Origin of the sequence: Marinobacter manganoxydans MnI7-9, from assembly GCF_000235625.1 — a bacterium.
GTDB classification, from domain to species: Bacteria; Pseudomonadota; Gammaproteobacteria; order Pseudomonadales; family Oleiphilaceae; genus Marinobacter; species Marinobacter manganoxydans.
In genome coordinates, this window is the sequence record NZ_AGTR01000084.1 from 1 (window position 1) to 365,919 (window position 365,919).

The 365,919-nt window shown below is 58.3% G+C and carries 345 protein-coding genes, 3 tRNA genes, 1 other RNA gene and 1 pseudogene; 133 read left to right on the top strand and 217 right to left on the bottom strand.

Going from position 1 to position 365,919, the window contains the following annotated elements:
- Positions 1 to 1,154: 1,154 nt before the first annotated feature.
- The 3 genes from KYE_RS16900 (at position 1,155) to KYE_RS16910 (ending at position 3,363) form a co-directional block, all read left to right on the top strand.
- On the top strand, positions 1,155 to 2,180 hold the full coding sequence (locus KYE_RS16900) for a DUF2235 domain-containing protein (protein WP_008175850.1): 1,026 nt from the start codon (positions 1,155 to 1,157) through the stop codon (positions 2,178 to 2,180).
- Positions 2,181 to 2,278: 98 nt separating this feature from the next.
- Positions 2,279 to 2,611 carry an SMR family transporter gene (locus KYE_RS16905; RefSeq protein ID WP_008175853.1) on the top strand — a complete coding sequence of 111 codons (333 nt, stop codon included), beginning with the start codon at positions 2,279 to 2,281 and terminating at the stop codon, positions 2,609 to 2,611.
- 26 nt (positions 2,612 to 2,637) lie between these two features.
- Entirely contained in the window at positions 2,638 to 3,363 is a 726-nt protein-coding gene (locus KYE_RS16910; RefSeq protein ID WP_008175854.1) for an SGNH/GDSL hydrolase family protein, read from the top strand.
- A gap of 15 nt (positions 3,364 to 3,378) precedes the next feature.
- Here the strand turns inward: KYE_RS16910 and KYE_RS16915 are convergent, their stop codons facing one another.
- Together KYE_RS16915 and KYE_RS16920 are read right to left on the bottom strand one after the other, a co-directional pair.
- Positions 3,379 to 5,037, bottom strand: a complete 1,659-nt coding sequence (locus KYE_RS16915) for an acetolactate synthase large subunit (RefSeq protein ID WP_008175856.1) — start codon at positions 5,035 to 5,037, stop codon at positions 3,379 to 3,381.
- A gap of 58 nt (positions 5,038 to 5,095) precedes the next feature.
- Positions 5,096 to 6,709, bottom strand: a complete 1,614-nt coding sequence (locus KYE_RS16920; RefSeq protein WP_008175858.1) for an FAD-dependent oxidoreductase — start codon at positions 6,707 to 6,709, stop codon at positions 5,096 to 5,098.
- Between the two features lie 88 nt (positions 6,710 to 6,797).
- On the opposite strand from KYE_RS16920, the gene KYE_RS16925 reads away from it, so the two are divergent.
- The 9 genes from KYE_RS16925 to KYE_RS16965 all read left to right on the top strand — a co-directional run bounded on the left by KYE_RS16925 (position 6,798) and on the right by KYE_RS16965 (position 14,341).
- Positions 6,798 to 7,811, top strand: coding sequence for an AraC family transcriptional regulator (locus KYE_RS16925; protein WP_008175861.1), 1,014 nt, complete (start codon positions 6,798 to 6,800; stop codon positions 7,809 to 7,811).
- A gap of 128 nt (positions 7,812 to 7,939) precedes the next feature.
- Positions 7,940 to 8,779 (top strand): phosphonate ABC transporter ATP-binding protein, encoded by an 840-nt coding sequence (gene phnC, locus KYE_RS16930; protein ID WP_008175863.1) that lies wholly within the window; start codon positions 7,940 to 7,942, stop codon positions 8,777 to 8,779.
- Positions 8,776 to 9,639 (top strand): phosphate/phosphite/phosphonate ABC transporter substrate-binding protein, encoded by an 864-nt coding sequence (gene phnD / locus KYE_RS16935; RefSeq protein ID WP_008175864.1) that lies wholly within the window; start codon positions 8,776 to 8,778, stop codon positions 9,637 to 9,639. Before phnC ends, phnD begins: the two co-directional genes overlap by 4 nt.
- Positions 9,640 to 9,647: 8 nt before the next feature.
- A complete protein-coding gene (gene phnE, locus KYE_RS16940) occupies positions 9,648 to 10,478 on the top strand; it encodes a phosphonate ABC transporter, permease protein PhnE (protein ID WP_008175865.1) in 831 nt (276 codons plus the stop codon).
- Positions 10,479 to 10,487: 9 nt separating this feature from the next.
- The gene (locus KYE_RS16945) at positions 10,488 to 11,498 is read left to right on the top strand and encodes a phosphonate dehydrogenase (RefSeq protein WP_008175866.1); all 1,011 of its coding nucleotides are present in this window, start codon (positions 10,488 to 10,490) and stop codon (positions 11,496 to 11,498) included.
- Complete coding sequence (locus KYE_RS16950) at positions 11,492 to 12,352, top strand: LysR family transcriptional regulator (RefSeq protein WP_008175867.1); 861 nt, start codon at positions 11,492 to 11,494, stop codon at positions 12,350 to 12,352. Before KYE_RS16945 ends, KYE_RS16950 begins: the two co-directional genes overlap by 7 nt.
- Before the next feature lie 105 nt (positions 12,353 to 12,457).
- Positions 12,458 to 13,066 (top strand): sigma-70 family RNA polymerase sigma factor, encoded by a 609-nt coding sequence (locus tag KYE_RS16955; RefSeq protein WP_008175868.1) that lies wholly within the window; start codon positions 12,458 to 12,460, stop codon positions 13,064 to 13,066.
- Positions 13,063 to 13,791, top strand: coding sequence for an anti-sigma factor domain-containing protein (locus tag KYE_RS16960; protein WP_008175870.1), 729 nt, complete (start codon positions 13,063 to 13,065; stop codon positions 13,789 to 13,791). Before KYE_RS16955 ends, KYE_RS16960 begins: the two co-directional genes overlap by 4 nt.
- Positions 13,792 to 13,912: 121 nt before the next feature.
- Entirely contained in the window at positions 13,913 to 14,341 is a 429-nt protein-coding gene (locus KYE_RS16965) for a hypothetical protein (protein WP_008175872.1), read from the top strand.
- Positions 14,342 to 14,391: 50 nt separating this feature from the next.
- On the opposite strand, the gene KYE_RS16970 is transcribed toward KYE_RS16965, so the two are convergent.
- The 4 genes from KYE_RS16970 to KYE_RS16985 all read right to left on the bottom strand — a co-directional run bounded on the left by KYE_RS16970 (position 14,392) and on the right by KYE_RS16985 (position 19,123).
- Positions 14,392 to 15,717 (bottom strand): sensor domain-containing diguanylate cyclase, encoded by a 1,326-nt coding sequence (locus tag KYE_RS16970; protein ID WP_008175873.1) that lies wholly within the window; start codon positions 15,715 to 15,717, stop codon positions 14,392 to 14,394.
- A complete protein-coding gene (locus KYE_RS16975) occupies positions 15,714 to 15,950 on the bottom strand; it encodes a hypothetical protein (protein WP_008175874.1) in 237 nt (78 codons plus the stop codon). The genes KYE_RS16970 and KYE_RS16975 overlap by 4 nt, the downstream gene beginning before the upstream one ends.
- A gap of 89 nt (positions 15,951 to 16,039) precedes the next feature.
- Positions 16,040 to 17,479 carry a fibronectin type III domain-containing protein gene (locus tag KYE_RS16980; RefSeq protein WP_227497868.1) on the bottom strand — a complete coding sequence of 480 codons (1,440 nt, stop codon included), beginning with the start codon at positions 17,477 to 17,479 and terminating at the stop codon, positions 16,040 to 16,042.
- 363 nt (positions 17,480 to 17,842) lie between these two features.
- Positions 17,843 to 19,123, bottom strand: a complete 1,281-nt coding sequence (locus tag KYE_RS16985) for an NAD(P)/FAD-dependent oxidoreductase (RefSeq protein ID WP_274540920.1) — start codon at positions 19,121 to 19,123, stop codon at positions 17,843 to 17,845.
- Between the two features lie 184 nt (positions 19,124 to 19,307).
- Here KYE_RS16985 and KYE_RS16990 point away from each other — a divergent pair, with 184 nt between their 5' ends.
- Entirely contained in the window at positions 19,308 to 20,825 is a 1,518-nt protein-coding gene (locus KYE_RS16990) for an aldehyde dehydrogenase (protein WP_008175879.1), read from the top strand.
- Positions 20,826 to 20,899: 74 nt separating this feature from the next.
- On the opposite strand, the gene KYE_RS16995 is transcribed toward KYE_RS16990, so the two are convergent.
- Positions 20,900 to 22,264, bottom strand: a complete 1,365-nt coding sequence (locus KYE_RS16995) for a glutamine synthetase family protein (RefSeq protein WP_008175891.1) — start codon at positions 22,262 to 22,264, stop codon at positions 20,900 to 20,902.
- A gap of 345 nt (positions 22,265 to 22,609) precedes the next feature.
- On the opposite strand from KYE_RS16995, the gene KYE_RS17000 reads away from it, so the two are divergent.
- The 4 genes from KYE_RS17000 to KYE_RS17015 are packed head-to-tail and all read left to right on the top strand — an operon-like array spanning position 22,610 to position 26,592.
- Complete coding sequence (locus KYE_RS17000) at positions 22,610 to 23,716, top strand: polyamine ABC transporter substrate-binding protein (RefSeq protein ID WP_008175893.1); 1,107 nt, start codon at positions 22,610 to 22,612, stop codon at positions 23,714 to 23,716.
- Between the two features lie 3 nt (positions 23,717 to 23,719).
- A complete protein-coding gene (potA, locus tag KYE_RS17005) occupies positions 23,720 to 24,838 on the top strand; it encodes a polyamine ABC transporter ATP-binding protein (RefSeq protein WP_008175895.1) in 1,119 nt (372 codons plus the stop codon).
- A gap of 4 nt (positions 24,839 to 24,842) precedes the next feature.
- Complete coding sequence (locus KYE_RS17010) at positions 24,843 to 25,772, top strand: ABC transporter permease subunit (RefSeq protein ID WP_008175897.1); 930 nt, start codon at positions 24,843 to 24,845, stop codon at positions 25,770 to 25,772.
- Positions 25,765 to 26,592 carry an ABC transporter permease subunit gene (locus KYE_RS17015; protein WP_008175898.1) on the top strand — a complete coding sequence of 276 codons (828 nt, stop codon included), beginning with the start codon at positions 25,765 to 25,767 and terminating at the stop codon, positions 26,590 to 26,592. Before KYE_RS17010 ends, KYE_RS17015 begins: the two co-directional genes overlap by 8 nt.
- 24 nt (positions 26,593 to 26,616) lie before the next feature.
- Here the strand turns inward: KYE_RS17015 and KYE_RS17020 are convergent, their stop codons facing one another.
- Positions 26,617 to 27,507, bottom strand: a complete 891-nt coding sequence (locus KYE_RS17020; RefSeq protein WP_008175900.1) for a LysR family transcriptional regulator — start codon at positions 27,505 to 27,507, stop codon at positions 26,617 to 26,619.
- A gap of 104 nt (positions 27,508 to 27,611) precedes the next feature.
- Here KYE_RS17020 and KYE_RS17025 point away from each other — a divergent pair, with 104 nt between their 5' ends.
- Positions 27,612 to 28,052, top strand: a complete 441-nt coding sequence (locus KYE_RS17025) for a DoxX family protein (protein WP_008175901.1) — start codon at positions 27,612 to 27,614, stop codon at positions 28,050 to 28,052.
- Between the two features lie 25 nt (positions 28,053 to 28,077).
- Positions 28,078 to 28,851, top strand: coding sequence for a DODA-type extradiol aromatic ring-opening family dioxygenase (locus tag KYE_RS17030; protein ID WP_008175902.1), 774 nt, complete (start codon positions 28,078 to 28,080; stop codon positions 28,849 to 28,851).
- Positions 28,852 to 28,863: 12 nt separating this feature from the next.
- Here the strand turns inward: KYE_RS17030 and KYE_RS17035 are convergent, their stop codons facing one another.
- Both KYE_RS17035 and KYE_RS17040 read right to left on the bottom strand, forming a co-directional pair.
- Positions 28,864 to 31,356, bottom strand: coding sequence for an efflux RND transporter permease subunit (locus KYE_RS17035; RefSeq protein WP_008175903.1), 2,493 nt, complete (start codon positions 31,354 to 31,356; stop codon positions 28,864 to 28,866).
- On the bottom strand, positions 31,353 to 32,522 hold the full coding sequence (locus KYE_RS17040) for an efflux RND transporter periplasmic adaptor subunit (RefSeq protein WP_008175904.1): 1,170 nt from the start codon (positions 32,520 to 32,522) through the stop codon (positions 31,353 to 31,355). The genes KYE_RS17035 and KYE_RS17040 overlap by 4 nt, the downstream gene beginning before the upstream one ends.
- Positions 32,523 to 32,635: 113 nt before the next feature.
- Between KYE_RS17040 and KYE_RS17045 the strand changes: the two genes are divergently transcribed.
- The gene (locus KYE_RS17045; protein ID WP_008175906.1) at positions 32,636 to 33,163 is read left to right on the top strand and encodes a hypothetical protein; all 528 of its coding nucleotides are present in this window, start codon (positions 32,636 to 32,638) and stop codon (positions 33,161 to 33,163) included.
- 81 nt (positions 33,164 to 33,244) lie between these two features.
- Here the strand turns inward: KYE_RS17045 and KYE_RS17050 are convergent, their stop codons facing one another.
- The 20 genes from KYE_RS17050 to KYE_RS17145 all read right to left on the bottom strand — a co-directional run bounded on the left by KYE_RS17050 (position 33,245) and on the right by KYE_RS17145 (position 56,578).
- Entirely contained in the window at positions 33,245 to 34,240 is a 996-nt protein-coding gene (locus tag KYE_RS17050; protein ID WP_008175909.1) for a branched-chain amino acid ABC transporter permease, read from the bottom strand.
- Between the two features lie 2 nt (positions 34,241 to 34,242).
- Positions 34,243 to 35,130, bottom strand: a complete 888-nt coding sequence (locus KYE_RS17055) for a branched-chain amino acid ABC transporter permease (RefSeq protein ID WP_008175912.1) — start codon at positions 35,128 to 35,130, stop codon at positions 34,243 to 34,245.
- Between the two features lie 106 nt (positions 35,131 to 35,236).
- Entirely contained in the window at positions 35,237 to 36,448 is a 1,212-nt protein-coding gene (locus tag KYE_RS17060; RefSeq protein ID WP_008175914.1) for an ABC transporter substrate-binding protein, read from the bottom strand.
- Between the two features lie 72 nt (positions 36,449 to 36,520).
- The gene (locus KYE_RS17065) at positions 36,521 to 37,243 is read right to left on the bottom strand and encodes an ABC transporter ATP-binding protein (RefSeq protein ID WP_008175916.1); all 723 of its coding nucleotides are present in this window, start codon (positions 37,241 to 37,243) and stop codon (positions 36,521 to 36,523) included.
- Positions 37,240 to 38,043, bottom strand: coding sequence for an ABC transporter ATP-binding protein (locus KYE_RS17070; RefSeq protein ID WP_008175919.1), 804 nt, complete (start codon positions 38,041 to 38,043; stop codon positions 37,240 to 37,242). Before KYE_RS17070 ends, KYE_RS17065 begins: the two co-directional genes overlap by 4 nt.
- A 78-nt stretch (positions 38,044 to 38,121) precedes the next feature.
- Positions 38,122 to 38,925 (bottom strand): alpha/beta fold hydrolase, encoded by an 804-nt coding sequence (locus KYE_RS17075; protein WP_008175921.1) that lies wholly within the window; start codon positions 38,923 to 38,925, stop codon positions 38,122 to 38,124.
- A gap of 4 nt (positions 38,926 to 38,929) precedes the next feature.
- Positions 38,930 to 39,346 carry a PaaI family thioesterase gene (locus KYE_RS17080; RefSeq protein ID WP_008175922.1) on the bottom strand — a complete coding sequence of 139 codons (417 nt, stop codon included), beginning with the start codon at positions 39,344 to 39,346 and terminating at the stop codon, positions 38,930 to 38,932.
- A complete protein-coding gene (locus tag KYE_RS17085; protein ID WP_008175924.1) occupies positions 39,343 to 40,992 on the bottom strand; it encodes an AMP-binding protein in 1,650 nt (549 codons plus the stop codon). The genes KYE_RS17080 and KYE_RS17085 overlap by 4 nt, the downstream gene beginning before the upstream one ends.
- A gap of 172 nt (positions 40,993 to 41,164) precedes the next feature.
- Positions 41,165 to 42,226 (bottom strand): proline racemase family protein, encoded by a 1,062-nt coding sequence (locus KYE_RS17090; protein WP_008175927.1) that lies wholly within the window; start codon positions 42,224 to 42,226, stop codon positions 41,165 to 41,167.
- The gene (locus tag KYE_RS17095) at positions 42,226 to 43,368 is read right to left on the bottom strand and encodes a zinc-binding dehydrogenase (protein WP_008175929.1); all 1,143 of its coding nucleotides are present in this window, start codon (positions 43,366 to 43,368) and stop codon (positions 42,226 to 42,228) included. The genes KYE_RS17090 and KYE_RS17095 overlap by 1 nt, the downstream gene beginning before the upstream one ends.
- A 100-nt stretch (positions 43,369 to 43,468) precedes the next feature.
- Complete coding sequence (locus KYE_RS17100) at positions 43,469 to 44,572, bottom strand: AI-2E family transporter (protein WP_008175930.1); 1,104 nt, start codon at positions 44,570 to 44,572, stop codon at positions 43,469 to 43,471.
- A gap of 197 nt (positions 44,573 to 44,769) precedes the next feature.
- Positions 44,770 to 45,729 carry a formylglycine-generating enzyme family protein gene (locus KYE_RS17105; RefSeq protein WP_008175932.1) on the bottom strand — a complete coding sequence of 320 codons (960 nt, stop codon included), beginning with the start codon at positions 45,727 to 45,729 and terminating at the stop codon, positions 44,770 to 44,772.
- 13 nt (positions 45,730 to 45,742) lie between these two features.
- A complete protein-coding gene (locus KYE_RS17110; protein ID WP_008175934.1) occupies positions 45,743 to 47,860 on the bottom strand; it encodes a LysM peptidoglycan-binding domain-containing protein in 2,118 nt (705 codons plus the stop codon).
- On the bottom strand, positions 47,860 to 48,654 hold the full coding sequence (locus tag KYE_RS17115) for a DUF4123 domain-containing protein (RefSeq protein WP_008175936.1): 795 nt from the start codon (positions 48,652 to 48,654) through the stop codon (positions 47,860 to 47,862). The genes KYE_RS17110 and KYE_RS17115 overlap by 1 nt, the downstream gene beginning before the upstream one ends.
- Positions 48,651 to 50,771, bottom strand: a complete 2,121-nt coding sequence (locus KYE_RS17120) for a type VI secretion system Vgr family protein (RefSeq protein WP_008175938.1) — start codon at positions 50,769 to 50,771, stop codon at positions 48,651 to 48,653. The genes KYE_RS17115 and KYE_RS17120 overlap by 4 nt, the downstream gene beginning before the upstream one ends.
- A gap of 192 nt (positions 50,772 to 50,963) precedes the next feature.
- A complete protein-coding gene (gene mmsB / locus KYE_RS17125) occupies positions 50,964 to 51,851 on the bottom strand; it encodes a 3-hydroxyisobutyrate dehydrogenase (RefSeq protein WP_008175940.1) in 888 nt (295 codons plus the stop codon).
- Between the two features lie 27 nt (positions 51,852 to 51,878).
- Positions 51,879 to 52,949 (bottom strand): enoyl-CoA hydratase/isomerase family protein, encoded by a 1,071-nt coding sequence (locus KYE_RS17130; protein ID WP_008175942.1) that lies wholly within the window; start codon positions 52,947 to 52,949, stop codon positions 51,879 to 51,881.
- A gap of 33 nt (positions 52,950 to 52,982) precedes the next feature.
- Complete coding sequence (locus KYE_RS17135) at positions 52,983 to 53,762, bottom strand: enoyl-CoA hydratase (protein WP_008175944.1); 780 nt, start codon at positions 53,760 to 53,762, stop codon at positions 52,983 to 52,985.
- Between the two features lie 62 nt (positions 53,763 to 53,824).
- Positions 53,825 to 54,991 carry an acyl-CoA dehydrogenase family protein gene (locus KYE_RS17140; protein ID WP_008175947.1) on the bottom strand — a complete coding sequence of 389 codons (1,167 nt, stop codon included), beginning with the start codon at positions 54,989 to 54,991 and terminating at the stop codon, positions 53,825 to 53,827.
- Between the two features lie 93 nt (positions 54,992 to 55,084).
- Positions 55,085 to 56,578, bottom strand: a complete 1,494-nt coding sequence (locus tag KYE_RS17145; protein WP_008175948.1) for a CoA-acylating methylmalonate-semialdehyde dehydrogenase — start codon at positions 56,576 to 56,578, stop codon at positions 55,085 to 55,087.
- A 162-nt stretch (positions 56,579 to 56,740) separates the two neighbouring features.
- Here KYE_RS17145 and KYE_RS17150 point away from each other — a divergent pair, with 162 nt between their 5' ends.
- The 3 genes from KYE_RS17150 to KYE_RS17160 all read left to right on the top strand — a co-directional run bounded on the left by KYE_RS17150 (position 56,741) and on the right by KYE_RS17160 (position 59,096).
- Positions 56,741 to 57,616: an AraC family transcriptional regulator gene (locus KYE_RS17150; RefSeq protein WP_008175950.1), complete on the top strand. Its 876-nt coding sequence runs from the start codon at positions 56,741 to 56,743 to the stop codon at positions 57,614 to 57,616.
- 103 nt (positions 57,617 to 57,719) lie between these two features.
- Positions 57,720 to 58,148 carry an SRPBCC family protein gene (locus KYE_RS17155; protein WP_008175952.1) on the top strand — a complete coding sequence of 143 codons (429 nt, stop codon included), beginning with the start codon at positions 57,720 to 57,722 and terminating at the stop codon, positions 58,146 to 58,148.
- A gap of 147 nt (positions 58,149 to 58,295) precedes the next feature.
- Positions 58,296 to 59,096 carry an MBL fold metallo-hydrolase gene (locus KYE_RS17160; RefSeq protein ID WP_008175954.1) on the top strand — a complete coding sequence of 267 codons (801 nt, stop codon included), beginning with the start codon at positions 58,296 to 58,298 and terminating at the stop codon, positions 59,094 to 59,096.
- On the opposite strand, the gene KYE_RS17165 is transcribed toward KYE_RS17160, so the two are convergent.
- Positions 59,093 to 59,716, bottom strand: coding sequence for a tetratricopeptide repeat protein (locus KYE_RS17165; protein WP_227497869.1), 624 nt, complete (start codon positions 59,714 to 59,716; stop codon positions 59,093 to 59,095). The two genes, KYE_RS17160 and KYE_RS17165, sit on opposite strands and share 4 nt — an antisense overlap.
- Before the next feature lie 204 nt (positions 59,717 to 59,920).
- On the opposite strand from KYE_RS17165, the gene KYE_RS17170 reads away from it, so the two are divergent.
- Together KYE_RS17170 and KYE_RS17175 are read left to right on the top strand one after the other, a co-directional pair.
- Positions 59,921 to 60,646, top strand: a complete 726-nt coding sequence (locus tag KYE_RS17170) for a YebC/PmpR family DNA-binding transcriptional regulator (protein WP_008175958.1) — start codon at positions 59,921 to 59,923, stop codon at positions 60,644 to 60,646.
- A 37-nt stretch (positions 60,647 to 60,683) separates the two neighbouring features.
- Entirely contained in the window at positions 60,684 to 61,430 is a 747-nt protein-coding gene (locus KYE_RS17175; RefSeq protein WP_008175960.1) for a glutamine amidotransferase, read from the top strand.
- 21 nt (positions 61,431 to 61,451) lie between these two features.
- Here KYE_RS17175 and KYE_RS17180 read toward each other — a convergent pair whose 3' ends face one another.
- The 3 genes from KYE_RS17180 to KYE_RS17190 are packed head-to-tail and all read right to left on the bottom strand — an operon-like array spanning position 61,452 to position 64,220.
- Positions 61,452 to 61,802, bottom strand: coding sequence for an FHA domain-containing protein (locus KYE_RS17180; protein WP_008175962.1), 351 nt, complete (start codon positions 61,800 to 61,802; stop codon positions 61,452 to 61,454).
- A 10-nt stretch (positions 61,803 to 61,812) separates the two neighbouring features.
- Positions 61,813 to 62,568, bottom strand: a complete 756-nt coding sequence (locus KYE_RS17185) for a protein phosphatase 2C domain-containing protein (protein WP_008175964.1) — start codon at positions 62,566 to 62,568, stop codon at positions 61,813 to 61,815.
- Positions 62,568 to 64,220, bottom strand: coding sequence for a serine/threonine-protein kinase (locus tag KYE_RS17190; protein ID WP_008175966.1), 1,653 nt, complete (start codon positions 64,218 to 64,220; stop codon positions 62,568 to 62,570). The genes KYE_RS17185 and KYE_RS17190 overlap by 1 nt, the downstream gene beginning before the upstream one ends.
- Before the next feature lie 159 nt (positions 64,221 to 64,379).
- Between KYE_RS17190 and KYE_RS17195 the strand changes: the two genes are divergently transcribed.
- The 4 genes from KYE_RS17195 to KYE_RS17210 all read left to right on the top strand — a co-directional run bounded on the left by KYE_RS17195 (position 64,380) and on the right by KYE_RS17210 (position 68,433).
- Complete coding sequence (locus KYE_RS17195) at positions 64,380 to 65,828, top strand: phospholipase D family protein (RefSeq protein ID WP_008175968.1); 1,449 nt, start codon at positions 64,380 to 64,382, stop codon at positions 65,826 to 65,828.
- Between the two features lie 19 nt (positions 65,829 to 65,847).
- Complete coding sequence (locus KYE_RS17200) at positions 65,848 to 66,912, top strand: carboxysome shell carbonic anhydrase domain-containg protein (RefSeq protein ID WP_008175970.1); 1,065 nt, start codon at positions 65,848 to 65,850, stop codon at positions 66,910 to 66,912.
- A gap of 106 nt (positions 66,913 to 67,018) precedes the next feature.
- Positions 67,019 to 67,420, top strand: coding sequence for a PA2779 family protein (locus tag KYE_RS17205; protein ID WP_008175973.1), 402 nt, complete (start codon positions 67,019 to 67,021; stop codon positions 67,418 to 67,420).
- Between the two features lie 62 nt (positions 67,421 to 67,482).
- Positions 67,483 to 68,433, top strand: a complete 951-nt coding sequence (locus KYE_RS17210; protein WP_008175974.1) for a PA2778 family cysteine peptidase — start codon at positions 67,483 to 67,485, stop codon at positions 68,431 to 68,433.
- Here the strand turns inward: KYE_RS17210 and KYE_RS17215 are convergent.
- The 3 genes from KYE_RS17215 to KYE_RS17225 form a co-directional block, all read right to left on the bottom strand.
- Positions 68,430 to 68,969 (bottom strand): class I SAM-dependent methyltransferase, encoded by a 540-nt coding sequence (locus KYE_RS17215; protein WP_008175976.1) that lies wholly within the window; start codon positions 68,967 to 68,969, stop codon positions 68,430 to 68,432. The genes KYE_RS17210 and KYE_RS17215 overlap by 4 nt on opposite strands.
- 103 nt (positions 68,970 to 69,072) lie before the next feature.
- A complete protein-coding gene (locus tag KYE_RS17220) occupies positions 69,073 to 70,059 on the bottom strand; it encodes a CobW family GTP-binding protein (RefSeq protein ID WP_008175978.1) in 987 nt (328 codons plus the stop codon).
- A gap of 48 nt (positions 70,060 to 70,107) precedes the next feature.
- A complete protein-coding gene (locus KYE_RS17225; protein WP_008175980.1) occupies positions 70,108 to 70,503 on the bottom strand; it encodes a hypothetical protein in 396 nt (131 codons plus the stop codon).
- Positions 70,504 to 70,637: 134 nt separating this feature from the next.
- Here KYE_RS17225 and rluF point away from each other — a divergent pair, with 134 nt between their 5' ends.
- Positions 70,638 to 71,576: a 23S rRNA pseudouridine(2604) synthase RluF gene (gene rluF / locus KYE_RS17230; protein ID WP_008175982.1), complete on the top strand. Its 939-nt coding sequence runs from the start codon at positions 70,638 to 70,640 to the stop codon at positions 71,574 to 71,576.
- A gap of 27 nt (positions 71,577 to 71,603) precedes the next feature.
- Here the strand turns inward: rluF and KYE_RS17235 are convergent, their stop codons facing one another.
- The 8 genes from KYE_RS17235 to KYE_RS17270 form a co-directional block, all read right to left on the bottom strand.
- The gene (locus tag KYE_RS17235) at positions 71,604 to 71,948 is read right to left on the bottom strand and encodes a YdbL family protein (protein WP_008175984.1); all 345 of its coding nucleotides are present in this window, start codon (positions 71,946 to 71,948) and stop codon (positions 71,604 to 71,606) included.
- Between the two features lie 29 nt (positions 71,949 to 71,977).
- Complete coding sequence (locus tag KYE_RS17240) at positions 71,978 to 72,160, bottom strand: YnbE family lipoprotein (RefSeq protein WP_014576371.1); 183 nt, start codon at positions 72,158 to 72,160, stop codon at positions 71,978 to 71,980.
- A gap of 38 nt (positions 72,161 to 72,198) precedes the next feature.
- A complete protein-coding gene (locus KYE_RS17245; RefSeq protein WP_227497871.1) occupies positions 72,199 to 73,719 on the bottom strand; it encodes a YdbH domain-containing protein in 1,521 nt (506 codons plus the stop codon).
- A gap of 23 nt (positions 73,720 to 73,742) precedes the next feature.
- Positions 73,743 to 75,311: a bifunctional GNAT family N-acetyltransferase/carbon-nitrogen hydrolase family protein gene (locus KYE_RS17250; protein WP_008175992.1), complete on the bottom strand. Its 1,569-nt coding sequence runs from the start codon at positions 75,309 to 75,311 to the stop codon at positions 73,743 to 73,745.
- Between the two features lie 72 nt (positions 75,312 to 75,383).
- Entirely contained in the window at positions 75,384 to 75,926 is a 543-nt protein-coding gene (thpR, locus tag KYE_RS17255) for an RNA 2',3'-cyclic phosphodiesterase (protein WP_008175993.1), read from the bottom strand.
- A gap of 4 nt (positions 75,927 to 75,930) precedes the next feature.
- Positions 75,931 to 76,689, bottom strand: coding sequence for an SDR family oxidoreductase (locus KYE_RS17260; protein ID WP_008175994.1), 759 nt, complete (start codon positions 76,687 to 76,689; stop codon positions 75,931 to 75,933).
- A gap of 30 nt (positions 76,690 to 76,719) precedes the next feature.
- A complete protein-coding gene (locus KYE_RS17265) occupies positions 76,720 to 77,412 on the bottom strand; it encodes an SDR family oxidoreductase (protein WP_008175995.1) in 693 nt (230 codons plus the stop codon).
- Between the two features lie 66 nt (positions 77,413 to 77,478).
- Complete coding sequence (locus tag KYE_RS17270; protein WP_264622635.1) at positions 77,479 to 77,805, bottom strand: DUF2007 domain-containing protein; 327 nt, start codon at positions 77,803 to 77,805, stop codon at positions 77,479 to 77,481.
- Positions 77,806 to 77,911: 106 nt separating this feature from the next.
- Here KYE_RS17270 and KYE_RS17275 point away from each other — a divergent pair, with 106 nt between their 5' ends.
- Entirely contained in the window at positions 77,912 to 78,982 is a 1,071-nt protein-coding gene (locus KYE_RS17275; protein ID WP_008175997.1) for an alpha/beta hydrolase, read from the top strand.
- Here KYE_RS17275 and arfB read toward each other — a convergent pair.
- Positions 78,979 to 79,392, bottom strand: coding sequence for an alternative ribosome rescue aminoacyl-tRNA hydrolase ArfB (gene arfB / locus KYE_RS17280; RefSeq protein WP_008175998.1), 414 nt, complete (start codon positions 79,390 to 79,392; stop codon positions 78,979 to 78,981). The genes KYE_RS17275 and arfB overlap by 4 nt on opposite strands.
- A gap of 72 nt (positions 79,393 to 79,464) precedes the next feature.
- Between arfB and KYE_RS17285 the strand changes: the two genes are divergently transcribed.
- The 3 genes from KYE_RS17285 to KYE_RS17295 all read left to right on the top strand — a co-directional run bounded on the left by KYE_RS17285 (position 79,465) and on the right by KYE_RS17295 (position 81,220).
- Positions 79,465 to 80,133 carry an SOS response-associated peptidase gene (locus tag KYE_RS17285; protein ID WP_008175999.1) on the top strand — a complete coding sequence of 223 codons (669 nt, stop codon included), beginning with the start codon at positions 79,465 to 79,467 and terminating at the stop codon, positions 80,131 to 80,133.
- An 86-nt stretch (positions 80,134 to 80,219) separates the two neighbouring features.
- Positions 80,220 to 80,789 carry a DJ-1/PfpI family protein gene (locus tag KYE_RS17290; protein ID WP_008176000.1) on the top strand — a complete coding sequence of 190 codons (570 nt, stop codon included), beginning with the start codon at positions 80,220 to 80,222 and terminating at the stop codon, positions 80,787 to 80,789.
- A gap of 50 nt (positions 80,790 to 80,839) precedes the next feature.
- Entirely contained in the window at positions 80,840 to 81,220 is a 381-nt protein-coding gene (locus KYE_RS17295; protein WP_008176001.1) for a ribbon-helix-helix domain-containing protein, read from the top strand.
- Between the two features lie 14 nt (positions 81,221 to 81,234).
- Here the strand turns inward: KYE_RS17295 and KYE_RS17300 are convergent, their stop codons facing one another.
- Complete coding sequence (locus KYE_RS17300; RefSeq protein ID WP_008176002.1) at positions 81,235 to 82,263, bottom strand: Acg family FMN-binding oxidoreductase; 1,029 nt, start codon at positions 82,261 to 82,263, stop codon at positions 81,235 to 81,237.
- A gap of 174 nt (positions 82,264 to 82,437) precedes the next feature.
- On the opposite strand from KYE_RS17300, the gene KYE_RS17305 reads away from it, so the two are divergent.
- Positions 82,438 to 82,938, top strand: a complete 501-nt coding sequence (locus tag KYE_RS17305; protein ID WP_008176003.1) for a C40 family peptidase — start codon at positions 82,438 to 82,440, stop codon at positions 82,936 to 82,938.
- 20 nt (positions 82,939 to 82,958) lie between these two features.
- On the opposite strand, the gene KYE_RS17310 is transcribed toward KYE_RS17305, so the two are convergent.
- Together KYE_RS17310 and KYE_RS17315 are read right to left on the bottom strand one after the other, a co-directional pair.
- The gene (locus KYE_RS17310) at positions 82,959 to 83,432 is read right to left on the bottom strand and encodes a DUF4442 domain-containing protein (protein ID WP_008176004.1); all 474 of its coding nucleotides are present in this window, start codon (positions 83,430 to 83,432) and stop codon (positions 82,959 to 82,961) included.
- A gap of 99 nt (positions 83,433 to 83,531) precedes the next feature.
- Positions 83,532 to 84,137, bottom strand: a complete 606-nt coding sequence (locus KYE_RS17315; RefSeq protein ID WP_008176005.1) for a LysE/ArgO family amino acid transporter — start codon at positions 84,135 to 84,137, stop codon at positions 83,532 to 83,534.
- A gap of 88 nt (positions 84,138 to 84,225) precedes the next feature.
- Between KYE_RS17315 and KYE_RS17320 the strand changes: the two genes are divergently transcribed.
- From KYE_RS17320 to KYE_RS17330, 3 genes are read left to right on the top strand one after another with little or no spacing between them, the layout of a single operon-like run.
- Positions 84,226 to 85,107 carry a LysR family transcriptional regulator ArgP gene (locus KYE_RS17320; RefSeq protein WP_008176006.1) on the top strand — a complete coding sequence of 294 codons (882 nt, stop codon included), beginning with the start codon at positions 84,226 to 84,228 and terminating at the stop codon, positions 85,105 to 85,107.
- A gap of 21 nt (positions 85,108 to 85,128) precedes the next feature.
- Complete coding sequence (locus KYE_RS17325) at positions 85,129 to 85,482, top strand: gamma-glutamylcyclotransferase (RefSeq protein ID WP_008176007.1); 354 nt, start codon at positions 85,129 to 85,131, stop codon at positions 85,480 to 85,482.
- A 37-nt stretch (positions 85,483 to 85,519) separates the two neighbouring features.
- Positions 85,520 to 85,939 (top strand): DUF2721 domain-containing protein, encoded by a 420-nt coding sequence (locus KYE_RS17330; RefSeq protein ID WP_008176008.1) that lies wholly within the window; start codon positions 85,520 to 85,522, stop codon positions 85,937 to 85,939.
- Here the strand turns inward: KYE_RS17330 and KYE_RS17335 are convergent.
- On the bottom strand, positions 85,930 to 86,520 hold the full coding sequence (locus KYE_RS17335; protein ID WP_008176009.1) for a CPBP family intramembrane glutamic endopeptidase: 591 nt from the start codon (positions 86,518 to 86,520) through the stop codon (positions 85,930 to 85,932). The genes KYE_RS17330 and KYE_RS17335 overlap by 10 nt on opposite strands.
- Before the next feature lie 30 nt (positions 86,521 to 86,550).
- A complete protein-coding gene (locus KYE_RS17340; protein WP_227497881.1) occupies positions 86,551 to 87,396 on the bottom strand; it encodes a crotonase/enoyl-CoA hydratase family protein in 846 nt (281 codons plus the stop codon).
- Between the two features lie 138 nt (positions 87,397 to 87,534).
- On the opposite strand from KYE_RS17340, the gene KYE_RS17345 reads away from it, so the two are divergent.
- From KYE_RS17345 to KYE_RS17355, 3 genes are all read left to right on the top strand, one after another.
- Entirely contained in the window at positions 87,535 to 88,506 is a 972-nt protein-coding gene (locus KYE_RS17345; protein ID WP_008176014.1) for a ribonuclease Z, read from the top strand.
- 142 nt (positions 88,507 to 88,648) lie between these two features.
- Positions 88,649 to 92,410 (top strand): DUF1631 family protein, encoded by a 3,762-nt coding sequence (locus KYE_RS17350; protein WP_008176017.1) that lies wholly within the window; start codon positions 88,649 to 88,651, stop codon positions 92,408 to 92,410.
- Positions 92,411 to 92,612: 202 nt separating this feature from the next.
- On the top strand, positions 92,613 to 92,819 hold the full coding sequence (locus tag KYE_RS17355; RefSeq protein WP_008176018.1) for a cold-shock protein: 207 nt from the start codon (positions 92,613 to 92,615) through the stop codon (positions 92,817 to 92,819).
- 68 nt (positions 92,820 to 92,887) lie between these two features.
- On the opposite strand, the gene KYE_RS17360 is transcribed toward KYE_RS17355, so the two are convergent.
- Entirely contained in the window at positions 92,888 to 93,367 is a 480-nt protein-coding gene (locus KYE_RS17360; protein WP_008176020.1) for an Lrp/AsnC family transcriptional regulator, read from the bottom strand.
- 157 nt (positions 93,368 to 93,524) lie between these two features.
- Between KYE_RS17360 and KYE_RS17365 the strand changes: the two genes are divergently transcribed.
- The 3 genes from KYE_RS17365 to KYE_RS17375 are packed head-to-tail and all read left to right on the top strand — an operon-like array spanning position 93,525 to position 99,662.
- The gene (locus KYE_RS17365; protein ID WP_008176023.1) at positions 93,525 to 97,043 is read left to right on the top strand and encodes an indolepyruvate ferredoxin oxidoreductase family protein; all 3,519 of its coding nucleotides are present in this window, start codon (positions 93,525 to 93,527) and stop codon (positions 97,041 to 97,043) included.
- A complete protein-coding gene (locus tag KYE_RS17370) occupies positions 97,036 to 98,223 on the top strand; it encodes an aromatic amino acid transaminase (protein WP_008176025.1) in 1,188 nt (395 codons plus the stop codon). The genes KYE_RS17365 and KYE_RS17370 overlap by 8 nt, the downstream gene beginning before the upstream one ends.
- Positions 98,224 to 98,279: 56 nt before the next feature.
- The gene (locus KYE_RS17375) at positions 98,280 to 99,662 is read left to right on the top strand and encodes a sodium-dependent transporter (protein WP_008176028.1); all 1,383 of its coding nucleotides are present in this window, start codon (positions 98,280 to 98,282) and stop codon (positions 99,660 to 99,662) included.
- A 49-nt stretch (positions 99,663 to 99,711) separates the two neighbouring features.
- On the opposite strand, the gene KYE_RS17380 is transcribed toward KYE_RS17375, so the two are convergent.
- Positions 99,712 to 100,554, bottom strand: coding sequence for a DUF6544 family protein (locus tag KYE_RS17380; RefSeq protein WP_008176030.1), 843 nt, complete (start codon positions 100,552 to 100,554; stop codon positions 99,712 to 99,714).
- Positions 100,555 to 100,660: 106 nt separating this feature from the next.
- On the opposite strand from KYE_RS17380, the gene KYE_RS17385 reads away from it, so the two are divergent.
- Positions 100,661 to 101,515 carry a PA4780 family RIO1-like protein kinase gene (locus KYE_RS17385; RefSeq protein WP_008176032.1) on the top strand — a complete coding sequence of 285 codons (855 nt, stop codon included), beginning with the start codon at positions 100,661 to 100,663 and terminating at the stop codon, positions 101,513 to 101,515.
- 18 nt (positions 101,516 to 101,533) lie between these two features.
- Here KYE_RS17385 and KYE_RS17390 read toward each other — a convergent pair whose 3' ends face one another.
- The 4 genes from KYE_RS17390 to KYE_RS17405 form a co-directional block, all read right to left on the bottom strand.
- A complete protein-coding gene (locus KYE_RS17390) occupies positions 101,534 to 102,004 on the bottom strand; it encodes a MaoC family dehydratase (RefSeq protein ID WP_008176034.1) in 471 nt (156 codons plus the stop codon).
- Between the two features lie 27 nt (positions 102,005 to 102,031).
- On the bottom strand, positions 102,032 to 102,487 hold the full coding sequence (locus tag KYE_RS17395; protein ID WP_008176036.1) for a CopD family protein: 456 nt from the start codon (positions 102,485 to 102,487) through the stop codon (positions 102,032 to 102,034).
- 21 nt (positions 102,488 to 102,508) lie between these two features.
- The gene (locus tag KYE_RS17400) at positions 102,509 to 103,570 is read right to left on the bottom strand and encodes a GGDEF domain-containing protein (protein ID WP_008176038.1); all 1,062 of its coding nucleotides are present in this window, start codon (positions 103,568 to 103,570) and stop codon (positions 102,509 to 102,511) included.
- Between the two features lie 93 nt (positions 103,571 to 103,663).
- Positions 103,664 to 104,335 carry an SDR family oxidoreductase gene (locus KYE_RS17405; RefSeq protein WP_008176040.1) on the bottom strand — a complete coding sequence of 224 codons (672 nt, stop codon included), beginning with the start codon at positions 104,333 to 104,335 and terminating at the stop codon, positions 103,664 to 103,666.
- 146 nt (positions 104,336 to 104,481) lie between these two features.
- On the opposite strand from KYE_RS17405, the gene KYE_RS17410 reads away from it, so the two are divergent.
- From KYE_RS17410 to KYE_RS17415, 3 genes are all read left to right on the top strand, one after another.
- Positions 104,482 to 105,300, top strand: coding sequence for a zinc-dependent peptidase (locus KYE_RS17410; RefSeq protein ID WP_008176043.1), 819 nt, complete (start codon positions 104,482 to 104,484; stop codon positions 105,298 to 105,300).
- A gap of 68 nt (positions 105,301 to 105,368) precedes the next feature.
- Entirely contained in the window at positions 105,369 to 105,545 is a 177-nt protein-coding gene (locus KYE_RS21265) for a DUF2897 family protein (protein WP_008176045.1), read from the top strand.
- 126 nt (positions 105,546 to 105,671) lie between these two features.
- Positions 105,672 to 107,690, top strand: coding sequence for an oleate hydratase (locus tag KYE_RS17415; protein WP_008176047.1), 2,019 nt, complete (start codon positions 105,672 to 105,674; stop codon positions 107,688 to 107,690).
- Between the two features lie 8 nt (positions 107,691 to 107,698).
- Here KYE_RS17415 and KYE_RS17420 read toward each other — a convergent pair whose 3' ends face one another.
- Positions 107,699 to 108,211, bottom strand: a complete 513-nt coding sequence (locus KYE_RS17420; RefSeq protein WP_008176049.1) for a copper chaperone PCu(A)C — start codon at positions 108,209 to 108,211, stop codon at positions 107,699 to 107,701.
- Positions 108,212 to 108,471: 260 nt separating this feature from the next.
- Here KYE_RS17420 and KYE_RS17425 point away from each other — a divergent pair, with 260 nt between their 5' ends.
- Positions 108,472 to 109,191 carry a tellurite resistance TerB family protein gene (locus KYE_RS17425; RefSeq protein WP_008176052.1) on the top strand — a complete coding sequence of 240 codons (720 nt, stop codon included), beginning with the start codon at positions 108,472 to 108,474 and terminating at the stop codon, positions 109,189 to 109,191.
- Between the two features lie 3 nt (positions 109,192 to 109,194).
- On the opposite strand, the gene KYE_RS17430 is transcribed toward KYE_RS17425, so the two are convergent.
- Complete coding sequence (locus KYE_RS17430) at positions 109,195 to 109,533, bottom strand: zinc ribbon domain-containing protein YjdM (protein WP_008176055.1); 339 nt, start codon at positions 109,531 to 109,533, stop codon at positions 109,195 to 109,197.
- 40 nt (positions 109,534 to 109,573) lie between these two features.
- Complete coding sequence (locus tag KYE_RS17435; RefSeq protein WP_008176057.1) at positions 109,574 to 110,146, bottom strand: histidine phosphatase family protein; 573 nt, start codon at positions 110,144 to 110,146, stop codon at positions 109,574 to 109,576.
- 283 nt (positions 110,147 to 110,429) lie between these two features.
- Here KYE_RS17435 and KYE_RS17440 point away from each other — a divergent pair, with 283 nt between their 5' ends.
- From KYE_RS17440 to KYE_RS17470, 7 genes are all read left to right on the top strand, one after another.
- Complete coding sequence (locus tag KYE_RS17440) at positions 110,430 to 110,882, top strand: YaiI/YqxD family protein (RefSeq protein WP_008176059.1); 453 nt, start codon at positions 110,430 to 110,432, stop codon at positions 110,880 to 110,882.
- A 102-nt stretch (positions 110,883 to 110,984) separates the two neighbouring features.
- Positions 110,985 to 112,787 carry an ABC transporter ATP-binding protein gene (locus KYE_RS17445; RefSeq protein WP_008176062.1) on the top strand — a complete coding sequence of 601 codons (1,803 nt, stop codon included), beginning with the start codon at positions 110,985 to 110,987 and terminating at the stop codon, positions 112,785 to 112,787.
- A gap of 68 nt (positions 112,788 to 112,855) precedes the next feature.
- Positions 112,856 to 113,629, top strand: a complete 774-nt coding sequence (locus KYE_RS17450; RefSeq protein ID WP_008176064.1) for an ABC transporter ATP-binding protein — start codon at positions 112,856 to 112,858, stop codon at positions 113,627 to 113,629.
- On the top strand, positions 113,619 to 114,554 hold the full coding sequence (locus tag KYE_RS17455) for an ABC transporter substrate-binding protein (RefSeq protein WP_008176067.1): 936 nt from the start codon (positions 113,619 to 113,621) through the stop codon (positions 114,552 to 114,554). The genes KYE_RS17450 and KYE_RS17455 overlap by 11 nt, the downstream gene beginning before the upstream one ends.
- Entirely contained in the window at positions 114,544 to 116,574 is a 2,031-nt protein-coding gene (gene fhuB / locus KYE_RS17460) for a Fe(3+)-hydroxamate ABC transporter permease FhuB (RefSeq protein ID WP_008176070.1), read from the top strand. Before KYE_RS17455 ends, fhuB begins: the two co-directional genes overlap by 11 nt.
- Positions 116,561 to 117,379 carry a (2Fe-2S)-binding protein gene (locus KYE_RS17465; protein ID WP_008176072.1) on the top strand — a complete coding sequence of 273 codons (819 nt, stop codon included), beginning with the start codon at positions 116,561 to 116,563 and terminating at the stop codon, positions 117,377 to 117,379. Before fhuB ends, KYE_RS17465 begins: the two co-directional genes overlap by 14 nt.
- Before the next feature lie 252 nt (positions 117,380 to 117,631).
- A complete protein-coding gene (locus tag KYE_RS17470; RefSeq protein ID WP_008176074.1) occupies positions 117,632 to 118,753 on the top strand; it encodes a PQQ-dependent sugar dehydrogenase in 1,122 nt (373 codons plus the stop codon).
- Here the strand turns inward: KYE_RS17470 and KYE_RS17475 are convergent.
- A complete protein-coding gene (locus KYE_RS17475; RefSeq protein WP_008176076.1) occupies positions 118,747 to 119,160 on the bottom strand; it encodes a GFA family protein in 414 nt (137 codons plus the stop codon). The genes KYE_RS17470 and KYE_RS17475 overlap by 7 nt on opposite strands.
- 121 nt (positions 119,161 to 119,281) lie before the next feature.
- On the opposite strand from KYE_RS17475, the gene dkgB reads away from it, so the two are divergent.
- Positions 119,282 to 120,091 carry a 2,5-didehydrogluconate reductase DkgB gene (gene dkgB / locus KYE_RS17480; protein WP_008176080.1) on the top strand — a complete coding sequence of 270 codons (810 nt, stop codon included), beginning with the start codon at positions 119,282 to 119,284 and terminating at the stop codon, positions 120,089 to 120,091.
- On the opposite strand, the gene KYE_RS17485 is transcribed toward dkgB, so the two are convergent.
- The 3 genes from KYE_RS17485 to KYE_RS17495 all read right to left on the bottom strand — a co-directional run bounded on the left by KYE_RS17485 (position 120,060) and on the right by KYE_RS17495 (position 122,634).
- Positions 120,060 to 120,737, bottom strand: coding sequence for a DUF6064 family protein (locus KYE_RS17485; protein WP_008176082.1), 678 nt, complete (start codon positions 120,735 to 120,737; stop codon positions 120,060 to 120,062). The two genes, dkgB and KYE_RS17485, sit on opposite strands and share 32 nt — an antisense overlap.
- A complete protein-coding gene (locus KYE_RS17490) occupies positions 120,734 to 121,669 on the bottom strand; it encodes an aldo/keto reductase (RefSeq protein WP_050898344.1) in 936 nt (311 codons plus the stop codon). The genes KYE_RS17485 and KYE_RS17490 overlap by 4 nt, the downstream gene beginning before the upstream one ends.
- A gap of 194 nt (positions 121,670 to 121,863) precedes the next feature.
- Positions 121,864 to 122,634 carry a glutathione S-transferase N-terminal domain-containing protein gene (locus KYE_RS17495; protein ID WP_008176087.1) on the bottom strand — a complete coding sequence of 257 codons (771 nt, stop codon included), beginning with the start codon at positions 122,632 to 122,634 and terminating at the stop codon, positions 121,864 to 121,866.
- Between the two features lie 333 nt (positions 122,635 to 122,967).
- Between KYE_RS17495 and dacB the strand changes: the two genes are divergently transcribed.
- Positions 122,968 to 124,473, top strand: coding sequence for a D-alanyl-D-alanine carboxypeptidase/D-alanyl-D-alanine-endopeptidase (gene dacB, locus KYE_RS17500; protein ID WP_008176089.1), 1,506 nt, complete (start codon positions 122,968 to 122,970; stop codon positions 124,471 to 124,473).
- A 64-nt stretch (positions 124,474 to 124,537) separates the two neighbouring features.
- On the opposite strand, the gene KYE_RS17505 is transcribed toward dacB, so the two are convergent.
- Both KYE_RS17505 and KYE_RS17510 read right to left on the bottom strand, forming a co-directional pair.
- Positions 124,538 to 125,638: a fasciclin domain-containing protein gene (locus KYE_RS17505; RefSeq protein ID WP_227497873.1), complete on the bottom strand. Its 1,101-nt coding sequence runs from the start codon at positions 125,636 to 125,638 to the stop codon at positions 124,538 to 124,540.
- A gap of 95 nt (positions 125,639 to 125,733) precedes the next feature.
- A pseudogene (locus KYE_RS17510) lies at positions 125,734 to 126,015 on the bottom strand (DUF2798 domain-containing protein).
- 102 nt (positions 126,016 to 126,117) lie between these two features.
- On the opposite strand from KYE_RS17510, the gene KYE_RS17515 reads away from it, so the two are divergent.
- A complete protein-coding gene (locus KYE_RS17515; RefSeq protein ID WP_008176096.1) occupies positions 126,118 to 126,996 on the top strand; it encodes a DUF6279 family lipoprotein in 879 nt (292 codons plus the stop codon).
- Positions 126,997 to 127,067: 71 nt separating this feature from the next.
- Here the strand turns inward: KYE_RS17515 and KYE_RS17520 are convergent, their stop codons facing one another.
- The 5 genes from KYE_RS17520 to KYE_RS17540 all read right to left on the bottom strand — a co-directional run bounded on the left by KYE_RS17520 (position 127,068) and on the right by KYE_RS17540 (position 131,880).
- Positions 127,068 to 127,838: an SDR family oxidoreductase gene (locus KYE_RS17520; protein WP_008176098.1), complete on the bottom strand. Its 771-nt coding sequence runs from the start codon at positions 127,836 to 127,838 to the stop codon at positions 127,068 to 127,070.
- A 17-nt stretch (positions 127,839 to 127,855) separates the two neighbouring features.
- Complete coding sequence (locus KYE_RS17525; RefSeq protein WP_008176099.1) at positions 127,856 to 128,545, bottom strand: histidine phosphatase family protein; 690 nt, start codon at positions 128,543 to 128,545, stop codon at positions 127,856 to 127,858.
- Positions 128,545 to 129,609 (bottom strand): phosphotransferase family protein, encoded by a 1,065-nt coding sequence (locus KYE_RS17530; RefSeq protein ID WP_008176102.1) that lies wholly within the window; start codon positions 129,607 to 129,609, stop codon positions 128,545 to 128,547. Before KYE_RS17530 ends, KYE_RS17525 begins: the two co-directional genes overlap by 1 nt.
- A 52-nt stretch (positions 129,610 to 129,661) precedes the next feature.
- Positions 129,662 to 130,480 (bottom strand): SDR family oxidoreductase, encoded by an 819-nt coding sequence (locus KYE_RS17535; RefSeq protein ID WP_008176103.1) that lies wholly within the window; start codon positions 130,478 to 130,480, stop codon positions 129,662 to 129,664.
- Positions 130,481 to 130,668: 188 nt separating this feature from the next.
- Complete coding sequence (locus tag KYE_RS17540; RefSeq protein WP_008176105.1) at positions 130,669 to 131,880, bottom strand: acyl-CoA dehydrogenase family protein; 1,212 nt, start codon at positions 131,878 to 131,880, stop codon at positions 130,669 to 130,671.
- A 153-nt stretch (positions 131,881 to 132,033) separates the two neighbouring features.
- Here KYE_RS17540 and KYE_RS17545 point away from each other — a divergent pair, with 153 nt between their 5' ends.
- Entirely contained in the window at positions 132,034 to 132,927 is an 894-nt protein-coding gene (locus KYE_RS17545) for a LysR family transcriptional regulator (RefSeq protein WP_008176107.1), read from the top strand.
- Positions 132,928 to 132,930: 3 nt separating this feature from the next.
- Here the strand turns inward: KYE_RS17545 and KYE_RS17550 are convergent, their stop codons facing one another.
- The gene (locus tag KYE_RS17550; RefSeq protein WP_227497874.1) at positions 132,931 to 133,287 is read right to left on the bottom strand and encodes a hypothetical protein; all 357 of its coding nucleotides are present in this window, start codon (positions 133,285 to 133,287) and stop codon (positions 132,931 to 132,933) included.
- A 29-nt stretch (positions 133,288 to 133,316) separates the two neighbouring features.
- Positions 133,317 to 134,087, bottom strand: a complete 771-nt coding sequence (locus KYE_RS17555; protein ID WP_175497333.1) for an EAL domain-containing protein — start codon at positions 134,085 to 134,087, stop codon at positions 133,317 to 133,319.
- 193 nt (positions 134,088 to 134,280) lie between these two features.
- Here KYE_RS17555 and KYE_RS17560 point away from each other — a divergent pair, with 193 nt between their 5' ends.
- Positions 134,281 to 135,435 (top strand): isocitrate/isopropylmalate dehydrogenase family protein, encoded by a 1,155-nt coding sequence (locus KYE_RS17560; protein WP_008176115.1) that lies wholly within the window; start codon positions 134,281 to 134,283, stop codon positions 135,433 to 135,435.
- A 7-nt stretch (positions 135,436 to 135,442) separates the two neighbouring features.
- On the opposite strand, the gene KYE_RS17565 is transcribed toward KYE_RS17560, so the two are convergent.
- Genes KYE_RS17565 through KYE_RS17575 form a run of 3 tightly spaced genes read right to left on the bottom strand, consistent with a single transcriptional unit; the run spans position 135,443 to position 137,435 of the window.
- A complete protein-coding gene (locus tag KYE_RS17565; RefSeq protein WP_008176117.1) occupies positions 135,443 to 136,015 on the bottom strand; it encodes a DUF1439 domain-containing protein in 573 nt (190 codons plus the stop codon).
- The gene (locus tag KYE_RS17570) at positions 136,008 to 136,199 is read right to left on the bottom strand and encodes a CPXCG motif-containing cysteine-rich protein (RefSeq protein ID WP_008176119.1); all 192 of its coding nucleotides are present in this window, start codon (positions 136,197 to 136,199) and stop codon (positions 136,008 to 136,010) included. Before KYE_RS17570 ends, KYE_RS17565 begins: the two co-directional genes overlap by 8 nt.
- 9 nt (positions 136,200 to 136,208) lie before the next feature.
- Positions 136,209 to 137,435, bottom strand: a complete 1,227-nt coding sequence (locus KYE_RS17575; protein ID WP_008176120.1) for a pyridoxal phosphate-dependent aminotransferase — start codon at positions 137,433 to 137,435, stop codon at positions 136,209 to 136,211.
- 239 nt (positions 137,436 to 137,674) lie between these two features.
- On the opposite strand from KYE_RS17575, the gene KYE_RS17580 reads away from it, so the two are divergent.
- Positions 137,675 to 138,658 (top strand): D-2-hydroxyacid dehydrogenase, encoded by a 984-nt coding sequence (locus tag KYE_RS17580; protein WP_169702130.1) that lies wholly within the window; start codon positions 137,675 to 137,677, stop codon positions 138,656 to 138,658.
- 75 nt (positions 138,659 to 138,733) lie between these two features.
- On the opposite strand, the gene KYE_RS17585 is transcribed toward KYE_RS17580, so the two are convergent.
- From KYE_RS17585 to KYE_RS17600, 4 genes are all read right to left on the bottom strand, one after another.
- On the bottom strand, positions 138,734 to 139,399 hold the full coding sequence (locus KYE_RS17585) for a response regulator transcription factor (RefSeq protein ID WP_008176124.1): 666 nt from the start codon (positions 139,397 to 139,399) through the stop codon (positions 138,734 to 138,736).
- Positions 139,400 to 139,443: 44 nt separating this feature from the next.
- Positions 139,444 to 141,393 (bottom strand): acetate--CoA ligase, encoded by a 1,950-nt coding sequence (acs, locus tag KYE_RS17590; protein ID WP_008176125.1) that lies wholly within the window; start codon positions 141,391 to 141,393, stop codon positions 139,444 to 139,446.
- Positions 141,394 to 141,698: 305 nt separating this feature from the next.
- The gene (locus KYE_RS17595; protein WP_008176127.1) at positions 141,699 to 143,234 is read right to left on the bottom strand and encodes a fatty acyl-CoA reductase; all 1,536 of its coding nucleotides are present in this window, start codon (positions 143,232 to 143,234) and stop codon (positions 141,699 to 141,701) included.
- 221 nt (positions 143,235 to 143,455) lie between these two features.
- Positions 143,456 to 144,781 carry a MinD/ParA family protein gene (locus tag KYE_RS17600; RefSeq protein ID WP_008176129.1) on the bottom strand — a complete coding sequence of 442 codons (1,326 nt, stop codon included), beginning with the start codon at positions 144,779 to 144,781 and terminating at the stop codon, positions 143,456 to 143,458.
- A gap of 207 nt (positions 144,782 to 144,988) precedes the next feature.
- Between KYE_RS17600 and KYE_RS17605 the strand changes: the two genes are divergently transcribed.
- The 4 genes from KYE_RS17605 (at position 144,989) to KYE_RS17620 (ending at position 151,116) form a co-directional block, all read left to right on the top strand.
- Positions 144,989 to 146,974 carry an HDOD domain-containing protein gene (locus KYE_RS17605; RefSeq protein WP_008176131.1) on the top strand — a complete coding sequence of 662 codons (1,986 nt, stop codon included), beginning with the start codon at positions 144,989 to 144,991 and terminating at the stop codon, positions 146,972 to 146,974.
- 24 nt (positions 146,975 to 146,998) lie between these two features.
- Complete coding sequence (locus tag KYE_RS17610) at positions 146,999 to 149,173, top strand: EAL domain-containing protein (RefSeq protein ID WP_008176133.1); 2,175 nt, start codon at positions 146,999 to 147,001, stop codon at positions 149,171 to 149,173.
- Positions 149,174 to 149,406: 233 nt separating this feature from the next.
- On the top strand, positions 149,407 to 150,060 hold the full coding sequence (locus KYE_RS17615; RefSeq protein WP_008176135.1) for a class I SAM-dependent methyltransferase: 654 nt from the start codon (positions 149,407 to 149,409) through the stop codon (positions 150,058 to 150,060).
- 48 nt (positions 150,061 to 150,108) lie between these two features.
- The gene (locus KYE_RS17620; protein WP_008176138.1) at positions 150,109 to 151,116 is read left to right on the top strand and encodes a DUF2156 domain-containing protein; all 1,008 of its coding nucleotides are present in this window, start codon (positions 150,109 to 150,111) and stop codon (positions 151,114 to 151,116) included.
- On the opposite strand, the gene murI is transcribed toward KYE_RS17620, so the two are convergent.
- A complete protein-coding gene (gene murI / locus KYE_RS17625; protein WP_008176140.1) occupies positions 151,094 to 151,957 on the bottom strand; it encodes a glutamate racemase in 864 nt (287 codons plus the stop codon). The two genes, KYE_RS17620 and murI, sit on opposite strands and share 23 nt — an antisense overlap.
- On the bottom strand, positions 151,954 to 152,769 hold the full coding sequence (gene nudC, locus KYE_RS17630) for an NAD(+) diphosphatase (protein ID WP_008176143.1): 816 nt from the start codon (positions 152,767 to 152,769) through the stop codon (positions 151,954 to 151,956). Before nudC ends, murI begins: the two co-directional genes overlap by 4 nt.
- A gap of 153 nt (positions 152,770 to 152,922) precedes the next feature.
- Between nudC and plsB the strand changes: the two genes are divergently transcribed.
- Positions 152,923 to 155,391 (top strand): glycerol-3-phosphate 1-O-acyltransferase PlsB, encoded by a 2,469-nt coding sequence (gene plsB, locus KYE_RS17635; RefSeq protein ID WP_008176145.1) that lies wholly within the window; start codon positions 152,923 to 152,925, stop codon positions 155,389 to 155,391.
- A 6-nt stretch (positions 155,392 to 155,397) separates the two neighbouring features.
- Here the strand turns inward: plsB and KYE_RS17640 are convergent, their stop codons facing one another.
- The 6 genes from KYE_RS17640 to ppc all read right to left on the bottom strand — a co-directional run bounded on the left by KYE_RS17640 (position 155,398) and on the right by ppc (position 162,409).
- Entirely contained in the window at positions 155,398 to 156,237 is an 840-nt protein-coding gene (locus KYE_RS17640) for a class I SAM-dependent methyltransferase (RefSeq protein ID WP_008176148.1), read from the bottom strand.
- Positions 156,237 to 156,599: a hypothetical protein gene (locus tag KYE_RS17645; RefSeq protein ID WP_008176150.1), complete on the bottom strand. Its 363-nt coding sequence runs from the start codon at positions 156,597 to 156,599 to the stop codon at positions 156,237 to 156,239. Before KYE_RS17645 ends, KYE_RS17640 begins: the two co-directional genes overlap by 1 nt.
- A 133-nt stretch (positions 156,600 to 156,732) precedes the next feature.
- Positions 156,733 to 157,428 (bottom strand): tRNA (adenosine(37)-N6)-threonylcarbamoyltransferase complex dimerization subunit type 1 TsaB, encoded by a 696-nt coding sequence (gene tsaB / locus KYE_RS17650; RefSeq protein WP_008176152.1) that lies wholly within the window; start codon positions 157,426 to 157,428, stop codon positions 156,733 to 156,735.
- Between the two features lie 31 nt (positions 157,429 to 157,459).
- Entirely contained in the window at positions 157,460 to 158,113 is a 654-nt protein-coding gene (adk, locus tag KYE_RS17655; RefSeq protein WP_008176153.1) for an adenylate kinase, read from the bottom strand.
- Between the two features lie 201 nt (positions 158,114 to 158,314).
- Positions 158,315 to 159,685 (bottom strand): HDOD domain-containing protein, encoded by a 1,371-nt coding sequence (locus KYE_RS17660; protein ID WP_008176156.1) that lies wholly within the window; start codon positions 159,683 to 159,685, stop codon positions 158,315 to 158,317.
- Positions 159,686 to 159,763: 78 nt separating this feature from the next.
- Entirely contained in the window at positions 159,764 to 162,409 is a 2,646-nt protein-coding gene (gene ppc, locus KYE_RS17665) for a phosphoenolpyruvate carboxylase (RefSeq protein WP_081467556.1), read from the bottom strand.
- Between the two features lie 104 nt (positions 162,410 to 162,513).
- Between ppc and KYE_RS17670 the strand changes: the two genes are divergently transcribed.
- Entirely contained in the window at positions 162,514 to 162,747 is a 234-nt protein-coding gene (locus KYE_RS17670) for a hypothetical protein (protein ID WP_008176161.1), read from the top strand.
- A 32-nt stretch (positions 162,748 to 162,779) separates the two neighbouring features.
- On the opposite strand, the gene KYE_RS17675 is transcribed toward KYE_RS17670, so the two are convergent.
- The 5 genes from KYE_RS17675 to cysM form a co-directional block, all read right to left on the bottom strand.
- Positions 162,780 to 163,124: a hypothetical protein gene (locus tag KYE_RS17675; RefSeq protein ID WP_008176163.1), complete on the bottom strand. Its 345-nt coding sequence runs from the start codon at positions 163,122 to 163,124 to the stop codon at positions 162,780 to 162,782.
- A 136-nt stretch (positions 163,125 to 163,260) separates the two neighbouring features.
- Positions 163,261 to 164,118: a nucleoside triphosphate pyrophosphohydrolase gene (gene mazG, locus KYE_RS17680; RefSeq protein ID WP_008176166.1), complete on the bottom strand. Its 858-nt coding sequence runs from the start codon at positions 164,116 to 164,118 to the stop codon at positions 163,261 to 163,263.
- Positions 164,115 to 166,352: a GTP diphosphokinase gene (gene relA / locus KYE_RS17685; protein WP_008176168.1), complete on the bottom strand. Its 2,238-nt coding sequence runs from the start codon at positions 166,350 to 166,352 to the stop codon at positions 164,115 to 164,117. The genes mazG and relA overlap by 4 nt, the downstream gene beginning before the upstream one ends.
- A gap of 57 nt (positions 166,353 to 166,409) precedes the next feature.
- Positions 166,410 to 167,759 carry a 23S rRNA (uracil(1939)-C(5))-methyltransferase RlmD gene (rlmD, locus tag KYE_RS17690; protein WP_008176170.1) on the bottom strand — a complete coding sequence of 450 codons (1,350 nt, stop codon included), beginning with the start codon at positions 167,757 to 167,759 and terminating at the stop codon, positions 166,410 to 166,412.
- Between the two features lie 26 nt (positions 167,760 to 167,785).
- The gene (gene cysM, locus KYE_RS17695; protein WP_008176171.1) at positions 167,786 to 168,679 is read right to left on the bottom strand and encodes a cysteine synthase CysM; all 894 of its coding nucleotides are present in this window, start codon (positions 168,677 to 168,679) and stop codon (positions 167,786 to 167,788) included.
- Positions 168,680 to 168,904: 225 nt separating this feature from the next.
- Here cysM and KYE_RS17700 point away from each other — a divergent pair, with 225 nt between their 5' ends.
- Complete coding sequence (locus KYE_RS17700; protein WP_008176174.1) at positions 168,905 to 171,778, top strand: ATP-binding protein; 2,874 nt, start codon at positions 168,905 to 168,907, stop codon at positions 171,776 to 171,778.
- A gap of 12 nt (positions 171,779 to 171,790) precedes the next feature.
- On the opposite strand, the gene pdxJ is transcribed toward KYE_RS17700, so the two are convergent.
- The 13 genes from pdxJ to rpoE form a co-directional block, all read right to left on the bottom strand.
- Positions 171,791 to 172,531, bottom strand: a complete 741-nt coding sequence (gene pdxJ / locus KYE_RS17705) for a pyridoxine 5'-phosphate synthase (RefSeq protein WP_008176176.1) — start codon at positions 172,529 to 172,531, stop codon at positions 171,791 to 171,793.
- The gene (recO, locus tag KYE_RS17710; protein WP_008176179.1) at positions 172,521 to 173,249 is read right to left on the bottom strand and encodes a DNA repair protein RecO; all 729 of its coding nucleotides are present in this window, start codon (positions 173,247 to 173,249) and stop codon (positions 172,521 to 172,523) included. Before recO ends, pdxJ begins: the two co-directional genes overlap by 11 nt.
- 7 nt (positions 173,250 to 173,256) lie before the next feature.
- A complete protein-coding gene (gene era, locus KYE_RS17715) occupies positions 173,257 to 174,174 on the bottom strand; it encodes a GTPase Era (RefSeq protein WP_008176182.1) in 918 nt (305 codons plus the stop codon).
- Entirely contained in the window at positions 174,174 to 174,863 is a 690-nt protein-coding gene (gene rnc / locus KYE_RS17720; protein WP_008176185.1) for a ribonuclease III, read from the bottom strand. Before rnc ends, era begins: the two co-directional genes overlap by 1 nt.
- Positions 174,860 to 175,249, bottom strand: a complete 390-nt coding sequence (locus KYE_RS17725) for a DUF4845 domain-containing protein (protein WP_008176189.1) — start codon at positions 175,247 to 175,249, stop codon at positions 174,860 to 174,862. The genes rnc and KYE_RS17725 overlap by 4 nt, the downstream gene beginning before the upstream one ends.
- Before the next feature lie 26 nt (positions 175,250 to 175,275).
- Complete coding sequence (gene lepB / locus KYE_RS17730; RefSeq protein ID WP_008176192.1) at positions 175,276 to 176,082, bottom strand: signal peptidase I; 807 nt, start codon at positions 176,080 to 176,082, stop codon at positions 175,276 to 175,278.
- A gap of 12 nt (positions 176,083 to 176,094) precedes the next feature.
- Complete coding sequence (lepA, locus tag KYE_RS17735; RefSeq protein WP_008176193.1) at positions 176,095 to 177,897, bottom strand: translation elongation factor 4; 1,803 nt, start codon at positions 177,895 to 177,897, stop codon at positions 176,095 to 176,097.
- A gap of 104 nt (positions 177,898 to 178,001) precedes the next feature.
- Positions 178,002 to 180,728 carry an EAL domain-containing protein gene (locus KYE_RS17740; protein WP_039882144.1) on the bottom strand — a complete coding sequence of 909 codons (2,727 nt, stop codon included), beginning with the start codon at positions 180,726 to 180,728 and terminating at the stop codon, positions 178,002 to 178,004.
- 126 nt (positions 180,729 to 180,854) lie between these two features.
- Positions 180,855 to 182,279 (bottom strand): DegQ family serine endoprotease, encoded by a 1,425-nt coding sequence (locus KYE_RS17745; RefSeq protein WP_008176199.1) that lies wholly within the window; start codon positions 182,277 to 182,279, stop codon positions 180,855 to 180,857.
- A gap of 134 nt (positions 182,280 to 182,413) precedes the next feature.
- Positions 182,414 to 182,863, bottom strand: a complete 450-nt coding sequence (locus tag KYE_RS17750) for a SoxR reducing system RseC family protein (RefSeq protein WP_008176201.1) — start codon at positions 182,861 to 182,863, stop codon at positions 182,414 to 182,416.
- Positions 182,860 to 183,834, bottom strand: a complete 975-nt coding sequence (locus KYE_RS17755) for a MucB/RseB C-terminal domain-containing protein (RefSeq protein ID WP_008176202.1) — start codon at positions 183,832 to 183,834, stop codon at positions 182,860 to 182,862. Before KYE_RS17755 ends, KYE_RS17750 begins: the two co-directional genes overlap by 4 nt.
- Before the next feature lie 67 nt (positions 183,835 to 183,901).
- Complete coding sequence (locus KYE_RS17760) at positions 183,902 to 184,462, bottom strand: sigma-E factor negative regulatory protein (protein ID WP_008176205.1); 561 nt, start codon at positions 184,460 to 184,462, stop codon at positions 183,902 to 183,904.
- A 15-nt stretch (positions 184,463 to 184,477) separates the two neighbouring features.
- Entirely contained in the window at positions 184,478 to 185,164 is a 687-nt protein-coding gene (rpoE, locus tag KYE_RS17765) for an RNA polymerase sigma factor RpoE (RefSeq protein ID WP_008176207.1), read from the bottom strand.
- 134 nt (positions 185,165 to 185,298) lie between these two features.
- Here rpoE and nadB point away from each other — a divergent pair, with 134 nt between their 5' ends.
- The 5 genes from nadB to KYE_RS17790 all read left to right on the top strand — a co-directional run bounded on the left by nadB (position 185,299) and on the right by KYE_RS17790 (position 189,639).
- Entirely contained in the window at positions 185,299 to 186,903 is a 1,605-nt protein-coding gene (gene nadB, locus KYE_RS17770; protein ID WP_008176209.1) for an L-aspartate oxidase, read from the top strand.
- A 39-nt stretch (positions 186,904 to 186,942) separates the two neighbouring features.
- Positions 186,943 to 187,215: a succinate dehydrogenase assembly factor 2 gene (locus KYE_RS17775; protein WP_014576278.1), complete on the top strand. Its 273-nt coding sequence runs from the start codon at positions 186,943 to 186,945 to the stop codon at positions 187,213 to 187,215.
- Positions 187,199 to 187,663 carry a hypothetical protein gene (locus KYE_RS17780; protein ID WP_008176215.1) on the top strand — a complete coding sequence of 155 codons (465 nt, stop codon included), beginning with the start codon at positions 187,199 to 187,201 and terminating at the stop codon, positions 187,661 to 187,663. The genes KYE_RS17775 and KYE_RS17780 overlap by 17 nt, the downstream gene beginning before the upstream one ends.
- A gap of 21 nt (positions 187,664 to 187,684) precedes the next feature.
- The gene (locus KYE_RS17785) at positions 187,685 to 188,680 is read left to right on the top strand and encodes a YgfZ/GcvT domain-containing protein (RefSeq protein ID WP_008176217.1); all 996 of its coding nucleotides are present in this window, start codon (positions 187,685 to 187,687) and stop codon (positions 188,678 to 188,680) included.
- Positions 188,681 to 188,805: 125 nt separating this feature from the next.
- Positions 188,806 to 189,639 (top strand): HDOD domain-containing protein, encoded by an 834-nt coding sequence (locus tag KYE_RS17790; RefSeq protein WP_008176220.1) that lies wholly within the window; start codon positions 188,806 to 188,808, stop codon positions 189,637 to 189,639.
- 158 nt (positions 189,640 to 189,797) lie between these two features.
- On the opposite strand, the gene ung is transcribed toward KYE_RS17790, so the two are convergent.
- From ung to ffh, 13 genes are all read right to left on the bottom strand, one after another.
- A complete protein-coding gene (gene ung / locus KYE_RS17795; protein WP_008176222.1) occupies positions 189,798 to 190,532 on the bottom strand; it encodes a uracil-DNA glycosylase in 735 nt (244 codons plus the stop codon).
- A 3-nt stretch (positions 190,533 to 190,535) separates the two neighbouring features.
- Positions 190,536 to 192,071: a lysine--tRNA ligase gene (lysS, locus tag KYE_RS17800; protein ID WP_008176224.1), complete on the bottom strand. Its 1,536-nt coding sequence runs from the start codon at positions 192,069 to 192,071 to the stop codon at positions 190,536 to 190,538.
- Positions 192,072 to 192,122: 51 nt separating this feature from the next.
- A protein-coding gene (prfB, locus tag KYE_RS17805) for a peptide chain release factor 2 (protein WP_100169522.1) occupies positions 192,123 to 193,218 on the bottom strand; the annotation gives its coding sequence in 2 pieces (ribosomal slippage) (positions 192,123 to 193,145 and positions 193,147 to 193,218; 1,095 coding nt in all).
- A 94-nt stretch (positions 193,219 to 193,312) separates the two neighbouring features.
- Complete coding sequence (recJ, locus tag KYE_RS17810) at positions 193,313 to 195,046, bottom strand: single-stranded-DNA-specific exonuclease RecJ (RefSeq protein WP_008176227.1); 1,734 nt, start codon at positions 195,044 to 195,046, stop codon at positions 193,313 to 193,315.
- A 6-nt stretch (positions 195,047 to 195,052) separates the two neighbouring features.
- Positions 195,053 to 196,453 (bottom strand): threonine synthase, encoded by a 1,401-nt coding sequence (gene thrC / locus KYE_RS17815; protein WP_008176229.1) that lies wholly within the window; start codon positions 196,451 to 196,453, stop codon positions 195,053 to 195,055.
- An 11-nt stretch (positions 196,454 to 196,464) separates the two neighbouring features.
- A complete protein-coding gene (locus tag KYE_RS17820) occupies positions 196,465 to 197,766 on the bottom strand; it encodes a homoserine dehydrogenase (protein ID WP_014576269.1) in 1,302 nt (433 codons plus the stop codon).
- 145 nt (positions 197,767 to 197,911) lie between these two features.
- A complete protein-coding gene (locus tag KYE_RS17825; RefSeq protein WP_008176233.1) occupies positions 197,912 to 198,643 on the bottom strand; it encodes a DsbC family protein in 732 nt (243 codons plus the stop codon).
- A gap of 128 nt (positions 198,644 to 198,771) precedes the next feature.
- Positions 198,772 to 199,674, bottom strand: coding sequence for a site-specific tyrosine recombinase XerD (xerD, locus tag KYE_RS17830; RefSeq protein WP_008176234.1), 903 nt, complete (start codon positions 199,672 to 199,674; stop codon positions 198,772 to 198,774).
- 114 nt (positions 199,675 to 199,788) lie between these two features.
- The gene (gene rplS / locus KYE_RS17835; protein ID WP_008176237.1) at positions 199,789 to 200,145 is read right to left on the bottom strand and encodes a 50S ribosomal protein L19; all 357 of its coding nucleotides are present in this window, start codon (positions 200,143 to 200,145) and stop codon (positions 199,789 to 199,791) included.
- 37 nt (positions 200,146 to 200,182) lie between these two features.
- Positions 200,183 to 200,929: a tRNA (guanosine(37)-N1)-methyltransferase TrmD gene (gene trmD, locus KYE_RS17840; RefSeq protein WP_008176240.1), complete on the bottom strand. Its 747-nt coding sequence runs from the start codon at positions 200,927 to 200,929 to the stop codon at positions 200,183 to 200,185.
- Positions 200,930 to 200,932: 3 nt separating this feature from the next.
- Positions 200,933 to 201,460 (bottom strand): ribosome maturation factor RimM, encoded by a 528-nt coding sequence (gene rimM, locus KYE_RS17845; protein ID WP_008176242.1) that lies wholly within the window; start codon positions 201,458 to 201,460, stop codon positions 200,933 to 200,935.
- Between the two features lie 27 nt (positions 201,461 to 201,487).
- The gene (gene rpsP / locus KYE_RS17850) at positions 201,488 to 201,727 is read right to left on the bottom strand and encodes a 30S ribosomal protein S16 (protein ID WP_008176245.1); all 240 of its coding nucleotides are present in this window, start codon (positions 201,725 to 201,727) and stop codon (positions 201,488 to 201,490) included.
- Between the two features lie 163 nt (positions 201,728 to 201,890).
- The gene (gene ffh / locus KYE_RS17855; protein ID WP_008176248.1) at positions 201,891 to 203,282 is read right to left on the bottom strand and encodes a signal recognition particle protein; all 1,392 of its coding nucleotides are present in this window, start codon (positions 203,280 to 203,282) and stop codon (positions 201,891 to 201,893) included.
- A 182-nt stretch (positions 203,283 to 203,464) separates the two neighbouring features.
- Here ffh and KYE_RS17860 point away from each other — a divergent pair, with 182 nt between their 5' ends.
- The 5 genes from KYE_RS17860 (at position 203,465) to KYE_RS17880 (ending at position 209,582) form a co-directional block, all read left to right on the top strand.
- Positions 203,465 to 204,271, top strand: a complete 807-nt coding sequence (locus KYE_RS17860; protein ID WP_008176250.1) for an inner membrane protein YpjD — start codon at positions 203,465 to 203,467, stop codon at positions 204,269 to 204,271.
- An 85-nt stretch (positions 204,272 to 204,356) separates the two neighbouring features.
- On the top strand, positions 204,357 to 205,643 hold the full coding sequence (locus tag KYE_RS17865) for an HlyC/CorC family transporter (RefSeq protein ID WP_008176252.1): 1,287 nt from the start codon (positions 204,357 to 204,359) through the stop codon (positions 205,641 to 205,643).
- A gap of 157 nt (positions 205,644 to 205,800) precedes the next feature.
- Positions 205,801 to 206,403 carry a Yip1 family protein gene (locus KYE_RS17870; protein ID WP_008176254.1) on the top strand — a complete coding sequence of 201 codons (603 nt, stop codon included), beginning with the start codon at positions 205,801 to 205,803 and terminating at the stop codon, positions 206,401 to 206,403.
- 195 nt (positions 206,404 to 206,598) lie between these two features.
- Positions 206,599 to 208,824 (top strand): DUF1631 domain-containing protein, encoded by a 2,226-nt coding sequence (locus tag KYE_RS17875; RefSeq protein WP_008176256.1) that lies wholly within the window; start codon positions 206,599 to 206,601, stop codon positions 208,822 to 208,824.
- 5 nt (positions 208,825 to 208,829) lie between these two features.
- Positions 208,830 to 209,582 carry an energy transducer TonB gene (locus KYE_RS17880; RefSeq protein WP_008176259.1) on the top strand — a complete coding sequence of 251 codons (753 nt, stop codon included), beginning with the start codon at positions 208,830 to 208,832 and terminating at the stop codon, positions 209,580 to 209,582.
- Positions 209,583 to 209,592: 10 nt separating this feature from the next.
- Here the strand turns inward: KYE_RS17880 and grxD are convergent, their stop codons facing one another.
- Positions 209,593 to 209,919, bottom strand: a complete 327-nt coding sequence (gene grxD, locus KYE_RS17885; RefSeq protein ID WP_008176261.1) for a Grx4 family monothiol glutaredoxin — start codon at positions 209,917 to 209,919, stop codon at positions 209,593 to 209,595.
- Positions 209,920 to 210,157: 238 nt separating this feature from the next.
- Between grxD and argF the strand changes: the two genes are divergently transcribed.
- Entirely contained in the window at positions 210,158 to 211,072 is a 915-nt protein-coding gene (argF, locus tag KYE_RS17890; protein WP_008176263.1) for an ornithine carbamoyltransferase, read from the top strand.
- A 4-nt stretch (positions 211,073 to 211,076) separates the two neighbouring features.
- Positions 211,077 to 212,150 carry an ABC transporter ATP-binding protein gene (locus KYE_RS17895; protein ID WP_008176266.1) on the top strand — a complete coding sequence of 358 codons (1,074 nt, stop codon included), beginning with the start codon at positions 211,077 to 211,079 and terminating at the stop codon, positions 212,148 to 212,150.
- Between the two features lie 9 nt (positions 212,151 to 212,159).
- Here the strand turns inward: KYE_RS17895 and glpK are convergent, their stop codons facing one another.
- From glpK to KYE_RS17910, 3 genes are all read right to left on the bottom strand, one after another.
- Positions 212,160 to 213,641: a glycerol kinase GlpK gene (gene glpK / locus KYE_RS17900; protein ID WP_008176268.1), complete on the bottom strand. Its 1,482-nt coding sequence runs from the start codon at positions 213,639 to 213,641 to the stop codon at positions 212,160 to 212,162.
- A 257-nt stretch (positions 213,642 to 213,898) separates the two neighbouring features.
- Positions 213,899 to 215,518 carry an ATP-binding protein gene (locus tag KYE_RS17905; protein ID WP_008176270.1) on the bottom strand — a complete coding sequence of 540 codons (1,620 nt, stop codon included), beginning with the start codon at positions 215,516 to 215,518 and terminating at the stop codon, positions 213,899 to 213,901.
- A 22-nt stretch (positions 215,519 to 215,540) separates the two neighbouring features.
- Positions 215,541 to 216,278: a response regulator gene (locus KYE_RS17910; RefSeq protein ID WP_014576254.1), complete on the bottom strand. Its 738-nt coding sequence runs from the start codon at positions 216,276 to 216,278 to the stop codon at positions 215,541 to 215,543.
- A 245-nt stretch (positions 216,279 to 216,523) separates the two neighbouring features.
- On the opposite strand from KYE_RS17910, the gene KYE_RS17915 reads away from it, so the two are divergent.
- Together KYE_RS17915 and KYE_RS17920 are read left to right on the top strand one after the other, a co-directional pair.
- A complete protein-coding gene (locus tag KYE_RS17915; protein WP_008176274.1) occupies positions 216,524 to 217,285 on the top strand; it encodes a GNAT family N-acetyltransferase in 762 nt (253 codons plus the stop codon).
- 17 nt (positions 217,286 to 217,302) lie between these two features.
- Positions 217,303 to 218,163, top strand: a complete 861-nt coding sequence (locus tag KYE_RS17920; protein WP_039882135.1) for a lysophospholipid acyltransferase family protein — start codon at positions 217,303 to 217,305, stop codon at positions 218,161 to 218,163.
- Here KYE_RS17920 and KYE_RS17925 read toward each other — a convergent pair.
- The 4 genes from KYE_RS17925 to KYE_RS17940 all read right to left on the bottom strand — a co-directional run bounded on the left by KYE_RS17925 (position 218,081) and on the right by KYE_RS17940 (position 222,476).
- Positions 218,081 to 218,551, bottom strand: a complete 471-nt coding sequence (locus KYE_RS17925) for an FKBP-type peptidyl-prolyl cis-trans isomerase (protein ID WP_008176279.1) — start codon at positions 218,549 to 218,551, stop codon at positions 218,081 to 218,083. The two genes, KYE_RS17920 and KYE_RS17925, sit on opposite strands and share 83 nt — an antisense overlap.
- The gene (locus KYE_RS17930; protein ID WP_008176281.1) at positions 218,551 to 220,761 is read right to left on the bottom strand and encodes an acetyl-CoA hydrolase/transferase C-terminal domain-containing protein; all 2,211 of its coding nucleotides are present in this window, start codon (positions 220,759 to 220,761) and stop codon (positions 218,551 to 218,553) included. Before KYE_RS17930 ends, KYE_RS17925 begins: the two co-directional genes overlap by 1 nt.
- Before the next feature lie 127 nt (positions 220,762 to 220,888).
- Positions 220,889 to 221,212 (bottom strand): hypothetical protein, encoded by a 324-nt coding sequence (locus tag KYE_RS17935; protein WP_008176283.1) that lies wholly within the window; start codon positions 221,210 to 221,212, stop codon positions 220,889 to 220,891.
- Positions 221,213 to 221,438: 226 nt separating this feature from the next.
- A complete protein-coding gene (locus KYE_RS17940; protein WP_008176285.1) occupies positions 221,439 to 222,476 on the bottom strand; it encodes an NADP(H)-dependent aldo-keto reductase in 1,038 nt (345 codons plus the stop codon).
- A 126-nt stretch (positions 222,477 to 222,602) separates the two neighbouring features.
- Between KYE_RS17940 and KYE_RS17945 the strand changes: the two genes are divergently transcribed.
- Both KYE_RS17945 and KYE_RS17950 read left to right on the top strand, forming a co-directional pair.
- Positions 222,603 to 223,811 carry a glycosyltransferase family 4 protein gene (locus KYE_RS17945; RefSeq protein ID WP_008176287.1) on the top strand — a complete coding sequence of 403 codons (1,209 nt, stop codon included), beginning with the start codon at positions 222,603 to 222,605 and terminating at the stop codon, positions 223,809 to 223,811.
- Positions 223,777 to 224,355 (top strand): phosphatase PAP2 family protein, encoded by a 579-nt coding sequence (locus KYE_RS17950; RefSeq protein ID WP_008176289.1) that lies wholly within the window; start codon positions 223,777 to 223,779, stop codon positions 224,353 to 224,355. The genes KYE_RS17945 and KYE_RS17950 overlap by 35 nt, the downstream gene beginning before the upstream one ends.
- A gap of 3 nt (positions 224,356 to 224,358) precedes the next feature.
- Here KYE_RS17950 and dinB read toward each other — a convergent pair whose 3' ends face one another.
- Entirely contained in the window at positions 224,359 to 225,423 is a 1,065-nt protein-coding gene (gene dinB / locus KYE_RS17955; protein ID WP_008176291.1) for a DNA polymerase IV, read from the bottom strand.
- A 115-nt stretch (positions 225,424 to 225,538) separates the two neighbouring features.
- Between dinB and KYE_RS17960 the strand changes: the two genes are divergently transcribed.
- The 5 genes from KYE_RS17960 to minE all read left to right on the top strand — a co-directional run bounded on the left by KYE_RS17960 (position 225,539) and on the right by minE (position 228,109).
- The gene (locus KYE_RS17960) at positions 225,539 to 225,817 is read left to right on the top strand and encodes a DUF1244 domain-containing protein (protein WP_008176293.1); all 279 of its coding nucleotides are present in this window, start codon (positions 225,539 to 225,541) and stop codon (positions 225,815 to 225,817) included.
- Positions 225,817 to 226,206 (top strand): HopJ type III effector protein, encoded by a 390-nt coding sequence (locus KYE_RS17965; RefSeq protein ID WP_008176295.1) that lies wholly within the window; start codon positions 225,817 to 225,819, stop codon positions 226,204 to 226,206. Before KYE_RS17960 ends, KYE_RS17965 begins: the two co-directional genes overlap by 1 nt.
- On the top strand, positions 226,203 to 226,964 hold the full coding sequence (minC, locus tag KYE_RS17970; protein ID WP_008176297.1) for a septum site-determining protein MinC: 762 nt from the start codon (positions 226,203 to 226,205) through the stop codon (positions 226,962 to 226,964). The genes KYE_RS17965 and minC overlap by 4 nt, the downstream gene beginning before the upstream one ends.
- Before the next feature lie 77 nt (positions 226,965 to 227,041).
- The gene (minD, locus tag KYE_RS17975; protein WP_008176299.1) at positions 227,042 to 227,854 is read left to right on the top strand and encodes a septum site-determining protein MinD; all 813 of its coding nucleotides are present in this window, start codon (positions 227,042 to 227,044) and stop codon (positions 227,852 to 227,854) included.
- A gap of 3 nt (positions 227,855 to 227,857) precedes the next feature.
- Positions 227,858 to 228,109, top strand: coding sequence for a cell division topological specificity factor MinE (gene minE / locus KYE_RS17980; protein ID WP_008176301.1), 252 nt, complete (start codon positions 227,858 to 227,860; stop codon positions 228,107 to 228,109).
- Positions 228,110 to 228,150: 41 nt separating this feature from the next.
- Here minE and KYE_RS17985 read toward each other — a convergent pair whose 3' ends face one another.
- On the bottom strand, positions 228,151 to 229,158 hold the full coding sequence (locus KYE_RS17985) for a DUF2804 domain-containing protein (RefSeq protein ID WP_008176303.1): 1,008 nt from the start codon (positions 229,156 to 229,158) through the stop codon (positions 228,151 to 228,153).
- Between the two features lie 137 nt (positions 229,159 to 229,295).
- On the opposite strand from KYE_RS17985, the gene KYE_RS17990 reads away from it, so the two are divergent.
- The 3 genes from KYE_RS17990 (at position 229,296) to KYE_RS18000 (ending at position 232,014) form a co-directional block, all read left to right on the top strand.
- Positions 229,296 to 230,030, top strand: coding sequence for an START domain-containing protein (locus KYE_RS17990; RefSeq protein WP_008176305.1), 735 nt, complete (start codon positions 229,296 to 229,298; stop codon positions 230,028 to 230,030).
- Between the two features lie 82 nt (positions 230,031 to 230,112).
- On the top strand, positions 230,113 to 230,604 hold the full coding sequence (locus tag KYE_RS17995) for an HPP family protein (protein ID WP_008176308.1): 492 nt from the start codon (positions 230,113 to 230,115) through the stop codon (positions 230,602 to 230,604).
- Positions 230,605 to 230,628: 24 nt separating this feature from the next.
- Positions 230,629 to 232,014: a PhoH family protein gene (locus KYE_RS18000; RefSeq protein ID WP_008176310.1), complete on the top strand. Its 1,386-nt coding sequence runs from the start codon at positions 230,629 to 230,631 to the stop codon at positions 232,012 to 232,014.
- A 76-nt stretch (positions 232,015 to 232,090) separates the two neighbouring features.
- On the opposite strand, the gene KYE_RS18005 is transcribed toward KYE_RS18000, so the two are convergent.
- The 11 genes from KYE_RS18005 to KYE_RS18055 form a co-directional block, all read right to left on the bottom strand.
- On the bottom strand, positions 232,091 to 233,785 hold the full coding sequence (locus KYE_RS18005) for a methyl-accepting chemotaxis protein (RefSeq protein WP_008176313.1): 1,695 nt from the start codon (positions 233,783 to 233,785) through the stop codon (positions 232,091 to 232,093).
- A 154-nt stretch (positions 233,786 to 233,939) separates the two neighbouring features.
- A complete protein-coding gene (locus KYE_RS18010) occupies positions 233,940 to 235,292 on the bottom strand; it encodes a sigma-54-dependent transcriptional regulator (RefSeq protein WP_008176315.1) in 1,353 nt (450 codons plus the stop codon).
- On the bottom strand, positions 235,289 to 237,103 hold the full coding sequence (locus KYE_RS18015; RefSeq protein WP_008176317.1) for a sensor histidine kinase: 1,815 nt from the start codon (positions 237,101 to 237,103) through the stop codon (positions 235,289 to 235,291). The genes KYE_RS18010 and KYE_RS18015 overlap by 4 nt, the downstream gene beginning before the upstream one ends.
- Positions 237,104 to 237,219: 116 nt before the next feature.
- Positions 237,220 to 239,409 (bottom strand): TRAP transporter permease, encoded by a 2,190-nt coding sequence (locus tag KYE_RS18020; protein ID WP_008176319.1) that lies wholly within the window; start codon positions 239,407 to 239,409, stop codon positions 237,220 to 237,222.
- A gap of 90 nt (positions 239,410 to 239,499) precedes the next feature.
- The gene (locus KYE_RS18025) at positions 239,500 to 240,477 is read right to left on the bottom strand and encodes a TAXI family TRAP transporter solute-binding subunit (RefSeq protein ID WP_008176323.1); all 978 of its coding nucleotides are present in this window, start codon (positions 240,475 to 240,477) and stop codon (positions 239,500 to 239,502) included.
- Between the two features lie 224 nt (positions 240,478 to 240,701).
- Entirely contained in the window at positions 240,702 to 241,127 is a 426-nt protein-coding gene (locus KYE_RS18030; protein ID WP_008176325.1) for a secondary thiamine-phosphate synthase enzyme YjbQ, read from the bottom strand.
- 14 nt (positions 241,128 to 241,141) lie between these two features.
- Entirely contained in the window at positions 241,142 to 242,206 is a 1,065-nt protein-coding gene (locus KYE_RS18035; RefSeq protein ID WP_008176327.1) for a succinylglutamate desuccinylase/aspartoacylase family protein, read from the bottom strand.
- A gap of 3 nt (positions 242,207 to 242,209) precedes the next feature.
- The gene (gene rimK, locus KYE_RS18040) at positions 242,210 to 243,115 is read right to left on the bottom strand and encodes a 30S ribosomal protein S6--L-glutamate ligase (RefSeq protein WP_008176329.1); all 906 of its coding nucleotides are present in this window, start codon (positions 243,113 to 243,115) and stop codon (positions 242,210 to 242,212) included.
- Positions 243,112 to 243,609: an ATP-dependent zinc protease gene (locus tag KYE_RS18045; protein ID WP_008176331.1), complete on the bottom strand. Its 498-nt coding sequence runs from the start codon at positions 243,607 to 243,609 to the stop codon at positions 243,112 to 243,114. Before KYE_RS18045 ends, rimK begins: the two co-directional genes overlap by 4 nt.
- Positions 243,590 to 244,450: a mechanosensitive ion channel family protein gene (locus KYE_RS18050; RefSeq protein ID WP_008176333.1), complete on the bottom strand. Its 861-nt coding sequence runs from the start codon at positions 244,448 to 244,450 to the stop codon at positions 243,590 to 243,592. Before KYE_RS18050 ends, KYE_RS18045 begins: the two co-directional genes overlap by 20 nt.
- Positions 244,451 to 244,501: 51 nt before the next feature.
- Positions 244,502 to 245,311, bottom strand: a complete 810-nt coding sequence (locus tag KYE_RS18055) for a hypothetical protein (protein ID WP_008176336.1) — start codon at positions 245,309 to 245,311, stop codon at positions 244,502 to 244,504.
- 165 nt (positions 245,312 to 245,476) lie between these two features.
- Here KYE_RS18055 and phrB point away from each other — a divergent pair, with 165 nt between their 5' ends.
- Entirely contained in the window at positions 245,477 to 246,880 is a 1,404-nt protein-coding gene (phrB, locus tag KYE_RS18060; protein ID WP_008176338.1) for a deoxyribodipyrimidine photo-lyase, read from the top strand.
- A 184-nt stretch (positions 246,881 to 247,064) separates the two neighbouring features.
- Here the strand turns inward: phrB and KYE_RS18065 are convergent, their stop codons facing one another.
- The 4 genes from KYE_RS18065 to hemA are packed head-to-tail and all read right to left on the bottom strand — an operon-like array spanning position 247,065 to position 251,041.
- Positions 247,065 to 247,811 carry a HesA/MoeB/ThiF family protein gene (locus KYE_RS18065; RefSeq protein ID WP_008176339.1) on the bottom strand — a complete coding sequence of 249 codons (747 nt, stop codon included), beginning with the start codon at positions 247,809 to 247,811 and terminating at the stop codon, positions 247,065 to 247,067.
- Between the two features lie 14 nt (positions 247,812 to 247,825).
- Positions 247,826 to 248,677: a peptide chain release factor N(5)-glutamine methyltransferase gene (gene prmC / locus KYE_RS18070; RefSeq protein WP_008176340.1), complete on the bottom strand. Its 852-nt coding sequence runs from the start codon at positions 248,675 to 248,677 to the stop codon at positions 247,826 to 247,828.
- The gene (gene prfA, locus KYE_RS18075) at positions 248,667 to 249,755 is read right to left on the bottom strand and encodes a peptide chain release factor 1 (RefSeq protein ID WP_008176342.1); all 1,089 of its coding nucleotides are present in this window, start codon (positions 249,753 to 249,755) and stop codon (positions 248,667 to 248,669) included. Before prfA ends, prmC begins: the two co-directional genes overlap by 11 nt.
- Positions 249,752 to 251,041 (bottom strand): glutamyl-tRNA reductase, encoded by a 1,290-nt coding sequence (gene hemA / locus KYE_RS18080; protein WP_008176344.1) that lies wholly within the window; start codon positions 251,039 to 251,041, stop codon positions 249,752 to 249,754. Before hemA ends, prfA begins: the two co-directional genes overlap by 4 nt.
- A gap of 247 nt (positions 251,042 to 251,288) precedes the next feature.
- Here hemA and KYE_RS18085 point away from each other — a divergent pair, with 247 nt between their 5' ends.
- The 9 genes from KYE_RS18085 to KYE_RS18125 all read left to right on the top strand — a co-directional run bounded on the left by KYE_RS18085 (position 251,289) and on the right by KYE_RS18125 (position 258,355).
- The gene (locus KYE_RS18085) at positions 251,289 to 253,037 is read left to right on the top strand and encodes a tetratricopeptide repeat protein (protein ID WP_008176345.1); all 1,749 of its coding nucleotides are present in this window, start codon (positions 251,289 to 251,291) and stop codon (positions 253,035 to 253,037) included.
- Positions 253,034 to 253,666 carry a lipoprotein insertase outer membrane protein LolB gene (gene lolB, locus KYE_RS18090; RefSeq protein WP_008176346.1) on the top strand — a complete coding sequence of 211 codons (633 nt, stop codon included), beginning with the start codon at positions 253,034 to 253,036 and terminating at the stop codon, positions 253,664 to 253,666. Before KYE_RS18085 ends, lolB begins: the two co-directional genes overlap by 4 nt.
- Positions 253,663 to 254,526: a 4-(cytidine 5'-diphospho)-2-C-methyl-D-erythritol kinase gene (ispE, locus tag KYE_RS18095; RefSeq protein WP_008176347.1), complete on the top strand. Its 864-nt coding sequence runs from the start codon at positions 253,663 to 253,665 to the stop codon at positions 254,524 to 254,526. The genes lolB and ispE overlap by 4 nt, the downstream gene beginning before the upstream one ends.
- A gap of 19 nt (positions 254,527 to 254,545) precedes the next feature.
- Positions 254,546 to 254,620: transfer RNA gene (locus KYE_RS18100), tRNA-Gln, on the top strand.
- 52 nt (positions 254,621 to 254,672) lie between these two features.
- Positions 254,673 to 255,623: a ribose-phosphate diphosphokinase gene (locus tag KYE_RS18105; RefSeq protein WP_008176348.1), complete on the top strand. Its 951-nt coding sequence runs from the start codon at positions 254,673 to 254,675 to the stop codon at positions 255,621 to 255,623.
- Between the two features lie 166 nt (positions 255,624 to 255,789).
- A complete protein-coding gene (locus tag KYE_RS18110; RefSeq protein ID WP_008176349.1) occupies positions 255,790 to 256,440 on the top strand; it encodes a 50S ribosomal protein L25/general stress protein Ctc in 651 nt (216 codons plus the stop codon).
- 30 nt (positions 256,441 to 256,470) lie between these two features.
- Entirely contained in the window at positions 256,471 to 257,058 is a 588-nt protein-coding gene (pth, locus tag KYE_RS18115) for an aminoacyl-tRNA hydrolase (protein WP_008176350.1), read from the top strand.
- Between the two features lie 36 nt (positions 257,059 to 257,094).
- Complete coding sequence (gene ychF / locus KYE_RS18120; RefSeq protein WP_008176351.1) at positions 257,095 to 258,186, top strand: redox-regulated ATPase YchF; 1,092 nt, start codon at positions 257,095 to 257,097, stop codon at positions 258,184 to 258,186.
- Between the two features lie 92 nt (positions 258,187 to 258,278).
- Positions 258,279 to 258,355 (top strand) — tRNA-Met (locus tag KYE_RS18125).
- Between the two features lie 83 nt (positions 258,356 to 258,438).
- On the opposite strand, the gene KYE_RS18130 is transcribed toward KYE_RS18125, so the two are convergent.
- Positions 258,439 to 259,215 carry a substrate-binding periplasmic protein gene (locus KYE_RS18130; RefSeq protein ID WP_008176352.1) on the bottom strand — a complete coding sequence of 259 codons (777 nt, stop codon included), beginning with the start codon at positions 259,213 to 259,215 and terminating at the stop codon, positions 258,439 to 258,441.
- A gap of 305 nt (positions 259,216 to 259,520) precedes the next feature.
- On the opposite strand from KYE_RS18130, the gene KYE_RS18135 reads away from it, so the two are divergent.
- From KYE_RS18135 to KYE_RS18160, 6 genes are all read left to right on the top strand, one after another.
- Positions 259,521 to 259,955 (top strand): PACE efflux transporter, encoded by a 435-nt coding sequence (locus KYE_RS18135; RefSeq protein ID WP_008176353.1) that lies wholly within the window; start codon positions 259,521 to 259,523, stop codon positions 259,953 to 259,955.
- Positions 259,956 to 260,035: 80 nt separating this feature from the next.
- Positions 260,036 to 260,296 (top strand): hypothetical protein, encoded by a 261-nt coding sequence (locus KYE_RS18140; RefSeq protein WP_008176354.1) that lies wholly within the window; start codon positions 260,036 to 260,038, stop codon positions 260,294 to 260,296.
- A gap of 1 nt (position 260,297) precedes the next feature.
- Positions 260,298 to 261,575, top strand: a complete 1,278-nt coding sequence (locus KYE_RS18145; RefSeq protein WP_008176355.1) for an O-acetylhomoserine aminocarboxypropyltransferase/cysteine synthase family protein — start codon at positions 260,298 to 260,300, stop codon at positions 261,573 to 261,575.
- Between the two features lie 129 nt (positions 261,576 to 261,704).
- Positions 261,705 to 262,757: a lipoyl synthase gene (gene lipA / locus KYE_RS18150; RefSeq protein ID WP_008176356.1), complete on the top strand. Its 1,053-nt coding sequence runs from the start codon at positions 261,705 to 261,707 to the stop codon at positions 262,755 to 262,757.
- An 8-nt stretch (positions 262,758 to 262,765) separates the two neighbouring features.
- Complete coding sequence (locus KYE_RS22265) at positions 262,766 to 263,986, top strand: methyl-accepting chemotaxis protein (protein ID WP_008176359.1); 1,221 nt, start codon at positions 262,766 to 262,768, stop codon at positions 263,984 to 263,986.
- Positions 263,987 to 264,034: 48 nt separating this feature from the next.
- Entirely contained in the window at positions 264,035 to 266,521 is a 2,487-nt protein-coding gene (locus KYE_RS18160) for an efflux RND transporter permease subunit (protein WP_008176361.1), read from the top strand.
- Between the two features lie 435 nt (positions 266,522 to 266,956).
- Here KYE_RS18160 and KYE_RS18165 read toward each other — a convergent pair whose 3' ends face one another.
- Entirely contained in the window at positions 266,957 to 267,421 is a 465-nt protein-coding gene (locus KYE_RS18165) for a Spy/CpxP family protein refolding chaperone (protein WP_227497878.1), read from the bottom strand.
- Positions 267,422 to 267,663: 242 nt separating this feature from the next.
- Between KYE_RS18165 and ylqF the strand changes: the two genes are divergently transcribed.
- The 3 genes from ylqF to fnr all read left to right on the top strand — a co-directional run bounded on the left by ylqF (position 267,664) and on the right by fnr (position 270,752).
- A complete protein-coding gene (gene ylqF / locus KYE_RS18170) occupies positions 267,664 to 268,533 on the top strand; it encodes a ribosome biogenesis GTPase YlqF (RefSeq protein WP_008176364.1) in 870 nt (289 codons plus the stop codon).
- A 121-nt stretch (positions 268,534 to 268,654) separates the two neighbouring features.
- On the top strand, positions 268,655 to 269,863 hold the full coding sequence (gene fabB / locus KYE_RS18175; protein ID WP_008176366.1) for a beta-ketoacyl-ACP synthase I: 1,209 nt from the start codon (positions 268,655 to 268,657) through the stop codon (positions 269,861 to 269,863).
- Positions 269,864 to 270,002: 139 nt separating this feature from the next.
- The gene (gene fnr, locus KYE_RS18180; protein ID WP_008176368.1) at positions 270,003 to 270,752 is read left to right on the top strand and encodes a fumarate/nitrate reduction transcriptional regulator Fnr; all 750 of its coding nucleotides are present in this window, start codon (positions 270,003 to 270,005) and stop codon (positions 270,750 to 270,752) included.
- A gap of 27 nt (positions 270,753 to 270,779) precedes the next feature.
- On the opposite strand, the gene KYE_RS18185 is transcribed toward fnr, so the two are convergent.
- A complete protein-coding gene (locus KYE_RS18185) occupies positions 270,780 to 271,658 on the bottom strand; it encodes an SDR family oxidoreductase (RefSeq protein ID WP_008176370.1) in 879 nt (292 codons plus the stop codon).
- Positions 271,659 to 271,807: 149 nt separating this feature from the next.
- Here KYE_RS18185 and KYE_RS18190 point away from each other — a divergent pair, with 149 nt between their 5' ends.
- On the top strand, positions 271,808 to 272,164 hold the full coding sequence (locus KYE_RS18190) for a hypothetical protein (protein ID WP_008176372.1): 357 nt from the start codon (positions 271,808 to 271,810) through the stop codon (positions 272,162 to 272,164).
- A 17-nt stretch (positions 272,165 to 272,181) separates the two neighbouring features.
- Here KYE_RS18190 and alr read toward each other — a convergent pair whose 3' ends face one another.
- From alr to rnr, 8 genes are all read right to left on the bottom strand, one after another.
- The gene (alr, locus tag KYE_RS18195) at positions 272,182 to 273,258 is read right to left on the bottom strand and encodes an alanine racemase (protein ID WP_008176374.1); all 1,077 of its coding nucleotides are present in this window, start codon (positions 273,256 to 273,258) and stop codon (positions 272,182 to 272,184) included.
- On the bottom strand, positions 273,258 to 274,664 hold the full coding sequence (gene dnaB / locus KYE_RS18200; protein ID WP_008176377.1) for a replicative DNA helicase: 1,407 nt from the start codon (positions 274,662 to 274,664) through the stop codon (positions 273,258 to 273,260). Before dnaB ends, alr begins: the two co-directional genes overlap by 1 nt.
- A 231-nt stretch (positions 274,665 to 274,895) precedes the next feature.
- Complete coding sequence (gene rplI, locus KYE_RS18205) at positions 274,896 to 275,342, bottom strand: 50S ribosomal protein L9 (protein WP_008176379.1); 447 nt, start codon at positions 275,340 to 275,342, stop codon at positions 274,896 to 274,898.
- A gap of 20 nt (positions 275,343 to 275,362) precedes the next feature.
- Positions 275,363 to 276,229 (bottom strand): hypothetical protein, encoded by an 867-nt coding sequence (locus KYE_RS18210; protein WP_008176381.1) that lies wholly within the window; start codon positions 276,227 to 276,229, stop codon positions 275,363 to 275,365.
- A gap of 26 nt (positions 276,230 to 276,255) precedes the next feature.
- On the bottom strand, positions 276,256 to 276,486 hold the full coding sequence (rpsR, locus tag KYE_RS18215; RefSeq protein WP_007154918.1) for a 30S ribosomal protein S18: 231 nt from the start codon (positions 276,484 to 276,486) through the stop codon (positions 276,256 to 276,258).
- A 25-nt stretch (positions 276,487 to 276,511) separates the two neighbouring features.
- Positions 276,512 to 276,928 (bottom strand): 30S ribosomal protein S6, encoded by a 417-nt coding sequence (gene rpsF / locus KYE_RS18220; RefSeq protein ID WP_008176389.1) that lies wholly within the window; start codon positions 276,926 to 276,928, stop codon positions 276,512 to 276,514.
- Positions 276,929 to 277,173: 245 nt separating this feature from the next.
- Positions 277,174 to 277,911, bottom strand: a complete 738-nt coding sequence (gene rlmB, locus KYE_RS18225; RefSeq protein WP_008176391.1) for a 23S rRNA (guanosine(2251)-2'-O)-methyltransferase RlmB — start codon at positions 277,909 to 277,911, stop codon at positions 277,174 to 277,176.
- A 15-nt stretch (positions 277,912 to 277,926) separates the two neighbouring features.
- Positions 277,927 to 280,503 carry a ribonuclease R gene (gene rnr, locus KYE_RS18230; protein ID WP_008176393.1) on the bottom strand — a complete coding sequence of 859 codons (2,577 nt, stop codon included), beginning with the start codon at positions 280,501 to 280,503 and terminating at the stop codon, positions 277,927 to 277,929.
- 251 nt (positions 280,504 to 280,754) lie between these two features.
- Here rnr and KYE_RS18235 point away from each other — a divergent pair.
- Positions 280,755 to 280,841 (top strand) — tRNA-Leu (locus KYE_RS18235).
- A gap of 128 nt (positions 280,842 to 280,969) precedes the next feature.
- Here the strand turns inward: KYE_RS18235 and KYE_RS18240 are convergent.
- The 5 genes from KYE_RS18240 to mpl all read right to left on the bottom strand — a co-directional run bounded on the left by KYE_RS18240 (position 280,970) and on the right by mpl (position 288,144).
- Positions 280,970 to 282,853, bottom strand: a complete 1,884-nt coding sequence (locus KYE_RS18240) for a hypothetical protein (RefSeq protein WP_008176395.1) — start codon at positions 282,851 to 282,853, stop codon at positions 280,970 to 280,972.
- Positions 282,854 to 282,968: 115 nt separating this feature from the next.
- Positions 282,969 to 284,711, bottom strand: a complete 1,743-nt coding sequence (locus KYE_RS18245; protein ID WP_008176397.1) for a protein adenylyltransferase SelO — start codon at positions 284,709 to 284,711, stop codon at positions 282,969 to 282,971.
- 82 nt (positions 284,712 to 284,793) lie between these two features.
- Positions 284,794 to 285,933 carry an acyl-CoA dehydrogenase family protein gene (locus KYE_RS18250; RefSeq protein WP_008176400.1) on the bottom strand — a complete coding sequence of 380 codons (1,140 nt, stop codon included), beginning with the start codon at positions 285,931 to 285,933 and terminating at the stop codon, positions 284,794 to 284,796.
- Between the two features lie 122 nt (positions 285,934 to 286,055).
- On the bottom strand, positions 286,056 to 286,703 hold the full coding sequence (locus tag KYE_RS18255) for a flavin prenyltransferase UbiX (protein WP_008176401.1): 648 nt from the start codon (positions 286,701 to 286,703) through the stop codon (positions 286,056 to 286,058).
- 46 nt (positions 286,704 to 286,749) lie between these two features.
- Positions 286,750 to 288,144, bottom strand: a complete 1,395-nt coding sequence (gene mpl / locus KYE_RS18260) for a UDP-N-acetylmuramate:L-alanyl-gamma-D-glutamyl-meso-diaminopimelate ligase (protein ID WP_008176404.1) — start codon at positions 288,142 to 288,144, stop codon at positions 286,750 to 286,752.
- Between the two features lie 155 nt (positions 288,145 to 288,299).
- On the opposite strand from mpl, the gene KYE_RS18265 reads away from it, so the two are divergent.
- Positions 288,300 to 289,562 carry a 6-phosphofructokinase gene (locus KYE_RS18265; protein ID WP_008176405.1) on the top strand — a complete coding sequence of 421 codons (1,263 nt, stop codon included), beginning with the start codon at positions 288,300 to 288,302 and terminating at the stop codon, positions 289,560 to 289,562.
- A gap of 87 nt (positions 289,563 to 289,649) precedes the next feature.
- Here the strand turns inward: KYE_RS18265 and KYE_RS18270 are convergent, their stop codons facing one another.
- Positions 289,650 to 289,904: a GrxA family glutaredoxin gene (locus KYE_RS18270; RefSeq protein ID WP_008176407.1), complete on the bottom strand. Its 255-nt coding sequence runs from the start codon at positions 289,902 to 289,904 to the stop codon at positions 289,650 to 289,652.
- A 120-nt stretch (positions 289,905 to 290,024) separates the two neighbouring features.
- Positions 290,025 to 292,151 (bottom strand): methyl-accepting chemotaxis protein, encoded by a 2,127-nt coding sequence (locus KYE_RS18275; protein WP_008176410.1) that lies wholly within the window; start codon positions 292,149 to 292,151, stop codon positions 290,025 to 290,027.
- A 60-nt stretch (positions 292,152 to 292,211) separates the two neighbouring features.
- Here KYE_RS18275 and KYE_RS18280 point away from each other — a divergent pair, with 60 nt between their 5' ends.
- Positions 292,212 to 292,655 (top strand): YqaA family protein, encoded by a 444-nt coding sequence (locus KYE_RS18280; protein ID WP_008176412.1) that lies wholly within the window; start codon positions 292,212 to 292,214, stop codon positions 292,653 to 292,655.
- Here the strand turns inward: KYE_RS18280 and KYE_RS18285 are convergent.
- Positions 292,595 to 294,040 (bottom strand): ABC1 kinase family protein, encoded by a 1,446-nt coding sequence (locus KYE_RS18285; RefSeq protein WP_008176414.1) that lies wholly within the window; start codon positions 294,038 to 294,040, stop codon positions 292,595 to 292,597. The two genes, KYE_RS18280 and KYE_RS18285, sit on opposite strands and share 61 nt — an antisense overlap.
- Before the next feature lie 252 nt (positions 294,041 to 294,292).
- Here KYE_RS18285 and KYE_RS18290 point away from each other — a divergent pair, with 252 nt between their 5' ends.
- Positions 294,293 to 295,384 carry a GGDEF domain-containing protein gene (locus KYE_RS18290; RefSeq protein WP_008176416.1) on the top strand — a complete coding sequence of 364 codons (1,092 nt, stop codon included), beginning with the start codon at positions 294,293 to 294,295 and terminating at the stop codon, positions 295,382 to 295,384.
- 1 nt (position 295,385) lies between these two features.
- Here KYE_RS18290 and lipB read toward each other — a convergent pair whose 3' ends face one another.
- The 10 genes from lipB to KYE_RS18340 form a co-directional block, all read right to left on the bottom strand.
- Positions 295,386 to 296,024, bottom strand: a complete 639-nt coding sequence (lipB, locus tag KYE_RS18295; RefSeq protein WP_008176418.1) for a lipoyl(octanoyl) transferase LipB — start codon at positions 296,022 to 296,024, stop codon at positions 295,386 to 295,388.
- A 5-nt stretch (positions 296,025 to 296,029) separates the two neighbouring features.
- Positions 296,030 to 296,299: a YbeD family protein gene (locus KYE_RS18300; protein WP_008176421.1), complete on the bottom strand. Its 270-nt coding sequence runs from the start codon at positions 296,297 to 296,299 to the stop codon at positions 296,030 to 296,032.
- A 30-nt stretch (positions 296,300 to 296,329) separates the two neighbouring features.
- Positions 296,330 to 297,496 (bottom strand): D-alanyl-D-alanine carboxypeptidase family protein, encoded by a 1,167-nt coding sequence (locus KYE_RS18305; RefSeq protein ID WP_008176423.1) that lies wholly within the window; start codon positions 297,494 to 297,496, stop codon positions 296,330 to 296,332.
- 56 nt (positions 297,497 to 297,552) lie between these two features.
- Complete coding sequence (locus tag KYE_RS22185; protein ID WP_008176425.1) at positions 297,553 to 298,446, bottom strand: septal ring lytic transglycosylase RlpA family protein; 894 nt, start codon at positions 298,444 to 298,446, stop codon at positions 297,553 to 297,555.
- A 123-nt stretch (positions 298,447 to 298,569) separates the two neighbouring features.
- Positions 298,570 to 299,712, bottom strand: coding sequence for a rod shape-determining protein RodA (gene rodA, locus KYE_RS18315; protein ID WP_008176427.1), 1,143 nt, complete (start codon positions 299,710 to 299,712; stop codon positions 298,570 to 298,572).
- Positions 299,712 to 301,601 (bottom strand): penicillin-binding protein 2, encoded by a 1,890-nt coding sequence (gene mrdA / locus KYE_RS18320; protein WP_008176429.1) that lies wholly within the window; start codon positions 301,599 to 301,601, stop codon positions 299,712 to 299,714. Before mrdA ends, rodA begins: the two co-directional genes overlap by 1 nt.
- A 9-nt stretch (positions 301,602 to 301,610) precedes the next feature.
- The gene (gene rlmH, locus KYE_RS18325; protein ID WP_008176432.1) at positions 301,611 to 302,081 is read right to left on the bottom strand and encodes a 23S rRNA (pseudouridine(1915)-N(3))-methyltransferase RlmH; all 471 of its coding nucleotides are present in this window, start codon (positions 302,079 to 302,081) and stop codon (positions 301,611 to 301,613) included.
- A 2-nt stretch (positions 302,082 to 302,083) separates the two neighbouring features.
- Positions 302,084 to 302,434 (bottom strand): ribosome silencing factor, encoded by a 351-nt coding sequence (gene rsfS / locus KYE_RS18330; RefSeq protein WP_008176434.1) that lies wholly within the window; start codon positions 302,432 to 302,434, stop codon positions 302,084 to 302,086.
- A gap of 70 nt (positions 302,435 to 302,504) precedes the next feature.
- Complete coding sequence (nadD, locus tag KYE_RS18335) at positions 302,505 to 303,155, bottom strand: nicotinate-nucleotide adenylyltransferase (protein ID WP_008176437.1); 651 nt, start codon at positions 303,153 to 303,155, stop codon at positions 302,505 to 302,507.
- A gap of 5 nt (positions 303,156 to 303,160) precedes the next feature.
- Positions 303,161 to 304,417: a glutamate-5-semialdehyde dehydrogenase gene (locus tag KYE_RS18340; RefSeq protein ID WP_008176439.1), complete on the bottom strand. Its 1,257-nt coding sequence runs from the start codon at positions 304,415 to 304,417 to the stop codon at positions 303,161 to 303,163.
- 173 nt (positions 304,418 to 304,590) lie between these two features.
- On the opposite strand from KYE_RS18340, the gene KYE_RS18345 reads away from it, so the two are divergent.
- The 3 genes from KYE_RS18345 to KYE_RS18355 are packed head-to-tail and all read left to right on the top strand — an operon-like array spanning position 304,591 to position 308,056.
- Positions 304,591 to 305,607 carry a GGDEF domain-containing protein gene (locus KYE_RS18345; RefSeq protein WP_008176442.1) on the top strand — a complete coding sequence of 339 codons (1,017 nt, stop codon included), beginning with the start codon at positions 304,591 to 304,593 and terminating at the stop codon, positions 305,605 to 305,607.
- On the top strand, positions 305,604 to 306,602 hold the full coding sequence (locus tag KYE_RS18350) for a GGDEF domain-containing protein (RefSeq protein ID WP_008176443.1): 999 nt from the start codon (positions 305,604 to 305,606) through the stop codon (positions 306,600 to 306,602). Before KYE_RS18345 ends, KYE_RS18350 begins: the two co-directional genes overlap by 4 nt.
- On the top strand, positions 306,599 to 308,056 hold the full coding sequence (locus KYE_RS18355) for a bifunctional DedA family/phosphatase PAP2 family protein (protein ID WP_008176445.1): 1,458 nt from the start codon (positions 306,599 to 306,601) through the stop codon (positions 308,054 to 308,056). The genes KYE_RS18350 and KYE_RS18355 overlap by 4 nt, the downstream gene beginning before the upstream one ends.
- On the opposite strand, the gene KYE_RS18360 is transcribed toward KYE_RS18355, so the two are convergent.
- Positions 308,053 to 308,631 carry an LON peptidase substrate-binding domain-containing protein gene (locus KYE_RS18360; RefSeq protein ID WP_039882136.1) on the bottom strand — a complete coding sequence of 193 codons (579 nt, stop codon included), beginning with the start codon at positions 308,629 to 308,631 and terminating at the stop codon, positions 308,053 to 308,055. The genes KYE_RS18355 and KYE_RS18360 overlap by 4 nt on opposite strands.
- Before the next feature lie 52 nt (positions 308,632 to 308,683).
- Positions 308,684 to 309,940 (bottom strand): HDOD domain-containing protein, encoded by a 1,257-nt coding sequence (locus tag KYE_RS18365; protein WP_008176449.1) that lies wholly within the window; start codon positions 309,938 to 309,940, stop codon positions 308,684 to 308,686.
- Positions 309,941 to 310,100: 160 nt separating this feature from the next.
- On the opposite strand from KYE_RS18365, the gene ilvD reads away from it, so the two are divergent.
- The gene (gene ilvD / locus KYE_RS18370; RefSeq protein ID WP_008176452.1) at positions 310,101 to 311,936 is read left to right on the top strand and encodes a dihydroxy-acid dehydratase; all 1,836 of its coding nucleotides are present in this window, start codon (positions 310,101 to 310,103) and stop codon (positions 311,934 to 311,936) included.
- Positions 311,937 to 312,005: 69 nt separating this feature from the next.
- Here the strand turns inward: ilvD and KYE_RS18375 are convergent, their stop codons facing one another.
- A complete protein-coding gene (locus KYE_RS18375; RefSeq protein ID WP_008176454.1) occupies positions 312,006 to 312,425 on the bottom strand; it encodes a peptidoglycan-binding domain-containing protein in 420 nt (139 codons plus the stop codon).
- A 122-nt stretch (positions 312,426 to 312,547) separates the two neighbouring features.
- Positions 312,548 to 313,663 (bottom strand): AI-2E family transporter, encoded by a 1,116-nt coding sequence (locus tag KYE_RS18380; RefSeq protein WP_008176456.1) that lies wholly within the window; start codon positions 313,661 to 313,663, stop codon positions 312,548 to 312,550.
- Positions 313,664 to 313,790: 127 nt separating this feature from the next.
- Between KYE_RS18380 and KYE_RS18385 the strand changes: the two genes are divergently transcribed.
- The 4 genes from KYE_RS18385 to KYE_RS18400 all read left to right on the top strand — a co-directional run bounded on the left by KYE_RS18385 (position 313,791) and on the right by KYE_RS18400 (position 317,286).
- Positions 313,791 to 314,141, top strand: a complete 351-nt coding sequence (locus KYE_RS18385) for a hypothetical protein (protein ID WP_008176458.1) — start codon at positions 313,791 to 313,793, stop codon at positions 314,139 to 314,141.
- A gap of 75 nt (positions 314,142 to 314,216) precedes the next feature.
- Positions 314,217 to 314,465 carry a hypothetical protein gene (locus tag KYE_RS18390; protein ID WP_008176460.1) on the top strand — a complete coding sequence of 83 codons (249 nt, stop codon included), beginning with the start codon at positions 314,217 to 314,219 and terminating at the stop codon, positions 314,463 to 314,465.
- Positions 314,466 to 314,612: 147 nt separating this feature from the next.
- Positions 314,613 to 315,512, top strand: coding sequence for a haloalkane dehalogenase (locus KYE_RS18395; protein WP_008176462.1), 900 nt, complete (start codon positions 314,613 to 314,615; stop codon positions 315,510 to 315,512).
- Between the two features lie 253 nt (positions 315,513 to 315,765).
- The gene (locus tag KYE_RS18400; protein ID WP_008176464.1) at positions 315,766 to 317,286 is read left to right on the top strand and encodes a DEAD/DEAH box helicase; all 1,521 of its coding nucleotides are present in this window, start codon (positions 315,766 to 315,768) and stop codon (positions 317,284 to 317,286) included.
- Here the strand turns inward: KYE_RS18400 and KYE_RS18405 are convergent.
- From KYE_RS18405 to KYE_RS18420, 4 genes are read right to left on the bottom strand one after another with little or no spacing between them, the layout of a single operon-like run.
- Positions 317,283 to 317,792: a dihydrofolate reductase gene (locus KYE_RS18405; RefSeq protein ID WP_008176466.1), complete on the bottom strand. Its 510-nt coding sequence runs from the start codon at positions 317,790 to 317,792 to the stop codon at positions 317,283 to 317,285. The genes KYE_RS18400 and KYE_RS18405 overlap by 4 nt on opposite strands.
- 23 nt (positions 317,793 to 317,815) lie before the next feature.
- A complete protein-coding gene (locus KYE_RS18410) occupies positions 317,816 to 318,655 on the bottom strand; it encodes a thymidylate synthase (protein WP_008176469.1) in 840 nt (279 codons plus the stop codon).
- On the bottom strand, positions 318,652 to 319,440 hold the full coding sequence (gene lgt / locus KYE_RS18415; protein WP_008176473.1) for a prolipoprotein diacylglyceryl transferase: 789 nt from the start codon (positions 319,438 to 319,440) through the stop codon (positions 318,652 to 318,654). Before lgt ends, KYE_RS18410 begins: the two co-directional genes overlap by 4 nt.
- 10 nt (positions 319,441 to 319,450) lie before the next feature.
- Complete coding sequence (locus KYE_RS18420; protein ID WP_008176475.1) at positions 319,451 to 320,248, bottom strand: sulfite exporter TauE/SafE family protein; 798 nt, start codon at positions 320,246 to 320,248, stop codon at positions 319,451 to 319,453.
- 88 nt (positions 320,249 to 320,336) lie between these two features.
- Here KYE_RS18420 and KYE_RS18425 point away from each other — a divergent pair, with 88 nt between their 5' ends.
- The 4 genes from KYE_RS18425 (at position 320,337) to dxs (ending at position 324,381) form a co-directional block, all read left to right on the top strand.
- The gene (locus KYE_RS18425) at positions 320,337 to 321,110 is read left to right on the top strand and encodes an NRDE family protein (protein ID WP_008176476.1); all 774 of its coding nucleotides are present in this window, start codon (positions 320,337 to 320,339) and stop codon (positions 321,108 to 321,110) included.
- 55 nt (positions 321,111 to 321,165) lie between these two features.
- On the top strand, positions 321,166 to 321,420 hold the full coding sequence (locus tag KYE_RS18430; RefSeq protein WP_008176478.1) for an exodeoxyribonuclease VII small subunit: 255 nt from the start codon (positions 321,166 to 321,168) through the stop codon (positions 321,418 to 321,420).
- On the top strand, positions 321,420 to 322,316 hold the full coding sequence (locus KYE_RS18435; RefSeq protein WP_008176481.1) for a polyprenyl synthetase family protein: 897 nt from the start codon (positions 321,420 to 321,422) through the stop codon (positions 322,314 to 322,316). The genes KYE_RS18430 and KYE_RS18435 overlap by 1 nt, the downstream gene beginning before the upstream one ends.
- Positions 322,317 to 322,449: 133 nt before the next feature.
- On the top strand, positions 322,450 to 324,381 hold the full coding sequence (dxs, locus tag KYE_RS18440; protein ID WP_008176482.1) for a 1-deoxy-D-xylulose-5-phosphate synthase: 1,932 nt from the start codon (positions 322,450 to 322,452) through the stop codon (positions 324,379 to 324,381).
- A gap of 74 nt (positions 324,382 to 324,455) precedes the next feature.
- Here dxs and ribA read toward each other — a convergent pair whose 3' ends face one another.
- The 6 genes from ribA to KYE_RS18470 form a co-directional block, all read right to left on the bottom strand.
- Positions 324,456 to 325,070, bottom strand: coding sequence for a GTP cyclohydrolase II (ribA, locus tag KYE_RS18445; RefSeq protein ID WP_008176485.1), 615 nt, complete (start codon positions 325,068 to 325,070; stop codon positions 324,456 to 324,458).
- 134 nt (positions 325,071 to 325,204) lie between these two features.
- Positions 325,205 to 325,687, bottom strand: coding sequence for a cyclic pyranopterin monophosphate synthase MoaC (moaC, locus tag KYE_RS18450; protein ID WP_008176486.1), 483 nt, complete (start codon positions 325,685 to 325,687; stop codon positions 325,205 to 325,207).
- Positions 325,688 to 325,774: 87 nt separating this feature from the next.
- Complete coding sequence (locus KYE_RS18455; RefSeq protein ID WP_008176488.1) at positions 325,775 to 326,746, bottom strand: Nudix family hydrolase; 972 nt, start codon at positions 326,744 to 326,746, stop codon at positions 325,775 to 325,777.
- A gap of 2 nt (positions 326,747 to 326,748) precedes the next feature.
- Complete coding sequence (argJ, locus tag KYE_RS18460) at positions 326,749 to 327,966, bottom strand: bifunctional glutamate N-acetyltransferase/amino-acid acetyltransferase ArgJ (RefSeq protein WP_008176490.1); 1,218 nt, start codon at positions 327,964 to 327,966, stop codon at positions 326,749 to 326,751.
- A gap of 127 nt (positions 327,967 to 328,093) precedes the next feature.
- Complete coding sequence (secA, locus tag KYE_RS18465; protein ID WP_008176491.1) at positions 328,094 to 330,832, bottom strand: preprotein translocase subunit SecA; 2,739 nt, start codon at positions 330,830 to 330,832, stop codon at positions 328,094 to 328,096.
- A gap of 184 nt (positions 330,833 to 331,016) precedes the next feature.
- Positions 331,017 to 331,970: a M23 family metallopeptidase gene (locus tag KYE_RS18470; RefSeq protein WP_008176493.1), complete on the bottom strand. Its 954-nt coding sequence runs from the start codon at positions 331,968 to 331,970 to the stop codon at positions 331,017 to 331,019.
- A gap of 215 nt (positions 331,971 to 332,185) precedes the next feature.
- Here KYE_RS18470 and KYE_RS18475 point away from each other — a divergent pair, with 215 nt between their 5' ends.
- Positions 332,186 to 332,632 (top strand): DUF721 domain-containing protein, encoded by a 447-nt coding sequence (locus tag KYE_RS18475; RefSeq protein ID WP_008176496.1) that lies wholly within the window; start codon positions 332,186 to 332,188, stop codon positions 332,630 to 332,632.
- 11 nt (positions 332,633 to 332,643) lie between these two features.
- Here the strand turns inward: KYE_RS18475 and lpxC are convergent, their stop codons facing one another.
- The 18 genes from lpxC to rsmI all read right to left on the bottom strand — a co-directional run bounded on the left by lpxC (position 332,644) and on the right by rsmI (position 352,333).
- Complete coding sequence (lpxC, locus tag KYE_RS18480; RefSeq protein ID WP_008176497.1) at positions 332,644 to 333,558, bottom strand: UDP-3-O-acyl-N-acetylglucosamine deacetylase; 915 nt, start codon at positions 333,556 to 333,558, stop codon at positions 332,644 to 332,646.
- A gap of 212 nt (positions 333,559 to 333,770) precedes the next feature.
- A complete protein-coding gene (ftsZ, locus tag KYE_RS18485) occupies positions 333,771 to 334,928 on the bottom strand; it encodes a cell division protein FtsZ (RefSeq protein WP_008176500.1) in 1,158 nt (385 codons plus the stop codon).
- Positions 334,929 to 335,026: 98 nt separating this feature from the next.
- Positions 335,027 to 336,262 (bottom strand): cell division protein FtsA, encoded by a 1,236-nt coding sequence (gene ftsA / locus KYE_RS18490; RefSeq protein WP_008176504.1) that lies wholly within the window; start codon positions 336,260 to 336,262, stop codon positions 335,027 to 335,029.
- Positions 336,263 to 336,298: 36 nt separating this feature from the next.
- On the bottom strand, positions 336,299 to 337,138 hold the full coding sequence (locus tag KYE_RS18495) for a cell division protein FtsQ/DivIB (protein WP_008176507.1): 840 nt from the start codon (positions 337,136 to 337,138) through the stop codon (positions 336,299 to 336,301).
- Positions 337,131 to 338,102, bottom strand: a complete 972-nt coding sequence (locus tag KYE_RS18500) for a D-alanine--D-alanine ligase (RefSeq protein ID WP_050898345.1) — start codon at positions 338,100 to 338,102, stop codon at positions 337,131 to 337,133. Before KYE_RS18500 ends, KYE_RS18495 begins: the two co-directional genes overlap by 8 nt.
- 1 nt (position 338,103) lies before the next feature.
- Complete coding sequence (gene murC / locus KYE_RS18505; protein ID WP_008176511.1) at positions 338,104 to 339,549, bottom strand: UDP-N-acetylmuramate--L-alanine ligase; 1,446 nt, start codon at positions 339,547 to 339,549, stop codon at positions 338,104 to 338,106.
- Positions 339,542 to 340,627 (bottom strand): undecaprenyldiphospho-muramoylpentapeptide beta-N-acetylglucosaminyltransferase, encoded by a 1,086-nt coding sequence (gene murG / locus KYE_RS18510; RefSeq protein ID WP_008176513.1) that lies wholly within the window; start codon positions 340,625 to 340,627, stop codon positions 339,542 to 339,544. The genes murC and murG overlap by 8 nt, the downstream gene beginning before the upstream one ends.
- The gene (ftsW, locus tag KYE_RS18515) at positions 340,620 to 341,819 is read right to left on the bottom strand and encodes a putative lipid II flippase FtsW (RefSeq protein WP_008176515.1); all 1,200 of its coding nucleotides are present in this window, start codon (positions 341,817 to 341,819) and stop codon (positions 340,620 to 340,622) included. Before ftsW ends, murG begins: the two co-directional genes overlap by 8 nt.
- Positions 341,819 to 343,159: a UDP-N-acetylmuramoyl-L-alanine--D-glutamate ligase gene (gene murD, locus KYE_RS18520; RefSeq protein WP_008176518.1), complete on the bottom strand. Its 1,341-nt coding sequence runs from the start codon at positions 343,157 to 343,159 to the stop codon at positions 341,819 to 341,821. Before murD ends, ftsW begins: the two co-directional genes overlap by 1 nt.
- A 15-nt stretch (positions 343,160 to 343,174) precedes the next feature.
- Positions 343,175 to 344,260, bottom strand: a complete 1,086-nt coding sequence (mraY, locus tag KYE_RS18525; RefSeq protein ID WP_008176520.1) for a phospho-N-acetylmuramoyl-pentapeptide-transferase — start codon at positions 344,258 to 344,260, stop codon at positions 343,175 to 343,177.
- The gene (locus tag KYE_RS18530) at positions 344,245 to 345,633 is read right to left on the bottom strand and encodes a UDP-N-acetylmuramoyl-tripeptide--D-alanyl-D-alanine ligase (RefSeq protein ID WP_039882137.1); all 1,389 of its coding nucleotides are present in this window, start codon (positions 345,631 to 345,633) and stop codon (positions 344,245 to 344,247) included. Before KYE_RS18530 ends, mraY begins: the two co-directional genes overlap by 16 nt.
- The gene (locus KYE_RS18535; RefSeq protein ID WP_008176524.1) at positions 345,630 to 347,114 is read right to left on the bottom strand and encodes a UDP-N-acetylmuramoyl-L-alanyl-D-glutamate--2,6-diaminopimelate ligase; all 1,485 of its coding nucleotides are present in this window, start codon (positions 347,112 to 347,114) and stop codon (positions 345,630 to 345,632) included. Before KYE_RS18535 ends, KYE_RS18530 begins: the two co-directional genes overlap by 4 nt.
- A 4-nt stretch (positions 347,115 to 347,118) precedes the next feature.
- Positions 347,119 to 348,858 (bottom strand): peptidoglycan D,D-transpeptidase FtsI family protein, encoded by a 1,740-nt coding sequence (locus KYE_RS18540; protein WP_008176526.1) that lies wholly within the window; start codon positions 348,856 to 348,858, stop codon positions 347,119 to 347,121.
- 34 nt (positions 348,859 to 348,892) lie between these two features.
- Positions 348,893 to 349,297, bottom strand: a complete 405-nt coding sequence (gene ftsL, locus KYE_RS18545) for a cell division protein FtsL (protein ID WP_008176529.1) — start codon at positions 349,295 to 349,297, stop codon at positions 348,893 to 348,895.
- Between the two features lie 2 nt (positions 349,298 to 349,299).
- The gene (gene rsmH / locus KYE_RS18550) at positions 349,300 to 350,283 is read right to left on the bottom strand and encodes a 16S rRNA (cytosine(1402)-N(4))-methyltransferase RsmH (protein ID WP_008176531.1); all 984 of its coding nucleotides are present in this window, start codon (positions 350,281 to 350,283) and stop codon (positions 349,300 to 349,302) included.
- Positions 350,280 to 350,732, bottom strand: a complete 453-nt coding sequence (gene mraZ / locus KYE_RS18555) for a division/cell wall cluster transcriptional repressor MraZ (protein WP_008176533.1) — start codon at positions 350,730 to 350,732, stop codon at positions 350,280 to 350,282. The genes rsmH and mraZ overlap by 4 nt, the downstream gene beginning before the upstream one ends.
- A 301-nt stretch (positions 350,733 to 351,033) precedes the next feature.
- An RNA gene (gene rnpB, locus KYE_RS20915) (RNase P RNA component class A) lies at positions 351,034 to 351,383 on the bottom strand.
- Positions 351,384 to 351,436: 53 nt separating this feature from the next.
- Positions 351,437 to 352,333, bottom strand: a complete 897-nt coding sequence (rsmI, locus tag KYE_RS18560) for a 16S rRNA (cytidine(1402)-2'-O)-methyltransferase (RefSeq protein WP_008176535.1) — start codon at positions 352,331 to 352,333, stop codon at positions 351,437 to 351,439.
- Between the two features lie 75 nt (positions 352,334 to 352,408).
- Between rsmI and KYE_RS18565 the strand changes: the two genes are divergently transcribed.
- The 3 genes from KYE_RS18565 to KYE_RS18575 are packed head-to-tail and all read left to right on the top strand — an operon-like array spanning position 352,409 to position 355,329.
- Positions 352,409 to 354,337 carry a penicillin-binding protein activator gene (locus KYE_RS18565; RefSeq protein ID WP_227497880.1) on the top strand — a complete coding sequence of 643 codons (1,929 nt, stop codon included), beginning with the start codon at positions 352,409 to 352,411 and terminating at the stop codon, positions 354,335 to 354,337.
- A gap of 24 nt (positions 354,338 to 354,361) precedes the next feature.
- Entirely contained in the window at positions 354,362 to 354,727 is a 366-nt protein-coding gene (locus tag KYE_RS18570; RefSeq protein WP_008176539.1) for a YraN family protein, read from the top strand.
- 11 nt (positions 354,728 to 354,738) lie between these two features.
- Positions 354,739 to 355,329 carry an SIS domain-containing protein gene (locus KYE_RS18575; protein ID WP_008176542.1) on the top strand — a complete coding sequence of 197 codons (591 nt, stop codon included), beginning with the start codon at positions 354,739 to 354,741 and terminating at the stop codon, positions 355,327 to 355,329.
- Positions 355,330 to 355,373: 44 nt separating this feature from the next.
- Here the strand turns inward: KYE_RS18575 and KYE_RS18580 are convergent, their stop codons facing one another.
- The 12 genes from KYE_RS18580 to KYE_RS18635 all read right to left on the bottom strand — a co-directional run bounded on the left by KYE_RS18580 (position 355,374) and on the right by KYE_RS18635 (position 365,799).
- Positions 355,374 to 355,790 carry a ClpXP protease specificity-enhancing factor gene (locus KYE_RS18580; protein ID WP_169702205.1) on the bottom strand — a complete coding sequence of 139 codons (417 nt, stop codon included), beginning with the start codon at positions 355,788 to 355,790 and terminating at the stop codon, positions 355,374 to 355,376.
- A gap of 59 nt (positions 355,791 to 355,849) precedes the next feature.
- Positions 355,850 to 356,479, bottom strand: a complete 630-nt coding sequence (locus tag KYE_RS18585) for a glutathione S-transferase N-terminal domain-containing protein (protein ID WP_008176545.1) — start codon at positions 356,477 to 356,479, stop codon at positions 355,850 to 355,852.
- Between the two features lie 108 nt (positions 356,480 to 356,587).
- Entirely contained in the window at positions 356,588 to 357,343 is a 756-nt protein-coding gene (locus tag KYE_RS18590; RefSeq protein WP_008176547.1) for a cytochrome c1, read from the bottom strand.
- Positions 357,343 to 358,575: a cytochrome b gene (locus KYE_RS18595; RefSeq protein WP_008176550.1), complete on the bottom strand. Its 1,233-nt coding sequence runs from the start codon at positions 358,573 to 358,575 to the stop codon at positions 357,343 to 357,345. Before KYE_RS18595 ends, KYE_RS18590 begins: the two co-directional genes overlap by 1 nt.
- Entirely contained in the window at positions 358,575 to 359,168 is a 594-nt protein-coding gene (gene petA / locus KYE_RS18600) for a ubiquinol-cytochrome c reductase iron-sulfur subunit (protein ID WP_008176552.1), read from the bottom strand. Before petA ends, KYE_RS18595 begins: the two co-directional genes overlap by 1 nt.
- 243 nt (positions 359,169 to 359,411) lie before the next feature.
- On the bottom strand, positions 359,412 to 359,804 hold the full coding sequence (gene rpsI / locus KYE_RS18605) for a 30S ribosomal protein S9 (RefSeq protein WP_008176554.1): 393 nt from the start codon (positions 359,802 to 359,804) through the stop codon (positions 359,412 to 359,414).
- A 12-nt stretch (positions 359,805 to 359,816) separates the two neighbouring features.
- The gene (gene rplM, locus KYE_RS18610; RefSeq protein ID WP_008176556.1) at positions 359,817 to 360,245 is read right to left on the bottom strand and encodes a 50S ribosomal protein L13; all 429 of its coding nucleotides are present in this window, start codon (positions 360,243 to 360,245) and stop codon (positions 359,817 to 359,819) included.
- Between the two features lie 193 nt (positions 360,246 to 360,438).
- Positions 360,439 to 361,224 carry a TatD family hydrolase gene (locus tag KYE_RS18615; RefSeq protein WP_008176559.1) on the bottom strand — a complete coding sequence of 262 codons (786 nt, stop codon included), beginning with the start codon at positions 361,222 to 361,224 and terminating at the stop codon, positions 360,439 to 360,441.
- 21 nt (positions 361,225 to 361,245) lie between these two features.
- Positions 361,246 to 362,826, bottom strand: a complete 1,581-nt coding sequence (gene prfC, locus KYE_RS18620; protein ID WP_008176562.1) for a peptide chain release factor 3 — start codon at positions 362,824 to 362,826, stop codon at positions 361,246 to 361,248.
- 88 nt (positions 362,827 to 362,914) lie between these two features.
- Positions 362,915 to 363,400 (bottom strand): ribosomal protein S18-alanine N-acetyltransferase, encoded by a 486-nt coding sequence (gene rimI, locus KYE_RS18625; protein WP_008176564.1) that lies wholly within the window; start codon positions 363,398 to 363,400, stop codon positions 362,915 to 362,917.
- Complete coding sequence (locus KYE_RS18630) at positions 363,400 to 364,212, bottom strand: hypothetical protein (RefSeq protein ID WP_008176565.1); 813 nt, start codon at positions 364,210 to 364,212, stop codon at positions 363,400 to 363,402. The genes rimI and KYE_RS18630 overlap by 1 nt, the downstream gene beginning before the upstream one ends.
- 36 nt (positions 364,213 to 364,248) lie before the next feature.
- Complete coding sequence (locus tag KYE_RS18635; protein WP_008176567.1) at positions 364,249 to 365,799, bottom strand: 2-isopropylmalate synthase; 1,551 nt, start codon at positions 365,797 to 365,799, stop codon at positions 364,249 to 364,251.
- Positions 365,800 to 365,919 lie beyond the last annotated feature (120 nt).

The following is a 365,919-nucleotide window of genomic DNA, read 5'->3' on the forward strand; positions in this document are numbered from 1 at the left end:
TGACACATAGGGCCCGGAACGTACTACAACTACTGGTTAGAAGCCGGTTCACCCGTTGGTTTCCAGCCCTGCTTCTCGGCTTGCATGCGAACGCCAAAGAAGCCCCGCATCGGCTCGTGATCCGGCACCGATACTAACCACCAAACTACCCGTCCCGAGCAAATTTTGCGGTGAACAGCCCCACAACCTGGGCACCCTGCCGATAACCCGAAAGATGCCAACGCTGGTTTCCAAATTGGGCGACAGAGTTGCTGGCCTTGGCAACGATGCGAAACCAAAAGCTACCACCGAATTTGCCGCCAAGGCCCATGCACCCAGCTACTATAAAAATGACCGATGCCTTGGCTTATAACGCCTAAATTTGCGGGGAGCGTAGCGAATCCGCAACATTTTCTGGTTAGGTGCTAGTTTTACCCCGGTTTTTGAAAAGAATTCCAATGCTTTGGCCTACTTTTCTTTTGAGCAATTCCGGTGAATTTACACCTACCACTGAATTTTAATTATGCCACCATCGAACAGCATGATGGCCTTTAATCGCTTCACCATTCTATTAACGAAACCACTCATCAAAATGAGCCGGTTCAGCAAAACAAAAAAACAATCGGTAGTAGTTTTAGCTTTGATGAACCGTTTTACTCAATTCATGCACCATTCATAGCACCCGTTACACGCTAGCACAACCTATTGGTTTTTATGATTTTTTAAGGCACCTAACAGTTAATTATACGAACGCGTTCGTATATCACCCGTTCGTAAAACTCCATTCAAACACGCTCAAGAAAAAACGAACTTCTTCAGTAAAAACAATCCCTTGAGCACCAGTTACCACGGCTACCGCGGGAGTTATACGCCCTCTTTTGAGCCACTCCTGCTCCTTCGGTGGGCGTATAACTCCACCCAGTCTTTTCCATCTTTCCAACCCTATCAGATAGTTGCCGACATTTCTCATTTGGCATCTGGAGTTTTGCGAACGCATGCGTATAACTCCAGCACCCGGCGCCTCGACACTACCCTCTCACTTGCATACCTGAGATACTCACCTATATCCACCAAACAGGATGTACCGGTCGTCTCCATACGCCGGGCGGTGGGCAAGGCTGCTCCCCTTTCGACAGGCGGGGCACAGGGAAACAACACGACAGGAGGTCACTCCCATGAAACGCATTGCTGTCTGCTTCGATGGCACCTGGAATCGCCCGGAAGAAATCCTGGGTGAGGACTTTCCCACCAACGTTCTGCAATTTGCCCGCGCCATCCGGCCTACCGACGGTAACGGGGTGGAGCAGGTGGTGTTCTACGACTGGGGCATTGGCTCCTACCACGATTCACTCCGCGCCGGCGCCACCGGTTACGGGCTGGAGAAGAACGTGATGGACGGCTACCGGTTTCTGGTGCACAACTACGAGCCCGGTGACGAGATTTTCCTGTTCGGGTTCAGCCGCGGTGCCTACACGGCCCGAAGTCTTTGCGGAATGATCAACAACTGCAGCATTCTGCGAAAAGAACACGGCAGCCGGATCGAGGAGGCCTTCAAGCTCTACAAAACCAAGAAGCACAAGGCCAACGGCGACCACTCCATGGCCTGGAAGGCGAAATATTCGCTGGAGCGGCGCACGCCCATCCGGTTTGTCGGGGTGTGGGATACCGTGGGTGCCCTGGGCCTGCCCTTTACTTTTTTCGGCCTGATCAAGGATCGGGACCTGTTCTACGATTGTAAGATCGGCAGCAACATTCGCGTTGCCCGTCACGCGCTTTCGCTGGACGAGCAGCGGGAGGATTTCGAACCCACGCTCTGGGAGCCGCGAGACGGCACCGATCTGGCCCAGGTCTGGTTTGCCGGGGTGCACTCGGACGTAGGCGGCGGTTACGAGCCAGACAAACAGGGCCGCACCCTGGCGGATATCCCCCTTCTGTGGCTGAAAGAGGAAGCGCAAAAACACGCCCTGGTGTTCAATGATTCCCTGCCCGCCGTAACCCACGCCAACGCCGATCAGCACAATGAGTACAAGGGCAAGTACAAGTTGCTGGGCAAGCTGGTGCGCGAGATACCCCCGCCCGAGACCAACCGCACCTGGGTGCATCCCACCGTGAAAGAGCGCTATGCCGGCGGCTACCGTAGCGAGCCCATCGAGCAGTACAACAAGCTCCACGGCCAATGGCCACCGCTCTGGCCGGGATAAGCCCGCGCGTTATCGGCCTGGTTTTTGATAGACTCCGCAGCCACAGAGTACCGTTCGGTCGTGCCGGACGGCTGTTCACCAATAGGGGGCTGTAAGTTGTGAAGAGCTGGATTTTTCTGGGCGTTGCCATCGTAGCGGAAGTGATAGCCACCACCGGCCTGAAAGCCAGTGAAGGGTTCACCAAACTCTGGCCCAGCCTGCTGGTGATCGCTGGCTATACAATTGCCTTTTACTTCCTCTCGCTGACTTTGAAGGAAATTCCCGTAGGCGTGGCCTATGCCATCTGGGCGGGGATGGGCGTTGTGCTGGTGGCACTGATCGGCTGGCTGATTTACGGGCAGGCTCTGGATGCCGCCACTGTGATTGGTATGGCGCTGATCATCACCGGTGTTGCAGTGATCAATCTGTTTTCCAAGTCAGTCGCTCACTAACCTGTCGGTAAAACCGGAGCTTCTCGATGCACCTCCCTTTCTGGCTGACGACTACCCTGCTCTTTCCGGTACTGCTCTACCAGGGCAAACAGGCGCGCCGCACAACGCCCAGGCTGCCGGAGGCCGGTGGCTCTCCGTGCGGCCAATATGGCGAAGGTACTCCCGCCAGGCGAGTCCTGGTGATTGGCGAATCCACGGCGGCCGGTGTGGGTGTTGAAACCCACGATCAGGGCCTGGCCAGCCAGTTGGCAAGGGAAATCCACGAGCGCACGGGCCAGACCATTGCCTGGCATACCTTTGGGGTCAACGGCATCCGGCTCGGGGCGTTGATTCACACGCTGGAAACCGCCGAGTTGCCAGAGGCGGATGTGGTGCTGTTGAGCATGGGGGTGAACGACACCACGGGCTTCACGCCCCGCTTTCGTTTCCGCCGGCAGTTGCAGGCATTGCGTGAATTGCTGGCGCCACGATATTCAGGGCCTATTCTGCTTTTGAGCGTGCCGCCGATGCATCTTTTTACGGCGCTGCCCTCGCCGCTTCGGCATGTGATGGGGTGGCGGGCCAGGCAGCTGGATAACCTCTATATCCGGCTGGCGCGCCAGTTTCCTGAAGACTTCCGTTACGTGAACTACCCGGTGGTTACCGATCCTGAGCTTCTTGCCAGGGATGGCTATCACCCCGGCCAGAAGGGCTACCGCTATATTGCCGAGGCACTGGCAGACAGGGTCAGCCCCACCAATCGGTCAGGCTAACCCTTCCTTCCCCCCTCAGGGCGCCAGCTTGCGCTTCAGCGCCTTGGAAACCGACAGCGGCAGGCTCGGCAGTGAGCGCAGCATCCAAGGCAGTATCCGGCGCTTTACCCCGCTCAGGGATTCCGGGATCACGGCTTCAATAAGGTGTGGGCCCGGCATTCTCTGGGCGTATTCCAGGGCTTTTGCCATTTCCTCAGCGGTGTGCACCCGCACGCCGTGAACGCCCATGCCGTTGGCCATTTCCGCAAAGTTGATCACCGGGCCCCGCAGGTCCAGCTGGGACTTGGCCTTCTCTCCGGCCTCTTCGGCACCGACCCGCTCCAGCTCGATGTTGAGCACGGAGTAGGAGGCGTTGTTGAAGATGATGGAGGTGACGTTCAGCTGTTCCCGGGCCATGGTCCACAGGGCCTGAATGGTGTACATGGCGGTGCCATCGCCGATCAGGGCGATAACCGGCCGGTCCGGACAGGCTACGGCAGCACCCACTGCATTGGGCAAGCCCTGGCCGATGGCGCCGCCGGTGAGGGTAATCATGTCGTGGCGGGGTGCACCGGCGGTCATGACCGAAAGCATCAGGCTGGAGGTGATGCCCTCGTCCACGATGATGGCGTTCTCGGGCATCAACTCGCCTACCGCTTTGCAGACTTTCTCGGCAGTCAGCTTGCCCCGTGGCCGGCCCGGTCGCTTCTCGGGCTGGAGCTTCGGCTGCGCCTGGCTGGCACCAACGGCGGCGTTGAGTTTGTTAAGGCTGGCCAGAATATCCTGGTCCGGGGCGGCCAGGGTGTGTACCTGGCAGGTATCCGGCACCAGGTAGCTCTTCTTGCCGGGATAGGCGAAGAAGGAAACCGGCGCCTTCGAATCCACCAGGATCAGCTGTTCGATGTCGGTCAGCTGCACCGTGGCGAGTTCCGCCAGGTAGGCGATCCGTTCGATGTAAGGCAGGCCGGCACCCCGCTCCATGCGGGTGGGGAAGGTTTCCGCCAGCAGGGTAACGCCGCTGTGGGCGGCCAGTTTGGCGGCCGCCAACATGCTGGGCTCTCGCAGGGAATGGCCGCCCATCAACAGGGCGGTTTTCTTGCCGGAGCGGATAGCCTTGGCAATGGCTTCCACGGTGGCATCGTCTGCCGGCTCCGGTGTCGGCGGTGCCATGGGCGCACTGGGCACACCGCCCTCGCCCCAGGACACATCGGCCGGCAGAATCAATGTAGCTACCTGCCCGGGTGCCGTACGGGCCGCCGCGATGGCTTCGGCGGCATCCTGGCAGAGGGTTTCCGTGCTCTTGGCGGTGCGCACAAACCCCGGGGACACGTTGCGGGCTACGGTCTCGATATCCGACTGCAACTGGGCATCGTACTTCACGTGGTAGGTGGCGTGGTCGCCCACAATGTTCAGCACCGGCACTTTGCCCTTGCGGGCGTTGTGCAGGTTGGCCAGGCCGTTGCCCAGCCCGCAGCCCAGGTGCAACAGCGTGGCGGCAGGTTTGTCGGCCATGCGGGCATAGCCGTCGGCGGCGCCGGTGGCGACCCCTTCGAACAGGGCAAGCACCGCCCGCATCTTGGGCTCGTCATCCAGGGCGGCCACAAAATGCATCTCGCTGGTGCCGGGGTTGCTGAAGCAGACCTCAACGCCGGCATTCACCAGGGTTTTCATCAGGGCTTGAGCGCCGTTTGTCATTGTTGTTCTCCAAGCTTTCCGGGTTCGGGGTTTTGGTTATGTGTTTTGCCCACAGGATTCAGCCTCCGGCCACGATGGCCCGCACCGCCGCCCGGGCTGTCATGATGCAGCCGGGCAGGAAGGTGCCTTCCAGGGAACGTTTTCCGTTCGCACCGCCGCCGCCAAAGCCTGCCGCCTCGCCGACACAATACAGGCCTTGAACCGGCTGCCCGTGGGCACCCAGGACGCGGCTTTGCAGGTCGGTTTGCAGGCCACCCAGGCTCTTGCGGGTAATCAGCTGCATTCGGATGGCGATAAAGGGGCCGGCGCCGGATTTCTGCAACGGGGCCGGCTTGCAGGTGCGCAGGCGATCCGGCTTCCATTCCCGGGCATGCTGGATCATCCGGATCTGGGGGTCGTCGTGGAGGCTGGTGCCTGCCGCGAAGTTGGCATCAAAGGCATCCGCGGTAGCCTTGAGTGTTGCCGGGTTGATGTCGTTGGAGCAGGTCAGCGCGTTCATCTTGCCGGCCAGATCCGTCAGGCTGTCGGCCACCAGGAAGGCCCGGCTTTCATGCTGCATCTGCCGAATCAGGGCGTGGTTGCCCAGCAACAGCTCTTTCACAAACTGGGGGAACTGTTTATCCCGGATGCGGGCATTATGCTCGGCGCCCGAGATGGCAAATTCCTTGGCGGCGATGCGCCAGTTAAGCAGGTGCCAGGTCCAGGGCTTTTCCTGCTCGGCCACGCGCTGGCACAGCCAGTGGGTATCGAAGCCGGTCACCAGGGGTTCCGGGCCAATCCGTTCACCCCGGTGGTTCAGCCACAGGGCCGATTTACAGGGAATGGTGGACAGGCCGTGGCCCGGAAAATGGGGGTACGGATGCGGGAAGCCGGCCGCGTAGTTCCACATTTCGCCGGCGTGGGTAATCCGGCCTCCGAGGGTGTCGGCCACCCAGTGATGCATGCGGCCATCGGCATAGGGGTGGGCACCATTCAGCATGCGGGTGGGTTGCGGGCGATCAACCGGCCAGTTCGCGCGGCATTCCTTGTGGCTGCCGTTGATGCCGCCAGTGGCCAGCACCACGGCCGACGCCGCGAAGCGAACTTCCTCTCCCGTGGCCTCGTTGATAGCCAGGGCGCCGCTGACTTTTCCCGCTTCGTGGTCCAGTTCGGTAATGCGATGCTGGTGCAGCAGCGTGAGCTTTCCGCTGGTGTTCTCCCGGTGCAGCGCGGTCATCAGGCAGCGGACCAGTTCCCGGGCGGTGCCCCACACCACATGGTACCGGGGCAAACGATTACCATCGCCGAAACGGCCGCGCTCAACCCAGTTCACGGCGGGCAGGAACTTGATGCCTTCGTTGCTGAGCCAGTCGTAGACCTCGGAGCGTGAATGCTCCACGTAGTAACGGGCCCATTGCAGGGGCAATTCATCGTCGGGGGCCAGCTCGCCAAAGCTGAGCCAGTCTTCCAGGGCAATCTCCGGTGTGTCGGCAATTTTCATGCGCTTCTGCAGCGGCGTACCCACCAGCATCATGCCACCAAAGGCCCAAAGCGCCAGGCCACCCATCCGTTCTTCGGTGTCCCGGTCTGCCAGGGTTACGGACTTGCCGGCGCGCAATCCTTCCAGAGCGGCGACAATACCGGCCAGCCCGCCGCCGACCACCAGAATGTCTGAGGAAATCACCTTGGCCATATCGCATCCGACCCGATCGCAATGAGTTGTCAGCTTTAAAGATATACCGGTACCATGGCTTTAAAATTGACTTCAGAGGCCAACAAAATTGACGTTAGAGGCCACGGTTTCCATTGGATGGGTTAACACCGTCATCGGTGCTGCCGAGAGACTGTCTTTAAACGCCAACCAACTGCTGGCAGAAGCCGGCATTCCGGAAGCCGCCTGCGAACTGGAGCGCTGGCCGATCGACGATATTACCCGACTCTGGCACGCCGCCGAACGCTGCACCGGCGACCCGGGCTTTGGTTTGAAGGTGGGAGCGGAGTTCTCCCCGATGAGCATCAGTGGCGTGGGTTTTGCGCTGCAATCTGCCGCAACCCTGCGGGAGGCCATTGTGATGGTGCAGCGTTTCCAGCGGCTGATCTCCGATGGCGGGCGGTTCCAGATTGTTGCCGGCAACACAGCCACCTGGCTGGTTTACCATCCCAGGCAGGGCCGGCTGGCCTTCAGCCCGCACCAGATCGAAGCGGTGCTGGCGTCGGTGGTGGGGTTCGGAAGCTGGGTTACCGGCACCCGGATGCAACCATCCCGGGTGCAGTTCAGCCAGCCCCGGTTGGGGCCGTTGGCCGGTTACCAGACCGTATTCAATTGCCCGGTGGAGTTCGAGCAGGCGTTCAGCGGTGTTCAGATCGACAACGCCGTTCTGGACCAGTCCCTGCCCCAGGCGGACCCCCAGCTTGCCCAGGTGCACGAGCGCTACACCAATGCCCGCCTTGCCGCCCTCTCCATCAACAGTGCCTCAGTGCCAGAAATACGAAGATGGCTCACTGCCCGGATAGGCCCGGTTCTGCCCCGCCGGGCAGACGCAGCCGAAGCCCTGGGCATCAGCGAACGCAGCCTGGCCCGGCGGCTCCGGGAACAGGGCCAGACCTTTGACGGGCTGGTCGACGACGTGCGCCGTGAAAAAGCCCTGCAGGCGGTCGTTGATTTCAGCGCTTCCCTACCTGAAATCGCCGAAGCGCTCGGGTTTGCCGAGGTAAGCACGTTTTACAGGGCATTCCGGCGTTGGACGGGCATGCCACCGGTGCGGTGGCGCAAGCAGGAAAACCTGACTTCGTAATTCTTCTTCGGCCGGCGCAAATGGTCACTAAGGTGTCACGTCACTGACACTGCATTGTCACCTCTCAGGATTAGCGTTGCATTGTAAGTCGCAATCAAGCGAGCTTATTCATTGCAAAAGGTGATCCAATGACGCCTGCTTCATACCCCGACATGATGCTTCGCATTGAGGACATGGGGGTGACTTACCCCGGCAATGTCCTTGCTCTACGGCCAACCACCGTTGATTTCAACAAGGGCGAATTTACGGTCCTGCTCGGCCTTTCCGGTGCGGGCAAATCCACGCTTCTGAGGTCACTCAACCACCTGGTGCAGCCAACGGCTGGCAAGGTCGTTTCGGCGGAATTTGGTGACCTTGATAACCGCAGAACCGTTCGGCTGCACCGAAGCCGCACTGCCATGGTGTTCCAGCACCATCAGTTAATTGAGCGCCACACTGCACTCCAGAACGTACTGACGGGCAGGCTTGCCTATCACAGCACCTGGCGCAGCCTGTTACCAATGCCCAGGCGCGATCTTGAACTTGCCCTTCACTGCCTTGAACGCGTTGGACTTGCCGACAAAGCCCTGGCCAGGATTGACCAGCTGTCTGGAGGCCAGCAACAACGAGTTGGCATCGCGCGCGCACTTGCACAACAGCCCTCAATGATCCTCGCGGATGAACCCGTTGCCAGTCTGGATCCGGCGACGTCGGAAAAGGTACTGGGGTTACTGCGCGATATCTGCCAGGAAGACGGTATTACCGCTGTTATTTCACTGCATCAGCTGGAATACGCCCAACGCTTTGCAGACCGAATCATCGGCCTGGCGAATGCCAGGATTGTGTTCGATGCACCACCTGCAGACTTGAAGCAACACCACCTGAATGAGATCTACCACGGAAACTACGAAACCAAACCCCGAACCGTCCCGGTTCCCGCCACCAAACCCGTTAACCCCCAACCGAAGAAACTGGAGATAGCCCGATGAAAGCGTTAATGAACCTCTTGATAGCACTCTGCCTGGTGACAGGATTGAATTCGCAGGCACTCGCAGCGGATCCAGACCCTGATCTTCTGAAAGTTGCTCTCCTGCCCGATGAAAACGCCTCTGAACTGATCAAACGCAATCAACCACTAAAAGACTATCTGGAAAGCACGCTTGGCAAGGAAGTTGAGCTGATCGTGACTACCGATTATTCATCAATGATTGAAGCCATGCGCTTCGGACGTATCGACCTGGCCTACTTCGGCCCTCTGTCCTACGTGATGGCCAAGAGCAAGAGCGACATCGAACCCTTTGCAGCCATGATTGTGGACGGCAAGCCAACGTACCGCTCCATCATCATTGCCAACGCAGACGCCGGGGTTGAATCCTATGCTGACATCAAGGGCAAGAAGATGGCCTACGGTGATCGGGCCTCTACATCGAGCCACCTGATTCCCAAAACTGTCCTGATGGAATCTGCGGGCCTGGAAGCCGGCCGTGACTATGAGGCACATTTCGTAGGGTCCCACGACTCTGTGGCAGTGAATGTGGCAAATGGCAACGCAGAAGCCGGCGGCCTGTCCGAGGTAATTTTCCAGCATGTGATGGATCGTGGCCTGATTGACCGCAATAACGTGAAGGTTCTCGGATATAGCGGCGAATTCCCCCAGTATCCCTGGGCCATGCGCTCAAATCTCGCCCCGGAGCTGAAAGAAAAGGTTCGAAATGCCTTCATCAGCATCGACGACAAGGAAATCCTGAGCAACCTCAAGGCTGAAGGCTTTGCTGCTATCTCCGATTCGGATTACGACGTAATCCGGCGCATGGGCAGCCTCCTGAACCTCGACTTTGCCAAGATGTGAGGAAATCCATGAGTTATACCCCGACGGAACCGGCGACTCTGTCGCCGGCTCCGTCAGCTCCGGTGCTGGATGAGCATGCCCGGGGCTGGCGGAAAAAACTCCTGCAGACAGGTCTGGTCCTTGCGGTGATTCTCATTGCCAGCTGGTACGTGGGCCTGCTCGATTTCAAAACCCTGGCCAATGGCATGCCAGCGATTGGCGTCCTGTTGGGTGAATCTCTGCCGCCCGACTTTACCAATGTCATGAACTGGGTTTCGCCACTTGTCGACACCCTCGCCATGAGCATTGCCGGCACTGCAATTGCGGTTGCCGCTTCGGTACCACTGGCTTTCCTTGCTGCACGGAATACGTCGCCACACCCGGCTGTTTTCCACATAACACGCACCATTCTGAATGGCCTGCGGTCAGTTCCCGAACTGATCATGGGGATTATCTTCGTCGCTGCCGTCGGCTTTGGCGCGCTACCGGGCGTTCTTGCCCTCGGCCTTCACTCTATTGGGATGGTCGGCAAATTCTTTGCAGAAGCCATTGAACATGTGGACGAAGCCCCGGTGGAAGCAGCCGATGCCGCCGGAGCGACTCGCCTACAGGTTCTCTGGCACGCAGTTCTGCCCCAGGTTCTGCCGCAGTTCGCAGATGTATCCATCTACCGCTGGGAGTACAACTTCCGCGCCTCGACCGTTATGGGCATGGTGGGAGCAGGGGGTATCGGTTTCGAACTCATGGGCTCACTGCGCATCATGCAGTACCAGGAAGTCAGTGCCATCCTGATTGTTATCCTCCTGATGGTCACGATTGTCGACAGCCTGAGCGGCTTCCTCCGTAAGAAATTCAAGTAAGGAAAACGAATGAAACCAAGAGTTGTGATAACTCACCGGGTACACGATGAAGTCCTGGCTGCCCTCGAACCACATTGTGAGCTTGTAACCAATCAGTCAAACCGCACGCTCCCGCCAGATTCGGTGAAGGCCAGGGTAGCCACAGCCGATGCCGTGATGGCCTTCATGCCGGACAGGATCGGCGATGAGTTTCTGGCGGATTGCCCGAACCTGAAGATCGTGGGCGCAGCCCTGAAAGGTTACGACAACTTCGATGTGGACGCCTGCACTCGCCATGGGGTGTGGCTTTCATTCGTGCCGGATCTTTTAACCGTACCCACCGCAGAACTGACCATCGGACTCACCGTTGGCCTTACCCGGCAGGTAAAGGCAGCGGACGAATTTGTTCGTTCCGGAGAGTTCAGAGGGTGGCAGCCGAAGTTCTATGGGCTGGGAATTGAGGGCGCTACCATTGGCATTGTTGGAATGGGTGCCATTGGCAAGGCCATAGCTGTCCGTCTGCAGGGATGGGGTGCGAACCTGCTCTACTCAGAGCCCGAGGGCTTGCCCTCTGATGAAGAGAGGAATTTGGGGCTGGCGCATACAGGACTGGAAGAGCTTCTCGCCCAATCCGATATCGTAATACTGGCGCTGGCACTGAACGAGCATACCTTTCACACCATAAACCCTATACGCCTGGCACTGATGAAGCGGGGTGCCTATCTGATCAACCCATGCAGGGGTTCTGTGGTCGATGAGAACGCCGTACTGGCGGCACTGGCCTCCGGACAGTTGGGTGGTTACGCCGCCGATGTATTCGAAATGGAGGACTGGGCACGAACGGATCGTCCGCATGAAATCAGTCCGGAGTTACTTGCCCATCCGAACACATTATTTACCGCTCACATCGGCTCGGCCGTACAAAGTGTAAGGCTGGCCATTGAGCAACGGGCGGCCGAGAACATTCTGCAGGCATTACGGGGTGAACGGCCGCGGGATGCGATCAATTCTCCGTCATTACGTGAGGACTCTCCATGCTGAATCCGGTCTGGCTCAAGAGCTTTATCGCGTTGGTCCAGCATCAGAGTTTTCAGGCCGCTGCAGAGAATCTTGGAATCGCCCAACCCACTCTCTCCCAGCATATCCAGAAACTGGAACAAGACCTGGATGTGTTGTTGATTCGAAGGGGAAGATCAGGCTGCGAGCCCACCAGGGCAGCTTTGGCACTGGTACCATTCGCAAACAGTATATTGCGCCTCGACAAACATGCCCGTGAAGCGGTTCGGGGGGCCGGCGTTCGGATAGGGGCGAGCTCAAACATTGGCATATATATGCTCCAGCCCTATCTTCGGGCCTTCAGGGACGATAAAGCCTCGCCCGACGTGGACCTCGTAATTGATAATAACCCCTCAATTGCCCGGCAACTAACGATCGGTGAACTCGACATAGCCATAATGGAGTGGTGGCAGCCTAAACCCGGATTTCTGGCGCAGGATTGGCGGCGAGAACAGATGGTACTGATTGTTCCACCCGATCACCCATGCGCAGATCTTCAAAGCATAGATCGGGACACCCTCGCAGAAATGACGCTGCTTGGCGGAGAGCCTGGCACAGGCACAGGCCGGCTACTGGCAAACTTCTTTGGTGACGAGGGACCGTTTCCGAAGGTGTCTATGCAACTAGGGAGCACAGAGGCTGTCAAACAGGCAGTCAAGGTTGGACTGGGTATATCGCTGGTGTTGGAAGCGACGGTAAGGGAGGAAGTCCAGGCGGGCTCGCTACGAGCCATCCCCGTTAGTAACCCTGGGTTGGAAAAGGAACTCATGGTGGTCTACCCGAATGCCTTGGCCAATCATCCGCCAGTCTCTGCATTCCTCAGCCAACTGTGCCACTGAGCAAACGAATAGCTCACACCGAGTGTTAGCCAGACTGCAATTTCATGTTGAGCAACAACGGACCAACCAGTAACCTGCTGATCAGACACCAAAGCCCGAGGCCCCATGAAGCCTGACTCCCATCAGCTCCCAGACAATGCCAGCGCAGGAACCGGCCCGCAGTCGCCATCCGATGGCCCTGAGCGTGTTGCCCGGCTGATTCACCGCGTCGCTCAAAAAGACCGCCAGGCTTTCGCCCTCCTCTACCAGGCAACTGCCCCGAAACTTCTGGGCACCGTGTTGCGTATCCTCAGAGACAGAGGGTGGGCAGACGATGTTATCCAGGACAGTTATCTCAAAATCTGGCAAAAAGCCGAGCAGTTTCAGGACGGCAAATCTTCGCCGATTACCTGGCTGGTGTCGATTGCCCGTAACGGTGCCATTGATGAGCTGCGCAAACACCCCGCCGGACGCACCACGAACAGCGACGAGCTGGATGAGATGCCAGGCCGGCAGACATCAGCTCAGGAACAGCTGGAAGACCAGCGGGCGGCAAATCAACTGAATCACTGCATCGACCAACTGGAAAAAGACCGACAGGACATGGTGCGCCTGGCCTACCTTAACGGATGGTCCCGGGAGGACCTGGCAAGCCAGTTTGAACAGCCGGTCAACACGGTAAAGACCTGGCTTCACCGCGCATTGAAACAGCTCAAAAGGTGCCTCGAATCATGACTGAACGCGACGACCTGGACATGCTGGTTGCAGAGTTCGTTCTGGGCACATTGCCAGCCTCGGAGCGGGCCTATCTTGAAAGCCGGCGCAATGAGGACCCGGAGGTAGATGCGCTGATTCTGCAATGGGAAGAGCGCCTGGGTAAGCTGGCCGAGGAAACCGAGCCCGTTCAGCCCTCACCGGCGTTGTTCGCAAAAATCGAGAAGGCTCTGGACCGAGTGGAATCGACGCCTCGCGAGGCTGCCGAAACGTCAAACGTGGTTGCGCTGCGCAGCCAGCTGAACCGCTGGCGCTGGAGCACGGCGATTGCCTCGGCGGCCGCCCTGGTTCTCGTGGCCATTCTGGCGTTCCAGCCGCAGCCCGAGCCTCAAGCCCAGTCGTTTGTTGCGGTTTTCCAGAACAACGATGAGCAGCCGGCCTTCCTGCTGACGGTGGACCTGAAGGAGCAACGGCTCAACATCCGGCCGGTAACTGCCGAGCCAAGACCCGGAAAATCCTATCAGTTGTGGATCAAGGCCGACGAGCTGGGTCCAAACCCCCGCTCCGTGGGCGTTCTGGGCAACGATTTCGCGCTGGATGAAGGGGCGTTGAGCAATTACGACCCTGCCCTGCTCAAGGAGGCCACGTTCGGCATCAGTGTCGAGCCCGAAGGCGGCTCACCCACCGGACAGCCCACGGGACCGGCGATTCACGGTTACCTCTACCCCACCGACGGAAACAATTAATAGGCAGGTGCCAAAAAAAATCTTCCGTTCCTGAAACTTTGCGCATCGGCTCCCGTAGCTGCAGTTAACCCGCCCAAAAACAACCCGACGGGCGGGAAACACTGACACTCAGGAGAACGCAATGATCAAGCACGCAAAAACTTCCACACTTCTGGCCGCCCTCGTTTCCGGCGCTTTCGCAACCGGTTCTGCATTGGCCGCTGAACACAAGGCCGGTGTCTGGACCAACGATCAGTCTGTTGCCAACGGCGTTGTATCCGCCAGAAAGGTGGTTGCCGAGCAGAATGGGTGGCTGGTGGTTCACCGCACCGACGAATCCATGAAGCCGGGCCCTGTTGTCGCCCACGCGCCGTTGCGCAAAGGTATGAACATGGACGTCGCCGCCATCCTGACCGAGGAAGTGCAATCTGGTGACATGCTGATGCTGATGGTTCACAGCGAAGACGGCGGGATGAAAACGGGTATTTTTGAATACACCCTGGGCGCCAAGGAAGACGGCCCGATCAAAAAGGACGGCAAGCTGGTGATGTCGACTATTACCGCGAAATAATCGCTCACGGTCTGGCTGGCTGCATGCACATCTCGCGCAGGCAGCCAGCGCTACTCTGACTGACGCTTGCTCGCGTACATGGCTGCGTCGGCCTTGCTGAACAGCAGCCGGGCGGTTTCACCATCCTCCGGATACACGGCCGAACCGATACTGCAGCAAACGCGAACCGTTTTGCCACCGATGGCAACCGGCAAGCTCAAAATTTCGCGAATCTTGGCTATGGCATTCTCAACTGACTCACGCCCATGAACATCGGTGAGCAGAACGGTAAACTCATCGCCGCCCATCCGTGCGACGGTATCTGTCCCACGGGTGCAGTCCCTGAGCCTCTGGGCCATCTCGATCAACAGTTCATCGCCGGCTTCATGACCCAGCGTATCGTTAATCTGCTTGAAGTCATTCACATCGAGGTACAGCAGCGCCAGCCGCCCCTCGTTCCGGCTGGCTGATCGCAACGCGGTTTCCAGGCGATCGTAGAACAGGGAACGATTGGTTAAACCGGTAAGCCCGTCGTGGTGCGCCAGGAATCGGAGGTTTTCTTCCGAACGCTTGCGCTCTACAACCGTCGCAACCTGGGTTGCCACGAACTCCAGCAGTGACTTGTCGGCCTCATCAAAGGACACGGCCGCTGTACCGCGCTCAATTACCAGGACGCCCATGGTGGACTCGTGAAAAACCAGAGGCACCCCCAGCCAGTTGGCTACCTCCGAGCCGGTTTGAGGGTGCATCCCCAAACCCGGATGCGCCGGATTCCGCACTGCCATAGACGATTTACGGGTGTGGATGACGTCTTCGAGAGCCGATCCCGGGGCCACCTGCCAGTCGATCCAACCGCTCTTCGTGCGCCAGTCGGGCAAGCTGAGCCGACCGGAGTGCGACTGATTGAAACCCAGGTAGAGATCGGACTCGGGGAAAAGCTCACCAATAATTGAATGAACACCATCGCACAAATCGCGGAGCGTCTCTGCCTCGTGAGCTGCTTCGGAGATCCGGTAGAGCGCGTTGCGGGTCTGGTCGCCCCGTCGCAAAGCGGTGACATCCCGAGCCACCGCAATCCGGAGACGGTCTTCCTCAGACCAGCGAGCCGACCACAGGATATGCACGGCATGACCATCCCTGTGCAGGTAGCGATTTTCGAAGTCCGTGTGGGTGTGCCCACTCATTACCCTGCGGGCAGCAGCCAGCGTGCGCTCCTGGTCTTCCGGGTGAATGTAGTTCAGCAGCGGTGTTCCGATCATTTCCGAAGGCGAGTAACCGAGCAACCGCTGGCACGCTTCGCTGACGAAAACGATCTGGCCAGACTCGTCCACCACAAAGATCGTGTCGAGTATGAGATTGACCAGCTTGGGATAGAGAGGACTGAAATCGATGGTCACATCCCGTCTCCCTTTACGCCCAGGCGGTCCAGATAGAGATGAAGATCCGCCTCGCTCATGTCCACATATTCCAGCACCCTGCCATACAGCATGGCGGTCGGGACATTGCGGCCCTTCAGCTCTTTCTGAGTTTCATGCAGGACGTAAAGAATGATTCTTTCAGTACGGGTAAGGCCGTCTCTGGCGTCAGGGATCACTTCAAGGAGAGTGCGGGAGTAGTCTGAACCGGCCATGATGTACCTGGTATGGAGCAATGGACCAGCACATAGTAACAGGCTGGCAGCGAAGCCCCCAGAGGGGGTCGCTGCCTTTTACCGCCAAATCAGATCTGTTTGTAGACCACTTCAGACAACCGGCTGCGATTACCATCGGTGTCCAGGGTACGGATAGCGAAGTACCAGGTGCCTTCTGTCAGCTCATCAACCAGCAGCTCGTCGACGGAGGCGTCACCAATGGCCAGGCTCTGGTCGAGGTTTTCAGCGCTGGTGCCGTAGACCACCTCGAAGCCTGCGATTTCGCCCATGGCCAGGCTGTCGCCATTTTCGCGGGTCAGCGGCGCGGTCCAGCTCAGCAGTGCTGTGTTTGCAGGAGCGGTTTCCTCAGGCGTCGTCTCGGTGACGGGCTCGCTGATTTCAGTGTCTGTTCCTGTGTCCGCTACGGTTTCGTCGGTGGTTGTATCGGGCTCAGTTGTACCGGCAACCTGCTCGTCGGTTGAACCTGTTGAGGTATCGGTCGAGGTATCGGTGTTGGTGTCGGTTGAGGTGTCAGTGGTGCTGCCGGAATCAGTTCCAGCGGTTTCATCGCCGCCAGTGGTTCCGTCGGTGGTGTCACCGGAATCGGCGACGTCGGTATCACTTTCTTCGTTAACATCGGCAATGGTTTTGAAGCGCTGTACATTGCGGTATTCGACCACCACCAGCTTCTGGCTAATGACGCTTGAATTCACCACGTTCTGCAATTCTGAGGACTGCAAGGCCGCCGCGCTGACAAGATCTGCCAGTGCCACGTTGGTACCATCGCCCATAACGCTGATCTGGCCGGTGGCACTGACCTGTGAAGTAACGTCATCCAGGACAGCTGAAATCGAATCCCACTGGGCGTTGTCATTGACCAGCGCCAGGAATGACGCATTGGCAATCGCCACCTGAATGGCATCCGCGGTTACGCCGGTCATTCCATCCAGATTGGTCAGGTCCGGAGGAGTCAGGCGCAAAGCACCGGCCGGAAGGGCGAACCAGTTTTCAACGGTGGTGTAAGCGCTGGAAATCGCTGTCGGTGAGAGACCTTCCGAACTGCGCTCAGCCAGTTTTACAGCCAGGTGGGTGAGCGGCGTAAGGTTTACCGTTTCGTTCCGCAAATCGCCAGCACCCAACAGACTGAAGTTGCTATCCAGCGGCATTACCTGCCCAAACGGCACTGGCTCGGCACCGGCCTGATCGCATTGGGGCAGAACGTCACAGACCATGCGAGTGCCGCCGTCCGCAGAAAGCTCAACCAGGGCCCAGCCTTCGGCCTTACCGCGAAGCTGCCAGGTATAGCTGCCATCGTCTGCGGTTAATACCGGTTTGGCTGCCTGACGCTGCGGGGCGTAGTAGCCGTCTTTGTCAGCTATCAGCCGATTTGCAACCACAAGGCCCTGTTGAATGATTCCTTTAACGGCTGCGCCGGCGATCTGGACTGTGGGCTCAGGCGTCGCGGGAGCAGCCTGCGCCGCCGTGGTGCTCTCTTCACTCGTAATGTCCAGACCGCAGCCCGAAAGCATAACAACCGCAGGTAAAATCAGCAGTCCTTGCTTCGTTAGTTTTTTGCCGCAATATGACATTGTTTCGCACCAATTATTTGACGAATTTGAGCGAATCTTACAGCGGCAGTTTTCGGTTATATGCGGCCCAGTTCCGGATTTTTCGGCCGGATTACGTCAGAAAATTGGCGTTTACGGAGGGATACACGTTGTGATGGAAGGTTACAGCATGGAGCCCGGACTCCTGAGCATAGGTCATTGTTTTAGGTCCGCTTTTCACAATTCGCTTAAATCCCGGCTGTGGGCCGGGAGCGAATAGCGGGCCGACTGATTACAAATTTAAACGTTGATGAAACGGGTACTGTTTCACAGTTTTCCGGGGACTCAAACGCCCAACCTGTCCCGCAGCGCATAGTACCAGGCTCCCATCGCCGTCAACGGCACCCGGAAGGCGCGCCCACCCGGGAACGGGTAATGCGGCAGGCTGGCGAACGCATCAAACCGTTCCGCCTGATCCTGGATTGCCAGTGCCAATGCCTTGCCTGCCACGTGTGTGAAGGTAACCCCATGGCCGGAGCAACCCTGGGAGTAGAACACGTTCTCGTGCAAGCGCCCGAGCTGTGGCAGGCGCGACAGGGTCAGCAGGAAATTGCCGGTCCAGGCGTAATCGATCTTCACATTCGCCAGTTGCGGGAAGGTTTTCAGCATATTCGGGCGAATCAGCCGTTCGATGTTAGCCGGGTCGCGGGCGCCGTAGACCACGCCACCGCCGTAGATCAGGCGGTTGTCACCCGACAGCCGGAAGTAGTCCAGGAGGTAGTTGCAGTCTTCGACGCAGTTGTCGTTCGGCAGCAACTGCCTGGCAACGGCCTCCTCCAACGGCTCGGTAGCAATAATCTGCGAGCCGCAGGGCATGGATTTGGCCCCGAGCTCCGGCACCAGGCCGCCAAGATAGGCGTTGCCCGCCAGGACAACCGTTTGCGCCCTCACCTCGCCCATGTCGGTTTTAACGGTTACGGTTTTACCGGGGGCGATGCTCGTTACTGTGGAGTGCTCGTGAATCACGCCGCCACGCGACTCGAGGGCCGCGGCTTCGCCGAGAGCCAGATTGAGCGGATGAATATGGCCGCCGGTGTGATCAATGGCGCCGCCGACATACCGTTCCGTGCCAACCCGGGAACGGATGGCATTCCTATCCAACAGTTCCAGTTGGTCGTAACCGAACCGGCGCCACAGCGCTTGCTGAGATTCCAGGTGCCTGAGCTGCTTTGGATTGAGCGCTGCGAAAATACCGCCTTCTTTCAGGTCGCACCGAATGCCGTAACTCTTCACCCGCTGGCGAATGATCTGGCTGCCCTCAAAGGCCATCTCGGACAGCAGTTTCAGGTGGACTTGAGAGGTCTGTCTTTCGATGCTGTCCAGATCCCGGCTGAAGCTGTTAACGATCTGGCCGCCATTGCGCCCCGAAGCACCCCAGCCGACCGTCGCTGCCTCCAGAACCACCACCCTGAAGCCAGCTTCCGCCAGGAACAGCGCTGTCGAAAGGCCGGTGTAGCCGGCACCGACGACGCAAACATCGGCCTCGCAAGACCCTCGCAGCGCCGGGCGCACAGGGGCCGAATTGGCGGAAGCTGCGTAATACGAGGGAACCGGGGGATACTCGATCATTATGTGACGCCAGAAAAGGTGATAGAGACGTTCAGGATCAGGCTGCAACGATGCGCGCCGCAGGAAGTCTATGCCAGCACCGCGCGTTCGGAAAGACACGTTCTTATACCTATATCGCGGGCGGCGCCTGCGGATAAAAGTGCTGCTATGATTGCTCAACTCTACAGCCTGCGAGGCGTCCATGAATCAACCCGTCAGCTCTTCCACACCGACCAGCCAGGCCGAATGGCAGGCCCTGGCCACAAACCTCACTCTGGAGGGCCGCGCCTATCTGAACGGCGCCTATCAATGGGCGGCCAACGGCGAGACGTTTACCTCGGTCAGCCCGATTGACGGGCGCGAGCTGGCCTCTATTGCCAGTTGCGATCAGAGCGATGCCGACCAGGCCGTTAGGGCTGCAAGGGCCGCCTTTGAGGCGGGCATCTGGAGCCAGCTGGCACCGGCAAAACGCAAGGCGGTGCTGCTCCGGTTCGCTGACCTTATCGAAGCCCACGGCGACGAGCTTGCCCTGCTGGAAACCCTGGACATGGGCAAACCCATCAACCACGCCAGGAATGTGGATGTGCCGGCCACCGCCCGGGCAATCCGCTGGACCGCCGAGGCCATCGACAAGGTCTACGGTGAACTTGCCCCCACGCCTCACAACCAGATCGGCATGATCTCCCGTGAGCCGATGGGTGTGGTGGCGGCCATCGTGCCCTGGAACTTTCCGATGATTATGGCGGCCTGGAAAATTGCCCCGGCCCTGGCTACTGGTAATTCCGTCATACTGAAACCCTCCGAGAAATCGCCCCTGAGCGCCATTCGCCTGGCCGCCCTGGCCGGGGAAGCGGGCGTTCCCGCCGGCGCTTTCAATGTGCTTCCAGGCTATGGTCACACCGTGGGCAAGGCCCTGGCGCTGCACATGGACGTGGACTGCCTGGTGTTTACCGGGTCCACGAATGTGGCCAAGCAACTGATGATCTACGCCGGCCAATCCAACATGAAACGGGTATGGCTGGAGGCCGGTGGCAAGAGCCCCAACATTGTCTTCGCCGATGCGCCAGACCTGAAAAAGGCCGCTGCCGAGGCGGCAAGTGCCATTGCCTTCAATCAGGGCGAAGTGTGCACTGCCGGCAGTCGCCTGCTGGTCGAGAACAGCATTCGTGCCGAGTTTGTAAGGCTGATATGCGAGGCCCTGAAAACCTGGCGTCCCGGCCATCCGCTGGACCCGGCGACTACCTGTGGCGCGATCGTGGATCAGGCCCAGCTCGATCGGATCATCGACTACATCGGCATCGGGCAGTCTGAGGGCGCACGCCTGGTGGAAGGTGGGCAGCGGATTCTGGAAAACACGGGCGGCCTGTTTGTTCAGCCCACGGTGTTTGACGGGGTGAATAACCAGATGCGCATTGCCTCGGAGGAAATCTTCGGGCCGGTGCTTTCTGTCATCGGGTTCGATACCGCAGACGAAGCCGTTGCCATTGCCAACGATTCCATCTACGGCCTGGCTGCGGCGGTGTGGACCTCCAATATCAATACCGCCCATAAGGTAGCCAAGGCCCTGCGAGCCGGCAGCGTGTGGATTAACCACTATGACGGCGGCGATATGACCGCACCCTTCGGTGGCTTCAAGCAGTCCGGCAACGGGCGCGACAAATCTGTGCATGCCTTCGACAAGTACACGGAACTGAAAGCCACCTGGCTGGTGCTGGAGTAGTTCGGAATAGTTAGTCGCAGTCCGGCAAACGAAAAACGGCGCCTTCAAGGCGCCGTTTTTTATCCCGGAATTGATCAGACCGTGTGCAGGTACCAGAGATATTCGAGATCAGAGATGGTCATCTCGAATTCGTTCAGTTCATGCTCCTTGCAGGCGACGAACACATCCAGAAACTGGCTGCCGAGATAATCGGCCATCACTTTCGATTGCCCCAGCTCCCGCAAGGCATCCCGCAGGTTATTCACCAATGAGGCTTCGTGCTGTTCATGGGCATTACCCACAGTGACCGGTGGTGGCTCTATCCTGTTGGAGATGCCGTAGTGAATGCCCGCCAGCACGGCTGCCATCAGCAGATACGGGTTGGCATCGGCACCGGCGACCCGGTGTTCAATTCGCAGGGCCTCCGGATCACCGCCCGGCAGACGCAGCGACGCAGTGCGGTTGTCCACGCCCCAGGTGGCGGCGCTGGGAACGTAGTACTCCGGGCTGAACCGGCGGTAGGAATTGATATTGGGGCAGAACAAGGCCATGGCGTCGTTCATGGTGGCGACCAATCCACCCACGGCCCAGCGCAACATGTCGTTTGGCTGCTCGGCGTCGCCGGCAAACACGTTACGGCCTTCGCCATCCACCAGGCTCACGTGCAGGTGCATGCCACTGCCGGCCTGGTTGTGATAGGGCTTGGCCATGAACGTGGTGTCCATTTCATGGTCGTAGGCCATGTTCTTGATCAGACGCTTCAGCAGAGTGGCGTGGTCGCACGCCTGCACCGCGTCATCCACGTAGTGCAGGTTGACCTCAAACTGCCCGGGCGCGGACTCGGCTACCAGCGCATCCGCCGGCAGCTCCTGCTCATGGGCGGCATCCAGCACGTCCGCCAGGAATTCAGCGTATTCGTCCAGATCATCAATGGAATAGGCCTGCGTGCCCGCCGGGCGTTTGCCAGAGAGGGGTGATTTGGGTGGCTGAGGGCGACCGGCGAGGTTTTCCTGGTCAATCAGGTAAAACTCCAGCTCAAAGGCCGCCACGGGAGTCAGCCCCAAATCCTCAAAGCGCTTGATGATGTTCTGCAAGACCACCCGCGGATCTGCGAAAAACGGTGTCTCGCGATCCAGCTCATACATGGTCAACAGAAGTTGCGCAGTGGGCCGCTTCTGCCAGGGTTCCATAGTGAGGGTATTTTCAATGGGCAGACAGACGCGGTCTGCCTCGCCAATATCCAGGCCGAGGCCGGTTTCTTCCACCGTAGTGCCCTGAATGTTCAGGGCAAAGATGGACGCCGGCATAGCCACACCGCGCTCAAACACCTTCGCCAAAGCAGACGGGTCTACCCGCTTGCCGCGAACAATACCATTCATATCCGGGATCAGCAGATCAACAAACTGCAGTTCGGGGTGTGCCTGAAGGAACGAGTCGGCACTCGTAGAACCAGAAGCCATAAGGGAAGCCATCCACAACGCAAACAGGCCTGGTGCCGAGGAGCCGGCGCAGGGGTTTCAACACTCCTTTATCCCGCTTTCCGGGGTGTTTGGCAAGATAGGGACATACCACAAATCCCGGAGTAAAATTTTTATAGCGCAACCCCGCATCTCATGATAAATATCGCGAGAATTCGGCAGGTTCCCCACCGCCGTTTCCAGGACAAGCCTTAAAGGAGTCAAAAGGCGGCGACCGGTTCTTCCCGGGACAACAGCCACCTGCGGCCACCCTCAGCAGACCTGCACAACACCGCGTGCGTCCTGCACGTTTTGTATTTATCCCTTTTGAGTGAGGGACATCATCCAATGTTGAAGTTGTGTAAGCCACAGGCGCTGGCCGCCTCTGTTGCGTTGTCTCTGTGTGCCTCTTCCGCGTTTGCCGCCGAGGAAGTGCGTGTCTACAACTGGTCCGATTACATCGCCGAGGACACCCTGGCGAAGTTCACGGAAGAAACCGGCATCAAGGTGATCTACGACGTTTACGACAGTAACGAGATCCTCGAAGCCGCCCTGCTTTCCGGTCGTTCCGGCTACGATCTTGTTGTGCCGTCCAACCACTATGTGGCCAAGCAGATTTCTGCCAACGCCTTCGTAGCGCTGGACCACAGCAAGCTGCCGAACATGAGCAACCTCAACCCGGATCTGATGGACGATCTGGAAAAGGTTGACCCGGGTAGCCAGTTTGCTCTGCCTTATCTCTGGGGCACCAACGGCTATGGCTATAACGAAGGCCGTATCCAGGAAATCCTGGGTGACAGCGCTCCCACCGATTCCTGGGCCCTGGTATTCGATCCTGAAGTCACCGGCAAGCTTGCCGCCGGCGGCTGCGGTATTGCCATGCTGGATTCCGGCGAGGAAATGGTTCGTGCTGCCATGGCCTACATTGGCCTGGACCCGAACAGCAACAACGCCGACGACATCAGGAAAGGCGGCGAGGTGATCAAGGCCATTCGCCCGAACATCACCTACTTCCATTCGTCGCGTTACATTGCTGACCTGGCCAACGGTGACCTGTGTGTGGCTGCCGGTTACTCCGGCGACATCCTGCAGGCCGCCGCACGCGCCGAGGAAGCCGAGAACGGCAACGTGATCCGCTACACCATTCCCAAAGAAGGTGCAGTCCTGTGGTTCGACATGATGACCATCCCGGCCGGCGCACCGAACGTTGAGAACGCCCACAAGTTGATGAACTTCCTGATGCGTCCGGAAATCATCGCGGACGTGACCAACTATGTGTGGTACGCCAACCCGAACAAGCCGGCCAACGAATTCGTTGATCCGGAGATTCTGAGCGATATCAGCATCTACCCGACCGATGAGGTGATGAAGAAGCTGTACATCATGGAAGGCCGGCCTCAGGACGCCCAGCGTCTGATGACCCGCACCTGGACCAACGTGAAGTCTGGTCGCTAAGCGGTGGAAAACGGCAACAACACCTCCGCGCAAGCGGAGGTGTTACTCAGCATTCGGAGCATTTCCAAAAGCTTTGATGGCACGCTGGCCGTGGACAATGTGAACCTGGACATCCACAAGGGCGAGATCTTTGCCCTTCTGGGTGGTTCCGGTTCCGGCAAGTCCACCCTGCTACGCATGCTCGCAGGTTTTGAAACGCCCAACGCCGGCTCCATCATGCTCGACGGCCAGGACGTTACAGCTCTGCCCCCGTTCCTGCGCCCGACCAACATGATGTTCCAGTCCTATGCTCTGTTCCCCCATATGACGGTGGAGCAGAACATTGCCATGGGCCTGAAACAGGACAAGTTGCCGAAAAGCGAAATTCGCGACCGGGTGGCCGCCATGCTGAAGCTGGTCAAGATGGAACCCTATGCCCGGCGCAAACCCCAGCAGCTTTCCGGTGGTCAGCAGCAACGCGTTGCCCTGGCCCGCTCACTGGCCAAACGTCCCAAGCTGCTGTTGCTGGACGAGCCCATGGGCGCCCTGGACAAAAAGCTGCGTACCGAAATGCAGCTGGAACTGGTGGAAATTCTGGAAAACGTGGGCGCCACCTGCCTGATGGTGACCCACGACCAGGAAGAGGCCATGACCATGGCCAGCCGCATCGCCATCATGGCGCAGGGCCGGATTGTCCAGATCGGCTCGCCCATCGACATCTATGAGAGCCCGAACAGCCGCATGACGGCAGAGTTTATTGGCTCGGTGAACATTTTCGAGGCCCACATCCGGGAAGACGAGGCCGACAGCGTTACTTTGACCAGCGACCTGCTGGATGCCCCGGTTTTTATTGATCGCGGCGTGACCACGCCGGCGGAAAGTACCGCAACACTGGTAGCCCTTCGCCCAGAGAAGATCTACCTGACCCCGGACAAACCGGACGGCGAGCACAACTGGAGCTGCGGAACGGTGGACAACATCGCCTATCTGGGCGACATCACGTCCTACTACGTAAAGCTGGCCAGCGGCAAACGCGTTCAGGCGACCATGGCGAACGTGGAACGCCGTGGCGAGCGGCCAACCTGGGGTGACAGGGTATTCGTATCCTGGGAAGCCTCCAGCCCCATCCTGCTCTGGAACTGAGCCAATGAGACGGAAACTTTTACCCACCCCTCTGACCGAGCGGGTGCGTGCAGTGCTGTTTAATCGCCGGGTGGTGTTCGGTATCCCGTTCCTGTGGCTGCTGCTGTTCTTCCTCCTGCCTTTTGCGCTGGTGCTGAAGATCAGCCTGACCTCGGCGGTGATGGCCATCCCCCCTTACGAGCCTGTATTCCGGTGGGTGGACAACACCCTCTCGGTGGTGGTGAACATTGGCAACTACCTGTTCCTGCTTTCGGACAGCCTGTATGTCGCCGCCTATTGGGGGTCGGTGAAGACAGCATTCCTGGCAACGGTGGTGTGCCTGCTCATCGGCTACCCCATGGCCTACGCAATGGCCCGTGCTCCAAAACATTGGCAACTGGTGTTGCTGTTGATGGTAATGCTGCCCTCCTGGACCTCGTTCCTGATCCGGGTTTATGCGTGGATGGGCATCCTCGGCAATCAGGGGCTTCTGAACAGTTTTCTGATGTGGTTGGGTTTTATCGATCAGCCGCTCAAGATGCTGAACACCAACTTCGCGGTGGTGCTGGGCATTGTCTACGCCTATCTGCCATTCATGGTGCTGCCCATTTACACCAACTTGGTGAAGTTGGATGTGCGCCTGCTGGAGGCGGCATCAGACCTGGGCTGCCGCAGCCTGACCACCTTCTGGGCCATTACCCTGCCCCTGTCGAAGGCCGGCATTCTGGCCGGTTCCATGCTGGTGTTTATTCCCGCGGTGGGCGAGTTCGTTATCCCGGAACTGCTGGGCGGGCCGGATACGCTGATGATCGGCAAGGTGTTGTGGGAGGAGTTCTTCAACAACCGCGACTGGCCGGTGGCGTCTGCCCTGGCGATCGTGATGCTGTTGTTGCTGCTGGTGCCGATTGTGCTGTTCCATCGGTTCCAGGCCCGGGAGATGGAAAAGCATGGTTAAGTCCCGCTCCTTCAGTTTCTCCAAAGTGATGCTGGTTCTCGGCCTGCTGTTCCTGTACCTGCCAATGTTCGTGCTGATCGTGTATTCGTTCAATGCGTCCCGGCTGGTGTCGGTGTGGGCCGGCTTCTCAACCCAGTGGTACGGCGAGCTGTTCCGGGATGAGCAGATTCTGTCGGCGGTGTGGATGAGCCTGCGGATTGCCTTCTACTCCGCCAGCATGGCGGTGTGCTTGGGCACGCTGTGTGCGTTCGTGATCACCCGGTTCAAGAAGATGCGCGGGCGCACACTGCTGTCCAGCATGATTACCGCGCCGCTGGTTATGCCAGAGGTAATCACGGGCCTGTCGCTGCTGCTGTTGTTCGTGCAGATGGCCCAGACCATCGGCTGGCCGGTGGATCGTGGCATGGCCACCATCTGGATCGCCCACACCACCTTCTGCAGTGCCTATGTGGCGGTAGTGGTGTCGGCCCGGTTGCAGGAAGTGGATCGCTCCATCGAGGAGGCGGCCATGGACCTGGGCTGCACGCCCCTGAAAACCTTCTTTGTCATCACCCTGCCTGTGATTACCCCGGCGCTGGTATCAGGCTGGCTGCTGGCGTTTACTCTGTCGCTGGATGATCTGGTGATTGCCAGCTTCGTTTCCGGGCCGGGTGCAACAACACTGCCGATGGTGGTGTTTTCGTCTGTGAGAATGGGGGTTTCGCCGAAGATCAACGCGCTGGCCACCCTGATCATCGTGGCGGTATCGCTGATTGCGTTTATTGCCTGGTATCTGATGCGCCGGGCGGAACGCAAACGGCTGCAGACACCGGACGCCTAGCGTCCAGAGGCCCCGCTCGCGTCCTCACAGGGCATCGGGAAAGGCAGAGACAAGGTAGTCAACCAGCGCACGGACTTTGGGTGTGACGAACTTGCGGGTGGGATAGACGGCGTATACGCCAAGCTCGGTGGAACGATACGCTGGCATCAGCTCCATCAGGCGCCCGGCTTCGAGATCTTTATGCACCAGAAAGCCGGGCTGGAGAACAATGCCCTGGCCGGCCAGGGCAGCACCGCAGCAGGTTTCACCGTTGTTGGCGTACATCCACGGCCGCACCCGCACACTAGTGGCGCCTTCCGGGCCTTCAAAGGGCCAGTCGTTGCCCGTGGTGAAGTTGCTATAACCGATGATCCGGTGGCTGGTCAGATCTTCCGGTTTGGCTGGGGAACCGTGGGTGGCGATGTAATCCGGCGAGGCACAGGCAATGAGCCGGGTAGAGGTGATCCGTCGGCTGACCAGCGTGGAGCTCTGCAATGTGGCAATGCGGATGGCCAGATCAAAGCCTTCCTCAACGATGTCCACCAGCCGGTCTGAAAGATCAATCGACAGCTCCACATCCGGATAGCGGGCGTGAAATTCTCCCCACAAAGGTGCCAGGTGGCTGATTCCGAAGCTGACCGGCGCGTTCACCCTTAGCGTGCCTCTTGCGACATCATTGCGGGAGGTAATTTCCGCTTCTGCCTCTTCAACACCGGCCAGCAACTCCCGGCATCGGACATAAAACACCTCGCCCTCCCCCGTAAGCGACAGGCGGCGGGTGGTCCGCTGCAACAGCCGAACCCCTAGACGGGTTTCCAGCTCGCTGACATAACGCGAGACAGCGGCCTTGGACATCCCCAGATTCTCCGACGCAGCCACAAAGCTCCCCGCCTCAACCACGGTGCAGAACGTCTGCATCTCCAGCAATCGATCCATTGTTTCATTTTCCGGAACAGTTAATTCATTAAAGCCACGTTTATCCCTTTTATTGATATTTGTAAAGTACCCACATGCTCACAACACACCCAAGGAGATTCATCATGAACAACGCATTCCTGAACAAACTGATCGCCACTGACGCAGGCTGGGGCGCTCTGGCCCTTCGAATTCCCGTCGGTATCATTTTCGCCGCTCATGGCGCCCAGAAACTGTTTGCCTGGTTTGGCGGCTATGGCCTGGAAGGCACAGGACAATGGATGGATTCCATCGGGCTGAGTCCCGGCTACCTGATGGCCTTGTTGGCCGGCGGTGCGGAATTCTTTGGTGGCCTGGCTCTGATCATCGGCCTGCTGGTTCGCCCCGCCAGCGCGGTACTGGCATTCGCCATGCTGATCGCCATTTTCAGCGTTCATATCGGCAACGGCCTGTTCATGAGTAACAATGGTTACGAGTTTGGCCTGGCCTTGCTGGCCGTATCGGTATCCCTGGTATTCAGCGGCGCAGGCCGCGCGTCCATTGACCGCGCGATTGCAGCCCGATAACCACCGCAACCCGGAGGAGCAAATCATGAGTCTGTTTGTTTCCCACGGCGCTCCCACCTTTGCGCTGGAGCCGGGCCTTGCTGGCCCGGCCCTGACAGAGCTGGGCAAACGCCTGACCCGGCCCGCAGCTGTGCTGGTGGTTTCACCACACTGGATGACGGAAGAAATCCGGGTAGGCGTCTCGGAAACACCCGAGACGATTCACGATTTTCGGGGTTTTCCACCCGAACTCTATAACCTCGACTATCCGGCACCAGGCCATCCGAAACTTGCGCGAACTGCTCTGGCGTTGTTGGAGGCAGGGGGCTGGAAGGCCAGTGCTGACGAGACCCGGGGGCTGGATCACGGGGCCTGGGTGCCAATGATGCACCTGTTCCCTGATCATTCGGTTCCGGTATTCCAGGTTTCGATGCCAACGGATCTTGGGCCTGCGTCTGCCTGGCGGTTGGGCCAGACCCTGCAGCCGCTCGAGCATGATGGTGTGCTCATCATCGGATCAGGCAGCCTTACCCACAATCTGTATGAGGTTCGCTGGGGTGACCCGAACGCATCCGGGTATGCGAGGGAATTCACGGATTGGGTCCGTGCCAAAGTGCAGGACGGCGACCATCAGCAACTGATAGCAGCGTTGGAGGAGGCCCCCCATGCCAAGCGGGCGCACCCAACCACCGAGCATTTTCTACCTTTGCTGGTGGCCGCCGGTGCAGCCGGGGAGCAGCAACCCGGCGGGCTGATTGATGGCGGGATCGAACACGGTGTTCTGGCCATGGATGCCTTCGTTTTTCAGCACCCAGCCTGAACGGTCAGCGAACTACGCTGCCGGTTGGCGGCGGTCCCGGACAGACTGGATCCATTTGTAAAATACCGGGACCAGCAATGTGCCCAGAACGGTGGCGGCAACCATGCCACTGAGAACCGTAATACCGAGGCTTACCCGGCTTGCAGCCCCGGCGCCACTGGCAAAGCCCGCTGCCGCCTCCCCGGAGATGGTTACCGAGCGCTTCAAGTTGAAATGCTGGATGCTTGAGGGCCCGAGCACAGGCTGGAGCGAAGCCAGCGTGGTCAGTGGCACCATGTCGCCATCCCGGTTGCGGACAAAGTAATGGGACAGGTCCTCCGGACGCTGCCGGAACTCGCCTTCGGCCTGAAGAAGTACGCGGTAGTTCTTACCGAACCGGGTGAAGTCATTCACGTAGAGCGAGCCGAGCTGGGTCTGCAGGGTAGAGAAGATATCGGAGAGCTCAATACCCAGGGCCTTGGCTTTATTCCTCTCAACCTCCAGCAGATATTGCGGAATGTTCGCGCGATAGGTGCTGTAAACACGGGATAGCTCTTTACGCTGATTGGCCTCGTAGATGAGACCATTCATCACCTGGGCCAGTTCCGAGACATCCCTGCCCTGGTTGTCTTGCAGCCGGAAATTGAAGCCGGAGGAGGTACCCAGGCCCGGAATCGGAGGCGGGTTGAAGACCATCACCTGGGCCTCGGGGATTGTCCAGAGCCCGGAGTAGAGCCGGGGGATCACCGCGCTCAGCCCCAGAGCTGGCTCTTCCCGGTCTTCCCAGTCCTTGAGCATGACGATTCCCAGACCGTTGTTGGTGGCAGCGCCGCCCAGCAACGAGAAGCCAGACACGGTGATGAAATCGGTCACTGCCGGATCTTCCAGAACCATATCAGTAACTTTGCCGAGTACGGCTTCGGTGCGCTCGAGGGAAGCAGCATCGGGCAATTGCACATCCACGAACAGGAAGCCCTGGTCTTCCGGCGGCACGAACGCCGATGGCACGGATTTGAACAGGCCGGCCCCAGCGACCAGTATCACCACCAGGGTCACGCCAACGAGAGCGCCTTTGCGTAGCAGCTGCACGACCAGCTTTGAGTAACCACCGGTTGTTCGCGTAATCAGTAACTCGAAGGGCCGGAGCCAACCAATGGTCTTTTCTCCGCCTTTTCCGAGCAGCGCGACGCAAAGGGCCGGGCTGAGGGTAAGAGCGTTTATGGAGGAGATGATCACGGCTACCGAGATGGTGACCGAGAATTGTTGGTAGAATTTTCCGGTGATCCCCGGCATGAAGGCCACCGGTACGAACACGGCCAGCAACACCAGCGTGGTGGCAATCACCGGCCCTGTGACTTCCGCCATTGCCTTGGTAACTGCCTCTCGTATCGGCAGCTTCTCCTCGGCAAGGATGCGCTCAACGTTCTCGATAACCATGATGGCGTCATCCACCACAATGCCAATCGCCAGAACCAGCCCGAACAGCGTGATGGTGTTGATGGAATAACCCAGCACAGCCATAACAGCAAAGGTGCCGATCAGGGAGACCGGGATCGCGATACTGGGAATCAGCGTGGCCCGCCAGTTCTGCAGGAACAGGAACACCACCAGGATCACCAGGCCGACGGCCTGGAACAGGGTAACGATGACTTCGCTGATGGAGCGGCTGATAAACTCCGTGGTGTCGTACAGTACGGTGTGATTCACACCCTCCGGAAAACTCGCGGACGCCTCATCAACCAGTGCTTTTACCCGTTCCGCGACCTCCAGAGCATTGGCATCGGGCAGCTGGTAGATCACCAGGAATGCCGTGTCCTGATTGTTCAGTTTCGCGGTGGAGGTATAGGAACGGGAGCCCAGTTCGATACGCCCGACGTCTCTGAGGCGCACAAAACCGCCATCGGGCCTTGAGCGGAGAATGGTCTGGGCGAACTCGTCGGGATCTGACAGGCGCTCCCGGGTCTGAATGCTGTAGACAAACTGCTGGCCCGCAGGCACGGGCGGCTGGCCGAGTTTGCCGGCCGCGACAATCTGGTTCTGCTCACGAAGCGCGGCAGCAACCTCGGCGACGGTCACATCCAGTGAGGCCATCCGGCGGGGATCCAGCCAGACTCGCATGCTGTAATCTTTCGCGCCCATCACTTCCGCAGAACCGACGCCTGGCACCCGACCAAGGGCTTCGACCAGGTTATTGGAGGCGTAGTTGCTGAGAAAGACGCCGTCGAGATCCGGTCGCTCGGAGGTCAGGTTGATACCCATCAGCATGTTGCCAGCCTGCTTGCTGACCACCACGCCCTGTCGCCGGACTTCATCGGGCAAAAACGGTTCCGCCAGGGCAACGCGGTTCTGGACGTTTACCTGGGCGCTGGCCCCGGGAAGCGATGCGGTCACCTGAACCTGGGGCGGGGCCATGTCCGGATACATATTGACCGGCAGAATGCGTAACGCCAGTAGCCCGGCCAGGGTAATCAGGATGGAAATAACAAACGCAAACTTCGGTCGATGGATAAAAACCCGGCTGATCATTGGCTCGCCTCACCCGTCTGGATGAGTGCTCCGGTTTGCGGGTCAATCTGTTTTTGAGCAGCACTGACTGTGACTCCGGGCCGAACTTTCTGGAGGCCCTCCACAATCACCTGGTCACCGGCTTCGAGCCCTGAGTTGACCACCAGCAGCGCTCCTTCCCGAGAGCCGGTCTGGATGAAGTGCTGGGCAACCTGATTCTGGTCATCAACCACCAGAACAAACTTTCCTTCAATGGTCTCCTGAACCGCTACCTGAGGGACAAGCACCTTGGCCTCACCCGACTGCCCCTCAACCCGGAGTGTCACGTACAGGCCTGGCACGAGGACCGCATCGGGATTGGGGAAGACCGCTCGCATCTCGACGGTCCCCGTACTGGCATCGGTCTGTACGTCGGCGAAATCCAGCACACCAGGCTGCTCATAGCGCTCGCCATCTGGCAGGGTAAGATAGAGCCCCAGGGATCTGGATAGCGCTTGAGCAGATTCCGCTCCCCGGCGGCGGAAGTTAATAAAGTCAGCCTCATTGATCTGGAATTCGACGTAGACAGGGTCGGTAACCTGGATAGAGGTTATTGCTCCAGAAGAGGGACTGACCACGGCTCCTACGTCATAGTTCAGGCGGCCGATCCAGCCATCAAAGGGTGCTCGTATTTCAGAGTACTCGAGGTTACTTCCTGCCTTCTGAACGGCCGCCTGGGCAGCCTGAAGGCGGCTTTCAGCTGCGCTGAAGCGGTCTTTGAGTTTGTCCAGGTCTGCAGCCGACAGGAAGCCTTTCTCCGACACTTCTTCCCCTCGTTTCAGATTTCGGCTCGCAGAATCCACTTCGGCGCGGGCCGCAGCCAGTTCTGCATCCGCCTGTTGGAGATCAGCGCTTGCGCGAGTGTCCTCAAGCCGGATCAGGAGCTCGCCCTGGCTGACTTTCGCGCCCTCGGTAAAAAGAATTTCCCGGATTTCCGCTTCTATGCGCGGCGTGATATCCGCTTTGGCGGAAGCGGCCGTTCTGGCAACAAACTCCCGGGAAGGCCGGATTTCACTGGCCTCAAGTACCACCACGGAAACGGCAACGGGACTGGTTTGCTTTGGCTCCTGAGGCTCGGAACAGCCTGCCAACAACAAAACTGCACACAGTGAAACTACGGCAATGCGGAATTTCTTATAGCCTTCCATCGTCTGTCTTCCCTGAAATGGCAGTCTCTTGGCGGGGTTCAATCAAGTCGAAAATAAGATTAGTCGAATCTTTGCTATATTTCCCTGAATCGTTCGTTTCAGAGATCCACTCAATGAAAATCCCCAAAACCGTAAAATTTACTTCCGTCATCATCGGGCTTTCCCTGGCGGGATGCTCAATTCAGAACACGCTGTCACTGGGCGTTGACGATCCCTGCGCCTCACTGAAAGGCATCGTTGCTGATTACCCCTCTGGTTTTGAGGCTTACCGTGGCAGCTCCAATAGTTTCAGCTCGGTAACTGTCTACAATGCCAAAGAACAGATAATCCGCGGACACTGCGAAGTCTGGAGCTGGGCCAATAACGACAGCGCCTACGTCTGCTCCGGCAATACTCCCAACGACGAGGTGGCGACCACCAGGTACAACACGGCTGTAAACTGGATGGGGCAGTGCCTGGGTGATAGCTGGTCAAGCACTGAAGGGGAAAGAACGAGGGATGGGATGAATGCAGGAATGGTCACCCGGTTCAGCGCGGCTGAGGCTGGGAAACCGAATGTATCGGTTCACAAGGTGGCCTTCCGCGGCGATTCAGCGGTTTATGTGTATGTGGGTACACCCAGTCGTTTGGCGGAGTTCTAACCCGAGAAACCCTGCCAGTTGAACAACAAAAAGGGCCACCCCCAGAGGTGGCCCTTTTTGTTTTCCGAGCTAAAGCAGGCGTCAGCCCAGGTTCTTTTTCACGAACTTCTGGATCTCTCCCACGATACCGCTACGGAATGCCAGTACCGTCAGGACGAAAATCCCGCCGAGGATTGGGTCCACCCAGTCACGCAGGGCACCCTGGGACAACTGGTACTCGATGTTCACCACGAAGGTGGCACCAACCACCGGGCCCAACAGTGTTCCCATACCACCAACCAGAGTCATCAGGATGACCTCGCCCGACATATGCCAGTGGGCATCGTTGAGGGAGGCAAGCTGGAACACCACAGACTTCATGGAACCGGCCAGACCGGCCAGGGCCGCCGAGATGACGAACGCGAGCACCTTGTAGCGATCGACGTTGTAGCCCAGGGAGACGGCACGGGGTTCGTTCTGCTTGATCGCCTTCAGCACCTGGCCGAACGGACTACCGACGATACGCTGTACCAACAGGTAGCAGGCGATGAACACCGCCAGGACGAAGTAATACATGTTCAGGTTGTCTTCAAGATTGATGAAGCCCAACAACTCGCCACGAGGAATGCCGTGCATACCGTCCTCACCACCCGTGAATTCAGACTGGACGAAGAAGAAGAACACAAGCTGGGCAAGCGCGAGGGTTACCATCGCGAAATAGATACCCTGGCGACGAATCGACAGCAACGCAAAGCCAGTACCGAGCACTGTGGCCGCCAGCGTACCGGCGATGATGCCCATCTCGGTGCTTAGCCCGCTGTAATTACTGAGCAGGTAACCGGTGGTGTAGCCCCCTGTGGCCAGGAAGGCTGCGTGGCCAAATGACAACAGGCCGGTGAAGCCGAACAGAAGGTTGAACGCCACCGCAAACAGCGCGAAGCACAGGATCTTCATGAGGAAGACCGGATAGATCATGAACGGTGCCGCCAGCAGGAGGAGCAGCAGGACACCGTTCAGCATCATCTTTTTGCGATCCTGAGCGGCCTGTTCCTGAACGATAGCCTTGTGAATGTCGGCGGAATTGACTGGCTGATTCATGGTTATGCCTCCTTACCGAACAAGCCACTGGGCCGGAACATAAGAACCAGAACCATGACCAGGAAGATGATCGCCGAGGATGCCGGCGGGTAGAAGGTTTTGGTGAGCCCTTCAATCACGCCCATCAGAATACCGGTGATGATGGCGCCGCCGATGGAGCCCATACCGCCGATAACCACCACGGCGAAGACCGTAATCAGTGTGGCCGACCCCATGACCGGTGTCACCGAGTAGATGGGCGCGGCCAGAACACCTGCAAAGGCTGCCAGCGCAACACCAAACCCGTAGGTGAGGCTAATCAGAAGCGGCACGTTAATGCCAAAACCCTGCATCAATTGAGAGTCTTCCGTGCCGGCCCGCAGGTAGGCGCCCAGCTTGGTTTTCTCAATCACGAACCAGGTTGCAAAGCAGACGACCAGTGCCGCTACGATGACCCAGGCCCGGTAGTACGGCATGAACATGAAGCCGAGGTTTACGCCACCCTTGAACATGTCCGGCATGGTGTAGCGAAGCCCGGAAACCCCGAACCAGTTCACCAGTACACCCGAGATGATCAGCGCGACGCCGAACGTCAGCAGCAGACTGTAGATGTGATCCTGCCCCGCAATGCGACGCAGCAGAAAATATTCAATGGCGACACCGAAGGCACCAACCAGAAGTGGCGCCAGCAATAAGGCGACCCAGTAATTCACGCCCAGATAGTCGAACATCAGGACGGTGGTCAAAGCACCGAGCATATACATTGCGCCATGGGCAAAATTGATGATCTTCAGCAGACCGAAGATGACCGCGAGCCCAAGGCTCAGAAGGGCGTAAAAGGCGCCGTTGATTATTCCGATCAGGAGCTGGCCGGATAGCACAGCTAAAGGGACGCCGAAAATCATGGACATTGGGCTAACTCCAGAAGCAGCACAGGGATTGTTTTTTGGCTTTATTCTTTTCCGTTTTCATGGGTTCGCCCTGCCCTGTTGCAGGACGAACCCATAACGGTCGCTTTTAGTTATTGACCAGCTTGCACTTGCTCTCGGAGAGCGGACGGTAGGACTCTTCGGCCGGGATGGTCCGCAGAATCTTGTACAGATCCCACTCGTTCTTGGACTCGGCCGGGGTCTTCACTTCCGCCAGGTACATATCGTGCACCATGCGGCCGTCAACGCGGATCTTGCCGTTCTTGGCAAACATGTCGTTGATCGGAGTGTCCATCATCTGCTTGCGCACAGTCTGGGCATCGTCAGAACCGGTGGCCTCTACGGCTTTCAGGTACTGCATGGCGCTGGAGTAGATGCCAGCGTGAACCATGGTCGGACGCACGCCGGTTTCTTCCATGAAGCGATCAGACCACTCACGGGTTTCATCGTTCATGTCCCAGTACCAACCGGTGGTGAGCTGGATACCCTGGGCCGTCTGAGCGCCAAGCGCATGTACGTCAGTCAGGAACAGCAGCAGTGCCGCCAGAGTCTGGCCGGACTGGGTTACGCCGAACTCACTGGCGGTGGTGATGGCGTTGGTTGTGTCGGCGCCGGCGTTTGCCAGACCGATAACATCAGCACCGGATGCCTGAGCCTGCAGGATGAACGATGAGAAGTCCTGAGTGGGGAACGGATGACGCACTGAACCGATGATTTCACCACCGTTGGCTTCGACCACGCGAGTCACGTCGCCTTCCAAAGCATGACCGAAAGCGTAATCGGCAGTCAGCATGTACCAGGTTTTGCCACCTTCTTTAACGACCGCACTGGCGGTGCCGTTGGCCAGCGGATAGGTGTCGTAAACGTAGTGGATGTGGTTCGGGGTACAGTGCTCGTTGGTGATGCTGGAAGCCGCTGAACCGGAAATGATACCGAGGCGATCGTGCTCTTCCAGAATCTTGCTCACGGCGATGGAAACAGAGGAAGCCACCATACCGGCTACGAGATCGACATCCTCGTTCTCAACCCAGCGACGTACGGTGCTGGATGAGGTATCCGGGCTGTTACGGTCATCGGCGCTCACCACTTCAATCTTGGCGCCATTTACCTGGCCACCAAAATCGGCAATCGCCATTTCCAGGGCTTTCAGCCCGTTGGGGCCTGCCAGATCACGGTAAGTGCCGGACATGTCCGCCAGATAACCGATCTTGACCGTGTCGTTGGAAATGGCCGCCTGGGCTCCGCCTACCATCATGGCTGATGCAACGGCTGATGTCAGAAGCTTTTTCATCATTGTCATTGTTGTATCTCCGCTACTGTCTTGCGTTGGTTCGGGTTGTTGTTACTTTTCTTGCTCTCGTCCTATCCGGGATCAGACCCCCAAATAGCCATCCAGCACCGACTGTTTTGCACTCAGTTCGTTGGCGCTGACTTCTTCCACAATCTGACCGTGCTCAACAACGTAATGACGGTCGGCTAACGGTGCTGCGAAGTGGAAATTCTGTTCAACCAGGACAATGGTCAGGCCCTTGTTTTTCAGGGCAATCAGGACCTCTCCCAGCTTTTCTACAATAACCGGGGCCAGGCCCTCTGTGATCTCGTCCAGCAACAGCATGTTGGCGCCGGTGCGCAGAATACGCGCCATGGCCAGCATCTGCTGTTCGCCTCCGGACAGCTTGGTGCCCTGGCTGAAGCGACGTTCATAAAGGTTGGGGAACATGTTGTAGATTTCTTCCAGGCTCATGCCGCCGCTACGCACAACTGGCGGTAGTGTCAGGTTTTCCTGGACACTGAGTGAGGAAAAAATGCCCCGATGTTCGGGGCAATACCCGACACCCAACCTGGCAATATGATGAGGTGCACAGGACATTGTCTCCTCACCATTGATCATAATGGAGCCGGTGCGCCGGCCAACCATATTCATGATGGCTTTGAGCGTTGTGCTACGGCCCGCGCCATTGCGACCCAACAACGTCACCAGTTCCCCGCGGTTCACCACCATGTCGATGCCGTGGAGGATGTGAGATTCGCCGTAAAAGGCGTGCAATCCGGACAGTCGCAGCTGTTCGTACTCGCGGTCGGATTTCGTGGTCATTGCGCTGCCTCCGCCTGATCATTGTCGGCGGTGGTGCCGCGCTCGCCGCTACCATCACTGCCCATATACACCTCGCGAACCCGTGGATCGCCGGAAACCGTCGCGTAATCGCCTTCGGTCAGAACAGCGCCCTGAGCCAGTACGGTGATGCGATCACAGAGTTTGCTGACTACGCTGAGGTTGTGCTCAACCATCAGGACAGTTCGTCCTTCGGCAGCCTTGCGTACCAGTTCCACAACGCGATCAACGTCTTCCGAACCCATGCCCTGGGTTGGCTCGTCCAGCAACAAAAGTTGGGGCTCCATGGCAAGCGTGGTGGCCAGTTCCAACGCCCGTTTGCGCCCGTACGCCAACTCAACCGTGGTGGTGTTGGCGAATTCAGCCAGGCCCACGGCGTCCAGGAGCTCCATGCAACGCTGGTTGAGCTTGTGCAGGGAGTTACCGGATTTCCAGAAACTGAAGGAGGTGCCCTCGAACGTCTGCAAGGCTACCCGGATGTTCTCCAGCGCGGTCATGTGTGGAAATACGGCTGAGATCTGAAACGAGCGAACAATGCCCTGGCGGGCGATGGCGGCGGACTTCATGGTGGTGATGTCCTGATCCTTGAACAGGATCTGGCCCCGGGTCGGGATCAGGAATTTGGTGAGCAGATTGAAGACCGTGGTCTTGCCGGCACCATTGGGGCCGATCAGGGCGTGAATGTGGCCTTTCTGGACCTTCAGGTTCACGTCGTCGACCGCAACAAAGCCCTTGAATTCTTTGACAAGGTTACGGGTCTCCAGAACGTACTGTTCACTCATGAGCCAATCTACCTTTGTTATTGTTGTGCGTTTTATCTGACTACCAGATTAGATTGACGTATACGTAAACGTCAACACTTAATTGCAGTTTTTAAGTACACTCTCGCTACGCAAAAAGTCGTATAGGAGTTCTACTACCTGGTCCTGCTTTTCCAGGTGTGGCGAGTGCCCCGCATCCTCGAGAAGAACGCCGCGGGCCTTTGGTCCGATGCCGGCAACGATATCCGTGACCTGCTCCGGCACTCCGTATTCGTCGTTTTCTCCCTGAATGATAATAGCCGGACATTCAATTGCCGCCAGCCAGCGACTGAAATCCATCGCCGCCTGAAACCCTTCGTCACGCCAGACTGTCTGCCAGGCGTTGAAAAGATCGTCAGTCCGGTTGCCGTGATAGCGCGCCAAACGATCCCGGATATCCGTCTCCCGGTAACGTACAGCCATTTCCTCGATACCAGCGAGGGTCAGGTGATCGGCATAGATGTGCGCCGCCATGGTCGCCAGCGCCTTTACACGGCCCCCCATGGTGCCGGCAGTCACGAGGGCAATGGAACCACCGTCGCTGTGCCCTATCAGCACCACATCCCTGATTTCGAGCTTGTCCAGGAGACGGGGCAACCACTGTTCGCCAGCTGTCTCAAGGTAATCGTGTGGGCGCGGGAGCTCTTCATCGGAAGAATGGCCATAGCCCTGACGATTGTAGATCAGCGCGTCGCAGCCGGTTGCTTTCGCGAGCTTTTCCGGAAACTTACGCCACAAGGCGATGCTGCCCAGGGACTCGTGGAGAAAAACCAGCACCGGCCCTTTCGGTTCCGCGTGCTGGATTCGCCTGACTTCCAGCTCAATACCGTCGCCTATCGGCACCATCATGTCACGAATCTGCATGGGATTACCGGTTTGGCGGAATTGAATAGGTCATGGTGGAGTGAGCAACCGGCTCTTCGGCACCTTCCGAGTAAACGAACACTTCGCCCACGCCCATGGTACGGCCGACTTTCAGCATGGTGGCACGGGCCCAGATGGGCTGATGCGCCACCGGCTTGCGCAGAAAATTAATGTTCAGATTGGTGGTCACCGCCAGGGGAACCAGGCCAATCTTGCTCAACAGCGCCGCATAAAGGGTGACATCCGCCAGCCCCATCATGGCCGGCCCGGAGACGGTGCCCCCGGGCCTGAGATGCGCCTCATCCACTTCCAGTTTCATTTCTGCCCAGCCATCCCCGAGCTTCTGCAGGGTGCCGTAGGCCTCCCCCTGCGGAAACTGCTCGTCAAGGAAGGCCTGCAGCTCTTCGAACGTAATGATCATGCGCCGATTTCTTCCTTGGCCTGATTACGCAGGACAAACCGCTGGATCTTGCCGCTGGGAGTCTTCGGCAGCTCATCGACAAACTCAATCTCCCGGGGGAAGGCGTGGGTCGAGAGCCTGCGACGAACCAACTCCTGCAGTTCGTCTTTCAGGGCCTGTTCGTCTCCAAGAGCGTAATCGCCCTTGATCACCACATAAGCCTTGATGATGGAACCGCGCTTTTCGTCCGGCTTGCCGACAACGCCGGACTCCGCCACAGCGGCGTGCTCAAGCAGCGTGCTCTCGACGTCTGCCGGTCCCACCCGGTAGCCGGCCGTGGTGATGATGTCATCATCCCTGCCACTGAAGGAGAAGTTGCCATTGCCGTGGTTGATGACCATGTCACCGGTGAGGTAGTAGCCGTTAACGAACGGGTCCTTTTCACCCCAGGTGTAACCGTCGAAGTGAAAAAGCGGGGACGCTTTTACGTCAACCGCCAGCTGACCAACTTCACCCTCGCCTACAACCTCGTTTTTCTCGTTCAGCGCGACCACCTTGTGGCCAGGAGAAGCATAGCCCATGGAGCCTTCACGGACCGGATGCGCCAGACCGTGGAAGTTGCAGCAGGTCATGCCAGTCTCGGTCTGGCCGTAATGATCTTTAACCGGGCAGTAGTGACGGTTGCGAATCCAGTTCACCACTTCCGGGTTCAGAGGCTCGCCGGCACTGCTGGCAACCCGAAGGCCCAGGTTCTCGCCTTCCGGCAGCACGTGATCGTTTGCCTTGAGCAAACGGTAAGCCGTAGGCGCCGCAGCCAGGTTGGTGATCTTGTACTTGCGGATCATGTCGTAGGTGGATTCCGGGGTAAAACCACCCGGGTTGAAGTGCGTGGCGTGGCCCATCAGCAGCGGCCCAACCACGGCATAGTAAAGACCGTAGGCCCAACCGGGATCGGCCACGTTCCAGAACCTGTCACCATCCTGCAGATCAATGGCGTATTTCATGTAAACGTAGAACGCCAACAGCGCTTTGGCCGGTACCGCAACCCCCTTGGACTTACCCACGGTGCCAGAAGTGAACATCTGCAGGAATGGATCGTCGCCCTTGATCATGACAGGCTCGAAATCGCTCGACTGGGCCGCCAGGGTCTCTTCGAAGTCAGGGATGTCCGCGCCAATCTCACTGGCGTTTACACCCACAATCGGCGGGCAGACCTTGACGTCGTTCAGCTTGGGATAGTTCTCCGGGTTGGTCACCACCAGCTTGGTGCTGGCTCGCTCGAACCGGTACTCAATGGCCCCGGAACCAAAGGCCGTGAACAGCGGCTGATACACGGCACCAGCACGCAGGGTTCCGGCGATAACGATCAGCAGCTCCGGAGTGCGCGGCAGGAGTGCAGCCACCCGGTCGCCCTTTCCGATGCCCTGGGATTTCAGATAATTGGCAAAACGCGCAGAGGCCTCTTTCAGCTCGGCGAAAGTCAGAGTGCCGTCACCGCCATCTTCGGTTTCGTAGTAAAGCGCAACCCGACTCGGGTCATCTGCCCATTTGTCGCAGATTTCGTGACAGACATTGAGCCCGCTATCCAGACGTCCATCCAGGATGTCCGCTTCCAGAGCAGCAGGATCGAAGTTGTTGTAAACGTCGGTATATTCCGGAAGGCTCATTCTCAACTCCTGTTGTTTTTATCATTGAAAGCACGGGTCAAGGTTTAGCACAGGCTTCACTTTACGTAAAGGTAAACTTTAGACCAAAAAGGAAGAAATCTGTGTGGCTTTATGAGCAGGAAAAGCGGGTGCGACAGGCCTGCCGCACCCTTGAAGGGATCAAACACGAAAATCAGGATTTCGGCGTAATCTTCCCGGGATGGCGGCTTGAAAGTATGTGGTGCAGGGAGTCGCATTCCACCATGGGATCATCGCAATTGACCACGATGTCGGAGCGGGCAATGACATAACCCTTGCCGGTGATGCTGTTTTTGATCACCTGGTACTCACCCTCTTCCTCAACCGAAGTGAATTCACCGATAAAACCCGTCTCTCTGAGGGAAACGGTTTCCAGCTTGTCGCCCGGCTTGATACTGCCTTCGTAGTTCATCAACGCCAGACGGGCGGACGTGCCAGTGCCCGTTGTGCTCCGACAGATCACCCCGGGATGCACATAGGTTGCCGAGCGGGACCGGTAATAGCCCTCTGCCACATGTTCCACAGGGCCCATGAAGTGCAGGAACGGCAGTGGCCCTACGTCGCCAAGCGTATAATGGGAAAAGCCCCGCTCTGCCTGAATCGCCTCGACAATGGCGTGGGCGGTTTCTGCGAGTTTGCGTTCTTCGTCCAGGGTCAGATCGAAGCCCATGCTGGCTGCATCCACCAGCGCATAAAAGCCGCCGCTGTATGCAACACTGTAGGTAATCTCGCCCAGCGAAGGCACGTCGATGGTGGCCTTGTAGGTGTGGATATAGCTGGGCAGACCCTCACAGGTGATGGCTTCTACCACTCCGTCGTGCACCGTCGCCTCAATCTGGACCAGTCCGGCGGGCGATTCCAGTATAAAACTCTGCTGGCCTTCCTGTTTGGGCACAATGCCCGCTTCCAGCACCGCAGTAGCCGTGCAGATGGTGTTGGAGCCCGAGTAGATAGGGTAGCCCATGACTTCCATGATGATGTAACCGGCGGCAGCTCGCGGATCCGTGGGCGGCACCAACAGATCCACAGACATTTCCGGTATCCCGTAGGGCTCTTCCAGCAAAAGCCGGCGTAGACCGTCGGCGTCATCCCGCAGGTACTCCATCTGCGCTCGCACGGTATCACCGGGCAAAAGATCAATGCCACCGGTCACGATCCGGCTGACATCACCGCCGGCATGGGTATCCATCAACTGAATGGTAAGTTCCGGTTTCATCAAGCGCTCTCCAGTGACCAGGGTTGGCCGTGTTCTTCCCATTGTGAGTCGGGAACGATCACGATCTTGCCGAGATAATTACTACCCCGGTTCACAAAATATTCTTCTGCCCGGTGCAGATCAGAGAGCCGAAACGCACCGTGCAGAACCGGTTTCAGTTGCCCTCCCCGGATCCAGGCCATAAGTTGTTCCGCCTCTTCGCGGGTGCCATGAGATACCCCGAAAATCTGTACCTGGTAGAGGTAGATCCGGGTCCACAGGATTTCGCTGATGTTGCCTCCACTTGCCCCTGCAATACTCAGTCGCGGGTAGGTGCTGCGGGCGTTCATATCGAAGATCATGGTATCGATGAACACATCGGTCATCTCTCCGCCCACCAGATCCATCACCGCATTAATGGGCTTGCCTCCGGTTTCCGCTTTCACCCGATCTACAAAGCTGTCCATATCGGAGCGATCCAGCACCGCCTCGGCGCCCAGTTCCAACAGCGCTGCCGCTTTGTCCTGTTTACTGAGAGCATAGGGAATAGCCCCCATAATTCGGCAAAGCTGGATCAGGGCCGTGCCAACGCCCCCGCTCGCGCCGGTCACCAGGACCCGCTCTCCGACCTTGATGTTGGCCGAGGTAAGCATGTGCATGGCGGTCTGGTAGGAACACATGCCCATGGACGCCACTTCGGCATCCGCCAGTTCGGCATTGGGTATGTGATGGAACTGGTCAGCCGGCAGCGCTACGTATTCCGCGTAACCGCCGTCGGCACCGTGGCCGTAGTAATCGGGCGTGAGATTGATGTCTCGGCGGTCATTGGCGTAGATGTTGAAATCCAGAAGGCCCCGTTCTCCAATGCGGGACTCATCCACACCGTCACCAACAGCCACAACGCGCCCGGCGATGTCGGCCCCCTGGATCCGCGGAAAAACCAGCGTGGGCTTGCCACCCATCTGGAAGGATGTCATTTCGCCTTTTTTGGTTGGATACAGCCCTTCCCGTGCCTTGCGGTCGGTGTTGTTCTTCGCCGTTGCCGTAACCTGAACAAGCACCTGACCGGCTCCGGGCGCAGGAACAGGCACGTCCTTGTACTCCAGTTTATCGACATCACCGTGACCGGTAAGAACCATGGCTTTCATGGTGTTCGGGATCATGGGCTGACGATCCTCCCTGTTTGCTGAATTTCGGGTATTCAAAGAGGATAGGTGAGTTTACCGGGCGTGTCAGTGCGTGTTGCGGGTATCCATTATCAGACTACCGGGCAATCACTTTATAGACAGGGCGCAGCTTGGGAATCTGCTTGAGTACCACCTGGATGACCGTCATCAGAGGCACCGCCAGGAGCACGCCCACCGGCCCCCAGAGCCAGCCCCAGAAGAAGATCGAGACGAAGATGATCACCGGATTGATTGCCATCCGAAAGCCGTGAATCCAGGGTTCGATAAAGAACCCGACCAGCGTGGTCAAACCGAGGAAGCCCAGTGGCGCAATGGCCATCATCCAGAACTCATCAAGGCTAATGGCTGAGACAATCGTCAGCATGGAGATAGAGAGAATAACCCCCAGATAGGGAATGAACCGCGCAAGCCCGGCGACCAGCCCCCACACAGCCGGATCCGGCAGCCCGACGGCCCAGCAGATCAGGCCCGTTGTGGTGCCGACGGCCAGGTTACTCAGGCCGAGAACGCCCAGGTACTGGGCAATCTGATGCTGAGAATCGTGGGTAATCCGAAGCACGGTTTTCCGCTGATCAATGGGCAACTGACGGACAAAGTTCTTGATCAGACGATCACCGCTCACCAACAGGAAATAGGTCAATGCCAGTGCCAAAGCCAGGCCAGCGATGCCGTTCCGGGCTTTGGTCATCAACTGGTTGCGCCATGAATCCGTCTGCAGAACAACCGTCGTTGGCTGTTGCCTTTCTGACTCCGAGAGCTCCTCAACGGACTTTTCAACCTGTTCCGCAGACTCGGAGACTCTGGCGATCTGGCGACTGATTTCGCTCTCGCCCACCAACAGCCTCGATATCCCCTGGGGCACTTCCTCAACCCACTTGAGGGCAGGCGTCGCGACGGCCAGTGTAATGCCGACGATGCCGGCGAGCACCAGGAGCACAAACACCAGGGAGCTGATCATCCGGGGAACTCGCCACTTAACGTATGCCTTTTTGACCAGGGGCGAGAGCAGCAGGCTCGTCATTACCGCAAGAATGATGGGCAGGACAATCTGATGAGCAACGTACAGGGTGTACAGGATTCCCAGGCCGAACAAACCGTATATCGGCGTGGCAAGATCCGATGAAATCAGCAGGCGCTTGTTCTCACCCGCCGGTTCCTTATTTGTGGATTGGTCTTCCATGATGAAGCCTGTATACCGTGAAAAAAAGCTGGCCCGGTAAATCCAGGCCAGTGTTAAAAACGGTCAGTCTACCTTCACCATGGCGCGAGCGCACCCGGGAGAGGGTTACGCGGGGTTCACTTGAAGCAAAAACCGAAGTTTCGAAAACGAAATGTAAGCTCGGCACTTCAATTTTTTTGACGGATTCCTGTCATTCCCTAGTTTATCGGCTCGGGATGATTGACGACACACCGAAAGCCCGTTCCTGACGCCGATACAGGCTCACCCGCCCGCATAAACACTGTACCTGCTCCCCCCATGCTGTCTCCGTGACCTCCCCAATCCCTTACGGTTTTTTCTGGCCTGTCTGGATTGGCCGGCTTCTCGGGCCCACTGGGGTTATCTCTGGGAGCTTGCTCGTAGTAATCCTCCTGAAACCAATCCTGCGTCCACTCAGCGACATTCCCAGTCATGTCGTAGAGGCCCAGGGAATTTGGGGGATAACTGCCAACCGGCCGGCGCTCAAATTTAAGCGAAGAATGGATCAAAGTGTTGCCGGAAGGAGGAATCGACGGGTCCACGTACTCTGTAGGGCGCCGCAAGTATGGATCTTTTTGCACTTCACCGGAGTCTGTCGCGTAGGCTACCTCACGCCCTCGGCTTCTGGCCGCGTACTCCCATTGCGCCTCAGTCGGTAGTGCAAAAGGCAACCCAGTCTCCTGAGCTAACCAGTCACAATAGCCTTCGGCCTCTCCATAATTGGGCACTCTGGCAGGCTTGTTTCGGAAGTAAGGTGACAAACGATCGTCAGTTGGCGAGGTTACATATCGTTGTTTGAACGGTGACGCCTCATATTGAGAAAGCCGCCCTGTAGCTTCGTAATACACCCTCATTTGGCCCCAAGTAGTTTCGTAGCGTGAGATTGAATAGCTATCGACCCTTACCTCAATTGCCGGGCGACTATGATCAACCAACGTCACGTAGGCAGAACCATCGGGGCGACCCACGTCTCCGAGTTCAAATTCACCGCCTTCAACAAAAACCTGATTCTCGATAGCGTTTTCCACAATACGGGATACAGAGCTATCACCATCAGCACCACCAAGACCACCACATGCCACCAAGAAAATCGGCATTATCGTCAGACCAATCACCTTCAACCGTTCAGTTCTCAACATCCACTAAGTTTCCTTAACCAATCCTACAAATACGACAAACATTAAACGGATCCATTCTTACCGGCCTGTCAGCGACGGCCACCTGGTCCTTCAAGCCTCGAATGAAGAGATGCTGATCCGATTTATTCTTGCCTATGAAGTCAAACAGTCGGTCTAGGTTATTTTCGAACTCATCCAGCCGGGCTAAGCCTTGCGGATTCATTCGTAACACCGTTTCCTCGAAATCACGCCATCCCTGAAACGATTTCAGAATCAAATTCACGGCTTGAATTTTAATATCGCCATCACTCCAGATATCGGGCGTTAGCCACCAGTCGTAAAGGATATTGTCCAGAATTACGCCTTTGACCTCAGGCGGAGAATGCAGAAAGACCGAACTATCTTTAACTGTAATGTCTTGAACTACATTCTCAGCAATTTCGCTGCCCTGTTGTTCTCGATGGCGGTCAACAAACACGGCATGAATATAATCTACAACCCCATCCACCAAAGTGTCCGCAAATCCTTGGGCCACTTCTAATGCCGTGAGCCCCCGAGCCAGAGCGAACAAGCTCATACGCCGATACCAATCAAAAGCTTCTGTATCGCGATCGAAAAGCTCAAGATACCGAAAATCTACATCCATCAGAGCGTTATAAACGAAGTGAAGCATCCGCAATATTTTCTGAGTTTCGATCTCCAACAAGAAACTCCCCGACGCACCAGCACCGAAAACTAGCCCCGCATGAACATTGATATAAAACTTTCCAGTGGCGCGACTGAATTCCAACCGAACGTTAAGCTCAGCACCTCCACCCAATGCACCTTCAACTTTCTGTCCAATGACACAAAGCCTGTCCCACTCTCTCTCCTCGGTTAACACATCCTTCCAGCGCAGCTCACCAGAAACCTCACAACCACCACGAACCCCGGCAAACACACCCGCGTCCATGCCAGCCCCTTGTCCATGCTTTCGGGCGGCAATACCCTTGAGTTTCGGAAAGCCATCGCTGGTGGACACCTCAACGTTGGCAGCCATGAGCGCAGAGGCGCCGGCAAATCCGGTCAGCGAGGCGTTGATCGCTGCCTGGAAATGGCCGAGCGACGCGATCTTGCGCTCGCCATCCCAGCCTCCAACCCTATAAGGAATCCGGATTTCGGACCGGTTATTCACCGGAAACGCCTGCTCAACACCAACCTTGCCCTGCGCCAGCGCATACTGCGCTTCCGCTTTCGCCTGGAAATGCACTTTTCCCTTGCGCGGATCAAATTCACCCGAAGCTGCCGCACCGGCAGCAAAGCGCATGAATTGTGCCTCTGCGGAGGCATCAAATCCGGTTTCATCGACCGCTTCCCGCCGGGCTTCCGCGTCTCCCCAGATGGACCAGGATGCCTCATCGTAAAACTTGTTCAACGTCGTCATAAGCGCGCCATTTTTATCGGGCTCCCAGAGGGTTGCGTTGAACTTGATGTTAAGTTCGCTTCGGATAGCATCTCGTAGCTTCGCCGGATCAACCCCGTTCTCGTTTAGCCAACCCTTGCTGCGCTCCCTGTCTCGCGATGTCATCGAATACCGGCGAGGGTGGTTCGCGATCTTGTCAGAGCGCACGAAAGTGACGTGCTTATTGCCGGCCAACCGCTTTATTTCAGTAATCGGTGGAATGGATTGCATGTCGTTGGTCAGGACTGAGCGCGCCTCAAGTTCGTCTATCAGCCGTTCTTTCTCCTCCTGTACTTCCGACAGCAAGCGCCCTTCGCCCTCACTCACGCCCAGTTCAGAGTCGGTTTCACCCTCATCAAGCCCGTCAAGCTTCCCGTAAAATTCAGTGATGGGGCCACAAACGAATTCCTCTTCTTCGACCCACTCCGCCAATTCCGCCTCAGTCAGGAGAATCAGTTCGTCAGACCCGGTTACATGGACAACTTCCACGATTTCTTCGGAACAGGGAGGCTCCTGAGCAACAGATCCCACTTCGCAGTTGGAGAAATCAGCCTCGTTGGCCGCTGGCAGCTTGAGCAGCTGTCCGGGGAAGATACGATCCGGGTTCTCAATTGCAGGATTCAGCCGCATCAGGCTGCTCAGGGTTGTTTGATGCCTTTGTGCAATCGCACTGAGGGTGTCGCCGGAGCGAACGGTGTATTCAGAATTCATCAGGCAACTCCGTATGCCAAATGGTTATCCACTGCTTTCAGACGTGCGCTAGCCGAGACCTCAGAGTCAGACAGAATGGTGCGGATTTCGGCAAGCTTGATCCGCTCCCCGTGAACCACGGCCAGCTCTGAGTAACGGCTAACCTCCTTTTCGGTTCGAAAACCCAGCGCGGTTGCCTCATTGATGAGTTGCTCCAACCGTGCTCGATCCGTGATGTCGAGAAAACGGCCCAACTTCTCGACGAATTCATGCCTGGCGCTCTGTGACAGCACTGCCACATGATTTTCAGTGAGGAGAAACCAGCCTTCCTCAGCCGCTTTCCTGAAGTGTTGCGAGCCATCTGAATCGAACCGGGATAGCTCTCCGTTCGGTTGGAAGGCCAGCCACTCTCTGACTGGCCCACTAAAGCGAGCGCGTTCCTGCTCATTCAGTGCAGACATCAGCCGCGTGAGCTGCTTGGGTGCGTAATAGCGCAGGTAGGAGAATCCCCCATTCGGCATCTGCACACTGAGCAAACTGCGCAAATGGCCCGCCACAAGGGAGAGGCTTTGATCCGATAGAAGGATAATGGCTTTATCCTGCCACTCCGACTGGGCACGCCAAAGCCGTGTACCCTCGGAGGGTTTGACCAAGCAAGGGGTTACTTCCATAACCGCTTCATGTGGTGTGCCCAAGAACAGATATTCCAGTTGGGGCTGATCATCATGCTCGTAGGTGAAGCGCGGTGCATCAAACAATGCACCGTCAAAAAGAATGTAGGCCTTCGCCCTGGTTGTTTCATCCAGCCCTATCATGCAGTCACATCCTCGCATGAACAGGATGAGAGGGCGCAGGTGCCATCCGACTTGCGCCCGCATTGCTTGACCAGTGCAACATCATTCCTGGCCGCCGCTTTCAGGGCCTGCACCGAACTTGGAGTCGGACCTGCTAAAGCCCGGGTGTCGGTTTCAGCAAGCTGTGCCGGTTTGTTCGTATCGGCAATTTCACTCAGGCTGGCCGGAAGCGCCGGGTCTTGGGCCGACACCCCACTCCCACTCCCAGGCCCACCGCCAGAGTTCATGCGCACCGAAGGCCCGGAGACCGTAACGCCACTAGGATCCAGCTTCAGAAAGCTACCACCTGCTTTGAGCGTGAGTTCGGCGCCCGCCTCGATTACGACTTTCATACCCGCTTTGTGGTGGATCTCGGTGCCAGCTTCAACGAGCTGGTTTTTGCCCTGTTTGCTGTGAAGACTGCCACCGATGGAGAGGCTGTAATCACTTCCGACCGACTCACGCTGTTCGCCATCGACAGTTCGGTGCTCATTGCCTTCGACGTGACTGAATTCGTTGTTTTCGACCGTGCGGTGACTGTCGTTTCGAATCACCTCCGTGCGGTTGTTCTCGGTGAGCAGGTCCAGGTCTTTCTGGGCGTGGACGTAGATCTGTTCCTGATCCGCCTCATCCTCAAACCGCAGTTCGTTGCTGCCCTCGCCCTTGTGGGTCTTGGTTTTCAGGGTGGTGCGGGTTTTGTGTTCCGGCAGCCCATAGGGTGGCGTGTTGGTGATGTGATGGGTTCGCCCGGTGATGATGGGCTGGTCCGGGTCGCCGTCCAGGAAGGAGACAATTACTTCGTGGCCGATTCGTGGCAAGGCCATGAAGCCATACTGGCCGCCGGCCCAGCCCTGACTGACTCGGAGCCAGGCGCTGCTGTGTTCGTCGTTTTTCGAGTAGCGATCCCAAGGGAAACGGACTTTGACCCGGCCATGTTCATCGCAGTGGATCTCTTCGCCTTCCGGGCCGGTGACAATCGCAATTTGCGGGCCGTCCATCAGAGGACGATGGGGCGTTCGGGGACGCCAGGTCAGGTCTGCAGGTATGGCATTGAACCGGTTGTGATAGGTGGTGGGTTCGCTGCCGCCCTCCTCTTCCAGGGCCTGGGGCTGGGTGCCGGTGTGAGTGACGGCGGTCAGCAGCCATTCCCGATTCAGGGCGTCGCTGTCGTGCTCCTTCAGCTCAACCTTGGCGCCGGCGCTGAAGTCCGGGCGATTGCTCTCACCGGATGCGGTACTGGCATCATTGCGGAGGGATTGCAGTCTGGCTTCGGTAAACGGCTGGCCACTGGCATCGGCCTTAAAGCGGCCGGGGTAATCGTAGTGCTGGTAATCTTCACGGTGCTTCAAGTCGCCGGAAGCATGCTGATGCATCAAAGCATAGGCGGGATTCTTAAAGGTATAATCCTTCATGGCCACAGAGGCCACCCGCACCCGCTCTTCATATCGAAATCGGCACACGACCGGGCGCCTGCTGCTGCCGCCGGCTTTGGCGTTATATTCTGCCGGCTCCAGCTTCGGCGCATCGCCATGATGGTCGGCGATTACAAGCGCCGGCTGTGTGTCTGCGTCCACGCTCCCGTGTTCATACCTGTAATGCCAGCCCTCTTCAGCCGCGAGACGTTCGAGGAAGGCCAGGTCGCTTTCTCTATGCTGAACACAATACTCCCGCTGCTCGGGAGTGCGTTTCAGATCGAAAACCGAGTCGATAATGCCGCGCTCTTCCAGCAAGGTACCTACGATGGTATCGCTGCTTTGGGTCTGGAATATCCGGCTGTTGTGCATCAGTCCCAGACGCCAGAGCGGCGACTGAATATTCAGTTCATAGCGGGTGCGCCGGTGACCGGCATCGCCCCGAACAAATTCGTTGACCACACCGGTGAAGCGCCTGAGCGGCTCGCCATCCTGCCAGACCACAAGATCCACCGGTTGCTCAAGAATTTCCGCTGCCTGAATCAATGAGTCGATACTGGACAGCTCAAGCCGACCCTGAAATACCTCGGAGAGGCGCTCGGTCAGTGCGAAGCCAACTACGGAAAATAAATCGGAGGGGAGTCCTCCAACACGGGCGGTGAACTGCAATCCGCTTGCCTGGGGCATATCTTCAATCCTTGAAGGTATGGTTATCTCCTGTTCCCGGCAGCCTTTAGCCAACCAAGTCCCTGGTTGGGCTACCGAACAACAACTCGCGGCAAAAGTACCAGCAGCGACTCTGAAAATCCAGCGGCTGGTCGCAAAAACGCGAATATGACTGGGGCCAGATGAAGCGTTTCATCAGGCCCCGATAGCGCGTTACTCTGGCTTGTAGAGCCGCTGAATGCTGGAGAAATCCAGGCTACCGTTGCCCTGCCCAGCATGGAGCTGAAACAGGTTGCGGGCCAGAGATCCCATGGGAATGGAAGCCTGGTTCTTGACGGCGTTGTCGAACGCCAGCCCCAGATCCTTGGTCATCAGATTGACCAGGAAGCCGCCCTCGTAGTTACGGGACGCGGGTACGCCTTCCATCACACCTGGCCAGGGGTTGTAGACATTCAGCGCCCAGTTGCCACCGGAACTCTGCTTCATGATTTCCGAGAGCACCGCCGGATCCAGACCGTTCTTCACGCCGAGCGCAAGTGCTTCGCTGGTGCCGGACATCAGGATGGCCAGCAGCATGTTGTTGCAGATCTTGGCCACCTGGCCGGACCCATGATCACCGGCATGGAAGATGTTCTTGCCCATGGCGTCAAGAATCGGCTTGGCCTTGTTGAAGGCCTCTTCCAAGCCGCCGCAAATGAAGGTCAAGGTGCCGGCCTTGGCACCGCCAACACCGCCGGAGACGGGCGCATCGAGGAACGGGATATCCTTGGCTCGTGCAACTTCGGCAACGCCCCGGGCTGTTTCCGGTGCGATGGTGGAAGAATCAATCACCAGGGTGCCGGCCGGCAGTTTTGCCAGCAGACCATCGTCTCCCAGGTATACCGCTTCCACATGCTGGCCGGCAGGCAGCATGGTGATGACACACTCCGCGCCACTGGCTGCTTCGTGGGCGGTGTCTGCCGTTTTCGCGCCTTCGGACACCAGGGCGGCAACAGCGTCTTTGGACAGGTCGAATACGGTGACCTCGTGGCCCGCTTTTACCAGGTTTCCGGCCATTGGGCCGCCCATGTTACCGAGACCGATAAAGGTAATCTTTGCCATGTCTTTTCTCCTTGTTCTTGTAATAGATCAGCTAAAAAAATCGTCGATCCAGGCGCTGTCCATTTCGGCAAGGGACGCATAGCGCCAGCGGGGCTGCTGGTCCTTGTCGATCAGAAGCGCTCGGATGCCTTCGGCAAACTCGCCCTTGGTCAGGCACTTGGTGGAAAGCACCAGTTCCTTGTCGAGCACCTCTTTAAGGCTGTCGTGTTTGCAGCCGTGCAGGTGCCGCCAGACCAAAGCCAGGGATGTGGGTGACGCACCAGCCAGGGAGCGGGTCGCTTTCGCCACCCAGCCGTCGCCACCAGACAGTTCTTTCAATTGATTAACGTTCGCTTCCAGGGAGTCAGCATCGGTAACCCGATTGATCTCATCGAAATGAGTGCGAACAGGTGACTCCGGCATGGCGTCGGCGCTCTCACGCTCGTATTGACGCAACACACTACCGACCACTGCATGAGGATCTTCGCCCTGCCAGTTACGCTTGCACAGCTCGGCAACAACATCGGCCTTCAGATCATGCCGGATGAAGCGGTCGGCAAGGCCAGTAAAGATTGCATCAGCGCCGTTCAGGCGAGCACCGGTCAGACCCAGGAACAAGCCGGTGCGCCCGGGGGTGCGGTTCAGGAACCAGCCCGCCGCAACATCGGGGTAGAGGCCGATGGTGATCTCGGGCATGGCAAGCTTCGATCCTTCCGTCACCACCCGGTGAGACGCGCCCTCCATAATGCCCATACCGCCACCCATTACGATGCCGTGTCCCCAGCAAACGAGCGGTTTCGGGAAGGTATGGATCAGGTAATCCAGCTCATATTCCTCGGTGAAGAATGCCTCACCCTCACTGGCACCCTGTGGCTCGGTCATGCTGCGATACAGGGCAACGATGTCGCCACCGGCACAGAACGCCTTGTCGCCCTCGGATTCCAGCCAGACGGCCTGGATTACGGGGTCCTCCGCCCAACGCTTCAGTTGCGGAGTCAGCAACCGGATCATTTCCAGAGACAGCGAGTTCAGCGCTTTGGGCGTATTCAGCCGGGCCACGGCGATCAGCGCGCCATCGCCCGTCTTCCATTCTTCGAAGATAATGGGTTGATCACTCATAACAGGTCCTTGAGCCAGCCATCAAAGCCGGCTTCAGCGGTTTTTCCATTCCGGCTTGCGCTTTTCGAGAAACGCGTTTACGCCTTCTTTCTGGTCTTCGGTAGAGAACAGCTCAACAAACAGTTCCCGCTCCATGCGCCAGCCGTCGTCGTGGCTGCGGCCATCGCGGGCGCTCATCACCAGGGTCTTGCAACGAGCCGTTGACGACGGGCTCTGCTGGCACGCCATTTCCGCCAACTCCAGCGCCTTATCAAGGCTCTGTCCGCTCGGCACCACTTCCTCAACCAGGCCGATTCGCAGTGCCGTATCGGCCTTTACCCGCTCACCGCACAGAATCATCCGCTTGGCCCAGCCCTCACCCACCAGCCAGGGCAGGTTCTGGGTGCCGCCGGCACAGGGCAGCAGGCCAACGCCTGCTTCGGGCAGTGCCATCTGGGCATGCTCTTCGGCAATGCGGATGTCACAGGCCATGGCGCACTCCAGGCCGCCACCCATGGCGTAGCCGTTCACCGCCGCGATAGAAACACCGCGGAACCGCTGCAGCGTGGAGAAGGCCTCGCCAAAAAGCTGGCCCATCTCGTTCGCCCGGGCCTTGTCGCCATCGGCGAAGGTTTTCAGATCGGCGCCGGCAGAATAGAACTTCTCGCCCTGCCCGGTCATTACCAGGGCAAAGATGTCCCGGTCTTCGTTCAGTTCCTTGACGATGTTCGTCAGGGCAATGAGGGAATCCTTCGTCCAGGTGTTGGCCGGTGGATTGTTGATGGTCAGTACCGCGATATGTCCGCGTTTTTCGAGCTGAATCAGGTCACTCATTTGCTATTCCTCATACTGAAAATGGGGTCGGATGACGATGTCATCAGACCCCATTTTTATGCTTATTGAATTGCCTCAGCCACGCCGTCATCGAGCAGGCGACGGGCAACAATCAGACGCATGATTTCGTTGGTGCCTTCCAGGATCTGGTGCACACGCAGGTCACGCAGATAGCGCTCAAGCGGGTATTCACGAATGTAGCCATAACCGCCGTGAAGCTGCAGGGCCTCATTGACCACTTCGAAACAGGCATCGGTGGCGAACCGTTTGGCCATGGCACAATGCAGTGTCGCTTCCGGATCGGCGTTATCAAGCTTGAACGCGCCCAGACGAACCATCTGCCTCGCGGCAACCAGGTTGGTGGCCATGTCAGCCAGCTTGAACTGCAGAGCCTGGAAAGCCGCCAGCGGCTTACCGAACTGTTCCCGCTCGTGCATGTAGTTACGGGCACGCAGAAGAGCCGCCTGGGCACCACCAAGGGAACAGGTGGCGATATTCAGACGCCCGCCATCGAGCCCCTTCATGGCGATGGCAAACCCGTCGCCCTCGTCACCAACTCGGTTGCTGGCCGGAATGCGGACATTCTCCAGGCTGATCATCCTGGTAGGCTGACTGTGCCAGCCCATTTTTTCTTCGTTCTTGCCGTAGGAAATGCCGTCGGCATCTGCGGGAATCACGAAGGTGGAAATGCCTTTATAGCCGGAATCCGGCGCTCCGGTTCGGGCCATCAAGACCAGAATATCGGTGGCCCCAGCGCCGGAAATGAATACTTTACTGCCGTTGATTACGTAGCTGTCGCCATCGCGCACGGCCTTGGTGCGAAGACTGGCCGCGTCTGAGCCGGCACCCGGCTCGGTCAGGCAGTAGGAGGCGAGCCATTCGCCGCTGGCGAGTTTAGGCACGATTTCCTGCTTGAGATCATCCGACGCAAAGCTGGCGACCATCCAGGTGGCCATGTTGTGGATGGTGATAAACGCGGCGGTTGAAGGGCACGCAGCAGCGAGCTCTTCCACGATGACCGAGGTGTCCAGCCGGGACAGCCCCATGCCGCCAAGCGCTTCGGGCGTGTACATACCCATGAAGCCCATTTCGCCGGCTTCCTTCATCACATCGACCGGGAAAATATGCTCGCTGTCCCACTTCGCAGCGTGGGGCGCCATGGATTTTTCCGCGAACGCTCGCGCGGCCTCGCGAAACGCCAGCTGATCTTCGGTGAGGTTAAAGTCCATCGTTACGCTCCAGATAGAAAGGGCTTGGCATTGAGTGGGGAAAACAAGGGGCCGGAAACAGGTTCCGGCCCAAATACCCCACCTTCAACGCAATTAACGCAACTGGATAGAGAAGTTGGCTTCCGAGCTGGTCGCTTCACTGGAGAACCAGCGGGAGGTAACCGTTTTGGTTTCGGTGTAGAAGCGAACCGCCTGCTTGCCGTAGGCATGCTGGTCACCGTAGAAGGAACCCTTCCAGCCGGTGAACGAGAAGAACGGCAGGGGCACAGGAATGGGGATGTTCACGCCCACCTGGCCTACGTCGATCTCATGCTGGAAGCGACGCGCGGCACCACCGGAACTGGTAAAGATGGAGACGCCGTTGCCGTACGGGCTGTTATTTACCAGCTCGATGGCATCACCGAGGGTGTCGGTTTCCATGCAGGAGAGCACGGGACCGAAGATTTCCTCGTTGTAGATATCCATCTCGGTGGTAACACCGGAGAACAGAGTCGGGCCAACCCAGTTGCCATCGGGCAGTCCGTCTACGGTGCAGCCGCGACCATCCAGCAGAAGGTTAGCGCCCTGCGCTTCACCGGTCGCGATCAGAGACTCGATACGGTCTTTCGCTTTCGCGGAGATGATCGGGCCATAGCTGGCACCGGAATCGTTCCACGCGCCTGGACGAACTTTCGCCATGGCTTCTTTCAGCTCCGGAATCCACTGCTGGGCTTCGCCCACAAAGACCGCGACCGAAATTGCCATGCAGCGCTGGCCGGCAGCACCAACCGAGGCGCCAACCAGGGCATTGATCACTTGCTGTTTGTCAGCGTCCGGCAGGATCACCATGTGGTTCTTGGCACCGGCGAAACTCTGCACACGTTTCATGTTGCGGGTGCCGGTCTCGTAGATGTAACGGCCAACAGGCACAGAACCTACGAAAGAAACGGCCTTGATGGCGGGATCAGTCAGCAGTACGTCAACCTGCTCCTTGCCACCGTGAACCACCTGCAGAACGCCCTTGGGCGCACCGGCTTCTTCAAACAGCTCGGCAAGGCGCATGGGGGTCAACGGATCCTGCTCGGAAGGCTTGAGGATAAAGGTGTTACCGCAGGCAATCGCCATTGGGAACATCCACAGCGGGATCATGGCCGGGAAGTTGAACGGCGTAATGCCGGCGCACACGCCCAGCGGCTGGATCCAGGAGTGGGTATCCACTTCACGGGCAACGTTCTCAACCGTCTCACCCATCATCAGAGAAGCGACGTTTCCAGCGTGCTCAACTACTTCAATACCGCGCCAGACATCCCCTTTGGCGTCTTCAAACGTTTTGCCGGTTTCCTGCGAAAGGATTTCAGCAATCTCGTCATGATGTTTTTTCAGAAGTGCCTGATAGCGGAGCATAACCCGGGCGCGCTCGGAAACCGGCACTTCCTTCCAGGTCTTGAATACCTCACCGGCATACTTGATGGCCTGCTCCATTTCCGCATGAGTCGTGTTCGGAGCCTTGGCGATCACTTCGTTGGTGGCGGGGTTGGTAACTTCAATCCAGTCCTTGGTCTGGCTCTGGATGAATTCACCTGCAATATACAACGGTACATTTTTCATGTTGATGTCCCTGTTTGTTGTTGTGCGGGAAGCCGGCCGGAACCTGAGGGTTCCTTGCCACGTTTACCCAAAGGCTAGCACGGGATTGACCAATGGGTGATTGACTAAATTTCGCCCGTAATGGACTATCTTTCGATAAAGCTCAAACAAACAAGACCAGAAATGACCCAAACCTCACAGTGGCCGGTGCCCAAAGACAGCATTCGCTACGTGGTGCCTGAGCCGATCATTCGACTGCTCGCGAGCCATCCACTTACCCGGGATCTCTATCCGCTGGCGTTCGGCCACTACCGGCGCGCCGTCGGCCATCACATGCATCGGGAACACCATCACGACAATCTTTTGATCTACTGCACGGAAGGCCGTGCGTTCCTGAACGTAGGCGGGGAGCCCTACACGGTGGAGGCTGGCGATCTGCTGCTTTTGCCGGCCGGTGCCAACCATCGGTATACCGCCGATCCGGACAACCCCTGGACCATTCACTGGGTGCACTACACCGGACCACTGGCAGCAGATTTTCAACACTACATGGGGTTCGACGGCCCGACCCGGATTCGTCATTTGGGCCGGCAACCCCGGCTTCTGGTTGACTTCAATGGCCTGCTATCGGTGCGACAGACCGGTTTCCGGGCCCGCGGCCTGATCCACGCTGCCAACCGGCTTCGGCAACTGTTGGCTGCGGTTCCGATCAACGCCGACGAAACCGGGCACGAGCGGCAGGCCGAACTGGAAACCATTCACAACTATATGCGGGAGCATCTGGATGAGCGTATCAGCCTGGAGCAACTGGCCGATCTTGCCGGCCTCTCACCGGCTCATTTCGCCACCCGGTATCGGGAACAGACCGGCACCTCCCCGATCCAGCACTTCCTGCACCTGAAGGTGGAACGCGCCTGCCAGATGCTGGATACCAGCAGCCTGAGCTTCGCAGACATAAGCCGACGCCTGGGCTACGACGATGCTTACTATTTTTCGCGGCTTTTCAAAAAGGTAATGGGCCAGTCACCCCGGGACTACCGGCATACCGCCCGACACTGACCCGTCGACAGAGGCCAGATTGAAACCTGCCGCCTTCTACGACTTTTGTTGTAGGAGCCAAGGGGTTAGGCTGGGGGCATCAAATCACAAAAAGAGTGAGCCCATGGCCATGTACACCATTGAAATTGATGAAACCTTTGACGTACCCCGACGACGGGTTTTCGCCCTGTTCGCCGACCATTACCGTTTCGGAAAACTGCTGGGAGCACCGGTCAAACGAATCAAGGACAGCGATCAGGCTGATCCCAACGGCATCGGCTCCGTTCGCAAAATCGGCATCGGGCCGGTCGGCCTGGAAGAAACGGTGACCAGCTTCGAGCCGGATTCACTGATCGAATACACCATCACCAGCATGAGCCCGATCCGCAACCATCTGGGAAGAATCCGTTTTGAGGACACACCGGAAGGCCACACCCGGGTGAACTACACCATCACCTTCGAAGACATCGTACCGTTCACCGGGAAGGTCGTCAGCAGCGCTCTTGAACAGGGCATTCGCCGCGGGATCAAACGGGTACCACAGCTGGCCTGAGAGCCGGCAACAACAAATCGTTACTTGAGGAATATCAGAGAATTGACCTGAGGCAAGAGTTGGCTTTTGTCAATTTTGTAATCTCCGCGCAGCTTGCAATATCCGGCCATTCCGGCCGGATCAAACTGTATTTTGCGGGAGACCGAAATGGCAGCCGAACCCATTGTCCTGTTCGATAACGGACACCACAAATGCCTGATGTTCGATTCCCTGGTAACCGGAGAGGGCGTCCAGTCCAACCAGTTCCTGATTGTCGACGGTAAACATGAAGCACTGATCGACCCGGGTGGTGACCTCACCTACACCCCGCTGTCGGTGGCGGCATCACGCTACATGAACATCCGCGACATGGATTACGTGTTCGCCTCTCACCAGGACCCGGACATCATCGGTGCCATCGACCGCTGGATCGTTCATACCCGCGCGAAGATCGTAACTTCGAAACTCTGGGCCCGGTTCCTTCCGCACCTGGTTTCCAGCTACGTGACCAACCAGCTCAGCGGCAGCGTGTACGACCGCATCGTTAGCGTTCCGGATGCCGGCGCCAATGTGAAATTCGGGGAATCCTATCTGCAATGTCTGCCAGCCCACTTCATGCATTCGGTCGGCAACCTGCAGTTCTATGACCCGGTCTCGAAGATTCTGTTCTCGGGCGACCTGGGCGCCTCCATGGGGGGCGAAGACGATCACCTGCCTGTGAAGGACTTCGACAAGCACATACCGAGCATGATCGGCTTCCATCGGCGCTACATTGCCTCCCGGAAGGTTTGCCAACTCTGGGCGAATATGGTCCGCGACATGGATGTTTCGATGATTGTGCCCCAGCACGGCAAACGCTTCGAAGGACCGGTGATGGTCGATCGCTTTCTGAACTGGGTCAGCGATATGGAGTGCGGCATCGACCTGATGACCCAGGAAAACTACCGGCGCCCGGTCGATTACGTTTAACTGCCGGAAGGCGAGCACCGAGACCGGGGCAATTTATTCTCCGGTCCGGCACTCGGCCCCAGCGCTGACAGGAACTGCTGTGCTGAGGGCTGGCCGCCGTCAACTGCCGCCAGCCGGATCAGACACAAGCCTTCAGCCATGCGGCCTTCGTCAAAAAGGCTTTTGCCCAGCCGCCAGCGGGCATCACTGTTTCCCGCTTCCGCAGCTCGGCGATACCAACTGAGTGCTTCGTCTTTATCCAGGACCGTTCCCCTGCCCTCTTCATAGGCCATGGCCACTTCGACCATACTGATGGAATCACCACTGTCGGCTGCCCGCAGGTACCACTGGAAGGCTTTCTCCTGGTTTTGTTCAACGCCCTGCCCCTGGGCATACATGTTGGCCACATTCAGCATGCCCTGGCGGCTGCCCTCCTCTGCCAGCTCCAGATACTGCTCGAAGGCCGATTCATATTGCCCCATCTTGTAGACGACATAAGCGTTGAGAACCCGGATCATGTCCCGTGCCACCTGGTCCTGATCGCCGTTCTCGTTACCCCCGGCACTCGCCAACGAGCATGAAAAGACCAGGCACAGAAACAGCATCCGAACCATTGTCTGCGTTGCGCTTTGTCTTTGCATTCTGTTCCCCGACGCCTGCCAGTTGTCCTCTCACGCTAGCAGTGGCTTGCCTATAGGTCTGTGCATCAAAAGTGCTGTCCTGCTGGCACCTTGGTATTGGCGGATCGTGAAAACCATCCCGGAACAGGGGCCAAATAAGCCTGTCCCAAACCGGCAATGTTGAGTAAAATCCGGCCTTTTCCAGAGAACCAAGAGGCAGCGCAGATGGGCAGAGCCTACCAGAACCGCAAAGAATCCATGGCCAAGACGGCTGCGGCAAAAACCAAGGTCTACAGCAAGTACGGCCGCGAGATTTACATGAGCGCCAAGTCCGGAGGCCCCGATCCCCAGGCCAACCTGTCCCTGCGCGGACTGATCGAGCGGGCCAAGAAAGACCAGGTGCCTTCGCACGTCATTGAAAAGGCCATCGACAAGGCCAAGGGTGGCGCCGGCGAAGACTATGCTGCAGCTCGCTACGAAGGCTACGGACCGGGCAACTGCATGGTGATCGTGGACTGCCTGACCGATAACCCGAACCGCACCTTTGGCGACGTGCGCCTGGCCTTCACCAAGACCAAGTGCAAGATCGGCACGCCCGGAGCCGTGTCTCACATGTTCGACCACAGCGCTATTTTTGCGTTCAAGGGCGAGGATGAAGAGGCCGTACTTGAGGCGCTGATGGAAGCGGATGTCGATGTAACCGACATCGAGAATGAAGATGGCCTGATTACCGTGTTCACACCGAACACCGAATACGCCAAGGCTCGCCAGGCACTCGTGGACGCAATCGAAGACATCGATTTTGAAGTGGATGAAATCCAGTTTCTGCCCAAAACCACCACAATGGTGGAAGGCGACGACATCCCCATGTTCGAGAAATTCCTCGACATGCTGAACGAACTGGACGACGTGCAGAACGTGTTCCACAACGCCGAACTGCCAGAGCAGTAAACAACCCGGGCCGCCGGCCGCGCAGGAAGATAGCACCATGCAACAGAACGCTCCCACAAACCGCAAGGCGCGCGTGGTGGTCCTTAAAACAGGCACCACCTACCCGGACATTCGGGCAAGGTTTGGCGATTTTGACGAGTGGTTCCTGCGCGGGTTGTCAGATGAGCTGGATATAACCGTTGCCAATGCCGAAGCCGGTGAACTGCCGGGGAATCCGGAAGACTGGGACGGCATCGTGGTGACGGGCTCCCCTGCCATGGTGAGCGACCGGGCCGAGTGGAGCGAGAACGCGGGGCGTTGGCTGGTAAAAGCCGTCAGAAGCGAAGTGCCGGTGCTTGGTGTCTGCTATGGCCACCAGTTACTGGCCCACGCGCTGGGCGGGGAAGCTGGTTACCATCCGAATGGCCGGGAAACCGGCACCCACGAGGTTGAACTCCTTCCCGAGGCAGCTTCCGATGTCCTGTTCCGGGAGCTACCGGAAAAATTTCCGGCCCAGCTGACACACCGGCAGTCCGTGCTGCGCCTGCCTGAAGGAGCGGTGTTGCTGGGACGCAACCAGTTCGAGCCTCATCAGGCTTTCAGAATTGGTCCCTGCGCCTGGGGCGTGCAGTTCCATCCAGAGTTCACGGACGCCATTATGAGCGCCTACCTGAAGGTCCAGGCGCCCGACCTGACACGGGAGGGGCTTGATGCGGAGGCCCTGATCGCCGGCGTAAAGCCAGCGCCGGATGCGTCCTCGCTGCTTTCCCGTTTCAGCAGATTTGTTCAGGATCGGATCCGGTAATTCGCGGGCCAACCGTTAGGGTCAGTCGAGGATATAGGCGGTTTTTTCCATTGCCTGCTCTTCTTCATCGATGAAACGGAACTCATTCCAGCCAATGCGCACCATGTCGTTGCTGTTGAGACGCTGGCGGTCAGCAACCCGCAATTCATTCACAAAAGTGCCATTGGTGCTGTTGCTGTCGGTAATGTAGTAATCCACCGTACCTTCCAGATAGGCATTGGGCACCGCTTCTATCAGGGCGTGCTGGCCGCTCACAGAAATTTCATCAATCTGGATATCGTTGTCCGGGCGCCGACCGATGCGCGTTTCCGGTTGCCCGAGTTCAAAGGTGTTAACAACAACGTTATCCACCAGTTGCGAAAGCGAAGCCATGTCAGTTTCCTCAATACTCCAACGTCAGTAATACCACAGACACATTGTCACCCGCCTCGTTTGCCAGGCCGGCATCAATCATTGCCTGAACCGTGCGCTCCATGCCGTCACTTTCCTTATGGATTTCAAGCCACCGGTATTCCGGAACCGAATCAGTTAACCCATCGGAACACAGCAGCAGCACATCTCCTTCATCAAGCGTTTCACGCCGATAACTGGGGGCCGCCTGCTCCACCGTTCCCACGGCCCTGGTCAGGACATTCCGGAACGGCACATTGGGCACGTCGGCCCTGGTAATGCTGCCGTCTTCCAGCATGTTCTGGACCACGGTATCGTCCCGCGTGAGACACAGCGCCTGGCTGCCACGCAGGCTGTAGCAACGGGAATCGCCAATGTGAGCAATATGCGCCTGATTGCCACTCAACCAGGCCACCACCAGTGTCGTGCCCATTTTTTCAAGTCTTGGATCCCCGGAACGGCGGCTCACTATGCGCTCATTGGCCAACCTGAAGGCCCGATCCAGTTTTCCCCGGATATCCGCATCCGTGGTGCCGCTCGAGGCACCGGCGATTTCAGGCTCAAGGGATTCGATGATGGCATCAACCGCAAGGCGACTGGCAACCTCGCCTCCCTGGTGACCGCCCATACCGTCAGCAACCACCAACAACGCCTGGTCACCCGCATCATTGATCCGCCAGTCCACCACATCCTGGTTTGATTCCCGGACGGCCCCGCGATGACTCTGGCCGGCAACGTGATATCGCATCAGGACGACACCTCCTGGCCAGCCTCACGAACGGCCAGACGACGCACGGCCTCGGCCATGGTGGCGGCACTGGCAAAGCGCTTGTCCGGCTCGCGCTGGATAGCCTTGTTGATCAGACGGACCACCCCGTTTGGCAGATCCGCGTTGAACTCGCGGACGCTGCGTGGGCGCTTGTTAAGAATCTGGTAGGTCAGGTTGGCCAGGGTATCGCCCTGATAGGGCGTTTCGCCGCTCACCAGCTTATAAAGCGTTACGCCCAGGCTGTAGATATCGGAGGCACCGGTTACCTTCTGACCCTTCAACTGCTCCGGCGACATATACAATGGGCTGCCCATTACCGCGCCGGTGCGGGTTCGCGAGTCATCGGAGATCTTGGCAATGCCGAAATCGGTGATCTTTATATCGCCATTGTCGGGATTGAAGATGATATTCCCGGGCTTGATGTCGCGGTGGACGATTTTCTGGCTGTGAGCGTAGGCCAGAGCGTCCGCCACGCGGGCAACGATATCCAGAACCCTGGGCAGGGGCAGTAACCGTCCGGTTCTGCCGAATTCACTGAGCGGACGTCCTTTCGCATAGTCCATGGCGATATAGGCGAGGTCTGCCTCCTCGCCAACGTCATACACGGTGACGATAGCCGGGTGGCTCAGGCGGCCAGCGGCTTCTGCCTCCCGGAAGAATCGCTCCTTGAGATCCTGAAGCTGTCCATCATCAAACGCCTGGTAGCTGAGAGTCTTGATGGCAACGGTACGGGCAATCTTCGGATCCTTGCCCAGATAAACCACACCCATGGCCCCTCGGCCAATCTCCCGCTCGATTTCGTACCTTCCGAGGGTCGGGCGACTAACGGCGGGCTCGGGCATCAACAGGGTGCGGGTATTGTCGAAACTCCCTCCCTGCATCAACGAGTTATCCGGCGCGAGCTTTTCCAATGCCGACAGCCTCGCGGCGGTATCCCGAAAACCTTTCTTTCGCTCCTGAATACTGCGGTAGGTGCTGACCGCCTTGTCGTACTGGCGCTTGCGCTCCTGCTGGATGGCGGCGTCGTAGCGCAGCTCGATCTCGCTTTCACAGTCGGGGCAGCGATCCAGCGCTTCGAGGGCCTCGTCTGTATGACCTTGTTGCAGAAATACCTTGGCCAGCTTCAGCCGCGCATCCCGCACATTATCTGTCAGTGCACGGATGTGTTTGCGGGGCTGCAGCCAGAACAGCATCACCACGTAACCGACCACCAGCAACGTGAGCACCACGCCAAACGGCACCCAGGCATTGCGGTAGAACATCAAAGCCGCCTGGATCACCACGAGCGAGCCACCAAGCAAAAGAGTGACCGGCAGGGAAACGGCCGCGCCCATCGCCGGAATTGCAAGCACCAGATACAGTGCCGCAATTGCCAGCCCGGCGGTCACCGCCATGTCGGACCAGAGTGGTTCCGAAAGCCCCCGCTCAGCCATAGCCGGCCCGAATGCCTCCTGCGGGAGAATCGTGGCCGGGGTCGCGCCCTCTGGCACGCCGAGAATGCTGAACAGCGCACGGTCAGCCCAGCCAACGAGGGCAAGCTGGTCCCCCATGAGGGCAAACACAACAGCCAGAACGAGAATAACGGCCCGCAGACTGAACAGGCGCGGTATGAAAGAGAGTATGGCGTTCACAGGCAACTTTGTTATAAATGGTTGATCTGACTAGTTTAGAAAGCGTGGCGGAACTTCGATACAACGACCGGGGTGTTTTTTGTAAGTGTTTGTTTACCTGAGAGAGAGGTCACGTATAGTTATGCCGTCGTTTACCTCAGGGATGATGGAAATACACACATGACACTGAAGTTACTGATTCTCCTGCTGTTGCTCACCCTGGCCGGCATCGGCCTTTACCACACCCAAAAGCCACTGCCGCCAGGCATCAGCTATCGTGGAACCGCGGTGCCATTGGAGGAACCCGTCCTGCTGACAGACGTCACCCGTCACTATCAGAACGGCCGTGAGGAGCGAGACCATGAAATCTTCGACGAGGTGTTCCGGCTTGTGGGACAAGCCAACGAGTTCATTCTCATCGACATGTTTCTGTTCAACAGCACCAAGCCGGAGGATGTAGCCCACCGGCCTCTGGCTCAACAGCTCACAGAGGCCCTGCTGGCGAGAAAAGCGGAAAAACCGGAGCTATCCATTACGGTTATCTCCGACCCCCTGAACACCATGTATGGCGGCACGACCTCACCCTGGTTTCAAGCCCTGCGCGATGGTGGCATTCCGGTTGTGGAGACGGCACTCCGGCCGCTACGGGACAGTAATCCCACCTGGTCTTCAATCTGGCGGCTGTGTTGTCAGTGGTTCGGCAACAACCCCGATGGAGGCTGGCTGGACAACGCCCTGGGCACCAGGCCTGTTACCCTTCGAAGCTATCTCGCCCTACTGAACTTCAAGGCCAACCATCGCAAGCTTATGGTCGCGGATGAGGCGGGCTCCCTGAGGGCCATCGTTACCTCGGCCAACCCCCACGACGGCAGCAGCCGGCATAGCAACCTGGGGCTTAGCTTCACGGGGCCGGCGGTCTTTGATCTGCTGAAAAGCGAGCGGGCGGTTCTCGCCATGTCGGGAGCGGACACCACGCCCATTGATGAGCGAATCAGCATGGCTCCCGAAGTCACTGGAGAACCGCAGAAATCCGAAATCCCCCTGGTGGCAGTGCTGACCGAATCGGAAATCCGGGATCAGGCTCTGTCCATGATTCAAGAGGCCTCGGCCGGTGATCAGCTGGACATGGCCATGTTTTATCTCTCACATCGCGATATTGTCACAGCCCTGGTCGACGCCGCCAGACGGGGCGTTGCACTGCGAGTTCTGCTTGATGCCAACAACGAGGCCTTCGGCCACCAGAAGAGTGGCATTCCCAACAGGCAGGTCGCCATGGAACTGGTTCGCGCGGGCGTTCCGGTACGTTGGTGTAATACCCTGGGTGAGCAATGCCACACTAAACTGTTGATGTTGGCCAGAGAAAACGGCGCAACAGAACTGCTCCTGGGTTCGGCCAATTTTACCCGGCGCAATCTCGACGATCTGAATCTCGAAACAGATGTCTGGGTATCGGTGGTGGAGCAGTCACAGGTTGCGAGCGGAGCCCGGCGATTCTTTGACGAGCAATGGCAAAAAGGCCCTGGCGACGATCCGGTGATGAGCCTGCCCTACGAGCGTTGGGCCGACGAATCCAGACTTCGCTATTGGCGCTACCGGATTATGGAGGCGACCGGCCTGTCGACCTTCTGAACAGAACAGGACAAAAGCCATGACAACACCCGTGCATGCGCGCCCTATCGCAGAGCGTATCGACTGGCTGATGGAGCTCAGCCGGGCCCATTCGGCCAGCTTCTGTAGCCCGGAAAACCATCTGGCCAGGCAGCGCTACCTGGCAGAGCACAATACCCAGATCATTGCCATGAAGTGCATGGATGGCCGCATCCACCTGCCCTACGTGACCCAGACGCCTCTTGGTGTCATTCACCCGTTCCGGAACCTTGGCGGGATCTTTGAGCTGGGCTGGCCCTACCTTGGCGACATGCTGGCGGACACGGTCCAGCAAGCCGTAACCCAGGGACGACGGGTGCTGATCATCATTACCTACCACTATTCAAAAGGTTCACGGGAACGGGGCTGCGCCGGCTTTGACTGCGACCGTGAGGCCGCCATGCGCCATGCGTTCCAGATCCGAAGCCAGGTGGAAAAGCTGTTCGGAAACGGCCACCGAACGGTCTATCCCCTGGTATGTGGCTTCGAGAGCGACGAGGATGCACTGGTTCTGCACGGTAGCCAGGAGCGAACGCTGGATCTGTCTACCATTCCTGTAACGCGACTTGCCGATATGGCCTCCGAAATCGCCTCCCTTTGTCCGGATATGCCGGAACCGGTTCAGCGTGATCTGCTGCCCCTGGTTGAGGGCAATATCCGGCACGTGAACGAGATTCGGCGTTTTGACCGGGAACTGAACATAGAGCACCGGGAGTGGGTCATCTGCCTTGGCAGGGGGTTCGATTTCCTGCACGCACCCAACGTAGCCCTGATCATCGGCCCCTACAGCCCGGATCTGTCCCATCCCATCCGCCAGGCCGCCGGGATCATAAAGAGCAACATGGATAATGGCCGTGTTCCGGACGATGGTTTCCTGCTGCTCTGCTCCGCGCCCTACCAGGAACCGGGCACCCAGAAGGCCCGGGCAGAACTGAAATCGGCGTTCCTGGCAGAGTTCGGTGCCAACGTTATCCACCAGGCGTACCCAGACCTCGCCAGCCGAATGGTCGCACGCTCGGCTATACTCCATTGGCCGGAGCGAAAGCTGCAGGTTTGTGAATCCTGAACGATTCGTATGTTGAGGGAACGCAACCGACTGTTTTATCGTCCGGTTAGTGCAAGATGACTAACAAACCGCTACACCGGAAGTAGCCAACGAACAGGAGTGACCCATGTCAGGCATTCGCAAGCACTTGAGGTACGTTTGCTTTTTTATGGCCATGATGATGGCCCTTGGTTCCGTCTGGTCGGCCACCGCTACCGCCGGCATGGTTGGAACCGGCGAAATGATCGGGCAACAACAGGTTCAGCTGGACCGGCAGGAGCTGATCAGCATGCTCGACAGACAGGATGTGCAGGCCAAGTTGGCAGACCTTGGGGTCAGCCAGGACCAGGTCAAGGAACGCATCCAGAACCTCACGCCCGCGGAACTGGCGGATTTTGAACGTCAGCTCGCCGAGGCCCCTGCAGGGCAGGATGTGGTCGGCATCATTGTGTTGTTCCTGCTGGTATTCATTATCACCGATATGCTCTGTGCTACGAATGTCTTCCCGTTCGTGAACTGCATTCGATAGCGGGATCAGTGGCTGCCATTTTTCCCACTCTAGAAGCGACGACATCCAGCAGGCTGATCCTGATGTTACTGGTCAGCCTGCTGGCCGGTTGCGCCAGTGCTCCCAAATGGCCAGCGCCCGAAACTCACCAGGCCATGCTGCCCGACAAGGTTGTGCTGGACGACGTACCTTTCTACCCCCAGGAAAGGTATCAGTGCGGGCCTGCGTCGCTGGCAATGATGCTGAACAGCCAGGGCCTTTCATCCAATCCCGATATTCTCAAGGAGCTGGTTTATATTCCGGGCCGGGAAGGCTCCCTTCAGGTCGAAATGATCGCCGGCGCACGCGCCCATGGCATGTTGGTTTACCCGCTGGACGGTAGATTAGAAAGTGTCCTGACCGAGATCGCAGCAGGCAATCCAGTCCTGGTTATGCAAAATCTGAGGTTTGGCTGGTGGCCCCAATGGCACTTTGCGGTTGTCATCGGCTATGACGCCGGCGAGCGAGACCTGATACTCCACACCGATACCCGCAAGCATGAAGCGATCGATCTGGAAGTTTTCGCCAATACCTGGGGGCGGGCCGATAACTGGGCAGTAACCATCCTTCCGCCCGACCGGGTGCCTGCCACGGCAAAACCACTCCGCTTTCTCCAATCGGCCCACGACCTCGAGACAACCGGCCGAACCACAGCCGCTGGCATGGCCTATAAGACAGCCGAGACGACCTGGCCGGACCAACCGACGGCCACTATGGCCAGAGGCAACCTTGCCTGGCAGTTGGGCCACCAAGGCGAAGCACAGGAGCATTTCTTGCGCGCGGTGAAACGTTTTCCGAAATTCGCCGAAGGCTGGAACAATCTCGCTTTCGCGCTGCAGGCGAGCGGCTGCACAAACATTGCGACCCAGGCGGCGAGATGCGCCGCCGCACTGACACCGGACCGCTTCGGTGAATCAGAATTGCTCAAACAAGAAGGCACCACATCCGCGGAACAGTGTCCTGCACTTCCCGAGTGCCCAAGGGAAGCCCCCTAGGCTGGCTTCCGGAACAGAGCCACATCCTTTCTCGGTATTTCCAGGTGCCAGCCAAACCGCTTGGCGAGCAGCTTGAAGGTGAATTCCCGGTAGAAGACCACATGGGTCGGGTCACGGCGATAATGCCAGTTGTCGAACCGGTCATCGTCGGTCTGGAAGCAGGTCATCACACCCAGCCAACCACCGGGCTTCAGCATCCGGTCGAGTTCCCTGAAAACGCCAGCGGGGGCGTAAAGATGCTCTACCACTTCGGTACAGGTTATGAAATCGTAGGTCTGATCGTGAGCCACTGCTGAGGGATAAAAATAGGGATCGTAGAGACTGACCGCCATGCCTTCCGCCTCAAGCATCTGCGCCAGTGCAGGGCCGGGGCCGCAGCCGAAATCCAGGCCGCTGGCGCCCGATGGCAGGCGCTCAAGCAGAGGTTCTGTCAGTTTCGAGAGAAATGTCCGGTACCCCGGATCAGACGGGTCATTATCATGCAGTTGGTAAATTTCCCGCTCCTGCTCAGGCGATAACCGGCAGGACGCATCCATCACCGTCACCTCGCAGACATCACATCGAAGGTAACGCTGGGCCTTCACTACACGGAAATCCGAGAGACTGCCCTGCTCGCACACCGGACAAAGACTCACGCCCTCACCTCGGATCAAGTCCCGCGGCCGCCCTCATGCGGGCATCGAGTTCCCGGGCGTCAATCTGATCGGACGCTATGATCTCTGCCCGGCTGTAGGCTTGCGGTTCACCCTGAATAACGGTCAGGGCTCCATCAACCACATTGATCGCCCGCCAGCCGTCCACGGTCTGAACGACAGCCTTGAAGCGCACAAAGGCTGAGTCCATGGCCATCACCAGCAATGCGTTCTCATCGAGTATCAGTTCCGGATGTATGCGCCAGCCAACACTGAAATGCCCCTGTCCCTGATTGGTAATCTGTTGCCAGGGCTCGTCATCAATAGCGGGGGCCGGCGATGCAGTCTTATGATGTTGGTGATGGTGAGCTTCCGGATCGGTCACCGGCAGGGCATCCGACTGGCCGTCCAGCCAGCCCGGTGCCAGATGCCCGAACCGCGTGTGGTGAATCGCCCGCTTGGCGGGTTCCAGTTGTGCGGCCCACTCATCAAAATGAGTCAGTTGCTCCGGGGTGCAAAGATCAGTCTTGTTGGCAACGAGAATATCCGCCGCAGCCACCTGATCCCGGAACTGCACATTGCCGAGCACCTTCGGTTCTTCGAGCCTTCGGGGGTCCACCAGGCAGATTACAGGGCCCATGGCGAGCACATCCTGATAGTGCTCGCTGGTCAGGGTGTCCAGAATCTGAGAGGGGTGACCGAGCCCGGTCGGCTCAATCAACAGACGATCAGGCTTTGCCTTGTGAATCAGCTGGTTGAGCCCTATCTGCATCGGCAGGCCTGCAACACAGCACATGCAGCCGCCGGGTATTTCCTTGATGAAGGCGCCTTCGGTCTTCAGCATGGCGCCATCGATGCCCACCTCGCCGAACTCGTTGACCAGAACCGCCCAGACCTCGTTTTCCGGTTTGCTTTTCAGAAGATCCAGAATGGCGGTGGTTTTACCGACACCCAGAAAACCAAGTATCAGGCTGGTAGGAATAGGTTGAGCCATGGCGCCGGAGGCACTCCTCTAGGAATCAAAATGTTATATTATAACAATTTATCCGCCAGGACGATCCTCTTTCAGGAACAGTCCGACGGCCTTGTCTGATAGCAGGGCATGAGCAAGTGCCGGATAGGGCAGATAGTGAACAAACAGCGTGGCGAGGGTGACTGCATCCATGCCGGCATCCAGGAACATCCAGGCCCCGAAGGCGACGAACAGGGCGCCCAGAAAACCGCCATAGATCCACAGCGCCCGTGAGCGCTCCTCAGGCATCGGCAAACGCTCAAGGGTCCGTGCGATTGAGAAGCTCATGTAGACGGCAATCAGGGCCGCAATGACCAATGAGGCCAGCAACCCGGTAAATCCGATCAGATACCGGAACAGGTAGTTGGTCAGGAAAAACAGGGCAATGCAGGTAACGGCAACAATGGTGATGCGTGTCTTTTCCATGGCGGCTCAGGGTTTGTTGGTTTTAAGGATAGGCGCAAAGAATGGCAGAGACGCCGGGAAAGAACCACCCCTGCTGCGACCGGGGTTCCAGACTGATATGATGCCCGTCATTCTCACTGGCAACCGGACACCCGATGACCACTGGCAATTCCACCCGGCTCAACAAATACATCAGCGAAAGCGGCATGTGCTCCCGCCGGGAGGCCGATCGCTATATCGAGCAAGGCAACGTCTACATCAACGGCAAACGAGCAACCGTGGGCGACCAGGTGCTTCCGGGTGACACGGTCAAGGTGAACGGCCAGGTGATCGAGCCACGGGCTGAAGAAGATCTCGTGTTCATTGCACTGAACAAGCCGGTAGGGATTGTCAGCACCACGGACAGCGCGGAGAAACACAATATCCAGCGCTTTGTGGGTCACAGCGAACGCATCTTCCCGATCGGACGTCTGGACAAGGACTCCCAGGGCCTCATCTTTATGACCAGCAACGGCGACCTGGTCAACAAGATACTGCGGGCGGGCAACAACCACGAAAAGGAATACCTGGTTACCGTCGACAAGCCGGTCACCCGGGAATTCGTGGAGGGTATGGCCAATGGTGTGCCGATCCTCGGAACCATGACGAAAAAGTGCAAGGTGTCTCGGGAGTCACGATTTGTCTTCCGGATCACCCTGGTTCAGGGCCTCAATCGCCAGATCCGTCGCATGTGCGAGTATTTTGGCTACGAGGTTACCAAACTGGAACGGATCCGGATCATGAACGTGAGCCTGAAAGGGCTTGCGGTGGGCCAGTGGCGGGACCTGAGCGAGAAAGAGCTGGCCGGGCTGTTCGATGCCATCCGGGATTCGTCTTCCGAAGCCCCGTCCGGCGCTGGCAAGCCAGCAAAAAAGAAGTCCGGAACGAAGGCCAAACCAAAGCCTGATCGCAAGCCTGGCTCTGCATCCGCACCAGGTAAGCCCGGTGGCGCCAGGCGCCCCGGCCCGAAAGGCAAGCCCGCACCTGGCAAAAAGCCGGCATCGGGCAAACGGCCAAAAGGCGGCAAGCCAAGGCAAAAGAGCGTTAAACGGTAAGCGAGGCTCGCACCTGGCCGCGCCGGGCTACTTTTTCACCCACTTACCGCCCATTTGCACATACTGGCCGGACGGAGTCTTCTCAATCGCCTTCTTGCCTGCAACCGTCTCCACCTGGGTTACCGGAATGTTGTGTTTTTCGGCAATGCGCTTGTACTCATCCCGACGGGCGCTGTTAATGGCTTCCACCACTTCCTTCGCCTGCCCTTCGGCGCGCACCACTTCCAGATAACCCGTCGGTGTTTCTCCAACCAGCCCCTGCTGCTTGACCGAGTCCAGTTTCTGTTTGGCTTCATCCAGCCCCATGGCAAGCACGGAGGCGCTGATACCGAACGCCAGAACCAGCGCAAACATCTGTATCAATCGTTTCATCTTCAACCCCTCAAACTTTCCGGACACAGTCAGAACAAGCCCTGTTCGCTGAACAGATCATCCACTTCCTTATCCACTTTCACGTAGATTTCGTGCTGGATTTTCACGTTCAGGTTGACCGTAATCGGCTCCTTTGGCGCCGCCATCTGCACTGTCGGCGTGCAGGCAGCCATCGCCAGAGGAAGCATCAGTATCATCAGTGTTCTTGCCATGGGCGACCTTTCAGGCCACCAGGGCCGCACGGGTTTTATCATGGTGCTTTCTCCTCACCGGATTCCTGCAGCAATTTCCGGACGCGCCTGGTAACAGCTTCATTGACCCTGCCACTCAACTGCAGACTGGTGAGCAGCGCGGGAATGTCTTCCTCAAGATTGACATTGAGTACCACCGGCTGCCCACCCCTCAGGTCCGGATTCTTACCTTCGAGGCGAAGGCCAAGGCTCAACTTACCCTGTTCATCGTAGTCTATCGTGCTGTTGAGGACTGAATAGTGAAAGTTTTGCAACGCCTGGACCACGATGCCCATGGCCTGGTTGCCACCGAGCATCGCCTGGAGCTTGTCCGCCGGCAACTGCAAACGGCCGCCAGGATCTATTGCGGAAATACTGCCTGCACTCACCTGCACCCCGTCGCCACTGATGCCCAGAGGAACTCGCCCTCGAAGCAACCCGCTTCCAGACAGTCCTTCGGCTGGATACACGGCCATCAGACGGCTGAGGGAGACGTCCTCAACCTCCACAGGGATGCGACCAGACCCACCGCCTAAATCGTACCTGGCAGGAGGCACTCTCAGGGTACCTTCGAGGAACCGGGCCCTGGCCTGCTGAACCTCCAGAGTGCCGGCCAGCAGTTCCGTGACCGGCGCGCTGTAATTCCCTGAAAAAAGAACCGAGGTGACGGGAATGCCGGCATTGATCTCGCCAACGGTCATGTCCCTGAAACGGGTCGTAATCCGGGAATTTTCCAGCGATCCCCGCACCTGGCCGGTGAGCCCTGATACCGCGGTCCGGTTAAATACCCCGCCAACATCCTGCAGTTCAACGCTGCCACTGGCTGCAAGTTCACCACCCTGGCCGGTCGAAACCTCCATCGACAACCGGGCATTGCCAGAATCCACTGTCAGCAGATCCGGCCATCCGACCAGGGTTTCTGCCAGGGCCTGAACGCCCTGTTTACCGTCGATAACAGAGTCGATGGCGACGGATACGCCGCCTTCGGGATTGAGCTGGATATCGAGATCAGCCGTAAAGCCGGACTCGGAAGCCAAGGTGCCCTGCACCCTGAGATCTGCCAGGCGGCCCTTTGCCCTTCCCTGAAAGTTCCACGTTTGCGGCAGTAATTGCGGATGTTCGACGCGCGCGGCATCGACCCTGATGTCGCCATCAATGGAAATGCGCTGCGCCCAGGGGCCATTTGCGCCATAGTCCAGGGTTACCGTTGTATTGCTGAGATCCGTGCGCAGGTTGTTGAGCGTCAGCGGCTGGTCTGCACCGACAAACGTGAGATGTTTGGTCAGAACAAGAGACGAAGGAGCAAAATCGATGGTTGCGACATCACCGTTGGCGGTCACAGAAGGCCGGACATCTGCACGGCTGCCTGTTACTTCCCATCCGCCGGACCGTATATCCGGCAATGCCATACCCACCGAGCTCTGTTCAATGGCAAAGGACCAGCCTGCAACCGCCAGGGGCCAGGCCACCAGAGCCATACCACCGGCCCAAAGAAGCCCGCGGCCGATGCGTTCAGGCTTTACAGACCCTCTACTGGGCAAAACGACGCTCCTGTCGGCTCGGTTTACTCACCACGCCAGGTCACGCTGTAAAGATCGTGCCGGCGGTCCTGAAGGTTTTTAACGGTACCACTGTTGCGGGCAGTGATCAGTACTTCCGGGCGCAGATCCGCAAAGGCAACCGTCTCCACGTTGGGCTCGGTGTCAGCGGCGATGCCATCCCGGGCGAAGGGAAAGTCGCAGGGCGTCAGGATGCAGCTCTGGCCATACTGGATTTCCATGTTCGGTACGTTCGGCAGGTTTCCGACGTTGCCGGACATCACCACGTAGACCTGATTCTCCACAGCTCTGGCCTGGCAACAATAGCGAACCCGCAGGTAGCTCTGCCGCTCATCGGTACAGAAAGGCACAAAGATGATATGCACGCCCTGGTCCACCAGGTGGCGGGTCAATTCCGGGAACTCCGCGTCGTAGCAGATCAGCACACCGATGGTGCCGCAGTCCGTCTCGATGGCGCTGACCCGGTTGCCGCCCTGAACGTTCCACCAGAACGCCTCGTTGGGCGTCGGATGAATCTTGGGCTGGCTGAACACCTGACCATCCCTGAGAAACACGTACGCCATGTTCCGGATGGTGCCGTCTTCCTCACGGACTGGCGTTGAGCCGGCGACAACATTGATGTTGTGGCGCAGAGCCAGATCCCGCATCAGTTCACGATAACGCTCTGCGTAATGGGTGACTGCGGCAAAGGTCTCGGCGGGGCTGCCCTTGCGGGCTTCGATGGAAAGCAGCTGCAGGGTGAACAGCTCGGGGAACACCACAAAGTCGCCCTTGTAGGTGGAAACAACATCGACAAAATAGCGGACAATCTCGCTGAATTCGTCGAACGATCCGACCGGGCGTTGCTGGTACTGAACCGTGCCTATGCGCACGGTATCGCGCATGCGTTGACCGTAGCGCTTCCGACGGCCGTTGTTCTCCGACTGGGGTACTTTCGGGTTACGCCAGACCAGATGAATACCATAGCCCATGGAATCGTGGTCGGCATCGAGATAATGCGGAATAATTCCGTGCACTTCGAAGCCCTGATGAAGCTGGAAGGAGAGCACCGGATCCTTCTGTTCCTTGCTTCGAATGGCCTCCACATATTCCTCGACGCTCGTGAACTTCTTCAGCCGCTGGCGCAGGCTCGGCAAACGGCCGGCAAACACCACTCCCTGCAGGTTCAGGGCCTGGCATAACTGCTTGCGCTCGTTGTAGAGCCGCTCCCCAATGCGGTAACCCCGGCATTCCGGATCAACACAGACTTCCATCCCGTACAACCAGTCCCCCTCCGGGTCATGCCGCGAGGCATAACCGTTACCGGTGATGGAGGTCCAGTCGTGGGCAGCGAGTGCGATCTCTTCCGCGATCCGGAACGTGGCGCAGTAGCCGACCACGGTGTCTCCGAGCATGGCAACAAACTGGCCGTCGGGAAAGGTATTGATCTGCCCAGTCAACGGCCCCTTGGTATAGCCGTACATGCCCGTGCCTTCATAAACCCGGCGACTGAGCTGGATGATGCCTGGGATATCTGCAAGCGTGGCATTGCGGACGTACAGACGCTGATCAGGATCGGAAAACGGGGGGCACATAGACACCTCAGGAAAGGCGTTGATTTCCCCTCATCTTTGGTGGGACGACAGGGATTCGTCAAGACAAATCGGCTATCCGGCGTTGCGCAGGGAGAAGCGATCGACCACTGAATACACGGAACCGGCCGGGCCAGGCTTGCTTTCGAAAAGCACAAATTCAGTCACCCGGAACTGGCCGAATCCATGGTCACCATATTCAACCAACAACGGTTCAACAGAACCCGGCTGGCGTTTGAAACGGGCCAGCGTAATGTGCGGGCGAAATGCCCGACGTTCAGCCACAAAGCCCAGACTCTCCAGTCGCCGCCCGAGAGTCTGGTGCAGCGCAGCCACCGGTGCCGCCGGCTGAACACCGGCCCATAGATTCTTCGGCCTTTCGGGCTGGCCGAAACAACCAACGCCGGCAACCTCAAGCGGGAAGGATTCCGAATCTATCTCACGGGCTGAACTGGCTACGGCTTCGAGACCTTCCCCGCTCACCTTCCCCAGAAACAGGAGGGTGATGTGCAATTGCTCAGCACTCTGCCATCTGGCGCCTGTCACCGGTGATCTGACCTTCAACAACCGGGCCTTGATTTCAGCCGGAAGCTCCAGCCCGAAAAAAAGCCGTGGCAACGCTCTATTCCTCGTAGATCATCTTGCGCACCATGCCGCCATCGGCCACAAAATTCTGGCCAGTGATAAACGAGGCCTCAGGCGAAATGAGGTAGGCCGCCAAGGAGGCAATATCCCCAGGTTGCCCTACCCTGCCCGCCGGGTGCTGCAGGTGGTCGTTTTCGGAAAGCGGTTCAACCGGCTCTGCGCCGCCCTGCCAGGCCCGGGTATCGACCCAGCCGGGACTGATGCAGTTCACACGGATATCCGGCCCCAGGCTCACCGCCAGCGCATGAGTAAGTGCCACAATACCGCCTTTGGTAGCGGCGTACGCCTCGGTGTCCGGCTCGGACTGAAGCGCCCTTGTGGAGGCCATGTTAACGATAGCGCCTTTCGTTTTTCGAAGGTGCGGCACCGCATGCTTGGTGACCAGGAACGGCCCGGTCAGGTTCACGTCCAGCCGGCGCTGCCACTGATCCAGGCTCAGTTCCTCAATCGGCCCCGTCTCGGGGTTGGCGATTCCGGCATTATTGATAACGGCGTCCAGACGGCCACTCCAGCGAAGGGCTTCGGTAACGATGCGCTCCACATCGGTTTCCGAAGCCACATCGCCGGGCAGAAAGTGCAGTGCATGATCTGCACCGGCGGCCAACCGCTCACCGACAGCACTGTCGGTGTCACAGAACGCCACCTTCCAGCCAGCAGCGGCCAGGTGAAGCACAATGCCCCGGCCAATGCCTTTGGCGCCGCCGGTCACCAATGCGACGCGATCGGTTTGACTCAAAACAACCTCCGTTACGACCGCCCCTACCGGTTACTCAACCTTGGGCGTGGGCCGGACAAGAATTTCATTTACATCGACATGTGCCGGCTGAGCCACGGCATACATGACCGCATTGGCAATGTCCTCCGGCTTCAACGCATGACCAGGACGTTCATCAAAGAAGGGCGTGTCCACCATGCCCGGTTCGATCAGGGTAACGCGGATACCGGAGCCACGGAGCTCCTCACGAACACCATAGCCAATGGCGGTTACCGCCCACTTGGTCGCACTGTACATGGAACCGGGAATGGTGGCACGGCCTGCCGCAGAGCCGGTTAACAGCAAGTGGCCCTTGCTCTCTTTGAGCGCCGGCATGCAATGCTGGAGGGTCAGGCCCACACCGTAGATATTGGTGAGGATCATATCCTTCCACACGTCCGGGTCAGCGCCGCTGAATCCGCCCGGCTCACCACCGCGGCCGGCGTTGGCAAACACCGCATCAATGCGGCCAAAGGTTTTCAGGGCCTGGTCGACCATGTTTTTCTGGTCATCACCGCTCTGGACGTCGCACTGGACCGTCAACACCGTTTCCTCGCCACCCAGCTCCTGCTGCAGGCCTTTCAGTTTGTCTTCAGATCGCGCGGCCAGAACCAGCCGATAGCCCTGTTTCGCGGCCGCTCGCGCTGTTTCCGCGCCGATGCCTGACGACGCGCCGGTAATCAGCATTACAGGTTGATCTGCCATAAGCTTTTTCTCCTGTTGCTTGGGAAGTGTGGGTAGGGCTACGCCCGGTGACCCCAGACCGATCAGTCAGTAGATCTGCAGCAGGATGAGAGCGACGATGGCCAGGGCCAACAGAAACCAGCGGGCGTAGTGGTCGGGGCGGTCCTCTTGGTCGCTGGCAGCCCGGCTGAGACTGCTGCCGGACGTCTGCTCATACTCGAACACCAGTTGCCGCGCCCGGTAGAGATCCTCATCATCGACATGCACGTTGCTGAAGCCCGCGGCACCAATATCACCCATGGCACCCTGAAGGTAATGACCTCCGACATGGGCCTCAATACCGTTGGCTTCCAACAGACCAGCCACAATGTGGGCTTCGGTTATGTCTCTGGCCCGATAGGCTATTTGCAACACGCGACTCCTTCTGTGACCGTTCCGGGCAGAACCGGGACAAATCTGCGAGTATCATTTGAAGGATAGTTCGACCTGCCCGGTGGGGCCAATAACATACGGATCGACCATGCTCTGGATTATTCTCGCCATCATCGTGTTCATCGTTGCCGCAACCCTGCTTCTGTTCCGGCTTGAGGATCTGTCTCATCTGGACCGGGATGATTACCCGATCAAAGACGCAACACCAAGCGAAGCCAACCGGGAGGTGCTGGGACGCATCCGCGAGCTTGGGCAATCTTCAAAAGGCCTGCGCGGTAAGGCGCGGCTGATGGCGCTCCGAAAACACATGGACGGGCTGAGTGAAGGCATTGAACTGGCCTCGGAGCTGCGCCATTGCGAGTCACCCCGTGGCGAATGGGTTCTCGCCCCGGGATGTGATACCCGCCGCCGCATCCTGTACATTCATGGTGGCGCCTGGGCCGCTGGCAGCCCCAGAAGCCATCGGGCCATTACCGACCGTTTATCGCAGATAACCAGAGCCGCAGTGTTCGCACTGGACTACCGTTTAATGCCGGAGAACCGGTTTATGGACGGTGTCCGGGATTGTCGCGAGGCTTATAAATGGCTGCTGAAACACGGGCCCGACGGTGCCGAGCCGGTAGATTTCATGGTGGTCGCCGGGGATTCTGCCGGGGGCAGTCACACTCTGGGATTGATTGCCTGGATTCGGGACAATGGCCTGCGCCAGGCGGACGCCGCCATCGCTTTCTCACCATCCACCGATCTGACCCTGACCGCGCCGAGCAACCGCAACAACATCGGTACCGATCCACTGCTCGGGCCTGTGTTTGGTGGCCTGTCGAAAATCCCACTGCCGGTCATCTGGTGGGCCACACTGGCGGCATTCCGGGTCTCCCCGACCAGCCCTGTCGCCTCACCATTACGCGGGAATCTGAAGGACCTGCCCCCAACGCTGATACAGGCCAGCGACACCGAGATGCTGCTGGACAACGCCCGGCGTTACGCCGCGCGGGCAGAAGCAGCAGGTTCTCCGGTTACCCTTCATACCTGGCCGGGAATGGTGCACGTATGGCAGATCTTTGTGCCCTTACTTCCGGAAGCGGAGGAGGCTTTCGATGACATCAGGGCTTTCCTGGAGCAACTGGAGTCCCGGGGTAGCGAACAGGCTTCGGCCTAAACCTGGACCTTGCCCCGCAGGGCCTTGGTTTTACCTTTTTTGGTTTTCTTGTCCACACGCTTGCGCTGTGAGGATCGGGTCGGTTTGGTGGGACGTCGGGCCTTGCGGGGTTTGACGGCCTCCTGGATCAGCTCTTTCAGCCGCTCCAGCGCATCTTCCTTGTTCAACTCCAGGGTTCGGAAAGATTGCGCCTTGATGATCAGCACACCTTCTTTGCTGATTCGCTGATCATTGAGCGACATCAGCCGCTCCTTGTAGAACGGTGGCAGAGAGGAGTGGGGAATATCGAAGCGCAGGTGCACCGCGGAGGCGACTTTATTCACGTTCTGGCCGCCGGCACCCTGGGCCCGGATCTGGGTGATTTCGATTTCCCAGTCAGCAAGTTCAACAGCGTTGGATAGTTTCAGCATCTGCTAAGGTTAACAGAATCCAGAACCGTGGGCTTTCAGCACCGGGATTTGTGCGAGGAACAACCAGTTATCATGTGCGGACGATTCACCTTCTATACCCCACCGGACACCCTGATCCTCGAGTTTTTTCCCGAGGGCATGGAGGTGGACGGGCATTTTGACCCCGGCTACAACATCCCTCCCGGCACAGGTATTCCCATGATCCGGATGAGCATGAACGGCAGCCTGATCATGGCTCACTCCCACTGGGGCTTCCGGCCGGCCTGGGCGGATCAGAAAGCGCCGGCTCCGATCAATGCCCGTGCAGAAACAGCAGCCACATCAAAATACTTCCGGGACGCCTTTGCCCATCACCGTTGCCTGATACCGGCCAATGGCTGGTACGAATGGCAACAAACGGAACATGGGAAAGAACCTCACTACATAACGCCAGCGAATTCCGGGAAGTATCCGGCGATTTTCTTCGCCGGCCTCTGGACCCCGAGAGAAGGCGACGAGACCACCGCCTGCGCCATCATCACCGAACCGGCCAGCGAACACCTGAAGCATATCCATGAACGTCAGCCCGTGGTGCTTGATCCGGCCTGCCTGAGGGACTGGCTGAATCCGGAAATCACCGACCGGACACAATTGCGAGCAGTGACCCATCGCCTGGATCCTGAACAGCTGAAAGCCATTCCCGTTTCGCCGGAGGTGAATAATCCGAGGCATAACTCGCCGGACCTGATCCGGGAAGCCTGAGGCCTGTAGTAATCCTCTAATACCCGCTTCTTCACCGACGCTGATACTGTTTCCAGACTTGGCACGACAATCACAAGGAGACAGCCATGAGCGGGAAGAAGATTCTGATGATTACCGGTGACTTCACCGAAGATTACGAAACCATGGTGCCGTTCCAGGCACTGCAGGCCGTCGGGCACACGGTTCACGCTGTCTGCCCCGACAAGAAAGCCGGCGACACGGTTGCCACCGCCATCCATGATTTCGAGGGTGACCAGACCTACACCGAAAAACCGGGGCACCGGTTCGCCCTGAACGCGGATTTTGACGGGCTGGACCCCGCGAACTACGACGCATTGGTGGTGCCCGGCGGTCGCGCTCCTGAGTACCTGCGGCTTAACAAGGATGTACAGAATCTGGTTCGCCATTTTTTCGAGACTGACAAGCCAGTGGCAGCGATTTGCCATGGTGCCCAGTTGTTGGCCGCAGCCGGGGTTCTGGAGGGGCGCAAATGCTCGGCCTATCCTGCCTGCCAGCCGGAGGTGGAACTGGCCGGCGGCACGTTCGCCGGTATCGAGGTTGATCAGGCGGTTACCGATGCTAATCTGGTAACAGCGCCTGCATGGCCCGCTCATCCGGCCTGGCTGGCGCAGTTTTTCAAGCTGCTGGATCAGTAATGCAAACGGGGCCGGCCCACCGGCCCCGCCACGCTCTCAGGGAGGCCCGCATGTGCAAGCTCTTTATCAACGCCGATCCGGAGCTTTGGGTCAGCCGGACCCACTCCCTGCGAATCGATGGCATGGTGACCAGTGTGCGAATGGAAAACGCCTTCTGGCAGGCACTGGCCGATCTGGCCGAACGGGATGGCATGAACCTGCCCCAGATGATCACACGGCTTTACCACGAATCCATTGATGCCGGCCACGACCTCGGTAACTTCACGTCCTTCCTTCGGGTGTGTGCGCTCCGCTATCTGGAGCTCCAGCTGAGCGGCGACGTTCCCCGGGATACCCGGGTTCCGATTGCCTCGCTGGATGCAGACCGCATTCTTGCCAGCAAATCCGGTGAGCCGGCAACACCGGAGGTGGTAACCAAGGCCAGGCACTGATAAGAGGAGGTCAGTCAGCGCTGGCGTCCCTGACCCGCCTGTTTTGCCTTGATATCCCGGGTGTCTGCGGTTTCCACAACCTCCTGAAGATTCCGCCTCGGAGCCGCCGGCAAATCTGTCGCCGGGTAACCCAACCTGAGCAGAATCTGCGGGAAACCCGAACGCCCAAGGAGGTGCTGAAGTTTCGGGCGAAGCACGGCGACCTGAATTGGCTGGTTCAGATAGGAAGCCTGCAGCCCCTGCCCCAGGGACCGGAGCAAAACCCGCTCCAGCGCCTGCCCGGCCTTCAGCCAGTCTTCTACGCCATCCCCGGCCGTTCCCAACGCAGCAATCACGGGTGATTCATCCGCCAGTTGACGGTCCTTGGCGCCAACGCCGTTGCCCATATCAAATGTGCGCACCACCAATTGGGCCACGGGCGCAACCATGCCGGGAACCGTCAAACCGTCTCCCTTGCGGCGGGGATGCATCCAGGCAGCCAACTCCCGTCGCCAACTCGGGTTGGACCATTGGGCAGCGTCGCCCTCCGCCACCAGCTCGGCCACCTGATGACGCGCATGCTCCGATTCCAGAACCTGGAACCATGCTCCTTCGGTCTCCGCCGACTCTTCAAGGATGCCCAGCACCTCGGAAGGCACCTGCTTTGACTCAAACCGCTTGCGATAGGTGCGTCGCCTGGCAATCGCCCGGAACAGTTCCGTTTGACGGCCCTCCTCCCCGGATACCGGTGTGAACGAGACGGTCGCCAGCAGATCCTCGTCGCCCGGGTCCGGCAAAAGCTGGCATTCGGTATTGAATCCTGCATGAGCGGCGGCAATCCGAAGATTAAACAGGGCACACCCGCAGCTGATGGTCAGTTCCCGGTCGTCGGGGTCGTTGACCGGCAATGCCCGTAACCGGTCCGCAAACAGGGAAATCCCGGTTTCGCCGAGTTCAAATCGCCAGGGCTGGGTGTTGTGGCTTGATGGCGCCAATGTTGCGCTCTCGAGGATGGCCGCCAGGGTGTCTCGCGGTATGGGGGTGTTGCGTGTTCCTTCGCTCATTGCAGCTCTCCCGAATGGTCTCGTGACAGACTATTCCTGCGTGAAAGGAAAAGATAGCCGGTGATGCCCGGCGACTTAGTGGAGCCGCATCAACAAAATCTCACGCTCCGTAACCTGACATTCCCGGGCGCGACAATTAAAGTGAAGACAGTGAAAACTTGCACAGGGTCTGAGATGCGTTATTCCTTCAGAAACATCTTATTTCTGGCATTCGTGGCGCTTGCGCTCGGCGGTTGCGCCAGTAGCGGAAAGCTGCAGCCGGGTTCTACGCCTGGACTACAGACCGTTCCTGTCGAGGCATCCAGTTCGGAAAAGGCCCAAAAACTCTGGCAGGTGTTCGAGCGTTACCGGGGCACCCCCTATGAATACGGTGGCACCTCCGGCAATGGCTTCGATTGCTCAGGATTCATTCTTACCGCCTACCAGGAAGGTCTGGGCAAACAATTGCCCAGGACAACGACCCAAATGCTTGCCAGTGGTGACGTGGTTCATCCCGGCGAGATTCGACCGGGCGATGTGGTGTTCTTCCGGATTGGCGGAAAGGAACAACACGCCGGTATCTATATGGGCGGGGACCGCTTTATCCACGCATCAACATCGGCCGGCGTAATCCAGTCCTCGATCAGCGGCTACTACTGGAAAGGCCGCCTGACCGAAGCGAGACGCTTTGACTGAGCCAAGCTGAATAGCCCGCTTCAACGCTTTTTCCGGCGCACATAGAGTACTTTGAGGACGCGCGCGACGAGCTCACCGGATTCATCAACAATATCCACGTCCCACTCTGGCAGCATTTTGTCTCCGTTTGCCGTTGCGGCGCGGATCTCTTCAACACGCTCATCGGTCAATTCAAAGCGTGCCATCACCTTGCCCTTGCCGGGACGGATAAAATCAATACTCGCCGATTTATCCCACACGATGTAGTCATTGCCCAGCCGTCGCATCAGCAGCAGCATGTACATGGGATCAACCATGCTGTAGAGCGAACCGCCAAAGTGCGTGCCCACGTAATTGGTGTTGTACCAGTGCTGGCCCATCTCCACCCGGGCCGAGCTGAAATCCTCAGCAATGTGGGTCACCCGGATTCCAGCACCGATATAGGGAGCAAACGTGGAAAGAACACGGCGCATGGCCCCGGCACTGGCGAGCCAGCGACGTAGAGTGGCGTTCATCAAACATCCTCGATGGTATAAATGACTGCAAATTCAGTAGCACGCTATCTTCCAACCCGACGCGCGCCGATGCAAGAAATTCATACGATCGTTTGAATATTAAAGACCACTCAACGTGAGATGCAGGGCGATAGCGGCCATCATGATTCCAATGACACCATCAATAATCCGCCAGGCCAGCGGCCGGGAGAGAATGGGCGCCAGCGCCGAGCCGCCCCAGGCAAGCAGGCCGAACCAGAGAATCGAGGCACTGCTCGCACCGGCCACAAAGGTGGTCGCGTCCTCTTGCTGGGCTCCGATGGCAGGAATCAACAGCAGCGTATCCAGATAAACCTGAGGGTTGAGCAGAGTGACTGCCAGGGTCGTGAACACCACGGCTTTAAGGCTTCGTTTGGTTACCTCACCCGCTTCAAGAGCCGCTCTGCCGCGGCTGGCGCGAACGAAGGACTGAATCGCCAGCCAGCCAAGGAAGGCCACACCCAGCCACCGGAGAATCTCCAGGGCCTCAGGCATGGCCATCAGGGCAGCACTGATGCCGAACATGCCCAGGGTAAACAGGGTGATATCGGCCACTATGCACAGCCCGGCTGACCACCAATGATGTTCCCGGCGTATTGCCTGGCTCAGCAGGTAGGCGTTCTGCGCACCGATCGCCACGATAATGCCGCCACACACAATCAGACCGGTCAGGTAACTCTCAAGCACGTGAATCTCTCCTTAATGAATGGCGCAAGGTTACCGCTTCCCAGCTATACTTGAAATTCATACTCATAATGCTGCATCAGTTTTACTTATGATTGACTACAAATTGCTGGAAGCCCTGGCGACGGTCATTGAGTGCGGAGGATTCGAACGTGCCGGCCTGGCGCTCGGGCTGAGCCAGTCGGCCATTTCGCAGCGAATTCGCACCCTTGAAATCCGGCTCGGACAACCGGTTCTGGTGCGAAGCCCGGCACTCAAGGCTACACCGGCCGGACAGCGTCTGCTCAACCACGTTCAGCAGGTGCAATTGCTGGAGCGCGACCTGACCAAGTCCATCCCGGCACTCTCGGAACCCACAGCGAGACTGCGCATCGCGCTGAATGCCGACAGCCTCGCCACCTGGTGGGCGGCCGCGGTAGGCAACTTCTGCGCGGAGGAGACCCTGCTGCTGGATCTTGTGGTCGAGGACCAGGACATTGGCCTTCGCAGGATGCGCGAAGGGGATGTGGCTGCCTGCCTGTGCAGCAGCTCCCAGCCTGTTGCCGGTGCCCGCTGCGTGCCCATTGGCACCATGACCTACATGCCACTGGCAACTCCGGACTATGTGCACCGATACTTCGGGAAAGGCCTGAGCGAAACCAGCCTGAAGAATGCCCCGGCCATTGTTTTCGGGCCGAATGACCAGCTGCAACACCGGTTCCTGGCCCAGTGCGGGTATCACGGCACCTTCCCTCACCACCTTTGCCCATCCTCGGAAGGTTTTGTGAAACTGGCGCTGGCCGGCATGGGGTATGGCATGATTCCGGAAATGCAGGCCCGCCCGGAAATATCTGCCGAGCGCCTGGTGAGCATCGCGCCTGAACAAACCCTGGAAGTGCAGCTATACTGGCACTTCTGGCGCCATGGCGGCGGCGTGATGGACCGCCTGACCAACGCCTTGCGGTCTGCGGCCACGTTGAATTCAAACATGTAAACAGGGGGAGCAACGATCAGAATGAAGCACCTTGTGGCGGTTTACGGCACGTTGAAACGTGGCCGGAACAACAGCCATATTCTGCGAGGCGCCCGTTTTGTCGGGACAGACTGGATGCCCGAACTGAGCCTGTATCACCTGGGCCCCTACCCGGGTGCCATAGAGGAACCTTCCCCGGGCGTCCGCGTGGAAGTCTATGCGGTTACCGATACGATGCTGAAAACACTGGACGAACTGGAAGACTTCTTTCCTGAACGCCCGCAAAGCAGCCTGTATATCCGCCAGACCATGGACACTCGCCACGGGTCTGCCTGGGTGTACATTTACAATCGGCCGGTTAAAACGATCCAGCGGCTGCGCTCCGGGAGCTGGTAGACCATAGCCCACACACCTTCACCATAAGGACACCAGATTGGACCTGACAACGCCTGCCCTGCTCTTCCCGGCGATTTCACTGCTGTTGCTGGCCTTCACCAACCGGTTTCTGGTGTTGGCGCAGCTGATCCGCCAACTCAAGCAGATGGACACCGAGGAAGACCACGCCCTGATTGCCCGACAGATCGGAATGCTGCGCAAACGGATTGTGCTGACCAAACGCATGCAGGCGTTCGGCGTACTCAGTTTCTTCCTGTGTACGGTTTCCATGTTCCTGCTTTTCCTGGGTGCCGACCTGCCGGGGGTGATCGCGTTTGGCGCCAGCCTGGTACTGCTGTCTTTCTCGCTGCTGTACTCGCTGTACGAAATCCAGATCTCAACCAATGCCATCAATGTCGAGCTGGCCAGCTTTGAGGCCCGCAAGAGTGCCGGCCGGGAAGATGTCGACTATTCGTGAGGCCTGTTTGCGCCGGAATTCACGACCCGGACACCAAACCAGCGCGGAAACCGGAGCAGACAAAACAGGGCAATCATGTCGTAAAGGGCGTGCCAGACCATGACCAGAGCAAGGCTTTCGGATAACAGGTAGGCCGCCCCCAGGACCATGCCAAGGCCGGTAGCCACCAGAAAATAGGTAAATGAAACGTAGTGCACCAGCCCGAACAACACCGATGCCGCAAGCACGGCCGTTACAGGGTCCGTCTTTGTCATCAGCCAGCCCTGGATTGCGCCTCGGAATAACAGTTCCTCACCGACTCCGGCCAGGAGGGATAGCAGAATGAGTACAGCCGGGGAGTAGCTGGAGGCAAAGTCATACAAACCCTGCATCTGCCGCTCGAGGTTCTCCGGGAACAAGCCGGGCACCCGCGTAAGCAACAGCAAAACGGCGTAGGTAAGAGCGGCTCCAACCGTCCCCAGGAAGATGCTGGGCCACAGGCCTGGCCCAACATGCAGCACCGGAATTCCGAATAGCAGTATCGCCACTAATCCGATAACGCCAATGGCGCCCTGGAATAACAGAGCGGCATTGGAGGACATACCCGAGTTTCGTCGTTTACCCAACGCCATTTACTGGTCGAACAAGGGCTTCACCGGAAACAGCGCATCGTATTTTGGCGCCTGCTTCTGGGCTTTGGCCTGGAACGATTTCATCATGTCCGTCGGGCGGAACATGCCGGCCTGCCAGGTGGCCATATACTTGAGGCTGTCTTCCACACTGTGGTCGCGACTGTAATTGAGCATTTCCTTGCAGCCAGTGACGGCCAGAGGAGAGTTCGCCGCAATCTGGCCGGCAATGGCCATAACGCCTGCCAGCATGGATTCCTGGTCGGCGTAAACGGCGTTCACGAAGCCCAGATTCTGCGCTTCAGTGGCGGAGAATTTTCGGCCGGTGTAGGCCAATTCACGAACCACGCCCTCGGGCATCAGTTTGGGCAGGCGCTGGAGCGTGCCGACGTCGGCGGTCATGCCCAGCTCGGTTTCCTTGATGGTGAAGTAGGCATCTTCCGTGCAATAACGGCTATCGGCGGCACACACCAGATCCAGAGCGCCACCGATACAGCCACCGTGGATGGCTGCCAGCACGGGAAGCCGGATTTTTTCCAGAGAGGTGAGAGTATCCTGCAACTGCAGCACAACCCTGCGAAGGTTTTCCGCCATGCGCCCGGGGTCACCGTTCATGGGCACGGCTTTGGGATCGCTGAATACACCCAGATCCATGCCCGCAGAGAAGTGTTTGCCGGTGGAGGAAATGACGATAACGCGGGCATCGGTGTTGGCCTCAATATCCTGCATGCACCGGGGCAACTCGAGCCAGAACGCCTTGTTCATGGTGTTCAGGGCCTCCGGACGACTGAACTGAAGGTGGGCGATGTGGTCTTTAACCTCAATCGAAAAACTCTCGTAACTGGACAACTCAGACAAGACAGCACTCCTTACATAAATGTCGCTAACCGGCTCACTAGCGGTCGCCCCGGCTAATGTATCGTCAATTCTGCTACCTTCGTATTATGGCGGACAGAGACACGACACGTTAACCCGAAAAGGCCTGGTATGGAATTCACCTTCCTCGGCACGTCAGCCGGAACGCCGACAAAATCGCGCAACGTAACCGGTCTGGCGCTGAGCCACGGCGGACCAAAACACTGGTACCTGATTGACTGCGGTGAAGGCACCCAGCACCAGTTGCTGAGAACCCATCATTCCGTGATGCAGCTGCAGGCAATATTTATCACCCACATCCATGGCGACCATACGTTCGGGCTGCCGGGACTGCTGACCAGCGCCTCCATGCTCGGCCGCACTGCTCCTTTGTACCTGGTTGCGCCAAGACCGGTAAAAACCTTCATAGAGGCCGCCATCGGTAATAGTGACTCCAGCCTGAGTTATGAATTGAGATTTGTCGATTCCGAAGCAGAGAACTTCCACTGGGAAGACGACTCCCTGTCGGTAACTGCAGTCCCCCTGTCCCATCGTGTCTCCTGCAGGGCCTTTGTGTTCACGGAAAAGAATCTGGAACGCCAGCTGGTCCGGGACAGGCTCGAAGCGGATGGTATTGAGGCCGGTCCCGCCTGGGGCCGCCTGCAACAGGGCGACGACGTGGTACTGGAAGATGGGCGCCTCGCCCGTTGTGATGATTACACCCGAATTGCCAGAAAACCTCGCAAGGTTATCGTCGCCGGCGACAACGACCAGCCCGACCTGCTTCTGGCAGCGTGCACGGGTGTTCAGGTGGTCATCCACGAAGCGACCTACACCCAGGAAGTCTCCGACCGGGTCGGACCCTGGCCGCAACACAGCTCCGCTGCCCAGGTAGCCCGCTTCGCCGAGGCCGCAGGCGTTCCCAATCTCGTCCTCACCCACTTCAGTTCCCGTTACCAGTTCAATCCGGATGCTTATCCGCACATTGGTGAGATCGAATCCGAAGCCAAAGGCATTTATCGGGGCAACCTGTATCTGGCCAGGGATTTCGCACGCTATACCCTGGGCAAAGATCTGATATTTAACGCCACTGAGCATCTATAATGCAGTCGTGGATTCAGGCTCGTGCATGACTTCAGATGTGTCGCTTTTGTACATTCACTTTGCGTTTGTTCAAGTTCCAATTAAACTGCAATCACGATAAATTGAACAAAGATTCATTTCTCACTGCTCAGGAAGGCGGTCAATGACCCGGCTCAACGCAAAACACTCCAGACTCAGCAAGGATGCGGTTGTCGTCGCGCCCGGCCTCATTCCCTGTGGCTGTGTCATTGACAGCGTGTCTCTGGGTAAAGAAGGGCTGCGCCTCACCCTGAAGCACTTTTCGTCGCCCGCGGTACTCGACCAACTGTCATCGTCTGCCGCTGCACAGACCGATCTTCATGTTTTCCTCGATAATGACCGTGAAAAACAGCATATCCATTACCGAGGCACGGTTCAGGTTGGCCGCAGTAGCGGCATTTCGCTGGACATAGCGGGGAACACTGAGGAACTCAGCAACGACATTGAGTGTTTGTTACAGCACACTGGAACGAATCGGCTCGAAGCCGCGACTCCGGATCCTTCACTGAAACAGCTCTACCACCAGCATTGCCGTCGGCTTCTGGAACAGTTGCTTCCGGAATTTATGGAAGGCACCTTCGAGGGCATTGAAGCCGACCTGGAAGAAGCTGCAGAGCTGCGTGAAATTACCCGGCTCAAGGACATGCGCTTCATTTTCCAGAGTCGCCAGCAACGAATGCTCCAGGATTTCCAGGCCCAGTTCCAGGCCAATCAGGCAACCCTTGAGCCCGCCGCCGAGTCCCGGGCCGGCAACAAGGAGTTGCACCTGCTGCAACAGCACGAGTTCGAGGACTGGCTGGACCTGCAGGCCATCGCCACCCGCGTAAACAAAGCAAATACCGGGGCCAACTTCCTGCTCAACCAGTTTCTCAACCAGATTTTCCGACAGGACGTCAACGATGACAACAATCCTCTGACGCCCCGGGCCCTGTGCGTCTGCCTGCAGTATATGGTCGATCATCTGGGCATTGCGCGGGAGCACCGCCTGACCATCTACCGCGCCTGGGAAAATGCTCTGGTCCGGGTCTGGCCCGCGGCCATCCGGTCCCTGATCAATGACTGCCGACGAGCTGGCCTTGAGGCCATAGATATCACCGAGCTACCCGCAAACTGGTCACTCCGCGACCGGGAGCACGCAACGGACGACTCGGGTTCAGCAACGACAGCCACAGAAGACTCATCCGAAGAAACTCCGGAAACCAATCACGCCAGGCACGAGGCGTCCGGGTCGCCTTCGGTCGGTCGTTCCCTTTTTCAATTGATGGCACTGGAGTCAAACCCCTCGTCTGAAGTTTCAGACTGGGAGGAGCCCAATCCAAGGCTTTCGGAAAACCTCCGCTCCCGGCGCCGGGAACTGCTGGACCGGTTGCACGGCGACGAGCCCGATATGGCGGGACTGCTTCGGGAACTGGCCAACTCGGACTCCGACCTGGCCAGCTCACTGGATCACACGGCCGTTGAGAAGGCCAATCTGGTGGACCGACTGTTCGAGCCTCTGAAAACCCACGATGAACTCTCGGGCTCGCTTCGCCACCAACTGCAAAAGCTTCGACTACCCGTATTCGAAACGCTGGTTGAAACACCGGATTTTCTGAATGCCGGCGACCACCCGGCCCGGGATATCATCAATAACCTGATGCACATCTGTCTTGCCGAGAGAGCCTCAAGCAAGAAGCTGGAAGCAACGGTTGCCGATATCGTCGAGGAGCTGACAGAGATCGAGGTATCGGATCCGGACCTGATGGGAAGCCTGGGTGAACGCCTGAAACAGCTTGTCGAGCGTCAGGACCAATCGTTTCTCCGCAACTCGGAACGGCTGGCAAAAACCCTGGAGGGCAAGGAGCGCCTGCGCCTTACCCGCAAGGAGGCAAGGCAGAGGCTGAACTCGCTCTTGAGCAACAGACAGGTTCCGAAGATTCTGATCCGCATTCTTCAGGCGGGCTGGGAGCAGTTGATCGTCCTGACCATGCTGAGAGAAGGTCCGGAAAGCCGGCATTGTGAGGAACTGCTTGATGTGGTTGCACAGCTCCAGGCCTGGCTTTCGCCTGCCGACACCTCCGAAGAGCTGGCATTTGAACGGGAGCTGGAGAGCAGCGTCATGCTGCAGTTCATCGAGCGAGAGCTGAAAACCGCCGGGGAAGTCTCACGCGTAAGGCCGGTTATTGACGAGTTATCCGGAATTCTCGAGGGCAACGGGGAAGCAGAAACCACATGGGTTGATGAGTACGGTGACGCCGATGAAGCGCCGGTCCCGCTGCCACCGGAGCTTGAAGACAGTCGTTGGGCCTCAAGGGCAAAGGAGATTTCCGTAGGCGACTGGGTTGAGGTTCGTCTGGATACCGGCGAGACCCGCCGGTTGCGGCTGGTGTGGGGCAGCGAGGATTCACTCAGGTTTGTTTTTCTTTCGCCCAAAGGCATGAGCGAAGTCAGTTACGGGTTTCCCGAGTTTGTGCAGAAACTCGCTGAAGGCGAAGCCTGGCTGGTTGAGAGCGGAGACATCCCATTCCTCGACCAAAGCCTGTTCAGCATCGTTGAAGATGTTTACCGGAAGCTCAATTTTCAGGCAACCCACGATGCCCTGACGGGGTGTATGCACCGCCATGACTTCGAGAAACAGGTTTCTCAGCTGATCAGCATCCTGCCGTCATCTGCTGAAGACCATGCCGCCGCCCTGATGGTTCTGGATATAGACGAGTTCAGTGTCATCAACGCCTCCTATGGCGCGGAAGCCGGCGACGCCCTGTTGAGGCATGTCGCCGACACACTCCGTAAGCAGAGCGAATCCCGATTCGCGGAGTCCCACGTTGGCCGGATCAGCGGCAATGAGTTTGCGGTGCTCATCAATAACATCAGTACAGAAGACTGCCTGGATTTTGCAGAGTCCCTGCGGCGCAACTTCGAGCAACATGTGTTCCGGCACGGGCAGGCGGAATATCGGGCAACCGTCAGCATCAGTATCCGGCCGGTAACCGGGGCGGGACAGTCACCTGGCGACCTTCTCAATCTTGCGAGCCTCTCGCTTAAAGCAGCCAAGAAGCTGGGCGGGAACCGGATTGAACTGGCCAGGGAGAACCGGGACCAGTCCCGGCTCGGCACCCCCCAATGGGTCACCGAAATAGACCGGACCATCCGTGATGGCAGCCTCTACCTTCGGGCCCAGCCAATCGTTGCCCTTGAACCGGAAGACGGCGAAGGCACGATGTATGAACTCTTGCTCGGCCTGAAAGACAGTTCTGGCAAGGAGATCTCGCCCCAGGGCTATATCGAGGCAGCCGAACAGTTCAAACGCAGCACACGGGTTGATTTGTGGGTCATTTCCGAGGTGCTGGCGTGGATGCGCGATAATCCCTCGGCGCTCGCCAGGATTGCCACTCTGAACGTTAACCTGTCAGGCTCTTCGTTGAGCGATGACAGCTTCATGCTCGGCCTGGAATCCAATCTCAGGGCGAATCCGGAGCTGGCCCACAAGCTCTGCTTTGAAGTAACCGAGACCTCTGCCGTCGCAAACCTCCATTTTGCCTCGGATTTCATGCGCGAGATGAAGCGGCTGAACTGCCGGTTCGCACTGGATGATTTCGGCACCGGCCTGTCTTCCTATGCGTACCTCCAGAAACTGCCAGTGGACTTCGTGAAAATTGACGGCATATTTGTAAAGGACATGGCGACCAACCTCACGAACTACGCCATGGTGAGGTCGATCAACGAGCTCTGTCATTTTCTGGATCTTCAGACCATCGCCGAATACGTGGAAGACATGGAAATCATGGACACCCTGAAAGAGATCCAGGTGGACTACGCCCAGGGCTTCGCCATTGCCAGGCCGCGCAGGCTGGACAGCCTTGGAACCGCGAATTCCACTCCCCCGGTTTATGCCTACAAGAAATAGCTTTGCTTTTCCCCGTGGCAGGAGTACAGTGGGCCTCGTTGGAAAGATTTAGCAAAGCATTTCATCAATAAGACCGCTCAGCTGTAATAAGTAGCACGTCCTGTTTTTGATCACGCCAGTTTTTTGTTTCCGCATACCGCCGATCAGCCATCAATAAGATGACGTGACGGCACATTAAATGATTGAAATCAGGAAGAATACTATGTCTACAGTTACCGGCAACGTTAAGTTTTTCAACGAAGCAAAAGGTTTTGGCTTTATCACTCGCGAAAGCGGCCCGGACGTTTTTGTTCACTATAGCGCTATTCAGGGCGGCGGTTTCAAGACTCTGGCTGAAGGCCAGCAGGTCGAGTTCACCGTTACCCAGGGCCAGAAAGGTCCTCAGGCGGAAAACGTTGTCGCTCTGTAAATAACAGACGACACGTTCAGAAAAAGGCAGCTTCGGCTGCCTTTTTTCGTTGTTGCTCCTTGCCGAAACTACAGAATACCTTCCACCGGGATCGTCTCGGTATTTTTTATCTCCCGCAACGCAAAGTTCGAATTCACCTGGGCAATGCCCTGCAGGGTAAAGATTTTTTCATTCAGGAACCTGTCGTAGCTGGCCATATCCGGCACGATTACCCTGAGCACGAAATCGGCATTACCGGTCACCGCAAAGCACTGAAGCACCTCCGGATAACTGCTCACCTGCTGCTCAATCTCCGCCGTGCTGTCGACGTTGTGCCGCTGCAGTGACAGATTGACGAGCACGCACAGCCCCTGACCAATGCGTTCCGGATCCACTCTTGCGCTGTATCCCTGAATCACACCGCTTTCCTCAAGTGTGCGCACCCGGCGCCAGCAAGCAGCCGGTGACAAACCCACCTGTTCGGCCAGTAACTGGTTACTGATGCGCCCATCCTGCTGCAGCACCGATAGGATTTTCCGATCCAGCTTGTCCAGCTCCACCTGTTTCATTTGGTAACACCTGATTTTTATCAAAGGTTCTTTCTCTTTATTGTCTTTTATCAAACATTCTTTCGCAAATCCTGAAAACCTCCTTCCAATAAGCAAGCACCTTTTGAGGACTTCCCTCTAGAATTTTGGTCATAAAATCGACAAAAAGGAGGGCGCCATGTCCGCCGATACCCCACAACTCGACGATTACAAACTCGAAGACCGCTACCTGCGGGAATCCGGTCGGGTGTTCCTGACCGGCACACAGGCCCTGGTCCGAATTCCGTTGATGCAGGCTGCCCTGGATCGCAAGCAAGGCCTGAATACCGCCGGCCTGGTCAGTGGCTACCGTGGTTCCCCCCTAGGTGCGGTCGACCAGGCACTCTGGCAGGCGAAAGACCTGCTGGACGAGAACCGGATCGATTTTGTTCCCGCCATCAACGAGGATCTTGCCGCGACGATCATGCTGGGTACCCAGCAAGTAGAAACCGATGAAGACTGTCAGGTAGAGGGCGTATTCGGCCTCTGGTATGGCAAGGGCCCGGGCGTGGACCGAGCCGGCGACGCCCTGAAACATGGCACCACTTACGGATCCTCCCCCCATGGCGGTGTGCTGGTGGTAGCGGGCGACGACCATGGCTGCGTGTCATCGTCCATGCCCCACCAGTCCGATGTGGCATTCATGAGCTTCTTCATGCCCACCATCAACCCGGCCAACATCGCGGAATACCTGGAATTCGGTCTCTGGGGTTATGCCCTTTCCCGCTACAGTGGCTGCTGGGTCGGCTTCAAGGCCATATCGGAAACCGTGGAAAGCGCGGCTTCTGTGGAAATTCCGCCAACACCGGATTTTGTCACTCCGGACGATTTCACCGCGCCGGAAAGCGGCCTGCATTACCGCTGGCCGGACCTGCCGGGGCCGCAACTGGAAACCCGTATCGAGCACAAGCTCGCGGCTGTTCAGGCCTTTGCCCGGGCTAACCGCATTGACCGGTGCCTGTTCGAAAACAAGGAAGCCCGCTTTGGTATTGTCACCACCGGCAAGGGTCACCTGGATCTGCTTGAAGCCCTGGACCTGTTGGGCATCGATGAAGACCAGGCCCGGGACATGGGGCTGGATATCTACAAGGTGGGCATGGTCTGGCCCCTGGAGCGTCGCGGCATCCTGGACTTCGTTCACGGCAAGGAAGAAGTGCTGGTGATCGAGGAAAAGCGCGGCATTATCGAGAGCCAGATCAAGGAGTATATGTCCGAGCCGGACCGTCCTGGCGAGGTTCTGATTACCGGCAAACAGGATGAGCTGGGCCGACCGCTCATCCCCTATGTCGGCGAGTTGAGCCCGAAACTGGTTGCCGGCTTCCTGGCGGCCCGTCTTGGTCGCTTCTTCGAGGTGGACTTCAGTGAGCGTATGGCTGAAATCAGTGCCATGACCACGGCTCAGGATCCGGGTGGCGTCAAGCGTATGCCCTATTTCTGCTCTGGCTGCCCCCACAACACCTCCACCAAGGTCCCTGAGGGCAGCAAGGCCCTGGCCGGCATTGGCTGCCACTTCATGGCGTCCTGGATGGGCCGGAACACGGAATCCCTCATCCAGATGGGTGGCGAAGGGGTCAACTGGATTGGCAAGAGCCGCTATACCGGCAACCCACACGTGTTCCAGAACCTGGGTGAAGGCACCTATTTCCACTCCGGTTCCATGGCTATCCGTCAGGCGGTGGCTGCCGGCATCAACATTACCTACAAGATCCTGTTCAACGACGCCGTGGCCATGACCGGCGGTCAGCCGGTGGACGGCCAGATCACCGTCGACAGGATTGCCCAGCAAATGGCCGCAGAAGGGGTGAATCGGGTTGTTGTGCTCAGTGATGAGCCCGAGAAATACGATGGCCATCATGACCTGTTCCCCAAGGATGTCACCTTCCACGATCGGTCCGAGCTCGACCAGGTGCAGCGCGAATTGCGTGACATCCCTGGTTGTACCGTGCTGATCTACGACCAGACCTGTGCCGCCGAGAAGCGCCGCCGGCGCAAGCGCAAGCAGTTCCCGGATCCGGCAAAGCGGGCCTTTATCAACCACCATGTCTGCGAAGGCTGTGGCGACTGCTCGGTGCAGTCCAACTGTCTCTCGGTGGTGCCGCGCAAGACCGAACTGGGCCGCAAGCGCAAGATTGACCAGTCCTCGTGCAACAAGGACTTCTCCTGCGTTAACGGTTTCTGTCCCAGCTTCGTGACCATTGAAGGCGGTCAGTTGCGCAAATCCCGGGGCGTTGACACCGGCTCCGTACTCACCCGCAAGCTGGCTGACATTCCAGCTCCCAAATTGCCGGAAATGACCGGCTCCTACGATCTGCTCGTGGGCGGTGTTGGCGGTACGGGCGTGGTAACTGTCGGCCAGCTGATCACCATGGCAGCCCATCTGGAGTCGCGCGGTGCCTCGGTACTGGATTTCATGGGCTTCGCCCAAAAAGGCGGCACGGTGCTGAGCTACGTTCGTATGGCACCGTCTCCGGACAAGCTCCATCAGGTACGGATCAGCAATGGCCAGGCCGATGCGGTCATCGCCTGTGATCTGGTGGTGGCGTCTTCCCAGAAGGCCCTGAGCGTTCTCCGGCCCAACCACACCCGGATTGTCGCCAACGAAGCGGAACTGCCTACCGCAGATTACGTACTCTACCGCGACGCCGACATGAAGGCCGACAAGCGCCTTGGCCTGCTGAAGAACGCAGTTGGCGAAGATCATTTCGATCAGCTTGACGCCAACGGCATCGCCGAGAAACTGATGGGCGACACCGTTTTCTCCAACGTGATGATGCTCGGCTTTGCCTGGCAGAAGGGCCTGCTGCCGCTCTCAGAAGCGGCACTGATGAAGGCGATTGAGCTCAATGGCGTGGCCATCGACCGGAACAAGGAAGCCTTCGGCTGGGGCCGACTGGCGGCCGTGGAACCCAGCGCAGTCACGGATCTGCTGGACGACAACAACGCCCAGGTTGTGGAGGTCAAACCCGAGCCAACCCTGGACGAACTGATCAACATTCGCCACAAGCATTTGGTCAACTATCAGAACCAGCGTTGGGCTGACCAATACCGTGACACTGTTGCCGGAGTCCGCAAGGCCGAGGAAGCCCTCGGCGAAACCAATCTTCTGCTGACCCGTGCAGTGGCACAGCAGCTGTATCGGTTCATGGCCTACAAGGACGAGTACGAAGTGGCCCGGCTGTTTGCTGAAACCGACTTTATGAAAGAGGTTAATGAAACCTTCGAGGGAGACTTCAAGGTTCACTTCCACCTGGCCCCACCCCTGCTTAGCGGCGAGACCGATGCTCAGGGTCGCCCGAAAAAGCGTCGGTTTGGCCCCTGGATGTTCCGGGCCTTCCGACTGCTGGCCAGGCTTCGCGGCCTGCGTGGAACCGCGGTGGACCCATTCAGCTACTCCGCAGACCGCAAGCTGGACCGCGCCTTGCTGAAGGACTACCAGAACCTGGTTGCGCGAATCGGCCGTGAACTCAACGCCAGCAACTACGAGACCTTCCTGCAGCTTGCCGAGCTGCCCGCTGATGTCCGGGGCTACGGCCCGGTCAGGGAACAGGCGGCAGAGAGCATCCGTGAAAAGCAGACACAGTTGACCAAGGCGCTGGACACCGGTCGCCCGACCCTGATCCGAACCCAACAGGCCGACGAGGAGGCAAACCATGTTTGAAACACTCCAGCCCCTGCCTCAGGATCCGATCCTGCAGCTGATGCAGACCTTCCGTGAGGACAATCGTCCGGACAAGGTGGATCTGGGCATTGGTGTCTACAAGGACGATGCCGGCAATACGCCCATCATGGCCGCCGTGCATGAAGCCGAGCGTCGCCTTCTTGAGGGCGAAACCACCAAGAGCTACGTGGGCCCTGCCGGTTCCACCGGCTTCAACAGCGCCATGGCGGAGCTGATCCTGGGCAGCAACAGCCCACTGGTCCGCGACGGTCGCGTATCGGTCATCCAGACACCGGGCGGCTGCGGCGCCCTGCGTATGGCGGCCGAGTTTCTGCGTCTGTGCAAAGCCGATACAAAAGTCTGGGTCAGCACGCCCACCTGGGCCAACCACTTGCCGTTGCTCGGTGGCGCCGGCCTGACTATTCGCGAATATCCGTACCTCAATCCAGAGACCCTGCAGGTAGACTTCGGCGCCATGCTGGAAACCCTGGAACGGGCGGATGCGGGCGACGTGGTGTTGCTGCACGGGTGCTGCCACAACCCCTCGGGCGCGGACCTGAGCCTGGCCCAGTGGCAGGAAGTGACCAGCCTGATCCAGCGCAAAGGCCTACTGCCCTTCGTGGACATGGCCTATCAGGGCCTTGGCGAAGGCCTGGACGCGGATGCAGCTGGTCTGAGGCACCTGGCCAGTGCGGTACCTGAAATGCTGATCGCAGGCTCGTGCTCCAAGAACTTTGGCCTCTACCGGGAGCGCACCGGCGCCCTCGCCCTGGTTTCGGAAACCGCAACCGTGAATGCCGCCGCCACAAGCCAGCTGCTGAGCGTCATCCGGTCGCATTACTCAATGCCACCGGCCCACGGCGCCTCAATAGTGGAGACCATCCTTGGCGATGACGACCTGCGAGCCCAGTGGCAACAGGAGCTAAACGGTATGTGTGAGCGCATCCTGCATCTGCGCCACGCTTTTGCCGGCGCGCTTTCATCGTTCGGCGACTTCGAATTCATCGCCCGTCAGCGAGGCATGTTCTCGTTCCTCGGAATCAGTCCGGAGCAGGTGGGCCGGTTACGGAAGGAACACGGCATCTACATGCTGGAAAGCAGCCGCGTAAACGTTGCCGGTTTGAACGACCACGTCTTGCCACAAGTCGCTTCCGCCCTGCGCGAGGTGCTCGGCAAGTAAATACTTTTTCGACAACAACCAATCAATCCGACAAAAACAATTAGCCGGAGAGAAGAATGAGTGAGAGTACCCAACCACACCAGCAGGCCAATAACCTCTGGTCCTCACGGATGGCCTTTATCCTGGCTGCGGCTGGTTCAGCCGTTGGCCTCGGGAACATCTGGAAGTTTCCGTACATTACTGGCGAGAACGGCGGCGGCGCCTTCGTTCTGATCTACCTGGCCTGTATCTTCCTGATCGGCGTGCCGGTACTGATTGCCGAAACCATGATTGGTCGCCGGGGTGGTCAGAGCCCTGTGGCCACCATGCGCACCCTGACCAGAACCGAAGGCACTGCGAGGGGCTGGAGAGCCATCGGCTGGAACGGCGTGATCGCCTCATTCCTGGTGTTGTCTTTCTACGCCGTGATTGGCGGCTGGGCGCTGGTCTATATCGGCAAAGCCGCAACCGGCCTGTTTACCGGCGCGGACGCCGAAGCCATTGGCGGCCAGTTCGGCGGGCTGTTGGCCAATCCCTGGGAACTGTTGATGTGGCACACCGTGTTCATGGCCATCGTTGTGTTTATCGTTGGTCGGGGTATTCGTTCCGGGCTTGAGAAAGCCGTGAACATGCTGATGCCACTGCTGTTCGTACTGCTGATTGCGATGGTGATCTATGCCATGAACAGTGGCAGCTTCGGCCGGGCCGTAAGCTTCATGTTCTCGCCGGACTTCAGCAAGCTGACAACGGCCGGCGTTCTGACCGCCCTGGGGCACGCCGCCTTCACCCTGAGTATCGGCATTGGCGTACTCATGGCGTACGGCTCCTATCTGCCCAAGAACGTCAACATTGCCAGAACCGCCATGACCATCGGGATTCTGGACACCAGCGTTGCACTGCTGGCAGGCCTCGCCATCTTTCCGCTGGTATTTGCCAACGGCCTGGAACCAGGCGCGGGCCCTGGCCTGATCTTCGTAACCCTGCCACTGGCGTTTGGCCAGATGAGCGGTGGCGCCCTGTTCGGCACCATTTTCTTTGCGTTGCTGCTGGTAGCGGCCATCACCTCGGCCATATCCATGCTGGAACCGGTGGTGGAATGGCTGGAGGAACACAAAGGCGTCAGCCGGGCGAAAAGCGCACTTGGTGGTGGTCTGGCGATCTGGTTTATCGGCATCGGTACCGTGTTGTCGTTCAACGTCTGGGACAGCGTGCACCCGCTCGGTTTTATCCCGTTCTTCGAAGACAAGACAGTGTTCGATCTGCTCGACTTCCTGGTCTCCAACCTGATGATGCCCCTGGGCGGACTGGCCATTGCGCTGTTTGCCGGCTGGGCGATGAAGCGTGAGGGACTGGCTGCCGATATCGGTCTGCAGGGCGGCAGCTACAAGGCGTTCATGTTCGTACTGCGGTACTTGACGCCGGCTGGTATCGCCGTGGTGTTCCTTTACAATCTGGTGTAACCGCCACTATCCCCCAGAAAGCCCGGCCTTGTGCGCCGGGCTTTTTGCGTCAGTCGGCCTGTGGAAATTCTACGTTGGTCACTTCGGCAATGAAAAACGGAAAATAATCGTCCGCGGCAAAGAAATTCCCGGCTTCCACGCGGGTCGGCAAGATAAAGCCCTCGAACTCCCGAAACTCTGACAGGTCGCCGCCAAAAGGCTGCAGACGATGGACCTTTTCCGGATTCGCATTGCTCCAGCGGTCGAAACTCACCTGAAGCGGCTGGCCGTCTTCGGCCACGACAACATCCACCGTCTGCTCCATACCCTCGTGGCGGACAATTACCCGCGCTGTATTTACATCCACAAGCTGCCACGCAACCCCTTGGCCTGGGAGCAGTGCCGCCGGCGTCCAGAACACCGCCTCCGCCACATACCGGCCGAATGCCGAACGGGTGTGATCCGGGTCGCCGCCCATCCGGGCCACCGGCAACAATCCCATCAGCCAGAACCGCGTCCACTGTTCGGTGTCTGAGCCGGAAACCCGCAGGGCGCCGCGGCTGGCGCTCATTTTCCAGATAAAGCCTTCGGGCATGGCCAGCATCTGAGTGGCCTGCATATCCATGTAGTCGGGCGATTCCCGATTGCCCATGCCGAATTTTCCGGTCATGGATATCCGGGCAACCGTATAAAGCGGAGTTCCGGGCTGAATGGTGTACCGGAAATACCGCCGGGCGGGCTCCGGCAGCCCCTCGAGGAGAGAAAGATCAAAACGCTGCGGTGAAGCCGGCTGCAGAGCCGCCAACCTCGCCATGGCGGCTTGGTCCGCATTGTGGTCAGCCTGTCGCCAGAACCACAGAGCGACGGTGGCGGCAACCACCAGAATCAACAGGATCAGGAAAACGATTTTCATGTAAGCTATGCTCCGTAGCAGTCATTGTCCCTGCCCTGCCTGCATCCAGTCTTGTTCCAGATCAATGAACGTGGCTGGCCGACTCACTGTCCGTCTGAAAGGTTTTATGAAAGTACCGAAGAGATTACAACCACTTGTCGATGACGGCATGGTGGACGAAGTGCTCTACCAGCTTATGAGCGGCAAGGAAGCGCAGGTTTATGTGGTGCGCTGTGGCGACCAGACACGTTGCGCCAAGGTCTTCAAGGAAGCCTCCAAGCGAAGCTTCAAGCAGGCTGTGGAATACCAGGAAGGCCGAAAGGTCCGGAACAGCCGACGGGCCAGGGCCATGAGCAAGAAAACCAAATATGGCCAGAAGGAACAGGAAGATGCCTGGCTCAATGCCGAAGTGGATGCCCTCTACCGGCTTGCCGCTGCGGGTGTCCGGGTTCCCGAACCCCTAGGCTTTGTGGACGGTGTACTGCTGATGGAACTGGTGGCGGACGAAGATGGCAAGGCCGCTCCCAGGCTGGATGATGTCATTCTTTCCCCGGAACAGGCCCGTGACTTCCACGGCCAGGTAATCCGCGAGGTTGTCCGCATGCTGAGTGCCGGTCTGATCCATGGGGACCTTTCGGAATTCAACGTTCTGGCCGATGCCAACGGACCGGTCATTATTGATCTGCCCCAGGCGGTCAACGCCTCCGGCAATAACAACGCCGAACGCATGCTCGAGCGCGACGTCGACAATATGCGCCGCTATTTTGGCCGATTCGCGCCGGAACTGCTGAACACCGATTATGGCAAGGAGATCTGGGCACTCTACGAGTCGGGCGACCTGCACCCGGACAGCAAACTCACCGGCTGCTTCCAGCACGATGATACCGCTGCCAACGTCGACGAACTGATGGAGATCATCGATGCGGCAAAAGAGGAAGAATGGGAGCGGCAGGAACGAATGAGGGACGCCGAGGAGGACTGACGCACTGGCCGGCGCTGATCAGCTGGCAGGCGTCGTTTTTTGTTCGCTGACCATTGCCGACAACACCTCTTGTTCCCTGGGCCCGGGCAGAACACCCGTTAACCAGGCTTCGATGACCGGCTCACCGTGCTGATTCGAGAGTATCGCTTCAGCCCGGGCCCGGTTACGTTCATCCACCTCGGTGATGGTGAACACACAGGTGATGGTATCGCCAAAATACACCGGCCGGCGGAAGCGAAAATTCATGCCGGACGCCAGCCAGCCTATCTGCCCGCCTACTTCCGTGATCATTCCACCAACCAGCAGGCCATGGCAGATCTTGCCCTGCAGGTTCTTGGCTTGCGCGAACTCGTCGCTGTAGTGCACCGGGTTCTGATCGCGGCTGATCTCGCCAAAGGACAGGGTCTCATCCTCGGTGAACGTTCGCGCCAGGGTAAAGGAATCCCCCGCTTTCAGGCCGGCAATGGCTCTTTTGCGAATATCAGACATGGTATCGATCCCCGATCGCCCAGCCGGTTACAGGTACCGACCGCCCGACCCTATGGCGACTACAATCAGGCCGAGGATCAGATTGATACCGACGAGCCGGCGAATCTTGCCTACCTGAACACCGCCAGCCTGCGGATCCTTGGCTGCAACCGCCTGCTTGAGCCGCCGGAAGGGCGCAAAGTAAACATGGAAGTAGAGCAGCATCATGACCAGGCCGAGCGCCTGCATGGCATGAATATGCCAGCCAGCACCCGCCATACCGCCAAACACACTGAAAATCATCCAGTAACCGGTGACCAGTAGCAACACAACTGAGAGCCAAACCCAGCGAAAGAACCGTTCAAGCGTCCTGGACCAGAGAACGCCCCGCTGGGAGGCCTCCACCACCTCAACCACCGCCGGACGCATCGCCATGTAAGCGAAGAACATACCGCCAACCCAAATAACCGCAGACAGAACGTGCAGTGCAATCGCAAGACCCATCAAAACTACCCCTTTATCTCGTCAAATGGTTTCCAGCTCGACCCTATTCCGGCCGCCGGTTTTACCCCGGTAAAGCGCTTCATCAGCCCGGCTGACAGCCGCACTCAGGTCTTCGCCAGCCCGCAGTTCGCTCACACCGATACTGATCGTAACATCGGCATCACCGCCAGTAATCGCGCTCCAGTCCCTTGCCAAAAACGCATTTCGTATCCGCTCCGCGCTTGCCTGCGCTTTGCCGGAATCCGTATCAGGGAGAATGGCCAGGAACTCCTCTCCGCCCCATCTACCGATCAAGTCCTGAGCCCGCAGCTCCTCACGAATCACATCGGCAACAAAACCCAACACCCGGTCGCCGGTTTCGTGGCCATAGGCGTCGTTGATTGATTTGAAATGATCGACATCCAGCAGGAGAAAGCCAACCGGGTGACCGCTACGGCTGAACCGGGCCAATTCTTTTTCAGCCAGATAGGTCATGTGCCGGCGATTGAAAAGCCCGGTTAGTGAATCCGTTGTTGCCATTTCCCGGAGCTTGCGCTGGGCTGTGACCACCATTCTCAGGTAATAGGAAGACAGGTAACTGAACATGGCGAAGACCACGCTCAGGTTAAACAGATGGACGATATGCAGAGCCGTTTGATGAATCGGCTGTAACGGCTCGATGTACCACATCAGGACATCAAGGGCGGTGTAGTAACCCCACAGGGCCAACAACGCATAGATGGCCCATTTCCGTGATGCGGACACACAAATCGCCGGTATGAACATCAACAGGTAATAATGGAAACCGCTCTCCCATCCAATCAGAACGATGCCAAGGCCGGCATGGCCAAGCACTTCGGCCCAGATGAGCACGACCGCAATCCTGTTCCTGTGGTGTTTGAGTGCGTAATAGGCCCCGGCGTACATGGCCACGCTGACCACATTAACCCACGCCAGAATCGGCGACCCCAAGGCATGGAAAAGAAAGAAAAAGATGACATCCACAGTTCCGGCAATCTGGGCACACCGCATGGCCAGACGCCAGAACTGGGGCCTGCGATCCCGCTCAGGCTCATAATTCATTGGAGTAGTCGCACTTTTCATTGACCGCAGGATTCCTTTTTTAGGTAACAAGAATACTCGTTAAATCGGAATTCTGCCTCTCTCCAATGCAAACAAATGAAAATGATTTCAGGGTTACCACGGCAACTCTTCGCCGTTGCTATGCCAGAACGACCCGGTATTCTCCAGAGTCAGGCCATCAATTCGTTCTGCCAGTCCTTTTGCCGATTCCTCCGGAGTGATCAACCCGCCAAAATTCACCATGCGGGTTTGGACATAGCCGGGATGCAGCTGTGCCACGGCGATACCCTGGGGCTTGAGATCCATCGCCAGGGACTTGCCAAAGGCATTGAGCGCTGCCTTGGACGCACGGTACCCATAGCGGCCGCCGGAGTCATTATCAGCAATAGAGCCCATCCGGCTGGTGATGTTAGCGATTTTTCCGCCAGAGGGAATTTTTTCGAACAGGGCTTCAGCAACTCTCAGCGGGGCATAGGCATTGATCTCCATCTGGGTGCGGATGGAATCGAAATCGATACTGCCCAACTTTTCGTCCTGCAGCAGACCGGCATTGTTGATCAACAGATCGATGCGCTCGCCCTCAAGACCAGCCACGAGCTTGGCCACGCCCGCATCAGTCGTCACGTCTACGCTCTCGATAATCCGCTTGGCAACCTCTTCCAGCTCCGGCGAGGCCTCCCGACACACACCGATCACCGAACAGCCACGGCCCGCATACAGCCGGGCAAGCTCCAGACCAATGCCACGGTTTGCACCGGTAATCACTACAACGGAATTCTCTGACATATCAGCCTCCTCGACGATGGGTAAAGTTCATGCAGCTTCACATCCCCTGCTATCAAGAACAACCAGCAATACGGAACCTGCCTGCTTGCAGATGCCATTTTTCTGTAAGATAAGGGGTAATTCAATCAACGGTCGCTGGGAGCAGCATGTCGGCAGCACTTGTTTTCGCAGTCTTTGCAGTGACCCTGATCGCGGCCACCGTTTTCTACCTCTTCTTTTACCGCACCTGGCGAAGAGAACGGGAACTGAGAGTCCCCTTTCCAGACCTCTGGAGACGACACCTTGAGTCCAGCGTGCCCCTTTACCGAAAACTTTCCGAGCCGCTGAAGCAGGCACTGGAGCAGCGGGTGCAACTGTTTCTTTCCGAGAAAGAATTTTATGGCTGTGACGGCTTTGACGTGGATGACGCCGTGCGGGTCACTATCGCCGGGCATGCCTGTGTGCTGATTCTTGCCCGCCCGTATTCGGATTTTGATGAGGTAAGCAGCATTCTGGTCTATCCCGATGCCTACCATGTCAGAGACATTGAAAGCGACGGAATGGTTGTCAGCGAGAGTAATGAAATCCGGGCCGGCGAGGCTTCTAGCCGGGGCCAGGTGGTGCTGGCCTGGAAAGAATGTGAAGAGGCGGCCATGAACCCGAACAGCAGTCACAACGTGATGCTTCATGAGTTTGCTCACCAGCTGGATTATCTCGACGGCACCGCGGACGGGGCGCCGCCCCTGGGCGGAGAACAGGCCAGGCACTGGCAAAGTTCAATGACCACGGCCTATGAGGATCTCAGGCATTCTCTGCAGCACCACCATAAACCGTGGCTTGATCCCTACGGCGCAACCGAACCGGCGGAATTTTTTGCCGTGCTGACTGAGGCGTTTTTCCAGCAGCCCGGTCACCTCAAGCACGAGCAACCAGAGGTCTACAAAGCCCTGCAGGGCTATTACAGGCTCGATCCGATGAATCTATGAGTAGCGGTTGTGGTAAGCAGTTGTCTGGTCCACTATTAAGGAAAGTCACCATCCAGGGAGACAGGTTTATGCCACTCATCGGCTGGGTATTCCTTTTACTCGCTATTGCTCTGGTAGTTGGCAGCCTTCTGATGCTGCGGGACAGTGCGAACAAATTCCCGATCTCCGATGAAAAGATGCGGAAGATACAGGCGCGGAAAGCCGAAGTCGAAGCAGAGGAGAGCGCAGAAGACAGGGAATCGTAACGATCTGCTCATGCCTCCCCGTGAATTTTTGGTGACGATTCAGGCCCCGTTGATGTGTGTCACCCTGAGTTTCTGCCCGCCCCGCATACTGTATGGACAGTTATCCTCAGGAAAGGAGATCCCTGAATGGCCAGATCCAGTCTCACCAGAAAGCTCGGCTCAAAACTCTCACCTCACATTGAAGCCCTGGGAAAGCAGAACGTCGATGTGACGCCCGACGCCTCATCGAGGCACCTGCACAACGGGGTCGACACCCCCCTGCCACCGGCAGACCTGCACGGCAGCTATACCAACAACCGGCCGCTTCCCACAGAGGGTGTTGCGGAGCGCCGGGCGTGGATTATCGGTGGCGGCATTGCGGGCCTGTCTGCTGCCTTTTTTCTCATTCGCGACGGCCACATGCCTGCGGGCAACATCACCTTTCTCGAGGAGCAGGACATAGAGGGTGGTTCGCTGGATGGCGCCGGTAACGCCGAGGACGGATATATCGTCCGTGGAGGTCGTGAAATGGAGATGACCTACCAGAACTTCTGGGATGTTTTCTCGGAAATACCCGCGCTCGAACTGCCTGCCCCGTTCACCGTGCTTGATGAGTACCGCATCGTGAACGATGCCGACAAGAACTGGTCAAAAGCCAGGCTCCTGGAAAACCAGGGACAGATCAAAGACTTCTCGACCATGGATCTTACCAGGCGCCAGCAGCTTGAGATCATCAGGCTGCTATTGGCCCGGAAAGAGGATCTGGACGACATCACGGTTGAGCAATGGTTCAGTGAGGGTTTTCTCGGCACTAATTTCTACACTTTTTGGCGCACCATGTTTGCGTTTCAGAACTGGCACTCGGTGCTTGAAATGAAGCTCTACATGCATCGTTTCCTGCATCTGATGGACGGACTGAACGACATGACGTCACTGGTGTTCCCGAAATATAACCAGTACGACAGCTTCGTCAGGCCGCTCATGAACTGGCTCAAAGACCAGGGTGTGAATATCGAGTACGACATGATCGTGACGGATCTGGATATGGAGAGCGGGGATGGCACCAGAACCGTCAAGACAATCCAGTGCCACGGTGCAGACGGGGACAAGACCTTCAATGTCGGCGCACGTGATCTGGTGTTCGTCACAACCGGATCCATGACCGAGGATACCGCCTACGGCGACGACAACAATGCCCCGAGGTTGAAAGATAATGACAAGGCCGGCCAGGGGTCAGGCTGGCAACTCTGGAGGAATCTGGCCGAAAAATCCGAGGTCTTCGGCCGGCCAGACAAATTCTGCGGAGACATACCCCGCTCAACCTGGGAATCAGTGACGCTTACCTGCAAACCCTCACCTTTGATGGAAAAGCTCAAAGAGCTGTCGGTTAATGACCCTTATTCCGGATTCACGGCTACTGGCGGAATTGTCACCTTTACAGATTCCGCCTGGCTGATGAGCTTTACCTGCAACCGCCAGCCACACTTCCCCGACCAGCCCGACGACGTGATTGTGTTGTGGACCTATGCTTTGTTGATGGATAAACCCGGCGACTACGTCAACAAGACGATGCCCGAGTGTACCGGCAAAGAAGTGTTGATTGAGTTGTGCTACCACCTGGGTCTGAAGGACCACATCGACGAAATACTGGCTGCCACAAAAACCCGCATCGCGCTGATGCCTTACATCACGTCTCAGTTCATGCCGAGGGCCAAAGGTGACCGTCCTCAGGTAGTCCCTGAAGGCTGCACCAATCTTGCCTGCATCGGGCAGTTCGTGGAGACTCATAACGACGTTGTGTTCACACTGGAAAGCTCGGTGCGGACCGCCCGTATTGGGGCCTACAGCCTTCTGGGCATCAAAAAGCAGGTGCCCGATATCTATCCGGGACAATACGACATGCGGCGTTTGCTGCGGGCAACCAGAACCCTTAACAGCAACGACGCGTTTCTGGGTGAGGGTATTCTACGCCGACTGTTGGGCGGTACTTACTTTGAAAATATTCTGCCACTTGGCCCTGATGAAGCCCCGGCCGATCTGCACAAATCCGGGCTGTTCGAAAACCAGTTACAGGCTATCCGCCAACTGGTGGAAGAAAACCACACCCTCGACGATGCCAAAGGGTGGGTTCAGGGCGTCCTTGACAAACTTCGCGGACGAAACTGAGTCGACGCTCAGTGGCCGCTGTGATCCATGGAATGACCAGAATGATTCTCCTTCTGGTCATTCATCATGGTTTGCCCGTCCAGCGGCGCAACATTCAGTTCAACTTGCATATCTTCCGCGCCATCAAAACTCAGGGTCAGCGGAATGCTCTCACCCTCGCGCAACGGGCTTTTTAGTTTTTCCAGCATCAGGTGAAAGCTGTGGGGCTTCAACTCCACGGTACTACCCCCTGGTATGACAAGCCCGCCCTTGACCGGCGCCATGCGCATCACACCATCGTGCATGCTGGTCTCGTGAATCGATACGCGGCCTGCCCTGGGGGTTGCGGCACCAACTAAGGTGATATCACTGCTGCCGCTGTTGGAGATATTCAGGTACCCCACTCCCATGGGAGTGCCAGGCGGTGTGGGTCGGCTCCAGGGATGATCGACCTTGAGCGGTCCATGACTGTAATCATGGGCAATTGCTGTCGGGGCAATAAGGGCCAATGCCAGCACACATATGCTCAGGCAGAACTTCATGTCGAGTGTTCCTTGTCGGTGGTGTATGGATAGAGGATAAGAAGACGCCCCCATGGATCCAAGTTTTTCAGTGCGACGAATGGTCGCAGATGAAGCTGCGGAGCCCCGGCTCAAGTCCCCTTATAGGCAAAAACAGTCATCAATGGAACTAAATGCTCCCAAATGTGACAACAGGGTAACACCGGCCCGATGAGCCCAGGCACCGGGCGGCGTAAACGAGTTTTGATCCGTAATGGCTAATCCGAGAGAGGCGCTGGCAAATGAACGTGATGTCTGTACTGAACCAGGTAATGAAACAGGCCCAGGGCGGTCAGTCCCAGGGCGGAGGCATGGATGTCAACAAAATGGTGAACAGCCTTGGCAGCCAATTCAAGGGCGGCCAGGGTTCCGGTTCAGGCATCGACGTGAAAAGCCTGCTGGGCGGCGGAGCCCTGGGTATGATGCTGGGATCAAAACGGGGCCGGAAGATGGGCGGCAAGGCCCTGAAATACGGCGCCCTTGCCGGCGTGGGTGTGTTGGCGTGGAAAGCGTACCAGAACTACCAGACCAACAATCAGGCCTCCTCCCAGCCAGCACTGGCACAACAGGGCCAGCCACTGGAGCAACTGCAAGGACAGGAACAGGAACAAAGGGGGCTGGAAATACTCCAGGCCATGATCATGGCGGCCCGTGCCGACGGCCACATCGACGCCAACGAGCGCGCCCTTCTCACCCAGGAGATCGAAAAACTGGGGCCGGACGACGAACTCCACGCCTGGATCCAACAGCAATTCGACGCTCCGCTGGATGCATCTGCCCTGGCCCGCAATGCCGACTCGCCACAGGCAAGCCGGGAAATCTACATCGTCAGCGCAGTCATGATTGATGACCAGAACCCCATGGAACGAGCATGGCTGGATCAACTGGCCAGCGCCCTGCAACTCGACCCGGGTCTTGCGAGGGAACTGGAACAACAGATCCAGAGTGCAACAACGGGGTAAAAGTCAGGCTTTCTTGACGAACTCGGACTTCAGTTTCATGGCACCAATACCGTCGATCTTGCAGTCGATATCGTGGTCGCCTTCAACCAGGCGGATACTCTTCACCTTGGTGCCGACTTTAACCACGGAACTGGAGCCCTTGACCTTCAGATCCTTGATAACAGTCACCGAATCACCATCCTGAAGCTCATTGCCGTTGGCGTCGCGAACCACCTTCGCGGCGTCAGCTGCCGCAGCCTCCGCCTCAGACCACTCATGCCCGCACTCTGGGCATACCAGTTGAACGCCGTCCTCATAGGTGTATTCAGAACTGCACTGGGGGCATGGCGGAAGCTGCGACATTATCATTTCCTGTTAATTGAATGGGCGCAGGATTATACCATCAACGCCCGGGCGACACCCTCGCCAGAACCGTCGGATCTTCCGAAAGAGGCAGGGCGATAATCGCGCCCTCGTTCGACGAAGGGAAAATCCCGGTCAGGCCCGTAATGTTCACCTGATGCGACACCATGATCACCGGTGCCCCGTCCTCCAACTCATTCACCAGAGCAATCGTCTGCCGCGTCTGCGCCGGACCATCGCCACGGTTGCGAAAGAAAGAATTCAGCGACGGCCACTCCGTTACCTTCCCCATGTCCATCCCGGTTGCGGTATCCATACAGCGACACCACTGACTGCTGAACACCCGCGCTTCGGTAATACCATGGTCCGCCAGAAACGGCTTCCACGCCCGAGCCTGCTCCCGGCCGGTATCGTTCAAATTTCGCTGAGTGCTGCAATCGTTAATATCAAAGTTACCCGGGTCCCCGGTCCCCGGCGCCAATGCATGGCGCAGCATCAGAACAGCCCGTCCGTCTCGCAGGGCGTCCCAGGCTTCTTCGTTGTTATCGGCAGCGGAAACGCTGAAACACAGAGCCACCGACAGAAAAACGGTTAGAAGAAATCGACCACGCATAGTTGCTACCTCCCGAAAAGATCCAAGCTCGTTGTAGGATTCGCGGACAAACTGACCATGCCCGATCGAGGCATTGGGAGCCCCCTTCCAAAAATGTTGAAGGCCAGGGATGGCCTGAAACAAGCGCACATGGACGTGCTCGTAGCGGTTTTTGGAAGGGGGCTCTCAATGCCTCCAGCACCAAGTTCCAAGGCTACTGAAGAGATACGCGGACAACATCTATCAGGCTCATATCAACAAAAGGTAGACTCTCGAGAGAACCAAGCAAACAAAAGGAACCACCATGCCAATCTGGGTCGACGCCGACGCCTGCCCCGTCCCAATCCGGGAAATCATCTGCCGCGCCGCCACCCGCTGGCAAATCGACACCACCTTCATCGCCAACCACACCATCACCCTGCCCCCGAGCCCTTACATCAAGCGCCGACAGGTCCCACAGGGCTTCGATGTGGCCGACAACGAAATCATGGACCAGATGCACAAAGGCGACCTGGTCATCACCCAGGACATCCCCCTGGCCGCCGAAGCCATTGAAAAAGGCGCCGACGTCTTCAACCCCCGCGGCCAGGCTTTCACCAAAGAAAATATTCGCCAGCGCCTTGCCATGCGCAACTTCATGGAAGAAATGCGTAACGCCGGCCAGGTGACCGGAGGGCCCGCCCCATTCAGCCAGACCGACCGCAAGGAATTCGCCGACAAGCTTGACCGCTGGTTGCAAAGAAACGCACGCAGGTGATAATGATTCTATTTTAAAACCGAAGCAGATCCGCTACCCTTCCCGCCTTACTGTTTGCAGGCTAACCATAGGCCTGCCTGATTCACGGGAGAGAAGCGGAGTATGTCCTCACACAGCCACAAAACCACCAGCAGTTTTGCTGCCCTCGCCCGCCTGCTCAGATACGCCCGGGGATATCGCCGGCAGATCATCACCGCCACCACCTGCTCCATCATCAATAAACTGTTCGATATTGCCCCGGAAATCCTGATAGGCGTTGCCATTGATGTGGTCGTCAACCAGGAAGAGAGCTTTGTGGCTGGCCTGGGTTTTGAAACCGCCCAGGAACAGATCACCATACTGGCCGTACTCACCTTCTTTATCTGGGCCGGTGAATCCCTGTTTGAGTACCTGTTCCAGATTCTCTGGCGCAACCTGGCCCAGCGGCTGCAGTCGGACCTGCGACAGGATGCCTACGAACATGCCCAGCGCCTGGACATGAGCTTCTTCGAGGCCCGCAGTTCGGGGCAACTGGTGGCCACCATGAACGATGACGTGAACCAGCTCGAACGCTTCCTCGACGGCGGCGCCAACGCCATGATTCAGGTAGTGGTGACCGTGGTTGCCGTCGGCGCCGTATTCTTCGTGCTCTCGCCACTCATTGCCCTGCTGGCATTCACGCCCATTCCCCTCATTATCTGGGGCGCCTTCTACTTCCAGCGCAAAGCCGGGCCACTGTATGCCGATGTTCGTGAAAAAGTGGGTGACCTATCCAGCCGGCTGGCGAACAACCTGGGTGGCATCGCCACCATCAAGAGTTTTACCGCTGAACAGCGGGAGGCGAGGCGCCTCAAAGAGAGCAGCGAAGCCTACGTAGAGGCCAATCGCCGGGCCATCCGCATCAGCTCTGCGTTTATTCCGGTGATCCGGATGGCCATCCTCGCCGGCTTCCTGGCCACCTTCACAGTCGGCGGCATGATGGCTCTCGAGGGCAGCCTGAACGTGGGCGCATACGGCGTACTGGTGTTCCTGACCCAGCGCCTGCTCTGGCCTCTGACAGGGCTTGCCGAGGTCATTGACCTGTTTGAACGTGCCATGGCCAGCACCCGTCGGATTCTGGACCTGCTGGCCGAACCCGTGCACGTCCGTGACGAGGGAGGCAAGGCTCTCCAGGAACCGGTAAAAGGCGACGTTGAGCTGGAGAAAGTAAGCTTTCACTATCTCTCCAGCGGTGCCGGCATCCGGGATATCAGCCTGAGCGTGCCAGCCGGCAATACGCTTGCACTGGTTGGCGCTACCGGTTCCGGCAAATCGACTCTGATCAAGTTGCTGCTGCGGTTCTACGACCCCAGCCATGGCGAGATCCGAATCGATGGCCAGCCTATTCGGGATCTCAGCCTGCAATCTCTGCGTGGCGCGATCGGGCTGGTGAGTCAGGATGTCTATCTGTTCGAGGGCAGCATTCGGGAGAACCTGGCCTACGGAAATCCGGCTGCCAGCGACGCCGAGATCACCGACGCTGCGAAAACCGCGGAAGCCTGGTCCTTCATCGAAGCCCTCCCTGAAGGCCTGGACACACCGGTCGGTGAACGGGGCGTTCGTCTGTCCGGGGGACAGCGCCAGCGACTGTCCCTCGCCCGTGCACTGCTGAAAAATCCGCCGATCCTGGTGCTTGATGAAGCCACCAGCGCCGTGGACAACGAAACAGAAGCCGCCATCCAGCGGTCACTGAAGCGTATTGGCCATAACCGGACCGTGATCATGATTGCCCATCGACTCTCCACGATCGTTGATGCCGACTCCATTGCGGTGATTGAAGGCGGCAAAGTGCTGGAACAGGGAACCCACCGGGAGCTGCTGGACCAGGATGGCGCCTACGCCAACCAGTGGCGGGTACAGACCGGACAGATTCAGGCCGCCGTTTAACGCAATATATATTGATAGTGATTCGCATTTAAATTATCCTGCAGGCCCTCAGTATTCCGGGAGCCTGCATGCCTGTTTTTTTTGACGTTTCCAGTCTCAATGTCCGCATTGGCGACACCGCCATTCTTCAAAACCTGAACCTCGGATTCGTTGAGGGTGAGGTAACCGCCCTGCTCGGGCATAACGGCTCCGGCAAGTCCACCCTGCTCAAGGTGCTTGCCCGCCAGCTCGCACCGTCTTCTGGCGAAGTACAGCTTCTGGGCAAATCCTTCCGGAGCACAGGCGCCCGGGAGTTTGCCCGCAGCGTGGGCTATTTGCCCCAGCATCCACCGGGAACCGACGGTTTGACGGTCCGCGAGCTGGTTGCCCTGGGTCGCTACCCCTGGCGCGGGCCACTGGGCCGCTATAACGAAGAAGACCACCGACTGATTACCCAGGCCATTGAGGACACAGGGCTCGGACAGTTCCAGCATCGCTCTGTCGACACCCTCTCAGGTGGTGAACGCCAGCGTGCCTGGATTGCCATGCTGCTGGCCCAGCAGACCCAGTGCCTGCTTTTGGATGAACCCATATCGGCCCTGGATGTAAAACACCAGGTTGAAACTCTGCGCCTGGTCCATCGTCTCGCCGAACAGCGGGATCTTACGGTTGTCGTGGTGCTGCACGATGTGGATCTTGCGGCCCGGTTCTGCGACCGTCTGGTCGCCCTTAAATCCGGGCAGCTTGTCGCCGATGGCAGCCCCAGGGACATCATGGACTCCGGCATCCTGGAATCCATTTATGGCGTGCCCATGGGCGTAATGGAACGGGCGCCCGGACAGTGGGTGTCCTATGTTCACTAGGTCTGAACGCTTCTGGCGATACAGCGCGGCGCTGCTGTTGAGCCTGGTGCCGGTCCTTACCAGTGCCGCAAGCTGGCAGCACGAACAGGGGACCCTGACCCTCGATAAAACGCCGGAACGGGTGATTGCTCTGAACTGGGCCGCCACCGAGGCGCTGCTGTTACTGGGTGTCACGCCCATCGGCGTTGCCGATCGCGATGGCTATAACGCGTGGGTCAGGGAACCGGAACTTCCCGAAGGTGTGGCCAACGTCGGCACCCGGGTGGCACCGAGCCTGGAAGCTATTGCCGAGCTAAAACCGGATCTGATCGTCACCAGCTCCGAGATGGCTCCCGCAGCCAACCTGCTGGAGCGCATTGCGCCCACCTACGTTGTCAGCGTTTACAAACAAGGCTCCCGACCGTTCGAGAAGGCCAGCAGTATGCTTACCACTCTCGGTGCGATGCTGAACCGGGAAGAACGTGCAAAGTCTGTTCTCAACGACATCGACCAGACCCTGCAGGCTCAGCGCCATCGTCTGGAGAATTCCGGCCTCACGGACCGACCGGTGGCGCTGGTGAACTTTCTGGACGACCGCCACGTGCGCGTATACGCACCCAACGGCCTTTTCCAGAGGGCCCTGAACGCCCTTGGCCTTGAGAACGCCTGGCCCCACTCCGGGAATTACTGGGGGTTCTCGGTCGTCGGGCTTGAAGCTCTTGCGCCCTATCAGGACAGCCGGATCGTTGTCATTTCTCCGACCCTGCCCGGGTTGTCTGACACCCTGGCCAACAGCCCTTTCTGGACCTATCTGCCGCCGGTTCAGCGCGATCAGGTGTACCAGATTGATCCGGTCTGGCCGTTTGGCGGGGTCTTCCCGGTAAAGCGACTGGCAACGTTACTCGCTGATGGTCTGCTGGCCGGAGGTTCAGACAATGTACGCTGAATCTGCAAACAACCAGGTCAGTCGCCCATCCCTGCCCGCAAGGGTGCCGGTGGCTGCAGCACTGATCTGGTGTGGCGCGTTTCTCGCGAGCGCGGCGCCCTGGTTTGGCCAGCTCGACGTCGGCGCCCTCATCGCCGCCTTCTGGACGTTCGAAGCCAACAATTACGCGTCGGTACTGGCGCACTACAGCTGGGCACCCCGTGTCGCCATTGCCGTCCTCATTGGCTGTGGCCTTGGCCTCGCCGGCGCGGTTACCCAACAGATCCTTGGCAACCCCCTTGCCTCACCCACAACCCTGGGCGTGGAGGCCGGCGGCCAGTTCGGGATAACAGTCGCGACCATATTCTTTCCCGGGTTGCTCGCCTTCAGTCCGGACCTGGTGGCGGTTTCCGGCGGGTTACTGGCAATCGGACTGGTGATCGCGCTCACCTGGCGCCTGGGCTTTTCACCGGTCACCGTGATACTGGCCGGACTTGTGGTCACCTTTTTCCTGGGCGCCGTGAACATGGCGTTCCTGTTACTCAAGGGTGAATGGCTGGGGAACCTGTTTATCTGGGGCGCGGGCTCCCTGGTCCAGAATAACTGGCAGCCGTTCATGGAACTCTGGCCCCGGGTGCTGGTGCTGGGCGTGTTAATGATCCTGTTGATGCGCCCGCTGCAAGTCATGCAACTGGGGCAGACCTCCGCCCGGTCCCTCGGCGCCAAAGTCGGTCTGATTCGGGTGCTGGCGCTGTTTCTGGTGGTTCTGATGAGTGCCACGGTGGTCAGCCGGGTTGGTGTCGTGGCCTTTATCGGTCTTGCGGCACCGGTGCTGGCAAGGCTGCTGGGCGCCCGTACCCTGTCCGAGCGCCTGATCTGGAGCAGTCTCCTGGGCGCGGGTCTGCTGTTACTGGCGGATACCCTCGCCCACTGGGCATCCACCTGGGGCGACGGATCACTGGTTCCCACCGGCACAACCACCGCCCTGATCGGCGGACCGATTATTCTGCTGGCCCTGCAGGGTTTGAAGAACACCCATCATATGCCCGGGCAAGACGACAGCCCCGCCGGTTTCCTGCCCAAAAGACGTTCCACCCTTGTGATTGGCGGAGCCATAGCCGCCCTCCTTCTGAGCACCATTGGTATCTCCATGGGGTGGTCCCCGGGGCTGGACGAGTGGAGCTGGACTCCGATCGCCCAGTGGCACGAGGCGTGGGTCTGGCGCGGCCCCAGATTACTGGCAGCCATTCTTGCGGGCGTGGCCCTGGGCCTTGCAGGAACACTAATCCAGCGAATGACAGGCAACCCCATGGCCAGCCCGGAAATGCTCGGTATCAGCGGCGGCGCGGCGGTGGTTATGGTTTTGATCGTTCTGTTCGGTGCCGATATTGGCCGGGCAGGACAGCTTGGAGCGGCCACCCTGGGCGCCGCAGCTGCCCTCGGTTTGTTGATCATGCTGGCCCGAAAACACCGGTTTGCCGGCAACCAGCTCCTGCTCGGCGGGCTCGCTTTATACGTGTTCATGGACGCGGGCCTTCGCCTGGTCATGGCTTCCGGTGGCACGGTCGCCTCGCAGCTTCTCAACTGGATGTACGGTTCCACCTGGCTGGTCTCGGAAGCCGAGGCCCTGGGGCTTTTGGCGCTGATCGTGCTGATTTCGGCTGGCCTTCTGGCGATTATCCGACCCCTGAGCATTCTTCCCCTGGGTGAAACATCGGCCAATTCACTGGGCTTGCCGGTAACGAAAGTCCGTCTGCTGTTGCTTCTGTTGGCGGCGCTGCTGACCGCTGCGGCGACGGTGGTGATCGGTCCGCTGAGTTTTGTGGGCCTTATCGCACCCCACCTGGCCCGTGTTCTGGGCCAGCAGACCGTAGGGCGACAGCTGATCGTTGCTGCCCTTGCCGGAGGCTTGTTGCTGGGCGTTGCCGACTACCTGTCCAGAATTGTTGTTTACCCCAACCAGCTTCCGGCGGGGCTTCTGGCCGCCCTGGTCGGTGGCCTGTATTTCCTCTGGGGGCTGAGTCGCCATGGCAGAGCCTGACCGTAAGCCCGGGCTCGGCCAGTGGGCCCGGGAATACAGCCATCTTCTGAGCCAGTCAGGGCTGGACAGGGAATCGGTTATAAACGAGGCGCTGCAACCCTCTGTGGGTGCGTGTAGCGGCCTCTTTTCTCTGGCCCAGTGCCTTGAGCAACCGTCGCTACTGCTCGGCCAGGTTGCCATCGACTACCCAATCGCCGGGCCCCGGGCCGTGCGCGCGTTTGTTTCTGTGCTTCAGCAGGATCTGGCGCTCAACGTGATCGCGCCGCTGACCCTCAGGCTGTTCCGCGACGGCCACGCGCCTTTACCGGACGCCAAACGAATATTCCTGGCCCCGGCGCACGACCAGACACAAACGGTATCCCGATGGTTTCAGGTGCCGGGCGGGGAGCGGGTTGATGAAGAAACGTTTGTCCGGTCCGCAGGCGCTCTGACAGCTGGGTGGTACCCGGCCTTCCGGCAACAGCTGGGAGTCAGCCCTGGTGCCTACTGGAGCAGTATAGGGCTTGGATTGGGGGCACCGTTCTCAGCCGTGTGGAATCGGGCCGAACCGCAAGCGCTTTGCCAGTTGGCGCAAGGATGGCTGGAGCAGTTCCAGAACGATGCAAACCAGTTCATCGACTGGATTCCAGCGGTGTTCGGTGAGCAGACCACGGCAATCCCCCAACGAAAGGGGTGTTGCCTGAAATACCTGCTCCCGGAAGGCGGTTACTGCGGCACCTGTGGTGTGCATCGCAAGGAACGACTCGCCGCACTTACGCCCCAACAGCGGACGACAGCGCCAGGCCAATGGCAACCAGGCCGATAAGCACACCCGCCCCTGCCGCAAGCTTCAAACCTTCGATCATTTCCTGTTCGGGTGCCATTCCCTTTCCTCCCGTTTAAGGTAAACCCATTGGACTCCACTTTATTGCGAATCATTATTATTTGCAATAGTCGATCACTGATCCGTAATTGACCCGGTGCCCTATACTCCTGGTAACGGGAGCGCTGCTCGGCGAAGCCCGCTTCAACTGCTACTCTGAATGTTCTAATGGCACCGGTAGGAACGGAGGCTTCAATGGGTATATTCAAACACCTTGTCCTGACAGGCAGCTTATTGCTGGTTGCCGTTCCCGGCATGGCCAACCAGACCTTTTCCTCCGATAAAGCAGATTTCCGCCTGGAAACCGTGGCACAGAATCTCGAACACCCCTGGAGCCTCGCATTTATGCCGGACGGCTCCATGCTGGTGACAGAGCGGGAAGGAGAGCTGCGAATGATTCGGAACGGTTCGCTGGTGAATGACCCCATCAGCGGAGTACCCGAGCTCGTGGTATCCGGCCAAGGCGGATTGCTGGACGTTATTCTCCATCCGGACTTTGAGCAGAATCAGGTGCTTTTCCTGAGCTACGCCCACCGAAACCGGGACGGCATGACTACCCGGGTAGCTCGCGCCCGGTTGAGTGGTGATCGCCTCACCGACGTTGAAGTCATTTTTGAGGCCCTGCCCCGCTCCGGCGGCGGCCGACACTTCGCGGGCCGCATGGAATTTGACCGGGATGGCAACCTGTACGTGGCGGTGGGCGACCGGGGAGAGATGGACCGGGCCCAGGACAATTCTGACGATGCCGGAGGCGTACACCGGATTACGCCCGACGGTGGCCCCGCACCAGGCAACCCGTTCCTGGACACCAGCGGCGTCAACGATACGTTTTATACAACCGGCAACCGCAATATCCAGGGCATGACCATCCACCCGGAAACCGGCGAGATCTGGAGCCACGAACACGGTCCCCGGGGTGGCGACGAAATCAACATCATCCGGGCAGGCACCGATTACGGATGGCCGACAATCACTTACGGCATAGACTATTCGGGCCTGCCCATTACTGACAAAACCAAGAAGGAAGGCATGGCCCAGCCACTGCATTACTGGGACCCGTCCATTGCGCCCTCGGGCATGGCGTTCTATACCGGAGATCTGTTTCCGGAATGGCAGGGGGACCTGTTCGTGGGCGCACTCAAGATGCGCAAACTGGTTCGTCTGCGCATCCAGGACGGAGAAGTGACGGAAGAGGAAGATCTGCTGACCGATCTCGACGAACGGATCCGCGATGTGCGCATGGGCCCCGATGGGGCACTCTGGCTGCTAACGGATTCACCCCGGGGCAAGGTTTACCGGATGGTGCCGGCTCAGTGAGGATCGTTGGTTCTTTCAGTCTTTTCGAACTGTGGCAGTTCGTCGGTAATCTCGAACCAGTCGGACTTTGAACCAACGAAGACGTGTTGGGCCGGCCCCTTGCCCAGGGGTTCGTTGATGCAACCGACTCTCAGGCGGAGAATCCCGGGAATGGCATCAACACGGCTGTAGAGCTGGCTGCCGCAACGGCTGCAGAAACCCCGGTACTTGCCGGGGCGTGATTCGAACTCGGTAATCCTGTCTTCGCCGGATACGAACCGGAACCGCACCTTCTGCACCGGCGCGCTGGCCGAGAAAGCGCTGCCGTGGGCACGCCGGCACTGGCTGCAATGGCACAGGGCCACCGGGCCGAGCGGGCCATCGTATTCGAAACTGATATCGCCACACAGGCAACGACCGGTGTACATGGTCCGGGCCTCACTGCTTCTGGTCACTGGTTAAGTCACGCGCGATGATACCCGCGGGCCACTTGAAGAACCAGTCTGCCGGCACCACTTTAGAAACACTTGATTCGCTAAGGAGGACATCATGTCATTCAGCGCACTTCCGAAAATCGGTATGGGAACCTTCCGGCTCAAGGGCAATGACGCCCGTGACGCCGTCAAGAGCGCCCTGTCCCTGGGCTACCGCCATATTGATACCGCCCAGATGTACGAGAATGAAGCGGAAGTTGGCGATGGCATTACATCCAGCGGCATTCCGCGCCGGGAGATTTTCCTGACCACCAAGATCTGGTTTGACCAGCTGCACGCCAGCGACCTGATCAACAGCCTGCACGACAGTCTCGCGCGGCTGAAAACCGACCATGTGGATCTGGCCCTGATTCACTGGCCATCGCCCGGTGATGAAGTGCCCATGAAAGAGTATCTTGGCGCCCTCAGGGATGCCCAGCGCGAAGGGCTGGCCGAGCACATCGGCATTTCCAACTTCACCTGCGCCCAGATGGATGAGGCGAAAGAGATCTTGGGCGACACACCCATTTTCACCAACCAGGTAGAAGTGCACCCCTTCCTGGCGAACCGAAAGGTTGTAGAGCATGCACAAAAGCTTGGTATCACCGTGACCGGCTATATGCCGCTGGCCGTTGGAAAGGTTATGGAGGACGAAACGCTTCAGCGCATTGCCGGTGAGCGAAACCTGTCCCCGGCACAGGTGGCAATCGCCTGGGTAGCGTCCAGGGGCGTCGTGCCCATTCCTTCCTCCACACGCCCGGCGCACCAGAAGGCCAATCTGGAGGCATTGGAAGTTCAGTTGAGCGAGGAAGAAATTCGTGCGATTGATAAGCTGGACCGCAACGAGCGAATCGCTAATCCAGACTTCGCGCCGGCCTGGGACTGAGCCAGAACCCGGCGCCAACCAGCAATAGCGTAGCGACAGGAGTGACAAGCAGCCAAGAGGTTTGCAGCACCCAGAACATGGCCGCGCTGAACAGACTCCACAACACCAGCAGCGGCAGGTAAAGCCAACGCCAGGGCCCGGTTATCACTGCAACAATCAGGGCACCGGCCGCTGCGGTAGTGCCGGGCGCGATGCCAAACAGCGCGAGCGCCTGCCACTGGCCAGACTCCGCCAAGACCAACCAGGGCAAACCACACGCCACGATCAGCCAGAGGGCGACAAATCGGCCAAATGATAGCGCGCCCCCATGAACGCCACCGAAAAGCATCGCGGCGGCAAGCAGAACCCCTTGCGCCACAAAAGCCCAGCCAAACCACGCCGCCGGCCAGTTAATAGGGCCGAAGTAGCCCACCAGAAATCCATAGCCACTGACTGCCCAGGCAACCGCCATCAGCCCAACAGCCAAACACCTTGCGTTCCGGCCCTGCCTGAAAAGCAGAACAGGAATGCCAATGGCAGCGACCACCGCCAGCACCTGCCAGGGCCAGAGATCCTGGTTGATTCGAACAAACAGCCGCAGAAACACCTGCGGCCCGAACATCACGAAATCCTGCAGCGAGTAGCTCAGCCAATCCGCGCCACTCACAGAGACCTCACATAATCCGCCATCCGCTGGCGCTGATCGGCATCCGGAAGCGCCCCATAGAGTGCGCCCATGTTCTCCTTCATATGCTCGACCTTGCTCGTGGCCGGAATGGCACAGGTCACGGCCGGATGGGAAATGATGAACTTGAGAAAGAACTCCGCCCAGTTGCTGACGCCGACCTCCCCGACCCAATCCGGCAGCGGCTCAGACTGGAACCGGCGAAACAGCGAACCACCCTGGAACGGCCGGTTAACGATCACCCCGATGCGCCGCTCCCGGGCCAGTGGCAGCAACCGATTCTCAACTTCGCGATCCAGAACGTTATAGGTCAGCTGCACGAAATCCAGCGGTTCCCGCTCCATGATCTGGGCAAACTCCCGATGCCGTCGACCGTGGGACGTGGTGATGCCGATATACCGAACATCACCGTTGGCCTTCATCTGCTTGAGGGTTTCAAGATGCCCCTGCCAACCCAGCAGATTGTGCACTTGCAACAGATCGAACTGATCCAAACCCCAGCGCCTGCCAGAACGCGCAGCCTCCTGCCGGGTTTCCGATTCATCGCCGGTCCAGATCTTGGTTGCTGCAAAAATCCGGTCGTGGGCGCCCAGAGAATCCAGCGCCTCACCAATCACGTCCGCAGCGGTGCCGTACATCGGCGAACCGTCCACAACGGTTCCGCCCAGATCGAAGAAGGTTTTGAGGACTCTGGTACGCTGCGCGACCAGTTGCTCGTCGCCACCAACGTTGAAGGTAATCCAGGTGCCCATGCCGATCGCAGGGATGCTTTCGTTCGCTCCCGGGATCTGGCGCATGATAGGGGATAAAGAGGGTGTTCCCGACGTGTTTGCAAACAGCGACGGAGATTTCAAAGCGAGCCCGGCAAGACCCGCATTGATAAGAAACTGTCGTCTACTGAACCAGCCAGCCATGTCTCCACTCCCACCGCGACGAATTTTCATGCGAATAGCACAAGGTGCCAAAGCGTGGGCCGGTCATCCCTTTGCCAGACCGTGGAGGGCCAGGGATGGCCCGACCGAGCCTACATGGAAGTATTTACGGCGTGTCTGGCAAAGGGATGACCCGCCCATGCGACCACTCGAGAGCTGACAGTCTTCGTCGCAGGTCAGTTCCCGTAGTGGGCGTCGAGATATTTCAGAATACGGGCAGACTCGAACAGCCCTTCCCCGGTATTGGGGTCTTCAAGATAGGGCACCTGAACCCGCTTGTGCACCTGGAAAAACGCATCCCGCTTGCCACCGGGAATCGGCGTATAGGGCCCCGGCTTGATGCGCTGCTTCGCCGGCCCGATCTCTGTCCAGTGCTCCTTGCCCAGGTTATGCAAGGTATACGGAATTTCCAGTTCACAAAGCCGCTCACGCACCAGCCGTGAAAACGGGCTGCCCTCAAAACTCCATAGGTGCAACGGCTGCTCCGGCCGCTTGCCCTGGCTGACCCTCAGCCCCCGCATGGCGCTGGTTACCGAGGCTACAGAGCCCAGGACCGGCTGCCAGACCCGGCCACGATAGTAGGACGGCACCGACCGGCCGGCATATTGCCGGAACAGATACTCGATGATTTCCTCGGATTCGTACATGACCGTGCCCGTGTTCTGGTCCGCCAGCAGCGGGAACTGTTGCCTGCCTCCCAGAGCCTCTGCCTGGGCCCGGAAAACCGAACCACCCGTCGGGCAGGGCCGGATGTCCACATCCAGATTCAGGGCAGTCAGGGCTTCACGAACACGGCGGCAATAAGGACAGCCTTCCATGTCATAGAGCACAATGGGCTTTTCCGGCTGAGGAACCTTTTTAACCACCAGGCAACCGCGCCAGGCGGTGAGCGACGACGTTGCAACCGAGCCCAGCACGTGAACGTTGTGAGACAGCATTTTCGACATAAACAAACCTTTTGTTGGAGACAACACCATTATCACGCAATCTGACGATTTTCCATTGGCTCACGGGATCAATCCCGGGGGAATGTTAATTTTTGTCCACCTAACCCCATGATTCGAAAGGGCACTTACACGGCGTGACAAAAATTCAATACAAACAACGACACTACTGCCATTTTTTAACGTCATGTAGAGCTTTTCTGCATAGTACAAACGGCCAGGATGGGCTATTGTTGAGGTATAAGAATTCACTGGACGGTGATGATGGTTATCAAGGGTATGAGACGCTCAGGCTCATCAAGAGCAGAAAAACTGTGTCCTCGATTTAGAGGCTCTATGCTGGCATCCCTCCTGGCCTTCACTGTGATGGCGGTCCCTTCCGTCGCAGTCGCCGAGAATGATGACTCCGGCTTCTCCGGCAATCGCCTCTGGACCAATCAGCTGAAGGATTACGCGCTTCAGTCCCTGCAGAATGAAGATGCCATGAGCATGGCAGCCGTTCCGCTGAATGGCCCCGGCATCAATCAGTACATCAATGCCGATGCCCTGATGAGCCCGGGCTCCATCATGAAGCTGGTAACCACCTTTGCGGCACTGGAGGTACTCGGCCCCAATCACCACTGGGATACCGATTTCCTGACCGATGGCGTTATGGCCGGCGACACCCTCAAAGGTAATCTCTACGTCCGCTTTGGCGGCGACCCGAAGCTCACCATCGAACGGCTCTGGACAACCCTGAGAGAGCTGCGCAGCATGGGGATTACCAGAATTGAGGGCGACCTGATTCTTGATGGCACCTACTTTCAGGTAGACGGTGGTTTTCCTGCGTTCGAAGACAACGGCGATAACCCCCACGCGCCCTTCCTGGTAGAACCTTCCGCCTACCTGACCAATCTGAACCTGATGCACTTCCAGGTGCGCGCCGACGAGCGCGGCACCCAGGCCTGGAGCACGCCTTCCCTGGGCGAAGTGGTCATCGACAACCGCGTGGTTGCCACCGCCGAGGGCCCCTGCCCGTCGCGACGAAACTTCGAATGGGAGCCCATAATTCATGAAGACCATCGGGTGACTGTGCGGGTAACCGGCGAGCTGCCCCAGGGCTGCCGGAGCACCACCTACCTGTCGCTGCTGCCCCATGAGCAGTACAGCGCCTCGTTGATCCGTTCCTTGCTGGCAGACCTCGGGGTCGTGGTCTCGGGCGGCGATCTGAACGGAGTCACGCCGGAAGATGCACGGCTGGTGATGAAAACCACCTCGCCAGACCTGGTAACCATGGTGAGAGACATCAACAAGTGGAGCAGCAACGTCATGGCGCGCCAGCTGCTGCTCACCATTGGCGCCGAGAACCGCCTGGAAGATGAGAACGATGACCGGGTTGCCGGCATTCGTGTGATCTATGACTGGCTCGAAGACAAAGGCATTAACACCGCCGGCATGGTGATCGACAACGGCGCCGGTCTCACCCGACACGGCCGCATTACCGCCCGCCAGGGCGCACAGATCCTGCAACATGCCTGGAACAGCTCTTACTCGGCAGACCTGATGGCCTCCATGCCCATTATTGCGATGGATGGAACCATGGCACGCCGCCTGCGCAATACCGGCATGGACGGCGAAGGGCGCATAAAGACGGGTTATCTGGAAAACGTAAGGTCGATCGCCGGATTCACCCGCGACTCAAATAACACCACCTGGGCCGTCGTAGGCATGGTCAATAATGATCCGGCCTGGAATGGCCAGGCCGTGCTGGACCGGATTCTGTATTCGCTGCATTTCCGGCCGCCGACCGGGACTGCGATTTCACATGCATCTTCCGGCACTTCTGATACCAGTATTCAATAAAAAAGCCTGCTGAAACAGCCGGCCCAGCAGTCATGCTTTGAGCAACGAAACAATGCTTCGACTACTAGTCGACTGCAAAAATCACTTTGTCGATCACATGAATCACGCCGTTGGACGCCTCAACTTGGGCTTCGGTGACGTTGCTGCCCTCGATAACCAGAGCGTTGTTTTGTATATCAACGTTCAAAGTGGTGCCAGCCAGGTTCGCTACCGTACCGCCATTCGAAGCGTATGCCGTGAGAGAGTCTATCGTTGTTCCGAGAATATGTTGCTCGAGAATGCCTGGCAGATCTGGGCTGGCAAGCAATTGCTCTGCCGTAAGACCCTGATCAGCTAACAACGTTGCAAAGGCGGCATCTGTTGGCGCGAACACAGTCAAGGCCGCATCCGGGTCCGAGGCTGCAGCGACCAGATCGGTAGCGCCCATTCTTCCGCTTGCTTCTAGGAGTGCATCTAGCAGAATTGTGAACTCAGCATCTTGTTCAGCGTTTGCGAGCGCCGTTACGATCTCCGCAATCGTTGAATCTGTATCACTGAGATCGCTCGGTGGGGGAAGAAGTACTTTGTCGATTAGGTGAATAACACCATTAGTCGCATCGACATCAGTTACCGTTACTCGAGAGGTGTTTACGTATAATACGTTTTCACCACTTTCCTCAGAAATTGAAAGCGCGACGTCTTTACCGTTCACTGTTGGAACGAGACTTTCTGCAGGAGCGTTTTGAGCGACGCTAATAGCAGAGTCTGCCTTCACTTCACCTACTGACGTTGCGAGCACGTGGTAAGGCAGAACCGCGTTTAATAACGCTGTGTTGGCCAACAACTCTTCAGCCGTGATACCCAAGTCATCTAACAGAGCTTGAAAGGCAGCGTCTGTCGGCGCGAACACGGTTAACTCGTCATCTCCACCAAGTAGTTCAGCGATAGTCGGGTCTGCTGCAAGAACGGCCTCTTCAAGGATCGTCGTGTTTTCATTTTCAACGGCGATTTCCAGAATAGTTTGCGTTGCAGCATCTGCTGAGTCGTTATCATCGTCATCAAGCCAACACCCGGACAGCATAACACTGCCCGCCAAAACCATCGGTAAAGCGTATTTTGTATTCATTGTTTCAACTCCCCACTTGTAGAGGTTGTTTACCAGGATTTGAGTGGTTCGAACCTGCACAAATTCAGTCCTTGAATCATGCGTCAATGCATGTACGGGGAGTCAGAAAGAACGGATTTGCATCTTTTAACATTTAAGCTTACATCTGTACGCAGTCAGTGAAGTCTGCGAATGGTGAACTCGGTCATCTTCCCGGCAAGCGGAGCGATGAAGGTTACCAGAGGGAAAGCAACGGCCCAGGCGACCAGGAAAGCCGGCTCCTATCTGTAGTGGAACTCACTGTCGATGCCCGTATTGATGAAAGTGATCACTCCGGACATCAGCAGGGACATGATTCCGGACATGTAAAAGCCGAAGATCAGCTGGTGTAGACGTGAAAGTCTCATTTTGCTCATGACTTCTCCTGAACAGTGCTCCAGCGTTCCTCGGAGCAGCATCTGAAAGGCGTGATATGTCGTACACTGTTAACCAATAAGCGCCGAATGATAGTGAGCTTGCAACCCTTTTTCGATACGCCTTTTTACCAGGACAGGTGAGCCATGGATACCGGTCACGAGAGCGCAAACAGTTTTGCCAAATCCTTTGTTCTCATTCTAGTGCTGGCGTTTGGTCTGGTTGGCTGCAGTTCGACCAAGGTAGCTTATCGATATGCGGACTGGGGAATCGTATGGTGGGTTGAGGATTATGTTTCGCTTACCGCCGACCAGAAGCAGCAACTCAACAACGATATTGCACAACTACGACAGTGGCATTGCAGTGCCGAGCTGCCCCGTTATCAGGCCTGGCTGGATGAACTCGAGTCTGACGTATCTAACAACCCGCCCGATCAGGCCACTGTCGAATACCATCAGCAGCAGCTTTTCAGTTTCTTCCCGAGTCTTCTGGAACGGGCAACCCCGGTCGCAACAAACCTTCTCTCCAGCCTGAGCGATGAACAGGTACAGGAGTTGGCGGACAACATGGCGCAAAGCCAGCGGGAAATGGAAGAAGAATTCCTGGCCGATTCCCCGGAGGCGACAGCCGAGGCCCGGGCCGACAGAACCGCAGAGCGGGTCGAACGTTGGCTGGGGGAGCTGAACAGCGAGCAACGAAACATCGTGCGGCAATGGTCAGCCAATCGAGGCGCCCAGACTGAAATCTGGCTGCAGGGCCGCAGGAACTGGCAAGTGGCACTACTGGAAATACTGGAAGGAAGAGACGAGCCCACGTTCGAGGCGGAACTGGAATATCTGATTCTCAATTCCGAGGAAGTGCGGGGAGAGGCCTACAAAGCCATGATGGCGGAGAGTCGCGTAGCCATGGCGTCCCTGATGCATGATCTGATCCTGGCGGGTGACAACACAACACTGGCCCATCTGCAGAATCGGGCAGTAGAGCTCAACAACGACTTTGAAGCATTGACCTGCTCACCGGCCTGATATCCCGGACGAATTGAACCAGGGGCCGGATGAAGACTTTCATCTGGCCCCTGCCTGCCCTGAGACTACACTTAGATCGTCAGGTAACCACCATCGGCGTTGATGCAAGCGCCTGTGGTATAGCTGGAAGCATTGGAAACCAGGTACAACACAGTACCCGCCATTTCACTTGGATCCGCCACCCGCTTCATGGGTATGTGAGCCATCGCCTGCTTCTTAATGGCTTCGTTCGTAGTCAGGGCGCTGGCAAACTTGGTATCGGTCAGCCCTGGCAGCAGCGCATTCACGCGGATTTTCTGCTGACCCAGCTCCATGGCAAAGGACTTGGTCATGGAAATCACGGCGGCCTTGGTGACCGAGTAGATGCCCTGGTAGTGGCCCGGATTTACACCGTTCACGGACGCCACGTTCACAATCGAGCCGCCACCGGCTTTCTTCATCATCTGGGCGCCACGGGCGCACATGAAGAAATAGCCCCGGATATTCACATCCACGGTCTTGTTGAACGCTCCCAGGTCGGTGTCCTCTACCGGCCCGAAGTAAGGGTTGGCGGCAGCGTTGTTCACCAGAATGTCCAACTTGCCGTGGGTTTGCTCAATGTGCCCCCAGATACTTTCAATCTGGTCCATATCACCAATATGGCAGGCGTAGGCTTCGGCGCTACCACCGGCATCCCGGATACTGCTGGCAACGGCCTCGCAACCGTCAATCTTGCGGCTGCTTACGATCACGTGGGCGCCATACTCGGCCAGAGTCCGGGCAATACTCTCGCCAATGCCGCGGCTGGCACCGGTAATCAGGGCAACCTTGCCAGTCAGATCAAACAGATTCTTGCTGCTCATTCGTTCACCTCAATTCGCTATCGGAATGTCACCAGGGCGGGATCATCCGCTTCCAGGTGGCTGTAGTTATTAAAAACGGCCAGGCTGCGCCGGGGGCCTGAATAAAGGACCCGCGACACACTGGTGTTGGCGATCACCTCGTTCAGACCGAGTGCCCGGGCGTCATCAAGACCGAGCAGGTGCTGGGCGATCACGGAAATCGGCCCGCCGGAGGTCGCCACCAGCACATCGCCGCCATCGGCGTAGTCAATCATTTCCTCGAAGGCCGCCATAACGCGGGCCTTGAAGTCCGGCCAGCTTTCCTCGTACTCGTGGTCAAACTCGCCCGAGGCCCAGCGATGCACCGCGTGCACAAAGGCCTCCTGGAACGCTTTGGCCGGTTTGGGAAACGCCTTGAGGTCCCGCGCCATCACCGCGCGGTCACTCCACTCCGGGCGGTACCGGGCCACCACAGTGGTGTGATCAAACTCGTTGAAGCCGGGAACCACCTGCATATCGGGCAGTTTGGATCCGTACCCGGTGGCGATGGCTTCAACGGTTTCCCGGTGGCGTTCCAGATCGCCTCCGAAAACCGCTGCCGGTTCCACTTTGCCCGCCAGCCAGCGGCCAAGCACCCTACCCTGCTCCCAGCCCATGGGAGACAGTTGATCGTAGTTTTCTTTCCCGAAACTGGCCTGGCCGTGACGAACCAGATAAATCGTCGCCATTACAGGGAGCTCTCCGCAATCAACCGCTGGCAGCGCTTTTCGAGATAATTAGCGGCATGGCCAAAGGCGGCGAAACGCTTGTCCTTGGTCTGGCCATGGTAGAAACGGTAATAGATCTGCTGGATGATCACTGCCAGCCGGAACAGGCCGTAGATCTCATAGAAGTCGAAGTTGTCGACCTTGAAGCCGGACTGCTCCATGTAATATGCCACCACTTCCTTGCGGGTAAGCATGCCCGGGCGATGGGTCGGTTGGCGGCGCAGCATCTGGAACGGGCCTTCGTCGTCCGCCTCAATCCAGTAGGCCAGGCTGTTTCCAAGATCCATCAGCGGATCACCGATGGTGGCCATCTCCCAGTCCAGTACGCCAATAACCTCGAACGGGTTGTCCGGGTTCAGCACCACGTTGTCGAAGCGGAAATCATTGTGGATCACCACCTGGGCAATGTCGTCGGGCATCTTGTCATTGAGCCAGCTCATTACCTGCTCAAAGTCACCCACATCGTCGGTGCGGGCCTTGCGGAAACGGTCGCTCCAACCGCCAATCTGGCGCTGAACGTAGCCCTCGCCCTTGCCCAGCTTGTCCAGGCCTGCTGCCTTGGCATCCACACGGTGAAGATCCACCAGTTTGTCGATCACGTTCAGGCAAAGCTTACGGGTATCGGCTTCACTGAGCTCGAAATCCTTGGGAAAGTCCTGGCGCAGGATAATGCCCTTCAACCGTTCCATCACGTAGAAATCGCAACCCAGCACGTCGTGATCATCGCAAATGGCAATGATGTTGGGTACGTAGGGATAAACCGGTTTGAGCGCCCGCATGACCTTCGCCTCACGCAGCATGTCGTGGGCAGACTTGGCAATCTTGCCAAACGGCGGCCGGCGCAAGACGTAGGACCGGTCGCCGTAATCCACCTGATAGGTCAGGTTTGAGGCGCCACCCGGGTATTGACGAATCTCTGGCTCGCCTTGCAGATCCGGGATCGCCTCTTTCATGAACCGGTCTACGGCGCCAGTGTCCAGCTCCTCGCCTTCCCGGATGTCCACGGCCTCGTCGATCTGGGTCATTCAGGACTCTCCTTTTGAATCTTCAGTTTAAAACAGTAAAAAAACCGCGCATTCAGGCCTTGCTGCCACCCATCTTGCTCATCCAGCGCTTGCTTTCCTGATGCATCAGCCAGTCGAAAGCCTTGGGCGCATGGCGTTTGAGCATCCACATGCGGCGCTCCTTGGCGTGGGGCAGTACCCAGAAGCTCTTGTTGTTGACCGACCGGAAAATATCCTCGGCCACGTCCTCGGCGGTTACCGTGGAGCGCTTCATCAGCTTGTTCACGTTCTGCTGAATTCCGGGGATATCTGAACGCATGCTGCTGGTCAGATTGGTCTGGAAAAACGCCGGGCATACACAGCTCACATGAATACCGGCATCCCGAAGCTCCTGGCTCAAGGTTTCAGACAGGGCAATCACCCCGGCCTTGGTCACATTGTAGCTATCCATTAACGGCGCCAGCATCAGCCCGGCCATGGAGGCCACATTCACAAATGCCCCGGAGCCCTGCTGCTTGAACTGCGGCGTGAACGCCTTACAGCCGCGAACCACACCCAGCACATTGATATCGAGAATCCACTCCCAATCCGCCATTGTGGTATCTTCAATGGAACCGGCAGAGGCAACGCCAGCGTTGTTCACCACCACGTCAACGCCACCCCATTTCTTCACGAGATCATCGCGGACCTTTTCGAAATCGGTCAGGCGTCGAACATCGCACTCGACGAAATAACCTTCGCCTCCGGCCGCATTAATCTCTTTCTCGACGCCAACACCCTGCTCCGGGTTAATGTCGCCGATGCAGACTTTGGCGCCTTCTTTGGCATAACGCAGTGCTATGGCGCGGCCAAGTCCGCTGGCGCCTCCGGTTATGAATACTCTCTGAGTCATCAATGCTTCCCCGCTGTTATCTTGCTAAAAACTGAAACCAACTCCGAAGTACGACGGATTCGGCGGAAGGGTGTTTCTGAAACTGTGCGGAGCCATGGATGGCGGAGCCCAAGCGTCACAGGGACGTGCCGCAAGGAGCGTGTTTCAGAAACACCCTTCCGCCGAATCCAGACTCCCGATTCAGATTCTCAATTTTTATATTTACGCAGCTCAAGACGGGCCACCATAGCCCGATGCACCTCATCCGGGCCATCCGCCAGGCGTAAAACACGGGCATAGGCAAACAGCTGTGTCAGCGGGAAATCGTCATCACTGACTCCGGCACCACCGTGAATCTGAATGGCCTGATCCACAATGGTTTGCAGCATGGATGGAATCACCGCCTTGATCATGGAGACCTCTTGAAGCGCCCCCATGATGCCCTTGGTATCCAGTGCCCAGGCGCATTTCAGCGTGAGCAGACGGGCCTGCTCAATGGCCATGCGGGCATTGGCAATGATATCCGGATTGCCGCCCAGCTTGGCGATCGGACGCCCGAAGGCCTCACGAGTCGTTGCCCGCTTGATCAGAATCTCCAGCGTGCGCTCTGCCGCACCGATTGCCCGCATACAGTGGTGCACTCGGCCCGGCCCAAGACGGCCCTGGGCAATCTCGAATCCGCGGCCCGGGCCGGCAATGAATGCGCTCTTCGGCAAACGGACGTTGTCAAAAAGCACCTCGCCATGGCCATAGGGCTCATCATATTCACCGAATACCGGCAGCATACGCTCGATCTTGACGCCAGGCGTGTCCAGAGGCACCAGCACCATGGAATGACGGCGATGCTTGTGCGCATCCGGATCCGTCAGACCCATGAAGATGGCAACCTTACAGTCGGGATGCCCGATACCGGTGCTCCACCACTTGCGACCGTTCAGAACCACTTCGTCGCCTTCAACAACGGCCGTTGCCTCCATATTGGTGGCATCGGAAGAGGCAACCGCCGGCTCAGTCATACAGAAGGCGGAGCGGATCTCGCCGCTCAGCAGACGCGGTAACCACTCGGCTTTTTGCTCTTCAGAGCCATAGTGGATCAATACTTCCATATTGCCGGTATCTGGCGCGTTGCAGTTGAAAATCTCCGGGGCAATGAAGCTGCGGCCGGTTTCCTCGGCAATCAGGGCGTAGTCGGAGTTCAACAGGCCACAGCCGTATTTTTCGTCCGGGAAAAACATGTTCCAGAGGCCCTGGGTTTTGGCTTTTTCCTTTAGCTCCCGGATGATCGGCAGCACAACCCAGCGGTTATCCAGTGAGGCAAGCTCCTTGTGGTACTGCTCTTCGATGGGAAAAATCTCATCCTTCATGAACTGCTTCACGCGGTTGAGATAATCCTGGCCTTTCTCGGAAATATTGAAATCCATCGCCGTCTCCTCGCTAACGGTTGCACGGTAGCGTGCACGGAATCATCACGTTGAGACCAGTCTAGGGATGACTTAACTATTACGCGACTGAATTATTCTTATCGTTTATTATTAACCAAACTTATTCCAAATTTCCAAAGAACGGACCCGCTCATGGCCCTCAACCGCCTGGACCTGAACCTGCTGCACGTCTTCGACACCATCTACCGGGAGGGAAGCCTGACTCGTGCAGCCAGGTCACTGCATCTCACTCAGCCGGCTGTCAGTCATTCCCTGTCGAGGCTAAGGGACCATTTTGACGACCCCCTGTTTACCCGTCAGGGCAACCAGATGGTGCCAACACCACTGGCCCGGCGGTTCCTTGAGTCCATGCGGCCGGGCCTCACCCAGATCCAGGGCGCGGTAAACCAGTTTCATGCCTTTGATCCGGCCACCCAGCGTAAAACCTATTCGCTCGGGCTACGTGACATTCTGGAATCGACCTTCCTGCCCCGCCTGATGGCGCGCCTGGACGCCTATCCGGAACTGGAAATTGTCAGCCAGAGGATCGCGAGGCGCGACATGGAGACGCAACTGGCGGCCGGCAAACTGGATTTTGCCGTGGATGTGCTGTTGCCCGTGAGTAACCAGACGTCCCACGAACTGCTGAGGCGCGACCGCCTGGTGGTTCTGGCCCGGGAGGGGCACCCGCTGGCAACAGAGTCGCTGGATATGGAGGGGTACCTGTCCGCAAAACACGTGCTGGTATCCTCGCGGACCGAAGGACCCGGGATCGAGGACTTTGAACTATCGCGACTGGGGGTACAACGGAGTATCCGCTTGAGGTGTCAGCACTACTATGCCGCCTGCAGAGTGGTGGAAGAGACCGATCTGCTGCTGACCATGCCGGAAGCCTACGCCAGAATTATCGCCGAGCGGGCCAACATCCGGATTATGGATCCGCCGGCGGACCTGCCGTCTATCGACGTGCACCTGTATTGGCACAAGGCTTACGAGCGGGAGCCGGCGCTGATCTGGTTCCGGGAGCAGTTGAAGGCAATCAGTTGAGCCTCAGTAGGCGCCAACCACCATCAGGAAACCGAAGAATCCGATAGCCGTGATCCCCAGGGACGCCATTACGATGCCGAGGCCCCACCAGACGGCGGCACCATCGGATATCTCCATATCGTGGCCCCTCAGGGTTCGGTAGAAAGCCCAGGGGCCCAGGACAAATGCACCAACCACCGCGAATACCAGTCCGACGCTGATACCAGCAAAGGTCCAGGTGGCCAGAACCATGGCCCGGTCTTTGACCTGGTCGGTGACACCGTGGTGCTCGAGAAATTTCTTGCAGAAAAACCAGATCAGGGCGAACAGGATGATGACAAAAACCAGTCCGCCGACAAGGGTGATCATTCGGTATAGCAAGGTGTCGTTCCTGTCAGTTTAGAGGCCCGTCAGGCCGGAAACACGGGCTCCGGGAGGCACTCGAACCCCGGTTTGGCGAATAGATAGCCCTGGTAGAGATTGATCCCCTGGGAGCGCAACCAGAAGTATTCTTCCTTGGTTTCGACGCCCTCAGCAATGATCTGGCCGCCAAGCTGAGTCATCATGGTAATGATGCCTGCAACAACGGCCTGCTTGTTCGGCTGCCGATCAATATCACGGATCAATGCCATATCCAGCTTCAACAGATCGGGCGGACTGGCCATCATGACATTGTACCGTGAGAAACCGGCCCCGAAATCATCAATGGCTGTGCTGAAACCCATCTCCTGATAAGCCTCGATAATCGACACGAGGTGGTCGACAGATGTGGAGGTCAGCTGTTCGTCCTCAGTAAGCTCGAAAATGATTTTCCGGGTATCAAAATTGTAGGTCTTGGCAGCCGCCAGGGTCGTGCGAATACAGTACTCGGCCCGGTACACCGCGTTGGGCATAAAATTAATGCTGAGCATCGGCTCCATGTTCAGCCTGGCGGCAAGCTTGACCGCCTTGACCCGACAAACCTGATCGAAGGCGTAGCGATTCTGCTCGGTTACCTTCGAGAGGACACTCATCGCCCCCTGACCCTCGGTGCCTCGCACCAGCGCCTCGTAGGCGTAAACAGATTTGTTGAGAACGTCAACAATGGGCTGGAACGCGAAGGTAAAGGAAAAATCCAACCCCTCTCCACATGCACATTGCTCGCAACGAGACTCGTCAAACAGTACGGCGGGTTGGTTCACTTCAACTCCTGAATTCACTTCTGGCGGTTTTGCTATGTTTATATGGCGTATTTTTCACCCAATATAGCCGCGATCCCCTCCCCGGTAAAACCACTTTCTGGTTAAAGCGTGTCAAACGGTGGCATCCCCTGCCTACATGACTAAACTGGGGTTTGTCGTTTATACGTGTCTGTCCACAAAAGGAGTTTCCCTAATGGCCCAAACTACCCGCATCGCTGTAACCCCGGGCGACGGCATAGGTCCTGAAGTGGTTGCCGAGGCTGTGCGCTGCCTCGAGACCCTGCGCGCCAAACACGGCCTGGACCTTGAGTGGACTCGATTCCCCTGGCCATCCCACGCCTGGCACGAGGAGCATGGCGAATCCATGCCCGCGGATGCCCTGGCGCAGTTACAGAAGTACGATGCCATCCTTCTGGGTGCCCTTGGCGATCCGGGCCCTATGGACGATCCGGACCGATACCTGCTTCCAGACAGCATCTCACTGGCGCCACTGCTGGACATGCGCAAAGGGTTCGACCAGTGGGTCTGCGAACGTCCGGCCCGGCTTCTGCCCGGTGCCCGCCAGTACCTGGCCGATGAGCGCGCCAAGGACATCGACATGCTGGTGATTCGGGAAAACTCCGAGGGTGAGTACGTCAGCCAGGGTGGACGTCTGCGCAAGGGCACGCCGGATGAAGTGGCCACCCAGATGGAGGTGTTCACACGCAAGGCAACCGACCGGATCATCCGCTATGGGTTTGAACAGGCCCGAAACCGCGCCGCGGACCGGGTTTCGGAGGGCCGAACACGGACATTCCGAACCCTGGATGGCAGAACTTGTGAAAGCCAGGTGTGCCTGGTCACCAAGCGCAATGCCTTGCGCTACTGGGGCGACATGTACACCGAAGCGTTCGACGAGATAAGCAAGGAATACCCGGACGTGGCCACGCATCATGAGCTGGTGGACGCGGCCTGCATGAAGTTCGTGCAAAGCCCCTGGGCCTTTGACGTGGTCGTCGCGAGCAACCTCCAGGGGGACATTCTTACCGACCTAGCTGCGGTTCTGTCAGGTGGCATGGGCGTGGCACCCTCCTGCAACCTGAACCCGACGGATCCGGATATGCCGTCTATGTTCGAACCTACCCATGGCAGCGCGCCGGATATTGCCGGCCAGGGCCTGGCTGACCCCACCGCCATGCTCTTTACCGCCGCCCGCATGCTCGAGTGGCTGGGCCGCAAGGACCCTGCCATTGCCGCAGCAGGCAAGGAGCTGTTCGATGCAGTGGCTGCAGACCTTGCCGAAAACTCGGGCAGCCGACGAGGCACCCACGAGATCGGCTCTGCGATCTGCGAGCGGCTGTCCCGATAAATCAGGGTTACTGGTCGGCCATGACAAATTCGAGCCGGCCAGGCGCTACCCGCACATCTACCGGCATCATACCGAACATACGCTGGGCGAAGTCGGTTTCGTCCAATCGGTACACCGGCATGGTCTCCAGCATCTGGGCAACCAACCGCATGACCGTATCGGTTACAGGCTTCAAATCCCCTTTGAAGAACGGAGAGTCAATACTGCTTTCAAGAAGCTGCAACCGCCGTATGAAGATGGCTTTCTCAGTGCTGTCGTAAACCGGCGCCCCTTCGACCTTCAAGGCAATGTCCACGGGCAGCTTCGCCATCAGCGCATTCAGCGCTACCTGACCTCTCACATCGATCACCGCCACATCGCGACCATCTGGTCCAAGGGTAATGTCGGCGTCGTCGAGACTCAGGCTCAATGGCGAACCACTACTCAGCTGGTTTCGGTCGAAGTCGCGAACCACATCCTGAAGGTGCCGTTCCAGCTCGCCTTCGGAGATGGAATAGGGCGACAGACTGGCGCAACCGCTGGCGAGCACCAGCAGCAGGGCCAGAAGCGCACGGAGGGCGTAAATCGGCGTTCTATTCATTTTCGGCCCGGGCCTCGACATGAGGCGTAAGAGTGTCGTCAAAAACCACGTGTATCAAGATGGGTCTGCAGCAGACCTGGCAATCCTCGACATACTCCTGTTCCGGTACCGACGGGTCGACGCTGACATCCAGCGTCTCCCAGCAGTACGGGCACTGAATCAGTACCGAATCCAGGGCGGACATGGCATCACCTCAGAACTGTTGCTTGGCCATCCAGGGGATGACGCGATCGAACGCCTCTTCCAGCTTCTCGCAGGTCGTGGAGAAACTGATCCGAACGGCGTTGGTGCATCCCTCGCCAAAGGCGTCACCGGGCACCATGCAGACGCCGGTTTCCTTCAGCATTCGCAAGGCCAGATCAGAGCCATCGACATGAGGTGGAAGGTCAGGGAAAGCAAAGAAGGCACCGCCAGGCTTGTAACCGGTCATGTAGGGGGTCTGATCGACCAGCTCGACCACCTTGTCCCGGCGCTCACGGTAGATATCTACCATATCGCGAACGCACTGCTGGTCACCGGTCAGTGCTGCGACGCCGGCAAACTGGGACGGCGTGTTAGCCACGGAGGTGGTGAACATGTGGAAGCGACGCAGAGACTTGATGGCCGCCTGACTGGCAATCACCCAGCCAACCCGCAGACCCGCCATGCTGTAGGTTTTTGAAAAACTGCTGATGCACATGATGTTGTCCAGATCCATCGAGCAGTTCAGCACGCTGGCGAAGTCTTCGTCATCAAAGATCAGGTGGTCGTAGACTTCATCGGCATACACCTGAATTCCCCGATAGGCACATTCCTCCAGGATGGTCTCCACGGTGCTACGCGGGTAAACCGCTCCGGTCGGGTTGTTGGGGTTGTTCAGGATCAGCGCATAAGTCCTGGGCCCCATGGCCTTGATGACCTCATCCGGATCCAACTGGTGGTTATTCTCTGCCCGGGTCTGCACAAACTTTACTTCACCACCGTTCATGCGAATCAGGGGCGCATAAAGCAAAAACGACGGGTCCGTCACGATAAACTGCCGCCCGGGCGCAGAGGTGGCTGAAATAGCCAGGTACATGGCTTCTGTAGCGCCACTGGTGATCAGGATATTGTCCCGGGTCAGTTTCCGGTTGTAGCGCTTGCCGTAGTAGTCGCGCAGGGCAACCAGCAATTCAGGCAGGCCGGCATCCATGGTATAGCCGGTCTGCCCCGCGTTGAGCGCATCGATGTAGGCATCGATGACGTGCTTTGGGGTCGGCAGATCAGGCTGACCGATGGAAAGATGAATAACATCCTTCATGGTGGCCGCCATATTCACCATGCGACGGATACCCGGCACCGGGATCGCCTGCATGGCAGGGTTCCAACTGGCCTTGGTTTTCCGGTACTTCACTCTACGCGGTTTTTCCTGACCAGTTTCTTTGTTGGCGGCTTCTGCCATAAACACCTCCTGCAAACGGGGCAAATAAGATCTACCCCTGCAGGTTAGTCAGTATGGATGGCCTCTACAAGACAAAAAATCATATAGATGATGTACGTGAAAGTACCGCCATCAACGCTGTGAGTGGAAATTCCGATGCCTCGCAAGTTGACCCGACAGAGCCTGCCGACCAGACTGTTATTACCCCTCGGGGCAACGACCAGTTCAACGAAGTCATTCATCAAAAAGGCGGAGGCTCAATGACTCAGCACAGCAAACCTGTTGTTACCGTTCTCACCGCGCCGGGAGAGCAGGAACCGCCGGGAATGGACGCAGTCAGGGCCCGCGCCGATGTGCGCTTTGCCTGTGACGAGCCAACCCTTCGCGACACCCTGCCGGGCACCGATATCATGATGGTGACGGACTTTCGCACGGAGGCCCTCGCGGCCGCCTGGCACACCGCAGACAAGCTCCAATGGATCCACGCCACCAGTGCCGGCGTCGATGCCCTGATGTTCCCGGATCTGATCAGGGGCGATGTAACCGTCACCAACGCCCGGGGCATTTTCGACCGCACCATTGCCGAGTACGTGCTCTGCACCATCCTCATGTTCGCCAAGGATTTCCCGAATTCCATCCGGCTGCAGATGAAGCACCAGTGGAAACATCGGGACACAGAGCGGGCAGAGGGCAAGCAGGTTCTGGTTGTTGGCGCAGGTTCGATCGGCCGGCAGATCGGCCGCCTGGTCGGCGCTGCCGGTTTAAAAGCACACGGCATCGCCCGCAAGCCCAGGAAGGAGGACCCCGATTTTGTGGCGGTACACGGAAATGACGATCTTTACGAGCAGCTCGGGCATGCGGACTTTGTAGTGATTGCGGCGCCACTAACACCCCAGACCGAAGGCCTGTTTGACGAAAAAGCCTTCAAGGCCATGAAAAATTCCGCCCGTCTGATCAACATTGGACGTGGCCCGATCGTCAAAACCGATGACCTGATCACGGCCCTCGAAAATGGCGAAATTGCCGGCGCAGGACTCGATGTCTTCGAAGAGGAACCGCTGGCGGAAGATCATCCGCTCTGGGACATGGAGAATGTCACCATGACCGCCCATATGGCCGGCGACTTCATCGGCTGGAAACGTGCACTGACGGATCAGTTCCTGGAGAACTTCGACCGCTGGCACAAGGGTGACGAGCTGTTCAATTTGGTCGACAAGGAATTGGGTTACGCTGGCAGCAAATAACCGTGCCCGGCACTCATCCAAAAACAAAACGGGAGCCAAAAGGCTCCCGTTTTATATTCGAACCATCAAAACCAATCAGCTACCAGACAAGGACTGATCCGATGGATCAATCTCCATCTGCTGGATCGCAATCACCGCCTGAGTGCGGTTCCGCACCCCAAGCTTCCGGAACACCGCCGTGATATGGGCCTTGATGGTGGCTTCCGACACATCCAGATCATAGGCGATCTGTTTGTTCAGAAGCCCCTCGGCCAGCATACCCAGCACCCGGAACTGTTGAGGCGTCAGCGATGCCAGCTTCTCGGAAAAGTCGGTGGCATCTGAATGCATTCGCTCGATCTTGTCGGCCACTCCCTGCGGCAACCAGACGTCGCCTTCCAAAACCGCCTGAATCGCCTCGGTAATGGTTGGCAGCGGCGCCGACTTCGGTATGAAACCGGAAGCACCGTAGTCAATCGAGCGACGCATTACCTGCAATTCCTCGGATCCTGACACAACCACCACCGGCAGCCCCGGGTACTGGCCTCGCATGAAGACGAGCCCCGAGAAGCCGTGGGCACCCGGCATATTGAGATCCAGCAGAACCAGATCCGCATCCGGGTGCGACTCTACCGCCGCCTGCAGTGCCTTGATGCTGTCGACTTCCACCGTCTCGGCATCGGGCACCGCCTGACTGACCGCCTGCTTCAATGCTGCGCGAAACAGCGGGTGATCATCAGCGACGATAATTGTTTGTGCCATTCAACAGATTCCTTACAGGTACATGGCCTGGTAACACACAGGCGTTACTGGTTCGCACGACCGCTGATCAGGTCATCGACTACACCCGGATCTGCCAGCGTAGAGGTATCACCCAACTGGTCGTGCTCGTTAGCGGCAATCTTACGCAAAATACGCCGCATAATCTTGCCAGAACGCGTTTTAGGCAGTCCAGGTGCCCACTGGATCACATCTGGAGAGGCGATGGGGCCAATCTCCTTGCGCACCCACTGGACAAGCTCTTTCTTCAACTCGTCAGAAGGTTCCTGTCCATGTACCAGTGTTACATAGACATAGATGCCCTGACCCTTGATGTCATGCGGATAGCCAACAACGGCAGCTTCTGCGACCTTCTCGTGGGAAACCAGGGCGCTTTCGACTTCGGCGGTACCCAGACGGTGACCTGACACGTTCAGAACATCGTCGACACGACCTGTGATCCAGTAGTACCCGTCTTCATCGCGACGGGCGCCGTCACCGGTAAAGTACATGCCCTTGTAAGTGCTGAAATAGGTCTGAGCGAAACGCTCGTGATCCCCATAGATCGTCCGCATCTGGCCCGGCCAGCTGTCCAGGATGACGAGGTTACCCTCGGTCTTGCCCTCAAGGATGTTGCAGTCATTGTCTACCAGTGCCGGCTGAACACCGAAGAACGGTACCGTGGCTGAGCCGGGTTTCAGATCAACCGCGCCCGGCAGCGGGGAAATCAGGATGCCACCGGTTTCAGTCTGCCACCAGGTATCCACGATGGGGCACTTGCTGTTGCCGATAACCCGGTGGTACCACTCCCAGGCTTCGGGGTTGATCGGCTCGCCCACGGAGCCCAGCAGTTTCAGGCTTTCACGGGTAGTGCCGTTCATGCAGGACTCGCCTTCCGCCATCAGGGCGCGAATTGCGGTCGGAGCGGTGTACAGGATGTTAACCTTGTGCTTGTCGACAACCTGCCCCATACGAGAGCTGTCCGGATAGTTGGGCACACCCTCGAACAGAACGGTGATGGCACCGTTAGCCAGCGGGCCGTACAGGATATAGCTGTGGCCTGTGACCCAGCCGAAATCGGCAGTACACCAGTACACGTCGCCTTCATGATAATCGAACACGTACTCGTGGGTCATGGAGGCATAGACCATGTAGCCACCGGTGGTATGCAGAACGCCCTTGGGCGCACCAGTGGAACCCGAGGTATACAGCATGAACAGCGGGTCTTCGGCGTTCATCGGCTCTGGCTGGCAGTCGGCAGAGGCGGACTTCATCAGGTCTTCGTAACGCTCGTCGCGGGCGTCATTCCAGGGCACTTCAGAATTGCCGGTCCGGGTAACAACCACCACCTTCTCGACATTGGCGGCATCTTCATTCTTCAGGGCCGCATCCACGTTCTTCTTCAGCGGAATCTTGCGGCCGCCACGAACGCCTTCGTCAGCGGTAACTACGAAGCGGGATTTGCCGTTCACAATCCGGGCACCAAGCGCTTCCGGAGAAAAACCGCCGAACACCACGGAGTGAATCGCGCCGATACGTGCGCAGGCCAGCATGGCGACGGCTGTCTCAACAATCATCGGCATGTAAATGGTAACAACATCACCCTTCTTCACGCCCAGACCTTTAAGAACGTTGGCGAACTTGCTGGTTTCCTCGTGCAGTTCGCGATAGGTCACGTTGCGTGAATCGGCGGGATCATCGCCTTCAAAGATGATGGCTGTCTGGTCGCCGCGCTTTTCCAGATGACGGTCCAGGCAGTTGGCTGAAGCATTCAACTGGCCATCTTCGAACCATTTGATGGACAGATTGTTGTAATCGTAGGTCGTGTTTTTCACCTTGGTGTAAGGCTTGATCCACTCAAGGCGCTTGCCGTGCTCACCCCAGAAGGTATCCGGGTCTTCGACTGACTGACGATACATTTCTTCATACTGTTCCCGGTTCAGAAGGGCCTGTTTGGCCACTTCCGGGCTTACCGGATATACCTGTTTACCAGTCATTGTGCTCCCCCTTAGTCAGAGTCTGTTGTCATTGTCGGTTTTGGAATTCAGACGTTGAGGCCTCTCCGGCCCTTTAGACGGATAGTGGTAGTTCACCATGCTAGCCACTACACAATGAATTAGACTAACGTCCTAATCCGCCTGAACTTTTAGCCCAAAAAGGTCGGTAACCCGCAAGAAAACAACGGTAAATTGCGCCGAACGAGAAGCTTTCTAAAGAATAGTTGGATTGGAGCCGATGGCAAACCCGGGAAGGAAACGACCACGCATAAAAAAGCCCGGTCGTTGCGACCGGGCTCCTGGGTTCACGCTGCCTTTTTTCGGGCCTTGGCAGAACGCAGGCTGTATACCTTGCGCTCCTTGAGGGCGTATCGGTTCAGGCCTGCAAGGTGGATCTTGCGTAGATAGACCGACCAGTCAATCTGGCGGGCATCTACCGGAAACAGCACCTTGTCCAGCTCCCCCATCCTCGATGCCAGGGCCAGCAGATCATCATTCCGGAAGATATAGTCTGGCGCGGTGTAGAAACCGAAAATGGTCGCCAGCGAGCGCGTCGTGTCCAGATTCCGGAGCACTTTCAACTCGCGATTCTGGCCCAGCATGCGCAAAACCTTCCCGGTAATGCTCAGTGGAATGCGCACCCCGCCCACAACGGCATCGAACAGCCGGCGGTTGACTGCAATGAAGGGTTTGGTCGGCTGTCGGTAGAAGAGCTGATCGTATTCGGCGAAGTTGGCTTTGGATTCCGCCATGAGGTGGTCAATAAACTGCCCGAGAGAAACCGGGTTGGAGCTGCCACTGCAACACTGGTAAATCCGGTGACGTGGCGAATCAGCAACGGCTTCAGCCGCCGCCAGGATGATGGCATTGGCCACCAGATCCACGGGAATAACATCGATGACCCCAGCGCGTTTGCCAGGGAAGAGCGTGACCTTCTCGCGGGCATACGCAAGGATAATGGCATCCGCCACCTTCACACCTTCAATCCAGCCTGGCGCGGGTTCCTCGAGTGCACTTTCAATAATGGATGGACGCACAATGGTCAGTGCCCGCCCGGATAGGGCCTTGAGCAGGAGTTGCTCACCCAGCCACTTGGTAAAGGTATAGGTATCGCTCCAGCCATAATGGTTGGCTTCACGGATGCCAAGGTCCACCAGCTTCTTTTCCAGTGCCTTGCCGGAGTAGCGGGAACGCACGTCCGCTATCTTGTCCTCCAGCAGCCGGACAAGTTCTTCGATCTCATAGTAACCTTCAGTGCTCCGGGGTATGGCCTCACCTGCCGGCTTGATCACGGTCTCCGTGATCTGTCCGGAATTCATGCCGTTTACATAGCAGGTGGAAACCTGCAGCACCGCCAGCGACTTGTTCTGTCGCGCAAGCTCGGCCACGTTGTCGAGGCAACGGGTATTGATGGCAAGCGCTTTATCGAGCTCTTCCCGGAAGTTCACACTGGCTGCGGAGTTGACAACCACATCGATGCCGCCAGCCAGCTTGCGGAAACGGTCAGCGGACAGACCAAACAAAGGCTCGGTCACTTCCCCGGTTACGCAATGCACACGATCTTCAATGAAGGTTTCGAAAGCCTCGTTGTCGTCCTGGCGCAGACGATCGAAGACTGACGACGTGGCGATCTCCTCAAAAAAACGATCCCGCGCATCGGGGTGACGTTTGTTTCCACGGATCAGCAGATGAATGCCGCCTATGTCCGGAACGGCGCGAATGAGCTTTTCCAGAACCACCTTGCCGAGAAAGCCCGTGGTGCCGGTAATCAGAACGTGCTTGCCCCGGAGCCGCTCAAGTACTTTTGATGATGCATCGGGATTCAGCTGCTGTGTTGCCATGGGAGAACTCCTTCTCATTTCAATTCGTTGTCGCCGCACACCCGCCAACCAGAGGAAAGTTTGCGAATCAGATTCGACAGATGTGCTGCATATTGCGGGCCACGATTCAGATTTGTGCTCAATCCTTGCACAACTTTGGTGACAGAGCGGTGACACACAGCAAACTTACGCTACAAAAAGTGTAAAAAAATGACGGAAAAGAAGGTAGGTTTTTCTGCCTATCAGGAGCTGCTTTGGTCATTGCCGGAGAGAGATCGCAAGAGCTGATCCAGCGAGATATCTGCAGGCTGTTCCTTCAGTACGCGCACCAGACGATCCTGCTCACCGAAGCTGATGCGATCGTAAAACGGCTCGCGGAGCAGGGATTGAGGCGGCTCGGCAGGCTCCGCTTTACGTTCGAGGGGTGAAATCTGGTCCGCCAGCTCGCGAAGATGAATGGCCAGATGATTCTTTCGCTCGGGGCTGAGACTCTCCCACTGGAACGACCCGAGACCGGTTTGCACAATCTCGACGGCATCACTGTCCAGCGTGCTCCCCAGCAGTGCAAAAAGACGGGTAAATGCTTCATAACGCAGCATAGGATCGATCGGCCCGGCATTGAAAACAGACTCAATCTCGCCCACGGCCTGCAGGCACCGATCTTTCAGGGTATGAGCCTCACTTTCGGTTTCGGGCTCCGGCTTGGTCACTGTTTTGAGCGGGCTCTCGGATCCTCGTTTGGACACCTTATGCCAGTAGGCTGCAATGCCAGCCTTTCGTCTCGGCAACTGGGACAGCCGCACATCAAGCATATCCGCGAGGGTATGAAACTGGCGGCAGGAAGGGTCTGAAACAGGCAGCAGCGCGACCGGCTTCTGGTTGAGAACCGACTGTCGAAGGGTCTCGTCGCGCCAGATCCCACCCATATAGTGGAGCGAGATTCCCAGGTGGCGCTGGGCAGCGGCGTCCAGGCGCTGGAACACGGACCGTGCCTGACTGGCGCCATGGGCCATATTCACCAGAATGCTCGGAATCCGGTTATAGCCCCTGCGCCGGAGAACCTTGATCAGGGAAAACGCGTCGGTCAGGGACGCGGGGTCAGGGGTCACAACCATGCAGGCCAGCTCTGTCGCGGCAATCATATGCAGCCCGGCAGCCTGCAGCCCGGCAGCCGTGTCGGTAATGACGTAATCGTAGCGGTTTTCCAGGTTATACAGTGCCCGGAGTATGCGAAGGCTCTCCGTTGGCCCCATATCCATGCATTCCTGCACACCGGAGGCCCCCGGAACAATATGCAGGCCGTAGTCGGTCTCCAGGATGATATCCTCAAGACGACACTCTCCGGCCATCACATTGGCAAGGGTTTTTCTCGGATAAAGGCCAACCATAATGCTGACGTTGGCCAGATCGGTGTCGCCATCCAGCAACAGAACGCGGTTATCCTGCCTTGCGAGGGTGAGCGCAAGATTCAGGGCGACCGAGGTCTTGCCCACCCCACCCTTGCCACCCGTTATGGCGATGGTGCGAGGTTGGTTCGGATTGTGCTTGACAGGTTCTCTGGCGTTCATCACCGGCAATCTAGGTCCCTGATTTTTCGGTTTTCTGTATTTTAACCTGTAAAAATTCTACACATATCACGAATCAGATAATATATTGCTTGAAAAAAGAGCAATAAGTATTTATTAACGACGGATTATTGTCTAAGCTCTTTTCCGACAATAAGAATGAACGCTTCGTCAGTTAATGAATTGATTCGCCCCACGGCAGGTAAGCCTATGCACATTGCGCCTGATCTACAGCTACCGAGTCTTCCGGAAGTCACCTTGCGGGCGCTCGAGGCTTGCCATCAGGACGAGAGCTACCGGAAAATCAGCGAAATTGTGTCTGCCGATACCGCACTGGTAGCTCGTATCCTGGCACTGGCCAACTCCGCCCTGTACGGCCCTTCTACTCCGATCCGCTCCGTCGACCAGGCACTCCTGAGACTTGGCACCCGACGTTTTCACACGCTGGTCCTGACCGCAGCACTGCGCCAACTGCTATTCGAGCTGGGCGGTGACGAATGGCAACAACTCAGAGATTTCTGGCGACACTCGCTGACCACCGCGTTGACCGCCCGGGCCCTGGCAACGCTGACCCGTTATCCGGAGCCTGACGAAGCCTTCATGTTGGGCATGCTTCACAACATTGGCGAGCTGATCGCTATTAAAACGCCAGCCACCGAGGCGAAGCAACACTATCTTGATCATCAGTCCGACATCGCAGCGGAACTCGTTGCCTCCTGGGGGCTGGGGCCAATGGCCGCCGATGCCATGCGCTACCAGCAGGCACTACCGTCGGAGCTACGGGATGCCGGACATCTGGTGAAGCTGATCAGCCTGGCCACCCGACTGGCACTCTCCGATGCCGCCGGCATTGCAGCGGCAGGCACGGTATTCGGGCTGAACGAGGAACTGACCCGGGAGATAAATCGCCGCATCGGCCACGAAGTCTCGGGTATGGCTGCATCGCTGGGGATTCCTCTGGATGAGAATTACTGCGGCGAGAGCGCCTCGCGACAGCTGAAACAGACAATTCTGCGCCAGGCCATGGCAAACCAGGCGATCAACCTTGCCGATCTGACCGGAGAAACCGAGGACATTCTCGCCGAGACGGTCAACAGCCTCACGCTGATCACCGGCTTGCCGGCGCTGTGCTTTGGGCACACAGGCGAAAACCTTGTGCTCCTGTCCGGGACCATTGGCGACATCCCTGACCTGGCGGTCACCGCCAAGCCCGGCGGCAGCGTCCTTACGGAAGCCTTTATTTCTGGCCTGCCAGTCAGCCTTGGTGATCGATCCCCAACAGTACTCGACCGACAGTTGCTGTCACTGCTCCATACGCCCTCCATACTTGCCGTACCGGTTAACAATGGCGGGGACTGCCCTGGTGTCTTCGCCCTGGGCACAGACAACGAGCATCTGCCAACAACCCTGGAACTGGCCGATATCTTCACGGCTCAGTTGGCATCGGTACTGGCAGACCGGGTGCCGGCCCAAACCGATGCCGAAGCCAGTACAGAGGGCCTGGATCAGGAGATCGCCCGCGACCGGCTGCGTAAACAGGTTCACGAAGTCAGCAACCCACTGACCATAATCCGACAGTATATTTACCAGCTGCGAGGCAGGCTTGAAGATGCTGGTGTCCAGCAGGAGCTGGACGTAATCCGGGATGAGCTGGATCGGGCGGGCAATCTTTTACTGCAAATGAGCCATACTGACTCCGTGGATCAGGGCGATGACGGGGTTGAGCTCAATGCCGAACTGGAAAGTCTGGCTCGTATCCTTGAAGATAGTCTGTTCAGCTCAGATAGCCGCAGCCTTCGGTTATCGCTTTGCAGCGAGCCAACGCGGGTTGCGGCTGGCCCCACGAGGATTCGGCAGATTGTGATCAATCTGGTTCGAAATGCGGCGGAAAGCCTGGCGGATGATGGCGGCACGGTTGAAATACGGACGTCTTCGCCAGTGTGGCAGAACCACCGAACCTGGGTTGAGCTGGAAATCTCGGACACAGGCAGAGGAATACCCGGTGAGGTCAGGGACGCCCTGTTTTCACCGGTGAAAACCACAAAGGGAGAGGGCCACAGCGGTTTGGGCCTGAGCATTGTGAAACAGCTCGTTGATGACATGGAGGGCATCATTGCTTGTCGCACGGGGCAGGAAGGGACCACCTTCAGGATTCTGCTTCCAGCGGCCAGCCACAAAAAGAATGAGACCGACTGACGCAGAAACAACGGACACAGACCGATGGCACCTGAACATACTGATCAGCCTTTCAGTCACGGGTTAACGGCACGGATACTGGTAGCAGATGACGAACCCCGCCTGCTCAATACACTGGCTTCGCTGCTGCGTAGCCGGGGTTATGACGTTGCGGAAGCTCACGGGGGCCGAAAAGCCTGCGAGCTGATCGACCAGCAAACCTTCGACCTGGCCTTGCTGGATCTCCGGATGCCCGAGGTCACAGGTTTCGACGTTATGGCACACCTTGCCATCGGACAGCCGGATTGCGGCGTGATCGTGGTCAGCGGCGAAAGTTCGTTCAGTGCTGTGAGCCGAGCACTGCGGCGGGGCGCCCTGGACTACATCCGTAAACCCTTTGATCCTGAGGAACTGCTGGCCACCGTTGAGAGCGTGATCGGAAAAAAGTCACTCCTCGAAGCCCACGAGCATATCCAGATGCGGCTGGAGAAATCCGAGGCGCTGCATCGTTACATCGTTAACAGCTCTCCTGACATCGTGTTCATGCTTGATCAGGACGGTCACTTTTGCTTCGTGAACAGCAAGGTAGAAAGCCTGCTCGGATATAAGCCAGCGGAACTTTGCGGCCAGCATTTCCGCCACATTCTCGACGACCGGGACGTGACCCGCGGGACACTGGCCCTGAAGGGACCAAACATCACTGCAGATAACCCTCGAACCCTGGAAGTCCGCCTTAAAACCCGTGGCAGCCGGCGAGCAACCCGTCATTTCGAGATAACCGCTTTTCCCATCGATCCGCAAACCTGGCCGCACTCCGGTAACACGCAAGGAGGCGGCAGTGGCAACGGCGCCACCTATTATGGGACCGCTCGTGACGTTACCGAGAGGAAGGAAGCCGAGGCCTTCATCAATTTCCAGGCCTACCATGACCTTTTAACGCGATTGCCGAACCGTGCACTTTTCAAGGACCGACTTGAGCTGGCGATCACCCACGCCAACCGTGGTGGCCAGAAGCTGGCGGTTATGTTTCTGGACCTTGACCGTTTCAAGGTCATCAACGACACCCTCGGCCACGCGATGGGAGATCGGCTGTTGCAGGCAGTGACTCACCGGCTCGAGAAATGCCTGCGCAAGGGCGACACCCTTTCCCGGTTCGGTGGCGACGAATTTACCCTGCTCCTGCCCTCCATCCACAATCACGAAGACGCGAGACAGATCGCCAAGAAGCTGATTGATGCCCTGCGGGCACCTTTTCAACTGGGGGATCACGAAGTATTTGTAGGTGTCAGTATCGGCATCGCAATCTTCCCCGAGGCCGGCGAGACCATGGATCAGCTGATCCAGAACGCCGACATTGCCATGTACCACGTCAAAGGGAAGGGCAAGGACGGTTACCGCTTCTATTCCGACAGCATGAGTATCGATACGGCCAACAGGCTGAACCTCGAGCGGGATCTGCGTCAGGCCCTTGAACGGGACGAGTTGCGAGTGTTCTATCAGCCCCAGGTGTGCTCAACAACCAACCGGGTCGTGGGTCTTGAGGCCCTGGTTCGCTGGCAGCACCCGGAGCGGGGACTGCTTTACCCGAGAGACTTCCTGCCCCTGGCGGAGGAAACCAAATTGATAGGCCAGCTCAGTGAGCGTGTTCTCGACCAGGCCTGCCAGGATGTCGGCCGCTGGATCCAGGAGGGCCACACCCACCTCCGGTTGGCCGTCAACCTGTCCCCCATAGAGGTTGAGCATCCGCGGTTTGTAGAAACCCTGATGCAGCAGGTAAAGGCCCACAACTTCCCGGCCGGCAACCTGGAAATCGAAATCACTGAAAACGTGATCATGAACGATCTGGAACAGATCTCCCAGAAGCTCCGGGAACTGGCAGCTCTGGGTGTCCGGATAGCGATCGACGATTTCGGCACAGGCTATTCGTCACTGAATTACCTGCATCGCCTACCCATTCACACCCTCAAAGTCGACCAGTCTTTCGTGAAAGCCATCCGCAGTGGCGACGACGGTGCATGCATCGTAAACGCCATTGTCGCCATGGCCCATGGACTCAAGCTGGAGATCGTTGCAGAGGGCGTGGAAACCGACGAGCAACTGGATTATCTGCGGAGCCTGGGTTGCCACCAGGTCCAGGGTTTCTTCTACGGCCCTGCCAGGCCCGCCGCCGAGATTTCCAGAACTCTCGGATCCACCAGAGCCAAAGCTGCCTCATTCTGATATACGATTATCGATTGTCAGACACTCCGATATAAAAGCGCGATAGGGTTTGCAAAGTATTGCAGTACGTTACTTTGTGTATCCTGAAATGCGCATTACTGCACATATTTCTCCCACCCTGTTCTCTAAGCTCGAATCCATAGGCGCTGATTACCGGAATGTCCGACATTCTCGGACCAATAACGACAAAAACGGTGACAGCATCCAAGGAACAAGAACAGGCAGCAGTCATCATGCGCGACAAGTACAAATACATCGGTCCCGTCTACGATTTTCTCAGCAATCTCTATAGCGGCAAGAATATTCACCGCTGCAAAACCGCCATGCTGGATGTGGAAACCGTCCGGCCCGGAGACAGGATTCTGTTTGCCGGAGTTGGCCATGGCCGGGACGCCATTCGGGCGGCCGAGCTGGGTGCAGACGTGACCGTGGTGGATTTGTCCGAAACCATGCTGCGGAAATTTGCCGAAGCTCAGCAAAAAGAGGCGCCACACCTCACGATCCGACGCATTCACAGCGACATCATGAAAGTAGATGAGTTCGAGCAGTACGACATGGTCGTGGCCAATTTCTTCCTGAACGTGTTCGATGAAGACATGATGGTCCGGGTCCTCGAACATCTGATACGGCTGGGCAAAGCCGACGCCCGGGTCGTTGTTGGTGACTTTTCCTACCCCACTGGCAACCTGCTTTCCAGAATGTTCAAGAAGCTTTACTGGTACATGGCCGTCTTCATTTTCTGGCTGTTCGCCAACAATGCCTTCCACAAAATCTACAACTACCCCGAGCACATGCAGCGGCTGGGCCTTCAGGTCACGGACAAGAAGCACTTCAAGCTCCTGAACATGAACTGCTACTGGTCCATTCTCGGACGCAAGCAGGCCTGAGCACTTTGCTAGAGATTCACCCAACAAAAACAATCAGGGAGCAGCAGCATGTCGGATCAGATACTCGCACTGGACAGGGTTGGCACACTTGAGAGCGGCTCATTCACGTTTACCGAGCGGGTCGGCTTCCTGAAGAAGTACGGTACCCATTCCCAATCGTTTTCAACGCTCCAACCGGGCATGCAATATTTTGATGTACCGGGCATGGGGTATATCGCCTACATGCGCAAATGGGGCGGCACCTTCGTGCTCTCGGATCCCGTCTGTGCGCCGGAAGACTTTGGCAACCTGCTGGAGAGCTTCCACCAGCGCTTTCCAAACGCCAGTTACATCCAGGTCTCCAAGCCCGTCGTCGATTTCCTGCACCTGCGATTTGGTCTCTACGGCACCCAGTTTGGCAGCGAATCCCGCATCGATCTGGGCCGCTGGTCACTCAGCGGGAAGAAAAAACAGATCCTGCGAACCGCTTTGAACCAGGCAGAAAAAAACGGGATTACGGTGAAAGAGCGTTTCAGTGACGATCACACCCGTGAAATATCCGAGGCCTGGATTCGAACCCGCAAATGCAAGAGCAATGAAATCCGCTTTCTGATCCGTCCCATGGAAATGGACTATCGCGAAAACGAACGGCATTTCTACGCCTATCAGGACGACAAGGCCGTAGGGTTTATCTATTTTGACCCGATTTATCGCAACAACGAGATTATCAGCTACGTGCCCAATATCTCCCGGGCCAACGCCGATTTCCGACAGGGCATTTTCTATACCCTGATGGCTCATGCGATGGAGGTCTTCAAGGCGGAAGGCGTGCCTTATCTGGATCTCGGACTGATACCCCTGTCACTGGATCCTGCAACAGAGCATCAGGAGAGCAGGCTGTTGAAACGCCTGTTGCACGGGCTCTACGAGAAGGGCAATTTTCTATACAACTTCAAAGGCTTGGAGTTTACAAAGTCGCGCTTTAGGGGAGACAACTTCAAGACCTACTGTTGTCACAAACGGTCGATTCCGGCGCTGGAGTTTTTCGCCATGTTCAAGCTGACCCGGTTGCTGTAGCCCCTAGGGGCTCTCCAGGCCAGTGTTCGCTCACCCGTTTGGCCTCCAGCCCCAGGCCCGCCATGAAGGGCGCGATGCCCTTTGGTGCCGGCCCTGAAAACAGCGCAGCGCTCACAGGTTGTTTCCCTGCGCTGGCAACTGGGCCTTGAGCAACATCAAGCCGACCGGTCTGTTCCAACAGCCAGGCTACCCGTCGGGCAATGGCCTCACCCGAGTCCACCCAGAAACGAACCGTCGGCAGACTCGCCCTCAGACTCTCCAGTAACAGTGGATAGTGAGTGCAACCAAGCACCACGGTGTCCACACCGGCCTCTTTAAAAGGCCTCATGGCTTCGCTCAGCTCGGCAAGCGGAACCTCGATTCCGGAAACCAGGTCCTCTGCCCAGCGCACCAGCCCCGGATGGCCAATACGCTCAATCCTGCAATCGCCAGCGAATTCCTCGACCAGCCTGTCGAGATAAGGTCTGCGAACCGTTGCCGGTGTCGCCAGCAGCCCCATTCGCCGATTCACGGACTTTGCTGCCGCCGGTTTGATGGCCGGCACCACCCCCACAACCGGCACCGCCGTCATCGCACGTAAATGCGGCAGGACCACGGTACTGGCGGTATTGCAGGCCACCACGATGGCGTCTGACGGGTAGAGCTCAAGCGCTCTGGTGATCAGACCGCAACAACGGTCGATCACAACCGCCTCGGATTTGTCGCCATAGGGAAAGCCTGCGTTGTCTGCCAGATAGACGATCTCCAGTCCCGGCAGTTGCCGGTGAATGCAGGCCGCAACGCTCAGACCACCGACACCGGAGTCAAACACCAGAACCCTTGGAGGTGACTGCCTGCTCAAACCGGAATGCCTCCCCGGGAAATCTCGTGTTCCATGGCCCGGATCAATCGGCCAGAAATGGTGGTTTCCGGTGGTACCGGTGGCGTATCGCCCGGCAGGAACCAGTCGGCATCGGCAAGCTCGTCCTCCTGGAGAACCAGCTCGCCTCCGGCGTAATCGGCGAAGAAGCCGACCATGAGCTGATGGGGGAATGGCCAGGGTTGCGAGGCGTGGTAGCGGATGTTGGTGACGTCCAGCCCGGTCTCCTCTTTCACTTCACGGTGCACAGCGCCTTCCAGACTCTCGCCCGGTTCAACAAACCCCGCGATGAGGCTGTAGAAGTGCCGTTTGACCCGCGAGGACTTCGCGAGCAGAAGCCGATCATCCCGGCGTATGACGACAATCACGCAGGGCGCCAGCCTCGGGTACCAGGGAATGCCACAGGGTTCGCACCACTTGGCCCGCTCACGCGGATGGAAACCGGTTTCCTCGCCGCAGCGGCCACAGAATCGGTGGTCGCGCCACCATTGCCAGACCTGAAAGCCGGTACTGAGCATATCCGCCGGCGCATCGCTAACCATCAAAAGCGCATCCCGCAGCGGTACAACCTCCTGATTACCGACGTCGGTGTCCGGCAGTTCGGTCACGAATACAGCGCGCCCATTGTAACTGCCCAGAGATACGGAATCGGACAATTCGCCCCGGAAAAGGCTGCTGTCGCCGCTGTGCAGCCAGCCGTTATCGGGCTTGACCACACCCGATCCCGACAGCGCAAGGATCAGATCGCCGTTTTCCGGCCGGCGGGTCGTCCAGCCCGGTATCCACTGAGTCATTGCGATCACCATTCGATGCATCAACTGGGTTATTGGAAGATCAATCGGGAATGTACCACATTACCGCACCGGCCAAGAATGAAAGGTCCACCTTTCCGCCCTGTACTCAACCAAGTAAACTTGGCACCTGTTTCGTCAACGGAGTTGCCATTTATGCGTCTTTACCAGGGCATTCGCAGCCTGATCCTGACCCTTTTCCGAAAGATACTGTTTATCTGGGTCCGGACTGATGTCAGCGGCAACAGCGTTGAAGCCCTCGCCCTGGATCCCGACAAACCGGTTTGCTACGTGCTGCAATACAGCTCGCTGTCGAGCCGCCTGGTTCTGGAGCAGGAAGTTATCCGTGCAGGACTTCCTGGCGCCACCGAAGCCCTTCCGGTGAAGAACGGCCCGTCCCACTCCTTCTTTTTCCTCTATCGCCGGATCGGTGGCTTTTTCAGGGGGCGTCAGGCGCCGGCACCCACGAACGAGTTTCAGGCCCTGGTTCGCTACGGTCTCGAACATCCGGACCAGGACGTACAGATTGTTCCAGTGTCCCTGTTCTGGGGGCGCTCCCCGGACAAGGAAAAGTCCCTGGTAAAACTTTTGCTGTCCGACACCTGGTCCATCGCCGGCCGGCTTCAGAAGTTACTGATCATCATGGTTCATGGTCGCAACACCTACGTTCAGTTTAACCAACCGCTCTCACTGAAACAGGTGATCGACGAATACCGGCACAGCGAGGAGCGGGCCAACCGCAAGCTGGCCCGGATCCTGAGAACCCACTTCCGCCGGGTTCGCCAGGCGGTACTGGGGCCAGACTTGTCCCATCGCCGTACCCTGGTGGCAGGTCTGGTGCGCACCCAGGCGGTCAAGGAAGCCATCCGGGAGACCGCTGCCAGAGACGACATACCACCTGAGAAAGTCCGCGCCAAGGCCTACAAATATGCGGATGAGATTGCGGCGAGCATGTCCGTTGTCACGATTCGATTCATGGAGGTGCTGTTGTCATGGCTCTGGAACCGGATCTACAACGGCATTGCCATCAACAATATCCGGGTGGTGAAGGAAGTGGCGCAAGACAATGCCGTGGTTTACGTGCCCTGCCATCGTTCACACATCGACTACCTGCTGCTGTCCTACGTGCTTTACAAGAATGGCCTGATGCCTCCGCACATCGCCGCAGGGATCAATCTCAACATGCCCATTGTCGGCCCGATCCTGCGCCGTGGCGGGGCGTTCTTTATGCGCCGCAGTTTCAAGGACAACCCGCTGTACGCCACCGTGTTCAATGAATACATGCACGTGATGTTCTCCCGGGGCTATTCCGTCGAGTATTTCATCGAAGGCGGCCGAAGCCGCACAGGCCGCATGCTGCAACCCCGCCCCGGCATGCTGGCAATGACCGTACGCAGTTTCCTTCGGGACCATCGCAAACCCATCGTGTTCGTGCCCGTGTACATCGGCTATGAAAAGGTGATGGAAGGCCGTTCCTATCTGGGTGAACTTCGTGGCAAGAAAAAGGAAAAAGAAAGCGTATTCGGTCTTGCCAAGACCGTTCGCAAACTCAGTAACTCCTTTGGTCGGGTTTCAGTCAACTTTGGCGAAGCCATTCATTTGTCTGAGGTTCTGGACGATGTTCACGGTAGTTGGCGCGACGAGGCCTACGACGCCGAGTATCGTCCGAAGTGGCTTAACAGCGCGGTTTCAGAGCTGTCCTTCCGGGTAGCGTCGAACATCAACGCGTCGGTTGCGGTAAACCCGATCGGCATGGCCGCCACGGTTCTTCTTGGCACCGAGCGACTGGCCATGGACGAGGGACAGTTGATCCGCTTGATGGATCAATACGCCGCCCTGCTAAAGGCTTTCCCGTATGCGGAAACGGTAACCCTGCCCGAGGGGTCCGGCAAGGACTGGATCGCCTACTGTGAAGGCATGGGCCTGGTGACGCGCCAGCCGCAGAAGCTGGGCGACATTATTGCCCTCGAAGGCAGCAACGCAATCCTGATGACCTATTACCGGAACAACATCCAGCACCTGTTTGCGCTACCCTCACTGATCGCCAGCCTTTTCGAGAACAAGGATTCGCTGGGCCGGGACAAGATTGTGTTCCTCGCCAGCGTAGCCTACCCCTACCTGCAATCGGAACTGTTCCTGAAATACCAGCCCGATGAAGCCAGGAAGGTCATCAATCAGTGGATTGACGTTCTCATCGAACATGACTTGCTGAAGCCCCTGGACGATGACCGGATCGGTCGACCCGAGGAAGGCACCGAAGCCATGCTGAGGCTCAGGGTTCTGTCCCGCTTCATCATCCAGACGGTAGAGCGCTACCACATCGCTCTGGGCATTCTCCGCAAATACGGCTCGGGCAAGATCAGCGCCGCCGAACTGGAAGAACAGAGCGCGCTGCTGGCCGAGCGGATGTCGATCCTGTTCGGCCTGAATGCGCCGGAGTTTTTCGACAAGAGCCTGTTCCGCAACTTCATTGCCAATATGCAGAACAATGGCGTTATCACTACCGATGACAATGGCCTGCTCTGCTATGGGGAGGGGCTGGATGAGGTGGCGGACGATGCCCGCCTGGTGCTGAGTGTCGAGAAGCGACAGGCAATCCAGCAGGTCACCATGCTGGGTGCCTGATGGCGTTTACTGCGGTGGCAGCGCCCGGATGGCGTACACATCGTAGCGGCTGCTCTTGCCCTCAATGCGGGTGGTTGGCTCTGCTCCCTCAATGGCCGATGCCTTACGGGGCCGCTTGACTACCACCCGGTAACGGGCGCGCTCCAGAGCGGCCGCGAGCAATTGTGCGGAATCCTCGTCGTCTCCTACGATAGTGCGGAAAACCTGCATTTCCTTTTTTACCAGGGCCGACTTGTCCCGATGCGGAAACATCGGATCCAGGTAGACAACATCCGCCGCCTCGGTGCCTGGTCGGGCAAGCCATTCAATACTGCTGCCCTCCAGCAGTCGCATGCGCTCGACAATGGCCGCACAATCCACATTCAGGGCTGCGCGCGCAAGACCATCGGCCAAGAGAGCGTGAATGACCGGGTTACGCTCGAACAGGGTAACCGTGCAGCCAAGGCTGGCAAGCACAAAGGCATCCTGGCCAAGCCCTGCCGTCGCATCAACGATATGCAATGCGGCCCGTGTTTTCTGCAAGCCGACCGCCTTGGCCACCAACTGGCCCGCGCCACCGCCGTGCTCCCGCCGATACCCCATCTTGCCGGTCACGAATTCTGCACGCACCGGTCCCGGCGCACCTTTGCCAGTCATCTGCAGGCCAAGGCCCTGCTCATCCAGGAACAGTAAAACCGGGAAGTCGCGGATGTCTCTGGGGCGGACGACACCAAGATTCGGGACCCCGAGCGAATCGGCAAGAGCATCGGCCTGCAATCGGTCACCCAATGCACTGCGGGCAACAGCGACGATGTTCTGGAAACGTTCAGAGAGGGCGTACGGAGCGGACGGGGACGAGTCAGGCATCAGACCAGAATATCAATTCCGGCCAGGCTACCATTGCCGCCAGTTTCCTGACCGGCTGCGGCAACAGAGGCAAAGGTCGACAGCGCCCTGGCGGCTGGCAGGGACACTTCGTCTGCGCGGAACCGCTCCAGACGGGCGTCTTCAGCGGCACGACGGGCTTCTACACGCCGCTCGAGGCTTTCGGTCGCATTGCGGTCGCTGACAACACCCTGATTGCCATCGGCAAGGTCACGGCGGGCCGCGTCAGGTGTTTTTTCGGGCGTTGATGCCGGCGCACGGGCCGCATCGCTGCGCTCCCTGACCAGACTGTTGTTGCCGGTCTGGAAATTGAAATTGTTACCCGGGTTAATTCCGCCAATCATGTTCAGATACCGCTGTCCGGATGACAGGAAAACGTGAAATGGAAGTATGGAAGATTATCGCACGGAAGAAAAGACAGCTGGTCAGTTTTTACCCAAAGCGGTTTGCCCGGATCAGCCCGGGCGGCCGGGGTCACTATCGACCAGGCAGTTTTTTCCAGGCCACTTCATCCCTGATGTAGACAGGTTGAGCCTGCTCCGCCGGCACCGCCTTGCCCTGCCCGAATGCGATCACCGCCAGGCGCGCAACCCAGGCTGCTCGCAGCACCAGGGTTTCATCGACGGGATCAACGCGCCCTGACACCTCCGCTGGCATGGCGGAGCGGTATTGCCAGCCCGGCCCTGCTCCGCACCAGCGCTCGGGGCCCGCTGGCAGTGTGACTGCCTCGGGTGGACAGACCTGTTCCGAAGCCAACGCCTCAGGCAGTCCTGCCCGGGCAGCGAAGCAGCCCCAATACACCTCGCCCATGCGGGCATCAAAGGCTACCGCAATACCGGTTTCCTCGTGAGGATCCAGAGCATCCATGGCACCCAGCGCCACGGCCTGCAGTGAAGACACCGGCACCACCGGAATGTCCAGCCCCCAGGCAAGACCCTGCACAACACCGGTCGCGATCCTGACACCGGTAAAAGAGCCCGGCCCGCAGGCAAAGGCCAGGGCATCAAGCTCTGCCGGAGCAAGATTCTTCTCCGCCAGAAGCTCCCGCACCATCGGCATCAATAGCCGGGTATGGCCTCTGGGGGCAAGCTCAAAGCGTTCGGAGATTTCGCCATCAACAAGAAGGGCTGCCGAGCAGCCCTCTGATGACGTATCCAGTGCCAACAGTTTCACCGGTGTGAAAACCTCAGGTCAGGATGCCAATTTATTTGAGTTCAGACAGGATCTGGTCGCGAATGCTGTCCAGACTGCCAACGCCCTCGACACGGACGTATTTCGGTGCCGCGGCCGGCTCTTTCGACGCCCAGTCCTGGTAGTAGCCAACCAGCGGTGCAGTCTGGTCGTGGTAGATTTTCAGACGCTTGCGAACCGTCTCTTCCTTGTCGTCCTCACGTTGAACCAGCGGCTCTCCGGTCTGGTCGTCCTTACCCTCGACCTTGGGCGGATCGTATTTCACATGGTAGATACGACCGCTTCCCTCATGCACCCGGCGACCGGACAGACGGCTGACAATTTCTTCGTCATCCACGGCAATTTCGACCACATAGTCGATGGCAATTCCCTGGTCTTTCAGAGCTTCAGCCTGGGGGATGGTCCGCGGGAAACCGTCGAGCAGGAAACCGTTCTTGCAATCAGGCTGTTGAATACGCTCTTCGATCAGCGCAATGATGATGTCGTCAGACACCAGGCCGCCTGTTGCCATGACTTCCTTTACCTGCTTGCCCAGCTCGGACTCGGCTTTTACCGCCGCACGCAGCATGTCACCGGTGGAGATCTGGGGAATATCAAACCGTTCAGTAATGAACTGGGCCTGAGTCCCCTTGCCTGCGCCCGGCGCGCCTAACATGATGATTCGCATAACGCTGTGCTCCCGTTTTAGTCATTATCATTTGAAAAGCTGTGGCAAAAACCCGTGCCTTTGCGACAGCCTCTCCTGCACGGAACAGGTGTCAGCCGAAATCGGCGAAGGCGCATTATACGAAGTCAGCCACGTCAGAGAAAGTCGACCTCCGTATCATGCACCGGAAGTCCGTATTTCCCAGCGAATAACGACAGGGTGTCAGGATGACAGGGAGCTGGCCAGTGCGTCCAGATCCGGAGCCACACGATCCAGTTCAGCATTCAGTTCTTCCACAACATTGGGCGCCAGTCCCAGGCCTTCCAGCAAAGCGGGCACGTCGTCGGGATTGAATTCATCGCCAATACCGCGGTCCTTCAACAGGGCGTTGGCCAGCTGTACCATCAAGACATAGTTCTCGTGCTCGCCATGGTAACCCGATTGTTGATGCACGCCGGCCGCCTTGACCACAGGATCAGGCAGTTGCCATAAACGGTGGAGGATACCGCCGATAGCGCCATGGCCCACCGACAGGATTTCCTGGCCATTGCCCTGCCCGAACACCTGCTGCTCAAGCGAGTGCATGCTGGCTTCAGGATTCGCTTCGCGAAGCTCATTGAGCTCATCAAATTCGGCCGGGAACAGATGCCCGACCAGCAACAGGCCGAAGTTGTGCAACAGGCCGCAGAGATAGCCCAGCCCCTTTTCGGCGCCACATCGCGGCGCAATGATCTGGCAAAGGAACGCGCAGTACAGGGAGTGGCGCCAGAAATTGTCCATACCGAGAATGCCGTGACGGGGTACTTCAAAGGCACGAACGGAGGCGATGCCCAGGGCGATGTGGGCCACACGATCGAAGCCCAGCACACGGGTGACCGCCTCCTGCACCGAATTGACCTGGCCGGGATAATTGAACAGTGCAGAACGGGCGTAACGCATGATCTGGGCCGTGAGACTGGGATCAAACTCGATCAGCTCTGCCAGCTCACGAGCCGTCGCATCGGTGTTGGCAGTCAGCCGCAAAATACGCAGCGCCAGGGCCGGCATGGGGGGCAGACGGTAAAGTTTCTGTAGCTTGTCGGCCACTTCCTCGAGCGTCAGCGCCTCGCGGTTGCCGTTACCCGGCCCCCGGATAACCAGGTGGCCCGCCCTGGGACCGGCCAGGGCCAGACGGAAGGATCGGCCATCCATCTCTAGCAGGGAATGATCAGTGCCACTGGAAAACACGACCTGATCCGCCAGCATCACATCCTCGTCCACGATAACGGGCAGCTCGTAAGCCTGTCCGATGGGCGGGGTGAAGCCGGGATCACAGTCACTGAACAGGCGCATGGTCTGCCGTGCGGTCAGCGGCTGAAGACGGCGATCGGTCAGCTGGTGAACGGCATCCGGGTCCAGGGAACTGTCGAACTTGTGCACGGCCATCACGACACCGGTAATGTCGATCAGCAGAGTGGCCTGTACAAAGCTGTCCTGAGACATCCCCGAGGCAATCACTGCCGCATCCAGGCTGGTGACCTGATCTATCGGCAACTCCCGATAAGTGATGCCCTTGCGGGCGAGAAAACGTTCCAATCGTGCAGCCAGAGCCACAGCTTACTCCCTTTGTTCTTGGTCGGTGGCCAGACTACCCGGCCTTGTCCCGGCACTTTTTTCTATTCTGCTGCAAGGTCAGCCAGTATTCCGCATGCCCGCAGCGATACCTGCCATGGTGACTTTCAGTGCTCTTTCCACCAGTTCCGGCACCTCGCCCTTGCCTTCACTTTCCCGGTCCCGCCGTAGCAATTCGGCCTGAAGGTAGTGCAGCGGATCCGTGTATGGGTTACGCACCCTCATCGAATGCGCAAAGACGGGCTCTCCCTCCAGCAGATCCGTTTGCTCCTTGAGTTCCAGAAGTCGCTCGATACAACCCTGGAGGCGCACGCGAAGACTCTCCCCAAGGGCTTTCAACCGATCATCGTCCAGCAGCGTCTGCTCATAATAGCTGGCGATGCGCAGGTCTGCCTTGGCCAGCACCATTTCCAGCATATCCACATAGGTGCGGAAGAACGGCCAGCCCTGCATCATCTCACGCAATACTGGGAGCCGGTGGTCCCGGGCCGCCTCTTCAAGCGCCACGTCACTGCCCAGCCAACTGGGCAGCATCAGCCGCATCTGGGTCCAGGCAAATATCCACGGTATGGCCCGAAGGCTTTCCACGCCGCCGGTGGCCTTCCTCCGGGCCGGGCGACTTCCGAGTGCCAGTTTCCCCAGGGCCTGTTCCGGCGTGACCTGGCGGAAATAGGGCACGAAGTCGGGATTTTCCCGGACCACATCGCGGTAGGCTTTCAAGGACCGCTCGGTAAGCCAGTCCATGGTTTCACGCCAGCTGTCTTCGGGCTGTGGTGGCGGGGCCAGGGTAGCTTCGATAACCGCCGTGGTGTAGAGCGTCAGGCTCTGAACCGCCAGCCTCGGCAAACCGAACTTGAAGCGGATCATTTCGCCCTGCTCGGTAATCCGGAAACTGCCGTTTACCGAGCCCGGCGGCTGGGACAGTATCGCCCGGTTGGCAGGTCCGCCGCCACGGCCAACGGTACCGCCACGGCCGTGGAACAGGGTCAGATGCACGCCATACTGGCGGGCAACGTGGGTAAGTTTCTCCTGGGCCTGGTACTGGGCCCAGGCCGCCATCAGCTGGCCGGCATCCTTGGAGGAATCCGAATAGCCGATCATCACTTCCTGCCTGCCCTGGCAATACTCCCGATACCACTCAACCTCGTACAGCGCAGACATGCTGTCTGGAGCACCACGCAGGTCATCCAGGGTCTCAAACAGGGGCACGACCCGCATCGGAAACTTCATTCCGGATTCCCTGAGCAGCAAAATCACGCTCAATACATCAGAGGGCTTGCTGGCCATGGAGATAACATAGGACCCGAGGGCTTCCGGCGTTTGCTGCGCCACCACTTCACAGGTTGCCAGCACCTCGCCGACCGATTCGGAGGGCTCCCAAGTTCGGGGGACCAGTGGGCGCCGGCCCTGAAGTTCCTTCACCAGGAATGCCTGGCGCTCCTGTTCTGACCAGGACAGATAATCCCCCAGGCCAAGATAATCGACCATTTCGGCAACCGCCTCCGCGTGGCGGCTGGCCTCCTGGCGGATGTCCAGACGAATCAAAGGCAGGCCAAAAGTATGCGCCCGGCGGATGGTATCCAGCAGCGGACCATTGGCGATGTCCTCGAGTCCGCACTCAACCAGGGATCGGTAACAGAGCTCCAGGGGACCGGTGAAATCCTCGTTCTCAAAGAGAATACCGTTGGCATCCGCGGTCTCGCCGTTGACGCTCGCCTCTGCCCAGTCCCGGGTTCTGATCAGCCGCTCACGGAGTTCGGCGAGCACATGGCGGTAGGGTTCCCGGGAATCACCAACAACGGCCTTGAGCTCGTCGCTGGCCTGCCACATGGACAGTTCGGCCCGCAGCGCCTGAATATCACGAAGATAGAGATCCGCTGCCATCCAGCGGCCAAGCAGGAAGACCCGGCGGGTCACCTTGTGGGTGACATTCGGATTGCCATCACGATCACCGCCCATCCAGGATGCAATGCGGATGGGGAATGCCTGCAGGGGAAGGCCCTTTCCGGTCGCGTCTTCCAGCGACGTATCCAGGCTCCTCAGAAACTGTGGCAGGGCCTGCCACAGACTGTTTTCAATAACCGCAAAGCCCCATTTGGCCTCATCCACTGCGGTTGGTCGCTCCTGACGAATCTCGTCGGTGTGCCAGGCTTCGGTAACCAGTTGAGACAGGCGATTGACGATTTCCTCCCGTTCAGCAGGCATGAGGTCGTCATGGTCCAGACGCGCCAGGCAGTCCGACATCTCGTCGTATTTCATAATAAGGGTGCGACGCGCCACCTCGGTGGGGTGGGCCGTCAGCACAAACTCGATTCGTAGATCCGCCACCCTCTGATGCAGTTCCTCCGGCGTGACATCACCTTGCTTGAGCCGCTCAAACACCTCCCCGAGCGATTCGACCATCAGATCAGACTGGTGCCCGCGTTTCCGACGAATACCATGGTACTGCTCGGCAAGGTTGGCCAGGTTCAGGAACTGGTTGAAGGCACGGGTCACCGGAAGCAGCTCATCATCGCTCAACTTGCGCAGCAGATTGACAAGTCGCTGGCCGGACCCGCTTTCCTGGCGACGGTCGGACTTGGCAGCCGCCCGGATTTCCTCAATCAGCTCGTAGCATTCCTGTCCGGGATATCGCCGTATGCTCTGGCCCAGAAGTTCACCCAGCATTCGTACGTTTTCTCGGAGTTCGGGATGTAGCTCAGTCACATTGACGTCCTTTTGAATTGACGGAGGCGAAGTAAACTTACGATACTAAGGAACAGTCGAGAAAGTCTATTGGCGATTCAAGCCTGTAGCTGCAAGGAGTTATCATGAAGGTCACTGATTTGCCCAAACACTGGGAACAGCAAAAAGAGCCCGTGGAGCGCACCCACGATTATAACCTGCGCCTGCCGCTGGAAGATGCCGCACGCGTGGCCGCACTGGCGGAACTTTACCCGGACCGCAGTGAAAGCGATATTCTGAACGACATGATTGGTGCAGCTCTGGACGATCTGGTACGCCAGAGCCCACTGAAGGACAAGCTGGAAGGGAAAGACAAGTAAATAGCGGCGGGCAGCTTTCGCTGCCCGTGTCGTCAGGCGACTGATTCCAGTTGACGGGCCTTGAGGCGCTGGATGTGCTTCTGGCTCAGGCTGACAAACTTGGGAGTCAGGCCCTGATCTTCGTAGATCTCGAAGCCATCCTCGTCGTACGCCACCACTTTGGTGCCCTGAACATACGGAAAGCTGGTCTCCATTTCGTCAAGTGCTGCAGAAATCAGATCCCGCATCAGATCCTGAGGTGACTTCATCGGATAGAGCGCTGCGAGTTTCTCGAGACGCTTGTGATGCTGGTCAGACAACGCCATGAAGTAGGCGTCTCGGGTAAGCCGACCACGTGCATGCTTGTCCCAGTAGTTGACCAGATCTTTGATTTTCATGGTGCCTTCACTCCTGCATCTTATTGATGGCGCACGGCGCACGAAAACTGTGCATCCGTTTCCGGAAGTGTAGACGAAGCCGTCGGTCCGGGGGCGAGAAAATTGGTAACGGATTGTACTTACCGATCCGCCATTTTCAGTGCTCGTTCTCTCCCCGCTCCACGCCTTTCACCGCCTGCCACACGGCATCCAGCGCCTCCAGAGATTCTTCGTCCATATCGCGGCCCTCCCGTTCCAGCACACGTTCAATCGCCCGGAACCGGGCGTCGAATTTATGGTTGGTTCGATTGAGTGCCTGCTCAGGGTTAACCTTCATGAACCGTGCCAGGTTCACACAGACGAACAGGAGATCGCCGAGCTCATCTTCAACGGCATCGGGATCACCGGCGCCCGTCTGTGCGGCTTCCCACGCCTCCTTGAGCTCGTCGATTTCCTCGTGAAGTTTGTCGAAAACCGGGCCAACATTTGGCCAGTCGAAACCGTGCCTGGCTGCCCGTTTCTGGAGCTTCTCGGCCCGAGCCATTGCAGGCAGGGTCCGGGCAATGCCGTCAAGCCGACTTACTGGGGCGCTGGCTTCCGGTGCCGGCTTCATTGCCCGCTCCTCGGCCTTGATGCGCTCCCAGCTTTCCTTGATCCAGGCCTCATCCGGCCGATTATCCGGATCAATGCTGCTTTCCAGGGTCCCTTCCGGAAAAACGTGTGGATGCCGCCTTACCAGTTTGCGCACCAGATGATCGACCACACCGTCAAAATCGAAATGGCCATCTTCCCGACCAAGCTGGGTGTAGAAAATGACCTGGAACAGCAGGTCCCCCAGCTCGTCTTTCAGATGCGGGTAATCCTCTCGCTCAATGGCATCGGCGACTTCGTAGGCCTCCTCCAGCGTGTGCGGCACGATGGTCCTGTAGGATTGCCTGGTATCCCATGGACAGCCCGTCTCCGGATCCCGAAGCCTGGCCATCAGGGTTTTCAGATCCTCGATGGTATAGCTCATCCGCGTTTACGCCTTACATCAATGATATTGGGCAGGTTGCGAATCTGCGCCAGCAACCGCGCCAACTGCTCCAGACTGGAAATTTCCACCGTCACGGTCATGGTAGCCGTGTTCTCGTCCTTGTTGCTCAGGGTATTCAGTGACAGCACATCACTCTTGGAGGCCGACAACACCTGGGTAATATCTCTCAGCAGCCCGGATCGGTCATAGGCTTCAATTTCAATGTCGACAGGATAAACAGCAGCCTGCCGGCCACCCCAGCTGACCTCAATAATCCGGTTGGGCTCGAACTCACGCAGATTCAGGAACGTCAGGCAGTCCTGACGGTGGACCGTAACCCCACGGCCAACCGTGATGTAGCCACCGATCGCGTCTCCGGGCAGCGGCTTGCAACATTTCGCCACCTGGGTCTTGAGCTTGCCGACGCCCAGGATCTGGATGTCTGATTCCGTATCGTAGGGCTTGCGGCGCTGGGCGCTGAGTTTCAGATCCAGTTGTTCGGACTTGGGCTCCAGCATCTGCTGGGCCACATTGGCGACATGCGTGGGGCGAAGGTCACCGGCTCCGGTGGCTGCAAACATGTCCTCCGCACTTTGGTAATTAACCTTCCTGGCAAGCTCACCAAGATCTACATCGTACAGGGACAGACGCCTGAACTCGTCCTCGAGAATGGCACGACCGTCAACGATATTGCGACCACGATCCTGCTGTTTGAACCAGTGGGTTACCTTGGCGCGTGCCCTGGAAGTCTGAATGTAACCAAGGCTCGGGTTCAGCCAGTCGCGGCTTGGGGCCGGGTTGTTGGAGGTCAGGATAAACACCTGATCGCCGGTTTTCAGTGGATAGGTCAGTGGAACGATTCGGCTGTTCACCCGCGCACCGCGGCAGGCGTGACCGATCTCCGTGTGAACCCGGTAGGCGAAATCCACCGGCGTTGCCCCCTGGGGCAGATCCACCACGTGGCCCTCGGGTGTGAATACATACACCCGATCCGATGCGACATCGGATTTGAGGTGGTCGGCCAGCCCGGACAGGTCGCCCAGCTCCTCCTGCCACTCCAGAACCTGGCGCAGCCAGTTGATCTTGGCATCGTAGCCGGTCGACTTGTTGCCTTTGTCCATGCCCTTGTACAACCAGTGGGCACAAACGCCCAGTTCCGCCTCCTCATGCATCGTGTGGGTTCGGATCTGCACTTCCATGACCTTGCCCTCGGGCCCGATCACGGCGGTATGCAGGGACTGGTAACCGTTTTCCTTCGGGTTGGCAATGTAATCGTCGAACTCGTTGGGGATGTGGCGCCACAGCGTGTGGACAATACCCAGTGCGGCGTAACAGTCGCGAACCTCCGGAACCAGGATACGCACGGCGCGAACATCGTAAACCTGGGAAAAGTCGATGCCCTTGCGGCGCATTTTTCGCCAGATGCTGTAGATGTGCTTGGCACGTCCGGACAGCTCGCCCTCAATGCCATAGGCTTTCAGTTCGGTCTGCAGGGTTTCAATCACCCGCTTGATGTAACCGTCGCGATCCAGGCGCTTTTCGTCCAGCAGTTTGGCGATCTTTTTGTAGGCGGAACCATGCAGGTACCGGAAAGAAAGATCTTCCAGCTCCCACTTGATGTGACCAATGCCAAGCCGGTGTGCCAGGGGTGCGTAGATATCAAACACTTCCCGGGCGACGCGCATTCGCTTTTCTTCTGGAGCATCCTTTACCGCCCGAATGGCGCAGGTACGCTCCGCCAGCTTGATCAGGGCAACCCGGACATCGTCAATCATGGTGACGAGCATCTTGCGGACGTTGTCCAGTTGGCCTTCGCTCTGGCCCAGAACGTTACCCTTCAGCGGGTGGTGGATGGACGAAATGGCCGCCATCTGCTGCACGCCGTTGATCAGGCCCGCCACCTCATCGCCAAATTCCTTGCGGATTGTCTCCAGGGGAACGCGCTCTTCACGCACGGCGCGATAAAGGATCGCCGCCACCAGGCTGGCCTGATCCAGGTGCAGCTCCGCCAGAACCTGGGCCATCTCAATGCCAATCCGGAAGCTGCTGGAACCAGGTGCCCACTGGCGATCCTGCCGGAAAGCCTGAAGATCGATTTCCGCTGCCTTTTCGCAGGCCAACCGGAACTGGTCAGCGTCGTCCAGGTGCGTTTGCGAGGCTATCTGGTTTACCCAGCCCTCGATATCCACCTGGCCGTCGCCGGTCATTGCGTAATCTTCGCGAACTTTTACCATATCAGTCTTGTTATTCCTGATGGTTGCCGCAGCCATCCCTGACTGCCCACCGCATCTTCAGTCGGAATCCCGTTCGAACAACGCGATGGATTCCACGTGAGTGGTGTGGGGAAACATGTCCATCACACCTGCGCGCACCAGTCGATAGCCGTTGCGCGCCATTACGCCTGCGTCGCGCGCCAGGGTGGCCGGGTTGCAGGAGACATAGACTATCTTTTGTGCCCCGAAGGCCGTGAGGTACTTGCAGATCTCCTCGGCACCGGAACGGGGCGGATCAATCAGAATCTTGTCGAACCCTTCTTTGGCCCAGCTCTGGCCCGTGAAGTCACCGTGCAAGTCGGCACCGTGAAAAGCGACATTGTCGAGACCGTTTAGTTCCGCGTTTTCCCGGCCCCGTACGACCATGGTCTCGTCGCCTTCCACGCCAACAACCTGCCCGCCTCGCGTGGCCAGCGGCAGAGTGAAATTCCCCAGACCGCAGAACAGATCCAGGACTCGCTCGCCAGGCTGGACATCCAGCCATTCCACGGCCCTGTGTACCATTGCGCGATTAATGCCTGCATTGACCTGGGTAAAGTCCATGGGATGAAATTTCATGGTCAGGTCGAATTCTTCCAGCCTGTAGCTCAGTCGCTCATCATCCCGGCCAGAGGACTCGGGCCAGATCCGATGAACGGTATCGGGCCCTTTTGGCTGCAGGTAGATATGCAAATCGTGAGCCTGGCCGAAGGCAATGAGCTTCTCCCGGTCACCAGTGGACAGGTCATCCATATTGCGGAACACCATTACCGCCACATCATCGCCACAGGCAACTTCCACCTGGGCGATTCGGCTGTAGGCGTCCAGATCGTGCAGCATATTTCGAAGGGGCAGTATGCGGTCGCCAATGCGGGGATCCAGCACCACACAACGGTCGATGTCGGTCAGGAAACTGTTGCGTTTCTCCCGAAACCCCACCAGGACAGACTCCCGGGCCTTGACGTAACGAACCCCGAGGCGCGCCTTGCGGCGATAGCCGAGGCTCTCTTCCGAGCGCAGTGGCTCAATCCACTCCTCGGGTTCGATGCCCCCGAAATGGGCAAAATGCTCCCGCAGGGTATTCTCCTTGAACGCGATCTGCGCATCGCCACTCATATGCTGCAGGCTACAGCCGCCACACAGGTCGGCAAACTCGCAGGGTGGCGTCTGACGATCCGGCGCGGCTTCCAGAACCTCTTCGGTGCGCAGTTCGTCGAACTTGCTTCGACTGGACACCACTTTCGCCATCACGGTTTCGCCCGGAAGGGCGCCATCGACAAACTGGGTCTTGCCATCCTGACGGGCGATACCCCGGCCGTCATGGCTCAGGGTCTCAATCTCACAGCGCACGGGCTCTTTTGGAAGAACCTTCCTGCGTCGTCTGCTCATACTCGGGTCTCTTGGTGGAATCGTGTTCAGGCGCCGGGAAATACACCGGTGGATAGATAGCGGTCGCCGCGGTCACAGATAATGGCCACGATGATGGCGTTTTCAACCTGCTGCGAGAGCTTGAGCGCGGCCGCGATCGAACCGCCGGAGGAGACGCCACAGAAAATGCCTTCCTCGGAAGCCAGGGCCCGCATGGTGTTTTCGGCCTCTTCCTGGCCAACATCCAACACCTCGTCCACCCGTGCGGCATCGTAGATTTTCGGCAGGTAGGCTTCGGGCCATCGACGTATCCCGGGTATGGACGCACCTTCTTTGGGCTGAAGCCCGATAATGCGAATATCCGGGTTGCGCTCCTTGAGGTAACGGGACACGCCCATGATGGTGCCAGTAGTGCCCATGGAGCTGACAAAATGGGTGACACGCCCCCCGGTCTGCTCCCAGATCTCGGGACCGGTCGTGCGGTAGTGCGCCAGAGGGTTGTCCTGGTTGCTGAACTGATCCAGCACCCTGCCCTTGCCCTCCGCCTGCATCTTGAGGGCCAGGTCACGGGCAGTTTCCATCCCCTCTTCCCTGGTGACCGTGACAATCTCCGCACCATAGGCGCGCATGGATGCCCGACGCTCCTCACTCATGTTCGCGGGCATGATCAGCACCATCCGGTACCCCTTGATGGCAGCCGCCATGGCCAGGGCAATGCCGGTGTTGCCACTGGTCGCCTCGATCAGGGTATCGCCCGGCTTGATGTCGCCCCGACGCTCCGCTTCCTGGATCATGCTGATGGCCGGGCGATCCTTCACCGAGCCGGCGGGGTTATTCCCTTCCAGCTTGGCCAGAATCACGTTACTCGTCTCACCGGGGAGACGCTGCAGGCGAACCAGAGGGGTGTGCCCGACATAATCTTCAATGGTGGGAAAATGCATATGATAACCCTGTGGTACACTTTTGGCTTCGCATGATACGCGTTATCGCCCCGGTCTCCCAATACAGCTTCTCGCTATATCCATGACCGGCGGCTATATCCGACACGGGATTTTCCGGTACCGTCGGGACTGATACCACAGTTATCCCGTTCCGGATCAGCTATTCTTAACACGGACGTTTTCCGCTCTGCGGCGCGGACAAAAGCAATAATTCAGGAACACGGTATGCGACGTTGGGGCATTCGCAAGAAAGTTTTAGTGGTGACGCTGGTTCCCACCCTGCTGACCACCCTGATGCTGGGGCTGTTCTTCACCTACAGCTGGGTCAACAATATCGAAAGTCTGCTGAAGGACCGGGGCGAGTCACTCTCCCGTCAGCTCGCGGCCGGTTCCGAGTACGGCCTTTTCACTGCCAACCGAAGCCTGCTCAGCAGCCTCTCCAATGCCCTCCTGGAAGAGCAGGACGTGCGCTCCATCACCTTCTTTGGCAGTGACGGCTCCCGCCTGCTCCACACCGGGCCCGGAAGCTCGGAGACCGTGCAGTCCGACGAACTCACCGCCGAGCACGCCACCCGGATATCCCGAAAAAACAGCACCCGGTTTATCACCCCCGTGTTTCTGCAGGATCTGATGATCGAGAGCATGCTCGACCCGGATGCCCGCCAGTCCATGTCGAATCTGCGGGAGCCTCTGGGCTGGGTGGTTGTGGAAATGTCCCATATCCGCACCGAAAAAGAGACGTACAAGGCCCTGCTTATTTCCCTGCTGCTCATTCTCGGGGGCGTCATTCTCAGCATGGCCATTGCCCTGCGACTGAGCCGTGCGTTCACCAACCCGGTATTCGAACTGAACGAGGCCGTTGCCAAACTCAAGGAAGGCAAGCTGGATACCCGGGTCTACACTGGCGCCGGGCCGGAGTTCGAACAGCTGGAATCCGGCCTCAATGCCATGGCCGAGGAGCTCAGCAAGGCCCAGGCTGAAATGCAGCAGAACATTGATCAGGCCACCGAAGATCTGCGGGAAACGCTGGAGACCATCGAAATCCAGAACATCGAGCTCGATTTCGCTCGAAAAGAAGCACTCGAGGCCAGTCGGATCAAATCCGAGTTCCTGGCCAACATGTCCCACGAGATCCGCACACCGCTGAACGGCATCATAGGTTTCACCGAACTGCTTCTAAAGAGTCCCCTGCCACGCCAGCAACGGGACCACCTGAGCACCATCAGGAAATCGTCGGAGATCCTGCTCACGATCATCAACGACATCCTCGATTTCTCGAAGATTGAGGCCGGCAAGCTGATCCTCGACCGGGTACCGTTCCAGTTACGCGATATCGTCGAGGAAGTCATGGTCATGCTGGCGCCGGCCGCCCATGCCAAGAACCTGGATCTGGTGCCACTGGTCTACAACGATGTGCCGGACAACATCATGGGTGACCCCTTGCGGGTCAAACAGGTGATCACCAACCTGGTCAACAACGCCATCAAGTTTACCCAGACCGGCGAGGTAGTCCTGCGGGCGAGCCTGGAAGAGGAAGATACCGATTCCAACCGGGTTACGCTGCGCCTGAGCATCACGGATTCCGGCGTGGGTCTCTCCCGGGCCCAGCAGCAATCCCTGTTCAACGCCTTCAGTCAGGCTGATGCCTCCACCGCCCGTCAATACGGTGGTACCGGCCTCGGGCTGGCCATCTCGAAGCGTCTGGTTGAGGAGATGGGGGGCAAGATCGGGCTCGAGAGCGAACTTGGCAAGGGCTCGACCTTCTGGTTCACCCTCACCTCGGAGCTTGCCACCAGCGGTGAGGCCATTGCCCCCCGGGATGCCCTGCGTGGTGAACGGGTCATCTATCTGGAACAACAGAAAACCACCGGCCTGGCCGTGGAACACCTGTTGCGGGACTGGGGCATGGTGGTCGACCGGGTGGCCTCCCCCGGTGCACTGCAGGAACACATTGAGGAAGCCCAGAAAAGCCAGGCCGGTTACGCCGTGGCCATTGTCGGCATTACCCGGCACCTGCTCAATTCCAGCCAGTACTGCAGCCTTGTCCGTACCCTTGAGATCGAACGGGATTGCCGGACACTGTTGCTGACCCCCACCCTGGAAACCCACGACACGCCACTATCGGGGCTTGCCAGCGGCCACCTCACCAAACCGGTGTGCCGCGATTCCCTCTACGACGAGCTTCTGCTGCTGGTGCACGGCATCAATTCCAGCGGGCGGGTGCCCGAATACGAGATTTCCGCCAACCGAGTGACCACCGCCAATGTTCCCCGGGTACTGGCAGTGGATGACAACGACGCCAACCTGAAGCTGGTAATGACCCTGCTGGAAGACTGCCAACTGGACGCCGAGGGCGCTTCCAGCGGATTTGAAGCCCTGAGCAAGGCCAGACAGAAACCCTTCGACCTGGTCTTCATGGATCTGCAGATGCCCGGCATGGACGGTGTGGAAACCACGGCCAGGCTGAGGGAGATGGATACCGGCAATCACCGGACCCCGATCATTGCCCTGACCGCCCATGCCCTGTCGGACGAGCAGGAACGGCTGACCAAGCAGGGTTTCGATGGCTACATGCCCAAACCCATCAGCAGTGGCCAGCTCAACGACATCATTCATGAGTACACCGGCTACGTGTGCCCGAAGAGCGGCAGCGACGGTCGGCTTCCCGTGCCGGAAGTTCGCGACACCCGTCGGGCCCTGCGGCCATCAACGCGCAAAATGCAGCAGGACTGCGTCAGCGTCGAGGAAAGCATTCAGCTGGCCGCCGGCAAAGCTGACCTGGCGGAAGAACTGTTCAGCATGCTGCTGGAACAGGTCCACGTGGATCGGGAGCGGATCCCGGAACTCTGGACCAACGACAATATGGAAGAGCTGCTGGAGTGCGTTCACAAACTCCATGGCGCCACCCGCTACTGCGGCGTACCGGAACTGAGGGCCGCAGCTAACCATCTGGAAACGGCGATCAAATGCTCTGCCCCGGATCTGGAGCACCAGAAAGACCAGCTGCTCTCGGCCATGGAGCGCCTGCAGATCTGGAGCGACCAGACCGACTGGCAACAGCTGTTCCGCGAACGCCACGAGGCCGCCGAAACGACCTGACGCTACCTCGAATCAGGCCCGGCTGCGGGCCTGATCAATAATGGCCTTCATATCCCGGACCGCTTCTTTCAGACCGGTGAAAACCGCACGGGCGATAATGGCATGGCCAATATTCAGTTCGTTGATGCCATGGATCGCCGCTACCCGCTCGGTGTTGTGATAATGCAGGCCGTGGCCGGCATTGACGATAAGCCCTTTCTTGCGGGCATAGGCCACCGCATCGGCAATGGTTTTGAACGCGGCATTTTCAGCCTCTGGCGTTTCGGCCTCGGCATACTCTCCGGTGTGAAGTTCGACTACCGGCGCGCCGCAACGCACTGCGGCATCAATCTGGGCCGGGTCCGGATCAATAAACAATGACACTTCGGCGCCAATTCGGGCGAGGCGCTCACAGGCCTTGGCCACCCGGGATTCCTGACCTTCCACATCCAGACCGCCCTCGGTGGTCAATTCCTCACGCTTCTCCGGCACCAGGCAGACACATTCCGGCCGCACCTGTTCGGCAAACGCCAGCATCGCATCGGTTACCGCCATTTCCAGATTCATCTTGGTCTGGAGCACCTCTTTGAGCAGCAGCACATCCCGATCCTGAATATGACGCCGGTCTTCCCTGGGATGGATTGTGATGCCGTCTGCCCCGACTTCCTCGGCCATCAGTGCTGCCTGAACCGGATCCGGATACCGGGTCCCCCTCGCCTGACGGAGGGTGGCAACGTGATCAATATTGACGCCAAGCAGTACTCTAGGATTCATGGGATTCTCCCCGAAGGTGAGTGAAAAGGCTGCGACTGTTCAGGGGGCGCCCCTGCAGAAGATAATCGATCAGCACCCGCATGACCCGCTTCGCCAGCCGCCGACAGCGGTCCGATTGCAGATCATCCCGGGCCAGATCCAGTAATACTTCCCCGGGCAGATGCCGCAGGCGCACACCGGCCGACAGCCCGGAAACAATGCCCTGCTCCGGATCATAACAATACTCCCGGTCAGGCTCGACGGATTGCCCTGTATCGGTGGCAAGATCCCAGGCAAAGTCGTAACCCAGGGCGGCAGCAAAAGCGAGTTCGAACCGCCGCAGCACCGGCTCCACGTCTGTGGTGTCGGACAGCTGCCCGATGGCATCTATGTAGGCTGCAAAGAGGGTCGGATGGGGATCGGCGGCGGGCAGAACCCGCTGCAACAGTTCATTCAGGTAGAGGCCACTATAGAGCGACACTGTCCGGGTGATTGTCGGGCCGGTTCGCACATCGACCTGGGTCAGGGTTTTCAGGTCGCCCCGACCGGCCCAGTCCACCACAAGCGGCTGGAAGGGCTGTAGCTGGGCTTTCAGCGGACTTTTGGCACTGTTGGCGCCCCGGGCAATGACGGTCATCCGGCCATGGTTCAGGGCAAAGAGATCCACCATCAGGCTGGTTTCCCGCCAGGGCCGGCGGTGAAGGACATAAGCGGGCTCCTGCAGCTCAGGCCCCTTCATAGCCGCCTCAGAGGTCGTTCATGCCCAGGCTCTTCAGGGCCCGGTCGCTGTCTGCCCAACCGCGCTTAACCTTGACCCAGAGGCGCAGCATGATCTTGCTGTCGAACATGCGTTCCATATCCGTGCGCGCCTCCTGACCAATCCGGCGCATCCGCTCGCCCTTTTCGCCGATGATGATCTTCTTCTGGCCTTCACGCTCGACCAGGATCAGGGCGGATATGTGCAGGGTCTTGCCCTCGCGCTTGAACTCCTCGATCTCCACCGCCACCGAATATGGCAGCTCTGCTCCAAGCTGTCGGGTGATCTTTTCTCGGACAATCTCGGAGGCCAGGAATCGCTCACTGCGATCGGTGATCTGGTCGTCCGGATAGAAATGAATACTCTCCGGCAGGAAACGCCCCACGGCCTCTTCCAGAGGTTCCAGATTGGTCTCTTTCAGGGCCGAAAGCGGAATGATCTCGGCAAACTCGCGCTTTTTCGAGAGCATATCCAGATGCGGCAGCAGGCTTTCCCGTTTTTCGATCTTGTCGACCTTGTTCACCGCCAGGATCACAGGGCATTTCAGGCGACTGAGTTTCTCCAGCACCATCTCATCCGCGGTCGTCCAGGCCAGCTGATCCACCACAAACACCACCACATCGACATCAATGAGCGCCGACGTGGCCGCCTTGTTCATGTAGCGGTTAATGGCACGGGGCTCCTCCTCGTGCATGCCAGGTGTGTCCACATAGATCGCTTGCACCGGCCCTACGGTCTTGATACCCAGCACCTGATGACGGGTGGTCTGCGGCTTGCGGGAAGTGATGCTCAGCTTCTGCCCGAGGATATGGTTCAGCAGTGTAGACTTGCCCACGTTCGGACGGCCAACGATGGCCACAAAACCGCAGCGACTGTCCGGGTTTTCCGGACGGGTGATATCGTTCATTACTGGTTCTCCACGCCCAACTCTTTCAGGGCGTTACGGGCTGCCTGCTGCTCGGCCACCCGGCGGCTACTGCCAGTCCCGGTGGTCTTTCGGTCCAGCGACGGCAGCGCACAGGATACATGGAATGTCTGGTTGTGGGCCTCGCCGTCCACGGAAATGACGTCATAGCGTGGCAGCGGAAACTGACGCGACTGGAGATATTCCTGCAAACGGGTCTTGGGGTCTTTCTGGGTGTCCTGCAGGTCGAGCTTTTCCAGACGGTGCTCGAACCAGCGCAATACCTGTTCCCGGCAGGTATGGAAATCACTGTCGAGGTAGATGGCGCCGATGATGGACTCCACAGCGTCAGCCAGGATGGATTCCCGACGGAACCCGCCGCTTTTCAGTTCTCCCGAGCCCAGTCGAAGGTATGTGCCGAGCTGAAACTCGCGACCAATCTCAGCCAGCGTCACGCCCTTTACCATCCGGGCCCGCAGACGACTCAGCTGACCTTCACGGGCTTTTTCGAAGTGCAGAAACAGATACTCGGCAATAACCATGTTCACAATGGAATCGCCGAGGAATTCGAGGCGCTCGTTATTCTGGTTCCCGTAGCTCCGGTGGGTAAGTGCCAGCAAAAGCCGCTCCGGCGATTTGAACTGATAGCCGATGCGCCGCTGTAACTGATCCAGATCCGGTTGTGAACTCACTTGCCCTTCATCTCATATTTGTGCTTGAAGTGAACCACCGTATCCACGTTACTGAACAGGTTGTTACGCACTTCGTAATCAACATTGATGACGACCAGATCGCCGTCTTTATCGACAGAAATATTCTTGGCATCGAAACCCCGGACATTGTTCACACTGAGCCGTTTGTTAATCAGTGTGCGGACCTGGGCCGGCCCCATCTGAGAGAGCCCTTCTGTGCCATCAAGGCTTTCCAGCGCCTCCTGAATGGTGATGTCATCCAGGTAGGCAGGGCCCAGTTTGATCACCAGCGTCAGCAGGCCACCAAAGAACAGCACCATAACCATCATGGTCAATGCCGAGGCACCCCGCTGACGGCCCATGCCGGAAAGATTGTTTTTCTTCATTATGACTGCGCTCCAGATAGTCCGAGTTACTCGATTCCGCCTACACGATCAAAGGATGGCAGACTGGTAAGGGATTTCCAGTGCATCCAGATAGCAAAGGCCTTGCCCACCACCAGCTCATCCGGGACCGTGCCCCAGTAGCGGCTGTCATTACTGTTGTCGCGATTGTCACCCATGACAAAATAATGGCCTTCGGGCACCAGCCACTCGCCCTCACCACTGCCACCGGGCCGACCCATGGTCAGGAAAATGTCGTGCTCGACTTCACCCAGATCTTCACGGCGCAGCTCCATCGGCGGCAGTCTCGCGATAAATCGCGTTTCGACCTTCTCACCATTGATGAACAACTGCTTGTCACGATAACGGATATGATCGCCCGGCAGACCGATTACCCGCTTGATGTAGTTGGTCTGGCCGTCCTCCGGGTAGCGGAACACCATAATATCGCCTCGCTGGGGGTCGCCAACGGGGATCACTTTGGTCCCGGCAACAGGCAGCCTTAATCCGTAGGCGTATTTGTTCACCAGAATAAAGTCGCCCACCTCCAGGGTGGGCAGCATGGAGCCCGACGGGATCTGGAACGGCTCCACCAGGAAGGAGCGCAGCACCAGGACAATCGCCAACACTGGGAAAAACGATCGGCTGAGGTCGACCAGGTAGGGTTCTTTCGGTTCCTCAGATTCCGCGGAGGAGCTATCGCCTACGTCTCCGGCAGCACCACTGGCACGGTAGGCAGCGAGACGACGCTCACGAAGAAACAGCTTGTCCGCCAGCCAGATCAGACCCGTTGCGAAGGTCAGTACCACCAGTACCAGGGGAAAATCGATATCCATCCAGGAGGCCTTTTATTTATCCACTTTCAGTACGGCAAGAAACGCTTCCTGAGGCACCTCGACATTACCCAGCTGCTTCATACGCTTTTTACCTTCTTTCTGCTTCTGCAGCAGTTTCTTCTTCCGGCTGACGTCACCACCGTAACACTTGGCGGTTACGTTCTTGCGCAGCGCCTTGACCGTGACCCGCGACACCACCTGGTTACCGATGGCGGCCTGAATGGCAATATCGAACATCTGGCGCGGAATCAGTTCTTTCATCTTTTCGATCAGCTGGCGACCTTTGTGATGGGCCTGTTCCTTGTGCACGATAATAGCCAGGGCATCGACACGTTCGCCGTTGATCAGTACGTCCAGCCGCACCAGGTTGGCGCTCTGGAATCGGGTAAAATGATAATCCAGAGACGCAAAGCCGCGACTGGCCGACTTGATCCGGTCGAAGAAGTCCATCACTACCTCGGCCATGGGCAGCTCATAGGTGAGCTGAACCTGGGTCGTCATGAAGTGCATGTTCTTCTGGACGCCGCGCTTTTCCTCACACAAGGCTATTACGTTACCGATGTGCTCCTGGGGCACCAGGATATTCGCTTCCACAATCGGCTCACGCATTTCCTCAATGGAACCAATATCCGGAAGCCGGGACGGATTGTCTACCGACAGGGTCTCACCCTGTTTGGTAACCACCTCATAGATCACCGTTGGCGCCGTGGTGATCAGGTCGATGTCGTATTCACGCTCCAGCCGCTCCTGGATGATTTCCATGTGCAGCATGCCCAGGAAACCACAGCGGAAACCGAAGCCAAGGGCATCGGAATTCTCCGGCTCGAAAAACAGCGAGGCATCGTTGAGGGTCAGTTTTTCCAGGGCATCCCGGAAATCGTTGTAGTCGTCGGCGCTGACCGGGAACAACCCGGCGTAGACCTGGGGTTTGACTTTCTTGAACCCGGGCAGCATTGGCGTCTGCTCGGCGAACTTCTGGTGAACAATGGTATCACCTACCGGCGCCCCGTGAATGTCCTTGATTCCGGCCACCACGAAGCCGACATCGCCGGACTCCAGCAGGTCGGTGTCTTTCGGTTTGGGATTAAAAATACCAACCTTGTCGGCATTCCAGGCCTTCCCGGTAGACTTGATGACGATCTTGTCGCCCTTTTTCAGGGTGCCCTCGGTCACCCTCACGAGCGACACGACGCCCAGATAATTGTCGAACCAGGAATCGATGATCAGAGCCTGCAGGGGCGCGCTTCGGTCGCCCTTGGGTGGCGGGATCTTCTTGATCAGATCTTCCAGAACATCTTCCACGCCCAGACCACTCTTGGCGCTACAGCGAACCGCATCAGACGCTTCAATGCCAATGATATCCTCGATTTCTGCCGCTACACGCTCCGGTTCGGCCTGCGGGAGATCCATCTTGTTCAAAACCGGCACAACTTCGAGACCCTGCTCAATGGCGGTGTAGCAGTTAGCCACTGACTGGGCTTCAACACCCTGCCCGGCGTCCACCACCAGCAGGGCCCCCTCGCAGGCATAGAGCGAGCGGGAAACCTCGTAGGAAAAGTCCACGTGGCCCGGGGTATCGATAAAGTTCAGTTTGTATTCCTGCCCGTCACGGGCGGTGTAATTCAGCGTGACACTCTGGGCCTTGATGGTAATCCCTCGCTCACGCTCGAGATCCATGGAGTCCAGGACCTGCTCGGCCATTTCACGGTCCGTCAGGCCGCCGCAAACCTGGATAAAACGGTCTGCCAGCGTGGATTTACCATGGTCAATGTGGGCGATGATGGAAAAGTTACGGATTCGGCTCAGTTCAGTCACAGACGATGAATACTCAGTTAAGACGAAGGATTGAGCCCGGAAGGGCCGCTACCGGGATCCGGGAACGGCGTGATTTTACCGGTTACCGGCCGCCATTGCCATGATCAGGAAATCAGCGGCCGTTCGTATTGCCGGATAAGGAAACCGATGAGCGCATCCTCGTCCAGCGGATAGCTGAACAGGTTGCCCTGACACTGGGCGCAGCCGTGAGTTTTCAGGAAGCTCAGCTGCTGTGGGGTTTCCACACCCTCCGCAACCACCGTAAGGTGGAGCTTGCGGGCCAGGGCAATCACTGCGGAGGCCACATCCGTGGCACTGACATTGTAGGGAATGTCGCGAATGAACCGGTGGTCGATCTTGATAACATCCAGCGGCAGCTGCTGCAAAGCAACCAGTGAACAGGAGCCGGTGCCGAAATCATCCAGTATCAGACAGACCCCGAGATCATGGAGTGACACCAGCAACTCCCTGAGCATTCGCGGATCTTCATTGAGCAGCTCCGCCGGCATCTCCAGCTCCAGCCGCTCCGGCGAGACGCCCGTCTCGGTGATGACCTGTCGGATCATGCCGAGGAAGCCCGAATCGGTCAGTTGTCGAACAGACAGATTCACCGCCATTTTCAGGGATTCAAAGCCGGCCCGTTCCAGGGCCTGAGCCTGAATACAGGCCTGTCTCAAAGCCCATTCACCCAGGCGAACAATCAGGCCGGTTTCCTCGGCAAGACCGATGAACTGCTGTGCCGACACCAGCCCCTTCTCCGGATGATGCCAGCGCAGGAATGCCTCAACCCCAATCACCCGCTCACTGGCCAGATCAATCTTCGGCTGGTAATGCAGAACGAAGCGATCGCCATCCAGCGCCGTGGCCAACTCCTCCTGTTGCAGAAGCCGCCTTGCCGCCTTGATGTTCATGGCCGGGGTGAAGAACTGGAACGTATTCCGACCCAGCTCCTTGGCACGATACATCGCCAGATCAGCGTACTTCATCAGGGTTCCGGCGTCCTCACTGTCGTGGGGAATCATGGTGATGCCGATACTGACCGTGATGCCGACTTCGTGATCGTTCAGCCGGATTCGCTGGCAAAGACTGCGCAGAATGGTCTCTGCGACCTTGCCGGCAGCATCGGAGTCACTGATCCGGGACAGCAATACCACAAACTCATCGCCGCCGAGCCTGGCAACCGAGTCCTCCTCACGGACACAACCCACCAGCCACTGCGCCACCTGGCACAGCAGTTCATCGCCGGAATCGTGCCCCAGGGTGTCGTTGATACGTTTGAAGCCGTCGAGATCCAGGAACATGAGGGCAGCCGGCTCACCGCTCCGGCGACTGCGGCTGACCACGTGATTCAAACGGTCCCGGAACAGTTGCCGGTTCGCCAGGCCGGTAAGCGGATCATAGAATGCCAGCCTGTGCAGCTCGGACTGGGCGGCCTTGAGCTGGGTCAGATCCCGCAGGCTAAGCACAACGCCATTGACGCCTGGCACCGACAACATGGCCGTAAAGGTGCCCTCCATATCCCGCCACTGCCCCTTGGCATCACGGATACGGACCCGGATGACCGGCATCTGTTTGCCCGGCGACTGAACGGAATCGTCAAAGCCTCGCTGCAGCTGGGGCCAGTCGTCACCATGAACGAGCTCCTCAAAGTTCAGGGCCTGAACCTGATCCGGCTCGAAGCCAAGGATATCCAGGCTGGACGGGCTCGCGTACAGGGGTTGCCCGGCACGGTCCATCACCAGGGTGACATTGGCTGCGCCTTCGGTAATCGCCCGATAGCGGCCGGCACTGATCTGCGCCATCAGCCGTGAACGGATCAAGGCAAGCACGAAGAGGAACAACAGGGCACTGATCACCAGGCCACTGCCGAGGACGATCGGAGGCCGCGGATCTGAGGCCAGGAAATCAAAGGCGGGCGTGGAGCGCGTCTGCAACAGCCAGTCTCGACCACCATGGCTGATGGTCTGACTCATCTGGAAACTGAATTCGTTGTCCAGGGACCCCAGATTGGAGCCATACATGAGGTTCTGCCGTTCCACGACTCCGGCATCGTAGATCCGGACATCAAGAAACGGCGAGATCAGGCCAACGATGCCGTCGATAAGATTGTTCATCCGGAAGGCACTGAACACATAGCCCGCCAACATCATGCGACGCTCAGCCCGGATCTCGGGCACTTCTCCACCCTGGTAGACGGGGTAATACATCAGAAAACTGGCCTGGTCTTCGCCAAGCTCTTCCTGAACCAGCACCACCTTGGCAGTCACCGTGGGGATCGCATCATCCCGGGCCTGCTCCATGGCCTGGCGATGAATGGGATCGCTGAAGGCATCGTAGCCGAGGGCCCGTCGGTTCCGTTCCGTGCCAGGCTCCAGGTAGACCATGGGGTAGTAGTAGGGACCGCTACCCAGCGGGTTCACCAGGTAATTATGCACCCCTTCCGCGCGGACAGAGGCAATATGGTCGGCCATCTGGCGTACACCGATACGGCGAACATAGCCAATACCCTGAATGCCCGGGTAGTAGCGGTTGATATCAACCTTGTCCACGTATTCGCGCCATTGATCACGGGAAACGTCTCCGGCCACCGCAAACAGACCGGCACTGCCGGCCAGCACCTGCTCGTAATTCAGCAAGCGCTCTTCGATGGCGGATTTAAGCTGGAGCGATTGGGTGCGAAAACGGGCTTCCGTGCGGTCTTCCACCAGCCGGATGGACACCTGCCAAAGCAATAGGGTGACGGCAACGGCTACCGCGAAGACCAGCCAGGCGACCCAGGCATTGCGGAATTCCAGTAGCTTACGGAGAGAGAGTTCCTGTCTGTTCATCATGGGGCTGGTCCGTTCCATGGCCGCTCATTTTTATTGATCCGCCGAGTATAACAAAAGCCCCCGCAAGTGTCGTTTCCAACACCTGCGGGGGCTCCATGTCAGGTAATCCGGATCAGCAGAAGGGTATCAGGGCTTCATCACCAGATACAGCGCCCGGCCCTGGCGCACCACCCGGACCGATACCGCCTTGCCCTCGGGCAGCGACTGAACAGCCTCGCGGAATTCCTGCACCGATGTCACCTTCTGGCGATTCATTTCCGTGATCACATCGCCCGCACGGATGCCCGCTTCGGAAGCCGCACCCCGCGCAACATTATTGACCACAACGCCGCCTTCAATACCCATGGAGTCGGCCATGTCCGTAGGCAGCGGTTCGACCATCATGCCCAGGGGCGCAGAGCCGGGACCATCACTGTCACTGGCCGATGCGGAAGCCTGCTGGCTTCCCTCCTCCGGAAGGCGACCGATTTCAACCTGAAGCTCGATTTCCTCGCCACCGCGAAGCACTCTCAGCTCGGCAGTTTCACCAACCGGCGTGCGGCCAACCATGGGCGGCAAGTCAGAGGAAAGCTGCACCTCGTCGCCGTCATAGCTGAGGACGATATCCCCTGCCTGCAGGCCGGCTGCCTGCGCCGGCGAACCGGACATCACTTCGGCAATCAGTGCACCGCGGGGCCGCTTGAGACCAAAGGATTCGGCCAGATCACGGTTCACTTCCTGAATCAGCACCCCGAGCCAGCCACGGGAGACAGAGCCGTTGTCGCGCAACTGACGGAAGACGTTCATCGCATCGTCAATCGGAATGGCAAAGGAGACCCCCATGAAACCGCCAGAGCGAGTGTAGATCTGGGAGTTGATACCGACCACTTCGCCCTCCAGGTTAAACAGAGGGCCGCCGGAGTTGCCCGGGTTGATCGCCACGTCTGTCTGAATGAAGGGCACGTAGTTTTCCGATGGCAGGGAGCGACCCAGGGCGCTGACGATTCCGGCCGTTACCGTGTAATCGAATCCAAACGGGGAGCCAATCGCAAACACCCACTCACCGACTTTCAGATCCCGGGACCGACCTACCTGAACGACAGGCAGATCATCGCCGTTTTCAATTTTCAGCACGGCCATATCGGAACGAGGGTCTGTTCCAACCAGCGTCGCGGGCAGCTCGCGCCGGTCATTCAGCCGCACGATGATCTCATCAGCTCCCTCGACCACGTGATTATTGGTCAAGACATAACCGTCCGAGGAGACAATGAACCCGGAGCCCATGGAGCGGCGTGGCTGGGAGTTGCCAGGCCCACCTCCAAACGGAGACTGGGGGCCGCGGAAGAAATCCTGGAAAAACTCGGGAAGCTGTTCGAGCTGACGCTCATCAAACGGCATCCCGGGAGCGCCGGAATTGCGGCGCGTGGGCTCGGTGGTTGTACTGATGTTCACCACCGCACCGGCGTTATCTTCAACCAGCTCGGTAAAATCAGGCAGGCTGCGGGCTGAACTCGCCTGACTCCAGCCCGCCAACACCATGGCAGACAGCAAAATCAGCAAAGCGGCCGGCATCCTTCCGGGTATGAAATTACGTGACGACTGGGCAACTGCTGTTGCACTCGACATGTTGTACCCCCTGTTGTGCTTACACCTAGGCGTAGTTTTGGGTTCGGCCCACCGATTTTCAACTTACAAAACCGTAGGGTTTACAGACAGTTTTCAGAGGCTATCCGGCTTACCCGGACCAGGCGGGGCTCATACTCCTTGCCGCCCGCGTCTTGCAGTTTGCGTCCTGCGAAAAAACCCAGAGCCAGGCCAGCGACAGCGGCCAGCATCGCAGCGCCGTCGCTACCACCGGACATCTGGTGCCCGAGGATACTTGCGACAACCATCAGGATCAGTGGGACGGCATAGACCAGAATGGAAGCACCCAGCAACGCCTGCTCATCAATTCCGATGGTTACTTCATCTCCCACCCTGGCATTGACCGAGTTGGTCACCAGAATCTGGTTGGCGCGCCCGCCCGAGGCAGCCGCCAGGACTTTCTGACCACAACCATTGCGGGCAGCACAACTCTGACAGGCGCTGGTTCGGATCGTCTGGACCCAGACCTTGTCGCCCTTGAGCGCGACCACTTTTCCAGTTTCAGTAATCACGGCTTACCCGCACCCAGGGCCACCGAGTCTTCAATACGCACCGATTCGGCAACCTGGCGCGCAGTCTGCGGAGGCAGCTCACCCACGACGGTAACCAGAAAAGCGCTATCCCCTTCCGTCACCTGATGCATATAAACGGTGGTGGCGCCAATCAGGGAGGCGCCCGTCGGCATGCTAACCGGGCCAGCCGGCTCAACGAAGACCGAAAAAGCGGCCAGGCCATCGGAGAAGGCAACGGCCTGGCCCTTGCCGGAGCGGGGCGCCGCCGCAGGGACAAACCCTTCCGGGCGCCAGCCAAGCTGCCACCCATCCATACGCTGGACCACCGATGCCGTAACAGCGGGCTCATCCAGCGTTCTGGAAATTTCCCGGCCCTCGGTGCGGATCTCGAATTCGCTATCGGGAATGTCCTCGCCGATGTGCAGGCTGGTGAACTGAAACTGCTCGAGCACTTCCCCCTCGGCATTACGAACGTGACTCTTGACCAGAAGACCGGTGGATTTCTCCAGCCAAAGCCGATGACTGTAGCGGTAGGAATCCTTGGCGCTTAGCGCCACTGAAACCACGTCATACCCTGCAACCCGGTCCTCACCTTTCATTTCCGCCCGATACCAGTGGCTGACCGGCATCAGCTGACTGGTGAACGCTTCGGCGAACGGGCCTGAAGGAATCACCTGGTCAAGCTTGACGCGGCCTGTCTCAGGGAGCACGCAGACCACATTCATGCCTTTGCGAACAATTTCTCCACTGCCGCCGTCCTGCAGAACCAGCCGCTCCTCTACAATGCCATCATTGTAACGATGGGCAATCTGCATTGAGTGTACGCTCTCGCCCCGGGCGTATACGAACACACCGCGGTAGGACGTCATGTTCAGGGCCGGACCCAGCCTTTCAAGCCAGGCGGATGCCTCGTCTTCGTCCGCGGCAGCCGGCAGCGACCCAGCAAGCGCGAGCAAAAAACCCACGAGCATGGACAACGCACGGCTTGGGACAACATTAATTAAGACTCGAGGCATGATTAAACTCTCGCTCCGGGGTTCAGTAGCCGGCACCATTGGCACTGACCAGACGGGCATAGCCGACGGCGCCCCGCCCGGCGCCAACACTGTTGTGCTGTGCGTGTTCCAGCAGGTAGCGACTCATATACTCCCACTGTTCCTCATCAAGACCCTGCAGGGCAATTTCCCTGACCGGCTGGTCCTGCACAGGCGTTTCTGGTGCAGCTGCGGTCACCGGCTGAACCGGCCCGGTCGCGGATGAATCCCAACCGGCACCCGCACCGAACCCGACCAGCAGCGCCATGGCAACCATGGCGGCAGCCGGCCAGTGCCAGCGGCCGGACCTGGTGGCCTGTACGGCAGCTTCAGGCCTGACCGCGGTGGTGCCCCGCCCGTCAAGCCGTTCACGGACGCCCACACTGACGTCCATACCGTGGGCCGGCGAGTGGCCGTCATGCATAAGGTCGCGAACATCCTGCCAACGCTGCCACTGCGCCCGAACCTCGTCCTGGCGATCGTGGGAAAGCAGGCGACGTACCGAAAGTTCGTCAGCTTCGTCGTCCATCATGGCGGACAGTGTTTCTCTGAGACGATCATCCATGGGATGCAACCTCAATTACGTCACCGAGTGATTGAGTAAAGGCCCGAGATGCCGATCAACCGCATCCCGGGCCCTGAATATTCTTGAACGGACAGTACCGATCGGGCACTCGAGGATACCCGCGATATCCTCATAGCTCAGCCCATCGTATTCCCTGAGCAGAAAGGCAGAGCGCAACTCCTCAGGAAGCTGGGCGATCGCCTTGTTCAATTCTTTCTGGAGCTGTTCCCGTTGCAGGAGCCGTTCAGGCGAAGCGGTGTCACGCAGCCGTGAACCGTCATCGAAATTCTCCGCTTCCGCCGAGTCGGCACTGCCCTGCGGCCGCCGGCCGCGGGATTCCAGGTAATTCTTCGCGGTATTGACGGCAATCCGGTACAGCCATGTATAGAAGGCGCTGTCCCCGCGGAAGCGCTCGATCGCCCTGAACGCCTTTACGAAGGTCTCCTGGGTCAGATCCATGACTTCCTGACTGTCGTAGACGTACCGACTGATAATTGATGCGACTCTGGATTGGTACTTGACCACCAGAAGATCGAAGGCGGCGCGATCACCATTACGAACCTTGCGCACCAGCTGCAGATCCGTCTGGCTGTCCGGGTGATCGCCCTGTTGTTTCTCTGTATCAGGAGTCATGGACTGGTTGCCGGGGTTCCCTGATTTGATGGCCAGCTGTCCGGCCTGTACCAAGTTTCGCTGCGTCATTGATGCTATCCGGCGTCCGTTCATGAAACGGGCTAGACCACCGGTCAGGCGGCTCACCCTGTCAGGCCAAATAGACAGCAAGCGTAAAGTTTAGTTCAATACACGTCCACATTATGGCCTGCGATAACGACCCGATGCCACAGTCCTTCGAATACGATGTTCTCATTATCGGCAGTGGTGCTGCCGGCCTCACCGTCGCGCTCAATCTGCCGGAGCACCTGAAGGTCTGCGTGGTGAGCAAGGCCCAGATCAGCAGCGGCGCCACGCTCTGGGCACAAGGCGGTATCGCCGCAGTTCTGGATGATCAGGATTCCACCGAAAACCACATCTCCGACACCCTCAATGCTGGCGCAGGCCTGTGCCATGAGGACGCCGTGCGGTTCACGGTCGAACATGGCAGGGAAAGCATCAACTGGCTGATCGATTCCGGTGTCGATTTTACGCGGGATCAGGACGCCCACTACCACCTGACCCGTGAGGGCGGCCACAGTCATCGGCGCATCATTCATGCAGCCGATGCCACGGGGCATGCGGTCTCAACCACCCTCACCTCCCAGGCAGAGGCACGACCTAACATAGAACTCATGTCTGGTAGGGTGGCTGTGGATCTGATCACCAATCGCAAACTGTCCCTGCCGGGAAACCGATGCGTCGGTGCCTACATCCTGAACCTTGAAGACAACCATGTAGAGCTGTTCCGGGCACGATTCACAGTGATTGCCACCGGCGGCGCCTCCAAGGCCTACCGCTACACAACCAATCCGGACGGCGCTTCCGGAGACGGGATTGCGATGGCCTGGCGGGCCGGCTGCAGGGTGGCAAACATGGAGTTCAACCAGTTTCACCCTACATGCCTTTATCACCCCCACGCCAAATCCTTCCTGATCACGGAAGCCGTGAGGGGCGAGGGCGGCCTGCTGAAACTGCCGGATGGTTCCCGGTTTATGGATCGCTTTGACGAGCGTGGCGAGTTGGCGCCCCGTGATATCGTTGCCCGGGCCATTGACCACGAAATGAAACGACTGGGTGCTGATCATCTCTACCTGGACATCAGCCACAAACCCGCCGACTTTATAAAGCACCACTTCCCCACCATCTACGAGAAGTGTCTGGGCTTCGGTATCGATATTACCCGGGAGCCCATTCCCGTGGTTCCAGCCGCTCACTACACCTGTGGCGGAATCATGAGCGATGAACGTGCCCGAACCGATGTTAACCAGCTCTACGTGGTCGGCGAGGCTGCCTTCACCGGGCTCCATGGGGCCAACCGAATGGCCAGCAACTCCCTGCTGGAATGCCTGGTTTATGGCCGTGCGGCTGCGGCGGATATTGCCCGCCGGGAAGCCGACATTCCACCACCGCCAGAGGCACCAGACTGGGATGAAAGCCAGGTGCGGGACTCTGACGAAGACGTGGTAATCTCCCACAACTGGGACGAGCTTCGCCATTTCATGTGGGACTACGTCGGCATTGTGCGAACCACCAAGCGGCTGCAGCGGGCCAAGCACCGGGTGGATCTTTTGTCTGCGGAAATCGGCGAGTTCTACAGCAACTACCGTGTCACCAATGACCTGCTGGAACTTCGTAACCTGGTCACCGTGTCTGATCTCATCATATGTTCGGCACTGCAGCGCAGGGAAAGCCGAGGGCTGCACTACACTCTCGATTATCCGGGACTGATCAATGAGGTGCGTGATACCGTGCTGGTTCCCACCACCTACCGTACACTCGCGCCCTGAACGAACACCGTTTTTACACAGGATTCAATGGTAAACACTATGTCAGAGACACCTGCATCGTCTGAAAAAGCAGAATTCAACCGCCTCTGGTGGCATAGCCGTAGAGGCATGCTGGAGCTGGACAACCTTTTGATTCCCTTCATGGAAGAGGCCTTCCGCGATCTGGACGCTGAAGACCAGGCCCGCTACAAGAAACTGCTCACCTGCGAAGATAACGACATGTTTGAGTGGTTCATGCAACGCAGCCGCCCGGCCGATCCCGATCTTCAACGCATGGTCGACATCATTCTCAAACGTGTCCAGCCGGATTGAACTAACGCTCACGCCCTCGCTGCTGGTTGGCCTGCTTGCGGTGCTGCCATGGGTTTTGCTGCTGGCTTTCCTGTTGATGGCGCTACTGGCAGACAAATTCTGGCTTCTCGTTGCAATCCCCATTGCACTGTGGGGCGCCGCCCTGCAGTATCGGTCAAACGGGTTACTTATGGGCTGTGGTTCCGTGAGTGGTCTCCTGATCGAACACGATAAAATGTATGCCAGAATCGGAGACAAGCAGAGGGTAGAGGTTATTCCACTTGCCTCCAGCCGGATCTGGTCAGGCCTGGCACTCTTGAAACTTCGGCCTGCCGGCACCAGATTCCGGTCATACACTTCACTCCTGCTGGCACCAGTACCCGGAAGCCCGGGCAATGTTCCGGCGGAGGATTTCCGTCGTCTCAGGGTCTGGCTCAGACTGGGCCGCCCCCGGCGATCATCTCACTGATTCAATAACCTGGAGTACGCCATGACCGACACAGACGCTTCTGTATCTGCCGTTGCAGAGTATCCCCTGCCGGACAACGGTTGGGCGGATCTCGACAACCGCGTGGTTGTATGCGTCAGCGGCCCGGGCACCGACAAGTTTCTTCAGGGCCAGTTCAGCCAGAACCTCGATGAGGTAATCCCGGAGTATTCGCCGCGCGCGGCCGCAGCAACGCCCAAGGGTCGCGCCTACTGCCTCACACGTATGGTCCGTTCAGGCGACGATATCCTGATGGACTTTCCCGCCGAACTCGCTGACGACATCATCAGCCACTTGCGCAAATATCTGATGCTGTTTCGTGGAACCACTATGGAGGTGGTTCAGGAAACGAAGATTATAGGGATTCTGGGCGACGGCCTGGCAGAAACGCTCGCCGGAAAGCCACTGGATTCTCTGAAAGAGCCCGGGGACGCCTGCACACTCCCTGACGGCATCCTCGTGAAGACGCAATCGACAGCCGAGGGCACGCCCCGCTTCGAGTTCTGGCACACTGAAGAGGGCGAAGCAGCACTTCCCGCCAGCGCCCGTATGTCGGCGGCCGACTGGCAGGCCTCCGAAATCGCAGCGGGCGTCGCCTCCCTGACTACCGCCACACAAGAGTCCTTCGTGCCTCAGATGCTGAACTGGCAGCATGTGGGCGGCGTGCATTTCAAGAAAGGCTGCTACACGGGTCAGGAAGTGATTGCCCGCATGCACTTCCTTGGGCAATTGAAAAAGAGCCTTTTCCGCTTCCGTATTGAACAGTCAGAAGACTTGCCAACCCCCGGAACCGCATTATTTGCTGGCGAGCGGTCAGTCGGAGAAGTGGTCAATGCGATCAAATACCGCGACGGCAGCGTTGAATTACTTGCGGTGGTTCGCCACGATGCCGCTGAAAACGCCTTGCATCCGGAGGGCCTGTCACAGGTGACGCTGGAGCCAATGCCACTGCCCTACCCGGTGCCCGAAAGGGAAAAAAGCGCACAATCAGATACATAAGTTGACAGGCAAACGCGCCAGAATTTGCTATTTTGCTATGCAGCAGCTCACATATTTGATTGTTCGGACAGTGGCCCAGGCATTCTGGCCATTCTTCGAAATCTTTAAGCGGACCTTTACTGACCATGTCGAATATTGTTGAAACCATCAAAGCCGATCTCAACGCAGCCATCGAAAATGACAAGCTGGTGCTTCCCACCCTTCCGGAGGTAGCCCTTCAGGTCAGAGACATTGCGCAATCCGAGGATTCTTCAATAGCCGACTTGGTAAAGGTCATCAGCAATGACACGGCCCTGTCCGCACGCATCATCCGGGTGACCAACAGCCCGCTGTTCCGGGGCAGCCGAGCCATTGAGAACCTGAACATGGCGGTAAGTCGCCTCGGTATGGCCTACACCAGCAACCTGGCCATGGGCCTGGCCATGGAGCAGATGTTCCAGGCCACGTCCGACATGATCGACAAGCGCATGCGGGCCACCTGGCAGACCAGTACCGAAGTGGCCGGCGTCTGCCACGTTCTGGCGCAACACTACACCAAACTCAAGCCGGACCAGGCTACCCTTGCAGGCCTTGTGCATCTGATCGGCGTACTGCCCATCCTGCGCTATGTAGAAGACCAGGACATCCAGATCAGCAGCATCATGCTGGACAACGTGGTTGATGAACTGCATCCGAAGATCGGGGCGACAATCCTTAAGAAGTGGGATTTCCCGAAGGAGCTTCAGAACGTTCCCCTAGAATACGCCAACTTCAACCGTGAGGTGCCGGCGGCCGACTATGCGGATCTCGTGATGGTTGCCAACCTGCAGCTGGTTGCGGGTTCGGAGCATCCGTGGACGGAGATGGACTGGACGAAGATTTCGGCCTTTGATCGTCTGGGGTTGGATCCGAATATCGACATGAGCGAGGAAGAGGATCTGAACGCTCAGATGGAAGCGGCGATGGCGCTGCTTCAGTAATTTTTTGCCTCTGGGAGTTTGACCGCCCGTCTTCAGGATGGGGTCAGGCTCCCAAAACACGCTGTGAATACTTCCCTGTACGCTCGGCTCCGCCATCCATGGCTCCGCACGGTTTTGGGAGCCTGACCCCATCCCGAAGACTACTTGCGGACATGCCCTCAGCTCTTCTTGTATCTCTCGATCAGCTCAGCTTTGCTTGGCAACGCCCAGTTAACGGTGGGCTTTCCCTGCTGCTCCAGCCAGTCGTTGGCCTTTGAGAAGTGCTTGCAACCGAAGAAGCCACGGTAAGCACTCAGGGGTGACGGGTGTGGGCCGTCGAGGACCAGATGTTTGTTGCGGTCGATGTGCTGGCCTTTCTTTTTGGCGTAGCTGCCCCAGAGCAGGAATACCACGCCTTCCCGTTCGCGGTTGATGGTTTCGATGACCTTGTCGGTGAAGGTTTCCCAGCCTTTTCCCTGGTGGGCGCCGGCCTGGCCCTGAACGACGGTTAAAACGCTGTTGAGCAGCAGTACGCCCTGCTCGGCCCAGGGCTGCAGGCAGCCGTGGTCCGGGGGAGCGATACCCAGGTCGTCCTGTATTTCCTTGAAGATGTTCACCAGTGAGGGCGGGATGGCCACGTTCGGGCGCACGGAGAAGCACAGGCCGTGGGCCTGGCCTGGACCGTGGTAGGGGTCTTGGCCGAGAATGACCACTCTCACGTTATCCAGTGGCGTGCTGTTGAGGGCGTTGAAGCAGTGTTGGCTGGCGGGGAACAGGACTTTGCCGGCCTGTTCCTCGGCGGCGAGGAACTCCGCCAGGCCCTGCATGTAGGGCCGGCGGAATTCTTCCGCGAGATGCTCTTTCCAGCCCCGGTCGGGCCTGAGCTGGCTGGCCAGTACCTCAACCGGGCTCATGGATCACTCCTCGTCTTTACGGCTGTCGGCCTTGTGCTCGGGGCGCATGGCCGGGAACAGGATAACGTCGCGGATTGATGCCGAGTTGGTCAGCAGCATGGCCAGCCGGTCGATGCCGATGCCCTCGCCGGCGGTGGGCGGCAGGCCGTATTCCAGTGCCATAATGTAATCTTCGTCGTAGAACATGGCCTCGTCGTCACCGGCGTCTTTCTCGGCCACCTGGGCCTGGAAGCGCTCCGCCTGATCTTCGGCGTCGTTCAGCTCCGAGAAGCCGTTGGCGATTTCGCGACCGCCCACGAAGAACTCGAAACGTTCGGTGACGAACGGGTTGCTGTCTTTGCAGCGGGCCAGGGGCGACACTTCTTTCGGGTACTCGGTGATAAATGTCGGCTGCATCAGGCGATGCTCCGCCGTCGCCTCGAAGATCTCGATCTGGACTTTGCCCAGGCCCCAACCATCCTTGAGATGAATACCAAGGTTTTTCGCCACCTGGCGGGCACTGGCGTCGTCCGCCAGCTGTTCCGGCTTGATGTCCGGGTTGTAGCGCAGGATGGCGTCGACCACGGTCAGGCGCTCGAAGGTTTTACCGAAATCGTACTCAACGGTCTCTTCGCTGCCATCTGCCAGGGTTCGGCTGTTCACCACGGTGGTCGTGCCCAGGACTTTCTGGGTAATGGTGCGCAGCATGTCCTCGGTGAGATCCATCAGGTCGTTGTAGTCAGCGTATGCCTGATAAAACTCCACCATGGTGAATTCTGGATTATGACGGGTGGAAAGCCCCTCGTTCCGGAAGTTCCGGTTGATCTCGAACACCCGCTCAAAGCCGCCGACGACAAGACGCTTCAGGAACAATTCCGGGGCAATACGCAGGTACATGTCGATACCCAGCGCGTTATGGTGGGTCACGAAGGGCCGCGCCGTGGCGCCGCCAGGAATCACCTGCAGCATCGGGGTTTCAACTTCCATGAAGTCCCGGTCGGTGAAGTACTGACGCATGGCGCTGATGATCTTCGAGCGCGCATAGAACACCCGACGACTGTCCTCGTTGACCATCAGATCGACGTAGCGGTGGCGGTAACGGGCTTCCGTATCGGTCAGGCCCTTGTGCTTTTCAGGCAACGGGCGCAGGGACTTGGTGAGCAACACGTACTCGTCCATGGTCACGTACAGATCGCCCTTGCCTGATTTGGACAGGGTGCCTCGCACTCCCACGATGTCCCCCAGATCCCAGTGCTTGGTGTCTTTCTGGACATCCTTGGACGCGTAGATCTGGATCCGGCCAGTCATGTCCTGGACCACCTTGAATGCCTTGCGATCGAGCATCATGCGGCCGGCAATGGCCACCTTGATACCGAGGGACTCCAGCTCTTCCTTGGTTTTTTCACCGTATTTCGCCTGCAGTTCGGCGGCGGTGGCGTCACGACGAAAGTCGTTCGGGAAGGCGTTGCCCTGGTCGCGCATTTCTGACAGTTTGGCGCGGCGCTCGGCAATCAGCTTGTTGTCCTCATGCGGTGCGGCATTCTGAGTTTGATCAGTCATTTTGGCTCACTAGGAATCGGGTTGTCCGGGTTAGCGTGGCAAAGGCGCTGGTTACAGCGCCATCTTCAGGCTGGCTTCGATGAACTTGTCAATGTCACCGTCCAGCACCGACTGGGTATTACTGGTTTCTACCTTGGTGCGCAGGTCCTTGATACGGCTGTCGTCCAGAACGTAGGAGCGGATCTGGCTGCCCCAACCGATGTCGGCCTTGGCGTCCTCGGCTTTCTGTTTCTCGGCGTTGCGCTCCTGCATCTCACGCTCAAACAGCTTCGCCTTGAGCTGTTTCATGGCCTGGTCCTTGTTCTGATGCTGGCTTCGACCAGCCTGACAGGCCACGACAATACCGGTGGGATTGTGCGTCAGACGCACCGCCGACTCGGTCCGGTTAACGTGCTGACCACCGGCGCCGGAGGCACGGTAAACATCCACCCGAAGATCCGCCGGATTGATTTCAATTTCGAAGCTGTCATCCACTTCCGGTGACACAAACACGGAAGAGAAAGACGTATGCCGACGGTTGCCGGAATCGAATGGTGACTTACGCACCAGACGGTGAACGCCGGTTTCGGTACGCAGCCAGCCATAGGCGTAGTCGCCCTGGATGTGAATGGTGGCGCTTTTGATACCCGCCACATCGCCTTCCATCAGCTCGACAATTTCGGCCTTGAAGCCCCGACGCTCTGCCCAGCGCAGGTACATGCGCAGGAGCATGTTGGCCCAGTCCTGGGCTTCGGTGCCACCAGAGCCAGCCTGAATATCCAGGTAGGCGTTGTTGGCGTCCATTTCGCCGGAGAACATGCGGCGGAATTCAAGCTTCTCGAGCTCTTTATCAAGGGCCTCAAGATCTGATTCGATCTCGGCAACGGTGCCCTCATCCTCTTCTTCTGCGGCAATGTCCAGCAGGCCCTCAGCGTCTTCAAGGCCGGAGGTGAGGTTGTCGATGGTCTTGACGATCAGCTCAAGATCGGCGCGCTCTTTGCCCAGAGCCTGAGCCCGCTCGGGGTCGTCCCAAACACTCGGCTGCTCCAGTTCGCGCTCAACTTCGGTCAGTCGCTCACTACGCTGATCGTAGTCAAAGATACCCCCTGAGCGCTTCAGTGCGCTCACGAAGCTCTTTAATCTTCGTCACAATGGGATTAATTTCCATGAAACCCTTACTCGCTCTAGAAAATGGAGAGTAAAAACAGAGGCGGGATTCTACCGGAAATCGGTTTGTAAATCAGCCTGCGGGTTTCCGTGAATCAGGCAAGAGGCTCGAGGTAATCCACCAGAAGCTGGAGATTGGTGCGCCCCCGGAAGGTATTGGCATCCGGCTTGTAAACCACCCGCGCACCGGTGCGCGTGTAATCAGGCACTTCCGGCCCGGTATTGAAGGCAATACCGTCGATGATCCCGCCGCCTTCGACAGGTTGCAACACCAATTTCAGATGGTTTTCGCCGACTATCCGCTGGCTGACCACCCGGAACTCGCCGTCGAACAGTGGCTCCGGGAAATGCTGCCCCCATGGGCCGGCGCGTTTGAGCAGCGCGGCGGTGTCCAACGACAGTTCACTTGCGCCCAGAGGCCCATCGGTTGTGATCGCCGCCTCCAGATCCTCGGCCGAGAGGGTGTCTCGAACGGCCTGATCGAAGGCCTCGGAAAAGGCATCCAGATCATCCCTGGCGAGGGTCATGCCCGCAGCCATCGCGTGACCGCCAAATTTTTTCATGATCCCCGGATGACGTGAGTCGACCACGGCAAGCACATCCCGGATATGAAGCCCGGGAATGGAGCGAGCAGAACCTTTGATGTCTTCGCCGTTTTCGTCCGGCGCAAAGGCAATGGTCGGTCTATGGGTCTGCTCACGGATACGGGCAGCCAGAATTCCAATAACGCCCTGGTGCCAATCGGTATCGAAAAGCGCAAGCCCCCAGGGCAGTCCATCCAGGTCCAGCGACATTGAAGACAGCAGATCCTGGGCCTGGGCTTTCATGTCCTTTTCGATGGTGCGACGTTCCCGGTTGAAGGTATCCAGCTCCCGGGCCAGTCGGCGAGCCTCGTCCGGACTGTCTGCCAGCAGGCAGGCAATCCCGATACTCATGTCATCCAGCCGCCCGGCGGCATTCAGGCGGGGCCCGACCACAAATCCAAGGTCGGTTGAGCTGATCGCCGTGTGGTCCCGGCCAGCGACTTCCAGCAGCGCCAGGATACCGGGACGGGCCTCACCCTGGCGTATCCGGCGCAAGCCCTGCTCCACGAAGATCCGGTTGTTGTGGTCCAGAGGCACAACATCAGCCACAGTACCGAGCGCCACGAGGTCCAGCAGGCACCCCAGGTTGGGTTCGGGATCAGGCAGGCGATTGGTTTCCCGGAGCTGCTTGCGCAACGCTGTGAGCACGTAAAACATGACGCCAACACCGGCCGCGTTCTTGCTCAGGAAAGGACAACCCGGCTGGTTTGGATTGACGATGGCATCGGCATCCGGAAGCTCTTCGCCGGCCAGGTGGTGATCGGTCACCACCACTTTCACGCCAAGTTCCTTGGCCGCGCGAACGCCTTCAACCGCGGATATGCCGTTATCAACGGTGACCATCAGGTCCGGGAGCTGACCCTCGTCGCGCAGGCGTTCAATAATACCCGGCGTCAGGCCGTAGCCATCTGCAAACCGGCTGGGCACGCGAAAGTCGATACTCTGCAGACCCAGCATGGAGAGTCCAAGCATGGCAACGGCTGTACTGGTAGCACCATCGGCGTCGAAATCGCCGAGCACAAGCACCCGCTGCTGCTGATCGATAGCCTCGGCAAGAAGCTCAACGGCCCGGTCAATACCTCTCAGAGACAGGGGTGAAGCCAGGTGTTTCAGGGTGTAGCTCAGCTGCTCATCAGAAGTTACGCCACGGGCAGCGTAGAGGCGGCGAAGCAAGGGAGGCAGGTTTTGCCCCCAGTCCGGAAGGGTATCGGGCTGGGGGCGACGCAGGATCTTTTTTGGTGTCATACCCGATCAGGCGTTTTTCCAGTGCTTGGCAATGAATGCCTGCACACCGTCGATATTATTATCCAATACGGTATACCGCTCTTCCCGCTCGAACAGGTCGGCCATATGCGCCGGCAGCGGTGGCTCTACACTGACGCCAGACTCTGCCACGGCATCCGGGAACTTGGCCGGGTGTGCGGTACCCAGGGTAATCATTGGCACCACCTGATCACGGCGGCAGTTGCGCGCTGCACGGACGCCGATGGCGGTGTGAGGATCCAGCAGATACTCGTTCTGCTCGTAGATCTCACGAATGGTGTCGCAGGTGGCCTTGTCGTCCACCGCATCGCTGTCAAAAAGCTTGCGCGCATGCTTCCAGCGATAGTCCTCAATACTGACGGGCCCCTTCGCAGCGTTTTCCAGCAGGGTTTTCACCGCCAGCCCGTCCCGGCCGTGGAGATCAAACAGCAGGCGCTCAAAATTGCTGGACACCATGATATCCATACTCGGAGACAGGGTGTGTTCGAGTTGGTGCTGCTCGTATTTGTTGCCACTCATGAAGCGATGCAGAATATCGTTACGGTTGGTGGCAATGACCAGCTGGGAGATTGGCAGCCCCATCTTCTTGGCAAGGTAGCCGGCAAAGATATCGCCGAAGTTCCCGGTGGGCACGGAAAACGCCATGCTCCGATCCGGACCGCCCAGTGCCAGGGAGGCATGGAAGTAGTAGACGATCTGGGCCATGATCCGGGCCCAGTTGATGGAGTTGACAGCTGCCAGCTGGGTTTTGCCACCCAGGAACGACTGGTTGCCGAAACTCTCCTTCACCATGCGCTGACAGTCGTCGAAGTTGCCACGCACCGCAATGTTGTGGATGTTTTCACCCTGAACGGTGGTCATCTGACGGCGCTGAACCTCTGACACCCGCTGGTAGGGGTGCAGAATGAAAATATCCACGTGCTCGCACCTGCGACAACCCTCAATGGCAGCCGAGCCGGTGTCACCGGAAGTCGCTCCCATGATAACCACGTGCTGCTTGCGCTTTTCCAGAACATAGTCGAGGAGACGCCCTAACAGCTGGAGGGCGAAATCCTTGAACGCCAGCGTCGGACCGCGGAAAAGCTCCATCACCCACTCGTTGGTATCCAGCTGAACCAGCGGGGCCACGGCCTTGTGGGCGAAAACCGAGTAGGTCTCGTCCAGCATCTTGCGGAAATCATCCGCAGGGATAGCGTCATCCACGAACGGGTACATGACGTTGAACGCCAGCTCACTGTACGAAAGCCCGCGCCAGCTCCGGATTTCTTCCAGATCAAAATGTGGCAGGGATTCAGGAACATAGAGGCCGCCATCTGTCGCCAGACCGGTCAGCAGAACATCCTCAAAGCCCAGTGCGGGCGCTTCACCCCGCGTACTGATGTATCTCACGTTCGTACCTGTCAGTTGAAGTTTTCAGCGCGGATGCGGACAACATGGCCATCGGTGTCGGACAGAGCTTCCAACTCTTCGATCGCACGGTTGATCTGGCGCTCCTGAACGGTATGGGTCAGGATGATCACCGGAATACGTCCGTCCTTCAGCTCGGATTCCTTCTGCATGATCGACTCGATATTGATGCCATGCTCACTCAGAATGGAGGCAATCTTGGCCAGCACACCCGGACGATCCAGAGCGGTAATGCGCAGGTAGTAGGCAGACTGAATGTCCTCCATGGACAGCACATCCAGGTCTTCCATGGCGTCCGGTGAGAAGCCAAGGTAGGGCACACGCAGCTTGCTTTCGGTCGCCACGGCACGGGCCACATCGACGATATCGGCAATAACAGCCGACCCGGTTGCCTCATCCCCTGCTCCGGGACCGTAATACATGGTCTGGCCAACGGCATCGCCATCCACCAGGACCGCGTTCAGGACACCATCAACCTGGGCAATCAGATGACTCTGGGGCACCAGGGTCGGATGCACACGCAGCTCGATGCCATCATCGCGGCGACGGGCAATGCCGAGGTGCTTGATGCGATAACCCAGCAATTCGGCGTGAGCAATGTCGTAAGGGGTAATCTTCGAAATGCCTTCGGTGAAGCCTTTCTCGAACTGAAGAGGCACGCCAAACCCGGCTGATGCCAGTATGGTCAGCTTGTGGGCGGCATCAATGCCTTCCACATCAAAGGTCGGATCTGCTTCGGCGTACCCAAGATCCTGGGCTTCTTTGAGAACCTCGGAAAATTCCCGACCGGCACGCATTTCGGTCAGGATGTAGTTCCCGGTGCCGTTGATGATGCCGGCAATCCAGTCAATGCGGTTTGCCGCCATACCCTCACGAACAGCCTTGATGACCGGGATACCGCCGGCGACACCCGCCTCGTAAGCCACCACAACACCAGCCTTCTCGGCCGCCTCGAAGATTTCGTTGCCGTGGACGGCAATCAGGGCCTTGTTCGCGGTAACCACGTGCTTGCCGTTGCGGATTGCCGCCAGCACCAGCTCTTTGGCCGCATCATAACCACCGATGAGCTCGACCACGATATCCACGTCGGGATCGTTCACCACGTCGTAAATGTCGGTGCTGAAGGGCACATCGCCGAGGTCCATATCCTCGCGAGCCCGGCGACTGGCAACCCGGGTAATCCGGATATTGCATCCGGCCCGACCGGCAATCAGCCTGGCGTTGCGGGTCAAGACATTAAAGGTACCGCCGCCGACGGTTCCCAATCCGCAGATTCCGACACTGACGTCTTTCAAACTCTCACCTCTGATCCCGAAGGGGTGCTGATGAATTATATTAGGCGGGCATAGTATACCGATTCAGGCCTCACTGAATAAGCCCTGAATCGGATCCTTCGAAAATACCGTGTAACGCATCCCGTACGATAGGTGCGCCAGGATTTCAGAGTAGCCCGAGGCCTTCCGCCAGACGCTGGGCCGGGACATAGCCACGAACCATGTTGCCATCTTCCAGAACAATGGCAGGTGTCCCTGTGACCCCTACCCGGCCACCAAGCTCATACTGCTCGCCCACCGGATTTTCGCAACTTGCGTCGGGTACTGAGCGGCCGGCCTTGGCTGCGTCCATGGCCGCCTGCTGATCGTCAGCACACCAGACCGACTCATACTTCTTGAAAGACGCTGTATTGGGGCCGGACCGTGGAAACGCGTAGTAATTGACGGTAATGCCATAGCCATTCAACTGCGGCACCTCGTCATGCAGCTTCCGGCAGTAAGGGCAGTCGATATCAGTAAACACGTTTACCACGGCCTTTTCGTTTTTCGCCGGGAAGCTGATAACTCCCTTGTTACCATAGTCCGCCATCATTTCGCGACGGGCCTCCGTGCGGGCGGCTTCGGTGACATTGGCAATGCCCTGATCGGTAATCTTGAGAAGATCTCCCGTCATCAGGTACTGGCCGTCCTCGGTCGCGTAGATGGTGTCGCCATTGTTGCTCTGAACCTCATAGAGGCCCTTGGCTTCGGATTCTTTTACCGACACCACCTTGAGGCCTGGGACAGCCTGGGTCAGACGCTCGGAAATCCGGTCTTCCACTTCACCGGCACTGACGCTCGCCGCGCCAAAGGCACCCAGGACAACTCCAAGCGCCACAACCACATGTTTCATATTCATTCTGGCAAACAACCTTTTCCAGTAAACAGTTAAACAACCCGGGCAGTATTGGCACAGGCCGGGAATCAATTCAATGCGACAAATACACAAAAAGAAAGTTCACCCCCAATCGCGGAACCGCCCCACGGCTAGCCCCTGGGATGGTGAGCCTGGTGCAGCGACTGCAGTCGCTGACGAGCCACATGGGTGTATATCTGTGTTGTCGACAGGTCAGAGTGGCCCAGCAGCATCTGCACCACACGCAGGTCCGCTCCATGATTAAGTAGGTGCGTGGCAAAGGCATGCCTGAGTGTATGAGGCGACAGGTGTTTGCGAATACCCACTCGAACCGCGTAGTGCTTAATACGATGCCAGAAAGTCTGACGAGTCATCGCCGCAGCACGGTTGCCCGGGAACAGCGCATCGCAGGATCGCCCTTTAAGGAGTTCCGGCCGCCCTTCCTTCATATACTGCAGCAACCAGTCCACTGCCTCTTCACCCAGGGGGACCAACCTCTCCTTGTCGCCCTTGCCAGTGATCCGAACCACGCCCTGACGAAGGTTTACCTGATCAACCCGCAACTCGGTCAGCTCCGAGACCCGCAGACCGCAACCGTAGAGTATTTCCAGCATGGCCTTGTCCCTGAGCTCGATGGCAATTCCGGGGTCCGGCTCGGAAAGCAGCGCATCCACCTCGCCCTCGGTCAGCGAGTCGGGGAGACGCCGAGGCAGCCTGGGGCTGTCAATCCGAAGGGTCGGGTCTTCAGTAATCAGGCCTTCTCGCAGCAGAAACCGATAAAACCGCCGCAGCCCGGACAACCGCCTGGCCGCCGTGGAGCTCTTGACGCCCTGCGCGAGGCCACTGGACATCCACGCCAGTAAGTCGGTTCTGCGAACATCCTTGAGCAGCGGCTTGCCAGGCTGACTTTCGAGCCATTCCGACAACCGCAACAGATCGCTCCGGTAAGCCTGGCGGGTTTTTTCGCCCAGTCCGTCCTCCAGCCAGATGGCATCAACAAACCTGACGATCACCGATTCATCTTCTGCTCTCATGGCAAGTTCCCAGACTGCATAGGTCCCACAACACACCAAGCATACCGAAACCTCAGACACAAAAAAGGCAGCCCTCGGCTGCCTTTTTCTGACTGCTGTTCAGCGCACTGCTGATCAGCCCAGCTTCTCCTTGATACGAGCCGCCTTGCCAGACAGGTCGCGCAGGTAGTAAAGCTTGGCCTGGCGAACATCGCCACGACGCTTCACACTGATGCTTTCGATCAGCTTTGAGAAGCTCTGGAAAGTACGCTCAACACCGACACCGTAGGAGATCTTACGTACGGTGAAAGAGGAGTTCATTCCACGGTTACGCTTGCCGATGACGACACCTTCGAACGCCTGAAGACGCTCACGGTTACCCTCGGTTACGCGAACCTGAACGACCACGGTGTCACCCGGCGCAAACGCGGGGATTTCCTTGGTCATCTGTTCTGCTTCAAGTTGACTGATGATGTTGTTCTTGCCGCTCATCGTAATGCTCCTGATACCCAATCTGTTAATGCCCTGATTATTCAGAGGCACCCGGTTCGTTCAAAATCTCTTCCAGCAGCTCACGCTCTTCGTCCGTAAACACCCGCTTTTCCAGCAGGTCGGGGCGTCGCTCCCGGGTTCGCCTCAGCGACTGCTTGAGCCGCCAACGCCGGATCTGATCATGGTGACCGCCCAATAAAACATCCGGCACCGCCTGACCTTCGTAAACCTCGGGCCGGGTGTAGTGCGGACAATCCAGCAAACCGTCGGCGAAAGAATCCTGCTCTGCCGACTGCGCATGACCCAGCGCTCCGGGGATGAGGCGTGTAACCGCATCGATAACAGCCATCGCTGCCAGTTCGCCACCGGACAGCACAAAATCGCCCAGTGACACTTCCCGATCGACTTCCGTCGCTATCAGGCGCTCATCAACACCCTCGTACCGGCCCGCCACCAGAATCAGTTGCTGTTCTGCCGCGAGCGACTCGACAACAGACTGGTTCAGCGTCTCACCCTGGGGCGACAGGTAAACCACACAGGGGTTTCCGGGTGCCGATTCCCGTGCCGCATGGATTGCGTCCCTCAGGGGCTGAATTTTCATCAGCATGCCCGGACCGCCACCATAGGGTCGGTCATCTACCGTGCGATGCCGGTCTTGGGTAAATTCACGGGGATTCCAGGTCCGAAAGGTCAGCAGACCATCCCGAACCGCACGCCCTGTGATCCCGTAATCCGTCACCGCACCGAACATTTCCGGAAACAGACTGACTGCGCCAATCCACACCCGTCAGAACTCCGGATCCCAGTCCACCACCATTTGCTTTGCGGCGAGATCAACACTCTGCACCACTTCGCCCGGCAGATAGGGGATCAGACGCTCACGTTGATCAATGGAGCCTGCTGTTGCCTGCACCACCAGAACATCGTTGGATCCGGTTTCCATCAGATGGTGCACTTTACCAAGGCACTCATCATCCACCGTGAACACGTCAAGACCTTCCAACTGAAACCAGTAGTACTCCCCATCGGGAAGCGGCGGCAATTCAGCAGTGGAAACCCTGACTTCGGCACCACAATACGTGCGGGCCAGATCACGGTCGTTAATACCTTTCAGCCTGACGACGATCCCCTGCCCCTGGCGGCGACCTTCCTCAAGCTTGGCCGGAATACGCTTGCCATCCAGATCGAGAGTCCAATCGGGATAGTTCAGTATTCCTTCCTTGGGGTCTGTGTAGGAAAAGACTTTAAGCCATCCTTTGACCCCAAACACCGAGGTAATCCGGCCGATCACAGTTTCCTGCGAATTCTGTGTCATGCCATAAACCCCGGTGTCAGTACTGTCTTACCCAGCAGCCTTCAGCAGCTGTGCAACGCGCTCGCTGGTCTGCGCGCCCTGACCGAGCCAGAAATTGACACGATCACGATCAACGCGAAGACTCTCTTCCTGACCACGGGCTACCGGGTTGAAGAAACCTACACGCTCAATAAAACGACCGTCGCGGGATTTGCGGCTGTCGGTGACTGTCAGATGGTAGAACGGGCGCTTCTTGGAGCCGCCACGAGCCAAACGGATAATTACCATTTAACCAATATCCTGTTCTGTTGAACGAACTTTGTACGATTCACGCCTGCTGAATACCAGCTGACGCGAAGACCCATACTCGAAAGGGGCGCTATTCTATGCTAAAAAAGCGCCAAAGAAAACAGCAAAACCAGTTGTTTCCCCGTTTTCCATGTAAGGCTTTTTACATACGGCCAAACGGGGGCATTCCGCCTCCCCCACCGCCGCCAGGGGGCATCATGCCGCCCATGCCGCGCATCATATTCGCCATACCGCCTTTCTTGCCAAACTTTTTCATCATCTTCTGCATTTGCTTGTGCTGTTTCAGCAGACGATTGACGTCCTGGATCTGGGTTCCAGACCCCGTGGCGATACGGCGCTTGCGGGAATTGTTGATCACATCCGGGTAACGCCGCTCTTTTGGCGTCATGGAGCAAATGATCGCCTCCATCTGCCCCATGGACTTGTCGTTGACCTGTTGCTGCGCCACCTGGGCCATCTGCCCCATGCCGGGCAACTTGTCGAGCAGGCCACCGATGCCACCCATGTTCTTCATCTGCTGAAGCTGATCCCGAAAATCCTCCAGATCGAAGCTTTTGCCCTTTTTGATTTTCTTGGTGAGCTTCTGGGCCTTCTTCTGATCAAGCTTGCGCTCTGCCTCTTCAATCAGCGAGAGCACATCGCCCATACCCAGGATCCGGGAGGCAACCCGGTCCGGATAGAACGGCTCCAGCGCATCAGACTTTTCACCAACACCCAGGAACTTGATCGGCTTACCGGTAATGTGACGAACAGACAAGGCGGCACCGCCACGGGCATCGCCATCGGTTTTGGTCAGCACCACGCCGGTCAGCGGCAGGGCATCGTTGAACGCCTTGGCGGTGTTGGCGGCATCCTGGCCCGTCATGGCATCGACCACGAACAGGGTTTCAACCGGGTTGACCGCTTTATGCAGCCGACCAATCTCTCCCATCATCTGTTCGTCGACGTGGAGTCGGCCGGCGGTATCAAGAATTACCACATCAATGTGCTTCTTCCTGGCCGCGGCAATGGCACCCTCGGCAATATCAACCGGGTCCTGATCGGCACTGCTCGGGAAGAACTCGACACCCACTTCGCCAGCGAGGGTTTCCAACTGGCGAATCGCCGCCGGACGGTAGACGTCGGCGCTGACCACCAGGACGGATTTTTTCTGCCGCTCTTTAAGGAAGCGCGAGAGTTTGGCGACCGTGGTCGTCTTACCTGCACCCTGCAGACCCGCCATCATGACTACGGCCGGCGGCTGGACGTTCAGATTGAGGGATTCATTACCCTCGCCCATGACGCGTTCCAGCTCCTGCTGGACAACTTTCACAAAGACCTGGCCCGGCGTCAGACTGCGCTGCACCTCCTGGCCAATGGCACGCTTGCGGACGCCCTCAACAAAGTCCTTCACCACCGGCAGGGCGACATCCGCCTCCAGCAGCGCCATGCGCACTTCCCGCAGGGTGTCCTTTATATTGTCATCAGTGAGGCGCGCCTGGCCGGAAATCTTGCGCAGACTGCCGGAAAGTCGGTCTTGGAGGTTCTCAAACATGTTGCTCTTCCGTACCCCGGATAAATTGAGTGCGTGAATCGGCAGAGCCGGCGACGACTCCTTGATTCCAGTTGCATAATCGCGACATTATAACCAGACTATCGCCCTGAAACGACCAGCCCGGTCAAATCGGCGCAAACCAGCGCCGATCCCCAGTCAGAACAGTGGTTAATAAGGAAGTCATGGGAACGCTGATTCTCGCGGTCACCTCTCTTTTTCTTTACAGCGTCGGTACCGCGCTGCAGGCCCTGCATTTCAGAGGCCGGGTTCAAAGCAACATTGCCATTACTACCCTGATTGGCGTTCTCGCCCTGACCAGCCACGGACTTCTCATTGGCCAGACAGTCCACCACGACGGCGGCTTCGATTTCAGTTTTTTCAAAAGCTCCGTGCTTATTTCCTGGCTGATCGTCTTCCTTCTATTGGGACTCAACCTTAAAAAGCCGGTGCAAAGCCTGTTTCTCGGCGTGTACCCGCTGGCCGGCCTCACCATTATTCTCGCCCTGGTTACCCATGGACCCTCGAGACTGGTGTCCGAGCAAAGCTACGGCATGCTCTCCCATATTGCGCTTTCGGTGACAGCCTACAGCCTCTTTACTCTGGCGGCCATCCAGGCGGTTCTACTTTACTTCCAGAATCGCCAACTGAAGCACAATTACAACAGCCTGCTGGTTCGTAACCTGCCACCTCTTCAAACCATGGAGTCGCTGCTGTTCGAGATGGTCTGGGCTGGCGTCGTCATGCTGATTCTGGCCATTGTGACCGGCGCCCTCTTTATAGAGGATCTCTTTGCCCAGAATCTCGCCCACAAGACCCTGTTCTCGATCCTGTCCCTGCTTGTGTTTGTGGCGCTCCTGATTGGTCGTTACACCAAAGGCTGGAGGGGCATCACCGCCAGCCGTTGGACCCTCGCTGGCTGCGCACTCCTGATGCTGGCCTTCTACGGCAGCAAGTTTGTGCTGGAACTGATCTTCCAGCGCGGCGGCTGACACCGGAAGCACCGGTTATTCTCTTGACACAACGCTCGCCGAAACCCTATTTTCGCTACTTGTCAGCAATATAAGGACACCTCTTTTGAACGAAACATCGCTCACCGCGCTGTTTATTCTCCTGGTTGGACTGATCCTCCTTTCCGGTTTCTTCTCGAGCTCCGAGACGGGGATGATGTCGCTCAACCGATATCGTCTCAAACATATGGCCAAAACCGGCCATAAAGGTGCCAAGCGCGCCCAGGGCCTGCTGCAACGAACCGACCAGCTGATCGGCGTCATCCTGATCGGCAACAACTTCGTGAACATCTTCGCCTCTTCGATCGCCACGGTTATCGCGATTCGGGTCTGGGGCGATGCCGGCATCGCGATTGCCACCATCCTGCTGACCATCGTGATCCTGATCTTCGCAGAAGTCACTCCGAAAACCCTTGCAGCACTATTTCCCGAGAAAATTGCCTTCCCGGCCAGTTACATACTCGGTCCGCTGCTGAAAATCCTGTATCCGATTGTCTGGGCGGTGAACCTGTTCACCGGAGGCATACTGAAACTGCTGGGCGTTTCCGCCGCAGACGCTGCCAACGACCACCTCAGCCGGGAAGAACTGCGAACACTGGTGAATGAGGCAGGCGCCCTGATACCCGCCAAGCACAAGGACATGCTGGTCAGCATTCTGGACCTGGAAAAAGTGACCGTGAATGACATCATGGTGCCGAGAAACGAGGTAGTGGGTATCGACCTGGAAGACGACACCGACACCATTCTGCGCCAACTGCGCAGCAGCCAGCATACCCGGCTTCCGGTCTTCAAGGGCGACATCAATAACATTCAGGGCATACTGCACCTGCGCAGCGCTTCCAAACTGCTGCAACAGGAGGAAATCAACAAGGCCATGATCATGCAGCTTTGCCAGGAACCCTATTTCATTCCGGAAAGCACGCCCCTGAACACCCAACTGATCAACTTCCAGAAAGGTCGTCGACGGTTCGGCGTTGTTGTCGATGAATACGGCGACGTTCTTGGCCTCGCGACACTGGAAGACATACTTGAAGAGATCGTCGGCGACTTTACGACGGACTATGCCGCCACCAGCCCGGACATCATTCCGCAGGACAACGGCACGTTCATTATTGATGGCACTTCCGCCGTTCGAACCATCAACAAGACCCTGGGCTGGAAGCTCCCTACCGATGGCCCTAAAACCCTTAACGGCCTGATTACCGAAACCCTGGAGAACATCCCCGACACCAACGTCTGCCTGAAAGTGGACGGCCATCGGGTAGAAGTGCTGCAGATCAAGGACAATGTCGTGAAAGCAGCCATTGTGCACCCGAAAAAACGCAAAAAACGTTCTCTGTCACTGAAACAGTAAAACCCGGACACCTCCTCCCTATGGCGCTATAGACCCTTCGGTTATAGCGTCTCCCGTTCTTGAAAGATCAAAATTTAACCGCCAGCTTGACCCCCGGTGATCCCCCACCAACACTGAAGGAGCGTGCGATACAAAAACAATCACAAGGAATACGTCCATGAGTCTGACACACACGTTTGGCCTGCTCGCCCATCCCGACCAGGAGTGGGAGGCGATCCGCAATGAATCCGAGACTGTCACAAGACTGTACGCCGGCCACATTCTGCTGCTGGCATTGATCCCTGCGGTTGCCGGCTTCATCGGAACAACCCAGGTAGGCTGGCAAATTGGTGATGGCCAGATCACCAAGCTGTCGGTAACGAGCGCACTCCAGCTTTCCACACTTTTCTACGCGGCCATGCTTGCCGGCATTTTTATACTCGGCAAGTTCATTGATTTTTTCGCCGCAACGTATGATGCGGTAGAACGGACGCCCAGAGGCGTTGCTCTGGCGGCGTACACGGCAACCCCGATTTTCCTGATTGGCGTAATCGCCGCGTATCCGAACATATGGGTGAATATGCTGGCAGGCCTGGTGGCGGTTGCCTACGCGGTCTACCTGCTTTACGAAGGGCTACCGATTCTGATGAGGATCCCGGCGGACAAGGGGTTCATGTTCGCTTCTGCAGTCCTGACGGTTGGCCTGGTTATGTTCGTTGCCCTGCTCGCCATCAGTGTTGTTATCTGGAGCATGGGCATAGGCCCGGTTTACGTGAACTGACCGCAAATTATCTTGCAAGTCAGTAATCTGCACGAGGGTGCCTGTTGGGCACCCCGTGTTTTTTTGAATTTGCTCCCACGTTAGCGTTTGGTCATGTTAACTTTGGGCAAAATGCGGTAAATTTAACCAATAACGAGAATCCAAGGATTTCAAGCTCGGTCATGTATCCGGTTGAGGCGTAAACAGGAGTCTGCCATGAACAAGCAGTCCGGCATACATTACCTCCGCGAACACAGGGAAGCCGGAAGTAACAGACCGGTTCCTGCGGAGGTCACCCGCATCCGGGACACGGTTGTCGCCGGGCTCGGTGATTTGCTGCAGGGCGCCTTCGACGCCGTCGACGATTCGCTGTTCGAGCTGGCCAATAATGCCCGCAGCAACAACGAACAGAACCGGTACTTCGAGGCGATGCGTGAAATTCGCATCAAGCGTAAGGGTGTCGAGCGGCATTTCCAGAACACCGTTGCCCAATATTTTGCCACCCCCCCTCACACCGGACCGCTTCAGGAAGAACAGCTGAGCAAGCAGGCCAGCGCCGACACTCTTGCCCTGGTCGGCAATGACGACCTTGAGGAGCAGGTTGCCCTCAACGCCATGATCACCAAGGCAAAGGCGCACTTTCAGGGCCCACTGCTGCAACTCCAGACCCGTTTCAGTCAGGTGTACCCGGAAGCCACCGACGAATCACCGGTCAATCCGATGGCACCGGAACACCTTTGCAGTGCGTTCACAGAGGCAATACAGGCCCTTGAGATCCAGATCCGTGAGCGCCTGATCCTGCTCAAGCAGTTTGACCGCTATGTTGTGTCCAACCTCGGCATGCTGCTGGACGAAGCCAACCGCATACTGATCCAGGCCGGGATCATTCCGAACTTCCGTTATCACGGCAAATCCGGTCAGCAGCATGAGGCCTCCAGTCCCCAGTCGGCAGAGGCGCCAAAACAGGAAAGCGCGCCGGACGCTTCCGCGGCAGAACGGGCCGGCCAGGCCGCCAGCAGCAGCGCGGTTTTCGAACAGATCCGACAGATGCTGGCGCTGCAACGGGCCAATGCGGGCATACCTCCCCGTGCCTCGGACCCGAATGTCCGGGTCGTGGGTGACTCCGAGCTGGCAAGCCTTCTCAATTCATTGCCGCTTTCAGCCCCCCGGCAGGACCAGGGCAACCTGAGCGCCGGCGAACCTGTCAGCGTTGATCTCCGTCAGCTGGTACAACAGCTCCTTTCCCAGACCGATACCGGGGATGGTCGAAAACCGGCGCTTAACGAGGTCGATGAAGACCTCATTAACCTGGTTTCCATGCTGTTTGAATTCATTCTTGACGACTACAACCTGTCAGCTCCGGTTCAGGTGTTGATAAGCAGGCTGCAGATTCCGATCCTGAAAGTGGTTATCCGGGACAAGAGTTTCTTCAGCCAGGCTACGCACCCGGCCAGACGTCTCCTGAACTCCCTGGCGAGAGCAGGCATTGGCTGGAGTAGCAGCGACGAGAAAACCAAGGACAAACTCTACGGACAGATTCACAACATTGTGCAAAGGATTCTCAACGAATTTGACGGTGATGTTTCGCTTTTTGAAACCCTCAATCAGGAATTCGAACAGTTCCTTGAACGGGAGAACCGAAAGGCGTCTCTGGTTGAGCAGAGAACCCGTGAATCCGAGCGGGGTCGGATCAAGTCCCAGACGGCTCAACAAACCGTCGACAATCTTCTTAAACAGAAGGTGTCCCGTTACAAACTGCCGGAGTCCATCCATGACATCCTGATGAATGGCTGGAGCCGCGTGATGTTTCTTGCCTATCTCAGGGATGACGTGGAGCATCGGTGGAATGCCACGGTGAAGGTCGTCGATGATCTGATCTGGTGTCTTCACCCCCATCAGGAAGATGACGAAAGAGACCAGTGGGTGCGGGTCGTGCCTGGCCTGCTGAAATCACTGCGGTCAGGACTTGAAGAGGTCTCCTATAACTCATCGAGACTCGATGAAATGATGGGCCAGCTCAAGCATCAGCTGGCAGAGGCATTCCGGACCAATGCTGCCATCGAAGCACTACAGGATTCTCCTGAAGAGCCGGCGGAAGAGGAAATCGCGACCGTTCACCAGACGGCCGTTGAGCGCCAGCAGGAACTGGAAGACGCTGCAATCTCGGAATATGTTGCCCAGATTGACGGTATCGAGATTGGTAACTGGGTCGAGTTTCGACTGGTCAATGGTGCAAACTTCCGCTGCAAGCTGTCCGCCATCATTGATGAAGCAGATTGCTTTGTCTTTGTGAACCGGATGGGGCTGAAAGTGATTGAGAAAACCCGGGTTGAACTGGCCCATGAAATGCGCCGTGGCCGGCTGACCCTGCTTGAGCAGGGCGCATTGATTGATCGGGCCCTGGATGCGGTTGTCGGCACCCTCCGGAGCAAGACCGCCTGACGCCAATGCCTGAAAAAAGCAGTCCCAATGCCCTGCCGGCTGCCTACCGGCTTGGGCTTGCCTTGTCTCTGGCTCTTTTCCTACACACGCTCCTGCTTTCAGGCATCTCCTCGCCCAAGGAAGAACCAACGGTCACGCACAGGGAGAGTGTAAGGTTTGAGCTGGTAGCCCCGGGCACTCTTAGAACGGTTGCCGACCCGTCAGCTGACCTCAGTCCTCGTCGGGATGCACCACGGGTAACGCCGTTTGAGATTGATCCTCCTGAGCCGGAACCCCTCTCCAAACCGGAGGTTGTGACATCCCGCGAGCCGCAAACCCCCGCCCCGACAAAGGCAACAAATACCAGCGTCCCCCGGAGCGAAGCCGCACAGTCAAGCGCCAGCTCTGCTGCCGGAGAAGAACCCGAACAGCTCCCTGAAAAAACGGAGGAGAGCATTACGAGGGTTACGGAGTCACCGGGCGAGCTCGACCCCTATGTGGTCAAACTGGCCGTCCATCTGGCCCATCAACTTGAAGAACTGAGAGTGCCGGCCATGAGGAGCCTCACTGACACGGTCGCTATGGAAGTCGAACTGCAGTTGCTTGGAAATGGCGCCCTGACCCGGGCAAGGGTTCTGAAATCAACAGGAATCAAGCCAATCGATGAAGCTGCATATCGGGCTGCGCTGGCGGCTAGCCCCTACCCTCAGCCACCGAAGGATAGCGGGAGCGCGAACCGCTTCGAGGTGGAACTGTTGTTCACCCCGAAACGGCTCTGAGCTGCAGTGATCAGGCTTCTGCCTGCTTCGCCGCCTCTTTGACAAGTTTGGCCAGCTCACCGCTCTCGGACATTTCGAGAACAATGTCACATCCGCCAACGAGCTCACCATTGATGTACAGCTGGGGATACGTGGGCCAGCTGGAGTAAACCTTCAGGGCTTCACGAAGCTCCTGGTTATCCAGAATATTGACGAAGGCAAAGCGTTCGCCGCAGGCCATTACCGCCTGTACGGTTTTGGCCGAGAAGCCACACTGGGGTGCCTGTGGGCTGCCCTTCATGTACAGGATGATCGGATTCTCTTCAAGCTGGCTCTTAATGGTTTCATTGATATCCATGAACATTCACCTCTGTTGGAACAGTCTTGCCACACGGCAATTTTCTTGACGCTATTGTACACGGGTGCCGAACACCTCACCAAACACCTTGATTTGACCTCGAGCAACACCGGCAGTTCCAGCCCGGCCACAGCGTTGTCATACCTGCTCCGAAGGGCTAGACTTGATGCCCCATTTTTTCAGCCAACGTTCAGGCAATCCCGCCAGCAGCGGGGTTCGGTGAGATAAGGGCCATTGCATGGCGGCACGACATTTTCTGACATTGAATGACATGACAACCAACGAGCTGGAAAGCCTGGTTGATCATGCCACAGCATTGCGCAACGAGTGGCGGCAAGGGAAGGTTCGGGACTCCCTCAAGAACCGTGTCCTTGCGATGATCTTCGAAAAATCATCAACGCGAACCCGGGTTTCTTTTGAAGCCGGCATGACCCAGCTCGGCGGCTCCGCAATGTTCCTGTCGCCACGGGATACCCAGCTTGGCCGGGGCGAGCCGATAGAAGACTCGGCTATCGTTATCTCCAGCATGGTTGATGCGGTGATGATCCGCACCTTTGCCCATGAAACCGTGGAGCGCTTCGCGGCTGCATCACGGGTGCCGGTGATCAATGCGCTGACCGATGACTTTCACCCATGCCAATTGCTGGCCGATATGCAAACATTCCGGGAACACCGCGGCAGTATTCGCGGCGCTACCGTTGCCTGGATCGGCGATGGCAACAACATGTGCCACTCCTACATCAATGCCGCCGCACAGTTCGATTTCAACCTGAACATCGCCTGTCCTGAGGGCTACGAGCCGGCAGAATCAATGCTCAAGGGCCACGAAGACCGGGTCAAGGTGTTCCGGGAGCCGGCCGAGGCGGCCCGAAACGCCCAGCTCCTGGTGACCGACGTCTGGGCTTCCATGGGCCAGGAAGACGAGCAGAAAGCCCGTGAAAGGGCGTTCAGTGGCTATCAGATCAATCCCGGGCTGCTCTCTGTGGCCGATAAGGATGTGCTGTTCATGCATTGCCTCCCGGCTCACCGTGGTGAGGAAATATCGGCGGACATGATGGAGCATCCTGCCTCCGTGGTCTGGGACGAGGCCGAGAACCGCCTGCACGCCCAGAAGGCACTGCTCGAATTTCTCATCCTGAACCGGCTGGACTGATTCCATGAGCACAACCGCACAATCTCCGGCAGACTGGCTGCTCGAGGTCAATAACCTGTCCTGCGGCTACGGCGGGGATTCTGTGGTCAAGGATGTCAGCTTTGCCCTGAGCCATGGCGACATCGGCTGCCTGCTTGGCCCGAGCGGCTGCGGCAAAAGTACCATACTGCGCGCCCTCGCCGGTTTTCTTCCACTGAGTGGTGGCGAGATTTCGCTGCAGTCCCAGGCCATCAGCCTGCCCGGACGCACCCTGCCCCCGGAAAAGCGTCGGATCGGCATGGTGTTCCAGGATTACGCCCTGTTTCCGCACCTGACTATCGCTGACAACGTGGGGTTCGGTCTGCGGAATCTGAACAAGGCAGAGAAACGGCAGAAGGTCATGGAACTACTGAATGTCGTGCATCTGCAGGATCTGGCCGACAACTATCCCCATGAACTGTCTGGCGGCCAGCAGCAGCGCGTTGCCCTGGCCCGCGCCCTGGCACCCGAGCCCACGCTGATTTTGCTGGATGAGCCGTTTTCCAATCTGGACGCGGATCTGCGCCGTCGGCTGAGCCTGGATGTTCGCGAAATCCTGAAGACGCTCGGCATCAGCGCCATTCTGGTTACCCACGACCAGCAGGAAGCCTTCGCCATGTGCGATCAGGTCGCTGTGTTGCGGGACGGCAGGATCCAGCAGTGGGACGTGCCCTACAACCTCTACCATGAACCGGCAAATCGTTTCGTTGCCAGCTTCGTGGGTCAGGGCGGATTCGTCCCCGGCACCGCCCTGGGGCCGGATACTATTGAATCCGAGCTCGGCGTGATCCACGGCAACCGGGCCTACAAATGGGAACCCGGCACCCTGGTAGACGTTCTGATCCGGCCCGATGACATCGTTCATGACCCCGACTCGGATCTGCAGCCCAAGGTGGTTGAGAAAACCTTTGCCGGCACTTCCACGCTCTACCGTTTCCGGTGTTCCGAAGACACAGAGTTCGAAGCCCTGTTCCGCAGTCACCTGGATTTCAACCTGGGTGAGCATGTGCCGGTGCGTGTCGAGGCGGATCACCTGATTGCCTTCGAACGCACCAGCTGATTGAGAGATTCAGTTGTTGCAGACGCGCTCGACAGCATCCAGCCAGCCAGCGTAGAGAGATTCTCGCAAAGCCGGGCGCATTTCCGGATGGAACTGCCGCTCGCATTCCCAGAGCGCGGAGATCTGCTCAAGGTTGTCAAAAATACCTGTCTGTAGTCCCGCAAGGTAGGCAGCTCCGAGAGCGGTTGTCTCTGTAACCCGGGGCCGGTCAACGGTGACATTCAGTATGTCGGCCAGGAACTTCATCACCCAGTCGTTCACCACCATACCGCCATCCACGCGCAGCGATTCAAGTCGGGCGCCGTCGTTCTGGATCGCCCGCACCAGGTCCTTGGTCTGATAGCAGACCGACTGCAGGCCGGCGGTAACGATCTCGCCAATGCCCGTATCCCGCGTCAGGCCCATGATGGCGCCGCGAGCATGAGGATCCCAATGAGGGGCTCCCAGGCCGGTAAACGCCGGAACCAGGTAAACCGGATTGTCGACTCCGACCGCCTCCGCATGGGCGGAAGATTCATTGGCGTGGGCAATCAGCTTGAGCCCGTCCCTCAACCACTGCATGGCAGCACCGGCAACAAAAATACTTCCTTCTACCGCGTAACAGGGCTTGCCGTTTAGCCGATAGGCCATGGTGGTCAGCAACCGATTTTCGGACCGAACGGCCTTATCGCCCGTATTGAGCATGAGAAAACAGCCGGTGCCGTAAGTGCTCTTGGCCATGCCCGGGTAAAAGCAGGCCTGCCCCACGAGAGCCGCGTGCTGATCCCCTGCAATGCCGGCAATCATAACTGGCGCGCCCAACCACTGTACTTCGGCGGTGCCATAGTCTGCGGCGCTATCGAGTACTTCCGGCAGCAAGGCCCGCGGCACGCGAAACAGGGCCAGAAGATCGTCGTCCCAGTCCTGCTTGTGAATATTGAAAAGAGCCGTTCTCGAGGCATTGGTGGCATCGGTGCAGTGGGATTTTCCGTTCGTCAGGTTCCAGAGCAGCCAACTGTCCACCGTTCCAAAAGCCAGTGCACCGGATTCGGCCCGGGCGCGGGCGCCCTCCACGTTATCGAGAATCCAGGCTATCTTGGTGGCCGAAAAGTAGGGATCAATTAGCAGCCCGGTTCGTTCAACAACCGTGTCCTCATGGCCGTCTGATTTCAGCTTGGTACACCAGGACGCGGTTCGACGGTCCTGCCAGACAATAGCGTGGTAGATCGGCTCGCCGGTTGCCCGGTCCCAAATCACCGTGGTTTCCCGCTGATTGGTGATACCAATACCCGCCAGCTCCGAGGCGTCGATACCCGCTTTGTCGAGCGCGCCGCGACACACCGCCAGAGTGCTGTCCCAGATTTCCCGAGCATCGTGCTCCACCCAGCCATCTTTCGGGAAATACTGGTGAAATTCCTGCTGATCGGTTGCAACGCTGTTGCCCGTTTGATCAAAAACAATAGCACGGGAACTGGTTGTGCCCTGGTCGATGGCAAGCAGATAACGGGTCATGGACGGCCTCCTTTTGTTTCCCGGAATTCTAACAGCAGAGCAGACGGGAAAGGGTGACCGATATGGAATTTGGGAGCAGGCATAAAAAAAGGGCCGGAAAACCGGCCCTCAAATGACGAATGAAACAAGGAAAGTTCGTAAGAACTACAACCTCAAAAGTCATCCCTTACGCTTTGCAGTATTGACCGGCCCGCCAAAAACTTCAGTAGTGCTTGTGTAGCTGCTTTGTTACATCAGGTGAGGCGATGGGGTCTGGCTCACACAATGGAGTCCACCGGTTTTTTTCTGGGCCAGACCAGGCTGAATTTTGCACCGCCAAGCGTGTCGCTCCTGCTGACGAAGGCGTGCCCTCCGTGCCAGTAGAGAATCCGGCGAACAATAGACAAACCCAGGCCGTAGCCGCCGGAGGTTCGGGTACGGCTGTCGTCCAGTCGGGCAAACGCAGTAAACACTTTCTCCCAGTCTTCCTCTGGAATGCCGGGGCCATCGTCTTCAACGTCAACGCGACAGTTGTCCTCATCGAAATGACAGCTGACCAGCACCTTGCCAGCCGCGTAGCGTCCTGCGTTGCCTACCAGATTCTGGATCGCCCGATGCAGGTAGCGAGGCTCAATATCCGACAGCGCCCAACGTTCCGAGACCTCATCAATGTTGCCTTCGATACTCAGCTCGGGCCGGACCATCTGCTGCTCAGAGACCACCTGGCGGACAATGTCGGTTACCGAGGTTTCCTGCAGCGAGAAAACCGGGCCGCCCTGCTCCAGCCGCGCATAGGTCAGGATCTCATCAATCAGCTCGTCCAGTTCCTGGATATCGCCATCAATACCGTCCAGTTGCCTTTGCAGGGCAGACTCGTCCTGGCAGTCCTCGATCATCTGGACGCCAAAGCGGATACGGGCCACGGGAGTGCGCAATTCGTGCGAAACCGCGTGAATCATTTCCCGCTGCACCTGCACCAGGCGCTGTATGTGTTCGGCCATACCGTTGAATGACGAGGCCAGGCGGGTTACCAGCGTTCCCTCGCCCGCCTGGACCCGGGCGCTCATTTCTCCACGTGCGATTCGAACCGCTACCGACTCAACGGTTCTGAGATTACTGTCCACTTCCCGGAGCGCGAGGAAAACGGCAACGGCCAAAACCCCGCCAAGCACCAGGACCAGCAGCAGGACAACCGGCCAGGCCCAGGGATCAAACCCCGCGGGCATGTCAATCCGGTACAACTCACCGTCGGATAGCTGAACGATCACCCGTCCGCAACCGTCTGATTCGTCGGTGTAGAAGGCAAGGCCCCGCTCGGCGACCTGGTCCAGAACGTCAGAGTCCGGCAGCAGGTCGGCGTCGTCCAGGGTCTGCACTTCGACATTGAGAGAACGGGCCATTTGCGAGGCAACATTGAGACGGTCATCCGCAGAGGCTGAATCAAGATGCCACCGGAAAATCAACCCAATGGTTTCTGACACATCCCGGTAGGGCTCGTTCAGACGCAGCTGCAGGATTTCTCCGCTCAGTCCGGTTACCAGAACCCGATACCCTACGTCACTGTCGATGCCAACCACCTGGCCGTAGCCAAGTCGCTCCAGAGCCACCGGTGACAGGTTGAAACGGGAAGCAGCCCCCATGCGAAGATCAACCGTCGAACTCAGCCAGTGGTATTGCTGTAATGGTGCCGGGGCCGCAGCCAGCCAGCGCATCAGTGGCTCGGGGAAGCGTTCATGCCAGAATTGGGAGCGCACCGAGTTGATCCCGGTGAACAGCAGGACACATAAAAAAACAACCAGCGCGGTCAGGCCGGTAAGGCGGGCATAAAGCTTGAGGAAGAACTTCAGGGGCATGGTACCAACCCTGGCATGGAACACCGGTATGCGGGCGAATGGCACACCGGCTCCAGAGACTGAATCGTCAGGCTTCCTTTACGAACAGGTAGCCTTTACTACGAACGGTCTTGATGCGTCGCGGATGGATGGGGTCATCGCCAATCTTGGGTCGAATCCGGGAAACGCGAACATCAATGGATCGATCCTGACCATCGTATTCAATACCACGCAAGGCGGTGAAGATTTCTTCCCGGCTAAGCACGCGGCCCGCGTTGCTGGCGAGCAACCAGAGCAAATCAAATTCGGCGCTGGTCAGATCAATGCTTTCTTCACTCAGCCAGGCCTCCCGCATGGAGCGGTCGACAACCAGATCATTGAACTGGAGGCGCACCGGTTCTTCGCCCCCTGCCTCGTCCGCCGACCCCGAGCCGGTTTCGGTCACCCGACGCAGCATGGCGCGAATCCGTGCCAGCAGCACCCGGGGTTTGACCGGTTTGCCAATATAGTCATCGGCACCCATTTCCAGACCCAGGACCTGGTCCAGATCGTCGGTTCGGGCAGTCAACATGATGATCGGACCGGAAAAGAAGGGGCGCACCCGTCGGCAAATGGAAAGCCCATCCTCGCCAGGTAACATAAGATCCAGAACCACCAGATCCGGCTGCTCGTTACGGATCCGCTCTACCGCGGCCCCACCATGAGTTTCCAGGGAGACGGTCAACCCGTTGCTTTCAAGGTATTCGCGGGTTAACTCCGCCAACCGCTCGTCGTCCTCGACAATCAGAATTCGCCAACTTTCGTTTGTCTGTTCCACGCCATCCATCTCTGGTTTTGTTATTCCGGTTTCAGGTCATTCTGTGTACCTGACGATACAGGCAACCTGCTGTAACAGCAATTATACATGCTATTCAGAAATATACATGGAACCGCTGCTTCGTTACACCCTGTGACAGAGCTCCCGTAACCGCCAATCGGCCCCGATGTCACAGACACGTCACCTGGTGGTCACCGATGTGTCATACCGGCTTCATAGGCTTGTCGGGAAATGGAAACAAAAGAGACGACGCCATGACCACACAAACCGCGAAAGCCCGCCGCAGCGCCCGTCGCCTGAAAACCGACATGACCCGATGCCCCAGACAGGTCGAAGCGGCCCAGCGGCTGCGTTACCGGGTATTTTCGGAGGAATACGGCAGCGACCTGGGCGCACAGACGCCCGGCATCGACGCTGACGAGTTCGATGCAGTGTGTGACCACCTGATCGTTACCGACCTGGATTCGGGCGAACTGGTAGCGACCACACGCATCCTGCACCAGAAAGACACCAAAGATGTTGGCGGCTTTTATTCGGCCGGGGAGTTCGACCTGAGCGCCCTGGAGAGACTCCCTGGCACCATCGCCGAGCTGGGGCGCACTTGTGTTCACCCGGATTATCGCAATGGCGCGACCATCAGCCTGCTCTGGTCGGCAGTGGCCGAATATCTGGTTGAGCGCGGTGTTGACTACATGATTGGCTGCGCGAGCATCGGCATGTCTGACGGTGGCCTGAAAGCCTGGCGCATCGCCCGCCACCTCCAGACCGAGTATCTGGCCGATCCGGCCTTTCTGGTAAAGCCACTTCGCGCGATGCCGCATCTGACCCACACCCGGGACAGCGATCGACCGGTGGACGTTCCTGCGCTGATCCGAGCCTACATGCGTCTTGGTGCCCGTGTCTGCGGTGAGCCCTGCTGGGATCCGGATTTTCGCTGTGCCGACCTGTTGGTTGTGCTGGAGGTCAGCAAACTGGCCGGCCGCTACAGCCGGCACTTCATGCGCTCGGCATCCTGAAGACGGGAGTCTGTGAGATGAGCTGGCTGAGACTCTGCGTTCGGATCACTGCCTTTATGGCTTTTCTGGCAGCCACCACGATGCTGGCCGCCGGTTTGAGGGTCAGTGAAGTGGTTACCCGCAAAGCCATCGATCGGACACCCTGGGCCAGATTCTGTTTCCGGTGGGCCTGCCGGTGCCTGGGACTGCGTATACACCAGCATGGCTCACCCTCAGACGATACCGTTCTGTTCGTCAGCAACCACATCAGTTGGTCAGATATTCCGATTCTGGGGAGCCTGGCACCGATCCGGTTCCTGTCGAAAGCCGAGGTTGGCCAATGGCCGGTCATAGGCTGGCTGGCACGACAGGCCGGCACGCTTTTCATCCGGCGGGGAGGCGGTCAGGCCCGCCGCGTTCGGGACCAGATTATTGAGAACTTGCAGGCTGAAGAGAATGTCCTGGTCTACCCGGAAGGAACCACCAGCGCAGGTCTGACGGTATTGCCGTTCCATGGCCTGCTGCTCAACGCCGCACCGGAAAGCAAGACACCAATCCAGCCCGTCACCATCGCCTATCGCCGAGACGGGCGACCAGACCATCTGGCTCCTTTCATTGGAGACGATGAGTTCCACAGCCATCTGCTGCGAATGCTCAAACAGCCCTCTGCCCGGGTCGACGTTGTCTTCCATGCACCGGTGTACCCGTCGGATCAGGCCCCAACCGGTGAGTTGGCCGTCCGCCTGCGAGAAACCGTTCTCGACGGCCTGACGCGGATATACAGCGGCGAATACGACGAGCCGGTAACAGATCTCTTCAGAACAGGGGACGACCCTGGGCTACCTCATCTTCCGTCGCTTCACGGCGGCCCACGATCTCCAGATCAAAGTACAGGGTAAAGCCCGCCAGCGGGTGATTGGCATCCACCTTCACCAGATTGCCGTCGATCCCGACAACCTGCACGATCTGAGCTTCATCGCCGGTGTTGGTCTGGAATTTCATGCCAATCTGCAGGTTCTCGATACCTTCAAACAGTGAGCGCGGCACCTTGCGCACCAGCTCCGGCTTGTGTTCGCCATACGCCATGGCCGGCGGCACCGTTACCTCCAGGCAATCCCCAACATTGCGGTCTTTTACCGCCTGCTGAATCCCTTCAATAATCTCGGGGCTGCCGTAGACAAAGTGCAGGGGCTCACTGCCTTCGGAAGTATCAACCAGCTCGCCGATCTTGTTTTTCAGTACGTAGTGAACGGTAAAAACGTCGGGTCTTGCTTGTGAAGCTGTCATCAGGTTTTCGAGTTTCCTGTATCCGATGGTGTTTCGAGCTGTTGCAGGCCATGAATTACCAGTCGCTGATCCAGCTTGTCCCGCAATCCTGAAGGGTTGCTCAGGCCCATGCGCTCAAGCAGGGACCCGTAACGGCCTTCGTCATCCCGGGCCCGGAGGGCCTGTAACAGAGTGGACAGTTTACCACGGCGAGTGGCCGTTGCGGCCTTGAGCCCCTTAAGGGCTTTCCCCAACGTCAGCTCCTCATCGGTAAAGTCCCTGCCAAACGGGAACGGAGGGAACAGGCTGGCATCTCCCGCAGCCGCAACGGCACGACGGATGGCTTGCGGGGTATTGTTACACCAGTCGGCAGGCAGCTTGAACGCAGGATCCACCTTGCCCGCCTTCTGGGCTTTTTTCAGAAGCTCCTGCTGGAACCGGGAGTCGGCAATGCGGATCAGCCTCAGGAAAACCTGCTCGTCGGACTGCCCTCTCAGATCGGCAATCCCGTACTCGGTAATGACTATGTCCCGCAGATGGCGGGGTATGGTGCAATGACCATAATTGAACACGATATTGGACAGTACCTTGCCCTGGGATGACCGGGTGCTGCGCAGCGACAGGATCGAACGTGCGCCCGGCAGCTCGTGAGCCATGGCAACGAAGTTGTACTGGCCACCGACGCCACTGACCACACGACCATCTTCAAGACCATCCGATACGCCAGCACCGTTGAGGGTGTACATCATAGCCGAATTGATGAACCGGCCATGAACGCGCTGCGCCGCTTTCAGCTTCTGGTCTCCGAACCGGTGGTCATACAGGTGGTTGATGAAGTTCACGCTGGTCATGCAGATTTTTGCACGCTGCTCGTCGGTCATTTCCCTGAGGTACTGGTAAAACTGCTCGGGACCAACGTAAAAACCGCCGTGCATGGCGATACCGCCAGTCAGCCGTTCCCCGAGGATGAGGGTTTGGATGGCCTGCCGGGCCTCCGGATTGTCCAGATCACCCTCGACCGACTGATCACCAATACGTAACCGGCCGCCCTTGAACTCGACAGCTTCTTTAAAGATGCCGTGCTGGACCAGCCAATGAACATCCTTTGCCCGCAACGGGCTATCAATAAGCTTTTCGCGCCGCAGGACATCGAGGGTTGCGAGAGACACTTCGCTGGGAATATCACCGCGATTGATCAATGTCTGCAGACCGGCGTGATCGTATACCTCGCGGGTAAGGATGCCTTCCTGCATCAGGTACAGGAAACCATCCACCATCATTTCACTACAGCCATAAAGCCCCTCCTCGAAGGGGCCGGTGCCACCGTCCTCGCGAACGACGGGGAAATGCTGATCAACCTGGAGATGGTCAAACACCTGCCGCCAGGCCTTATTGTGACTGTGTCTGAGAATGGCACTGTGGACCAGGGCCGCGCCCAGTGAGCCGATGCCAACCTGGAGCGTACCGCCGTCCTTCAGGAGGGTACTGGCGTAGAATCCGATCAGGTGGTCTTCCGGGCTGACCGACATCTGGGGCGCTGAGAACAGCGGATAGTCTCCCGAAGGCTGATCAAGCAAGACATCGAACCGGTCTGCTTCAATCGCCGCATGATGGCCAAACCAGGGAAGGTTCTGGTTCATCTCGGCCACCAGCGCCACCGGCGTGCCAGCCGCCTCGCGCTCACGGAGCAGGGGAATCAGGTCCAGCGTCAGATCCGGGTTGCAGCTCAGACTGACCTGGCCGGGCTGCCCATGGGCCTCGCCCGGCGACACCATCTGGGCGACGACATTGACACCCACCGCCATCAGATCGCGAACGGCATGAGTATAGTTGGTACACACGTAATGCCGCTGCTGGGAACGATTGTTCAGATAACTGCCGGCTTTGAAGAAAAACTCCGAGACCTGAACATTCTCAGGAAGACGGTTTGCCGATACATCCTTGGCATAGGCCAGTTCAGGAATCCGGCCATAGAGGCGCTCAACAAAAGGCCCCATGAAACGCTTTTCCAGCGAGGAGCCGCCCTTTGGCGCCAGCAGCGACAGTGCCGTAACAATGTGCAGGCTGATTTCCGGATCGTCTTTCGCCCGCTGGTATAGCGCATTAACAAAGCGAACCGGTTTTCCGAGCCCGAGCGGCAAACCGAGAGTAATCTCCTTGCCAACCCGGCGAATCACCTCGTCAACACAGGCGTTCACATCATTTGATAACTGCCCTCTATCACCCGCCATTACCAAGCTCCTTATTGGCTAATCAGCATGTTAACGGAGATGATCACACGAGCATCGGGCACAGACAATGCGCCAGATCATGATTCTGGGGTTTGATGATACTGCCGGGTGCGGGGAATTGCGGGGTTCAGAAGTTCCACTTCAGGTTCAGGCAGGCACCCTCGTTCAGGAGCGCAATGCCATGGTCGGCCTGGGCCGGATCTGACGCATAATGCTTGCCGGAGTGCTTCGAACGGGTGAAGGTAAGGCTCAGCAGGCGGGAACCGATTTCGGCAAACGCATCGGAACTGTCCTCGTCAAAATCACCGGAAACCCGTTCCTGGATTTCGAAAATCTGCTCGCTGGCTGTCTTGCTTTCGACCTGTTCGAAGACGCGCTCGGATGCTTCGGCGCGAACGACGAAAGCAACAAGATTGAGAGCGAGTAACGCAACAAAGATTCGAATAATCATGACACTGCCTGAGACCTTTTTTCCGACACGGGAGTCTACGGATACCTTAGGCTTAAGTCTAATGATTAAGAGCCGGAAAAATGTGAATCTGCACACAAAGACGCCGACTTTTTGTCACGGCATCAGCATCTTTTTGTCAATTTATGATCCCCGATATTTCAGACTGTAACAGCACCCCCGGCCAGCGCCTCTCAGCCGGGGGTTCAAGCCAACCAAGCCGGCGGGCTCAGGGGCAGGGGTAGGTGAATTCCTGATGAATGGCCTCTATCGCTTCCAGTACCTCGGGGCTCAGGGTGACCTTTGCGGACCCTATGTTTTCCCGCAGCTGCTCCATGGATGTTGCTCCGATGATATTGCTGGTCACAAAGCTACGGCTGTTCACGTAAGCCAGCGCCATCTGGACCGGAGACAATCCGTTCTGCCGAGCCAGCTCAACATAGGCCTGGGTGGCATCCATGCCACGACTGCCGGTGTAGCGACTGAAACGCTCATACAGGGTCATTCTGGCTTTTTCAGGCCACTTGCCGCCCAGATATTTGCCGGAGAGCATGCCAAAAGCCAGCGGTGAGTAGGCGAGCAAACCGGCCTGTTCCCGGTGGGCAATTTCCGCCATCCCCACCTCAAATGAACGATTCAGGAGGTTGTAGGGATTCTGGATACTGGCCACTCTCGGCCAGCCTTTCTCGCCGGACAGACGAAGGTACTCCATGGTGCCCCAGGGCGTCTCATTGGACAGTCCGATGTGCCGGACCTTCCCGGACCGAACCAGATCATTCAGCGCTTCGAGTGTTTCCTCGATCGGCGTGAAAGATTCTTCCGGGTTGTGCTCGTAACCGAGCTTGCCGAAAAAGTTCGTGCTGCGATCCGGCCAGTGCACCTGGTACAGATCAATGTAGTCGGTCTGCAGGCGTTTCAGGCTGGCGTCGCAGGCTTCCATAATATGATCCCGGGTCAGGCGCGGACCATTACGCAGGTACTTCAGTCCGTTGCCCGGTCCCGCCACTTTCGACGCAATTACCAGTTCGTTGCGGTTGCCCCTGCTTGCAAGCCAGTTTCCCAGGTAGGTCTCGGTCAGCCCCTGGGTTTCCGCCCGGGGCGGCACAGGGTACATCTCTGCGGCATCAATAAAGTTGATACCCTCGGCGACTGCGTAATCCAGCTGTTCAAATGCTTCCTTTTCGGTGTTCTGCTCCCCCCAGGTCATGGTGCCCAGGCAAATCAGGGTAACGTCGAGATCGGTCTTTCCAAGCTTTCGCGTTTGCATATCGTCTCCGATTCGGTTCGGTTAACGGGTAAAGGGAATGTCACGGGAGTGTCGCATAACTGTCATGCCGGCTTTTCATAGTAGGGGCATGTCAAAGGAAGCACAGGAAACACCGTGACCGAGACCATGCAGGCCAACCGGCGCTCACAACACATTACCATTGTTTCGGAGACTTTTCCGCCGGAAATCAATGGCGTGGCAAACACGCTCAGGCAGCTTTGCCAGGGGCTGATGCAACGTGGGCACCGGGTAACGGTTATACGGCCGCGACAGCAGCATGAGCGCAAAGGCCACTTTGCCAGTGCTGGCGAGGCACTCTTCTCCCGTGAACATGTGGTGACCGGATTGCCGCTACCCGGGTACGCCGACCTGCGCTTTGGCCTCGCCCGAACCGGCCATCTGAAAAAGCTCCTGACCACTGACCGCCCCGATGCCGTCTACGTTGCCACTCAGGGCCCGTTGGGCGTTGCGGCGACCACAGCCGCAAGGCAGATAGGGATTCCGGTCAGCTCGGGCTTCCACACAAATTTTCACAGTTACAGCCGTTATTATGGCGTCGGCATGCTGGAGAGGCTGCTGTGCCTCTACGGTCGATGGTTCCACAACCGCACGGCCATCACCCTGGTGCCGACTCGAAAAATGCAGCAGACAACCCGCGCCATGGGTATTCCGGCGACCGGCCTCTGGAGTCGGGGCGTGGACTGTCATCGCTTTACTCCCCACAAGCGAGACAGCGCACTGCGGGAATCCTGGGGCTTACAGGCCAATGACCGCGCCATTCTGTATGTCGGCCGGCTTGCACCGGAAAAGAACCTTCGGATGGCGGTTGCCTGCTTCGAACGTATTCGCGGCCTTCACCCCCAGGCCAGGTTCATACTGGTTGGCGACGGCCCGCTACGGCGCCAGCTGGCTGAACGCCACCCCGATTACGTGTTCTGCGGCACCCGCCGGGGCGACGACCTGGCACGCCATTTCGCCTCAGGCGACCTCTTCCTGTTTCCGAGCAAAACCGACACCTTCGGCAACGTGGTGCTGGAGGCAATGGCCAGCGGACTGGGCGTCGTCAGCTTTGACGACGCCGCCGCAGCCGAACACATACGCCACGAAGAAAACGGCATGAAGGTGCCTCTGGACGAGGATGAAGCATACGTCGACAGCGCTCTCCGCCTGGCCGATCAACCAACCTTGCTGAACCGGATCAGGGCCCAGGCAAGGCTGGACGCTCTGGAACAGAACTGGAACTCGCAGATCGAACAATTTGAACAACTGGTTTTCAACCAAACCGCAAAGGCCGGATACCATGCCATCAACAAGCAAAGCATCTCGCTTCTTTGAACTGGCAGACCAGCGGGAAGTCGCTTTCTGCCAGTCTATTAACCGCGCTGTTCGTTTCCGGCCAGCCCTTGGCTATTTCCGGCTGGTAAGCCGACTCGGAGACGGCTGGTTCTGGTACGCGCTGATCCTTTCCATTCCCTTTCTCTATCCGCAATCGGGCCCCGGTCTGGCCCTGCTCATGGCGCTGACGGGGCTCACCTGTACCCTCAGCTACAAGTTGCTCAAGCGCTGGCTTATCCGGGAGCGACCGTTTATATCCTTTCCGGCCATCAACTGCGGCACACCCCCCCTCGACCGCTACAGCTTTCCCTCCGGCCACACACTTCACGCCGCCTGCTTTCAGGTTATGCTCACCGTGGCCGAACCGGCGCTGGCGCTGATCGTGCTTCCCTTCACCCTCAGTGTCGCCGCATCACGGGTGGTTCTGGGCCTGCACTACCCCAGCGACGTCGCCGCAGGCGCCCTGATCGGTGGGCTGATGGGTTACGTGGCCATGAGCTGGCTGCACTCCGATTTCGTGACCATATTTGCCGGGTCCGTCTGAACGCTAATCAAACAGGCGCAACTGGGTAACCGGGGCGTCATCATTTCGAAAACGCACGCCCAGCCCCAGCAGCCGCACCGGTCGCTCCCGGTTGGTCACCAGTTCTGCCAACAGCGGCAGATAATCTTCCAGGGCAGGCTCTTTAACCTGTTCCCGGACTCGCTCCAGGGTGTGGGTTGAAAAATCGCTGTACCGGATCTTGATAAAGAGCTTGTGAATCGGTTTCCGGCGGGCCTTGCGCGACAGGCGGAGGTTGAGATCTGCAACCAGGGAGGCCATGACGGTCTCGCAGGCGGCCATGTCCGGCAAATCCTGGGAAAAGGTTCGTTCGACGCTGACCGACTTGGCAATCCGCGACACCACCACCGCCCGGTCATCCCGCCCGTGGGCCATCTCATGGAGGCGATAGCCCTGTTTGCCGAACCGCTCGATCAGAACATCGGCCCCCTGCGCCTGCATGTCGCCGCAGGTTTTGACGCCAAGTGCGTGCAGTTTCGAGGCCGTTACCTGCCCTACGCCAAACAGCTTCTCAACCGGCAATCCCTGCACGAAGCCCTCAACGTCCTCCGGGCGAATCACGAACAGCCCGTCCGGCTTTTCCCAGTCGCTGGCGATTTTCGCGAGGAACTTGTTGGGCGCGACGCCGGCGGAAATAGTGATGCCCACTTCCTGGCGCACCCGCTCCCGAAGGTGGCGAGCCATCAGGGTGGCACTGCCCTTGTGATCGGTCACATCAGAGACATCAAGAAAGGCCTCGTCCAGGGAAAGAGGTTCCACCAGATCCGTCAGCTCCCGCAGGATCGCCATCACCTGCTGTGACACCGCCCGGTACCGGCCCATGTCCGTCGGTACCGTCACCAGCCCCGGGCACAGCCGACGCGCCTCGCTACCCGGCATCGCCGAACGCACACCGTACGCGCGGGCCTTGTAATTGCAGGTGGTTACCACGCCCCGGCCACCATCACCACCCACTGCCAGCGGCACATCCCGGAGGCTGGGATCGTCCCGCATCTCCACGGCCGCGTAGAAGCAGTCACAATCCACATGGATGATCTTGCGTTGTGGCATAATCAGGGGGCTCGCGTCGACTTTCTGTACATTTATACAGCCTTGTATCTTAAGCTAACATGCAGAGAATGTCAGGAACCCCAACAACCGGCGCATCAACCATTGCGAGGCCACCATGAGCAACCCGATTCCTGAAGCAGAACGCACCGAAATTGAAGCCGCAGCTTTTCGTCGCCTGGTCAAACACCTGCGTGACAACACCGATGTGCAGAACATTGACCTGATGAACCTCGCGGGTTTCTGCCGCAACTGCCTGTCCAAGTGGTACCGGGCAGAGGCAGATGAGCGGGGTTTCGAAATCTCTGATCCGCAAGCCCGTGAGGAGATTTATGGCATGCCCTATGAGGACTGGAAAGCCCTCTACCAGACAGGCCCCAAGCAGGATCATAAATAATGAGTGTCAATGATGCCGTGAGGATCCACCTGGCATCCCTGGACGCTGGTCATGCCAGCTTCAAAGACTCCCTGGCGCTGATCGAAGAGCATTTTGAGTACCAGCCCTGCGGCTTCCGCAACGGCCCGCTGGTGAACGCGGAGGGCGAGAACGCCGGGTCCTGCCGGATCTTTGGCCTTGGCCAGTACTGCAACCTGAGCGAAGTCGACACGCTCAAACTGTTTGCCGAGCACTATCAGCAGGTTCTGGACGACCCGACCGGCGAGAGCCATGGCAACATCCGCCAGTTTATCAGCACCGGGTGGTCAGGCATCCGATTCGAAGGCGTGCCACTCCGGCAGCGCCCCAACCCAACCGACAACATGACCAGGGAAGAGACTCCTTCATGAGCGATACCGCCACCTCCGGGGTAAAACAGGGTTTTCAGCTAAAAAGCGCCAGCGTGTCCATGACAGCCCTGGAGCTCTATTATTTTGACGACAGCGAATTTGAAGAAGTACTGCGAGACAAGATCAGCCAGGCCCCCGGCTTCTTCAAGGACATTCCGCTGATCATCAGTCTGGAGAAATACCAGGGGCTGGACAGCGAACTGGATTTTTTCAAGATGATCGGCACCTGCCGGCGTAACCACATCCATGTGATTGGCGTGCGCGGTGGCACCGACGACCAGCGCCGTCTCGCCCGGGGCGCTGCACTGGCCTTGCTGCCCGGCAACGGTCAGCGGGATCGCACCCATGAAGCCGAACAGGCGGCCGCGGACGAAGCGGAAGCGGCAGTTGTTGCAGCCTCGACAAGCGCTGCCGGTGACCCACCTCCGGCCAAAATCATCTCCCAGCCGGTCCGCTCCGGCCAACAGATCCACGCACCGGAAGGTGACCTGGTTATCCTGGCACCGGTGCAGGCCGGTGCCGAAGTGCTCGCGGCGGGCAACATCCATGTTTACGGCCCGCTTCGGGGCCGGGCACTGGCCGGCATCCATGGCGCAGAATCCGCACGGGTTTTCTGTCAATCGCTGGAAGCGGAGCTTGTGTCCATCGCGGGACACTATAAAATCTCCGAAGATCTTCAGGACAATGGCTGGAAAAGCGCTGTGCAAATCCAGCTCAGGGACGACCTGCTGGTGGTAACGCCACTGGACAAGGCCTGATTTTGGAGCTGAACACAATAACTTGACCGGATAATTCGGCAGACACGACGAATCCACCGAGAAACAGGAACAGAACCTTGGCTAGAATTATTGTCGTTACCTCAGGAAAGGGCGGCGTTGGCAAAACCACCACCAGCGCCTCGATCAGCACCGGCCTTGCCAAGCGAGGCCACAAGACAGTAGTCATCGATTTTGACGTGGGCCTGCGTAACCTGGACCTGATCATGAACTGCGAGCGTCGCGTGGTGTACGACTTCGTAAACGTGATCCAGGGCGAAGCCTCCCTGAACCAGGCGCTGATCCGCGACAAGCGGGTCGATACCCTGTACATCCTTCCAGCCTCCCAGACCCGGGAAAAGGAAGCACTGACCAAAGATGGCGTCGAGAAAGTCATCAACGAGCTTTCCGAGACCTTCGATTACATCGTCTGCGACTCTCCTGCCGGCATTGAGCATGGTGCCCTGATGGCGCTGTATTACGCTGATGAGGCGATTGTGGTTACCAATCCCGAAGTGTCTTCGGTGCGGGATTCCGACCGCATTCTGGGCATTCTGCAGAGCAAATCCCGTCGAGCCGAAATGGGCCAGGACCCGGTCAAGGAACACCTGCTCCTGACCCGTTACAACCCGTCCCGTGTCGAAAAGGGCGAGATGCTGTCCGTGGCGGACGTAGAGGAAATCCTCGCGATACCTCTGCTGGGCGTCATTCCGGAAAGCCAGATTGTTCTGAACGCTTCAAACCAGGGTTTGCCGGTTATCCTCGAAGAGGACAGCGATGCCGGCCAGGCCTACGATGATGCGGTTGCACGCCTTCTGGGAGAGGAACGGGAACACCGTTTCATGACGTCCCAGAAGAAGGGTTTCTTCTCACGGATGTTCAAGGGGGGCTAAGGGATGAGTTTCCTCGATTACTTCAAGGGTAAAAAGAAGAACACCGCCAGCGTGGCCAAAGAGCGCCTCCAGATTATCGTGGCTCACGAGCGGGGCCAGCGTGATCAGCCGGACTACCTGCCCCAACTGCAGCAGGAGCTGCTGGAAGTCATTCGCAAGTACGTTCAGATCAGCGACGACATGGTTCAGGTTGAGGTAGACCGCAACGAGAGCTGCTCGGTACTGGAGCTGAACGTCACGCTACCGGAGCGATAACCCGCTTTATCTGGCCTGTCCCGGGTGGGACAGGCCATTTCTTACCACCTCGCAAAGTGGTCTTCCATCAGGCCCCGCAGACCTTTAACCTCAATTTTTCCGCCAGCCTCATCCGTCACCGTTCCACTGAACGAGCCCACGTACTGCCGGAAGTTGGATGCCAGTACCCAGGCGTCCAGTTTTTCCTTGCGCACACCAGCGGGGACAAAGTGCAGATCGACCCGACCATCCTCCGTGCTCACATGCCAGTCGCCGCCTGGTTGATAGCGATCAAAACGGAACCTTGCCGCGCCCAGTTTGTGGCAGACACCATCCAGCCAGAGCGCATTTTCTGTCATTCCCGTCTCATTGACCCCTGCGGCAAGGTTCAACCCCACGGACCGGCCATCCGCAAGCTGGCCAGCCAGGCAGGCCCAGTTCCAGGCTGTTTCTCGGCGCATGAAGCCACAGCTCCAATCGATGGATCCCCGAGTCTGCTCGTCGCAGCGCCAGATACGATGATCCCAGCGCACTTCCCCTTCCACCGGCAAGCCTGCCGACTTGCGGGTAAATACCCAGCCATTGTAGCCGGCCGGGCATACCAGCCGGAGCGGGTCCCGATCCTCTGAAAGCGTCAGTTCAATACGGATACCTCCCGGGGCCGAGACCGTAATTGTCCGGCCATCCGCGGAAGGCGCAATTCGCACGGCTACGTCGCCCTTGCTGAACCTTGTCACCCCTTCCTCTGGCCGGGGCTCAATGCAGGTTTGCCGGGCCAATGGCTGAAGGAAAGACTGCTCCAACATCTGGCCAGTCTCGAAGTCATAGAGATAGAAGAATCCGCTGCCCAGCAGTTTCAGATCCACCACCGCCAGACCAAACACCCAACCCGGGCCCATGGCGCTGACAAACTGGAACTGGTTGAACCGCCAGCGTCTTGCCAGCTTTGAACGCGGGCGGTCCATCACCGTACGCAGGTCATAGTCCAGATAGTTGATCTCTTCTACCGGTTCATCCAACAGTCCCGGAATCACCTGCCCTTTGCCGTTGATAAGTTTCTTAATGGTCATAGTCGTCGTCAGATCGGGCCAATTTCGGTTACCAAATCAACAGGTCGCTACCTGGTTCACAATCCACTGTTTCCGTGGCCATGCCGGCAAAAGCCCCATGCTAGACTCGGCCCACCATCTGCAAGGAAGTGTACCCTATGAGAAAGAGCATAGCCCATGGCATTACGGGCTGGGCCTCGGTGCTAAGTGGGCTTGTCTGTGCGTTGCTGGTGTTTGCCGTTGCCGCCAGTGCCCGTGCTGAACTGCCCAGTGAAAGCGACGAGGCGTGGACGCTACGCAAGGAAGCCGATCACATCCGGGTCTATACCATCGAGCAGCCAGGCTCCAGCTTCAAGGCCTTCAAGGCCGTGGCGGTGCTCGACGCGCCTATCGAAAACCTGATGGCTGTGATGGCCAACCCCGGTTCCTGCATCGAGTGGGTGCACAACTGCACGGAATCCCATGGGTTTGGCAATGGCGTGTTTCAAGATCGCTTTGCCTATTCCGTGAATGACATGCCCTGGCCGGTTACTGACCGCGACTATGTCCTGCGCATACGCACACGGGGTGATCAGGCCTCCGGTGAGATCGTCATGGATCTGAACGCCATGCCCGATCAGCGGGCGGAAAACAGCAGCCGGGTGAGAGTCGATCGCTCGGACACCCTGTACCGGTTCACACCAGAGGGGGAGAGCACCCGGATGGTGTGGGTCCAGCACACGGACCCCAACGGAGCGCTACCCGGCTGGCTGGTGAACTCCCTGCTGGTGGATATTCCCGTGAGGTCGATGGAAGCGCTGGAACGCGTTGCCAACAGTAAAAAGTACCAGGGGTACCAGCTAGTTTATGACGAGCAGGGCCAACTGACCGGCCTTCGCATGAACAAACCCTGAGTCCCGGCGCACAGTAAGGGATGACGCGCGGAGTATCACGCGCTAAGCTTTATGAAAGGACTCTAGAAGGCAGCCCAGATCAATGACCGTTCTCGCCTACGAGATCATGACACCCAGCATCAAGGCCGTCCCGCAATCCTGGACCATGGACCGGTTGGCCCGCTTCCTCACCGACAACGAGATAACCGGCAGCCCCGTCACCGATGACGACGGCGAAATTGTCGGCATTGCCACTCTTAAAGACATCACCGAATTCCGTTGGAACGCCACGCGCTCCGATGCGGACCGGCATCTGACTCCCGAAGAGCGGGAGGAAGCCCGACGCCTGCGAATGGTGATCTTTGAGGAAATGGGCAAGGTGCCGGTAGAAGTCCGGGACATCATGACCCCCATCGTTTTATCGGTTGACGAGAAGACGCCGGTGCGCGACATTGCGAATATCATGATGCGCGAGCACCTGCACCGGATTTTTGTCACCAATGATTCAAAAATTACCGGCATCATAACGACTTACGATATGCTGAAAGTGATCTCGGATGAGGAACTCACGCAACGCTGCGCCGATAACGACTGAGCCACCAGAGAGGTAGCGCCACTTATGCCCAGAGCACCGCAAGCTCGCCGAAAGATGTACGTCCTCGACACCAACGTCCTGATCCACGACCCGAACGCCCTCCTCAACTTTGAAGAACACGATGTCATCATCCCGATGACGGTCCTCGAAGAACTCGACAGCCTCAAATCCGGCAAGCAAGCCGTGGCCGCTGACTGCCGTCAGGCCATCCGCAACATCGATAAGTTGCTGGGCGATGCCAGCCCGAAGGTGATCGAGAAAGGTGTTCCCATCGTGCGTGGCAAGAAGGCCGAACCCCTGGGCACTCTTTCGATCCTGATGAGCACCGGTGACAGTGGCAACAATTCGCTGCCAGAGCATCTGAACGACAACAAGATCATCAACACCCTGGCTGCTCTCCAGAACCGCCACAAGTCCCGGGACATTATCCTGGTGTCGAAAGACATTAACATGCGCCTCAAGGCAAGGGGCTTCGGCGTCGAAGCTCAGGACTACCACAACGACCAGTTGCTCGATGACATTGATCTTCTGCCCAAGGGCTACCGGGAATTCCCCAACTCCTTCTGGGACACCATCGAGAAAGTGGAGACTGTTCAGCGGGAGGGTTCGACCGAACATATCCTCAAGCGGGAAGGCGAGCTGGCGAAGCTGAACATCAATGAATTCGTCATCGATCAAATGGGTTTCGTCGGCAAGGTGGTGGACCTCTCCGACGACCAGTTGATCATCAAGGACCTGCACCAACACGACCTGATGAACGAGGAAGTCTGGGGCCTGGTTCCCCGGGACATCTATCAGGCCATGGCGCTGAACCTGCTCCTGGACCCGGACATCCACCTGGTCAACCTCACCGGCTCCGCCGGCTCGGGCAAAACCATCCTGGCGCTGGCTGCGTGTATCGAGATGACCGTGGCCAGCAAGCTCTACAAGCGCATTATTGCCACCCGCTCCACCCAGGGCCTCGACGAGGACATCGGGTTCCTGCCCGGAACTGAAGCCGAGAAAATGGAGCCCTGGCTGGGCGCCATCGTCGACAACCTGGAAGCCCTCCACGAGGACGACGAGAACATGACCGCCAGCGTCGACTACATCCTCAGCAAGGTGCCCCTGCACTTCAAATCCATGAATTACATCCGGGGCCGCAGCTTCCAGCACAGCCTGATCATTATCGATGAATCACAGAACCTGACGCCCCATCAGATCAAGACCATCATTACCCGGGCTGGCAACGGGTCAAAGGTGATCTGCCTCGGCAACCTTGCGCAGATCGATACGCCCTACCTGAGTGCCCTGAGTTCGGGCCTCACCTACATGACCGAACGATTCAAGCGCTTTCGACATGGCGCCCACATCCACCTGCAGGGTGTTCCCCGGTCGCTACTGGCAGAATTTGCCGAAGCCAATCTCTGACATTGGCGAGCATTTAAAGAACGAAAAAAAGGGGCAGAACCCGAGTTCTGCCCCTTTCTCACTTAATCAGTAATGCCTACACCCGATACCGACTGACCTGCTCTGACATCTCGGACGCCAGGTTCTTCAGCCGTTGAGTTGCATCTCCGGCCCGACGGGTTCCCTGCGCCGTCTGTTCGGTAATCGCGACGATCTCATGCACGTTCTGATTAATGGTCTCGGAAACGCTGGTCTGCTCTTCGGCTGCGCTGGCAATCTGTGTATTCATGTCCGTGATCGTTGCCACAGCCTGACCAATGCGCTGCAGCGCATCGTTGACCTGCCGGGTTTCTTCCACGGTCGCTTCGCTGCGCTCACTGATGGAAGCAATTACCTTGACCGCATTCCCTGCCCCAGACTGAAGCCGCTCAATCATATCCTGGATTTCCTGGGTGCTCTGCTGGGTCCGGCGAGCCAGCGTTCGAACTTCGTCAGCCACCACGGCAAAACCCCGACCGGCCTCGCCGGCCCGTGCCGCTTCGATCGCAGCGTTGAGGGCCAACAGGTTGGTCTGATCAGCAATTTCGCGAATGACCTCCAGTACGCTATCAATCCGGCGAGAGTCAGTGCCAAGCTGCTCGATAACCCGAGCGCCCTCTCCCACCTGCTCGGAGAGCCCGCCAATAACTTCGGTAGCCTGATGTACCAGGCCCTGGGCATCGCAAACCTGTCCATTGGCATGATCGGCGGCCGTGGAGGCTTCACTCGCGTTGCTCGCAACCTCCTGGGCAGCTGCGGTCATTTCGTTCATCGCCGTTGCCACCTGATCACTCTCGGATTTCTGTCGCTCGACGCCCTGCTCGGCTTCAGTCATGACCTGGTTCAAATCAGCCGTGGCCTCGTTCAGCGTGCGGGTAGACGACAGCACGCGTTCAACCAGTCCGTGCACCTGGTCGGCGAAACTGTTAAAGGCAGTCGCCAACTGTCCAAGCTCATCCTTGCCGGAAACGTCAAGACGACGGGTCAGGTCGCCATCGCCGCTGGCGATGTCATTCATTGCCGACACGGCCGATTTCAGGGGCCGAATGATGCTGCGGACCACGATCAGGGCAAGCAGGACGATCAGCGCCAATGCGACAAGTGAGGTGCTGACTGAGCCTATCACGGCGTCCTCGAGTGAAGTCCCCACCTGGCTTTCCATCGCCGCTACCTGGGCCTCAAGGCCGTCAATCCAGAAGCCGGTGCCGATCATCACACCCCACTTGGGCAGCATTTCCGCATAGCCCAGCTTGGGCGCTACTTGTCCGGTTTCGCTGTTTTTCCAACCATAAGGCACATAACCGCCGCCATTGCGCGCCGCCTTTACCAGCTCACGAATCAGGAAGGTTCCGTTGGGATCCTGGAAGTCCCAGAGATTTTTGCCTTCCAGAGACTGGTTGACGCCGTGCATCACATTGACACCCCGGGTGTCATACGCAAAAAAATAACCGGTGCTTCCCGAATCGTTAAAACGAAGCTGTCGCAGGATCTCCCACGCTTTCTCGCGCACCTCCGGATCGTCTGCGGACCCAGGCTGATTATAGAGATGCTCGATGGAAGACTTTGCAACGGCCAGATAATTCTGCAGTTCCTGGCGTTTACTCTCTTCCATATCGGAGGAGAAACCGGCAACGGCCTCTTCGCCAATAGCACTGGCCTGGTTAAGGTTGTAACTGGTCAGGAATGCCGTGAGCACAATCACCGGCACCAGGGCCAGCAACAGTACCCGTGTCTGGATGGTCAGGTTTTTCATGACTGGTAGTCTTTTTGGTTAAGTGATCAATTCGCCGGGCGATCCGGCATGGAAAAAGTCGCAAAGACTACGCAAAAACCGGGGGCAATATCATTGATGATACTGCGTAGTTTGTTTCCAGCCTGTAACCATGCCGGTAAATTTTTGTTGCTCATCAATCCTTGAACTGGGCTTTGTCCAACCCATGCTTGCGCATCTTGTCGTACAGGGTTTTCCGGGCAATACCGAGCTGGACCATGGTGTCCTTGATGCTGCCATGACTGGCATTCAGGGCGCTGATAATGGCAGAACGCTCGAAACCGTCCATCATTTCGGCGAGCGTCTGTCGACCCGCCACATTGGCCGTATCCGCAGGTTCGTTCTCATCCAGCGCTGCCGGCCCCAGCAGGACATAACGTTCAGCCAGGTTCCGAAGTTCGCGAACGTTGCCGGGCCATGAATGTTGCATCAGCCGGGCTGCCTGACCAGCATCAAGCGGTATGCTCTCCCGATCGTAACGGGCCGCGGCAATCAGCACGAAATGATGGAACAGCAGCGGGATGTCCTCTTTCCGCTCTCTCAACGGCGGGATGTCAACTTTGACCACATTCAGCCGGTAATAGAGATCAGGCCGGAATTCGCCGTCGTCACTGAGTTTTTTCAAATCTGCCTTGGTGGCGGCAATGATCCGGACATCCACCTCCTGAACCTGATTGCTGCCCAGACGCTCGACCCGTTGTTCTTCCAGCACCCGCAGGAGTTTCACCTGCAAGGGCACGGGCATACTCTCAACCTCATCCAGGAACAGGGTGCCCTTGTGGGCGTGCTCGATCTTGCCGATACGGCGCTTTTCAGCCCCGGTGAACGCCCCGGCCTCATGGCCAAACAACTCGCTTTCAATCAGGTTCTCGGGCACCGCGCCGCAGTTGATTGCTACAAAGTTGTGGGCACTGCGTCCACTGTTCTCATGAATGTATCGGGCCAGCGCATCCTTCCCGGACCCTGTTTCCCCGTGCAGAAGAATATTGGCCGAGATGTCGAGGATGGGATCAATGGTCGCCATGACCTTTTGCATCAACGGCGAATCCCCCAACATCCGTGGACCGGGTCTGGCCAGGTGCCGCAGCTGTGCTTTCAGTCTCCGGTTCTCGAGGGCGAGATGCCGTTTTTCCAGGGCATGGCGGAGCAGCTCTATCAGTTCATCATGATCAAACGGCTTCTCGATAAAATCATAAGCGCCCTGCTGCATGGCTGTTACCGCCGTGCTTATGTCGCCCTGCCCGGTAAGAATGATCACGGGAATGGTGTCATCGATAGCTCGAAGCCGGTCCAGCATCTCCAGGCCGTTCATCTCCGGCATGTTGTAGTCGCAGAGAACCACGCCGTCGTAGTCGGCGTTGATATGCCCCAGCGCCGATGGCGCATCTTCGAAGCAGCTGACCGGCAACTCCTCCAGGGTCAGTGTCTGGGCAATGGCCTGGCGGATGTGTGGATCGTCGTCCACAAAGATTACCGAGGGTTCTGTCATTCCATGGCCTCCCGCTTCTTGAGGGTTACGACGAATTCTGCGCCCGGCCCATCCCGGCGGTTACGACCGGTCAGGCTGCCACCCAGTGCATCCACAATCTGGCGAGATATGGAAAGTCCAAGACCCAGTCCCTGCTTGACCGATTTGGTGGTAAAAAAGGGCTCGAAAATCTGTTCGGTGTCGCCCTGCAATCCGGGCCCGTTATCGCGCACCAGGCATTTCCAGTGCTGCTCGGTTTCTTCTATATCAATCCGGATTTCCGGCCGTGCACCGCCCTCTACCGCCTGAACCGCATTCGCCATCAGGTTAACCATAACCTGCTCTATCCGTATCAGGTCACCGTGGCACATCACCGGCGAGTCCGGACGGTGCCACTGGATATCGATTTCCGAACTCGATTGCTGGGCAACGATAATCTTCAGGGATGCGTCAATCGGTTGCCGGAGATCCACCACCGCTGGCGGGCCTTCGGATTTGCGCGCAAAAACCTTGAACTGCCGGGTCAGCTCCGCCATCTTGTCACACAGCAGGATGATTTCTGACAGGTTAGCATCCACCATCTCCCCGGCACCTTTCTCAAGGAAGCGGCGGCTGTTTCGAGCATAGGTCTGAATGGCCGTCAGAGGCTGGTTCATTTCATGGTTGAGGCCCGCGGACATCTGGCCCAGCACCGCCAGTTTTGCAGCCTGGATCAGCTCCTGCTGTGTTTCCCGCAGCTCGGTTTGGGTGCGTTCTCGCTCCCGGATCTCCTCCACCAGTTTGCGATTGGAGTTCTCCAGGTCTGCGGTTCGCTCGGCCACGCTTCGCTCCAGCTGCTCGCCCCGAAGAGCCAGTTCAGCCTCGCGCCGGTAGCGCTCGCGCAGGTACAGCCAGGTCAACAGGCCGCCAAAGAACAGCGCTGCGCCACCGACCGCAAAACCCAACCGGGTCCAGACGACCGAGCGAGTGCTCACCATGACTTGAAGCGTCCAGTCCATCCTTGGCAGAGGCGTGCTTACGCTTAGATATTCCCGGGGTTTGCCACTGTCCTGGATGCGGACCGTTGCTGACTGCTCCAGAAGCCCCCATGGGGTTCCCAACGTTTTCAGTGCCATTGGCGTCAAATCACGGTCTGGATAACGCCGGCGGGAATACTCGTCGGGCACGGCATCGGCCATCCCCGAGAAATTGCGGTAGAGCCAGTCCTGCCTGCTCGCGAGAAAACTGATGCCATTATGATCAAGCACGACCATCTCCGCCTCTCGCAAGCCGGTAGGGCGATCCCATTGGGATTCCAGTTCATGAACCAGAACCTTCACGGCGACCACCCCGATAATCTCGCCGCCCTCGTCCCGAACCGGATGCGAGAAATACAGACCCCGCACGCCAGACATCAGGCCGAGGGCGAAATAGATCGCCGAATCGCCCGATTCCATCGCCTCATAGAAATACGGCCGGAAATTGAAATTCCGCCCGACAAAACTGTCTGGCTGCAGGTAGTTGTTGGCTGCGATCGTCAGGCCGCGAGTATCCATCAGGTAGACATCCGAACTGCCTACGATAGTGGCCATGCGCTGCATCTGTTCATTGGCCGCGAGAATAGCAGAGGGATTGTCAGGCGCCTCCAGCGCCCGCTGCAATAACGGATGCTCTGCCATCAGCTCGGGCACCGGGAGATATCGGTTCAGTTCGTTGGCCACCAACTGGCGATATCGGAAGGACTCCTCCAGGCTCTCCTGCTCCACCTGCCGGTATCCAACCCAGCCACCGAGCAGCCAGGCGGTCACCAGGGTCGCCACGAAAAGGAGAAAAACGCCAATACGGTAAGGCATAGGGTCCGGTTCCCGAAAAACCGCGGAAAGCCGCTAGAGTATAGCCAGGCCGGGTGCAGAACAACCGTGCGATGCTTCCACGGCACGGTTGTTCTGACGCAGCCAGCAAGCCCCCGTTACAGGGCGCCAGCTGTGGCAAGGCGAGTTTTACGCTGCTTCTGGATGACGAACGCCAGGACCGCCAGGGCAATACCGGTGAGATCCGTCCAGAGCCCTCCCTCGATCATCAGCAACGCGGCCGCAATCAGCAGGAGTCGCGTTATCCAGGACGCGGAAATGCTCGCAAACCAACCGAGCACGCCGCCAGAAAGCATGTAAACGCCAAAGGTTGCGGTTACCAGTGCCCTCGCGATCTCGAACCAGCCGGCTTCCATCAACAACGCGCCGTTGTAGAAGAACATGAAAGGCACGATGAATGCTGCGATGCCAATCCGGAACGAGGCCACGGAGGTTTCCATGGCATTGGCGCCCGATATGCCTGCAGCGGCATAGGAGGCCAGCGCAACCGGCGGTGTGATCGCGGAGACTACAGCGAAGTAGAACACGAAGAAGTGCGCCGTCAGCGGTTCAATACCCAACTGGACAAGGCCGGGCGCGACCACCGAGGCAGCTACCGCATAGGCCGCCGTGGTCGGCATCCCCATACCCAGTAGAATGGAAATGAACATGGCGAAGATCAGTGCCAGCAACTGGCTCGTGGCCGCAACGTCCAGCAACAGCACAGAGAAGCGCGCGCCCACTCCCGTCAGCGAAATCACGCCCACGATTACCCCGGCCGCTGCGCACACCACGATAATCTGGATCGCCATATAGGAAGCAATTTCCAGTGCCTGAAGGATATGCCGCAGACCCATCTTGTTGGGCGACAGCCAGCTCACGACCGCGGCAGAAACGGTCGCCAGGGTGCCGGCCCGGATCACCGAATAGCCCATGAACAAGGCAACAATCAGAATTATGATCGGCACGAACAGATAGCACTGCTTCATCATGGTTCTGAGCTTTGGCAGCTCGTCTTCACGCATGCCGCGCATGCCGGTCTTGGCGGCTTCAAAATCCACCATGAAGTAAACCGAGGCAAAATACAGGATCGCCGGAATGATCGCCGCAATGGCAATCTCGGTGTAGGGAATGCCGGTAATCTCCGCCATGATAAAGGCGCCGGCGCCCATGATCGGTGGCATGATCTGTCCACCGGTAGACGCGGCCGCCTCGACAGCGCCTGCGGATTGCTTGCTGTAGCCCACCTTCTTCATCAATGGAATCGTCAGGGAGCCGGTGGATACCACGTTGCCGGCACTGGTGCCGTTGATCATACCCATCAGGCCCGATGCAAAGATCGATACCTTGGCCGGGCCACCCCGGGAACGGCCGGCCGCCGCAAAGGCAAAGTTCACGAAGTAGTCACCCACCTTCGAGGACTGCAGGAAGGCGGCAAAAATGATGAACAGAATAATGTATGTCGAAGACACCGCCGTGGTCGGCCCAAGGATTCCGGCATCGGTATACACCTGACTGAAGAAACGCTGAACCGAAAGCCCCGGGTAACCGAGGAAACCTGGCAGGTAGGGTCCTGCGAAAACATAGGCCAGAAACACCAGACCGATGATCACCAGTGCCATCCCCGCCACGCGCCGGGTAAGTTCCATGATCAGGGCCGTGCCGGCAATGGCTGCAAACGAGATACCCACCGGCGCAAAGGAGGTGCCGGTCGACATCCGCATGGACGTGTTATAAACCACCAGGAAATAGGCGGCCACGGCCAGCGAGCAGACGATCAACACCAGGTCGGGCACACTGAATACCGATCGCTCGCGCTGATGAAACCAGCTCATGACAATGCCAACACCGGTCGCCGCCAGCAGCGGCCAGCCAAAGTGCCACACCTCCAGTTCGACCGGAATCCGCATGGCGCCGTTCTGAACCATCTGCCAGAACGAAAATGTCTGATACAACACATAGAGAGCCGGCAGCATGGCACCGGCACTGATCCAGGTTGTCCACCGGTGGCGTGCGCCGCCCTCTTCCGATGACACAAACCGGGCGCCGGCAAACAGAACGAAACCCAGCACCAGGGCACCGGCAATGTGCACAATCCGGAACGACCAGGTTTCCAGGGGCGCTATGTTCAGGGAATACAGGTGAAAGGTTGAATAGGCTATCGCCAGCAGCGCGACGAATTTCAGCAGGCCGCCTTCGAAAAGCCGGCGGTTGGCTTCGACCGGTTCCTCGTCCACGTTGTGCGCGAGTACATGGTCTTCGCCCACTTCAATGTCCGGAAGGTCTTTGGAATCTTGTTCGGTAGTCATGACACACCCTGCTTGCAGGCAAATCGGAGCCAGAACTCGGCTGGCCATACATTGCAGGAGGCTGCAGGGCAGCCTCCTGCTCGAGCACTGTTACTTGATCTGGCTGTCTTCGATCGGGTAACCATTCTCGTTGAACCAACGCGCAGCGCCCGGGTGCCAGGGCAGGACGTTGTTCTTTGTGTAGTTCTCGGGTACCGAGTTACGGGCCGCCTTGTGAATGGAGACCATCTTGTCGTTGTTCTCCATGGTCAGCTTGGTGATTTCATACACGAAGCTTTCAGATACATCACAGTTGACCATCGCGAAGTTCCACATGGATACCACGCGGGAAGGCGCATCCAGGGACTGGTAGGTGGACGCCGGAATGATGAACTCGGACACCGGGAAGTTGCTGATAATGGTCTCGGCCTCGGCATCGTTCATACCGATGATGTTCACGTCGGTTTGCACTTCCAGCTGGCTGACCGCAGGAATGGGAATACCGGCGGCGAAGGCAACCACATCAATCAGTCCATCCTGAAGCTGACCGCCCAGATCAGACCAGCTGCCGTTGCGGCGTTCGAAGTTCACACCCAGGGTCTCCATCATGCGCGGAAAGTAGGTGTCCGAGGTGGAGCCCGCCGGACCAAAACCGATCGTGGCGCCATCAGGGATATCGGCGATGGAAGTAATGCCAGAGCTGGATAGCGCGGTCACCGAGAACGGTGTTTCGTACATCGGGAACATGGCGCAGACGTTGTCCATCTTCATGCCCGGCGCAAGCGGGCTGTTACCGTCCATGGATTCCCGAGCCGGGCCCATGGTGGTCAGGCCAAACTTCAGGTCGCCGGTGTGCACCAGCGCCATATTCTGAACCGGTCCGCCGGTGATCTCGGCACCACCGGAAACGCCCAGGTTTTCAGCCACAAAGTTCGCCCAACCGGAACCGTAGGCAAAATAGGTTCCACCCTGACTGGCGGTACCAACGGTGAAGTTGCTTGGCCAGTCCGAACGATCCTGGGCTGTTGCGGGGGTTGCGACTGCGAAGGTGGAGGCAAAGGCCACCGCCATTACGGCTTGGGTTTTCATAAGGAATGCTCCCGATTCATTTTGTTTGTTGGGTGCTCAACGAAGCTCTAACAGCTCCGGTGGGTAACCCAATCAGCAAGGAGCAGACCAGATCTCGATTAATTCGGAAAAACAGGGCCTTACTAGAATCAGAGCAAGGTCAGGCGCTGGAAAATGGGTGGAAATCCACCCATCGGAAAGAGCAGATGGGTGAATCCCGACACGTAGGGCGTTTCGGGTTCTGGCTACCAGCGACCCTGAAGAGTCGCCACAATACGACGACTACCGGCTCGATCCCGATGCTCACAGAGATAAAGTCCCTGCCAGGTTCCAAGTGCCAGGCGACCATGGCTGACCGGGAGGGTCAGCGAGGGGCCGATCAGGATGCTTTTGATATGAGCCGGCATGTCGTCGGGCCCTTCCATAACGTGCTCATAGTGCGGCGCATTCTCCGGCACCATGACGTTGAAATGGCGTTCCAGGTCGCCCCGCACATCCGGATCGGCGTTCTCGTTCACCGCCAGCGAAGCGGAGGTATGCTGGATGAACAAGTGCAGCAAGCCGACTTCGCAGTTGGTCAGGTCCGGCGCCTGGGCAAGGATTTCATTGGTGACCAGATGAAAACCCCGCGGCAGCGGCGCCAACTCGATAAACGACTGATCCCAGATCATGACAGCCCTCTCGATTATTTCTGCCGGTCATCCCAGGGGTGCACGGGAACCACATCGTCGCCGACATCGCCCTCGTAGCTGCTGCGGAAATAATCCATCGCTTTTTCCGCCTCGCTGAGCTCGTCAAATCGGGCGACGTGGTAGATTGCCTCACCCTCGTTCACCAGTGGCAGATTATTCACGCAGATCACGATACCTGAGCAGGGTGACACCACCGCGGTTTCCGATTCGCCGAAGGGATCCGCCACCATGGCCAGCCTCTGGCCTTTGCGAACCTTCTGGCCCAGCCGGGCGACAGGCCTCATGATCCCATCGATATCCGCCCGCACCCATTGGGAATTGGCCGCGGTTTCAGACCGTTTTCTCGGTGCCTTGGGCCCCTTCTTCGCCGGGATCATTTCGAGTTCACGCATCACCCGGATAACCCCTTTCACACCGCTGCCGATCACCACGTCATCAAATCGCAGAGCTTCTCCGCCTTCGAAGGTGATCACCGGAATGTCCTGTGAATCAGCGTAGGCCCGGAGGCTTCCCTCTCGGAGCCCCGAATTGATTATGATCGGGGCACCAAAGGCCTCGGCCATGCGCACGGTTTCCGGATTTTTCAGCTCGGCACGGATTTGCGGCAGGTTGAATCGATGAACTGCACCCGTGTGCAAATCGATAATGTGGGTCACCCGCTCCATAATCTGGGTGCGCAGCAGGTAGGCAATACGCCCGCCCAGGGAGCCACTTTCACTGCCGGGAAAACAGCGGTTCAGATCCCGCCGGTCAGGCAGGTATCGGGTGCGCTGCACGAACCCGAAAATGTTCACGATAGGCACCGCAACCAACGTGCCCCGAAGGTGCCTCAACGCCGAATTGGTGAGCACCCGACGAACGATCTCAACACCGTTGATCTCGTCACCGTGAATGGCACCACACACCATCAATACCGGGCCACTTCGCCGGCCGTGCACAACCTCAACGGGAATGTGCAGCGGCGTATGGGTGTACAGCTTGGCGACCGGAACTTCCACGGTTTGCCGGGTTCCGGCCTTTACCTGGGTCCCGGCAATTTCATAGGGGGCACGAGCCATGCTTTAGCCTCTCCCCTTGGTCCGGGTCTTCCAGGGCTTCTGATTCTTTTCGGTCCAGTTAATGATCATGCCGGCAACGTTCTTGCCGGTGGCGTTCTCGATGCCCTCAAGGCCAGGCGACGAATTCACCTCCATTACCAGAGGCCCCCTGCTGGAGCGGAGCAGGTCAACACCGGCAACGTTCAGACCCATGGCTTTGGCGGCCTTGATGGCCGTGCTGCGCTCTTGGGGGGTGATGCGTATGAGGGAGGCAGTGCCGCCCCGGTGCAGGTTCGAACGGAATTCGCCTTCGGCACCCTGACGCTTCATGGCCGCGATCACCTTGTCGCCGATCACAAAGCAACGGATATCGGCACCGCCGGCTTCCTTGATGAATTCCTGCACGAGAATATCCGCTTTCAGGCCCATGAAGGCTTCAATAACACTCTCCGCGGCCTTGCGGGTTTCTGCCAGCACCACGCCGATGCCCTGGGTACCCTGCAGCAGCTTGATCACCACCGGCGCCCCGCCCACCATCTGAAGCAACTCCGGAACGTTGTCCGGCTTGTTCGCGAAACCGGTAATCGGCATTCCCACACCCTTACGGGCCAGCAGTTGCAGCGAGCGGAGCTTATCCCGGGAACGGCTGATAGCCACTGATTCATTCACCGGAAACACGCCCATCATCTCGAACTGGCGCAATACTGCCGTTCCGTAAAACGTCACCGATGCACCGATCCGCGGAATCACCACATCGAAATCCTCAAGGACCTCCTCGTGGTAGTGGATCTGTGGATTGGCCGAGGTGATATTCATCGAACAGTGAAGGCAGTCAATCACCTTCACTTCGTGGCCACGATTAATGCCCTCTTCCACCAGACGGCGGGTCGAGTAGAGGTGACGGTTTCGTGACAGTACCGCTATTTTCATTTTTCAGTCCTTAAGGCCGGCTCGCCGGCAAGATAGGAAGCTTCGGGATAGATCACTGAGCGCCCTGACATAGCGGTACGGCCAAGCAACATCCGGAACCGCATGGAATCTCGGTTGGTCAATGTCATTTCAATGGGCCATTTCTGGCCGCCAATCAGCAGCGTGGTCTCGATGACCAGGCGCATTTCCTTGTGGCCGCCGGAATCAGACACGTTCCGCTCATCCAGCACCCTGGCGTCACACTCCACCACCTGGTGAAGATCGTTCTGTACCGGATGAACCCAGAAGCGCACGCGCCGTTCACCGTTTTCCGTGTAGGGTTCAGTGCGGAACGTGTGGAGACAGGAAGTTCTGGCTCCGGTATCGATTTTCGCCTTGATACGGCTGATATCCAGGTCCGGCAGCGCCACCCATTCCCGCCAGCCAAGACTCATCTTACTCTCGGCGGGGGTCGGTGGGATGGTTTTGATAACTTCAGCTGTCTTTGTCGACATCCGGGAGATCCTTTTCAGTGATTTTTTCCGGCCCCAACAGCTGAACACGGAACGGCTCTGAATGGCTACCCGCATAAACGCTGGTGTGGGGGAACGGAATTTCAATGCCTTCCCGATCCAGGGTTTTCTTGATCGCGACCATCATGCCGCTTCTCCCTTCAAGCACCTTTTCCTTCGGCACCCAGTAAGAGAACTGCAGATCGACCGAGGATGGGCCAAACGCTGTCACCAAAGTGAAGGGCTTGGGTTCTTCGAGACAGACCGGATTCTTTTCTGCCAGATTCAGAAGCAGACTTTCCACCCGCTCTACATCTTCAGCGTAGGCAATCCCCACCGTCAGGTCGAGCCGGCGTATCGGAAACCGGGAACGGTTGACCACCCTTGTCTTGATCAGGGTTTCATTGGGAATCCGCACGTACAGGTTGTCCGGCGTGCGTAACTTCACGCTCAGCATATCAATGCCGACGACTTCCCCGATGGTCGCGTCTACCTCAATGAAGTCACCGATTTCAAAGGGTTTTTCCACCAGCAGAAACAGGCCGCTGATCATGTTCGACGCCGAGGTCTGAGAAGCAAAACCAATGGCAACGGTGAGGATACCGGCAGCGCCGAGCACCACATCCAGAGAGAACCCGGCCTCCCGCAGGGCCGCCACAAAAAACAGCACCACGATGACGTAAAACACCAGCCGCCGAACCATGACGGTATGATGGCGGGAGGTGCGCTGCGCCATGAAACGGCCGACACTGCGGGCCGCCAGAGACCCGAGGAACAGCCCCAACACAACAAGAAAGGCGGAACTGATCCACTGCCCCCAGGCAATATCGGTAAAAAACTGCATTACGCCTGTTTGCATTGTTTCCAGCAAAGCGTCGACTCCATCAGATCCGTTTCAGCCAAACATCCGGTCAAACGCCCGGACAAGCCGGCCGCGGGCCATTTTTTCACGAGCATCCGCCACCGGCCGGCAGGTGCCCGCTGCGGCCAGCAACGACTGTTCCACATGCAGACTCGCTGAATTCATGTCGGTCTCAACTTCAACGGTTACCCCCGGCGTCCAGAGCTGGCCCCGATCGTTCTGGTGCAATGACAGCAACGGCGTGGGCAGACTGAAGCGCTCAAGCAGCAGGGGCTCATCCCGCCGGTTGATCAGCGTCACCGGCGTGACGGCTCGCCAGGGGCGTTTCGGCACCGCCTCAAGCACAAGACGGGCAAAACTATGAGAGGTATAACAAAGCTCGCCCTCCATGGTATTTCTGCCCACCCAGGTCATCGAAGGCGACGCCAGGGGAATTTCCGTCAACACGGTTTGCTTGTCGCCGGCACAGACCTTCATCCAGACCAGCGTGCCCACGTAGATTGTGCAACGGCCGCCGGCGGGAATCGTCAGGGGCTGGAAAGGACGAATCACGGTAGGCATGTTTGCGAGTGCCGGCAGGAATGTCACGGTCGACGACTGGTTTTCCCGAATGAAACGCTGCAGCGGCACAGACGCCGAAGGCAGAGTGTGGCCGATGGTTTCTGTCCAGCTGGCCGGATCCGTATCCAGTTCCAGCGTTTCTGAACGAATCTGCCATTCCTGGTCCAACAGAGTCACCCACAAACGAATATGACCCAGTTGATGATGCTGGGTCTGGCCGGAAGCCAGTGAATAAGGCTGGGCCCAAACGCCGTCACGGCGACCTTCGCTGTTGTTCTCCATTCCTGCCACAGAACTCCTTGAGGATCGGCCGGCTGAATTGCTGTAAAAGTATCCTAACTATAATCCAATCAGCCAGCCCGGGCGAATATCCAAGTTGGTGATTTTATTGATACACCGGGCTGTAATTACACTTACATCAATCCCTCAGACAACTATGGATTACGGATGACACAACTGGTCTGGTTCCGAAACGATCTCCGGGTTGCCGACAACCCCGCCCTCACAGCCGCCTGCGAAAGCAGCGAAGAGGTGCGAGCCTGTTTTATTCTCACCCCGGACCAATGGCAGGAACACGATTGGTCGCCGGCCCGGGTGCAATTCGTCGTCGCCCACGCCAACGCCCTGGCCGAAGAGCTGGCCAAGCTGGGTATACCGCTGTCCTTTATTCAGGCAAAACGCTTCGACGACAGCCTTGGCAAACTCGAGAGCCACTGCGAAGAGCACGGGGTGACAGCGCTGCACTTTAACGAGGAGTACGGCGTTAACGAGCGCAAGCGCGACAAGGCGTTGAAACACCGCTTTGATCAACTCGGCATTGCCGTTCGCAAATACCGCGACCAGACAGTTGCACCAGTAGGCGAGATCCTCACCCAACAGAATGACCCCTACTCCGTATTCACACCGTTTTCGAGACGCTGGCGCAGCTGGATAGAAGAAACCCATCCGGGTCTCTTCCCAACGCCCAAAGCCAGGGGTAACGCCGTAAGCCCGGAACAGATTGACTCCATACCCGAAGCCTTTCGAGACGCCCCCGAGCCCCTCGTTGCAACCGGTGAAGATGCCGCCCACGACCAGCTCGAGCGCTTCCTCGAAAAACGCGGCGGTGCGTACAAGGAAAAGCGTGACTTCCCCGCCATCGATGGCACCAGCCAGATATCCCCTTATCTCGCCAACGGTGTTCTCTCTGGCCGGCAATGCCTGATAGCCGGCCGACAGGCGCAGGGCGCCGGCGGCAACCAGGAAGGCCTGGGAACCTGGATCACCGAAATCGCCTGGCGGGATTTCTACATCAACATCCTGTACCACTTCCCCAGAGTGAGCATGCACCGCGCCTTCAAACCGGAAACCGAAACTCTTGAGTGGAATACCCCGGGCGACAGGTTCGAAGCCTGGAAAACCGGCAACACCGGCGTCCCCATCGTCGACGCCGCCATGCGCCAACTCAACCGGACCGGCTGGATGCACAACCGCCTACGCATGATCACCGCCATGTACCTCACCAAAAACCTGTTCATCGACTGGCGCCTGGGCGAAGCCTACTTCATGTCAAAACTGATCGACGGCTTCCTGGCCTCCAACAACGGCGGCTGGCAGTGGAGCGCCTCCACCGGCACAGACGCCGCCCCCTACTTCCGGGTCTTTAACCCGGTCACCCAGAGCGAACGTTTCGACCCCAAAGGCGACTTTATCCGGGAGTGGATTCCTGAACTGGCCAAACTGGACAGCAAACGGATTCATGATCCGGGGGCGAAAGGTGGTGTTATTCCGAAAGGATATCCACGGCAGATCGTTGATCTCAAAGAGAGCAGGAAAGAGGCGATCGCAAAATTTCAGGAATTGAAAAACTGAGGTACACAACGAGGCAGGCTACTCCGAGGCTCTGACGCAGTGCCGGGGATGGCCTTCCCAAAACTGTGCGGAGCCATGGATGGCGGAGCCCAAGCGCCACAGGGATGTGCCGCAAGGAGCGTGTTTTGGGAAGGCCATCCCCGGCACTGCAGCCCGAAAGCTCCCAAGCCCGCCGGCACCAAAGTCAGCCAGAACAGACCGGGCAATCAGGGTCCCGAGCCAGCTTCATCTCCCGCCACTGCATCTCCCAGGCATCCAGAATCAGCAATCGCCCCACCAGAGGAGAGCCAACCCCGGAAATCATCTTGATGGCCTCCATGGCCTGAGTCGCCCCGATCATCCCGACCAGAGGCGCAATCACGCCCGCCTCGGAACAGGTCAGATCCTCATTGCCCTGTTCCGGATAAAGACAATGGTAACAGGGGCTTTCCTCCCGCCGGCTGTCGTAAACCGAAACCTGTCCCTCGCCCCGAATAGCCGCACCGGACACCAGCGGCACTTTCGACGCCACACAGGCACGGTTCAGCGCAAACCGGGTGTTGAAGTTATCCGTGCAATCCACCACCAGGGTTGCCTCCGCGACCTTCCGCGTCAGAGCCTCACCTTCGAGGCGCTGATTCAGGGCGATAACGGACACCAGCGGGTTGATCCGACGCATCCGATCGGCAAGGCTTTCCGCTTTGGATTCACCCAGCTGCGAGGTTTCAAAACCGATCTGGCGCTGAAGGTTGGCCAGTTCGATATTATCGTCATCCACCAGGGTCAGGGTCCCGACACCTGCGGCGCCCAGATACAAAGCGACAGGACACCCCAGGCCGCCGGCACCGATCACAAGAACCCTGGCCGACTGCAGCTTTTCCTGGCCGGCAATATCGAACCGGGGCATCAGGATCTGCCGGCTGTAGCGCAATAATTCGTCGTCACTGAGCATCTGCATCTCCACTTTTAGGCACCCGAAGACCATTGTCCGAGTGTCATCCGATCCCGGTTGCCATAATCCTGCCGGGTCTCAACGGCTTTAAACCCGCGAGTGTGAAACAACTGTGCCACGGCCTCTGCCTGATCGAAACCATGCTCAACCAGAAGCCAGCCGCCTTCAACCAGCCAGTCCGGCGCCTGGCTGATAATCAGCCGCAGATCATCCAGGCCATCGCTCCCGGATACCAGGGCCGAGGCAGGTTCGAATCGAACGTCCCCTTCCTCAAGGTGGCGGTCGCTATCGGGGATATAGGGTGGATTGGAGACAATCAGATCAAACCTCTCTGGCTCCAGCCCCAAAAACCAGGAACTCTGGACCACGGAAAGGTTCAGGCCAAGGGCAACGGCGTTTTCACGGGCCAGTGCCACTGCCTCGGGCTCGGCATCACAGGCAGATATTCGCCAGCCCACGTGCTCACTGGCGAGAGCCAAGGCAATGGCGCCCGTCCCTGTTCCCAGATCCAGCACACTGGCTTGCGGTGGTAGCGGCAAAGCAAGAGCAACTTCCACCAGGCATTCGGTATCCGGTCTTGGAATCAGGGTGGAGGCACTGACTTTCAGCGGCAGTGACCAGAATTCCTGATGCCCCAACAAATGTGCCACAGGCCTGCCGGCCACGCGCTCCTGCACAAGCGCCTCAAAGGCCTCAGCGTGAGCATTGGTCACTTCCCGCTCCGGCCAGGCCCGGAAACTGGTTCGGCTAAGCCCCGTAATGTTGCTAAGCAGCAGCTCGGCATCCAGCCTCGGCGAATCACTTTCAATTCGGCTGGATGCCTCCTTCAGAAGGGCTTCGCAGGTCAGTGAGGGTTTACTGGTCATCGGCGAGAGAGGCGAGCAGCTCGGCCTGGTGCTCCTGCTGCAGAGGCACGACGACGGCGTCCAGGTCACCGGCAATGACTTCGTCGAGCTTGTAAAGGGTGAGGTTGATCCGATGATCCGTCACCCGCCCCTGGGGAAAGTTGTACGTACGGATCCGTTCGGACCGGTCGCCACTGCCCACCAGGCTCTTGCGGGTCTCGGCCATGGACTTTTGCTGCCGCTCGGTCTCGGCATTCTGAAGCCGAGAGGCCAGCAGGCTCAACGCCTTGGCGCGGTTCTTGTGCTGGGAACGCTCTTCCTGGCATTCCACCACAATGCCCGTTGGCAAATGCGTTATCCGGATCGCCGAATCGGTCTTGTTCACGTGCTGGCCGCCAGCACCTGACGCACGAAACGTGTCTACCCGCAGATCCGCCTTGTTGAGCTCGATGGCCTCGGCCTCATCGGCCTCGGGCATCACCGCCACAGTACAGGCGGAGGTATGGATCCGGCCCTGGGATTCGGTTTCCGGAACACGCTGCACCCGGTGAGCACCAGACTCGAATTTCAGGGCACCATACACTCCGTCACCGGCCACGCGCGCAATCAGTTCCTTGAAGCCGCCGTGCTCGCCTTCGCTCTCGCTCAGGACCTCCACTTGCCAGCGCCGGCGCTCGGCATAGCGCAGATACATCCGGAACAGGTCGCCGGCAAAAATGGCAGCTTCGTCACCACCGGTGCCGGCGCGAATCTCCAGAAATACGTTCTTGCCGTCGTTCGGGTCTTTCGGCAGCATCAGGCGCTGGAGCTCTTCATCGAGCTCCTCGCTCTTCTGCTCGGCAAGTTGCAGTTCTTCCTCGGCCATCTCCCGCATGTCGGCGTCGCCGTCTTTCGCCAGTTCGCGCGCAGCCTCGATGTCATCCAGAGAGTGCTGCCAGGCCTGGAAACAATGAACAATGGGCTCAATCTCGGCGAACTCCCGAGAGAGGTCCCGGAACTTGTCCTGCTGGGAGATAATGGAAGAATCACTAAGCAATGCGCTGACTTCCTCGAAGCGGTCAGAAAGCTGCTCGAGGCGGGATTGGATCGATGGCTTCATAGTTTTTCCGGGGTTGTCGTCGTGTCCGCGTCCAGTGCATCCAGCTGGTGCAACTCACGCAGCCACTCTGTCACCTCGGTGCGACCTTCTGTGGTGGCCTTGCGAACCTGCACAGAGGGCTCGTGCAGGAGTTTGTTGGTGAGGCCGCGTGCCATACTGCGCAGCACGGTTTCAGGATCTGTGCCATTGCGCAGGGCGCGCAGGGCTTTCTCGGTCTCCGCATCGCGCAGCACTTCGGCACGCTGACGGAACTGCTTGAGCGTGGACACCGCATCCAGCGCCCTTAGCTGGTTCAGAAAATCCTGAACCCCGGACGCCACCAGATTCTCGGCCTCCCGGGCCGCACCCTCACGAGAGCGGATATTTTCTTCGATAACCTGGCGCAGGTCGTCCACCGTGTAGAGATACACGTCATCCAGCGAGGCCACCTCCGGCTCAATATCCCGGGGCACGGCAATATCCACCATGAAATAGGGGCGGTGTTTGCGTTTCTTCAGGGCTCGCTCAACGGCACCTTTACCAAGGATCGGCAATGGGCTTGCCGTTGAAGAAATAATAATGTCGACATCGGCAAGATGTTCCGGAATCTCGGACAGCACAATGCCCTTGCCACCACGGGATTCTGCCAGTGCCTGTGCCCGCTCAAGGGTACGGTTGGCCACCAGGAAGTCTTTCACGCCGGCATCCGCAAGGTGCCGGGCCACCAGTTCGATGGTTTTGCCGGCACCGATCAACAGGGCCTTGTTGCGGGACATGTCGGCAAATATGTGGTGCGCCATGCTCACCGCGGCATAGGCAACAGAAACGGGATTTTCACCGATGGCAGTCTGGGTCCGCACTCGTTTGGCGACCGAGAAGGTATGTTCAAACAATCGGGAGAGGAACGAGCCGCTGGCGCCGTGTTCCCTGGCCAGCGAATAGGCATCCTTCAATTGCCCGAGGATCTGTGGCTCGCCAAGCACCATGGAGTCCAGGCCGGCGGCCACTCGCATCATGTGCCTGACGGCATCGCCATCGCGGTGCACGTACAGCGCTTCTTCCAGTTCCGCGGCGTCCATTCCATGGAAGCCGGCCATCCAGCGAAGCACCATGGGTGCGCAGTCATCATCGCCGGCCAGGTACAGCTCGGTCCGGTTACAGGTAGACAGTATCGCCGCCTCGGTGGCGCCTGACGTCGCACGCAGCTCGGCGAACGCCTCCGCCATACGCTCGGGCGTAAACGCCACTCGCTCCCGTAGTTCTACGGGGGCCGTGCGATGATTGATTCCCAGCGTTACCAGTGCCATTTCGTGGTTGTACAACCTTTTGCCGATGAGCGGTTTAGATACGCGCAATTACTGGACATTTTAACGGCCAGCGGCCTGAGCTGCCACCCAAAACCACCGCAGCTTCGGCAAGTGCGGACAGGTTGGGCAAGATCAGGTGCTTATGCCATTATAGGGATTCGGCTGAGGCCGCGACCCGATCTACCTCAATTCCGGGGCTGGAGCGTGGTTATTTCAGATGCGTTTTCGACAGATCATGGGAAGTTGCATGCACAAATCCGTACCGTTTCTGTTTACCTGCCTGCTTGGCCTCACGCTGGCAGGTTGTGCCAGCCTCACCGGCACAGAGGAAGCGCCTGCCAAGAGCGAAACCGTCGCCGCTGGGGAAAAGACAGAACCACAACCGCCGGTTGAATACGCCGATTTTGAGCCCGAAACCCTCTATTTGCTTCTATCTGCCGAAATTGCAGCCCAGCGCGGACGCTATGACATTACCCTGGTTAACTACCTTAAGGCTGCCAAACAGTCCCGAGACCAGGTGGTGATCGAGCGGGCGATGCGAATCGCCCAATCCCTGAACGGCGATAACGCCCAGAAACAGCTCGCCGAGCTGTGGCTGGACATCGACCCGGATAATCTCCAGGCCCACCGGATTTCTGCGATCCAGGCCGTAAAGGGAAACGACCTCCAAACTGCCATCCATCACATGGAACGGATCATGGATCAGGGCGGTGATGCTGACTTCGACAGCCTTGCCGCTATGGCAGCCAATCTGCCGCCAGAGCAACAGCAGGAACTGCTCGCCCTTTATAATGAGATGTCGGACCGCCACCCCGACACCCCGGAACTGGAATACAGCATTGCGCTCCTGTTGAAAGTAACCGGGCAGCCACAGCAAGCCCTGGACAGGCTCGAACCACTGCTGCAGGAAAACGCAAACTTCCAGCCGGCTATCATTCTCAAGGGCGACCTGCTCTACCAGACCGGTCAGAAAAGCAGCGCCCTGGATTACCTGCTGACCAACACCCGCCGCTTTCCGGGCAACCGACAGATGGGCACCCTTTACGGCCGCATGCTTATAAATGAAGGTGAATTGCAGGCTGCCCAGGATGAATTCAATCGCCTCGTAAAGCGGTACCCGGACACGCCGGGCCTGCGACTCTCTCATGCACTGGTCGCTCTTGAAAATGGGCAGACCGACCTGGCCCGGCAAGAACTGACACAACTGGCCGAACAGGGCCACCATACCAGCGAAGCCAACTACTACCTGGGCCGCATTGAAGACCAGGCAAGCAATACCGAGCAGGCCATTGGCTATTACCAGAGCGTGGAACAGGGCAATTACTACTTCCCGGCCCTGGCCCGCGCCAGCTCTCTGCTGGCCGAGAATGGACAGCTTGAGGACGCCATTGACCGCATTCGCAGGCTGCGCGAAGCCAATCCCCGCCAGGCAGAGAACTTCTGGCTGCTGGAGGTGAACCTGCTGCTGGATCAGGAACAACAACAGCAGGCCCTGAGCACCGCCACGGAAGCCCTGGAAGAACATCCGGACAATATCGAGATCCGGTACGCCCGGGCCATGCTCTACGATGGCATCGGACGGCCTGCCGACGCCGAAGCCGACCTGAAGCAGATTATCGAACAGGAACCGGAAAACGCCGTTGCCCTGAATGCCCTGGGCTACATCCTGACCACTCGGACAGACAGACTCAGAGAAGCCCGCGGCTATATCGAGAAAGCTCTGCGGCTGGACCCGAACAATCCGGCCATTCTCGATAGCATGGGCTGGGTCCTGTTCCTCGAAGGCCAGCTCGAGCCGGCGCTAGAGTACCTCTCCCGTGCCTGGGCCGCCTTCCCCGATCCGGAAGTTGCCGCTCACTATGGTGAGGCGCTATGGATGAACGGAGCCGAAGAACAGGCCAGAATCATCTGGCAGGAAGGCCTCGAACAGGACAGCAATCACGAAGTGCTCAGAGAAACCATCGATCGGCTGACCAATGGTGGTGACACCGAATGAGACTGGCGCGAATTCTGGCCGCACTGACGATGCTTGCCACCCTCGGCGCCTGCACTACGATCCAGATCGATCCATTGCCGGAGGGCATGACAGACCAGCCTCCGGCTGACTGGACCACTCGCGCAGTCAATCTCGACAAACTCGACCACTGGAAGCTGTCCGGGAAGCTGGCCGTACGCCAGCCATCCGACAGCGGAAGCGCCATCATCAATCACTGGATTCAGGATGGCGAAGCCTACGATCTTGCCCTCTCCTCATCGTTCCTCGGTATGGGCAGCACAACACTCAAAGGGGTTCCCGGGTTTATCGAGTTGACCCTGCCGAGCGGCGAAACTTACCGCTCGGGCGAACCGGAAGCGCTGGTCGAGGCGGCCACGGGCTGGCAGCTGCCACTGGAGAATCTGACCTGGTGGATTCGGGGCCTGCCATCCCCCGCCAGCGACTATCGCCTGCTGTTTGATAATCAGGGCACCCTGGCCATAATCCGCCAGAACGGCTGGGAAATCCGCTACGACCGCTGGCAGGCCTTCCTCTCTGCTTACCCTGCGCTGCCCGCCCGGATTACCGCGCTCAAGGACGACAAGCGGGTGCGCCTGGTGGTCAGCGACTGGCAGGAGCAGCCCGAGTGATACCTGACCTGATACTGCCCTCACCGGCCAAGCTGAACCTGTTCCTGCACATTGTCGGGCGCAGGGATGATGGCTATCACGAGCTTCAGACACTGTTCCAGTTTCTGGACTACGGCGACGAACTGAGCTTCACCCTGACACCCGGCGAGCCGGGGGTGAGGCTCGCGGAGCCTGTTCCTGGTGTCGACGACGAGGACAATCTCATCGTGCGCGCGGCCAGAGCACTCCTTGAGAGAGTTGGAGGCGACTTGCCCGGGGTCACCATTGGCATCACCAAACGGCTGCCCATGGGCGGCGGCCTGGGCGGCGGCAGCTCCAATGCTGCAACCACTCTGCTGGGCCTGAACCATCTCTGGCAGCTCGACTTGAGCACCGATGAGCTTGCCGGAATCGGCCTCGGCCTGGGCGCCGATGTTCCGGTATTTGTCCGGGGCCATGCCGCCTTTGGCGAGGGAGTTGGTGAAACACTGACCAACACAAATCCGCCGGAAGACTGGTTCGTTGTCCTCAAGCCCGGCTGCAACATAAACACTGGCAAGATTTTTTCCGAGCAAGGGTTGACAAGGAACACCCCGAGAATCAAAATAGCGCCCGCTTTTGAGGGAGACGCCTCGAGGTACCGAAACGACTGTGAGGATGTAGTTCGAAAACTGTATCCTGAGGTTAACCAGAGCCTGGAATGGCTTTCACAATTCGGACCTGCAAGATTAACCGGAACCGGGGCTTGCATATTTGGACGTTTCCCGACAGAATCCGCAGCCCGGATCATCTGGGAAAGCAAACCCTCCGGCGTCACTGGGTTCGTAGCTAAAGGGGTGAACAAATCACCTCTACACAAAAAGCTAACAGAGCTGAAATGATGCCAAAAAAGCACGATACTGGGGTGTCGCCAAGTGGTAAGGCAACGGGTTTTGATCCCGTCATGCGCAGGTTCGAATCCTGCCACCCCAGCCACCTTTCTCCCGCTTCTTCTGAATCAAACGCCGATACTGAGAAGGATGCCGTCGTGTCCAAACTGATGATCTTCGCTGGCAACGCCAACCCTGAACTGGCTCAGGCGATTGCCCGCAAACTCCACATTCCCATGGGTCAGGCCACTGTAGGCCGTTTCAGCGACGGGGAAACCACCGTCGAGATCAATGAGAATGTCCGCGGCCATGATGTGTTCATCATCCAGCCGACCTGCTACCCCACCAACGATAACCTGATGGAACTGATCGTGATGGCCGACGCACTTCGCCGTGCTTCCGCTACACGGGTCACCGCCGTTATCCCCTATTACGGATACGCGCGCCAGGATCGCCGGGTACGCTCTACCCGTGTGGCCATCAGCGCCAAGGTGGTCGCAGACATGATTTCCAGCATCGGCGTTGACCGGGTTCTGACCGTCGACCTGCACGCCGACCAGATCCAGGGCTTCTTCGATATTCCGGTGGACAACATCTACGCCACACCGGTCATGCTCGAAGACATCTTCAAGCAGCGTTTCGAGAACTTTGTCGTGGTATCTCCGGACGTTGGCGGCGTGGTTCGCGCCCGTGCCGTGGCCAAGCGCCTGGACGACGCCGACCTTGCCATCATCGACAAGCGTCGCCCGAAAGCGAACGTGTCCCAGGTGATGCACATCATCGGTGATGTCAAAGACAAGACCTGCATCCTGGTGGACGACATCATCGATACCGCCGGCACGCTGTGCAAAGCGGCCAACGCCCTGAAAGAACACGGCGCGGCCCGCGTGGTTGCCTACATCACCCACCCGGTTCTCTCCGGCCCGGCCATTGATAACATCAATGCCTCACAGCTGGACGAACTTGTGGTCTGCGATACCATCCCGCTGGGTGACAAAGCGCATAATTGTGATAGAATCCGCGTCCTCGGAATGGCCGGGCTGCTTGCGGAGTCGATTCGTCGCGTGAGCAACGAAGAGTCCATCAGCGCCATGTTCGAGAATGCCTGAGTGACCTTTCGGTCGTAATATCAAGGCATTACAAGCAGTTACCGGGTCGGGAGCCTACACAGGCTCCCGACTCTTTTAGTCAGCCGGAAAAATCCGGCTTTTCAGAAACATCACCTGATCCTACGCCTGGTCGCGGGCAGTTCAGGTGACGATTGAGGTTATTACCATGTCTCAGGAATTTGTTATCGAAGCATTTCCTCGTGACGATCAGGGGAGAGGTGCGAGCCGCCGCCTGCGTCGTGAGGAACGGAAAATCCCGGCCATCATCTATGGTGGCAACAAGGATGCAACTCCGATTGCCATCTGGCACAACGAGCTGAAGAAAGCCCTGGAGAACGAAGCATTCTTCTCCCACGTTCTGACCGTTGAGCTGAACGGCAAGAAAGAAAGCGTGATCCTGAAGGATCTGCAGCGTCACCCGTACAAGCCGATCCTGACCCACGCTGACTTCCTGCGTGTTGACAAGGACCACGAGATCCACGTCAACGTACCGCTGCACTTCATCAACGAAGACACCGCACCGGCTATCAAGCTCCACGGCGGCGTAGCGAACCACCAGATCAACGAAGTTGAAGTGATCTGTCTGCCGCAGAACCTGCCCGAATTCATCGAAGTCGACATGACCAGTGTCGAGATGGACCAGGTAGTTCACCTGAGCGATCTGAAGCTGCCGAAAGACGTCAAGATTGCCGCCCTGCTCCAGGGTGAGGATCATGACCTGCCGGTTGTGGCTATCCACAAGCCGCGCGGCGCGAAGGCTGATGATGAAGCCGAAGAAGGCGGAGAAAGCGAAGAAGGCGGCGAAGACAAGGAGTAATCACTCCTGTTCTGAGGAGGGCAGCGGCGAATGGCGCAGGATATTGTCATGGTGGTTGGTCTGGGAAACCCCGGCGCTGACTACGAGAATACCCGCCATAACGCCGGCGCTCTCTTCGTCGAAGCTCTGGCCCGCGCTGCGGGCCAGACGCTCCGCCCCGAAAAGAAGTACCACGGGCTCTACGCCCGCATTCAGTGGCAGGGCCTCGACCTGCACCTCCTGAATCCCACCACCTTTATGAATCGCAGCGGCCTGGCCATCAAGGCGCTGGCAGACTTCTTCAAGATTCAGCCCCAACAGATTCTGATTGCCCACGACGAACTCGATCTGCCCCCGGGTACCGCCAAGCTCAAGAAAGGCGGCGGCCACGGTGGACATAACGGCCTTCGCGACACCATCGCCCACCTGGGCACCAACGATTTTCAGAGACTGCGCATCGGAATCGGGCACCCCGGCGACAGCCGCAGGGTAACCGGCTACGTGCTCGGCCGCCTGGGCAAACAGGAGACCGAGGAACTGAACGCAGTGATCGACGAAATCATGCGGGTATTACCGGATGCAGCCAGCGGCAAGCTTCCCGCCGCCATGAATCGCCTGCACAGTTTCAAACCGGTATAATCCGCCCAAATTTTCCAGTACCAGCAGAGGCATTCCATGGGATTTAACTGCGGCATCGTCGGCCTTCCCAACGTCGGCAAATCCACCCTGTTCAACGCACTGACCAAATCCGGCATTGGCGCAGAGAACTTCCCGTTCTGCACCATCGAACCCAACGCTGGTGTTGTCGCCATGCCCGACCCGCGCCTCAACAAACTTGCCGAGATCGTTAAGCCGGAAAAGGTGGTGGCAACCACCATGGAGTTCGTGGATATCGCAGGCCTTGTAGAAGGTGCTTCGAAAGGCGAGGGCCTGGGCAACCAGTTTCTGGCCAATATCCGCCAGACCGACGCCATTGCCCATGTGGTGCGCTGCTTCGAGGACGACAACGTCATTCACGTTGCCAACAAGATTGATCCGGCTTCTGATATAGAAATCATTAACACCGAACTGGCTCTCGCCGATCTGGAAACCGTTGAAAAAGCCATCAAGCGGGTTCAGCGCGTGGCCAAGAGCGGTGACAAGGAAGCGAAAGCTCAGCTCGAAATCTTTGAAAAGCTGCTGCCGGTGCTGAACGAGGGCAAACCGGTGCGCAGCATGAACCTCGACAAGGACCAGATGGCCCTGATCCGAGAGCTCTGCCTGCTGACCGTGAAGCCGACCATGTACATTGCCAACGTCAGCGAAGACGGGTTCCAGAACAACCCGCATCTGGACACCGTGCGACAGATCGCTGAGTCGGAAAATGCCGCGCTTGTGCCCATCTGCAACAAGATAGAGGCAGAAATCTCCGAACTGGAAGACGATGAAAAATCGATGTTCCTGGAAGAAATGGGCATGGAAGAGCCAGGCCTGGATCGGGTAATTCGCGGGGGCTATGGCCTGCTGGGCCTGCAGACCTACTTTACCGCCGGGGTGAAAGAAGTCCGTGCCTGGACCGTAAAAATCGGCGCCACAGCGCCTCAGGCCGCCGGCGTGATCCACACCGACTTCGAACGCGGGTTCATCCGGGCAGAAGTGGTGAGCTACGACGATTTCGTTCAGTACAACGGCGAAGCCGGGGCCAAGGATGCCGGAAAATGGCGCCTGGAAGGCAAGGAATACATCGTGAAAGACGGCGACGTTATCCACTTCCGCTTCAACGTGTAATTTTTCAGGAAAAACTGGGCCCTAAGCCTTGACAGAAAGAGCCCAAATACTGAAAATACGCGCCTCGTTTGGGGCGATGCCCAAAGCGAAATGGCAAGGTAGCTCAGTTGGTTAGAGCACAGCACTCATAATGCTGGGGTCGGCGGTTCGACTCCGCCCCTTGCTACCAAGATTCAAAGGGTTGCGACGCGAGTCGTGACCCTTTTTTGTTGGATCTCCCCTTTTTGTCCCCTGCCCCAGAGCGCTGTAATCTTATTGAGGGTTGGCAAATTCACTGACGCCAGGTCCGTCTTCTGGATCTCGCTGTCTCCCGTGAATATCCCAGGCACCATGATTTTTCTCGCCAATCAAGCGGCAGGTTCTGATTGCATCCCTGAAATCTTCCGTGAGACGGCTGTCTTTTACTCTATGAGAGATGTACATGGACAAATCTATCCAGGCGGCTGTCCGTTCATAATAATGCCCCGGATAGTCATCGATATACAGGTCCATCATGATCCGCGGCAGAACCACGACATCCACGCGACCGAGCCGAAGCATTTCGACCGCCTGCGCCCAATCAGAGACATCAGTTACGCGAGGGCTATCACCTTTTAAAAGCTGTAAACCAGCAAATTTGCGGACAAATCCAAACCTGAGCCCCGTCATGGTTTCTAGCGGCGGCAAATCCTGAGCCATGAGATACACATATTCTAATCGGAACAGCGAACCGCCAAAGTCCGCATACTTGTCCCTTTCTGCCGTTTGAATCAAGGGCAATCCAACCGAAATACCACCCTTTTCCAGTTGGCGAAGTATCTGGGCCAAAGGCATATTAATGAACCTGAAATCGCCGCCTACGCGGCTAAAGACACAACGATAATAAGGCGCAAAACGACCCACGAGCTTTCCATTTTCTACAGAAATTTCGCGTTCTATATCGGCAAAGACTCCAACAAAATGGTGGCGTTTTGACTCGGCAGACAGAGATAGAGAGAAAAGCAGAAGCAAAAAGAAATGCAGAAGCTTGAGCCATACGAGCCTTTGCATGCCTCACCCCCCCAATCGTGCGAATACAGTGCATACCTTTTAAGGCATTTAAGCGAAAAAACGTGACATTGACTAACACACAACACCAAGCGCTTTTTTTATAGTAGTTGTCATATCGGCACCGTGCTCATCTTTTCCAGCCCTTTGCTTAGTGGTCTTTATCGGGCAGCGGTTAGACTCCGCCGCTTGCTACCAGTATTCTGGCAAGCCCGTCGCGAAAGCGCCGGGCTCCTGAGCTTCTGGGGACGACCCCACCCTTCCCGGGCAGTGAACGCGGGACGACCCGCCTCCGTACAAAACATTCTATGAAATCAACCAGAGACAGAGTTCGACAGGCGATTTCCTTTGAGGTTATCGGCCTCCTGCTTTCCGTTCCCCTCGCTGCCGTAACGTTCGGATTCGATATGGGAAGAACCGGAGTTCTTGGTGTGGTTGGCGCCACCATCGCGACCATCTGGAACTATTTGTTCAACCTGGGATTCGATCACGGCCTGAAGCACTTCACGGGCTCAACCCAGAAATCCCTGCGGGTTCGTTTCCTGCACGCGGTGAGTTTCGAGCTGGGTCTGATGCTGATTTTCCTGCCGATTATTGCCTGGTGGATGGGCATCGGTCTTCTTGAGGCGCTGATCGTGGATATCGCGTTCGTAGTCTTCTATCTGGTGTATGCGTTCGTATTCACCTGGTGTTACGACACAATATTTCCTGACACGGATGCCAAGAAATCCAACGCCACTTAAACAAACTTTGACAATCCCGGGGGCAGTAGTCGGATAGGATAGAGGCTTCACCCGAATGCGTTTTAAGGCTGTATCGCATTATGAAATCCCGCCACGCGCTCACCGTGTTCCTGGCCGTTGTTCTGGTTCCCATTGCCCTTGGGTTCGCCGGCGCGAGCGTGAAGGCGGCCATCCTGTCGATCAGTGTTTTTTGGGTCTGCCTGGGGATATTCTTCTACCCATCCATCAGTGACTATCTCAGGTCTGCAAGGAGGGAGCGGGACGATCCTCTAAAGACAAACTCTGTGGCATACTCACGGGCTGAAACCCATAAAGAACAACACACCAGCAAGGACCGTTGACATGAAACCGGAAACCCTAGCGCTGCACGCAGGCTTCAAAAGCGATCCCACTACCCGGGCCGCTACCACCCCGATCTACCAGACCACGTCCTACACCTTCGATGACACCCAGCACGGTGCCGATCTGTTTGACCTGAAGGTTCAGGGCAACATCTACACCCGTATCATGAACCCGACCAACGCGGTTCTCGAAGAGCGGATGGCAGAACTGGAAGGCGGTGTTGGCGCCCTGGCCGTGGCCTCTGGCATGGCGGCCATCACCTATGCGCTGCAGACCATCTGCAAGGTGGGTAACAACATCGTCAGCACCAGTCAGCTATACGGCGGCACCTACAACCTGTTCGCGCACTCGCTGCCGAACCAGGGCATTGAGTGCAAGATGGTTCGCCATGACGATTTCGATGCCGTGGAAAAGGCTATTGATGAGAACACCCGCGCCCTGTTCTGCGAGTCCATCGGCAACCCGGCGGGCAACGTGGTCGATATCCAGCGCTGGGCCGAAATTGCGCACAAACACGGCATCCCGCTGATGGTGGACAACACGGTTGCCACGCCGTTCCTGTGCCGCCCGATCGAGCACGGCGCCGATATCGTGATTCACTCGCTCACCAAGTACATCGGTGGCCACGGCACCACCGTCGCAGGCGTTGTAGTGGATTCCGGAAAGTTCGACTGGAAAGCCAGTGCTGACAAGTTCCCGATGCTGAACGAACCGGATCCGTCCTACCACGGCGTGGTCTACACAGACGCCCTGGGCCCTGCTGCCTTCATCGGCCGCTGCCGAGTGGTTCCGCTGCGCAACACCGGTGCCGCCCTTGCTCCGTTCAATGCGTTCCTGATCATGCAGGGTCTGGAAACCCTGGCGCTGCGCATGGAACGTCATTGCGAGAACGCCGAGAAAGTCGCGAACTTCCTGCAGGAGCACCCGTCTGTTGAATGGGTCAACTACGCGACCCTGGCCAACAGCCCGTACAAGGCGACCTGCGAGAAGATTTCCGGCGGGAAAGCGTCCGGCATCCTGAGCTTCGGCATCAAGGGTGGCCGGGAAGCCGGGGCAAAGTTCATCGATGCCCTGGAATTGATCCTGCGTCTGGTGAACATCGGTGACGCCAAGTCCCTGGCCTGCCACCCGGCGACCACCACCCACCGCCAGCTCAACCCGGAAGAGCTGAAGAGCGCTGGTGTGAGCGAGGATCTGGTGCGGCTGTCCATCGGTATCGAGCATGTCGACGACATCATTGCCGACATTACCCAGGCCCTGGACAAAGCCCAGGCCTGATAGCGGTCAACCGGGTACGACCAATGTCGTGCCCGGCACCCTCGTGATTGCCCCTATCTGTCTTGTAACTCCCCCGCCAGGCCATTACTCTTTAGTGTTCCCCATGCCCGAATCGAGAGTCCGGTTGCAATGAGCGAAAGCGCAAAAACCCGCATTACCAGTGGTTCCAAATTCCGCAATGAGCATGGCTTCTCGGCCATCAAGGACGGCGTCAAGCGGTCAACAAAGCAGGAAGCCACAACAGCGGAGAAGCCTGAGCGGAAGCCCAAATGGCTGCGGGCACGCATGCCCGGAGGCGAGCGCTATGAGGCGGTGCGCAAGAACGTGAGCGAGCACCGGTTGAGCACCGTTTGCCAGGAATCCCATTGCCCCAACATCGGTGAGTGCTGGACGGCCGGCACGGCCACCATCATGGTGATGGGCTCTGTATGCACCCGGGCCTGCAAATTCTGCGCGGTGGACACCGGCAACCCCAAAGGCTGGCTTGACCATGAAGAGCCGGAGAACACGGCCAAGTCCGTAGAGCTGATGGGCCTTCGTTATATTGTGCTTACCTCGGTAGACCGTGACGACCTGGACGACGGCGGCGCTGCACACTATGCCGCTTGCGTCTCTGCCATCAAACAGCGCACGCCCGAAGTCGCTGTTGAAGCACTGACGCCGGATTTTGATGCCGTTATGTCTGAGGTCGAGAAGGTTGTGGATTCCGGGCTGGATGTCTTCGCCCAGAACGTGGAAACCGTCAAACGGCTGACCAGTCGGGTCCGTGATCCACGGGCCGGTTATGAAAAAACGCTCCGGGTTCTGGAACACGCCAAGAAACACCGTCCGGATGTGCTCACCAAGACCAGCCTGATGCTGGGCCTGGGTGAAACCGAAGAGGAAATCCTGGAAACCATGGACGACCTGCGCGCCATCGGCGTGGATATCCTCACCCTGGGCCAGTACCTGCGCCCCACCCCGAATCACCTCCCGGTGGAACGCTACGTCACCCCGGAAGAGTTCAACCGTTACCGGGAGATCGGCCTGGAGAAAGGCTTCATGGAAGTGCCATCCGGCCCCATGGTCCGCTCGAGCTACCGGGCCGATAAGGTATTCGATAAAAACAATCTTGGTCTCGCCGTGCCCGAGGTCCCCCAGGCCTCCAATGCCATGCAGATTCCGGTGAAGTCCATCGACTGAGAACATTCATGCTGACACTGCTGCGAAATGCCCGGCTGAAGTACAAATTCTGGTTACTGAACATTGTCGTTTTTGCAGTTCTCTGCTTGCTGGTTCTTTACGCCATGCACACCATTGCCGGGCAGACCGGCAAGACGTTCGATCAGGTCTTCGCTGATACCGCGGCCGCCTTTGCGCTGGTGGTGGCGGTGCTCATGGTGCTCGAGATGGCCGGCTCACAATTGCTGATCTCGTTTATCGAACGCCATGTGAATCGCCTGAAAGACACCATGGTCGATGTCCAGGCCTCGGGCAATCTGAGCCAGAGGGCGGTGGTGGATTCCACCGACGAAATCGGCGAAATGGCGAGTGCCTTCAATGCCATGCAAGACCGCACCGTAGGCGTGGTCCGAAGCATGAAGGAAGCTATCGAACGCCTGCACCGGGAAGTCGAGGAACTAACCTCGGCCGCCGAAGCCCGCCGGGATGACCTGGGCCGCCAACAGCAGGGCGCAGACCGGTCGGCGGAAGTCATCGAAACCATGCTGCAAAGCTTCACTGGCATCGCCGAACAGGCCGGAATTGCCAAGACCCTGTCCCACGAGGCCAGCGACGCAGCTCGCGACGGCAGCAGCCGTGTCGGCCAGAGTGCCGACAGCATCCGCAAGCTCGCCGATGTGGTGCGCAATTCCGCCAGCAGCGTCGAAGCCCTGGCCGAGAACAGCCATGAAATCAGCCACGCCATTACCGAGATCCGGGGTATTGCCGAACAGACCAATTTACTGGCCCTGAACGCCGCCATCGAGGCGGCCCGGGCCGGCGAACAGGGCCGCGGCTTTGCCGTGGTGGCCGATGAAGTGCGTAAACTGGCCCAGCGGGTTCAGGACTCCACCGATCAGATTCAGGGCACCATCGATCGCCTGCTCAACGCCATGAATACTGCCGTGAACCAGATGACCGGCAGCTCCGAGGATGCCACCCGCTGCGTTGAGGAATCCGAAGAAGGCCGCCGTGCCCTGGAAGCCATCAACGAGGTGGTCAGCCGGATCGATCATACCAACCAGGAAATCGCCAACGTGTCGGCGGAACAGACCGCGGGCACCGACGACGTGCTGGCCAACGTACAGGGCATTCGCGAAACCACCCAGAACATGGTGACCCAGCTTGCCGAGAGCGCGGATATGAGCCGCCGCCTGAAAAAGCTGATCGATTCCCTGGAAGAAGCCTCGTCAAAGGTCACGGTTCACTGAGGTTTATGGCACACTCTGCACTCGTTTGAACTGGCAGAGTAGTTGTTCATGAATCGTCTTCGCGCCCTGTATGACCGCCTGATTTTTCCGCATCCCTTTATTATCCTCGCGGCTTTTGCCCTGTTGCTGGCCCTCGCAGCCGTCAAGTTTGGCGAATTCCGCCTGGACGCTTCCGCCGAATCCCTGGTGCTGGAAAACGACCGCTCCCTGGAACAGTACCGCCAGGTAAACCGCCGCTTCACCACCTCCGACGATTTTCTGATCGTCACCTACACCCCCGAAGACGAACTGTTCTCTGAGGAAGGCCTGGCCAGGCTGGGCGCGTTGCGGGATGAGCTGCAAGGCCTGGAAGCCGTAGGCTCCACCAACAGCATCCTGAACGTACCCCTGCTCCACAGCCCGGATCTGACGCTGGATACCGTGGACAGCGAGATCAAGACCCTGGACGACCACGATGTAACGCCGGACACAGCCCGCCAGGCGCTTCTGAACAATCCGCTCTACCCCAACCTGCTGATCAGCGAAGACGGGCGAACCACTGCCATACAGGTCAACCTGCCCACGCCGGATCGCTATTTTGAACTGCTGAGAAAACGCAACGATCTGAGAGACAAGGCCGATGCCGGCGAAGCCTCCGAGGCCGAGTTGGCCGAACTGGAACGGGTAAAACAGGATTTCATCGACTTTACCGAAACCCTCGGGGTCGAGCGCGATGCCACCATCCGCACGGTTCGCTCCATTCTCGACACCTACCGCGACGGCGCGGACATCCACCTGGGCGGGGTGCCCATGATTGTGGCGGACATGATCCGCTTCATCGAAAACGACCTTTCGACCTTCGGGCTTGGCGTCCTGGCTTTTCTGCTGCTCACTTTGGCCATCATTTTCCGGCAGTGGCGTTGGGTTCTGGTGCCGCTGTTGTGCTGCAGCTTTACCGTCTGGCTGATGGTCGGCTTCCTGGGCTGGGCCCAGTGGCCGGTGACGGTTATCTCATCCAACTTTATTTCCCTGCTGCTGATCATGACCCTGTCGCTCACCATCCACCTGATCGTCCGCTACCGGGAATTCCAGCACGACGAGCCCGAGGCAAGCGCCAGAGACACCCTGCGCAACACCGTAATGGCGATGATCAAGCCCTGCTTCTACATGGCCATCACTACCATTGTCGCCTTCGGCTCGCTCACCTTCAGCGGCATTCGCCCGGTCATCGATTTCGGCTGGATGATGACCCTGGGCCTGACCGTGGCTTTTCTCATCACCTTTATTGTTTTCCCGGCCCTGCTCACCCTATTGCCACCACCACTGGACAGCCGGGTTACCTCTGACAGGGTTCCCTTCACCGATGCTTTTGCGCGGTTCACGGAACACTTCGGCAAGACAGTGTTGGTCGGCTCCGGCCTGATTGCGGTGCTCTGCGTAGTCGGCCTGAACAAGCTGACGGTGGAAAACAGCTTTATCGACTATTTCAAATCGTCCACCGAAATCCATCAGGGCATGATCACCATCGACAACCGCCTGGGCGGTACCACGCCCCTGGACGTGGTTATCACCGACGATCCGCCACCGGAAGGCGCGAGCGGCGGCGACCCGTTTGCCAGTGACTGCGACCCGTTCGTGGAGGACTGCGGTGCCGGAGAGGAATACCGGGATACCTGGTACACCTACCAGAAAATGGAAGAACTGGAAGCGGTTCACAACTACCTGGACGGCCTACCGGAGACCGGCAAGGTGCTCTCAATCAACACCACGCTGGATATCCTCGCCCAAATCAACCAGGGCGAACCCCTGGACGCCCTGGAACTGGCGTTTGTACCCGCTGCGGTTCCGGATGACCTGCAGGATACCCTGCTGACACCCTACATCTCCGAGGAGCACGACCAGGCCCGATTCAGCATCCGGATCCTGGAAACCATGCCGGAACTGCGTCGACAGGAGCTGTTGAACCGAATCCACGATCACCTGACCACGGAACTGGGCTACTCGGAAGATCAGGTGCTCTTTGCCGGCATGACCGTGATGTACAACAACATGCTGCAAAGCCTGTTCGATTCCCAGATCAAAACCATCGGCGTGGTCTTCGCGGCCATCATGGTGATGTTCCTGATCCTGTTCCGCTCCCTGAAACTGGCCCTGATCGGCATCGCCCCGAACCTCATCGCCGCCGGCTCAGTGCTCGGCCTGATGGGCTGGCTGGGCATTCCCCTGGATATGATGACCATCACCGTGGCGGCCATTACCGTCGGCATCGCCGTGGACGACACCATCCACTACATCCACCGCTTCAAAACCGAGTTCCAGAAAGACGGCGACTATATCGCCACCATGCACCGCTGCCACCGAAGCATCGGCCAGGCCATGTTCTTCACGTCGCTGACCATCATCTCCGGGTTCTCGATACTGGTGCTGTCCAACTTCATCCCGACCATCTACTTCGGGTTGTTTACGGGGTTTGCCATGTTCATGGCTCTGGTTGGGGCGCTTACGCTGCTTCCTCGGCTCATTGTTCTAGTTAAGCCCTTTGGCTCGGGGGTGTAGGTTTGGGCTGGGCTCCTAGCCTTCTAGGTTAGAGGGTGGCTCGGCAGGTGTAGGCCTTTGCCAGAACCGCTACGAGCACATCCATGTGCGCTTGACGTCGGCCATCCTTGGCCGCCGACATTCTGGCAAAGGCCTACACCTGCCAAGCTTCAGAAATAGGAGTTATAGGAAGACACTCCGCACCCAATATCCCCGACAAGCAGTTGAGCAGTGAGCGATGACTGAATCGTTCGAAGAACAGGGGTGTGGCGCCCTCCCAAAAATGTCTGTGGCCAGGGATGGCCACAGCCAAGCGCACATGGATGTGCTCGTAGCGGTTTTTGGGAGGGCGCCACACCGCAGTTCCTCCCCCAAAACCAGCAGGCTAGGGGCACAAAAAAAGGGCCACACCAAAAGATGCGGCCCTTCTCCAACCCAGCTAAAGGGAAAGCAGGATCACTGCATGCCCTGACCTTGCCCCTGCTGCATCTGTTGTTGCATCTGACGACGCTGCTGCATTTGCTGTTGCATCTGCTGCATACGCTTATCCAGCTCGTCGCGCTGCTCCTGGGTAAAAACGCTGTCGACCTTCGCCTGCATCAGAGTGGACAGAGCAGCGATCTCGCCGGTCACATCACCCAGTTCTTTGGCCTGCTCGCGGATAGCGGATTCATCAAAGTCTGATTTGATCTCACCCTGCATCTGCTGCTGCAGTGCACGGGCTTCCTGGCGGAGTTCGCCGATTTCGCCCTGCATCTCGTCGATGATGGCACGGATTTCAGTTTGCTGGTCATCGGTCAGCCCCACCATCTGTGCCAGTTGATCAACCTGATCCGGCTGGCCACCGGATTGCTGGGCCACGGCCGGAACCGAGAGGCTAAGGGCTACCAGGGCAGTACCGAACAGTTTTACAAGCTTCATAAACGTCTCCGTTAACAGGGTGGCCACAATCTGAATACCACCGACATACATTGGTTTCATCGTTCAGGGACTACACCCTAAAACATACGGATACGGTTTTTCACCCCGATCAGCCCTCTTTTTGTACATACTTCTCAGTATCCCGCGCCAAAAGCCGCCACACGCGCGGATTCAAACAAATGTGAAAGTTTGGTCATTCCCCTTCATAATGGCGCCGTTTAACCACATCCGGAGTAGACAAGATGGCCATTAACTGGTTTCCAGGGCATATGCACAAGGCCCGCAAGGAGATCAAAAAAGTCATGCCGCAGATGGATCTCATCATCGAAGTGGTTGACGCGCGTATTCCTTTCAGTAGCGAAAACCCGCTCGTGCCGGCCCTTCGTGGTGATACGCCACTGATCAAGGTATTGAACAAGCGCGACCTGGCGGATCCAGAAATTACCGAGCAGTGGTTAGCCTGGCTCGAGAAAGAACGTGGGGTACGCGCCATCACGCTTACCCACAACCAGCGCAATGAAGCACTGTCCATCCTCAAGCTGGCGGAAGAGATGACGCCCGGTCACGATCGCCAGAAGAGTGCATTGCGGGTGATGATCCTGGGCATTCCGAATGTCGGCAAGTCCACCCTGATCAACACACTGGCGGGACGCCCTGCGGCCAAGACGGGGAACGAGCCGGCAGTAACGAGGGCGCAGCAGGCCATCAAGCTGCCCAACAACATTCTGCTCTACGACACCCCCGGCTTCCTCTGGCCAAAACTGTCTCCTGAAGCCTGTGGTTACCGTCTGGCGGTGACCGGGGCCATTCGAAGCGCGGTGCTGGATTTTGAGGATGTCGCCATGTTCGAGGCCGAGTACCTGCTGGAAGCCTACCCGGAGCTTGTGCGGGCCCGCTACGGCTTTGAGGAACTGCCGAGAGATGCCCTGGCGCTGATGGATGGCATTGCCGCGAAACGCCGATTTTTCGGGCGGGGCGGCGTTCCGGACCTGCACAAGGTCTCGGAGGTACTTCTCAACGAATTCCGGTCGGGCAAGCTGGGACGCATTTCCCTGGAAACCCCGGAAATGGTCGAACGCGAAGCCCGGGCCGCCGAGGAGGCGGCAGACTGAGCGCCTCCTGAGCTCCCCTTACCAAGGTCAAATATCGTATCCGGGCCAAAGCGCCTAGACTGTCAAATAATGTTATTGATCGCAGGATCGGCCATTTCGGCCGGTCGGAAAGGAGGAACTTATGAGACGCGTCGTCGTCACCGGCATGGGCATTGTGTCCTGCCTCGGAAACTCACTGGACGAGGTCACCCAGAGCCTGAAGAATGGAAAATCAGGCATCCGCTTCAACGAAACCTATAAGGAAATGGGCTTCCGGAGCCAGATTGCAGGCTCGGTGGATGTGGACACATCCGTTATCGATCGCAAAATCCGCCGGTTCATGGGCCCATCCGCCATGTACAGTTTTCTGTCCATGGAGCAGGCCATCGCCCAGGCGGGGCTGACCGAAGACCTGATCTCCAACGACCGCACCGGCCTGATCGCCGGCTCCGGCGGCGCTTCCTGCTCAAGCCAGGTGGAAGCCACCGACATCATGCGCGAGAAAGGCGTGAAGCGCATCGGGCCCTATATGGTCCCCCGCATCATGACCAGCACGGTGTCCGCCTGCCTCGCCACCGCCTACAAGATCCGTGGCGTGAACTACTCCATGTCCTCGGCCTGTGCCACCAGCGCCCACTGCATCGGCCACGCCATGGAACAGATCCAGGCTGGCAAGCAGGACATCGTGTTCGCCGGCGGCGGTGAAGAAGAGGACTGGAGCCTGACCATGATGTTCGATGCCATGGGGGCGCTGTCCACCAAATACAACGATGCCCCTGAAACGGCTTCCCGCCCCTTCGATGCCGGCCGTGACGGTTTCGTGATTGCCGGCGGTGGCGGCATGATGGTGCTGGAAGAACTGGAACACGCGAAGAAACGCGGCGCCAACATTATTGCCGAGCTGACCGGCTACGGCGCCACCTCGGACGGCTATGACATGGTTGCGCCGTCGGGCGAAGGTGCCCAGCGCTGTATGAAGCAGGCGATGGCCACCATCCGGGGCAAGATTGACTACATCAATGCCCACGGCACCAGCACCCCGGTTGGCGACGTTGCCGAGATGGGCGCGGTGCGGGCCACTTTCGGTTCCGACATCCCGGCCATTTCCTCAACCAAATCACTCTCTGGTCATTCGCTCGGCGCTGCCGGTGTTCAGGAGGCCATCTACTCGCTGCTGATGCTGCAGAACGGGTTCATTGCCGGCACCAAGAACCTGAACAATCCGGACGAGAAAATCAGCGATATTCCGCTTGTAGGCCCTGAAGGTCGGGAAGCCTCGCTGAACACCGTGATGTCCAACAGTTTCGGATTCGGCGGAACCAACGCGTCCCTGGTATTCGAGAAGCTCTGAAACCGCGATGCATAAGGGCCTGCGGGCCCTTATTTTTTAAAAATATATTCTAAGATCATCCAGCTTGATTATTGGCAAAGACGGCCATCCGTATTAAGGTACATAGTTGACATGGATCAAATCGGACGGATTATCACGTATGGCTCAAGCAATTCCGTTTCGTCAGGCATCTCCCCTCAAGGCGTCCTGCCACCAGTGCAGTCTGAGCAACCTGTGCCTGCCCCTGGCAATTGAAGAGAATGACCTCGACCGGCTGGAAGACATTGTCCAGCAGGGGCGGATCTTCAACCGTGGTGAACACATCTTCGACCAGAGCACGCCCTACCGCTCCTGTTTTGCGGTAAAAAGCGGCTCCATAAAGACGTCGATCATTACCGAGAATGGCGAGGAACAGGTGACGGGCTTTTTCATGCCCGGAGAGCTGGTAGGCCTGGACAGCATTGGCAGTGAACATTATGCGTGCACCGCCAAGGCTCTGGAACGAACCAGAGTGTGTGAGTTCCCAATGGAGAAACTGGAGGAGCTGACCGGCAAACTGCCCGAGTTGCAGCACCACATGTATCATCTGATGAGCCAGGAGATACAAAACAGCCATCAACTGGCCATGCTACTGAGCAAGAACACCGCTGAAGAGCGCATTGCTGCACTGCTCTTGTCGCTGTCCAGCCGATTCCAGCGCCGCCGTATGTCGCCGACCAACTTCAGTCTGCCCATGGCACGGAACGACATCGCAAACTTCCTGGGCCTCGCCGTCGAAACGGTAAGCCGGGTATTCACGCGCTTTCAGAATCAGGGCATCATCAAGGCCCGGGGTCGGGAAGTCGAACTTCTGGATATCGAAGCCCTGCAGATGGTCAGCCGGGAATTCTCCCGCCAGTGCAATAACTGAGAAACTGCGTTTTGCCCGCCGTTGCCACTAGCCGGCGGGCTCACTCTCCACTTCCCTGCCGTTATTCTTTTTCAGCATCGTCAGCTCATCCACCAGGCCGGAGCGCCAGGGCATCTGCTTGATGCCGAAGGTATTGCGGATCTTGGTGCAGATCAGCGTGGTATTGACCGGCTCAAGATGGCCCCACTCGGGCACCTCGTCCACCACCCGGATCCCTTCGGGAATCCCAGGCAGCCCGGCAATCGCCAGGCCCAGCTCGTACAGATTGATTTCCTCGGCACCGGCGTACTGATAGGTGCCCCAGACCTCGGCCCCGCAATCAAGTTGCAGAACCACAGCCTCGATTACCCTGGCCAGATCACGGACCGATACGGGTTGCCCCCGGCATCGTCCGGGTAGTGACAGTATTTCACCGGCAGCCGTACTGGCCTGCACCTTCCGGATGAACCGTGCCAGGCTCCAGCCGGTCCGCAGGATAATATGCCGAGGCAACAGGGTCCGCAGGGCCTGCTCGCACTCCCATTGCCAGTTACCCAGCTCATTCACCGGCTGCCCCGGATTGGAAGTGATGTACCCGCTTTGCTTCCGGCCATCGAACACGTAGCAGGAGGACAGCTGGAGCAGCGCCATACCACGATCACGTGCAAACTCGGCCATGGCCACGGGTAGCGAGAATGCCGCCATATGGACGCCCTCAGGATCATTCTCGGCGACCTCCGGATCGGCCATCCAGAGTGCATTTACGATCAGGTCGGTATCTTCGGGAATCCAGTTCTCCAGTGCATCAAGATCGGCGTTGGAGGGATCGCTGACAAGCAAAGGGCTGACGTGCAGGTGCGTTGCCCGCAAGCGCTCCAGCAAAACCTTCCCCAAAGGGCCGTAATCGTGAACAACAAGTACATGCACGAGGATTCAATGCCTCCCGATATCACTGATGTGACGTTATTTCGGAACCGGTTTGGCCAATGGCTTCTGGATTCCGGCGCCTACACTGATGCAGTCTGAATTTAATGCTTTGCTATTTCTTTCAAGAGCATACAACAACAGGAACTGTCATGCTGAAACAACAGAGCCACATTGTGGCGCCGATCCCTGATGAGTTGCGAACCCGGGCCCTGTATACCGTCGGCGAACTGCGCGAACGCGGCAAGGCCGACAAGGAAGCCATCGACAAGCTCTTCAACCTGATTGTGGACATGACCGAAGAAGGTCTGGACTTCTTTTTCCTGGAGCCGCTTCGGCGATTGCATGCCAGTAACATGATGATGGGCATGGCCAAGATGGGCATCAGCAGCATGCTCAAGGGCAGCAAGATGGTCGTGCACAAAGTGCTCAAGAAACTGGACGACCGCAGCCTCGCTGCCATTCTCGACTTTATCGAGGAAATCATTCACGAACCGGAACAGGGCTAGCGAAACGCCCTGCAGTGCTACCGGTATTGCCTTGGCACCCGCCCGGTGATGCCGGTCATAAGCTCATAGGAGATGGTGCCAGCGCATGCGGCCACCTCGTCGACACCCACGGTGCGACCCCACAGTTCAACACTGTCGCCTTCCTTTGCATCCGGTGCATTGGTCAGGTCAACGGCCAGCATGTCCATGGAAACCCGCCCGATGAGCCGGATTCGCTGACCATTGATGGCGGCGGGCGTGTTGGTTCCGGCATGCCGGGGGTAACCATCACCGTAACCAATCGCCACCATTCCCATCCGGGTGTCGCGGTCGGCAACCCAGCTGGCACCGTAGCCAACCGACTCGCCCGCCGGCACCAAGCGGGTGCTGATCAAGGGGGCCTCAAGCGACATTACCGGCTCCAGGCCAAGTTCGGGACCGGTCGTGCCCACCATTGGTGAGCCGCCATACAACATGATTCCGGGGCGGCTCCAGTCAAACATCGGCTGGCCCGGTCGAAAATGGGCGGCCGAATTGGCAACGCTCTTCATTAAATCCGGAAAAGAAGACGTGGCCTTTTCAAACACCGCAGTCTGCTGCGCCGTCATTGCGCTGTCGGGATCGTCGGCGCACGCAAAGTGCGTGACGAACCCCAGTAGCTCTGTATCAGCGCTCATGGCCTGTAACCGGCTCATTACCCCGGCCAGCTCGTCCGGATGAAAGCCGAGACGGTTCATACCGCTATTCACTTTCAGCCAGAAAGCGGGCCAATTCTCCAGGCGCTCCAGCCACGCCAGTTGCTGGAAACTGTGGAAAACCGGCTCAAAGCCATTCCGGGCGCATTCATCGATATCGGCTTCAGCATGGACACCCTGCAGCAGGACGACCGGCTGTATCAGACCTGTTTCCCGAATGGCACGCGCCTCTTCCAGGCAAGCCACTGCGTATTTCGGCGCCAGGCTATCCAGCGCCGAAGCCACCGGCCCGATACCGTGGCCATAGCCATCGGCTTTCACCACGGCCATCACCCTGGCCCCGCCTGCCCGCCGCTGGGCAGTCTGGAAGTTCCGGCGCAAGGCGCCCAGATCAATCCGGGCAATCGTACTGCGGGGCATCAATACTCCCCGCCGTAGTCGCTGTAATCACCGTGGGCCAGATCTTCGAATTTCGTGTACTTGCCGATAAACGCAAGTCGGATGGTGCCGATGGGGCCGTTCCGCTGCTTACCAATAATGATCTCGGCAATGCCCTTGTCCGGGGTGTCCTCGTTGTAGACTTCATCCCGGTACACAAACATGATGACGTCGGCGTCCTGCTCGATGGCGCCGGATTCCCGCAAATCCGAGTTCACCGGGCGCTTATTGGGCCGTTGTTCAAGACTCCGGTTAAGCTGGGACAGGGCCACCACCGGGCAACTCAATTCTTTGGCGATACCCTTCAGTGAGCGGGAAATTTCAGAGATCTCAGCGGTCCGACCCTCGGTGTTGCCGGGCACCCGCATAAGCTGCAGGTAGTCGACCATGATCAGGCCAATCTTGCCGTCGTTTTCCCGGGCAATACGGCGCGCCCGGGAACGCATCTCGGTGGGGCTCAGGCCCGGCGTATCGTCGATATAAAGCGGCTTGTCTTTCAGAAGGCTCACCGCCGACGTCAGCCGGGGCCAGTCGTCTTCTTCCAGCTTGCCGCCGCGAACCTTGGTCTGGTCAATGCGCCCGAGCGACGAGAGCATACGCATAGCAAGGGCATCCGCCGGCATCTCCATACTGAACACCAGAACCGGCGTGCCGGTGCTGATCAGGGCGTTCTCGACAATATTCATCGCAAAGGTCGTCTTACCCATGGAGGGGCGACCCGCCACGATGATCAGGTCCGAAGGCTGCATGCCCGAGGTTTGATCATCCAGATCCTTGAAGCCGGTGGTCAGACCGGTGGTCTGCTCGCCGGATTCAAACAGTTCCTCAATCCGGCTCAGGGTCTTGGCAAGAATGGGGTTGATTGCCTGCGGCCCGGAACCCTCCTTGACCCGCGCTTCGGCAATCTGGAAAACGCTGCGCTCAGCCTCATCCAGAATCTCATTGCTGTTTCGCCCGAGCGGATTAAAGGCCGAATCGGAAATCTTGCCGGACACCTCCACCAGTTGGCGCAGAATGGAGCGTTCGCGGACGATATCGGCATAGGCACGGATGTTCGCGGCACCTGGGGTTTTCTCGGCCAATTCGGCCAGATAGGACAAACCACCGGCATCTTCGATATCACCGGCCCGCTCCAGGAATTCGGCGAGGGTTACCACATCCAGAGGCTCACTCTCACTGGCAAGGCGCTCCACAGCGCCAAAGATCAGCCGGTGGTCCTGTCGGTAAAAATCGGCGGCCGAAATCACCTCGGAGATCTCGTCAAACCGGCGATTGTCCAGCATCAGGCCGCCCAGGACTGCCTGCTCTGCTTCGACAGAATGAGGGGGAACCTTGATCCGGCTGGTTTCGAGATCGGTACTCGCGGGCTTCAGATTGGGCTTGGCCATGAACACATCTTCAGTTCCACATCATAACCACGACAGTTTAAGCGACCTGCCGAAGCAATGGGAGGGGGTTACAGGGACTTAACAGCATACCAGAAAGCAACAGGCCCGAAAGCCGCAAGATGCGGTTCGGGCCTGTCAGGTTGGCCGGCACCCGCCTCCAAAGAGGCAGTGAGGCCACCAGCGTATTACCAGAGCCGGGGCAACCCCAGCACCGTTTCCAGAGAAAACGGCTTACTCGGCAACAACCGCCAGCTTGACGCTTACTTCAACGTCGGAGTGCAGCTGAAGCTCGATCTCGTACTCGCCAGTCACCCGGATCGGGCCTTCCGGCAGACGAACTTCGCTCTTCTCTACTTCGGTACCACCGGCAGTGATCGCGTCAGCGATGTCGCGCACACCGATAGAACCGAACAGCTTGCCTTCTTCACCGGCCTTGGAGCTGATGGTGAAAGCGGCACCCTCGAGGGCCTCGGCGCGGGCCTGGGCAGCAGACAGCTTCTCAGCAGCTGCTTTCTCAAGCTCGGCACGACGCTCTTCGAACGCCTTCAGGTTTGCTTCAGTGGCAGGTACAGCCTTGCCATAAGGAAGCAGGAAATTACGACCGTAACCGGCCTTAACCTTTACCTTGTCACCCAGGGAGCCAAGGTTTGCAACTTTCTCGAGCAGAATAACTTCCATCTCGTTAACCTCTTCGTGCTTTATTCAGCCGGCCCGGCAGGGCTTATACGCCTCCGGATATCCAGCCAGCTATCCACAAAAGCCAGAACCACTAACAGAATCATCAGGCTTGGGCCCAAAAGGATCAGCGCTACATAAAACATCGCCAACCAGTTCCCACTGAGCTTTTTCAAACCAACAACGCCGTGTACCAGTGCCAGGCTGGCCAGGAACAGCGGTGTTCCCGCAGCCCAGGCAAGCAACATGGAATTCAGCCCGAGGATCGGACCAACCACCATGGTCACTGCACACAACACCGCAATCGGCGCCGACAGCCGCAGGCTATGGAATTCCTTGCGGAACCCACCGGGGTTATAAAGCCCCGCCTGCCAGGACCGCGCCAGCATGGTCATGCCCACACCCGTTGCCAGGTAGGTGCCGGCCATACTCGCGTTCATCGTGTCGCGGATAACCCTGTCGAGGTCATCGCCGAGACTCTGCGCGATTTCGGCATTGTACTGTTGGTAAAAGCTCACCCCGGCCTGGACCAGATCATCCAGCAAGCCCGGGTAGACCACAGGCAACATCAGGCCTGTGACGATTGCGAGAAAACTTCCCGCAAGCAGGGCTTTTTCCCAGGACTGCGTGGTTCTGATCAGCGACGCCATGAGCATCACCTGGAGCAATACAGCCAGAGCGGTCGGGTCCTGCCCGAAAATGCTCCAGCCAAGCGCCGGAAGTAATGCCCAGAGCCCGATATTGAGCCCCTGGCTGATGCCAAGCCTGAGAATAACCAGGCCGACAACGGCTGCGCCAATCCAGAACAACAAGGGCACTGCAGTCGTGACTGCTGCTACCCCGCCGGCCTGGAAGGGACCGCGCATTACATACTGTGCAAGTGCACGCATGGTCCCAAGTCCTGTGTTTCTGTTACTTAGTTATCGTGGCTGTCCGAGTACGGCAGCAGTGCCAGGTAGCGGGCACGCTTGATAGCGGTAGCCAGCTGACGCTGATAACGTGCTTTGGTGCCGGTGATGCGGCTGGGCACGATTTTGCCGGTTTCAGTGATGTAGCCTTTCAGGGTGTCCAGATCTTTGTAATCGATCTCCTTAACACCCTCTGCCGTGAAGCGGCAGAACTTACGACGTCTGAAAAAACGAGCCATAACTTAACTCCTCAACTCCGGTTAATTACTCTTCTTCGTCCTGGGTTTCAGCACGCTGACGTGGCTCGTCAGATTCGGCTGAACGACGCGGGCGATCATCGCCGCCACGACGGTCTTCACGGGACTCGGAAGCTTTCATCGGGGACAGGTCTGTATCCGCACCATCACGGCGCAGGATCATGTCGCGGATGATTGCATCGTTGAAACGGAAGTTGTGAGTCAGCTCGTCCATCGCGGCCTGTGAACATTCAACGTTCATCAGTACGTAGTGAGCCTTGTGAATCTTGTTGATCGGGTATGCCAGGTGACGACGGCCCCAATCTTCCAGGCGATGTACCTTGCCGCCATCTTCAGTGATGACGCCGGTATAACGCTCGATCATCGCGGGCACCTGCTCGCTCTGATCCGGATGTACCATAAAAACGATTTCGTAGTGACGCATGAGTTCTCCCTACGGTTTAAACAGCTTCCTTTTTACCGACACGGCGTTGAACCCGCGACCGACAAACATGAAAGCAAGGAGTTGACAGCTGCTGCTGCCGGTTTCTTTTTGCTTTATCACTAAGGCTTTACGAGAAAGGCTTGATCAAAAGCTTGGCCCGGTATTGCCTGCAATCAGGCAATACAAAACCACCCCTTAAAAAAGGGGTCACGTATTCTAGGCGGGGAAGGCCCTGTGTGCAAGGGTTAACCAAGCCGCTGGCGCAGTGCTTCGTATAGGCAAACACCCGTAGCCACAGAGACGTTGAGGCTGTCTACTTGGCCGAGCATGGGGATATTGATCAGCTGATCGCAGTGCTCGCGGGTGAGCCGGCGCATACCCTTGCCTTCGGCGCCCATCACCAGCGCTACCGGCCCCTTGAAATCAGCCTGGTAAAGGGTGGCGTCCGCCTCACCGGCGGTGCCAATCAGCCAGACCCCCTGATCCTGCAAACTGCGCAGAAAGCGGGCAAGGTTGGTGACCCGCACAAAGGGCACCGTCTCGGCAGCCCCACAGGCGACCTTTCGGGCAACCGGCGTCAGTGACGCAGACTTGTCCTTGGGCACGATAACCGCCTGAACACCAACCGCGTCGGCGGTGCGCATACAGGCACCAAGATTGTGAGGATCGGTTACGCCATCAAGTACCAGCAGGAACGGTGGCTTGTCACTGGCGGCCAACTGGGCCAGCAGATCATCTTCGGTCCATTCCCGGCTTTCACTGACAGCCGCCACAACACCCTGATGGACACCGGACACCCGCTCATCAAGCTCCTTCCGGTGCACGACCTTCCATTTCACCCCAAGGCTGTCCAGGGTGTCGGTAATGCTCTTGACCCGCTTATCCTGCCGGCCGGTCTGGATCCAGACCTGCTGAAGACGCTCAGGCTCGCGCTTGAGGACAGCCTCAACCGCGTGCCAGCCAAACACAAACTCTCCGGACACTGGTTCTGATTCCTGTTACTTGCCTGATTTTCGCGGCTTGGCTTTCTTGTCGTCTTTGCCAGCGCCACTGCCCTTCTTGCCTTTTTTCAGGGCAAGTTTCGCAGCCTTTGCAACCAGCTCATCTCTGGCAGATGGCGTTTCGTTATCATCGAAGGCCTCAGGCGCCTTTTTCCTCGATGACGCCGACGCCGGGCGTTTCCTCGGGCGCTTCAGGCCAGGCTCGCCGGATGATGCACCCTTCTGGCCAGGCTTGGCTCTGCCGGGCGGCTTGCCACCTTTGCCGGGGCCGCGCTTGCCCTTTCCTCGCTCGCCTTTATCTGGAACCTTGAGCGCGTCGCGATCTGCCTGTCGATGCACGGGCTCGCTGATCAGCTCCAGGTCGATCTTGCGATCTTCCATTCCAACCCGAACGACTTTCACACGGACCTCATCACCAAGCCGGAAGCTCATTGCCGTGCGCTCACCGATGAGGCGATGCTTGGCTGAATCGTGATGGAAGAAGTCACCGCTGAGCGTCGACACATGCACCAGCCCCTCTATGTAGACGCCAGAAAGCTCCACAAAGAAACCGAAGGGCACAACGGACGCAATGACACCGTCGTACTCCTCACCGACATGATCACTGAGGTACTCACACTTCAGCCAGGCCATGACGTCACGGGTGGCATCATCGGCACGGCGCTCTGCCATCGAGGTGTGCTCACCCAACTGCTCCATCCGGGCCATATCGTAAGGATATTCGGCAAGCTCGGGATCCGGCTTCGGTGGCGGAACCACATCCTTGGAAGGCTGCCCGCCGTGAATAACCGACTTGATGGCCCGGTGATTAATGAGGTCCGGATAACGCCGGATCGGCGACGTAAAGTGGGCATAGCCTGCATAGCCAAGGCCAAAATGGCCACCCTCTTCCGGACTGTAGACGGCCTGGCTGAGCGAACGCAGCATAACCGTTTGGATCACATTGGCATCCGAGCGATCCTTGATACTGTTCAGCAGCTCCTGATAGTCCGCAGACGTGGGGCTATCGCCACCCCCCAATTGCAGACCCAGCTCACCCAGGAACAGCCGCACTGCATTAAGTCGCTCTTCTGACGGGCCATCATGGACCCGGTAGAGTGCCGGCAGTTTGTGTTTTTTCAGGAATCGCGCTGTGGCAACGTTCGCACACAGCATGCATTCCTCGATGATCTTGTGGGCGTCATTGCGCTGCACCGGAACGATCTCTTCTATCTTCCGATCGGCGTCAAACACAATCTTGGTTTCGGTAGTTTCGAAGTCAATTGCACCACGCTCGGTACGGGCCTTACGCAACAACTGGTAGAGGCCATAAAGATTGTGCAACTGCGGGAGCACGTTGGCGTATTGCTCACACAGCTTGTAGCCCTGTTCGGTGTCCGGGTGCTCCAGCATGGTGCTTACCTTGTTATAGGTAAGCCGCGCATGACTGAACATGACCGCTTGATAAAAACTGTAGCTGCTGATATTGCCAGCGGCGCTGATGGTCATATCGGCCACCATGCAGAGGCGGTCGACCCCCGGGTTCAGCGAACACAGGCCGTTGGACAGCTTTTCCGGCAGCATTGGCACAACGTGATCCGGGAAATAAACCGACGTACTGCGGTTTACCGCCTCTTCGTCCAATGGTGTACCTGGACGGACGTAGTGGGAAACATCGGCAATTGCAACCAACAGACGATAGCCACCACGGGCCCTTGGCTCGCAATACACGGCATCATCAAAATCCCGTGCCGTCTCGTCGTCGATCGTTACCAGCCTGAGATTGCGGATATCCTTCCGGTTGACCTTGTCTTTTTCTGTGACTTCTTCCGGAATTGCGGCTGTTTGCTCGCCCACGGCGGGCGGCCAGCTATGGGGAATGTCGTAGGAACGAATGGCAACGTCAATCTCCATTCCCGGCGCCATATGCTCTCCCAGCACCTCAACAACCTTGCCCAATGGCTGGGTGCGTACGGTAGGCTGACGAACAATATCCACCACCACGTACTGGCCATGACGGGCGTTGCCGCAATTTTCCTGGGGAATGAGTACCTCATGGTTGATCCGCGCATTTTCCGGAACCACGAAGCTGATACCGCTCTCCTGGAAAAAACGCCCTACTGTCTGGCTGGTCCGGTATTCAAGAACCTCGACAATCACACCCTCACGTCGACCGCGGTCATCCACCCGATCTACCCGGGCAGCCACTCGATCACCGTGAAACACCTGACGCATCTGGCGGGCTGTAAGAAACAGGTCGGAGCCGCCATCGTCCGGCACCAGAAACCCGAAGCCATCCTTGTGTCCGATCACGCGACCGGTAACCAGATCCGCTTCTTCAATGGGCAGGTAGGCGCCACGGCGATTGCAGATCAGTTGTCCATCCCGGCACATGGCGATCAAACGCCGCCGAAGGGCTTCAATACCCTCTTCCGAAGACTGACCAAGCTCGGAACACAATGTTTCATGTGTTGCGGGAGCCCCGCGATCCTTGAGATGCGAGAGGATAAATTCCCGGCTTTGAATAGGATTATCGTATTTTTGGGCCTCACGGCTGGCGTGAGGATCCCGGTCGTTTTTCTTCCTGGAAACCATTCGGATCCTTGTCCTGAGGCTGCACCAACGCGGCACAGTATAGATTCGTTTGCAACGAGTATAACGTTGGGATGGAGGTCCTGCCTATCAACCTGCCCGGAATAGGCATAAATACCTGCCATTCTTTTTGCGAAAAAATGTTTGACAGCCCAGGCCGGAATTATTAAAGTACGCGCCATCGGTTGAGGCACACACCTCAACGTTGGCAGAAACGTTTAGTTTTCAACAAGCTAAGGTTCTGCAAATCACCTGCCGAGGTGGTGAAATTGGTAGACACGCTAGCTTCAGGTGCTAGTGGGGGCAACCCCGTGGAGGTTCAAGTCCTCTCCTCGGCACCATTTCCTCCCTCAGGAAGTGGTAAATTGGCCAACCGGCCACATGTTGACTCTCTTTGAAGCACAGCCAACTCCTGTTACTCCCGTGCACGCGCTCCCTGCAGCCAGAAAAGAATCCCGCTCAATAGTACCTATTCCAGCAGTTCAACCAGATACTCAGACAAACGCTGATAGCTATACTCCACCCGCGCATACGCGGAGCTGGGAATGCCCTCGAACTCGCGGCCACAGTCACCGCCCGCACTATATCGCGTCATGTAGGCATCACGAATAAGATTCGGTTGTTCAGCAACGAAGCCCGGCCCGCCTGCTGTCGGGTAATTCATCACCCACTCGAAACTTCCATCCCCGGTTACCCTGTCTAGCCCAAGACGATCGGGATCGAGGAATCCGTATCGCAGCAGTCGAAGATCCGGTTGCTCCGGGCCGGAAAACTCCCTGCGGTCGAATTCCAGGACGGTATCGGTAAAACCCTCGGGCTGAGGGTCGTAGCCCGAAAACTGGTAAGGCTGAACGCCAGTGACAACCTGATTCGCGTCCACGGCATCCTCTTGCGGGGTGCAGTTACTGATGCCGACCGCAAACGTCACGGCCTCCACCTCACTGCCCTGCTCTGAAAGCCGGTAACCCGGAAATACAGAAGACGAATTCGCCATGTCCGGAACCAGCGTGCGGGTCTTGCCGGTGCCATACTCTGCAACCAGCTCGGCCAGCTCACCACTGTCCTTTGTCCAGCTGTAGGTTACCTCGGGGTTACCGCCGAGTTCAGTCGAGCCTGCTGAAATCCCGCGATACTGATGGCAGGTGGTACTGGTTTCGAAATAGGCACGGCGGCTGTCCCAGTCGAAAATGAGACGCTCATCCGTTCCGTCTTCATCGAAATTCAAGCGGCTCTGCTCCGACAGTGCGGCAGAGGGTAGCCACTGGGTGTGCAGGTTCGCCATATAACCATTTACACCAATCAGGCGCGCCAACTCCGGCATGGACGGTGACAGACAGCCATTCGCCGAGACGGATAGCAGACGCCCGCTCTCACTGTAATCGAAGGCCAGCTCGGCGGAGATCTGCAGGCCTGAACGATTGGCAGGCAGGGTGTCCTGGCTGGAAGGCTCGGCGTATACCTTCTGGCCGGTGAGCAGCACAGGATCGCTCAACTCCACATCCACTTCGGGCAGGGTCAGGGCGTCGGCATCGACATTGGCAAAGTCACCCTGAGCAGCAGTATCGACCACCGCAATAACGTCCGCGGCATTCTGAATCAGAGAGACGCCCAGCAGAAACGCCGCTTCCCTGCTCAGGAATCGCTCCGTGCCGTCACTGTTCTCTGCTGCCAGCAGGTCGTTGTAGGCATCGGGGATCTGACTGGCCATGAATCTTGCCAATGCCCTGGCGTAGGCGTGTGAGCGGTCGTCCTGGGCGAGAATGTAATCCCGCACCAGATTCAGGTCCGCCAGGCTGGCAGCAACGCCAGATGGCGTTTCCAGGAACGAACCCAGCCCGACAACGCCCCGGTAACGGGCCAGTGTTGTCAGTGGCGTGATATTGCGGACACCGGGAGGCGCCGACATCAGATAGGCGCTGGCCACCGGCACCTCGCCGTTGCGTGTTTCCTCGAGGGTTTTACCCGGCAGGGCGACTGCATGTAACGGATAGTCCCTGGGATCCAGGTCCGGGCCCACGGAAGGGGGTAGAACCAACTCCGAGATGTCGATTGTGAAACGGCCACCGGTACCGCTCATTGCCGTGGGCTCACCCGAGGCAAGGGTGACTTCTGCCCCGTTATCCAGTTCGATGACCAGGGGCCCCGGCGTAAACTGGCTGTCGCCATCCATATCCAGCCAGACCCGGGCGTTGTTCAGGTATCCGTCGATAACCTTGCCGGTATAGGGCGCCGGCTCACTGTACTCCACACCATCAAAATCCCGCCCGTCCACGGGCAGTTCATCGGATTCCTCGCCGCAACCGGCCAGAGCGAGGTAGAGAACAGACACAGAGAAACCTATCAGGCGTTTCATCGCGGCAACCGTTTATCCTTGTTAGAGGTTGTGCCGCTACTTTAGGGGATGTGGTGATCGGAGACCTTGATAGGTTTGGCAATTTGTAAAGTTTGGTAACCAGACGGGACACTCTTCACGACGAACAGCTGTAATGGGAAAACCCGCCGAGATCGAACAGCTCGAAAGGCTTCAGACGGTTGTAGCGATGCTCAACCCCATCCGATTGCTCGTCATAGGGTTGATTCAATACTTTTTGCAGTTCCCTCAGTGGCAGATAATCACCGTCAGCAGCTTGCTGATAAGCCGGAACCACGAACCACTCGCGCATGGTGTATTTCGGGTTCACGAGTTTCATGTCCCGGGAGCGCTCCTCGCGGAGCCGGGAACCGTTGCCCGCTCCGTCGATTCCAATCTGGCATTTCCACTTGGCAAGCCATTCGGACCACCGCTTGAGCAGCCCTTCCGAATCAGCTCCTCCCGCTTCATCCAGTGACCTGTAAAAGCTCTGCTTTAGTGGCTCAATGTCGTCGGGTACCGAGGACAGCTCACGAAAGAAAATGGTGTAATCCACCGGGGTGCGGGTCATCAGCATCATCAGCTCCCGGAAGAGTTCGGCGTCAAAATCTTTCAGCCCCAGTTTCGCTGACCACATCCTTTCCATTTCCGCCTGCATCACCTCCGGAAAACCCTTCTGAATCTCGTCGAGCTGAGCCAGTTCGTCTTCATGGCCATTGAGCAGTGGACGGAGGGCCGAGCAGAAACTCTTGAAGTTCTGCTCGGCGGCCGCCGGTTGATTCAGGAAAGCAAAGTGTTGTCCGCCACCGGTCCACGGTTGATAAAACGGCTCAAACACTTCGCAGAAGCCGAAGGGCCCGTAATCCAGTGTGAAGCCGCCAGCGGCGCAGTTGTCGCTGTTGAAATTGCCCTGGCAATAGCCAACTCGGATCCAGTTTGCGACCAGCGAGGCAAGGCGGCCGCGGAACGCCTGTGCAAGCATGACGACTTTGGTGGGAGTCGCGAGCGTCTGGTCAATGACCCCGCTGTACTCCCGATCAATCAGGTGCAGCACCAGCTGTTCGAGCTCTTCGATCGCTCGAGGGTGCTCCTGTTTTCTGGCCCTGCGACCAAAAAGTTCAAGCTGGCCAACCCGGATGAAGGAAGGCGCAACGCGGGTGGAAATGGCAACCGGCTCCGAAACGAGCTGGTCGGGATCCCGGGAATGTGAGCCCTCGGAGTACCAGGGACGTCGCACCCGCTCCGTTTTCGAGACATAGAGGCTCAGTGATCGCGAGGTTGGCACACCCAGGGCGTGCATGTGCTCTTGCGCCAGGAATTCACGAACGCTGGAACGCAGAACGGCGCGGCCATCGCCACCGCGACAATACGGGGTCTGCCCGCCACCCTTGAGCTGCATTTCCCAGCGCCGACCGTTGAAAACGGCTTCGAGTACCGAAATGGCACGACCGTCTCCGTAGCCGTTGCCGGTCTGAAACGGGCACTGTTGGGTGTATTCGTTGCCGTAGATGGAAAGCGCGTAGCCAGAGGCCCAGCCCAGTTTTCGCATCGGCTCCGGTACAAGCGAGAGGTCGCCGGAGAACATCCGGATAAAGTCGTCGGACTGGGCCAGGCTGTCGGCAAAGCCCAGTTCGCGGAACAAATCCTCACTGTGGGCAACGTATTCAGGGGTTTCGATGGCCGTGGGCCTGACCGGCACATAATGCCCCGAAAAGACCTGCCTTGGCCGATGGTCAACACCATCAGACGTGGCGTCAGGATCAGGGGTAAGATGATCCATCAGGGAATAATCGGCCATCGGTGCAAGTTCTTCGAGGTTGGTCACCTCGAAACCGGTTTCTCGCGACAACGGCTGTTTCATCTGTGCCTCTCCTGATCAAAGGAAACGGGCAGTGCCAGCAATGCCCTCACTTGCCCTTATGACCAGCCCCCGTGGCGAGGGTTCAGAATGAACGGGCAACGATTTCCTTCATGATTTCATTGGTGCCGGCGTAGATCCGCTGCACCCTTGAGTCCGCCCAGGCCCGTGCGATCGGGTATTCCCACATGTAGCCGTAGCCGCCGTGAAGTTGAACACACTCATCCATCACTTTGCACTGCAGGTCTGTGGTGAGCTGCTTCAGCATCGCCGCGGTGGGGATGTCGAGCTTCTTGTCCAGATGTAGCTCCAGGCACCGATCAGTGAACACCCGGGCAGCGGTAATTTCCGCCTTCATTTCCGCCATCTTGAAGCGGGTATTCTGAAACGCAATCACCGGCTTGCCGAAGGCGTTGCGCTCCTTGACGTAATCCAGGGTCCACTGCCAGGCGGCTTCGGCTGCGGCAACAGCACCCAGGGCCACCTGAAGGCGCTCGGCCGCCAGCTCCTGCATCAGCTGGAAAAAGCCCTGGCCTTCGCCCGGGCCGATCAGATTCTTCTCAGGTACTTTCACATCCTGGAAGAACAGCTCGGAGGTGTCCTGGGCCTTCATGCCCACCTTGTTCAGGTTCTGGCCTTTCTCGAAACCTTCCCACGCGGTTTCCACCATGAACAGGCTGATGCCTTTGGCGCCTTCCTTGGGGTCGGTCTTGGCAACAACAATAACCACGTCAGCAAGCTGGCCGTTGGTGATGAAGGTCTTGGAACCGTTCAGCACGTAATGATCGCCGTTTTTCACCGCCGTCGTTTTCACGCCCTGCAGGTCCGAGCCGGCACCCGGCTCTGTCATGGCAATGGCGCCAATCATTTCGCCGCTGGCCAGTTTGGGCAGATAATGATTTTTCAGCTCATCGGAGCCGTAGTTGAGCACGTAAGGTGCAACAATGTCAGAGTGCAGGCCCCAGCCTATGCCCGTCAAGCCGGCCCTGGCTACCTCTTCGATCAACACCGCACTGTACCGGAAATCCGCACCAACACCGCCGAACTCTTCCGGCAGGCATGGGCAAAGGAAGCCCAGCTCACCGGCTTTCTGCCAGAGCTCGCGGCTAACCTGGCCGTCTTTCTCCCACTGATCATGGTAAGGCGTTGCCTCTTGCTCCAGGAACTTGCGGACAGAATCGCGAAAGCCTTCAAGGTCGGCGTCGAAGAGAGTGCGTGGAATCATGGTGAACCTCGGTGAATAACCTGTGTTGTGTTTGTCGTTCACCAAGTCTCTGCCCGGAGCCCGGTTTGCTCAATGATGAAAAGCATCAATCGGGCTGGCCAAAACCATCGCTTAGAGCAGCCTCAGCCCTTGCGCTTGTCCTCGGCTCGGGCTTCGCCCCATCGGGGCATCAGGTCTTGGGGCAGGTTCAGATGATCAAGGATTCGGGCAACAATAAAATCCACCAGATCCTCGAGCGACTGGGGCTTGTGATAGAAGCCGGGGCTCGCCGGCATGATGACGGCACCCATGCGGGTCAGTTTCAGCATATTCTCCAGATGCACCTCGGAGAAAGGTGCCTCCCTGGGAACCAGAATGAGCGTACGACGCTCTTTCAGCGCGACATCTCCGGCCCGCTCAATCAGGTTGTTACTGGCACCGGTCGCCAGGGCCGAGAGCGTTCCGGTACTACAGGGGCAGACCACCAGTGGCGCTTTCTCCCCGGAGCCGGAAGCCGGCGGTGCAAACCAGTCTTCCCGACCAAACACCAGAACCTGCCCCGATTCTGCACCCGCATAGGCAGACAATGTTTCCTGCATCGCCGGCGGCGTTCCCGGCAGTTTTAGATCGGTTTCCGTGGCGATCACCACCTGCGCAGCCCGGCTGACCATCACATTCACCCGGCAGCCTGCTGAGACCAGGCACTGCAAAAGGCGCAGGCCATACTGGGCACCGGACGCGCCAGTGAAGGCCAGGTTAACGGTCGTTGGCCGATTATGGTCGTTGGTCATGAATATCGCCACTTGTCAGTCAGGGGGAGTCGCCGGTTGCGCCGGATCAGCCACGGATACGCTCAAGCTCGGCAATAAGTTTACCGTGAATACCACCAAAGCCGCCGTTGCTCATGATCACAATGTGGCAGGGGCTGGGAAGATCTTCCAGGGTGCGCGCCAGCAAATCTTCCACTGTAGCGTCTACCCGGTGCCGATCGGAACCGGTATTCAGCGCCTGCCAACCGGCAATCAGTTCGGGCAGCCACTCCATGTCATTCAGGTTCGCCCACAGAACCCGGTCCGCGATTTCCGCGCTGGGCAGCAGTGTCTGCTGGTGGACGCCCTGCTTCATGGTGTTCGAGCGCGGCTCAATCAATGCCAGGATAGGTTCATCACCCACCTGGTTGCGCAAGCCCTCAAGTGTGGTGGCAATGGCCGTAGGATGGTGGGCAAAGTCGTCGTATACACGCACCCCGTCTATGTCCGCCAGCAACTCCATCCGCCGTTTGACGCCGGAGAACCGGCACAGGGCGGCCACCGCATGGTCTGGGGTGACGCCCACGTGGCGGGCGGCAGCAATGGCAGCAAGAGCATTGCGGACGTTATGAAGACCGGTCTGATCCCACTTCAGCGTTGCCACCGGCTGTTCGTGGTGAATCACAAGAAACCGGCTGCCATCCTCCGATAGCAGCTCGGCCCGCCAGTCCGACATGCGCGGGGTCTCGCTGCCAATGGCGGTGTCTTGGACCGGGCTCCAACAACCCAGTGCCAGGGCATTGTCCAGGTGGCCATCCACCGCGGGACGGATAATCAGGCCCTGGGAAGGGACGGTCCGGACCAGATGATGAAACTGCCGCTCGATGGCCTCGACGTTTTCGAAGATATCGGCGTGATCAAATTCCAGATTATTCAGGATCAGGGTATGGGGGCGGTAATGGACGAACTTGGAGCGCTTGTCGAAAAAGGCGCTGTCGTACTCGTCTGCTTCGATTACAAAAAAGTCACTGTTGCCCAGACGCGCCGACACGTGAAAGTCCCGGGGAACACCGCCCACCAGATAGCCCGGTTCAAACCCGGCCTGATCCAGGATCCAGAGCAGCATGGACGTGGTTGTGGTCTTGCCGTGGGTACCGGCTACCGCCATGACCCAACGGTGCCTGAGCACCTCGCGGCTCAGCCACTCGGGCCCGGACATGTAGTCGATATTGCGGTTGAGCACTGCTTCGACTTCCGGATTGCCGCGGGACATGGCGTTACCGATGAGCACCAGGTCCGGTTTCGGCTCCAGGTGATCCGGGCTATACCCTTCCATCAGACTGATACCCTGAGCCTCCAGCTGGGTGCTCATGGGTGGATAAACACCCTGATCGGAGCCTGTCACCGTATGGCCGAGTTCCCGGGCCAGAACGGCCAGGCTGCCCATGAAAGTGCCACAGATTCCGAGGATATGAATGTGCATTCGGCAACTGCCCTCTGAGTTGAAACCCGACAAGCCTCCCGTATCCGCCCCACCCCGTCAAGAGCCACGCTATCCGCAATCCTGCTCATGAAAATTGCCGTCGATTGGCGTATCATCTGCGCCATTGTCGAACCAGCAGGAGGCTCCAGCCCGAGATGGCCATCAAGAATGCATTCTACGCTCAGTCCGGCGGTGTCACCGCCGTCATCAATGCCAGTGCCTGTGGCGTCATCCAGACCGCCCGCAAGCATCCGGACAAAATCGGCAAGGTGTTTGCCGGACGCAACGGCATTATCGGGGCGCTGAAGGAAGAACTGATTGATACCAGCCTCGAAAGCGACGATGCCATCCAGGCACTGATTCACACCCCGGGCGGCGCCTTCGGCTCCTGCCGTCACAAGCTCAAGAACATTTCCGAGAACCGGCGCGAGTACGAACGCCTTATCGAGGTGTTCCGGGCCCACGACATTGGCTACTTCTTCTACAACGGCGGTGGGGATTCACAGGACACCGCCTACAAGGTTTCCCAGATCGCCGACAAGATGGGCTACCCAATTACCTGCATCGGCGTGCCCAAGACCGTGGACAACGATCTGCCGTTCACCGACTGCTGCCCGGGCTTCGGGTCGGTTGCCAAATACATTGCCACGTCCACCCTGGAAGCCAGCCTGGACATCAAGTCCATGTGCGAAACGTCCACCAAGGTGTTCATCCTGGAAGTAATGGGTCGCCACGCCGGCTGGATTGCCGCATCCGGCGGCCTGGCAGGACAGGGCGAGGGCGAACCGCCCCACGTCATCCTGTTCCCGGAAATCCCGTTTAATCGCGACGCGTTCCTTGAGCGCGTGGATCATTGCGTGAAAGAGTATGGCTACTGTGTAGTCGTGGCCTCCGAAGGTGCCCAGTACGAAGATGGTCGCTTCCTGGCGGACGCCGGAGCCAAGGACGCGTTTGGCCACACCCAGCTGGGCGGTGTTGCTCCGGCCCTGGCCAATATGGTCAAGCAGGCCCTGGGCCACAAATACCACTGGGCCGTTGCCGACTACCTCCAGCGCAGTGCCCGCCACATTGCCTCCGCCACCGACGTGGAGCAGGCCTATGCGGTTGGCAAGGCCGCCGTGGAAATGGCACTCGACGGCAAGCAGGCTCTGATGCCCACGATCGTCCGCGAACAGGGCAAACCTTACGTCTGGAAGATCGGTGAGGCCCCGCTGAGCGAAGTGGCAAACCAGGAGAAAAAGATGCCGATCCACTTCATCACCGACGATGGCTTTGGTATCACCCAGGACTGCCGGGACTACCTGGAACCTCTGATTGCCGGTGAGAGTTTCCCGCCATTCGATAACGGCCTGCCGCGTGTTGCCAAACTCCAGAACACGCTGACCGAGAAGAAACTGAAGACCGAGTTCCAGCTGTAACCGAACGAACAGCGTACCGGAAAGCAAAAAGCCTGACAGAGTAGCTCTGTCAGGCTTTTTCATTGTTCAGGCACTACACGCAGATGGTTAGCGGGCCAGCTCCGATTGCTGGTCGCGCATGTAGGCGTAGAACTGATCAAACCCACCCACGTACTGGTTGCCCACCAGAATCTGCGGCACGGTATAAACCGGCCGGCCAATCTTGTCCGCGATATCCTGCTTGCTCATGCCCTTCTCGATCATATCGACCCAGACGTAGGGAATGTTCCTGGCCTCACACAGACGCTTTGCCTGCACGCAGAAACCACAACTCGAGCGGCCATAGATCGTGACCTGCTCCATAAACACCTCCCTAAAGTCTCTGGCTGTATGTTTCGGGACTGCAATGCTATGGCTGAATGATGGCACGGCGCACGCTAATTTAAAATTGATGCTTTGAATCGCCACCATAGTAGCCGCCCATCATGTCCTCAGGCGACCGAGCTCCCGCTCCAGAACCTGCACTTCATTGTCCAGGGCCTGACCACTGCCTTTGACGCGACCAGCAAGTTCCCGGAGATCGTTGGCGGCGTCACCGATATGAGTGAGGTTGCGATTGATTTCCTCGCTCACCGAGCTTTGCTCTTCCGCTGCGGTCGCCACCTGGGTCACGTGTTCGACAATGGTTCCGATCCGCTCGACAACCGTGGCCAGGGAATGGGCCGCCTCCTGGGTGCCATCCACCGCCGAGGTGGCGCGATCAACACCGCTCTGGATCACCGAAACCGCCCCGTTCACATCCTGCTTCAGACCGTCGATCATGGTGCTGATTTCATCGGTAGATTCCCGCGTCCGGGAGGCAAGGGTTCGGACCTCATCGGCGACAACGGCAAAGCCGCGCCCCTGCTCACCGGCCCTTGCCGCCTCGATGGCGGCGTTAAGCGCCAGCAGGTTGGTCTGTTCTGCGACGCCACGGATGACATCCAGGATCCGGTTGATGTCCTCACTGCGATTGGCCACCTGGCCGATCGCAGTGCTGGCCTCGCCCATGTCATTGGCCACCGCGCTCACGCCGTTGACTGCGGACGACAAGGTGTCCTGGGTAAAGCGGATGCCGTCCTGGGCCATCCGCGCGTTGTCCGCCGCCTCACCGGCAAATCCCGCGACCTCACCGGCAGCGACAGACATTTCATTCATGGCGGTCACCACGCTGTCGATGTCCTGATGTTGCCTGCCGGTCTGCTCATCGGTCTCAACCGCAATACTTCCGACATCCCTGGCCTGTTCGCGGACCTTGGCGTTTACATCCTTCAGGTCGTTGATCATCTCTCTCAGCCTCGCCAGGAAGGCGTTGAATCCGCCAGCCAGCTCGATCAGCTCGGCGTGGGTGTCGATTTCCAGCTCACGGGTAAGGTCCCCTTCGGCACTGGCCAGGTTCTTCATGCGATCCCGGATCTCATCCAGCGGGCGGGTCACCGAGCGGACCAGGAGAACGAGGGCGACAACAGCAAGAACCACGACACCGATGCCTACCAGGGTCTGGCGGGTCGCGGTCGCGGCCACTTCGTCTGACAGCAGGCCCGTGATTTCGGAAACGCTGGCAAGCGCGGCATCTCTTGGCAGTTCAATCAACAACGACCACTCGGCATCGGGCAGACTGATTTCGACGGGATAGGCCACGGCCAGGGTCTGGCCGTCATCGAAGGTCCCCCCACCCTGATGCAGTCCCGAGAAGGTATCGCCATGCTCCGGCAACGCCTCCCGGAGGGGCCGACCAAGATGAGCCTCATAATGACTGGATGCCGCGATAAGACCCTGCTCGCTGATCAGCGTGACCCTGGACTTGCCGTCAAACAGTTCCTTGCTGACACCAGAAATGGTTCTTTGCAGTGTCGAGAGATTGATATCGACGCCCACCACGCCGGCGAATGCTCCGTCGTCCAGAATCGGAACCACCAGGCTGGTCATCAGCTCGGAATAGCCCTCACTGATTTCGTAATCATAGGGCTCCATGATGCAGGGTGCCCTGGTGTCCCGCGAGCACAGATACCACTCGGCTTCCCGAATCCCGAATTCGTTCAGGCTATCCAGATACTTCGTAGCCGGGTCCTCGGTGCGGCTGAAGTGAACCTTGCCCTCCGGATCCCGGTAGTAATAGATTTCCAGGGTGCCCTCGTCGCTGCTGTGCTCCTCAACACCACCGGTGAAATAGCGATCCTGCCCGTCATAGCCATCCGGCTCGAACTGTGCGTATATCGAGCTCAGACTTTTCTGCTCCTCAAGCACGGCGCCAACAGTCTCCTGCAGGGCCGTCCTGCTGATTCGACCGGAACTGTCGGACTGAATATTGCGGGTAATAACATTGCGGACGACTTCCGGGGTCCGAAAGGCAGTTGCAAACTGACCACTGACCAGCTCGCCGAACTTGCCAGCGGTTGCGCTGAGCTGATCCATTACAATGCCCTGCACCGTATCCCGGGTCTCGACACTCAACCTCTTCTCCATGGCTCCGAGAGACAGCTGGGCAGTCACCACGATACTGATGCCCATTATCAGAAGCAGGGACACAACGAGGGCGTAGAGCTTGAAGCGGAGCGATAACTGTTTCATGGTGAAGGCGGACCTGCGGGGAGTTGGGGGTTCATTCTATTTTAGAGCACGGAGGAGCCGGTGGCCTACCTGACGCTATTTCTGACCGCGTTCGCCGCTGCCACGCTGCTGCCCGCTTACTCGGAAGTTCTGCTGGGCACGCTGATAACACAGGGTTACTCCTGGTGGTGGCTGTGGTTCTGGGCAACACTGGGTAACACGCTGGGCTCGGTCGTTAACGGAGTTATCGGCCGGCAGGTAGATCGCTTTAAGCATAAACCCTGGTTTCCGATCAGCGAGATGCAATTGCACAAGGCGAGGAACCGCTTTAACCGATATGGCCAATGGTCTCTGCTGATGGGCTGGCTGCCTCTGGGCGGCGACGCGCTGACCCTGGTTGGCGGGATCATGCGCGTGCCGTGGCTCAATTTTGTGATACTGGTAGGAATCGGCAAGGGGGCCCGCTACGCCTTTGTGCTCTGGCTCGTCGCGGAGGCGTCCGGTGCATCGTCACCTTCACCGTAGAGGTATTTCCGAAGCAGCGGCTCGCCGTTAAATTCGGAATTCAGAACCGCAACGAAGGTGTAGACCCCGATCAGTTTACGGTTAAGGAACACGAACTCCTTCGGGGGCACGCGGAAATAGCGACTGATCGCCGACCGGGCCGCCTGACGCGCCACCCGGGACGGCAGTTCACTCTGCTTCCAACGATACTGGCCGTGGCTGTTTACTGCATAGTCTGGCCAGGAATCCTTGTCGCTGGAGAGCGGTTCAAGCACCGACATGCAGACCTGGCCAAACTTCTCCAGTACCTCCTCCGGCCACTCGGTGCTCATGAAACGCAGCTTCACGCCACCATCGATTACCGCATCGAGATCGTTCTCGTAGGATGCCTTGATCATCTGGATGACCGGTTTGAGAAACTCGTCCGAGTAGGACTGCACGGCGCCGAAATCGAGGAGGACGATACGGTCGTACCCCGGGTCATCCCCTTCCTCCCCGGCAATCCGGATGCGGTAGTTGCCGAAATTGGGATCGGTCTGTATTTCGCCCCAGATGAACAATTCCCGGAAAAACAGCTCCAGGGCGGCCTTGCCAAGGGCACTGCGACGTTCCAGCGGCAGGTCCCTGACCGACTGGGAACTGACCGAATGCCCGTGCTCGTAGGTTGAACAAATAACGTGCTCGGTTGAAAACTCCGGCAGGACCCTGGGCACAATGAATCTCGGATCCGATGCCAGCATGTTGCGGAATTTCTCGGTGGTCTTCGCCTCAAGGCGATAGTCCACCTCCCGATGCATCATCTGCCGGACTTCCTCCAGCCAGTCATTGAACTCGGGGCCAAAACTGACCAGCCTGGCCACTCGCAGCAACTGGGCGACAGCATTCAGGTCGCTGTCTACCGCGTCGGCAACGCCCGGGTATTGCACCTTCAGCACCAGCTCCAGGCCGTCACTGCGGCGCCAGGCCCGATGGACCTGCCCCAGCGACGCAGCGCCAATAGGCTCGGGCTCTACATCCAGTTGCGCCAGACGCTCCGCGCCCAGCTCGTCTTTCAGCACACGCTCGATAGCCGGCCATTCCAGAGAAGTGGTCTGATCTTCCAGGGTGTGGAGCGCTTCGGTGACTTCCTCGGGCAAAAAATGCTCGCCGTACAGAGCCATAACCTGGCCAATCTTGACCACGCTGCCCTTTAACTTGCCCAGTTCATCCACCAGGAACCGGGCCTGGCTCGAAAGCATGGCGCGGTGACGTTTTTCCCGATTTTCCCGAGTGCTGAACCAGTTGGTTGCCATATGTGAGGCCATACGGGTACCGGCAAACAACCCGGCACGGGTCAGACTCAGCCTGCGCTCGAAACTGCCTGTCTTGATGCGGGAAACCGAATTTCCTGAACGTCTGGAAGACATAGTGACCTGTTCGGATCAGAGAATTTCACCACGTTTGGCGGCTTACACCATTATACGGATAGTCAGGGGAGCTGACCTAACCGAGTCGACCGGCCTGCCGCGGCCACGGGGCCAATGCGCCAGCCCCGTTGCCGGTTTACATCTGCACAACCGGATCGTTTACGTTTCGACACAGTTTCCGCCGGGAAACCGGTCTAGTATTTCTAGATACGTAAGGTCCAACAACGACTATCACAACAACAAGATCTGAAAATGCCGCAATCCGCAAGAAAAACGCCGGATACGGAGCTGTCGCAGTTCCGGGTCAAGGGCGAGATTCCTGTCCCGATCCTGATCAACTGGCTGACCGCTGTTGCCGTGCCCCTGCTCTGTTTCTTTGCCTGGCGCTCCAGCCTGCAGAACGACCCGATCACGCCGCCACTACTGGTTGGCTTCGCCGTTCTTCTTGCCGTCAACTCTGTGAGCTACCTGCTCTTCGGTAACAAGACCCTGCAGCGTCGCGGCTTCATAACCCTGATTACGGTGCTGTTCACCTACCTGGCTATCAACGCGGTAGAGGACGGTTCCGCCATTATCTGGTTGTTTGCCTACCCGCCCATCATTTTCTACATCAGCGAATCCCGGGTTGGGGTGCTCGCCTGCTGTGGCGGGTTCGCCGCCGTCATCTTCCTTTTCAGCCCACTGGGGGATTTCCTGTTCGATCCGCCGCACAGCACCAGTTTCAGAATCACCATGATAGCGGTGCTGGGTTTTGAAATGGTCACCTGTTACATCCTTGACCAGAGCCGTCGACGCAGCAAGCTGGGGTTGCTGAAGCTGGCCGCGGAATTCGAGTATGCCGCCAAGCACGATGCCCTGACCGGCCTGGCCAATCGCCGCGAAGCGCTTGAGCAACTGGACATCGAGTATCAGCGCTATCTTCGCAACGCCCGGCCCTTTTCGGTGCTGCTGATGGACATTGACCTGTTCAAGAGCGTTAACGACAACTATGGGCACCATGTGGGTGACGAATTGATCATTCTGGTGGCCAGGACCCTTCGGGAACAATGCCGCAAAGTTGATACGCTGGCCCGATGGGGCGGTGAGGAGTACCTGGTTCTGCTGCCCGAAACCAATACCGGGGAGGCGCTGGCATCCGCAAACCGGATCCGTGAAGCTTTTGCCGCCAGATCCGTAAGCACGGAGAAGGGCCCGATTCAGGCAACCATCAGTGTGGGGGTGGCGTCGATCCGTGGCTCGGAATCCATCGATCGCCTGCTGCAGCGGTCAGACGAAGCCCTGTATCGGGCGAAATCCGAGGGACGTAACCGCGCATGCGGTTACGAGAATGAAGCCGCGGCCTGAGCTACCAGCCCTCGCGGAAATCGACATCGTGGTGAGCCAGGCCACTGACCAGCTGCTGCGACAACCTCCGCTGCACGTCAGCCAGTGTCACACCGGGAACAAAGTCGCGAACCTGACACATGGCCATTCCGGCGTAGCCGCAGGGGTTTATGCGCTGAAAAGGCTCCATGTCCATATCCACATTCAGCGCCAGGCCATGAAAGGAACAACCCCGGCGAACCCTCAGTCCGAGCGAGGCAATCTTGGCGTCGCCCACGTAAACGCCCGGGGCGTCCGGTCTCGGAGCGGCCTCAACGCCCAATTCTGCAAGCGTGCGGACGATGGCCTGTTCGATCTCGTCCACCAGAGAACGTACACCAAGTTTTTTGCGAGTCAGATTGATCATCAGGTAAATCACGAGCTGGCCGGGACCGTGGTAGGTCACCTGCCCGCCCCGATCCACCGGGATCACCGGGATGTCGCCCGGGGCAAGAATATGTTCGGCCTTCCCCGCCTGGCCCTGGGTATAAACCCGCGGATGCTGCAAACACCAGAGTTCATCCGCCACACTGTCATCGCGGTCAGCGGTGAAGGCTTTCATGGCCTCCCAGGTTTCCAGATAGGGCTGCTCACCCAGGGATCGGACAATCAGGTCAGGCATCGGGCTCAGAGCACCATGTGTACGCGGCCACTGGCCTTGAGATCCTCGAACAGGGCCTTCAGTTGCGCTTCACCCGTGGCCACAATCTTCAGTTGAACCGAGGAAAAACGGCCTTTGCTGCTGTCGTTAACGGTGATATCGGTCTCGCTGATTCCGGGGGCATGCTGCTCCACAACCTCGACCACGAACTCGGTGAAATCCGGGGCCGCATTGCCAATCACCTTGATCACATAGTCGCAAGGAAACTCAATTTTTGGTGCTTTCGGCTCACTCATGCCGTTTTACTCCCCGGGATCAACATCACCTTACTGAAATAACTGAATGAAAAAGAGCTTGATGGCGTCCCAGATGCGTTTGAAAAAGCCACCTTCGGGAACCTCGGTCAGGGCCAACACCGGCTGATCAACCAGTACCTCGCCGTTATAGGAGACCTTCACCCGTCCCAGCTCGTCCCCAACTTTAATGGGTGCCTTAATCACAGAATCAAGGTCGACCGTCGATTCCAGATCGTTTCGTGAACTCCGTGGAATGGTCACGTAGACATCCTCAGTCATGCCAACGGAGAGCTGATCAGCCTGACCGCCCCAGACACGGGCTTCGATGAGCTCCTGGCCTGACCGGAACAGGCGTTCGCTCTCATAGTAGCGGAAGCCGTAGTTCAGCATTTTCTGGATTTCCTGGGCCCGTGCTTCTGAACTGTTGGTGCCCATAACCACGGCAATAAAACGGGTGTCGTTGCGTTTGGCAGAGGCAACAAGGCAATAACCCGCCTCCTCGGTATGGCCTGTTTTCAGGCCGTCGACGCTATCATCGCGCCAGAGCAGACTGTTCCGGTTCGGCTGGCGAATGTTGTTGTAGGTGAAATGTTTTTCAGCGTAGAGCGGATAGTTCTCCGGGTAATCGTTGATGATCGCGCGGGCCAGCATCGCCAGGTCATAGGCTGTTGAGAAATGCTCCGGCGAGGGCAGGCCGGTCGCGTTCACGAAATTGGTGTCTTTCATTCCCAGCAGTTGGGCCTGCTGGTTCATGATGTCAACGAAGGCTCCTTCACTGCCTGCAACGAATTCCGCCAGGGCAACAGACGCGTCGTTGCCCGACTGAATGATGACCCCCCTGAGCAGATCTTCGACCGAAACCTGGGTGCCTTCCCGAACGAAGGTGCGCGAACCTTCGGTCTTCCAGGCATTAACGCTGATGGGAACCATGTCGGACATGGCAATGCGGCCCTCATCAAGCTCACGCTCGACAATATAGGCCGTCATCATTTTGGTCAGACTGGCCGGAGGCAAACGCTCGTGGCTATTCTCCTCCATGATGATCCGTCCGCTCTTGGGATCCATCAACACGTAGGAGCTGCCGGCAATCTGCGGCGGCGACGGAATCAGCACCGACTGGGACATTGCCTTGCCTGTCAGGGCAAGCATCAGCACAAGGACAACGGAGAGAGTTCGAAAAGCAGAGTTTAAGGCCATGGGTCCATTCATTCGTCGTTAAGTGTATTTTTTTAAATATGTCGTGTTCGGCTTATTCAGTGCGTATCGGTCAGTAGGATGGACTGATCGAAACCACGGGCTTCCAGCAGGCTTTGGGTACGCCTGGCGCTGTCTTCGTCATTGAAGGGGCCCACCTGGACCCGATGGAAGCGCCCCGCGGAGGTATCCACTGCCCGAACGCGCATCGGATTCTCCAGCACCGCCCTCACCTGGCTGAGCAGTTTTTCAGCCGGATCCCGGCTGCTGAAGGACCCCAGCTGCACAAACAATGACCGGTTGGTCATGGCCATGTCGCCGCTTGCCTCCACCCGGCTTTCAGCGTATCCGGCCGGATCTCCCGGGGAATAAGGCTCGCCGGCAATGAACATGGCGCCATCCGGCCTGACGGTGATGGCAGCCACCTCCACACGGGCCGTGCCCCTGGCCTGGTACCCCAGCTTCTTGGCAGCGGCGTATGACAGGTCGATGATCCTGTCGCTGTGAAAGGGACCGCGGTCGTTGACACGGACAATCACCGAGCGACCGTTATCAAGGTTCGTTACACGTGCATAGCCGGGGATCCGCAGGGATTTGTGCGCGGCGGACATGGTGTACATGTTAAAGGTTTCGCCGTTGGAGGTCTTGTGGCCATGAAATTTCTCGCCGTACCAGCTCGCCGTACCCCGCTCCACATAGCCATCGTTGCTGTCGAGCACGTGGTACTGCTTGCCCCAGACCTGGTAGGGCGATTTATTGCCCGCCCTCCTGGGAGCCTCGTAAACCGGTACCGCATCGTCAAGACCGGACACATCGAAGTTACCCGAAGGGGCCCTGTCGGTTGCCAGGGTATAGCGGGACGAATGGTCCGTTTCCGGGGCCGACGCGCAGCCGCCGAGTATCAGCGACACAACCACCGACAGCAGGAGGGAGAATGAGGGCTTGCAGTTCACTGTCCGGAATTCCTCTTGACTACACTGGCCACCGGTATCAGGTTCCCGGTGGTCCAGCCTTCATTGTAACGGGTTCTCCGAAGGAATCACCATTACCCTGTGGCCATGGTTTGATTGACCGAATCAGGCGCCAATCATTCGCCGATGGGTATGAATCGACATCAAAACACCAAAGGCTGCCATCAGGGTGACCCCCGACGTACCACCGTAGCTGATCAGGGGCAATGGCACACCAACGATTGGCAAAAGTCCACTTACCATCCCGACATTTACGAAGATGTAGATGAAGAACGTCATGGTGAGCGCACCCGCGAGAAGGCGGCTGAATGAATCCTGGGCTGTCGCGGCAATATACAGGCACCGCAGTATGATCAGGAAATACACCGTCATCAGGATCAGCATGCCCACGAACCCGAACTCTTCAGCCAGCACTGCGACGATGAAGTCGGTATGACTCTCTGGCAGAAACTCCAGGTGCGACTGGGTTCCCTGAAGCCAGCCCTTGCCATCCACGCCACCGGAACCGATGGCGGTCTTGGACTGGATGATGTTCCAGCCGGCGCCAAGGGGGTCACTCTGAGGGTCCAGAAGCGTCAACACACGCTGTTTCTGGTATTCCCTCATGACGAAGAACCACATCAGCGGGGCCGAAACGGACACCATGGCCACGAACGCCGTGATCAGTTTCCAGCTGATGCCCGCAAAAAACACCACGAAGATACCGGCCATGCCGACCAGCAGCGAGGTCCCCAGGTCCGGCTGCTGCATGATCATGACCATGGGCACCAGAACGATCGCCAGCCCGACGGTTACATGCCGGAATCTGGGCGGCAGGAAATGCCTGGACAGATACCAGGCCGCCATCATGGGAACCACCAGCTTCATCAATTCCGATGGCTGGAAACGCGGAAGTCCCGGAATAGCCAGCCATCGTTGCGCACCCTTGGCACCAACGCCCACCAGCAGAACCGCAATCAGGGCCACAATACCGGCGCCGTAGAGCCACGGCGCCCAACGGCGAAACACCGAGGGATCCAGCTGGGCAAATACCAGCATCACGACAAACGCCACGCCCAGCCGGATGCCCTGGGCCTTGACGACCTCAAGGTTCCGGTCGGCACCGCTGTAGAGTACGAACAGCCCGCCGGAAACCAGCAGGAGTAACAGCAGCAACAGGATTGGATCCAGATGCAGCGCTGTCCAGATGCTCCGGTGCCGGCCAAGAGGGTTGCTTGCGGTTGAATCCAGTAACGCCTTGAACGCCATCAGTCAGCCACCTCGCCGACACCACTGACCAATGCGCTATCCCCCTGGCCATAATCCAGCAACCAGGAGTCAAACAGCGCCCGCGCGACCGGTGCCGCGGTGCCACTGCCGCTGCCGCCGTTCTCGACAATAACGGCGACGGCAATTTTCGGGTTATCTACCGGCGCAAAACCCACGAAAAGCGCATGATCCCGAAGCCGCTCGCGGATTTCTTCCTCATCGTATTCTTCATCCTCGGCCAGACTGAAGACCTGGGCAGTTCCTGTCTTGCCTGCCATCTTGTAGGGGGCACCACGACCAGCACCCCGGGCAGTGCCCTTCGCTCCGTGCATGACTTCAACCATGGTTTCCACCACATACTCCCAGTCGTCCGGGTTCTTCAACTTGAGCGGCTCGTGGGTTTCGGCGGGTAGGAACTCCTCGACCGGGCGATCCCCCTTGATATCTTTCAGTAACCTCGGCTCGACCCACTCGCCTCGATTGGCGATTAGGGCGGTCGCTGTCGCCAGTTGCAACGGTGTTGCCAACATGAAGCCCTGGCCGATACCCAGGTTCACGGAATCTCCCGGATACCAGGGTTCATTGCGCACTGCCCTTTTCCAGTCTCTGGAAGGAAGCAAGCCGCTCAGGGCCCCGGAGACATCAAGCGTCGCGTCTTCCCCGAAGCCAAAATGAGACAGGTAGCTGTGCATGGTATCCACGCCCATTTCGACCGCCGCCTCGTAGAAGTAGACGTCACAGGATTCGGCCACAGCGTCCTTGAGATCAACCCAGCCGTGCCCCGTCCGCTTCCAGTCGCGCCAGACCCGGCCACCCTGATTCAGTCGGAAATGCCCCGGATCCCAGATGGTGTAATCCCGGGTGGTCGCGCCACTGTCGAGGGCGGCGACCGCAAGCATGGGCTTGAGGGTTGAGCCTGGCGGGTACTGACCGCGCAAGGCACGATTAAACAGGGGCTTGTCTTTGCTGTCGCTCAATTCCCGATAATCGTTGACGCTGATACCGGTGACGAATTTGTTGGCATCAAACCCCGGCACGCTGGCCAGCGCGAGAATGCCGCCGGTATCCGGTTCTATGGCAATGATGGCGCCCCGACGACCATCAAGAAGCTCGTGGGCACGCTGTTGCAGCCTGAGATCCAGATGCAGCTGCAGATCCTCCCCGGGAACCGGGTTCTCACGTTCCAGAACCCTGAGAGTCCGGCCCCGGGCATTGGTTTCGACATGCTGGTAACCGACCTGGCCGTGGAGGATTTCCTCGTAGAACCGCTCAATGCCCGACTTGCCGATGTAGTTGGTGCCTGCGTAGTTGACCGGATCGATCCTTTGCAACTCATCCCGATTGATACGTCCGACAAACCCCAGGGCATGGGCCGTCAGCTCACTGTGGGGGTAATACCGTACCAGCTCAGCCTTGACCTCGACGCCCGGAAGCTCGTGGCGATGCACGGCGAGGCGTGCCATCTCCTGCTCATTAAGGTCATAGCGAAGGGGTATTTCCTGGAAGGGTCGGCGGGGCTCCTGAAGCCGACGCTGAAACCGTTCGCGGTCTTCCTCGGAGATCTCCAGGATCGCGTCAAGCTGCGCCAGGGTATCGTCCATGCCCTGCACCCGCTCGGGCACAAGCGTTACACTGAAAACGGGGCGGTTCTCCGCCAGCAGGGTGTTATTGCGGTCGTATACCAGCCCCCGGGGAGGAGGCACCGACTGGACCTGGACGCGATTCTTGTCTGAGAGCGTGGTGTATATCTCATGCTCCACGACCTGAAGCTGGTACATCCGGGCAATCAGACCGCCGATAGCGAGCATGACAATTACCAGCATGACCAGGGTCCGCCGTTGGAACAGCCGGCGTTCCGCTGCCGTATCCTTGAACTCACCCCATGGCATAACGTCCCCCTAGGCCCGGTGATACGGGTGATTGCGGGTGATCGACCAGGCCCGGTAGAGCTGTTCTGCAAGAACAATACGCACCAGGGGATGAGGCAGGGTCAGGGGCGACAACGACCATTGCTGGTCGGCCCGTTTGCGGCAATCGTCGGCGAGGCCATCCGGGCCGCCCACCAGAAAGCTGACGTCCCGGCCATCCTGTTGCCAGTTCTCCAGCTGCGCCGCAAGCTTTTCGGTCGACCACGGCCGCCCACCAACCTCCAGCGCGATGACCCGGTCCTTCGCGCCGGTGGCCGCCAGAATGGCGTCGCTTTCTCGCTGCATCAGCCTGGGGATATCGGGATTCTTGCCCCGGTGGGCGACGGGGATTTCAACCAGTTCCACGGGTAGCTCCGGCGGCATGCGGCGGGCGTAATCTCCGAATCCGGTACTGACCCAGTCGGGCATTTTCTGCCCCACACAGATCAGGCGTAACCGCATGATTATTCGCTGCCCGCAACACCAAGATCCGGAGCATCACGCCAGAAGCGCTCCAGATCGTAAAATTCTCGTGTGGCAGGCATCATAACGTGAACAACCACATCGCCCAGATCCACGAGAATCCAGTCGCTGACGCCGGCACCTTCAACATTGCTCGCGCGCACGCCCTTCTCCTTCGCTTCGACCACGACGGAGTCTGCCAGGGATTTTACATGTCGGTTGGACGTTCCGGATGCCAGAACCATGAAGTCGGTGACACTGGTGCGGTCACGGACATCGATCACGCTGATGTCCTGTGCTTTCACATCCTCAAGCGCATTAATTACCAGATCTTTCAGTTGCTCTGCCTGCATAATCAACCTGTTGGACGGGCGTTTGCCGGTATGGCCGCCCGAAATGTCATATTCAGACGCGATTGTAGCACTAAAAGTTCCCGTCAGGGCATGCTCCATAGAGCCCCTGACGGCGAATTTCTGTCCAGACCGAGTCAGGCACCAGATAGCGGGGCGAGCGGCCGTCACCGATACGCTCCCGAATACCGGTCGCGGAAACATCCAGCAAGGGTGGATCCAGCTCGAGAACGCAGCCGCAGGGGCTGTCATGCAGGGCCTCCGGGCTTTCCACACCACGCTCTGCCAGCAATCGGGCCGGTTCGGAGGATGGGTCCAATGCCGGGCCCGGCCGACGGACCACAACCACATGCGCCAGATCCGGAATATGCTGCCATTCCCGCCAGCGATCGAAGCCAGCAAATGCGTCCGTGCCAACCACCATCACCAGGGGTTCATCCGGGCCAAGCTCGGCCCGGAGTTGGCGAAGGGTATCGGCGGTGTAGGACGCTCCTTCCCGTGAGAGCTCACGGTCGTCAATCCGCAACTGGGGCTCACCGGCCACTGCCAACCTCAACAACTCCAGGCGCTGTCTGGAAGACGCCCCGGTTTGCCCCCGGTGCGGCGGAATATGACAGGGCACCAGGCTGACGTAACCCACGCCAAGACGATCGCTGATTTCCAGCGCAAGCCTGAGATGGCCATGATGCACCGGGTCGAAGGTCCCCCCATAAATGACATGCATGGGCATCAAGTCCGGATGTGCCCGTCACCGAAGACCACGTATTTCTGGGATGTAAGGCCTTCCAGCCCCACCGGTCCCCGGGCGTGGATCTTGTCAGTGGAGATGCCGATTTCGGCCCCCAGACCATACTCGAACCCATCGGCGAAGCGCGTGGAGGCATTGACCATCACCGAACTGGAATCCACCTCCGTGATGAAGCGCCGTGCCCGCGTGTAGTTCTCAGTAATGATGCTGTCGGTATGCTGGGAGCTGTAGCGGTTGATATGGGCAATGGCGCCTTCCAGGCCGTCAACCACACGCACTGCCAGGACCGGAGCCAGATATTCGGCTTCCCAGTCTGCCTCGGTAGCTTCGACCACGCCTTCGACGATGGCCCGTGTCCGCTCGCAGCCCCGCAATTCCACGCCTTTTTCAACAAAAGCCTGGGCCAGCAGAGGCAGGATATCCTCGGCGATTTCTGCATCCACCAATAGGGTTTCCATGGTGTTACAGGTTCCGTACCGGTGGGTTTTGGCGTTGATCGCCACCTTCAGCGCCTTTTCCGGATCGGCATGGCTATCGATGTAGACATGGCAGACGCCATCAAGGTGTTTGATAACAGGCACCCGGGCATCGCGGCTGATGCGCTCGATCAGACCCTTGCCGCCCCTGGGCACAATCACATCAACGTAGTCCGGCATGGTGATCAACTCTCCGACCGCAGCGCGGTCCGTTGTCTTGATCACCTGCACCGCATTCTCGGGCAGTCCCGCTTTGGCGAGCCCCGCGGAAAGACAGCGGGCAATGGCCTGGTTGGAATGAATGGACTCTGAGCCGCCCCGGAGAATGGTCGCATTGCCCGACTTGAGGCACAGACTCGCAGCCTCGACCGTCACGTTGGGACGGGACTCGTAAATAATACCGATGACGCCTAACGGAACACGCATCTTGCCCACCTGGATACCGGAGGGCCGGTAGTTCATGTCGGTGATGGCACCGATCGGGTCTGGCAGGGAGGCCACCTGGCGCAGGCCCTCAATCATGGTATCGATTCGCTGGGGTGTCAGCTCCAGCCGGTCAAGCATCGCCGCATCCAGGCCATTTTCCCGGCCCATCTGCAGATCCTTGCCATTGGCGAGGGCCAGCTCTTCCCGGGCTGCATCCAGGGCCTCGGCCGTCGCCAGGAGCGCCTGATTACGCACGGCGGTGGTCGAACGAGCCACTCCGGTTGCCGCTGCACGGGCCTGCTGCCCAACCTCAGCCATGTACGCTGCAATATCCATTCAAATACCTTTCTGTTTTCAAGCGGAATCGGGAATCAGGGCCTAACTTTACCTTTCCCGTTTCAAGTACGCATCCCAAACAGATATTATACCGCTGCGATATGCCATACTCGGACCTATAAAGGTTCCCCGGGGACGGTTTTTCAAGGGAGTTCGGGAAAAGGAAGGACACCATGGCCCAGATGGCCGAAAAATTCCTGTTGAGCAAGTTGTCGCGAGCGGGCTTCGTGGCCCTGATCGCCATTGCGACCCTTTGCGCCGTGCTGGGCGAACCCATGGTTGCCGCAGCCGCGGCTGCCGCGGCAGGTATTGTCATTGCCGGAAAGACGTTCCATCCCAACCGGGTCCACCAGCCCTGGCCGAAAATCCAGCAGGCGTTCTTTGTCGTGCTTCTGCTGATACTGCTGGCCAGTTTCTGGACCGGCCCATGGATCCTGAGTCACTGGCTTTACGCGCTGCCTCTGGTTGCTTTCGCCCTGGTTCCGCCAGCGGCCGCAGCCGTGGTAACACTGATCATCGCTGTACTGGCAATGATCGCGACACAATGGGCGGTAGGCCTTGCCGACCGCCACCAGATGATCAGCGCCTTTCTTCTTACCCTGCTGCTTTCGGCGTTGCTGGTCTTCCTGCGGGACTACAAGACCCGTCAACTTGCGCCGTTGCGCCGTACCGACGAACTGACCCAGGCGGCCAGCCGGGAATACCTGTCTGCCGACCTGCACAAGGAAATCCAGCGCAGTGAGCGGGAGGGCACCGATATGTCGATTATCATGATCGGGCTGGACACCCATTTGAGCGATGACGAACCGGATGAGGACATCCGCTCGATTCTTCCCCGCATTGGTCGCTACCTGCATTCCCAGATCCGTGATTTCGACACCTACTACCGGGTCGCAGACCTGCAGTTTCTGGTGATTCTGCCGGGCATTTCCACCAGCGACGCGATCGCCCGCGCCGAGACGATCCGCAAGGGCCTGGCAACGCTTCTGGAATCTCACGGCATGAACCTGACCGTCAGCACCGGGATCGCCGGCCTGAATATCGGTGACGATGCCAACAGTCTGCAGCAGAGTGCCGCGAATGCCCTGCGCCGGGCCCAGCAGCAGGGAGGCAACCGAAGCCAGGCCTACAGTTCATGGTCGCAGCCGGCACAACCAAGTCAGCCTCGGGCGGAGGGGCCAGTGGCATGACAGAGACCCGACTGAGAACCTGGACACATGCCTTTGGCTACGGCATCGCCTGCCTGTTCATTTTCACCCTGGCGATGCAGAACCTCCGCTATGGTTTCTACGAACTCTTTTACCTGGCCTCAGGGATGGCGGTTCTGACCCTCGCGGGTGCCGTTTACACCATCATTTGCCGCCGGCACCAGCTGTCGGCCCCCGGGCACCTGGTCATCCTCTCCGGCCTGAACAGTGGCATGCTGGCAGCGCTGCTGACCATGGATGCCCCGGGCATCAGCCACTGGGCCATGCCCCTGCTGGTGCTGAATCTGCTTATCCTGCCCCTGCGTCAGGGCGTCGGGCTATCGCTTCTGCTGCTGGTACCCATGTCGATCATCCTGTTCCTCGAAAAGGCACCGGCTGACGCCATTGCCATCACGGGGGGCCTGTTCATCCTTCTGGCGGTTGCAGCCCTGTACATCTGGCACTATGACCACATGGCCCAGTCGGCAGAGGACCTCGCCATTACCGATCCGGTGACTGGCGCCCATAATGCCCGCTTTCTGGATGAAACCCTTCAGAAAGAGATCAGCCGTGCCATCGCCACGGGGCATTGCCTGTCCGTCATCGACCTGAGCATTGATTACGCCGACGAAGTGGCCGACCTTCACGGCAGGGACCAGGTTCAGGGCCTGTTCAGGGATATGACCGAGCACCTCTTCGGCGTGATTCGAGCCGGCGATACCCTGTACACACTGAAAGACTCGGAGTTTTTCCTGATCCTGCCGTTTACTCCGGAAGAAGGCGTGCGAGTGATTGCCGAGCGGATTCGCCGCACCATTGCCGAACACCACTGGCCGGTGGTTGGCAAAGCCACAGTAAGCCTCGGCTGCACCACCCGCGGCAGTGGCGACACCCGTACCGACACACTCAGGGACCGGGCCCACCAGGCCATGGAAGAAGCTCGCAGACGCGGTACGGATTCGGTCTGGTTCAGCCCGGGAGAAACCATCGAAACATGAGCAGTGCCTGGCTGAACGATCTGTCGGCATGGCTCAGCCTGCATCCCGGCTGGCTGGCAACAGCCCTGTTTACGACTGCCTTCATCGAATCACTCGCTATAGCCGGCATTATTGTCCCGGGTGTCGCCATCCTGTTTGCCGTCGCCGTATTGGCGGGGGAGACCGGCATGCCGCTTGCGGAAGCACTGCTTTGGGCGGGCCTTGGGGCCATCGCCGGCGACACGGCAAGTTTTGGCCTGGGGCGACTGCTGCAGGGGCGCCTGACAACCGCCTGGCCACTGAGCCGCTATCCAAAAATCATCGGTACCGGGGAGCGCTTCTTCAAGCGTCACGGCGGCAAGAGTGTGATCATCGGCCGCTTCGTCGGCCCGGTCAGACCGATCATCCCGCTCGTGGCCGGGGCCCTGATGATGTCCTGGCGACGCTTTCTGGCTTTCAACATCGGCTCCGCTGTTGCCTGGGCGCCAGTCTACATCTTCCCGGGGTTTCTGGTGGGCAGTGCCCTGGCCAGTGATATCAGGCCTCCGGCGCATTTTTACGCGGTCATCGGCATCAGCCTCGCGGCCCTGACGGTGGTCTATTTCGTGCTGCTGAGGTTTCAGCTGGGACTTGGGGAGGACAGCCGTTTCTACCGCTGGCTGAAGCAGTGGATGGCGCAATACGAGGCTACGAACCGTTTCTGGCGCTTGTACACGAATCAACGACCGGCCCGGGAGGGCGAATTCCCGCTGGCCTCATTCATGCTGGCACTGGGTGCCTCCGCACTACTTCTGATCTGGGGGCAGTTGGCTACCGCCACCAGCCTCCTGGATGGGTTCGATCAGGCCACCCTTCTCTGGTTTGAGCAACTCCGGCAACCTCTGTTGGACGGTCCCTTCATTGCCATTACCCTGCTGGGTGACGCGCCGGTGTTAATGACCGCCGGTGTGCTCGCCTGCGCGGCACTGCTATTCCGGGGCTATTACGCCGCGGCCATCCATGTTATGACGGCTATCGCAGTGACGGTGGTTCTGGTCTGGGGCCTGAAGGCGCTGCTGGGCGTGCCCCGGCCGGATGAAGTCATGGGCCCGCCGAATTCCGGCGCTTTTCCCAGTGGTCACACGGCGGGCATTACCCTGATGGTGACGCTGCTGGCAAGTTTCGTCGCCGGCGAAAGCAGGCATCGGAGACGTTGGCAATACTACGTGCTGCTCTCGCTGCCACTGGTGCCCGTGGCTTTGAGCCGGCTCTACCTTGGGGTGCACTGGTTCACCGATGTGATTGGAGGACTACTGCTTGCCCTGGCCGTTACCGGTGCAGTGCGGGCCAGTTACAGCCGCTATGACAAGGTTCCGTTGGCGCCCGATATCACCATCGTTGGTGCAGCGGTGGTGTGGTTAATCCTTACGGGAGCCTACATCCTGCTGTCCTGGGATCAGGCGGTTCTGAACTTCAGGCCGGTTGCTGGCACCTAACCTTCTTCCAGCGCCTCCAGGAGCCCCTGAAGCCGGGTGAGCCGCTCCAGAGGGTCCTGCAATTCCACCAGCTTCTGTTTCTCCTGCTTGTCCAGTGGCAGAAGTTCGGTGAGCCGCCAGCCAACATCCCGGGCATCACCATAGTCAATGTCCATGTTCAGGTCCCGGATGACCGGATGACGAAACAACGCCTTCAGAACCGAGGGCAACTCGCTGAAACGCTCCGGCACCTCACTCTCTGCCTCTTCAATCAGGCACTCGACGTCTCCCACATTCAGGCCGTCTTCCTGCTGCCAGCTGCGGACCACGGAGACCTTGGATTCGCCTTCAACGGTAATCCCCAGAAGGCCGTTTTCCAGCTGCTGGAAATCAATAATACGTACATAAGTGCCGATATCGTAGAAGGCGGCGGTGCGCCCGGCCTCTCCGCCTTCCTGCAACAGCACCACAACGAACCCACGATCCTCCTTGAGACAACGGGTCAGCATGTCGATGTAGCGCGGCTCGAACAGCTGCAAGGGAATCCTCCCCCTGGGCAGGACGATGGAATTCAGGGGGAACAAAGGTACATTCATAAGTGCAACAGTCACCGGAAAGCAGACTCCACAGTTTACACAGCCCGGACAATCACCGGATGGACAGCAATTGCTGAACTTCGTCGACCCGGGCCCTGGCCTCCGTCAGAAGCTGCAAACTGCGAGAAGCATTGAGTTCAAGCTCGCCCAGACGCCGATACGCCGGCACCTGGTCGAACGGGGGAAGCTCGGCATTCTGGCTGGAACCGATCATCGAATGCAATTGCGCCACGATAACCACATCCACCAATTGGGGTGATGTCTCTCGGCATTCATAGCCCCAGTCCTCGGCATGACGGACCGCCTCAACGAACGCCGGCGGGAACGACCAGTTCTCCAGAACCGCCGTACCCACATCCGCCCTGAGTTCGCGGATTGCATGGCTGAGGTTGGCCTCATCGGCAAAGAGATTCACATGATGTTCCGCCTGGACCAGGATCGGTACCACGCCGATATCATGGAGCAGTCCCGCCAGCAACGCCTCCTCCGGATTCAATTTGGTGGCGTGATCCGCCAGCACCCAGCAAAGGGCAGCCACTTCACGAGAGTGACGCCAAAGCTTTTCCATCTCTTTCTGAAGCGACGCCTGACGGGTCTTGAACACCTCACGCATGGAAAACACCGTCACCAGCTGGCGGGTGGTGCGCATGCCCAAACGGACCACTGCTTCCCGGACATTCCGGACATCACTGAATCCGCGATAAAGCGGGCTATTACAGGCGCGAACGAGCTTGGCCGCCATCGCCGGGTCGGCCGATACGGCAAGAGCCACCTGATCCGCCGTCGACTCCTCTCTATCTACCGCCCGCCGGACCTTCCAGGCCACATCCGGCACACTGGGAAGCTTCACCTGGTTCGATCTCAGCTCCGACAGGAATTCCATCAGCAGGTGATGTTCCTCGCTCTCGAGCCCTCCATTGCCTTCACCTGAATCCATCTCAACCTGTTCGACAGGCGCCGAACGCAGCAACTGGTTAAGGATGTCCTGTTCGACGACCAGGAATTCCGAGGGTTTGACGGCTGTAACGTCGTACATTCGTGGCTGGAGTCTGGCAATCGGGTTCTGGGCTTTCTCGGTTTCGGCTTCGATGATCGTTTTTCGGCCATCCACGGACTCAAGCTCAATCTTTCCTGCCACCAGGAAAAAATCGAGACCGTCACGGACACCGCGTTCCAGCACCCTCTGCCCGGGCCCATGGGTACGACGCTCGGCCCGGCTGGCAAGCAAAACCAACTGGTCATCGGTCAGCCGGTTCAAGGGCTGGAACTCTTTAAGGCGACGAAGCGGCAGGCTTTCCTGGCCGGCCATAGGCATACTCCTTGTCGGATCAAACCGGAAAATAAGTTGGCAACTGTGTTAACTATTGTAAACAGAGGCTCTGAAAACAACCATGCGCCTGGAGTCTAATCTGGTATCCTCTGTTTTTTTGATCAACGTCATCAGGTAACAACAGAGAGAAAAGAACCCCATGCCCCAGTATCGTTCGCGGACATCCACCGCAGGCCGCAACATGGCCGGCGCCCGTGCCCTCTGGCGCGCCACCGGCATGAAAGACGGCGACTTCGGCAAACCGATCATCGCGGTTGCCAACTCTTTCACCCAGTTCGTGCCCGGCCACGTGCACCTTAAGGACCTCGGGCAACTGGTGTGCCGCGAAATCGAGTCCGCCGGCGGTGTTGCCAAGGAATTCAACACCATCGCGGTCGATGATGGCATCGCCATGGGCCATGACGGCATGCTTTACTCCCTGCCATCCCGGGAGATCATCGCCGACTCCGTAGAGTACATGGTCAATGCCCACTGTGCCGATGCGCTTGTGTGTATTTCCAACTGCGACAAGATCACCCCGGGCATGCTGATGGCTGCCATGCGCCTCAACATCCCCACGATCTTCGTCTCTGGCGGCCCCATGGAAGCAGGCAAGACCAAACTGTCGGAGCACAAGCTCGACCTGGTGGACGCCATGGTCATTGCTGCAGATCCCAACGCCTCCGACGAACAGGTGGAAGAGTATGAGCGCAGCGCCTGTCCGACCTGTGGCTCCTGTTCCGGCATGTTCACCGCCAACTCCATGAACTGCCTCACCGAGGCCATCGGTCTGGCGCTGCCGGGCAACGGTTCGCTCCTGGCAACGCACGCCGACCGGGAGCAGCTGTTCCTCAAAGCCGGTCGACAGATTGTGGAGAATGCGCGGCGCTATTACGAGGAGGATGACGCCAGCGTACTGCCGTTGAGCATTGCTTCAATGGCGGCTTTCGAAAACGCCATGGTCATGGACATCGCCATGGGCGGCTCAACCAACACCATCCTCCATTTGCTGGCGGCAGCCCAGGAAGGCGGTGTCCCGTTCACCCTGAACGAGATCGACCAACTGTCACGTCGTGTACCGCAACTTTGCAAAGTGGCTCCGAACTCACCCAAATATCACATGGAAGATGTGCACCGGGCCGGCGGTATCATGGGCATTCTCGGCGAGCTGGAACGGGGCGGCCTGATCAACACCGACCTTCCCACCGTGCACAGCAAGACCATGCGAGAAGCGCTCGAGACCTGGGATATCATGAGGTCGCCGCCCACCGAAGTGGTCGAGTTCTACAAGGCCGGCCCTGCCGGCATTCCCACGCAGACCGCGTTCTCCCAGAGCACCCGCTGGCCAACCCTGGACGGTGACCGGGAAACCGGCTGCATCCGCTCGGTTGAGAACGCCTACAGTTCCGAAGGCGGCCTGGCCGTACTCTATGGCAATATTGCCCTTGACGGCTGCGTGGTCAAGACTGCGGGCGTAGACGAGAGCATCTTCGTGTTCGAAGGCAAGGCAAGGGTATTCGAGAGCCAGGATTCCGCCGTTGCCGGAATTCTCTCCGACGAGGTCAAGCCGGGCGAGGTTGTCATCATCCGTTACGAAGGGCCCCGTGGCGGACCGGGCATGCAGGAAATGCTGTATCCGACCAGCTACCTGAAATCCAAGGGACTCGGCAAAGACTGCGCGCTACTGACGGACGGACGTTTCTCTGGCGGCACTTCCGGCCTGTCCATCGGCCACGCGTCGCCGGAAGCGGCCGCCGGCGGAGCCATTGGCCTGATCGAAAATGGCGACACAATCCGCATCGACATTCCGAACCGGAGCATCAACGTGGAGCTGGATCAGCCCGAACTGGATCGTCGCCGGGAAGCCAGGGACGCCAAGGGCTGGAAACCGGAACTGCCACGGGACCGCAAGGTGTCTGCAGCCCTGAAAGCCTATGCGCTACTGGCCACGAGCGCCGATAAGGGCGCCGTTAGGGATCTCGAAAAGCTCGACTGAGCACTGAGATCCTGAACCAACAAAAAAGCCGCGGACATCTCGCGGGCTTTTTTGTTCAGGAAACTCCGATTACCAGAGCGACCAGCCGCCATCTTCCTCTTCTTCAATGGCGTCATCCTGCTCAGGCTCCGGGGCCGAGGTTTCTGCCGCGGAAGAGGCCGACTCCTGAGCCGGCGCGCTGCTGGCTGCGGCGGACTGTGACGGTGCCGAAGCGGCAACCTGAACCGATATCATACCCAAGGCTTCCTTGGTCGGATCGTCCAGATTTCCCGTGGCCTGAAGACCATTATCCTGCTGGAACCGGGTTAGCGCGGACCGGGTTGAGTCATCCATCTGCGGGCTGACATTGGTAATGTCGTATCCTGCTCCGTAGAGCGCGTTCTTGAGTGCAACGATCTCATCCGCGAAGGCTGCAGGGGCAAAGCCCAGTGTGACCGCCAATCCGGCCGCTGCGGCCAGGCGTCCCAATCGGGTTGTTGCGTTTCTCATGGTACTCACCTGCTAACTCCTGATATCTCATCGATATCCGTTTCTTTCTTGTTGTGTGGTGCCTATCTCCACAGGCTGGGGCAAACGGTTAAAAGACTACCATACTTTTGTCGCATGTCGCCTTACGGGACATCATGTCCCGTTTTCTTGCTTTGCGCAGGGGTCTCTTCGTCCGCAGAAGCGGCTGGGCGGTGGGCTTCTTCGCTGAATTCGCGGATGAAAATGCCCCAGAACGCCATAAACAGTGCAGCTACCAGCGGTCCCATTACGAATCCGTTGATGCCGAACATGACAATGCCCCCAAGGGTCGACAACAGAACAATGTAGTCCGGCAGTTTGGTATCACGACCAACCAGTACCGGGCGCAGCAGGTTGTCTGCCAACCCGATGACCACCACGCCAAAGGCTGTCAGCACCACCGCTTCGACAACATCGCCCACGGCCGCCAGGTAGATGGCTGCCGGCACCCAGACCAACGCCGCACCCACAGCCGGCAACAGCGATACGATCGCCATAACCACACCCCAGAGCAACGCACCGCTGATGCCCAGGATCCAGAAAATCAGCCCGCCCAGAGCCCCCTGGATGATGGCAATCAGCAGGTTGCCCTTGACGGTCGCGCGGGTCACCTCCGCAAACTTGGCAAACAGCAACCGCTCCCGCTCATCGCCCAGCGGCAGAGCCCGAATCATCAGCTCGACCAGCGCACGGCCATCCCGAAGCAGAAAGAACGCCAGATACACCATCAAGGCCAGGCCCAGAAAAAACTGGAAGGTATTCTGGCCCACGCCCAGCGCCTGCCTGCCCAGGAACTGGCTTCCTCCGACAAAGATACTCACGGCTCGGTCCCTCAGCTCGGCAAAGCTGATATCAAACTGTGCCAGGAAGGCCTGGATGGCGGGGAACGACTGGTTGACCCGATCTATGTATTCCCCGGGGCGTATTTCACCACTCTGGATCTGCTGATAAAGCGCGACGCCCTCGGCAACCAATGAGGTCACCAGTACCAGAACCGGGATAACCACGATGAACATGCAGATACACAGGGTAATCAGTGCATTTACATTGGGCCTGTCCCCGAGTTTCCGCTCCAGCAGTTGCTGCACCGGGTGGAAAATCAGGGCGATGGCGACCGCCCAGAATATGGGCCCGAAAAAGGGCTTCATAAGAAAAACAAAGGCAAGGGAAACGCCGACCAGCAACGCCAGAAAAGTCCGTGTTTCAAGTTTTGCGTACATAGATTATGCGGTTCCCTGATGTTGGTTCTGCGATATAACGAGTCATTCTACCCTACCACGCTGGCGTGGCCACTGTAGCTGTCTTCGGGTTATAGTGGACGGTTGTTGATCAACTAATAGACAGGTCATGTTGTTGGAACTGGAAACCTTCACCATCGAAACAGCCCTGGATGCGGCCACCGAGTTGCGCAAGGTTCTGGCCGCCCGAACGCACCGTCGCAAAGTGATGGGTCAGGAAGTCATGGTGCCGGGTCAGCTAGGCGAGGCCCTGCAGCTACCACGCATTATCAACCGGCTCCAGAGCAAGCAGATGAAGCAGAGGGAGCTCGGCCTCGAGGACTTCCAGGAGCTGTGGCCTACCCTGTCGCCACAGACTCGGGAGAGAGTGCTGGGGGCAATCGGCTGGTATGACCCCAAGGAGCTTGACTGGGATGACAAGCGCTCCAACCGTCGGCCACTGGTCGATCCTGACAGTTAAGCCGTATAACACCGGCATCCCGACTTTGAAATGTCATACTTGGCCCATATGTTGGGCAGTATCAGGAGGATATTTATGACTGAACAACATCAATACACAGCACTTCTTGCTGAAGGCAGCGCGGTTCCCACACTCCTTTGTGGCCACTGCCACTCGATTCTCTCCAGGGCCCGGATTTTCCGGAATGAGGGCGACCAGCACCAGAACATGGAGTGCCAGACCATTGGCCTTTGCTCAGCCGACGATTGCGGCGCCGTCAATTGTTGCGATGACGCTCTGGCCCGCGTTGACAACCCCGAACGCCTGTTTGGCATTGCGTCCTGATTCAAAGCCACAACGCTCTGTTACGCAACTCAAACACACAAAATTTCCATCTGCTTTATCCTGATCTTCGACGATTGTAGTAGGGCACTATGAGCACCGGATGCCGCCCGGCAATCACGCAACCAATCAGTCAGGACAGTCGATGGCATGCGTATTCTGAGAACCGATGAAGCCCGCTTCGCAGGTCTTCCGGATTACCCCTTTGCTCCAAACCATCTTGACGTAGAACCGGGTCTCCGGATGCACTACGTTGACGAAGGCCCTAGAAACGCCTCGCCGGTTCTCATGCTCCACGGCGAACCATCCTGGTCCTACCTGTACCGGCACATGATCCCTCTGGTGGCCGAGGCCGGTCACCGGGTGTTGGCCCCGGATCTGATCGGCTTCGGCAAATCCGACAAGCCGGCGTCGGTTACAGACTACAGTTACGGCCGCCATCTCACGTGGCTGGCCAGTTGGCTTGAACAGCTCAACCTGACCAATATCACCCTTGTGTGCCAGAACTGGGGATCGTTGCTGGGCCTGCGACTGGCCGCGGAACACCGTCAGCGATTCAGCCGAATCATCGTCGGAAACGGCATGCTGCCGACCGGCGAAACGCCTGTTCCAGCGGTATTTTCCATGTGGAAGGCATTTGCCACCCACAGCCCCTGGTTCCCGGTCGGTCGTATCGTGCAACTGGGCACCGATCGCACCCTGAGCAAAGCTGAAATTGCCGCTTACGAAGCCCCATTCCCGTCAGCAGAGTTCAAGGCCGGAGCCAGGGCGTTTCCAAAACTGGTTCCGACGGAACCGGATACACCGGACAGCGACGCCAACAAGGCGGCCTGGCAGGTCCTGGAGAAGTGGAAGAAGCCCTTCATCACCTGCTTCAGCAGTGGCGACCCGATTACCCGGGGCGGCGACAGGCACATGCAGCGCCGGATTCCCGGTGCCCACGGCCAGCCTCACATCACGCTTCGGGGCGGACATTTCCTGCAGGAAGATTCACCGGAAGATTTCGCCCGTATCATCATCGATGCCCTGAAATCGGAAATGGCGGCCTGAGCCGCCATTTTTCCTGGCCGAACACGGTTACCGTCTGGCGGCGCAGAGTGCCGAGCCCGAGCAGCGGTTAGCTGCCTACAGGACTCATGACAAAGATTCCCCGGCATCGGACGGCAACACAATGACCTGTCCCCGGCAACTACCTATAGCCCCGCCGGGGTTTTGCGTATTAAAGCAACAACAAAACCGCTATAATGTGCGCACATCATGCATTGCCCGGCAATGCTTTACCTCCCGAATTCCGAGTGAATCAATGTCTGAATTGTCCTTTGCCGAACTGGGGCTTGATCCAGCCGTACTTGAAGCTGTGTCCGCCGTTGGCTATGAAACCCCGTCTCCTATCCAGGCCCAGTCCATCCCTGCGCTGCTTGCCGGCAACCATCTGCTGGGCGTTGCCCAGACCGGTACCGGTAAAACCGCAGCGTTTGCACTGCCCCTGCTGAGCCGGATAGACGCCTCCGTCACCGATCCCCAGATTCTGGTTTTGGCACCCACACGGGAGCTGGCCATCCAGGTGGCGGAAGCCTTTACCACCTACGCCAGCAAGTTCCGGAATTTCCACGTTCTGCCCATTTACGGTGGCCAGGACTTTTATCCCCAGATCAAGGGCCTGCGTCGCGGTGCCCAGGTGATCGTGGGCACACCGGGCCGGATGCTCGACCACCTGCGCAAAGGTACCCTGAAGCTGGACAGCCTGAAAGCGCTGGTTCTTGATGAAGCCGACGAAATGCTGCGCATGGGCTTTATCGACGACGTGGAAGCGATCCTGGCGAAGACCCCGGAGAACTGCCAACGGGCATTGTTCTCGGCCACCATGCCGCCGCAGATCAAGAAAGTGGCCCAGACCTACCTGCGCAACGCCACAGAAGTTCGCATTGAAAGCGAAACCCGCACGGTCGAGCGTATCTCCCAGTTCGTTCTGCCGGTCTATGCTGAGCGCAAGCTGGATGCCCTGACCCGCATTCTGGAAGTTGAGCCGATTGATGCCGCCATAATTTTTGTGCGCACCAAAGCGGAAACCACCATGCTGGCCGAAAAGCTTTCTGCCCGGGGCCACGCGGTCGCGCCCCTGAGCGGTGACCTGAACCAACGCCAGCGTGAACAAACGGTTGAAGACCTGAAGCGCGGAAAGAAAGACATTATCATTGCCACCGACGTGGCAGCACGCGGTCTGGACGTGTCCCGTATCACACACGTCATCAACTACGACGTTCCCTACGACACTGAAGCGTACATCCATCGGGTTGGTCGTACTGGTCGTGCCGGTCGCGAAGGCAAGGCGATCCTGCTGGTAACACCCCGCGAGCGCAGTTGGCTGCGAACGCTTGAACGCGCAACAAACTCGCCGATGGAAGCTTACGAGTTGCCGTCTCCCGTTGAGCTCAAGAAAATGAGGGAGCAGCAGTTCGAGTCCCAACTGCTGGGCTTTGCGGAAGACAAGAAGTTGGCAAAGGCGATGTCGCTGCTGGACGAAATCGCCGAGCGCAATGACATGGACATGGCCATGGTAGCCGGCGCCCTCGCCTGCTGGATGGAAGCAGCCCAGCCAGGCTCCCTGCCCCTCGAGCAGCCAGAGGCCTTGCCAACCGTGTCGGCAACACCTCCCCGCCGTGATCGTAAAGGTGGCGGCGGTCGTCCGGGCGAGAATCGCAAGGGCCCGAAAGGCGGTTTCAAGAAAGGTGGCCCGAAGGGTCGTGGCGGCCCCGGTGGTCGAGGCAAACCGCCCGGCAAGGGCGGCAAGCCCGCAGGCAAGCGCCCGCCTCGTCAGGCTTAAGCCTGACGCTGATAGACCACGAAACTGTAGTCGTAAGGGTTGTTATCGGACGCGGAGAAATCCTCCCGTCCGATTTCTTCCCACTCATCCCAGTTTACTTCCGGAAAAAACGCATCGCCGTCCACCTCAGCGTGCACCTGGGTGATGTACATCCGATCAACCATCGGCAATGCCTCGGCGTAGATCTGCCCGCCACCGATAATCATCACTTCGTCACCACCTTCCAGCTCCGCCTGCGCCTCGGCCTTCACCAGCGCTTCGGGCAAAGACTTCGCAGCCACTGTTCCGGTTGGCGCTTCCCACTCTTCATTGCGCGAGATCACCACGTTCATCCGTCCCGGCAATGGCCGCCCAATGGAGTCCCAGGTCTTCCTGCCCATGATAATGGGCTTGCCCATGGTAGCCTGCTTGAAATAACGAAGGTCACCCGGAAGATACCAGGGCAGTTTGTTGTTACGGCCAATAACCCGGTTACGGGACATGGCAACGATCAGGGCTTTTCTCATGTACTCGTCTCTTCGGGGTTCGGTCAAATGGCAATCGGCGCCTTGATGCCCGGATAGGGGTCATAACCCTCAAACTCGAAATCTTCCAGCTCGTATTCGAAGATGCTCGCGGGCTTGCGCTTGATCAAGAGTTTAGGCAGGGCCCGGGGCTCGCGTTTCAGCTGCTCGAAGACGATGTCGTCGGTCAGGTGGTTCTGGTACAGATGGCAGTCGCCGAAGGTATGCACAAACTCACCGACATCCAGATCACACTGCTGGGCAATCATGTGCGTCAGCAAGGCGTACGAGGCAATATTAAAAGGTACGCCCAGGAACAGATCGGCGCTTCGCTGGTAAAGCTGGCAGGAGAGCTTGCCGTCGGCCACGTAGAACTGGAAAATGCAGTGACAGGGTGCCAGCGCCATGCGACCCTCGCGAACGTTATCCTGGGGACCGATGGACTCATCCGGAAGCTCAGCGGGGTTCCAGGCGGACACGATCAGCCGGCGGGAATTCGGTTTGGTGCGAATCTGCTCGATCACTTCGCTGATCTGGTCAACCACCTCGCCATTGGGGCACTGCCAGCTTCGCCACTGTTTGCCATAGATAGGCCCAAGGTCACCATTCTCCAATGCCCACTCGTTCCAGATCGAGACCTTCCGTTCCTGCAGCCAGGAGTTGTCGGTGGAGCCCCGCAGGAACCAGAGCAGTTCGTAAATGATGCTGCGCAGGTGGACTTTCTTGGTAGTGACCAGCGGAAAGCCCTCCTGGAGGTTGAAGCGAATCTGACGGCCAAACACCGACCGGGTGCCGACACCGGTGCGGTCTCCCTTGTCGAATCCGTTATCAACAACGTCTTGCATAAGGTCGAGATAGGCTTTCATCGGGCTTGTCTCCGGTAGGCAATAAACATCAGGGCGGCGCCGGCAACGATCATCGGGAAGGACAGTACCTGCCCCATGGTAAGCCAGTCAAAGGCAAGATAGCCCAGCTGCGGATCCGGCTGACGCACGAATTCCACCAGGAAGCGGAACACGCCGTAGCAAATGAGGAACAGACCGGAAACCGCCATGGTCGGGCGCTGCCGGGATGAGAACCACCACAGGATCACGAACAGGGCAACGCCTTCCAGGGCAAACTGGTAAAGCTGGGAGGGATGACGGGCGAGAGAATCCGGAGCCGTTCGAAACACCATACCCCAGGCAACGTCAGTGGGCTTGCCCCACAACTCGCCGTTAATAAAGTTGCCGATCCGCCCTGCGCCGAGTCCAAGGGGCACCAGCGGCGCCACAAAGTCGGCCAGGCGCCAGAATCCGCTGCCCACCTTGCGGCCATACCACCACATGGCAAACATCACGCCCAGCAAACCGCCGTGGAAAGACATGCCCCCTTCCCAGACCCGCAGCAGCCAGAGCGGGTCCGCCAGGAAGGCGTCAAAGTTGTAGAACAGGACATAGCCGAAGCGGCCGCCCAGGATGACCCCCAGGGCCAGGTAAAACAGAAGGTCGCCCATCTGCTCTTCGTTGATCGGCGACCAGGGCTTGCGGGTGCGAATGCGTCCAAGCCACCAGCCGGCTAGAAAACCGAACAGATAAGTCAGACCGTACCAGTGGATCTTGAGGGGGCCGATGGCAATGGCCACCGGATCAATCTGGGGATGCTGCAGCATATACTACCTCTCAGCTCAGGAGAAAACGGAGCCCCACCAGCAGGAGCATGATGGAGAAAGTACGCTTGAGAATCCGGGGGTTCAGCCGATGTGCCAGATTGGCGCCCACCCGGGCAAAGAAAACGCTGGTGAGAATAATACCGATCAGGGCCGGCAGATAAATGAAGCCGGCGCTCGGTTCCGGCAGTGCGGGATGATGCCACCCGGTCCAGATGTTACCCAGCGCACCGGACACGGCGATGGGCAGGCCACAGGCGGCAGATGTACCGACCGCCTGCTGCATCCGCACGTTACACCAGCTCAGGTAAGGCACCGTAAGGGTTCCCCCGCCGATTCCGAAAATCGCCGACCCCCAGCCAATAAAACCACCGGCGACGCCGAGGCCTGCCACCCCGGGAACGTCGCGACCCGGCTTGGGGTCAACCTGGAAAAACATTTTCAGCCCTACCAGAATGACAAAAATGCCGATGACCAGTTCGAGCGCGCGCCCGCTCATCAGGGATGCCGTCCAGGCACCAACCAGGGCGCCGCCAATAATCCCGACCGTCATGGGCCGGAACAGATCCCAACGCACGGCGCCGTGCTTGTTATGGGAGCGAATGGAGCTGACCGAGGTGAACACGATGGTCGCGAGCGAGGTGCCTACAGCCAGATGGGGAATAATATCCGGATCGATTCCCTGCAGACCAAAGGTGAACATCAACACGGGCACGATGATCAGCCCGCCACCAATGCCGAACAGCCCCGCCACGGTGCCTGCCAGGGCACCGAGGGCCAGATAAGAAGCTATTACGTAAAACAGAGTCATTGTTTGAGCCGCACCCGGGAAACCAAGGCTGGTATGATACACAGCGCAAGAGTCAACTTCATTAAATCCGGGAGCCCACACCTACACCATGTGCCTGATCGCTTTCGCCGTTGGCCAGAACCCTCATTTCCCATTGGTGGTTGCCGCCAATCGGGATGAATTTTTCCGCCGCCCGACGGCCGCCATGGACTGGTGGACCACAGAATCCGGCACCCGCGTGCTTGCCGGCCGTGATCTGCTTTCCGGGGGCACCTGGCTTGCAGTCAATGCCGATGGCGAGGTCAGTGCCGTGACCAATGTACGGGAAGGCACACCGGAGACCGGTCGAATCAGCCGGGGCGAACTGCCCTTGCGGGCCCTCACCGATTCCCGGGATAGGCTTGAGGGCTATCTACTTGATGAAGCCGATCAGTTTTCCGGCTTCAACCTCGTTCACCTGACCACGGGAGACGGCTGGTATTTCAGTAACCGGGATGCCCACCCCGGCCGGCGGATCCACCGCGGGGTCTACGGCCTGAGCAATCACCTTCTGCAGACACCCTGGCCCAAACTTCTGCGCCTCCGACAGGCCGCAGGGGACACCGTTGCCGCTGCCGGCCGCCACGCAGAAAAGCTGCACAACGAATTGATTCCTCTGCTTCAGGACAGCACGCCGGCACCGGACCACCTGCTGCCTGACACCGGCGTTGGGCTGGAGACCGAGCGCTTCCTGTCGTCGCCCTTTATCGTCGGCTCAGATTACGGCACCCGGGCAACCACCGTGGTGACCGTTTCAGCCAGCGGTGAAATCGAGGTGACGGAACAGAACTGGGGTCCGGATGCCCGGACCGGTGAACGACGTCACTTCCACTGGCGGCGATAGCGATCTGGCTCTGGTATAATCCGCGAAATTCTGCCACCCGATCGGAGGGCCTCTGATGGCCGGTGAACAAGGCGCCACATCGATAGCTGATTTTGAGAAGTCTCTTGATGAACTGGAAAAGCTGGTTCGCGATCTGGAGCAGGGCGAGCTGTCCCTGGAACAGTCCCTGACGGCGTTCGAGCGGGGTGTAAAGCTGACCCGGGAATGCCAGCAGGCGTTGAAGAGCGCCGAGCAACGGGTCGAACAACTGGTCCAGAACAGCGACGGCACCCTGGAAACCCGCCCGTTCTCACCGGATGATGCTGACTGATGTCCGGAAAGAACCTGCTTGCCTCTGATTTTCTGGAAACCTGCCGGGCCCGCGTCGATGCGGAACTGGACCGGTGCATTACCCGTGATTCCGCCTCTGGCCGGCTGCAGGAAGCCATGCGCTACAGCGTGCTGGGCGGTGGCAAGCGAATCCGCCCGGCACTGTGTCTTGCAGCGGCAAAGGCAATGGGACAGACCGGTGACGAGGCCCTGATCCCGGCCTGCTCAGTGGAACTGATCCACGCCTACTCGCTGATCCACGATGACCTGCCGGCCATGGATGACGATGAATTGCGCCGCGGACGGCCTACTACGCACATTGCCTTCGACGAAGCCACCGCCATCCTTGCTGGCGATGCCCTGCAGGCACTGGCTTTTGGCTGGCTTGCCGAAGCGCCGGGACTGCCTGAATCGGTGCGTCTGATCATGGTCCGGGAACTGGCCCGGGCCAGTGGCCACGGAGGAATGGTTGGTGGCCAGGCCATCGATCTGGAGTCCGTCGGCAAAACCCTGGCCCTGGCGCAACTTGAAACCATGCACCGCCACAAGACTGGCGCCCTTATCGAAACCAGCGTGCGAATTGGCGCCCTGACGGCGCCGTCGGTCGACGAACAGGCCCTGGCTTCCCTGACCCAGTACGCCAAAGCCCTGGGCCTGGCCTTCCAGGTTCAGGATGACCTTCTGGACATCGAGGGCGATACAACGGTCATTGGCAAACCCCAGGGCTCGGATGCCGCCCGCGCCAAACCCACCTACCCCGCCCTGCTTGGCCTGGAAGGCGCCAGGGAGCACCTGGCCAATCTGCTGGAACAGGCCCAGCAAAGTTTGCAGGCGTTTGGTCCCGAAGCAGACCCCCTGCGGGCAATGGCCGATTACGTGGTGGCAAGAACCCATTGAATCCCGGCGCTCCGAAGGCGCACACTGGCCGTAAATATTTTCGTAACAACTGGCCCGCTTTGTGTGAAACAGCTTCCCCTGTTCCCTTATAATGCCAGTCAGTTACTGAACGTACCGGAAAAGACCCGAGCAGATGCAGGACACTTATATTTTCAAGGAAATCCCGTCACAGCGGCCCAATACGCCGCTTCTGGACCGGATTGACGAACCGGCCCAGCTCAGAGAGCTGGCCCCGGAACAGCTGACCCGGCTGGCCCGGGAGCTCAGGGCCTTTCTGTTATGGTCAGTGGGCCAGACTGGCGGTCATTTCGGGGCCGGCCTGGGCGTGCTTGAGCTTACTGTCGCCCTTCACTACGTCTTTGATACGCCGAGCGACCGCCTGGTGTGGGACGTCGGCCATCAGGCCTACCCCCACAAGATCCTGACCGGACGGAAAGAGTCCATGGGAAGCATCCGCCGCAAAGGCGGTCTGGCCGGCTTCCCGAAACGGGCCGAAAGCGAGTACGACACCTTTGGCGTCGGCCATTCCAGCACTTCCATCAGCGCAGCGCTGGGCATGGCGATCGCAGCACGCCTGCAGCAGACCGGTCGAAAGAGCATTGCCGTTATTGGTGACGGCGCCATGACCGCCGGCATGGCGTTCGAGGCACTGAACCACGCCGGTCACCTGCACGCCGACATGCTGGTGATCCTCAACGACAATGACATGTCGATTTCCCGGAACGTTGGCGGGCTGTCCAACTACTTTGCCAAACTGCTGTCCAGTCGCACCTACAATCAGGTTCGCGATAGCAGCAAGAAGGTTCTGCAGGGAGCGCCACACCTGATGGCGCTGGCCAAGAAGACCGAGGAACACTTCAAGGGCATGATTGCCCCTGGCACACTGTTCGAGGAACTGGGGTTCAACTACATCGGCCCGATCGATGGCCACGACCTGCCCCTGCTGGTTGAAACCCTGGAGAACATCCGCGAACTTGAAGGTCCGCAGTTTCTGCATGTGGTGACGACCAAAGGCAAGGGTTTTGCCCCGGCCGAAGCCGATCCGATCGGCTATCACGCCATCAACAAGATCGAGCCGGTTCCACCCAGTAAACCCGAACCGGTCAAGTCGAAACCGAAGAAGCCCAAATATGCCAACGTCTTCGGGCAGTGGCTGTGCGATTCCGCCGAACAGGATCAGCGCGTGGTGGGCATCACCCCGGCCATGTGTGAAGGCTCGGATCTGCTGGCATTCTCACAGCGCTTCCCGGAACGCTACTTCGATGTCGCCATCGCCGAACAGCACGCAGTCACGCTGGCAGCAGGGCTCGCCTGTGACGGCGCCAAGCCGGTGGTCGCCATCTACTCGACGTTCCTGCAGCGGGCGTACGATCAACTGATTCACGATGTCGCTATCCAGAACCTGGATGTGCTGTTCGCGATTGATCGCGCAGGCCTGGTCGGTGAAGACGGCCCGACCCACGCTGGCGCCTTCGACATCAGCTACCTGCGCTGCGTGCCGAACATGGTGGTGATGACACCGTCGGACGAAAATGAAACCCGCCAGATGCTCCAGACCGGCATGCTCTACGAAGGACCGGCATCGGTGCGCTACCCCCGTGGCACAGGCCCCGGTGCCGAAATTCAGCAGGAACTGACGCCGCTTGAGATTGGCAAGGGCCGCCGGATTCGCAACGGCAAAGGTGTTGCCATCCTCAACTTTGGCACCCTGCTGGCGCCTGCTCTGGAGGCTGCAGAAGCCATCGGCGCGACGGTCGCAGACATGCGTTTCGTCAAACCCCTGGATGAAGAACTGGTGTTGGAGCTGGCCGAGCAGCATGAACTGCTGGTGACCCTGGAAGAAAACGCCATTGCCGGTGGTGCAGGCAGCGCCGTGACCGAATTCCTGAACAGCCGCCTGGTTACCTTGCCGGTACTTCAACTGGGCCTGCCCGATACCTTTATGGACCACGGCAAGCACGGGGAGCTGCTGGAAGAATGTGGTCTGGATGCCGCAGGTATTGAATCGTCTATCCGCACGCGGATCGAGACCCTGCGCCACCAGAACCTGAAAGCCGTCAAATAGACGGAACACAAACCTGAGAATGCAAAAAGCCCGCGGAGTTCGCGGGCTTTTTCGTATGTGGCGACAAACCCAGCTCAGATTTCGGGATCGTCGTCCTGATGGGTCTCCAGCCAGTGGCCGAGCTTGCTCTGCTTGGTATCGAGGTAGTGTTCATTGTGGGGGTTGCGGCCCACGTGCAGAGGTACCCTTTCCGTAATGTCGATGCCGTAGGAGGAGAGCGCTTTGACCTTGCGGGGATTATTGGTCATCAGCCTCAGGCTCCTGATACCGAGATGCTCCAGCATGTCCTTGCACATGCTGTAGTCACGAAGATCGGCCGCGAAACCCAGACGCTCGTTGGCCTCTACCGTATCCGCGCCCTGATCCTGCAGATGGTAGGCGCGGATCTTGTTCAACAGGCCGATTCCCCGACCCTCCTGACGCAGATACATGAGGATACCCCGACCTTCCCGGGCAATGCTGCGCAGCGCCTCTTCCAGCTGGTAGCCGCAATCACACCGCATGCTATAGAGGGCGTCGCCGGTCAGACATTCGGAATGCGTGCGGGCCAGCATGGGTTCGTCGCTATCCAGGTCGCCGAGAGTCAGGGCGACGTGTTCCTTTCCGGTGTCCGGTTCTTCAAAGCCGTGCATATCAAATACCCCGAACGGGGTCGGCAACCGGCAGGTCTGGATGTAACGAACAGCCACAGTGTTTCCTCGTGGTTCAGTCAATCGGGCCGCGCATTCTATCACGGGCCCGCCCGCTTGGCGTAGTCTCGGCACTGTCGCTCCTCCGGAGTGGTCTTGGTAACCAACACTTACGAGCGCGGCGGTCCGCCAGATCAGGCTTTATCGGCGACCCAGTGGCCACTGCGGCCGCCTTTCTTCTCCAGCAGACGCACGGAATCAATCTCCATGCCACGATCGACCGCCTTGCACATGTCGTATAGCGTCAGTGCCGCCACGCTTGCCGCGGTTAACGCCTCCATCTCGACACCGGTCTGGCCGGAAAGTTTGCAGCGGGTCAGAATATGTACAGATGCCCCGTCGTCGCCCGGAGTCAGTTCAACTTTTACAGACGTCAGGTTCAGCGCATGACACAAGGGAATCAGATCATGGGTTTTCTTTGCGGCCATGATACCGGCGATGCGGGCAACAGCCAGGACATCCCCTTTGGGATGCTCACCCTCAATAATCATGTTCAGGGTTTCCGGCGCCATGCGGATGGTAGCTTCAGCGCGGGCCTCGCGTTCGGTGGCCGCCTTGTCGGTCACGTCCACCATGCGGGCTTCGCCCTTGTCGTCGAGATGGGTCAGTTTACTCACGGTCTCTCCCGGAATCGGTTGTGCAAGATGGTGAAAAATGCAGGAACGACAGCATAACAGACATGGCCACGGCGTCGCTGACAAGTGTCAGCTTTGGGGCCACCAGAAGCGGATACCGGCGATGCCCTGACCGCCCCGCTGGCGAGCCTCGCGGAGATCGCCGGGCGACAAACCGCCCAGGGCAAATACCGGAAGCACCGCTTCCGACACCAGGTCGGCAAAGACCGACCATCCCAGGGTCGGCGCACCCGGATGGCTTTCGGTCGGCTGGACTGGCCCCAGGGTCACATAGTCCGCTCCGATAGCCGTCGCATGATCGATTTCCTGCCTGTCATGGCAGGAAACCCCCAGCCAGACATCTTCCGGAACCGGTCTGGCCGAGAGCTTGGCCGCCTCGCGCCAGGGCAGGTGCAGCCCATGGGCGCCGGGTATGGCGCGGAATACCTCCGGTCCACCGTGCACAATCAGTGTAGCTCCGGTCTTTTCACAAACCGGCAACGCGTTCGCCGCCAACTCCCGATAGGCCAGCGGACTCAACGCCGGAGCCCGGAGCAGTACCAGCGGTGGTCGAGCGGCGCTCAGCCCCTCCTGCAGGTGCGCAAGGGCTGGCTCCAGGCCATTCTCGGAACCGGTGATTGCCAACTGCCGGGGCAGACGCAGAGCGCGAATGATCGGCCGGTTGGCGGCGGGGAAATCCTCATCCCGAAGCTGCTCCGAGGTCAGCCATTCCACGGGCTGCCCCTCACATCCCCTTGCTTCGCCCTCGGCAGCGCTGGTTTCCCAGACGTCCAGGAAAACCCGCTTGTCGCCATAATCGTGCCGAATACCGATAACAGGCTCCAGGGAACCCGCCGGCACGTGAAGACCGGTTTCCTCGGCAATTTCGCGCACAAGCGCCGCCTGAACCGTCTCGCCAGGCTCCACCTTGCCACCGGGAAACTCCAGTAAGCCCCCCTGGTGAACGTGGTCTGGCCGTCGGGCGATCAGCACCCGGCCATCACGGACGATGACCGCCACAGCAACGTGAACCTCTTTGACCGGCGTCTCTCTGGCAGACATGCTCAGGTACGATACTCGGCGTTAATAGTCACGTAATCGTGGGAGAAATCGCAGGTCCACACGGTTTCCCGAACATCACCCCGCTTGAGGTCGATGGCAATGGTGATCTCTTCCCGATCCATCACGGCCTGCCCGCGGGCTTCCGAGTAATCCTCGGCCCGGCCACCGTTGCGGACCAGGCAGACATCGCCCAGATAGATTTCAAGGGCATTGAGGTCCAGTCCTTCGACACCGGCGCGACCAACCGCCGCCAGAATCCGGCCCCAATTGGGGTCCGAGGCGAACAGTGCGGTCTTGACCAACGGCGAATGCGCCACGGTATAGGCAACGTCCAGAGCCTCCTGCTGACCGGCCGCTCCGCTGACGTCGATGGTGACAAACTTCGTTGCTCCTTCGCCGTCGCGGACAATGGCGTGGGCCAGTTCCAGATAGATTGCCTGCAAGGCCTCCCGCAGCTTCGGCAGCGCCGCGCTGGAGGCCGTAATCTCTGGGCCGGAATACTGGCCGCTGGCCATCAGCATGCAGGCGTCATTGGTAGAGGTGTCGCCATCGATAGTGATGCGGTTGAAGGACTTCTCCCCCAATTCCGAGGCAAGTGTCTGCAGCAGCTCCGGCGCAATCCGGGCATCGGTGGCAATAAAACCGAGCATCGTCGCCATGTTGGGACGAATCATGCCCGCACCCTTGCTGATGCCCGAGATGGTTACCGTGTGACCATCCAGCTCAACCTGACAGGAAGCGCCCTTGGGGCGGGTGTCCGTGGTCATGATACCACTGGCAGCTTCAGCCCAGCGATTCTCGGCAGTGTTCGCCAAAGCCTCCGGAAGCGCGCCAACGATCTTCTGGACCGGCAACGGCTCGCCAATCACCCCCGTGGAAAACGGCAGAATTTCGGCTTCCGTGACGCCCGCCTGCTTTGCCAGGGCCTGGCAACAGGCCATAGCATCCCGCATACCTTGCTCACCAGTACCGGCGTTGGCATTGCCCGTGTTGATCAAGAGGTACCGGGGCGAGGTCTCGGCCAGATGCCGGCGGCTGAGGGTAACCGGTGCTGCACAGAACTGGTTTTTCGTGAAGATACCGGCAACCCGGCTTTCCGGGGCCAGCTCGAAAACAACCACGTCCTTGCGTCCCGGCTTCTTTATACCGGCACTGGCTATGCCGACCTTGATTCCGGCTACCGGATAAAACTCAGGTAAGGTTCCCGGACCTACCGCCATTCTGCCACTCCTCTTGTCTGGGGGTGCGTTCGAGGTAACACACGACCCGCTGAAAACGAAAAAACCCGCATCCCACCAGTTGTGGCTGGCAGAGTGCGGGTTCCGATGGTGCGGTCAGTGCTCTGAATCAGCTGACCTTGCCATGACACTGCTTGTACTTCTTGCCGGACCCGCAGGGGCAGGGTTCGTTTCGACCCACCTTGCGCTCCTGTCGAACGAAGGTTTCCGGAGTCGACTGCCGGGCTTCGTCAGCCTCACCCTCACCCTGGCTCTGGGCCGTGGCGCTGGTTTCGTCGTGGCGCAGACGGGCCTTTGCGAGCTCTTCTTCCAGCTCCTGTTTGCGACGGCGCTCGACTTCTTCCATCTCCTCACGGCTCTGGACACGCACGTGGCAGAGTACCCGGGTAACATCCCGCTTCATGGTATCAAGCATGGTTTCAAACAGGTTGAACGCCTCGCGTTTGTACTCCTGCTTGGGGTTCTTCTGGGCATAACCCCGCAGATGGATACCACGGCGCAGATGGTCCATGTTGGAAAGATGCTCTTTCCAGAGGGTATCGAGCACCTGCAGGAACACCTGCTTCTCGAACTTGCGCATGGCCTCGGAACCGGCAATCTCTTCCTTGGCCTGGTAGGCAGCCACGATCTCGTCGAGAATCTTCTGGCGCAGGTTTTCTTCGTACAGCTTGTTGTCTTCTTCCAGCCACTTCTGAACCGGCAGATCAATCGCCATCTCTGACTGGAGCTGTGCTTCCAGCCCGGCGACGTCCCATTGTTCCGGCATACTCTGGGGCGGAATGTATTCACTGATCAACGAATCGACAACGTCTTCCCGAATGGTCGTCACCATGTCCGAAATGTCGTCGGAAGACATGACTTCGTTGCGCTGGTCGTAGATAACCGTGCGCTGGTCGTTGGCCACGTCATCGTATTCCAGCAGGGTCTTACGCATGTCGAAGTTGCGACCTTCCACCTTGCGCTGGGATTTCTCGATCGCGTTGGTCACCATACGGTGCTCGATGGCCTCCCCCTTCTTCATGCCCATGGCCTGCATCAGGCTCTTGACCCGGTCTGGGGCAAAGATGCGCATGAGGTTGTCTTCCAGAGACAGGAAGAACCTTGAGGAGCCAGGATCACCCTGACGCCCGGCACGACCGCGAAGCTGGTTGTCAATTCGACGGGATTCGTGACGCTCGGTACCAATGATGTGCAGACCGCCGGCCTCCAGCACCTGATTGTGACGCTCGGTCCACTCGGCCTTGGCCCGGGCAATCTCCTCTTCGGAGGGATTGTCCATTGCGGCAACTTCGTGTTCCCAGTTACCGCCCAGCACGATATCGGTACCACGGCCAGCCATGTTGGTGGCGATGGTGACCGCCCCGGGGCGGCCCGCCTGGGCAATGATATGGGCTTCGGATTCGTGCTGCTTGGCGTTCAGGATCTTGTGTTCGATCCGCGCCTTCTTGAGCAGCATGGAGAGCAGTTCGGAGGCCTCGATGGAGGCGGTACCGACGAGAATCGGACGTCCTTCGGCAGTGACATCCTTGATCTCGTCAATAATGGCGTGGAATTTCTCTTCCTGGGTCAGGTAGACCAGGTCGTTGTAATCGGTCCGCTGGATCGGCTTGTTGGGGGGAATGACCACCACATCGAGGCCGTAGATCTGGCGAAACTCGAAGGCTTCGGTATCTGCCGTACCGGTCATGCCGGCCAGCTTGTCGTACAGCCGGAAATAATTCTGGAAGGTGGTCGATGCCAGCGTCTGGCTCTCGGCCTGAATCTTGACGCCCTCTTTGGCCTCAACGGCCTGGTGCAGACCTTCACTCCAGCGACGACCCGGCATGGTACGACCGGTATGCTCGTCGACGATGACCACCTGGCCGCCCTGGACGATATAATCCACGTCTTTCTGGAACAGGTGGTGGGCCCGCAATGCTGAGTGCACATGGTGCAACAGGCTGAGGTTGGCGGCGGAATAGAGGCTCTCACCTTCCTTCAGAAGGCCACGCTCAAGCAGCAGCTCTTCAACCTTCTCGTGACCGCTTTCTGTCAGCTCAACCTGGCGGGATTTCTCATCGATGGTGAAGTCACCGGTCGGCTCTCCTTCCTCAGGCACTTCGCCCTTTTCGAGGTTGGGGATCAGTTCATTGATGGCCTGATAAAGCTTTGAACTGTCCTCGGCTGCCCCGGAGATAATCAGCGGCGTTCTGGCTTCGTCGATCAGGATAGAGTCCACCTCGTCCACGATCGCATAGTTCAGCCCGCGCTGGACCTTGTCTTCGGTACTGAACGCCATGTTGTCGCGCAGGTAGTCGAAGCCGAATTCGTTGTTGGTACCGTAGGTAATATCGGCCTGGTAGGCTGCCCGCTTTTCCTCCGCTGGCTGGCCCGAGGCCACGACACCCACCTGCATGCCCAGGAACCGATAGAGCTTGCCCATCCAGTCGGCATCACGACGGGCCAGGTAATCGTTCACGGTAACCACGTGGACACCCTTGCCGGACAACGCGTTGAGGTACACGGAAGCGGTAGCAACCAGCGTCTTGCCCTCACCGGTCTTCATTTCCGCGATCCGGCCTTCGTGCAGGGTGATACCACCGATCAGCTGGACGTCGTAATGACGCATACCCATAACCCGGCGGCCCGCTTCACGCACGGTTGCGAAGGCTTCCGCAAGAAGCGCATCCAGGGATTCGCCTTCGTCGATCCGACGACGGAACTCCGCGGTCTTGCCCTGCAACTCGGAGTCGGACAGATTGCCATATTGCTCTTCAAGCTCGTTAATGCGCATGACCGTCTTGCGCATTCTCTTGATTTCTCTGGCGTTTTTACTGCCGAACATCTTGGTTGCAAGCTTTGTGAACATAGACCACTGCTTCTTTGATTAAACGGAGGAAGCCGGCATTCTAACCTTATTTTGTAACAGGACAAAAGGTAGGCCTCACACAGGCGCAATAAGTCGCTGATGAGGCACCGGATTCACGGATAAAAACTGGCCGGAGGCCGACTGGCGGGAAAGTACTGACAACGGCTTGCGGGCCGGAACCGAATTAGCGGCTCGCCCGCTTGATGTAGGTTTCCGGGTTTTCAGACTTGCCATTCCGGATGACTTCAAAGTGCACGTGAGGCCCGGTGGAACGGCCTGTGCTGCCCATCAGCGCGACTACCTGGCCTTTCTGGACAACATCGCCCACCTTCACCTTGATAGTCTTGCAGTGGGCATAGCGGGTTATCAGACCATCACCATGGTCGACTTCCACAAGGTTACCGTAGCCATAGCGCTCTCCGGCATAGGTAACGACACCGCCGGCGACCGAAATAATGTCACTGCCATCCTTGCCGGCCAAATCAACACCGGCATGCCAGGTCCGCTTGCCGGTAAACGGATCGGACCGGTAACCGTACTTCGAAGACAGCCAGCCCCAGGTGATCGGACGGCCTTCCAGGTACAGCTCATCTTCGAGCCGCTTGCTGGAGGCCAGCTGGTCGAGCAACCGCAGTTGCTGCTCGCGGTCTTCGATTCGCCATTCCATTTCCTCAATCATCCGGGTCAGCTCAGGTGCGGAGAAGGAATCCCCGGACAAGGCATCTTCTGGCCCGCCGACTGCAGCCGGCTGATCGAAGTTGAATTCGTCACTGGCCACGAGGCCGGATTCCACAAACCGCTGGCCCAGCGCATCCAGTCGCAGGAGACGGCCCTGGATCTCGCCGAGGCGAAGAGTCAGCGCATCAACCTGTTGCTGAACGTTCTCCTCAATACTGGCCAGTTCTGCCTTCTGGTCTGCCAGCTTCTGTTTCCAATCGGCGACCAGCTCGGAGTTGGTGGGCTCTCTGGCCTCTACCTGCTGCACAGCCATTTGATACCCTGCCCAGCCGGCCGCGACCAGCAGGGAGAGCACGAGGAACAGCAAGCAGGCAGCAAGCGTGCTGTTGATCGACAGCACACGGGACTTTCCGTGGCGTTTGCCAACGAGAATAATGTTCATATCATCATCTGGTTTCATCGTTGAGCCGCAACCGCATCCTGTAGTGTTGCGCCCCGGAAAAATCCGAAGGGGGTCTGCCATCCTTTGGCAACAGCTACATACTGAAAAAATTGCAGCGCCCGGTAGACATACTCATTTATCACAATGTAAAACGAGTGTAATACAGGCACTACGCATAAACCGTGCCGAAGTGTAACCAATCGTAAACGCAGCCGTCGAGTAAAAACGCCGCCATGAAACGCAAAAGCGAGCAAAAAATGACCTTCGACAAGCTTGGCAGAACCCCGGTACTGAAGGATCTTGTGGCAAAGGCCGAGCTCCATCGACAGGCGGAAGGAGAAGTCCTGGCCGCCCTGCCGAGCGAGCTGGTCAACGGGACACGCTTTGTCAGCTGCAAGGACGGAGAGCTGGTCCTGACCACCGAAACCGCGGGTAAAGCGAGTCAGATCCGGTTCCGCCAGCACGAAATCATGGAAAAGCTGCGAGAGAACGAACTGTTCCGGTTCGTCTGGAAACTGAAGGTCAAGGTTGCACCGCCCAGATTTCGGGAAAAACCGGTGTTCAAAAAAGAACCCTTGAGCAAAGAAAATGCCCGGCTCCTCAAAGAGGAGGCCGGGCACACGAAGGATAAAGCATTACGCGAGGTTCTCGAAAAACTCGCTAGCCACGTCCGGGATTAAAGCGTCCTGCTTCAGCCCGCCGCCAGCACAGGCTTCATATAGGAAATCGGGGCAGTGGCCTCGTCATCAAAGGTAACCACTTCCCAGGCATCCTCTTCTGCCCTGAGCTTGCGCAACAGCTTATTGTTCAGATCGTGGCCGGATTTGATCCCCCGGAACTCACCAATCAGGCTGTTGCCCAACTGATAGAGATCGCCGATGGCATCAAGCAGCTTGTGCTTCACAAATTCGTCGTCATAGCGCAGACCGTCTTCGTTGAGGATCTTGTAGTCATCAACAACGATGGCGTTGTCCACACTGCCGCCGAGAGCAAGGTTCATGGCACGCAATTTTTCGATGTCACGCATGAACCCGAAAGTCCGAGCGCGACTCACTTCCTTGACAAAGGAGGTACTGGAAAAATCGACGGTTGCTGTCTGGGCGCGGCCCTTGAACACGGGGTGATCAAAGTCGATACCGAAGCTCACCTTGAAGCCTTCGAAAGGCAGCAGGGTGGCCTTCTTGTCGCCTTCCTCAACCGTTACCTCACGCTTGATGCGGATGAAACGCTTGGCTGCATCCTGTTCGGCAATGCCGGCGGACTGCAGAAGGAACACAAAAGGACCGGCAGAACCGTCCATGATGGGCACTTCCGCGGCACTTAGTTCGACGAAACAGTTATCAATCCCGAGACCAGCCATGGCCGAGAGCAGATGCTCCACAGTCGCCACACGGACACCGTTTTTTACCAGCGTCGTGGACAGCATGGTCTCACCTACATTCTCCGCGCAGGCACGAATCTCAACCATCGGGTCAAGATCGGTACGGCGGAAGATGATACCGGAGTCCACCGGGGCAGGCTTGAGGGTCAGGTAGACCTTCTCACCCGAGTGCAAGCCAACACCGGTGGCACGGATGGTGTTTTTAAGTGTCCGTTGTCTGATCATCGGTACATAATTCCGTCACAAAAAGGCGATATTCTAGGCAAAAATCTGCCCGGAGAATATCAGAAAATAAGACTGAATACCATTTAACCAATCCGTTGTTGCTGAATGTTCATCCAGCATCCAACCCATGGCAATCAGTGCACGTATTTACCGGATACCGGGTTCCATGTTTCGCACAAGAACCACAACCGGATCACAATTGCACCAGATTATCAGTCAGCCTGGCGACGGAGGAATGCGGGAATATCGAGATAGTCGACACCCTGCTCCTCGCTATCCTTGCTCTGGTCGATTGCCACGTTTCCATGGGAAACGGCCCGGCGACGCAGAACAGCGGGACGATCCAGCTGGTTGTAATCGGTTTTTCCATCCAGAGTGCGGGTATTGTCCACCACCTTGGTCGGCTTCTCACGATCACCACCCAGGCCGGTCGCAACAACCGTTACCTTCAGTTCGTCGGTCATTTCCGGATCAATAACGGTACCGACAACGACGGTGGCAGAGTCAGAAGCAAACTCACGCACAATGTCGCCAACCTCGGAGAATTCGCCCAGGTTGAGATCCATGCCCGCGGTAATGTTGACCAGAATACCCTTGGCACCCTGCAGGTTGATGTCTTCGAGCAGCGGGCTGCGAACGGCCGCTTCGGCGGCTTCCCGCGCACGATTTTCACCCGTGGCACGGGCGGTGCCCATCATCGCCATACCCATCTCGGACATGACCGTCTTCACGTCGGCGAAGTCGACGTTGATCATACCGTTGCGGGTAATCAGATCAGCGATACCCTGAACTGCGCCCAGAAGCACATCGTTAGCTGCGGCAAATGCGTCCAGCAGGCTGGTTTTCTTGCCCATGACCGCCAGCAGCTTTTCATTGGGAATGGTAATCAGGGAATCAACGCTTTCTTCCAGCTCTTTCAGACCGGATTCAGCAACGCTCATGCGCTTGCCGCCTTCGAACATGAAAGGCTTGGTGACCACTGCAACGGTCAGGATGCCCAGTTCGCGGGCTACTTCCGCTACGATCGGCGCGGCACCGGTACCGGTACCACCGCCCATGCCCGCGGTAATGAAGACCATATCCGCGCCCTTGATGGCTTCGGCGATACGATCGCGGTCTTCCAGGGCAGACTGGCGACCGACTTCCGGATTGGCGCCGGCACCCAGCCCCTTGGTGATATTGCCACCGAGCTGGATGATCTGGCGCGCATCCATATCGGTCAGCGCCTGAGCATCTGTGTTGGCGCAGATGAATTCCACACCTTCGATGTCGCTGTTAAGCATATGGCGAACGGCGTTGCCGCCACCACCGCCTACACCGACGACTTTAATGACAGCGTTTTGCTGGACATTATCGACGAGTTCAAACATTTCCCCTACTCCTTCGTGCTGTTTTCAGCCCTTGTTCCGGGCTGTTTGTTCGAGATTGTGTTTTCGAGATACCTTCGTGTACTAACTACCCGGTTCCGTCAGAAATGACCGGTAAACCAGGCTTTCATGCGCTCAAACAGCGAGGGTGCATCTTCACCCTTGAGCACCGGTGCCCGCCCCAGATCCATCTGGCGGAAACCATGAATCAACAACCCAACGCCAGTGGCGTAGATCGGATTGTTGACCACCTCCGTCATGCCGGAGACCGCCTGCGGACAGGCCAGCCTTACCGGCATGTGGAAGATCTCTTCGGCCAGTTCCACCACACCTTCCATGGTGGAGGAACCGCCGGTTATAACGATGCCTGCCGGAATCAGATCCTCGAACCCGGACCGGCGCAATTCTGACTGCACCAGGGTGAACAGCTCCTCATAGCGCGGCTCCACCACCTCGGCCAGGGCCTGCCTGGACAGATCCCGCGGCGCGCGATCGCCAACACTGGGCACCTTGATGGTTTCATCCGCACCGGCCAGCTGGGTCAGTGCACAGGCATACTTGATCTTGATTTCTTCAGCATTCTGGGTCGGTGTGCGCAACGCCATCGCGATGTCGTTGGTCACCTGATCGCCGGCAATCGGAATCACCGCCGTGTGGCGAATAGCACCACCGGTAAACACGGCAATGTCAGTGGTGCCGCCACCGATATCCACCACACAGACCCCGAGTTCCTTTTCGTCTTCGGTGAGGATGGCGTGGCTGGATGCCAACTGCTCCAGAATGATGTCATCCACCTCAAGACCACAGCGCTTCACGCATTTCTCAATGTTCTGGGCGGCATTCACCGCACAGGTCACCAGGTGCACCTTTGCTTCCAGACGCACGCCGGACATACCCATTGGTTCCTTGATGCCTTCCTGGCTGTCGATCACGAACTCCTGGGGCAGAATATGGAGAATCTTCTGGTCTGCAGGAATCGCAACCGCCTGGGCGGCGTCAATGACCCGGTCGATGTCGGCCTGAGTGACCTCACGGTCACGGATTGCAACAATGCCGTGGGAATTCAGGCTCTTGATGTGGCTGCCGGCAATACCCGCATACACCGAGTGAATGCGGCACCCGGCCATCAATTCCGCCTCTTCCACCGCGCGCTGAATTGCCTGGACGGTGGTTTCAATATTCACCACCACTCCACGCTTGAGGCCCCGGGAAGGATGGGAACCAATGCCCACCACTTCGATGGTGCCGTCCATCTTGCGCTTGCCGACAATCGCAACCACCTTCGAGGTTCCGATATCGAGGCCGACAATCATGTTTTCCGTTTCAACCGATGACATGTGTTCCACCAAACCGTAGGTCTGAATTAACCGTTGCTATGATTTTGGGCTGGAGGCTGTCTCGACAGCCTTCCACTTGACCGCCACACCGTTGGTGTAGCGGGCATCTACCCGACTGACTTCGTCCGACCTTGCTGCCAGTCGGTTTTCATAAACCGTGATAAACCTATCAAACCGTTGCGCCACCTGATCGCGGCCAAGCACCACCTCGATGCCGTTGGCCAGCTGCAGGGTCCACGCGCCCCGGTGTTCCAGCGTCAGGCCTGAAAATCCAAGCCCCCGGGCGACCAGCTTGTCGCTCATGTCCCGCGCCATATCGATCACATCCCGCACCCTTTCATCCGGCCCTGCGAGTCGCGGCAATCGCCCCGCAACTTCGGGATTCGCCGGCGCGAACAGCTCACCGGTGCGGCTTACGAGACGTCCATCGGTCCAGTAAGCCAGGGGTTTCTTCTCCCTGATATCGATCACCAGGCGATCCGGCCATACCCGACGCACCGCCGCAGACTCAACCCAGGGCCGACGCTCCAGGCTGTCTTTGATTTCCGAAAGATCCGTGGCGAAATAGCTCTTGCCAATCCAGTCGCCAGCGGCGCGCTCAATGGCGACCCGGCTATCGCCCACAAATTCTCCTTTCACATCGACGGCAAGGATCTGCTGATCCATGGCACCCAGCACCTTGCCAGTGCCCCAGGGCACCAGTGCAGCCAACAGCACAATCACCGCGCCCATGCCCACCTGGAGCCAGGGTACAGCTGCCAGCACGCCCTTCAACACGCCAAACCGGTCCCGCTCGGGACCGAGGGACGTTGCCCCCCGGCGTCGCGGGGGCTCGGACGGAGTCGCCCGGCTCCGGATCAGCAGTGTTTCAAGCATTGGCGTCCTCCAGACTGTCTTTCAGTATCCGGACCACCAGCTCTTCGAAGCTGATGCCTGCGGCCTTCGCAGCCATGGGCACAAGACTGTGGTCGGTCATACCGGGCACGGTATTGACCTCCAGCAGCCAGAACTTGCCGTCGCTGTCCTGCATGATGTCGACCCGGCCCCAGGTCCGACAGCCAACAACCCGGAAGGCCTCCAGTGCCAGGTGCTGAAGACGGACTTCGTCTTCAGGCGCCAGACCACAGGGAATGCGATACCGGGTATCGTCTGCCAGGTACTTGGCCTCGTAATCGTAAAAAACGTGCTCGGTGCTTGCGCTCAGGCCAATGGCCGGAAGCGCCCGATCCTGCAACAGGCTGACGGTGAATTCCGGCCCTTCGATCCACTCCTCCACCAACACCAGATTGTCCAGCGCGGCGGCGGCTTCGTAGGCGTCAGCCAGTTCGGCCGCCGTGTGTACCTTGCGGATGCCGATGCTGGAGCCTTCCCGGGAAGGTTTCACACTCAAAGGCGCGCGCAGTTCACCAATGATCTGTTCGGCCTGATCTGCTCCGGACATGGTGCGGAACTTCGGCGTTGGCAGGCCACAGCCTTCGAACACGTACTTGGTTCTCAGCTTGTCCATGGCCAGTGCCGAGGCCAGCACATCGCTGCCGGTGTAGGGAATACCGGCCTGCGAGAGGATGGCCTGCAAGGTACCGTCCTCGCCTCCACGACCATGCAGCGCGATGAACACCCGGTCAAAATCAGGGTTGTCGACGGTTCTCAGCAGGCAGCCGCGGACGTCCACGGCAAACGCATCCACGCCGGCTGACACCAGCGCCGCCAGTACAGCCTTGCCGCTTTTCAGGGACACTTCCCTTTCAGCGGAATCTCCACCCATGAACACGGCCACCCGACCGAGCGACCGAACGAGCTCCGGGTCGGCCTGATAAGCCTGTGGTTCCCCATGATGCATGTCACTCACCAGCTATAACTCCCGCGGCTGCCAGCCGCGCTGCCACGCCGCCAATATCGCCGGCGCCCTGGGTTATCAGCAGATCGCCGTCCTGCAGCACATTGGCCAGCAGGGACTCGATTTCCAGGTTGTCTTCAACAAATACCGGTTCCACCTGCCCGCGCTGGCGAATACTGCGGCACAGGGCCCGACCATCGGCCCCCGGAATCGCCGGTTCGCCGGCGGAATACACGTCCATTAAAAGCAGGCCGTCCACTTCCGAAAGCACCCGGACAAAGTCTTCATAGAGGTCGCGGGTCCGCGTAAAGCGGTGCGGCTGGTAAAGCATGACCAGACGCCGGTCGGGCCAGGCATCATGTGCAGCCCGGATAACAGCCTCTACCTCCGTCGGGTGGTGACCGTAATCGTCCACCAGGGTGACCGTGCCCTTGGGGGTCTGGTAATCGCCGTAGACCTGGAACCGGCGACCGACGCCGGCAAATCCGGCCAGCCCGCGGCAGATCGCATCATCGGCAACGCCTTCGTCTGTGGCCACGGCTATGGCCGCCAGCGCGTTCAGGACATTGTGTCGGCCCGGCATTTTCAGCTCGACTGTCAGATCACTGCGACCGGCCGGACGCTTCACCACAAAGTGGGTCCGCAGACCGTCGGAATTGATGCTCTCGGCCCGGTAATCCGCCTCCGGGTTGTCAATTCCGTAGGTGATGATGGCCCGGGATATCCGGGGAATGATCTCCTGAACGTAACCGTCATCGACGCACATCACCGCAACACCGTAAAACGGCAGGTTGTGGAGAAAGTCCACAAAGGTCTGCTTCAGCTTCTCGACATCGCCGCCATAGGTATCCATATGGTCCGCTTCGATGTTGGTCACCACGGAAATCACCGGCGTCAGATGCAGGAAGGACGCATCACTCTCGTCTGCCTCCGCCACCAGATAGCGGGAGCCGCCCAACTGGGCGTTGGTGCCGGCGCTGTTCAGCTTGCCGCCAATCACGAAAGTCGGGTCCAGGCCCGCCTCACCCAGAATGGATGCGATCAGGCTGGTGGTTGTGGTCTTGCCATGGGTTCCAGCGACGGCGATGCCGTGGCGATAGCGCATGATTTCCGCGAGCATTTCTGCCCTGGGCACGATCGGCACCCGACGACTGCGGGCCGCCACGACTTCCGGGTTTTCCGCAGACACCGCTGAAGACACCACAACCACATCGGCACTGGCGCTGTTCTCTTCCCGGTGACCGATCTGCACTTCTACGCCCATACCCTTGAGACGATCGGTAACCGCCCCTTCTTTCAGATCCGATCCGGAAACGTCGTAGCCCTGATTCTTGAGAACCTCGGCGATGCCGCTCATCCCCGCACCACCAATCCCCACAAAGTGGATGTGACGGATCCGGCGCATTTCAGGCACCTGATAGACCAGGGGCGGATTATTTGCATCAGCCATTGGCGGCCTCCAGACAGTAATTCACGACTCTCTCCGTTGCATCAGGGCGGGCCAATGTTCGGGCGGCCTTCGCCATTTCGTTTACCCGGTCACGATTCCGGGCCAGATCACCCAGGGTTTCCGCAAGCACCGCCGGGGTCATTTTTGCCTGTGGAATCAGAATGGCTGCCTTCGCCGACACCATTTGTTGCCCGTTTTTCGTCTGGTGATCATCCACGGCGTGGGGAAGAGGCACCAGGACAGCGCCGATACCCGCGGCGCACAATTCCGAAACGGTCAACGCGCCTGCCCGGCACAGCACCAGGTCGGCCCACTGATAGGCCTCGGCCATGTCCTTGATGAACGGCTCAACGGCCGCCTCCACGCCATGCTCCTCATAGGCCTGCTTCGCCGCCTCGGCATGGCGCTCACCACACTGGTGGCGGACCACGGGCCGGTCACCTTCCGGCAACATCGCCAGCGCCTCGGGGAGCTGCTCATTAAAGACCTGCGCGCCGAGACTGCCGCCGATCACCAGCAATCTGAGAGCACCTTCACGGTCCGCCAGGCGCCTTTCCGGAACAGGCAAGGCCGCGAGGTCTTCCCGCACCGGATTGCCGGTACAGCGGGTAACCACTTTCGGCCCGAAGCTACCCGGAAAAGCCTCCAGCACGGTTTCTGCAAACCTGACCAGGATGCGGTTGGTCATTCCGGCGATGGCGTTCTGTTCATGAATCACCAGCGGCGTACGGTTCAGCCAAGCGGCAACACCACCGGGCCCGGTAACAAATCCGCCCATGCCTACAACGCAATCCGGGCGAACCCGGCGCAGGATGGTGAAGGCTTCACCCAGCGCCCGCATCAGCCGGAACGGCGCCAGCAAGAGAGCGAGCTTACCCTTGCCCCGCAAACCGGAAATATGAATCAGTGACAGCGGGATATCGGTTTCGCCGATCAGCCTCTGTTCCATTCCGCCACTGGCTCCGAGCCAGTACACCTGGTGGCCACGAGCCTCAAGCGCCCGAGCCGTTGCCAGGGCCGGGAACACGTGCCCGCCGGTACCGCCGGCCATCATCAGGAAGCGACGCTGTTCAGTCATACACCGCACCTCCCCGCGCCTTCGGACCGGTTTTCTCTCGGGCCAGCTTTTCCTGATCCAGGCGCTCCATTTCCACACGGGCAAGAACGCCAATGCAGATACAGGTAATCATCAGACTGGATCCACCGTAGCTCACCAGCGGCAGAGTCAGCCCCTTGGTTGGCAGAAGCCCGGTGCTGACCGCCATGTTGATGCCTGCCTGCAGGCCAATCAGCAGGGTAAGCCCATAGGCAAAACAGGCGCCGAACGGCATGTCCGCCTTCTCGGCCCGGCGGGCAATGACGAATCCGGTCACCACCAGCAGGGTGAACAGACTAAGTACCAGCAAGGATCCCAGGAGACCGAATTCCTCGGCGATAATGGCGAAGATAAAGTCGGTGTGGGCCTCCGGCAGATAGAACAGCTTCTGGATGGAGTTACCCAGGCCGACACCACCCCAGTCTCCGCGACCGAAGGCAATTAGGGACTGGGTCAACTGGTAACCGCTGTCGAACTGGTCTTTCCAGGGGTCGAGATAACTGACGACCCGCTTCAGACGGTAGGGTTGGGTAACGATCAGAATGGCACCCAGGACCACCAGCGTGCCGATCAGGGGAACAAACCGGCTAAGCCGAACACCGCTCAGGAAGATCATGCCCGCCGCCGCTGTCACCAGCACCACAGTGGCACCAAAGTCCGGCTGAATAACCAGAAGCACCGAGGCCAGACCAAGAACCACCAGTGGCTTGAGGAAACCCGGCCAGGTATTGAGCAGTTCATCCCGGCGACGGACCACGTAACCTGCCAGGTAGGCAATCAGACAGAGCTTCGCCACTTCCGAAACCTGGACGTTGAACAGACCAAACGGGATCCAGCGGGTGGAGCCGTTTACGGTACGTCCCAGCGGCGTAAGCACCAGCACAAGGGCCAACAGACCGATACCCAGGAGCAGCCAGCCACTGCGCTCCCACCAGGCCACCGGAACATTGACGGCGACCAGCGCCAGCAGGCAACCAAGACCGGCAAACATCAGCTGGCGAATCACATAGTGGTAGCTGTTACCCATGGTTTCAGCGGCCATATCCATGGATGCCGAGGAAATCATGACAACGCCCATCACCAGCAATGCGACCGAACTGATCACCAGCATGGGCAGAGGCTGGACCTCGCCAAGCCATTGGTTCCGGTTCTGCAGGGAAAGATCTGCGTGCATCACAGGGCCTCCACCAGAGAACGGAACTGGTCACCGCGATCGAGATAATCACGGAACATGTCAAAGCTCGCGCAGGCCGGCGAGAGCAATACCCGATCCCCGGGCACCGCCAGCTCGGCGGAACGGGCGACCGCCTCGGCGAGGCTGTCCATCCGATGAACCGGAATACCGCTGCCCAGCACATCGGCGATGGCCGGCGCATCGCGACCGATCAACAGCACAGCCCGGCAATGCAGGGCAATGGGCGCTTCCAGGGCGGTAAAATCGGCACCTTTGCCGTCACCCCCGGCGATCAGCACGACCTTGCCATTGTCTGGTGCAAGGCTTTCAACGGCGGCCACTGTGGCTCCGACATTGGTGCCCTTGGAATCATTGATGAAATCCACATCGTTCAGCCGGCGCACAAACTCGCAGCGATGCGGCAGCCCCGGAAATTCACGGGCGACCGTCAACATCACATCCATGGGCAGACCAGCGGCATGGCCCAGTGCCAGAGCGGCCATCACGTTGCTGATGTTGTGATGACCCATCAGCTTCAACTCGCTGGCCAGCAAGAGGTTATCAAACCCGAAGGTAATCCAGGTGCCCTGGTCATCGTCCCGGGTGCTGAACGTCTCCGGATTCACCCGATGGAAGCCGAAACACAGGAACCTCAGGTTGTCCCTTGCCATGGGTGTGCTCAAGGCATCGTCCAGATTAACAATGGCGTTCTTGCAACCCCGGAATATCCGCTGCTTGGCCTGGAAATACGCCATCTTGTTGGGGTAACGGTCCATGTGGTCGTCACTGAGGTTGAGCACCGTTGCCGCAAGGGCGTTCAGCTCGTCCGTGGTCTCAAGCTGGAAACTCGAAAGCTCGAGCACATACAGGTCTGCGCCCTGGCCAAGAAGATCAAGGGCCGGGGTACCGATATTGCCGCCAACGGCGACGTTCCGGCCCGCCGCTCTGGCCATCTCACCCACCAGTGTGGTGACGGTGGTTTTGCCATTGGAGCCAGTGATCGCGACGATCGGCGCATCGGCAGCCTCGGCGAACAGATCAATGTCACCCCGGATTCTTGCTCCCTGGCGGGCGGCAGCTGCAATGGCTGGTTCGGCAATGCTGATTCCCGGGCTGACCACCAGTTCGTTGAAACCGGCAAACAGCTCTGCGTCAAAGGTCCCGAGGTGTACCGGAATATCCGGCCAACCGACCTTCAGCTGATCAAGACCCGGAGGAGCCGTGCGGCTATCGGCCACAGCAACGTCCCGCCCCTTTTCGGACAGATAGCGCACGCAGGAAAGCCCGGTTTTACCGAGCCCTACGATCAGTGTGCGACGATCCGAAACAATGACACTCATAGTTGCAGCGCTTTCCTATCTCAGTTTCAGACTGGCAATGCCAATCAGGACCAGAACGACCGTGATAACCCAGAACCGGACAATCACTCGTGGCTCCGGCCAGCCTTTCAGTTCAAAGTGGTGATGCAGCGGCGCCATGCGGAATATCCGCCGCCCGGTCAGACGGAAGGACGCTACCTGCAGGATCACTGACACGGTTTCCATCACGAACACACCGCCCATGATGAACAGCACTATTTCCTGGCGAACAATCACCGCGACCACACCCAGGGCGGCACCGAGGGCCAAGGCGCCCACATCCCCCATGAAAACCTGAGCCGGGTAGGTGTTGAACCAGAGGAAACCAAGCCCGGCGCCAACGAGTGCGCCGCAGAATACGATAAGCTCCCCGGTGCCCGGGAGATGCGGGATCAACAGGTAATTGGCGAACTGGGCGTGCCCGGACAGGTAAGCGAAGATACCAAGCGCTCCGGCGACCATCACCGTTGGCATGATTGCCAGACCATCCAGGCCGTCCGTCAGGTTGACGGCGTTGCTGCTGCCAACGATCACGAAATAGGTGAGCAGAATGAACAGCACCGGGCCAAGGGTGAGGGATACCTGCTTTACAAAGGGCACATACAGGGACGTCTCCTGAGGCAAGGCGGAACTGAAGAACAACACTACAGCCGCCGTAGCGCCGATAACCGACTGCCAAAAATACTTCCAGCGGGCCGGCAGGCCCCGCGGGTTACGCTCCACCACTTTGCGATAGTCATCAACCCAGCCGATTGCGCCGAACAGGAGCGTCACCAGCAGGGTGACCCAGACGTAGCGGTTACCAAGATCCGCCCAGAGAAGCGTACTGATGCCAATGGCTACCAGGATCAGTGCGCCACCCATAGTCGGGGTGCCAGCTTTGCTGAGATGGGTTTGCGGACCGTCATCTCTCACCGCCTGACCAATCTGGTACTGGCTCAGCTTGCGGATCATCACGGGGCCGATGATCAGCGAAATCAGCAGCGCGGTGAGTGTGCCCAGAATTCCACGCAGGGTCAGGTACTGAAACACAGTCAGTGCGGAGAAATACTGTGATAGGACCTCTGTCAGCCAGAGCAGCATGAGTTATTCACCTTTTCTTTAATTCCCTCCACCACACGCTCCATGGCGGAACTGCGAGAACCCTTGACCAGCACTGTCAATGGTGTGTTTTTATCCCCAATCGTCGATTCAACGGCCTGCTCATGGCTCAGCCCGAGTTCCGTGGACTCGCCAAACCCGTCGGCATAACCTTCACAACCCGACCCCACGGTAATCAGTCGATCGATACCATGCTCCCGGGCGCACACTCCAACTTCCCTGTGCAACGCATTTGCCTTGGCGCCAAGCTCTGCCATGGCACCGAGTACAGCAATCTTCTGACCTGCACGGCCGGCCAGCACGCCGAGCGCGGCTTTCATGGACGACGGGTTGGCGTTGTAACTGTCGTCAATCAGCGTCATTTCCGGCGACAACTCCAAGACCTGAAGCCGCCCTTTCACCGGCGCAACACTTGCCAGCCCTGCAACAATCGCCTGATCACTGGCACCCAACTCACGGGTTGCCGCGATGGCAAGCAGCATGTTGGTGATGTTGTGATCGCCCTCCAGGCCCAGCGTGACCCTGCATAGCCAGCCGTTCGAGCCGCTGATCTGAAAGGTTCTGGTTCCGGCGTCCTGGCCCTCAATGACTGCGTGATAATCCGCCTCGGCGCCGAGACGGCTGACACCTGCGACGCGGCGGGCCCCGGCTCGGGTGCGCCACTGCGCGAAGGCCGGATCGTCACCGTTGAGCACCATCAGACCGTCTGACGCGACGCCGTCAATGATTTCGCCCTTGGCCAGGACAATGTTCTCGTAGCTGCCAAACCCTTCCAGATGAGCCTCGCCAGCATTCGTGAGAATGGCAACGCGGGGCTTTGCCAGGGCGACGGTATGGGCAATTTCACCCAACCCACTGGCACCCAGTTCAATCACACCGTACTGGTGTTCCGGAGAAAGGCCGAACAGCGTAAGCGGGACGCCGATGTGATTGTTCAGGTTGCCTTTCGTTGAAAGCGTCTTGCCCATCTGCGACAGAATGGCGGCGCACATTTCCTTGACGGTGGTCTTGCCGCTGCTGCCAGTGATCGCGAGGATGGCCGCTGTGCTTTCTTCACGGTTGGCGGCCGCTAGCCGGGCAAGGGCCTCCAGTGTGTCATTCACTACCAACTGAGGCAGAGCCAGGTTGGTATCAGGCGTATCGACCACCAGGCCAACTGCGCCTTTATCCATGGCCTGTTGCAGGAAACGATGGCCATCGAAATTTTCGCCGCGCAGGGCCACAAACAGCTGGCCAGGCTCAAGGGTGCGGGTATCAGTGGAAACTCCGGCGAAGCTCACCGACGCAAGGTCGCCCGAAGCGCACTGGGCGCCCAGCCAACCCTTGGCTTCCGCCAGCGAAAAGGCGCGCATCATGCCACACCCCCATTGAGTTTCAAGACGTGGCGAACCTGCTCCGCATCACTGAACGGGTATTTCTGGCCGGCGATTTCCTGATAAGCCTCGTGGCCTTTCCCTGCGATCAGAACTACGTCGTTTGGCGTGGCCGAGCGGATCGTTGACTGAATGGCCTCGGCCCGGTCATGGATAACAGAGACCCGGGCAGCGTCCGTGAAACCGGCGAGGATGTGCCGCGCAATTGTTTCGGGGTCCTCACTGCGGGGATTGTCATCAGTAACGACCACCCGATCTGCAAGCCTCTCGGCTTCCCGGGCCATTTCCGGACGTTTACCGGCATCACGGTCACCGCCGCAACCAAACACGCACACCAGTTCACCGGTAACGTGTGGACGCAGTGCTGTCAGAGCATTGGCGAGGGCATCCGGGGTGTGGGCGTAATCGACCACCACCCTGACACCATTAGCACCCACAAACCGCTCCAGCCTGCCCGGTGGCGGTGTGAGCCGACCCACAGCCTGCTGCACGCGCTCGATCGGCACGCCAAGCGTCAGAACCGTTGCCATAGCCGCCAACACATTGCTCGCGTTGAAACTTCCCATCAGCGGAACCGAGACAACAAACCGGCTCCACTCGCCATCGACCTCAGCTTCAAAGCCTTCGTCGGTTGGTCGGAATTCCCGTAACCAGAGCTCGGTCTGGGCCTCGTGCAGGCTGTAGCGCACGCGATCACATTTGCCGTCCAGCTGTTCGAAGAGCTGTCGACCAAATGGATCGTCAAAGTTGATCACTGAAAAGTGCAGTTCCTCTCGCTCGAACAGCCGGGCCTTGGCTGCGCCGTATGCTTCCATGGAGCCGTGGTAGTCGAGATGATCCCGGGTGAGATTGGTAAACACGGCCCCGGTCATGGAGATGTTGTCCACCCGGCCCTGATCCAGTGCATGGGAGGACACCTCCATCACTGCAGCGCGACCTTCCTGCTTTACAATCCGGGACAGGACCCGGTTAACCTGAACCGCATCCGGCGTGGTGTGAGTTGCCGGTTGAAGCGCACCGGGCATGCCATACCCCAAGGTGCCCAGGATGCCACAGGGGGTCCCCGTTTCTTTAAGCAGCTGTGCGACGTACTGGCAGACCGACGTCTTGCCATTGGTTCCGGTCACGCCAATCAGGCGAAGTCGTTGCGACGGATGCTCGAAAAAGCGATCAGCGATTCGCCCCACCAGACTGCGTAGGCCAGCGACAGGTACGATCAAGGCACCGTGGTGTTCGGTGCACTCTCCCGCCTGCTGCGCTTCCAGGAGGATGACAGTTGCGCCCGCTGCAATGGCCTTATCGACATAGAAGTCAGCCGGCGTTCGGGCGCCCGAGAGGGCGATAAAGGCATCGCCGGAGGCGACTTCCCGACTGTCGGTTTTCAGTCCGTGGATGGTCACGTCGAACACCGACGGAACCACTACGATACCCTGCAATAACGTGCTGAGAGATGTGATGCACATAGGCCTACCCTCGCTCTCCGGATGCAGAAGCAGCCATTTCGGCCTCTCCCACTTCCAGTTCAGGCTTCACATTCAACAGTCGCAGTGCGTCACTCATCACCCGTGAGAATACTGGCGCGGCCACTTCACCACCGTAGTATTCTCCGGACTGCGGCGCATCAACGGCCACAACCGTAACCAGCCTCGGGTTATCAATAGGCGCCATACCGGCAAAAATCGCCTTGTACTGGCTATCCTCGTAACCCTGGGCCCCAACAAGATGAACAGTCCCGGTCTTGCCACCAGCCGAGTAGAATCCAGGCTGGGCCCGCTTACCGGTACCCCTTGAAACGGCCTCGCGCAGCATATTGCGAACCTGGAGGGTGACCTGCTCCGAGAGCACTCGCTGCCCCTCCGGCTTCTTGTCCTGCCGGACCAGGCTCAGGGGATAACGCACGCCACCATTGGCGATCACCATATAGGCCTGGGCCAATTGAAGAGCGTTCACGCTCATACCGTATCCATAAGACAGTGTCGCCTCTTCCACGGGGCGCCACTTGGGTGGCGATGGCAATACGCCCACGGCTTCGCCGGGAAAACCGATCCCCGTTGGCTGGCCAAGCCCCAGACGGGCGTAAAGATCACGAATCACATCGCCGCCAAGGTCGGTAGCAATCCGGCTGATTCCGACGTTGCTGGACTTGACGATGATCTCGGTCATATCCATGACGCCATAGTTGCGATGATCCCGGATGGTGAAACGACCGAAACGGCGAAAACCCGGGTTGGTATCAATGGTGCTGTTAACCGAGTAGCTGCCGGATTCCAGAGCCGCCGCCGTGGTGATCGGCTTCATGGTTGAGCCTGGCTCGAACAGGTCGGTGATAGCCTTGTTTCGAAGATTCTCCGCTGCGAGCTGACTGCGGTCATTGGGGTTATAGGACCCCTGGTTGACCATCGCCAGGACCTCACCGGTATCCACGTCGAGCATGACCAGCGTACCCCCTCTGGCATTATGAGCCGTCACCACAGCCTTGAGTTCGCGATAGGCCAGGTACTGGAGGCGCAGGTCGATGCTGAGGGCGAGGTTCTGGCCGGGGCTGGCATCGCGAATCAGGGTCAGATCCTTGATAACCCGGCCACGGTTGTCTTTCAGGACCCGCTTCCGGCCGGTTTCACCGGACAGCCACTGGTTGTAGGCGAGTTCGATCCCTTCCTGCCCGCGTTCGTCGATATCGGTGAAGCCCACAACGTGAGCGGTGACTTCACCTGCAGGGTAATAGCGACGGTATTCCTGACGGGTGTATATCCCGTCAATCTCCAGTTCGAGAACCTTTCTGGCCAGATCCGGCTGAACCTTGCGGCGCAGATAGATGAATTCCCGCCCGGAGTATTCTTCGAGACGCTGCCGGAGAGAGGCTTCATTGATATCGAGCAGCCGCGCAAGGTTGGTGAGTCGCGCCTCGGAGGGATTGGCTTCAGAAGGATTCGCCCAGATGGTCTGCACTGGCGTGCTGACGGCCAGCGGCTCGTCATAACGATCGGTGACAACACCACGATGAGCATCAATACTCTCAACCCGGATGGTCCGGACATCACCCTGTTTACGCAGAAAGTCGTTATCCACGACGTGGAGGTCGACCAGACGCCATCCAAGTACACCAACGACCAGGAGAAAGACGCCCACGACGGAGCCAAAGCGCCAGGCTGCCAGCCCGGACGCCAAACGCTGCCCCCATGTTGTCTTCTTTCCCTGATCGGACACGTCGATCACCCTGAATCGTTGTTGTTTTCGTTTATTATCGGTTTGCAACCGGCGACATCAGCGGTACCAGCACAATATCCTGGCGCCCCGGCACTACCATGCTGAAACGCTCAGCCGCCAGCTTTTCGACTCGACCGTGGGCACTAAGCGCACTTTGTTCAAGCAGCAGCTGACTCCATTCACTTTGATAGCGGTCGCGCTCGGACTGAAGCTGCGACAGGGTATTAAAGAGCTCCCGGTTCTCGTGGGCGCTCACCACCACGCCGATGGAGGACGCCAGCAACACGGCCACCAGCCCAAGCGAGACCAGCACTTTGCCCTGCCGGGTCGCAGCGAATACCTGCCTTGAAATCCGGACCGCAGTTGCAACACCGTCGCGGACCTTCTGCTTGTTGAGCTTTGCCGTTTTTACCGGCTCTTCAATGGCTACCGCGCCCATGGTTACGCGCTCCCCTGCGAGTTTTTCCTGAGATCTGTGCGTTCCAGCACCCGCATGACTGCACTGCGGGCACGTACGTTGTCACTTACTTCGTCAGCGCCGGCCTTGCTGGCCTTACCAACCAAGCGGAAGTCGGAGGCCTCCTGCTCTGCCGTTACCGGAACACCTTTAGGCAACTGCGGCCCGCGGGCCAGATCCCTCATGAAGCGCTTGACCAACCGGTCTTCCAGCGAATGAAAGCTGATCACCACGAGTCGCCCGCCGGGTGCCAGATGGTCAACCGCAGACTTAAGGCCGACTTCCAGATCCTCCAGCTCCCGGTTGATAAAGATCCGGATTGCCTGAAACGTCCGGGTGGCCGGATGCTTATGCTTTTCTTTCTTCGGCACCGCCTCGCTGACCAACTCTGCCAACTGGCGAGTGGTTTCGACGGGCGCTTCCTGCCGACGCTCGACCAGTAGCCGGGCAATGCGCCGCGAGAATTTCTCTTCGCCGTAACGGAAAATCACGTTTGCGATATCCGACTCGCCCGCTGTTGCAAGCCATTCGGCGGCGCTGGGCGATTGTTCGGTATTCATGCGCATGTCCAGTGGACCATCACGCATGAAACTGAATCCACGGGAGGCATCATCAAGCTGCGGCGATGACACGCCGAGATCCAGCAACACACCATTCACTGTCTGCCAACCCTGACCGACCACCGCAGCGCCCAGCTCCGCAAACGAACCGTGGAAACTGTGGAACCGGTTATCCTGGGTTTCCAATTCCTTCGCCGCGCGTATCGCCTCGGGATCCTTGTCGATACCCAGCAACCGCGCCGACGGGCCGAGGCGACCGAGAATCAGGCGGCTGTGACCACCCCGTCCAAAGGTGCCATCCACGTAATTACCGTCGGGGTCGTTGACCAGATAGTCGACCGCCGAATCCAGGAGCACCGAGCGATGCGAGTACGCCGCCCCGGCCTCCTGATTGCGATCGGTGGTCATAAGGACAGCGCCTCCATCTCGGGCGGCATGTCTTCGTCATCAGAGGATTCATCCAGCCAGGCAAACCAGCGCTCTTCGCTCCAGAGCTCTAGCTTCTTGCCTTGCCCGATCAACATCAGCTTTTTCTCCAGATGGGCATAGCTTCTTAGAGTTGGCGGAATCAGAATGCGCCCGGCCGAATCCAGCTCCATGGGCGCAGCATTACCCAGGATCAGGCGCTGCAGCCGCCGGGCCGCCTTATTCATGTTGGGAAGCGCCTCGATTTTAGGCCGTAGAACTTCCCATTCGGGCTCCGGATAGACCAGCAGACACCGCTCCTCGTCAGCGTTTGCTGTCAATACAATGCGCCCACCACAAGCCTGCGCGAGCTCTTCGCGTACCTTGGAGGGGATCGCCAGGCGACCCTTCGCATCCATATTGATGGCATGACTGCCGAGAAAATTACTCATTTACGCTGTCTCTGGGTGCCCGATATCCACAAAAAACCACTAGAAACCACTTTTTCCCACTTCTGCACACTATAGAAACACGCAATACACAATGCAAGCGCCGCAAACAGCGCCACACTTGGAAAACTTCCTTTTATGACAAGAGGTTACAGAGCCAGATTCGATAAAATGGTGAGATTACGGAAAAGAAAAGAAGTAAAATCAAATACCTGCAAAAAACTCTGAAGACTGCAAGTGAGGTTTAAGATTTTTTGGCTATAAAGAACGCCTGTTGAGAATGACAGACGTTTCAGGAAGGGAAAAAGCGAGCTCGCCGATAAGCCGGGTTCTGTCTTGGACAGTCATTCATCTAGGGCCTGCGTCACCACAGGCCTCAAGCAACCTACCCGAATCCAGCGCGGGCCACGCCATTGGATTCCTATTTGGTCTTGCTCCAGGTGGGGTTTACCATCGCCGTGGACTGTTGCCAGCCACGCGGTGCGCTCTTACCGCACCGTTTCACCCTTACCGGCGCCCGAAGGCGCTTAGGCGGTATACTTTCTGTTGCACTTTCCGTCGGCTCGCGCCGCCCAGGCGTTACCTGGCACCTTGCCCTATGGAGCCCGGACTTTCCTCCCCCGGAAAACCGGCGGCGACTGTCTGGCGAGCTCGGGCGAGACAATACTCCTGCGCTCAGAGCCTTGCAAGGGAAAACGCCACTGTACTCAGCTGTCTTTCAGCGCCAGTGCGCGCTGGTACAGCTCATTCTTCGACAGACCGGTCAGCTCCGAGGCCATTTTGGCGACCTTCTTCACCGGAAGCTCTGCCAGCAAAACCCGAAGCACACGGTCCACATCCATGGTAGCCGCGTCATCATTACCAGGTTGCGCCATCGCACCTCGAACCATGACCACGAACTCCCCACGGGTTCCGTGGGGATCCTGCTCCAACTCTGCCAGAACCTCCGCAATCGAACCGGAATAGAAGGTTTCGAAGGTCTTGGTGATTTCCCGCCCCAGAACCATCTCACGATCCTCGCCCAGCACCTCGGCAATATCCCGTACCGACTCCAGAATCCTGTGCGGCGATTCATAGAACACCAGAGTGGCCGGCTCACTGGCCAGCGGCTCAAGACTGGCCCTGCGACCCGAGCGCTTGGCAGGCAGAAATCCCACGTACAGAAAGCGATCCGTCGGCAGGCCGGCCGCGCTCAGAGCCACTACCAGTGCACAGGGCCCCGGAATCGGGCTCACCCGATACCCCGCAGCCCTGGCGTCGCGCACCAGCACGTATCCGGGATCGGAGATAAGCGGTGTACCGGCGTCGGAGATCAGCGCCACATCGCGCCCGGCCTTAAGCTCAGCGAGGATTCCGGCTGCGCGATCTTTTTCGTTATGGTCATGCAATGCGATCATTCGCTTCTGAATGCCCAGATGGCTCAATAGCCGGCCACTGTGGCGCGTATCCTCTGCCGCGACCACATCCACGTGGGCGAGGGTCCGGGTTGCTCTTGGAGATAGATCATCAAGGTTGCCAATCGGGGTGGCAACAACATAAAGAGTGCCGCCCGGTTCATCCCTGCGGCTATCGGACGACGGGTAATCGCTGACCTCGTTTTTCAAAGCGTGTGCCTCTGTGATGGGGTATCCGGGAGCGTGACAGTTACGTCATGTGAATTAACCCCGGAGCTGTTAAACTTGCCAGCGTTAGTCTGGCGCTACAAGCCCAATCATCCGGAGTATGTCGAGCCTGCCATGTTAAATATCCGTATTCATCAACGAGCCCTGGCCAGCGTATTTACTGCCGCCCTTTTGTCGGCGGGCTGCGCCACCGTCAATCTCGAAACCCACGTCGCGCAAACGGCCGACCAGGCCCTCGAGCTTGCCGGCAACGAAGATAATATCGAGACCGCCCAGGCCTACCTCCTCCGGATCGCCAGCAGGTTTCAGGACCAGGGCAACCACGTGGCAGCACGAACGCTACTTCAAAGTTCGCAGCTGGCGCAACCGGCTGCGGACCTTGGCAACCAGAAACTCCTGCTAGCCATGGCAAGCGCCAAGGCCCTTGAGGACGAATCCTGGGCAGAGGCGCTTGCCGCCGAACTCACGCCGTCGACCTTTATAGAGTACCCGGCCGACCTGATGGCCCGGGCCGCCAACCTGCAGGCGGACACTTATGACCTGGCGGGCAAGCCGATGCCTGCGGCCATGACCCTTATCCTGCTGGCCCAGACGGATAACACCGCGGATGCGCAACAGATTCATAACCGCATCTGGTCCCTGCTGGAGAAGGTACCGGGCACCGAGCTGAGCTCGGCCTCTGCCGAAGCGATTGGCTATGAGGCCCAGGGCTGGCTGGAGCTGGCAAACCTGGTGCGCACTGCAGAAACCGGCATAGACGAGCAGGGCCGACTCATCCGGGGTTGGCAAAACAACTGGCCCGGCCATCCTGCCGCCCAGATTCTGCCCTCGGAACTCCAACTGATCGCCACACTGGCGGACAGCCGTCCGGAAAAAATCGCTCTTGCCCTGCCTCTCCAGGGCCCGCTGGCAACGGCGGGCAAGGCCATCCGGGATGGCTTTCTGGCAGCGTACTACCTGGATGACACTGCTGACCGGGGCAAAACCGACATTCGGATCTTTGATACCGCCGGCACGTCTTTCAGCGAACTTTACAAGCAGCTATCGGAACAGGATATCGACCTGATTGTCGGCCCCCTGGAAAAAGAGGCACTGGCCGGACTGGGTTCCATGAATACGCTGCCCGTACCCGCTCTCGGGCTGAATTACCTGCCGGCGGATACCAAGCCTGCTGACGGACTCTACCAGTTCGGTCTCTCGGCAGAGGACGAGGCCCGGCAAATTGCCGACCGGCTTGCCGCAGAACAGCTGCGGCAGGTTCTGGTGCTTATCCCCGGCGGCGAATGGGGCGATCGCGTTGAGGCTGCGTTGCTGAAACGCATGGCGTCCCATGAAGGGGTTGCCCTGGATATCGAGCGCTTCTATCGGGAAGACAACCTCAGGGCGGTAACGGCTGACCTGCTGGGCATTACCGTTTCCCGCGACCGGGCCATCCAGGTTGAACGCACCATTGGCATGAATGTCGAATTCGAGCCGCGTCGCCGGCAGGATGCCGACGCCATCGTCATGGTGGCAGAGCCCACTGTCGCCCGACAGTTCAAACCGCTTTTCGCCTTCTATTTCGGCGGGGACCTGCCTGTGTACTCGCCTTCCATTATCTATGAGGGCACACCCGCACCTTCACGGGACCGTGACCTGAACGGCGTTATTTTCACTGATATTCCCTGGGTACTGGGCGACGACAATGAGCTGCGTACGCGAGCTACCGAAAATCTGTCCGGAACCCGTGGCCAGCCCGGGCGCCTTTTCGCCATGGGCGCCGATGCGTGGCACCTGAGCAAACGCCTGCCGTTGCTGAAACAGGTTGAAAGCGCCTCGATATCAGGCCAAACAGGTGTGCTGACCATGACGCCCGAGGGCAGCATCCATCGGGAACAACTCTGGGCCCAGTTCCGCAACGGCGCCCCTGAACTCATTCCTGAACCGGTAACCGAAGAGGGAGAGATGGAAGGCGCTCAAGAGGAAGCCCCACCTCTCAGCGAATAACACCAACGGAGAAAAACAGTAGCCATGGATGGCACCAAAACCCTGGGTAACCACTTCGAGGGCGTTGCAGCCCGTTACCTCGCCAGTCGGGGCGTCCGGATTATTGAGCGCAACGTCTACAATCGCGGCGGCGAGATTGATCTCGTCGGACAGGAAGGTGAGACTCTCGTATTCTTCGAGGTCCGCTATCGGGGCGCTGGCAGCCTTGTAGATCCTGCAAGCTCCATCAATTACCCCAAACAGAAACGCCTGATTCGTGCAGTCTCGTTTTACCTGCACAGGCACGGGCTCTGGAACAGTCTCTCACGGATAGATGTGGTTGCCATCAGCCCGGGTACCGTCAAAAAATACCGGGTACAATGGATCAGGAATGCAATTCTGGCAGGATAGTGATACCGAAAATGACCGACACCGAACACCAGATCAACCAGTGGTTCGCAAGCCATATGGAGCATACCGCGCAGGCCGCGAGTACGGCCGGCCCTGCTATCGAGGAGGTTGCCAATGCCTTCGTGGAAACTCTGCTCCAGGACGGGAAAATAGTTACCTGCGCCAACGGTAATGCCAACATTCTGGCCCAGTACTTCTGTACCGCGCTTCTGAACCGTTTCGAACAGGACAGGCCGGCACTGCCCGCCATCAATCTCGGCGCCGACGCAACGACCTATTCGGCCATCTGCCGGGATAACCGTTTCAACGATACCTTCTCGCGTCAGGTCCGGGCGATTGGCAAACCCGGGGATCTGTTGTTCGTGATCGTCGACGATGGCCACAAGGCAAATCTTATCCAGGCTATCCAGGTTGCCCATGATCGGGAAATGAGTGTTGTGGTTCTTAGTGCCAGGGAGAAATCGGACATAACCTCTTTGTTGCATCCAGAGGACCACGAAATCGCCCTGAACGATCTCAGTCCCACGGAGGCTACACCTCTGCTGCTGCTCATCATCAATGCCCTTTGCGGGCTTATCGACGCAAAAATCTTCGGGGGATAAAAAAAGCCAGCGTAAGCTGGCTTTTCAAAACGAGTGCGCTGGCGTTATTTCACAACCTTGAGGGTAGGCCTGCCAGAGGGGCGATCCTCCTGACCAGGTGACGCCTGCTCACCATCGCGCTCCTTCGAGGTACCGTCAGGATCGGGAGAGCCCGGCTCACTGCCGAAGACCATGCCCTCGCCGTTTTCCTTGGCGTAGATTGCCATCACCGCCTGCAACGGAATAAACACCTGCATGGGCACGCCACCGAAACGGGCACTGAATTCCAGCGCTCCATTCCCGATGACCAGGCCGCGCACGGCGCCCGGGCTGATATTCAGCACAATCTGCCCGTTCGCGACATGCTCTGTCGGCACCTGCACACCCTGAATGCCTGCGTCCACTACAATGTAGGGGGTACAGTCATTGTCCAGAATCCACTCATTGAATGCTCGTACCAGGTACGGACGGCTGGACGTCATGGTGTTTTTACTCTCAGCCACTGCCACTCTCCTGCTCCGGCAAGCGGAACGTTACCAAATCAGCTGCGAATGTCTTCTTCCAGATCTGACAGGCTTGCCTTGAAGCCTTCCCGGCTGAAGATGCTCTCCATGTACTTCTGAAGTGGCTTGGCCTGCTTTTCATTCAGCTCAATGCCCAGCGACGGGAGACGCCAGAGGATCGGGGCAATACAGCAGTCTACGATGGTGAACTCTTCGGACAAGAAGAAGGGCATCTCCCCAAACAGGGGCGCCGTCGCCAACAGGCTTTCCTTCAGCTCTTTGCGCGCTGTCTCAGAAGCCTTGGCATTCGGCTGAGCCAGAATCTGGTCGACCAGGCCACACCAGTCTTTCTGGATCCGATGGATCATCAGACGGCTGTTGGCTCGAGCAACCGGGTATACCGGCAACAAGGGCGGATGCGGGAAACGCTCGTCGAGGTACTCCATCATGATGTTGGGCTCATAAAGCACCAGATCACGATCCACCAGCGTCGGCAGGGCGTTGTACGGGTTCAGGTCGGCCAGTTCAGCCGGCGGATTGTCGGGATCCACATCAACGATATCGACGGTAACACCCTTCTCTGCCAGTACAATCCGCACTCTGTGGCTGTAATGGCTGGCCGGATCCGAGAAAAACGTCATTGATGACCGCTTGGTCACAACGCCCATAGAACTACCTCACGAGTAAACAAACCGAAATGATCCTGAAAAAACGCAAAAATCCAGCGGGCCGGTTATGCCCGCTGGAACTCAGGGGACGGGATTATACCCTATTTCTCAGTGTACGTCCTTCCAGTACTCACGATTGAGCAGGTAGGCGAACACGAAGAAGATGGCCACAAAGATCAGGACAAAGATCCCCAGACGCTCACGCTCAAGCTTGATCGGATCACCCATGTAAGACATGAAGTTGGTCAGATCATACATGGCCTGGTCAAACTCTGCTCCAGACATGCTGCCTTCGATAGCGTACTCCGGGCAAACATCCGCGTTATTGATGTTGCCACTCAGGGGCTCAACGCTGGCCGGCGTTCCGATTTTCGGTTCAACGGCGCAGAGCCCCTGCAAATCAACCAGAACATGGGGCATACCGACATTCGGGAATACCACGTTATTGACGCCCAGCGGACGGGACTCGTCCTTGTAGAAACCGCGGAGGTAGGAATATACCCACGCTTCGCCACGCAGACGGGTTTCGAGCGTAAGATCCGGTGGCGGAGCACCGAACCAGTCAGCCGCCATGTCTTTGTTCATGGAGTTTTTCATCAGCTCGCCAATTTTGGCGCCGGTGAAGATCAGGTTTTCCTCATACAGCTCATCGGGAATTTCGAGATCCTCAGCCACACGCTTGTAGCGCGCGTACTCCATGGAATGACAACCCATGCAATAGTTGGTAAAGGTTGCCGCTCCGCGCTGGAGAGATGCCTTGTCAGAGTGATCTGACTCAAAGCTGTCCAGCGGCACGGTTGAACCCGCTGCCAGCCCGAGAGCTGGCAGGACCGCGATGAAAAGACCAAAAATCAGCTTTCTCATTATCCTGTCACCCTCTCTGGAACTGGCTTGGTTTTCTCCATGCGCGTATAGAACGGCATGAGGATAAAGTAGAGGAAGTACAGCACCGTCAGAATCTGGGCAACCATTGTGCGGCCTTCGGTAGCGGGTACAAGACCGAGATAGCCGAGGATCACAAAGCTCACCACGAAGATGGCCAGTGCAATACGGCTCAACCAGCCTTTGTAACGCATGGACCGTACCGGGCTCTTATCCAGCCAGGGCAGTACGAACAGGATGGCGATTGCCGCACCCATCACAACAACACCCCAGAACTTGGCGTCAAGACCGAACAGGTCGATCGTCACCGCACGCAGCATTGCGTAGAACGGAGTGAAGTACCACACGGGCGCAATATGATCTGGTGTTTTCAACGGGTTTGCCGGCTCGAAATTCGGCTTCTCGATGAACAACCCGCCACCTTCCGGGAAGAAGAACACCACGATAAAGAAGATGAAGAAGAAAACGCCCACGCCGAGAAGATCGTGCACGGTGTAGTAAGGATGGAACGGGATTCCGTCTTTGGGGATGCCGTTTTCGTCCTTGTTCTTCTTGATATCGATACCGTCGGGGTTGTTGGAGCCCACTTCGTGCAGTGCCAGGATGTGAAGCACTACCAGGCCCAGAAGCACGATCGGCAGCGCCACCACGTGCAGCGCAAAGAATCGGTTGAGGGTAATACCGGAAATCAGGTAGTCACCACGAATCCAGAGAGAGAGATCCTCACCGATCACGGGTATAGCACCAAACAGGTTAACGATAACCTGCGCACCCCAGTAGGACATCTGGCCCCACGGCAGGAGATAGCCCATGAACGCTTCAGCCATCAGGATCAGGTAGATCAGCATACCGAAGATCCAGATCAGCTCACGCGGCTTTTGATAGGAGCCATACATCAGCCCCCGGAACATGTGCAGATACACCACAACGAAAAATGCGGACGCTCCTGTGGAGTGCAGATAACGCAGCAGCCAGCCCCACTCGACATCACGCATGATGTACTCGACAGAGGCAAATGCACCTTCAGCCGAGGGGTTATAGCTCATGGTGAGCCAGATACCGGTCACCAGCTGGTTAACCAGTACCAGCATCGCCAGTGATCCGAAGAAGTACCAGATGTTGAAGTTTTTCGGAGCATAGTACTTGCCCAGATGCTTGTTCCAGGCTTCGATGACCGGAAGGCGCTCGTCCACCCAGTGAAGTAATTTGCTCATTACGCTGCCTCCGGATCAAGACCAATCGTGAGGGTCGAATCATCGTCGAAACGGTACGGCGGAACCACAAGGTTTGTGGGTGCTGGCTGTGCCTCGTATACCCTTCCTGCCATGTCGTAGCGGGAACCATGACAAGGACAGAAGAGACCGCCCAGCCACTCATCACCCAGGTCTGCCGGTGCAACTTCCGGCCGGTAGGACGGAACACAACCGAGGTGCGTACACAGCCCGACCAACACAGCAAATTCCGGCTTCAGCGACCGGAGTATGCCGTCGATGTACTCAGGTTGTTGCGGCACTTCCGAGTTCGGATCTTTCACCCGATCGTTAAGCTTTTCGATGTTCTCATTCATCTCGTCGGTACGGCGAATGATCCAAACCGGCTGACCCCGCCATTCAACGGTGATCTGCTGACCCGGTTCAATCTTGCTGATATTGACGGTTACCGGTGCACCGGCTGCTTCCGCTTTTGCACTGGGGTTCCACGACCCCAGGAACGGAACCGCCGCACCGACGACGCCGACTCCACCCACCACAGACGTAGCACCGATCAGAAACCGGCGCCGGCCTTGGCTAACGTCGCCATTATTCATTATGGTCTTCTCCCATCAGGCGATGCCACCGCCCGCAACACAGCCGACAATGCGCATCAAAAGGACTTCACAACCCAAAAATATAAGCGTCCAAATGGTAATGAAATTACCAGAGGCTTACAAGTCAGAAAGCCGCCGCTGGCGCCTCACCCCTGCTCCAGATCAATTTGCTGACAGATCACTCGAACATAAAAAAACCCGACCGAAAAGGGCCGGGTTTTCCAGGATCCTGCTCCAGCGAAATTAACGCTTGGAGTACTGAGGACGCTTACGCGCCTTGCGCAGACCCACTTTCTTACGCTCAACTTCACGTGCATCACGGGTAACATAACCCGCTTTACGCAGCGCCGGGCGCAAAGTTTCGTCGTAATCCATCAGAGCGCGGGTCAGACCGTGGCGAATTGCGCCGGCCTGGCCACTGATACCACCACCCTTAACGGTAATGTTGATATCAAAACGATCGGTAGACTCGGCAACCACCAGGGGCTGACGAACGATCATGCGCAGGGTTTCGCGACCGAAGAAATCTTCGATGGTGCGACCGTTGATGGAGATGTTACCGCTTCCCGGCTTGATAAAAACCCGAGCCGTGGATGTCTTGCGGCGACCAGTACCGTAATTTTGTGCTACAGACATATCCGCCTTCCGTTAAATGTCGAGTTCTTTGGGCTGCTGGGCTGCGTGAGGGTGCTCAGCGCCGGCATAGATTTTCAGCTTCTTGAACATGGCGCGACCGAGCGGTCCCTTCGGAAGCATGCCTTTGACAGACTTCTGGATGATTTGCTCGGGTGCCTTGTCGACCAGCTTCTCGAAGTTGATGGATTTGATTCCACCCGGAAAGCCGGTATGACTGTAGTACATCTTGTCAGATGCTTTCTTGCCGGTAACCCGCACCTGGCTGGCGTTGATCACTACAATGTAATCGCCAGTGTCTACGTGGGGGGTGTACTCAGGCTTATGCTTGCCCCGCAGACGAAGGGCGATTTCGGTTGACAGACGACCCAGCGTCTTGCCGGCTGCGTCTACAACGTACCAGTCACGTTTTACTGTTTCTGGTTTCGCACTCAGAGTCTTCATTGATTCCGCCTTGAACGCTATATAAGAAACGTTAAAAACCACCGCCGGTAAATGCAAGGCATCCGGAGGGGGTTCCATACCTGTGTTGCGTTGCCATCATTCGGGGCTGAGATAATGACATCGCCTTGAAAAGCCAGGGCGCGAAGTATACTCGAACCACCCAGGAAAGCCAACCCTGTGTCGATTCGTTTCGTTATTCCCCTATACCGGCAGTCGCCCAACCGTACAGCCCCGACACGTTATCCAGAAGCGCCGGCGCCAGATGCTCCGGCGACGTGCCACGGAGCTCCGCGAGCGCGTCCAGAATATCCGGCAGATAGCGTGGGGAGTTCTCTCCCTGTGGCACGCCTTCCGGCGCCATGTCCGGGGCGTCTGTCTCAAGCACCAGCGCCTCCAGTGGCAATTTTGCGACTGCGTCGCGGGTCTTTCGGGCCCTGGGATGGGTGATCACACCCCCTACCCCGATAAAGCACCCAAGATCGACCAGCTTTGCAGCCTGCTGGAAGCTTCCGCTGAATCCGTGAATCAGTGCTCGACCCTGCCACTGGCGACGATTGAGCACACCGTGAACTTCGTCATGGGTCTTGACGGAGTGGATCACCAGCGGCAAATTCAGTTCGTCAGCCAGCGCCACCTGGGCTTCAAACCAGGGCAACTGCGCTTCGAGACTTCCCCGGATTCGATCGAGTCCGCATTCACCGATTGCCACACAGCGGTCGGGACGACCCTCCAGCAATCGGCGGAGCTGAGTCAGATCTTCTTCAGAATGCTCTTCCACAAACCAGGGGTGAATGCCGAGACAGTAAAACAGACCATCATGAGCCAGCGCTGTCTCGCGGACGCGGTCCCAGTCCGCTCGCCGGACACCGGGTATCACCAGCCCCCGGAGTCCGCGCGATCGGCCCTGCTCAAGCTCTTTATCGCGGCGGCCATCGAACTGGGGAAAATCGAAATGGCAATGGGCGTCGATCAGCTGCACAGTCACCTCCGCCCGGAACCGTTAATGCTCCCGGGTCTTGTGGAACTGGATGTCCGGATACCGCTCCTGGGCCAGGTTCAGGTTGACCATGGTCGGAGCAATGTAGGCCAGCCTGTCACTCCCATCGAGGGCCAGGTTGTCGTTATTCTTGCGCTGGAACTCATCAAGTTTGCGCTCATCGCTGCAGGTGACCCACCGCGCAGTAGCTACGTTAATTGGCTCGTAGATGGCCTCCACCTTGTATTCGCTTTTCAAGCGACTGACCACCACATCGAACTGCAGCACACCGACCGCCCCGACGATGAGATCGTTATTCCGAAGCGGCCTGAACACCTGGACGGCACCCTCTTCGGACAGCTGTATCAGCCCTTTCTGGAGCTGCTTGGCCTTGAGCGGATCCTTCAGGCGAATCCGGCGGAACAATTCGGGCGCAAAGTTGGGGATGCCGGTGAACTTCATGTCGTCGCCAGCAGTAAAGGTATCACCCAACTGAATGGTGCCATGGTTGTGCAGGCCGATAATATCGCCGGCAAACGCCTGCTCGGCGTGTTCGCGGTCGCCGGCCATGAACGTCAGCGCGTCGGAAAACCGGACTTCCTTGCCAATACGGACATGACGAGCCTTCATACCCTGGTTGTAACTGCCGGAGACAATGCGGAGGAAGGCAACACGGTCACGATGCTGTGGATCCATATTTGCCTGAATCTTGAATACGAAGCCCGAGAACCCGTCCTCGGCCGGCTGGACCAGTCTCTGGTCGGTTTCCCGCGGTTGCGGCGCCGGGGCCCACTCCACCAGACCATCGAGCATGTGGTCCACGCCGAAGTTACCCAGTGCGGTACCAAAGAAGACTGGCGTCAGTTCACCGGCAAGAAAAGCTTCCTGGTCAAACTCGTGGGACGCGCCTTTGACCAGCTCAATTTCATCACGCAGATCGCCGGCGTAAGCGCCAATCGCCTGATCAAGCTCGGGATTGTCCAGCCCCGAGATAACGCGCTTGTCCTGAATCATATGGCCCTGGCCGGACTGATACAGAATAACCTCGTCCCGAAGCAGGTGATAAACCCCTTTGAAGCTCTTGCCCATACCGATGGGCCAGGTGATCGGTGCACAGGCAATTTTCAGAACTTCCTCAACCTCGTCCATCAGCTCCACCGGATCCCGGGTGTCCCGATCCAGCTTGTTCATGAACGTGATAATCGGCGTATCCCGCAGCCGGGTAACCTCCATCAGTTTGATGGTCCGTTCCTCGACACCCTTGGCGCTGTCAATAACCATCAGACAGGAGTCCACCGCCGTGAGCGTGCGGTAGGTGTCCTCCGAGAAGTCTTCGTGGCCCGGCGTATCCAGCAGGTTCACCAGCTTGCCACCATAAGGAAACTGCATGACGGAGGTGGTTACCGAAATACCCCGCTCTTTCTCCATTTCCATCCAGTCGGACTTGGCGTGCTGGCCAGACTTCTTTCCCTTGACGGTACCGGCCTTCTGGATTGCCTGCCCGAACAATAGCACCTTCTCGGTAATCGTGGTCTTACCGGCATCCGGGTGCGAGATAATGGCGAAGGTGCGGCGCTTGGCCACTTCCTGGGAAAGGTTAGACATAATCGAAAAGCAACCTGAATCTGAAGTTCTGGAAAAGGCGGCCATTATAGGCCCTATGCCGCTGTGACGCTAACTCGCACTGCAGTGATCACTGGCCGAGGGCAAGCATCAGGACCCGGGCATCCTCCCGCCCACTGGCAGACGGATAATACCCGGGGCGCTGGCCGATCTCGTGAAAGCCTTCATTCTGGTACAACGCGATAGCGGCATGATTGCTGTCCCTTACTTCGAGCAACAGCTGAGCCATACCTTCATGAGCTGCGGTTGCCAGAACATGCCTCAGAAGATAGCGCCCCACCCCCTCACCGCGGGCTCTCGGGTGGACGCAGATATTCAGCAAATGCGCTTCATCAACCATGTAGGCCACGACAGCGTACGCGGTGAGTTTGCCCCCATGGCAGGCACCCCAGAGCCGGTAGTTGTCCTTGAAACAATCCAGAAACACCGATTCGCTCCAGGGGTGCGAATAACCCTGGCGCTCTATATCGAGCACATCCGGGACATCCTCGGGCACCAGGGGGCGCACAATAAGATCGGCATCAAGAACTTTTTGGTAGGTTTCCGGATAAGGCATTAACGGGCGACCAGAGGCCGTATCTGTTGCCACAGGGAGCGCTTCAATGTCGGGTTGCCGGCAATCTCAGCAAGGGTGTGCGGAAACCGGACTGCTGCGTCGTGTCCAAGGGCTTCGCTCAGCCAGCTTTTTTCTGCATCCTCTCCACCCTGCAAGACGACAACCTGCTGACGTTCCAGGCCCGACAGAACACTGCGCATCACCTCAACAAAGTCATGGCCGGAGTTCCCGGGCACCAACAGATTGTTGAAGATAGGCCAGGAGACTTGCCCGAGCACTTGAGGCTGCTCCTCACCAAGGCTCTTGAGAATATTCAGTGCGAGGGTTTCCTGCAGTCGACTGCTGGCATCCGCAGACATACCTCCGATCAGTACCGCCCTGGTTCCCGCCCAGATCATGACGTTAACGTTTTCAGAGGGAATCCCGGCAGGCTGCTCTGACATGTCCTCTGGCGCTGCGGGCTCCGGAGAGTTCGCAGCGTCATCCGACACGGCAGGCGATTGGGGAGGCTGTCGGGAGGCGTTGCCTGGCGCGACAGCCTCACCTTCCATCAAGGCCTGAAGATCCGCTATTCGGGCCACGCCTTCAGTTCTATCTGGGCCCGTCGGTTTACGCGGCGCAGGGCGACCGGCATCTCTTACCGGACTGGGTATGGTTTCAGAAGTTCCAGGCATTGGCTCCGGAACCTGACTCTCCTCGGGAAACTCAAAATCCGGGCTTGGCGCCGCGCCGGGCAACGGTTGCCGGGCATACCACATGCGTATCCCCGCTGCTCCCAGATAAAACTGACGCTCTGCTTCCGATCCAACCATTACCTTCGCCTGTCGCGACTCACCGAATAACCATTCTCACACATCCGCGACCTGGGGATGCTGTCGAATTCCGCCCTTGCTGATCAGGTTCAGGGCCTCAATGTAAGCCTTGGCGGACGCGATGATGATATCAGTATCAGCACCCACGCCGTTAACGATGCGGCCACCGCGCTCCAGGCGTACCGTCACCTCGCCCTGGGCATCGGTGCCGCTGGTAATGTTGTTTACGGAATACAGCTGGAGATTGCAGCCGGAATCCACCAGAGATTCGATTGCCTTGAACGTGGCATCGACCGGCCCGCTGCCCTCGGCTTCAACCTTGTGCTCTTTGCCGTCTACGCTCAGCGTGAGATTGGCTTTGGGTACGACTCCGGTCTCCGAGCAGACCTGCATACAGACCAGGCCATAACGGCCGTCTTCCTCTTTCTGCCGGGTATCGGTGGCAATCGCCTGAAGATCCTCATCGAAAATCTCATGTTTCAGATCTGCCAGCGCCTTGAACCGTGTAAAGGCCTCATTCAGCTCCGTCTCGGTCTCAAACTGAATTCCGAGCTCCAGCAAACGGGTACGGAAGGCGTTCCGACCGGAGTGTTTGCCCAGGACGAGGCTGTTGGTATGCCAACCAACGTCCTGCGCCCGCATGATCTCATAAGTCTCCCGGTGCTTCAGAACCCCATCCTGGTGTATCCCGGATTCATGGGCAAAGGCATTGGCGCCGACGATAGCCTTGTTGGGCTGTACCGGAAAACCGGTGATTGTAGAAACAAGACGAGACGCCGGCACGATGTGCTGGGCATCAATGCGGGTATCGATATGGAACAGATCCTGGCGGGTACGAACCGCCATGACAATTTCTTCGAGCGCCGCGTTACCGGCCCGCTCACCCAGCCCATTGATGGTGCACTCTACCTGACGGGCTCCCTGGGAAACCGCCGCCAGGGAGTTCGACACAGCCAGACCCAGGTCGTTGTGGCAATGCACTGAAAAAATAGCTTTGTCCGCGTTTGGAATCCGGTTCAACAACTGACGGATGGTTTCACCGAACTGCTCGGGAATGGCATAACCGACCGTATCCGGGATATTGATCGTGCTGGCACCGGCATCGATGGCGGCCTCGATGATCCGGCAGAGGAAGTCCAGTTCGGAACGTCCGGCGTCCTCGCAGGAGAATTCGACGTCGTCGACATGACTCCGCGCGCGTTTCACTGAGCGAACCGCCTGCTCAATCACCTCATCCGGCTGCATCTGCAGCTTGTGCTTCATGTGAATGGGCGACGTGGCTATAAACGTATGAATACGCCCGCGCTGTGCCGGCCGGATAGCTTCTGCCGCGCGATCGATATCCTTGTCGAGCGCCCGGGCTAGACTGCAGATCGTTGAGTCCTTGATGGACTCGGCGATCGCTTTCACCGCCTCGAAATCGCCCTGGCTGGCAATCGCGAATCCTGCCTCAATAACATCCACCCGGAGCTTTTCCAGCGCTTTCGCAATGCGGAGCTTCTCGGCTTTGTTCATGGTGGCACCGGGGCTTTGCTCGCCATCACGGAGCGTTGTATCGAAAATAACCAGGTGATCAGTGGCAGGCATTGGCAGGCTCCATTCTGAGATGTCGTTCGTTATGGGGAGAGTATATCACCGGCCTGCCGTGAGTGAGGCCGTGAATTTCAGGCAATAAAAAACCCCAGCATCGAGGATGCTGGGGTTTTC

Coding starts and splice junctions, on each gene's coding strand:
- KYE_RS16900 (WP_008175850.1), top strand. CDS start 1,155: ATGAAACGCATTGCTGTCTGCTTCGATGGCACCTGGAATCGCCCGGAA.
- KYE_RS16910 (WP_008175854.1), top strand. CDS start 2,638: ATGCACCTCCCTTTCTGGCTGACGACTACCCTGCTCTTTCCGGTACTG.
- KYE_RS16915 (WP_008175856.1), bottom strand. CDS start 5,037: ATGACAAACGGCGCTCAAGCCCTGATGAAAACCCTGGTGAATGCCGGC.
- KYE_RS16920 (WP_008175858.1), bottom strand. CDS start 6,709: ATGGCCAAGGTGATTTCCTCAGACATTCTGGTGGTCGGCGGCGGGCTG.
- phnC (WP_008175863.1), top strand. CDS start 7,940: ATGACGCCTGCTTCATACCCCGACATGATGCTTCGCATTGAGGACATG.
- phnD (WP_008175864.1), top strand. CDS start 8,776: ATGAAAGCGTTAATGAACCTCTTGATAGCACTCTGCCTGGTGACAGGA.
- phnE (WP_008175865.1), top strand. CDS start 9,648: ATGAGTTATACCCCGACGGAACCGGCGACTCTGTCGCCGGCTCCGTCA.
- KYE_RS16945 (WP_008175866.1), top strand. CDS start 10,488: ATGAAACCAAGAGTTGTGATAACTCACCGGGTACACGATGAAGTCCTG.
- KYE_RS16950 (WP_008175867.1), top strand. CDS start 11,492: ATGCTGAATCCGGTCTGGCTCAAGAGCTTTATCGCGTTGGTCCAGCAT.
- KYE_RS16955 (WP_008175868.1), top strand. CDS start 12,458: ATGAAGCCTGACTCCCATCAGCTCCCAGACAATGCCAGCGCAGGAACC.
- KYE_RS16960 (WP_008175870.1), top strand. CDS start 13,063: ATGACTGAACGCGACGACCTGGACATGCTGGTTGCAGAGTTCGTTCTG.
- KYE_RS16965 (WP_008175872.1), top strand. CDS start 13,913: ATGATCAAGCACGCAAAAACTTCCACACTTCTGGCCGCCCTCGTTTCC.
- KYE_RS16975 (WP_008175874.1), bottom strand. CDS start 15,950: ATGGCCGGTTCAGACTACTCCCGCACTCTCCTTGAAGTGATCCCTGAC.
- KYE_RS16980 (WP_227497868.1), bottom strand. CDS start 17,479: ATGCTTTCGGGCTGCGGTCTGGACATTACGAGTGAAGAGAGCACCACG.
- KYE_RS16990 (WP_008175879.1), top strand. CDS start 19,308: ATGAATCAACCCGTCAGCTCTTCCACACCGACCAGCCAGGCCGAATGG.
- KYE_RS16995 (WP_008175891.1), bottom strand. CDS start 22,264: ATGGCTTCTGGTTCTACGAGTGCCGACTCGTTCCTTCAGGCACACCCC.
- KYE_RS17000 (WP_008175893.1), top strand. CDS start 22,610: ATGTTGAAGTTGTGTAAGCCACAGGCGCTGGCCGCCTCTGTTGCGTTG.
- KYE_RS17010 (WP_008175897.1), top strand. CDS start 24,843: ATGAGACGGAAACTTTTACCCACCCCTCTGACCGAGCGGGTGCGTGCA.
- KYE_RS17015 (WP_008175898.1), top strand. CDS start 25,765: ATGGTTAAGTCCCGCTCCTTCAGTTTCTCCAAAGTGATGCTGGTTCTC.
- KYE_RS17020 (WP_008175900.1), bottom strand. CDS start 27,507: ATGGATCGATTGCTGGAGATGCAGACGTTCTGCACCGTGGTTGAGGCG.
- KYE_RS17025 (WP_008175901.1), top strand. CDS start 27,612: ATGAACAACGCATTCCTGAACAAACTGATCGCCACTGACGCAGGCTGG.
- KYE_RS17030 (WP_008175902.1), top strand. CDS start 28,078: ATGAGTCTGTTTGTTTCCCACGGCGCTCCCACCTTTGCGCTGGAGCCG.
- KYE_RS17035 (WP_008175903.1), bottom strand. CDS start 31,356: ATGATCAGCCGGGTTTTTATCCATCGACCGAAGTTTGCGTTTGTTATT.
- KYE_RS17040 (WP_008175904.1), bottom strand. CDS start 32,522: ATGGAAGGCTATAAGAAATTCCGCATTGCCGTAGTTTCACTGTGTGCA.
- KYE_RS17045 (WP_008175906.1), top strand. CDS start 32,636: ATGAAAATCCCCAAAACCGTAAAATTTACTTCCGTCATCATCGGGCTT.
- KYE_RS17050 (WP_008175909.1), bottom strand. CDS start 34,240: ATGAATCAGCCAGTCAATTCCGCCGACATTCACAAGGCTATCGTTCAG.
- KYE_RS17055 (WP_008175912.1), bottom strand. CDS start 35,130: ATGTCCATGATTTTCGGCGTCCCTTTAGCTGTGCTATCCGGCCAGCTC.
- KYE_RS17060 (WP_008175914.1), bottom strand. CDS start 36,448: ATGACAATGATGAAAAAGCTTCTGACATCAGCCGTTGCATCAGCCATG.
- KYE_RS17065 (WP_008175916.1), bottom strand. CDS start 37,243: ATGACCACGAAATCCGACCGCGAGTACGAACAGCTGCGACTGTCCGGA.
- KYE_RS17070 (WP_008175919.1), bottom strand. CDS start 38,043: ATGAGTGAACAGTACGTTCTGGAGACCCGTAACCTTGTCAAAGAATTC.
- KYE_RS17075 (WP_008175921.1), bottom strand. CDS start 38,925: ATGCAGATTCGTGACATGATGGTGCCGATAGGCGACGGTATTGAGCTG.
- KYE_RS17080 (WP_008175922.1), bottom strand. CDS start 39,346: ATGATCATTACGTTCGAAGAGCTGCAGGCCTTCCTTGACGAGCAGTTT.
- KYE_RS17085 (WP_008175924.1), bottom strand. CDS start 40,992: ATGAGCCTTCCGGAATATACCGACGTTTACAACAACTTCGATCCTGCT.
- KYE_RS17090 (WP_008175927.1), bottom strand. CDS start 42,226: ATGAAACCGGAACTTACCATTCAGTTGATGGATACCCATGCCGGCGGT.
- KYE_RS17095 (WP_008175929.1), bottom strand. CDS start 43,368: ATGATCCCGAACACCATGAAAGCCATGGTTCTTACCGGTCACGGTGAT.
- KYE_RS17100 (WP_008175930.1), bottom strand. CDS start 44,572: ATGGAAGACCAATCCACAAATAAGGAACCGGCGGGTGAGAACAAGCGC.
- KYE_RS17105 (WP_008175932.1), bottom strand. CDS start 45,729: ATGTTGAGAACTGAACGGTTGAAGGTGATTGGTCTGACGATAATGCCG.
- KYE_RS17110 (WP_008175934.1), bottom strand. CDS start 47,860: ATGAATTCTGAATACACCGTTCGCTCCGGCGACACCCTCAGTGCGATT.
- KYE_RS17115 (WP_008175936.1), bottom strand. CDS start 48,654: ATGATAGGGCTGGATGAAACAACCAGGGCGAAGGCCTACATTCTTTTT.
- KYE_RS17120 (WP_008175938.1), bottom strand. CDS start 50,771: ATGCCCCAGGCAAGCGGATTGCAGTTCACCGCCCGTGTTGGAGGACTC.
- mmsB (WP_008175940.1), bottom strand. CDS start 51,851: ATGGCAAAGATTACCTTTATCGGTCTCGGTAACATGGGCGGCCCAATG.
- KYE_RS17130 (WP_008175942.1), bottom strand. CDS start 52,949: ATGAGTGATCAACCCATTATCTTCGAAGAATGGAAGACGGGCGATGGC.
- KYE_RS17135 (WP_008175944.1), bottom strand. CDS start 53,762: ATGAGTGACCTGATTCAGCTCGAAAAACGCGGACATATCGCGGTACTG.
- KYE_RS17140 (WP_008175947.1), bottom strand. CDS start 54,991: ATGGACTTTAACCTCACCGAAGATCAGCTGGCGTTTCGCGAGGCCGCG.
- KYE_RS17145 (WP_008175948.1), bottom strand. CDS start 56,578: ATGAAAAATGTACCGTTGTATATTGCAGGTGAATTCATCCAGAGCCAG.
- KYE_RS17150 (WP_008175950.1), top strand. CDS start 56,741: ATGACCCAAACCTCACAGTGGCCGGTGCCCAAAGACAGCATTCGCTAC.
- KYE_RS17155 (WP_008175952.1), top strand. CDS start 57,720: ATGGCCATGTACACCATTGAAATTGATGAAACCTTTGACGTACCCCGA.
- KYE_RS17160 (WP_008175954.1), top strand. CDS start 58,296: ATGGCAGCCGAACCCATTGTCCTGTTCGATAACGGACACCACAAATGC.
- KYE_RS17165 (WP_227497869.1), bottom strand. CDS start 59,716: ATGCAAAGACAAAGCGCAACGCAGACAATGGTTCGGATGCTGTTTCTG.
- KYE_RS17170 (WP_008175958.1), top strand. CDS start 59,921: ATGGGCAGAGCCTACCAGAACCGCAAAGAATCCATGGCCAAGACGGCT.
- KYE_RS17175 (WP_008175960.1), top strand. CDS start 60,684: ATGCAACAGAACGCTCCCACAAACCGCAAGGCGCGCGTGGTGGTCCTT.
- KYE_RS17180 (WP_008175962.1), bottom strand. CDS start 61,802: ATGGCTTCGCTTTCGCAACTGGTGGATAACGTTGTTGTTAACACCTTT.
- KYE_RS17185 (WP_008175964.1), bottom strand. CDS start 62,568: ATGCGATATCACGTTGCCGGCCAGAGTCATCGCGGGGCCGTCCGGGAA.
- KYE_RS17195 (WP_008175968.1), top strand. CDS start 64,380: ATGACACTGAAGTTACTGATTCTCCTGCTGTTGCTCACCCTGGCCGGC.
- KYE_RS17200 (WP_008175970.1), top strand. CDS start 65,848: ATGACAACACCCGTGCATGCGCGCCCTATCGCAGAGCGTATCGACTGG.
- KYE_RS17205 (WP_008175973.1), top strand. CDS start 67,019: ATGTCAGGCATTCGCAAGCACTTGAGGTACGTTTGCTTTTTTATGGCC.
- KYE_RS17210 (WP_008175974.1), top strand. CDS start 67,483: ATGTTACTGGTCAGCCTGCTGGCCGGTTGCGCCAGTGCTCCCAAATGG.
- KYE_RS17215 (WP_008175976.1), bottom strand. CDS start 68,969: ATGGATGCGTCCTGCCGGTTATCGCCTGAGCAGGAGCGGGAAATTTAC.
- KYE_RS17220 (WP_008175978.1), bottom strand. CDS start 70,059: ATGGCTCAACCTATTCCTACCAGCCTGATACTTGGTTTTCTGGGTGTC.
- KYE_RS17225 (WP_008175980.1), bottom strand. CDS start 70,503: ATGGAAAAGACACGCATCACCATTGTTGCCGTTACCTGCATTGCCCTG.
- rluF (WP_008175982.1), top strand. CDS start 70,638: ATGACCACTGGCAATTCCACCCGGCTCAACAAATACATCAGCGAAAGC.
- KYE_RS17235 (WP_008175984.1), bottom strand. CDS start 71,948: ATGAAACGATTGATACAGATGTTTGCGCTGGTTCTGGCGTTCGGTATC.
- KYE_RS17240 (WP_014576371.1), bottom strand. CDS start 72,160: ATGGCAAGAACACTGATGATACTGATGCTTCCTCTGGCGATGGCTGCC.
- KYE_RS17250 (WP_008175992.1), bottom strand. CDS start 75,311: ATGTGCCCCCCGTTTTCCGATCCTGATCAGCGTCTGTACGTCCGCAAT.
- KYE_RS17265 (WP_008175995.1), bottom strand. CDS start 77,412: ATGGCAGATCAACCTGTAATGCTGATTACCGGCGCGTCGTCAGGCATC.
- KYE_RS17275 (WP_008175997.1), top strand. CDS start 77,912: ATGCTCTGGATTATTCTCGCCATCATCGTGTTCATCGTTGCCGCAACC.
- arfB (WP_008175998.1), bottom strand. CDS start 79,392: ATGCTGAAACTATCCAACGCTGTTGAACTTGCTGACTGGGAAATCGAA.
- KYE_RS17285 (WP_008175999.1), top strand. CDS start 79,465: ATGTGCGGACGATTCACCTTCTATACCCCACCGGACACCCTGATCCTC.
- KYE_RS17290 (WP_008176000.1), top strand. CDS start 80,220: ATGAGCGGGAAGAAGATTCTGATGATTACCGGTGACTTCACCGAAGAT.
- KYE_RS17295 (WP_008176001.1), top strand. CDS start 80,840: ATGTGCAAGCTCTTTATCAACGCCGATCCGGAGCTTTGGGTCAGCCGG.
- KYE_RS17300 (WP_008176002.1), bottom strand. CDS start 82,263: ATGAGCGAAGGAACACGCAACACCCCCATACCGCGAGACACCCTGGCG.
- KYE_RS17305 (WP_008176003.1), top strand. CDS start 82,438: ATGCGTTATTCCTTCAGAAACATCTTATTTCTGGCATTCGTGGCGCTT.
- KYE_RS17310 (WP_008176004.1), bottom strand. CDS start 83,432: ATGAACGCCACTCTACGTCGCTGGCTCGCCAGTGCCGGGGCCATGCGC.
- KYE_RS17320 (WP_008176006.1), top strand. CDS start 84,226: ATGATTGACTACAAATTGCTGGAAGCCCTGGCGACGGTCATTGAGTGC.
- KYE_RS17325 (WP_008176007.1), top strand. CDS start 85,129: ATGAAGCACCTTGTGGCGGTTTACGGCACGTTGAAACGTGGCCGGAAC.
- KYE_RS17335 (WP_008176009.1), bottom strand. CDS start 86,520: ATGTCCTCCAATGCCGCTCTGTTATTCCAGGGCGCCATTGGCGTTATC.
- KYE_RS17345 (WP_008176014.1), top strand. CDS start 87,535: ATGGAATTCACCTTCCTCGGCACGTCAGCCGGAACGCCGACAAAATCG.
- KYE_RS17350 (WP_008176017.1), top strand. CDS start 88,649: ATGACCCGGCTCAACGCAAAACACTCCAGACTCAGCAAGGATGCGGTT.
- KYE_RS17355 (WP_008176018.1), top strand. CDS start 92,613: ATGTCTACAGTTACCGGCAACGTTAAGTTTTTCAACGAAGCAAAAGGT.
- KYE_RS17360 (WP_008176020.1), bottom strand. CDS start 93,367: ATGAAACAGGTGGAGCTGGACAAGCTGGATCGGAAAATCCTATCGGTG.
- KYE_RS17365 (WP_008176023.1), top strand. CDS start 93,525: ATGTCCGCCGATACCCCACAACTCGACGATTACAAACTCGAAGACCGC.
- KYE_RS17370 (WP_008176025.1), top strand. CDS start 97,036: ATGTTTGAAACACTCCAGCCCCTGCCTCAGGATCCGATCCTGCAGCTG.
- KYE_RS17375 (WP_008176028.1), top strand. CDS start 98,280: ATGAGTGAGAGTACCCAACCACACCAGCAGGCCAATAACCTCTGGTCC.
- KYE_RS17380 (WP_008176030.1), bottom strand. CDS start 100,554: ATGAAAATCGTTTTCCTGATCCTGTTGATTCTGGTGGTTGCCGCCACC.
- KYE_RS17385 (WP_008176032.1), top strand. CDS start 100,661: ATGAAAGTACCGAAGAGATTACAACCACTTGTCGATGACGGCATGGTG.
- KYE_RS17390 (WP_008176034.1), bottom strand. CDS start 102,004: ATGTCTGATATTCGCAAAAGAGCCATTGCCGGCCTGAAAGCGGGGGAT.
- KYE_RS17395 (WP_008176036.1), bottom strand. CDS start 102,487: ATGGGTCTTGCGATTGCACTGCACGTTCTGTCTGCGGTTATTTGGGTT.
- KYE_RS17400 (WP_008176038.1), bottom strand. CDS start 103,570: ATGAAAAGTGCGACTACTCCAATGAATTATGAGCCTGAGCGGGATCGC.
- KYE_RS17405 (WP_008176040.1), bottom strand. CDS start 104,335: ATGTCAGAGAATTCCGTTGTAGTGATTACCGGTGCAAACCGTGGCATT.
- KYE_RS17410 (WP_008176043.1), top strand. CDS start 104,482: ATGTCGGCAGCACTTGTTTTCGCAGTCTTTGCAGTGACCCTGATCGCG.
- KYE_RS21265 (WP_008176045.1), top strand. CDS start 105,369: ATGCCACTCATCGGCTGGGTATTCCTTTTACTCGCTATTGCTCTGGTA.
- KYE_RS17415 (WP_008176047.1), top strand. CDS start 105,672: ATGGCCAGATCCAGTCTCACCAGAAAGCTCGGCTCAAAACTCTCACCT.
- KYE_RS17420 (WP_008176049.1), bottom strand. CDS start 108,211: ATGAAGTTCTGCCTGAGCATATGTGTGCTGGCATTGGCCCTTATTGCC.
- KYE_RS17425 (WP_008176052.1), top strand. CDS start 108,472: ATGAACGTGATGTCTGTACTGAACCAGGTAATGAAACAGGCCCAGGGC.
- KYE_RS17430 (WP_008176055.1), bottom strand. CDS start 109,533: ATGTCGCAGCTTCCGCCATGCCCCCAGTGCAGTTCTGAATACACCTAT.
- KYE_RS17435 (WP_008176057.1), bottom strand. CDS start 110,146: ATGCGTGGTCGATTTCTTCTAACCGTTTTTCTGTCGGTGGCTCTGTGT.
- KYE_RS17440 (WP_008176059.1), top strand. CDS start 110,430: ATGCCAATCTGGGTCGACGCCGACGCCTGCCCCGTCCCAATCCGGGAA.
- KYE_RS17445 (WP_008176062.1), top strand. CDS start 110,985: ATGTCCTCACACAGCCACAAAACCACCAGCAGTTTTGCTGCCCTCGCC.
- KYE_RS17450 (WP_008176064.1), top strand. CDS start 112,856: ATGCCTGTTTTTTTTGACGTTTCCAGTCTCAATGTCCGCATTGGCGAC.
- KYE_RS17455 (WP_008176067.1), top strand. CDS start 113,619: ATGTTCACTAGGTCTGAACGCTTCTGGCGATACAGCGCGGCGCTGCTG.
- fhuB (WP_008176070.1), top strand. CDS start 114,544: ATGTACGCTGAATCTGCAAACAACCAGGTCAGTCGCCCATCCCTGCCC.
- KYE_RS17465 (WP_008176072.1), top strand. CDS start 116,561: ATGGCAGAGCCTGACCGTAAGCCCGGGCTCGGCCAGTGGGCCCGGGAA.
- KYE_RS17470 (WP_008176074.1), top strand. CDS start 117,632: ATGGGTATATTCAAACACCTTGTCCTGACAGGCAGCTTATTGCTGGTT.
- KYE_RS17475 (WP_008176076.1), bottom strand. CDS start 119,160: ATGTACACCGGTCGTTGCCTGTGTGGCGATATCAGTTTCGAATACGAT.
- dkgB (WP_008176080.1), top strand. CDS start 119,282: ATGTCATTCAGCGCACTTCCGAAAATCGGTATGGGAACCTTCCGGCTC.
- KYE_RS17490 (WP_050898344.1), bottom strand. CDS start 121,669: ATGGCTGGCTGGTTCAGTAGACGACAGTTTCTTATCAATGCGGGTCTT.
- KYE_RS17495 (WP_008176087.1), bottom strand. CDS start 122,634: ATGTCGAAAATGCTGTCTCACAACGTTCACGTGCTGGGCTCGGTTGCA.
- dacB (WP_008176089.1), top strand. CDS start 122,968: ATGCTGGCATCCCTCCTGGCCTTCACTGTGATGGCGGTCCCTTCCGTC.
- KYE_RS17515 (WP_008176096.1), top strand. CDS start 126,118: ATGGATACCGGTCACGAGAGCGCAAACAGTTTTGCCAAATCCTTTGTT.
- KYE_RS17520 (WP_008176098.1), bottom strand. CDS start 127,838: ATGAGCAGCAAGAATCTGTTTGATCTGACTGGCAAGGTTGCCCTGATT.
- KYE_RS17525 (WP_008176099.1), bottom strand. CDS start 128,545: ATGGCGACGATTTATCTGGTTCGTCACGGCCAGGCCAGTTTCGGGAAA.
- KYE_RS17530 (WP_008176102.1), bottom strand. CDS start 129,609: ATGACCCAGATCGACGAGGCCGTGGACATCCGGGAAGGCGAGGAGCTG.
- KYE_RS17535 (WP_008176103.1), bottom strand. CDS start 130,480: ATGACTCAGAGAGTATTCATAACCGGAGGCGCCAGCGGACTTGGCCGC.
- KYE_RS17540 (WP_008176105.1), bottom strand. CDS start 131,880: ATGGATTTCAATATTTCCGAGAAAGGCCAGGATTATCTCAACCGCGTG.
- KYE_RS17545 (WP_008176107.1), top strand. CDS start 132,034: ATGGCCCTCAACCGCCTGGACCTGAACCTGCTGCACGTCTTCGACACC.
- KYE_RS17560 (WP_008176115.1), top strand. CDS start 134,281: ATGGCCCAAACTACCCGCATCGCTGTAACCCCGGGCGACGGCATAGGT.
- KYE_RS17565 (WP_008176117.1), bottom strand. CDS start 136,015: ATGAATAGAACGCCGATTTACGCCCTCCGTGCGCTTCTGGCCCTGCTG.
- KYE_RS17570 (WP_008176119.1), bottom strand. CDS start 136,199: ATGTCCGCCCTGGATTCGGTACTGATTCAGTGCCCGTACTGCTGGGAG.
- KYE_RS17575 (WP_008176120.1), bottom strand. CDS start 137,435: ATGGCAGAAGCCGCCAACAAAGAAACTGGTCAGGAAAAACCGCGTAGA.
- KYE_RS17580 (WP_169702130.1), top strand. CDS start 137,675: ATGACTCAGCACAGCAAACCTGTTGTTACCGTTCTCACCGCGCCGGGA.
- KYE_RS17585 (WP_008176124.1), bottom strand. CDS start 139,399: ATGGCACAAACAATTATCGTCGCTGATGATCACCCGCTGTTTCGCGCA.
- acs (WP_008176125.1), bottom strand. CDS start 141,393: ATGACTGGTAAACAGGTATATCCGGTAAGCCCGGAAGTGGCCAAACAG.
- KYE_RS17595 (WP_008176127.1), bottom strand. CDS start 143,234: ATGGCAACACAGCAGCTGAATCCCGATGCATCATCAAAAGTACTTGAG.
- KYE_RS17600 (WP_008176129.1), bottom strand. CDS start 144,781: ATGAACGCCAGAGAACCTGTCAAGCACAATCCGAACCAACCTCGCACC.
- KYE_RS17605 (WP_008176131.1), top strand. CDS start 144,989: ATGCACATTGCGCCTGATCTACAGCTACCGAGTCTTCCGGAAGTCACC.
- KYE_RS17610 (WP_008176133.1), top strand. CDS start 146,999: ATGGCACCTGAACATACTGATCAGCCTTTCAGTCACGGGTTAACGGCA.
- KYE_RS17615 (WP_008176135.1), top strand. CDS start 149,407: ATGCGCGACAAGTACAAATACATCGGTCCCGTCTACGATTTTCTCAGC.
- KYE_RS17620 (WP_008176138.1), top strand. CDS start 150,109: ATGTCGGATCAGATACTCGCACTGGACAGGGTTGGCACACTTGAGAGC.
- nudC (WP_008176143.1), bottom strand. CDS start 152,769: ATGACTCAGTGGATACCGGGCTGGACGACCCGCCGGCCGGAAAACGGC.
- plsB (WP_008176145.1), top strand. CDS start 152,923: ATGCGTCTTTACCAGGGCATTCGCAGCCTGATCCTGACCCTTTTCCGA.
- KYE_RS17640 (WP_008176148.1), bottom strand. CDS start 156,237: ATGCCTGACTCGTCCCCGTCCGCTCCGTACGCCCTCTCTGAACGTTTC.
- KYE_RS17645 (WP_008176150.1), bottom strand. CDS start 156,599: ATGATTGGCGGAATTAACCCGGGTAACAATTTCAATTTCCAGACCGGC.
- adk (WP_008176153.1), bottom strand. CDS start 158,113: ATGCGAATCATCATGTTAGGCGCGCCGGGCGCAGGCAAGGGGACTCAG.
- KYE_RS17670 (WP_008176161.1), top strand. CDS start 162,514: ATGAAGGTCACTGATTTGCCCAAACACTGGGAACAGCAAAAAGAGCCC.
- KYE_RS17675 (WP_008176163.1), bottom strand. CDS start 163,124: ATGAAAATCAAAGATCTGGTCAACTACTGGGACAAGCATGCACGTGGT.
- mazG (WP_008176166.1), bottom strand. CDS start 164,118: ATGAGCTATACCATCGAGGATCTGAAAACCCTGATGGCCAGGCTTCGG.
- relA (WP_008176168.1), bottom strand. CDS start 166,352: ATGGTAAAAGTTCGCGAAGATTACGCAATGACCGGCGACGGCCAGGTG.
- rlmD (WP_008176170.1), bottom strand. CDS start 167,759: ATGAGCAGACGACGCAGGAAGGTTCTTCCAAAAGAGCCCGTGCGCTGT.
- cysM (WP_008176171.1), bottom strand. CDS start 168,679: ATGCATTTTCCCACCATTGAAGATTATGTCGGGCACACCCCTCTGGTT.
- KYE_RS17700 (WP_008176174.1), top strand. CDS start 168,905: ATGCGACGTTGGGGCATTCGCAAGAAAGTTTTAGTGGTGACGCTGGTT.
- pdxJ (WP_008176176.1), bottom strand. CDS start 172,531: ATGAATCCTAGAGTACTGCTTGGCGTCAATATTGATCACGTTGCCACC.
- recO (WP_008176179.1), bottom strand. CDS start 173,249: ATGAAGGGGCCTGAGCTGCAGGAGCCCGCTTATGTCCTTCACCGCCGG.
- era (WP_008176182.1), bottom strand. CDS start 174,174: ATGAACGATATCACCCGTCCGGAAAACCCGGACAGTCGCTGCGGTTTT.
- KYE_RS17725 (WP_008176189.1), bottom strand. CDS start 175,249: ATGAAGAAAAACAATCTTTCCGGCATGGGCCGTCAGCGGGGTGCCTCG.
- lepB (WP_008176192.1), bottom strand. CDS start 176,082: ATGGATATCGATTTTCCCCTGGTACTGGTGGTACTGACCTTCGCAACG.
- KYE_RS17740 (WP_039882144.1), bottom strand. CDS start 180,728: ATGATGAACAGACAGGAACTCTCTCTCCGTAAGCTACTGGAATTCCGC.
- KYE_RS17745 (WP_008176199.1), bottom strand. CDS start 182,279: ATGCCGGCCGCTTTGCTGATTTTGCTGTCTGCCATGGTGTTGGCGGGC.
- KYE_RS17755 (WP_008176202.1), bottom strand. CDS start 183,834: ATGCTCGTGGGTTTTTTGCTCGCGCTTGCTGGGTCGCTGCCGGCTGCC.
- KYE_RS17760 (WP_008176205.1), bottom strand. CDS start 184,462: ATGGATGATCGTCTCAGAGAAACACTGTCCGCCATGATGGACGACGAA.
- rpoE (WP_008176207.1), bottom strand. CDS start 185,164: ATGACGCAGCGAAACTTGGTACAGGCCGGACAGCTGGCCATCAAATCA.
- nadB (WP_008176209.1), top strand. CDS start 185,299: ATGCCACAGTCCTTCGAATACGATGTTCTCATTATCGGCAGTGGTGCT.
- KYE_RS17775 (WP_014576278.1), top strand. CDS start 186,943: ATGTCAGAGACACCTGCATCGTCTGAAAAAGCAGAATTCAACCGCCTC.
- KYE_RS17785 (WP_008176217.1), top strand. CDS start 187,685: ATGACCGACACAGACGCTTCTGTATCTGCCGTTGCAGAGTATCCCCTG.
- KYE_RS17790 (WP_008176220.1), top strand. CDS start 188,806: ATGTCGAATATTGTTGAAACCATCAAAGCCGATCTCAACGCAGCCATC.
- ung (WP_008176222.1), bottom strand. CDS start 190,532: ATGAGCCCGGTTGAGGTACTGGCCAGCCAGCTCAGGCCCGACCGGGGC.
- lysS (WP_008176224.1), bottom strand. CDS start 192,071: ATGACTGATCAAACTCAGAATGCCGCACCGCATGAGGACAACAAGCTG.
- recJ (WP_008176227.1), bottom strand. CDS start 195,046: ATGACACCAAAAAAGATCCTGCGTCGCCCCCAGCCCGATACCCTTCCG.
- KYE_RS17825 (WP_008176233.1), bottom strand. CDS start 198,643: ATGAATATGAAACATGTGGTTGTGGCGCTTGGAGTTGTCCTGGGTGCC.
- xerD (WP_008176234.1), bottom strand. CDS start 199,674: ATGAGAGCAGAAGATGAATCGGTGATCGTCAGGTTTGTTGATGCCATC.
- rplS (WP_008176237.1), bottom strand. CDS start 200,145: ATGAGCGGCAAGAACAACATCATCAGTCAACTTGAAGCAGAACAGATG.
- rimM (WP_008176242.1), bottom strand. CDS start 201,460: ATGACACAGAATTCGCAGGAAACTGTGATCGGCCGGATTACCTCGGTG.
- rpsP (WP_008176245.1), bottom strand. CDS start 201,727: ATGGTAATTATCCGTTTGGCTCGTGGCGGCTCCAAGAAGCGCCCGTTC.
- ffh (WP_008176248.1), bottom strand. CDS start 203,282: ATGTTTGAGAACCTCCAAGACCGACTTTCCGGCAGTCTGCGCAAGATT.
- KYE_RS17860 (WP_008176250.1), top strand. CDS start 203,465: ATGGGAACGCTGATTCTCGCGGTCACCTCTCTTTTTCTTTACAGCGTC.
- KYE_RS17870 (WP_008176254.1), top strand. CDS start 205,801: ATGAGTCTGACACACACGTTTGGCCTGCTCGCCCATCCCGACCAGGAG.
- KYE_RS17875 (WP_008176256.1), top strand. CDS start 206,599: ATGAACAAGCAGTCCGGCATACATTACCTCCGCGAACACAGGGAAGCC.
- KYE_RS17880 (WP_008176259.1), top strand. CDS start 208,830: ATGCCTGAAAAAAGCAGTCCCAATGCCCTGCCGGCTGCCTACCGGCTT.
- grxD (WP_008176261.1), bottom strand. CDS start 209,919: ATGGATATCAATGAAACCATTAAGAGCCAGCTTGAAGAGAATCCGATC.
- argF (WP_008176263.1), top strand. CDS start 210,158: ATGGCGGCACGACATTTTCTGACATTGAATGACATGACAACCAACGAG.
- KYE_RS17895 (WP_008176266.1), top strand. CDS start 211,077: ATGAGCACAACCGCACAATCTCCGGCAGACTGGCTGCTCGAGGTCAAT.
- glpK (WP_008176268.1), bottom strand. CDS start 213,641: ATGACCCGTTATCTGCTTGCCATCGACCAGGGCACAACCAGTTCCCGT.
- KYE_RS17910 (WP_014576254.1), bottom strand. CDS start 216,278: ATGGATGGCGTGGAACAGACAAACGAAAGTTGGCGAATTCTGATTGTC.
- KYE_RS17915 (WP_008176274.1), top strand. CDS start 216,524: ATGACCACACAAACCGCGAAAGCCCGCCGCAGCGCCCGTCGCCTGAAA.
- KYE_RS17920 (WP_039882135.1), top strand. CDS start 217,303: ATGAGCTGGCTGAGACTCTGCGTTCGGATCACTGCCTTTATGGCTTTT.
- KYE_RS17925 (WP_008176279.1), bottom strand. CDS start 218,551: ATGACAGCTTCACAAGCAAGACCCGACGTTTTTACCGTTCACTACGTA.
- KYE_RS17930 (WP_008176281.1), bottom strand. CDS start 220,761: ATGGCGGGTGATAGAGGGCAGTTATCAAATGATGTGAACGCCTGTGTT.
- KYE_RS17935 (WP_008176283.1), bottom strand. CDS start 221,212: ATGATTATTCGAATCTTTGTTGCGTTACTCGCTCTCAATCTTGTTGCT.
- KYE_RS17940 (WP_008176285.1), bottom strand. CDS start 222,476: ATGCAAACGCGAAAGCTTGGAAAGACCGATCTCGACGTTACCCTGATT.
- KYE_RS17945 (WP_008176287.1), top strand. CDS start 222,603: ATGCAGGCCAACCGGCGCTCACAACACATTACCATTGTTTCGGAGACT.
- KYE_RS17950 (WP_008176289.1), top strand. CDS start 223,777: ATGCCATCAACAAGCAAAGCATCTCGCTTCTTTGAACTGGCAGACCAG.
- dinB (WP_008176291.1), bottom strand. CDS start 225,423: ATGCCACAACGCAAGATCATCCATGTGGATTGTGACTGCTTCTACGCG.
- KYE_RS17960 (WP_008176293.1), top strand. CDS start 225,539: ATGAGCAACCCGATTCCTGAAGCAGAACGCACCGAAATTGAAGCCGCA.
- KYE_RS17965 (WP_008176295.1), top strand. CDS start 225,817: ATGAGTGTCAATGATGCCGTGAGGATCCACCTGGCATCCCTGGACGCT.
- minC (WP_008176297.1), top strand. CDS start 226,203: ATGAGCGATACCGCCACCTCCGGGGTAAAACAGGGTTTTCAGCTAAAA.
- minE (WP_008176301.1), top strand. CDS start 227,858: ATGAGTTTCCTCGATTACTTCAAGGGTAAAAAGAAGAACACCGCCAGC.
- KYE_RS17985 (WP_008176303.1), bottom strand. CDS start 229,158: ATGACCATTAAGAAACTTATCAACGGCAAAGGGCAGGTGATTCCGGGA.
- KYE_RS17990 (WP_008176305.1), top strand. CDS start 229,296: ATGAGAAAGAGCATAGCCCATGGCATTACGGGCTGGGCCTCGGTGCTA.
- KYE_RS17995 (WP_008176308.1), top strand. CDS start 230,113: ATGACCGTTCTCGCCTACGAGATCATGACACCCAGCATCAAGGCCGTC.
- KYE_RS18000 (WP_008176310.1), top strand. CDS start 230,629: ATGCCCAGAGCACCGCAAGCTCGCCGAAAGATGTACGTCCTCGACACC.
- KYE_RS18005 (WP_008176313.1), bottom strand. CDS start 233,785: ATGAAAAACCTGACCATCCAGACACGGGTACTGTTGCTGGCCCTGGTG.
- KYE_RS18010 (WP_008176315.1), bottom strand. CDS start 235,292: ATGACAGAACCCTCGGTAATCTTTGTGGACGACGATCCACACATCCGC.
- KYE_RS18015 (WP_008176317.1), bottom strand. CDS start 237,103: ATGCCTTACCGTATTGGCGTTTTTCTCCTTTTCGTGGCGACCCTGGTG.
- KYE_RS18020 (WP_008176319.1), bottom strand. CDS start 239,409: ATGACTACCGAACAAGATTCCAAAGACCTTCCGGACATTGAAGTGGGC.
- KYE_RS18025 (WP_008176323.1), bottom strand. CDS start 240,477: ATGAAAACCCAAGCCGTAATGGCGGTGGCCTTTGCCTCCACCTTCGCA.
- KYE_RS18030 (WP_008176325.1), bottom strand. CDS start 241,127: ATGATCTGGGATCAGTCGTTTATCGAGTTGGCGCCGCTGCCGCGGGGT.
- KYE_RS18035 (WP_008176327.1), bottom strand. CDS start 242,206: ATGGCTCGTGCCCCCTATGAAATTGCCGGGACCCAGGTAAAGGCCGGA.
- rimK (WP_008176329.1), bottom strand. CDS start 243,115: ATGAAAATAGCGGTACTGTCACGAAACCGTCACCTCTACTCGACCCGC.
- KYE_RS18045 (WP_008176331.1), bottom strand. CDS start 243,609: ATGTCGACAAAGACAGCTGAAGTTATCAAAACCATCCCACCGACCCCC.
- KYE_RS18050 (WP_008176333.1), bottom strand. CDS start 244,450: ATGCAGTTTTTTACCGATATTGCCTGGGGGCAGTGGATCAGTTCCGCC.
- KYE_RS18055 (WP_008176336.1), bottom strand. CDS start 245,311: ATGGAGAACAACAGCGAAGGTCGCCGTGACGGCGTTTGGGCCCAGCCT.
- phrB (WP_008176338.1), top strand. CDS start 245,477: ATGACACAACTGGTCTGGTTCCGAAACGATCTCCGGGTTGCCGACAAC.
- KYE_RS18065 (WP_008176339.1), bottom strand. CDS start 247,811: ATGCTCAGTGACGACGAATTATTGCGCTACAGCCGGCAGATCCTGATG.
- prmC (WP_008176340.1), bottom strand. CDS start 248,677: ATGACCAGTAAACCCTCACTGACCTGCGAAGCCCTTCTGAAGGAGGCA.
- prfA (WP_008176342.1), bottom strand. CDS start 249,755: ATGAAGCCATCGATCCAATCCCGCCTCGAGCAGCTTTCTGACCGCTTC.
- hemA (WP_008176344.1), bottom strand. CDS start 251,041: ATGGCACTGGTAACGCTGGGAATCAATCATCGCACGGCCCCCGTAGAA.
- KYE_RS18085 (WP_008176345.1), top strand. CDS start 251,289: ATGCACAAATCCGTACCGTTTCTGTTTACCTGCCTGCTTGGCCTCACG.
- lolB (WP_008176346.1), top strand. CDS start 253,034: ATGAGACTGGCGCGAATTCTGGCCGCACTGACGATGCTTGCCACCCTC.
- KYE_RS18110 (WP_008176349.1), top strand. CDS start 255,790: ATGTCTCAGGAATTTGTTATCGAAGCATTTCCTCGTGACGATCAGGGG.
- pth (WP_008176350.1), top strand. CDS start 256,471: ATGGCGCAGGATATTGTCATGGTGGTTGGTCTGGGAAACCCCGGCGCT.
- ychF (WP_008176351.1), top strand. CDS start 257,095: ATGGGATTTAACTGCGGCATCGTCGGCCTTCCCAACGTCGGCAAATCC.
- KYE_RS18130 (WP_008176352.1), bottom strand. CDS start 259,215: ATGCAAAGGCTCGTATGGCTCAAGCTTCTGCATTTCTTTTTGCTTCTG.
- KYE_RS18135 (WP_008176353.1), top strand. CDS start 259,521: ATGAAATCAACCAGAGACAGAGTTCGACAGGCGATTTCCTTTGAGGTT.
- KYE_RS18140 (WP_008176354.1), top strand. CDS start 260,036: ATGAAATCCCGCCACGCGCTCACCGTGTTCCTGGCCGTTGTTCTGGTT.
- KYE_RS18145 (WP_008176355.1), top strand. CDS start 260,298: ATGAAACCGGAAACCCTAGCGCTGCACGCAGGCTTCAAAAGCGATCCC.
- lipA (WP_008176356.1), top strand. CDS start 261,705: ATGAGCGAAAGCGCAAAAACCCGCATTACCAGTGGTTCCAAATTCCGC.
- KYE_RS22265 (WP_008176359.1), top strand. CDS start 262,766: ATGCTGACACTGCTGCGAAATGCCCGGCTGAAGTACAAATTCTGGTTA.
- KYE_RS18160 (WP_008176361.1), top strand. CDS start 264,035: ATGAATCGTCTTCGCGCCCTGTATGACCGCCTGATTTTTCCGCATCCC.
- KYE_RS18165 (WP_227497878.1), bottom strand. CDS start 267,421: ATGAAGCTTGTAAAACTGTTCGGTACTGCCCTGGTAGCCCTTAGCCTC.
- ylqF (WP_008176364.1), top strand. CDS start 267,664: ATGGCCATTAACTGGTTTCCAGGGCATATGCACAAGGCCCGCAAGGAG.
- fabB (WP_008176366.1), top strand. CDS start 268,655: ATGAGACGCGTCGTCGTCACCGGCATGGGCATTGTGTCCTGCCTCGGA.
- fnr (WP_008176368.1), top strand. CDS start 270,003: ATGGCTCAAGCAATTCCGTTTCGTCAGGCATCTCCCCTCAAGGCGTCC.
- KYE_RS18190 (WP_008176372.1), top strand. CDS start 271,808: ATGCTGAAACAACAGAGCCACATTGTGGCGCCGATCCCTGATGAGTTG.
- alr (WP_008176374.1), bottom strand. CDS start 273,258: ATGCCCCGCAGTACGATTGCCCGGATTGATCTGGGCGCCTTGCGCCGG.
- dnaB (WP_008176377.1), bottom strand. CDS start 274,664: ATGGCCAAGCCCAATCTGAAGCCCGCGAGTACCGATCTCGAAACCAGC.
- rplI (WP_008176379.1), bottom strand. CDS start 275,342: ATGGAAGTTATTCTGCTCGAGAAAGTTGCAAACCTTGGCTCCCTGGGT.
- KYE_RS18210 (WP_008176381.1), bottom strand. CDS start 276,229: ATGCGTGCACTTGCACAGTATGTAATGCGCGGTCCCTTCCAGGCCGGC.
- rpsR (WP_007154918.1), bottom strand. CDS start 276,486: ATGGCTCGTTTTTTCAGACGTCGTAAGTTCTGCCGCTTCACGGCAGAG.
- rpsF (WP_008176389.1), bottom strand. CDS start 276,928: ATGCGTCACTACGAAATCGTTTTTATGGTACATCCGGATCAGAGCGAG.
- rnr (WP_008176393.1), bottom strand. CDS start 280,503: ATGGTTTCCAGGAAGAAAAACGACCGGGATCCTCACGCCAGCCGTGAG.
- KYE_RS18240 (WP_008176395.1), bottom strand. CDS start 282,853: ATGAAACGCCTGATAGGTTTCTCTGTGTCTGTTCTCTACCTCGCTCTG.
- KYE_RS18245 (WP_008176397.1), bottom strand. CDS start 284,711: ATGAAACAGCCGTTGTCGCGAGAAACCGGTTTCGAGGTGACCAACCTC.
- KYE_RS18250 (WP_008176400.1), bottom strand. CDS start 285,933: ATGATTCCACGCACTCTCTTCGACGCCGACCTTGAAGGCTTTCGCGAT.
- KYE_RS18255 (WP_008176401.1), bottom strand. CDS start 286,703: ATGACCAACGACCATAATCGGCCAACGACCGTTAACCTGGCCTTCACT.
- mpl (WP_008176404.1), bottom strand. CDS start 288,144: ATGCACATTCATATCCTCGGAATCTGTGGCACTTTCATGGGCAGCCTG.
- KYE_RS18265 (WP_008176405.1), top strand. CDS start 288,300: ATGGCCATCAAGAATGCATTCTACGCTCAGTCCGGCGGTGTCACCGCC.
- KYE_RS18270 (WP_008176407.1), bottom strand. CDS start 289,904: ATGGAGCAGGTCACGATCTATGGCCGCTCGAGTTGTGGTTTCTGCGTG.
- KYE_RS18275 (WP_008176410.1), bottom strand. CDS start 292,151: ATGAAACAGTTATCGCTCCGCTTCAAGCTCTACGCCCTCGTTGTGTCC.
- KYE_RS18285 (WP_008176414.1), bottom strand. CDS start 294,040: ATGTCTTCCAGACGTTCAGGAAATTCGGTTTCCCGCATCAAGACAGGC.
- KYE_RS18290 (WP_008176416.1), top strand. CDS start 294,293: ATGCCGCAATCCGCAAGAAAAACGCCGGATACGGAGCTGTCGCAGTTC.
- lipB (WP_008176418.1), bottom strand. CDS start 296,024: ATGCCTGACCTGATTGTCCGATCCCTGGGTGAGCAGCCCTATCTGGAA.
- KYE_RS18300 (WP_008176421.1), bottom strand. CDS start 296,299: ATGAGTGAGCCGAAAGCACCAAAAATTGAGTTTCCTTGCGACTATGTG.
- KYE_RS18305 (WP_008176423.1), bottom strand. CDS start 297,496: ATGGCCTTAAACTCTGCTTTTCGAACTCTCTCCGTTGTCCTTGTGCTG.
- rodA (WP_008176427.1), bottom strand. CDS start 299,712: ATGGCGTTCAAGGCGTTACTGGATTCAACCGCAAGCAACCCTCTTGGC.
- mrdA (WP_008176429.1), bottom strand. CDS start 301,601: ATGCCATGGGGTGAGTTCAAGGATACGGCAGCGGAACGCCGGCTGTTC.
- rlmH (WP_008176432.1), bottom strand. CDS start 302,081: ATGCGGTTACGCCTGATCTGTGTGGGGCAGAAAATGCCCGACTGGGTC.
- rsfS (WP_008176434.1), bottom strand. CDS start 302,434: ATGCAGGCAGAGCAACTGAAAGATCTGGTAATTAATGCGCTTGAGGAT.
- nadD (WP_008176437.1), bottom strand. CDS start 303,155: ATGCATGTCATTTATGGGGGGACCTTCGACCCGGTGCATCATGGCCAT.
- KYE_RS18340 (WP_008176439.1), bottom strand. CDS start 304,417: ATGGATATTGCAGCGTACATGGCTGAGGTTGGGCAGCAGGCCCGTGCA.
- KYE_RS18345 (WP_008176442.1), top strand. CDS start 304,591: ATGGCCCAGATGGCCGAAAAATTCCTGTTGAGCAAGTTGTCGCGAGCG.
- KYE_RS18350 (WP_008176443.1), top strand. CDS start 305,604: ATGACAGAGACCCGACTGAGAACCTGGACACATGCCTTTGGCTACGGC.
- KYE_RS18355 (WP_008176445.1), top strand. CDS start 306,599: ATGAGCAGTGCCTGGCTGAACGATCTGTCGGCATGGCTCAGCCTGCAT.
- KYE_RS18360 (WP_039882136.1), bottom strand. CDS start 308,631: ATGAATGTACCTTTGTTCCCCCTGAATTCCATCGTCCTGCCCAGGGGG.
- KYE_RS18365 (WP_008176449.1), bottom strand. CDS start 309,940: ATGGCCGGCCAGGAAAGCCTGCCGCTTCGTCGCCTTAAAGAGTTCCAG.
- ilvD (WP_008176452.1), top strand. CDS start 310,101: ATGCCCCAGTATCGTTCGCGGACATCCACCGCAGGCCGCAACATGGCC.
- KYE_RS18375 (WP_008176454.1), bottom strand. CDS start 312,425: ATGAGAAACGCAACAACCCGATTGGGACGCCTGGCCGCAGCGGCCGGA.
- KYE_RS18380 (WP_008176456.1), bottom strand. CDS start 313,663: ATGTACGCAAAACTTGAAACACGGACTTTTCTGGCGTTGCTGGTCGGC.
- KYE_RS18385 (WP_008176458.1), top strand. CDS start 313,791: ATGTTGTTGGAACTGGAAACCTTCACCATCGAAACAGCCCTGGATGCG.
- KYE_RS18390 (WP_008176460.1), top strand. CDS start 314,217: ATGACTGAACAACATCAATACACAGCACTTCTTGCTGAAGGCAGCGCG.
- KYE_RS18395 (WP_008176462.1), top strand. CDS start 314,613: ATGCGTATTCTGAGAACCGATGAAGCCCGCTTCGCAGGTCTTCCGGAT.
- KYE_RS18400 (WP_008176464.1), top strand. CDS start 315,766: ATGTCTGAATTGTCCTTTGCCGAACTGGGGCTTGATCCAGCCGTACTT.
- KYE_RS18405 (WP_008176466.1), bottom strand. CDS start 317,792: ATGAGAAAAGCCCTGATCGTTGCCATGTCCCGTAACCGGGTTATTGGC.
- KYE_RS18410 (WP_008176469.1), bottom strand. CDS start 318,655: ATGAAAGCCTATCTCGACCTTATGCAAGACGTTGTTGATAACGGATTC.
- lgt (WP_008176473.1), bottom strand. CDS start 319,440: ATGCTGCAGCATCCCCAGATTGATCCGGTGGCCATTGCCATCGGCCCC.
- KYE_RS18420 (WP_008176475.1), bottom strand. CDS start 320,248: ATGACTCTGTTTTACGTAATAGCTTCTTATCTGGCCCTCGGTGCCCTG.
- KYE_RS18425 (WP_008176476.1), top strand. CDS start 320,337: ATGTGCCTGATCGCTTTCGCCGTTGGCCAGAACCCTCATTTCCCATTG.
- KYE_RS18430 (WP_008176478.1), top strand. CDS start 321,166: ATGGCCGGTGAACAAGGCGCCACATCGATAGCTGATTTTGAGAAGTCT.
- KYE_RS18435 (WP_008176481.1), top strand. CDS start 321,420: ATGTCCGGAAAGAACCTGCTTGCCTCTGATTTTCTGGAAACCTGCCGG.
- dxs (WP_008176482.1), top strand. CDS start 322,450: ATGCAGGACACTTATATTTTCAAGGAAATCCCGTCACAGCGGCCCAAT.
- KYE_RS18455 (WP_008176488.1), bottom strand. CDS start 326,746: ATGTCTGCCAGAGAGACGCCGGTCAAAGAGGTTCACGTTGCTGTGGCG.
- argJ (WP_008176490.1), bottom strand. CDS start 327,966: ATGGCGGTAGGTCCGGGAACCTTACCTGAGTTTTATCCGGTAGCCGGA.
- secA (WP_008176491.1), bottom strand. CDS start 330,832: ATGTTCACAAAGCTTGCAACCAAGATGTTCGGCAGTAAAAACGCCAGA.
- KYE_RS18470 (WP_008176493.1), bottom strand. CDS start 331,970: ATGAAACCAGATGATGATATGAACATTATTCTCGTTGGCAAACGCCAC.
- KYE_RS18475 (WP_008176496.1), top strand. CDS start 332,186: ATGAAACGCAAAAGCGAGCAAAAAATGACCTTCGACAAGCTTGGCAGA.
- lpxC (WP_008176497.1), bottom strand. CDS start 333,558: ATGATCAGACAACGGACACTTAAAAACACCATCCGTGCCACCGGTGTT.
- ftsZ (WP_008176500.1), bottom strand. CDS start 334,928: ATGTTTGAACTCGTCGATAATGTCCAGCAAAACGCTGTCATTAAAGTC.
- ftsA (WP_008176504.1), bottom strand. CDS start 336,262: ATGTCATCGGTTGAAACGGAAAACATGATTGTCGGCCTCGATATCGGA.
- KYE_RS18495 (WP_008176507.1), bottom strand. CDS start 337,138: ATGCTTGAAACACTGCTGATCCGGAGCCGGGCGACTCCGTCCGAGCCC.
- KYE_RS18500 (WP_050898345.1), bottom strand. CDS start 338,102: ATGCATCATGGGGAACCACAGGCTTATCAGGCCGACCCGGAGCTCGTT.
- murC (WP_008176511.1), bottom strand. CDS start 339,549: ATGGCTGATGCAAATAATCCGCCCCTGGTCTATCAGGTGCCTGAAATG.
- murG (WP_008176513.1), bottom strand. CDS start 340,627: ATGACTGAACAGCGTCGCTTCCTGATGATGGCCGGCGGTACCGGCGGG.
- ftsW (WP_008176515.1), bottom strand. CDS start 341,819: ATGCACGCAGATCTTTCCCTGCAGAACCGGAACCAATGGCTTGGCGAG.
- murD (WP_008176518.1), bottom strand. CDS start 343,159: ATGAGTGTCATTGTTTCGGATCGTCGCACACTGATCGTAGGGCTCGGT.
- mraY (WP_008176520.1), bottom strand. CDS start 344,260: ATGCTGCTCTGGCTGACAGAGGTCCTATCACAGTATTTCTCCGCACTG.
- KYE_RS18530 (WP_039882137.1), bottom strand. CDS start 345,633: ATGATGCGCGCCTTTTCGCTGGCGGAAGCCAAGGGTTGGCTGGGCGCC.
- KYE_RS18535 (WP_008176524.1), bottom strand. CDS start 347,114: ATGTGCATCACATCTCTCAGCACGTTATTGCAGGGTATCGTAGTGGTT.
- ftsL (WP_008176529.1), bottom strand. CDS start 349,297: ATGGGCGCGGTAGCCATTGAAGAGCCGGTAAAAACGGCAAAGCTCAAC.
- rsmH (WP_008176531.1), bottom strand. CDS start 350,283: ATGACCACCGATCGCAATCAGGAGGCCGGGGCGGCGTACTCGCATCGC.
- mraZ (WP_008176533.1), bottom strand. CDS start 350,732: ATGAGTAATTTTCTCGGCAGTCATGCCATCAATATGGATGCGAAGGGT.
- KYE_RS18570 (WP_008176539.1), top strand. CDS start 354,362: ATGGATGGCACCAAAACCCTGGGTAACCACTTCGAGGGCGTTGCAGCC.
- KYE_RS18575 (WP_008176542.1), top strand. CDS start 354,739: ATGACCGACACCGAACACCAGATCAACCAGTGGTTCGCAAGCCATATG.
- KYE_RS18580 (WP_169702205.1), bottom strand. CDS start 355,790: ATGACGTCCAGCCGTCCGTACCTGGTACGAGCATTCAATGAGTGGATT.
- KYE_RS18585 (WP_008176545.1), bottom strand. CDS start 356,479: ATGGGCGTTGTGACCAAGCGGTCATCAATGACGTTTTTCTCGGATCCG.
- KYE_RS18590 (WP_008176547.1), bottom strand. CDS start 357,343: ATGAGAAAGCTGATTTTTGGTCTTTTCATCGCGGTCCTGCCAGCTCTC.
- KYE_RS18595 (WP_008176550.1), bottom strand. CDS start 358,575: ATGAGCAAATTACTTCACTGGGTGGACGAGCGCCTTCCGGTCATCGAA.
- petA (WP_008176552.1), bottom strand. CDS start 359,168: ATGAATAATGGCGACGTTAGCCAAGGCCGGCGCCGGTTTCTGATCGGT.
- rpsI (WP_008176554.1), bottom strand. CDS start 359,804: ATGTCTGTAGCACAAAATTACGGTACTGGTCGCCGCAAGACATCCACG.
- rplM (WP_008176556.1), bottom strand. CDS start 360,245: ATGAAGACTCTGAGTGCGAAACCAGAAACAGTAAAACGTGACTGGTAC.
- prfC (WP_008176562.1), bottom strand. CDS start 362,826: ATGTCTAACCTTTCCCAGGAAGTGGCCAAGCGCCGCACCTTCGCCATT.
- rimI (WP_008176564.1), bottom strand. CDS start 363,400: ATGCCTTATCCGGAAACCTACCAAAAAGTTCTTGATGCCGATCTTATT.
- KYE_RS18630 (WP_008176565.1), bottom strand. CDS start 364,212: ATGGTTGGATCGGAAGCAGAGCGTCAGTTTTATCTGGGAGCAGCGGGG.
- KYE_RS18635 (WP_008176567.1), bottom strand. CDS start 365,799: ATGCCTGCCACTGATCACCTGGTTATTTTCGATACAACGCTCCGTGAT.